At 37.4% G+C, this 461,373-nt stretch carries 464 protein-coding genes, 4 tRNA genes, 25 pseudogenes, 5 riboswitches and 2 other annotated features (2 of these 500 running past the window's edge); of the genes and pseudogenes, 335 read left to right on the top strand and 158 right to left on the bottom strand.

Annotated elements, in window-relative coordinates:
* Positions 1–285: the 3' portion of an adenine phosphoribosyltransferase gene (locus tag HFP47_RS05905; RefSeq protein WP_011680153.1), read on the top strand. 246 nt of this gene lie to the left of the window's left edge; the window shows 285 of its 531 coding nt (coding positions 247–531); the start codon falls outside the window, past its left edge; it ends in the stop codon at positions 283–285.
* 80 nt (positions 286–365) lie between these two features.
* Positions 366–1,202, top strand: coding sequence for a DUF368 domain-containing protein (locus tag HFP47_RS05900; protein WP_011680152.1), 837 nt, complete (start codon positions 366–368; stop codon positions 1,200–1,202).
* Between the two features lie 40 nt (positions 1,203–1,242).
* Here HFP47_RS05900 and HFP47_RS05895 read toward each other — a convergent pair whose 3' ends face one another.
* Positions 1,243–1,947: an SAM-dependent methyltransferase gene (locus tag HFP47_RS05895; RefSeq protein ID WP_179876208.1), complete on the bottom strand. Its 705-nt coding sequence runs from the start codon at positions 1,945–1,947 to the stop codon at positions 1,243–1,245.
* Positions 1,931–2,251, bottom strand: coding sequence for a hypothetical protein (locus HFP47_RS05890; RefSeq protein WP_011680150.1), 321 nt, complete (start codon positions 2,249–2,251; stop codon positions 1,931–1,933). The genes HFP47_RS05895 and HFP47_RS05890 overlap by 17 nt, the downstream gene beginning before the upstream one ends.
* A gap of 379 nt (positions 2,252–2,630) precedes the next feature.
* Between HFP47_RS05890 and HFP47_RS05885 the strand changes: the two genes are divergently transcribed.
* Positions 2,631–3,773: a PTS transporter subunit IIC gene (locus HFP47_RS05885; protein ID WP_011680149.1), complete on the top strand. Its 1,143-nt coding sequence runs from the start codon at positions 2,631–2,633 to the stop codon at positions 3,771–3,773.
* A gap of 41 nt (positions 3,774–3,814) precedes the next feature.
* On the opposite strand, the gene HFP47_RS05880 is transcribed toward HFP47_RS05885, so the two are convergent.
* Positions 3,815–4,354 (bottom strand): LURP-one-related/scramblase family protein, encoded by a 540-nt coding sequence (locus HFP47_RS05880; RefSeq protein ID WP_010294919.1) that lies wholly within the window; start codon positions 4,352–4,354, stop codon positions 3,815–3,817.
* 48 nt (positions 4,355–4,402) lie between these two features.
* On the opposite strand from HFP47_RS05880, the gene HFP47_RS05875 reads away from it, so the two are divergent.
* Positions 4,403–5,065: a uracil-DNA glycosylase gene (locus HFP47_RS05875; protein ID WP_179876207.1), complete on the top strand. Its 663-nt coding sequence runs from the start codon at positions 4,403–4,405 to the stop codon at positions 5,063–5,065.
* 105 nt (positions 5,066–5,170) lie between these two features.
* Positions 5,171–6,151: a phosphate acetyltransferase gene (gene pta, locus HFP47_RS05870; protein ID WP_011680147.1), complete on the top strand. Its 981-nt coding sequence runs from the start codon at positions 5,171–5,173 to the stop codon at positions 6,149–6,151.
* Positions 6,152–6,193: 42 nt separating this feature from the next.
* Here pta and HFP47_RS05865 read toward each other — a convergent pair.
* Positions 6,194–6,277: transfer RNA gene (locus HFP47_RS05865), tRNA-Leu, on the bottom strand.
* Between the two features lie 240 nt (positions 6,278–6,517).
* Between HFP47_RS05865 and serC the strand changes: the two genes are divergently transcribed.
* From serC to argF, 8 genes and pseudogenes are all read left to right on the top strand, one after another.
* Complete coding sequence (gene serC / locus HFP47_RS05860) at positions 6,518–7,606, top strand: 3-phosphoserine/phosphohydroxythreonine transaminase (RefSeq protein ID WP_179876206.1); 1,089 nt, start codon at positions 6,518–6,520, stop codon at positions 7,604–7,606.
* Complete coding sequence (locus HFP47_RS05855; RefSeq protein WP_179876205.1) at positions 7,603–8,781, top strand: 3-phosphoglycerate dehydrogenase family protein; 1,179 nt, start codon at positions 7,603–7,605, stop codon at positions 8,779–8,781. The genes serC and HFP47_RS05855 overlap by 4 nt, the downstream gene beginning before the upstream one ends.
* A gap of 16 nt (positions 8,782–8,797) precedes the next feature.
* Positions 8,798–9,286 carry a phosphatidylglycerophosphatase A gene (locus HFP47_RS05850; protein WP_025268300.1) on the top strand — a complete coding sequence of 163 codons (489 nt, stop codon included), beginning with the start codon at positions 8,798–8,800 and terminating at the stop codon, positions 9,284–9,286.
* An 84-nt stretch (positions 9,287–9,370) separates the two neighbouring features.
* Positions 9,371–10,093, top strand: coding sequence for a YebC/PmpR family DNA-binding transcriptional regulator (locus HFP47_RS05845; protein WP_002815151.1), 723 nt, complete (start codon positions 9,371–9,373; stop codon positions 10,091–10,093).
* A gap of 346 nt (positions 10,094–10,439) precedes the next feature.
* The gene (locus HFP47_RS05840; RefSeq protein ID WP_011680143.1) at positions 10,440–11,723 is read left to right on the top strand and encodes an adenylosuccinate synthase; all 1,284 of its coding nucleotides are present in this window, start codon (positions 10,440–10,442) and stop codon (positions 11,721–11,723) included.
* 189 nt (positions 11,724–11,912) lie between these two features.
* A complete protein-coding gene (locus HFP47_RS05835; protein WP_011680142.1) occupies positions 11,913–13,139 on the top strand; it encodes an argininosuccinate synthase in 1,227 nt (408 codons plus the stop codon).
* Positions 13,140–13,194: 55 nt separating this feature from the next.
* On the top strand, positions 13,195–14,577 hold the full coding sequence (argH, locus tag HFP47_RS05830; protein WP_105302192.1) for an argininosuccinate lyase: 1,383 nt from the start codon (positions 13,195–13,197) through the stop codon (positions 14,575–14,577).
* Positions 14,577–15,592: pseudogene (gene argF / locus HFP47_RS05825) on the top strand (ornithine carbamoyltransferase). The gene argH and the pseudogene argF overlap by 1 nt, the downstream one beginning before the upstream one ends.
* 84 nt (positions 15,593–15,676) lie before the next feature.
* Here argF and HFP47_RS05820 read toward each other — a convergent pair.
* Positions 15,677–18,043, bottom strand: coding sequence for a phosphoketolase family protein (locus HFP47_RS05820; protein ID WP_179876204.1), 2,367 nt, complete (start codon positions 18,041–18,043; stop codon positions 15,677–15,679).
* Between the two features lie 377 nt (positions 18,044–18,420).
* Positions 18,421–18,528: riboswitch (TPP riboswitch) on the top strand.
* A gap of 109 nt (positions 18,529–18,637) precedes the next feature.
* On the opposite strand from HFP47_RS05820, the gene HFP47_RS05815 reads away from it, so the two are divergent.
* Genes HFP47_RS05815 through HFP47_RS05805 form a run of 3 tightly spaced genes read left to right on the top strand, consistent with a single transcriptional unit; the run spans position 18,638 to position 20,879 of the window.
* Entirely contained in the window at positions 18,638–19,108 is a 471-nt protein-coding gene (locus tag HFP47_RS05815; protein ID WP_105302189.1) for a nucleoside 2-deoxyribosyltransferase, read from the top strand.
* 24 nt (positions 19,109–19,132) lie between these two features.
* Complete coding sequence (locus HFP47_RS05810; RefSeq protein ID WP_014324955.1) at positions 19,133–20,140, top strand: thymidylate synthase; 1,008 nt, start codon at positions 19,133–19,135, stop codon at positions 20,138–20,140.
* Positions 20,121–20,879 carry a class I SAM-dependent methyltransferase gene (locus tag HFP47_RS05805; protein ID WP_025268295.1) on the top strand — a complete coding sequence of 253 codons (759 nt, stop codon included), beginning with the start codon at positions 20,121–20,123 and terminating at the stop codon, positions 20,877–20,879. The genes HFP47_RS05810 and HFP47_RS05805 overlap by 20 nt, the downstream gene beginning before the upstream one ends.
* A gap of 49 nt (positions 20,880–20,928) precedes the next feature.
* Here the strand turns inward: HFP47_RS05805 and HFP47_RS05800 are convergent, their stop codons facing one another.
* From HFP47_RS05800 to ahpC, 3 genes are all read right to left on the bottom strand, one after another.
* The gene (locus tag HFP47_RS05800) at positions 20,929–22,623 is read right to left on the bottom strand and encodes an NFACT RNA binding domain-containing protein (protein WP_014324953.1); all 1,695 of its coding nucleotides are present in this window, start codon (positions 22,621–22,623) and stop codon (positions 20,929–20,931) included.
* Between the two features lie 193 nt (positions 22,624–22,816).
* Positions 22,817–24,526: an FAD-dependent oxidoreductase gene (locus HFP47_RS05795; protein WP_179876203.1), complete on the bottom strand. Its 1,710-nt coding sequence runs from the start codon at positions 24,524–24,526 to the stop codon at positions 22,817–22,819.
* 10 nt (positions 24,527–24,536) lie between these two features.
* Positions 24,537–25,106, bottom strand: coding sequence for an alkyl hydroperoxide reductase subunit C (ahpC, locus tag HFP47_RS05790; protein ID WP_002815134.1), 570 nt, complete (start codon positions 25,104–25,106; stop codon positions 24,537–24,539).
* 212 nt (positions 25,107–25,318) lie between these two features.
* Between ahpC and HFP47_RS05785 the strand changes: the two genes are divergently transcribed.
* A complete protein-coding gene (locus tag HFP47_RS05785) occupies positions 25,319–25,633 on the top strand; it encodes a SemiSWEET family transporter (RefSeq protein WP_002815133.1) in 315 nt (104 codons plus the stop codon).
* A 64-nt stretch (positions 25,634–25,697) separates the two neighbouring features.
* Here HFP47_RS05785 and HFP47_RS05780 read toward each other — a convergent pair whose 3' ends face one another.
* The 4 genes from HFP47_RS05780 to pnuC form a co-directional block, all read right to left on the bottom strand.
* Positions 25,698–26,339: an NAD(P)-dependent oxidoreductase gene (locus HFP47_RS05780; RefSeq protein ID WP_084014476.1), complete on the bottom strand. Its 642-nt coding sequence runs from the start codon at positions 26,337–26,339 to the stop codon at positions 25,698–25,700.
* A gap of 40 nt (positions 26,340–26,379) precedes the next feature.
* Positions 26,380–27,012 carry a copper homeostasis protein CutC gene (locus HFP47_RS05775; RefSeq protein WP_128739717.1) on the bottom strand — a complete coding sequence of 211 codons (633 nt, stop codon included), beginning with the start codon at positions 27,010–27,012 and terminating at the stop codon, positions 26,380–26,382.
* Between the two features lie 40 nt (positions 27,013–27,052).
* A complete protein-coding gene (gene rpmF, locus HFP47_RS05770; protein WP_179876202.1) occupies positions 27,053–27,244 on the bottom strand; it encodes a 50S ribosomal protein L32 in 192 nt (63 codons plus the stop codon).
* Positions 27,245–27,340: 96 nt separating this feature from the next.
* On the bottom strand, positions 27,341–28,135 hold the full coding sequence (gene pnuC, locus HFP47_RS05765; RefSeq protein ID WP_179876201.1) for a nicotinamide riboside transporter PnuC: 795 nt from the start codon (positions 28,133–28,135) through the stop codon (positions 27,341–27,343).
* A 330-nt stretch (positions 28,136–28,465) separates the two neighbouring features.
* Here pnuC and HFP47_RS05760 point away from each other — a divergent pair, with 330 nt between their 5' ends.
* From HFP47_RS05760 to HFP47_RS05515, 51 genes are all read left to right on the top strand, one after another.
* Entirely contained in the window at positions 28,466–29,116 is a 651-nt protein-coding gene (locus HFP47_RS05760) for a DUF1361 domain-containing protein (RefSeq protein WP_011680131.1), read from the top strand.
* A gap of 11 nt (positions 29,117–29,127) precedes the next feature.
* Positions 29,128–29,252, top strand: a sequence feature (ribosomal protein L20 leader region).
* Positions 29,253–29,264: 12 nt separating this feature from the next.
* The gene (infC, locus tag HFP47_RS05755; RefSeq protein WP_050892168.1) at positions 29,265–29,804 is read left to right on the top strand and encodes a translation initiation factor IF-3; all 540 of its coding nucleotides are present in this window, start codon (positions 29,265–29,267) and stop codon (positions 29,802–29,804) included.
* A gap of 65 nt (positions 29,805–29,869) precedes the next feature.
* A complete protein-coding gene (gene rpmI, locus HFP47_RS05750; RefSeq protein ID WP_002815120.1) occupies positions 29,870–30,067 on the top strand; it encodes a 50S ribosomal protein L35 in 198 nt (65 codons plus the stop codon).
* Between the two features lie 44 nt (positions 30,068–30,111).
* A complete protein-coding gene (gene rplT / locus HFP47_RS05745; protein WP_002815114.1) occupies positions 30,112–30,531 on the top strand; it encodes a 50S ribosomal protein L20 in 420 nt (139 codons plus the stop codon).
* Between the two features lie 370 nt (positions 30,532–30,901).
* A complete protein-coding gene (gene brnQ / locus HFP47_RS05740; protein ID WP_179876200.1) occupies positions 30,902–32,254 on the top strand; it encodes a branched-chain amino acid transport system II carrier protein in 1,353 nt (450 codons plus the stop codon).
* Between the two features lie 153 nt (positions 32,255–32,407).
* Positions 32,408–33,037 carry a uracil phosphoribosyltransferase gene (gene upp / locus HFP47_RS05735; RefSeq protein ID WP_002815112.1) on the top strand — a complete coding sequence of 210 codons (630 nt, stop codon included), beginning with the start codon at positions 32,408–32,410 and terminating at the stop codon, positions 33,035–33,037.
* 133 nt (positions 33,038–33,170) lie between these two features.
* Positions 33,171–34,133, top strand: a complete 963-nt coding sequence (locus HFP47_RS05730; RefSeq protein ID WP_011680127.1) for an LCP family protein — start codon at positions 33,171–33,173, stop codon at positions 34,131–34,133.
* 115 nt (positions 34,134–34,248) lie between these two features.
* Positions 34,249–35,037 (top strand): type I methionyl aminopeptidase, encoded by a 789-nt coding sequence (map, locus tag HFP47_RS05725; RefSeq protein WP_061515008.1) that lies wholly within the window; start codon positions 34,249–34,251, stop codon positions 35,035–35,037.
* A 101-nt stretch (positions 35,038–35,138) separates the two neighbouring features.
* Positions 35,139–35,909, top strand: a complete 771-nt coding sequence (locus HFP47_RS05720; protein WP_011680125.1) for a tyrosine-protein phosphatase — start codon at positions 35,139–35,141, stop codon at positions 35,907–35,909.
* Between the two features lie 22 nt (positions 35,910–35,931).
* Positions 35,932–36,825 carry a YveK family protein gene (locus tag HFP47_RS05715; RefSeq protein WP_179876199.1) on the top strand — a complete coding sequence of 298 codons (894 nt, stop codon included), beginning with the start codon at positions 35,932–35,934 and terminating at the stop codon, positions 36,823–36,825.
* Between the two features lie 18 nt (positions 36,826–36,843).
* Positions 36,844–37,617, top strand: coding sequence for a CpsD/CapB family tyrosine-protein kinase (locus tag HFP47_RS05710; protein WP_179876198.1), 774 nt, complete (start codon positions 36,844–36,846; stop codon positions 37,615–37,617).
* Between the two features lie 34 nt (positions 37,618–37,651).
* A complete protein-coding gene (locus tag HFP47_RS05705; protein ID WP_014324943.1) occupies positions 37,652–38,257 on the top strand; it encodes a sugar transferase in 606 nt (201 codons plus the stop codon).
* Position 38,258: 1 nt separating this feature from the next.
* A complete protein-coding gene (gene cps2T / locus HFP47_RS05700; RefSeq protein ID WP_179876197.1) occupies positions 38,259–39,476 on the top strand; it encodes a beta 1-4 rhamnosyltransferase Cps2T in 1,218 nt (405 codons plus the stop codon).
* On the top strand, positions 39,430–40,269 hold the full coding sequence (locus tag HFP47_RS05695; protein WP_179876196.1) for a phosphorylcholine transferase LicD: 840 nt from the start codon (positions 39,430–39,432) through the stop codon (positions 40,267–40,269). Before cps2T ends, HFP47_RS05695 begins: the two co-directional genes overlap by 47 nt.
* Positions 40,266–40,685, top strand: coding sequence for a glycerol-3-phosphate cytidylyltransferase (tagD, locus tag HFP47_RS05690; RefSeq protein WP_014947515.1), 420 nt, complete (start codon positions 40,266–40,268; stop codon positions 40,683–40,685). Before HFP47_RS05695 ends, tagD begins: the two co-directional genes overlap by 4 nt.
* Before the next feature lie 710 nt (positions 40,686–41,395).
* Positions 41,396–42,337: a capsular polysaccharide synthesis protein gene (locus HFP47_RS05685; RefSeq protein ID WP_179876195.1), complete on the top strand. Its 942-nt coding sequence runs from the start codon at positions 41,396–41,398 to the stop codon at positions 42,335–42,337.
* Positions 42,338–42,389: 52 nt separating this feature from the next.
* On the top strand, positions 42,390–43,403 hold the full coding sequence (locus tag HFP47_RS05680) for an EpsG family protein (RefSeq protein WP_174249272.1): 1,014 nt from the start codon (positions 42,390–42,392) through the stop codon (positions 43,401–43,403).
* A 14-nt stretch (positions 43,404–43,417) separates the two neighbouring features.
* Positions 43,418–44,401: a glycosyltransferase family 2 protein gene (locus HFP47_RS05675; RefSeq protein ID WP_014947518.1), complete on the top strand. Its 984-nt coding sequence runs from the start codon at positions 43,418–43,420 to the stop codon at positions 44,399–44,401.
* A complete protein-coding gene (locus HFP47_RS05670; protein WP_014947519.1) occupies positions 44,394–45,485 on the top strand; it encodes a polysaccharide pyruvyl transferase family protein in 1,092 nt (363 codons plus the stop codon). The genes HFP47_RS05675 and HFP47_RS05670 overlap by 8 nt, the downstream gene beginning before the upstream one ends.
* Positions 45,486–45,523: 38 nt before the next feature.
* A complete protein-coding gene (locus tag HFP47_RS05665; RefSeq protein ID WP_179876194.1) occupies positions 45,524–47,044 on the top strand; it encodes a lipid II flippase MurJ in 1,521 nt (506 codons plus the stop codon).
* Positions 47,045–47,567: 523 nt separating this feature from the next.
* The gene (locus HFP47_RS05660) at positions 47,568–48,719 is read left to right on the top strand and encodes a glycosyltransferase family 2 protein (protein WP_179876193.1); all 1,152 of its coding nucleotides are present in this window, start codon (positions 47,568–47,570) and stop codon (positions 48,717–48,719) included.
* Positions 48,720–48,775: 56 nt separating this feature from the next.
* Positions 48,776–49,651: a glucose-1-phosphate thymidylyltransferase RfbA gene (gene rfbA, locus HFP47_RS05655; protein WP_014947522.1), complete on the top strand. Its 876-nt coding sequence runs from the start codon at positions 48,776–48,778 to the stop codon at positions 49,649–49,651.
* A gap of 9 nt (positions 49,652–49,660) precedes the next feature.
* Positions 49,661–50,254 (top strand): dTDP-4-dehydrorhamnose 3,5-epimerase family protein, encoded by a 594-nt coding sequence (locus HFP47_RS05650; protein WP_014947523.1) that lies wholly within the window; start codon positions 49,661–49,663, stop codon positions 50,252–50,254.
* A gap of 13 nt (positions 50,255–50,267) precedes the next feature.
* A complete protein-coding gene (rfbB, locus tag HFP47_RS05645; protein ID WP_179876192.1) occupies positions 50,268–51,305 on the top strand; it encodes a dTDP-glucose 4,6-dehydratase in 1,038 nt (345 codons plus the stop codon).
* A gap of 48 nt (positions 51,306–51,353) precedes the next feature.
* Positions 51,354–52,193 carry a dTDP-4-dehydrorhamnose reductase gene (gene rfbD, locus HFP47_RS05640; protein WP_179876191.1) on the top strand — a complete coding sequence of 280 codons (840 nt, stop codon included), beginning with the start codon at positions 51,354–51,356 and terminating at the stop codon, positions 52,191–52,193.
* Positions 52,194–52,577: 384 nt separating this feature from the next.
* Entirely contained in the window at positions 52,578–54,110 is a 1,533-nt protein-coding gene (locus HFP47_RS05635; RefSeq protein WP_179876190.1) for a hypothetical protein, read from the top strand.
* Between the two features lie 8 nt (positions 54,111–54,118).
* On the top strand, positions 54,119–54,517 hold the full coding sequence (locus HFP47_RS05630; RefSeq protein ID WP_179876189.1) for a hypothetical protein: 399 nt from the start codon (positions 54,119–54,121) through the stop codon (positions 54,515–54,517).
* Positions 54,510–55,286 (top strand): WxL domain-containing protein, encoded by a 777-nt coding sequence (locus tag HFP47_RS05625; RefSeq protein WP_129870216.1) that lies wholly within the window; start codon positions 54,510–54,512, stop codon positions 55,284–55,286. Before HFP47_RS05630 ends, HFP47_RS05625 begins: the two co-directional genes overlap by 8 nt.
* Before the next feature lie 29 nt (positions 55,287–55,315).
* A complete protein-coding gene (locus HFP47_RS05620; RefSeq protein ID WP_179876188.1) occupies positions 55,316–56,365 on the top strand; it encodes a DUF916 and DUF3324 domain-containing protein in 1,050 nt (349 codons plus the stop codon).
* A gap of 304 nt (positions 56,366–56,669) precedes the next feature.
* Complete coding sequence (locus tag HFP47_RS05615) at positions 56,670–57,494, top strand: hypothetical protein (protein WP_257229727.1); 825 nt, start codon at positions 56,670–56,672, stop codon at positions 57,492–57,494.
* A 66-nt stretch (positions 57,495–57,560) separates the two neighbouring features.
* The gene (locus HFP47_RS05610) at positions 57,561–58,106 is read left to right on the top strand and encodes a hypothetical protein (RefSeq protein ID WP_218925558.1); all 546 of its coding nucleotides are present in this window, start codon (positions 57,561–57,563) and stop codon (positions 58,104–58,106) included.
* A gap of 45 nt (positions 58,107–58,151) precedes the next feature.
* A complete protein-coding gene (locus HFP47_RS05605) occupies positions 58,152–59,465 on the top strand; it encodes a GH25 family lysozyme (protein WP_102753645.1) in 1,314 nt (437 codons plus the stop codon).
* Positions 59,466–59,525: 60 nt separating this feature from the next.
* Positions 59,526–60,086, top strand: a complete 561-nt coding sequence (locus HFP47_RS10695) for an acyltransferase (RefSeq protein ID WP_257229726.1) — start codon at positions 59,526–59,528, stop codon at positions 60,084–60,086.
* A gap of 26 nt (positions 60,087–60,112) precedes the next feature.
* Positions 60,113–60,556 (top strand): hypothetical protein, encoded by a 444-nt coding sequence (locus tag HFP47_RS10690; RefSeq protein ID WP_257229725.1) that lies wholly within the window; start codon positions 60,113–60,115, stop codon positions 60,554–60,556.
* Positions 60,557–60,693: 137 nt separating this feature from the next.
* Positions 60,694–63,765 (top strand): glycoside hydrolase family 68 protein, encoded by a 3,072-nt coding sequence (locus HFP47_RS05595; RefSeq protein WP_179876187.1) that lies wholly within the window; start codon positions 60,694–60,696, stop codon positions 63,763–63,765.
* 396 nt (positions 63,766–64,161) lie between these two features.
* On the top strand, positions 64,162–67,191 hold the full coding sequence (locus HFP47_RS05590; protein ID WP_179876186.1) for a glycoside hydrolase family 68 protein: 3,030 nt from the start codon (positions 64,162–64,164) through the stop codon (positions 67,189–67,191).
* A 108-nt stretch (positions 67,192–67,299) separates the two neighbouring features.
* A complete protein-coding gene (locus HFP47_RS05585; RefSeq protein WP_179876185.1) occupies positions 67,300–68,811 on the top strand; it encodes a glycoside hydrolase family 32 protein in 1,512 nt (503 codons plus the stop codon).
* 96 nt (positions 68,812–68,907) lie between these two features.
* Positions 68,908–70,353, top strand: a complete 1,446-nt coding sequence (locus tag HFP47_RS05580; RefSeq protein WP_179876184.1) for a flippase — start codon at positions 68,908–68,910, stop codon at positions 70,351–70,353.
* Between the two features lie 65 nt (positions 70,354–70,418).
* Positions 70,419–71,045, top strand: coding sequence for a sugar transferase (locus HFP47_RS05575; protein WP_179876183.1), 627 nt, complete (start codon positions 70,419–70,421; stop codon positions 71,043–71,045).
* A 91-nt stretch (positions 71,046–71,136) separates the two neighbouring features.
* Positions 71,137–71,688: a capsular biosynthesis protein gene (locus tag HFP47_RS05570; RefSeq protein ID WP_257229724.1), complete on the top strand. Its 552-nt coding sequence runs from the start codon at positions 71,137–71,139 to the stop codon at positions 71,686–71,688.
* 9 nt (positions 71,689–71,697) lie between these two features.
* On the top strand, positions 71,698–73,074 hold the full coding sequence (locus tag HFP47_RS05565) for an O-antigen ligase family protein (RefSeq protein ID WP_059442141.1): 1,377 nt from the start codon (positions 71,698–71,700) through the stop codon (positions 73,072–73,074).
* Positions 73,071–73,841 carry a DUF4422 domain-containing protein gene (locus tag HFP47_RS05560; protein ID WP_179876182.1) on the top strand — a complete coding sequence of 257 codons (771 nt, stop codon included), beginning with the start codon at positions 73,071–73,073 and terminating at the stop codon, positions 73,839–73,841. Before HFP47_RS05565 ends, HFP47_RS05560 begins: the two co-directional genes overlap by 4 nt.
* Entirely contained in the window at positions 73,841–75,031 is a 1,191-nt protein-coding gene (glf, locus tag HFP47_RS05555) for a UDP-galactopyranose mutase (RefSeq protein WP_179876181.1), read from the top strand. The genes HFP47_RS05560 and glf overlap by 1 nt, the downstream gene beginning before the upstream one ends.
* Before the next feature lie 45 nt (positions 75,032–75,076).
* Positions 75,077–76,030: a glycosyltransferase family 2 protein gene (locus HFP47_RS05550; RefSeq protein ID WP_011680091.1), complete on the top strand. Its 954-nt coding sequence runs from the start codon at positions 75,077–75,079 to the stop codon at positions 76,028–76,030.
* 9 nt (positions 76,031–76,039) lie between these two features.
* Positions 76,040–76,993 (top strand): glycosyltransferase family 2 protein, encoded by a 954-nt coding sequence (locus tag HFP47_RS05545; RefSeq protein ID WP_011680090.1) that lies wholly within the window; start codon positions 76,040–76,042, stop codon positions 76,991–76,993.
* Positions 76,986–78,899 carry a DUF6020 family protein gene (locus HFP47_RS05540; protein WP_223316514.1) on the top strand — a complete coding sequence of 638 codons (1,914 nt, stop codon included), beginning with the start codon at positions 76,986–76,988 and terminating at the stop codon, positions 78,897–78,899. The genes HFP47_RS05545 and HFP47_RS05540 overlap by 8 nt, the downstream gene beginning before the upstream one ends.
* A complete protein-coding gene (locus tag HFP47_RS05535; protein WP_179876180.1) occupies positions 78,883–80,652 on the top strand; it encodes a 6-pyruvoyl-tetrahydropterin synthase-related protein in 1,770 nt (589 codons plus the stop codon). Before HFP47_RS05540 ends, HFP47_RS05535 begins: the two co-directional genes overlap by 17 nt.
* A 94-nt stretch (positions 80,653–80,746) precedes the next feature.
* Complete coding sequence (locus HFP47_RS05530; protein WP_011680087.1) at positions 80,747–82,654, top strand: LTA synthase family protein; 1,908 nt, start codon at positions 80,747–80,749, stop codon at positions 82,652–82,654.
* 1 nt (position 82,655) lies between these two features.
* The gene (locus tag HFP47_RS05525; RefSeq protein ID WP_179876179.1) at positions 82,656–83,522 is read left to right on the top strand and encodes a fucose 4-O-acetylase; all 867 of its coding nucleotides are present in this window, start codon (positions 82,656–82,658) and stop codon (positions 83,520–83,522) included.
* Between the two features lie 15 nt (positions 83,523–83,537).
* Positions 83,538–84,440: a glycosyltransferase family 2 protein gene (locus HFP47_RS05520; RefSeq protein ID WP_014324912.1), complete on the top strand. Its 903-nt coding sequence runs from the start codon at positions 83,538–83,540 to the stop codon at positions 84,438–84,440.
* Positions 84,441–84,483: 43 nt separating this feature from the next.
* Positions 84,484–84,900, top strand: coding sequence for a GtrA family protein (locus HFP47_RS05515; protein WP_014324911.1), 417 nt, complete (start codon positions 84,484–84,486; stop codon positions 84,898–84,900).
* Positions 84,901–84,911: 11 nt separating this feature from the next.
* Here HFP47_RS05515 and HFP47_RS05510 read toward each other — a convergent pair whose 3' ends face one another.
* Entirely contained in the window at positions 84,912–85,364 is a 453-nt protein-coding gene (locus HFP47_RS05510; RefSeq protein ID WP_002815077.1) for a flavodoxin, read from the bottom strand.
* 213 nt (positions 85,365–85,577) lie between these two features.
* Here HFP47_RS05510 and larD point away from each other — a divergent pair, with 213 nt between their 5' ends.
* The 4 genes and pseudogenes from larD to hpt all read left to right on the top strand — a co-directional run bounded on the left by larD (position 85,578) and on the right by hpt (position 89,084).
* A complete protein-coding gene (larD, locus tag HFP47_RS05505; protein WP_011680083.1) occupies positions 85,578–86,297 on the top strand; it encodes a D/L-lactic acid transporter LarD in 720 nt (239 codons plus the stop codon).
* Between the two features lie 169 nt (positions 86,298–86,466).
* A pseudogene (locus tag HFP47_RS10945) lies at positions 86,467–87,236 on the top strand (formate/nitrite transporter family protein).
* On the top strand, positions 87,229–88,524 hold the full coding sequence (gene purB / locus HFP47_RS05495) for an adenylosuccinate lyase (RefSeq protein ID WP_002815074.1): 1,296 nt from the start codon (positions 87,229–87,231) through the stop codon (positions 88,522–88,524). Before HFP47_RS10945 ends, purB begins: the two are co-directional and overlap by 8 nt.
* Complete coding sequence (gene hpt / locus HFP47_RS05490; protein ID WP_011680081.1) at positions 88,521–89,084, top strand: hypoxanthine phosphoribosyltransferase; 564 nt, start codon at positions 88,521–88,523, stop codon at positions 89,082–89,084. The genes purB and hpt overlap by 4 nt, the downstream gene beginning before the upstream one ends.
* Positions 89,085–89,100: 16 nt before the next feature.
* Here hpt and fni read toward each other — a convergent pair whose 3' ends face one another.
* Genes fni through mvk form a run of 4 tightly spaced genes read right to left on the bottom strand, consistent with a single transcriptional unit; the run spans position 89,101 to position 93,037 of the window.
* Positions 89,101–90,153 carry a type 2 isopentenyl-diphosphate Delta-isomerase gene (fni, locus tag HFP47_RS05485; RefSeq protein WP_128684422.1) on the bottom strand — a complete coding sequence of 351 codons (1,053 nt, stop codon included), beginning with the start codon at positions 90,151–90,153 and terminating at the stop codon, positions 89,101–89,103.
* Between the two features lies 1 nt (position 90,154).
* Positions 90,155–91,174: a mevalonate kinase gene (locus tag HFP47_RS05480; RefSeq protein WP_179876178.1), complete on the bottom strand. Its 1,020-nt coding sequence runs from the start codon at positions 91,172–91,174 to the stop codon at positions 90,155–90,157.
* A complete protein-coding gene (gene mvaD, locus HFP47_RS05475) occupies positions 91,167–92,108 on the bottom strand; it encodes a diphosphomevalonate decarboxylase (protein WP_128684420.1) in 942 nt (313 codons plus the stop codon). Before mvaD ends, HFP47_RS05480 begins: the two co-directional genes overlap by 8 nt.
* Entirely contained in the window at positions 92,105–93,037 is a 933-nt protein-coding gene (gene mvk, locus HFP47_RS05470) for a mevalonate kinase (protein ID WP_011680077.1), read from the bottom strand. Before mvk ends, mvaD begins: the two co-directional genes overlap by 4 nt.
* Before the next feature lie 161 nt (positions 93,038–93,198).
* Here mvk and HFP47_RS05465 point away from each other — a divergent pair, with 161 nt between their 5' ends.
* The 5 genes from HFP47_RS05465 (at position 93,199) to HFP47_RS05445 (ending at position 99,448) form a co-directional block, all read left to right on the top strand.
* Positions 93,199–95,592, top strand: coding sequence for an exonuclease domain-containing protein (locus HFP47_RS05465; protein WP_084035083.1), 2,394 nt, complete (start codon positions 93,199–93,201; stop codon positions 95,590–95,592).
* A gap of 71 nt (positions 95,593–95,663) precedes the next feature.
* Complete coding sequence (locus HFP47_RS05460; protein ID WP_036091481.1) at positions 95,664–96,191, top strand: hypothetical protein; 528 nt, start codon at positions 95,664–95,666, stop codon at positions 96,189–96,191.
* Between the two features lie 14 nt (positions 96,192–96,205).
* A complete protein-coding gene (locus tag HFP47_RS05455) occupies positions 96,206–97,399 on the top strand; it encodes a pyridoxal phosphate-dependent aminotransferase (protein ID WP_080987884.1) in 1,194 nt (397 codons plus the stop codon).
* Positions 97,400–97,406: 7 nt separating this feature from the next.
* Entirely contained in the window at positions 97,407–98,714 is a 1,308-nt protein-coding gene (gene asnS, locus HFP47_RS05450; protein ID WP_002815061.1) for an asparagine--tRNA ligase, read from the top strand.
* A 98-nt stretch (positions 98,715–98,812) separates the two neighbouring features.
* Positions 98,813–99,448 carry a DnaD domain-containing protein gene (locus HFP47_RS05445; RefSeq protein WP_002815059.1) on the top strand — a complete coding sequence of 212 codons (636 nt, stop codon included), beginning with the start codon at positions 98,813–98,815 and terminating at the stop codon, positions 99,446–99,448.
* Here the strand turns inward: HFP47_RS05445 and HFP47_RS05440 are convergent, their stop codons facing one another.
* Positions 99,449–99,730, bottom strand: a complete 282-nt coding sequence (locus HFP47_RS05440) for a hypothetical protein (protein WP_002815058.1) — start codon at positions 99,728–99,730, stop codon at positions 99,449–99,451.
* A 22-nt stretch (positions 99,731–99,752) separates the two neighbouring features.
* On the opposite strand from HFP47_RS05440, the gene HFP47_RS05435 reads away from it, so the two are divergent.
* The 3 genes from HFP47_RS05435 to HFP47_RS05425 all read left to right on the top strand — a co-directional run bounded on the left by HFP47_RS05435 (position 99,753) and on the right by HFP47_RS05425 (position 102,827).
* Complete coding sequence (locus HFP47_RS05435) at positions 99,753–100,886, top strand: class I SAM-dependent RNA methyltransferase (protein ID WP_025268228.1); 1,134 nt, start codon at positions 99,753–99,755, stop codon at positions 100,884–100,886.
* 152 nt (positions 100,887–101,038) lie between these two features.
* Complete coding sequence (locus HFP47_RS05430) at positions 101,039–102,241, top strand: aminotransferase class I/II-fold pyridoxal phosphate-dependent enzyme (RefSeq protein ID WP_010289224.1); 1,203 nt, start codon at positions 101,039–101,041, stop codon at positions 102,239–102,241.
* A 58-nt stretch (positions 102,242–102,299) separates the two neighbouring features.
* Entirely contained in the window at positions 102,300–102,827 is a 528-nt protein-coding gene (locus tag HFP47_RS05425) for a GNAT family N-acetyltransferase (RefSeq protein ID WP_080968806.1), read from the top strand.
* A gap of 20 nt (positions 102,828–102,847) precedes the next feature.
* Here the strand turns inward: HFP47_RS05425 and HFP47_RS05420 are convergent, their stop codons facing one another.
* Entirely contained in the window at positions 102,848–103,231 is a 384-nt protein-coding gene (locus tag HFP47_RS05420) for a ribonuclease HI family protein (RefSeq protein WP_002815051.1), read from the bottom strand.
* A gap of 184 nt (positions 103,232–103,415) precedes the next feature.
* Between HFP47_RS05420 and HFP47_RS05415 the strand changes: the two genes are divergently transcribed.
* The 6 genes from HFP47_RS05415 to HFP47_RS05390 all read left to right on the top strand — a co-directional run bounded on the left by HFP47_RS05415 (position 103,416) and on the right by HFP47_RS05390 (position 109,232).
* Complete coding sequence (locus HFP47_RS05415; RefSeq protein WP_014324899.1) at positions 103,416–103,805, top strand: EbsA family protein; 390 nt, start codon at positions 103,416–103,418, stop codon at positions 103,803–103,805.
* Positions 103,795–104,733, top strand: coding sequence for an RluA family pseudouridine synthase (locus HFP47_RS05410; RefSeq protein WP_011680068.1), 939 nt, complete (start codon positions 103,795–103,797; stop codon positions 104,731–104,733). Before HFP47_RS05415 ends, HFP47_RS05410 begins: the two co-directional genes overlap by 11 nt.
* The gene (gene pyrR / locus HFP47_RS05405; RefSeq protein ID WP_011680067.1) at positions 104,723–105,250 is read left to right on the top strand and encodes a bifunctional pyr operon transcriptional regulator/uracil phosphoribosyltransferase PyrR; all 528 of its coding nucleotides are present in this window, start codon (positions 104,723–104,725) and stop codon (positions 105,248–105,250) included. Before HFP47_RS05410 ends, pyrR begins: the two co-directional genes overlap by 11 nt.
* 125 nt (positions 105,251–105,375) lie before the next feature.
* On the top strand, positions 105,376–106,455 hold the full coding sequence (locus tag HFP47_RS05400) for a carbamoyl phosphate synthase small subunit (protein WP_011680066.1): 1,080 nt from the start codon (positions 105,376–105,378) through the stop codon (positions 106,453–106,455).
* Positions 106,436–108,937, top strand: coding sequence for an ATP-grasp domain-containing protein (locus HFP47_RS05395; RefSeq protein WP_179876177.1), 2,502 nt, complete (start codon positions 106,436–106,438; stop codon positions 108,935–108,937). Before HFP47_RS05400 ends, HFP47_RS05395 begins: the two co-directional genes overlap by 20 nt.
* Positions 108,930–109,232, top strand: coding sequence for a hypothetical protein (locus HFP47_RS05390; RefSeq protein WP_011680064.1), 303 nt, complete (start codon positions 108,930–108,932; stop codon positions 109,230–109,232). The genes HFP47_RS05395 and HFP47_RS05390 overlap by 8 nt, the downstream gene beginning before the upstream one ends.
* A 20-nt stretch (positions 109,233–109,252) precedes the next feature.
* Here the strand turns inward: HFP47_RS05390 and HFP47_RS05385 are convergent, their stop codons facing one another.
* Complete coding sequence (locus tag HFP47_RS05385; RefSeq protein WP_179876176.1) at positions 109,253–110,461, bottom strand: multidrug efflux MFS transporter; 1,209 nt, start codon at positions 110,459–110,461, stop codon at positions 109,253–109,255.
* 315 nt (positions 110,462–110,776) lie between these two features.
* Between HFP47_RS05385 and HFP47_RS05380 the strand changes: the two are divergent.
* Together HFP47_RS05380 and dtd are read left to right on the top strand one after the other, a co-directional pair.
* A pseudogene (locus HFP47_RS05380) lies at positions 110,777–113,013 on the top strand (bifunctional (p)ppGpp synthetase/guanosine-3',5'-bis(diphosphate) 3'-pyrophosphohydrolase).
* A gap of 160 nt (positions 113,014–113,173) precedes the next feature.
* The gene (dtd, locus tag HFP47_RS05375; protein WP_011680061.1) at positions 113,174–113,623 is read left to right on the top strand and encodes a D-aminoacyl-tRNA deacylase; all 450 of its coding nucleotides are present in this window, start codon (positions 113,174–113,176) and stop codon (positions 113,621–113,623) included.
* On the opposite strand, the gene plsY is transcribed toward dtd, so the two are convergent.
* Positions 113,617–114,231 carry a glycerol-3-phosphate 1-O-acyltransferase PlsY gene (plsY, locus tag HFP47_RS05370; RefSeq protein WP_014324894.1) on the bottom strand — a complete coding sequence of 205 codons (615 nt, stop codon included), beginning with the start codon at positions 114,229–114,231 and terminating at the stop codon, positions 113,617–113,619. The two genes, dtd and plsY, sit on opposite strands and share 7 nt — an antisense overlap.
* 176 nt (positions 114,232–114,407) lie before the next feature.
* Between plsY and parE the strand changes: the two genes are divergently transcribed.
* The 19 genes and pseudogenes from parE to HFP47_RS05275 all read left to right on the top strand — a co-directional run bounded on the left by parE (position 114,408) and on the right by HFP47_RS05275 (position 134,347).
* Positions 114,408–116,471 (top strand): DNA topoisomerase IV subunit B, encoded by a 2,064-nt coding sequence (parE, locus tag HFP47_RS05365; RefSeq protein WP_050883847.1) that lies wholly within the window; start codon positions 114,408–114,410, stop codon positions 116,469–116,471.
* Positions 116,472–116,613: 142 nt separating this feature from the next.
* Positions 116,614–119,051 (top strand): annotated as a pseudogene (gene parC / locus HFP47_RS05360) (DNA topoisomerase IV subunit A).
* A gap of 46 nt (positions 119,052–119,097) precedes the next feature.
* Positions 119,098–120,003: a manganese-dependent inorganic pyrophosphatase gene (locus HFP47_RS05355; protein ID WP_021210643.1), complete on the top strand. Its 906-nt coding sequence runs from the start codon at positions 119,098–119,100 to the stop codon at positions 120,001–120,003.
* A 165-nt stretch (positions 120,004–120,168) separates the two neighbouring features.
* Positions 120,169–120,318: a 50S ribosomal protein L33 gene (gene rpmG / locus HFP47_RS05350; protein ID WP_002815032.1), complete on the top strand. Its 150-nt coding sequence runs from the start codon at positions 120,169–120,171 to the stop codon at positions 120,316–120,318.
* The gene (gene rpsN / locus HFP47_RS05345) at positions 120,318–120,587 is read left to right on the top strand and encodes a 30S ribosomal protein S14 (protein ID WP_002815025.1); all 270 of its coding nucleotides are present in this window, start codon (positions 120,318–120,320) and stop codon (positions 120,585–120,587) included. Before rpmG ends, rpsN begins: the two co-directional genes overlap by 1 nt.
* Positions 120,588–120,881: 294 nt before the next feature.
* Complete coding sequence (gene rimP, locus HFP47_RS05340) at positions 120,882–121,358, top strand: ribosome maturation factor RimP (protein WP_179876175.1); 477 nt, start codon at positions 120,882–120,884, stop codon at positions 121,356–121,358.
* A gap of 24 nt (positions 121,359–121,382) precedes the next feature.
* Positions 121,383–122,480: a transcription termination factor NusA gene (nusA, locus tag HFP47_RS05335; protein ID WP_011680057.1), complete on the top strand. Its 1,098-nt coding sequence runs from the start codon at positions 121,383–121,385 to the stop codon at positions 122,478–122,480.
* Positions 122,481–122,533: 53 nt separating this feature from the next.
* A complete protein-coding gene (gene rnpM / locus HFP47_RS05330) occupies positions 122,534–122,830 on the top strand; it encodes an RNase P modulator RnpM (RefSeq protein WP_025268221.1) in 297 nt (98 codons plus the stop codon).
* Positions 122,820–123,140 carry a ribosomal L7Ae/L30e/S12e/Gadd45 family protein gene (locus HFP47_RS05325; protein ID WP_011680055.1) on the top strand — a complete coding sequence of 107 codons (321 nt, stop codon included), beginning with the start codon at positions 122,820–122,822 and terminating at the stop codon, positions 123,138–123,140. The genes rnpM and HFP47_RS05325 overlap by 11 nt, the downstream gene beginning before the upstream one ends.
* Positions 123,141–125,645 (top strand): translation initiation factor IF-2, encoded by a 2,505-nt coding sequence (gene infB / locus HFP47_RS05320; RefSeq protein WP_011680054.1) that lies wholly within the window; start codon positions 123,141–123,143, stop codon positions 125,643–125,645.
* Between the two features lie 72 nt (positions 125,646–125,717).
* Entirely contained in the window at positions 125,718–126,071 is a 354-nt protein-coding gene (gene rbfA / locus HFP47_RS05315; RefSeq protein WP_002815019.1) for a 30S ribosome-binding factor RbfA, read from the top strand.
* Between the two features lie 95 nt (positions 126,072–126,166).
* Entirely contained in the window at positions 126,167–127,342 is a 1,176-nt protein-coding gene (locus HFP47_RS05310) for an aminotransferase class I/II-fold pyridoxal phosphate-dependent enzyme (protein ID WP_011680053.1), read from the top strand.
* 2 nt (positions 127,343–127,344) lie between these two features.
* Positions 127,345–127,884, top strand: a complete 540-nt coding sequence (locus HFP47_RS05305; RefSeq protein ID WP_014324888.1) for a PTS sugar transporter subunit IIA — start codon at positions 127,345–127,347, stop codon at positions 127,882–127,884.
* On the top strand, positions 127,862–128,770 hold the full coding sequence (truB, locus tag HFP47_RS05300) for a tRNA pseudouridine(55) synthase TruB (RefSeq protein ID WP_141266768.1): 909 nt from the start codon (positions 127,862–127,864) through the stop codon (positions 128,768–128,770). Before HFP47_RS05305 ends, truB begins: the two co-directional genes overlap by 23 nt.
* A gap of 2 nt (positions 128,771–128,772) precedes the next feature.
* Positions 128,773–129,717 carry a riboflavin biosynthesis protein RibF gene (gene ribF / locus HFP47_RS05295; protein WP_281446845.1) on the top strand — a complete coding sequence of 315 codons (945 nt, stop codon included), beginning with the start codon at positions 128,773–128,775 and terminating at the stop codon, positions 129,715–129,717.
* Between the two features lie 121 nt (positions 129,718–129,838).
* Complete coding sequence (hrcA, locus tag HFP47_RS05290) at positions 129,839–130,864, top strand: heat-inducible transcriptional repressor HrcA (protein ID WP_141266770.1); 1,026 nt, start codon at positions 129,839–129,841, stop codon at positions 130,862–130,864.
* Between the two features lie 16 nt (positions 130,865–130,880).
* Positions 130,881–131,450, top strand: a complete 570-nt coding sequence (grpE, locus tag HFP47_RS05285) for a nucleotide exchange factor GrpE (protein WP_011680048.1) — start codon at positions 130,881–130,883, stop codon at positions 131,448–131,450.
* Positions 131,451–131,536: 86 nt separating this feature from the next.
* Positions 131,537–133,384: a molecular chaperone DnaK gene (gene dnaK / locus HFP47_RS05280; protein ID WP_179876174.1), complete on the top strand. Its 1,848-nt coding sequence runs from the start codon at positions 131,537–131,539 to the stop codon at positions 133,382–133,384.
* Positions 133,385–133,447: 63 nt separating this feature from the next.
* Entirely contained in the window at positions 133,448–134,347 is a 900-nt protein-coding gene (locus tag HFP47_RS05275; RefSeq protein ID WP_115231214.1) for a DnaJ C-terminal domain-containing protein, read from the top strand.
* A 49-nt stretch (positions 134,348–134,396) separates the two neighbouring features.
* On the opposite strand, the gene def is transcribed toward HFP47_RS05275, so the two are convergent.
* Positions 134,397–134,975, bottom strand: a complete 579-nt coding sequence (gene def / locus HFP47_RS05270) for a peptide deformylase (RefSeq protein WP_002815006.1) — start codon at positions 134,973–134,975, stop codon at positions 134,397–134,399.
* A gap of 55 nt (positions 134,976–135,030) precedes the next feature.
* Here def and HFP47_RS05265 point away from each other — a divergent pair, with 55 nt between their 5' ends.
* The 4 genes and pseudogenes from HFP47_RS05265 (at position 135,031) to HFP47_RS05250 (ending at position 138,123) form a co-directional block, all read left to right on the top strand.
* Positions 135,031–135,303: a UPF0223 family protein gene (locus HFP47_RS05265; protein WP_002815004.1), complete on the top strand. Its 273-nt coding sequence runs from the start codon at positions 135,031–135,033 to the stop codon at positions 135,301–135,303.
* A complete protein-coding gene (locus HFP47_RS05260; RefSeq protein ID WP_011680044.1) occupies positions 135,300–136,088 on the top strand; it encodes an inositol monophosphatase family protein in 789 nt (262 codons plus the stop codon). Before HFP47_RS05265 ends, HFP47_RS05260 begins: the two co-directional genes overlap by 4 nt.
* A 61-nt stretch (positions 136,089–136,149) precedes the next feature.
* A pseudogene (gene typA / locus HFP47_RS05255) lies at positions 136,150–137,990 on the top strand (translational GTPase TypA).
* 44 nt (positions 137,991–138,034) lie between these two features.
* Positions 138,035–138,123, top strand: a tRNA-Ser gene (locus HFP47_RS05250).
* 173 nt (positions 138,124–138,296) lie between these two features.
* Here the strand turns inward: HFP47_RS05250 and HFP47_RS05245 are convergent.
* Positions 138,297–138,509 carry a hypothetical protein gene (locus HFP47_RS05245; protein ID WP_010291057.1) on the bottom strand — a complete coding sequence of 71 codons (213 nt, stop codon included), beginning with the start codon at positions 138,507–138,509 and terminating at the stop codon, positions 138,297–138,299.
* 327 nt (positions 138,510–138,836) lie between these two features.
* Between HFP47_RS05245 and HFP47_RS05240 the strand changes: the two genes are divergently transcribed.
* Together HFP47_RS05240 and HFP47_RS05235 are read left to right on the top strand one after the other, a co-directional pair.
* The gene (locus tag HFP47_RS05240) at positions 138,837–140,525 is read left to right on the top strand and encodes a hypothetical protein (protein WP_179876173.1); all 1,689 of its coding nucleotides are present in this window, start codon (positions 138,837–138,839) and stop codon (positions 140,523–140,525) included.
* A 42-nt stretch (positions 140,526–140,567) separates the two neighbouring features.
* Positions 140,568–140,887, top strand: a pseudogene (locus HFP47_RS05235) (multidrug efflux SMR transporter).
* Positions 140,888–141,001: 114 nt separating this feature from the next.
* On the opposite strand, the gene HFP47_RS05230 reads toward HFP47_RS05235, so the two are convergent.
* The 4 genes and pseudogenes from HFP47_RS05230 to HFP47_RS05215 all read right to left on the bottom strand — a co-directional run bounded on the left by HFP47_RS05230 (position 141,002) and on the right by HFP47_RS05215 (position 144,131).
* Complete coding sequence (locus tag HFP47_RS05230) at positions 141,002–141,721, bottom strand: hypothetical protein (RefSeq protein WP_179876172.1); 720 nt, start codon at positions 141,719–141,721, stop codon at positions 141,002–141,004.
* A 195-nt stretch (positions 141,722–141,916) separates the two neighbouring features.
* A pseudogene (gene rarD, locus HFP47_RS05225) lies at positions 141,917–142,806 on the bottom strand (EamA family transporter RarD).
* 94 nt (positions 142,807–142,900) lie between these two features.
* On the bottom strand, positions 142,901–143,434 hold the full coding sequence (locus tag HFP47_RS05220; protein WP_011680039.1) for a GNAT family N-acetyltransferase: 534 nt from the start codon (positions 143,432–143,434) through the stop codon (positions 142,901–142,903).
* Between the two features lie 178 nt (positions 143,435–143,612).
* A complete protein-coding gene (locus HFP47_RS05215) occupies positions 143,613–144,131 on the bottom strand; it encodes a hypothetical protein (RefSeq protein ID WP_011680038.1) in 519 nt (172 codons plus the stop codon).
* Positions 144,132–144,231: 100 nt separating this feature from the next.
* Between HFP47_RS05215 and HFP47_RS05210 the strand changes: the two genes are divergently transcribed.
* The 16 genes and pseudogenes from HFP47_RS05210 to HFP47_RS05140 all read left to right on the top strand — a co-directional run bounded on the left by HFP47_RS05210 (position 144,232) and on the right by HFP47_RS05140 (position 152,528).
* A tRNA-Arg gene (locus HFP47_RS05210) sits at positions 144,232–144,305 on the top strand.
* Between the two features lie 459 nt (positions 144,306–144,764).
* Complete coding sequence (locus HFP47_RS05205; protein WP_179876171.1) at positions 144,765–144,938, top strand: hypothetical protein; 174 nt, start codon at positions 144,765–144,767, stop codon at positions 144,936–144,938.
* Positions 144,939–144,968: 30 nt separating this feature from the next.
* Positions 144,969–145,175, top strand: a pseudogene (locus tag HFP47_RS10940) (DNA methyltransferase).
* A 488-nt stretch (positions 145,176–145,663) separates the two neighbouring features.
* Complete coding sequence (locus HFP47_RS05190; RefSeq protein WP_115231209.1) at positions 145,664–146,659, top strand: Kiwa anti-phage protein KwaB-like domain-containing protein; 996 nt, start codon at positions 145,664–145,666, stop codon at positions 146,657–146,659.
* A gap of 19 nt (positions 146,660–146,678) precedes the next feature.
* The gene (locus tag HFP47_RS05185) at positions 146,679–147,284 is read left to right on the top strand and encodes a hypothetical protein (RefSeq protein WP_179876170.1); all 606 of its coding nucleotides are present in this window, start codon (positions 146,679–146,681) and stop codon (positions 147,282–147,284) included.
* A 704-nt stretch (positions 147,285–147,988) separates the two neighbouring features.
* Positions 147,989–148,231: a hypothetical protein gene (locus tag HFP47_RS05180; RefSeq protein WP_115231207.1), complete on the top strand. Its 243-nt coding sequence runs from the start codon at positions 147,989–147,991 to the stop codon at positions 148,229–148,231.
* A 35-nt stretch (positions 148,232–148,266) separates the two neighbouring features.
* Positions 148,267–148,545 carry a hypothetical protein gene (locus HFP47_RS05175; protein WP_179876169.1) on the top strand — a complete coding sequence of 93 codons (279 nt, stop codon included), beginning with the start codon at positions 148,267–148,269 and terminating at the stop codon, positions 148,543–148,545.
* A gap of 216 nt (positions 148,546–148,761) precedes the next feature.
* Positions 148,762–149,022: a hypothetical protein gene (locus HFP47_RS05170; protein ID WP_179876168.1), complete on the top strand. Its 261-nt coding sequence runs from the start codon at positions 148,762–148,764 to the stop codon at positions 149,020–149,022.
* A gap of 127 nt (positions 149,023–149,149) precedes the next feature.
* On the top strand, positions 149,150–149,782 hold the full coding sequence (locus HFP47_RS05165; RefSeq protein ID WP_179876167.1) for a hypothetical protein: 633 nt from the start codon (positions 149,150–149,152) through the stop codon (positions 149,780–149,782).
* A 126-nt stretch (positions 149,783–149,908) separates the two neighbouring features.
* A complete protein-coding gene (locus tag HFP47_RS05160) occupies positions 149,909–150,283 on the top strand; it encodes a hypothetical protein (protein ID WP_179876166.1) in 375 nt (124 codons plus the stop codon).
* 449 nt (positions 150,284–150,732) lie between these two features.
* Entirely contained in the window at positions 150,733–151,419 is a 687-nt protein-coding gene (locus tag HFP47_RS05155; protein ID WP_179876165.1) for a hypothetical protein, read from the top strand.
* Positions 151,420–151,482: 63 nt separating this feature from the next.
* Positions 151,483–151,653, top strand: coding sequence for a hypothetical protein (locus tag HFP47_RS10935; RefSeq protein ID WP_373562324.1), 171 nt, complete (start codon positions 151,483–151,485; stop codon positions 151,651–151,653).
* Entirely contained in the window at positions 151,650–151,838 is a 189-nt protein-coding gene (locus tag HFP47_RS10930; RefSeq protein WP_373562323.1) for a terminase small subunit, read from the top strand. The genes HFP47_RS10935 and HFP47_RS10930 overlap by 4 nt, the downstream gene beginning before the upstream one ends.
* Before the next feature lie 53 nt (positions 151,839–151,891).
* Entirely contained in the window at positions 151,892–152,137 is a 246-nt protein-coding gene (locus HFP47_RS10925; protein ID WP_181878648.1) for a hypothetical protein, read from the top strand.
* A complete protein-coding gene (locus HFP47_RS05145; protein ID WP_115231206.1) occupies positions 152,130–152,339 on the top strand; it encodes a hypothetical protein in 210 nt (69 codons plus the stop codon). The genes HFP47_RS10925 and HFP47_RS05145 overlap by 8 nt, the downstream gene beginning before the upstream one ends.
* Before the next feature lie 6 nt (positions 152,340–152,345).
* Positions 152,346–152,528, top strand: a complete 183-nt coding sequence (locus HFP47_RS05140; RefSeq protein WP_115231205.1) for a hypothetical protein — start codon at positions 152,346–152,348, stop codon at positions 152,526–152,528.
* Between the two features lie 98 nt (positions 152,529–152,626).
* Here the strand turns inward: HFP47_RS05140 and HFP47_RS05135 are convergent, their stop codons facing one another.
* On the bottom strand, positions 152,627–152,887 hold the full coding sequence (locus HFP47_RS05135; RefSeq protein ID WP_050891633.1) for a SemiSWEET family transporter: 261 nt from the start codon (positions 152,885–152,887) through the stop codon (positions 152,627–152,629).
* 535 nt (positions 152,888–153,422) lie between these two features.
* Between HFP47_RS05135 and HFP47_RS05130 the strand changes: the two genes are divergently transcribed.
* The 7 genes and pseudogenes from HFP47_RS05130 (at position 153,423) to HFP47_RS05100 (ending at position 158,416) form a co-directional block, all read left to right on the top strand.
* Complete coding sequence (locus tag HFP47_RS05130; protein ID WP_002814844.1) at positions 153,423–154,004, top strand: TetR/AcrR family transcriptional regulator; 582 nt, start codon at positions 153,423–153,425, stop codon at positions 154,002–154,004.
* Between the two features lie 89 nt (positions 154,005–154,093).
* Positions 154,094–154,177, top strand: a sequence feature (ribosomal protein L21 leader region).
* Positions 154,178–154,188: 11 nt separating this feature from the next.
* The gene (rplU, locus tag HFP47_RS05125) at positions 154,189–154,488 is read left to right on the top strand and encodes a 50S ribosomal protein L21 (RefSeq protein WP_002814842.1); all 300 of its coding nucleotides are present in this window, start codon (positions 154,189–154,191) and stop codon (positions 154,486–154,488) included.
* Between the two features lie 27 nt (positions 154,489–154,515).
* Positions 154,516–154,833 carry a 50S ribosomal protein L27 gene (gene rpmA / locus HFP47_RS05120; protein WP_002814840.1) on the top strand — a complete coding sequence of 106 codons (318 nt, stop codon included), beginning with the start codon at positions 154,516–154,518 and terminating at the stop codon, positions 154,831–154,833.
* Between the two features lie 116 nt (positions 154,834–154,949).
* Positions 154,950–156,044 (top strand): aminopeptidase P family protein, encoded by a 1,095-nt coding sequence (locus tag HFP47_RS05115; RefSeq protein ID WP_179876164.1) that lies wholly within the window; start codon positions 154,950–154,952, stop codon positions 156,042–156,044.
* Between the two features lies 1 nt (position 156,045).
* Positions 156,046–156,492 carry a hypothetical protein gene (locus HFP47_RS05110; RefSeq protein ID WP_025268207.1) on the top strand — a complete coding sequence of 149 codons (447 nt, stop codon included), beginning with the start codon at positions 156,046–156,048 and terminating at the stop codon, positions 156,490–156,492.
* Positions 156,493–156,576: 84 nt separating this feature from the next.
* Positions 156,577–157,920 carry a bifunctional UDP-sugar hydrolase/5'-nucleotidase gene (locus tag HFP47_RS05105; protein ID WP_042253066.1) on the top strand — a complete coding sequence of 448 codons (1,344 nt, stop codon included), beginning with the start codon at positions 156,577–156,579 and terminating at the stop codon, positions 157,918–157,920.
* Positions 157,920–158,416: pseudogene (locus tag HFP47_RS05100) on the top strand (YutD family protein). Before HFP47_RS05105 ends, HFP47_RS05100 begins: the two are co-directional and overlap by 1 nt.
* An 81-nt stretch (positions 158,417–158,497) precedes the next feature.
* On the opposite strand, the gene HFP47_RS05095 reads toward HFP47_RS05100, so the two are convergent.
* Positions 158,498–158,569: transfer RNA gene (locus tag HFP47_RS05095), tRNA-Glu, on the bottom strand.
* Positions 158,570–158,689: 120 nt separating this feature from the next.
* Positions 158,690–159,733, bottom strand: coding sequence for a branched-chain amino acid aminotransferase (locus HFP47_RS05090; protein WP_011680029.1), 1,044 nt, complete (start codon positions 159,731–159,733; stop codon positions 158,690–158,692).
* A 218-nt stretch (positions 159,734–159,951) separates the two neighbouring features.
* On the opposite strand from HFP47_RS05090, the gene HFP47_RS05085 reads away from it, so the two are divergent.
* Positions 159,952–160,896, top strand: a complete 945-nt coding sequence (locus HFP47_RS05085; protein ID WP_141266786.1) for an NAD(P)-dependent oxidoreductase — start codon at positions 159,952–159,954, stop codon at positions 160,894–160,896.
* Positions 160,897–160,955: 59 nt separating this feature from the next.
* On the opposite strand, the gene HFP47_RS05080 is transcribed toward HFP47_RS05085, so the two are convergent.
* Positions 160,956–162,311 (bottom strand): threonine/serine exporter ThrE family protein, encoded by a 1,356-nt coding sequence (locus HFP47_RS05080; RefSeq protein WP_179876163.1) that lies wholly within the window; start codon positions 162,309–162,311, stop codon positions 160,956–160,958.
* A gap of 223 nt (positions 162,312–162,534) precedes the next feature.
* Between HFP47_RS05080 and HFP47_RS05075 the strand changes: the two genes are divergently transcribed.
* The 4 genes from HFP47_RS05075 to HFP47_RS05060 all read left to right on the top strand — a co-directional run bounded on the left by HFP47_RS05075 (position 162,535) and on the right by HFP47_RS05060 (position 169,453).
* Positions 162,535–165,645, top strand: coding sequence for a beta-galactosidase (locus HFP47_RS05075; protein ID WP_179876162.1), 3,111 nt, complete (start codon positions 162,535–162,537; stop codon positions 165,643–165,645).
* Positions 165,638–166,645 (top strand): aldo/keto reductase, encoded by a 1,008-nt coding sequence (locus tag HFP47_RS05070; protein ID WP_179876161.1) that lies wholly within the window; start codon positions 165,638–165,640, stop codon positions 166,643–166,645. The genes HFP47_RS05075 and HFP47_RS05070 overlap by 8 nt, the downstream gene beginning before the upstream one ends.
* Before the next feature lie 194 nt (positions 166,646–166,839).
* Positions 166,840–168,252, top strand: coding sequence for a glycoside-pentoside-hexuronide (GPH):cation symporter (locus tag HFP47_RS05065; protein WP_011680024.1), 1,413 nt, complete (start codon positions 166,840–166,842; stop codon positions 168,250–168,252).
* Between the two features lie 28 nt (positions 168,253–168,280).
* Positions 168,281–169,453 carry a galactokinase gene (locus HFP47_RS05060; protein WP_048592192.1) on the top strand — a complete coding sequence of 391 codons (1,173 nt, stop codon included), beginning with the start codon at positions 168,281–168,283 and terminating at the stop codon, positions 169,451–169,453.
* Here the strand turns inward: HFP47_RS05060 and HFP47_RS05055 are convergent.
* A complete protein-coding gene (locus tag HFP47_RS05055) occupies positions 169,450–170,379 on the bottom strand; it encodes a helix-turn-helix domain-containing protein (protein ID WP_042253055.1) in 930 nt (309 codons plus the stop codon). The two genes, HFP47_RS05060 and HFP47_RS05055, sit on opposite strands and share 4 nt — an antisense overlap.
* A 173-nt stretch (positions 170,380–170,552) precedes the next feature.
* Between HFP47_RS05055 and HFP47_RS05050 the strand changes: the two genes are divergently transcribed.
* The 4 genes from HFP47_RS05050 to HFP47_RS05035 all read left to right on the top strand — a co-directional run bounded on the left by HFP47_RS05050 (position 170,553) and on the right by HFP47_RS05035 (position 175,998).
* The gene (locus HFP47_RS05050) at positions 170,553–171,548 is read left to right on the top strand and encodes an aldose epimerase family protein (protein ID WP_042253053.1); all 996 of its coding nucleotides are present in this window, start codon (positions 170,553–170,555) and stop codon (positions 171,546–171,548) included.
* Positions 171,549–171,956: 408 nt separating this feature from the next.
* Complete coding sequence (gene hisS, locus HFP47_RS05045) at positions 171,957–173,258, top strand: histidine--tRNA ligase (RefSeq protein WP_011680020.1); 1,302 nt, start codon at positions 171,957–171,959, stop codon at positions 173,256–173,258.
* Positions 173,255–175,030 (top strand): aspartate--tRNA ligase, encoded by a 1,776-nt coding sequence (gene aspS / locus HFP47_RS05040; protein WP_179876160.1) that lies wholly within the window; start codon positions 173,255–173,257, stop codon positions 175,028–175,030. The genes hisS and aspS overlap by 4 nt, the downstream gene beginning before the upstream one ends.
* 101 nt (positions 175,031–175,131) lie before the next feature.
* A complete protein-coding gene (locus tag HFP47_RS05035) occupies positions 175,132–175,998 on the top strand; it encodes a YitT family protein (protein ID WP_002814812.1) in 867 nt (288 codons plus the stop codon).
* 56 nt (positions 175,999–176,054) lie between these two features.
* Here HFP47_RS05035 and HFP47_RS05030 read toward each other — a convergent pair whose 3' ends face one another.
* Together HFP47_RS05030 and HFP47_RS05025 are read right to left on the bottom strand one after the other, a co-directional pair.
* Positions 176,055–177,461, bottom strand: coding sequence for an amino acid permease (locus tag HFP47_RS05030; RefSeq protein WP_011680018.1), 1,407 nt, complete (start codon positions 177,459–177,461; stop codon positions 176,055–176,057).
* Between the two features lie 100 nt (positions 177,462–177,561).
* Positions 177,562–179,109: a PucR family transcriptional regulator gene (locus HFP47_RS05025; RefSeq protein WP_011680017.1), complete on the bottom strand. Its 1,548-nt coding sequence runs from the start codon at positions 179,107–179,109 to the stop codon at positions 177,562–177,564.
* A gap of 139 nt (positions 179,110–179,248) precedes the next feature.
* Between HFP47_RS05025 and HFP47_RS05020 the strand changes: the two are divergent.
* The 15 genes and pseudogenes from HFP47_RS05020 (at position 179,249) to HFP47_RS04950 (ending at position 190,961) form a co-directional block, all read left to right on the top strand.
* Positions 179,249–180,516, top strand: a pseudogene (locus HFP47_RS05020) (MFS transporter).
* A gap of 136 nt (positions 180,517–180,652) precedes the next feature.
* Positions 180,653–180,838 (top strand): 30S ribosomal protein S21, encoded by a 186-nt coding sequence (gene rpsU, locus HFP47_RS05015; RefSeq protein ID WP_011680015.1) that lies wholly within the window; start codon positions 180,653–180,655, stop codon positions 180,836–180,838.
* Positions 180,839–180,920: 82 nt separating this feature from the next.
* Entirely contained in the window at positions 180,921–181,367 is a 447-nt protein-coding gene (locus HFP47_RS05010; protein WP_014324863.1) for a GatB/YqeY domain-containing protein, read from the top strand.
* Positions 181,368–181,455: 88 nt separating this feature from the next.
* Positions 181,456–182,319, top strand: a complete 864-nt coding sequence (locus tag HFP47_RS05005) for a S1 RNA-binding domain-containing protein (protein ID WP_011680014.1) — start codon at positions 181,456–181,458, stop codon at positions 182,317–182,319.
* Positions 182,316–183,212 (top strand): site-specific tyrosine recombinase XerD, encoded by an 897-nt coding sequence (gene xerD / locus HFP47_RS05000; protein WP_042253043.1) that lies wholly within the window; start codon positions 182,316–182,318, stop codon positions 183,210–183,212. Before HFP47_RS05005 ends, xerD begins: the two co-directional genes overlap by 4 nt.
* A 5-nt stretch (positions 183,213–183,217) precedes the next feature.
* The gene (locus HFP47_RS04995; RefSeq protein ID WP_179876159.1) at positions 183,218–183,589 is read left to right on the top strand and encodes a riboflavin biosynthesis protein RibT; all 372 of its coding nucleotides are present in this window, start codon (positions 183,218–183,220) and stop codon (positions 183,587–183,589) included.
* Complete coding sequence (locus HFP47_RS04990) at positions 183,556–184,332, top strand: ScpA family protein (protein WP_010293839.1); 777 nt, start codon at positions 183,556–183,558, stop codon at positions 184,330–184,332. The genes HFP47_RS04995 and HFP47_RS04990 overlap by 34 nt, the downstream gene beginning before the upstream one ends.
* Positions 184,325–184,924 carry an SMC-Scp complex subunit ScpB gene (scpB, locus tag HFP47_RS04985; protein ID WP_014324860.1) on the top strand — a complete coding sequence of 200 codons (600 nt, stop codon included), beginning with the start codon at positions 184,325–184,327 and terminating at the stop codon, positions 184,922–184,924. The genes HFP47_RS04990 and scpB overlap by 8 nt, the downstream gene beginning before the upstream one ends.
* Complete coding sequence (locus tag HFP47_RS04980; RefSeq protein WP_048593107.1) at positions 184,917–185,666, top strand: pseudouridine synthase; 750 nt, start codon at positions 184,917–184,919, stop codon at positions 185,664–185,666. Before scpB ends, HFP47_RS04980 begins: the two co-directional genes overlap by 8 nt.
* Before the next feature lie 28 nt (positions 185,667–185,694).
* A riboswitch (FMN riboswitch) is annotated at positions 185,695–185,831 on the top strand.
* Positions 185,832–185,929: 98 nt separating this feature from the next.
* On the top strand, positions 185,930–186,520 hold the full coding sequence (locus tag HFP47_RS04975) for an ECF transporter S component (RefSeq protein WP_179876158.1): 591 nt from the start codon (positions 185,930–185,932) through the stop codon (positions 186,518–186,520).
* Positions 186,521–186,593: 73 nt separating this feature from the next.
* A complete protein-coding gene (locus tag HFP47_RS04970; RefSeq protein WP_002814796.1) occupies positions 186,594–187,151 on the top strand; it encodes a hypothetical protein in 558 nt (185 codons plus the stop codon).
* Between the two features lie 14 nt (positions 187,152–187,165).
* A pseudogene (gene cmk, locus HFP47_RS04965) lies at positions 187,166–187,842 on the top strand ((d)CMP kinase).
* 94 nt (positions 187,843–187,936) lie between these two features.
* Positions 187,937–189,127 (top strand): 30S ribosomal protein S1, encoded by a 1,191-nt coding sequence (rpsA, locus tag HFP47_RS04960; protein WP_011680008.1) that lies wholly within the window; start codon positions 187,937–187,939, stop codon positions 189,125–189,127.
* 74 nt (positions 189,128–189,201) lie between these two features.
* The gene (gene der, locus HFP47_RS04955; protein WP_011680007.1) at positions 189,202–190,512 is read left to right on the top strand and encodes a ribosome biogenesis GTPase Der; all 1,311 of its coding nucleotides are present in this window, start codon (positions 189,202–189,204) and stop codon (positions 190,510–190,512) included.
* A 173-nt stretch (positions 190,513–190,685) separates the two neighbouring features.
* Complete coding sequence (locus HFP47_RS04950; RefSeq protein ID WP_002814789.1) at positions 190,686–190,961, top strand: HU family DNA-binding protein; 276 nt, start codon at positions 190,686–190,688, stop codon at positions 190,959–190,961.
* 62 nt (positions 190,962–191,023) lie between these two features.
* On the opposite strand, the gene HFP47_RS10920 is transcribed toward HFP47_RS04950, so the two are convergent.
* The 5 genes from HFP47_RS10920 to HFP47_RS04925 form a co-directional block, all read right to left on the bottom strand.
* Positions 191,024–191,548: a site-specific integrase gene (locus HFP47_RS10920; RefSeq protein WP_373562334.1), complete on the bottom strand. Its 525-nt coding sequence runs from the start codon at positions 191,546–191,548 to the stop codon at positions 191,024–191,026.
* Positions 191,545–192,096 carry an Arm DNA-binding domain-containing protein gene (locus HFP47_RS04940; protein WP_179876157.1) on the bottom strand — a complete coding sequence of 184 codons (552 nt, stop codon included), beginning with the start codon at positions 192,094–192,096 and terminating at the stop codon, positions 191,545–191,547. Before HFP47_RS04940 ends, HFP47_RS10920 begins: the two co-directional genes overlap by 4 nt.
* 174 nt (positions 192,097–192,270) lie before the next feature.
* Positions 192,271–192,933 (bottom strand): SHOCT domain-containing protein, encoded by a 663-nt coding sequence (locus HFP47_RS04935; protein WP_179876156.1) that lies wholly within the window; start codon positions 192,931–192,933, stop codon positions 192,271–192,273.
* A 40-nt stretch (positions 192,934–192,973) separates the two neighbouring features.
* The gene (locus HFP47_RS04930) at positions 192,974–193,282 is read right to left on the bottom strand and encodes a hypothetical protein (protein WP_179876155.1); all 309 of its coding nucleotides are present in this window, start codon (positions 193,280–193,282) and stop codon (positions 192,974–192,976) included.
* Between the two features lie 9 nt (positions 193,283–193,291).
* Positions 193,292–193,984, bottom strand: a complete 693-nt coding sequence (locus HFP47_RS04925; protein WP_179876154.1) for an XRE family transcriptional regulator — start codon at positions 193,982–193,984, stop codon at positions 193,292–193,294.
* Positions 193,985–194,155: 171 nt separating this feature from the next.
* Between HFP47_RS04925 and HFP47_RS04920 the strand changes: the two genes are divergently transcribed.
* Positions 194,156–194,398, top strand: coding sequence for a DUF739 family protein (locus HFP47_RS04920; protein ID WP_179876153.1), 243 nt, complete (start codon positions 194,156–194,158; stop codon positions 194,396–194,398).
* A 115-nt stretch (positions 194,399–194,513) separates the two neighbouring features.
* Here the strand turns inward: HFP47_RS04920 and HFP47_RS04915 are convergent, their stop codons facing one another.
* Positions 194,514–194,696, bottom strand: coding sequence for a hypothetical protein (locus HFP47_RS04915; RefSeq protein ID WP_179876152.1), 183 nt, complete (start codon positions 194,694–194,696; stop codon positions 194,514–194,516).
* A 126-nt stretch (positions 194,697–194,822) separates the two neighbouring features.
* Here HFP47_RS04915 and HFP47_RS04910 point away from each other — a divergent pair, with 126 nt between their 5' ends.
* Genes HFP47_RS04910 through HFP47_RS10675 form a run of 5 tightly spaced genes read left to right on the top strand, consistent with a single transcriptional unit; the run spans position 194,823 to position 196,367 of the window.
* A complete protein-coding gene (locus HFP47_RS04910; protein ID WP_059442182.1) occupies positions 194,823–195,086 on the top strand; it encodes a hypothetical protein in 264 nt (87 codons plus the stop codon).
* A gap of 13 nt (positions 195,087–195,099) precedes the next feature.
* Positions 195,100–195,828 carry a phage antirepressor KilAC domain-containing protein gene (locus tag HFP47_RS04905; protein WP_179876151.1) on the top strand — a complete coding sequence of 243 codons (729 nt, stop codon included), beginning with the start codon at positions 195,100–195,102 and terminating at the stop codon, positions 195,826–195,828.
* A complete protein-coding gene (locus HFP47_RS04900) occupies positions 195,825–196,064 on the top strand; it encodes a hypothetical protein (RefSeq protein ID WP_179876150.1) in 240 nt (79 codons plus the stop codon). The genes HFP47_RS04905 and HFP47_RS04900 overlap by 4 nt, the downstream gene beginning before the upstream one ends.
* 1 nt (position 196,065) lies before the next feature.
* Positions 196,066–196,230, top strand: coding sequence for a hypothetical protein (locus tag HFP47_RS04895; RefSeq protein ID WP_179876149.1), 165 nt, complete (start codon positions 196,066–196,068; stop codon positions 196,228–196,230).
* Positions 196,231–196,244: 14 nt separating this feature from the next.
* Complete coding sequence (locus HFP47_RS10675; protein ID WP_257229721.1) at positions 196,245–196,367, top strand: hypothetical protein; 123 nt, start codon at positions 196,245–196,247, stop codon at positions 196,365–196,367.
* A 12-nt stretch (positions 196,368–196,379) separates the two neighbouring features.
* On the opposite strand, the gene HFP47_RS04890 is transcribed toward HFP47_RS10675, so the two are convergent.
* Positions 196,380–196,541: a YjzC family protein gene (locus tag HFP47_RS04890; protein WP_179876148.1), complete on the bottom strand. Its 162-nt coding sequence runs from the start codon at positions 196,539–196,541 to the stop codon at positions 196,380–196,382.
* A 128-nt stretch (positions 196,542–196,669) separates the two neighbouring features.
* Between HFP47_RS04890 and HFP47_RS04885 the strand changes: the two genes are divergently transcribed.
* The 44 genes from HFP47_RS04885 to HFP47_RS04665 all read left to right on the top strand — a co-directional run bounded on the left by HFP47_RS04885 (position 196,670) and on the right by HFP47_RS04665 (position 231,196).
* Positions 196,670–196,873 (top strand): helix-turn-helix transcriptional regulator, encoded by a 204-nt coding sequence (locus HFP47_RS04885; RefSeq protein ID WP_179876147.1) that lies wholly within the window; start codon positions 196,670–196,672, stop codon positions 196,871–196,873.
* A 92-nt stretch (positions 196,874–196,965) separates the two neighbouring features.
* A complete protein-coding gene (locus HFP47_RS04880; protein ID WP_257229720.1) occupies positions 196,966–197,304 on the top strand; it encodes a hypothetical protein in 339 nt (112 codons plus the stop codon).
* Between the two features lie 2 nt (positions 197,305–197,306).
* Positions 197,307–198,221: a recombinase RecT gene (locus HFP47_RS04875; RefSeq protein WP_061399434.1), complete on the top strand. Its 915-nt coding sequence runs from the start codon at positions 197,307–197,309 to the stop codon at positions 198,219–198,221.
* On the top strand, positions 198,218–198,874 hold the full coding sequence (locus HFP47_RS04870; RefSeq protein ID WP_179876145.1) for a hypothetical protein: 657 nt from the start codon (positions 198,218–198,220) through the stop codon (positions 198,872–198,874). The genes HFP47_RS04875 and HFP47_RS04870 overlap by 4 nt, the downstream gene beginning before the upstream one ends.
* 140 nt (positions 198,875–199,014) lie before the next feature.
* On the top strand, positions 199,015–199,977 hold the full coding sequence (locus HFP47_RS10915) for a phage replisome organizer N-terminal domain-containing protein (RefSeq protein ID WP_179876144.1): 963 nt from the start codon (positions 199,015–199,017) through the stop codon (positions 199,975–199,977).
* Positions 199,978–200,425: 448 nt separating this feature from the next.
* Positions 200,426–200,620, top strand: coding sequence for a helix-turn-helix domain-containing protein (locus HFP47_RS04860; protein ID WP_050891590.1), 195 nt, complete (start codon positions 200,426–200,428; stop codon positions 200,618–200,620).
* A 4-nt stretch (positions 200,621–200,624) separates the two neighbouring features.
* Positions 200,625–201,326: a putative HNHc nuclease gene (locus tag HFP47_RS04855; protein ID WP_179876143.1), complete on the top strand. Its 702-nt coding sequence runs from the start codon at positions 200,625–200,627 to the stop codon at positions 201,324–201,326.
* 117 nt (positions 201,327–201,443) lie between these two features.
* Positions 201,444–201,620: a hypothetical protein gene (locus tag HFP47_RS04850; RefSeq protein WP_179876142.1), complete on the top strand. Its 177-nt coding sequence runs from the start codon at positions 201,444–201,446 to the stop codon at positions 201,618–201,620.
* A complete protein-coding gene (locus HFP47_RS04845) occupies positions 201,621–202,052 on the top strand; it encodes a RusA family crossover junction endodeoxyribonuclease (RefSeq protein ID WP_134086875.1) in 432 nt (143 codons plus the stop codon).
* Positions 202,049–202,492, top strand: a complete 444-nt coding sequence (locus HFP47_RS04840) for a hypothetical protein (RefSeq protein ID WP_179876141.1) — start codon at positions 202,049–202,051, stop codon at positions 202,490–202,492. Before HFP47_RS04845 ends, HFP47_RS04840 begins: the two co-directional genes overlap by 4 nt.
* Positions 202,489–202,758: a hypothetical protein gene (locus tag HFP47_RS04835; protein WP_179876140.1), complete on the top strand. Its 270-nt coding sequence runs from the start codon at positions 202,489–202,491 to the stop codon at positions 202,756–202,758. The genes HFP47_RS04840 and HFP47_RS04835 overlap by 4 nt, the downstream gene beginning before the upstream one ends.
* 186 nt (positions 202,759–202,944) lie before the next feature.
* Positions 202,945–203,292 carry a hypothetical protein gene (locus HFP47_RS04830; RefSeq protein ID WP_179875886.1) on the top strand — a complete coding sequence of 116 codons (348 nt, stop codon included), beginning with the start codon at positions 202,945–202,947 and terminating at the stop codon, positions 203,290–203,292.
* Positions 203,292–203,597 carry a hypothetical protein gene (locus tag HFP47_RS04825; RefSeq protein WP_179876139.1) on the top strand — a complete coding sequence of 102 codons (306 nt, stop codon included), beginning with the start codon at positions 203,292–203,294 and terminating at the stop codon, positions 203,595–203,597. The genes HFP47_RS04830 and HFP47_RS04825 overlap by 1 nt, the downstream gene beginning before the upstream one ends.
* A gap of 332 nt (positions 203,598–203,929) precedes the next feature.
* On the top strand, positions 203,930–204,115 hold the full coding sequence (locus tag HFP47_RS04820; protein WP_179876138.1) for a hypothetical protein: 186 nt from the start codon (positions 203,930–203,932) through the stop codon (positions 204,113–204,115).
* Positions 204,116–204,125: 10 nt separating this feature from the next.
* On the top strand, positions 204,126–204,518 hold the full coding sequence (locus tag HFP47_RS04815) for a DUF722 domain-containing protein (protein ID WP_072614109.1): 393 nt from the start codon (positions 204,126–204,128) through the stop codon (positions 204,516–204,518).
* A gap of 834 nt (positions 204,519–205,352) precedes the next feature.
* Positions 205,353–206,519 (top strand): DUF262 domain-containing protein, encoded by a 1,167-nt coding sequence (locus HFP47_RS04810; protein ID WP_059442635.1) that lies wholly within the window; start codon positions 205,353–205,355, stop codon positions 206,517–206,519.
* A 143-nt stretch (positions 206,520–206,662) separates the two neighbouring features.
* On the top strand, positions 206,663–206,860 hold the full coding sequence (locus HFP47_RS04805; protein ID WP_179876137.1) for a hypothetical protein: 198 nt from the start codon (positions 206,663–206,665) through the stop codon (positions 206,858–206,860).
* A gap of 47 nt (positions 206,861–206,907) precedes the next feature.
* The gene (locus HFP47_RS04800) at positions 206,908–207,168 is read left to right on the top strand and encodes a hypothetical protein (RefSeq protein ID WP_179876136.1); all 261 of its coding nucleotides are present in this window, start codon (positions 206,908–206,910) and stop codon (positions 207,166–207,168) included.
* A 113-nt stretch (positions 207,169–207,281) separates the two neighbouring features.
* Positions 207,282–207,878 (top strand): hypothetical protein, encoded by a 597-nt coding sequence (locus tag HFP47_RS04795; protein ID WP_179876135.1) that lies wholly within the window; start codon positions 207,282–207,284, stop codon positions 207,876–207,878.
* Positions 207,879–207,931: 53 nt separating this feature from the next.
* Entirely contained in the window at positions 207,932–208,204 is a 273-nt protein-coding gene (locus HFP47_RS04790; RefSeq protein WP_179876134.1) for a hypothetical protein, read from the top strand.
* 38 nt (positions 208,205–208,242) lie between these two features.
* A complete protein-coding gene (locus tag HFP47_RS04785; protein ID WP_179876133.1) occupies positions 208,243–208,749 on the top strand; it encodes a terminase small subunit in 507 nt (168 codons plus the stop codon).
* On the top strand, positions 208,736–210,031 hold the full coding sequence (locus tag HFP47_RS04780; protein WP_179876132.1) for a PBSX family phage terminase large subunit: 1,296 nt from the start codon (positions 208,736–208,738) through the stop codon (positions 210,029–210,031). Before HFP47_RS04785 ends, HFP47_RS04780 begins: the two co-directional genes overlap by 14 nt.
* A gap of 8 nt (positions 210,032–210,039) precedes the next feature.
* Positions 210,040–211,614, top strand: a complete 1,575-nt coding sequence (locus HFP47_RS04775; protein ID WP_257229719.1) for a phage portal protein — start codon at positions 210,040–210,042, stop codon at positions 211,612–211,614.
* A complete protein-coding gene (locus tag HFP47_RS04770; protein ID WP_179876131.1) occupies positions 211,611–212,750 on the top strand; it encodes a phage minor capsid protein in 1,140 nt (379 codons plus the stop codon). The genes HFP47_RS04775 and HFP47_RS04770 overlap by 4 nt, the downstream gene beginning before the upstream one ends.
* A gap of 92 nt (positions 212,751–212,842) precedes the next feature.
* Positions 212,843–213,472: a phage scaffolding protein gene (locus tag HFP47_RS04765; protein WP_084034210.1), complete on the top strand. Its 630-nt coding sequence runs from the start codon at positions 212,843–212,845 to the stop codon at positions 213,470–213,472.
* Positions 213,473–213,475: 3 nt separating this feature from the next.
* Complete coding sequence (locus HFP47_RS04760) at positions 213,476–214,456, top strand: N4-gp56 family major capsid protein (RefSeq protein WP_179876130.1); 981 nt, start codon at positions 213,476–213,478, stop codon at positions 214,454–214,456.
* 22 nt (positions 214,457–214,478) lie between these two features.
* On the top strand, positions 214,479–214,904 hold the full coding sequence (locus tag HFP47_RS04755) for a hypothetical protein (protein WP_128739594.1): 426 nt from the start codon (positions 214,479–214,481) through the stop codon (positions 214,902–214,904).
* Entirely contained in the window at positions 214,897–215,250 is a 354-nt protein-coding gene (locus HFP47_RS04750) for a putative minor capsid protein (protein ID WP_128739595.1), read from the top strand. Before HFP47_RS04755 ends, HFP47_RS04750 begins: the two co-directional genes overlap by 8 nt.
* A complete protein-coding gene (locus HFP47_RS04745) occupies positions 215,250–215,606 on the top strand; it encodes a minor capsid protein (protein WP_179876129.1) in 357 nt (118 codons plus the stop codon). The genes HFP47_RS04750 and HFP47_RS04745 overlap by 1 nt, the downstream gene beginning before the upstream one ends.
* A complete protein-coding gene (locus tag HFP47_RS04740) occupies positions 215,606–216,004 on the top strand; it encodes a minor capsid protein (RefSeq protein ID WP_128739597.1) in 399 nt (132 codons plus the stop codon). The genes HFP47_RS04745 and HFP47_RS04740 overlap by 1 nt, the downstream gene beginning before the upstream one ends.
* A gap of 1 nt (position 216,005) precedes the next feature.
* Positions 216,006–216,497 (top strand): phage tail tube protein, encoded by a 492-nt coding sequence (locus HFP47_RS04735; protein ID WP_179876128.1) that lies wholly within the window; start codon positions 216,006–216,008, stop codon positions 216,495–216,497.
* An 89-nt stretch (positions 216,498–216,586) separates the two neighbouring features.
* Positions 216,587–216,994 (top strand): hypothetical protein, encoded by a 408-nt coding sequence (locus HFP47_RS04730; RefSeq protein WP_050884087.1) that lies wholly within the window; start codon positions 216,587–216,589, stop codon positions 216,992–216,994.
* Positions 216,994–217,620, top strand: coding sequence for a Gp15 family bacteriophage protein (locus HFP47_RS04725; protein WP_179876127.1), 627 nt, complete (start codon positions 216,994–216,996; stop codon positions 217,618–217,620). The genes HFP47_RS04730 and HFP47_RS04725 overlap by 1 nt, the downstream gene beginning before the upstream one ends.
* A gap of 21 nt (positions 217,621–217,641) precedes the next feature.
* Complete coding sequence (locus tag HFP47_RS04715; RefSeq protein WP_257229718.1) at positions 217,642–222,453, top strand: tape measure protein; 4,812 nt, start codon at positions 217,642–217,644, stop codon at positions 222,451–222,453.
* Positions 222,443–223,282 carry a phage tail domain-containing protein gene (locus tag HFP47_RS04710; RefSeq protein ID WP_179876126.1) on the top strand — a complete coding sequence of 280 codons (840 nt, stop codon included), beginning with the start codon at positions 222,443–222,445 and terminating at the stop codon, positions 223,280–223,282. The genes HFP47_RS04715 and HFP47_RS04710 overlap by 11 nt, the downstream gene beginning before the upstream one ends.
* Positions 223,282–224,388: a phage tail protein gene (locus HFP47_RS04705; RefSeq protein WP_179876125.1), complete on the top strand. Its 1,107-nt coding sequence runs from the start codon at positions 223,282–223,284 to the stop codon at positions 224,386–224,388. The genes HFP47_RS04710 and HFP47_RS04705 overlap by 1 nt, the downstream gene beginning before the upstream one ends.
* 1 nt (position 224,389) lies before the next feature.
* Positions 224,390–224,845: a hypothetical protein gene (locus HFP47_RS04700; RefSeq protein ID WP_179876124.1), complete on the top strand. Its 456-nt coding sequence runs from the start codon at positions 224,390–224,392 to the stop codon at positions 224,843–224,845.
* Positions 224,823–227,507 (top strand): metallophosphoesterase, encoded by a 2,685-nt coding sequence (locus HFP47_RS04695; protein WP_179876123.1) that lies wholly within the window; start codon positions 224,823–224,825, stop codon positions 227,505–227,507. The genes HFP47_RS04700 and HFP47_RS04695 overlap by 23 nt, the downstream gene beginning before the upstream one ends.
* A 32-nt stretch (positions 227,508–227,539) precedes the next feature.
* Positions 227,540–227,764, top strand: coding sequence for a hypothetical protein (locus tag HFP47_RS04690; RefSeq protein ID WP_011680273.1), 225 nt, complete (start codon positions 227,540–227,542; stop codon positions 227,762–227,764).
* Between the two features lie 3 nt (positions 227,765–227,767).
* Positions 227,768–228,859, top strand: coding sequence for a GH25 family lysozyme (locus tag HFP47_RS04685; RefSeq protein WP_179876122.1), 1,092 nt, complete (start codon positions 227,768–227,770; stop codon positions 228,857–228,859).
* Between the two features lie 9 nt (positions 228,860–228,868).
* Entirely contained in the window at positions 228,869–229,342 is a 474-nt protein-coding gene (locus tag HFP47_RS04680) for a holin (protein ID WP_179876121.1), read from the top strand.
* Positions 229,343–229,730: 388 nt separating this feature from the next.
* Positions 229,731–230,411 carry a PBECR4 domain-containing protein gene (locus HFP47_RS04675; RefSeq protein ID WP_179876120.1) on the top strand — a complete coding sequence of 227 codons (681 nt, stop codon included), beginning with the start codon at positions 229,731–229,733 and terminating at the stop codon, positions 230,409–230,411.
* 244 nt (positions 230,412–230,655) lie between these two features.
* Complete coding sequence (locus tag HFP47_RS04670; protein WP_114665800.1) at positions 230,656–230,856, top strand: cold-shock protein; 201 nt, start codon at positions 230,656–230,658, stop codon at positions 230,854–230,856.
* Between the two features lie 82 nt (positions 230,857–230,938).
* Positions 230,939–231,196 carry a hypothetical protein gene (locus HFP47_RS04665; protein ID WP_179876119.1) on the top strand — a complete coding sequence of 86 codons (258 nt, stop codon included), beginning with the start codon at positions 230,939–230,941 and terminating at the stop codon, positions 231,194–231,196.
* 814 nt (positions 231,197–232,010) lie between these two features.
* Here HFP47_RS04665 and epsC read toward each other — a convergent pair.
* The 3 genes from epsC to HFP47_RS04650 are packed head-to-tail and all read right to left on the bottom strand — an operon-like array spanning position 232,011 to position 234,583.
* Positions 232,011–232,505 (bottom strand): serine O-acetyltransferase EpsC, encoded by a 495-nt coding sequence (gene epsC, locus HFP47_RS04660; protein ID WP_014324855.1) that lies wholly within the window; start codon positions 232,503–232,505, stop codon positions 232,011–232,013.
* A 13-nt stretch (positions 232,506–232,518) separates the two neighbouring features.
* Positions 232,519–233,658 carry a PLP-dependent aspartate aminotransferase family protein gene (locus HFP47_RS04655; RefSeq protein WP_011680005.1) on the bottom strand — a complete coding sequence of 380 codons (1,140 nt, stop codon included), beginning with the start codon at positions 233,656–233,658 and terminating at the stop codon, positions 232,519–232,521.
* A 10-nt stretch (positions 233,659–233,668) separates the two neighbouring features.
* Positions 233,669–234,583, bottom strand: a complete 915-nt coding sequence (locus HFP47_RS04650; protein WP_096639307.1) for a PLP-dependent cysteine synthase family protein — start codon at positions 234,581–234,583, stop codon at positions 233,669–233,671.
* Between the two features lie 432 nt (positions 234,584–235,015).
* Between HFP47_RS04650 and HFP47_RS04645 the strand changes: the two genes are divergently transcribed.
* The 4 genes from HFP47_RS04645 to HFP47_RS04630 all read left to right on the top strand — a co-directional run bounded on the left by HFP47_RS04645 (position 235,016) and on the right by HFP47_RS04630 (position 241,036).
* Positions 235,016–237,310: a carbohydrate-binding domain-containing protein gene (locus HFP47_RS04645; protein WP_179876118.1), complete on the top strand. Its 2,295-nt coding sequence runs from the start codon at positions 235,016–235,018 to the stop codon at positions 237,308–237,310.
* 160 nt (positions 237,311–237,470) lie between these two features.
* Positions 237,471–237,947, top strand: a complete 477-nt coding sequence (locus HFP47_RS04640) for an MscL family protein (RefSeq protein ID WP_102753777.1) — start codon at positions 237,471–237,473, stop codon at positions 237,945–237,947.
* A 341-nt stretch (positions 237,948–238,288) separates the two neighbouring features.
* Complete coding sequence (locus tag HFP47_RS04635; RefSeq protein ID WP_010290893.1) at positions 238,289–238,720, top strand: universal stress protein; 432 nt, start codon at positions 238,289–238,291, stop codon at positions 238,718–238,720.
* A gap of 123 nt (positions 238,721–238,843) precedes the next feature.
* Positions 238,844–241,036, top strand: coding sequence for a Tex family protein (locus HFP47_RS04630; protein WP_179876117.1), 2,193 nt, complete (start codon positions 238,844–238,846; stop codon positions 241,034–241,036).
* A gap of 59 nt (positions 241,037–241,095) precedes the next feature.
* On the opposite strand, the gene HFP47_RS04625 is transcribed toward HFP47_RS04630, so the two are convergent.
* Both HFP47_RS04625 and HFP47_RS04620 read right to left on the bottom strand, forming a co-directional pair.
* Positions 241,096–241,395 carry a hypothetical protein gene (locus HFP47_RS04625; protein WP_096639304.1) on the bottom strand — a complete coding sequence of 100 codons (300 nt, stop codon included), beginning with the start codon at positions 241,393–241,395 and terminating at the stop codon, positions 241,096–241,098.
* Complete coding sequence (locus tag HFP47_RS04620) at positions 241,395–242,258, bottom strand: N-acetylmuramoyl-L-alanine amidase (RefSeq protein ID WP_011680000.1); 864 nt, start codon at positions 242,256–242,258, stop codon at positions 241,395–241,397. The genes HFP47_RS04625 and HFP47_RS04620 overlap by 1 nt, the downstream gene beginning before the upstream one ends.
* 156 nt (positions 242,259–242,414) lie before the next feature.
* Here HFP47_RS04620 and HFP47_RS04615 point away from each other — a divergent pair, with 156 nt between their 5' ends.
* Positions 242,415–243,671 carry an acetate/propionate family kinase gene (locus HFP47_RS04615; protein ID WP_002814776.1) on the top strand — a complete coding sequence of 419 codons (1,257 nt, stop codon included), beginning with the start codon at positions 242,415–242,417 and terminating at the stop codon, positions 243,669–243,671.
* A gap of 28 nt (positions 243,672–243,699) precedes the next feature.
* Here the strand turns inward: HFP47_RS04615 and HFP47_RS04610 are convergent, their stop codons facing one another.
* Positions 243,700–244,638 carry a dihydroorotate oxidase gene (locus HFP47_RS04610; RefSeq protein WP_115231188.1) on the bottom strand — a complete coding sequence of 313 codons (939 nt, stop codon included), beginning with the start codon at positions 244,636–244,638 and terminating at the stop codon, positions 243,700–243,702.
* A gap of 93 nt (positions 244,639–244,731) precedes the next feature.
* On the opposite strand from HFP47_RS04610, the gene HFP47_RS04605 reads away from it, so the two are divergent.
* Complete coding sequence (locus tag HFP47_RS04605) at positions 244,732–246,609, top strand: ABC-F family ATP-binding cassette domain-containing protein (RefSeq protein ID WP_115231187.1); 1,878 nt, start codon at positions 244,732–244,734, stop codon at positions 246,607–246,609.
* A 54-nt stretch (positions 246,610–246,663) separates the two neighbouring features.
* Positions 246,664–247,530, top strand: coding sequence for a DNA-processing protein DprA (gene dprA, locus HFP47_RS04600; protein ID WP_115231186.1), 867 nt, complete (start codon positions 246,664–246,666; stop codon positions 247,528–247,530).
* A 40-nt stretch (positions 247,531–247,570) separates the two neighbouring features.
* On the opposite strand, the gene HFP47_RS04595 is transcribed toward dprA, so the two are convergent.
* Entirely contained in the window at positions 247,571–247,714 is a 144-nt protein-coding gene (locus HFP47_RS04595; protein ID WP_179876116.1) for a hypothetical protein, read from the bottom strand.
* A gap of 102 nt (positions 247,715–247,816) precedes the next feature.
* A complete protein-coding gene (locus HFP47_RS04590) occupies positions 247,817–248,953 on the bottom strand; it encodes an alpha/beta fold hydrolase (RefSeq protein WP_025268181.1) in 1,137 nt (378 codons plus the stop codon).
* 142 nt (positions 248,954–249,095) lie between these two features.
* On the opposite strand from HFP47_RS04590, the gene HFP47_RS04585 reads away from it, so the two are divergent.
* From HFP47_RS04585 to HFP47_RS04540, 11 genes and pseudogenes are all read left to right on the top strand, one after another.
* Positions 249,096–249,671 (top strand): TetR/AcrR family transcriptional regulator, encoded by a 576-nt coding sequence (locus HFP47_RS04585; protein ID WP_179876115.1) that lies wholly within the window; start codon positions 249,096–249,098, stop codon positions 249,669–249,671.
* A gap of 182 nt (positions 249,672–249,853) precedes the next feature.
* The gene (locus HFP47_RS04580) at positions 249,854–250,285 is read left to right on the top strand and encodes a PTS sugar transporter subunit IIA (RefSeq protein ID WP_011679992.1); all 432 of its coding nucleotides are present in this window, start codon (positions 249,854–249,856) and stop codon (positions 250,283–250,285) included.
* 15 nt (positions 250,286–250,300) lie between these two features.
* Positions 250,301–250,795, top strand: coding sequence for a PTS sugar transporter subunit IIB (locus tag HFP47_RS04575; RefSeq protein ID WP_102753553.1), 495 nt, complete (start codon positions 250,301–250,303; stop codon positions 250,793–250,795).
* 25 nt (positions 250,796–250,820) lie between these two features.
* Positions 250,821–251,684 (top strand): PTS sugar transporter subunit IIC, encoded by an 864-nt coding sequence (locus tag HFP47_RS04570; RefSeq protein ID WP_011679990.1) that lies wholly within the window; start codon positions 250,821–250,823, stop codon positions 251,682–251,684.
* 1 nt (position 251,685) lies between these two features.
* The gene (locus HFP47_RS04565) at positions 251,686–252,528 is read left to right on the top strand and encodes a PTS system mannose/fructose/sorbose family transporter subunit IID (protein WP_011679989.1); all 843 of its coding nucleotides are present in this window, start codon (positions 251,686–251,688) and stop codon (positions 252,526–252,528) included.
* A gap of 21 nt (positions 252,529–252,549) precedes the next feature.
* Positions 252,550–252,843, top strand: coding sequence for a hypothetical protein (locus HFP47_RS04560; RefSeq protein ID WP_010279016.1), 294 nt, complete (start codon positions 252,550–252,552; stop codon positions 252,841–252,843).
* Positions 252,844–253,063: 220 nt separating this feature from the next.
* Positions 253,064–254,749, top strand: coding sequence for a DNA primase (dnaG, locus tag HFP47_RS04555; RefSeq protein ID WP_373562322.1), 1,686 nt, complete (start codon positions 253,064–253,066; stop codon positions 254,747–254,749).
* Positions 254,719–254,925: a hypothetical protein gene (locus tag HFP47_RS10910; RefSeq protein ID WP_373562321.1), complete on the top strand. Its 207-nt coding sequence runs from the start codon at positions 254,719–254,721 to the stop codon at positions 254,923–254,925. The genes dnaG and HFP47_RS10910 overlap by 31 nt, the downstream gene beginning before the upstream one ends.
* A 48-nt stretch (positions 254,926–254,973) precedes the next feature.
* Entirely contained in the window at positions 254,974–256,272 is a 1,299-nt protein-coding gene (rpoD, locus tag HFP47_RS04550; RefSeq protein ID WP_179876114.1) for an RNA polymerase sigma factor RpoD, read from the top strand.
* Between the two features lie 21 nt (positions 256,273–256,293).
* Positions 256,294–256,339: riboswitch (PreQ1 riboswitch) on the top strand.
* Between the two features lie 6 nt (positions 256,340–256,345).
* Entirely contained in the window at positions 256,346–256,903 is a 558-nt protein-coding gene (locus tag HFP47_RS04545) for a QueT transporter family protein (RefSeq protein WP_011679962.1), read from the top strand.
* Positions 256,900–257,636, top strand: a pseudogene (locus tag HFP47_RS04540) (3-oxoacyl-ACP reductase). The gene HFP47_RS04545 and the pseudogene HFP47_RS04540 overlap by 4 nt, the downstream one beginning before the upstream one ends.
* A 278-nt stretch (positions 257,637–257,914) precedes the next feature.
* Here the strand turns inward: HFP47_RS04540 and HFP47_RS04535 are convergent.
* On the bottom strand, positions 257,915–258,820 hold the full coding sequence (locus HFP47_RS04535) for a LysR family transcriptional regulator (RefSeq protein WP_011679960.1): 906 nt from the start codon (positions 258,818–258,820) through the stop codon (positions 257,915–257,917).
* Between the two features lie 321 nt (positions 258,821–259,141).
* On the opposite strand from HFP47_RS04535, the gene HFP47_RS04530 reads away from it, so the two are divergent.
* The 7 genes from HFP47_RS04530 to HFP47_RS04500 are packed head-to-tail and all read left to right on the top strand — an operon-like array spanning position 259,142 to position 265,949.
* Positions 259,142–260,338: a PLP-dependent aspartate aminotransferase family protein gene (locus HFP47_RS04530; RefSeq protein ID WP_179876113.1), complete on the top strand. Its 1,197-nt coding sequence runs from the start codon at positions 259,142–259,144 to the stop codon at positions 260,336–260,338.
* Positions 260,339–260,340: 2 nt separating this feature from the next.
* Positions 260,341–261,177 carry a basic amino acid ABC transporter substrate-binding protein gene (locus HFP47_RS04525; protein WP_059442421.1) on the top strand — a complete coding sequence of 279 codons (837 nt, stop codon included), beginning with the start codon at positions 260,341–260,343 and terminating at the stop codon, positions 261,175–261,177.
* A gap of 11 nt (positions 261,178–261,188) precedes the next feature.
* Positions 261,189–261,848: an amino acid ABC transporter permease gene (locus HFP47_RS04520; RefSeq protein WP_011679957.1), complete on the top strand. Its 660-nt coding sequence runs from the start codon at positions 261,189–261,191 to the stop codon at positions 261,846–261,848.
* Positions 261,841–262,563, top strand: a complete 723-nt coding sequence (locus tag HFP47_RS04515) for an amino acid ABC transporter ATP-binding protein (RefSeq protein WP_141266711.1) — start codon at positions 261,841–261,843, stop codon at positions 262,561–262,563. The genes HFP47_RS04520 and HFP47_RS04515 overlap by 8 nt, the downstream gene beginning before the upstream one ends.
* An 18-nt stretch (positions 262,564–262,581) precedes the next feature.
* Positions 262,582–263,520 carry a D-isomer specific 2-hydroxyacid dehydrogenase family protein gene (locus tag HFP47_RS04510; protein WP_011679955.1) on the top strand — a complete coding sequence of 313 codons (939 nt, stop codon included), beginning with the start codon at positions 262,582–262,584 and terminating at the stop codon, positions 263,518–263,520.
* Positions 263,521–263,550: 30 nt separating this feature from the next.
* Positions 263,551–264,732: a pyridoxal phosphate-dependent aminotransferase gene (locus HFP47_RS04505; protein WP_257229717.1), complete on the top strand. Its 1,182-nt coding sequence runs from the start codon at positions 263,551–263,553 to the stop codon at positions 264,730–264,732.
* Between the two features lie 11 nt (positions 264,733–264,743).
* Positions 264,744–265,949, top strand: coding sequence for an MFS transporter (locus HFP47_RS04500; protein ID WP_115231182.1), 1,206 nt, complete (start codon positions 264,744–264,746; stop codon positions 265,947–265,949).
* A gap of 79 nt (positions 265,950–266,028) precedes the next feature.
* Here HFP47_RS04500 and HFP47_RS04495 read toward each other — a convergent pair whose 3' ends face one another.
* From HFP47_RS04495 to HFP47_RS04485, 3 genes and pseudogenes are all read right to left on the bottom strand, one after another.
* Positions 266,029–267,000 (bottom strand): peptidyl-prolyl cis-trans isomerase, encoded by a 972-nt coding sequence (locus tag HFP47_RS04495; protein ID WP_179876112.1) that lies wholly within the window; start codon positions 266,998–267,000, stop codon positions 266,029–266,031.
* A 55-nt stretch (positions 267,001–267,055) separates the two neighbouring features.
* Positions 267,056–267,298, bottom strand: a complete 243-nt coding sequence (locus HFP47_RS04490) for a hypothetical protein (RefSeq protein WP_010289169.1) — start codon at positions 267,296–267,298, stop codon at positions 267,056–267,058.
* A gap of 34 nt (positions 267,299–267,332) precedes the next feature.
* A pseudogene (locus HFP47_RS04485) lies at positions 267,333–267,754 on the bottom strand (HIT family protein).
* A gap of 162 nt (positions 267,755–267,916) precedes the next feature.
* On the opposite strand from HFP47_RS04485, the gene HFP47_RS04480 reads away from it, so the two are divergent.
* From HFP47_RS04480 to trmB, 3 genes are read left to right on the top strand one after another with little or no spacing between them, the layout of a single operon-like run.
* Positions 267,917–268,657, top strand: a complete 741-nt coding sequence (locus HFP47_RS04480; RefSeq protein WP_140682728.1) for an ABC transporter ATP-binding protein — start codon at positions 267,917–267,919, stop codon at positions 268,655–268,657.
* A complete protein-coding gene (locus HFP47_RS04475) occupies positions 268,647–269,933 on the top strand; it encodes an ABC transporter permease (protein ID WP_179876111.1) in 1,287 nt (428 codons plus the stop codon). The genes HFP47_RS04480 and HFP47_RS04475 overlap by 11 nt, the downstream gene beginning before the upstream one ends.
* Before the next feature lie 12 nt (positions 269,934–269,945).
* The gene (trmB, locus tag HFP47_RS04470; RefSeq protein ID WP_179876110.1) at positions 269,946–270,605 is read left to right on the top strand and encodes a tRNA (guanosine(46)-N7)-methyltransferase TrmB; all 660 of its coding nucleotides are present in this window, start codon (positions 269,946–269,948) and stop codon (positions 270,603–270,605) included.
* 323 nt (positions 270,606–270,928) lie between these two features.
* Here trmB and HFP47_RS04465 read toward each other — a convergent pair whose 3' ends face one another.
* Positions 270,929–271,147 (bottom strand): hypothetical protein, encoded by a 219-nt coding sequence (locus HFP47_RS04465; protein ID WP_011679947.1) that lies wholly within the window; start codon positions 271,145–271,147, stop codon positions 270,929–270,931.
* Positions 271,148–271,715: 568 nt separating this feature from the next.
* Here HFP47_RS04465 and HFP47_RS04460 point away from each other — a divergent pair.
* The 18 genes and pseudogenes from HFP47_RS04460 (at position 271,716) to pyrE (ending at position 290,576) form a co-directional block, all read left to right on the top strand.
* Positions 271,716–272,234: a hypothetical protein gene (locus tag HFP47_RS04460; protein ID WP_010291464.1), complete on the top strand. Its 519-nt coding sequence runs from the start codon at positions 271,716–271,718 to the stop codon at positions 272,232–272,234.
* 1,042 nt (positions 272,235–273,276) lie between these two features.
* Positions 273,277–273,480, top strand: coding sequence for a CsbD family protein (locus tag HFP47_RS04455; protein ID WP_011679945.1), 204 nt, complete (start codon positions 273,277–273,279; stop codon positions 273,478–273,480).
* A 104-nt stretch (positions 273,481–273,584) separates the two neighbouring features.
* The gene (locus HFP47_RS04450; RefSeq protein ID WP_011679944.1) at positions 273,585–273,932 is read left to right on the top strand and encodes a toxin-antitoxin system HicB family antitoxin; all 348 of its coding nucleotides are present in this window, start codon (positions 273,585–273,587) and stop codon (positions 273,930–273,932) included.
* A gap of 11 nt (positions 273,933–273,943) precedes the next feature.
* The gene (locus HFP47_RS04445; RefSeq protein ID WP_011679943.1) at positions 273,944–274,759 is read left to right on the top strand and encodes an SPFH domain-containing protein; all 816 of its coding nucleotides are present in this window, start codon (positions 273,944–273,946) and stop codon (positions 274,757–274,759) included.
* Positions 274,756–275,253 (top strand): LURP-one-related/scramblase family protein, encoded by a 498-nt coding sequence (locus HFP47_RS04440; protein WP_179876109.1) that lies wholly within the window; start codon positions 274,756–274,758, stop codon positions 275,251–275,253. The genes HFP47_RS04445 and HFP47_RS04440 overlap by 4 nt, the downstream gene beginning before the upstream one ends.
* Positions 275,254–275,323: 70 nt before the next feature.
* Positions 275,324–276,529 carry a bifunctional phosphopantothenoylcysteine decarboxylase/phosphopantothenate--cysteine ligase CoaBC gene (coaBC, locus tag HFP47_RS04435; RefSeq protein ID WP_179876108.1) on the top strand — a complete coding sequence of 402 codons (1,206 nt, stop codon included), beginning with the start codon at positions 275,324–275,326 and terminating at the stop codon, positions 276,527–276,529.
* 54 nt (positions 276,530–276,583) lie between these two features.
* Positions 276,584–276,853 (top strand): hypothetical protein, encoded by a 270-nt coding sequence (locus HFP47_RS04430; protein ID WP_010292892.1) that lies wholly within the window; start codon positions 276,584–276,586, stop codon positions 276,851–276,853.
* A gap of 279 nt (positions 276,854–277,132) precedes the next feature.
* Positions 277,133–278,824: an arginine--tRNA ligase gene (argS, locus tag HFP47_RS04425; protein ID WP_011679940.1), complete on the top strand. Its 1,692-nt coding sequence runs from the start codon at positions 277,133–277,135 to the stop codon at positions 278,822–278,824.
* A gap of 112 nt (positions 278,825–278,936) precedes the next feature.
* The gene (locus HFP47_RS04420; RefSeq protein WP_011679939.1) at positions 278,937–279,407 is read left to right on the top strand and encodes an arginine repressor; all 471 of its coding nucleotides are present in this window, start codon (positions 278,937–278,939) and stop codon (positions 279,405–279,407) included.
* Between the two features lie 3 nt (positions 279,408–279,410).
* Positions 279,411–281,471, top strand: coding sequence for a PBP1A family penicillin-binding protein (locus HFP47_RS04415; protein ID WP_011679938.1), 2,061 nt, complete (start codon positions 279,411–279,413; stop codon positions 281,469–281,471).
* A gap of 88 nt (positions 281,472–281,559) precedes the next feature.
* Positions 281,560–281,913 carry a YlbF family regulator gene (locus HFP47_RS04410; protein WP_010290990.1) on the top strand — a complete coding sequence of 118 codons (354 nt, stop codon included), beginning with the start codon at positions 281,560–281,562 and terminating at the stop codon, positions 281,911–281,913.
* Positions 281,914–281,973: 60 nt separating this feature from the next.
* Positions 281,974–282,597, top strand: coding sequence for a signal peptidase I (gene lepB / locus HFP47_RS04405; protein WP_011679937.1), 624 nt, complete (start codon positions 281,974–281,976; stop codon positions 282,595–282,597).
* Between the two features lie 177 nt (positions 282,598–282,774).
* Complete coding sequence (locus tag HFP47_RS04400; RefSeq protein ID WP_011679936.1) at positions 282,775–283,668, top strand: aspartate carbamoyltransferase catalytic subunit; 894 nt, start codon at positions 282,775–282,777, stop codon at positions 283,666–283,668.
* Between the two features lie 4 nt (positions 283,669–283,672).
* Entirely contained in the window at positions 283,673–284,950 is a 1,278-nt protein-coding gene (locus HFP47_RS04395) for a dihydroorotase (protein WP_179876107.1), read from the top strand.
* On the top strand, positions 284,947–286,032 hold the full coding sequence (gene carA, locus HFP47_RS04390; protein ID WP_011679934.1) for a glutamine-hydrolyzing carbamoyl-phosphate synthase small subunit: 1,086 nt from the start codon (positions 284,947–284,949) through the stop codon (positions 286,030–286,032). The genes HFP47_RS04395 and carA overlap by 4 nt, the downstream gene beginning before the upstream one ends.
* Entirely contained in the window at positions 286,025–289,204 is a 3,180-nt protein-coding gene (gene carB / locus HFP47_RS04385) for a carbamoyl-phosphate synthase large subunit (protein ID WP_042251587.1), read from the top strand. Before carA ends, carB begins: the two co-directional genes overlap by 8 nt.
* Before the next feature lie 44 nt (positions 289,205–289,248).
* Complete coding sequence (gene pyrF, locus HFP47_RS04380; protein ID WP_042251590.1) at positions 289,249–289,944, top strand: orotidine-5'-phosphate decarboxylase; 696 nt, start codon at positions 289,249–289,251, stop codon at positions 289,942–289,944.
* Positions 289,945–290,576: pseudogene (pyrE, locus tag HFP47_RS04375) on the top strand (orotate phosphoribosyltransferase).
* A 39-nt stretch (positions 290,577–290,615) separates the two neighbouring features.
* On the opposite strand, the gene lexA reads toward pyrE, so the two are convergent.
* Positions 290,616–291,254 (bottom strand): transcriptional repressor LexA, encoded by a 639-nt coding sequence (gene lexA / locus HFP47_RS04370; RefSeq protein ID WP_011679930.1) that lies wholly within the window; start codon positions 291,252–291,254, stop codon positions 290,616–290,618.
* Positions 291,255–291,503: 249 nt separating this feature from the next.
* Between lexA and HFP47_RS04365 the strand changes: the two genes are divergently transcribed.
* Positions 291,504–291,740 carry a YneF family protein gene (locus HFP47_RS04365; RefSeq protein WP_002814697.1) on the top strand — a complete coding sequence of 79 codons (237 nt, stop codon included), beginning with the start codon at positions 291,504–291,506 and terminating at the stop codon, positions 291,738–291,740.
* A gap of 10 nt (positions 291,741–291,750) precedes the next feature.
* On the opposite strand, the gene HFP47_RS04360 is transcribed toward HFP47_RS04365, so the two are convergent.
* Positions 291,751–292,389 carry a 1-acyl-sn-glycerol-3-phosphate acyltransferase gene (locus tag HFP47_RS04360; protein WP_011679929.1) on the bottom strand — a complete coding sequence of 213 codons (639 nt, stop codon included), beginning with the start codon at positions 292,387–292,389 and terminating at the stop codon, positions 291,751–291,753.
* Positions 292,390–292,448: 59 nt separating this feature from the next.
* Here HFP47_RS04360 and HFP47_RS04355 point away from each other — a divergent pair, with 59 nt between their 5' ends.
* The 18 genes and pseudogenes from HFP47_RS04355 to HFP47_RS04270 all read left to right on the top strand — a co-directional run bounded on the left by HFP47_RS04355 (position 292,449) and on the right by HFP47_RS04270 (position 311,414).
* Entirely contained in the window at positions 292,449–293,213 is a 765-nt protein-coding gene (locus HFP47_RS04355; RefSeq protein WP_025268158.1) for a tRNA1(Val) (adenine(37)-N6)-methyltransferase, read from the top strand.
* Complete coding sequence (locus HFP47_RS04350; RefSeq protein ID WP_011679927.1) at positions 293,210–293,482, top strand: GIY-YIG nuclease family protein; 273 nt, start codon at positions 293,210–293,212, stop codon at positions 293,480–293,482. Before HFP47_RS04355 ends, HFP47_RS04350 begins: the two co-directional genes overlap by 4 nt.
* Before the next feature lie 145 nt (positions 293,483–293,627).
* Positions 293,628–294,404, top strand: a complete 777-nt coding sequence (gene rpsB / locus HFP47_RS04345; RefSeq protein ID WP_002814693.1) for a 30S ribosomal protein S2 — start codon at positions 293,628–293,630, stop codon at positions 294,402–294,404.
* A 109-nt stretch (positions 294,405–294,513) separates the two neighbouring features.
* The gene (gene tsf, locus HFP47_RS04340; RefSeq protein ID WP_036091182.1) at positions 294,514–295,389 is read left to right on the top strand and encodes a translation elongation factor Ts; all 876 of its coding nucleotides are present in this window, start codon (positions 294,514–294,516) and stop codon (positions 295,387–295,389) included.
* A gap of 146 nt (positions 295,390–295,535) precedes the next feature.
* Positions 295,536–296,261, top strand: coding sequence for a UMP kinase (gene pyrH / locus HFP47_RS04335; protein WP_011679926.1), 726 nt, complete (start codon positions 295,536–295,538; stop codon positions 296,259–296,261).
* Positions 296,261–296,806 carry a ribosome recycling factor gene (frr, locus tag HFP47_RS04330; RefSeq protein ID WP_179876106.1) on the top strand — a complete coding sequence of 182 codons (546 nt, stop codon included), beginning with the start codon at positions 296,261–296,263 and terminating at the stop codon, positions 296,804–296,806. The genes pyrH and frr overlap by 1 nt, the downstream gene beginning before the upstream one ends.
* 82 nt (positions 296,807–296,888) lie before the next feature.
* Positions 296,889–298,001, top strand: coding sequence for a DUF805 domain-containing protein (locus HFP47_RS04325; protein ID WP_179876105.1), 1,113 nt, complete (start codon positions 296,889–296,891; stop codon positions 297,999–298,001).
* Between the two features lie 277 nt (positions 298,002–298,278).
* Entirely contained in the window at positions 298,279–299,220 is a 942-nt protein-coding gene (glyQ, locus tag HFP47_RS04320) for a glycine--tRNA ligase subunit alpha (protein WP_014324811.1), read from the top strand.
* Positions 299,221–299,257: 37 nt separating this feature from the next.
* Complete coding sequence (gene glyS, locus HFP47_RS04315) at positions 299,258–301,315, top strand: glycine--tRNA ligase subunit beta (RefSeq protein WP_042251601.1); 2,058 nt, start codon at positions 299,258–299,260, stop codon at positions 301,313–301,315.
* Positions 301,316–301,358: 43 nt separating this feature from the next.
* A pseudogene (locus tag HFP47_RS04310) lies at positions 301,359–302,410 on the top strand (Gfo/Idh/MocA family oxidoreductase).
* Positions 302,411–302,538: 128 nt separating this feature from the next.
* Positions 302,539–304,392 (top strand): translation elongation factor 4, encoded by a 1,854-nt coding sequence (gene lepA / locus HFP47_RS04305; RefSeq protein ID WP_025268153.1) that lies wholly within the window; start codon positions 302,539–302,541, stop codon positions 304,390–304,392.
* Positions 304,376–305,167 (top strand): hypothetical protein, encoded by a 792-nt coding sequence (locus HFP47_RS04300; protein ID WP_025268152.1) that lies wholly within the window; start codon positions 304,376–304,378, stop codon positions 305,165–305,167. The genes lepA and HFP47_RS04300 overlap by 17 nt, the downstream gene beginning before the upstream one ends.
* Positions 305,164–306,234, top strand: a complete 1,071-nt coding sequence (locus tag HFP47_RS04295; protein ID WP_011679920.1) for a zinc-binding alcohol dehydrogenase family protein — start codon at positions 305,164–305,166, stop codon at positions 306,232–306,234. The genes HFP47_RS04300 and HFP47_RS04295 overlap by 4 nt, the downstream gene beginning before the upstream one ends.
* Positions 306,221–307,111: a 50S ribosomal protein L11 methyltransferase gene (gene prmA, locus HFP47_RS04290; RefSeq protein WP_179876104.1), complete on the top strand. Its 891-nt coding sequence runs from the start codon at positions 306,221–306,223 to the stop codon at positions 307,109–307,111. The genes HFP47_RS04295 and prmA overlap by 14 nt, the downstream gene beginning before the upstream one ends.
* The gene (locus HFP47_RS04285) at positions 307,111–307,848 is read left to right on the top strand and encodes a 16S rRNA (uracil(1498)-N(3))-methyltransferase (protein WP_014324805.1); all 738 of its coding nucleotides are present in this window, start codon (positions 307,111–307,113) and stop codon (positions 307,846–307,848) included. Before prmA ends, HFP47_RS04285 begins: the two co-directional genes overlap by 1 nt.
* A 48-nt stretch (positions 307,849–307,896) precedes the next feature.
* A complete protein-coding gene (locus HFP47_RS04280) occupies positions 307,897–308,334 on the top strand; it encodes a hypothetical protein (protein WP_010280083.1) in 438 nt (145 codons plus the stop codon).
* Positions 308,335–308,497: 163 nt separating this feature from the next.
* Positions 308,498–310,120, top strand: coding sequence for an ABC-F family ATP-binding cassette domain-containing protein (locus tag HFP47_RS04275; protein ID WP_179876103.1), 1,623 nt, complete (start codon positions 308,498–308,500; stop codon positions 310,118–310,120).
* 136 nt (positions 310,121–310,256) lie between these two features.
* The gene (locus tag HFP47_RS04270) at positions 310,257–311,414 is read left to right on the top strand and encodes a hydroxymethylglutaryl-CoA synthase (protein WP_011679916.1); all 1,158 of its coding nucleotides are present in this window, start codon (positions 310,257–310,259) and stop codon (positions 311,412–311,414) included.
* Between the two features lie 27 nt (positions 311,415–311,441).
* On the opposite strand, the gene HFP47_RS04265 is transcribed toward HFP47_RS04270, so the two are convergent.
* On the bottom strand, positions 311,442–312,077 hold the full coding sequence (locus HFP47_RS04265) for a hypothetical protein (protein ID WP_042251617.1): 636 nt from the start codon (positions 312,075–312,077) through the stop codon (positions 311,442–311,444).
* Positions 312,078–312,343: 266 nt separating this feature from the next.
* Here HFP47_RS04265 and HFP47_RS04260 point away from each other — a divergent pair, with 266 nt between their 5' ends.
* The 3 genes from HFP47_RS04260 to HFP47_RS04250 all read left to right on the top strand — a co-directional run bounded on the left by HFP47_RS04260 (position 312,344) and on the right by HFP47_RS04250 (position 314,688).
* Positions 312,344–312,787 carry a nucleoside 2-deoxyribosyltransferase gene (locus HFP47_RS04260; RefSeq protein WP_011679914.1) on the top strand — a complete coding sequence of 148 codons (444 nt, stop codon included), beginning with the start codon at positions 312,344–312,346 and terminating at the stop codon, positions 312,785–312,787.
* A 231-nt stretch (positions 312,788–313,018) separates the two neighbouring features.
* Complete coding sequence (locus HFP47_RS04255) at positions 313,019–313,291, top strand: ACT domain-containing protein (RefSeq protein ID WP_014324802.1); 273 nt, start codon at positions 313,019–313,021, stop codon at positions 313,289–313,291.
* 53 nt (positions 313,292–313,344) lie between these two features.
* Complete coding sequence (locus tag HFP47_RS04250) at positions 313,345–314,688, top strand: PFL family protein (RefSeq protein ID WP_002814654.1); 1,344 nt, start codon at positions 313,345–313,347, stop codon at positions 314,686–314,688.
* Positions 314,689–314,721: 33 nt separating this feature from the next.
* Here HFP47_RS04250 and HFP47_RS04245 read toward each other — a convergent pair whose 3' ends face one another.
* Positions 314,722–315,162 (bottom strand): hypothetical protein, encoded by a 441-nt coding sequence (locus HFP47_RS04245; protein WP_042251620.1) that lies wholly within the window; start codon positions 315,160–315,162, stop codon positions 314,722–314,724.
* Between the two features lie 141 nt (positions 315,163–315,303).
* Between HFP47_RS04245 and xerC the strand changes: the two genes are divergently transcribed.
* From xerC to HFP47_RS04065, 38 genes are all read left to right on the top strand, one after another.
* Positions 315,304–316,206, top strand: coding sequence for a tyrosine recombinase XerC (xerC, locus tag HFP47_RS04240; protein ID WP_014324800.1), 903 nt, complete (start codon positions 315,304–315,306; stop codon positions 316,204–316,206).
* 64 nt (positions 316,207–316,270) lie between these two features.
* Complete coding sequence (locus HFP47_RS04235; RefSeq protein WP_011679911.1) at positions 316,271–317,149, top strand: aldose 1-epimerase family protein; 879 nt, start codon at positions 316,271–316,273, stop codon at positions 317,147–317,149.
* A gap of 433 nt (positions 317,150–317,582) precedes the next feature.
* The gene (gene trpB, locus HFP47_RS04230) at positions 317,583–318,770 is read left to right on the top strand and encodes a tryptophan synthase subunit beta (protein ID WP_011679910.1); all 1,188 of its coding nucleotides are present in this window, start codon (positions 317,583–317,585) and stop codon (positions 318,768–318,770) included.
* A complete protein-coding gene (trpD, locus tag HFP47_RS04225; RefSeq protein ID WP_042251625.1) occupies positions 318,763–319,788 on the top strand; it encodes an anthranilate phosphoribosyltransferase in 1,026 nt (341 codons plus the stop codon). Before trpB ends, trpD begins: the two co-directional genes overlap by 8 nt.
* Positions 319,785–320,573, top strand: a complete 789-nt coding sequence (gene trpC / locus HFP47_RS04220) for an indole-3-glycerol phosphate synthase TrpC (RefSeq protein ID WP_042251628.1) — start codon at positions 319,785–319,787, stop codon at positions 320,571–320,573. Before trpD ends, trpC begins: the two co-directional genes overlap by 4 nt.
* Entirely contained in the window at positions 320,570–321,145 is a 576-nt protein-coding gene (locus tag HFP47_RS04215; protein ID WP_059442448.1) for a phosphoribosylanthranilate isomerase, read from the top strand. Before trpC ends, HFP47_RS04215 begins: the two co-directional genes overlap by 4 nt.
* A complete protein-coding gene (gene trpA / locus HFP47_RS04210) occupies positions 321,142–321,918 on the top strand; it encodes a tryptophan synthase subunit alpha (RefSeq protein ID WP_011679906.1) in 777 nt (258 codons plus the stop codon). The genes HFP47_RS04215 and trpA overlap by 4 nt, the downstream gene beginning before the upstream one ends.
* Entirely contained in the window at positions 321,905–323,269 is a 1,365-nt protein-coding gene (trpE, locus tag HFP47_RS04205) for an anthranilate synthase component I (protein ID WP_084035137.1), read from the top strand. The genes trpA and trpE overlap by 14 nt, the downstream gene beginning before the upstream one ends.
* Positions 323,266–323,838 carry an aminodeoxychorismate/anthranilate synthase component II gene (locus HFP47_RS04200; protein WP_179876102.1) on the top strand — a complete coding sequence of 191 codons (573 nt, stop codon included), beginning with the start codon at positions 323,266–323,268 and terminating at the stop codon, positions 323,836–323,838. The genes trpE and HFP47_RS04200 overlap by 4 nt, the downstream gene beginning before the upstream one ends.
* A gap of 381 nt (positions 323,839–324,219) precedes the next feature.
* Positions 324,220–326,142 carry a transketolase gene (gene tkt / locus HFP47_RS04195; RefSeq protein WP_084014825.1) on the top strand — a complete coding sequence of 641 codons (1,923 nt, stop codon included), beginning with the start codon at positions 324,220–324,222 and terminating at the stop codon, positions 326,140–326,142.
* Positions 326,139–326,963 (top strand): shikimate dehydrogenase, encoded by an 825-nt coding sequence (gene aroE / locus HFP47_RS04190; RefSeq protein WP_042251643.1) that lies wholly within the window; start codon positions 326,139–326,141, stop codon positions 326,961–326,963. Before tkt ends, aroE begins: the two co-directional genes overlap by 4 nt.
* Before the next feature lie 4 nt (positions 326,964–326,967).
* Complete coding sequence (gene aroF, locus HFP47_RS04185) at positions 326,968–327,960, top strand: 3-deoxy-7-phosphoheptulonate synthase (protein WP_011679901.1); 993 nt, start codon at positions 326,968–326,970, stop codon at positions 327,958–327,960.
* Positions 327,957–329,021, top strand: a complete 1,065-nt coding sequence (aroB, locus tag HFP47_RS04180; protein WP_011679900.1) for a 3-dehydroquinate synthase — start codon at positions 327,957–327,959, stop codon at positions 329,019–329,021. The genes aroF and aroB overlap by 4 nt, the downstream gene beginning before the upstream one ends.
* Position 329,022: 1 nt before the next feature.
* Positions 329,023–330,201: a chorismate synthase gene (aroC, locus tag HFP47_RS04175; RefSeq protein WP_011679899.1), complete on the top strand. Its 1,179-nt coding sequence runs from the start codon at positions 329,023–329,025 to the stop codon at positions 330,199–330,201.
* Between the two features lie 46 nt (positions 330,202–330,247).
* A complete protein-coding gene (aroA, locus tag HFP47_RS04170) occupies positions 330,248–331,552 on the top strand; it encodes a 3-phosphoshikimate 1-carboxyvinyltransferase (protein ID WP_179876101.1) in 1,305 nt (434 codons plus the stop codon).
* Positions 331,549–332,400 carry a prephenate dehydrogenase/arogenate dehydrogenase family protein gene (locus HFP47_RS04165; RefSeq protein WP_179876100.1) on the top strand — a complete coding sequence of 284 codons (852 nt, stop codon included), beginning with the start codon at positions 331,549–331,551 and terminating at the stop codon, positions 332,398–332,400. Before aroA ends, HFP47_RS04165 begins: the two co-directional genes overlap by 4 nt.
* A gap of 7 nt (positions 332,401–332,407) precedes the next feature.
* Positions 332,408–333,208 carry a shikimate kinase gene (locus HFP47_RS04160; RefSeq protein WP_011679896.1) on the top strand — a complete coding sequence of 267 codons (801 nt, stop codon included), beginning with the start codon at positions 332,408–332,410 and terminating at the stop codon, positions 333,206–333,208.
* Positions 333,209–333,211: 3 nt separating this feature from the next.
* Positions 333,212–333,766, top strand: coding sequence for a hypothetical protein (locus tag HFP47_RS04155; protein WP_014324789.1), 555 nt, complete (start codon positions 333,212–333,214; stop codon positions 333,764–333,766).
* A complete protein-coding gene (locus HFP47_RS04150) occupies positions 333,763–334,644 on the top strand; it encodes a type I 3-dehydroquinate dehydratase (protein ID WP_179876099.1) in 882 nt (293 codons plus the stop codon). Before HFP47_RS04155 ends, HFP47_RS04150 begins: the two co-directional genes overlap by 4 nt.
* A gap of 149 nt (positions 334,645–334,793) precedes the next feature.
* Positions 334,794–334,884: riboswitch (TPP riboswitch) on the top strand.
* A gap of 132 nt (positions 334,885–335,016) precedes the next feature.
* The gene (thiE, locus tag HFP47_RS04145; protein ID WP_179876098.1) at positions 335,017–335,655 is read left to right on the top strand and encodes a thiamine phosphate synthase; all 639 of its coding nucleotides are present in this window, start codon (positions 335,017–335,019) and stop codon (positions 335,653–335,655) included.
* A 26-nt stretch (positions 335,656–335,681) separates the two neighbouring features.
* Positions 335,682–335,879 (top strand): sulfur carrier protein ThiS, encoded by a 198-nt coding sequence (thiS, locus tag HFP47_RS04140; RefSeq protein WP_010292462.1) that lies wholly within the window; start codon positions 335,682–335,684, stop codon positions 335,877–335,879.
* A gap of 10 nt (positions 335,880–335,889) precedes the next feature.
* On the top strand, positions 335,890–336,537 hold the full coding sequence (thiF, locus tag HFP47_RS04135; RefSeq protein WP_011679892.1) for a sulfur carrier protein ThiS adenylyltransferase ThiF: 648 nt from the start codon (positions 335,890–335,892) through the stop codon (positions 336,535–336,537).
* Positions 336,538–336,558: 21 nt separating this feature from the next.
* Positions 336,559–337,335 carry a thiazole synthase gene (locus HFP47_RS04130; RefSeq protein WP_014324786.1) on the top strand — a complete coding sequence of 259 codons (777 nt, stop codon included), beginning with the start codon at positions 336,559–336,561 and terminating at the stop codon, positions 337,333–337,335.
* Positions 337,336–337,358: 23 nt separating this feature from the next.
* Complete coding sequence (locus tag HFP47_RS04125; protein WP_179876097.1) at positions 337,359–338,585, top strand: MFS transporter; 1,227 nt, start codon at positions 337,359–337,361, stop codon at positions 338,583–338,585.
* 6 nt (positions 338,586–338,591) lie between these two features.
* Positions 338,592–338,786 carry a hypothetical protein gene (locus HFP47_RS10660; RefSeq protein WP_257229716.1) on the top strand — a complete coding sequence of 65 codons (195 nt, stop codon included), beginning with the start codon at positions 338,592–338,594 and terminating at the stop codon, positions 338,784–338,786.
* 32 nt (positions 338,787–338,818) lie between these two features.
* Positions 338,819–339,790 (top strand): hydantoinase/carbamoylase family amidase, encoded by a 972-nt coding sequence (locus HFP47_RS04120; protein WP_257229715.1) that lies wholly within the window; start codon positions 338,819–338,821, stop codon positions 339,788–339,790.
* Between the two features lie 197 nt (positions 339,791–339,987).
* Positions 339,988–340,764 (top strand): ABC transporter permease subunit, encoded by a 777-nt coding sequence (locus tag HFP47_RS04115; protein ID WP_048593052.1) that lies wholly within the window; start codon positions 339,988–339,990, stop codon positions 340,762–340,764.
* Positions 340,765–340,768: 4 nt separating this feature from the next.
* On the top strand, positions 340,769–341,491 hold the full coding sequence (locus HFP47_RS04110) for an ABC transporter ATP-binding protein (protein ID WP_042251671.1): 723 nt from the start codon (positions 340,769–340,771) through the stop codon (positions 341,489–341,491).
* Positions 341,488–342,456 (top strand): aliphatic sulfonate ABC transporter substrate-binding protein, encoded by a 969-nt coding sequence (locus HFP47_RS04105; protein ID WP_011679887.1) that lies wholly within the window; start codon positions 341,488–341,490, stop codon positions 342,454–342,456. The genes HFP47_RS04110 and HFP47_RS04105 overlap by 4 nt, the downstream gene beginning before the upstream one ends.
* 19 nt (positions 342,457–342,475) lie before the next feature.
* On the top strand, positions 342,476–343,066 hold the full coding sequence (locus HFP47_RS04100) for an AMP-binding protein (protein ID WP_179876096.1): 591 nt from the start codon (positions 342,476–342,478) through the stop codon (positions 343,064–343,066).
* Entirely contained in the window at positions 343,009–343,743 is a 735-nt protein-coding gene (locus HFP47_RS04095; protein ID WP_179876095.1) for an AMP-binding protein, read from the top strand. The genes HFP47_RS04100 and HFP47_RS04095 overlap by 58 nt, the downstream gene beginning before the upstream one ends.
* Positions 343,719–344,003 carry a class I adenylate-forming enzyme family protein gene (locus HFP47_RS10905; RefSeq protein ID WP_179876398.1) on the top strand — a complete coding sequence of 95 codons (285 nt, stop codon included), beginning with the start codon at positions 343,719–343,721 and terminating at the stop codon, positions 344,001–344,003. Before HFP47_RS04095 ends, HFP47_RS10905 begins: the two co-directional genes overlap by 25 nt.
* A complete protein-coding gene (locus HFP47_RS04085) occupies positions 343,987–345,129 on the top strand; it encodes an acyltransferase (protein ID WP_042251679.1) in 1,143 nt (380 codons plus the stop codon). Before HFP47_RS10905 ends, HFP47_RS04085 begins: the two co-directional genes overlap by 17 nt.
* A gap of 105 nt (positions 345,130–345,234) precedes the next feature.
* A complete protein-coding gene (locus tag HFP47_RS04080) occupies positions 345,235–345,996 on the top strand; it encodes an acetoin reductase (RefSeq protein ID WP_014324784.1) in 762 nt (253 codons plus the stop codon).
* A gap of 9 nt (positions 345,997–346,005) precedes the next feature.
* A complete protein-coding gene (locus HFP47_RS10655; protein WP_257229714.1) occupies positions 346,006–346,428 on the top strand; it encodes a hypothetical protein in 423 nt (140 codons plus the stop codon).
* A complete protein-coding gene (locus HFP47_RS10650; RefSeq protein WP_257229713.1) occupies positions 346,409–346,942 on the top strand; it encodes a helix-turn-helix transcriptional regulator in 534 nt (177 codons plus the stop codon). Before HFP47_RS10655 ends, HFP47_RS10650 begins: the two co-directional genes overlap by 20 nt.
* Positions 346,943–347,060: 118 nt before the next feature.
* The gene (locus HFP47_RS04070) at positions 347,061–348,260 is read left to right on the top strand and encodes an MFS transporter (RefSeq protein ID WP_179876094.1); all 1,200 of its coding nucleotides are present in this window, start codon (positions 347,061–347,063) and stop codon (positions 348,258–348,260) included.
* 26 nt (positions 348,261–348,286) lie between these two features.
* Positions 348,287–349,657, top strand: coding sequence for an FAD-binding oxidoreductase (locus HFP47_RS04065; protein ID WP_179876093.1), 1,371 nt, complete (start codon positions 348,287–348,289; stop codon positions 349,655–349,657).
* A gap of 42 nt (positions 349,658–349,699) precedes the next feature.
* Here HFP47_RS04065 and HFP47_RS04060 read toward each other — a convergent pair whose 3' ends face one another.
* Positions 349,700–350,161 carry a GNAT family N-acetyltransferase gene (locus tag HFP47_RS04060; protein WP_179876092.1) on the bottom strand — a complete coding sequence of 154 codons (462 nt, stop codon included), beginning with the start codon at positions 350,159–350,161 and terminating at the stop codon, positions 349,700–349,702.
* A 144-nt stretch (positions 350,162–350,305) separates the two neighbouring features.
* Between HFP47_RS04060 and HFP47_RS04055 the strand changes: the two genes are divergently transcribed.
* The 4 genes from HFP47_RS04055 (at position 350,306) to HFP47_RS04040 (ending at position 355,196) form a co-directional block, all read left to right on the top strand.
* Positions 350,306–352,420 (top strand): MMPL family transporter, encoded by a 2,115-nt coding sequence (locus HFP47_RS04055; RefSeq protein WP_179876091.1) that lies wholly within the window; start codon positions 350,306–350,308, stop codon positions 352,418–352,420.
* 77 nt (positions 352,421–352,497) lie between these two features.
* Positions 352,498–353,706, top strand: a complete 1,209-nt coding sequence (locus tag HFP47_RS04050) for a sensor histidine kinase (protein WP_011679879.1) — start codon at positions 352,498–352,500, stop codon at positions 353,704–353,706.
* Positions 353,696–354,343, top strand: coding sequence for a response regulator transcription factor (locus tag HFP47_RS04045; protein ID WP_096639201.1), 648 nt, complete (start codon positions 353,696–353,698; stop codon positions 354,341–354,343). The genes HFP47_RS04050 and HFP47_RS04045 overlap by 11 nt, the downstream gene beginning before the upstream one ends.
* Before the next feature lie 76 nt (positions 354,344–354,419).
* Complete coding sequence (locus tag HFP47_RS04040; RefSeq protein ID WP_179876090.1) at positions 354,420–355,196, top strand: AraC family transcriptional regulator; 777 nt, start codon at positions 354,420–354,422, stop codon at positions 355,194–355,196.
* On the opposite strand, the gene HFP47_RS04035 is transcribed toward HFP47_RS04040, so the two are convergent.
* Together HFP47_RS04035 and HFP47_RS04030 are read right to left on the bottom strand one after the other, a co-directional pair.
* A complete protein-coding gene (locus HFP47_RS04035; RefSeq protein WP_257229710.1) occupies positions 355,188–355,628 on the bottom strand; it encodes a DUF2000 domain-containing protein in 441 nt (146 codons plus the stop codon). The two genes, HFP47_RS04040 and HFP47_RS04035, sit on opposite strands and share 9 nt — an antisense overlap.
* A 72-nt stretch (positions 355,629–355,700) precedes the next feature.
* The gene (locus tag HFP47_RS04030) at positions 355,701–356,129 is read right to left on the bottom strand and encodes an HIT family protein (protein WP_011679875.1); all 429 of its coding nucleotides are present in this window, start codon (positions 356,127–356,129) and stop codon (positions 355,701–355,703) included.
* Between the two features lie 216 nt (positions 356,130–356,345).
* Here HFP47_RS04030 and HFP47_RS04025 point away from each other — a divergent pair, with 216 nt between their 5' ends.
* The 3 genes from HFP47_RS04025 (at position 356,346) to HFP47_RS04015 (ending at position 357,897) form a co-directional block, all read left to right on the top strand.
* Positions 356,346–356,759, top strand: a complete 414-nt coding sequence (locus tag HFP47_RS04025; RefSeq protein ID WP_011679874.1) for a cytidine deaminase — start codon at positions 356,346–356,348, stop codon at positions 356,757–356,759.
* A 132-nt stretch (positions 356,760–356,891) separates the two neighbouring features.
* Complete coding sequence (locus HFP47_RS04020; protein WP_014324774.1) at positions 356,892–357,506, top strand: cadmium resistance transporter; 615 nt, start codon at positions 356,892–356,894, stop codon at positions 357,504–357,506.
* Positions 357,507–357,558: 52 nt separating this feature from the next.
* Positions 357,559–357,897, top strand: coding sequence for an ASCH domain-containing protein (locus tag HFP47_RS04015; RefSeq protein ID WP_042252111.1), 339 nt, complete (start codon positions 357,559–357,561; stop codon positions 357,895–357,897).
* Between the two features lie 42 nt (positions 357,898–357,939).
* Here HFP47_RS04015 and HFP47_RS04010 read toward each other — a convergent pair whose 3' ends face one another.
* Positions 357,940–358,473, bottom strand: coding sequence for an HAD-IIIA family hydrolase (locus HFP47_RS04010; protein ID WP_042252254.1), 534 nt, complete (start codon positions 358,471–358,473; stop codon positions 357,940–357,942).
* A gap of 40 nt (positions 358,474–358,513) precedes the next feature.
* Between HFP47_RS04010 and HFP47_RS04005 the strand changes: the two genes are divergently transcribed.
* Entirely contained in the window at positions 358,514–358,987 is a 474-nt protein-coding gene (locus HFP47_RS04005; RefSeq protein WP_179876089.1) for an NUDIX hydrolase, read from the top strand.
* Positions 358,988–359,398: 411 nt separating this feature from the next.
* Here HFP47_RS04005 and HFP47_RS04000 read toward each other — a convergent pair whose 3' ends face one another.
* The 6 genes from HFP47_RS04000 to HFP47_RS03975 form a co-directional block, all read right to left on the bottom strand.
* Complete coding sequence (locus HFP47_RS04000) at positions 359,399–360,424, bottom strand: IS30 family transposase (RefSeq protein ID WP_179876088.1); 1,026 nt, start codon at positions 360,422–360,424, stop codon at positions 359,399–359,401.
* 724 nt (positions 360,425–361,148) lie between these two features.
* A complete protein-coding gene (locus HFP47_RS03995; RefSeq protein ID WP_179876087.1) occupies positions 361,149–363,284 on the bottom strand; it encodes an LPXTG cell wall anchor domain-containing protein in 2,136 nt (711 codons plus the stop codon).
* A 61-nt stretch (positions 363,285–363,345) separates the two neighbouring features.
* Positions 363,346–364,227 (bottom strand): class A sortase, encoded by an 882-nt coding sequence (locus HFP47_RS03990; RefSeq protein ID WP_179876086.1) that lies wholly within the window; start codon positions 364,225–364,227, stop codon positions 363,346–363,348.
* Positions 364,228–364,237: 10 nt separating this feature from the next.
* Positions 364,238–366,367 carry a hypothetical protein gene (locus tag HFP47_RS03985; RefSeq protein ID WP_179876085.1) on the bottom strand — a complete coding sequence of 710 codons (2,130 nt, stop codon included), beginning with the start codon at positions 366,365–366,367 and terminating at the stop codon, positions 364,238–364,240.
* A gap of 14 nt (positions 366,368–366,381) precedes the next feature.
* Positions 366,382–366,771 (bottom strand): hypothetical protein, encoded by a 390-nt coding sequence (locus tag HFP47_RS03980; protein WP_004901735.1) that lies wholly within the window; start codon positions 366,769–366,771, stop codon positions 366,382–366,384.
* A gap of 325 nt (positions 366,772–367,096) precedes the next feature.
* Positions 367,097–367,912: a hypothetical protein gene (locus HFP47_RS03975; RefSeq protein ID WP_179876084.1), complete on the bottom strand. Its 816-nt coding sequence runs from the start codon at positions 367,910–367,912 to the stop codon at positions 367,097–367,099.
* Positions 367,913–368,303: 391 nt separating this feature from the next.
* Here HFP47_RS03975 and HFP47_RS03970 point away from each other — a divergent pair, with 391 nt between their 5' ends.
* On the top strand, positions 368,304–368,819 hold the full coding sequence (locus tag HFP47_RS03970) for a nucleoside 2-deoxyribosyltransferase (protein ID WP_179876083.1): 516 nt from the start codon (positions 368,304–368,306) through the stop codon (positions 368,817–368,819).
* A 77-nt stretch (positions 368,820–368,896) separates the two neighbouring features.
* Here the strand turns inward: HFP47_RS03970 and HFP47_RS03965 are convergent, their stop codons facing one another.
* The 20 genes and pseudogenes from HFP47_RS03965 to HFP47_RS03870 all read right to left on the bottom strand — a co-directional run bounded on the left by HFP47_RS03965 (position 368,897) and on the right by HFP47_RS03870 (position 383,865).
* Positions 368,897–369,532, bottom strand: coding sequence for a YitT family protein (locus HFP47_RS03965; RefSeq protein ID WP_004915953.1), 636 nt, complete (start codon positions 369,530–369,532; stop codon positions 368,897–368,899).
* 217 nt (positions 369,533–369,749) lie between these two features.
* Positions 369,750–370,145 (bottom strand): annotated as a pseudogene (locus HFP47_RS03960) (excinuclease ABC subunit A); the annotation flags it as partial.
* Positions 370,146–370,365: 220 nt separating this feature from the next.
* A complete protein-coding gene (locus HFP47_RS03955) occupies positions 370,366–370,446 on the bottom strand; it encodes a putative holin-like toxin (RefSeq protein ID WP_155275059.1) in 81 nt (26 codons plus the stop codon).
* 373 nt (positions 370,447–370,819) lie between these two features.
* Positions 370,820–371,569: an SDR family oxidoreductase gene (locus HFP47_RS03950; protein ID WP_179876081.1), complete on the bottom strand. Its 750-nt coding sequence runs from the start codon at positions 371,567–371,569 to the stop codon at positions 370,820–370,822.
* 51 nt (positions 371,570–371,620) lie between these two features.
* Positions 371,621–371,794: a hypothetical protein gene (locus HFP47_RS03945; protein WP_179876080.1), complete on the bottom strand. Its 174-nt coding sequence runs from the start codon at positions 371,792–371,794 to the stop codon at positions 371,621–371,623.
* Between the two features lie 44 nt (positions 371,795–371,838).
* Positions 371,839–373,020 carry a MalY/PatB family protein gene (locus tag HFP47_RS03940; RefSeq protein ID WP_179876079.1) on the bottom strand — a complete coding sequence of 394 codons (1,182 nt, stop codon included), beginning with the start codon at positions 373,018–373,020 and terminating at the stop codon, positions 371,839–371,841.
* Positions 373,007–373,879, bottom strand: coding sequence for a DUF3737 family protein (locus HFP47_RS03935; protein WP_179876078.1), 873 nt, complete (start codon positions 373,877–373,879; stop codon positions 373,007–373,009). The genes HFP47_RS03940 and HFP47_RS03935 overlap by 14 nt, the downstream gene beginning before the upstream one ends.
* A 79-nt stretch (positions 373,880–373,958) precedes the next feature.
* Positions 373,959–374,945, bottom strand: a complete 987-nt coding sequence (locus tag HFP47_RS03930) for an aldo/keto reductase (protein ID WP_179876077.1) — start codon at positions 374,943–374,945, stop codon at positions 373,959–373,961.
* Between the two features lie 46 nt (positions 374,946–374,991).
* Positions 374,992–375,957 (bottom strand): aldo/keto reductase, encoded by a 966-nt coding sequence (locus tag HFP47_RS03925; protein WP_179876076.1) that lies wholly within the window; start codon positions 375,955–375,957, stop codon positions 374,992–374,994.
* Positions 375,958–375,966: 9 nt separating this feature from the next.
* Entirely contained in the window at positions 375,967–376,257 is a 291-nt protein-coding gene (locus tag HFP47_RS03920; RefSeq protein WP_179876075.1) for a YciI family protein, read from the bottom strand.
* Between the two features lie 65 nt (positions 376,258–376,322).
* Positions 376,323–377,068 (bottom strand): annotated as a pseudogene (locus HFP47_RS03915) (SDR family oxidoreductase).
* Positions 377,069–377,104: 36 nt separating this feature from the next.
* On the bottom strand, positions 377,105–377,749 hold the full coding sequence (locus HFP47_RS03910; protein WP_179876074.1) for an NAD(P)H-binding protein: 645 nt from the start codon (positions 377,747–377,749) through the stop codon (positions 377,105–377,107).
* 73 nt (positions 377,750–377,822) lie between these two features.
* Positions 377,823–378,239 carry a MerR family transcriptional regulator gene (locus tag HFP47_RS03905; protein WP_179876073.1) on the bottom strand — a complete coding sequence of 139 codons (417 nt, stop codon included), beginning with the start codon at positions 378,237–378,239 and terminating at the stop codon, positions 377,823–377,825.
* A gap of 45 nt (positions 378,240–378,284) precedes the next feature.
* A complete protein-coding gene (locus HFP47_RS03900) occupies positions 378,285–378,827 on the bottom strand; it encodes a cyclophilin-like fold protein (RefSeq protein WP_179876072.1) in 543 nt (180 codons plus the stop codon).
* A gap of 71 nt (positions 378,828–378,898) precedes the next feature.
* Positions 378,899–379,486, bottom strand: a complete 588-nt coding sequence (locus HFP47_RS03895; protein ID WP_218925556.1) for a cyclophilin-like fold protein — start codon at positions 379,484–379,486, stop codon at positions 378,899–378,901.
* Between the two features lie 30 nt (positions 379,487–379,516).
* Positions 379,517–380,809 carry an FAD-binding oxidoreductase gene (locus tag HFP47_RS03890; protein WP_179876071.1) on the bottom strand — a complete coding sequence of 431 codons (1,293 nt, stop codon included), beginning with the start codon at positions 380,807–380,809 and terminating at the stop codon, positions 379,517–379,519.
* A gap of 24 nt (positions 380,810–380,833) precedes the next feature.
* On the bottom strand, positions 380,834–381,331 hold the full coding sequence (locus tag HFP47_RS03885) for a flavodoxin (protein ID WP_179876070.1): 498 nt from the start codon (positions 381,329–381,331) through the stop codon (positions 380,834–380,836).
* A gap of 223 nt (positions 381,332–381,554) precedes the next feature.
* The gene (locus HFP47_RS03880) at positions 381,555–382,412 is read right to left on the bottom strand and encodes an alpha/beta hydrolase (protein WP_179876069.1); all 858 of its coding nucleotides are present in this window, start codon (positions 382,410–382,412) and stop codon (positions 381,555–381,557) included.
* 30 nt (positions 382,413–382,442) lie between these two features.
* A complete protein-coding gene (locus HFP47_RS03875; protein WP_179876068.1) occupies positions 382,443–383,189 on the bottom strand; it encodes an SDR family oxidoreductase in 747 nt (248 codons plus the stop codon).
* 25 nt (positions 383,190–383,214) lie between these two features.
* A complete protein-coding gene (locus tag HFP47_RS03870) occupies positions 383,215–383,865 on the bottom strand; it encodes an NAD(P)H-binding protein (protein ID WP_179876067.1) in 651 nt (216 codons plus the stop codon).
* A 363-nt stretch (positions 383,866–384,228) separates the two neighbouring features.
* On the opposite strand from HFP47_RS03870, the gene HFP47_RS03865 reads away from it, so the two are divergent.
* On the top strand, positions 384,229–385,116 hold the full coding sequence (locus HFP47_RS03865) for a LysR family transcriptional regulator (protein ID WP_218925555.1): 888 nt from the start codon (positions 384,229–384,231) through the stop codon (positions 385,114–385,116).
* Positions 385,117–385,131: 15 nt separating this feature from the next.
* Here HFP47_RS03865 and HFP47_RS03860 read toward each other — a convergent pair whose 3' ends face one another.
* From HFP47_RS03860 to HFP47_RS03810, 11 genes and pseudogenes are all read right to left on the bottom strand, one after another.
* Positions 385,132–386,280: an MFS transporter gene (locus HFP47_RS03860; RefSeq protein WP_179876065.1), complete on the bottom strand. Its 1,149-nt coding sequence runs from the start codon at positions 386,278–386,280 to the stop codon at positions 385,132–385,134.
* A gap of 701 nt (positions 386,281–386,981) precedes the next feature.
* Positions 386,982–388,766, bottom strand: coding sequence for a DUF4365 domain-containing protein (locus HFP47_RS03855; RefSeq protein ID WP_179876064.1), 1,785 nt, complete (start codon positions 388,764–388,766; stop codon positions 386,982–386,984).
* Positions 388,767–389,200: 434 nt separating this feature from the next.
* Entirely contained in the window at positions 389,201–390,094 is an 894-nt protein-coding gene (locus HFP47_RS03850) for an ATP-binding protein (protein ID WP_179876063.1), read from the bottom strand.
* A gap of 56 nt (positions 390,095–390,150) precedes the next feature.
* Positions 390,151–390,294 (bottom strand): annotated as a pseudogene (locus HFP47_RS03845) (IS3 family transposase); the annotation flags it as partial.
* A gap of 79 nt (positions 390,295–390,373) precedes the next feature.
* Entirely contained in the window at positions 390,374–391,510 is a 1,137-nt protein-coding gene (locus tag HFP47_RS03840) for a GIY-YIG nuclease family protein (RefSeq protein ID WP_179876061.1), read from the bottom strand.
* Entirely contained in the window at positions 391,500–393,455 is a 1,956-nt protein-coding gene (locus HFP47_RS03835) for a DEAD/DEAH box helicase (RefSeq protein WP_179876060.1), read from the bottom strand. Before HFP47_RS03835 ends, HFP47_RS03840 begins: the two co-directional genes overlap by 11 nt.
* The gene (locus HFP47_RS03830; RefSeq protein ID WP_179876059.1) at positions 393,448–394,152 is read right to left on the bottom strand and encodes a hypothetical protein; all 705 of its coding nucleotides are present in this window, start codon (positions 394,150–394,152) and stop codon (positions 393,448–393,450) included. The genes HFP47_RS03835 and HFP47_RS03830 overlap by 8 nt, the downstream gene beginning before the upstream one ends.
* Positions 394,149–396,893, bottom strand: a pseudogene (locus HFP47_RS03825) (class I SAM-dependent DNA methyltransferase). The gene HFP47_RS03830 and the pseudogene HFP47_RS03825 overlap by 4 nt, the downstream one beginning before the upstream one ends.
* A 38-nt stretch (positions 396,894–396,931) precedes the next feature.
* On the bottom strand, positions 396,932–397,204 hold the full coding sequence (locus HFP47_RS03820; protein WP_257229708.1) for a hypothetical protein: 273 nt from the start codon (positions 397,202–397,204) through the stop codon (positions 396,932–396,934).
* 111 nt (positions 397,205–397,315) lie between these two features.
* Positions 397,316–398,581, bottom strand: a complete 1,266-nt coding sequence (locus HFP47_RS03815) for a hypothetical protein (RefSeq protein ID WP_179876058.1) — start codon at positions 398,579–398,581, stop codon at positions 397,316–397,318.
* A gap of 174 nt (positions 398,582–398,755) precedes the next feature.
* Positions 398,756–399,097 (bottom strand): hypothetical protein, encoded by a 342-nt coding sequence (locus HFP47_RS03810; RefSeq protein WP_179876057.1) that lies wholly within the window; start codon positions 399,095–399,097, stop codon positions 398,756–398,758.
* A 370-nt stretch (positions 399,098–399,467) separates the two neighbouring features.
* Here HFP47_RS03810 and HFP47_RS03805 point away from each other — a divergent pair, with 370 nt between their 5' ends.
* From HFP47_RS03805 to HFP47_RS10635, 3 genes are all read left to right on the top strand, one after another.
* A complete protein-coding gene (locus HFP47_RS03805; RefSeq protein ID WP_179876056.1) occupies positions 399,468–400,094 on the top strand; it encodes a plasmid pRiA4b ORF-3 family protein in 627 nt (208 codons plus the stop codon).
* 86 nt (positions 400,095–400,180) lie between these two features.
* Entirely contained in the window at positions 400,181–400,306 is a 126-nt protein-coding gene (locus tag HFP47_RS10640) for a hypothetical protein (RefSeq protein WP_004899686.1), read from the top strand.
* A gap of 23 nt (positions 400,307–400,329) precedes the next feature.
* Positions 400,330–400,737, top strand: coding sequence for a hypothetical protein (locus HFP47_RS10635; RefSeq protein ID WP_228117383.1), 408 nt, complete (start codon positions 400,330–400,332; stop codon positions 400,735–400,737).
* Between the two features lie 441 nt (positions 400,738–401,178).
* On the opposite strand, the gene HFP47_RS03795 is transcribed toward HFP47_RS10635, so the two are convergent.
* The 4 genes from HFP47_RS03795 to HFP47_RS03780 form a co-directional block, all read right to left on the bottom strand.
* Positions 401,179–401,655: a hypothetical protein gene (locus tag HFP47_RS03795; protein WP_218925554.1), complete on the bottom strand. Its 477-nt coding sequence runs from the start codon at positions 401,653–401,655 to the stop codon at positions 401,179–401,181.
* 289 nt (positions 401,656–401,944) lie between these two features.
* Positions 401,945–403,276 (bottom strand): NAD(P)/FAD-dependent oxidoreductase, encoded by a 1,332-nt coding sequence (locus HFP47_RS03790; protein ID WP_011679769.1) that lies wholly within the window; start codon positions 403,274–403,276, stop codon positions 401,945–401,947.
* A gap of 77 nt (positions 403,277–403,353) precedes the next feature.
* On the bottom strand, positions 403,354–404,325 hold the full coding sequence (locus HFP47_RS03785) for an ABC transporter ATP-binding protein (protein WP_179876055.1): 972 nt from the start codon (positions 404,323–404,325) through the stop codon (positions 403,354–403,356).
* Positions 404,326–405,852, bottom strand: coding sequence for an ABC transporter permease/substrate-binding protein (locus HFP47_RS03780; RefSeq protein ID WP_011679767.1), 1,527 nt, complete (start codon positions 405,850–405,852; stop codon positions 404,326–404,328).
* Between the two features lie 237 nt (positions 405,853–406,089).
* Between HFP47_RS03780 and HFP47_RS03775 the strand changes: the two genes are divergently transcribed.
* Complete coding sequence (locus HFP47_RS03775) at positions 406,090–406,536, top strand: ribonuclease H (protein ID WP_179876054.1); 447 nt, start codon at positions 406,090–406,092, stop codon at positions 406,534–406,536.
* Positions 406,537–406,746: 210 nt separating this feature from the next.
* Positions 406,747–407,148 (top strand): annotated as a pseudogene (locus HFP47_RS03770) (IS6 family transposase); the annotation flags it as partial.
* Here the strand turns inward: HFP47_RS03770 and HFP47_RS10630 are convergent.
* From HFP47_RS10630 to HFP47_RS03745, 8 genes are all read right to left on the bottom strand, one after another.
* On the bottom strand, positions 407,145–407,543 hold the full coding sequence (locus tag HFP47_RS10630; protein ID WP_257229707.1) for a P-loop NTPase fold protein: 399 nt from the start codon (positions 407,541–407,543) through the stop codon (positions 407,145–407,147). The pseudogene HFP47_RS03770 and the gene HFP47_RS10630 sit on opposite strands and share 4 nt — an antisense overlap.
* Positions 407,544–407,575: 32 nt before the next feature.
* Positions 407,576–407,734, bottom strand: a complete 159-nt coding sequence (locus HFP47_RS10625) for a hypothetical protein (RefSeq protein ID WP_257229706.1) — start codon at positions 407,732–407,734, stop codon at positions 407,576–407,578.
* Between the two features lie 53 nt (positions 407,735–407,787).
* Complete coding sequence (locus HFP47_RS10620) at positions 407,788–408,102, bottom strand: KAP family NTPase (protein WP_257229705.1); 315 nt, start codon at positions 408,100–408,102, stop codon at positions 407,788–407,790.
* 51 nt (positions 408,103–408,153) lie between these two features.
* A complete protein-coding gene (locus HFP47_RS03760; RefSeq protein WP_179876053.1) occupies positions 408,154–408,684 on the bottom strand; it encodes a DUF3883 domain-containing protein in 531 nt (176 codons plus the stop codon).
* A gap of 20 nt (positions 408,685–408,704) precedes the next feature.
* Entirely contained in the window at positions 408,705–409,334 is a 630-nt protein-coding gene (locus HFP47_RS03755) for a DUF3578 domain-containing protein (protein WP_179876052.1), read from the bottom strand.
* A gap of 489 nt (positions 409,335–409,823) precedes the next feature.
* Positions 409,824–410,615: a KxYKxGKxW signal peptide domain-containing protein gene (locus HFP47_RS10615; RefSeq protein WP_011679762.1), complete on the bottom strand. Its 792-nt coding sequence runs from the start codon at positions 410,613–410,615 to the stop codon at positions 409,824–409,826.
* A gap of 47 nt (positions 410,616–410,662) precedes the next feature.
* Positions 410,663–410,875 (bottom strand): hypothetical protein, encoded by a 213-nt coding sequence (locus HFP47_RS10870; protein WP_041775239.1) that lies wholly within the window; start codon positions 410,873–410,875, stop codon positions 410,663–410,665.
* Positions 410,876–410,994: 119 nt separating this feature from the next.
* On the bottom strand, positions 410,995–413,028 hold the full coding sequence (locus HFP47_RS03745) for a KUP/HAK/KT family potassium transporter (protein ID WP_011679761.1): 2,034 nt from the start codon (positions 413,026–413,028) through the stop codon (positions 410,995–410,997).
* 203 nt (positions 413,029–413,231) lie between these two features.
* On the opposite strand from HFP47_RS03745, the gene HFP47_RS03740 reads away from it, so the two are divergent.
* Positions 413,232–413,561 carry a transposase gene (locus HFP47_RS03740; protein WP_257229704.1) on the top strand — a complete coding sequence of 110 codons (330 nt, stop codon included), beginning with the start codon at positions 413,232–413,234 and terminating at the stop codon, positions 413,559–413,561.
* On the opposite strand, the gene HFP47_RS03735 is transcribed toward HFP47_RS03740, so the two are convergent.
* The 5 genes and pseudogenes from HFP47_RS03735 to HFP47_RS03710 all read right to left on the bottom strand — a co-directional run bounded on the left by HFP47_RS03735 (position 413,521) and on the right by HFP47_RS03710 (position 418,569).
* Positions 413,521–414,324 (bottom strand): IS3 family transposase, encoded by an 804-nt coding sequence (locus HFP47_RS03735; protein ID WP_011679760.1) that lies wholly within the window; start codon positions 414,322–414,324, stop codon positions 413,521–413,523. The two genes, HFP47_RS03740 and HFP47_RS03735, sit on opposite strands and share 41 nt — an antisense overlap.
* A 45-nt stretch (positions 414,325–414,369) precedes the next feature.
* Positions 414,370–414,612 carry a transposase gene (locus tag HFP47_RS03730; protein ID WP_179876051.1) on the bottom strand — a complete coding sequence of 81 codons (243 nt, stop codon included), beginning with the start codon at positions 414,610–414,612 and terminating at the stop codon, positions 414,370–414,372.
* Positions 414,613–414,678: 66 nt separating this feature from the next.
* Positions 414,679–414,870, bottom strand: a pseudogene (locus HFP47_RS03725) (excinuclease ABC subunit A); the annotation flags it as partial.
* A 791-nt stretch (positions 414,871–415,661) separates the two neighbouring features.
* The gene (locus HFP47_RS03715; protein ID WP_059442524.1) at positions 415,662–416,924 is read right to left on the bottom strand and encodes a 2-hydroxycarboxylate transporter family protein; all 1,263 of its coding nucleotides are present in this window, start codon (positions 416,922–416,924) and stop codon (positions 415,662–415,664) included.
* Positions 416,925–416,940: 16 nt separating this feature from the next.
* On the bottom strand, positions 416,941–418,569 hold the full coding sequence (locus HFP47_RS03710) for a malolactic enzyme (RefSeq protein ID WP_011679757.1): 1,629 nt from the start codon (positions 418,567–418,569) through the stop codon (positions 416,941–416,943).
* 142 nt (positions 418,570–418,711) lie between these two features.
* Between HFP47_RS03710 and HFP47_RS03705 the strand changes: the two are divergent.
* Positions 418,712–419,604, top strand: a pseudogene (locus HFP47_RS03705) (LysR family transcriptional regulator).
* Between the two features lie 2,409 nt (positions 419,605–422,013).
* Here the strand turns inward: HFP47_RS03705 and HFP47_RS03700 are convergent.
* From HFP47_RS03700 to HFP47_RS03535, 34 genes and pseudogenes are all read right to left on the bottom strand, one after another.
* On the bottom strand, positions 422,014–422,613 hold the full coding sequence (locus HFP47_RS03700) for a lysophospholipid acyltransferase family protein (protein ID WP_011679753.1): 600 nt from the start codon (positions 422,611–422,613) through the stop codon (positions 422,014–422,016).
* Between the two features lie 18 nt (positions 422,614–422,631).
* Positions 422,632–423,240: a 3,4-dihydroxy-2-butanone-4-phosphate synthase gene (gene ribB / locus HFP47_RS03695; protein WP_179876050.1), complete on the bottom strand. Its 609-nt coding sequence runs from the start codon at positions 423,238–423,240 to the stop codon at positions 422,632–422,634.
* Positions 423,241–423,414: 174 nt separating this feature from the next.
* Entirely contained in the window at positions 423,415–423,681 is a 267-nt protein-coding gene (locus HFP47_RS03690; RefSeq protein WP_011679752.1) for a hypothetical protein, read from the bottom strand.
* A gap of 6 nt (positions 423,682–423,687) precedes the next feature.
* A complete protein-coding gene (locus HFP47_RS10610) occupies positions 423,688–423,813 on the bottom strand; it encodes a hypothetical protein (protein WP_011679751.1) in 126 nt (41 codons plus the stop codon).
* A 474-nt stretch (positions 423,814–424,287) separates the two neighbouring features.
* Positions 424,288–424,959 carry a beta-phosphoglucomutase gene (pgmB, locus tag HFP47_RS03685; RefSeq protein ID WP_179876049.1) on the bottom strand — a complete coding sequence of 224 codons (672 nt, stop codon included), beginning with the start codon at positions 424,957–424,959 and terminating at the stop codon, positions 424,288–424,290.
* Positions 424,952–425,944: an aldose epimerase family protein gene (locus tag HFP47_RS03680; protein WP_179876048.1), complete on the bottom strand. Its 993-nt coding sequence runs from the start codon at positions 425,942–425,944 to the stop codon at positions 424,952–424,954. The genes pgmB and HFP47_RS03680 overlap by 8 nt, the downstream gene beginning before the upstream one ends.
* Positions 425,945–426,000: 56 nt before the next feature.
* Positions 426,001–428,259, bottom strand: coding sequence for a glycoside hydrolase family 65 protein (locus HFP47_RS03675; RefSeq protein WP_179876047.1), 2,259 nt, complete (start codon positions 428,257–428,259; stop codon positions 426,001–426,003).
* 94 nt (positions 428,260–428,353) lie between these two features.
* On the bottom strand, positions 428,354–429,706 hold the full coding sequence (locus HFP47_RS03670) for an SLC45 family MFS transporter (protein WP_011679747.1): 1,353 nt from the start codon (positions 429,704–429,706) through the stop codon (positions 428,354–428,356).
* A 765-nt stretch (positions 429,707–430,471) separates the two neighbouring features.
* Positions 430,472–430,519 carry a hypothetical protein gene (locus HFP47_RS10605; protein WP_232684068.1) on the bottom strand — a complete coding sequence of 16 codons (48 nt, stop codon included), beginning with the start codon at positions 430,517–430,519 and terminating at the stop codon, positions 430,472–430,474.
* 38 nt (positions 430,520–430,557) lie between these two features.
* Positions 430,558–430,791: pseudogene (locus HFP47_RS03660) on the bottom strand (transcriptional regulator); the annotation flags it as partial.
* A gap of 309 nt (positions 430,792–431,100) precedes the next feature.
* A complete protein-coding gene (locus HFP47_RS03655) occupies positions 431,101–431,916 on the bottom strand; it encodes an IS3 family transposase (RefSeq protein ID WP_373562333.1) in 816 nt (271 codons plus the stop codon).
* An 848-nt stretch (positions 431,917–432,764) separates the two neighbouring features.
* Positions 432,765–433,696, bottom strand: a pseudogene (locus tag HFP47_RS03645) (phosphoglycerate dehydrogenase).
* A gap of 49 nt (positions 433,697–433,745) precedes the next feature.
* Positions 433,746–434,918, bottom strand: coding sequence for a pyridoxal phosphate-dependent aminotransferase (locus HFP47_RS03640; RefSeq protein WP_011679745.1), 1,173 nt, complete (start codon positions 434,916–434,918; stop codon positions 433,746–433,748).
* Positions 434,912–435,946, bottom strand: coding sequence for a biotin-dependent carboxyltransferase family protein (locus HFP47_RS03635; RefSeq protein ID WP_179876045.1), 1,035 nt, complete (start codon positions 435,944–435,946; stop codon positions 434,912–434,914). Before HFP47_RS03635 ends, HFP47_RS03640 begins: the two co-directional genes overlap by 7 nt.
* Positions 435,943–436,659, bottom strand: a complete 717-nt coding sequence (gene pxpB, locus HFP47_RS03630) for a 5-oxoprolinase subunit PxpB (protein WP_011679743.1) — start codon at positions 436,657–436,659, stop codon at positions 435,943–435,945. The genes HFP47_RS03635 and pxpB overlap by 4 nt, the downstream gene beginning before the upstream one ends.
* A gap of 11 nt (positions 436,660–436,670) precedes the next feature.
* Positions 436,671–437,903, bottom strand: a complete 1,233-nt coding sequence (locus tag HFP47_RS03625) for an NRAMP family divalent metal transporter (RefSeq protein WP_011679742.1) — start codon at positions 437,901–437,903, stop codon at positions 436,671–436,673.
* Positions 437,904–437,915: 12 nt separating this feature from the next.
* Positions 437,916–438,671 (bottom strand): LamB/YcsF family protein, encoded by a 756-nt coding sequence (locus HFP47_RS03620; RefSeq protein ID WP_179876395.1) that lies wholly within the window; start codon positions 438,669–438,671, stop codon positions 437,916–437,918.
* A gap of 5 nt (positions 438,672–438,676) precedes the next feature.
* Entirely contained in the window at positions 438,677–439,447 is a 771-nt protein-coding gene (locus HFP47_RS03615) for a putative hydro-lyase (protein ID WP_061514856.1), read from the bottom strand.
* Between the two features lie 12 nt (positions 439,448–439,459).
* Positions 439,460–440,800, bottom strand: a complete 1,341-nt coding sequence (locus HFP47_RS03610; protein WP_179876044.1) for an acetyl/propionyl/methylcrotonyl-CoA carboxylase subunit alpha — start codon at positions 440,798–440,800, stop codon at positions 439,460–439,462.
* Entirely contained in the window at positions 440,800–441,201 is a 402-nt protein-coding gene (locus HFP47_RS03605) for a biotin/lipoyl-containing protein (RefSeq protein WP_011679739.1), read from the bottom strand. Before HFP47_RS03605 ends, HFP47_RS03610 begins: the two co-directional genes overlap by 1 nt.
* 352 nt (positions 441,202–441,553) lie before the next feature.
* Positions 441,554–443,041, bottom strand: a complete 1,488-nt coding sequence (gene mobP2, locus HFP47_RS03600; protein ID WP_013102215.1) for a MobP2 family relaxase — start codon at positions 443,039–443,041, stop codon at positions 441,554–441,556.
* Positions 443,025–443,339 carry a hypothetical protein gene (locus HFP47_RS03595; RefSeq protein ID WP_050884823.1) on the bottom strand — a complete coding sequence of 105 codons (315 nt, stop codon included), beginning with the start codon at positions 443,337–443,339 and terminating at the stop codon, positions 443,025–443,027. The genes mobP2 and HFP47_RS03595 overlap by 17 nt, the downstream gene beginning before the upstream one ends.
* Positions 443,329–444,042 (bottom strand): hypothetical protein, encoded by a 714-nt coding sequence (locus HFP47_RS03590; RefSeq protein WP_084014645.1) that lies wholly within the window; start codon positions 444,040–444,042, stop codon positions 443,329–443,331. Before HFP47_RS03590 ends, HFP47_RS03595 begins: the two co-directional genes overlap by 11 nt.
* Complete coding sequence (locus tag HFP47_RS03585; RefSeq protein WP_084014644.1) at positions 444,043–444,828, bottom strand: DNA/RNA non-specific endonuclease; 786 nt, start codon at positions 444,826–444,828, stop codon at positions 444,043–444,045.
* A 15-nt stretch (positions 444,829–444,843) separates the two neighbouring features.
* On the bottom strand, positions 444,844–445,221 hold the full coding sequence (locus HFP47_RS03580) for a ribbon-helix-helix protein, CopG family (protein ID WP_061514853.1): 378 nt from the start codon (positions 445,219–445,221) through the stop codon (positions 444,844–444,846).
* Between the two features lie 207 nt (positions 445,222–445,428).
* On the bottom strand, positions 445,429–446,397 hold the full coding sequence (locus tag HFP47_RS03575) for a hypothetical protein (protein WP_141266969.1): 969 nt from the start codon (positions 446,395–446,397) through the stop codon (positions 445,429–445,431).
* A gap of 4 nt (positions 446,398–446,401) precedes the next feature.
* The gene (locus tag HFP47_RS03570) at positions 446,402–446,836 is read right to left on the bottom strand and encodes a single-stranded DNA-binding protein (protein ID WP_061514851.1); all 435 of its coding nucleotides are present in this window, start codon (positions 446,834–446,836) and stop codon (positions 446,402–446,404) included.
* Complete coding sequence (locus tag HFP47_RS03565; protein ID WP_061514850.1) at positions 446,826–447,182, bottom strand: hypothetical protein; 357 nt, start codon at positions 447,180–447,182, stop codon at positions 446,826–446,828. Before HFP47_RS03565 ends, HFP47_RS03570 begins: the two co-directional genes overlap by 11 nt.
* A complete protein-coding gene (locus HFP47_RS03560) occupies positions 447,151–447,426 on the bottom strand; it encodes a hypothetical protein (RefSeq protein ID WP_179876043.1) in 276 nt (91 codons plus the stop codon). Before HFP47_RS03560 ends, HFP47_RS03565 begins: the two co-directional genes overlap by 32 nt.
* A gap of 27 nt (positions 447,427–447,453) precedes the next feature.
* Positions 447,454–448,410, bottom strand: coding sequence for a replication initiator protein A (locus tag HFP47_RS03555; protein WP_081107454.1), 957 nt, complete (start codon positions 448,408–448,410; stop codon positions 447,454–447,456).
* Positions 448,400–448,633, bottom strand: coding sequence for a helix-turn-helix transcriptional regulator (locus HFP47_RS03550; protein WP_036086528.1), 234 nt, complete (start codon positions 448,631–448,633; stop codon positions 448,400–448,402). The genes HFP47_RS03555 and HFP47_RS03550 overlap by 11 nt, the downstream gene beginning before the upstream one ends.
* A 704-nt stretch (positions 448,634–449,337) precedes the next feature.
* On the bottom strand, positions 449,338–450,003 hold the full coding sequence (gene tenA / locus HFP47_RS03545; RefSeq protein WP_179876042.1) for a thiaminase II: 666 nt from the start codon (positions 450,001–450,003) through the stop codon (positions 449,338–449,340).
* A gap of 2 nt (positions 450,004–450,005) precedes the next feature.
* Positions 450,006–451,271 (bottom strand): acetylornithine deacetylase, encoded by a 1,266-nt coding sequence (locus tag HFP47_RS03540; protein WP_179876041.1) that lies wholly within the window; start codon positions 451,269–451,271, stop codon positions 450,006–450,008.
* A gap of 88 nt (positions 451,272–451,359) precedes the next feature.
* Positions 451,360–451,448, bottom strand: a riboswitch (TPP riboswitch).
* Between the two features lie 151 nt (positions 451,449–451,599).
* Positions 451,600–452,103 (bottom strand): DUF6622 family protein, encoded by a 504-nt coding sequence (locus tag HFP47_RS03535; protein ID WP_179876040.1) that lies wholly within the window; start codon positions 452,101–452,103, stop codon positions 451,600–451,602.
* A 452-nt stretch (positions 452,104–452,555) separates the two neighbouring features.
* On the opposite strand from HFP47_RS03535, the gene HFP47_RS03530 reads away from it, so the two are divergent.
* The gene (locus HFP47_RS03530) at positions 452,556–453,191 is read left to right on the top strand and encodes an NAD(P)-binding oxidoreductase (protein WP_025268091.1); all 636 of its coding nucleotides are present in this window, start codon (positions 452,556–452,558) and stop codon (positions 453,189–453,191) included.
* 160 nt (positions 453,192–453,351) lie between these two features.
* Here HFP47_RS03530 and HFP47_RS03525 read toward each other — a convergent pair whose 3' ends face one another.
* The 8 genes and pseudogenes from HFP47_RS03525 to HFP47_RS03490 all read right to left on the bottom strand — a co-directional run.
* Positions 453,352–453,774, bottom strand: a complete 423-nt coding sequence (locus HFP47_RS03525; RefSeq protein WP_179876039.1) for an Hsp20/alpha crystallin family protein — start codon at positions 453,772–453,774, stop codon at positions 453,352–453,354.
* A 152-nt stretch (positions 453,775–453,926) separates the two neighbouring features.
* Entirely contained in the window at positions 453,927–455,702 is a 1,776-nt protein-coding gene (spxB, locus tag HFP47_RS03520) for a pyruvate oxidase (protein WP_179876038.1), read from the bottom strand.
* A gap of 296 nt (positions 455,703–455,998) precedes the next feature.
* On the bottom strand, positions 455,999–456,250 hold the full coding sequence (locus HFP47_RS03515; protein ID WP_014324711.1) for a hypothetical protein: 252 nt from the start codon (positions 456,248–456,250) through the stop codon (positions 455,999–456,001).
* Positions 456,237–456,617 (bottom strand): hypothetical protein, encoded by a 381-nt coding sequence (locus HFP47_RS03510; RefSeq protein ID WP_011679732.1) that lies wholly within the window; start codon positions 456,615–456,617, stop codon positions 456,237–456,239. The genes HFP47_RS03515 and HFP47_RS03510 overlap by 14 nt, the downstream gene beginning before the upstream one ends.
* Complete coding sequence (locus tag HFP47_RS03505) at positions 456,610–457,932, bottom strand: Y-family DNA polymerase (RefSeq protein ID WP_042253096.1); 1,323 nt, start codon at positions 457,930–457,932, stop codon at positions 456,610–456,612. The genes HFP47_RS03510 and HFP47_RS03505 overlap by 8 nt, the downstream gene beginning before the upstream one ends.
* A gap of 103 nt (positions 457,933–458,035) precedes the next feature.
* On the bottom strand, positions 458,036–458,686 hold the full coding sequence (locus HFP47_RS03500; protein ID WP_042253094.1) for a YitT family protein: 651 nt from the start codon (positions 458,684–458,686) through the stop codon (positions 458,036–458,038).
* A gap of 212 nt (positions 458,687–458,898) precedes the next feature.
* Positions 458,899–459,522: a Type 1 glutamine amidotransferase-like domain-containing protein gene (locus HFP47_RS03495; RefSeq protein WP_179876037.1), complete on the bottom strand. Its 624-nt coding sequence runs from the start codon at positions 459,520–459,522 to the stop codon at positions 458,899–458,901.
* Positions 459,523–459,871: 349 nt separating this feature from the next.
* Positions 459,872–460,708 (bottom strand): annotated as a pseudogene (locus HFP47_RS03490) (oxidoreductase); the annotation flags it as partial.
* Between the two features lie 330 nt (positions 460,709–461,038).
* On the opposite strand from HFP47_RS03490, the gene HFP47_RS03485 reads away from it, so the two are divergent.
* A protein-coding gene (locus tag HFP47_RS03485) for a D-2-hydroxyacid dehydrogenase (RefSeq protein WP_014324698.1) crosses the window boundary here: on the top strand, positions 461,039–461,373 show its 5' portion. The gene runs 625 nt beyond the window's last position; 335 of the gene's 960 nt are visible here — the first part of the coding sequence; the start codon lies at positions 461,039–461,041; its stop codon lies beyond the right edge, outside the window.

The following is a 461,373-nucleotide window of genomic DNA, read 5'->3' as shown; positions in this document are numbered from 1 at the left end:
GGCAAATTACCTCGTGAAGCTGTATCAGCATCATACACATTAGAGTATGGTGGTGTTAATGAGCTAGAAATTCATAAAGATGCTATTAAGCCAGGACAACGTGTGCTGATTGTTGATGATTTACTAGCGACAGGTGGCACTATTAATGCTACACGTGAAATTATTGAAAAACTTGGTGGCATCGTTGCTGGTGTAGCTTTTATTATAGAATTAGAAAGCTTGCAAGGCCGTGAAAAAATTATGAAAGCTGGCGAAGTGCCATTCCTAGCTTTAATGGAATATTAAGCATTTTTAAGCTTAGTGTAATTGGCAGTATGCCGTAAAATACTTAGAACAATAATATACATCATATTGAGGTGCTACTGATGAACAATAGTAACATTAAAGAGTGGTTTATACGCTTTTTCAAAGGGATATTCATTGCTCTAGGGTTTATTCTTCCTGGTGTATCCGGTGGCGTATTAGCAGCAATTCTTGGCTTGTATGAACGAATGCTGAACTTCATGGCGCATTTGAGGCAGAATTTTAAGAAAGATTTTTGGTTTTTTCTACCAGTGGGTTTGGGTGGTATCGCTGGTATTATTTTATTAAGCCGACCATTAGAATTTTTGCTTGTTGAATATAAAGCAATTATTTTGTGGGGGTTTGCTGGTGCCATTGTTGGTACTTTACCAGCTCTGACAAAGGAAAGTGGCAAGCATGGGCGGAGCCCGAGCGATTGGATATTATTCATCGTCACAATAGTTGCTGGTGGATTATTCCTATATAATATGACGGCCATCTTTGGGACGATGCCAATTAATTTCTTTTCTTGGATGTTGGCGGGGGCACTAATCGCGTTAGGCGTTATTGTCCCGGGATTAAGTCCATCAAACCTGTTGCTATACCTAGGATTATTTGACCCAATGTTAGCCGGATTTAAACGTGCTGATATAAGTGTATTTTTGCCAATAGCACTTGGTGGTATGTTGACATTAATCCTTTTTTCAAAATTAATGAACTATCTTTTACATCACTATTATGCTAAGGTATACCATTTCATTTTAGGTATTGTTGTGGTGTCAACGCTTTTAATTGTTATTCCACCAGTCGCTGATTATAGTGGCTTTAACATAATGAGCGGATTTATAAGTTTTATCTTATTCATCCTCGGTGTGTGGGCTGGTCACTGGATGAGCGGCTTAGAAGAAAAGTACAAATAAAAAACGATCATGTGATAATTTCTATCGCCAGATCGTTTTTTTATTGTACTAACCAAACTTGATCACTAATAAAATCAAATGGTTGATGATGTTGATTTAACTTTTTGGGGCGTGCTAGTTTTGCATTCTGCCAAAATAATTGTGAATTGGTTGCGCCATTTTTTTCACCAATGACAATAAAATCACCATTAAAGTGTTGCGCACGTAGGCCTTGTAGAACTTGCCAGTCCGTTTCATCTGTATCAGGTGCCCAGCTTAGAATAACCACATCATAGGACATTGCTTTTATAGCTTCCAATGCATCTAAACAGATAACTTCTGTCCATAAATCAAGATGCTGTATATCTTGACCGTGCCAGTCGAAGTTATCTGTTGCGATGACGTTATTGCCAAAAAGGCGCAATTGGCTAGAAATAACGCCATTTCCTGACATGATTTCTAAAACTCGTCGGCCATCAATAAATTGATTTAAATCCGATAACCAAAGCTTATTTGGCAAATGCCAGACGCCAAAAGACTTAATAATTGTTTGTCGAAATTCAGAAAGTAAATCATCAAGAGGCATCAGTCGTAAATCGGATAGAATATCTTGACTAGAAAAACTAAGCTGAGGTAGGGGGTTTTCGGGTAAAGTATGCTGAGCAAGGGACTGTAATGCCTTACGAGCTGCATTTATTTTAACCAACGTATCTGGGCTGTCAGAAAATTGCTGAGCATATTGCGCTAGTTTAATCTTCATCGTCATTTGTTACATCACGTCGATGGTTTACCTTGGTACCGTCCTTACTAATATGTATGTTGAAATGTTTACCATTTCTAACAAACTCAAATTCGTTATCTTTGATATTTTTTCTGAAACGCCAAAATGCAACTAAGCCAATAATGCCAGCAACAGCAGCTATAATTAAGGCAACGAAGAGTGCAATGCCAATAATGCTAAGTACGACCGGAACTGCTACGCCAATAATTGTTAAAATGACAGGAATCAAAATTAACAGTCCAATAATCGCTGTAACCACGGCCCCAATAAATTGAAATATCTGTTTCATAATATTTTTCCTCCTTGTTTATTATACTATAGTTTTGGAGAGTTTTATTAGATTTATAAAAAAGTATTGACATATAAATGTTATTAGGGTATATTATTACTCATAGAAACAAGCGAGTAATTCGCTCAAAAAATGGAGACGCATCATGGCTAAAAATGTACAAGCACATCAAAATAACGCACTCCTCCTCAACCTCCTTCTCATTTGAGTCTAGTAGGTTGTTATTTGAGCAATAATCAGCTACTAGACTTTACTAAAAGAGTCAGAGTAGCTGGTTAGGTAGGAAACGTCCTAACGAGCAATCGTTGGGACGTTTTATTTTTCTCAACGATTGTTAGTAGCTCATATTGGAATTAAGTTATTAAACAGGAGAAATAACATGGCACAAAACGCAATTACACCACAACATAAAATTGATACAGATCAAATTAAAGAAAAAGTAGCTCAAGAAAAAGAGTCAGTTCGTGACACTGTTTATAAAGTCAGTGCAGCTGTCTCAAACGCCATTTTGGTTACCTTGGGTATGGGATTGTTGCTGCAGACGATTGCAGGATTCATCCACTGGGCACCGATGGTCCAAATGGGTGCAATCACTAAAATTATGTTACCAGCAGCATTTGGCGCCGCGATTGCATCACAAATGAAAACGAATACAATGGTTATGTTTAGTGCGATGGCTGCCTCAGCGGTTGGTGCCAACGCTGTTTTCTTCACAGATAAAGCCGTGGAGGGTGTAACAGCAACCGGATACGCTGGTGCACAAGCTGCTGGTTCAGCCATAATGACCACTGGACAACCAATTTCAGCTGTTATGGCTGGTGTGATTGCCGTATTGTTTGGTAAGTGGTTGAGTGGTAAGACACCATTAGATATGGTCATTGTACCAGCGGCGACCACAATTGTTGGCACGGTGTCAGGGTACTACTTGGCAGCTGTTACGACACCGGCGTTGGTCGCAATCGGAAAGTTTATTGCTTCGAGTGTTGCAGTTAATCCAATTATTGGTACAGCCATTGTTGCAATGGCCTTTGGTGCAATGACCATGACACCAGCCTCCGCAGCAGCTTTAGCTGTGGCAATTGGTGCGACGGGTGTAACTTCACCAGAGGCTGCAGGAGCAATCTTAATCGGTACAACGGCTGTATTCGTTGGCTTCCCTGCAATGTCATTTCATGAAAATAAAATTGGCGCAACAATTGCTCAAGGTATTGTTACACCAAAAATTCAATTTCCAAATTTGACTGAAAATCCTGCCTTGATTATTCCACCAATGATTGGCGCAGCAATTGCTGCACCAATCGCAACAATCGCGTTTAATGTTACTGCACCTTTCTCAATGGCTGGTATTGGATTTAATTCATTTATCGTTCCGTTGGCATTGGCTGGTTCAAATCCTGCTGCATTTGCTGCTTACATGATTATCGGTGTAGGTGTTCCCGTGATTGTTTCATTTGTTGGTTATCGTTTCATGCGTAAAATGGGTTGGGCAAAGCCACAACAATTGCACTTGGAGATGATTTAATATAAAAAAGCATGAGTCGCTAATTGAGACATCATGCTTTTTTATTTTGTGTATGTTGAGCGATAGGATAAGTTATTTGGCCCTTTGAGCCAGTTAAAGTGTTTTAATGGATTTGATTTTACGCCCCAAATATCGAGTAACGCTGCAATTGCAATATGAACAGGAGCCTGAGCATCAAATGTGACATTCAATTGATTATATAGACCATCTGGTCGATTTTCCGGTTTCACACTAAGCAATTTTTTGGTATTGTGGTATATGAAGTATCGATTTGCAATGAAATTACCAGATATTAACCAGCTTAAATGTCGAACATAAACAAAGTCACTAATATGGCCTAGTGTAAAACTAATTGACCCGACGATATGCCCACGGTAGTTGAGGGTAAATCTTGGTATAATACCATAAGATGTTTGGCGGATGCGCACCAAAACGCGACCGGACATGTCTTGAACTTGAATTTCGTCAGATTTTTTACCAGAACGGCCAGACACTAAATAAGACGCTTTAAAATCTTGGTCGAAAACAATGTTGACGCCATCATTAATACTATGTCGTTGACGTAAGTAATATTTTGTCATTTGCAAACCTCGTATTCAATTACAAGTTTATCACGAAAGAAGAAGAAAATGCCATTATCACATACAACTTGGGCACCAGCTGTTAAGGCCAAGTTAAATCCTGAGTATTTAAAACAAGTCGCGCAGTTTATTCAATCAACTTACCGGGAAGATGCTCATATTTTTCCACAGCAAAAAAATATATTTGCTGCTCTTGAGAAAACACCTTTGCCTGAGACGAAAGTGGTCATCATGGGGCAAGATCCATATCACAATATTGGTCAGGCCCAAGGATTGAGCTTCTCAGTTCCTGAAAACGTGCCAGCACCACCTTCCTTACAGAATATTTTAAAAGAGCTTTCGACAGATGTTGGGCCTCGTCAATCTCATGATTTAACCAGCTGGTCCACACAAGGTGTATTGCTACTAAATGCTGTCTTAACAGTTCCAGAAGGGCAGGCTAATGCGCACCAAGGGAAAATTTGGGAGCCGTTGACGGACAGTTTGATCCAAATTGCTTCTGAAGATGATGCACCAAAAGTTTTTATTTTGTGGGGAAAGTTTGCCCAATCGAAACGTCAATTTATTGATGAGTCTAAGCATCTCGTCTTAATGAGTGCCCATCCAAGCCCACTATCAGCTTACCGTGGCTTTTTTGGAAGTCAACCATTCTCAAAAGCAAATCACTTTTTAGTTGCTAAGGGGCAACAACCTATTGATTGGTTGAAATGAGTGAATAAATTCACAAATATTACTAAATACACAGACTTTTGTGTAGTTGTCTGTTACAATTAAATTGTAAATAATTAATTCGTAGCAGCGAATTTGGAGGAATTTATGGAACTTTTTGAGCAATTAAAAAATAAAATTACCGGTCAAAATAAGACAATTGTATTTCCGGAAGGTGAAGACCCCCGTATCCAGGGCGCAGCTATCAGATTAGCAGCTGATAATTTGATCGAGCCAATATTATTGGGGGATGCACAGGAAATTTCAAAAACTGCCCAAGCCCATAACTTTGATTTATCGAACATAGAGACGATTGATCCTGCTTCATATGATGAGAATGAATTGGCAAAATTAAATGCGACACTTGTCGAAAGGCGCAAAGGGAAAACAGACGCTGAGACAGCTGCCAAATGGCTACAAAATGTTAACTATTTTGGGACAATGCTGGTTTATACTGGCAAAGCTGACGGTATGGTGTCAGGCGCAGTACATCCAACTGGTGATACAGTTCGTCCTGCGTTGCAGATCATTAAAACGGCGCCTGGCTCATCACGTATCTCTGGTGCATTCATTATGCAAAAAGGCGAAGAGCGTTATGTATTTGCGGACGCTGCCATTAACATTGACATTGATTCGGACACGATGGCTGAAATTGCAATACAATCAGCCCACACAGCTCAAGTGTTTGATATTGAACCAAAAGTTGCGATGCTTTCATTTTCAACTAAGGGCTCCGCGAAATCACCCTTGGTCGATAAGGTGGCAACAGCCACTGCATTGGCTAAGAAGTTAGCACCTGAACTGGCGGACTCAATTGATGGAGAGTTACAGTTTGATGCTGCGTTTGTTGAATCTGTTGCTGCCGCAAAGGCGCCTGATTCAAAAGTCGCAGGTAAAGCGAACACATTTATTTTCCCAAGTCTAGAAGCAGGTAATATTGGCTATAAAATTGCACAACGCTTGGGTGGGTTTGAAGCGATTGGACCTATTTTACAAGGCTTAGCAAAGCCTGTTTCTGATTTATCGCGAGGAGCCAATGAAGAGGATGTTTATAAAGTAGCTATTATTACTGCTGCGCAAGCATTATAAGTATATAAAAAAAGACCTAACTGAAAAGTTAAGTCTTTTTTATGCGGATAACAGGAATCGAACCTGCACGGTGTTGCCACCATACCGACCTGAACGGTACGCGTCTGCCAGTTCCGCCATATCCGCGGTTCAACTTTTTTATTATACCTGAAAAAGTAAGGGTTGACAAATTTTTCTGGTATAGTACTATTAAATTATTCAAAGAAGCAGGGATGTATTATGAACAAATTATTCTTCAATCAAACATCATCCTCCACTCGACCACTCATGTGATCGGGATTCTTTGCGTACAGATAACGTAGAAATGACGGACAACATGGGTGTGTATACTTGTGTTGTCTTTTTGTATATTGAAAGGGATTTTTAATGACAAACTATAATTTTTCTGCTGGTCCAGGTGTTCTACCAACGCCAGTTCTCACTAAGATTAAAAATGAATTCATCAAAAATGAATTTACGCATATGTCCATCATAGAAATCTCGCATCGCTCCACGCAATTTGAAGAAATCATTAACAGCGCTGAAGAACGTTTGCGTGATTTAATGAATATACCAGATGATTATGGTGTTGCATTTATTCAGGGTGGGGGATCCACGCAATTTGAAATGTTGCCACTTAATTTTGCCAATAATAAGAATAGAATTGCTGTTTTAGATTCAGGTAACTTTGCCTCAAAGGCAGCACAGGCAGCAGTTACTATTGGCAAACAGGCAACAATTTTGGACAGCTCCAAAGTGGATCATTATCATCATTTACCTATGTTATCTACAGATTTCAACGCCGATGAGTATGATTACCTACATCTAACGACCAATAACACAATCGAGGGTGCTACCTACCATCAATCGATTTTGCCTAAAACCGTTGGTCGATTAACAGCAGATATGAGTTCAAATATTTTGGCAGAGCCATATGATGTCAATGATTTTGATGCTATTTTTGCGGGGGCGCAAAAGAACCTTGGTCCAGCTGGCGTTACGGTTGCTATCGTCAAAAAAGATTGGTTAAAAGAACAAAATATTGAAAACGTAGGTTCAATGTTGCGTTATCAAAACTATCTGGACAAGCATTCAATGTATAATACACCGCCAGTATTTTCGATTTACGCTCTGAACTTAGTACTTGAGTGGGTACAAGAGCAGGGAGGCGTTGACAGTATGTATGCGCAAAATATTGAGAAGTCTTCAAAATTGTATGATTACCTAGATAACTCTACATTTTATCATGCATTGGTTGATGAATCGGCACGTTCACTGACAAACGTTGTCTTTACTACAGCAGACTTAGAACGAGATCAAGCAATAGCCAAAGACGCAACTAAAGAAGGTTTATCTAATTTAAGTGGTCATCGGTCGGTTGGTGGTTTCCGTGCTTCATTATACAATGCACAACCTATTGAAGCAGTTGATGCCTTAATTACATTTTTGAAGAAAGCAGAAAATAATTACAAATGACAAACATTAAAACTTATAATGCTATTAGTTCTAAAGGACTGGACTATTTGAAAGACCATCACTACGACATTAACGGTAATGATGCGCCAAAAGGCATCTTGTTACGTTCACAAAATTTACACGATGAACTAATCGATGATAATGTTCGTGCCATTGTTCGTGCTGGTGCTGGCTTTAATAATATTCCTGTTGAGGAATTATCAAAACGTGGTATTGCTATTTTTAATACGCCTGGTGGGAATGCAAATGCCGTGAAAGAACTAACAATTGCATCACTAGTTTTGGCAGCACGACCAGTAGTTGGTGCTATACAATTTGCTAATGATACACGGGGCGGGGATGTGTCTTTGCGCACAGAGTCAAATAAAGGTGGTTACCGTGGCACAGAACTAGCAGGAAAGAAACTGGGTGTTATTGGGTTAGGAAACGTTGGATCAAAAGTTGCTAACACCGCCTTAGCTCTTGATATGGACGTTATTGGTTATGATCCTGGGTTGAATGCCAATACAGCTTGGCGTGTCGATCGTCATATTGTTCATGCAAGAAGTGTTGAGGAAGTATTAGAGCAAGCCGACTATGTGACTGTTCATATTCCATTAGAAGAGAAAAATCGTTATTTCATTGATGCGGATAAATTGCATCTGATGAAGCCAACGGCTGCGTTACTCAACTTGTCAAGAGGCGGCATTGTTGATGATGAAGCTGCAAAGGAAGCGTTGGATAATGATCAGTTACGTGTCTATATCACTGATTTTGCTGACAGTGTTTTGTTTGATAATCCTAAGGTTATTATTACGCCGCATATTGGTGGATCAACTATTGAAGCAGAGGACACGAGTGCTTTGATGGCTGCACGTCAACTAGATGAGTATTTAACAACAGGAAATATTGTAAATTCAGTTAATTATCCAGATATTAATGAACCATTCACGACTAAGTATCGCGTTGGTATTATTCACGAAAACGTGCCGAATATGTTGGGACAAATTTCAAAGTTCTTTGGTGATCATAATATCAACATTGAACAGTTAAGTAATCGTGCTGTTGGAAATTATGCCTATACAATGGTGGCAATTAACGACTTTACTGAAGAACAACAAGAGTTGGTAAAAACGGCTTTGGATGAAATTCCACACGTTATCTTAACTCGTCGTTATGTTAACCCAAGAATATAAAGAAGGAAAAACCAAAATGACTAAAGAATTACAAGAATCAGCAATCACAACGCTCGCACGTCGAGGTGTGACTACCAATGATATCGCCGAAGGCACACGTACATTTTTGAGTAACAAATACAAAGATACCATTAATGAAGAAGTATTGGCCAAATCTATTGCACATGTTCTTTACAAAGATGAAGTAGCTGATATTATTTTGACTGCGATATACCTTGATGAGCAAGCAGAAGTTATGCCCGATGACCAACCCTTAAAAGCACGCTTGCAACGCGATGCCAATGGTCATAATGTTGATGAAATTTTGGCAATTGCAATTACGCAACAATTTTCTGCTGCTGCAACAGTGCATTATGGTTTGTTAGATGACCTAAAGCCAGGGTTAATTGGAGAAATTAACGACAAGACCGATAGCATTAATGTTTACTTAGACGATATTTTGGCAGCATTGATTGCCAGTTCAGCAATGTCATATTTGGAGCTTTTGGGCGGTAATCAATATTAATGATTTAAACTGTGCTTACTGGAAATTGTAGTTGTTTTTTGTTAAAATAGAAGCGTTATTCATTAATTTCAAGGAGATGACACAATGTCAGGACATAGTAAATGGCATAACATTCAAGGTCGTAAAAACGCCCAAGATGCTAAGCGTGGTAAAATTTTTCAAAAGATAGCGCACGACTTATATGTTGCTGCAAAGGCCGGCGGTGCAGATCCAGATATGAACGCATCATTGCGATTAGTTGTTGAAAAAGCTAAGGCCGCTAACATGCCTAAGGAAAACATACAACGTGCGTTAGATAAGGCTTCTGGCGCAAATGGCGCTAAGTTTGAAGAAGTCACTTACGAAGGGTATGGTACTGCTGGAGTAGCTGTTCTCGTCGAAGCGTCTACAGATAATATTAACCGCACGGTATCAAGTGTTCGTAACTCATTCAAGCACGCTGGCGGTGCATTGGGAACTTCAGGATCAGTGGCATTTCAGTTTGATCGTAGGGGTTATCTTGCTATTGATCGTAGTGCATTTCCCGATCTAGACGAAGACACAGTGCTAGAGGCTGCGTTGGAAGCAGGTGCGGAGGACGTGCAAACTTCTGATGATGTTTTTGAAATCTATACAGAGCCAGCTGATTTCCAAGCTGTTGAATCGGCTTTGACAGAAGCTGGATATGTTTTTGAAGACGCAGAAGTGACAATGATCGCTCAAAATCCAATGGACATTTCAGAAGAAGATCGCGAGAAGTTGGATAAGTTAGTCGATGAATTAGAAGATAATGAAGACGTTTTGGCAGTTTATACAACCGCTGATTAGGTAGGTAAAATACATCAATGGATGTATTTTTTTTTACAATTACTTTCAAAAAGGACAATAATTGTCTTTCATATTTAGCTGAAAGAGCACTAAACTAAGACATACACTATAAATGTTAGAAATAATTAGTAATATTCTCAAAATATAATTTATAATTATGGTAAAATGGATAAGTAAAAAGCGATTAACGTATTTAATGTTCGTTTTTTACTAAAAAAGCAACATTGATAGAGGGACACTCACGGATAGGTGCAAACAGATTAACTATTTTTTTTTAATAGTTAGTTTTCTCCGACAAGCCTATCCCGTCTGAAAGCAGCTATTAGTGTTATAGGAGAAAAAATATATGTCTGGTGTAATTGTTGTTGGTTCGCAATGGGGTGATGAAGGAAAAGGAAAGATCGTTGACTTTTTCGCGGAACATGCGGACGCAGTAGTGCGTTATCAAGGTGGTAATAACGCAGGACACACAATTTGGCATGGTGATACAAAATTTGAGTTATCAGCATTGCCATCAGGAATTGTCACAAAGGGACAACTTGCTATTTTGGGTAACGGTGTGGTTATTAATCCAGAAGCATTGTTAGCAGAAATAAAAGAAGTTGAATCTCAGGGTGTTACAGTTGAAAATTTGATTATTTCAAATCGTGCGCATGTGATTATGCCTTATCATATCGCATTAGACAAAGCATCTGAAACAGCATCAAATAATCGTATTGGTACAACAAAAAAGGGTATCGGCCCAGCTTATACAGATAAAATTTCACGTGTTGGTATTCGTGTTGCTGATTTAATTGACCCTGAAATTTTTGGTAAGTTATTAAAAGAGTACTTACCATTCAAGAATGCGCAATTAACCAAGTTATATGGTGAAGAAGCGCTTGACTATAATGAAATATATGATAAATATGTTGAATATGGTCGTCAATTGGCACCGTATGTCACTGATACATCTTACTTACTTGGTCAACAAATGAAAGAAAACAAACGTGTGGTTTTCGAAGGAGCCCAAGGGGTCATGTTAGATGTAGACCACGGCACATACCCATTCGTTACTAGTTCAAATCCAACTGCTGGTGGCGTTATGAATGGCGCGGGTGTAGGGCCAAAGCAAATTCAAGATGTTGTGGGCGTTATTAAAGCTTATACATCACGCGTTGGCTCAGGACCATTCCCCACAGAATTGTTTAATGATACAGCGGACCATATTCGTGAAATTGGTCATGAATATGGTGTTGTGACAAAGCGCCCACGCCGAATTGGTTGGTTAGATGCTGTTGCATTGCGTCATGCAGTGCAAGTATCTGGCTTAACGAAACTAGCTATTAACTCATTAGATGTTTTATCTGGGTTAAAAGAAGTTAAAATTGCAACATCATATACTTATAAAGGTGAAGAAATTCATCATTTCCCAGCATCAGATACTTGGTTCCAAGGACTAGATGTTAATTTTGAGACATTGCCTGGTTGGGATGAAGATATTACTGATGTCACGAAGTTTGACGAATTACCAATTAATGCACAAAACTATTTGAAAAGAATTTCTGAATTATTGGAAGTTGATCTATTAAGTTTCGCTGTTGGCCCTAAGCCAGAACAGACACATTTATTGCGCCCAGTTTGGGAATAAACAGTACAATTAATAAAGCAAATAAGATGAATAAATTCGTCTTATCTGCTTTTTTTTATTAAATATACAATAAAATAGCATATATTCACTTTTATACTGTATATAAACGAAATATTATTGCATATTTAATCAAACGGGGTTAATATATAATCATCGAATAGCTAAAGAAAAAATGATGAGGGCAAAATTATGACAGACACATTAGTATTAGCATACTCCGGCGGTTTAGATACTTCAGTAGCCATTCCTTGGTTAAAGGATAAAGGGTACGATGTTATCGCAGTTGTTTTGGACGTTGGGCAACATGGCAAGAATTTAAATGAAATTCAAGCAAAAGCCTTAAAAGTTGGTGCCAAACAATCAATCGTTATCGATGCAAAAGCTGAATTTGCAGATAAATATGTTGCACCAGTTATTAAAGCTAACATGATGTATGAAGGCGAATATCCAATGGTATCAGCCTTGTCTCGTCCATTAATCATCAAAAAGTTAGTTGATATCGCACATGAAAATGATGCCGTTGCGATTGCGCATGGCTCAACGGGTCATGGTAACGATCAAGTACGTTTCGAGGCCGCAATTCATGCATTGGACCCTGACATGAAGATTGAAGCACCCATTCGTGATTTCCAGTGGTCACGTGAAGAAGAGATTCAATATGCACAAGAACATGATGTTCCGGTACCTATTGATTTAGATTCACCATACTCAATTGATGAGAACTTATGGGGACGTGCCAATGAAGCTGGTATCTTAGAAAACCCATGGAACCAAGCGCCAGAAGATGCATTTGCATTAACAACTGCCATTGAAGATGCACCAGATACACCAGAATTTATCGATGTTACTTTCGAAGCTGGTGTGCCAGTTGCGCTTAATGGTGAAGTATTGTCATTAGAAAAGCTCATTGTGGCGGTTAATGAGATTGCTGGAAAGCATGGTATTGGCCGTATCGATCATATTGAAAATCGTTTGGTTGGCATTAAGTCACGTGAGATTTATGAAGCACCAGCTGCAGCTGTACTGATGACAGCACATAAGGATTTGGAAGATTTGACACTAGAACGTGATGTTGCTCATTTCAAGCCAATTGTGGAACAACAGCTAGCTAATTTGGTTTATGAAGCGAAGTGGGTATCACCATTGTTTGATAGTTTAATGGCCTTTATTGATAGCACACAACAAAATGTCAATGGTGTGGTTAAGATGAAGTTGTTTAAGGGTAATGCCACTGCGGTTGCCCGTCAATCTGAACACAACTCACTATACGATGAAGATTTGGCAACATATACATCATCATCATCATTTGACCAAGCATCTGCGGTAGGCTTTATCAAATTGTGGACACTAAGTAATACGGTTTATGAACAAGTCAACCATGTCCATTCACAAGCGAAAAAGAACACAGTGAAATAAAAAATACGAGCCTAGCTCGTGTACATAGATAGCAATAAAGGGAGTAATGAATAATATGAGTGATAAATTATGGGGTGGTCGTTTTACTGCTAAAGCTGCAGAATGGGTAGATGAATTTGGTGCTTCAATTCACTTTGATCAAAAAATGGCAGCTGAAGATATTGAAGGTTCGATAGCACATGCGAAAATGCTTGGCAAACAAGGCATTATCAGTCCGGAAGAATCAGAAAAAATCGTGGCTGGTTTGAAAATCATCAATGAAGAACTCATTGCTGGAAAAATTGAGTTTGACGTTAAAAACGAAGATATTCATATGAATATCGAATCATTATTGACCGAGAAAATAGGTCCGGTGGCAGGAAAATTGCATACTGCTCGTTCCCGTAATGACCAAGTGGCCACTGATTTTCATTTGTGGGTCAAGCATCGTTTGCCCCACGTTCTAGAATCTCTAACTGAATTGCAAGAGGAGTTGTTAACTTTGGCGACAACTCATGCAGGAACCATCATGTCTGGGTATACGCATTTGCAACATGCGCAGCCAATAACTTATGGTCACTATCTTCTTGCTTACTTTGAAATGTTTCAACGTGACTATGAACGTTTCGAATTTAACCAAAAGCATACAGACATTTTGCCGTTAGGAGCAGCGGCATTAGCCGGGACAACTTTCCCGATTGACCGTGAATTTGTTGCTTCAGAACTGGGTTTTGACAGTATTTATCACAACTCATTAGATGCCGTGTCAGATCGTGATTTTGCTTTAGAATTCTTGTCAAACGCCGCTATATTAATGATGCACCTTTCCAGAATGGCAGAAGAGTTAATTTTGTGGTCAACTTACGAATTTAATTACATTGAACTATCAGATGATTTTTCAACTGGCTCGTCAATTATGCCACAAAAAAAGAATGCTGATTTTGCTGAATTAGTTCGTGGAAAAACAGGAAGAAGCTATGGCGCATTAATGGGTCTGTTGACAACGATGAAGTCATTGCCACTAGCCTACAACAAAGATATGCAAGAGGATAAAGAGCAGGTCTTTGATATTATGGATACGGTTCTAGCCTCTGTTAAGGTGTTTACGGGTATGCTAAGTGGCTTGACGGTTCATAAAGAGCGTATGCTGGCCACAACACAAGATGATTTTTCGAATGCGACTGAACTAGCGGATTACTTGGCCACTAAAGGTGTACCATTCCGTGAAGCCCATGCAATTGTGGGTCAATTAGTCTTGACAGGTATTCAATCAAAAATGCCATTACAAAAAATGTCTCTGTCTGATTTGCAAGCCGTAGCCCCACAAATAGAAGAAGACATTTACGAAAAACTACAATCTGAAACAGCAGTTAACCGACGCACTTCGTTAGGCGGTACGGCTGTTGAAAATGTTAAAAAAGAAATTGTAAGAAATAAAAAAGTTTTGGAGGCAAGGTAATGCATTCACATTTTCAAGGAAAATCTTTTCTTAAAGAAATTGATTTTACAAAAAAAGAGCTAGAAACATTCATCGATTTGGCTGCGCACTTCAAGTATTTAAAGCAAAATAATATACCGCATAAATACCTTGAGGGCAAAAATATTGCCTTGTTGTTTGAAAAAACTTCAACGCGTACGCGTTCTTCTTTTACCGTTGCTGCAAATGACTTAGGCGCTCATCCGGAGTTTCTAGGTAAAAATGATATTCAATTTGGCAAGAAAGAGTCCCTGGAAGACACAGCAAAGGTTTTTGGGAGCATGTACGATGCAATCGAATATCGCGGATTTTCGCAAGCTACAGTGGAAGGATTGGCCACTTACAGTGGCGTGCCAGTCTGGAATGGGCTGACAGATGATTGGCATCCAACACAAATGTTAGCTGATTTTCTTACCATTAAGGAACAACTAGGCCACATAGCGGGTATTACCTTAGCCTATATGGGTGATGGTCGAAATAACGTTGCTAATTCTCTGTTGGTAACAGGGGCAATATTAGGTGTTAATGTGCATATTGTATCACCAAAAAGTTTGCAACCAAGTGAAGAAATTCTAAATATAGCCAACCAAAAAGCTGCTGAATCAGGTGCAAAGTTGCTTGTTACAGATGACATTGATGGTGGCGTAAATGATGTTGACGTCTTGTACACGGATGTGTGGGCTTCGATGGGTGAAGAAGATACGTTTGAAGAAAGAATAAAGTTATTATCACCTTATCAAATTAACGCAACATTAGTCAAAAAACAAACAACGAACAGGTAATTGTGTTACATGATTTACCAGCATTTCATGATTTGAATACTAAAATGGCGCAAGATATTTATGACAAGTTTGGTATTAAAGAGATGGAAATCACTGATGAGGTCTTTCATGCTTCATATGCGCATCAATTTGAGCAAGCAGAAAACCGGCTACATACAATTAAAGCTGTCATGGCAGCAACTTTAGGAAATATGTTTATTCCGGAGCTGAATTAAAAATAGCAACAAGAAAAAGGAGCCTAAATAATTAGGATCCTTTTTCTTGTTGCTTTGAATTTCTAATGAAATAACAGAAAGAGGTCACTTAAGTGGTCGCCAGCGCCAATCTTCTACTTCGGGCAAGTCCGTTCCCTTTGACCTAGTATACGCAACGTGTAGGTCGAGCTTATCGGTCATTTCTTGCACGAGGGCTGCTTGCTTGGTGCGAATATTTTCTGGCAAGAGATTAATAGCAGCTTTAACTAAATTAAATCGATCAATTTTGTTAAGAACACGCATATCAAATGGTGTTGTAATGTCACCAACTTCTCGGTAACCATGAACTGCTAAGTGGTGATTGTGTCGTTTGAAGAAAATAGATTCAATCATTGGTTCATAGCCATGGAATGCAAATAATACTGGTGTGTCAGTAGTGAAGTAAGCATCAAATTCATCATCACTTAAGCCATAGCTGGCATCGGCCCGTAGTTTAAATAGATCCAATACATTGATGTAACGTATTTTTAATGATGGTATGTGTTCGTGCAAAATTTGTATTGCTGCTAAACTTTCTGTCGTTGGTTCAGAACCAGCTGAAGTAATAATAATATCAGGTTTTTCACCTTTGTCAGTACTTGCCCAATCAATGACACGTAATCCCTGCGTAACAAGCTGTTTGGCCTCAGTAGGTGAGAACCACTGTAAGCGGGGATGTTTGCTGGCCACAATATAATTAATCTGTTGCGTTGCTTGCGCAGCATGTTCAAATGTTGCGACCAAGCTATTAGCATCCGCTGGGAAGAACTCGCGAATGAAGTCTGGTTGCTTTTCATACAACATTGTTGTTACACCAGGATCTTGGTGTGAGTAACCATTATGGTCTTGTTGGAAAACAGTTGAATCAGCAATAATATTTAATGCCGGCACGTCCTTACGCCATGAAACGTCATGAGAATGATTCAACCACTTAAAATGTTGCACAATCATGTCATCAACTTCACGAATAAAGACCTCATAACTGGCAAAGAATCCATGACGACCGGTTAGCGTATAAGCTTCAAGCATCCCCTCATCATAATGCTCTGATAACATAGAATCAATAATACGGCCTTCAGGTGCCATGAATTGATCATTAGGTTCTTTGATTGGTAATAGCCATTGGCGATTAGTTGTTTCAAAAATGTCTTGGAAACGATTAGAAGCTGTTTCATCTGGGCCAAAGCCACGGAAGTTAGTAGGATTAAGTTTGATGATATCACGCAAATAGTCACCTAACAAAATAGCATCTTGAGCTAAGTTATTGCCTGGCTGATTATTTTCTACCAAATAATTGTCAATGTCAGGTAAAATTAAAGGTTTGATAATACCAGCATTGGTGACCGAATTATTGGCCATACGTAGCTCTTTTTTCGGTAATACTTCTTGGATAGATTGTGTTAACTGACCGTTTTCATCAAATAATTCATCCGGTTTGTAAGATTGTAACCAATCAACCAGTTGTGGTATATATTCAGGATGATTTTGGTCAGCAGGAATTGGAATTTGGTGTGCACGAAATGAATTTTCAATTGGTTTGTCATCCCAAGTTTTTGGCCCTGTCCAGCCTTTAGGTGAACGTAAAACAATCATTGGCCAAAGTGGTCGTGTAATCTCTTCATTTGTCTGCTGAACGGCTTTTTCTCTAATGTCTTTAATCTCAGTAAATACTGTGTCCATGGTTTTTGCCATTTCTTCATGAACTTGCATAATCGGTTTGTCAAAAGAACTTACAAAGTAAGGGTGCCATCCCAGACTGTGGAAATACTCGGTTAGTGTTTCATCAGATTCTCGAGAGAGAACTGTGGGATTCGCAATCTTGAAGCCATTTAAATTCAAAATTGGTAATACAGTACCATCATTTTTAGGATTCAAAAATTTATTAACATGCCATGAAGTGGCTAGGGGTGCTGTTTCTGCTTCACCATCGCCAACAACAACCGCAGCAATGAGGTCTGGATTATCCAATACAGCACCAGCACCGTGCAAGATAGAATAGCCTAAAGCACCACCTTCATGAATCGATCCAGGTACTTTAGGATCAGCATGTGAAGCAACGCCACCGGGGAAAGAGAAACGCTTAAACATTTTCTGCATACCCGCTTCATCCTGTGTGATTTCTGGAAATGCTTCGGTATAACTACCATCAAGATAAGCATTTGAAATCATTACTTGTCCGCCATGGCCAGGCCCCTCAATGTAAAACATATTCAAATTAAATTTATTAATAGCACGATTTAAATGGGCATAAATAAAGTTTTGACTAGGAATCGTGCCCCAGTGCCCGATTGGGTGAATTTTAACTTGTTTTGCCGTTAACTTTTCCTTAAGCAATGGGTTATCTAACAAATAGAGTTGTCCAACTGACAAATAATTGGTAGCTCGCCAGTAGGCATCTAAATTGTTCAGGTAATCTGTTGAATCGATATTCATTTGATACTTCCTCCAATTTGTGACAACGCATACACAAAGTGCATGCTACGATTGCGTAAAAATATTGCAAGATATAAAATTAACTTTGCAAAGTATAGTGAAAAGTTCAGAAATAAATTGATAATTAATCTGAACCTGGCGAACACCAATTCATTATCAAGCCGTGTTTTTACATATTCATCGTAAAGGTTGTTTTTTAAAAAGTCAATACCAATACATTAATTGGTACGACCCAATTAATGTATTGGTATTGACTTTTATGGTTATAATCGCGTCATAACGGGAATTAACGTCTTAAAATTACTATTTGGTAAAATAATTTGTTTGCATACTTCTGAACAAGTGTGTTACACTCGATTTTGTTATTAGTCGATTAATTAACATACTAGGGGTGCTTTTAAAAAAGCTGAGAGAGAAGAGATAATCTTTGAACCCTTTGAACCTGATCTGTAGCAAGCAGCGTAGGAAAGTATGAATATATGATTTTTTTGCAATCATATAAACAGCCATACTATATCTAAGAGCGTTTGCAATATAACTGTTATTATTGCAAACGCTCTTTTTCTATGTGTTGAAAATTTAGGAGGCAATTTTGTGAATCAACGTATTTTTTTGGCGGCACCTTTCAAACAACTTTTGAATCAAAACAATCGAGTCAATACGGAAACTACACAGGCACTGCAGCAAGTAATGCAAGTGTTAGAAGATAAAGGAATGTTTGTGGATAATGCGCACAAACGAGAGAATTGGGGATTAGAAATGATGACCCCCACTCAATGTACAGATGCTGATTTTAATTCCATAAAAAATTGTGATATTTTAATGGCTTTTCCGGGTAGCCCAGCATCACCAGGTACCCATATTGAAATTGGCTGGGCGTCAGCATTTCATAAAAAGATTATTTTGCTTTTAAAGAATGATGTTGACTATGCATATTTGATACGTGGTCTTGGTGTAATTGGGGACGTAGAGTATATCTATTACGAAGATATGAATAGTTGCCTTTCACAAATAAGTAATGTGATAGACAATTATCTACAACACAATAAAGTATTGTCAAAGTAGCGTTGAATGAGGGAGTTGAGTTAAATGACAACATATGAAACCTTTGATGATGCCTATATAGCCGAACTAAATGAAATATATCATCATGCAGAATTTTTCAATGAGCCCAGAGGATTTAGTAGTCGGGAAAAATTAGGTGTTAATTTTAAAATTGAAAATCCCGTACAGAGAATTGTATATAGCCAAACGAGAAAAACAAATATTATCTTTAATTTTGCGGAGGCATTGTGGTATCTAACAGGAAACAATAGCTTGTCTTACATCAGCTATTACAATAAACGAATGCCTGATTATTCAATGGACGGGCAAATACTAACCGGTACGGCATACGGCAAAAAGCTGTTTCATTTTGGGGAACAAAACCTAAATCAATGGCAGAACGTTAAACAAGAACTGCTAAATGATGCTGATTCGAAACGAGCGGTAATCCAAATATTTGATGCACACGAATTAACAATTAATCAAAATTTAGATGTATCTTGCACATTGGGATTGCAGTTCTTAATTAGAAATAACCAACTTAATATGGTGGCTTACATGCGAGCAAATGATGCGTTTCGAGGCATAGTAAGTGATATTTTTTCATTCACCTTTATCCAAGAATTTATGGCACGAGAGTTGAATCTTAAAGTTGGAAAATATTACCATAGCGTGGGCACAATGCATATTTATGAACCTGATAATCAGTGGGTGACGCATGTGCTCAATGAATCAAATGATCAAACATTTATCTCTCCTAAAATGCCACAAGGAAATAATTGGGCGATGGTACATGAGCTAATGCATTATGAAGAAAAATTGAGAAAAAAAGAATTAACAATGAATTGGGTGGACATTCAACAGACTGAGTTATCGTCGTATTGGCAACAAATATTGGCCTTATTTAGTATTTACCAAATGATTTATTATCACGAGGAAGTGGACCAGGTGTTATTTGACCATCTTTTGCCAGTATATCAACATCTTTTGCTGAATAGATGGCCAACGAAAATGAGTAGAGGGATGGTGTCCAATGACAGAAAATTTATTTAAGGATGAAGTCGTGGCTAATCAGTTTAACGACTATAATGACGTATTAGAACAGGTTTTGGGATATAATTTTGTTTTGTCGATTTTGAAATCGACTCAAGCAAAGAAAATATTAGACTATGGATGTGGCCCTGGAAAAGTTTCGCTGCGTTTAGCAAACCAACTATCAGCCGATATAGTTGCGGTTGACGAGTCTGCTAAAATGATTGAAATTGCGAAAAGAGAGCGTAAGCATCAGCAAATTGATTATAAAATTGTTAAAAAAGATAATTTAGATTTTATCTCTGATAATTCAGTAGATGGTGCGATTGCGTGCTATGTTTTTATTAACAATCAGTCTGAACAACGAATTTTAAAGATTATGAGGGAAATTTATCGAACATTGCGACCAAACAGTCACTTCATCATTTTAGATACTAATCCAAATACCACGGGTGTACCATTTTCAACTTTTCAAAATGGTGAACCGGGGAAATCTTATAGTTATGGTGAAGAACGTGTTGAAAAGTTGAATCTGGACTCGCAAGAAAAACTTATTTTGCATGATTTTAACTGGCCAAATCGTATGTATGAAACGAATTTAAAGCGAGCAGGATTTAGTGAAATTACAGTTCGGTATCCAAAGTTAGAAGATTTTTCAGCAGAACAAATCCAACAAATAGAACAAGAGTATCACTATAAGAGTTGGTTAAATGAAAAAACACAAGCACCATTTATTTTATACCAAGCTATAAAAAAGTAGATTTTTCGAGGAACAAAAAAAGACCAAAGCATTTGTTTTGGTCTTTTTATTATTTTATTTTCAGTTTTGAAACTAAACTAGCATCGGGCGTAACATATAGTGTTTGCTGTCCTTCAAAAATAACAAAACCTGGCTTTGAACCATTTGGTTTGCGCAGTTTTCCGGCAGGTAAATAATCGACGGGGACATTGGCAGATTCACGCGCCTTGCTGAAGTAAGCAGCGAGCTTTGCGGCCTCAATAAGCGTTGTATCTGAAGGATTAGAATCATGAATAATAACGTGTGATCCTGGTATTTTTTGGACGTGTAACCAAATATCTCGACGATCAGCTTGTTTTAATGAAAGTCGTTCGTTTTGCAAGTTGTTTTTACCAACTTCAATCAACGTACCATCGGAACTTTCGAATTTATCAGGTTTTGATACCTTTGGTTTTTGTTTATTTTTCTTATTGGCGCGAATGTATCCCTCAGCGGTTAATTCGAGGCGGATATCTTCTACGTCCTTTGGAGATGCAACATCTAATTGTGCGACAATATTATTAAAATAATCAATTTCTGCGTCGGTCAACGCAATTTGCTCATTAACAAAATCTACGGCCGTACGTAATTTACGGTATCTGTTGAAATATTTTTCAGCATTTTTCAGACCGTTTAGTTTAGGATCTAAGGGGATTTCTAGTAAATTATTATTATCATAATAATTTTCAATAGATACGCTTTTCATTCCTTTTTGAACGAGGTGAGGGTAGGTAATTAACAAATCGCCTTTGACTTTTAACTCATCAGCATTTTCAGCGTCTTCAAGTGTTTTTAATAATTTCTTTCGCTTAGCCGTATTTTTTTTCAATTCGTTTTTAACAACCCGAACGAGGGTACCGGCTTGTTGGTTGACACGTTCTCTTTCAGCTTTTCCGATGTAATAGGCGTCAAGCATGGTGCCTAACGTTGGAAATTCTTCTTGTGACACGCTGTCTTGCAACCAGTCAAAGGCAGAGTAGCTAAGAGAACCATCTTTTGAAGTGAAAAGTGTGGGGGCGAGATGGTCAAAATGAGCCAACCATTCACGCGCATGCGCTAATTGATCACCTGCCTGATTAATTGCTCGAGCCAATGCTTCCGCGGATTCTCTTCCGAATCCCTGATACGTTTTTTGAATGTATTTAGGCCATTCTTCGAGAGGTGTATCTAGGATCATTTGAGCTAAACCATCTAGCCCTGCAGTAAACGGATTCTTCAAATTCTGGGCAGGAGGCAAAACATAAGTTGCACCAGGAATCAAAGAACGGACACGATTTTGGTCGGCAGGAACATGTTTAATTAGTTCCAGGATACGGGCATCACTTTCACGAACTAAAAATAGGTTTGAGTGGCGTCCCATCATCTCTAAGGTTAAGCGGATTTCTTGTATGTCCCCTAATTCATTACGTGCATTAACGTAAAAATTAATGATACGATCATTTTCAACTTGCTCAATTTTTTGTAATTTAGCGCCTTCTAAATAGCGTCGTAAAAACATTACGAAGTTTGGTGCAGTTTGCGGGTTTTCGTAGGGAATACGTGTGATTTGGGCACGTGCGTAGCTGGGATGAGCACTCAGTAGGAGCGGATAATTCTGCCCATTATTACGGACCACGAGTACAATTTCATTTGGATAAGGTTGGTGCACCTTGGTGATGCGGCCACCTGTAATTAAATCATTTAGTTCATGCACAATCGCGTGCGTAAATAGTCCATCTAAGGGCATTCTGTGTACTTCCTTTTATCATTTGTTGCAGCCGAGAAAATATTTATATCATAGTTACAAACGTTTTATTTGTTTAATTTATCATTCTTTAATTGTATCACGTAATAATAGCGGAGTTGGCTCACTTCTAATATTCGTATGCATAAAAAAACAAACTACTTAACCTGGAGTAGTTTGTTTTTTTTGATTTAAATCAATGGACAGGCAAGGGGCTGCTTGTCTCGATGGCGGAAACGATTTCTTCCAGTGATTGGCTACCAAAAATAACATTATCGCTATTATTAATAATCATCGCGGGTACACTCATGATATGATATGATTCGCGTAGTTCAGGGAATAATTGCAAGTCAATCATTTCGGCAGTTACATTATCATTAATTGCGGCAATGTGTTGGCAAGCAGCCACAACATCTGGACAAAAATGACAAGTTAATGACACACCAATATTCAGATCTATTTTTGGTAAACGCTGTATACGTTGGACAAGCTCTGTATCAATTGTTTGACCAGGCCCAGCAATATTATAGAGCGCTAGAACTAGAGAATTTAACTCATGTCCGGTAGGAATACCACTAAATTGAATTCCAGTATCTTCATCATTGTCAGTAAGCAATCTAAAGTTTGGCATATGGTGAACATGATATTTGCTTTCTAGTTCAGTACTAGTAGGTTCCATTTTAAATTTCAGGTGGCTACTTAGTTGGCTAAACTCTTCCAAAAATGAGGAAAGTTCATGACTTTTTGATGAGTCGTCTGTCAATTGATGCAGGGTAACATCTTGCGTAAGTTTATCAAAAATAGGTTGTAAGGCTTGTATAATTTCTTTTGCGAACCACTGTCCAGTGTGAGTAGGAAGGGCAGAATGATCAGTTGCATCAATAGTACTTGTAGGTCCTTTAGTAACGTCAGTTTTTGGAGCGGACACTGCGGAACGGTTAACCGGAATATTAAGCCTGTGCTTTTGTTCTGACACAAATAGCTCTGCACTAGTAGCGGCATTGGCACCATCAGAAGCCGCCGTGACGATTTGTCTAAGTGGCTTAGAAATGATATCCCCAGCAGCAAACACCCCCGGAATATTCGTTTGACCCTGGGAATCAGTCACAATATATTTGTGCTCATCCAACATAATATCATGTTGGAACATTTTTGTTTGCGGATCTGTGCCTACGTAAACAAAAATACCAAATGTATTATCACCATCAGCAACATGGTAAGTAGTTTGCTCACTTGTTTTGTTGTTAATAAAGGTTGCATCAGTTAAGTAGTTTTGACCAGCCACCGTTTGAATTTCTGTGTTTGGCCAAATGGTGATATTGGCGTTGAGGCGTGCACGATCAGCAGTTAGTGGCGGGCAAGTAAAGTCATTAGATCGCATCACAATGGTGACGTGACGTGCAAATCTTGTGAGGTAATCAGCTTCTTCAGCAGCAGCATAGCCACCACCGATGACGAATACTTCTAATCCACTAAATAATTCACCATCACAAGTTGAGCAATAGGCCACACCACGGCCTCGAAAATCTTGCTCACCTTGGAAACCAACTTGATGAGGTTCAGCACCTGTAGCAATGATGATGCTACGTGCATGGTAAGTATCTTTTTTACCAGTAACTGTTTTTATGACCTCATCACTAAAATTGTAATCAGTCACGGTATCAAAAACGAATTGAACACCAAAACTTTTTGCCTGTTGGTGCATTCTATTGACTAATGCTGTACCATCAATTGTTTCAACAGCAGGATAATTTGCAACAGTTGAGGTTGTTGTGACTTGCCCACCAATTTGGTCACCTTCAATAATTAAGGTATCCATTGTTGAACGGCCAGCGTAAATACCGGCTGATAAACCAGCAGGTCCGCCACCTATAATAATCGTGTCATAAATATGTGGTTCAGTCATTGCGTAACCTCTAAATTTTACCAACTAAGTCTAAGCTCGGAGCAATTGTGTCTTCACCAGGGTGCCAATTGGCAGGGCAGACACGGTCACCATGTTCAGCAACGAATTGTGCAGCTTCAAGTGTACGTAAGATTTCTTCAGCATTACGGCCAATACCCATGTTGTTGATGGTATATGACTGAATTTTTCCTTCAGGATCAACAATGAAAGTTGCACGGAAAGCCAAGCCTGCATCTTCGTCTAAAACATTAAAGAAACGAGCCAACTTACCAGCTGGATCAGCCAACATAGGATACTTTACTTTAGCAATTGTATCCGTAGCTTCTGCCCAAGCCTTGTGAACAAACTCGCTGTCTTCAGATACAGAATAAATTTCAGCATTAATATTTTGGAAGTCAGCGTAGTGATCAGCTAAGTCACCCAATTCAGTGGGGCAAACAAATGAGAAGTCGGCAGGATAGAAGAAATAAACACCCCATTTACCTAAGGTATCTTGCTTAGTTACTTCTGTGAAATCACCATCGTGGTATGCATTCACTTTGAAATCTGTTATTTCTGAATCAATAAAATTTGTAGTCATAATTTCTCCTTTTCTTTGTTAGAACAATTCTAATCTGTTTTCATTATACAACGTTCTGAATTCAAAAATCAAGAATCATTTTAAATTAAATTTTTGAATGTGACGAACATAGCATTCATCCTAAAATAAAAAGCAATATTTGTGGCGTATTTTACATAAAAATCACATAATGTTATAATGAAAACATTGTATTTACATATGAAAGGAACCCAATGAATTACGACAATTACGTCCCGAAAGAGTCAAGAAAAGAAGTTAGTCAAGAGAGAATTAGATTTCTGAAACTGTTAAGTAAGGTAGCGGTAGTATTTTGTTGTTTGATGTATATTTCTTATATTCCACAGATTACAGCTAATCTATCCGGAAATCCTGTATCGGTACTTCAACCATTGTGTGCCACGGTCAATGCAACTTTGTGGGTGACTTATGGCTGGCTAAAGACCTATAAGGATTGGCCTGTTATTCTAGCTAATATACCAGGTGTAATTTTCGGTGTTGTTACGGTAGTAACGGTCTATGTTCATTAAAAATCAAGTTATAGATAATAAAAAGCGTTCGGCTAAATGATTTAGTCGAACGCTTTTTCAGCAGTTATTTTATTTTTATATTTCGTTTCAATAGGGCGCTTTCCTTGCCATTTAAAATATTTTCAACTTCTATAGCAAAGGTTTTGCGACTTACAGGACGATAACGCTGTAAAAATTTTAATCCAAGAATGCGTTGCAGGGTTACAAGAATAATAGCGGGAATATAAGAATAAATTCTTGATTTATCATAGACAATACCAGGATAAACATTATAAGCTCTGTCGTTTAATAGAGCTTTAGCCGAGTGCTCTACGGTTAATTTGGCCCGCAAATAGGCATTTAAAAAGAAAGGTGTCGCATTGGCGGATACAAACAAAAACTTAGTTTGGTGCGTTGTCGCAAGAACATCCAAGAGTCTTTGCGCGGGCTGAACGCTACTGTTTTGGTAATTAATATGTTTGAAAGGGTTGGGTAGCAATATTCCTACAGCATCGACAACCCAATCCGCTTCTCTGAGCAAATCTTGCCATTCTCCAGGCTTATTTAAATCAGCAGCGTGGTAAGTGACTTGGTCAGTTGCGTCAGTGGGACTGAATTGGTGCCGTGATAAACTATGCAATTCAAAGTCCTTGTTGTTCAAAGCTGATAAGATACCCTGACCAACAAAACCTGTCCCACCAACAACAATTATTTTTTTGTTATCCATCATAGCTCTCCTTGATTTTAAAATCGTATCGTGCTAAAAATTAAACAATTTGTGTGCCATGGGTCTCATTAACGCCTAGAATATTAGCTATGGCTTCAGCATTCATTTTTGTTACACCGCCACCAGGTAAAATGGTTAAATTTGCTGGGGCGCTGTTGACTAGTGTTTGCAAATGGGGCAGTGACTGCATGATTGGTACTGACAGTGGACCACCATGAGTTAGTATCCGCTTGACACCATGGTCAGATAGCCAATTCATCGCATTTTGTTGTTTATGGTTTGCGATTTGATCAAATGCCATATGCATGACAACTTGTAAATGCAATTTATGAGCGCAACCAATTAAAATAGACATACTATCAAAGTCTAGTTCATCGGCGGAGACAGCACCAAAAGTGACTATCTCACCGCCAACATCAGCAATTATTTGCATGGTATCCAACATTTGTTCGACTTCACTACTACTATATTCAAAATCACCACCACGTGGGCGAACCATGATAACAACAGGTAACTCATTAGCAATTGCTAATGTATCAATAATTTTTTTAGTATCAGGTGTAATGCCACCTAAATCAAGTCGTGAATTTAATTCAATACGATTGGCCCCACGTGATATCATTTCACGAGCGCGCTGCACGGAATCAACCGCGGCTTCTTTTATTTTAATCATAGGTAATTAGTTTTTGCCTTTAAACAAAAAAACCCGTTCATTATGAACGAGTGTCATTGTTACTTTTATCAATAACTTGCTTGCCGTTGTAAACACCAGAAGGTGAAACGCGGTGTGAAACGCGATATTCACCCGTTGTTTGATCCAAAACAATGTTAGGAACGTTCAAGCCGATGTGACCGCGACGATTACGCTTGTGAGACTTTGAATTCTTGTTTGATGGGGTAGCCATAAGAGCACCTCCTTTCGTTTCAATTTATCAACTAGTCAAGTTTACCGAAGTTTTAAATATTTGTCAAGGGCTACGGCTTATTAATGTCAAGGAAATTTACTTGACATGGGATTGGATAATTTCTTGAGTATATACCTTATGGTGGAACCATGAAGATTGAAAGACACCGATCAAGTCATTACCGACATATAGCATATAGGTTAAAAATAAGACCCAGTTTGCATCGCCATGGACAGCAGTCAATCCCCATAATAGTACTTGAGCAACGCCCTGAATAAGCCAAATGGCAAAAGCTTCTGAAAAACGGAAAGTTGTTAACAGGGCGCCAACGAGACCAGTTGCCAAGACAGCTGAATCAGCAACTGGTCTTGGTGTGTGCAAAACTTGTGTTTCAAATAGATAAGCTGCAATGAAAGCGACGATTGCTGAGCCGACAAGCACAGGGTACCAAAAAGATTTACCATGCTTTTCACCACGAGCATCGGTTTCGTGTATGAACCGAATCCGCTTTTCAACATCAATTGCCCAGCCAGGCATGATTAAAACGGGAATATCAAGTAATACAATATATACGGCTTGTAATACCGCATCGGCGGGGTTATTGGCTTGGAGTGCCATCGCGATATAAATTAAAGCAGAAAGTAAACCGAAAACGCCATTTAAGGGCCGTGCATTGGTGATGGCCAATGTTGTTGTAAATCCTAGGATTGCGGCGACAAATGTCCACCATGTCATATGATTAATGGGAGAACCGGCAAAGAATGAGCTATAGGTAATGACGAGGTAACCAAAAATTAATAGAATGTATGAGGTCCTTGTCCAGCCAGACATCTGATGAACGTACCACTTGAATGAAAATAAATCTTTAAATGTAATTTTTTTTGAAGACATAGCGTAACACTTGCAGTGATAGGTATCCGTTGGATAGCACTGCACCTTTCTGATTGAGATTAAAAATGCCGTTATATTGGGGTTTGTTTGATAAAACCACTACCAATCAGAATGAATAAATACGATGTTGCTTTCGATAACTTGTTTATTATTTTGAATCATTTTTTCTCCTTTTTCTATTTAATTTGAGTGTACAACACAAAATTTAACTTGTGTTGAAATTTCAAACTAAAAGACAATTGTCGTCCATGTTACAATAATAGTAAGTGATTGTTAGTTAACAATTTCGTATAAAATAGTTTATAAATTGTTTGTAGAGGTTGGGTATATATGAAGAAACAAGACATAACAAGTGTTTTAGCGATACATGTCATTGTATTATTATTTTTTGGGTTTGTTTTACTAACACCAACGCATTTCACTTTCCTGAATTGGAACATTTTTTTGGCGTTATTGCCATTAGATTTTGCCATTATTGTAAATATTAGTAAACGCCGATCCATACAAATTATTTTCAGCTTGTTATGGCTATTATTTTATCCAAATACGATGTATATGATTACCGATTTTATTCATCTGCAATATATTGGTATCGGACTCACTGTTCGTATGCAATACTTCAATTACGCGGTGTTAGCAGCAGGGGTTTTTATGGGCGTTGTTTTGGGGATGTTAAGTATCGAACTGATTTTAAAGCATTATTTCCATAGAAGGCATGAACTATTACAATTGGTTCTGATATTTGGCTTGTCATTGATTGCCAGTGTTGGTATTTATCTTGGCCGTTTTTTACGTTTGAATTCTTGGGATGTTTTCACACAAACACATCGCGTGGCAAGGTTGGTCGTGTCATCAACTAGCATGCATATGCTGGCGTTTGTTACACTATTTGCTGGCGTACAGTTTGCCATTCTGGTCATCAGTCATTTTGGTATTAGCCTTATCCACAATGTAGTTGACAAAAATGAGGAAACAGAGTAAACTAATAGATGTTGAACAAGTAGAAGCACCCGCTTCTCGCCAAGTGACTATGTTGCTTGGCAGATACAGTTGTACGAAAGTACTGCAAGTGTGGAAGTGGGTAAAGATTAAGTTCTTGGCCCACTTTTCTTCTTGATTCACAAAATAAATTTGGAGGTGCCTGACAATAGCACGTCAACCACGACAAGTTGATTTAGTCAACGAAAATATCCGCGCCCCACGTGTTTTGCTTATCCACGATGGTAAGCAAGAAGAAATGTCAACACGTGACGCACAACAGTTAGCGAATGATGCAGACATGGACTTGGTATTGGTGCAAGCTAATGCAGAAGTTCCAGTTGCCAAGATCATGGATTGGGGTAAAGCGAAGTTCGAAGCTCAAAAGAAGCAAAAAGAACAACGTAAAAACCAAAAAATTGTTCAAGTTAAAGAAGTTCGCATGTCACCAGTGATTGATTCTGGCGATTTCGAAACACGTAAGAAAGCAGCAATTAAGTTCCTGTCACAAGGGAATAAGGTTAAGCTTAATTTGCGTTTCCGTGGTCGTATGATTACTCACCAAGACATTGGTCGTGAGGTCTTAGACCGCATGGCTGAAGAACTTAATGACATCGCCAAGGTTGAACAACGTGCCAAAATGGACGGCCGCCAAATGTTTTTGGTCTTGGCACCACGCGATGCCAAGTAAGTTAGTGTTTAGTAGCTTGCTATAGTAAGCATAAACAAAAATCGTAAAGTAGGAGAATTGGTCACATGCCAAAGATGAAGACACACCGCGCATCAGCAAAGCGCTTTAAGAAGACAGCCAATGGTGGCTTGAAGTCAGCTTCAGCTTATACTTCACACCGTTTCCACGGTAAGACAAAGAAGCAACGTCGTCAATTGCGTGGTACACGCATGATGGATTCAACGACTGTAAAGACATACGCTAAGATGTTGAGCACGCTCTAATTTCAAGGTACGTCTAATTATTTAATTTCTAGGAGGAAATACCCATGCGAGTTAAGGGTGGTACAGTGTCACGCGCACGTCGTAAAAAGTTTGTTAAGTTGGCCAAGGGTTACCGTGGACAACGTCGTATTAATTATAAGGTTGCTAAGCAACAAGTTTACAAGTCATACTTGTACGCTTACCGTGATCGTAAGAACACAAAGCGTAACTTCCGTAAGTTGTGGATTGCTCGTATCAACGCAGCAGCACGCATGAACGGTTTGTCATACTCAAAGTTGATGCACGGTTTGACATTGGCAGGTGTTGAATTGAACCGTAAGATGTTGGCTGAAATCGCTGTTTCTGACTTTGACACATTCACAAAGTTGGCTGATCAAGCCAAAGCAGCATTGTCATCTGACAACGTTTTGGTTCAAGCACGTACAGCGGCTACAACTGACACAACTGTTTCAGTTGAACGTTAATCATTAAACTAAAAACGCTTATGGCGTTTTTTATTTTGATTAAAAGTTGACAAATTGGATAAAAATTGTTTTAATAATATTATCAAATAAATGAGAAAATAACATGACATACCAATCAGCATCAACTGAAAAAATTATTATCAGCATTATTATCATTAGATAGTGATAAGTGCTGAAATTTTTTAGTGCCTATCACAACATAACGTGATAGGTAGCTGATTGATATTGTTTAAGAGACGAGCTACTAGATTCATAGTAGCTCGTCTTTTTTATTTTCTTAATAAATCAGAGGAGAAAATGACAATGTTGCCATTAAAAGTATAGCTTGTTTAGCTATAGAAAATAAAACATGAAATATAGGAGAATAATAATGGTTGAGAAAAAATTGACATGGAAACAATTAGTTTTAGTGGCATCACTCATATTTGGGATGTTTTTTGGGGCGGGAAATTTGATTTTCCCAATCCAATTAGGACAATTATCAGGTGGTAATTGGTTACCGGCGACAATTGGATTCTTGATTACCGGAACGGTCGTGCCGTTTTTGGCGATGATGGCGGTGAGCTTAACAAACAGTCAAAGCGTTTATGATATTGCTAAACCAGTAGCACCTTGGTTTGGTACGGTTTTCTTGGTAGCTATTCATTTGACGATTGGTCCATTTTTTGGGACACCACGTACAGCAGCGACAGCTTTTTCAATGGGAATTGCACCCTTTGTACCACTTAAATATCAAGGTGTGGTGATGTTTGTATTTTCCGCTGTGTTCTTTGGCTTAGCTTACTTCCTAACTGTCAAGGAATCGGGATTATTGAAATGGGTCGGAAAATATCTTAATCCACTCTTTCTAGGCTTGTTACTGGTGGTGCTTATTTTGTCATTGGTTTTGCCAATGGGGGATACACATCAAGCAGTGTCTGCTGCTTATCAAAGTAATGCAGCATTCCAAGGAATTCTGGACGGTTACAATACGATGGATGGTATTGCGCTGTTAGCTTTGGCGGTATCAGTTGTGTACGCAGTCAGAGGATTAGGCTTTCAAAAGCAACAAGTATCTAAGGTATTGGCAAAAGCTGGTTTGTTAAGCATCCTAGCTGAAGCGGAATTATATGCGGTATTGGTTTTGGTTGGTACTACTAGCTTAGGTTTGTTCAAAGCTTCTGATAATGGTGGTGCTGCCTTTGCTCAAATTGTTAGCCACTATATGGGCAACTTTGGTACGGCGTTGACAGGGGTAATCGTTACACTAGCTGTCTTTACGACAGCAATGGGGCTGTTTGTATCATTTGCGCAAGACTTGCACCGTGTATTTCCAAAAGTGAGTTACCTATGGTGGTTACGCGTTATTGCATTTGGATCATTCGTTACAGCTAATGCTGGATTGACGAACATTGTTGCTTGGTCAGTACCTGTGTTGATGTTGCTTTATCCATTTGCCTTAGTATTAATCTTATTATCGCTTTTTAGTAAATATTTCAAAAAATCTCCAGTAGTCTATCGCTTTGTGGTTGCTTCTGTTACCGTACCTGCGTTCCTTGATGCATTAGCTAGTTCACCATTGGCTACAACCAGCCACGTCCAAAGCTTAGTTAATGGTTATCACCACTTTGTACCGTTTGCGGCCCTTGGATTTGGTTGGGTTGTGCCGGCAGTTGTTGGTACGGTTCTTGGTGTGAGTGGTTATTTGTTAACCAATAGCAAGCGCGTTACAGCACTGGATTAAAATTGATTTGTTTTTAGTATCAGTTTAAATTATGAGAAAATTAGCCTTGACGTCAATTTTTTTGGTATACTTTTATATAGCAAAATGAATTGGAAGGAAAGGTGTTCATGGCTTCACTAAAAATTAGGGAAGTGGTGTGCATTCGAAAATATCATGGGAAAATTTGTTGTAATGGATCATCCTTTGATCCAACATAAACTTACAATGATTCGTAATAAGAATGTTGGGACCAAAGATTTTCGTGCATTAGTTGATGAAATTGCGATGCTAATGACGTATGAAGCAAGTCGTGATCTTCAATTGGAAGACGTTGAAGTGGAGACACCAGTTACTAAGACGATCAAAAAGCAACTTGCTGGTAAAAAGCTTGCTGTTGTGCCAATCTTACGTGCCGGACTAGGCATGGTTGATGGTATCGTGCAACTAATTCCAGCGGCTAAAATTGGGCATATTGGTATGTATCGTGATGAAGAAACGCTTGAACCAGTTGAGTATTTCATCAAGTTACCAGAAGATATTGACCAACGTGATGTCTTGTTAGTTGATCCAATGTTGGCTACTGGTGGCTCAGCAAAAGATGCTATTTCAGCATTGAAGAAGCGTGGTGCAAAGCATATTAAGTTGATTACACTTGTTTCAGCACCGGAAGGCGTTAAGGCAGTGCAAGAAGCCCATCCAGATGTTGACCTTTATACGGGTTCTCTTGATGAAGGCTTAAACGAACATGGTTACATCGTGCCAGGACTTGGCGATGCCGGTGATCGTTTGTTTGGTACAATGTAAATTCAATATCATCGTAGTCTGTCTGTAAAGGCAGGCTTTTTTATTGGTTTCGTGACGGAACTTAAGCAAATGGCAAGCTATTATGATACAATAAACAGCGATTATGTAACGAAGCTAAAAGGAGCATTTAATTATGAAACGACGATCTCAGATTCGTCCTAAAAAGCATCATAGAGTGCGCAATACTATTCTGACGATTATCGGACTGTTGTTTGTTGTCGGACTTGGTCTAGGCGCCTATGCATATACTAAAGTTAACCACACAATTACAAAGATGCAAAAGACGTCAACAACGACAAAGTCTGCTGATAAAATTACGAATAGTAAAAAGCCAGTTTCATATCTTCTTTTAGGAACTGATACAGGTGAGCTTGGTCGTTCGTATAAAGGGCGTACGGATACTATGATTGTTATGACAATCAATCCTAAGACCAAAACAACAACGATGACGTCAATCCCGCGTGATACATTGGTAACAGTTAGCGGACAACAAATGAAAATCAATGCTGCCTATGCATATGGTTCAGCTGCTTCAGCAACACAGGCTGTCGAAGACTTGCTCGATATTGACATCAATGGTGGTTATATATTGATTAACATGGGTGGCTTAGTTAAAATGGTCGACGCAGTTGGCGGTGTTGACGTGACATCACCACTCACATTCACAACTGAAGGTGATGACACGCAAGCTGACTCTAAGAACCAGTATTCATTCGTATCGGGTAAAACGTATCATATGGATGGTGAAGAAGCCTTAGCCTTTGCACGTATGCGACACGAAGACCCTAATGGTGATTACGGTCGTCAAATGCGTCAACAATTGGTCATCAAAGCCATTTTGAAGAATTCAGCCCAAGTTGGTACCGTGTTCAATGATTCTTTCTTGACCACCGTCTCTAACAACGTGCAAACTGATGTTTCAACCAAGTCCATGAAAAATTTGGCATTGAGCTATCGTGATGCATTTGGTACGGTTAAGCAGGATCAGTTAAAAGGTACCACGCAAAGTATTTCTGGATTGGGGTCAACAGAAGTCATGAGCCAAACAGAAATTGATCGTGTTCATAAGGCAATTACAACCCAAATGGCACAATAAAAGTTAAGTAAATTTTAGGATTGTCCTTGAAAACTCTTCGTAGTTTTCGGGGACTTTTTATTTGGTAACATTATATGTATAATGAAATAGATATTGAAAATGAAAGAAGTAACTAATGATACAGTTAAAATCACCTAGAGAAATTGAAGCTATGCGACAATCTGGTGCTATCATCGCTGGTATGCACCATATGTTGCGTGATCTCATTGAACCAGGTATTGATACATGGGAAATTGAAACAAAGTCACGGGAGTATATCGAAAGCCATGGTGGCGTGCCTTTGCAGATTGGTTTTGAAGGATTCAAGTATGCTACGACTATCAGCATAAATGATGAGGTGGCGCATGGTTTGCCACGCAAGGGACTAAAGCTGAAGAGCGGTGATTTGGTGAAGGTTGACACAGTGGTTGGCTTGAATGGCGCCGTATCTGATTCAGCGTGGTCTTATGCTGTTGGCGAGGTAACACCAGAGGTTCAAAAACTGATGGATGTAACCAAAAAAGCGATGTATTTGGGTATTGATCAAGCGATTATTGGGAATCGTGTTGGTGATATTGGAAATGCCATTGAGCAGTACACTGAAGTTGAACACCATTACGGGGATGTGCGTGAATATATCGGGCACGGTGTTGGACCAACAATGCATGAAGAGCCAAATGTACCGCACTATGGTAAACCAGGTCACGGTGTGCGTTTGCGTGAGGGGATGGTCATTACCATCGAGCCAATGATTAACTTAGGGGGCTGGAAGGTTGAGACTGACCATACAGAAGCCGATGGGTGGACAGTAAGAACAGCAGACGGTTCATGGTCGGCACAATATGAACATACATTAGCAATTACAAAAGATGGTCCGAAGATTTTGACAAGTCAGGATCCGGAGTATGATAAACGTTACTCATAATTGTCATTTTTATGTAATGTTTTGTATGCTACAGTTTAATAATGGGGACAGGGGATTTTGCTCTTTTTGCGAGCAGTCCCTTTTTATTATGGGAGAAAAATATGCTGATAGATTTACATAGTCACTTATTACCAAACATAGATGATGGGTCCAAGTCTCTGCGAGCTTCTATACGTATGGCCAAGGAAGCTGTAGATAGTGGGATTAAAGCTGCGTTAATGACGCCTCATCATATGAATGGCCATTACGTGAACCATAAAGATGATGTCATCAGACTAACATCAGAATTCCAAAAGCACCTAGATAATAATGACATTGGACTCCAAGTATTTCCTTCGCAGGAGGTACGTATCAATGGTGGCTTATTGCAGGCTTTGGATGATGATGATATTTTGTTTGCTGATGAAAGTAACCGCTATCTTCTACTGGAGTTTCCAGATGATGATGTTCCTACATATAGTAAAGATATGATTTTTCAAATCATGCAACGTGGTATTACTGTAGAAATTGCTCACCCTGAGCGAAATACTAAAATAATGTCTACACCAAGTATTTTGTTTGATTTGATTGAAGCGGGTGCGGTGGCACAAGTAACAGCAAGTTCCTATGTAGGTACCTTTGGTAAAAAAGTTGAAAAATTTGCCGAAGAAATTATTAAGCATAACTTGGCTCATGTTTTTGTTTCTGATGCGCATGACTTACCAAATCGTGATTACGAGATGGTTGAGGCCATGGCAAAATTAGAGAAACAAATGGGACGGGACTATCAAGAATTGTTTGAGACTAATGCTGAAGCAATACTTGATGGTGATAATGTCACAAACTTGGTTCCAGAACCAATCGTTAAACGTAAGTTTTTTAGTAAATTTTAGAGAATAGAGAGATTAATGAACTATGAATAATGTTCTTGAACTACGTCAATTATGGCAGATTATTCGAAAACACTTCTTTTCAATTGTTGTGATGGCAATCATTGGTGCAGCTGCTGGGTTTGGCATTGCTAAGTTTGTCATTGCACCTACCTATAGTGCATCAACAAGTATGTTGGTTAACCGATCTGCTGATGACACGAGTACCGCAACTGCTAACTTGTCTGATCAACAGGCCGACGTGCAGCTGATTAATACATATAAGAATTTGATTATTTCTAGCAATGTTCTAGGAGCAGTATCAAAAGAATTAAAAAATCCAGAACCGATTGTTGTACAAGAAGCCCAAGATGCCGAGTACAAAACACTCGCTGATGGTACACAACGCCTAGTAACACCAGCAAAAAAGAGAATTACAAAACCTTCAACGAAGACAAAATACAATCTAAATGTTGAAGAACTAAAAAGCATGATTTCAATCAGTAGCCAGCAAAATTCGCAAGTATTTTCAATTGACGTTAAATCAAAGGATTCTAAGCTAGCTGCTGATGTGGCTAATGAGGTTGCCGATGTGTTTAAAGATAAAATTGGTGGCTTTATGAAAATTAATAACGTCTCGATTGTTGATGCAGCGAAAGCTAATAAACAACCGGTTGCACCAAATGTTAAGCTGTTTACTTTGGCTGGTTTTGTTGTACTTGGTGGATTAACATTCTTGTATATGCTTGTTAAGGAATTATCTGACACAACGATTAAGTCACCGGATGAGATTTCAGAAGCATTTGGCATGACGAATCTTGGTATTATTGGTCATGTTAAGCCAATTAAGCACTTCAGTATGTCACCAAAGGTGGAGATTGCTAAACCAGAGAGTCATAAAACACCACGGTCACGTTTGAGTCGCTTGGATCGCGATTAAAGAGATTAGGAGAGCAGAATGAGTTTTTTTAATAAAGGACGAGCTGTTGGTAAAGATGGTCTGTCTGTTGAGACAATGACCAAAGGCGCTCGCTTAATTACCGCAGCAGAACCAAAAAATCCTGTGTCAGAGCAATTCCGTACCTTACGTACGAATATCGAATTCGCCTCAGTAGCGAAAGGTGAAATCAAAACTTTATTGATTTCTTCAGCATTACCTTCGGAAGGTAAGTCAACAGTGACTGCTAACCTAGCTGTTGCCTATGCACAACAAGGAAAAAAAGTATTATTAGTTGATTCTGACCTACGCCGTCCTACGGTGGCTGTGACATTTGGATTAAATAAAAATGCCAGCGGGTTAACGAATTATCTTGGTGATTCAGAGAAAGAGGTTGGATCAATTATTCACCGCACGTCCATGGACAACCTTAACGTCATGCCTTCAGGACCAATACCACCTAACCCAGCGGAGCTCTTGGGATCAGGTCGTATGACGAACTTAATTACTCAGCTAAAAACACACTACGATATGATTATTTTTGATGTTCCGCCATTCTTGATGGTCACGGATGCACAAGTGTTGATGTCAAAAATGGACGGTGTGGCCATTGTTGTTAATGGTGGTAAAACGACTAAGGGTGCTTTACAGCGAACACACGAAATTTTAAAAATTGCTGAAGCACCAGTACTTGGATTTATTTATAACGATCAGAGTCGTAAGAAGAAAGGGAGTGCTGGTTATGGTTATGGCTATGGCTACGGCTATAGTTATGGGGAAACCAAGACTAAGTAACTTAAGTTAGTTATAGGGTGGAGGAGAGAATAGATTGAGAGTTCAAAATATATTAATTCGAATATTGGATATCATTGGGTCATTGCTTGGATTACTTGTTTCAGTAGTCCCTGTTATTTTGATTGCTATTCAAGTTAAAAAGGATGGTGGCCCCATTTTTTTTAAGCAAGAACGAATTGGCAAATGTGGTAAACCATTCATGATGTGGAAAATCCGTTCAATGATCACTAATGCGGAGGAAATCCGTCAGAACTTGCTAGAACAAAGTGACGTGGATGGTATGTTTAAAATGAAGGAAGATCCACGAGTAACAAAGATAGGAAAATTCATTCGTAGACATTCGTTGGATGAATTACCTCAATTTTGGAACGTATTAAAAGGGGATATGTCTTTGGTCGGCCCACGTCCAGCACTTCGGGAAGAAGTTGAAAATTATCCCAAACGGGCAATGCTTAGGCTTAATGTTAAGCCAGGTATTACTGGGTTATGGCAGGTCAATGGTCGAAGCAATGTCGATTTTGATACGATGATTGACTTGGATTTAAAGTATATTGCTAATCGAAGTCTTTGGGGAGATATTGTGATTTTGTGTAAAACAGTTCTATTGATATTCCCAAGCGAAAAGAATGGAGCTTATTAAAATGCAGCATATTTATATTATTGGTTCTAAAGGCATACCGGCTAGATATGGTGGCTATGAAACGTTTGTTGAGAAATTAACTGCGGGCCAAAAATCACCTGACATTAAATATCATGTAGCTTCTCGCCGAGATAATACCGAGCTAAGTCAAGAAAACGATGTCTTTGAATACAATGGTGCGGAGATTTTTTCAATTGATGTTCCTAACATTGGTCCAGCACAAGCGATAGCATACGATATAAAAGCACTCCAGTGGGCAATTAAAAATGCTAAAGATATTGAAGCGGAGGCTCCAATATTTTATATTTTAGCGGCACGCATTGGACCTTTCATGGGGAAGTATGTCAAGCAAATTCACGCGCTTGGCGGTACATATTTAATTAATCCAGACGGACACGAATGGAAACGCGCTAAATGGCCGCTACCAGTTAGAAAGTATTGGAAAGTATCTGAAAAAGGCATGGTTAAACATGCTGATTTAGTGGTGTGTGATAATCGTAAAATAGAAGAATATATTCAAGATGAGTATGGTGCATTCAAACCTGCTACAACTTTCATAGCTTATGGTACCGATACTACGCCTTCGTCGTTGAGCAGAAATGATGCCACTGTTGAAAACTGGTTTCATGAAAAAAACATACAAGAAAATAATTATTATTTAATTGTTGGTCGTTTTGTACCAGAGAATAATTATGAAACAATGATTCGTGAATTTATGAAGTCTGATTCTCAAAGAGATTTGGCGATTGTCACTAACGTTGAAAAAAATAAGTTCTATCAGAAGTTACTACAAACAACCGCCTTTAATCAAGATGAGCGTATCAAGTTTGTTGGTACGGTGTATGACCAACCATTACTTCGCTACATTCGAGAAAATGCATTTGCTTATATTCATGGACACGAAGTCGGCGGAACAAACCCTAGCCTTTTGGAATCATTGTCGAGTACACAGCTTAATTTACTTGTTGATGTTGGTTTTAATCGAGATGTTGCCCATGATGCCGCTATTTATTGGACAAAAGAAGATGGGCAATTATCAAACGGCATAAACATGGCAGATCAATATTCTGTTAAACAATTAACAGAGAATGATGAGAAAGCCAAAAAAATTATTTTCAATGAATATACATGGGAAAAGATAATTAATTTATATGAGAGGCAGTTTTTAAACAATGGAATTTCACCCTTCGGAGAGTTTGAGTCAGCTACAAAAAATTGATACGGAAATGTTAAGAGACATAGTTGATATATTTGATAAACATGATATTCGTTATTTTTTAATCGCCGGATCTTTATTGGGCGCAGTTCGGCATAAGGGTTTTATTCCATGGGATGACGATTTGGATATAGGTGTACCACGACCCGATTATGAAAAATTTATGGATCATAAAGACGAGTGGCTAACAGATCATTATATGGCCAAAAATTTCCAATCGGATTCTAATTATAAATACTACATCACGAGAGTTTACGATAAAAGGGTAAAGGTTAGAGAATTACGTGGAAGAGATACAGCGGCCACTTTTGCATCACTGGATTTGTTCCCAATCGATGGTACGCCAAACAATATTTTGTTACGGAAATTGTTTATTAACAAAGTGTTATTTTACCGTATGTTAGCTTCGTTGGCTAATTTTAATAACATTGATCAGCACCGGAGCAGGGGCCACTTAGAGAAAAAATTTATATCTATCATGGGATTTCTTAACACTGAAAAATGGTTAAATAAAAATAAAATTTATAACCACATTGATAAGTTGTTAAGAAGACAGAATTATGCGGACAGTTTGTATGTTGGTTCACTTATGGGTGCCTACAGGAAGAAAGAAATATTTGATAAATCATTTATTGGCAGCCGATCGCAATATCGATTTGCCGATTTCAATGTATATGGGCCTGAAAACTATGACGGTTACTTGAAACATATGTATGGTAACTATATGGAGTTGCCAACCATAGAACAAATTAAAGAAAAACAACATTTTGAGATAATAATGGAGAAGCGAAAATGAAAAGAATCATAACTTATGGCACATTTGATATGTTGCATTATGGACATATTAATTTGTTGAAGCGTGCTCGCGAAATGGGTGATTATTTGGTAGTGGCTTTGTCAACTGATGAGTTTAATTGGAACTCAAAGCAAAAGAAAACATACTTTAGCTTTGAAAAACGTAAGCAATTATTAGAAGCCATAAGATATGTTGATCTTGTTATCCCTGAAGAGTCTTGGGATCAAAAAATTACAGATGTGTCTACTTATGATATTGATATGTTAGTTATGGGGGACGATTGGCAGGGAAAGTTCGATTTTATATCTGATCAGACCAATACAAATGTTTTATATTTAAAACGAACACCAGAAATATCAACAACACAGATAAAAGCAGACCTTAAAAAGAACAATAGAACATTTGATAAAAAATAGATAGAAAATTTTTTTGTTATCGCGCAGCTATTAATCGTACATCAGTATTTAAATTAATACGACATATTTTGAGTATGTTGTCGAATATGTAATAGTTAAAAAATTAGATGGTAGACCAGGAAGTATAAAATATTCTTGTCTGTATATAATTAATGCTAACTTCTTGGTGTATGTTTTTTATCATTACAGACAGATATTGTGAGTAAAACACGGTTATGCTCAATTTTAAAAAAATTTTACTTCCAAGATATCATCTCGTATCCGAGTATATTTAAAACTGTGGACTTTGAAAGAGATGGAAATTGCTATTATGTAGGGGATATGTAAATATAAACTACTGCAAATTTTTATATTTAGTTTTTGAAGACAAAGAATAGTAACTGAATGCCTCATTCAATCTTTGTTACTTAGGATTATATCAAAGGCCAATTATACTTGAGAATAGTAATCATTTTTAATTAACTAACTAACTAACTAACTAACTAACTAACTTGCACTAGTTTTGTGTTGAAACTTTTTTAGAAATGAAAATACAGTTACAAATTCATCTATGAAGTTATTTTATAATAATTAAAAAGCATACAATACGAAGCAAGGCAGTGAAGGTTAATTTTACATGAAGTATGAAAAAATGTAACAAAGTGTCAAATTTAGTATGTAATTTCACAAATTAAAATATGCTGTTTGTTCAGTTGGATTTGAGGTAATCTATGAGTGAGTTAAAAAAAGCAATCAGAAAATTTGGTAAAGGAGCATTGATCCGAGGATATATACGTACGCACACTTTGTGGTATATATTCCTTTCTTTTTTAATAAATGGCAGCAGTAAACAAGGACTTGAGTTGGTCAGACTTGGACAGCAATTGAAAGTTAAAAAATTATTATATAAGAGATACAAAGGTATTATAAATAATCCAATTATCGAAAATAATATTCAGCAAAAGTCTAATTATGTTTGGATATGTTGGTTTCAAGGGATCGAACAAGCACCTGATATTGTAAAAGTGTGTGTTGAGTCAATAGTAGAGTCTTTTACAGAGCGAGAAGTAATATTAGTTACCAAAAATAATATAGCAAACTACGTGGAAATCCCGGATTACATGGTTAACAAATGGCATGACAGGAAAATAACAGATACACATTTTTCTGATATTCTACGGGCTGAGTTGCTCACGAAACATGGAGGCATCTGGATAGATGCGACAGTGTTCGTTTCTCACAAGGATTATTTATTTGAAAAAGTCGTTGATAACAGTGATTTATTCTTTTTTCAGAAGTTAAAACCAGGTGGTGATGGGAATGCAATCATTATGTCCAGTTGGTTTATAAGTTGCAAAAAAAATAATCCTATATTAACGAGAACTAGAGACTTGCTTCGCGAATATTGGAAAAAAAATGATAAACTTTTGGATTATTTTTTATTCCATTTCTTTTTGCAACTTGTATTAGATAAAAATAAATTATATTATGATGCTATTCCAAAGTATGACAGTGGTGTCTCTCATATACTTCTTTCTCGCTTGAATGACACATATTGTCGAGAAGAATTTGAGAATATCTGTGACAGAGTATCAATTAATAAACTATCATACAAAAATATTGACACAAATAAAGACGATACTTTCTATGCACATTTTATAGAAATGCGATAGGTAATTTTACATGATATATTTATACGTTTTTGTTTATATGCTTGTAGTAAGTATGCTATTTGATGCATTTTTTTTCACAAATAACTTGGAAGCTAAAAATAGCGTAAAAAGAATTAATTTATCAATTCTTTTTATCCCACCACTACTATTGGCTTCACTGAGAATGAATGTTGGTACCGACTATACCGTTTATTTAACTGAAAAAATTCCTGGTGTTCTGAATAATTGGAATGTCGGTATCGAGCCATTATATAGAATTGTAATAAGATTAGGTGCTCTTCTTGGAAATTACCAAATAATTTTTGCAGTAACTCATTTAATTATTTTATATTTTGTTGCAGAAGCCATTTTAAAAAATAGAGAGAGCATATCTGTAAGCATTATTGCATTATGGGGAACAGGTTTTTTTAATTATTCTCTAAATATAATGAGACAAGCAATAGTTATGGCAATTTTTTTGTATGCTGTACAGTTTATCGACAGCAATAAAAAGAAGTATATTATTTTGATTATTATTGCTTGTTTTTTCCATACAAGTGCTGTTATATATTTAGCATATTTCTTTGTAAGGAATATCAAAGTGCACGCTGCAATTTCATTAATATTACTCGGGGTTGTGTGGACCATGAAAGATGTAGTACGAAGTGTTTTGATTATCTTGGTTAACCACATTGGGAAGTATTCGCAGTATTTTGGTAGTATTTTAGATACGAATAAAAATGGATGGGCGTTTTTAATTATTAATTTAGTAATTTATGTGCTTTTCCTACTAGTATTGGTAACTTCGAAAAGTGATAGTATACTGAATAGATATGTTTTCATTCAGTATATTGCAACGTTTATCACAGTTCTATCCAGCGTAATTCCTAACTATGAGAGATTGATGTATCTATTTATGGCGGTCCAAATAATTTCACTTCCCTATCTAATAAGAAAAATAAATAATTGGGGTTATAGAATACTATTTATTGTAATAATTGTTTTGCTTTACTTATTACTGTTTTACAGGCTATTCATTTTATCCAACATAGGTGATACATTTCCGTATACATCGATTTTTAATTAAGGAGACAATATATTTTGAAGTTCTCAGTCATAATGCCTGTTTATAATGTTAAAAAGTATCTAGACAGAAGTATACTGTCTGTATTAAACCAATCTTTCAAAGACATTGAGTTTATTATTATCAATGACGGTTCAACAGATGGAAGTCATGAAACTATTGACAGCTACTTAAAAAAAGACAAAAGGATAAAGTATATACACCAAGCTAATAAAGGTGTGTCGACAGCAAGAAATATAGCATTGTCCATGGCACTTGGTGACTATGTTTATTTTATTGATGCAGATGATTATATTGATAAAAATCTTTTGCTAGATATGGTTAGTCAAATTGATAAGTTTAATCCCGATATTATCTTTTTTGGGTATGAGATGGATAGTGTTAGAAGTGGGAGGAAAATAGACAAGATTCCTTACGAAACATCTTATTTGAATAGGGCTGAGTTTGTTACGAATTTCGGCTTAATTGAAAATAGTGTTGATATAAATTCTTTATGGAACAAAGTATATAGCAACAGTTTCTTAAGTGAAATAGGGGCTGATTTTCCGGATATGTCAGTAGGAGAGGATGCCGTCTTTAATTATTATTGTTTACAAAATGTGCGTGATATTTCATTAGTTAAGGAAAAGTATTATTATTATTCATTTGAACGTCCCGGATCTGCTATCAATACAGTTAGTTTAGGACGCATGCGACAAAGGTTAAGAGTAATTAATGAGTATGAACATCTATGTAATGTGTTGAATATTAGAAGACAGGAAGTAATACTGCAGAAGAGAGTTAACTGTTTCTTCGGGGAAACCAAGACTACATTGTTCTCCAAAGATATTTTGATAGTTTTAAAAATAAAAAATTTAGCTAGGATCAAAACAGAGCTTATTAAGTACCACTTATTTAATTTTAATACCCTTTTTAAGGTAAGTGATTATAAGTCAAAAATCAAATTAATTTTTTGTTTGTTTGTTTTATCAATGATACCTTGGAGGAATCACAATGATTAAATGTTTTGTTTCGGGATATTGGAAAAGTAACTTAGGCGATGATTTATTTCTAAAAATAGTTTGTGAAAGATATCCACATGTGAAATTTTATACATTTTTGGACAAGAAAAATAGTGAACAGTTTAAACAATACAATAATTTAACAATCATATACAATAACTTTCTGTTTAGAATAGTAAACAAATTGATGAGAAAAATGGGAATGTTACAATTACAGGACATTCTTGGCCCTCTACTTGCTAAAAATTTTCTTGAAATAGGTGGATCAATATTTATGCAAGATAAAAGATGGCAATATAGGTTAAAACAAAGGAACTATGCTCGAAATCAATATAGTAAATACTTTATAATTGGCAGCAATTTTGGTCCATTTTATGATCAGGAATATGAAGAAAAGTATAAAGAACTTTTTGATAGTGTGGATGGTATTTCTTTTCGGGACAGTTATTCTTATAATCTTTTTGCAGAAAAAAATATGACTAAAGCAAGCGATGTTATATTTGGACTGTCAACTAGTGAATACAAACGTCAGAACAAAAAGAAGCAGGTGGTAATCTCTGTTGTTGACAATGATTCAAAGAACAAAGATACTAGTTTCAATTTACAAGACAAATATGAGAGCAAAATAATTACTACTATAAATAAACTTACTCAAGAAGGGTACGATGTCATCTTAATGTCGTTTTGTAAGTATGAGGGAGATACCGATGTTATTAATAGAATTTATTCACGACTAGGTAATAATAACCATGTCAAGACTTTTGAATATTTCCACGATATTGAATCTGCTCTTAAACTTATAGCAGATTCAGAAAAAGTGATTGCATCCAGATTTCATGCTTGTGTTTTAGGTCTCTTATTTGGTTGCAAAGTTTTACCTATAGCATATAGTGATAAGATGATGAATTTAATTCAAGATATTTACAAAGAAAAAAAATGGTTGTCAATAAAGGAATTTGTTAATAGTGATATAAATTCTGAAAATTTTATTTATCTGAGTGAAAACGCAGCTAAATTGATTGGCAGAGATGCAGAAAATCAATTTCAATTTCTAGATGGCTTTATGAAACAAATTGATTTTTAAATGAGTAGACTTGAGAAAAAAATTCAAAGGATTATGTAATGAAGAAAATAACTTTTAGTTTTCCTGCAGTAATTATGATTTCTCTGGGAATACAACTTTTTGGCCTCATTCGGAGTCTATTGCTTGCAAGAGATTTTGGAGCGTATTTCACATTAGATGCTTTTTATTTGGCTAATGTGTTTACAATCTCTATTTTTTCAATAATAAGTTCTGCTATAACAACTATAATAATTCCTGAATTAAATTCTGATAACGATGACAAGATCAAGAAAAAGTATATAACAAGTTATCTCACTACTATAACAGGAATATCTATAACGTTAAGTGTAGTGCTATTCATATTTTTGGCATTGGGTAGAAATATCGTAGCTCCGCAATTTAGTTCTGAGGTACAAGTTTTATTTGTTCTAATAACACTTCTACTTTTGATTAGTCAACAATTTAGAATTCAAGCTTCCTTCTCAGTGGCTTTTTTCCAAAATGAGGGACACTACATAATACCCAGATTTATGGATTTAATTCCAGCAAGTCTCCCTGTAATTTATTTATTATTTGTTCATAAAAGTAACATTATAGTCTTGTCTGTAATTACAGCCATATCGTATGTGATGGAAACGATAATTTTGAATAAAATTCAAAATAGAGTGAATTCCAACTATGCTCCAACTTTTAGTGTGATTTTTGATGACAAACTGAAAGAAATGTTAAAGAGAACCGTGCCGATTTTTTTGAGTTCTGCTATTTTTCAGGTGCAAATATTGATTTCAAACTACTTTGCGGGAACTTTTGGACAAGGTTATATCACATTATTATCGAATACTAACCAAATTATGGGGATATTTCAATCATTATTTATACTTAATTTGGTGAACATGATATATCCACGACTGGTTCGTGAAATTCGAGAAAATTTGGGTATAGGTTTAAAAAAGATGGTCAATTATATCACTGTGACAAATTTGATTGTTATTATACTGGTATGGGGATACATTGCCGTTGGGCATGATTTGGTACAGCTATTGTTTGTCCGAGGCAAGTTTACATTATCAAATGCTGAAATAGTATACAACTTTAGTTTAATCTTAGGGATTGCGCTGCCATTTACTGTTATTAGAGATTATCATTATCGCTTATACTATTCTTTGGGAAATACTAAAAAGCCAATGATCAATTCCATTCAAACTGTGGTTTTTAATTTAATTACTTTAATTATTGGTTCATTTGTTCTTCATAGTTACATTATAGTAGTTGCTCCAGCTTTGGGTACATTATGGTCCTGCATAAATATTGTTATTAAAGCTAGAAATGATAAAATGAGAACTAACATATGGAAGATAGTAAACAGGTACATTCTGTGTAATATATTTGGGTTTAGTATGTATATACTTATAACTAAAATTAATTTTAGTTCTACTAACTTGATACTGAATATTACAGTTAACACACTAATTGGTGCAGTATATGTAGTAGGTATTTTAGGCACATGCGTATTGCTTAAAAAAAGTTGGAGAGCAGTAAAAATAGTAGTGTCTAATAAAGTGAAAACTTATTTTGACTGAGTATCAAGATAATTACTTTAATTAGAGACAGATAATTTGTGACTCTTATTAACATATGGGGTACATGTGTTCGTGCATTTAGATTACAAATATGTTTGCAAAAAGACTCTTTTCCATCTTAAGCTATTTCGTATTTTAGTCTTATACTTGATAACTTGAAAACTAATTGATTGAATTTTTGTGGGGTAAGAAAAATGGAGAGCTACTTTACGTGATAAATGTTGCACTTGTGAATGTCAGTGAATATTCTTTTTTGTAATCCATATGTAATAGTCTGTAGGTTACTTAATAGCTATACTTTAAATATAGAGAATAACAGTTAAAATGAAAGTACAGCAAATATTTTGGTGAATTGTAATTTGTTATATATTCCAACTGTAAAAAAATTTCAGTATCGTAAATATTATTTTGTTGAATAATATTTTGATTTATTAGATATAATAATCGTCTGTTTGCTGAAGTATATGGCTAAATATTAATTGACTTACTTGTCGGCAATTTCAAAATTTGGGAGAGACTGAGAATGAATCAAGATGAATTTAAAGTATCAGTTGTTATAGCACACTACAATGCTGGAAATTATATTCGAAAAGCGCTCGACTCTCTGGTCAGACAGACAATGAATCAAGATGATTTTGAGGTAATTATTGTTGACGACAAGAGTACCAAGCCATTAGATATTATTCAGGAATATGCGAGTCAACTTAAGCACTTGCGAATAATCATCGAAGATCAGAATCATGGTTATCCCAGTATTCCAAGAAATCATGGAATAGCAAAAGCACGTGGGACATTCATCATGCTGATGGATCAAGACGACAATTTGGCGGATGACACCTTGTTGACTTTTGTTGAATTTGCTGGCGATGATTCTGATGTCATTATTGGCAAATACGCCGAAGGCAAAATGTACAATGGCACACAGGTTCCCTTTAAGAACGACACGAATATTAAAGACGCGAGCATTATAACGGATCATATTCTCAGTACGTTAGCACCACATAAGATGTATCGACGGGCGATGTTAAATCAATATGATGTTAGGTTCCCTGACAGTAGTTATATTCCAGTCGAAGAAGATCAAGTTTTCAACATGAAAGCCTACTCTGTTTCGAGAAAGATTTCCATCTTAGCAGATAAAGATTACTATTATTGGAACCAACGAGAAGACTTTGGTAATCTCGGCAAGAGTTCAAGTTATACCTACAATGAACCTTGGAAATACCTCAACATTTTATCAGAGGTATACAATATTATTGAGGCGTCTCCTAATTGGTCTTTGGCACAGCAATCTAAGCTCAAGGCAATGTATATTGGCCGACTATTTAATAGCTCATATACAACTGTGTTAGAGATTATTAAGCTTCAGAAAAATGAACAAGAGAGAGGAACGCTAATTGCTGGTTTGAGAAAAATCATCAATGAGCGTATGGATTCACAAAGTATTAGCGAAGTTCGCCAAGAATCAAGATGGATGGTTCTGGGAATTAAGTATGGTATGAACGATGAGGAATTATCGAACTTAGAGACAGAATTGTTTTCAGGCGAGAAATCATTAGCGCAGAATATACAATGCATTAATGGTGAGACCGTGAAAAAACTGTCAATCCATGGACAAATATGTGCAATTCCAGTTGACTTTCTAAAGAAAGAAAAGACGTTTGGTTCGAACTAAGTTAATCAACACCATTCTTTGATGTAAAATGCGCTAGCATATATAAGGAGAGAAAAATGAAAGGCATTATCCTAGCTGGAGGCTCTGGCACGAGACTTTATCCAATTACTAAGGCAACAAGTAAGCAGTTGGTACCAATTTATGACAAGCCAATGATTTATTATCCATTGTCTGTTCTGATGTTAGCTGGTATTAAGGATATTTTACTAATTTCAACGCCTGAATACGTTGGACGCTTTGAAGAACTATTTGGTAATGGTCATGAAATTGGTCTGAATATCGAATATGCGATTCAAGAAGAGCCTCGGGGTTTGGCTGATGCGTTCATTGTTGGCGCTGACTTTATCGGTGATGACGCTGTGGCTCTGGTGCTAGGTGACAATATTTTCTATGGCGCAGGGTTATCAGAGAAGTTACAAGAAGCTGCTCTGAAAACATCTGGTGCTACAGTGTTCGGTTATCAAGTTAAGGATCCGGAACGATTTGGTGTGGTTGAATTTGACAAGGATGGTAAAGCTTTGTCCATTGTTGAGAAACCAAAACAACCAAAGTCCAATTACGCCGTAACCGGTCTTTATTTCTATGACAATGATGTCGTGGAAATCGCGGCTAACGTTAAACCGTCAGAGCGTGGTGAAATTGAAATTTCTGATATTAATCAAGCTTACTTAGAGCGTGGCGATTTGGATGTTCAAGTCATGGGACGTGGCTATGCTTGGCTTGACACTGGGACACACGATTCACTTCTCGAAGCTTCTTCCTTCATTGCAACGATTCAAAAACAACAAAACTTAAAAGTTGCTTCATTAGAAGAAATTGCTTACCGTATGGGGTATATTGATATTGCGCAATTAGAAAAGTTGGCACAACCATTGAAAAAGAATGATTACGGTCAATATTTGCTTAGAATTGTTGATGAAGAAGGGGAATAAGGTGTTTAGATGACTGAAGAATTTTTTGAGAAAAAATTGGCAGCACAACCAATTGCAGCTATTCCGGGGATGATTGCCTTTGATATTCCCGTGCACGGTGATAATCGTGGTTGGTTTAAGGAAAACTTCCAAAAAGAAAAGATGTTACCCCTTGGTTTTCCAGAATCCTTTTTTAAAGAAGATAAGTTACAAAACAATGTGTCTTTATCACGAAAGGGTGTGCTCCGTGGCCTGCATGCTGAGCCATGGGATAAGTACATTTCTGTGGCTGATAATGGTCGTGTGTTGGGCTCTTGGGTTGACCTACGCGAAGGTGATTCATTTGGACATGTCTACCAAACGGTTATTGATGCTAGTAAGGGCATTTATGTACCACGTGGTGTTGCTAATGGATTCCAAGTATTGAGTGAAACAGTATCGTACTCATACTTGGTCAATGACTACTGGGCACTAGATTTAAAGCCAAAGTATGCCTTTGTGAATTACGCAGATCCTGCTTTGGGCATTGAATGGCATGATGTCGAAAATGCTGAAGTAAGTGAAGCAGACAAAAATCATCCTTTGTTAAAAGATGTCGTGCCACTAACAAAAGAGCAATTGTAATAGGAGAACATTCATGACTGAATATAAGAATATTTTAGTAACGGGCGGTGCCGGCTTCATCGGGGCGAACTTTGTCCGTTACATTGTCGAAGAACATCCTGATGTTTTTGTGACAGTTTTAGATAAATTAACTTATGCTGGTAACAAGGAAAACTTGGCAGGTTTGCCAGAAGACCGTGTGAAATTAGTGGTTGGTGACATTGCTGATGCGCCACTGGTTGATCAATTGGTCTCTGAAACAGATGCCGTGATCCACTATGCCGCTGAGAGTCATAACGATAATTCATTAAAAGACCCATCCCCATTTGTGCAGACAAACATTATTGGTACATATACCTTAATTGAAGCAGCACGCAAGTATAACAAGCGTTTTCACCATGTATCAACTGACGAAGTTTATGGCGACTTGCCATTGCGTGAAGATTTACCAGGACATGGTGAAGGTGCCGGTGAAAAGTTCACACCAGAATCACAATACCGTCCCTCAAGCCCTTATTCATCAACAAAGGCTAGTTCTGATTTGTTAGTTCGTGCTTGGGTACGTTCGTTTGGCTTGCAAGCTACTATCTCGAACACATCAAACAACTACGGCCCATACCAACACATTGAAAAGTTCATCCCTCGTCAGGTGACGAATATTATCAGTGGGATTAAGCCAAAGTTGTATGGGAACGGTAAAAACGTCCGTGATTGGATTCATACGTACGACCATGCGACAGCAGTTTGGGCAATTTTGACTAAGGGAAAAATTGGCGAAACTTACTTGGTTGGTGCTGATGGTGAAAAAGACAACATCACAGTATTACGCGCTATTTTGAAAGATATGGGTAAAGCTGAAGATGACTTCGACTTTGTTCAAGACCGTTCAGGCCACGATTTACGTTATGCAATTGATGCTACAAAAATTCGCGAAGAGTTGGGTTGGACACCAAAGTATACTGATTTTAAAACTGGCTTAGCCGATACCATTCAGTGGTACAAAGATAACCAAGCTTGGTGGCAGGCTGAAAAAGATGAAGTTGAAGCCAAGTACGCACAGAATAATCAATAAAGTTAAAACTCACGCATGTGAGTTTTTTGTCTATGAGGGAGAATTGGAATGAAATTTTTAATTACAGGTGCTAAGGGTCAATTAGGGCAAGAATTACAAAAGTTATTGCGCGAACGTGGACTAGATTTTGTCGCTTTTGATTCAAAACAGCTCGACATTACGAACAGCGCAGCTGTGTTATCAGCATTTGAACAAGAGCAACCGGATGTTGTTTTGCACGCGGCGGCGTACACAAAAGTTGATCTAGCCGAAGACGACGGGCGCGAGTTAAACTGGCAGGTTAACGTTGATGGGACAAAAAATGTTGCCGATGCTGCTAAGTTATACGAGGCGAAGCTGGTAGCCGTGTCAACAGATTATGTTTTTGATGGCACCAACGAGGGCGAATACCTCGAATCAGATGCGGTTAACCCACAAAATTCCTACGGGCGAGCTAAACTAGCCGGTGAATTGGCTGTTACTGAAAGTGGCGCTGATGCCTACATTGTTCGCACAAGTTGGGTATTTGGCGAGTTTGGTAATAACTTCGTTTACACCATGCAACGCTTGGCAGCCACGCACCCCAAGTTGACAATTGTGAATGATCAACTGGGACGGCCAACTTGGACACGTACTTTGGCTGAGTTTATGCTTCATTTGGTAGAGGTTAAGGCGGCTTACGGTATCTACCATTTGTCTAGTGACGACATTGCCACATGGTTTGACTTTGCTCGGGAAATTTTGAAAGATACATACGTTGAAGTTGCCCCAGTGACTAGCGCAGAATTCCCACAAAAAGCTTACCGACCAAAGCATTCAGTGATGAGTTTGGAGAAAGCTAAGGCGACAGGATTTGAGATTAGTACTTGGCGCGAGGCGCTGGGGGAGTTTTTGGCAGGGATAGAGTAGTAGTAGTTAAATTCATGCTGATGAGATAAAAATATAGTTTGGAAAGAAGCCTTATCTTATATGGAGTAAGGTTTTTTGTTTGCTATTTTACTTGTGAAAATAATATTTAATAACATACATTTTACAATAAGTCAAGCAAAACGACTCGAAATACGTCGGGTTGAAATTGTCATTCGTTCTAATTTAATATGCAAGTACTTACTTGTATTAAAGCTATTGATACAAAATATTCTAAACAAAAATCGTTAAGATAGTAATTAACTAAAGTATAAATATTATTGTGAATTAATAAACGATTATAAAAAAACATATTTCTGTTGTTTTGATTTCACATTGTAACTGGTACAATGATAAGCGTTTGAGTGTATTAGAAAGGAGGAATTCATGTTAAAAAAAGCACTATTACCTCTATTGGGAATGTTAACTGTAGCGATTGTGAGTGCATGGTATATTAATTTTTCACCTCAACGAACGTCAGTATCAACCACATATCAATACAAGAAACCATCAAGTACATATCAATTTCAAAGACTTGCAGAAGACAATACTAGAGTCACTTTGCCAGCAGCAGGTCACTGGCAAGATGATTTTTCAGAATTAACGAATACTGTATTGGGATTATCTGGTCAATTCAATATTTTTTCAAAAACAATGGACCTTGATGATCGACCAATAGAAGGTAATTTTGCTACACAAGACATGATTAGAAAAGGTGGTAGTTCAGCTGGTCATAAGGGGATTTCCTATCTTCAAAGAAGCATACAGTCTAATAATGATCAGGCAACATTTAATAACGATACTTTAATTTTAGGCTCGTCTTTTAAATATTTACAGCCAACAGCAACCGATGGACGATCAACAATCAACGGCTTAAAATTAAACCAAACACCAAAAGTATTACGGCAAGATACTGATAATAATGAATATTTGGATATAGATACAGAACTCGCGAGGCTATCATCTGTATCAAAAATAATCGCCAACCACTCCAAAAACAATAATGCCACTGTTGAAAACAAATGGGGTGGTACGATAACAATTGATGCGAGTCATATTCCATCGGAAGATAATGTCAAGTATTTAACTGTTAAAGCAAGTGATTTTCCTGGCTATTCTTTGTCAATTAAGGGAATATCTGATGTGGAGAAGGTCGTTATTACAATCGATACTTCCGGTGTGAACAATTTTTCAACAGGTAGCATGGCTTTTGATTCGGTTTCGAAAAGCAAAAATATCATGTTTAATTTTTATAATATAGATTCTGAAACTAATTATACAGGTAATGTTGATTGGCAGAGCAATAATAAAGAAACAGGTAATGCCATATTATCGCCTGAAGGCATTGTCACACTGTCTGGTATTGGTACGTTTAATGGTAACATTGTTGCACATAAATACGTAGGAAATAACACTTTTCCAACAAGTAGTACTTTTCCAGATTTGGAACTGCCAATTGATAGAAACAATGATGTGTCACCAAAGTTAATCTCTGCTCCAGATGTAGATTTTGGTTCTCACAAGATGAATAGTGAAACAAGTTTGATTGGTAATTGGAAAGGTAACTGTCAAGTCAGTGGTGAAAAAAGTAAAGAAATAAAAATTAACGTTGAATTGGCTAAACAGTTCACATCAGAAAATGGATCATTCGCTAATGATGTTAGTTGGCAGTTAGTGAAGAGGGATTACAGCTCGGGCAGCTTAACAACGTCTTTACAAGACTTTACAACAACATCGGCACGTATTAATTATTGGCCCTGGCAAGATGATGGGACTGGTAATTTATTGTCTGATTGGAGCTATAACAAAGAAAAGAAACAATATAGTTTCTACGATATGCAAGTATCTAATTTAGACACAATAACAGAAATAGGTAATTATACCGCAACACTGAGATGGACATTGGTTGATAGTCCATGAGAGTCTACATGAAACAAAAAAAGATTCTGTTGTGTGTCTTATCCAGCTACGTAATTGCTAGTTCTATGACTGTTTGTTCGGCCAATGTGTTGGGATCTGAAATTGAATCTCACGCGCAAATAAGTTTTCAAATGCCTGACTATATACCTGTTGAGCAACAGCCAACAAACAAGATGAAATCAAATCAAGGTACGTTAGTGAATGCGCCAGTTGCCAGTAGTAAATACGACCGTCAGTTTGGTTATGTCTCAACTCGAAAGGATGTGATACCGGTCATTACACGACTACCAAGTGTAGCTGTAACACATAGGCAATCATTATCATACATATTATGCAGTGTTATCATCATTACGATGGTGATTATTTCAGAGAATAAGAGAACAGAAAAAGGGAAGAATTATGATTAACAAGAAAATTTTAGGTTTAGCAGGATTGGCAAGTTTGGGATTAGCAACAACAGCACCCGCTTTGGTACATGCAGATGATACATCAAAAGTTAGTCTTCAATCAAATGCACAAGTATCTTTTATAAAAGATGAAACTACTAAGCCAGTATTAAATCCTTTAAACCCGGTGAATGCTGATGGTGGTCAAAATTCTGTTACACCAATTGACAATGTGACAAAAGACAAACCACAAGCAGGTACCTCAGGATTACTAACCATTGATTTTGCGTCATCGTTTAACTTTGGAACGAACATCATTATTTCATCAGCTAAGCAAACGTATTATGCAAGCGCCCAATCATATTCTAATAAGGGAACGATGACAACGGGACCAAATTTTGCACAGGTAACTGATAACCGTTCGGGAGATAAGCATACAGGATGGAAACTTCAAGTGAAGCAAGATGGTGACTTTACTGCTGTTACTGATTCGAGTTCAAAGTTAACTGGAGCTACTATCAGTATTAGTAATGGAAAAGCAGTGAATGGTAATGGTTCAGACAAGGTCATTAATACTGTTGACACTAATAGCATTACAATAGGTAGGGAAAATACAACGGTTATGAGCGCTGATGATGGAGAAGGAATTGGTACTTGGATATATTCTATGGGAAACCAAAATACTGCTGATAAAAGTGTTTCATTAACAGTTCCTGCGTCTTCAAAAATCAAGGAAGATACTTATAAAACAACTCTAACATGGACATTATCTGATACAGCTGTAGAATAATGGTTAACTTTTTCAAGAGGACATTATATATGATAGTTAAAAAAATTTACGGATTTTCATTGGCAGTATTCATAGCATTGTTTTCTTTTTTTGTATTTAATAACACAGCAATTGCTGCTGAAATGAATTTTTCGGTAAACACCGCTATTCCTGATAATCAAATTGATAAGTCAAAGACATATTTCAATCTGAAAATGAATTCAGATCAACAGCAAGATATTATGGTTACGTTGAAAAATGATACAAAAAAAGATATCACTGTTGAAGTTGGCGTCAATACTGCCAAAACAAATTCCAATGGGGCTGTCGAATATGGTAAATCCAGTATAAAAAATGACAGCTCTTTGAAATATGACATTTCAAATATTGTCAAGGGTCCGTCAAGTGTTGTAATCCCCGCCAGCTCGTCTAAAAATGTTGCTTTCCATATTACTATGCCTAAAGAATCATTTGATGGTATATTACTCGGTGGTTTGACATTTCAACAAAAATCAAGCGAAGTAAATCAAGATAAAGCAAAAAACGGCACAACGGTTCAAAATGAATACTCATATGCGGTGGCTATCTTATTAAAGGAAACCGATAAAGTGGTTGATCCTAATCTTAATTTACTTCAAGTCAATCCTGGACAAATAAATTATCGCAATGTCATTAACGCCGAACTTCAAAATGATCAATCGGTCTTGATGTCTAAAGTATCAGTTGATGCCAAGATTTATTCTAAAAATGGTAAGAAACCAGTATACACATCGATTAAAAGTGATATGCAAATTGCGCCAAATAGTCATTTGACTTATCCTATTTCATTAAATGGTACGTCAATGAAGGCTGGTGACTATACGCTGAAAATGAAAGTTACAGCTACAGCTAATAAGCAAGTCAAAAAATGGACATTCACTAAAGATTTCACGATTAAATCAAAACAAGCACGAGATTTAAACAAATCAGATGTTGATGTAAAAGCAAATACTAATAATAGTAATTGGCTGTACATTGTGATAGGTGCTGCATTGTTAATCATAATCATTATTTTGATTGTCGTGATTATTTTACAGCGCAAGAAAAATTCTAATCAGTAACCAAAAAGCAGAAACGTCATTCGTTTCTGCTTTTTTTCAACTTTTAATTAGAATATTTTATTGGTACTATAATAAAAAGGACACGATGTAATCCGGTCACATTTAAGGAAATAGTGAGTGCAATGTTGAAACCAGCTAATTTAAGAAAAATTGCTTCAAATATAGAGTCTGAAAGCATCAAACACTATCTAAATCACTTAGGTGTGCTATCAATTCGTGAAAGAGAACTCCAAGGGATTGAGCGATTAGTGCGTCATTTTATTGATGAGCAGGTACCCTTAAATTTTTTTATATTGGTTACAGCATGCCAAAAATTAGTAAGGAGTTCGATTTATTAGCCTTTGATCAAAGGCATCGTGTAGTTAATATTGAGCTCAAAAGCCAAGCTGATTATGATGAAGAGAAGGTCAGAAAACAGTTAATCAACAATAAATACTATTTGTCACAAGTTGCTAAAGAAATTAAACTATTTACTTATAACTCAGATTCAGACATTATCTACACATTAACTGAACAAGATGAACTAGAGGCAACAGATATATCATCAACGCATTTATTTTTAGCATCAGAATTTTATCGGATACTGGCAACTTTCGATAGTATAGATATGGGCAATTTAGATAGCTTGTTTAAGGTCAATTTATATTTAGTTTCGCCGTTTCGAGAAACACATGCTTTTTTAGAGGGGGACTATCTTCTGAGTCAACAGCAACAAGTATTTCAGAACAATATTTTAACAATCAGTGAGTCAGGTTTCTATGCTGTTAATGTACCATCTGGGAATGGAAAAGCACTGATGCTGTACGATACTGTCAAAAAATTGAGCAAAAATAATACTGTCTTAATTGTGCACGTTGGTAAATTAAATGCTGCTCAATCTAGCTTGAGACGAAATTATGACTGGAAAATCATTCCAATTCGCCAGTTCATGAAGAAAATAAAGTCGAAGAAGTTACAAAACTTTGATTACATTTTTATTGATGAAGCGCAGAATCTATCTATTAAAAATATCAATTCTTTGGTTAACTATTTCGAAATGCAACCCACCAGGTTATTTTTAATTGGTGCTACCAGTTCAAATACCAAAAAAAATATTGATAATGACTACAGCTTTTTGACAATTGGGTAACAGCTGCCGTCAACCTATTGTAAATTAGCAGGCATTATGTCAAAATGAGTACTTAAGGTTAGAACATTGCTAATTGTTTTTTACTTATGGGAGAGAAGTGTTAATGAAAAAATATTTGGTATCATTGCCGCTGTCATTGTTGTTATTGTGGGGATAATAGCCTTAGGGCATCAAAATAATGATTCTTCGAAAACATCAAAATCGTCAACAACAGTTAAAGTATCGAAAAGTTCATCGAAGACTTCGAAAAGCAGTTCAGTTGAAAAATCATCTTCATCAAGTTCTTCATCTGTTAGTTCTTCCTCTGAGCAAACGACATCATCTAGTTCATCAGAAAACTCGTCAAGTTCAGAGTCGTCATCTTCAGATAGTTCATCATCTTCTAGTTCTGTAAGTTCTAATACAACGGATAGCCCAACCTATGATCCAAACAAAACCGTTCAAGGCGTTGAAGTGACATCAGAGATGATTGCTGAAACACGTAAGCAACTTATTGCGGCGGGATTACCAGCAGATCAATGGGCACCAAGCGATATCAAGAAAATTATCACTGAAGCTTCTCAACAAAACATGTCAGTTGTTGATTACGCAAAGGCTAATTTTCATAATTAAAAAAATTGCTGACATCGGTCAGTGTACATATGTGGGAGTGTGTAAATGAATAAAATAACTTTTTGGTCGAGCATCGCAGCGGTGAGCATTGCTGCTTCATTAGTAGCTGTTGGTCAGGCTCATGCAGCTGATGGTGTACCTGCTATCACAGCAGGTACTTCTGGCTTACCTAGAATGGATGTTGTGGATGTTTCCTCTAACAATGGAACTATTTCTGTAGCTGATTATAAGAAGATGCAGAATTATGGTGTTAAAGCCGTAATTGTTAAACTTTCAGAAGCCGATTCATATAAAAATCCATATGCTAAATCGCAGATTACTAATGCTAAAGAAGCTGGCCTACAAGTTGGCGCATATCATTATTCATGGTACGCTTCAAAAGCTGACGCGCAAGCTGAAGCAAAATATTTTACTAATTACGCAGCCTCATTAGAACTACCAAAAGATACGTTGATGGTTGATGATTTGGAAGAATCATACACAAAAAATAGCAGTGTAACTGCCAATGCAACAGCCTTTAACGCGCAAGTTAAAGCTGCTGGATATACAAATACTTCTACTTATACATACGTTTCTTATGTTAATGAAACGAACTTGAACTTTTCATATATAGGTAATAATCGGGTATGGATGGCACAATATCCATACCAGCCAAGCGCTAGTTCTTTATGGAATCAATCATATGGTATGTGGCAATGGAACAGTAATACTAGTTTTCCTGGCGTAAAAGGAACATTTGATGTTTCGATTGATTATCAAAACTTAATTTCGATTAACGCCAATGGCTACAATAATGGCATTTTCTATCAAAATGGGAAGCCGGCCAGCGGATATATTTACTCACCATCACAATCAACTGCCAATGGTGGTTATAACTGGTTTGAAAATGGCAAACCATACACTGGTTTCCGCTATTACATGGGCACTTATTATTGGTTTATCAATGGTGTACGTCAGAATGCCGGTTGGCGTGAAGCTTGGGGCATGAAGTATTACACTGATAATACTGGTCGTGCCTTACAGGGCATTCAAATTATTGATGGGCAAGCTTATGACTTTGGTACAAATGGCACCTATAATTTGAAGGGGATGGCTAGTGGATACTTGTACTCACCATCTTACTCAACTGCCAATGGTGGCTATAACTGGTTTGAAAACGGGAAACCATACACTGGCTTCCGCTATTATATGGGTACTTACTATTGGTTTGTGAACGGCGTTCGTCAAAATGAGGGTTGGCGACATGCATGGGGTTACACATACTGGACAGATAGCACGGGTCGTGCTGTTCAGGGACATCAAAAAATTGATGGTAAAGACTATTACTTTGGTGATAATGGCACATACTACATGCGCTAATTCATGAGGGCGAAAGCCTTTTTTATTGCGAAAAATTAAAAAAATATTGAGAGTAAAAATATGAAGCGTTATTATTACATGGATATTCTGACAATACTTGCTACGATAGCAGTTGTTTTCCTTCATACCTCAGAATATGCTTTTTCAAATCAAACTGGTGATTCGCACTGGATTATAGCGGTAATACTTCAAGTTACCTTTATTTGGGCAGTGCCAATCTTTTTTATGATGTCTGGTGCCCATTTGCTAGATTATCGCGAACGATATGATACAGTAACTTTTTTCAAAAAAAGAATGACCAAGGTTCTTGTGCCATTTATTTTTTGGTCATTTGTGTGGTATATCTTAAATCCATTTATATTTCATCAACCAACTGATTATCATATTGGTCAATTTATCGATGCGGTCATGCACAATAGTATCCAGCCGATATTTTGGTTCTTTTATTTCGTCATTGGTTTCTATATCAGTGCACCACTGTTAGCTAAAATTACGAATAAAGCTGATAAAACACTAGCCTTATATTTATTAGTAGTGAATATGGTCTTTGTCAATATCTTAAGTTACTACTATGAAGTTCGTTTACAAACAGATAATTTTTTCTACATGGCATACAAATAGGTGCTGCTGGTGGCGTTGGCTTTTTCGTGGTTGGTTGGTACTTAAAAAATACTGTTTTACACAAATGGCAAAAAAATATGCTATATGTGGCTGCCTTAGCATCAGTAGCCATCATGATTGCGTTGACAATTTACCTCTCCATCAAAAGAGGCAAATTTGCACGCGAAGTCTATGATATTTGGGGATTATTTGGATTTATACTCTCCATCGGCGTATTTGAATTTGTTAAAAGTCATTTGGCGACATATCAACCGAGTCCTAAAGTGCAACTTGCTTTGCAAAAAGTAGCCAGTACATCGCTTGGTGTGTATGTGATTCATGAATTCTTCATTTATTTTGCTGAGAGAAAGTTACATATTGCCGACAGTTCGCTGAAACACATGTTCATTTTGCCGATCATTGTATGGTTAGCATCAACTGCTCTCGTACTAATTATTCATAAAATTCCATTGCTAAATAAAATTGTATAGATTAAATAAAAAAGACGTATAAGGCGTCTTTTTTTATTTATGATATACGCTTAACAAACGAATGTAATACTATTGAAATGATAAGCGTTTATACTTAACAAAGATATATTATAAGTAGTATAAAGTGGAGAGTTCATATGAGAAAAAAGTTATATAAGGCTGGGAAATTATGGGTAGCCGGAGCTGCAGTTGCAGCTGCAGTCGTGGTAGCACCCAACATTGTTAGTGCGGATACTACGAACAGTACAACTACTGCAGATGCGACTACAACATCTAGCGCAACCGAATCGAGTATTTCCTCTACGGAATCAGATGACAACAAGGTAGATACTAGTAACACTGATGCGGTCACTGTTACAACTAATAGTGATGATAGCAATTCTAACTCAGCAGAGACATCAAACAGCGATGCTAAGGTTACTAGTAACAATACTGCTCAGAAGGATGAGACAATAAAAGCTGAAACCACAAATAATCAAGATACAACATCAACTACCGCAGTAGCTGAAACAAAAACAGCAGTTAATACGTCTGAATCAGAAAGTGGCAGTAATAACGAACAGTTGGCTGAAACTGCTACAGATAATGCAAAAGTAAATGATGCGTCTAGTCAGAAGCAATCAACTCCATCTGTAGAAAAACTAGATGATAGTGTTTCAAAAGATTTGAATTCAAAAACAACCGTCGTCACTAAAAATGCTGATGGTACGTCAACAACTAACATGACTTATGCTAATTTAAAGGATGTTGCTGACAATATTGCTAGTTTAAATCCAGACACATCTGTTCCTTATTTTAATGCTGATGCGATTAAAAATTTGCCAGCAATGACAACGGCAGATGCACAGACTGGTCAAATTCAAGACTTGGATGTTTGGGATTCTTGGGCGTTACAAGATGCAAAAACTGGTGCTGTTGCAAATTATCATGGCTATAATATCGTTTTTGCCCTGGCTGGTTATCCTAAAGAAGATAACGATCAACATATTTATATGCTCTACACTAAGTATGGTGATACAGCATTAAATAATTGGAAAAATGCTGGCCCTGTTTTTGGTTTCAATGCGAAATGGAATGAGCAACAATGGTCTGGATCTGCAACGGTCAATGATGATGACAGCATTCAATTGTTCTACACAAAGACAGATCAACCTAATACAGTACAACGTTTAGCAACCGCTAATCTATCAATGACATATACAGATACGGAAGTATATGTTGCCAAGGTCAATGATGATCATGTGCTTTTTGCTGGGGATGGAGAGTATTATCAAACTTTACAACAGTGGGTGGACGCAGGTTACTATACGACTGGTGATAACTTTACTATGCGTGATCCTCATGTTATCGAAGTTGACGGAGAACGCTACTTAGCTTTCGAAGCTAATACCGGTACAAACAATTATCAAAGTGATGATGCCGTAAATGACGATACATATTATGGAGGAACAGAAGAATTTAATCAACAAGCCAAAGTTGATACACTACAGAACCCAGATAAACTGAAACTATCAAAAAAGGCTAATGGTGCGATTGGCCTGATTAAATTGACTAAAGATCAAAATAATCCTACAGTTGCTCAAGTTTACTCACCACTTCTAGCAGCTAATGGTATTACCGATGAAATCGAACGTGCTAATATTGTGCCATTGAACGGGAAATTTTATCTATTTACAGATACACGTTTGAGTAAGAGTGTTGTGCCAACAGCTGATTTTAATATTAATGTTGGTATGATGGGTTATGTTTCAGATAGCTTATTTGGACCTTATACACCGTTGAATGGTAGCGGTAGTGTGGTTACTGGGACGCAATTATTTACTTCAAGAACTGATACGTATTCATATTATGCAGTACCCGTTGAGGGACGTAGTGATTTATTATTGGTCACTTCATATATGAGTAATCGTAATGAAAAAGCTGGGACAGGAATGAATGCCACGTTTGCACCATCATTTTTGATTCAAATAAGTGCTGATGGTATGAGCACGAAAGTATTGGATACTGTTTTAGCTCAGGGTACATGGACTTATGATGGCCAAAGTGCTAGCGTTGAGGAACTTGTAGGAAATAAAGCAACATCAGAATTAACTGATATGAAAATTGGTTGGGTTGACAATAAGTTTTATGTTGATAATGAATTAGCCAATGGCTATGTCTACGACTATATCAATACTAGTTATTATTTGTTTAAAAATGGTGTTCGCTTAAGTGGTGTGCAAACCTATGCAAATTCATATTATTATTTCGATCCAGTAACATATAAAAGAGTTGATAATGAGATTCATCAAGATAATACTGGGAAGAAATATTACTTCGGTAATGACGGCCGTGTGAAGCAAGGCCAATTTGCTGTGAATGGTGTTGCTTATAACTTTGGTAACGATAAAACCTATTATGAGCGAGGTTTTGCATCAGGTTACTTACAAGATGTAACGGATAACAATCAGTGGTACTGGTTTGAAAGTGGTAAAAAGTACACTGGGTTCCGTTATTATATGGGCACATATTACTTCTTCGAGTCAGGACAACGTCAAGAGAGTAAGTGGGAAACAGCCTGGGGCATGAAGTACTACGTTGGTACTGATGGTCGTGCAGTACAAGGCGTTCAAATTATTGATGGACAAGCATATGACTTTGGTACGAATGGAACTTTCAACTTGAAGGGGACAGCGAGTGGCTACTTGTACTCACCATCATTGTCAACAGCGAATGGTGGTTATAATTGGTTTGAGAATGGTAAGCCATATACAGGCTTCCGCTACTACGAAGGTACTTATTACTGGTTTGTGAACGGTGTTCGTCAAAATGCTGGTTGGCGTGAAGCATGGGGCATGAAGTATTATACGGACGCTAGTGGTCGTGCATTGCAAGGTATCCAAATCATTGATGGCCAAGCCTATGACTTTGGTACAAATGGTACGTATAATTTGAAGAGTGCAGCGAGTGGCTATTTGTACTCACCAAGCTATTCAAAGGCCAATGGTGGTTATAACTGGTTTGAGAATGGTAAGCCATATACAGGATTCCGTTATTACATGGGCACATATTACTGGTTCGTGAACGGTGTTCGTCAAAACGCAGGATGGCGCGAAGCATGGGGCAAGAAGTATTATACAGATGCCAATGGTCGAGCATTACAAGGTATTCAAAAGATAGATGGTCAGCAATATAATTTTGGTAATGATGGCACTTATTACTTACGTTAAAGAAGAGGCGAAAGCCTTTTTTATTTTGTTTTGAGGCATGATCATTCTAATTTAGAAAGTACTGTAATCTATGGCTACACTCTGCACCTTTACTTAACTATAGTAGATTCATTTTAGTAATTCATATAGTTCAATAAAACACATGAATGATTTCATATATTAATATTTAAAAAAATTTATATACAATTAAAACATAAATGTTGATAATAGAATCGATATTGATATTTAAAGACTTATATTAATATTATTATTTTAATGTTTATTTAATTCATTTTTGTTCAACAATGAACTATGTTATACGTTTAACAACTTTTTGTAATATTTTTGAAATGATGAACGTTTATACTTAACGTAGTTGCACGAGATGCAATAATTCTAAATTGGGAGTTCTTATCGATGAGAAAGAAGTTATACAAGGCGGGGAAGATATGGGTAGCTGGAGCAGCAACAGTAGCAGCTATTTCTATGGGAGTGAGTTCTGTTAGTGCAGACACGGTTGGTAATACTACAACAACTGACACAGAAACACTGAGCAAAACAACTGATGTGAATACTGACACAACAACTCCATCAGATGTTAATAAAGAAACGACAGTCAATTCAACGACTCCTGATGCAACGACAACTGAAGCCAATCAAGAAAAGGCTACAGATAGTACTACTAAGACAGTAGATGCTAACAAAGAAACAACTGATGATAAAGAAACTACGTCAGTTGATGATACTAAGAGTGCAACAACTGACGACAAAGCGAATGTGGCAGCAGTATCAGCAGATGATAGTTCGAAAAAAGTAGCGGACAAAAATGCAGCAACTGACGCTACTACTGATGATAAAAAAGCGACCACCTCAGTTGTGACACTAGACGACAGTGTGTCAAAAGATTTAAACTCTAAAACAACATTAGTTACTAAAAATGATGATGGTACCTCAACTACCAACATGACATATGCTAACTTAAAAGATGTTGCGGATAACATTGCTAATTTGAATTCAGATACGTCTGTACCATATTTCAATGCTGATGCAATTAAGAATTTGCCAGCAATGGCAACGGCAGATGCGCAAAGTGGTGAAGTACAAGATTTGGATGTATGGGATTCTTGGGCACTACAAGACGCAAAAACTGGTGTCACTGCAAATTATCATGGGTACAACATTGTTTTTGCTTTAGCAGGTTCTCCAAAAGAGGATAACGATCAACATATTTACATGCTTTACACTAAGAATGGTGATACAGCAATCAATAATTGGAAGAATGCTGGGCCAGTCTTTGGCTTCAATGCACTGTGGGATAAGCAGCAGTGGTCTGGATCTGCAACGGTCAATGATGATGACAGTATTCAATTATTCTATACAAAAACTGACCAACCACGCACGGTACAACGTTTGTCAACTGCTAACTTGTCAATGGCATATACGGATACTGAAGTTCGTGTAGCAAAAGTTAGTGATGATCATGAACTCTTCACAGGGGATGAGGAGCATTACCAAACTCTGCAACAATGGATCGATGCAGGATACTATGATACGGGTGATAACTTTACCTTACGTGATCCGCACGTGATTGAGGTTGATGGAGAACGTTATCTAACTTTTGAATCCAACACAGGTACTGAGAATTATCAAAGTGATGATGCTGTCGATAACATGGATTACTATGGTGGAACTGATGAATTCAACCAAACAGCAAGAAAAACAACATTGGCAAATGCGGATAAGTTGAAATTCTCAAAGAAGGCCAATGGCGCTATTGGATTGGTGAAGCTTACAGGACAGCAAAATAATCCAACTATTGGACAAATTTATTCACCACTTCTGGCAGCCAACGGTATTACTGATGAAATCGAACGTGCTAACATTGTGCCTTTGAATGGAAAGTACTATCTCTTTACAGATACACGTTTGAGTAAGAGCGTTGTCCCAACAGTTGATCCGGACATTAACGTTGGTATGATGGGCTATGTTTCCGATAGTTTGATGGGTCCTTATACACCATTGAATGGTAGTGGCAGTGTGATCACAGGAACACAATTAGCTGAATCTAGAACAGATACTTACTCGTACTATGCAGTTCCTGTTGAAGGACACAATGATTTGTTGTTAATTACATCATACATGAGTAACCGTGCTGAAAAAGCTGGCGTTGGACTTAATTCTACGGTAGCACCATCATTCTTAGTTCAAGTAGGTGCCGATGGTAAAACAACAAAAGTACTAGATACTGTTTTAGCACAAGGAACATGGACTTATAATGGTAAAGGCAGTGTTGCCGAACTAGTTGGCACAAAAGAGACATCAAACATAACTGGTAAAAAGATTGGTTGGATTGATAATAAGTTTTATGTCAATGATCAAGTAGCTAATGGTTACCAATATGATTATACGAATGACGCGAATTATTTGTTTAAAGATGGTGTTCGCCAAAGTGGTGTGCAAGCTTATGACAATACCTATTACTACTTTGACCCAGTAACGTACAAGCGAGTAGAAAATGACATCCGCAAAGCAACTTGGGGATTAGAATATTACTTTGGTAACGACGGTCGTGTGAAGCAAGGTCAGTTTGCAGTTAATGGTGTTGCTTATGACTTTGGTAATGACAAAACATACGCTAAGCGTGGTTTTGCATCAGGTTACTTACAAGATGTGACGGATAACAATCAGTGGTACTGGTTTGAAAATGGGTCAAAGTATACTGGCTTCCGTTACTATCAAAATACTTATTACTTCTTCGAGTCAGGACAACGTCAAGAGAGTAAGTGGGAAACAGCCTGGGGCATGAAGTACTACGTTGGTACTGATGGTCGTGCAGTACAAGGCGTTCAAATTATTGATGGACAAGCATATGACTTTGGTACGAATGGAACTTTCAACTTGAAGGGGACAGCGAGTGGCTACTTGTACTCACCATCATTGTCAACAGCGAATGGTGGTTATAATTGGTTTGAGAATGGTAAGCCATATACAGGCTTCCGCTACTACGAAGGTACTTATTACTGGTTTGTGAACGGTGTTCGTCAAAATGCTGGTTGGCGTGAAGCATGGGGCATGAAGTATTATACGGACGCTAGTGGTCGTGCATTGCAAGGTATCCAAATCATTGATGGCCAAGCCTATGACTTTGGTACAAATGGTACGTATAATTTGAAGAGTGCAGCGAGTGGCTATTTGTACTCACCAAGCTATTCAAAGGCCAATGGTGGTTATAACTGGTTTGAGAATGGTAAGCCATATACAGGATTCCGTTATTACATGGGCACATATTACTGGTTCGTGAACGGTGTTCGTCAAAACGCAGGATGGCGCGAAGCATGGGGCAAGAAGTATTATACAGATGCCAATGGTCGAGCATTACAAGGTATTCAAAAGATAGATGGTCAGCAATATAATTTTGGTAATGATGGCACTTATTACTTACGTTAAGAAATAATAACATCTATAGAAAATAATAAAATAAATAGCAATCCTGATTTTAAAGCAGGATTGCTATTTTTCATAATTTTACTATATTATTAACAGAGAGGAAACATCATGCAACGACATAGAATGAGAAAAGTATTATCAATCATAATGGCGGGAATAGTATTGTTTTCGATTGGTTGGTTAATATGTTTGAAAAACAACAGCAAAAATATGACACAACAACAATTACCTCAAAAATGGCATTTAAACGGCTTATCTAAAAATGGGTTATCAAATGATACGCAAACTATTTTAAAAAATGGTCAAAAATATGAACTGTTCTATTTGGTGGACACTGGTAAGGGATTGGAAGCAAATCAACAAAGAACTCGTTGGGCTCGTTCGGTATCTTCGGATTTAACAACATTTAAAGTAGCCGATAGCGCCGATATCAAACCAGTTTCCCAACAAGAATCAGTTGCCACAGGTTCTATTGTCAAAGACGCAGATAATTTATCTGGACATGGTAAAAACTCATTACTGGCTTATGCTACGAAATACATTAATGGTAATCAATGGACCTATATGTGGTATTCGACTAATCAAGGTGAAAATTGGCATGTTGCTCATAATGGCAAGCCAGTAGCAAAACCATATAAAGAAGGAAAAGATTTTCGAGACCCTCATGTAATATATGATTCTGATGCCAAGCAATTTGTCATGACAGTAGCTGAGGCGGATGATAACAATCATATGAAAATTGGATTTTATATTTCCAAAAACGGCACAACCTGGCAATACACAGATAGCTTTTATTCACCACGGGATTTAGGTACTTTAGAAGTTCCTGAAATACATCAAATTTATCAAAAAAATAATAATCAAAAGCAATGGATTTTGTTTTTTGGTGCTAATGGTTTTGCTGATGATTTTCAAAAAAGTACCGGCTCATACTACGTTGTTGGTCAATTGAAAAACGGCCAGTTTGAAGCTGAAACTGATCCAGAACGTGTTGATTTTGGTACTGATTATTATGCTGCACACAATTATCAAGAAAATAATGAACAATTGCTTGGCTTTGGATGGATGGGTAACTGGGATTATATTAATCGCGTTAGTGATGATATAAAGTATAAAGGCAATTATTCGGCGTTTAGAAAAATGTTTTTAAGTTCAGATAATAAATTAAAAACATCAAAAATTATTACTAATGGTCTATTTGACACAAAAAAGAAAACAGCTCTGGTGAGGGCGCACAGTAAAAGTCACATCAAAACCAATAAAGCTGCTTACAAAATTAGTACCGTTGTGAACGGTAACCAAAAATTGACTATTAGAGCTGGCAATGGAGATAGCAATGTTTCCTTTCATTTTAATAATTTTGACAAAAAACTGACGGTACATCGCCAAAGTAATTATGTTACAAATGATGCTTATAATAAGGACTATAACATCAATTTGTGGGGAGATTGGTCAGAAAAGGTTGATTTTTACGTTGATCAATACAGTATTGAAGTATTCTGGCCAAAGACTGGACAAGTAGCTACGTTTGCTAAGTACAGTAATGATAGTGGTGATAACATTGTATTCGATAATTTAGATAATAAAAGTTCAAGCCTAGTCGTTCAGGAAATGAAGTAAACATAAATCTCATAATTTGATATAATTCTATGAAGGGGCTATTATTAGGCTAACCGTTTATTGGTCATATGACTAAATTAAGGACAACTTAACAACATGCAAGTTGCAAAAAACTATTTATACACTGCGGCATATCAGCTGCTTAACATTATTGCACCATTAATAACAATGCCATATTTAGCGCGAGTTCTTGGTCGAAATGGTGTCGGTGTTGCAAGCTGGACTAATTCGTTTGTAACCTACTTCTTATTGATTGCAAGTCTTGGAATTGTTACATATGGTAGTCGCGAAATTGCCTATGTAAAAGACGATAAGCAAGCAAGACAGCAAAAATTTTGGGAAATCCAAATTATTCACACGATTGCTGGAATCTTTTCCTTAGCGCTATACTTTTTATTTTTGAAGTATGGTGTGCAATTGAATAGTAATATTGAAGATAATCAAATTTATCTAATCCTTCAAACTTGGGTCATTATTTCCGGTATTCTTGACATTTCTTGGTACTTTATGGGCATGGAGGATTTCAAGAAAACTGTCCTACGAAATGCCCTCGTTAAAATTGCAATGACAGTGTTGATATTTGTTTTAGTGAAAACACCAAACGATATCGGCAATTATATTTTGTTACTCGGACTGTCACAAGTTTTCGGTAACTTGTCAATGTGGTTTTATTTATTTAAAAAGATATCATTACCAAACTGGCATCAACTTGATTTAAAAGAACATGTGAAACCAATATTTATGATGTTTTTACCAACCATTGCGACTCAAGTCTATTTACAGTTGAATAAAACAATGTTGCCGTTCTTTACTAATTCAACAGATTCGGCTGGATTCTATGATAATGCTGATCGAATTATAAAAGTCTCGCTGGCACTGGTTACATCTGTTGGAACTGTAATGCTACCTCGGATGTCTGCCCAGTTTGCCAAAGGACAATTTGACAAAATGAAGCAGAATATTACACAATCGATGGATTTTGTCTCCGCACTATCAGTTCCAATGGCCTTTGGAATGGCTGCTATTGCCCCTACAGCCATGATTTGGTTTCTGGGTGAGCAGTTTAAAGTAGTTGGTCAAGTCATTGTTCTTCTATCCCCAATTATTATTTTCATTGGCTGGAGTACGGTTATTGGCACGCAGTATTTGGTGCCAACCAAACGTCTGAATGAATTTACACTATCTGTCACTATTGGTGCATTAGCCAATGTGCTACTTAATTTCTGGTTAATTTATGTGGCAGGAGTGAATGGTGCTGCAGTGGCTACAACGATATCAGAGTTCTTGGTGATTGGTTATCAGCTATACGTTACGCGTAAAGACATGAATATCTGGCATCATTTTTCTGAAATGTGGCGTTATATCATTGCGGGATTAGGGATGTATGTTTCGGTTACGATGATTAGTCAATATCTAGAAATCAACATCAAAAGTACATCAATAGAGCTGGTATTAGGTGTCTTTATGTATGTCCTAATTCTCATTATTTTACGAGCACCAATTCTTAAAAAAATACCCTTACTAAATAAAATAGCAAAATGACGCTTTTTTTCTGGTATAATGGTAAAGTTATATCATGCACATATGTGCACGAATGAGGTGGAAAATTGAAACGCAAACTAGGTTATTTAACCGCAAAACGGGGTTTAGATATTAGCGTATCTTTGGCGGCGATGTTTCTATTGTCACCAGTGTTTGCTATTATTGCCTTAATTATTATTAAAGATAAGAAAACAAGTAAAATTATTTATGCACAAGAGCGAGTTGGTCAATATGGAAAACGTTTTAAAATATATAAATTCCAATCCATGGTTGACAATGCTGACAAAATATTAAAACAAGATGCTGATTTATATGCTAAGTTTGTAGCTAGTGGTTATAAGCTACCTACAGCGAAGGACCCTCGAATCACTAAATTTGGAGCATTCTTGCGTAAAACATCTCTAGATGAGTTGCCACAGTTTTGGAATACTTTGAATGGAACGATGAGTATTATCGGGCCAAGACCGGTTGTAGAAGATGAGTTAGTCGAATATGGGGAAGATATTGATAAGTTTTTATCAGTAAAACCTGGTGTATTTGGTTTGTGGCAGGCCAGTGGTCGCAGTAATATTGAGTATCCAGAACGAGCACAGATGGAATTAGATTATGTTGATCGTGCTAATTTGCGATTTGATTTTTATATTTTGTTTAAAACAGTAATTGCAATATTTAAGCGCGATGGTGCATTTTAATTTTTAGGAGAGAAAAAATGAGTTTTTCGTTAATAGATTTAGTTAAACGACTGTTGAAAAATAGTTGGTGGATTCTTATTCTGGGATTGTTATGGGAGCATCTCTTTACACATATGCAAAACACTCTGTGCTGACGGCATATACGGCTGAACGATATGTTATTGTTGCAAAAAGCAACACGGGGGTTAAGGATCCAAATTCTCGTGTGCAAGCAGATCAAATGTTAATTAACACTTATAAAAAGATTGCTAGCGATCCATCAGTTGTTAATCAGGCTAAAAAGCTATCCACAGTGTCTGTTACAAAAAAAGAAATTGTAAGCGCAATTACAGTTTCACAACCAGACCAAACGCTGATGATGCGTTTTAGTGCTTCCGCTGCAACTGCCAAAAAGTCGGTTGCAATCGCTAACGCATATGCTAAAGCATTTTCAATCGAAGGAAGCAAGTTATATCCTGACATGGCCAAGCCATTATTGTTATCGTCAGCGAAAAAGGCTGATGTACTCTCCGGCACAGTTTATAGCCCTAAGAAATTAGCCGTATTTGGGTTTGCCTTTGGTATTACCTTAGGCGCATTTATCATATTGCTTACTGGTATTTTTCAAAACTATAAGCGAATGATGACTAAGACAACAAAGTGAGGCACCGCTGTGGCAGCTTTTTTACTACCAATCACATTTTTCTCTAAAACATATTCATATAGTTTTGCTGAAACAACAATGATGATTGCTTTTCCAGTATTTGTACTTTTAATATTGTTGCAGATATATCGCTTTCCATCTCGTATTGCAAAAATTATTCCTAGCGCGCAATCTTTTTTGCTAGCGGGATTTTTTTTGGTTATGCAATTTATCGCGATGTTTTTAAGTTATCAGCATTCTGGTGACTCAATTCAAACAACTGGTATTATTCGTTCAATGATTTTTTTGGCGGGGTGGATTGTCACTGTCTATATGTCTTGGGCATTAATCGTCCTCACGGTCACTAATCATAAAGAGGAACGATTATTTATTAAAAGTGGACTGATTAGTTTACTGATATACATGGGAATCGTTTTGGTTCCACAGTTGTTGGTGACACTGAATAACTTTTCTATACGTCCGTACGTTAATGCCATTGCACGTCTGTTCGAACGACATTGGATGGGGCGCGATTTCTATGCAGCCGGTAGCTACGCAGTTAACAATTATCGATTGAATGGTTTTGAACCTGAAGCTGCTTTTTTAGCTAACCTATTAGGTGTCGTTTATTTGCCAATCATTTTAGGTATCGCGATAACCAAACAAAATTTTTGGCATTTTAAAAAGCACGTCGCCCTAGAAAAATGGTTTAACTGGGCCTTTATTGGTTCGATTTTAATGTTTTTGGTACTTGCCCGAACAACAACGGGACTGATCACATTAGTGGTAGCTGCCGTACTCTGGTTTTTATGGAGTAAACGTGATGATAAAATTATTTTAATTATTTTTGGTATAATGGCTATTGTTGGTATTGCATTAGGATATTTCTTCGTGCAGCCAATACATGATATTTTTTATAATTTCTTATTCAACAAACAAGGGACTTCTAATCGACTAGGTGGCACCATTGCCTTAGTGCTTACATTCCTATCACACCCACTCTTTGGTGTTGGTTATGGTTTCACAGGGTATTTCATTATGGATTACGTGCCAAAGTCTACGACCTATAATCCAGAGTTTCAGCAAGTGTACAGGCACATTGGTTATCCTGTGCTCAGTGATGGAATTGGTTGGTTTGCGACGTATGGTTTGGTTATCATGATACCAGCATTGTGGATGCTAGCTCGTTTAATCATACGTTCGTTGGTAGTACAACACGAGCTTAAAATACGTCAACCAGAAAATTGGCAATGGCATTTAGGCACTCAGATTAGCTTTATGATTATGATTATTTTAGTCGCTGTATCGTCGTTGTTTGTTATTCAAATTTTCTTATGGCCATATTTGTTGATGTTTTTCTTTTATCGGCAAATGCTAATTAATCAAGAAAAGGAGTTAGCATTGTGACTTTATACATTGCAACACATAAACCGTATATCATGCCAGAAGATAGCGACTATCAACCAATATTTGTGGGTGCGGCCCAACATGATAGTGTACCGGATGGTTATCAATCTGATGCTGTTGGACAAAATATTTCAACTAAAAATCCTAACTTTAATGAGTTAACTGCAATTTATTGGATTCGGCACAACACAGACACACCGGTCGTGGGGCTACTTCATTACCGCCGTTATTTGGGTAAAAAAAAGGGTCACAGTTTATCGGCCATCCTAACTGAGTCACAAACTCAGGAATTATTGAAAAAGGCTGATATCATTTTGCCTCAAAAGCGAAATTACTATATTGAAAATCAACGTGATCATTATTTACACGCACACAGGGCTGAACCTTATAATATAATGAAGGAAATTATTGCTGCGGATTATCCAGAGTATTTACCTGCTTTTGAGAATATGGAACAGTCGACATCGGCACATCTTTTTAACATGTTTATCATGCCGCGTAGGTATTTCAATGAGTACACAGATTTCATTTTTGAAGTGCTTGGCAAAGTAGAAGCAAAAGTAGATGTGGATAAGCTCGAGGGTCAAGAAAAACGGGTATATGGTTTTCTAAGTGAACGATTAATGGATACTTGGGTTAATACGAAAAAGCTCACTGTAGCAGAGTGCCCAGTAATAGAATTAGAGCGCACAAACTGGTTAGATAAAGGGTATAATTTCCTTAAAAGAAAGTTTTTCCCAAATACAAATAAAAAGGTACATTTCTAATGACAAATCAATTTAATACAAAAAATTATGACTATTTAATCGTTGGTGCAGGGCCATTTGGCATGATTTTTGCACACGAAGCTGCTAAACGCGGGAAGCGCTCACTTGTAGTTGAAAAACGTCCCTATATTGGTGGAAATACGCATACGCATACAGAACATGGTATTACTGTTCATGACTTCGGTGCCCACATATTCCACACTGATAATAAAGAGGTGTGGGACTATATTCGTAAATTTGCGGAATTTAATGGGTATCAAAACCAAGTGGTGGCCAACTATAAAGGTACGCTTTATAATTTGCCATTTAATATGAATACTTTCTATCAGATGTGGGGTACTAAAACACCTGATGAAGCACATGCAAAGATTGAAGAACAAAAGCAAATTGCACTAAAAGATCTTGGGGATCGCCAACCACGTAACTTGGAAGAACAAGCAATCTCATTGATTGGAACAGATATCTATAACAAACTCATTAAAGGTTATACGGAAAAACAATGGGGTCGGAAGGCTACTGAATTACCAGCTTTTATTATTAAACGGTTGCCAGTTAGATTTATTTATGATAATAACTATTTCAATCATCGTTACCAAGGTATTCCTGTAGGCGGTTATACTCAAATTTTTGAAAATATGGTCGCTGAATCCAATGGATTAGTTGATGTTTTGACAGATACAGATTTCTTTGATTACAAGGAAACGTTGCTATCAGAGTTTCCACGTGTTTTGTACACGGGCATGATTGATCAATTCTTTGATTATAAGTTTGGTGAATTAGAATATCGTTCGCTGCGTTTTGAGCATGAGGTTATTGATTCAGACAACTATCAAGGTAATGCCGTGATTAATTACACAGATTCCGAAACACCATACACACGTGTAATGGAGTGGAAACATTTGGACGGCCTCGCTGATGAAGGTAAAACAATCATCACAAAGGAATATCCACAGGAATGGGATCGATCAAAAGAAGCCTATTATCCTGTCAATAATGACAAGAATACACAAATATACAAATCCTACGCCACAGAAGCTCGTAAGAGCCATCCAGAAATTATTTTTGGCGGTCGCTTAGGAAAGTATCGTTACTTTGATATGGACCAGGTCTTCAATGATGCATTCAATACTGTACGTCAAGAGTTTGGCGTTGATCAAGAATTTAATTTTGCTCACGATCAAGTAAAATAATTTAAGCCCATTTGGGGGCGTACATAAAGTATGAGGGGAATCATAATGGAAAGTACAGTCCAACGACACTTAAAGAAAAATATATTATCATTAGTTGTTCCTGTTCATAATGAAGAGGCAACGATTAATATTTTCTATAATACTATTGAGAAGCTCAAACCTAATTTGACTGCTGATGTTCATTATCATTTCATTGATGATGGCTCGACAGACAGTACACTATCGATCTTACGAGATTTATCTAAAATTAATGATAATGTTCATTATATTAGTTTTTCTCGTAATTTTGGCAAAGAAGCAGGCCTTTATGCTGGGTTACAGCAAGCGGATGGTGACTATGTAGCTGTTATGGATGTTGATTTGCAAGATCCACCTGAACTTTTGCCAGAAATGCTGAGAGAAGTTCAAAACGGTGAATATGATGCTGTTGGGACCCGTAGAGCCAATCGTAATGGCGAGGCAAAAATTCGGTCATGGTTTTCCGAGCAATTTTATACTTGGATGAACAAAATTAGTCAAACGCATCTTGTTGATGGCGCACGAGATTATCGTGTCATGACTCGACAGATGGTAGATGCTATTTTGTCATTAAGTGAAAATCAACGTTTTAGTAAGGGTATCTTTACTTGGGTTGGTTTTAACACGAAATACATACCATTTGAAAATCGTGAGCGTGTTGCGGGGAACACATCATGGTCATTCTGGTCATTAACAAAGTATGCTATTGAAGGCGTAGTTTCATTTTCAACGGTACCTTTAACTGTGATAACGGTGCTAGGACTATTATCCTTCGCTTTGTCACTATTAAGCGCAGCTTTTATAGTTATTAGGGCGCTGGTTAATAATAATAGTGTGGCCGGTTGGCCATCAATGGTTACTATTGTATTATTTATTGGCGGTATTCAATTACTCAGTTTGGGTGTCATCGGTCGGTATATGGCTGCTATTTTCTTAGAAACGAAGAAGCGACCTATTTTTATTAAGAAAGAGGAAAATTAGGACAGAAGTATGGATAAACTTGCGATATTAATACCGGCTTACAATGAAAGCCAAACAATTGTTAAAGTAGTGAATGACGTATTAAAAGTAACGGAGAATATTCCCGGATCCGTTGTTTACGTTTACGACAACAATTCAAAAGATAACACAGCTGAATTAGCAGCTTCAGCCGGTGCAGTTGTTCGCCATGAATATGCACAAGGTAAAGGGGCTGTTATTAGAAGAATGTTTCGAGAAATTGATGCTGAAGCCTATATAATGATTGATGCTGATGATACATATCCTGTTCAAGCAATCCCGGACATGTATCGAAAAGTAGTTGATAAGAAGGTTGATATGGTTGTGGGTGATAGACTATCCTCAACGTACTTCGAAGAAAACACCCGTCCATTTCATAATACCGGAAACACCTTGGTACGTGGACTCATTAATACTTTGTTTAAGACAAATATTAAAGATATCCTCACAGGGTATCGCGCATTTAGTTATCAATTTGTAAAAACATTCCCAGTATTGTCTAGAGGATTTGAAATTGAAACAGAGATGTCGATTCATGCCACTGAATTTAAGATGTTAGTTGAAAATCAAGTTATTGAATATCGAGATCGACCTGAAGGATCTGAGTCTAAACTTGATACGTATGGGGATGGATTACGGGTACTAAAAACTGTCGTCAATTTATATCGTATTTATCATCCTTTTGCGTTTTTCGGTATATCTGCTGGGATTGTGTCGCTCATATCACTGCTGTTGTTTGCTTTTCGTGTTTTTGTTCCATACTATCATACGGGGAGAGTTGATAATATGCCAACGCTAGTCGTCACGATGATTCTATTCAGTGTTGCTGTCACTGCTTTTTTTGCTGGAGCCATTTTGAATGCTATTCAATCAAGCAACAAGCGAAATTTTGAGTTAAATTTGATAAATGCCAATGAAAAAATTAAAAAGTATTCAAATGAATAAAAAAGTTATAAATTACGTGTTCTGTTTCATCAGTTATTTAGCGCTGGGTATCGCTTATCCTTCAACTAGCTTTGAGACTTTATCAAGTCGGATACACGCACGTTTTTCTGTTTCGGCTTATGAAAGTTTACTAGCTATGATAATTATTGTTTTGCTGGTTTTATTTCAGCATAAAATTAAGTTAGATATATTCAAAAAATCATATTGGCCTTATTGGCTTTTAGGGTCAATCTTATCTATTTTTTATGTGATAACTATGTCAGTGTATCAGGCTCCCTCTGATAACATTACCTATGTACCAAGTTTAATGGGCAAAACAAACTTGCTCATCACTTTGGTAGCCTTATGTGGTTTCGCCTTTATTTTTACTAATTTTGGTATTTTTTTAGGGCAAGTCATTAGTAAATTAAAGGTATCTCAGTTTTACATAAATTATTGGTATATCGTTATAGGGTTGGGATTGATTTGGATAATTCAAATTTTCCCTTTATTCCCTGGGATGGTTTCTTGGGACGGTTACCGCCAATTCCTTGAGTTTTTTCATACACACGTTGCTGAACTGGACTTTACTTATTATCCTACAAATCATCATCCATGGTTCTCAACACTGGTATTTGGTAGCTTATTTTCAATAGGGGAAAAGATTGCTGGTCCAAACTTTGGACTCTTTTTAATTGTGTTGGTGCAAATAATCATTTCATCACTGGTGTACGCTAAAGTCGTTCGTTTTATTGGTGAGTGCTGGGGAAAGAAAGCAGCTGTGGTTGCCTTTATTTTTTACGCCTCACCATTTGTAGCTTTTTGGCAAGTTACAATAGAGAAGACACCACTTTTCTTGGCATTTACTACAATGTTTGTATTATGCTATGCTAAAATTTTAGTGGCGAACTTAAAAACTGAGTTACCAATGATTTTATATGTGCAGCTAATTGTTTCTGGCATACTAATGTCATTATTTAGAAATGACGGTAGTTATGTTGTCATTTTGTCACTATTTGTGTTGCTTATTGTACAATTTGTCCGAAACAAAAGAATGCCTCGTCAGCTCATCATTGGTCTGGCAGTATTTTTGTCAGTATACGTTGGTTGGAACAAAGTTGCCTTACCAACGATGAATGTTGTTTCAGGATCAACAGCTGAAGTTATTAGTTTACCGATGCGCCAGTTGTCAGCAGTAGTTATCAACCATCCGGAATCATTGAGCAAAAAGGATTTAGCTACAATCAACAAGATTACCCCAGTTAAGGAAATTAAAAATCACTTTAATGTTAATAATGCGGACAATTTGAAATCCCTTTACCCAGTTGATTCTTTTTTACGTAGTTCTTACGAAATAAAACAGCTAAAACTAGGTCATCTTAAGAAAGAGGCCACACCTAAAATCAAGAAACAAACTGGACAATATTTGATGGTTTGGTTTAAGCAATTATTGAAGCACCCTAAGACTTACGTTGTTACTTTCTTTGCGGCCGACAGTTCGTTCTTAAATCCAGTACTCGATAGTAATCCTGATTCACGAGGGATCATGTATGGCAATGAGTATATGAAATATAATACATTCTTGCAACCAAGTTGGTATCCGGAGATCCATTATTGGTTCTCTGATGCTACGAGAAAATATATTAAGTGGCCAAACACAGTATTCTCATTACCTATTATCAGAACAATTCTTCAACCGGCATTTGCCTTGTGGGCAGTTCTTTTCAGTTTTGCCTACTGCCTTTATAAAAAGAGCTATTCAGCTCTCATCTTTATTCCAATTGGCTTATTGGCAGTCGTACCATTATTGTCTCCCGTAAATGGTATGGAACGTTACATGCTCCCAGCTATTTATACATTACCGTTATTATTAGCAGTAATTGTTAATGTGAACAAGGAGAGTAAAAAAAATGAAGAAAGTATATAAAGAATTAGTAGCAGTTGTTGGTATAGCAGTCACAACTGCTATTTTGTTTAACGCGATATTTTTTGTGCCAATTCGTTTACCTTGGGATGCTTATTATCATGTATCGCGCATTGAAAACTTGAGACAATCAGGATTGGCGTTCTTGTATCCACAAAATTTTACTACGTTAGGACAATATGGCTTAGCTACGAATATTTTTTACCCAGCATTAACACTTCAGATTGTTCAAACTATTTTTTTCTTTACGCATTCAGCAATACAAGCATTCAAAATAAGTATGATTTTCACTACTTTTCTGTCCGGAACATCAGTTTATATTATTTTGCGTTATCATAGTAAATTGGGACGCAAAATAGCATTTTTTTGCAGTATTCTATGGTTGAGCACTATTGGTATCACAGCATTAGCGCCGGGGAACATAGCGGAATCGACTGCATATATTGGTATTCCTTGGTTAGCCTATGGCCTTTATGCTTGTTCAAAAGAAACAAAGGGACAATTAAAGAAAATCATTGCCCATATCGCTGTGGGGTTAAGCATCGCTGCTTACTCACATGTTATGACCTTCTTTATATTAACTATGTTTACTGCGGTTTATTTATTCATTTTGCTCATTAAAAACAATCATAAAATAAAAATTGTTTGGGTAATAACTTTAGGCGGCATAGTAACATTGCTTTCAACAGCTGCTGCTATAGGGCCTATATTAATTCTCCAACTGCTTAACAATGTTAAAAAGCCTGTAGTCAGTACTAGTGTGTTTGCAAATAATGTAAAGGATCTCAGTCATTTATTTTTAAATCCGAGTGATAGTCCTGACATATGGTTACCGTTGTTTTTCATCATGATTTGTATTGTCGTTGGATCTCGTAAACCATCATTAGGTGTTGTTCTGGGATTAATTGTGATGTTGTTAGGTACTAATTTTACACCGTGGCCGTACTATCTAAGAAACAGTCCAGTAACTTTTATACAGTTTGCTACGAGATTTATCAAACCAGGAATAGCCTTAGCTTTAATGTTTACACTGCTAGATTTGAAAGCTAATCAAAAAACACATGAAAATACTAAAAGGTTCCACAGCGGGTTAATCACTTATGGATTGATTTCAGTCATTATCATGGCTGGTGTGGTGAAAAATAATTGGTTTCCAAATAGTAACTCACAATTATGGACGGCACAACATTTAAAAGAATATACTACTTTTTATGATGGTATACATGATGGCTATGGGTATTCATCAGACATGACCTTTAGTAATCAAATAAGCAACAATGAGAGATTTTGGTACTTGAAGAACTACACGGACTACATTCCAAAATCTGCTTTGTCAAATCCTAACGATAAGAGTACTTTCATTGGGGCAGATAAATCTGGTATTTTGCTGACAAAACATCAAATTATAGATGAACGTGGTCAAACATACAATACAAATAATTATAATCCCACTTTAAAATCGATTAATATGAATGTTCAAAAAATGATTCCATCAAATTCAATTATTGAATTACCTATATTGTCTTACAAAGGCTTACGTGTAAATACAACTATTGATGGTAAGCAACAAAAAACTTTCATTAAACATGGCAAAATTGCCTTAAAACTACAAGATGCATTAGCTGCTAATTCTAAAATAAAAATTACACAACAGGTGCCAAATTGGTTAATTGTGTTAAACTTAGTATCTGCGGTAACCTTGGTTACATTGCTCAGTTTTCATAAAAGACTTCAAAGAACAGATCGTTTAACTTAGTGCCACAAAATTTGTTTGTTTTACGGTATAATAGAATTTATATTAATTGGGGGAGAGTGCACAGCACTGTTCCTTTTTTAGAATGGAAAATAAAATGAAGATAAAGTATAAAATATTTAAATTTTTACGACTTAATTTTTTGTTCCTGTGGTTATCCATAGTATCACTTTACATTATTCAGATTGGCGTTATGCTGACAGATCCGACCTATGGCACTGGTGATTGGGGGCGTAGTGCTTGGACAAATGGTATCCAATTTGTCATCAATCAAACGACCTCGGCCGGTATAAACGTATTGGTTCTAATGATATTAATGTGGCTTATTACTCTTATTAGTAATCGGATACCGGTAACAATTATCGTAATGGCTGTTCTAACAGCCATCGTAACGGTTGCTGAATACCAATTGATTAACGTTAGACAAGAAGCAATAACCGAGGCAAGTCTACAAGAAGTGACGGCTTTTGGTAATTTGATTGGAATGTTAGATATCAAATTAGTAATAGCTTTTGTGGTAATTCTAATTGTTATGGCGGTGTTACTTTTCATTATTTACCGTCGCAGTAAATGGATTGTCTTTAGATCAATTCGCTGGCGTGCAGTATTAATGATTATTTCTATTTTGGCGTTAGTGCCTTTCTTCCAAATAAACTCTGATCAAAATAAAGAAACCTTTATTAAGCTCGGGGATGATCCTAAAGTATGGGATTCACTTTACGATGCTGTTTCTAATGGTGGAATTGTCGCGTTGCTAAATTCACGAACGACAGATGCGATGGTACAACCTAAGGGTTATAGTCAGGCCACGATGAAGAAACTTGTAAAAAAATACCAAGGCGAAGCAAAAAGCATCAATGCAACACGACAAAATAAAAACTTTAAAAACCAAACAGTTATTTATACGCTCAGTGAATCTTTAACAAAACCAAGTTATGTGCCAGGATTGACAATTAGTGATAATCCTTTAAAAAAGCTCAATAATATTATGAATACTACAAGTTCTGGCCATATGGTTTCCTCAGGATATGGCGGTGGTACTGCTGGAATTGAATATTCGACCTTGACGGGATTTAATATCACAGCTTATAAGCCAACAATTACGATGCCGTATTCACAATTAACAAGTAGCATTAATGAAAAATCAACGGTCACTGGACAGTTTGATAAAAAAATTGTGGTCCATCCATATGTGGGTTCGTTTTACAATCGACGTGCTGTGTACAAAAATATGGGTATTAATTATTTCTATACAACTGACAGTGACACACCAGTCAAATATACAGCTTCAGTTGGTGGCGGCAATCATGCTAGCGACACTTCAGCATATAAAAATGTGCTTTCTAAAATTAGTAGTGGTAATGACAGCCAATTCATTCAATTATTAACAATGCAAAATCATACACCTTGGACATTTTCCGGACGTGATTACAATGTTATTGAGCCAACTGATTCAAATGCAGATTTGGATACGATAGAATCTTATTTGCAGGGACTTCATTACACGGATAACGCTACACAAGCATTTCTTGATAAATTAAACAAATTAAAGCGGCCGGTTACACTGGTCTGGTATGGGGATCACTGGCCAGGAATATTTAGCTTCGTGAACACATCTACAGATGCTTTATCAGCGCATTCAACACCCTATTTTATTTGGCAAAATGATGCAGCCAAAAAAGCTAACGGTACAGTTGATGTTTCAGAAAGCTATGCAGACCCATCTGATTTCACTGCAATGGTGCTTAAAATGAACAATATGAAGGTCGATCCGTACTGGGCATTGAAGACCGAATTGCTTGAAAAAGTACCAACAATTAACAACTACAAACGTGATGAGAATGGTAAACTGTCATTTATTGATAAAAACGGAAAAAATATTGATGAAAAATCTTTGACGGCAGAACAACAAAAGCTTGTGAAGGATTTTAAACTCGTGCAATATGATATTACGACAGGTAAAAACTATTTACTAAAAACAAAGTTTTTCCAGAAGGTGAAATAATATGACAAAAAAATATTTAAACGCCTTCTTAACGGTCATCATTGCTTTAATTGGCGTTGTGTATTTAACAAAAGTTACAGGTGATTTACATGCTTTTCATGGATTAGGTAAGCTGGTGAGTTACTTTTCTTGGCCGTTACTATTGGTGGGCCTTGCGCGATTGGCATCATTGGAAGATCGTAAACCAGGTGACATCTTTGATTGTTATTTGCTGCTTTCAACCATATTAGCAGTCATTGGATTTTTTATCACATTGCAGGTGATTCCTGTGCGCACACCATTTCAATTTGCTATGGGAAACTGGTGGGATGCTATCTCTGCTGGTGCACTTGGTAATGAGGGGAATTTGAATACGCCCTTAGGGGAAGTCTGGACGAAATACCCAATCGGTTGGTTTTTAATGATGACACCCATTGCGATGAAACTAGCCCATTATATGCATCAAAAAATTTCCGATAAACGCGTACTCATTGTTTCTGCAATAGTTTTGATGATTGCGCCTCAATATATAGGTGAAATTATTGATCTACCATTCAGCTTAAATGCAGCATTACTTGGAACAGGTTTGCTCGTTATGAACGATAGTATTATTGTCAAATCTACTAAAATGCGAGTTATTTGGATTTTGATAGGGAGCATCGTTACGATAATTGCTGCTAAAATGAGTGGTGTGTACTTTAGTTATGGTCGAGCGGAAAATATATTTATTTCTGTTTTTGGTTTGATTGCTGCAATAAAACTCATTGAATTCTTATTAGATTTTGTGACGATTCATGTAAAATGGAATATGTCTAAAAAAATTTTTTTCTATACGACTGTTGGTTTTTTGTTTATACTAACATTAGTGGTAAATTTAACAATATTTTGAATTAAGGAAAACAATATGTCTCAGAATGTCAGTGCAGTGATTGTCACATTTAATCGTCTTACTCTTCTAAAAGAAGTAATTGAAAGTTTACAGACGCAAGATACCAAGCTTTCACACATTATTGTGGTTGATAATAATAGTAAATCTGATACGCAAGAGTATCTAACCTCACTTGGCAACCAAATCGAATATGTACGTTTACCAGAAAACATTGGTGGCGCCGGCGGTTTTAATAAAGGTGTGCGCTACTTTATGGAGCACACAACCGATGACTTTGTTTGGTTGATGGATGACGACACTGTTGTGCATCCAGATACGTTAACTGAGTTATTGAAGTTTGCTGATAAGCAAGATCAATTCGGTTTCTTGTCTAGTGATGTTCGTTGGACTGATGGGCATCGTGCACTAATGAATCAGCCAGCACCAATGAATCGTTTGAAAGTAATTCCAGAGGATCAAGTGGAACCTGTGCAACTACAAAATGCAACGTTCGTTTCATTATTAGTAAAACGTGAAGTAGTTAAAAAGATTGGGTTGCCTATCACGGAATTCTTTATTTGGGGCGATGATATTGAATATACCGAACGCGCTGGTCGTGTTGCACCTGGATATTTTGTACCAAGCGCAAAGGTGACCCACAAGATGGCAGAAAATGTGGGTAGTAGTCTACTTAATGATAATGAAAACCGAACACCACGTTACTTTTATTCTTACCGAAATAAAAGATATTATGCAAAAAAACGTGATTTCTATCGTCGTAATCGTGCTTTACTACGTATGTGGGCTGAATATTTCCAAATTAAGTTTTCGAATACAGAACGAAAGCAAGAAAAGCTTGATATCTTTAAAAAGGGATTTCAGGCTGGTAAAACATTCAATCCAATAATTGAATTTGCAGATGATTTAAAGGAAAAATGAAATAGTGCCTAATTGGGGGCTATTTTATTTTTAGGAGAAATTCATGGAAAAAATAAAGTTATTGCTGACTCAGTACCAAGAAGCTATTTTGTATATCGTATTTGGCGGCTTAACAATGTTGGTTAACATCATTGCCTTTTGGTTAGCCTTTCAAGCATGGCATATGAATTCTTCTGTATCTTATCTTTTTGCTTGGTTTTGGTCTATCTTTTTTGCTTATCTTACAAACCGAACTTGGGTGTTTCACTCAACAGCTCACGACCTTAAGACGGTAATCAATGAGATATTTCAGTTCTTGGTAGCAAGAATTGCTACTGCCGTAATTGGCTTTGTTATTTTTTATTTTGGTGTTAACTTGTTAAAGCAAGATGCTCAAATCTGGAATATCATACAAAATGTTTTTGTAATCATTTCCAACTTTGCGTTAAGTAAATTAGTTATATTTAAAAAGAAGGCTTAAACGCCTTCTTTTTATTTGTTGTTTTTAGCTGCAGTAATTAAATCTTGTGCAAATTTTTGTAGTGTTGGGATATCGTTTGCTTGTGGGTTTAAATTAATTTTGACACCTGCTGCACCCTTAGTTGCGTTGGTAAGCGAAAATTGTTTTTCGAATTTTGGTACTGCTAAGCAATAATCATCCAAATAGTAGGTATCTCCTGATCCTGCAACACCGTATACGACACCCGCAAGATTTGCATCAGCTAAATCATCATAAAAGTCTAATCCTTCATCTGGCAGTGAGCCCTGATCATATGTATAGGGGACAACCACGGCAATATCGACATCTTCTAATTCATCGACCTCGGTTTGACTGATTTCAGATTTTTTTACCGTAACATCAGCATTTTCAAGCGCTTCAATAATAATATCTGCTACATCTTCATTGTTCCCAGTAAGCGTTGCATAGACAACTTGTGCTTTCATTTTATAGTCCTCTTTATTTTAATTATCAAAAGTAATTATAGCATTTTATTAAACTATTAAAAGCTACGATTTGACGAAACACTTAGAAATATGACGGTTTGTTGACAAATTCATAAAAAACCTTTACAGTCTGGTTCTGAGGCCTTAATATAGTTTAGGTGACTGTAATTTAAAACTTCACATGCAAATTTTCAACCCCTTAGGAGATTAAAAATGATACATCAATTGTTGGCTGAATTCATGGGTACTGCGCTCATGATTATTTTCGGAGTTGGCGTCCACGCTGATGAAGTGTTGAATCGTACAAAATACCACGGTTCAGGTCATCTGTTTTCGATTACAACTTGGGGATTTGGAATAGCAGTTGTTTTGTTTATCTTCGGGGAAGTTTATATTAACCCTGCAATGGCAATGGCCCAACTTATTTTAGGAAATATTCATTTTGATTATTTCTTAATTGTTAGTTTAGTAGAAGTATTGGGTGGTGTTTTCGGCTCAATTATTGTCTATATTATGTATGCAGATCAATTTAAATTATCTGAAAAAGATATTGATCCAGTAATCGTTCGCAATATTTTTTCAACAGCGCCAGCAATTCGTAACTTACCACGTAATTTTTTTGTTGAAATGTTTGCGACATTCGTATTTTTGACAGGTATATTAGCTATTTCTGCAAAAGCGGGGGATGTTCCTGGTATGGTTCCGCTAGCTGTGGCTTTCTTAGTTTGGGCTGTTGGTATGGGTCTAGGTGGTACTACTGGATTTGCAATGAACCTTGCTCGAGATATGGGGCCTCGTATTGCATATACAATTATTCCTTGGAAAAGACGAGCCTCCAGTGATTTCCAATACGGTATTCTTGTGCCCGGAATAGCGCCATTTGTTGGTGCAATTTTTGCTGCCTTATTTTCAAAGTTTTATTTAGGCCTGTGAACGCTTACAATCCAAACGTTCGCTTAAAATTATAAAAAACACTGTTTCGTTCGGGTAAACCGAACTTTTTTTATTTTTGTGAGAAAATACTAATTTAATTACGAACGCAACCAGTAAAATAACTGGTAAAATAATTGAGTAGAGAAAATTAAATAAAGTTATTCTGGAGATGAATATGCACACAAACGATGAAATGCAAGCATTGCTAGTTGATACTGTCCGACGAAAAGTTGGCTATCCTCTCAGGAAAAAAGTAACGCTTGGGATACTGGGTGGCGTTGCTATTTCTTTGGGATTTTTAGCAGCAATACGTGCAATGGCACCACTAACTGCTCTCCAATCTCCCGTTGTCTCTTTGGTCGGCGCATCTTTATTTCCGGTCGGACTAATTATGATTGTGTTCACTGGACAAGAGTTAGCTACTGGAAATATGTTTGTTCTTGGTTACGGCGCTTTAAATCGTAATTTGGGTTGGTTACGTTATTTTTTGAAGTAATACTGATAACTTTGCTCAATGGACTTGGTGCGATTTTATTAGCCTATATTTTTGGACACTATTTAGGACTGACTAAGGTGGATATTTATGGCAAACAAGTTGCGACAATGGCAATGTCTAAAGTAACTCCAAGTATGCCGATGATCTTCTTTTCGGCAATCGGTGCGAATTGGTTGGTGGCGATGGGTGTATACTTAGGTATGGTCGCCAAGGATACCATTGGGAAAATAGTAGGTATGTGGTTTCCAGTCATGATCTTTGTGTTGATTGGATTCAATCATGTTATTGCTAACTTTTTCTTGCTGCCAGCTGCTTATTTTAATGGTACGATTACATTGGTACAAATGTTGCATAATCTTGTGCCAGCATTTTTAGGTAACACGTTTGGTGGCTTATTACTCGCTGCTTCACTTTATTTCACAAAGGACAAAAATAATGCTTGAACGATATTCACGAGAACAACTCCGCGACATTTGGTCGCTGAAAAATCAATATCAAACATGGTTAGATGTTGAAATTGCTGTTGACGCTGGTTGGGTCGCCGAAGGCCACATTCCAGCCGAGGATCTTGCAAAAATACGTGCAAATGCAAAATTTGATGTAGATCGAATAGCAGAAATAGAATTATCCACACGACACGATGTAGTTGCATTTACACGTAACGTATCTGAATCTTTGGGTGATGAGCGCAAGTGGATTCATTATGGTCTAACTTCAACGGATGTTGTTGATACAGCACAAGCTTTACGTTTGCGCCAAGCAAATGATATGATAAAAAAAGATTTGCAAGACTGGCGTGAAGCAATTAAAAAATTAGCTGTGCAATATAAAGACACAGTTATGATGGGTCGTACGCACGGGGTGCATGCTGAGCCAACAACTTTTGGTTTGAAAATGGCACGTTTCTATGCTTCAGCAACACGCGCTATAGAACGTTTTGAACGTGTTGCGGCAGAGGTGGAAACTGGGAAACTTTCAGGTGCCGTTGGTACATTTGCAAACGTGCCACCACGTGTTGAAGAAGTTGCTATGAAAGAACTTGGGCTAACCCCTCAACCAGTTGGTTCACAAGTACTACCACGTGATTTACACGCAGATTATATCCAGACAATTGCCTTGATTGGTACTCAAATGGAAGAGCTCGCTACTGAAATTCGTTCCCTACAGCGCTCTGAAATACATGAAGTTGAAGAAGGCTTTGCTAAAGGACAAAAGGGCTCATCGGCCATGCCACATAAGCGAAACCCAATTGGTGATGAAAATATTACTGGATTGGCACGTGTGCTACGTGGTTACGCAGTAACTGCTTTGGAAAACGTTACTTTATGGCATGAGCGTGATATTTCGCATTCATCTGCAGAGCGTATCATACTTGCAGATGCAACCGCGTTACTTGATTACATGTTAAACCGCCATACTGGTATTCTAAATAATTTGGGTGTGTTCCCAGAAACAATGAAAAAGAATATGGACCGTACGTATGGGTTAATATATTCACAGCGTTTACTGTTGAGTTTGATTGATGCAGGATTGTCACGTGAGCAATCATATGACACTGTCCAACCGTTGACAGCCCGTTCGTGGGATGAGCAATTGATGTTCCGCGACCTAGTAGATGCAGACCCAACCATCCAAGCAAACTTAACAAAAGAACAAGTTGACGATGCATTTGATTATCATTATCATTTGCGACATGTTGATGAAATTTTTAAGAGAGTAGGTCTAGCATGAAACCTTTAATCACACACCCAGCTATCAAAGGGGTGTTGGCGACAGAAACAGATATTCAAGCACAGGTTCAGCGTGTGGCTAATGAATTGACTACAAAGTTTGAGGGAAATAAAGAACGACCTATTTTTATTGCCGTATTAAAAGGCGGGGTTATCTTCGCCACCGATCTACTTCGAAAGATGCCACTGGATGTTGATTTCGATTTTGTAGACGTTAAAAGTTATTCAGGCGCAGCATCAACTGGACAAGTCAAAGTAGTTCATGATGTTAGCATGGATTTAACCGGGCGGGATGTTGTTATTGTTGATGAAATTATTGATTCAGGAAGAACAATGCAGTGGCTGCACAATTATTTTGAATTAAAGGGTGCCTCAAGTGTGACCACAGTGGCGTTGGCTGATAAGAAAGAGGCTAGAGTAGTTGATTTTGAAGTTGATTATTTTGGTTTGGAAGTGCCGGATGAATTCCTTGTGGGCTATGGTATGGACTACAATAATTTTTTCAGAAACTTACCAGTAATTGCTATTGTTGACTTTGACAAAGTTGATTTAATAAAATAACAAATTTAAAAGCATCTCATTGAGATGCTTTTTGTTGTGCAATAAAATTTTGTAGGTTAGGGCTGTATATTAGTGGTTTATGTTGCAGTTCCGTGATATTTTGGGCACCAAGTAATGTGAATAGACGTGGCAACGCTACTTGCCATGCATTAATTTCTTCGAGTAATGATTTTTGACCTTTTTCCATTAGTGTTGTGAGCATGAAACCAGCACTAGAAGTTAAAGACGCGCCCAGCATGAGACTAGTTATGACATGATTCACACTTTGAATGCCTCCTGTAGCAATTAAGGGTAAGTTATTTTTAGCCATTTTAGCTTCCAGCAAACTTTCGACAGTTGATAGTCCGTAATTATCTAAATTAACAGCTTCAGAAAGGCGATTACGCCTTTGTTCAATAATAGAAAAATTTGTTCCGTTTGCTCCGCCAACATTGATAGCAGCTGGATTTAGATCGGCAATTTGTTTGAAAGTAGACTGACTCATACCAAAGCCGACTTCCTTAATTATCACCGGAACAGGTGACTTTGCGATGATTTCAGCAAGATTGTCTAGCCAATAGAATTTGCGATCACCTTCAGCCATGACAAGTTCTTGGGCGGCATTAACATGAAGTTCAATGGCATTAGCATCAATCATATCAATGGCAGTACGTACATTTGAAATAGGATGGTCGGCCCCTAAATTGGCAAATAGAAAACCATTGGGATTCTTCTTACGAACAATTGTGAATGTATCACGAGTTTCTGGTTCTTTAAGTGCAATCGATTGTGAGCCAACTGCCATAGCAATATTTGACTCAGCAGCTACCTCAGCAAGTTCCATATTGATGCGACCAGTTAAAGCTGATCCGCCTGTCATGGCTTCAATGTAGAAGGGCCATTTAAAGTGGTGTTCAAATAATTTGGTTGAAGCATCAACTTCTGACACACTCATTTCGGGGAAAGTTTTGGGTAGCCAACGTACATCATCATAAGTTGCACCAATGACAGGCATTGTATTTTGACGCCAGAGTTTGACACCAAGCGATAGATGTTCATCTTTACGATGAGATTGAGCAGATTCAGTCATTTTAACCTCGATTCTGTGGGGCAATTTGGACGTAATGTGGCTCAATTTCAGCTGCAAGCCACTTTTCTGGTAAATCTGTAGGTCCATTAACAACAGCAAAGCCATTATCACCAAATCCAGCACCACTGATTTTTCCTGCGGTATCACCAAGTGTCTGCAGTAGAATTGCTAGTTTTGGCGTAACGTATTTTTGGGATAATGTGTGCCGTAAGATGGTTTGATTTAATTTTAAACCTTTTGAAAATTGCTTGTAGTCGTTTTTAATAACCGATTGAACGACGTCGTCAGCGACATATTGACTTTCTTTGAAAAAAGAAGTTGGCAATGTTTTTGAGGCGAGTGCCTTACTTGTATCGGCGCTTTCATGTGTGGCACCTAAAAGGATTCGCCAGTCTTGCGGCCAACTGAGGGGAACGATGTTTAGTTTTTTCCAGGGCACATCTACAATTTCAGGCTGTAGCCAATTTTTATCTGCCGTTTGATATTGAGACAAATCAGGGCTTTGGTATGAAATAGCACCGCCGTATGTTATTGCTGCAACATCACCTAATGAACCATTTTTCTGCACATGCAAGTGTGCGAGCGCAGCAATTTTAAATTGAGTCAGTAACGTTAGGTTGAGTTTGAAATGGTTATTAAAAGCCGATACGATGCCTACAACCACGGCTGCAGACGAACCAAGACCAATTTTACCTGTAGGATGATTCATATTACTTTTGATGTCAATATTTACTTCTTGTAATGTTGCCCTAATTTTTTTCGTGTGAACATAATGTGTCATCAGATTCACAGCCGCGCGAACAAAACGCCAGTCATCAGTTTGCTCTGGCGTTTCTTGGTTGATATTGAAAGTTAGATCATCTGTAATGATATTAGAAGTAATAGTAGAAACTTCACGGGCTGTAGTAATTTCTATTGCTAACCCTGTAGTAATGGCAACAACAAGCGCAGTATTGCCAGGATTAGTAATTGCATACTCACCAGCCAAAAAGAGTTTACCAGGGATTAATATTTTAGTCATAAGAAATTCCAGGCCCGCTTTGAGCAATTTCAAGTTTCAGGGATGGTATGGCATGATTTAGCATGGTCACGATTTTGGGCGCTTCTTGCATTGTTGTGATAATTTTAACGTTTGGCCCTGCATCAATTGTTGCATAGGCCAATATTCCTTGATGGCGCATATCTTGTATCAAAGATAAAATTAATTGTGTTTTGTCTGTAAAATAAGTGAATGGGCTTCTTGTAGCTGTTAAATTTAAAGCATGCATACCCAAGGCATTATCTTCAGCCAAAGCACCAATTTTGTCAATATCTTGATCTAGGATAGCATGTTGCATATCAATGAATTGATTAGCCGACTTTGATAGCCAGCGATCATAATTTGGTGAGGTAATAGCACGTTTCATTCCCTCAGTTGAAGTTATCTTTTTAGGCGCATCACAAACCTCAGCAACAACCAAGGCAATGGGCAATTCAGGCGCGTTAAGGCTCTCGGCAAAAGAAGATGCGTCGTCAATACCTTTATGCCACATGGCGAAGTTACCAAAAAAAGAGCGACTAGCTGAACCAGAACCACGACGGGCTAAGCGGGATAATTCTTCCTTGGGTAGGTCCATTCCTAATTCGTGTGTAACAGCTCCTGTTAACGCAGCAAAAGCCGAAGCAGAGGAGGCTAATCCAGCACTTGTAGGTACATGATTTTCAGAAATAACCTGCAGTGGTGTAAAATCACCCAACTGTTGTCGCAGAATATCCAAAAAGCGATGAACACGAGTGGCGTCGACGACTTGGTCATTTAAAATAAAACGATCATGATTGGCAGGTTCCACAGAAGTTGTTGTGTAAAACTTGTCTAGTGTTAATGAAAGTGAGCTAGTTGTCGGTAGATTCAGTTCCGTATTTTTTTTCCCCCAGTATTTTATGAGGGCAATATTTGTATGGGCAGTAGCTTTCATAAGGGTTGAATCCATGTATTCTGTGCGCCAGCTTTATTGAGAGCATTGGCAATTGCGATTGCATCATTATTATTTCTAGCTAAAGCAAACATAGCACCACCAATGCCAGCGCCTGTTAACTTTGCTCCTAAAGCACCAGCATGATTCGCAGCATTAACTAGTTTGTCAAGTTTAGGATGTGAAATACCCAATGATTGTAATTCATGATGGGCTGCTGTAAACATCATACCTAAATGCTCGGGATTATTTTCAGAAATATCAATCCGTATTTTTTCAGCAATTTGTCCGAGATGACTAATTGTTGACCAAGCACGTTCTTGATCATTAATCAAAAATTCTTTGACTATGCTGACAGCGTGAACGGTTTGACCATGGATACCTGTATCGGCTAATACCAACGTACCTGATAAGTTCATTTCGAATTTTTCCATTGTTTTGTTCTTGATAAACCAAATCGGGTTGCTCGAATTAACGGTGGTGGCATCTAAGCCAGAAGGTGATCCATGGGAAATGACTTCTTCAATGTTTGTGAAGTAATTCAGTTCCGTATTACTTAAAGTCGTGTTAAAGTAATCGAAAAATGCTCTTGTAATCGCAGTTGCTAGAGCAGCTGAAGCGCCAAATCCTCGTTCTTGAGGAACATTTGATTCAATAGAGAGAAGGAATGGCACATTAGTCATTTTAAATTTATTGATTAGGCGCAGTAATAGCTGTCGGATACCTTCAACGTTTGCACCAAGTTCACTTAAATCACCATGGAATTCAGCACCATCGATTGTTTGACCACGAAATGCTGGCCTCAATGTAGCAGTGACCGTCATATTTGGTAGGGGAATTGCAATGGCAGGTTCGCCATAAACAACGGCGTGTTCGCCGATTAATATTGCTTTTGCGTGGGATTGACCTACGCCATTCATTTGACTTAACATAAATTTCTCCAGATGTACTCTACTATTGTACCGCACAGTAGTATTTAGTGTAAAATATAAAAGAGAATTGCGTTGTTTAGTGCGCATAATTATTGTGTAGTAAACAGCGTAATTCTCACATAAAAAGTGCTCTAGCACGCACGTTTAGAAAGGTGCTTTATATGAACGCCAACGATACATTCGTGGTTGTCGATCTTGAGACCACAGGACATAGCGTAAAAAAAGGTGGACGAATTATTCAAATTGGTATGACATTTATAAAGAAACGTCAAATCGTTGATCATTTTGAATCTTTTGTCAATCCTGGCCAACTAATTGATCGTCAAATTCAGCAGCTCACGCATATATCACAAAAGGATGTGCAAAACGCACCGTATTTCGAAGAAATTGCACCGTTATTGCAAAATTTACTTCAAAATACAGTGATTATTGCGCACAATGTTAATTTTGATTATCCGTATTTAAATGATGAGTTCGAAAGAACTGGTTTTCCACTCTTAAAATCCGCTGCTATTGACACAGTACAGCTTGCTCAAATATTGTTTCCAACGGCGCCGGGATATCGTTTATTAGATTTAACGACCTACTTAAATATCACGCTCAAAAATGCACATCGTGCCAATGCGGATGCGCATGCCACGGCTTTACTGTTTTTGAAATTTTGGAAAAAACTTGAAGAATTACCGGACATTACATTAAAACAATTGCAACAAGGTGATTGGCCGTTACTACGTCAAACGCAGCAATTTTTAAAGCTTGTTCATTCAAAAAACAAGCAAAATTTTGGTACCGTTGAGCAAGTCGCTGTATTAACCACTACAACAGAACAAACAATTCATTCTTCTAAATCTGTCCAAGTTGATTATCCAGAAACAAGTGACGAAAAGACAAAGTTATTTGGGCAGTGGTTAACGACAAATGTTGCACAGAACAGTTTAATGGATCGTGCCAATCAATTCTTAAATAAACGTACCGATGGCTTGCTGACCATTTTAACCGGTCCGAGAGTTGGAAAAACATTGGCCTATTTAGTTCCAGTTATTCTAAGTGGAAAAACAGCGGTTTTATTGACTAATGATGAGAGTTTACAAGCTCAGCAAGTAGATATTATTACTAATCTTACAAAGCTATTTAGCCGACCAATGCAAAGTGCTATTTTGTACGAGCCATCAGAGTATATAGATGTTGAAAAGTTTGCTCAAACTTTAGAAGAAAAAAGTACATTGCAAATTCAATTTTTTAAAGCTCGTGTTTTGGTTTGGCTAACGCAAACAAAAACTGGTTTACTTCGAGAAATTTCGGTAGGTGTTCAAAATGGTGACTACGTGTCATCAATTCGTGGTGACAGTCATGCACAATTTTTCGAAAAGGCTTATAAAAGTGCGCATCAAGCTAATATCATTATCATGAACTTCAGCACATACTTTGTGCAAAGTCAGAAACTGCGTGAAGAGAAAAAGATTGATAAATGGCCAGTTGTTGTCATGGAAACACCAACGCAATTTGTTGATGATTTACATGATTATTTTCACGTTTCTTTAAATGTCACGCAGTATCAAAACATTTTAAAAGGATTGAATCATCAAGAGATTGCTGGTTTGACGCATAAACAGCGCTTATTTGTTCGGCAGAGTTTAAGTGAAGCATTAAAACTACTAAAACAAATATTGCAATCCGATAATCAACGTGCTAATTTAAAGCGCGTGGAACGGTTTCTACTGATAATATTACATTTGAAGGAATTATTTGAAATTAGTGAAAATAGTATTCCTCATGAGTTCCAAGATGCTCGAGATCAATTGTTGAAGATTAGGCGCTTACAGTTACAAAATGACATTGTGGTGGCAAATGAATTTTCCGAAGTTAACGGACAAACTCAAACTGAAGTCGTATTCGATATTTTGGAACGTGCGATTTATCAAGCAGAATTTGTGTCCAATGTTCATAAATTATTAATTGTGAGTGAGTTTTTACCAACAGAGGTTACGGAATTCTTACGTGATGTACCGGAGCCCTTTACTGTTGAGCGTGAATTTGTTCATAATGATTTACAACCAATTCATGTTGTACAATTGCAACGTTCGTCTCCAATAGTGCATTTACAATCTATTACGCAGCGTAATGTTGGAGAAATACTATTAATCGTCCCCAATGAAGAACGGGTTAATCATTGGTATCAAAAAATAAAATATGCAGTGACAACGAATTATAATATTGTCGCGGAAGGAATTACTGGCTCGTTGGAAAAAATACAACGACAGAGTCAAACCAAACGAAATAATATTATTATTGTTACCCCAAAAATTTTTTCAACCATGTGGCTTAGAGAGCAGGAATTACCTGCAATTGTAATTGTTCCAGAAAGAGAAGTATGGCAACCTGTATCACGTCTAGCTTATGTTTTAACCCAAATGCAACGTCATCAAAATGGTATATTAGTTTCTCAATTGAATGCTATGCAACGTAATCGATTTAAGCAACAAATTGTCGTTGAAAAGATGAACTTGAAAAAAGGTTTAGAACAGCAATATGATCGATTATTGCATGACCTCTAACTCGCAGATCAAAATCACCATATTTTTTGGTATAATATCATGTGTACATGCCATTATGGAGGGTTCAAAAAATGATACAATTTAAAGATGATATTCGAATCCGCCAGCGACATCGCCAAGCGCGCATTCATTGGGCGCACTTCTGGTTCATAGTAATCGGTATTCTGATTATCCTAGCAGCCTTTATTTTGGGGTATTTTTACGTTTCATTAGCTCCAATGCGCCAGGCAGAAAATCGAGTTGAAAAATTAGTACGTGAAAAAACAAGCATTGCAACAGTAACACAAGTATCTGTTAATTATCGAAAGACGACCACTTATGCTGTTCTAGGGCAAACAACGACTGGCACTCAAAAAGTTGCAATTGTTCGCAATAATAAAATAAAAACATATAATCGTTCATCAGGAATGACAGATAGTCAGCTCAAAAAACTGATAACTAACAAATACAAGCCAAAAAAGTTATATTCAGCTAATATTAGTGAATACCAAGGTGTATTAGTTTGGGAGATTAGTTATAAAGGGCAGGACAATAAACTAAATTATTTAACATTAGACTTTAAATCAGGAAAGACGTATCGTGCCATTTCAGGTATGTAAGAGGTAACTATAAAGTGAAGACTTTTTCGAATCGTGTGAATGCTATAACTGCTTCTCCAACGTTAGCTATGAACGGCCTTGCTAAACAAATGCAAGAAGAGGGTATTGATGTCATTAATTTAGGCGTAGGTGAGCCTGATTTTCAAACACCTAAAAATATTTCTGACGCAGCTATTGAAGCGATTCAAGCACAAAAAACAAGTTTTTATACACCAGCCAGTGGTTTACCTGCCTTGAAGCAGGCGATTGTTGAAAATGTCAGTCAGCGATATGAAGCAGCTATTACTACTCAAAATGTTTCCGTAACGACAGGAGCAAAATTATCACTGTATGTATTGATGCAAGTTTTACTAAATCCTGGTGACACAGTTGTTACTGCTGCTCCGGAGTGGGTGAGTTATGTTGAACAAATCAAGCTAGCTGGTGGTGAACTGATAGAGGTTCATTCGGAAAGCTCGTCGATGAAGTTAACCATTTCAGATTTGGACAAAATTAAAGAAACGGTCAAGTTGGTTATTGTCAATTCTCCTACCAATCCAACTGGGCAAGTATATAGTAAACAAGAAATTCAAGATATCCTAGATTGGTCAAATACACATGGGGTCTATGTTATTTTAGACGAAATATATGGTCAACTTGTTTATAATGGTGCTGAGTTTACATCTGGGTTGCAGTTACAACATCTTGAAAATAGTGCTATGATTATTGTGGATGGTGTGTCTAAGGCATACTCAATGACAGGATGGCGTATAGGTTGGACTTTAGCGAGTTCAGAAATTATTTCGGCGATGAATAAGTTATTGGGACACATGACTTCCAATCCAACAGTAGCGGCTCAATATGCAGCAATTGAGGCATTGAATGGGGAGCAAGACACTGTTGAAAACATGCGTCAGGCGTTTGAACAACGGTTAAATACGACTTTTGAGGCAATAAACAAAATTAATGGCGTACACGTTGATGTAAAGCCGCAAGGTGCCTTTTATTTATTTCCACAAGTTGATGAAAAATTAATGAAACTTGTTGGCGTAAGTAATACTGTTGAATTATCAACGAAAATTTTGGAAGAAGCACATGTTGCTTTGCCTGCCGGTGAGGGATTCGGCATGCCAGGATATCTGCGTTTGAGTTATGCTAAAGACCAAGATACCCTTAATGAAGCAGTTTTACGTTTGACGCAATTCTTTAAAAAATATACGAAAGATTAATATAGTGATGACTGAAGAAATACCTAAAATTAAGATTATTGATGCAAAAAACTTTGTTGGAAAGACAGTGACTATTGGGGCTTGGCTCCGTCAAAAGCGTGGTAGTGGCAAAATTGCATTCTTACAATTACGTGATGGCACAGCCTTCTTCCAAGGGGTTGTTGCTAAAGCTGACGTGTCAGAAGAAGTGTTTGAAACTGCTAAAAGTTTGAAGCAAGAAACTAGTATTTATGTTACTGGTGAAATTCATGAAGATGCTCGTTCATCTTTCGGTTATGAAATGGCTGTTTCCGATATTAAAGTAATTGGTGAAAGCCATGACTATCCAATTACACCTAAAGAGCATGGAACTGAATTTCTGTTTGACGAACGTCATTTGTACTTACGGCATCTGAAGCCGTTTGCTACTCTAAAAATTCGTAATACACTTGTTGCAGCAACATACGAGTTCTTTAACAAAGAAGGCTTTACGAAATTAGATGCTCCTGTGCTGACTGGATCTGCCCCAGAAGGAACGACTGAATTATTTGAAACGGATTATTTTGGCGAACCAGCATTCTTGTCGCAAACTGGTCAATTGTATGCTGAAGCTGGTGCAATGGCGTTTGGTAAAGTATTTACATTTGGGCCAACATTTCGCGCAGAAAAATCTAAGACGAGACGTCATTTGACTGAGTTTTGGATGATTGAGCCTGAAATGGCTTTTATGGATCAAGAGGAAAGTTTGAAACTCCAAGAACGTTATATTGCTTTCTTGATCTCAAAGGTACTCGAGAATAATGATCAAGAACTTGACATTCTCAAGCGTGACAAAGACCTACTTCGTTCATATACGCAGTTACCATATCCACGTGTGAGCTATGATGATGCAGTCAAATTATTACAAGATAATGATTTTGATGTGGAGTGGGGTGTTGATTTTGGTTCACCCGAAGAAACGTTCTTGGCTAATCATTTTGCTAAACCCGTGTTTATTGTTAACTTTCCAAAAGCAATTAAGCCATTCTACATGAAGCGCCATAAAACACGAGACGACATTGTTGTTTCAGCTGATTTATTAGCTCCGGAAGGTTATGGAGAAATTATAGGTGGATCAGAACGTGATACGGATTATGACTACCTGAAGAATGAAATTGAAAAACTAGGGTTAAACATGGATGAGTATGCTTGGTACCTTGATTTGCGTAAGTACGGTTCAGTGCCACACTCAGGATTTGGCTTGGGCTTAGAACGTATGGTGACATTTGTAACTGGCGAGGAGCATATTCGTGAAGCCATTCCATTTCCACGAATGACCAACCGTTTACGTCCTTAATTATAGTTTTGTATCATAGTATTCTTACTCGAATGTGATACACTATTTATATAAGAAAAACGTCCAATTTATTTGGACGTTTTTAAAACCGAGGAAATATGACGTTAGAAAAAAGATTACAACAGTATATTCAAGCTGGTAACACTGGCGTAAGTAATGACTTATTGTTACATTATCAAGATGTTGGTCTAGATAATGATGATTTAGCATTGTATATGCAGGTGGAGCGTATTCAAGGGCGGGGAGATCAAGCTACACCGGCAGCTATTGCCCAAGTAATGCACACGACCGAAAAAATTGTTATTACGCGTTTGCAGAGTTTGATAAGACGAGATTTGATGCAGGTGGTAGGTGGCAGTATTCAGACTGAAACTTATGATTTTACACCATTATACGAAAAACTATTAGATGGTCAAACTACACAACGGTCGGAAATTGTGTCAGATGGTAAGAGTGCTCGTCGTGAGATTATGCAGACGTTAGAGGCAGAATTTGGGCGTCCGTTATCACCAATGGAAATGCAAACTGTTGGGCATTGGTTCGATCAGGATCACTTTGAGCCAGTGATGATGTTATTGGCCATTCAAGAGGCTGTTGCAAATAATGCCCGTAGTTTGCGTTATATTGAAACAATTTTGGCCAACTGGCAACGTGATAATATTACTACACCACAGGCAGCGCAGGTCTCTAAGCAGCGCAGACGTGGTGTAACATATAACAATATTATTGATTAATTATTTAAAAATAATATTGTATTGATTATCAAGATGAAAACCAAAAATAGGTTGATTATTTTCTGTGAGGAGAATAGTATTTGCCGGTAGTGTACGCAAACGTGCGAATAGTTGTGATAGTGTCATGGCATTAGTCTGATTATTAGCTAGCAATATAATATCCGAATGATTATTTGCATATTTTATTGCTGTCACTGGATTAACAAAGTCCTCAGTTTGTACTAATAATTTTGTATCAAGTGACATATATTGTGTTAAATCTTCTAAATCAGTTAATCTCATACGCTTATTATAAAGGAAAATCATGGAAAAAACATATCATTTAATGGCAACAGCAGCAGCAGGATTGGAATCGCTTGTTGGTAAAGAGCTAGAACGCTTGGGCTATGAACATCAAGTTGAAAATTATCGAGTACGTTTTGATGGTACACAAAAAGATATATTGAATACTAATATTTGGCTTCGTACAGCGGATCGAATTAAAATTATTGTGGGTGAATTTGATGCGACAACATTTGATCAGCTGTTTGAGGGCGTTAAAGCGTTACCATGGGAGGATTATTTGAACTATGATTCAGAATTCCCCGTTGCAGGACGTTCAAAAAAATCTGAGCTATTTAGTGTGCCAGATGTTCAAGCTATCACTAAAAAAGCAATCGTCAATAGATTGCAAGAAGCTTATCATATTCGAACACGTTTGCCTGAAAACGGTTATTTTGCACAACTTGAAGTGATGATTGATAAAGATCACGTTATGGTTACCTTGGATACAACAGGGGAGTCCTTATTTAAGCGTGGCTATCGTGTGAATAAAGGTGGTGCACCATTAAAAGAAAACTTTGCAGCGGCATTAGTTTTGCTAACAAACTGGCACCCGGATCGTCCATTTGTTGACCCAACAACTGGTTCTGGAACGATTGCGATTGAGGCAGCATTAATTGGTCGTAATATCGCACCTGGATTAATTCGTGACTTTGATATTGAGAGCATGGACTGGTTTGATAAAAAATTGTCAGACGAAGTGCGTGATGCGGCTGAAGCGCAAGCTGATTATGACCGTACTCTTGATATTGAAGGGTTTGATATTGACGAAAATATGGTTGATATTGCTAGAGAAAACGCCAAACATGCGGGACTTGGTCAGGATATCACTTTCAAGCAGTTAGCTGCCAAAGACTGGACAACTGATAAACTTAACGGTGTACTGGTGACTAATCCGCCTTATGGTGAACGTTTAGGTGAACTCGAAGCCGCCCGTGAGTTATACGAGCAAATGGGTTCTGTCTATCGTAATCTACCAAGTTGGAGTAAGTATATTTTAACTAGTGACTTGGAGTTTGAAAAATCTTACGGTGAAAAAGCGACAAAACGACGCAAACTATATAATGGGGCATTGCGTGTCGATTACTTCCAGTACTGGGGTAAGCGTGTTAGATAAAAAACAAGGGATCAATGATCTCTTGTTTTTTTATTTTCAGGGTGGCTATTTATGCAATATGACCAATGATAAATTTTTTCTTTGTACAATATTTTCGTGAAAAAATAATTCATCATTGTTAGAATAAAGCAACAATGAAATGAGGATTCAATATGATTAAGTCAAAGTTAGAACAAGTCGGTATTTTTAATGATAATTTAGATAAAGTAAAGCCTAGCCCAATCCATTCATTCGACGAAAAAGTTAGTGATATTCCCAATATTCTGAAACTAACAATTGGTGAGCCAGATTTTTCAGTTCCCCAGCATATTAAAGAAGCTGCTTTAGCTGCAATTAGTGCAGATGATTCACACTATTCAGTTTCAGCAGGAAAGAAAACACTACGTCAAGCAGCTAGTGACTTTTTAAATGATCGTTATGGGCTTGATTTTGACCCAGCTGAAGAAATCATTACCACAGTTGGTGCCACAGAAGGTCTTTATACATTATTGGCAGCAATTTTGAATCCTGATGATAAGGTTCTGATCCCGACGCCCGCTTACCCAGTGTATGCTGAAATGACACGCATTAATGGCGGACACCCAGTATTTATTGACGTTTCGGAAGACGAATTCGTATTAACGCCAGATCATTTACGCGAAATCATTGCTACCGAAGATCATATCAAAGCAATTATTATCACCAATCCTTCTAATCCAACTGGCGTGACTTACACAGCAGAACAGTTGAAAGCTTTAGCAGACGTGGTACGAGAAACAGATATTTTAATCATTTCAGACGAAATCTATTCTGAATTGAGCTATGATGCACCTCATGTTTCAATGGCAAGCATTTTACCAGAACAAACAATTGTTGTTAATGGCGTATCAAAGTCCCATGCCATGACGGGCTATCGAATCGGTATTTTGGCGGGTCCTGCGGCATTAATGAAGAAAATTAATATGGTGCATGGTTTTGTCATAATGACACCTTCAAATCCTGCAATGGCAGCGGCTACTGAAGCATTTAAAAGTGCTGAAAGTAAGGACGATACATTATGGATGAAAGAGCAATATAAAAAACGACGTGACTACTTAGTTGAAAAAATGACAAAACTAGGTTTTGAAATGGCAACACCAAGCGGCGCATTTTATATGTTTGCTAAAATACCTGTAGATTTAAATCAAAATGACGTGGAGTTTGCTTATGACCTGGTAGATAGGCAACAATTGGCAGTCGTTCCTGGATCTGGATTTGGACCAGGTGGTGCAGGATATGTACGAATTAGTTATGCGGCATCTCTGGACATGCTAGAGACAGCTATGAATCGTTTGGAAAGTTACTGTGAAGAAAAGAGAACGGTAAAAATTTTATGATTGTCCTATTATAATTTTTATGATAAAATAAATTATTTCTAATTATAAGGACGGGAATATGACATCAGTTTATATGCGACGGGCGCATGAGGAGGATATAAAATCAATTGTATCAATCATCAATAATGCCCGTTATTACCTGAAAGAACAAGGGCTTTCACAGTGGCAATCGGGATATCCTAATCAAGATACGATTGAGGAAGACTTAGTATTGCAAAGAGGATTCGTGTTGGTTGTGGATCATCAAGTTGCGGGATATACAGCAATATTAGCAGGTGAAGACCCGATATATACGCTGATAGAGGACGGTCAATGGCTAAATGATGAAACAGATTACATTGGCATTCATCGCTTTGCTATCCTTGATAAGTACCGGGGGCAAAAACTGGCGCAGCGATTCATGACTGCTATTTTGACATTTTTCTATGAAAACGGTACAAGCGATTTTCGAATTGATACTCATCCAGGTAACTTGCCAATGCAAGCTGTTATCACGGGTAATGGATTTGATAAGCGTGGCATTGTGCACATTAATGAGGGAGAAGAAATTAATGGTGTTCGGTGGGCGTACCAACTTGTATTGTAAACAATTAAAAAACGCGAACTTTAATGGTTCGCGTTTTTTAATGCTTGCAAAGCTAAATTATGAGCTCCTCGATTTTCTTTTTCTGGAACCCAATTGATCAAAACTAGAGGGTATGGTGTTAATTGTAGATTGATTTCATCAACAAGCCCTTGGTAGTGTTTTGCATAAGATTTATGCAAGGCATCAGTTACGATTTTTGAATCACTATATATTTGTACATTTTCATTGCTAGGTAGGTACTTTAATGCCCAAAGAACTGCCAAAAATTCAGCCTCATGATTATTAACAGTCTCTCTCAAGGCTGTTTTTAGCTGTTTTTGTACTTTATCAATAATTAAAACTGCGCCAGCTGACGAACGACCAGTGGATACGTCACGTGCTGCGTCAACATATAGTGTAATCATATAAGTTTCCTTTTAATTGAACGTATACCGAAAGTATAACAAATTTTGTTGAAATATTATATGTTGTCGTCGAATAATACATTGAGGATAATAAGCTATGCATTGTTAGCAGTAACTTTTTACATTCCTTTAATTGAAATCTGGTAAAATATTAGTTGAATACGTTTACAGAAAAGGGCAACACATGATACCAAGACGCGGTTTTTTTCAACCACTGGATTCAACAGGTACAATTAGTTGGTTGTGGTGGGGTATATTTTTTATGGGCAGTATTGTCGTTTGGGATGAAATGAGTTTCAAACTTGAAATCCTACCAATTTTGTTTATTATGGTGATGATTTTATTAGGCGTACTATTAGTCGTTCGTCGACGTGTTTACATCGCTGGGCCTAATCTTTTTTTGGGCCGGGTGTTATTATCAGAGTATGAAAAAATTTCTTTGAAAGATATTGAACATTGGCAGTTGAATGGTCATGTTTTATCATTTGTTCGTGCTGACCGAGAACGAAAATATTATCTTACAAAAAACATTGTGCAACAAATTAAGGATTACATGGATACTGATGGCAAATAAAATATTAATTCATATAACAGATCAAGCTGGGCGTGTTGATGCTGTGTTATCGAAAGAAAATCTGAGTTACTCACGTACCACACTCTCAAATTGGCTAGTGGATGGTACGATTTTAGTTAATAATCATAAAGTAAAACGCTCATATAAAGTTGTCAGTGGAGATACAATATCTATTACTCCACCTGAGACTCAAGAAACAAAGATCGAAGCTGAAAACATTCCGCTTGATATTATTTATGAAGATGATGATATTATTGTTGTAAATAAGCCACAAGGAATGGTCGTGCACCCTGCTGCAGGACATAGTTCTGGTACATTGGTGAACGCATTACTTCATCATTCACCATTGTCAACCATCAATGGTGAATTCCGACCTGGAATAGTACATCGCATTGATCGTGATACCAGCGGCCTACTAATGGTCGCAAAAAACGATAAGGCTCATCGTTCACTATCTGAACAGTTAAAATCTCATAAAAATCAGCGCGTGTATTACGCGCTAGTCCGTGGTGAATTTACGGAAGATTCAGGAACAATTGAAGCTCCGATTGGACGTCATAAAATTGATCGAAAAAAACAAGCAGTTATTGAAGGCGGACGTGAGGCTGTCACGCATTTTCGTGTCTTAAAACGATATGTTGGTTATACGCTGTTAAAAGTGAGTTTAGAAACTGGCAGAACGCACCAAATAAGGGTGCATATGAGTTACATTGGTCATCCAGTTGTTGGGGATCCGGTATACGGCACGGCACAGAAGCTAGATGGTACACAGTTGAATGGGCAATTATTGCATGCTAAGACACTGACTTTAGAGCAACCTACAACAGGCGATGAACTGTCATTTGACAGTCCATTACCAGATTACTTTCAGTTTGCTTTATCAACATTAACACCGATTAATAGAGAGGAAGATGAATATGCCAAATAAAGAAGTTTTAGATAATGCCTCATTACAGCGCGCGTTAACTCGTATTACATACGAGATAATTGAGCGTAATAAGGGCGGTAAAAATTTGGTTCTGGTGGGAATCAAAACACGTGGCGAGTATCTTGCACGCCGTATTGCAGATCGTTTAGAACAATTAGAAGGCGTTCAAATTCCGGTCATGGCCATTGACATCACTAACTTTCGGGATGATAAACCTGATCAGCATAACGATTTAGGTTTGAACTCAGAAGAGCGATTGAACATTTCCGAACAGAATATTGTTTTGATTGACGATGTATTGTTTACAGGACGAACTATTCGAGCAGCATTGGATGCACTGATTCATATTGGTCGTCCTAAAACGATTTCACTAGCTGTTTTGGTGGATCGTGGACACAGAGAATTGCCTATTCGAGCAGACTTTGTTGGAAAAAATATTCCCACCGCACAGAATGAAAAGATTAAAGTCTTTGTGCAAGAAATTGATGGAAAAGATGCAGTTGAAATTGTTCATTAATAACTTTTTGGTGGCTAAGGATCAATTGATATATTTGTGGGGAAGTAGATAACAGATAATCTGTTACTTTAATGCTGTATACAATACTGTCTATTTGTATACAGCAGTTTGGAGAATTATAGCTTATGATTAGACATTTAATCCTAGAAGATGGCACGGTTTTTGAGGGCCTTGGCTTTGGTGCACCTGCCACCACTTTTGGGGAAATCATTTTTCATACGGCCATGACTGGTTATCAAGAAATTATCACAGATCCAATTTACGATGGGCAAATGATTGTCTTTTCGATGCCTGTTATCGGGGCAGCGGGTATTCATGCTGAGGCTTATGAATCAGTGAAACCAATGATAAGAGGAATGATCGTACATGATTTGGCTGAGGTATCAGTTAATCGGCAACGTCGTATGAATTTAGATCGTTTTCTGAAGCAACACAATATTCCTGGATTGTATCAAGTTGATACACGAAAATTGATCAGACATTTGCGAGAAACTGGGCCACAAAAAGCTACAATTGTTGACTACGCTGATGATCACGCAGTAGATCAATTAGTAGCGACAGTTTTAACAAATAAACAAGTCCAAAATACAGCGACCTCTAAGCCATATGCTAATCCCGGGCGTGGTCGTCATATTGTAGTAATAGATTTCGGTTTAAAACATGGTATTCTTCGCATGTTAGGGGATTACGATGCCAATGTTTCCGTTTTACCATATACAACAAGTGTTGATGAAGTATTAACCTTAGATCCAGATGGCATTATCCTATCTACAGGCCCTGGCGATCCGCGCTCACTGCCAGAAAGTGTTCTTACGTTGATCAGAGTATTGCAAACAAAGGCGCCGTTACTGGGTATTGGCTTGGGCCATGAATTATTTGCTTTAGCCAATGATGCAACACTGGTGGCACTCCCATCTGAACATCACGGCATGAACCATCCTATTCAAGAAATTATTTCTAGGCAAATTTTTTATGCAATGCAGGGCCAAGGGTATGCGGTTGACGAAGAATTACTTGACCATAAGAAATTATTTGTTACCTATCGTGATTTAGTAGATGGTGCTGTACAGGGACTGCGTCACCGTGATTATCCAGCTTTTAGTGTACAGTTTTTCCCAGATGCCGCTCCAGGACCATATGAAGCGACAGCAGTATTTGCAGATTTTTTTGAAACGGTAGAAGATTATGTCGAACATCACAGCTAAAAATATTTTATTCATTGGTGCGGGATCAAATGATTTTGGTCTTGAATCGGAGCATGATGCAGCCATTTATCAGGTCATGCCCGAATTAAAGGGACATGGTATTAATGTCTTTCTAATTGACGAAAACCCTTACGCATTGTCTCTAGAAAGTTTAGCGGCTGAAACAATTTGGAAGCCTTTGACAGTTGAAAACGTTAAACAGGTTATTAAGCATAACCATATTGACACGGTGCTACCACTTTTTGGTGGCGTGCGCGCGGTAAGGTTATGGGCAGATGTTGTGCAATCATGGGAGCATGGGGACGGTTTAGTACCTCAAACTCTTGGCTTGAGCATTGATATGTTACTAAGGATTAATAATCTGGCTGATTTTACGAAATTTATGGCAGAAGCTGGTTTACCAGTTATCACAAGCCATGTTGTCAAAGCGCAAGACGATGCAAACGAATTGTTACGTGAGCTTCAGGTCCCATTAATGATTAGATCTCTGCATCCAAAAAATACTAATACACGTCAGATGGTTGAGCGGTTAGATGAATTTGAAGAAGCAATTGATAATGCCAAAACACAGTCAATGACGCAAGAAATCATTATTTCTAAAGCCATAAATGGTTTGAAAGAAATTGGAATGGAAGTGTTACGAGATTTTCGCGGGAACAAGATGAAAATCGGTGCCAGTGAGGATATGGATCCAATTGGTATTCATACTGCTGATTCATTAAGTGTGTCACCAACATTAACGATTCAAGACCAAATTTTGGAAAAAATGAGGATGTATGCCTTCCAAGTTGCTGATTTATTAGAATTACAAGGTGTAATGCACGTTCAATTTGCCTTTGACGATACAACAGGTGCTATTTATATCATTAAGGTTTCACCCTATATTGATCAAATGTCTAGTCGTATGGCGCTTGTAACTGGATATCCAGTAATGCTAGTAGCCATTAACTTGGCGATGGGTATTGCGTTAGAAGACATTGTGCTTTCACACGATTTTGGTCAAAAAATGGCTATGATGGAACCGATGATGGATCATATCACGGTAAAGTTGCCAATTTTTCCATTCGGTGAGTTAGAGGAATCCAATGTTTCGGTGAATCGACAGCTGAATAGTATACAAAAGTCTGTTGGCTCGACGATTGGGTTTGGGCGTACATTCATTGAGGCTCTCGAAAAAGCCATTCGATCGGCACATTTTAACAATGCCACATTTTCACCAACAAATATGGCACATGTTAGTGATGACGCATTAATCCAGCAGCTAATTCATCCTGAAGATAATCGTGTGTTGCTACTCATTGAAGCCATAAAACGTGGTTACGAAATTGACGAGTTAGCCGAATTAACAAATATTGACGAATTTTACTTTTATCAATTAAGGCATCTATTGCAATTAGAACTTGAGATTGAAAAAGATGTAGACAGTATCGTGTCATTGCGGCGTGGTAAAAGGTATGGCTTATCAGATGGTCTAATTGCTCTTTTTTGGGATACCGATTTTAAAATTATTCGAGCCTTAACAAAGGAACACAACATTGACCCAACTTATAAAGCTTTAGAACCATCGGCCGGTGAGTTTCCAGAGAACGCACGTCAATATTACTCGACTTACGAAGAAGAAAATGAATCTGAACAGGTCAGCGATAATACTGTTCTGGTCATCGGTAGTGGTGCCTTTAGATTAGGGGATGCTGCATCTGGTGGTTATGCGACAACTGTTGTGTTATCTGAACTACGACGTCTGCAGTACCATACTGTAATTATGAATAATAACTCTAGTGATGCAACGCTGATGCAAAATTTGGCTGATAAGCAATATTTGGAGCCATTGGAAATTTCAGACGTCATGAAGGTTGTTGAACTTGAAAATCCGATAGCCATAATTGTTCCAGGGAATCGACGTAAGTTAATTACGGCATTACGCGAACTCAATCAGAACGTGTTGATTTTGCCAAAGGAAAAGCATACACCAAGTGGACCGGAAACAACACAAACTGAATTTGCCTTAAACGTATTTTCTGATGGGCATCAAATTTATCCAATTAACATCACCCAACACATGGTCGGTGAAATGCGAATTGTGCCACAAATTGTTGATTTGCCAAAAGAGCTAACACAAACACATTTGGAAAATCCAGGCGTGTACCAGGTAATATGGTGTCAAAATGGTAATGACTGGGTAGATCATGTTGAAGTCTCAAACATCAGTTATGATACATGGTTACGTCCTATGCCATTTGGACAAGTTGCCTTTATAAGCAAAGTAATGCAGGTTCAGTGGCTACGTATGACAGTTCGATCATTGTTAGATCGGATGACGGAGCAAGATAGAAAGTTATTGGATAATGTTAATAAATTGACACTACAAACAGATGTCCGCTTAGTGGCTTCCAATATTGATTATGAGCTCCACTTGCAACCCACAGAGCCTATTGACGGTACAAGATTTGAATTAGGGGTGGGCATCAAATATTATGAGTAAAGACAAGTATGAAACACATCTGTTTACAGGTATTGTAGTTGAGCAGGATCTGTCAGGAAACTATGTTCCTAAAGATGGCGCAACTTTGCACAGGTGGCGAACTGGAAAACATACAAAAGGAAAGTACAAACATACTGGGCAAGTATTTTTGACAGAAAATAATCAAAGTGTTGCTGTACTATCACAAGAAAAATTATCTTTTAATAAGCGCCATGATTATGTGCCGCTACAAAGATGGACAGAAGCAACTGTTGACTTGAGAAAACTTGAAGCATACAAAAAGGATGAATCATAAAGTTCATCCTTTTTGTATGCTTATTTTCTCAAAGATTTGGTGTTAAAGTTAAACAGGATAGCATTCAATACAATTAACAAAGCACTGAAAATAAAAATACCTCGATAATCAAATACACTGGCTACTAGGGCACCAAACATTGGACCCATGACACTTCCGATTGATTGGAAACTTTGATTATAGCTGAAGATTCGGCCAGTCATTGCTGAGGGTGAGTTTTTAGATAGCAAGGTCTGCACAGCTGGTAACATGGTGGCATCACTAATACCAATAATAAATCGAAATACCATTAGCATGAAGACACTTGTTACAAATGCGGTTGGGACTAATGCAGCGATAGCAATACAAAAACCAATTTTTATCATTCTGTGTGTACCCACGCGGTCACCAATTTTTCCAAACTGTGGCGCTGCAAAAACTGTTGCTATACCAGGCATTGCTGCCACGACACCGGCGAGAAAGGTAGTGTTGTTACTGTTGTTTGTTAACTCACGGACAAACAAACTGATAATAGGATTGATGGAAGTATTGACCGTTTGTACTAACATTGTCGTAATGAATAGCCCAAAAATTAATTGTTTGTTGGGGAGTGCGTGCCAGAGCTCAGTTGTTGATGTGGGACTTGAATCGGTATTGGTTACGTGAGGTTCTTCTTTAACAAAAAACATGGTCAGTATGAATACTAAAAATAAAATAATACCGGTGATATGAAAAGACATACGATATGAAACGACTGAAGCTAAAGTACCACCAAATAGTGGACCAAGTAAATTACCAGCTGTCATACCAGTTACCAAGATGCCAAGTGCGTGGCCGGCGTGTTCTTTTGGGGTCTGCGTAGCGATTAGGGCATTTGAATTGGAAATATAGCCGCCTGTGGCACCTTGAAGGGCACGAAGAATGAATAATTGCCAAACATTAGTGACATACCCCATTAAAAATAGGACAATCGCCATACCAAGTGCAGCACGAAGCATCATTAATTTGCGACCTTTTCTATCAGCGAGCTTCCCCCATAAAGGGGACACGATCGCCATAACTAAAAATGACACAGAGAAAATTGCCCCAGAATAAAATGTTAGCTGATTTTTACTAAAATGGCCTAAGGTGTCAATGTACAAAGAAAGAAATGGCATGACTTCACTCAGAGCGATTCCTGTCATAAACACACCAAACCAAAGGACCAATACGTTACGTTTCCAAAGAGATTTTTCTTGATTTTTTGACATGACTAAGCACGTTATCTCCCTATTTTTAAATAATTAAACAAGTAAAGTTTATTATTTAATTTTAGCGCTTATGACTCACTCGTGCACAGATTTAAACGTGGCTTGTGAAAAAATTAAATTTTGCTTATAATGAGAGTACGCATTGTAAAGCGTTAATAAGGTGCAAATCGTTTTGTTAAGTGATTTTGTACTCTCCGGAATCCATGAAGGGAATTGTGTGCGACATCTTTGAAATCAGTGGATCTAGCTTGTTTAAGACAGTAGTGTATCAAACACTGAAACATTGATAAATGGTCACACATTATACGCTAAAATATGGCAAAAACAAAGCATTATACAGGACCGGAAGTCCTCGAGATGGTCGGACAATACATGTCCGAATCAGATACAAAAAATGTTAAAAAGGCCTACGAATGGGCGTCAGAGTTGCACAAGGAGCAGAAACGTAAGTCTGGGGAACCATATATTATTCATCCAATTCAAGTTGCTGGTATTTTGGCAGAACTGAAGATGGATACGGCAACGGTTATTTCAGGCTATCTTCATGATGTTGTTGAGGATACGACGGCTACGTTACAGGATGTTCGAGATAATTTTGGAGAAACAATTGCCCAAATTATTGATGGTGTAACGAAAATTAGTAAAATTCAATATCAAAGTTCACAAGAACAGCTTGCAGAAAACCATCGTAAGTTGCTTTTAGCTATGTCAAAAGATATACGTGTGATTATTGTTAAGTTAGCCGACCGTTTGCACAATATGCGCACTTTAGGCGCTTTACGGGAAGAAAAACAAAAGCGCATTGCAAAAGAAACATTGGAAATCTACGCGCCACTGGCTGACCGCCTTGGTATTAGTACGATTAAGTGGGAACTTGAAGACTTATCCTTAAGTTATATTGATCCCGAGCAATATTATCATATTGCTTCACTGATGAATATGAAGCGCGAAGAACGAATTAGCTACGTACAGGAAGCAGTAGACCAGATTAATGGTGCGATAAAAGATCTTGAATTAAGCCATGTTGATGTGTATGGTCGTCCAAAGCATATTTACTCAATTTATCGAAAAATGGTGGATAAGCATAAGGCTTTTGAAGAAATTTATGATTTATTGGCTGTTCGTGTATTAACGGATTCGATTCCGGACACCTATGCTGTATTAGGAGCAATACACTCAAAATGGACACCGATTCCTGGCCGTTTTAAAGATTATATTGCATTGCCAAAAGCGAACGGATATCAAAGTTTACATACCACAGTTATTGGTCCTGACGGACGTCCATTGGAAGTGCAAATTCGTACGCATCATATGCATGAAGTGGCTGAATATGGAGTAGCTGCACATTGGGCATATAAAAAAATCGGGGCTCAAATAAAGAGGCAAATGTCGATGATAACAGTCAGCAAGCCTTAAATGTCATCCAAGGCATATTAGAACTGCAAGAAAATGCCAAAAATGCCGAAGACTTTATGGATGGTGTAACGGGTGATTTGTTTTCTGATCGTGTTTATGCGTTTACACCTCGTGGTGATGTGTTCGAACTGGCTAAAGGTGCCGGACCGTTGGATATGGCGTTTTCAATCCATACAAATATTGGGATTAAAACAACTGGTGCAAAAATAAATGGTCGAATCGTACCACTGGATTATAAAATAAAAACCGGTGATATTATAGAAATTATCACTTCTGCTAATGCTAAACCAAGCCGTGACTGGTTAGAGATTGTTTCGACACGCCGAGCACGAAACAAAATTAAGCAGTATTTTAAGCAGTTGGATAGAGAAGACAACATCGCCGCAGCGCGTGAATTGTTAGCTAAAAACCTAAGAGACAATAATTTCAATCCTGCTGAGATTCTGACGCCAGAAAATATTCAAGAAACCGCAGACAAGATGCACTATCATACGCCAGATGATATGTTGGCAGCAATAGGATTTGGCGATATTGCCGTACCTGGTGTGGCTAATAAATTAACCGAAAAGATACGAGAGGCTAATGAGGAAGCTGCTACAGCAGAATTACAGCGTGAAATGCTGGAGGAAGGCCACGAAATCACTCGTGATGAAACAGCTTTCACCAAACGACAAAAATCAACGGCTGATGATATTGTTATTGCAGGAGTGGATAATTTATTAGTACGTTTAGGTCGATGTTGTACACCAGTTCCAGGAGACGATGTTAAAGGTTATATCACGAAGGGACGTGGTATTTCTGTTCATCGTGTGGGGTGCCCAAATATTCGAGCCGCTCAACTTCAAGGACAACGTCTTGTGGATGTACAGTGGGAAGATGAAAATGGCTCAAAACCTAATTATGATGCTGATTTGACTGTTCATGGTGAAAACCGCGGTGGATTGCTAAACGATGTACTTCGTAGTGTTAATGGACGAACGCGCTATGTTAATTCTGTTAACGGTCATGTGACAAAAAACGGGATGGCGCAAGTTTCTCTATCAATAGGTGTCAAAAATTCAGAACAGCTGACAGCAATTATGGATTCTCTAAACAATCTACCAGCAGTATACGATGTGGAACGCACATTTCATTAAAATATGTCAAAATATGTTGATAAGCCTCAAATAAAACAATTTTGAGGCTTTTTATGATAAAAATTGTGTTAAAACTGGAAGACGTTTGAAAGTTCTTGATACGATATCGTTTTTCACGTATGATGTTAGCAAGTAAATGTATTTTTAGAATGGAGATAGCATGAAAGTTGTATTGCAACGCGTAAGCAAAGCTAGTGTTAAAATTGACGACCAAGTAAAAGGAGCAATTAACAAAGGATATGTATTGTTAGTTGGCGTTGCTGACGGTGACGAGCAAGCAGATATAGATTATTTAGTTCGGAAAATACATAATTTACGAATTTTTGAAGATGAAAGCGGCCGGATGAATCGTAGTATCGAAGACGTTTCTGGCGCTATTTTATCTATCTCACAATTTACGTTGTTTGCTGATACTAAAAAAGGAAATCGTCCAAGTTTTACCAAGGCAGGGGCACCAGAATTTGCGACTGTTATGTATAATCAATTCAATGCGACATTAAGGGAAAGTGGATTACAGGTTGAAACTGGAGAATTTGGAGCGGATATGCAAGTTAGCTTAACAAACGATGGACCGGTGACAATTTTATTCGATACAAAAAGCGCTCAATGAGCGCTTTTCTTGTGGTTATAATACCAGCCAAATGGTATAGTACTTTCTGTACCATTTCTGATTCGGGAAATATTTGTACGATGGCGGTAGAAAACAAAAATTGTTAATATGGTAGCAACTATCGTTAGTATCCAATCATGATAGTATAGTGATATTAGGACGGCGCATGAGAAACTAATCATAGAGCTCAGAGATACCATTGAACTAATTGATAATAAAATAACGAAAATACTAATAATGATGATGAAAAATATGGGATTATAGGCAAGTAATACACCAGCTGAAGTAGCAACTGCTTTACCACCTTTAAAGCCAATCCAGATGGAGAACGTGTGTCCCAGTATGGCACCAATACCCACTAACATTGGATTAATGCTACTATGGAACAATAAGGGAAGCAAACCTGCTGCCGTACCTTTAAGCATATCAAGTGCCAGCACAGTTATGCCAGCTCGGATACCCAAAACACGGAATGAATTGGTAGTACCAATGTTACCTGACCCCTCATCGCGAATATCTTTATGGTAAAAGATTTTACCTACCCAAAATCCTGGGACTAGAGATCCGATCAAGTAAGAGAGTATAAACATTAATATAGTAGTAAACATAAAAAACCCCTTTAATATAAAAGCAAGTACAAGTTTACCATATATTTAAGTAGTATATGGCATAACTTATTGAAAATAAAATATTGACACTTGTCAGAAACAAGATTTTCATCTATGATAAAATAGATTGACATTAGCGCACGAACACTGGTTCGTGTATCGAAGGATAGATTAATATGCCAGAAAAAAATCATTATGATTCAGATTCAATAAAAATTTTAGAAGGACTTGAGGCCGTTCGTAAACGTCCAGGAATGTATATCGGTTCAACAGATGGTCGTGGTTTGCACCACTTGGTCTATGAAATCGTTGACAATGCTGTCGATGAAGCACTTGGTGGCTATGGAAATGAAATTCGCGTTACGATACATGATAATAACGCTATCACCGTACAAGACTTTGGCCGTGGGATGCCAATTGGCATGCATGAGTCTGGTAAACCCACACCAGAAGTTATTTTAACAGTTTTACATGCCGGCGGAAAGTTTGGGCAGGGTGGCTATGCGACTTCCGGTGGGTTACACGGTGTTGGTTCTTCTGTTGTTAATGCATTGTCGGAGAGCTTAACGGTAACCATTGTTCGCGAAGGCCATAAGTGGCAAGAAGAATTCGTGAATGGTGGTAATCCAGTTGGTACCTTACGAGATTTAGGTAAAACTAAGGAACCAACAGGGACAACGGTTACTTTCAAGCCAGATGCGACAATTTTTAGTGCTACGGTTTATAAATTTGATATTTTAGCAGAACGTTTGCGTGAATCGTCATTCTTAATGAGTGGTGTTAAGTTTACGTTAACCGACGAAAGAGTTGATCCAGTTCGTGTTGAAAAATATCATTATGAAAAAGGTCTTGAAGCGTTTGTTGGTTTTCTGAATGAAGACAAAGAAACTATCGGACCAGTTATGACCTTTGAGGGTGAACAAGAGAGTATTGTTGTTGATGTTGCAGCGCAGTACAATGATGGTTACTCTGAAACACTTCTTTCATTTGTTAACAATGTCCGTACACAGGATGGTGGAACCCACGAAGTCGGTTTCCGAACTGCGTGGACAAAGGCTTTTAATGAATATGCACGAAAAGTCAACTTACTAAAAGATAAAGATAAAAACTTAGAAGGCACGGATGTCCGTGAAGGATTATCAGCTGTTATTTCATTGCGTGTTCCAGAACAGTTTTTGCAGTTTGAAGGACAGACCAAAGATAAACTAGGAACGCCAGAGGCACGTGGTATTGTTGACTCTGTGGTTAATGAAACTCTTGGACGCTTCTTAATGGAAAATGGTGACTTCGGACAAAACTTAATCCGTAAGGCACTTCGCGCGCGCGAAGCTCGAGAAGCAGCTCGTCGCGCCCGCGACGAAAGTCGCACTGGTAAAACTAAAGGGGCGAAAGATCGTCTGCTTTCCGGGAAGCTAGCACCTGCCCAATCTAAAAATGCTGATAAAAATGAGCTCTTTCTAGTCGAGGGTGATTCAGCCGGGGGCTCTGCAAAGCAAGGTCGTGACCGTAAGTTCCAAGCCATTTTGCCGCTACGTGGAAAAGTACTAAACACTGAAAAAGCTAAGTTAGCAGATATTTTAAAAAACGAAGAAATATCAACATTGATTTATGCTATTGGTGGCGGTGTTGGAACTGATTTTAAAGTTGAAGATGCTTCATTTAACAAAATTATCATTATGACAGATGCCGATGATGATGGCGCGCACATTCAAACCCTACTACTAACATTCTTTTATAAGTATATGCGGCCATTAATTGAAGCTGGGCGTGTCTACATAGCCTTACCACCATTATACCGCGTCAAGTACTCTTCCAAGAAAATAGAAGATCAATTTGCTTGGACTAATGATGAGTTAGAATCAATTACCAGTCAGAGTGATGCACGTTATGAATTAACACGGTTCAAGGGACTTGGTGAGATGAATGCGCCATTATTATGGGAAACGACAATGGATCCCGAATCAAGAACATTAATACGTGTTAAAATTGATGACGCTGTGTTAGCTGAAAAACGTGTCACTACATTGATGGGTGATAAAGTTGATCCGCGGCGTGAATGGATTGAAGCCAATGTTCACTTTACATTGGATGAAGCCGGGTCAATTCTAGACACAGTTGATGGGGATGACACAAAGTCTAGTGATGTTTTTGAAAAAGCGCGCAATCAAGAAACTGGTACAAAATTTAAAGAACAAAAAAATGTGCCAGTCATTAAGACTTGGCAGAATGGTGACGACTGATTTCACTTGTTACTAGATAAGAATAGCTAGCTATTCAAATTATGGTTAGGTTATTACTTAATATTTTAAATAAAACTTTTTATGACATTTATCTGTAATTAGTAATTTTATAGATGTTTTAATCAAGGAGAACCGCACTTAGATGGCAGATCGTATAACCGAACTCTCACTTGAAGCAGTGATGGGGGAGCGCTTTGGGCGCTATTCAAAATATATAATTCAAGAACGTGCTTTGCCAGACATTCGAGACGGATTGAAGCCAGTGCAACGGCGTATTTTGTTTGCAATGGATCAGGATGGAAACACTTATGATCATCCATATCGTAAATCAGCAAAATCTGTTGGTAACGTAATGGGTAATTTTCATCCGCACGGTGATTCATCAATTTATGAAGCCATGGTACGTTTATCGCAGGATTGGAAAGTTCGTGAGCCGTTGATAGACATGAACGGTAATAATGGTTCAGTGGACAATGATCCGGCTGCAGCAATGCGTTATACTGAAGCGCGATTGTCTAAAATTGCTGGTGAAATGATGGCGGATTTGGGTCAAGAAACCGTGGACATGGTTTTGAACTTTGATGACACAACTTATGAGCCAACAGTTTTACCTTCTCGTATTCCTAGTCTTTTTATTAACGGCGCAACTGGTATTTCGGCGGGATATGCAACAGAAATTCCACCCCATAATTTGAAAGAAATCAATGCCGCATTAATCTACTTACTCGATCATCCAGCCGCTACTTTATCGCAATTAATGCGCTATGTAAAAGGCCCTGATTTTCCGACTGGTGGTATTGTTCAGGGACTTGATGGTATAAAAAAAGCGTACAAAACTGGACGTGGTAAAATCGTTGTTCGTGCTAAGACAGAAATATCTGATCTTCGCGCTGGCAAGAAGAAAATTGAAATTACTGAACTGCCTTATGAGGTTGTTAAGTCAAATTTGGTATCAAAAATTGATGCCATTCGATTAAATAAAGAAGTAACCGGCATTTCAGAAGTCCGCGATGAATCCGATCGCGAGGGAATGTCTATTGTTATTGAATTATCTAAAGAAGCAAATGCCAATGGTATTTTGACTTATTTGTTCAAAAAAACTGATTTGCAGATATCTTATAACTTCAATATGGTTGCTATTCATGATCAACGACCAGTACACGTTGGTTTGAAGGCTGGTTTAGAAGCTTTCCTTTCGTTCCGAAAAGAGGTTGTATTAAAGCGATCAGCATATGAATTGGCTAAAGCACAAGCACGGCAACATATTGTTGAAGGCTTAATCCGCATGCTGTCTATATTGGATGAAGTCGTTGCTACCATTCGAGCATCTAAGAATCGTAAAGACGCTACACAAAACTTAATTAATCGTTTTGAGTTTACACAAGCACAAGCTGAAGCCATTGTCACGTTGCAATTGTATCGATTGACCAACACAGATGTGACGCAATTAGAAGAAGAATTTTCCCAGTTGAATGATAAAATTAATCGTTTGAACCAAATTATTCACGAAGAGTCAGCATTGAAAGATGTTATTCGCGAAGAAATTAAGGCAATTACTAAGGCCTATTCTTCACCACGTTGCAGTGTTATTGAAGCAGAAGTTGAGAATTTGGTAATTGATACAGCGGTAACGATTGCTGAAGAAGATGTTCAAGTGTTAGTGTCACGTAATGGTTACTATAAGCGTGCATCTTTGCGTTCCTTTAAAGCTTCGGATAATGAAAATGGTCTGGCAGAAGATGATCTAGTTGTTTTCCAAGGAACCCTAAATACGACAAATCATTTGTTTATGTTTACCAACAAGGGAATGTTATTTATCGACCGGTTCATGAACTACCTGATACAAAATGGAAAGATACAGGAGAACATTTTTCACAGCAACTATCGAACTGGGATAAAGACGAAGTGGTGATTAAAGCTATCGCTGTTGATAATCTCGAACAAGGTGGTGCATTTACAATAGTTTCAAATGACGGATTTATTAAACAAACTACTTTAGTAGATATTGTTCCCAAAGCTTATAAAAAGAAATCTTCGATGGCTATTAAGCTTAAAAAAGATGTGAGCTACGTTGTTAATGTTGCGTACTTTCAAGATGTTAAGCGCCAAAATGTGCTATTGTTGTCACATAACGGTGTTGGTTTACGATACGCGATAAAAGAGGTGCCAGAAATTGGTTCCCGTACCTCTGGAGTCAAGGCAATGGACTTACGCGATGATGACACGATTAAAGCTGCCTTGTTTATTACCGATGATAAACAAAGTGTTGCTATTGTTGCTGAAAATGGCGCCTTCAAGTATATGCCAGTATCGTTAATTAACCATTCAAAACGTGGTAATAAAGGTGTTCTCATTTTCACACAAAAGAAAACTGTAGCCTATAAAGTTGCCACAGCGACAATATTTGATAGCAATGTGAAAGCACTTTCTATTTTGACAAAGCGTTATCAAATTCAAGAATTACAATTAAGTGATTATCATGAATCACAACGTATTGGCAATGGACAATATGTCGTTGACACTGATAAAAATGGCGAACCGTGGATTATAAAACCGCTAACAATTTCTGAGACAAAATGATTAATTTTTGTTAAAATAAAAATATAAAATGCTAGGAGATAAACTAATGGCTAAGACTTTAGTTTTTGGGCACAAGAACCCAGATACAGATACAATCGCATCAGCAATCGCTGCAAGTTATTTATTGAACCAACAAGGGCAGGATACAGAAGCAGTCGCGCAAGGTGAGCCCAACGCTGAAACGCAATTCGCGTTAGATTATTTTAAAGTTAAGCCGCTTCGTGTAATTTCTGAGGCCGATACAGAAACAGTTGTTTTAGTTGACCATAATGAAGCTGCACAATCAGTTGATAATTTAGCTGACGTTACCGTGGAAAACATTTATGATCATCATAAGTTTGCGTTCACAAATTCTACACCCTTGTATATCACGGCTAAGCCATGGGGCTCTGTAGCAACTATTTTGTACTATGAATTCAAACAAGCAAACATTGTTATTCCTGCAGAAATTGCTGGTCTATTAGCTTCAGCAATTATATCTGACACATTATTGCTCAAGAGTCCAACGACGACATCATACGACCAACCCGCTTTGGAAGCCTTAGCTAAGATTGCAGGACTTGAAGATTATGCTGCCTATGGTTTGGATTTGTTGAAAGCTGGAACAGATTTGTCATCACGCACTGATAAAGAATTAATTGATGGTGATGCCAAATCATTTGAAATGGGCGGGCACCAATTCCGGATTGGTCAAGTCAACACTGTTGATATTGATGAAGTATTATCTCGTCAGGCAGGAATTGAAGCAGCAATTGCAGAGGAAGGTTATGAAGACTTTTTGTTTGTGATTACTGATATCTTGAATTCAAACTCTAAGGGCTTGTACATTGGAGATGCTGCTCAATCAATCGAAGCAGCATTTAATCAAAAACTTGACAATAATGTAATTGATCTACCTGGTGTTGTTTCTAGAAAGAAGCAAGTAGTTCCACCATTAGAAAACCAACTCTAAAAAAATTCATACCAAATTAATTTAATTCGAATTATGAATTTTTGTGGATAAAATGTTGATAAATTTATTCACAGACCTTTACACTGGTAATCGGTTCATGTATAATAGATATTTGTATTGACAAGCAAATAAAAATTTTAAGAAAAACACTAAGGAGCAAGGATTATGCGTATCCACGTCGTTCTAGGAAATGATGAAACTGGTGAGCGTATCTACTTGACGTCTAAAAACCGTCGTAATACGCCTGACCGCCTTGAGTTAAAGAAGTACTCACCAAAACTTCGCAAAGTAGTAACATTTAAGGAGATTAAGTAATGGCAAAGAAGTCAAAGATTGCTAAGGCACAAAAGCGTGAAGCTTTAGTTGCAAAGTACGCTGACAAGCGTGCAGCATTGAAGGCTGCGGGTGACTATATTGGATTGGCAGCTTTGCCAAAGGATTCATCTCCAGTACGCGTTCATAACCGCGATTGGATTGATGGCCGTCCACACGCTTACATGCGTGAATTTGGAATGTCACGTTTGAACTTCCGTCAATTAGCACACAAGGGTCAAATTCCTGGTGTTCGTAAGGCTTCTTGGTAAAAGAAACCAGCAACTTCTTCTAATTGTTTCATTCGAAGGATTAGTATAAAAAAGCCCCAGCTTGCGGGCTTTTTTATGTTGTTGACGTATGTGCACTGTAATTTGCACTATTTTAATAAATAGGGTACAATAAATATAGTTAATTTACATAGCAATTGTAAATGGGCGGGTCACTTGGAAAAGCGGCCGGCTCATTTTTTATGGGATTAGCACGCTTATTGTCAATATAAGATAGTGTTAACGCTATATTAGTAAACGTAATTGACAAAACTATTCATCGAAAGGGGAAAATAAATGGCAAACAGAACCGAACAGACAGTTATTGACTTGATTTCACCAATCATTGAAGCACATAATGATTTACTGTGGGATTTAACGTTTACCAAAGAAGGTGGACAAAAAGTTTTACGGATTTTGCTGGATAAACCTGATCATCAATTTATTACGATGAATGATTTGACACTATTCACGCAAGAAGTTAATGAATTGTTAGATACCGTGGATCCAGATCCAATTCCTGAAGCCTATGTTTTAGATATTTCATCACCAGGCGCTGATCGACCATTAAAGGAATTATGGCATTTTGAGTGGGCTAAAGAGGCCAATGAAAATATTTTAGTATCCTTGTTTGTTGCCAAAGAAGGCCAAAAAAAGTGGCAAGGAAAGATTGCTGATCTAAACAAAGATGGCTTGACGCTGACGACAACTAATGGACGTTTGCCATTAACCTTTGACGAAATAGCTAAAGCAATACTGGATGTCCAGTTTTAAATCGTTAAAAATGGAGAAAATCAAATGAGTAAAGAATTAGTGGAAGCACTTAATGCTCTTGAATCAGAACGAGGAATTGATCGTTTAGTTGTTGTCGAAGCGCTTGAAGACGCATTGAAAGCCGCCTACAAGAAGCAATACAATACCGCTGATAATGTCGAAGCAACATTCGACGATAAAAAGGGCAACATTAGTATTAAACAAGTAAAGCATGTTGTTTTAGATGATGATCTTGAAGATGAAGAAATAGAGATTTCTTTATCCGATGCATTGGCAATCAATCGAGCATATGAAGCAGGAGATGAGATTCGCTTTGATGTTACGCCAAAAGATTTTGGTCGTATGGCGGCACAAGCTGCAAAACAAGTGATTGTGCAAAAAATGCGTGAAGCTGGACGACAAGCTATTTATAACAAGTTTTCTGATTATGAAGATGAAATTATAACAGGTGAAGTTGACCGACAAGATGCACGATTCCTATATGTGAACTTACCTGGCAATCAAGAAGCTGTAATGGCCCCAAACGATCAAATGCCCAATGAGCGGTATCACATGGGAGATCGTATTAAGGTCTTGGTTAACAAAGTTGAAAACAATGCCAAGGGACCACAAGTCTTTGTATCACGAACAGCAGCTGATTTGGTTAAACGATTGTTTGAACAAGAGGTGCCAGAAGTTTATGATGGTACTGTTGAAATCATGTCTATTGCGCGTGAGGCTGGTGATCGCTCAAAAATTGCCGTTTATACGCATGATACTGACTTAGATCCAGTTGGGGCCATGGTTGGTCAACGTGGTGCACGTGTACAAAGCGTTGTTAACGAACTAGCTGGTGAAAATATGGATATTGTGGAGTGGGTTGAAGATGAAGCACAGTATATTGCGAATGCTTTAAACCCTTCAGAAGTAACTGATGTCATTTTTGATCCAGCCAACGACCGTGCGGTAACGGTTATTGTTCCAGATAATCAGTTATCTCTAGCAATCGGGAAAAAGGGTCAAAATGCTCGCTTAGCAGCACGTTTAACGGGATTCAAGATTGACATTAAATCTGAAAGTGAAGCAGCAGCTAGCTTAGACCCAACACCAGCTGCTACAGCTGCTGACGAAAACGAAGAATAATTTGAAAGGAAATATGATCATAAATCAAGTGATTTATAGTCATACTGGTACATATGAAACCTCGTAAAATACCAATGAGAAAAGACATTGTAACGGGTGAAATGTTTCCTAAAAAAGAACTCGTTCGAGTCGTGCGTAGTAAAGAAGGTGACGTGACTTTAGACCCAACAGGGAAAGCCAATGGTCGTGGTGCGTATGTTAGCCTAAATGTAAAAAATGCAGAAATGGCTAAAGAAAAGCGTATCTTTGATAAAGCATTTGGTGTGAAAGTAGCAGATGAATTCTATGATGAACTCATTGCTTACGTTGACCATCAACAAGCACGTCGGGAGTTGTTTGGTGATAAATAAGAATGACCAAATATTGAATTTAGTTGGTTTAGCAATGCGCGCTGGTAAACTAGTACTTGGAACAGAACCTACGTTATCAGCTATTCGCGGGCAAAAGGTTTTTCTAGTTTTCTTTCCCAGTGATGGTGGTAAAAGCCAAGCAAAAAAATTCGCCGATAAATCAAACTTCTATAATATCAAACTAGTACAAGACTATACTAAAAAGCAATTAACGGATGCCATTGGTGTTAACCGAGGTGTTTTCGCCATTGCTGATCAAGGTTTTAGTCGAAAAATTAAACAATTAATTTCAGAAAAGGAGCGGAACTAAATGACAGAAGAAAAGAAATTCTCAGGTTCAAACCGTCCTGCACGAAAACAGGCAGTCCCAGAACGTAAGGAATTGCCCGCATCACAACGCCGTCATGCGGCAAAGTTAGCAGATGGTACAACGCCAGCCCAAGGAGGCTCACGTCCAAGCCGTCCTGCACGTCCTAACAATAACAATCAAAATCGTCCAAATAATGGTGGCCAAAGCCAAAATCGCAATAATCAGAATCGCTCGAATACATCTACTGGTGGCCAAAACCGTTCAAATAACGGTGGAAACCGCAACAATCGTCCTGGATCACGCGTTGCACCTGCTGAAGGGCGTCCAATGATTCGAGAGAAGAAAAATTGGTCAACGAAGCCACGTGAAGGGCAAGTTGATTATTCTGCTAAACCGGATAATAGCTTGAAGCAGTACGTGAATGAAAATGAAAAGAAGCGCCAAGCTTCTGCAGCTGCTAAGCATCCAAAGAAGCCAGCTGCAGCAACTAAGCCAGCTGTAAAGAAAGAAACTAGTGCAACTAAACCAGCTACTGCATCAACAACCACTGGTGCAGGGAAGTTTGGTGGCGCTCTCGCTTCTGGTAATAATTCTGCGCGCAATAACTCACGTAAGCGTAATACTAATGGTACTGGCCAACAAACACCACGCCGTAATGATCGTCCACGCGGTTCTAAAAAGTCACGTCGTATTGCTGCTAAACACCAACCATCAACTCCAGCAACAGTACGTAAAGAACAACCATTACCAGCAGTTTTGGAATATCGTGTTGGTATGAACGTGCAAGATTTGTCAAAGTTGTTGCATCGTGATACAGCAGAAATTATTAAAAAGTTATTCTTACTGGGCATTGTTACAAATCAAAACCAAAGTTTGGATGAAGATACAATCGAAATTTTGGCAGCTGATTATGGTATCGAAGCACAAGCAAAAGAAGAAGAAGACGTTGCAGATATTGACAGATTCTTTGATGATGAAAATATTGATGAGAGCAAGTTAGTTTCTCGTCCACCAGTTGTGACGATCATGGGACACGTTGATCATGGTAAGACAACATTGTTGGATTATCTACGTAATTCTCATGTTACTGAAGGTGAAGCAGGCGGTATCACACAACATATCGGTGCATACCAAACACGTATTAATGATAAATTAATTACATTCTTGGATACGCCAGGACACGCCGCCTTCACAGAGATGCGTGCACGTGGTGCTAACGTAACTGATTTGACAATTCTTGTTGTTGCTGCTGATGACGGTGTTATGCCACAGACAATTGAAGCGATTAATCATGCTAAGGCAGCGGGAACGCCAATCATTGTTGCTGTTAACAAAATTGACAAGCCTGGAGCAAATCCTGACGATGTGATGAATCAGTTAATGGCTTATGACTTAGTTCCTGAAGAGTATGGTGGTGACACAATCTTCGTTAAAATCTCAGCTAAGTTTGGTCAAAATGTTGATGAACTACTGGAAATGATTTTGTTGCAAGCTGAAGTTTTGGAATTGAAAGCAAATCCTAATATGCCAGCACGTGGTTCAGTAATTGAAGCCCGCTTGGATAAGGGACGTGGACCAGTTTCTACTGTTCTTGTACAACAAGGAACAATGCATGTTGGTGATCCAATTGTTGTTGGTAATACCTATGGCCGTGTACGTACAATGACAAACGAACGTGGCGTTGAGCTATCAGAAGCTTTGCCTGCGACACCTATCCAAATTACTGGTTTGAATGGGGTGCCACAAGCTGGTGATCGTTTCATTGTTATGGCTGATGAAAAGACAGCTCGCGCAGCCGGTGAAGAACGTGCAAAGCGAGCACAAGAAGCAGTTCGTAATTCAGGATCAGTTGTTACTTTGGATACATTGTTCAATACAATGGCTGAAAAAGCGATGAAGACGGTGCCAGTTATTGTCAAGGCTGATGTTCAAGGATCTGTCGAAGCACTTTCTGGATCACTGAAAAAGATTGAGGTTGACGGTGTTCGTGTGGATATTATCCATACTGCTGTTGGTGCGATTAACGAATCGGATGTTACTTTGGCTGAAGCATCTGGTGCAATTATTATCGGATTCAACGTTCGTCCTACACCTTTGGCAAAATCACAATCTGATTCTGAAAAGGTTGATATTCGTTTCTATAATGTCATTTATAATGCGATCGACGATGTTGAAGCAGCTATGAAGGGCCAACTTGAACCTGTATACGAAGAAAAGGTTATTGGAAAAGTCGAAGTTAAAGAATTATTCAAATTCTCTAAGGTCGGAACTATTGCCGGTGCCATGGTTGAAGAAGGTAAAATTACTAAGGATTCTAAGGTTCGCGTCATACGTGATAATGTGGTAGTGTTTGACGGTGAAGTTGGCTCATTGCAGCGCGGTAAAGATGCAGTTAACGAAGTGAAGATGGGATTTGAATTCGGATTTACAGTGGCCAAATTTAATGATGTTCACGCTGGGGACGTTGTTGAAGCCTATGTAATGGAAGAAGTTAAACCTAAGTAAGAGACCGATTACGCTGAATGCTTTTTGGTAGGTTGTGTCTTTTAATAGAAAGAAAGAGAAGGCGAAATAGTTATGGCAAATCCACAACGTGCAGGTCGTCTCGCTCAAGAAGTACAACGTGATGTTACTGATTTATTACTTAAGCGTATTAATGATCCGCGAGTAAAAGAGGTTACAGTAACAAGTGTTGAATTGTCTGGTGACTTGCAGATAGCAACAATTTATTATTCCATTTTATCTGATTTGGCCAGTGATGCTAAGAAAACTCAAGCCGGCTTGGAAGCTGCTAGTGGATTGATTCGTAAAGAATTAGGTTCACGATTGACGGTTTACAAAACGCCAGAATTGAAGTTTGTGCGTGATACATCTGTTCAATACGGAAATCATATTGAGGACTTGATTCGCAAGCTGCACACTGAAAATTAATAAATTATCAAATATTGGGCGCTCTCCATTAGGATGAGCGCTTTTTGTGTTAAAATAGTTCTATACAATTAATTTTTAAGAAAATGAGATTTAATATGACTAATCCAACTCAACCCTTCAATTCTATAGTATTGGATATGGCGCCTGACAAACTATTGGATTTTCAATTAAAAGTTCGTGATATTCCAGATATTTTACGATTAACATTTGGTGAACCTGGTTTTGCTGTTGATGAACGTATTAAGCAAGCGACTATTGATGCAATTACAAATGATCGTTCTCACTACGCTGAAAGTCAAGGTGAAACAGATTTGAGAATAGCTGCTGTTGCGTATTTTAATCGTGAGTATCATTTAAATTATAATGGTCCAGAAAATATTATCATCACACAGGGTGTGAGTGAAGCCATAAATGTTATATTTCAAACCCTCCTGAATGATAATGATGGCTTGTTGGTACCAGAACCAGCCTATGGACCTTATTTTTCTTCTCTTGATTTAGCACATGGTGTGCGTTTGTCCATTGATACAACGGCAAACGATTTTAAATTAACACCTGATATGGTCGAAGAAACCATCAAAAATGCGACGGTACCCGTTAAAGCTATTTTGATGAATTACCCAACTAATCCCACGGGAGTAACATACTCACGTGATGAGATCATTGCATTAGCTGAAACATTTACGAAGCATAATTTATGGGTCATTTCTGACGAAATTTATTCCGTCCTAACTTATGATCAAGAACATGTATCATTTGCTGAGTATATACCTGAACGCACAATTTACATTAATGGTTTATCCAAATCTCATGCCATGACAGGCTATCGTGTGGGATTTATTTTAGGCCAAGCTGAGACAATTGCGCAATTGCAAAAAACACATGGAACGCTGGTTTTCGCTGTACCTACATTTGTTCAAGATGCGGCTTTGGTTGCTTTACGTGATGTAACCGACACACCAGTAAAGATGCGTGATATTTATCGTCAACGTCGAGACAAAGTGTTATCACAGTTGCAGGCGTTAGGGTTTGATGTGGTTGAGCCAGAAGGGGCATTTTATTTATTTGCTAAATTGCCTGCTGATTTAGGTACTGATGGCGATGTGTTTGCTTTACAGTTAGCAAAAGAAGGTAAAGTGGCGGTTATTCCTGGTTCGGCCTTCAGCGATGCAGCGCAAGCTTACATTCGTATTTCATACGCTGCGTCCGATGAAGACTTGGCAGAAGGAATGAAGCGAATGACAAAATATATTGAAAAGGTACGCGGCTAAAGATGAACTTCTGGAAACGACTTTTTGGTTCAGAAAAAAAATTATCACAATTGAAGAGTACGGGTCAAATCAATGCGACTAGATTAGCGCGTAATAATGATACGCCTGTTTTAGTAGCGCCAGTGACTGGCGATTTACAAAAAATTACCGACAGCCGCGATGAACCCTTTAAAACTAAAAACGGGGTTATGCTAGTGCCGCATGGTGGTAATTTAATGGCACCGGTTTCGGGTATTGTTACTGAGTCCACTAATGATTATTTGACGCTAACAGATATTTTAGAACAGACTGTAACTGTAACTGTCGTGGGCACATCAAATGTCGTTCGGTTGGCTCAATACGGTGTAGGACAACAATTACATGCAGGTGATGTTATTGGAACGACAAATCAGAAGGTGCTATCTGCTGATCATGAAGCATTACGCATTTATGTTGTTTGGGCAAACCAAGACCTACCAAATATTCGGTATGGTTCTGTTTATGCAGGACAAAACGTCTGGCAAGTAGGGGAATTGCAAAATGACAAAGAATCAGATAGTTGATGGTTTGTTAGTTATCAATAAGCCTCGTGGCATGACATCTTTTGATGTTGTTAGTAGAGTACGCCGTATTATTGGTCAAAAAAAAGTTGGCCATGCTGGCACTTTAGATCCGAATGTTGATGGTGTCCTAGTAGTTGCTTTAGGTAAAGCGACAAAGTTGATTGATGAATTGCAAACACGGCCAAAAAGTTATATTGGTGAAATTACATTAGGGTTTTCAACAGAAACAGAGGACCTTGATGGTGAAATCGTTGATCAGCTGGATATCGTAACGCCTTTTTCTGAACAGAAAATTGATCAAGCGATACAGCAATTAAATGGCGAAATCACACAAAGGCCACCTATGTACTCTGCTGTAAAAGTTAATGGTAAGCGGCTCTATGAGTATGCTCGAAATGGTGAGACTGTTGAACGTCCAGTTCGTAAAGCGGTAATTCATGACTTTAAACGTACATCCGGTATTAAATTTATAGATGGTAAGCAGGTATTCAAGTTTGAAGCCACAGTTTCCAAGGGCACGTATATTCGCACTTTAGCCGTAGATGCAGGCAAAATAATTGGGATCCCGGCAACAATGACACAATTAACTCGAACGATGGGGAGCGGCTTCAAAATTTCTGAAGCACGTGACCTGGATTTTTTATCCACACTATCGTATGAAGAAGTATTAAAACAAGTAATACCTATTAGAGAAGTATTGAAGTGGCCAACTAAAAATTTGAGTGAAAATGAATGGTTTGCTGTAAAAAATGGTCAGAAAATTTCTAGTTGGCCTGCAAATGACAGCTATTTGCAACTATATTATCAAAACAAACTGAAAGCAGTATATCAATATGACGAGATTGAGCAATTATGGCGCTCTCGTTATGTATTTGATAACCAATGACTATGACAGAATTAATTCGTTTACATTATCCGATATTAGATTTTAAAAAGCCGGTTCAACAGGTCGTTGCAATGGGCTTTTTTGACGGTGTTCATCGCGGGCATCAGGCTGTTTTAGCTCGTGCGAAAGCAGAAGCTGAAAAACAAGGGGTGCCCTTGGCTGTGTTGACCTATGATCCACATCCAATTGTAGCTTTTCAGACGTTGAAAAAACCACTGCGTTATTTAACACCATTAGCCAAAAAGAAGTCCATCATGAGACAGCTAGGTGTTGATCGGGTTTATGTTATGCAATTTACTTCTAAACTTGCTAAATTAGGTGGTCAACAGTTTGTAGATGAGGTGGTCATGCAATTAAACCCTGTTACGGTGGTAGCAGGATTCGACCATTTGTATGGTGCAGCGGGAACGGATAGTGATATGCTACATTTAGCAACATATGCAACTAATCGCTTTGATGTTATTACTGTGTCTGAATTTGATGATTATAATCAGAAAGTTTCTTCTTCAACAATTCGATCTATGTTAGATCAAGGGAACGTAGATGGCGCCGCACAGCAGCTCGGTCGTGTCCATTCGACATCAGGTATAGTCGTCCATGGCGAAGCTAGAGGCCGTGAATTAGGCTTCCCAACTGCCAATATACAAACACCTGAAGAGGAATGGCTGCCTGGTATTGGTATCTATGCTGTAAAAATAAAAGTATATGATACTTGGTATCTAGGAATGGCTAGCATCGGACGCAATGTGACGTTTGGTGATGCTCGTCCAATCACAGTTGAAATTAACATTTTAGATTATCAAGAAGAAATATATGGTGAGTTTGTTCAGATACAATGGTGTCATTATCTGCGTGGTGAAGTGAAATTTGAAAACGTTCAAGCACTGATAGATCAACTTAATGAAGATGCAAGACAAACAAGGCATTATTTTAATACAAAATTATAAAATACAGTTTGTTGGCACTCTTATAAAAAGAGTGCTAAAAAGACTTGCATTATTTCTCAAATAGTGTATTATAATAAGTGTTAGCAGTTAGATATAGTGAGTGCTAAAAGGAGTCGATAATATGGCGCTAACAGAACGACAAAAGTTAATCTTAACCGCCATTATTTATGAGTATACACAGCGTGAGCATGCGGTTGGTTCAAAAAGTCTACAAGAACATCTAGATATTAAAATTAGCTCTGCGACGATTCGTAACGAAATGGCAGCGCTAGAATCCGATGATCTTATAAAAAAATTGCATACTTCTGCTGGTCGAGTACCATCATACGAAGGGTATCGTTATTATTTAGATCACCTGATGATGACACGCAGAGCGACTGATCGCGATGTACAAGCGGTCATTCAATCATTCCGTGGAAACTTCCATGAGATAGATGATTTGCTAGACGAAACAGCTAGGACTTTATCAAATTTAACTGGTTATACTGCGTTAATTTTGAAGCCAAGGCGAATTGATATTAAAGTTTCGGGATTTCGATTGGTTCCATTGGAGGGCCATCAGCTGATTGCAGTATTGGTTACTAATGATGGTAAAGTGACTAGCCAGACGTTTAAATTACCAAATGAAATGGCGATTGAATCGTTAGAAAGTATGGTTACATACATCAATGATCAGATGGTTGGTCGACCGGTTAATGATGTGTTGCGTATGATGCAGTCTGATGAGTTGCCTACGCAAATGAGTCGCATGATTAAAACGCCGGCAGCTTTTTTGCAACTATTTGGCGACGTGTTAGCACGATCGAACGGAGATAACGTCCATATTGGCGGCCGATTGAATGTTCTAGACTTTAGTAAAGAAACAGATATCGCTGATGTGAAGCCTCTGTTGGAATTTTTGAACAATGCTGAGGATGTTAGACAAATTGCTTCGCCAACACGAGATGTTCAAGTTAAAATTGGACGTGAGATTGGCGAGCCATTACTTTCAGAGTTCAGCTTGATTACGCGTGGATTTTTGGTACCAAATCAAGGAAGTGGTATTATTGCTTTACTTGGTCCAATTCCTATGTCATATAGTACCAATACGTTGCTTACAGACGCGTTTGGTGAAGCGTTAAGTCGCAAAATGATTGAATATACATAGCTAGGAGGTCACACTTGTGACAGAAAAAAACGAAGAAGTTGTAGAAGATAAGAACATTTCTGATCAAACTGATGAAAATTTGACCGAAGAAATTGAATCTGAAGCTGATGATTTACAGGTGGAGCCTGATCCGAAACAAGCGGAAATTGATAAGCTAACAGAGCAAGTTAACAACCTCGAAGAAAAATTATTACGTTCACAAGCAGAAATTCAAAATATACAACAGCGCAATGCGCGTGAACTACAAAATGTACGCAAGTATGATGGACAAAAATTAGCCAGTGCAGTATTGCCAGCCGTTGATAATTTGGAAAGAGCCCTTCAAGTTGAAGCTAACGATGAAGTGTCAAAGCAAATTAAAACAGGTGTGGAGATGACGCTTAAGACGTTAAATCAAGCTTTAACAGACAATGGTATTACGTCAACGGGTGAAATTGGTGAATCTTTTGATCCAACTAAGCACCAAGCAATTCAAAGTGTTGAGTCAGATGAAGTTGAATCTGACCAGATTGCACAAGTTTTGCAAAAGGGTTACATATTACAAGACCGCGTAATTCGACCAGCAATGGTTGCAGTGGCGAAATAAGAACGATTTTGCATGGTGATTCAATCGATGAGATACCACACCTTAAAAAGATGAAAATGATTTTAAAGTAAAGGAAGAAAATATTTATGTCAAAAATTATTGGTATTGATTTAGGAACGACAAACTCAGCTGTTGCTGTCCTTGAAGGTGGCGAACCAAAGATCATCACAAATCCAGATGGTGGTCGTACAACACCTTCAGTTGTCTCATTTAAAAATGGCGAAAGTCAAGTGGGTGATGTTGCAAAGCGTCAAGCAATTACAAACCCAGACACGATTATTTCAATCAAGTCTCACATGGGTGAAGCTGGTTATAAAGTTAATGCCAATGGTAAAGACTACACACCACAAGAAATTTCAGCAATGATTTTGCAATATATTAAGGGCTATGCTGAAGATTACTTAGGTGAAAAGGTTGAAAAAGCTGTTATCACAGTTCCTGCCTACTTTAACGACGCACAACGTCAAGCTACTAAGGATGCCGGTAAGATTGCTGGTCTGGAAGTAGAACGTATCATTAACGAACCAACAGCTGCCGCATTGGCTTATGGTTTGGACAAGCTAGATAAGGATGAAAAAATTCTTGTCTATGACTTAGGTGGTGGAACATTCGATGTGTCAATCCTTGAATTAGGAGATGGCGTGTTTGAAGTTTTGTCAACAAACGGTGATACTCATCTTGGTGGTGATGACTTTGATAACAAAGTTATTGACTATTTGGCAGAACAATTTAAGTCAGAAAATGGTGTTGATTTAAAGGATGACAAATTAGCTTTGCAACGTTTGAAGGATGCCGCAGAATCAGCTAAGAAGACTTTGTCATCTGCAAACGAAGCTCAAATTGATTTGCCATTTATTGCTTCAGGTGATAACGGACCATTGCACTTGCAGACATCATTGACACGTGCAAAGTTTAACGAATTAACAGCTGATTTGATTAAGAAAGCAGAGCAACCTGTTTTGAGTGCTTTGAAGGATGCCGGATTGTCATTCTCTGACATCGACGAGGTTATCTTGAACGGTGGTTCAACTCGTATTCCAGCCGTACAAGAATCTGTTAAGAAGATGACAGGTAAGGAACCTAACCACTCAATTAACCCTGATGAAGCTGTTGCTTTGGGCGCTGCCGTTCAAGGTGGTGTCATTACTGGTGATGTTAAGGATGTTGTTTTGCTTGATGTTACACCATTGTCATTGGGTATTGAGACAATGGGTGGTGTGTTCACTAAGTTGATTGAACGCAACACAACGATTCCAACTTCAAAGTCACAAGTATTCTCAACTGCAGCTGACAATCAACCAGCTGTTGACATTCATGTTTTGCAAGGTGAACGTTCAATGGCTGCCGACAACAAGACATTGGGTCGATTCCAATTAGCAGATATTCCGGCCGCACCACGTGGTGTACCTCAAATTGAAGTGACATTTGACATTGATCGTAATGGTATTGTTAATGTTTCTGCTAAGGACCTAGGAACACAGAAGGAACAAAAGATTACAATCCAAGCTGCTGGTGGTTTGTCAGACGAAGAAATTGAAAAGATGATGAACGATGCCAAGGCAAACGAAGAGGCTGATGCTAAGAAGAAAGAAGCTGTCGATACACGCAACGAAGCTGATCAATTGATTTTCCAAACTGAAAAGACTTTGGAAGAAGTTGGTGACAAGTTGGGTGACGATGAAAAGAAGCCAACACAAGACGCTTTGGAAGCTTTGAAAAAAGCTAAGGAAGATGCCGCAGCTGATAATGCTGATTTGACAGATTTGAAGGCTAAGTCAGAAGAATTAACTAAGGTAGCTGGTGAATTAGCAATGAAGTTGTATCAACAAGCAGCGCCAAAGGACGGAGCTGAAGGAGACGCAAAGTCTGCTGATGACAACACAGTTGATGGTGATTTTGAAGAAGTTGATCCAAATAAAGACGACAAGAAGTAATTATTAAAACAAACCGCATTCATTGAGTGCGGTTTGTGTACATAAATTAGAAGGAGCGGGCGCGTGAATAACACTGAATATTATGACCGTCTCGGCGTTAGTAAAGACGCCAGTCAAGATGAAATTAAAAAGGCTTATCGTAAGCTATCAAAAAAATACCATCCAGATTTGAATCATGAACCTGGTGCTGAAGAAAAATATAAAGAAGTTCAAGAAGCTTTTGAGACGCTAGGTGATGAACAAAAGCGTGCGCAATATGATCAATTTGGACCTAACGGCGCACAAGGTGGTTTTGGTGGCCAAGGCGGTTTTGGCGGTCAAGGTGGCTTTAGCGACTTCTCCGATTTGGGTGATATATTTAGTCAAATGTTTGGTGGCGGATTTGATCCAAATCGTCCGCGCAAAGGACAAGATTTACAGTACCGCATGAACTTGACTTTTGAAGAGGCCATTTTTGGTAAGGAAACTACGATTAAGTTTAACCGTGGTGATGGTAAGCAACACGAGATTAAGGTTACTGTACCTGCTGGTGTTGAAACTGGGCAGCAAATGCGTTTGAGTGGACAAGGTGAAAGTGGTGTTAATGGTGGACCACAAGGAGACTTGTTCGTTGTCTTCCAAGTATCACCATCAAGAGATGGATTTGAACGTGATGGTGCAGATGTCTACTTAGAACAAAAGATAAGCTTTGTGACAGCTGCGTTGGGTGACGAAATTCAAGTCAAGACGGTTCACGGTGAAGTGAAGTTAAGAATCCCAGCTGGTACTCAAACTGGTAAGCGTTTCCGCTTGAGTGGTAAGGGTGCTCCGCGTTTGCGTGGCAATGGACACGGAGATCAATTTGTTATTGTGACTGTCGAAGTACCGACACGACTTAATAAAGATCAGAAAAAGGCGTTGGAAGCTTTCAAGGAAGCTACCAACGGTACAACTAAGAAAAAGAGTTTCTTCGATAAATTGTAATCAAAAAGCTCCGCAGTGATTATCTGCAGAGCTTTTTAGATTGACCAAATTAATCAATATATTTTGTATCTTCATCAACTTCCCAAGGCGATTGCATATTAATGTGATCATAATATAAGTGCCCATGTAAGTGATCAATTTCATGCTGGAAAACAATGGCAGGATAGTCGCGCAATTTAATTGTTTGCTTATTACCATCTTCATCCTGGTAGCGTACTGTTATTCGATAAGCACGAGGTACAAATCCAGGCACATCTTCATCAACTGATAGACAACCTTCACCAACGTTTAAGGCACCTCGCTTGACGGACTCTGAAATAATTACAGGGTTGAAAATTGTGCCCTTAAAATAAGGTTCGTCAGTTGTGTCTTCTGGGTCAAGTGCAGGTATTAAAATTGATGACATACGCAAAGAGTAGCCTACTTGTGGAGCAGCTAATCCAACACCTGGACGTAGACCGTACTTCTCATTTTGTTTTTCATCTTGAGATACAACTAAATATTCCATCATATCTTTAGCAAGTTGTGCGTGTTCTTCACTCAAAGGGAAAGGAACGGACGCAGCCGTTTTACGTAGTACGGGATCTCCGTCCCGTGTGATTTTATCCATAGTAAATCTGATTGTCATTTTTTTTACCTCACAATCTAGTATATCAAACGTTATAACATGTTAAAATAAAATTATGAATGAAAATTATGTATTACCAATCGATGGTGATTGGACGACCCAAGATATTATTATTGTGACAAATTTTATAAACAGTGTGTTAGGTGTTTATGAAAAAGGATCTTCTCGTGAAGAGGTATTAAAAAACTACGATGCATACAGAAAAATAATGCCTGCCAAAAGCGAGCAGAAAAAATTTGATAAGGATTTTGAACGCCAAACGGGATACAGCATATATAAAACCATAAAATTTGTCCAAAATTCGACGAAAGACAGAGTACGCTTATGAGCACATTAAGCCCATTTGAAATTCAAGAAATTGACCAAACTGTATTAGTGTGGCTTGATGAATTGCAAAAATCTACAATAGCGGCAATGAATCAGCATTTAGATGTAGCTACTAAACACGATGCACGTGATTTAGTTACAAATGTTGATAAAAGCAATGAGCAAATAATCAACAAGTACATTCGAAAATTTGATCCAGATGCACAAATTGTGAGTGAAGAGGGATTTGGTGATAAACCAATTAGTATGGCTGGACATGTGTGGTTTGTCGATCCAATTGATGGTACCATGAATTTCTATAAACAGCACGATGACTTTGCTATTATGATAGCACTTTACATTGATAACCAACCTATTTTGGGATGGATTATGGATGTGGTAAATAATATTGTTTATCATGGTGGTCCTCAAATGGGTGTTTTTGCCAATCAATTGCGGTTAGATCCACCAGAAAATGATGCGCTTAATCAAGGAATTGTTTTATTGAGTGGTGCGCGCTTGCTCTATGGGATGTTTGGATATGACGAAATTGCTAAAAGTGCCTTGGGATACCGAGTTATTGGCGCTGCTGGTCCGTCTTTTATCCGTGTCTTACGTGGTCAGGCCGTTGGATATTCTTCAAAAATGATGTCATGGGATTTTGCTGCTGGTCAAGTTTTAGCAAAAACATTAGGATTAATTGTTTCAGATATTGACGGAAAGCAGTTAGATATGTTATCATCTAACATAGTATTAGTTGCTACGAATCGAGCGCATCGCGATATTTTGGCGTTGCATAGAAGCTAGGGAACGAAGTGTCCCTAGCTTTTGTATGTGGCAGCATTTAAATTAAAGGAGTACTAGAAAATTGGCAAATCGCGAAGACATTCGTAACATCGCTATCATTGCCCACGTCGATCACGGGAAGACGACGCTGGTTAACGAACTTTTGAAGCAATCAGACACATTGGATTCACGCAAGGAATTGGGTGATCGTGCAATGGATACTAACGATATTGAAAAAGAACGTGGTATCACTATCTTGTCAAAAACACAGCCGTTAAGGTTGGGGACAAGCAAATTAACATTTTGGATACACCTGGACACGCGGACTTCGGTGGTGAAGTTGAACGTATCATGGGTATGGTTGATGGCGTTTTGTTGGTCGTTGATGCTTTTGAAGGTACAATGCCACAAACTCGTTTTGTGTTGAAAAAAGCTTTCGAACAACATTTGACACCAATCGTTATCGTTAACAAAGTGGACCGTCCTGGTGCACGTCCTGAAGAAGTTGTTGACGAAGTATTGGATTTGTTTATTGAATTAGGTGCCGATGAAGAAGATTTGGACTTCCCAGTTATCTTTGCTTCAGCGATGAACGGTACATCTTCTTTGTCACCAAATGTTGATGATCAAGAACATACGATGAAGCCAATTTTTGATGCTGTCTTTAATACAATTCCTTCACCAGTTGACAACTCAGATGAACCATTACAATTCCAAGTGGCAATGTTGGACTATAATGATTTCGTTGGTCGTATCGGTATTGGCCGTGTTAAGCGCGGAACAATTAAAATTGGTGACAACGTTGAAGTTTTGAAGTTGGATGGTTCAACACAAAGTTTCCGTGTAACTAAGCTTGCTGGTTTCATCGGGTTAGACCAAGTAGATATCCAAGAAGCTAAAGCTGGTGATTTGATTGCTGTCTCTGGTATGGAAGATATCTCTGTTGGTGAAACAGTTGCAGATCCTGCTCATCCAGATGCATTACCAATTTTACGTATCGACGAACCTACTTTGCAAATGACATTCCGTCAAAATGACAGTCCGTTTGCAGGTAAAGAAGGTAAGTTTGTTACTGCACGTCAAATTGAAGATCGTTTGCGTCGTGAATTGCATACTGATGTGTCATTGCGCGTTGAAGATATTGGACAAGCAGGTGCTTGGTCAGTGTCTGGTCGTGGTGAATTACACTTGTCAATTTTGATTGAAACGATGCGTCGTGAAGGCTTTGAGTTACAAGCTTCTCGTCCACAGGTTATTTACCGTGAAATTGATGGTGTTCAATCAGAACCATATGAATCAGTTCAAATCGATACACCTGATGAATATTCATCAACAGTTATTGATTCATTGAACCAACGTAAGGGTGAGATGGTCAACATGGAGTCTGTTGGTAACGGACAAACACGTTTGACTTATATGGCACCTTCACGTGGCTTAATTGGTTATTCAACTGAATTTATGTCAGCTACACGTGGATATGGTATTTTTAACCATACGTATGCTGAATATCGTCCAGTTGTTCGTAACTGGGAACCAGGACGTCGTAATGGTGCTTTGGTTTCTATTAACCAAGGAACAACTACAAACTATGCGATTATGGGTGTTGAAGATCGTGGACAAATGTTTGTTGGCGCTGGTATTGAAGTTTATGAAGGAATGATTGTTGGAATGAATGCGCGTGACAATGACATCTCAGTCAACGTTACAAAATTGAAGCCACAATCAAACGTTCGTTCATCAAACAAAGACCAAACATCTTCAATTAAGACACCACGCATCATGAATTTGGAAGCTTCTTTGGAATTCTTGAATGATGATGAATATGTTGAAGTAACTCCTGAAAACGTACGTATCCGTAAAGCTATCTTGAACACAGCTGAGCGTGAAAAGTCTGCTAAGCGTCGTAAGGCATCAACAAACTAACATTTATTTTAAATAATCAGGAACCTGCTTGGGTTCTTCGTTATGGAGCTATGGCACAATCCGGTACTGCAACGGACTCGAAATCCGTCGAGCCGCATTTCGCGGTGTGCGGGTTCAAATCCCGCTAGCTCCTTTATTATATGTTATCTCATGTTCTTATATGTACAAAAACGTTGTTATATCAACGTTTTTTTATTTTGCATAACTTAATACAACGTTAGAAAACAGCACAGTACACAGTAGGAGCCATTTACTGTTTTCGTAACTCAAACTGCAAAAAAATTTATGTAGGGTTTATTCTTAAAATCATTCAATCCGAATAATTTCATCAAAATTTGAAAAAAATACTTGTTTGTGTAAATGATTACGACTCCAATTTTCGAGGACATATCTTTTGTGTTGATAATTTTCAAAAAAATCTGATAACTCGAATTTTTTACTTTTTGATCGTCTTAACATTTCATCCAAAAATGCCCAGTCGGCATTTTGAGTTTGCAAAGAATAATTTTTCCAATCCATGAAATTCTGTCCTTTTTTAAATCAGTATCATTTTGACGCTAATAATTAAAGGATATCACAAATATGGTATATGGGGTATGTTATATAAAACATAGCCAGATTTAAAAAACATTAAATGCTTACAAAGTATTTGATAGAAAGCTGCTATTTCTGAAAATCGAACAGTGATAAGTAGCAAATTATGGTGAAAGTTCACTTCAGAAATTATTATAGAAACTTTTGCTTTAAAAACACTATTACTTCTGTTATGATACATAGGAGCGTGTTTCTTATTTTGGAGATGTTAATGAAGGTTATTTCGCTCTTTTTTGGGGAAAGTAGAATAGTATGATAAATAAAGTTAAGTATATAATTGGTAAGCATTTAAACATAAGTGTTTGCTTACTTTTTGCGTTATTCAGTTGTTTGATTATTTTACCTTATTTGCATGGGCCAGCCTATATCCATCAAGAGGGATGGGATGGGCGTTTCCATATGGCTCGTGTCGCAGAAAGTTATTTGAATTTAAGTCATGGTCATTTGGATCAAGCAATTCCCAGTGTGATGACTAAAACTTTTGGATCATTTGGATATCCACAAAATCTTTTTTATCCGTTGATAACTATGCTTCCAGAGGTGCTCTTGCACATAATCTTTGGCAATGCGTACGGTGGTTATTTGGCATTTATTGCTTTAATCTTTTTTTCAACATTTATGTCAATGTACATTTGTACATTAAAAATAACAAAAAGTCGTTTCATTGCTCTATTAAGTAGTGCGCTATATGGATTTAGTCATTTTGCGATTTCTATAACATTGTTTTACCGTAGCTTTGGTGGATCTTTTATTTTTATTTTTATGCCAATTGCTTTTTATGGAATGTATCAGATTGCATTAAAAGATCATAAAAAATGGTGGATAATGTCTTTAGGGGTTGCCGGACTCATTTTATGTGATCTACCTGATGCGGTAGTTGTTGTTTTGATGTTGGTCTTTTCATTCTCAATGACATTTACTGTTAAAGAAGCTAAGAATATCAAATTAACGCGTATAGTAAAGTTAATTTACGCAGGAATGCTTTCAGCGTTACTTTCAGCGTTTTTCTTAGCACCACTTCTACAAAATTTGTTGTTTGTTAAAAATATTTCTGTCAATAAACTATTGTTGTCAAATACTGTTTTACCTACATTGAGTGTATTTTTAACAGACAAGTTGGCTTCGTACAGCTTAGGTTTATCAGGCCTAATCGTTGTATTCTTTGTTATTAATGGCTGGAACAAGTTTCATCCCGCATTAAAATACTTATCAGTAGTTTTGCTGATCAATTTAATACTTGTAACTAATATCTTTCCTTGGCCAATTTTTGATAAATATTTAGGGTTCGTACAATTCGTTGGCAGATTTCTCTATACTGCGACTTTTATTTCAGCTTTTCTTGGGGCAATTGCCATTGCTAATATTGTTGAAAATAGAAAGAGTCGCTACTTGCTGGTAACGCTATTTTGTTCTATTGGATTGCTCTCAGTCACTAGTCTTAATTTTAGTATTAAGCGAAACCCAAACGGCAATGCTGTTAACATAGTTTCTTGGGATGATTTTCAAAATGCCACACTAAATAATTATATATATGATTATTTGCCACATAATGCATTCAAAATCAAAGATAAGTTAGAACAACATTCTATTCCGTTGATGAATCCAAAGAAAGAGATACAACAAACACGTTGGACAACAGGATACGACAGCATACATTATCGAATTAATTCAGTACAAAAGTATACTGATGTTGTCTTGCCAAATATCTTTTATCCTGGGTTCACAGTATACGTGAATGGGGAAAAAATGCCTGAAAAATATAATAAAAACAATGCCATCGTTGTTCCTATAGAAAAAGGTATTAGTAAAATTGATGTGAAATATGTAAAGACGCCGGTTCAAATAATTTCATTTTGGATAAGTGTCATTGCATTGTTGACTTTAATTGTATTAAAAAATAAAAAATTGACTAAGCTGTTACCATTGTTTAAAAAACATTGAACTAATTAGATTATTTAACTGCTTTAATTTTGGAGGATAACTATGTCTTGGATCTTTTTGTTGTTTGCGGGTATTTCGGAAATATTATGGTCAACTGCTATGAAGTTAAGTGATGGTTTTTCTAAAGTAGGTTGGGCTGTTATTACTGTAGTAGGTCTAATTACTAGCATGCTTTGTCTTCTGCAAGCTGTTAAACACTTATCATTTAGTCTCGCTTACCCAATATGGACAGGTATTGGCGCTGTTGGTTCAGTCCTTGTGGGGTTATCCTTTTTCACGATAAATTCTCAACTGCTACGTGGTTTTTTGTTGCATTATTGATTGTTGCAATTATTGGAATAAAGATGACAGCCGGAGAGTGACAAGTGGTTCCCAACTGCGTTGATGGTTCAATAAAACATAATTATAAAGCCCTTATCAGTTAAGAAAGGGCTTTATAATTTTTATTTTGTGAATTAACAAATAACTTCGTACAATCATTGGACTTGCCAATGATAGCCAACAGGTAAAGCTTCTCCAGGTGCTATTCTAGTAGAATGACCTTTCCTAGTTTCCCAGGTAAAGCCATCTCGTATAGCCCATTTATATCGATCAGTAGAATTGATATTATTACTATCAGCTGTCTGGGTGGTTACAGTTGAAGTATCAGTATTTGCCTGTTGTGTTGCTTCAGAACTAGCTTGCGCTTGAGAAGCAGCAATACGAGATGATTGAACAATAGATTCGCTGTTAGAAGCTGAACTAGCGGAGATTGACGAGGATAAAGCGGCAGATTCTGAACTAGATTTTTCAGCATCAGATCTAGCTTTGGCTTGAGATGATGAAGCTGCTTCTATACTAGCAACCTCAGCACGGGAGCTCGTTTCTGCGGCTATTGAAATTGATTTGGATTGACTGGCTTCGCTGTTTTCAGATGTAGAGGAGCTACTTATTTCCGAGCTAGTTTGATTGCTATTGCTACTGCTATGATTTGGTGATGCCTCAATCAATAGAAATAGGGCAATGAAGATTAGGCCATAAGTACCTTTTATTTTATACCAAGGAGCATGGCTACGCTTCTTTTTAATGTCATTGATGGACCAAAGGCCAAGCCACCAAAGTAAAAAAAGCGGCCAAATAAATAAAAGAATAATCCAAAAAATTGGTTTTCGTTTCCAACTGTTTAACTTATTGTTGAAGTTTGCATAATCTAACATTTTCAAATTCTCCCAAATTCTCTTCAACTTTTTAACGTGGACGCCTAGCACGTGAAGGCAGAAAACACTAGCACCTCTAATTAAAAGAAGCTCTTTTTTGCATTATAGCAAACATTTTTAGAAAATATGTAAAAAATGTTATCAAAAAGCATCTTTGCGATTCGTTTGGAACACTTTCGCAAAGATGCTTTTTTATTATGAAACTGTTTTTTTCAATTTATGATAGCTATTCAAACTGCCAATAATAAATACGAGTATGCCAGTCCAAATAAAAGCAAACACAATGACCTTATGCCAGTTAAAGGCTTCATGCAAAACAAAATGGCCATAAGCAATTGAATAGTTGGATTAAGATATTGAATAAAACTCAACGTGATAAAGTCAGTATTTTTATTGGCAACAGCGAATAAAAGTAAGGGGATAACCGTTAAGATACCACTCATAATCAATAGAATCGTAATCTTAGGCCCATTTTGTATCATCACATGTGGAGATAAGAACAGATAAACTAAAGCAATAGGTGCAACGAAGAGGGTTTCCAGTGTTAATGAAATTGTAGCTGGTAAGGGTACTTGTTTTTTGATCAAGCCATAGAAACAAAATGTAGCCGCCATTAGTAGTGTATTTAAAGGTAGTGATCCAGTTTGAATAGTTAGGATGACAACGCCAATAATAACAAGTATTAAGGCGACTATTTTGGACCTTGATAGTTTTTCATGTAAGAAAATAACTGCGACAACTACATTCATTAGTGGCATTATATAGTAAGAGAGGCTCGCTTCAGTGGCTTGCTCATGAGTAACCATATCGATATATAAAAACCAGTTAATTGAGATTAGGAAGGCACTTAATATAATCAAACCCATTTTGTGATTTTGGATTAATTCAATAATGACGTGCCAGACTTCTTTCCAACTTTTTTGAAAGGTTAACACCACACTAATGGTTACAAGCGACCAAACAATTCGATAGGCTAAAGTATCCATTGCTGGGACAACACTTAATAGTTCCCAGAACACACCAAGCATGCCCCACAGAAGGTATGCAGAGAGGCCTGAAATAATTCCTAGACGTTTATTTTCCATAGCTATACTCCCGAATTAAATATAACTATTATAATACCACTTGTTGCAAACGATTTATCACGTTTATGTTAAGTATTTGAATTAGTACGGATAATTATAATGAGCTAAAAGGCACAAACTCTTTCGGTTGATCAGAAGGACAGAGTGTTTTTTGCATCCAAAAGTTATCTAGCCATTTTCCAGATTTAAAACCTATTTTTTTAAACAAGCCAACATTCTCATAGCCCATTCGTTCATGGAACTTCTTACTTGTTTCATTCTCTTCAGTAATGCAAGCGATAATATGAACAACATTTTGCTTTTTTAATATATTTTCAATTTCGGAATAGAGCATTTTACCTATTCCGCGACTGCGAGCTTCTTGTGAGACGTATACGCTAATTTCAACGGTCCATTTGTACGCGCCACGACTATTAAACTCATGAGCGTAAGCATAGCCTAAAATCGTGTTATCTTCTTCTATGACGATATAAGGGTATTTCTCAAGCGTATTGGCGATTCGGTCTTCAAAATCCTGGATAGTAGGAACATTGTACTCGAAAGTAGAGGTTGTTCTTTCGACGTAAGGTTTGTAGATATTCAATAATGTTGGTGCGTCTGCTAACTTCACCGTGCGAACATTCATCATATTATTACTCCTAGTTTTGGGATAAAAAAATAATAGGTAACCATTTTAACATGAGATTGCAGGATAATAAATAGTTAAATGTAGTCAATTTGTTCAAGGGAATAGGAGTTATTTTGAGATAAGGTTCGTTTATTGTGAAAAGAGCAAAAATAAAAAAGCGATTGGTTAGAATCGCTTTTTATTCTTCATGCTTGGCACCAATTTGGTATATGGCTTCTTCGATATTTAAGTCTTTTTTCATTTGAGTAACAATATTTGCGCGCTGAGCAGAGCTTTTATTGATTGCGTTGACAGACATGGTAATGATTGAATCGAATCCGGTATGGAACCGTGAAGCAACACTAGCGTCAATGTTGTATTTACCAGTTTGTGCGGCTTTAACGATCGTGACAATGCCATTTTGCCCATATAAGGCATCGCGAAGCGTCTGTGCGTCAGAACTACTTAGATCTTTACTGTTTTCGTTAGCAATAATTTTAGCATCTTTTTCAATTGCCGCCATTGTGCTGTCTTTTTTGTAATTAAATTTACTTAAATCATCAATCAATCTTTTTATATTGGTACGCGATTCTTGTAAATGGGTATAATCAGCTTTTGGCATAGAAACATCTGCGTACTTTGGCTGTTGATTAAAAGTTATAAAGGCGATGAGCAACGCTGCAATCACGACACCCAAGGCAATAAATGCTTTTCTCATGTGGTATTCTCCCAATGTTATCTACTGTTAGTATAAATCAATTTAAGATTAAAAAAAATACTTTCATGAAACGTAATAAAATGTTATTATATTATAGTACGCGCTGGTAGCTCAGCTGGATAGAGCAGCCGGTTTCTACCCGGCAGGTCGAGGGTTCGAATCCCCCTCAGCGCATTTACACCGTTTTATCACGAATGTTGATAGGACGGTTTTTGTTTGCTTAAGTGTTGCTATGTAGGTGTTTGTGACTGAACTTAAATTTCTTCTTAAACTTTTACAAATCGTATTTTCGATTTTTGTGCTTTTTGTCTAATGAAACACCACGCAGTGGTTACATCTCTAAACACGTTTTTCCGCTTAAGAGATATCCCCAATAGATAGTCTTCACTTGAAAGTATAGATTATTCCCAGCAATTTTTTTGATAAAAGCATTTAAGAAATTGAAGAAGTGCTCACAATTAAGAATAAGTGATTTACAAAGAACTATTTAAATGTTGTAGGGTTCATTTAAAGAGTTTTTTTGTTATACATTCGAGACCCGCTTTACGTTCATCTTTGAGTATAATATTGAAATAGTCAAAAAAGTGCTTGCTGTAGTGATCTTTAAATTCTCACAAGATGTCATTGCGGGTTGTGGAAGAGATACTGATTTTTTATAAAAAGTTACCAACTTACAATCCGCAGATGCGTAAAGGATTCAAGCCTTACTTTAATCCTAAAAAGGCTAGCTTATCGCGCAATTATAAGGCACATGATGGTGCAGAATCAAAAAGCAACGGTGAGCGCTTTTCAATTGATATCTTATAATATGCACAACCTAGTGTAAATGGCAAAGACGTGCATACAACGAAGAAACCTGTAGATTTACTTGAGTACTTAATAAAGACGTACACAGTGTCTGGGGATGTTGTTTTAGACAATACAATGTGATCTGGTAGTGCAGGAGTTGCTGCTATTAAGTTAAATCGTGATTTCATCGGAATAGAGTTAGATAAGCATTATTATGAAATAGCAAAAAAAGAATTGCTAATTCTTGGTGCTTGAATCGTAAAACCAGTTAATAAAAAAATGAAGTTATGATTATTAATCAGGGTTATCGCACCAACCAAAAGCGACGTTACACACGCTTCGGAAAAGCCACTGTGTATGTAAAAATACGATAGGTTGGAATATCTATCACTAAGTGCTAGAAAGTAGTTACATCACTGAAAACGCTAATCGTACCGGATGTTGTTAGTAAGGGCGTGCAGGTGCAATGCCTGTCTAGCATATTGCGTCACCTACTCTGTGACGAATCAATAAGCCGTTTCACTGGAGGCAGGAGAGCAAAATACATGTAGGTTTGAATGTAGTTCAGTTGCTATAGCTGACTGTCGTAAAGGACGTTAAATATATGCAGGTTCAAGTCCTGCCATTTACATTGATATGAGTCCGTACAGTTTTTGATTTTTGCATACTATTCTTAATAAAAGTGTTGACTTATGTATATAGGTAGGTGTTGAATATAGATATAAAATAGAAAAGAGAATATTATGACAACTGTAGAAGATTTATTTAATAAAGCATCGGCAATTTCTGGTGAAAACAGTCACGGAAATGTCACGCTATATTTAATGCGTTACAGGCAAAACAAAGTTAAAGAGGGCGAGATTAAAAAAGTAGAGAAATTTCCTTCTTTTTATGACGCGAAGTTGGGAGATGATTTGCAGGAAGAATTTGTTAAACTATTTCTTAATTCCAAAGCATACTACTCTGATTCAACATATGATTATAGTGTTAATGGGGCACAAGAAGATGGTGTGGCTGTTGTACATGAAAACGACTTTGAAAACGTTAAGAAATTTATAAACGATTTAAAACACGGTAACAATGTGTTGCATGATATGTCTAAACTTAACTTGACAACAGTCAAGGCATATATTGTTAAATTATCATTTGGTAATGATGATGATTTGTATTTCTTTGGTAGCATTAAAAATTATTCACGGCTACAAAAGAAAGGTTTTGTGTTACATAAAGAAACGAATAAAAGTAAACTAAAAAAATTTGATATGAATGACACCATAGGTTTTGATTTTTATGTAAATATGTTTTGGTATGATAATAACCTGTATATAGCAAACGCGAATAAGTTTGAATCTGTATTTCAAATGTCTCGCTACTATAAGGAAAAAGCATACGAAGTGTTGAACACAATTGTGAAATCTGATCGCGTTTTAGATGACGATATTACTGCTATTAATAATAAATGTCAAGATGATTCTAGAATAGCTAAAAAAGTCATGAAACTTAAGTTTAGAGAAGAAAGAATTAAGAGTATTTACGAGAACTTAGATCAAGACATTTTTTATGAAATTACAAATGATATTGGCTTAAAAGATAAATATGAATTAGTCAAGTATGATAATAATCAACTGACAATGATAGATAATTCTGACTTAAAAAATATTCATGAGTATTTAAACTTTATTGCAGATACTGCTAAAAGGGGTATTGCTTCAAAGCAAACGAGTAGTGAAAATTTTTAATTGAAAAAGAGGTTACCTGATGAGTAATTGGATGAAATGGTCGATGTATGTAATGTCGTATTTACCATTGTATATACTAATTCTTTTACAAAATATGACTGATTTTAGTGATATGATAAAAAAAATAATTTGGTGTAAGTATTCATTTAATGATAATCTGCTCGAATTTTGTGTATTTATCTTTATTCTCATTTTGGTATTTTGGGCACTGTTAACATGGAAACATATATATTCGAATAAGGTTTCTAGAAATACCAAAATTGGTACTTATGAAGATGCGGGGGAGGGGACCTTAAATTATCTCGCTACGTTTATTGTTCCACTTATTTCTTTGAAAATAAATGACGGCAATACAATGATTGCAAATCTTTTTTTATTCATACTACTTGGGCAACTTTATACTATGGGGGATTTGTTATATTTGAATCCAGTTTTCACGATATTTGGTTTTCATATCCTTAGAGATAAGGACACTAAAAAAGTCATGCTCAGCAGATATTCAATAAGTCAGCTACATGAGGCGGGGCAAAGTAATTTAAATTATATTAATGTTTCTATTTTGGGAGCTTCCGAAATTAATATAATTAAAAAAATAGTGAATAACGAATATATAGAAGATGAATAAATATCGTAGTAACGCAAAAAAACAGACAACAATAACATTTGTCTGTTTTTTTGCACATATACGCACCCTTAACGGGTGCTTTTTTATTGGAGTTAAACATGAATGAAGCAGAGAAATAACTACGCAAGAGACGTAGACATATCAAATAGGCGACTGATGTTAATCGCAAGCATGCTGACATGATGAAAACAGAGAGCATTGCACGGCACGAACGCTCATGTATTCAGGTGAGGTCAGAAGTGATGGAGAACAGGCAGATTGACTACAAGAGCCATATTAAGTAGTTAATAGAGTGATAATAAAATCTTAAATAACATCTAAGCTATTTGATGGTATGATTATTGCTATTGGAGGTTGGGGATGTGAAGGAAACGTACAGAGTAGCACTTTATAATGGAGTATCAGTTGGTGCTATATATTTGTTTTTGAGTTTGTTTCAAATGAACAGGACATGGTTCCTAATTATTTATGGAGTTTCTATACTGGTGGCAAGCACAATACTTAGCAAAATTATAAATTAGGTCATTAAGCGCATAAGCGCTTTTTATTTTTCAATTAAATATTGCATAAGAAGATTACCATGCGAGATACGTATAATGTGATGTATCAACAATTTTAGGAGCATGAACATGGCATGGTATTAGCAAAAGACATTAGCTTTGAAGAGATTAGCATGGAGCAGATGTAGAAATGTTAGTTAAAATATGGTGCCGACCAACAATATGATTGCTCATTTGAAAGATGAACAGTTTGAAATGCGTAATGAGATAAAGAGACGTGATGAAACTATCAGCAAGCTTAAAGACGATATTCAACTTCTCGAAAAAGAGAAGAGATGGAATATGTTATGGCGTAATAGATTAGATGACAATATCGATAAGACGCAAATAATTTTGGCTATTTTATTTTTGATTAACATTTTACTTACTTATTTCATGAGTAGATGAGTTTGGTTGCCGAGTGGCACGCATAGGAGAACAACATGTTTGAGAAACTTGTCACTGTAATGAAATTTACATTGTTAATAACATTGTTTACAATTAGTACAGTAATTATATTTGTAACCATTAAAAAACCTTTTTGTGGTATTTTATTAACTGGGATAATTAGTTTACTTATAGTGTTTGTTTCCATGATATTTGAGGAGAAAATGACATTGGATGAACAAGATGTGAAGAAAAAACGTCAAAAATTTTGGGAAAAGTCATGGTTTTCGATTACAATCAGTACGGTTGTTTCACCAGCTATTGCAGGTATTTGATCCTGGTACAGCTATAGCGAACTATCAATTTCACGTGCTTCTCTAAATGATGAACGAAAAGCTAGATCATCAGATGTTTCTTCTATAAAAGAAAGTAATGATAGAAGTCAGGCTAATCAATTTGCTTCATGGGTAAGTCAAAGTAATCAAAATATTCAGTTCACTCAAACAGACAGTGAGAATGGCGATTATATTACGCATAAAAATGATAGTGGCTTGCCAATATATGATACCTATTTTTTCTTGATTGATGGTAAAAATGGTAAGCTATCAGAACTAAAAAATGTTGAACCAAAAGATATCTATTACATGAAAATAGTTGCGCCAGGAGAAAATAATTTTAAGATGATTGTTAATCCAGCAGAAAAACGCAACGATGTGTCTTACGTTTTTAAAGATGTTTCCGGACATTACTTTTTTAGATCATATAATGGAACATTACAAACGTCTGAGGACATGAAAAGATATATGGTATAAAAAGCTATAGTGATTTATTGACAAATTACTTAAAACTATCAAACAGAGTATACGATGGTTACACAAAATAATTTCTAATCCAATCCACGTCTCTAGTAGTATAATCATTTTAATGGAGGTTGGAGATGTGAATAAAAAAATGTTTTGGTTCTTGATTATTTTAGGAGTGATTATTTTTGTTGGCGGTCCGTTATTCGTTCAATATAATCATTGGCCTCAGGGTTCAAACGGGAACGGAGATTGGTTAAGTTTCTGGGGAAGTTATTTAGGGATTATTCCATCTGGGTTAATTGCTTTTTTCGTCAGTAAAAATGAAACGAGTAAACAATATAAAAATGAATTGAAGAAGAAAATTGACTTTGAGGATCTGCAAAGAGTCATTTCTATCAATCAAAATTTGATTCAATTGACGAACAGATTCACGGAAATAAATAAAAATATAAAGTTAATTCAAGTTAACGGACTTCATCCGTTAATACAGCCAATGTATGACACTCAAGGAAATTATACTAATTTAGTCCAAAAACATATAATTCAACAAATAATACAAAGAATCAAACAAAATATTCCATTAATAAATAACCACGACAAAGTTCAAGAGTATATTGATAAAATAGAAGATAACTTTCAACAAATGGAATCCACCATTAATACAAGAAATGAAGACATATTTCGGGAACAATTTGAATTTATGCAAGATAATGTTAAGTACCTAAAAAAATATATTGACAATATAATAAAAGAAATAAAAAAAGCTTGACCGCTTTTTAATGAGAAAAATTCATTCAATAAATATGATAAATAATGCGCATAAGCACTTTTTATTTTGTAGTGAATACTTTAAAGTTGTATTATAATCAGTTTAAATAAATAAGGAGAAATTATTATGCAAAATGCAATCAAGCCATTTGAGTTCGAAACATATTCATATAATCCGGAAGAGCTGAATGCGAGATGCAATTGGTATTTAGAAAAGGTGACACAAACATATGAACTTTTAGAAAACAATCCAAAGTCTGCAATAGAATTCTTCAGATCTTATAATATTTTGCTAAGGCAAGAATATCACCACTATAAGTTAAAAAAAGTGAGTGACGTGATGATTAATAATCGACAAAATTCTGATGTAAAAAAAGAATTTGACTATGTAGGATGGGTAACTGATGTTTACGCAAAACAGATTGGTCAAACGACTCTGAAAAATATAACTAGTGTCTTATATGATTATGATGACTACGCAGTTCATTATGGATTTAAATGAGGAAGATGGAGTTTGGAGTGAGAGCGCCATCAAGCAAGAAGTTTCTCAGTGCTAGGACAACTGGACATGTTAAGCGAGCAGTTAAGAATAGCGTTTATCATAAGACAACCAAAAATGTTTGGAGTTTGTTCAAGTGATGTAAGCTCAGCTCATCAAATAGAGTTGGGCTTTTTGTATACATAAATTTAAGGGGAAAATCAAATGTGAATAATAGATTATGAATATAAATCATCTGGATTATCAGGTGCTCCAACGGAAACTGAAAGAGAAATATATAATACTAAAGAAGTGTTTAGAAAAGCGTTGGGTGAACTGCTTATTAATGAAAATAACCGTGATGTTTTCCGTCTTCGGTATCATTACGAAACAGAAGAAGTGGTTATCGGTGAAATGTAATTTTTAATCCAACCCTCATCTCTATGGTATAATCGCTCTATTGGAGGTTGGGGATGAAGAGTAAAATTATATTTTCCATTGCAGTAGTTATTGGTTTAATTGTTTTTGTAGGCAGTCCGCTATTCGTTCAATATAATCACTGGCCTCAGGGATCGACTGGGAATGGAGATTGGCTAAGTTTTTGGGGTAGTTATTTAGGGATTATTCCATCAGGAGTAATTGCCTATTCAGTTGCAAGGTATCAAATTGAAAACGAAAAAAAGAGTCAAAAAGAGCAGTTTAATCATACTAAGCATATTGAAAATCTTACTGCCATCAGTAAAAAACTAAGAGCACTAGACTCTGTTTTTGAATACGGAGTTACTCATCAGTACTTATTTAAGAATGGATCCGAAGCAGGAAAATATTTTGACGAATCGGATGGCGAAAGCCTAGATAAGATGATGGACAACTTAACGCGCTATATGTACGAGGCTAAAATTTCCCAGAAACTTGTTGTGTTACTTTTGGACATTGATATGATGCCAAAAGTAAGAGAGATCGAAGTCTATAAAAATATAAATGAATTAAATGACAAAATGAATAATTTATCAAACTGGTTCAGTTATATCAATAGCGGAGGTGTTCCGTCTGGTAAAGGGAAAAGTGCATATATTAAGTTGATAGAAAAATACAAAAACTGCAATGATACATATCATCGTGCATTAAAACAAATAGCTGATGAAATTTATTCTAACTAAAATTAAGCGCATACGCGCTTTTTATTTTGTACTCAAACATTGAAAGGAGGTGACTTAAATGACATGAAAAAGTATGAAGAAGCCGAGCAAGATTATAAATTTGGATTAAGCTTAGCTGATATTGCAGAAAAATATGATGTTTCCGTTGGGACCGTGCGCTCATGGAAATCTCGACATTGGACTAGTAACGTTGCAACAAAAACGCAACGCGTTACAAAAAAAACGTTGCAGTGAAAAAGCCGACTGAAAAGGCTATTGAAGAGCTAAGTGACAGCGAGATAACGGATAAGCAAAAAGCCTTTGTATTGGAGTATCTTCGTATTTCTAATGCCACCCAAGCGTACATAAATGTCTATGATGTTGATAGAGAAACAGATTTAGCAAATGGACCAAGGTTGCTAGGATTCAAAACGAAATAAAGCGTCTGCACAAAGCAAAATTACAGGAGCTTGGTGTAGACGTTTTTGATTTGATGGAAGATGTTGTTAAAGAAGCACGTGCTGATTTAGGTGATGTAATTGACTTTGGAAGTTATGAAGAGTTGGCCAGTGATGGTAATGGTGGTGTGCTATTGGATACGGAAGATAATCCAATTACTTATCGTAGATCATGGGTTAAGCTGAAAGCGGAGACTGACGTCTTGGTTGAAAAGTCAAAAAATACCAAGAGTGCTGACAAGTCGTTATCAGATATGTTTAATAATATGTTTGATGAGTAAAAAATTTGCTGATTTAAAATACACAATTAAACAAAAGCAAGTTATTAAGCAATTGAGTGCTGGAAGTTGGTCCATTATGATGAACTCAGGAGCAGTAGGTTCTGGCAAGATAAAAATCGATAATAATACGTTTTTGAAAGAACTTAGGCGAGATTATTCCATGCTGAATATTAAATTTGATATGTGCGGAGTCTTTAAATGATTTGGTGTGCGTGTTGTACAAGCTTGTACAGGTTCGATTGTTATCATGGCGTCAATTCGTGGTATGAATGCCTGGAAAGCTTACATTAACGAAGAAAGTTTAGCTGTAGAGAGTGTTTTTAACGAAATACGTTCCCGACTACGTGGTTCTAATGGCGAACATTTAATAAAAAACGCACAAATGAAATGACACAAAATCAGGGGAACATTATAAAAAATGTTTCCCTGATTTTAATGAACACAACCTTTAAAAATGTTTATAAAATCACAATATAGGGTGTCCAGAAGTTAAATGGCAGTCACGAAAGCGATTAGACCAAATATTATGCCTGGAAAATTAGCTAAGGCGACAGGTATGTCGCGATGATTCTTTTTTAGTGCGTAGATAACCCACAAGGTACAATTGATAGCCGCCACCAGTGGTTGTAAGGGGTTCGCCTTAGAGCCAGCTAGATTATCTGCTATTTGAGGGATATACGAAACATACATTAACACAGCCATGACGGTCGCAATCCAGCTTAGGTACTTTATAAAATTTGTTTCTTTCACGATATTCTTCTCCCTTTTTATTGTACGCTTTAATAATACAACGAAGTGAAGAAAATCACAACTTTTATCATATTGATGAAAAGTGGTCGCAATTTTTACCTTAAAAGTTGTAATTTTAGAATATTTTTCATATTAATTTGTACCTTTTTTAGAAATAGTGCTATTATAAACATACGGTGATCTTTTCTATATTCTATTTTATTTCATAAGATCCTTATTCATTTCATTATTGGGGATCACCATACATAGACGGGGATGGGGACAATCATGTCTGTTAAATACAATAGTTTAATATAATAAACTATGTAACGAGTACCTGATTAGGGTACTTTTTTATTGGAAAAGATTAGTGAATATGCTGTCGCTGCCCGTGACATGAAAAGTAATATTTCATTTAATTTCAATATGTTATGATTTACTAAGAGTGAATAATTAGAATATCTGATTGGTTAATAATTACTAACTGAAATTGATGATTGAAGAATATAGCAAATAAAGTGGGAATAACCATAATATTTTAGTCAGGAGTAAATTTATGTCAAATAAAACTGATGCACGTGTTGTACGTACTAAACACATTATTCAAGCTGAAACAATTTTATTACTATCAACTCAGCCAGATTTTTCTATCACAACCCTATTGGCTCGTGCGAATATCACGCGCGGCACATTCTACAAATATTATCGTAACAAAGAACATCTTATATCTGAGATTAATGATTCCTTGATTAATGACCTACTGGAACATACGCAACAAACTTTTAAAATAACCGACATGATCAATACGGTTAGTAAACAAGCGGCTTTTTATAATGCTGTTTTGAACCATGATATTGACAAACCATTTAGTGATGCACTATATAGTAGGCTGCGTACCCAAATGGCAACCCGTACCAGTGAGTTAAACGACGAAGAACGACGGGCGCAACAATATCAATGGGAAGTTATCAATGCTGGCTTTTGGGCCATCATGGCTAAGTGGTTAGCGGATAATATGAACATTTCGCAATCTGACTTGTTTAAAGAATTTACAGAGCTATGGCGAATCAATACCAACACGGTTGCCAGCAACGGATTGAACCTATTCGACTTTAGCAATGGTAATGAACTGATATGATGGTCATCTGAGTCATTCTGGATTATTTGAAGCTCTTTTGAAAATCATTGACTCGATGATCTATTTTTGTTATAATTAAACGGTTGTTAGCATAGCTACAACCACTCAGAACAGGTCAAAGCATGCTCGGGACAAGGGTCCGACCGCCTGTGATGGTGAGTCTAAGTATAAGGAGAAACCAATAATGGCATACGCAATTATTGTAACTGGCGGCAAACAATATAAAGTCGCTGAAGGCGACACAATCTTCGTCGAAAAGTTAGATGCAGAAGCAGGTGAAAAGGTTACTTTTGACCAAGTTGTATTAACTGATTCAAAGATTGGTACACCTTTTGTTGAAGGTGCAAAGGTCGAAGGTACTGTGGAAAAGCAAGGTAAGCAAAAGAAAGTTATTACTTTCAAGTACCGTGCCAAGAAGCATTCACATACTAAGCAAGGCCACCGCCAACCATATACACGCGTGAAGATTGATTCAATCGCGTAATCATTACTTGTAAAGGAGAATAGACTTATGTTGATGAATCAAGAAAACTTGCAGATGTTCGCGCACCACAAAGGTGGCGGATCTTCAGCCAACGGTCGTGACTCAGCTGGTCGTCGTCTAGGAACTAAGGTTGCTGACGGACAAGACTTAACTGCTGGTTCAATCATTTACCGCCAACGTGGTACGCATATTTATCCAGGCGTAAACGTTAAAAAGGGTGGCGATGACACATTGTTTGCTTTGACAGACGGTGTTGTTAAGTTTGAACGTAAAGGTCGCGAAAAGCGTCAAGTATCTGTTTACACACGTGAACAATACAATGAAATTGTTGCTGCTGCAAAGTAAGTAATAATTATTGAAAAGGCTAACGTATTATGCAGATAATATGTTAGTCTTTTTACTTACAAATGATTAACGTTGCAGATGTTATAATTAAATCAGTTATAGGAAAGAGGATTTTTATGTCAAAGTACTATGAGGCGCGTATTGCTAAATTGCAGAAGCTACTGGCCAAGCTTAACTTGGACGGTATGATTGTTTATCAAGGTTTTAATACAAAATATTTAACTGGATTTGAAGGTGGCACAGGTGATGGTATTGTAGTTGTTGGCAAGAAGAATGCTCGCTTAATTACAGATGCTCGTTACGAGGAAGACTACAAAAATAGATTACCTGAGGGTGTTGATTTTAAAGTCACACGTGATTATTACGGTGTTGCCGTAGAAACAGCGCAAGAATTTGGTATCAAGAAGTTGGCTTTCGAAGCAAGCTTACCTTATGACATTTATGATTACTTGGATGAATTATTGCCAGCAGATATTGATTTTGATGCATTGCCAAAAGCTATTGAAGTGTTACGCGAAGTCAAAGACGCGCAAGAATTAGAAGCTTTACGTAAGGCGGCTAACGCTTCAGTGAAAGCATTTAAGGACTTGCTACCCTTTATAAAACCGGGTAAGACAGAGCGTGAAGTTGCTAATGAATTGGACAGACTACAAAAAATATATGGTGCACAAAAAGAATCATTTGATACAATTGTTGCCTCTGGATATCGATCAGCATTACCACACGGTGAAGCAACTGACAAAGTGATTGAAAATGGTGAGTTAGTGACCATCGATTTTGGGTATTATGTTGATGGCTATACTTCGGATGTAACACGAACAATTGCTGTGGGCAATGTTAGTGATGAACTGAAGACTATTTATGAAATTGTTAAACAGGCTAATCAAAATGCTATTGATGTTGTTAAACCAGGAATATCGGGTAGCGAAATTGATAAAGTGGCACGTGATTATATTACAGAACATGGCTATGGTCAGCAATTTAATCATGGTGGTGGTCATGGCGTTGGTCTGGACATTCATGAAGGTCCAGCAATTAGCCCACGTTCTAGTGATGAAATGCAAGTTGGGCATTTGCTAACAATTGAACCAGGAATTTATCTAGCTAATCAGGGTGGCGTCCGTATTGAGGATGACGTTATTGTTACGACAGATGGTTTTGAAAATTTGACAGCGGCGTTGCCTAAAGATTTAATAGTTATTGAGGAATAGAATGGCACAAGAACGATTAGACTTTTTAGTATTTTATCGAGGTAATTTGGTTACGGGCTTTGATTACATATACGTAAAACGTCAAGAAGGGCATGCTTTCTGGCAGAGTGCTCTCAAGGCGCAGGAAGCAAAAGATATTTTAGATAAGGACTTTATGTTTTATAATCCACATTTAAATGACAAAGGGGAGCCTTTTAATTGGCGTTATCGTGAGGATTGGGTTGATATGACAAAAGTTTGGGATCATTTTTCAGAGGAGGCAATGGCCTATATTACGACTTGGATGAGTGAATACCGTGGCCCATCTTATGATGATCCTAGTAAAAATGATGAATGGGGTGTTCGTTTCAAAGTACCAGGGGAAAAGGAGCAATTTATTTGGGGATTAAATGCTTTTCCTGCAAATTTGGACGATTTTAGTCATTTTTTGTATCGTTTTGGACAATAAAAAGACGTCGGTTGACGTCTTTTTACGTAGATAGGTGTAAAATTAAAATATAAATCATTTCGTGATCGGCTAGAGAGGAAACCAATGGGGACAATTCACTTATTACATACAAATGACATTCATTCGCATTTCGAAAATTGGCCGCGCATATCACGCTATCTATTAGCAGGTCAGGCTAAGTATGATGAGAGCCTTACATTTGATATTGGGGATGCAATCGACAGGTTACATCCATTGACTGAAGCAACTCAGGGGTTGAGCAATGTTTCGTTAATGAATGATGTACATTATGATGGTGTGACTATTGGAAACAACGAGGGACTTGTTTTCTCACATGACACCATGAATCATTTATATGATAATGCTAACTTTGATGTATTATTGGCTAATTTGAAGGAAATGCCTCATGATACACAACCTAAATGGGCTAAAAATTACAAAATTTTGACCACTAAAGATAACACGAAAATAGGTGTCATAGGATTAACAGCGCCATACCAACTAACTTATCCGGCACTTGGCTGGGATCCCATTGCTATTGATGAGACGTTAGACAAGTACTTACCAGTTTTGCGTGATCAAGTAGATATTATTTTGTTACTCTCTCATTTAGGTTTGCCAACAGATGAGCATATTGCTCAGAAATATGACGTAGATGTTATTATGGGTGCCCATACGCATCATCTGCTACCGCAAGGTAAAATGGTTAGTGGCACTCTGTTAGCAGCGGCAGGACGCTATGGCGAAAATGTGGGTGATATCACATTAACTATCAAGGATCATCGAATTATTCATAAGTCGGCGATAGCAACACCCACTTATGAGTTAGCAGAAAACGATGATGATTATAAAACAATTCGGGGTTGGATTGCTAAAGGGCGAGAATTACTCGAACAACAGTACGTGTGCACATTGCCTCGTGAGATAACATCAGATGAACAAGTTTATGATGGCCTACGTGCTTTGAAGCAATATTATAATGTACCAGTGTCAATGATTTCTACAGGGATGTTTAGTGAAGAGTTACCAAAAGGAAAACTAAGTCGCTATGAACTACTAGAAAGTATGCCACACGCAATTAATCCAATGCTAATTACCATATCTGGAGAAAAGCTGCTCTCCTTATTGCACAGTATTGACGAACAGATAACGAACTTAGCGCAGTATCCTATGAAAGGTAGTGGGTTTCGAGGTAAAATTTTTGGTTATATGCGCTTTGATGGTATTGATCGACAAAAGAATGGTGAAGTTTTGTATAATGGAGAGGCGATCGATAAAGGTAAATTGTATAAAATAGCGACACTCGATCATTACAAGTGGATTTCTTTTTTCCCAGATGTAGCGCAAGCGCCAGCAAAAATAGAATTAAATCTACTTTTGCGTGAACTTATGGCAAATTATTATGCGAATAAATATAAGGATAACTAATGGATCACGACACACTAAAAGAACGTACACTCAAACAACAAGAGGAACGCAAAGGGACTTATAAAGTTAAAAGCTGGGTACTGAGGTTGAAATTGACCGTTTGACGCTAGAAATAGTTGAAGACTTTAAAGATGCCTTTGATGAAGATAAACTAGCCATACGATACACACCGCTATTAGCTCAGTATGATTATATTGTAGGGGATATTTCTGCTGAACAATTACGCTTGAAGGGCTTTTATAATAATAATAAAGCAGTGAATAATCATGATAAAATTCAATCTTTACAGGATTATTTGTATGAATATGTGAATTTTGGTGCACCATACTTTGTTCTAGAAAATATTAATCCTCGTGTTCCTGAGGTGAACGAGCGTTCCAAAAATAAGAATAAAAGTAAGCATCATCGGCCCGTAACTCATAAAAAAGAATCAAGAGCAAAAGTGGCTGCAGCTAAACAAAAAAACAAGAAATCATTTGTGATTAAGCAAAAATAAGAGCCATTTTAGGCTCTTATTTTTTGATTTATTGATATATAGAAACAAAAAAAGCTACAACCAAAGTTGTAACTTAATTAGTAGCTCGTGAGAGAATCGAACTCTCGATTCTGCCGTGAAAGGGCGGCGTCTTAACCACTTGACCAACGAGCCATGATCAATTTGTTATTTGCTTGAATCAAACAACTATAATAGAATAACAAGAATCTGCAGCGCTGTCAATACTTTTTAAGTACAAAATAAAAAACGTCACTAAGACGTTTTTTTAGTATATTAATCAAGTGGTACGTCAACTGCCCAGCCTTCGGGACCTTCTTGGTCACCATATTGGATGGCTGTCAAACGATCGTAAAGCTTTTGTGTCCAAGGACCAACTTCTGTTTCAGAATAGAATACGTGCTTGTTACCGTTATGTGTAATTGAACCTACAGGAGAAATTACAGCAGCAGTTCCCATTGCACCAGCTTCAGCAAACTGATCAAGATCATTGATTGAAATAGTTGTTTCTTCAGCTTTTAGGCCAAGTTCTTCAGCTACTTGAAGCAATGAATATTTGGTTACAGATGGCAAGATTGAAGGTGACTTTGGTGTTAAGAAGCGACCATCCTTTGTGATACCGAAGAAGTTGGCTGATCCCAACTCTTCAATATTTTCATGCAAACGAGGATCCAAGTAAACAACATCAGAATAACCAGCAGCATGGGCTTCATCACCAGCAAGCATTGAGGCACCATAGTTACCACCAGCCTTGGCTGCACCAGTACCACCGTGAGCAGCACGATCATAATGATTAGTAACGTAGGCTGTTGGTGTTAATCCACCCTTGTAGTAAGCACCAACAGGAGTTGCGTATACTTCAAAGACATAGTTATCTGCTGGATGCACGCCGACAACTGGGCCACCACCAAATTCAAAGGGACGTAGATAAAGTGTTGCGCCAGTTCCGTAAGGTGGGATGAAATCTTGGTTTGCCTTCGTAACTTCTTTTAAAGCACGCACAAAAAGTTCTTCGGGGACGGGAGCCATCATCAAACGAGCGGCTGAATTTTGTAGACGCTTTGCATTACGGTCAGGACGGAAAATGTTTGCACCACCATCCTTACGGCGATAAACTTTCAACCCCTCGAAAATTGTTTGACCATAATGAAGTCCGGTTGCTGCCTCATTGACTGGAATGTTTGAGTCTGTTTCGAGACCACCTTCGCTCCACTTACCATCTTTATAATAGGCACGAAAACGATAAGGAAGGTCATGGTATTCGAATCCCAAGTTGTCCCAATCAAAATCTTCAGCTTTAGCCTTTCGTTGTTCTGACATAATACGTCCTTCTTTCTTAGAAAAATATGATAAAACTACTATAACGCTTAGAAGGGAATTGTGCAATAGCTAACGATGAATCTTTTTAATGTTAATTATTTAGAAATCTCGTATAATTAAAGGTAGTGCTGAAGCCTATGAATTGGGTCATTGCACAACATCACTAAAATTATTTATCATATCAGTGATAAATCAAGTATTATTGGAGATGAATTAAAATGGCATTATTACTGGCAGTGAAAGCAATAACGCAAGAAAACCGTGAATTTCTTGCACAATATGATATTAGCGTTGTGACACCGGACACGATTACCGATGAGCAATTACCTGAGGTATTGATAAGTTATGCTTGGGATACAGAAATTGGGCATAAAATCCTTGCTAACCCAGAATCAAAATTAAAGTGGATTCAGGCGCAATCGGCTGGTGTTGACTACTTACCCTTGAAAACACTACAGGAGCGTCAAATTACTGTGACAAATGCGAGTGGGTTAAAAGCGGTACCTATAGCTCAAACTGTTTTGGGCTATATTCTCCACTTTGCTCGTGGCTTAAATGTTTATTCTACACGAAAACATTGGGAGCCTTTTACAGATCAGTATTTGATGAGTGAATTACCAGTTTTGGTGTTTGGTACTGGTCGAATTGGACAGCAAATTGCTCACGCTGTAAAATCATTGGGCGGTGTAGTTTTTGGTGTAAATACTACAGGTCGTCCAGTTGAAGGATTCGATGCAACTTATGCGATTTCTGACTATCAAGAAGCACTAGCTAAATCGCAAGTTGTTGTTGACGGGTTACCAGGGACAAAAGAAACCGAAAACTTTTTTGATGAGCATTTTTTCCAACAGTTTAATCAATTGTTTTTGTTTATCAATATTGGGCGTGGCACAACTTTGAATCAGGACGACCTACTTTCAGCAATTGATGATTCTCGTGTCAAATATGCTGCATTAGACGTCACAACACCTGAACCATTACCAATGAATCATCCATTATTTGAGCGGCCACAAATCTTATTGACACAGCATACAAGTTGGGGTGAACAAGAAAGTGCTGGTCGTGTTGGTGGATTATTTCGTTTGTTTGAAAAAAATGTTCCTTCATTTATGGCTGATAGTACGTTCGTTCAAAATGTTGTTGATCTAAATAAAGGATATTGATATTCTTTTAAAAAAGCAGTAATACTCTAATTTAGAGTATTACTGCTTTTTTGTTTATATTAATCAAAATGCCGCCAGTCTTTATCTAGTATGGCACGTGCCACAAACAACCCCAGTGGTAAGAACATGATAATTAAAGCAGCCTTGGTCATCCATAGCGCGCCAATACCGATTTGGTTATTACCAATACTATATACTGCACGATAGATATACAAACCAGGCACCATAATGACGATGGAAGGAACAGTTAAGGAAATTCTTGGATAACCATTGTAACGATTGACCATCGATGCGATTAATCCTGCAACCAAAGCGGCAAAAAATGCCGCCGCTGCGGGAGGAATAGTAGTTAAATCGACTAGTTCTAGTCGCAGGGTGTTGGCAATTGCACCAATGCATCCAGCCACAGCAGCCATTTTTTTCGAGCTGTTAAACATGATTGAGAAACCAAATACGCCGCAAAAACTGGCTGGGATACGAAGTAACATCAGTGTGACTGACGATAAGCCAAGTGGCAAAAAATTTGCTGGTCTAAAATGAACCAGCGAAGCGACTAACCAACCAACTAATGTGGCAATTAGCGTGATCATTATGGCATAAGCTAGTCTTTCCAAACCAGAGCGCATGTCTAATTTCGAGATATCTAACATACTAGTAATAAAAGGAAAACCAGGAATAACGAAGAGCATAGCCCCAATATATCCGGCTTCATGCTGAGCTAAAATATGGAAATAAAATTCGAATATTCTAAATGCAAACATATAGGTGATGCATGCTGTGGCAACACTGATAGCGACGCCCACAATGGTGGTTATAGCATGTTTACCTAAAATTGAACGGACATAGTTTCCAATCCCAGCACCAATAAATGAACAGATCATCTCTGGAATACCGCCACCAAGTAAAAAAATGAACGCACTACATGCCAGAGCAGCAGCAAGGCCAGAGATGATTGGCGTATATTGCTTTGGTCGATTTTGAATGTCGTTAATCGTATGATGAATTTGACCAATAGTTAAAGATGAAAAATCATCTTGGATATTGTTAACGAAATGCTCTAAAATATTTAGCTTGTCGGTATTTACACCTGTATTTGGCAGGGATAATACTTGTGAATAACTTTGATTATTGCTAAAACAAGTATATTCCAATGAAATTAATCCAATATCGGCAGAGCATGTGAGGTCTAGTTTTCTAGCAACCTTATTCATTGCATCTCGCACTCGCCATGCGCCAGTACCGCAAGACAACATGAGAATACCAATTCGACCAACAATTGAGGCGCGTTCCTGGAGACTAGCATTTTTAGCTGGAATATTTTCGCTTCTAATAAAAGTGGCCCAAGGAATCGTCATATGATGGCGTAAAGACAAAGGTATTTTTTTTAACGCGTGTGGATTACTATTCTTGTCCATTATTTCCTCCAATGAATCAATGAAATTAATACAACACTCCTAATTCCTTCATTATAGTTGCAGTTGCTGTCGTATTCAAGCTATTCAATAGTGATGAATAAAGGGTTAACAAGTTCTTTGCGGCCCAAAAGTAGATGAAATCCGATAGGTAAGCGTTTACATTTCTGAACATCGATGATAAGATGTGTGTATAATTTGGCAGAAGAATTCTCGAGGATTAAATATGACAAGTATAAAACAAATATTAGCACGCCATGATTGGGAAAATCCAGTGGTAACGAATTGGAATCGATTACCACTACACACGAGTATGAGCTACGCTAATGAACGAGACAAACGAGAAATTAAACAACCACGAAAAAGCCTCAATGGACCTTGGCAGTTTAGTTATTTTGAAAATCTATCAGACATTGACGAAGAATGGCGAAAAAAAGACTTGCCTACGTCAAAAATTATTCATGTTCCTAGTAATTGGCAGTTACAGGGGGACTATGATGTTCCTGTTTATACAAACGTTACTTATCCATTTCCAGTAAATCCACCGTATGTGCCGACTGAGAATCCGGTTGGCGCTTATTCCAAAAAGGTCTTTCTTGATAATAAATGGTTAGCAGATAACACAGAATCACATGTTGTCTTTAATGGTGTTGGGTCTGCATTTTATCTTTGGGTTAACGGAGAATGGGTCGGCTATTCGGAAGACAGTCGCTTACCAGCAGAATTTGACATCACTGAAGAATTGCGAGCTGGTGAAAATCGTATCGCGGTTTTGGTGTTGAAGTGGAGCAAGGGGAGCTATTTTGAAGATCAAGATATGTGGCGAATGTCGGGAATTTTCCGTGATGTTGATCTTATTCGTGTTCCAAAAACAAGATTTCAGGATTTAGCAATTGAGACAAAACTGGATGAAGATCTTGATGACGCAACTGTTGAGGTTAGGGCACAATTAGTTGGGAATTCGGCGGATAACTTGAGTGTGACTGCTGAATTATTTTACCATGGTATGAGCTTGTTCAAAGCAACAGAACAATTTGGTAATCGAGTAATCGACGAACGTGGTACTAATGATGGTCAAGTTAGTTTAGAATTACCAGTAAAAAATCCGGCATTATGGTCAGCTGAAGTACCAAATTTATATGATATAAAAGTTTCTTTGCACGATGGGGAAGAAAACTATCAAATTGAAAATAAGAAAGTTGGTATAAGGAAGGTTCAAATTAAAGATGGTTTACTGACTTTAAATAATCAACCGTTATTAATTCGTGGTGTCAATAAGCATGAATTTAATTCAAAAACAGGATACTATGTTGATGAAAAAACAATGATTGATGATATCCGTATGATGAAGGAGCATAATTTTAATGCAGTAAGGCTTTCTCATTATCCCAACGCTTCACGATGGTACGAGCTGTGTGATCAATATGGATTATATTTAGTAGATGAGGCAAATATCGAGACACATGGTGTCAAGCCAATGAATTACCTTACAAATGACCCTAAATACTTACCCTTGATGATGGAGCGAGTGACACGAATGGTTCAGAGAGACTATAATCATCCATCAATTATTATTTGGTCGTTGGGGAATGAGTCTGGCTATGGACATAATCATGATGCAATGTATCAATGGCTTAAAAATACCGACCCCTCTCGTCCAATTCAGTATGAGGGTGGTGGTGCTGATACACCGGCAACGGACATTATTGCACCGATGTATGCACGTGTTGACCAAGATCAAGTGGAAGAGGTCAACTCTAAATGGGCTATTAAAAAATGGATTGGCTTGCCAAAAGAAAATCGACCACTGATATTGTGTGAATATGCGCATAGCATGGGGAATAGTTTAGGTGGATTTAATAAATATTGGGAGGCTTTTGAAAAATATCCAAGACTTCAGGGTGGCTTCATTTGGGATTGGGTAGATCAGGGCCTGCTCACAAAAAATAACGAAGGCCAATCATATTATGCTTATGGTGGTGATTTTGGTGATTATCCTAATGATCGCCAATTTAGCTTGGATGGGTTACTATTTCCCGATCGCACTCCAAAACCAGCCTTGCTGGAGGCAAAATACTGTCAACAATATTTCGCTTTCCAACTGGAAAAAGATCCAACTGGAAAAGTTAACTATATGACGGTCTCAAATAAGCATTTATTCAAAACAGTCAATGATGCAACCTTAATTTATCAAATTTTGTCAAATGATCAGGTGATTGAGACTAAAAAAATCAAACTCAATTTGGCACCCCAAACTGAAGAGAGAGTCAGTTTGAATTTCTCCGATAACAGCAATGAAGATGTTTATATGAACTGCCAGATTGTTCAAGATAGCACTGATGGCCTTATCCGGTCTGGTACATTAATGGCTTACAAGCAATTTATTTTGAGAAATAAACCGATAATGATTAGTGACGTACGATCATCTGATGATTATGAAGATTTCCTTATAAATGATGCGACAGACTCCTTGTCCATTTCTTTAGATGATGCTATCTGGCAGTTTAATAAGCGTACAGGTTTGTTATCTAATTGGATAAAGAATGGGCAGGAAAAAGTACTGACTCCATTGAAAGATCAATTTAGTAGAGCAGCTTTGGATAATGATATTGGAGTGAGTGAGGTAACAAATATTGATCCAAATGCTTGGTTTGAAAGATGGCAAGCAACAGGGTTCAATCACTTGAATGAAAAGCTTGTGCAATTCAATTGGACAGCATTAAAAGATGAGGTACGAATCACGACACAACATCAATTTTTATCACCGATTGATCAACATATCATGTTTATATCTAGTAAAGAATATCGAATAAATCATGTTGGTGATTTAAAAGTGTATGTGGATGTTTGGCGGCAAGTTGCCGATCCACAGCCAGCACGTATTGGATTGAGTGTTCAAATTAACGCAACGACTGACGCAGTGACTTATAGTGGATTGGGACCAATGGAAAACTATCCAGATAGGTGTTCAGCGGCTATTCGTGGCAAATGGGATGCTTCCTTGAAGGAACTTTATACACCGTATGTTTTTCCTAGTGAAAATGGCTTGCGTACTGAAGTGGCGTATCTTAAATTTGATCATCATGTCATTTGGGCACTCGAACAACGTTTTTCATTTAATTTGAGTCAATTTAGTCAAGCGCAATTGTCAGCAGCCACCCATCAACACCTATTAAAACCTGAAGAGGGTGTTTGGTTGAACATTGATGGCTATCATATGGGTGTTGGTGGCGATGATTCTTGGTCTCCAAGCGTGTCGCCAGAGTTTTTATTATCAAACGATCATTATCATTATAGTTTTTCGTGGTCAAATGAAGAAGGAGAAGCAAATGTATAGCGCTAATAAAAATCGTTACGAGAAAATGATATATAACAGAATTGGTAACAGTGGATTACAGATTTCAGCTATTAGTTTGGGCCTTTGGAATAATTTTGGTAGTGTGGATCCCTACGAAAACCAAAAGGAAATTATTCACCAAGCTTTTGATTTAGGTATCACATATTTTGATTTAGCCAATAATTATGGTCCTATACCAGGAAGTGCTGAAGAAAATTTCGGCAAGATTATGGCTACGGATATGAAACCTTATCGAGATGAAATGGTTATTGCAAGCAAGGCTGGTCACGAAATGTGGCCAGGCCCTTATGGTAATTGGAATTCTCGAAAAAGCATCATTGCCAGTGCAAATCAAAGTTTAAGACGCACTGGTTTAGACTATTTTGATATTTTTTATAGTCACCGTCCTGATCCGATGACGCCAGTTGCAGAAACAGCACAAGCTTTAGACCAATTGGTTCGTCAAGGGAAGGCGCTTTATATTGGTATTTCTAAATATTCAAGTCAAGAAACACAAGAGATTATCGATATTTTTAAAGAATTAAAGACGCCATTCATCATTCATCAACCACGTTATAATATGTTTGATCGTAAAGCTGAGCGAGGTTTGTTTACGACATTAGGAGAAAATAAAAAAGGTGCGGTTGGATTTAGCTCCTTAGCGCAAGGATTGTTGTCAGATAAATACTTGAAAGGTATTCCAAATAATTCACGTGCGAACAAAGTAACAATCCCCTTTTTGACAACAGAAAAAGTTGAACCAACAATTAATACGGTGCAAAAGTTGAATCAAATTGCACAAAGGAGAGGTCAAACGCTACCACAAATGGCACTTGCTTGGAATTTACGAATTCCTGAGTTGGCTAGTGTTTTGATTGGTGCTAGTAATCCAAAACAGGTCATAGAAAATGTCAAAGCTTTGGACAATCTATCATTTTCACCAGAGGAGTTGCTTGAAATTGATCGCGCATTGAGCGAATATGCAGCCAATCAAGCGTAATAGTTTCTTTCATTCTGGATTATCCCAATTTATTTAAAAGACAGAACCCAACGTCTCGCCGGCGACGGGTTTTTATTTTTCAATAAATATCACAAAACAACGAAAAAAGGATACAAATTACACTTTATTTGTAAACGCTTACATAGTATTGTTAATACATACCCTGAACTTAATAAAATATAAGGAGTCGAAAGATGTCTGATAAAATGAAGCAACGTTTTTCATACGCTTTTGGTGCATTCGGGCACGATGCGTATTATGTAACGTTATCAACATATTTCATGATTTTTGTTACAAGCACACTATTTGCGGGGAGTGATAAGGCGACTGAGTCCAAGTATATTGGTATTGTTACCTCACTAGTCGTCGGTATTCGCTTAGTAGAAATTATTTTTGATCCGATTATTGGTAGTATTATTGATAATACACGAACCAAATTTGGAAAATTCAAACCTTGGTTAGTGATTGGTGGAGTTGTCTCGGGTATATCCTTACTGGCAATCTTCACAAACTTTTTCGGTTTATCTGTTAGTAACCCAACACTCTACCTCGTACTGTTTACAATTGTTTTTATCATTTTGGATAGTTTCTACTCATTCAAAGATATTGCCTTTTGGTCAATGATTCCGGCGTTATCAACTGACACCGCGGAACGTGGTACTTTAGCAACATTTGCTCGCTTTGGTTCATCATTGGGTGCTAATGGTACAACTGCCTTGGTTGTACCTATTGTGGCATTCTTTACTGTGCTCACGGGTGGTAGTGGTAAAGAGAGTGCAACTGGCTGGTTCTGGTTTGCATTAATTGTTGCGGTTTTGTCAGCTGGTTCAGCAATAGTAACAGCTAAATTTTCAAAAGAAAACGAAACCGTTTTAAGGACACAAGCCAGCGAAAAATACAATATTATTGACGTTTTTAAGGCCATCCTTAAGAATGATCAGTTGCTTTGGTTAGCACTATCTTACATGTTTTACGCAATTGCCAACGTAGCAACCACAGGCGTGCTGCTGTTTTATTTTAAATTTGTTATCGGTCACGTAACAGAGTTTGCGATGGTTGGTGTGATTTCAATGATTACTGGTATAATTGCTGTGCCTTTATTCCCATTCTTGGCCAAAGTAATGACACGTCGTTATGTGTTTGCTAGTGGTATTGCCCTGATGGTACTGGCATATGTCATGTTTACAATAGCCGGTAGTAACTTGTGGATTGTTGGCCTTGGCTTAGTATTCTTTTATTTCCCACAACAACTTATCTTTTTGTCAGTGTTAATGACGATTACAGATTCTGTGGAGTATGGACAATGGAAAAATGGTCAGCGGAACGAGGCCGTAACACTGTCATTACGTCCGTTATTAGATAAATTAGCTGGCGCATTTTCAAATGCTATTGTTGGGTTTGTTGCAATTGCTGCTGGTATGACCGGAAATGCAACATTTAATGATATGACGGCCAGCGGCATCCATACTTATAAATTATATGCATTTTATATTCCTGCAGCATTGATGATTATTTCTTTACTTATTTTCATGTTTAAAGTGACACTAACTGAAAAAAAGCATGCGAAGATAGTTGCAGAACTTGAATTACGCTACAGCAAGAAGTAATTAGTATAATTTGAAAGGTTGACTACTCATGAAAAGAATTAAGGCACTAAACACGAAATTTGCTGAAAAGTTTGGCCCTCACGAAACCCAACAGTATTTTTCGCCAGGTCGGATTAATCTAATTGGTGAGCATACGGACTATAATGGCGGTCACGTTTTTCCGGCTGCAATTACCTATGGGACTTACGGTGTTGCCAGAAAACGAGATGATGATCGTATTTTAGTTTATTCGGTTAATTTTGATGAAAAAGGCGTAGTTCAGTTAGACTATAAGAAGCTTGATTTTGACGAAAACGATGGGTGGACCAACTATGTTAAAGGCGTTATCGTCAAATTAATAGAGCAGGGTTATGTACTCGACACAGGATTTGATCTGTTGGTCGAGGGCAACATTCCCAATGGTGCAGGCCTTTCCTCATCAGCGTCGTTAGAGTTATTAGTGGGTATTGTTTTAGAGGATTTGTTTGATCTGGATGTTTCTAGGTTATCATTAGTTAAAATTGGTCAAAAAGTTGAAAATGAATACTTTGGTCTCAATACTGGCATTATGGATCAGTTTGCAATTGGTTTTGGTCAAGAACAAAAGGCTATTTTGTTAGACACAAATACTTTGACGTATGAGTTGGTTCCTATTGTTCTTGGTGAATATGCGATTGTTATTATGAATACGAATAAACGTCGTGAATTAGGCGATTCGAAGTACAATGAAAGGCGCGCACAATGTGAAACTGCTTTAAAGTTATTACAAACAGAACTTAATATTAACTCATTAGGTGAATTGACTGATGAAGAATTTGATGACAATGTTGCATTAATTCACGACGAAACACTCGTAAAACGAGCACGTCATGCAGTTTATGAAAATCAGCGCACTTTAAAAGCAAAAAAAGCGTTGTCCGACGGTGATTTGCAAACATTTGGACAACTAATGAATGATTCTCATGCCTCTCTAAAAGCAGATTATGAAGTTACTGGACTTGAATTAGATACGCTAGTGCAGTCCGCACAAAAACAGCCAGGTGTTTTAGGAGCACGAATGACAGGTGCTGGATTCGGTGGTTGTGCAATAGCACTTGTTAAAGAAACAGCCATTTCCAATTTTGAAAACAAAGTCTATGATGACTATATGAATGTGGTCGGCTATGCCCCAGAATTTTACGTGGCACATGTTGGCAATGGCACGACTAAGCTTAATGATTAAGTAGATTGCTGCACAGCACTTAAATGTCCTAAAATATCATTGATCTGTTGCCATTCTAATGAGTGTTGTTCTTGGATATTGTTGAAACTTCTTCGTTTTCGATATGCACTAGGTGTTTCATGGATGAGCTCTGTAAATGAGTGGCCGAAAACAGATGGATTGCTAAAACCAACCTTTTCGGAAATTTGATTAATTGATAACTGGGTTGTTTGAAGTAATTGGCAAGCTTCGTTAATACGAAGGCGTAATAAAAACTTTTTTGGTGAAATACCTACATCTCGTCGAAAGAGTCGCGAGAGGTAAGAACGGTTGATTTTGATAGCATCAGCTATGTCAGTAATAGATGTGTCATAAGTAAAGTTATTATTGATATAGGCCAATGATAATTTAGTGTATTCTGACATGGGGCGTATTGTTGCGTTTTGATGCTCAACGACGTTCCAAGTGTTTTCCTTCATTAGCAACAGGAGTATTTCACTAGCAATTTGATTTAATCGCAATTCGGTTTGTGGCCTATGACTTGTTAACGTTAGTGATTCAACAATTAATTTAAGATAATTTTCAACAGTTGCGCAAGAGAAAGTATCATGGTGATTGCGAAAAGGCGAGAAGTTCTCAATTAATTGCGCTGTTTCAGTACCACCAATGGATATCCATGCATAATGCCACGGATTATGCAAATCAGCTTGGTAAAAAATTGTTTCATCAGGTCGTATAAGGAAAAAGTCACCTGCTTTCAGGGTATATTTATGATTCATGGTAAAGTAAGTTCCTTGGCCTTCTAAGACAAAGTGAAGCAAATAATGTGAACGTTTTAATGGGCCAGAAGCATGACCAGAAAAAGTCTTACTAACGCCAGAGAAATCAAAGAATATACTTGATTCAAGCGTGTGCTCATTAACGATATTAAATAATGATTTTTCCATAATTTAACGACCTTTTTAAAAATAAAATGATAGCGCTTCCAACATTAGTATATCATTTTTTAAAAATATTTATTGATAAGTGATAATACTTGTTATGTGTTATTCAGGTGATTTATTATTGGGTTAGATAAATAGTTTAAACAAAATTTTTAATTAAATGAAAGAGGTAGCATATGAAAGTTACAGAAGAAGTGTTTGGTACATTGCCTGATGGCGAAAAGGTAACTGCGTTCACGTTAGAAAACATTAATCATACTCAAGTAACGGTTATATCGTATGGTGCGACATGGCAGTCTTTTTCTATTGAGCGATCAGGAGAGAAAAAAGAATTGCTTGTTCAATTTGATGATTTAGAGCATTACTTAGACAATCCTTTTCATTTTGGAAATACTATTGGACGTGTGGGTGGTCGATTATCTAAAACTGCATACAATTTATCCGGCACGTCGTTCACATTAACACCAAATGAAAATGGGCATGTCTTACATTCAAGTGTAAATGGTTTTGATACGATTAACTGGCAAGGAACAGCACGCAACATGGGTACCGCTGCAGAAGTTGTTTTGTCACATACGTTTGACGATGAATTTCCTGGCCAATTACAGATGAATGTGACTTACACACTTTATGACGACGATAAGTTAACAATTAAGTTTAGTGGTGAATCAACAGAACCAACACTGTATAATCCTATGACACATGTTTATTTCAATCTAGCTGGAAAAGATGCCGATATCACAAATCATGAGTTGCGAGTGGCATCTCACAAACATGTTGAAGTAGATGACGAAACAATTCCTACTGGCCGATTGGTAGAAAATCAGCATTCCAAATTTGACTTCTCACAGCTACGTAAAATTGGGGATGATCAATTTGATGACGCCTGGTTGCTAGATGAGCAGCGTGATGAAGTTGGTGTTATTGTGCAAGAGCCTGTTAGTGGCCGAACACTAACAGTCGATTCAGATCGGAATGGTGTTGTTATTTTTATGACTAATCCAGGAATCAAAGATCACGATGATGATTGGGTAGAAAATGCACCATTCACAGCACTTGCTGTTGAAATGCAAACATTGCCGGACGCCGTGAATCATGAGGGATTTGGGGATATTGTGCTGCCAGCTAATCAGGTGAAGGAATACACGGTGACTTATAAGATAACAGATTAAATATTTCACTTGACTTTATTCAGCCTTACAGCTATGATTATCTATATTAGAACCGATGAATTGGAAAAATTACCGTCTGGACATGAAGAAATTTTGCGGAAGATGCGAGCAAAACAAAGACGTAATTTTGGACACCTTGGAGGTTGCTATTGATCAAGATAGCTCGTGGTTGCGCGTTAAGCAATTAAAGTAACATGAAAATGTTAAAATCTAAGGTGGTACCGTGCATTTGCGCCCTTAACGAGAAATCGTTGAGGGCGTTTTTTTCGGATTTTATATAGCAAGATAAAAAATAATGGAGGAAATACGTTTGCAGTGGTTGATTATTTTTGGATAGCGATGAATATGTTAACTAACATGTCGTATACTTCAAAATTCTGATAAAAAACACTAAAAACGATAACAACTATGGCAAAACCAATATTTCAACGTCCCAAAGGAACAGCAGATTTACTGCCTCAAAAAACAGTACAGTGGCAACATGTAGAAGCAGTTGCCCGTGTTTTATTTGGTGACTATAATTTCAAAGAAATTCGCACACCGTTATTTGAAAATTTCGAAGTCTTTTCACGCTCAGCTGGTGATACATCTGATGTTGTGACAAAAGAAATGTATGATTTTCATGATAAGGGTGATCGTCATATCGCTTTGCGTCCGGAAGGTACCGCAGGTGTCGTCCGAGCATATGTGGAAAATAAATTATATGGACCGGAATTTGACAAACCATATAAGGCATTTTACATGGGGCCGATGTTCCGTTATGAACGGCCACAGGCTGGTCGTTTCCGTCAATTCCATCAAATAGGTGCAGAGGTATTCGGATCAGATTCGCCCGCATTAGATGCTGAAGTAATTGCGATGGTCATTGATTTTTTCCAAACGCTTGGGTTAAAAAATTTGAAAGTTGCGATTAATACCTTGGGAGATAAGGAGTCCAGGGATGCTTACCGACAAGCTTTAATTGATTATCTGAAACCTCATTTTGATGAACTATCTGCAGATTCACAAGCTCGGTTAGAAAAAAATCCATTACGTGTATTGGACTCTAAAGATCCCCGTGATCAGGTCTTTGTTGCAGATGCACCATCAATCCTGGACTTTTTGTCTGAAAAATCGACTAAACACTGGGAAAAGTTGCAAGATATTTTAACTGCATTGAATTTAGACTTTGACATTGACACAACAATGGTTCGAGGATTGGATTATTATAACGACACAATTTTTGAAATCATGACTACAGATGAAAGTTTAAAAGGCGCTGCAACGATTGCTGGTGGCGGTCGTTACTCTGGTTTGGTTGAGGAATTTGGTGGTCCGGAAACACCAGGTGTTGGCTTTGGTATTGGTGTAGAACGTTTGCTGGATTTATTGCAAGCGCAAAATGTTGCTCCAACAGAGGAACAGAATTTAGACTTTTACGTAGTTAACATCGGTGATACTACTGATGTTATCGCAACAAAAATTGTTCAAGCTGTTCGCTCATTTGGTTACGTTGCTGAACGTGATTATTTGTCAAAATCAGCGAAAGCACAGTTCAAGGCAGCTGATCGTCATCATGCCAAATATGTCATAACGATTGGCGAGCAAGAACTTGAAGAACAAATTGTTAACATCAAGAATATGACCAATGGCGAACAAAAGTCTGTTCAATTGTCAGAGCTTTATACCAATTTACCACTTATCATGGATGCAGAAGGGAACAAGGAATGAAACGTACTAATTACGCAGGATCAATTGATGAAACATATTTAGATCAGACAGTCACATTGACCGGTTGGGTGCAAAAACGACGTGATTTTGGAGACTTGATATTCGTTGATTTACGTGATCGAGAAGGTATCGTACAATTAACTTTTAACGCAACAAATGCGGACGCACTAGCAGTCGCTGAAAAAGTTCGTAGTGAATATGTTCTAAAGATTACTGGGCATGTTATTGAACGTGCTGAAAATCAAATTAACACAAAAATAAAATCTGGAACAATCGAAGTCGATGTAACAGAGGCGGAAATTTTGTCAACGTCAAAAACACCACCATTTTATATTGAAGATGATGTGAATGCCAATGAAGAATTAAAGCTACAGTATCGTTACTTAGATTTGCGCCGCCCTGAGATGCAAAAAAACTTGCGCATTCGTTCAAAAATTATGAGTAGCGCCATGCATTTTATGGATACTCATGATTTTATTAACATCGAAACGCCAGTACTAGCAAAATCAACACCAGAAGGTGCCCGTGACTACTTAGTGCCATCTCGTGTTTTCCCAGGGTCATTCTATGCCTTACCACAATCACCACAATTATTTAAACAATTGTTGATGGGTGCAGGGTTCGATCGTTATTTCCAAATTGCCCGTGCCTTCCGTGATGAAGATTTGCGTGGTGACCGTCAACCAGAATTCACGCAAATGGACGTAGAAACGTCATTTATGACAGCCGATGAAATCCGTGAGTTGGTCAATGCATGGGTTAAGGCGATGATGCATGACGTTGTAGATTTTGATCTTGACACGGATAACATTCCAACTTTGACATGGCAAGAATCTATGAATCGCTTTGGTACTGATAAGCCAGATCTACGTATAGCCTACGAAATCAAGGATTTGTCTGAAACAGTAAAAAATAGTGAATTTGGTGTGTTTGCAAATGCTATTAATGGTGGCGGTGTTGTTAAAGCATTGGCTGTTCCTGGTGGGGCTGACCATTATTCACGTAAAGACATTGACAAGCTAACAAAATACATCGAACGTTTCGGTGCAAAAGGTCTAGCTTGGATGAAAGTAGCGCAAGAAGGCTTGACCGGTCCTATTGCTAAATTCTTTGATGACGAAGCACAGGCAGCATTGATTGCTTCGGCAGACGCTCAAGTCGGAGATTTGTTGTTATTTGGTGCCGGACGTGCTGATGTCGTTTCAGCGACTCTAGATTATTTGCGTCGTGAAACAGCTAAAGCATTAGATTTGATTGATCAAACGAATCCTTGGGCATTTGCTTGGATTGTGGATTGGCCATTGTTTGAATACTCTGAAGACTTTGACCGCTGGATTGCTGCTCATCACCCATTCACGATGCCAAATGAAGAAGACTTACACTACTTGAATGATGGTGAAGATCCTCATAAGGCACATGCGCAAAGCTACGATTTAGTACTAAATGGTTACGAACTAGGATCTGGATCAATTCGTATTCATCGTATGGATATCCAAGAAAAGATGCTAAAGGCACTTGGATTTACTCCTGAAAAAGCACATGAAGCCTTTGGATTTTTGCTTGAGGGTATGGAATATGGTTTCCCACCAATGGGTGGTATCGCACTAGGATTGGATCGTTTGGCAATGCTACTAGCTGGCCAAGAAAATATTCGTGAAGTGATTGCTTTCCCAAAGAATTCACGAGCTACTGAACCAATGACTGAGGCACCAACTCGTGTTGAAGGCAAACAACTGAACGAATTAGGATTGTTTGTTCCAGAAGCAGAGTAATTGTTATCAAACAAATTCGTGTTATTATTAGCTTAGATAAAACTTGGAGATAAATGTGTGTTATACATTAGATTTTTTCTCGTATAACATACATATTGATTATGCAAAAAATTGTTCACAATTTTATGAAAAACCAGTACGCTGGTCGTATTGGTGGCGCGGTATTTTATGGTGTAATCGTTGCCTTTGCAATGAATTATTTCTGGCATCCAGGGCATATTTATTCCTCTGGATTCACAGGATTTGCCCAACTTGTTTCAACTTTAACTGGCGATAGAATTCCCGTCGCTTTAGCGCTAGCCTTGGTTAACTTACCAATGTTAGCCGTTGCATGGTGGAAGTTGTCGTGGAGATTTGCTATCTTTACAACGCTAGCAGTTTTGCTCAGTTCGGCGTTAATTCCTGTCTTTGATACCACGCGTGTTTTAACAACTGACCCGTTAATAAACGCTATGTTTGGTGGCGCGCTTAATGGTATGGCGGTTGGTACAGCATTACGGTATGGCGTTGGAACAGGTGGTTTAGATGTTATTGGTCTCTTAGTTAAGAAGCATTACGGCTTTAAAATGGGACCAATTAATTTATCTTTCAATGCCTTGATTATGGTCGGTGCTGGGCTAACATATGGTTGGAAGTATGCTTTGTACTCAATTGTAGGTGTTATTATTAGTTCACGAATGATAGATGTTTTCTATACACGACAGCAGCAAATGCAAGTGATGATTATTACTACTAAACCAGATGAAATGGTGGATAGTATTCAAAACAAGCTTCGACGAGGCGTTACCATTATCGATGAGGCGCGTGGTGGTTACACTGGGAGGGAGCGTTCGGTGCTACTAACCGTTATCACGCAGCAAGAACGATTTGAGTTACGAGAAGCAATCAAAGAGGTTGATGAACAAGCTTTCTCTTCTACTTGGAAAATCGAACACACTGTGGGACGTTTCTACGAGCCAGAGTTATAGTTAATAAAAAAGGAGACAACATCATGTTGTCTCCTTTTTTTGTTCTATTTTATTTTTTACACGGTTACTGCATTTTTTGTAGAAAACTTTCGGTGAGAAAGGTAACCGAATACTATCGTGAACAAAATTGCGCCGATGGCAGCAACACGAGAGTCTGCTTGAAAGAACAAACTGGCGTAAATGCTGACGAAGAATAGCAATGTTAGTGGACTAGTCCACTTGTATCCTGGCATCAGGAAGCCATCTGGCATAAAATTAGTTGATTCACGGAATTTACGATGAGCATACATTGTCATTGCATAAACGATGATATACATGTTTGATGAGATCGATGTAATTAAACCGAATGCACTGGTAATCTGTGGTATCGAATTAATCACTGGTGATATTAACACTAAGATAGCTGTGAATATAATTGCTTTAGCAGGAACGCCATTTGATGAAATTTCACGAAAATTAATCATAAACTTTGAATCTGACTCTTCAGCTAATTGGTAGAAGTGTCGTCCTGCAGAATAGATGGCTGAGTTTAAGGCTGAAGCAGCAGATGTTAGTACGACAAAGTTAATTATTGTAGCAGCCGCTTTGAATCCAGCCAATTGGAACACCATAACGAAGGGACTTGATTCAGGTGTTTTAGCGATAACATGCCAATTAATGATCGACATAATAATAATCATGGCACCTAAGTAGAAAATCAAAATACGGATAATAATTGTATTAATGGCTTTTGGCAGAACCTCACGTGGATTTTCCGTTTCAGCTGTTGTGATACCGACGAATTCCATACCTTGGAAGGCGAAAAATACCATTGGAAAGGCAGCGAAGAACATCGAAGCACCATTTGGAAATAGTGAAAAGTTTGAGAATACATTACTAAATGAAGCGACAGTATGACCACCACTTGCGGGCGCCTTAAATCCTGTAAAGATTAATATTAGACCCGTTACAATCATCGCTACAATAGCAATGATCTTAATCATGGCAAACCAGTATTCCGTTTCACCAAATACTCTGACGGCAATTAAGTTAATCATAGTTAAAACAAACAAAAAGAGAATTTGAATTATCCAAGTTTTCCAACTTGGGAACCAAAACTTAACGTAAGTTGATACGGCTGTTAATTCTGCCATAGCTACGAAAAGTAGTCCAATCCAATAGGACCATCCAGCGAAATATCCCGCTCCAGCACCAACATACTTACTGATAAAAGAAACAAATGTATGTTGGGAAGGGTCTGCATAAAGCATTTCACCAATTCCCCGCATCATCATAAAGAAAAATGCACCAAGTACTGCGTATACAATCAAAATAGATGGCCCAGTTTTAGCTATAGAGTTTCCGGCTCCCAAGAAAAGTCCTGTACCAATGGTACCGCCAATGGCAATCATCTGTACGTGCTTCTTTTTCAAACCACGTATGGTACCATCGGCATTCATCGTTGCGTTTTTTTGTTGACTCATAAATATTATGCCTCCTCGATTGATAACAATTCTAACACAGTTATCATTAAACCCTCATTTATTAGTGAACAAAAATAGGGTAATCTATTGTGCATTATGCCTAATCAAGTAACAAAAAAGCCAATTGAATATCGACCAAAACATCAGGCATGTCAAGGTTAACATCTAATAACTCAGATATTTTTTTCAAGCGATAATTAATGGTATTCCGGTGTACAAACATATCAGAAGCGACGGCTGTTACATTTTGATGTAAGAACATATAGGTTTCCAAAGTTTTGAGAAGACTTGGATTGTCTAAAATTGGGCCTAGAATTCTTTCCACAAAAGCATCGCTCTCTTGCTTGGGTAACAAGTTTAACATTTCTTGGGCACTCTTGGGTCTAAATCGCATAATCGGATGTGCTACTGATGTCAGCTGAAGCGCATGGTTAGCTTGTTCATAAAGATCTGCTAATGCACGAATGGGTTCTGCGACTCGAGAAAAGCCGATGGTAAAGTTATATTCTAACTTTGATTGTGATGTTAGAAAATCGTATAGTTCTTTGAGAAATGCGCGTGTATCAATTTTGTTATCAACTAACAAAATCAGTTGCTGTTTATAGGAAAATAGGAGTACAGACCAGTTTGATTCGTTAACAAACCAGCGTGTCAGTGCTTGTAATATTTCAAATTGATGTGTTTCAATGACTGTTTTTTTTGCTGTAAAGTCAATAACCGCTACGCGATAGGGATTTTTAGAATCAATATTTGCGTTCTTTAGATAATTGTCAATCGCGTCATCACTTAGCCCGTGTTGCATAATGTTCAAAAAGAAGCCAGAACGGTTGCGAAACTCAGTTTCATTTAACAAATCGGTTCTCGAATTTGAAAATCCCAATGCAGTAATTACTTGTTCGCGTTTTAAAAGTTCAAAATCTGATAGTGTCTTATTCGAACTCATAATAGCTGCAAAGGCTTTATTTTCGTTTAGAGCAGAAAAAATGGGAGAAATCTCGAAAATTGTATTATTGAAGGTAACGTGCACCTTTTGAGTTAAATTCAAATAATCAATTCCAGATTCTTCTCGTAAAAATTTGGTGAAAAAGTCACGTTGTGGAAGTAAATCAGTACTGGCATATAAGGCACGAAAATGTGAGTCCAACAAGGTTAGTGGTGCTTCTAAAATTTCCGCGCTAAGATTTAACAGATGCTGATAAGTATTATTAGTTTGCATCGTTGACAACTGATGATTAATATTAACAATTTGATGCAGTTCACCCGTATGAGTGTTCAGAATAATATCAGTAATATTTTGAATTGTTTGTGGCATCAATTCATCAGTTGGGGTCATGAGGATTGGTACTCGACGTTTGTTGGCTAATATAATAATATCACGTGGCAACTGTGATAAATGCCGGTTCGTCTTAATGCCCAAGCCAGCAGCATTATGATGATCTAGCGCGATAATTAAGTCTCGCAGTAATGTCCAATCTTCTTTGAACAAAAAGCCGGTAGTGAGCAGTAATTGACCAGGAGCAATATATTCATCAAAATCTGGTGCATCAATCATACCCACTTGGTTGATCTCGCGATTGAGCCCTTCGGCGCCTGCTAAAATTGGGTATTCTGCTAATACGGGGTTAGCTAATAATTCTTTAACGTTCATAATCGACCTCCAATTGTGTTGTTACTATTATGCCATGTTTGCTTATTGTGTACAAATAAAATTAAAAAAGTTGTGCAATATGACGATGATTATTTTTTATGCGTTCGTTACAGTAAAGAAAACATTATGAGGTGAGCGTATGCAACGTACAGAAAAGAAAATTGTCAGTAATATTTTAAAGGGATCCTTAGGTAATTTAATTGAGTGGTTCGATTGGTATGTTTATGCCTCGTTCTCTATCTATTTTGCCCCATCATTTTTCCCCAGCCATGACAAAACGGCCGCATTATTAAGTACGGCAGGAGTCTTCGCAATTGGCTTTTTGATGAGACCTCTAGGAAGTCTAGTGTTAGGTAAATATGCGGATCAACATGGTCGACGGGCCGCATTAACCTTATCAGTATTGATTATGGCCGCAGGATCGCTTGTAATTGCGATAACACCTAGTTATCATGTAATAGGAATTGCTGCACCAATCATCTTGGTGTTGGCAAGGCTATTCCAAGGATTATCGTTGGGTGGAGAATATGGTACTTCAGCAACTTACCTTTCTGAAATGGCCAGCCGCGGGCATCGTGGCTTTTATGCTTCATTTCAATATGTAACATTAATCAGTGGACAGCTCATTGCCTTGGGTGTTCAAATTATTTTACAATCAGTATTATCAGAAGAGATGTTGACTGACTGGGGTTGGCGTATTCCATTTGTTATTGGTTCTCTGGGAGCCATTGTAGTATTGTTCCTTCGTTTGAGCATGGAAGAATCTGACCAATTTAAGGCACAAAAGAAAAACAATAATGGTAGTCTACGACTTTTGTTAAAGTATCCAAAATCTGTCATGACGGTAGTTGGATTAACACTCGGTGGGACAATCGCTTTCTACACTTATACAACTTATTTACAAAAATTTATGATTAATTCTGTTGGGTTACCAACACAAGAAGTCACACTGATCAACTTTGCAGCATTATTTATTTTTATGATTTTACAACCTATCGCCGGTGCATTATCGGATAAAATAGGTCGTAAACCATTATTGTTTTGGTTCGGTATTATGGGGACAATATTTACAATTCCTATTTTTCTCACTTTGCAACAAGTGAAAACGGGGATGGGGGCTTTCTTACTCATGCTGGCTGGATTAATTATTGTTACAGGTTATACGTCAATTAATGCAATTGTTAAAGCTGAAATGTTCCCAACTGAAATTCGTGCATTAGGTGTTGGATTGCCTTATGGCTTGACGGTCGCCATTTTTGGTGGCACGGTTGAATACGTTGCCTTGTACCTGAAAAAATAAATCACGAAAATTTGTTTTTCGTCTATGTTACTGTGGTTGTGTTCATTAGTTTGCTAGTTTATTGGCGCATGACGGATACAAAGCACACATCTAAGCTTGATCACTAATTATGTTGGAAATTGCTATAAAATGCATGATTACAGTGTTTATAGTATTGACGATTACGTGAAAGTCTGTCATAATAGATAAGTATTTACTGCATGTCGTTTAACGAAATAAAATGCGAGAAAGGAGGGTTATCACATGGCAAAGGTCATCGTACGTAAGAACGAATCTTTGGATGATGCATTGCGTCGCTTCAAGCGTGGTGTTTCAAAAGACGGTACTCTCCAAGAATACCGTAAGCGCGAATACTATGTTAAGCCTTCAGTTGCTCGTAAATTGAAGTCTGAAGCAGCACAAAAGCGTAACAAGAAGAAGGGTCGTTAATTCGATTCTAAAACGTCACTTAGGTGGCGTTTTTCTTTTATGGTAGAATAACAATAGATTAAATTTTGAAAGGTTGATATACATGAGTTTATTAGAAGAGTTAAATAATGATATAAAGCAGGCCATGAAAGACAAAAACAAAGATGTTTTGTCAGTGATTCGCATGGTTAAATCAACGGTTATGAACGAGCAGATTAATTTAGGCCATGATTTAACAAAGGAAGAAGAATTAACAGTCCTCTCACGTGAAGTTAAACAACGTCAAGATTCGTTGACAGAGTTTGAGAAAGGCAATCGAGAAGATTTAGCTGCTGGTATTCGCGCAGAGCTAGCTATTTTAGCAAAGTATTTGCCAGAACCTTTGAGTGACGAAAAGGTTATCGAATTGGTGAAGGACGCAATCCAAAAGACGGGCGCTACATCTCCAAAAGATATGGGCAAAGTGATGGCTATTGTCACGCCTCAAGTCAAAGGAAAAGCTGACGGTAAATTTGTTGCTAATCAAGTGAAAAATCTGTTAAAAGGTTAATTGACCGTTATAGATTATGTAAACCACACATGGTAAACTATAAGTATTATAAAAAGTGCGTGATGTTGCGTACGTTAAGGAAAACGCTATGAATCCAAAAGTTGGAACAATAATTAAAGCAAACGTTACTGATGAAAATGAAAAATATTTCTTTGCACAAGTCGACGGCTTTACATATGAAATTGATAAGTCAGAACTTGAGAAGCCTCTCAAAATCGGTGGATTTGTGACTGGCTTTGCATATGAAAATGAAGGACACAAATTACAAATTACCAAGAAAACGCCTGCTGTACAGAAATCAGTATACGGTTGGGGAACAGTCGTAGCGAATCGACATGATTTGGGCGTCTTTGTTTCAATCGGTTTGCCGAATAAGGATATCGTTGTTTCTCTTGATGATCTACCAACGATTTCAACACTTTGGCCACAAAAAGGCGACAAATTGATGATTGCCATTAAAGAAGATCATAAAGGCCGTTTGTGGGGTGAAATAGCACAACAGCATATTATTAATGCTGTATCGCGTCGCGCACCGGAAAGTATGAAGTCGACCACAGTTAAAGCCACAGTTTATCGTAACAAAATGGCAGGTACTTTGGTTATTACTGATGAATATTATCTTGGTTTTATTCATCCTTCGCAACGTGACGATGAGCCACGTTTAGGACAAGTTGTTGATGCACGTGTTATCGGCGTCCGTGATGATGGCACATTAAATCTATCACTGAAACCTTTGGCCTATAAGACCATGGATGAGGATGCACAATTCTTATTGTTGCAATTGCAACGACGGGCGGATCATTTCTTACCATTCAATGATAAAAGTAACCCAGAGGCAATCAAGCGTCAATTTGGATTTAGTAAGAGTCAGTTCAAACGAGCCTTGGGTCATTTATACAAGGATAGACTAATTGAACAAATTGACGATGGTATAAAATTAGTTGAGAAATGATGCAAGAAATTGACAATGCGATAGTAGATTATCTACACTATATTCGAATTGAACGTGGCTTATCTGAAAATACAATTAAGAGTTACCACCAAGATTTGGTACAATTTGGTGAGTATCTAAATGGTGAGAAACTGGTGCTTGATCAAGTTGATCATATTGTTATCTTGTCGTGGTTGAATCAACTCAGAGATCTAGGAAAATCCAATAGTTCAGTGATTAGAATGGTTACGACATTGCGTAACTTTTTTGGCTATTTAGTGCGAGAAAAAGTCGTCGCTCATAATCCAATGAATGATGTTCGCCCACCCAAAAAAGCAGAGCACCTACCAGCAGTTTTGAGCATAGAGGAAATTGACCGTTTATTACAAGCACCGATAGAAGATACACCACTTGGTCTTCGAAATAGAACATTGCTAGAAGTGATGTACGCAACTGGTTTGCGTGTCAGTGAATTGGTTAATTTAAAAATGAGTGACCTTCATTTGCAATTGGGACTGATTCAAACACTTGGAAAAGGTGACAAAGAACGTATTATTCCAATTGGTGAAATTGCGATTGATTGGCTGACTCGATATTTTAATGAAAGCCGTATCGTTTTACTTAAAGACAAAGAGTCTCCTTATGTTTTCTTAAACGATCGTGGAAATCAAATTTCACGACAGGGAATATGGAAGATTATAAAAAAGTTGGTAACAACTGCTGGAATAACTAAAGATGTTTCTCCCCATACACTTCGTCATTCTTTTGCTACCCATATTTTAGAGAACGGTGCTGATTTGCGTATAGTTCAAGAATTATTGGGGCATGCGGACATTTCGACAACACAAATTTATACCCATATTTCGAAAAAAAGACTTAGTGAAGTGTATGATGAATACCACCCCAGAGCGTAAAAATTATGTTGACACAATCAAGACAATCAGATGAAAAAACAATTATGGGTATTTTATCGTTGCTGCCAGGGCTACGTGAAATATCTCATTTAAATGCGGAAATAGCATGGTATCATGATAATGAAGCAAGATCTTTATATGTTTGGCAAAAAGAGTCTCAAGGACAAGTACTTGGTGTTCTAGGTGTTGAGATTTATAATAATATTGCTATAATTCGTCATGTTGCCTTAACCCCAGAGTCACGCAGTGTCAGAAACTACTTCGACATGATTTCTGATTATCAAGAGCAACATTCTGAAGCCTTCTTAATGGGTACCTTGGATAATCAAAAGTTAATTAACAAATGGAGAAAAGCAACATCGCGAAAAACGGTCTAACAATTAAATTAAGTGATTTTGAAGGGCCAATCGATCTGTTATTACACTTAATTAAGAAATCCGAGATGAATATTTTTGATTTGAAAATTGCTGACATTACATCTCAGTATTTAGATTTTATTCATGCACAACAGGCTATGCAGCTTGATGTAGCAAGTGAATATTTAGTGATGGCTGCTACTTTAGTTAAGATAAAGTCCGCTGATTTGTTACCAGAAGAAGAGCCAGATGATTATGCCGTAGATGAAGAGTATGCGGATCCACGTGAAGAGCTGATGCTACAATTATTGACCTACAAACAATTTCAAGTGGCAAGCGAATCTTTGCGTGAACGTGAACAATTAAAACAACAATCTTTTCCACGTACTCAAATGAAGGCTCCTGATAATTTGAAACATCCCATAACTTTAGCTCCTGGTTTATCGTTAGGGGATTTACAAACAGCATTTGCTCAACTATTGCGGCGAAAAAAGCAGGAAAAACCCATCAGAAGGCATGTTACTGCGGAAACATATTCTCTTGAGGAAGCTGTTAACAACATCAATAAACATTTCTTACAGCATCAAACGGGGGATATGATTCCATTTGCTTCTTTTTTTGATGATATTTACGAGCGGGAGCATTTGGTAGTCACCTTTTTGGCGTTATTAGAAATGGCCAAAGATAAAAGATTAAAATTACACCAAGAGCACCAACAACAAGAAATTTATGTAGAAATTGAGGCGTTTGGCGAAGATGAATAATTTAAGTCAAATAGAAGCACTATTGTTTGTATCTGGCGATGAAGGCATTTCCGTGAAAAATATGAGCATTATCACTGGATTTGATCGTTCAGCAATACAAGGATTGCTTGAAGAACTTGTGTTAAAGTATGATACTGATTTAAGTAGTGCATTACAAATTCGTGAAAGTGACGATGTGTATCGCCTAGTGACTAAACCGGAACTTGGTGGCACAGTAAAACAGTATTTTGATTCACCTGTAAATGCAACATTATCGCAAGCACAACTCGAAACACTAGTTATTGTCGCTTATAAGCAACCAATTACACGTGTTGAAATTGATACAATTCGTGGTGTGCAATCCTCAGGAACTTTACAGAAGCTAGCATTACGGCAACTAGTCCACGAAGTTGGCAGAAAAGACGAACCAGGACGTCCCATCATGTTTGGTACCACCGATGAATTTTTGGATTATTTTGGTTTGAAAAGTATTGAAGAATTACCTCCGTTACCTGATTTTAATATGTTAGATTTAAGTGATGATATTGATGGCGAACTATTTACGAGTGCATTTGATGTACATCAATCAGAAAGTGAAAAAGAAAATGTCTGAAGAAGCACAGAGACTGCAAAAAATTATTGCCCAAGCGGGTCTAGCGTCCCGACGGGGCGCAGAAGAATTGATCATCAATGGGCGTGTCCAAGTTAATGGGCAAACTGTTACCGAATTAGGTACGAAAGTTACTGCAAATGATAAAGTACAGGTCGACGGTGCGCCAATTGAAGGACGTGAGAAGTTAGTTTATTACCTGTTAAATAAGCCTCGTGGGGTTGTGACAACCAATGATGATGAAAAAGGTCGTCGTACGGTATTGGATATTTTAGAGGATGTGGATCAACGTGTTTATCCAGTTGGCCGTCTAGATTATGATACAACTGGTGTTTTGTTATTAACAAATGATGGTGTAGTGGCTAATCAATTAATGCATCCTAAAACTAAAGTCGATAAGACTTATGTTGCAAAGGTTGAAGGCATTGCAACCGAAGAAAAGCTAGCTCCTTTGAAACGTGGAGTGGTCCTAAAGGGACGTAAAACTGCGCCAGCTCGTGTTTCCATTGAAAGAATTGAGCCGACAAAAAGAACAAGTATGGTCCGTATAACTATTCATGAAGGCCGTAATCATCAGGTCAAAAACATGCTCGCGAAGGTTGGCCTACCAGTGCAAAAGCTTAAGCGTGAGCAGTATGCCTTTTTTGATGTCAATGGTCTACAGCCGGGCGAGTATCGTAAATTAACAAGCGTAGAGATCAAACGCTTAAAGGCACAAGATTACAAATTGTTGCGTCGTAAGTAACACCGTGATACAATAAAATCAAATTTAATAATAACTTCAGGGTCGGGTGTAAGTCCCAACCGGCGGTGAGACATGAATTTTCATGGTAAGCCCGCGACCTGCTTTTGCAGCTGATCTGGTCAAAATCCAGAGCCGACCGTAAAGTCGGGTATAAAGAAGTCTAAAAAAGAAAGTGAAAGCTGCATTTTTTGTTGTACCCTGACAAAATCTGTGGTTTTTTGTTTGCATCTACTGGTGAAGTGAGCAAACAAGAGGAAAGAAATATGTCAATTATTCCTGTAACGCGAGTGCAACGTACTACATTAATTGCAATACTAAGCGCTATTTCATTTGGTTTGATGCTGTTTCCCCAAGTGCCAATCATTCCGAGTGCTGATTTTTTGAAACTAGATTTTTCAATCGTACCAGTTGTCATTGGCTTATATTGGTTAAATTATTCGGCTTCACTGTGGATCATTTTAATTCGTACCTTGCTAAAGTTAATTTTGGCAAATGAGGGGGTTAACACTTATTTAGGACTACCGGTTAATTTACTGGTTGTTTTGGCCTTTATCACAGTCTTAAAAATTACAATGCCCAACCTTGAGCAGTATAGTAATTGGCAAAAAAAAATCCTGCCGTTAATAAGCAGCACGTTTGTCATGACAATTGTTGCGATTGTCATCAATTGGTTTGTAGCTATACCTTTGTATGCGAGGTTTGCTAATTTCGACATTGCTAAATTCATTGGTTTAAAAAACTATTTTATCGGTATGGTATTACCGTTCAATCTTATCGAGGGTATTATATGGTTTGTCGTGAGTATGATCATATTAAGGGCAATACAGCCGCTCCAGAGAAGGTTTCATTCTTAACAAAACATTATGAGCAAAGTCGGTGTTGGTGTGGTAAAATTTTATGTGAACCAATAAAATGGAGGTCGTTTCTATGAACGATTTTGACCCAAACAACATGAGCCGCTCAAAGCGGCCCAAAAAAGATAAGCTCGAACCAAAATTTTCCCGAAAGTCAGATTCAAAATCCCCAAATAAAGGATTTCGTGTTCTGCTTGTTGTATTAGCGCTTGCAGTTATATCTTTTGTACCTGTGTATGGCATGATTGCTAATCAAAAATCATCAAAGCCACAAACGGCTGTTTCTTCAAGTACAAAGCGTTCATCAACTACTAAATCTACGTCTTCTGAGTCTTCTGAATCATCATCTTCCGAGTCAAGTGCATCAAGTTCTTCTGAAGAAGAATCAGTAAGTAGCAGTGAAGCTGCTTCAAGTGAGGAATCTGCTAGTTCATCTTCTACTGAGACGGCTGAATCAAGTTCAGCATCAAGTAGTTCCACAACCACTACTGCAGTTTTGGGTGCTAGTCAGACGTTGTATAATTTTGCAGTTACACACGGGATGACAACTAGCCAAGTTATTGCATTAAATCCAGGGTTAACAGTTGATAATTACACACAGTATGCTGGTACTGCACTAAACATTCAGTAAGAGGACTTTTTATTATTATGACGAATTTTCAAGTTGCCATTGATGGCCCAGCTTCTGCCGGTAAGTCTACTATTGCCAAAATTTTAGCAACAAAGCTAAATTATGTGTATGTTGACACAGGTGCAATGTACAGAACAATAACTTTAGCTGCAAAAAAGAACGGCATTGCTTATAATGATGAAGAAAAAATAAAAAACTTATTGTCACAAACGGAAATACGCTTTGAACCTAGTACACCAGTTCAACGTGTATTTTTGAATGATACCGATGTCACGGAGGAAATTCGTTCCGCTGAAGTGACAAACAATGTGTCTGTAGTGGCTTCCTTAGCGTATGTACGTTCTAATTTAGTCAATCGTCAACGTGAAATAGCTAATAACAACAGTGTGATTATGGACGGTCGCGATATCGGCACAACTGTGTTACCAGAAGCAGATGTCAAAATTTTCTTGTAGCAAGTGTTGATGAACGTGCCCAACGACGTTATAAAGAAAATGTTGCTAAAGGGATGACTACTGATCTCGAAACATTGAAGCGCGAAATTGAAGCGCGAGATTACAAAGATTCTCATCGTCAAATTAGTCCATTAACACAAGCGAAGGACGCTATTTTAGTGGATACAACGGGACAAAGTATTGACGATGTTGTGGCTAAAATAGCCAACATTATCGAAAATAATATTAGTTTCTAATTTACACGGTTAAACCGTGTTTTTTACTATACAAGAACTAAAATATTTGGTACACTATATTCATAGTGTAAATTGTAGGAGGACGTTTGACGTCATGAGTGAAACAAACAACGAGCTTTTAGCAGCTCTCGAGAGTGCAGATCAAATTAAGGTAGGAGATGTCGTTACGGGCGAAGTACTAGCCGTTGATAACGATAACCAAGCAGTTATTGGTTTGCATACCGGTGAAGAAGGAGTTGTGCCAGCGCGTGAGTACTCAGACGATCGTAACATTAATCTGGCAGACGAATTGAAGGTTGGCGACAGTGTTGAAGCTGTTGTCATCTCTAATGTAACAAGCGACAAGGAAGGCGTATCTTACTTGTTGTCAAAGAAGCGCTTGGAAGCACGTAAGGCATGGGAAAACTTGTCATTTGGTGAAGGTGATACAGTTGATGCTAAAGTTATCAATGCTGTACGTGGTGGTTTAGTTGTCGATGTTAATGGTGTTCGTGGCTTTGTACCCGCATCAATGGTTGCTGATCGTTTTGTGTCAGATTTGAACCAGTTTAAGAATAAAGATATTAAAGCACAAGTTATTGAAATTGATGCTGCCAAGGCACGCTTAATCTTGTCACGTAAGGCAGTTGCAGCACAAGAACGTGCAGCACAATTAGCAGAAGCATTTGAAAAGCTATCAGTTGGTGAAGTTGTTGAAGGTAAAGTTGCTCGTTTGACTGACTTCGGAGCATTCGTTGACTTAGGTGGCGTTGATGGTTTGGTACACGTTTCAGAAATTTCTCATGATCGTGTTAAGAACCCTGCTGATGTTTTGACAAAGGGTGAAACAGTTAACGTTAAAATTTTAGCCTTAGATGCTGAAAAGGGACGTATCTCATTGTCAATCAAGGCTACACAACCTGGACCTTGGGATAAGGTTGCTGAAGAAGCTCCTGCCGGAACAGTTCTTGAAGGAACTGTTAAGCGTGTAAAAGACTTCGGAGCATTCGTTGAAATTTTCCCTGGTATCGAAGGATTAGTTCACGTATCACAAATTTCACACAAGCGTATCGAAAACCCTTCAGAAGTTTTGAAGTCAGGCGATAAAGTTCAAGTTCAAGTTTTGGATGTTAAGCCTGCCGAAGAACGTATTTCATTGTCAATGAAGGCATTGGAAGAAAAGCCAGAACGTGAAGATCGTGGAAATTCAAAGGATAGTTCAGCATCACGTGCAGATATTGCTGCTTATAAGCAACAAGATGATTCAGCTGCAACATTGGGCGACCTCTTTGATGGTAAGTTCTAAGAATTCTATTGAAAAGAACTGGTTCGCCAGTTCTTTTTTTATGATAAATTTATTTATACAAAGGAGGTGCCAAAATGTCAGCACCAATAGTAGCAATTGTCGGTCGACCAAACGTTGGTAAATCAACTATTTTCAACCGTATGGCGGGAGAAAGAATTGCGATCGTTGAAGACATGCCCGGTGTCACGCGAGATCGCTTGTATGCACCAGCTGAATGGTTAAATTATGAATTTCGAATGATTGATACCGGTGGTATCGAAATCGGTGATGCACCGTTTTTAGCAGAAATACGTGGACAGGTAGAATTAGCAATTAATGAAGCTGATGTTATTGTGATGGTTGTTTCCGGCCGAGAAGGATTAACTGAGGCTGATGAAGTAGTTGCACGTATGCTATATAAATCTGATAAGCCTGTCGTTCTGGCTGTCAACAAAGTAGATAATCCTGAAATGCGCCATGATGTCTATGATTTTTATGCACTAGGTCTTGGGGATCCATTCCCAGTTTCAGGATCACACGGTTTGGGATTAGGTGATTTACTTGATGAAATTGTAAAACATTTTCCTGATGAAGCTGCCGAGCAAGAAGACGATGCGATTCGTTTTAGTATAATTGGCCGCCCAAATGTTGGTAAATCATCAATTGTCAACGCTATGCTTGGTGAAAAACGTGTGATCGTCTCTGATATTGAAGGGACTACTCGTGATGCTATTGATACACGATTTGTGACTGAAGAAGGTGACGAATTTGTGATGGTTGATACAGCCGGTATGCGTAAGCGCGGGAAAATCTATGAGAATACTGAAAAGTACTCCGTGATGCGTGCTATGAAAGCTATTGATGATAGCAACGTTATTTTGATGGTTATTGATGCGGAAGCAGGAATTAGAGAACAAGATAAACACGTGGCTGGGTTTGCTCATGAAGCTGGGCGAGCAATGATCATTGTTGTCAATAAATGGGATGCGATTGAAAAGAATGATCGGACGATGTCTGACTTTGAGAATTTAATTCGCGAAGAATTTAAATTCTTAGATTATGCACCAATTGTGTTTGTTTCTGCTAAGACAGGGCAACGTTTAGATAGATTGCCACAAATGGTTAAAGATGTTGACGATAATCATCGTAAGCGTATAACATCTTCAACATTAAACGATGTCATTATGGATGCTATTGCAATAAATCCAACACCTTCAGATAATGGTCGTCGTTTACGAGTATATTATGCGACACAAGTCGCAACGCAACCACCAACATTTGTCATATTTGTTAATGATGTTGAACTTATGCATTTTTCATATGAACGATTCTTAGAAAATAAAATTCGAGAATCATTTGACTTTACTGGTACGCCAATCAAACTCATTGTTCGCGCACGAAAGTAAACGTTGCAAAAATATGTTTTTAATGTAACACAAATGTTACGAAATCCCGAAAACCCTTGATAACACTACACATTTGGCGTTTCTTATGTTATTCTAGTTACATGAAATAATGTTTCGACAGATTTCACGGAGCGCATCATGCGTTAAAAAAACTCTTATTAGGAGACAAGAAAATGGCTAACAAGCAAGAATTAGTAGATTCAGTTGCTAAGGCAACAGGTTTGACAAAGAAGGATGCTACTGCATCAGTTGACGCAGTTTTTGCATCAATCGAAGAAGCATTGAAGAACGGTGAAAAGGTTCAATTGATCGGCTTTGGTAACTTTGAAGTTCGTGATCGTGCTGCTCGTAAGGGCCGTAACCCACAAACTGGTGAAGAAATTCAAATTGCTGCCTCAAAGGTACCTGCATTTAAGCCAGGTAAAGCTTTGAAGGATGCCGTTAAGTAATTAATACCCATTTATACCGCTGTTTCACAGCGTTTCTGGGGAAAATTGGGGAAAGTAACTTATTACTCCCTAATATTATCCAGTATATTAAGAGCAAGCTCACGTTGAGTTTGCTCTTTTTCTTTTAGCATGTGACTATACACACTGAGCGTTATTCCGATGTTAGAGTGTCCAACTCTTTTGGAAATGTAGTCAATGTCCACGCCGTTGTGTAAGAGGTAGGAGACGTGCGAATGGCGTAAGCCATGAAATCGTATCTGATGAACGCTGGCTGACCTAAGTATGCGTCTTAAATTATTCTGTACGGTTTGATTAGACCAATAGTAGAACAGATTCAACTCATTGCTTTTATCAAAATAAGTAACCATTGTTTTTGTCAACCTTGAAGAAATCGGAATGATTCGTATAGATGATTTATTTTTAGGCTTGGTAACCATTTTTGCTCCGCTAGAGTATGATTTTGTAATGGTTACTTCCTGTTTTATTAAATCAAAGTCTGATCTAGTCAAAGCCAGTAGCTCTCCGTATCGCGCTCCGGTTTCGATTGCTATTAATACTAGAAGATGAAAACGGTCTGCGTTCTCTATAATTGAATAGAGATAGTCTTGTAATCTCTCGAATTCTTGAGCATCGAGATAATTTGTATACTAGTTTGCTTTTTACTGCTGACGGCTTTAAGTCTCCCAAATACGTCACGTTCAATATATCCGTCAACATAAGCGTCTTTTAGGGAGCTTTTAATTGTCGTAGTAATGTTTTTGGTTGTTTCTAGTGAATGTGTATGACCGAACTCTATAATGCGTTCTTGGGCGATAGAGGGGGTTATTTGAGATAACTTCAACTCTTCAAACATAGTAGCGATATTCTTGGCGTATGTTTGATATTTCTTCATAGATGATATTCTGACGGTTGGTTCTTTATATGTTTTCAACCATTCAAGATAATAATTGCTAAAGGTCATTTTTGATTTTTCTGGATCATATCCGTTTTTGACCTTAACCTCTTCCTTAGCAGCCCACAACTTAGCTTCACGTTGTGTATCAAATGTAGATGTAACTTTCTTGAAAACTCCGTGTCCGTTAACATAAGAGACGACTGCTCGCCATTTCTTACCACGTTTTTCAAAACTTGCCATATAAAAAAGCCTCCTTAAAAAGGGGGCGCATATCTGGTATAATGATATAGAACGCCCCGTGCGTTTGTAGTATACTTTTAGCACACCTTGACCGTCCAAAGTTTAGGGTGTGCTTTTTTATTTGCTTATTTTAGAGACTTCATTGTCTATTATGTACGCCCGAAAGGGCATGAATTAAATACCTAAAATTTGTTTCTTTTTAGTATCGAAATCGTCTTGGGTAATAACTCCCTGATCTAGTAGTTCTTTAAGTTTAGTCAAGTTATCAAAATCTATTTGAGGTTCTAAATCCGTTTTAACACTTTCAACACTCTTAGCATTGTTATTAGTTTTAGCTATTCCTTGGAGTTTGGAATATAAAGTTTCATCATAAGTCGTTTTCAACATTGATTGATAAGGAGTTTTTTGAATAAGCACAATTTTTCGGGTGACGTTTTTCTTGGTGGTCGTCAATACCTTATTTTCTTTTTTAGCTGTTAAACCACCGATAGCTGTCCCGACACCAGGCATCAGCACAGTTCCTACAACAGAACGAGTAATAACACCTTTTCTTTTCCCAACGTTTTTGGTATTTGTTTGCTCATCTACTTTTTCGTCTAACTTGACTTCCAGTATATTATCATATTCAACGTATACATCTTTAAAAAAATTTTCGGTTGATAGTTTAATTATTTTTAGGTCGTCGTTAAACCTGTTTATACCAATTCTGCCATTAGCAACAAACAACGATTTTAATTGTAATTGATGATCATCATATTCTTTTTTATGTTCTTTCTCCTGAGCAGCTTTTTCTTGGGCTGCAGCCATTTCTTTTTTAATTACATCAAATAATCCCATTATCTGTTTCTCCTTTAAAATATGTACACCGCATAGCGGTTTACTCAAATTCAAGTTCAGCCATGCTGTTTTCAAAATTATCTAAAATTTCCTTGTCGGCTATAAATTTAACCCAGTAAATAGGTTCTTTTCCTTTGATACTCGATTCCATTCTTAACTTATCATACAAACTAGTAACGACGTCAGTCCACATTTTTTCAGCTTTTCGTTCTATTTTTCCGATGTCCCAACGCTTAGCTACTGGTCTTCTTTCATTTCTAGCTTTTTGATCATCCAAAGCCTTTTCTATAAATATGTTATATGCTGAACTGTTTGACTTTAAATATTGATTCAATTCATCTGTGTTCATTTTTCCTCCTTATAAAACGACAACGCCGAATATTGACATCTCATGGTTATCGTCAATGGGCATGTCATCATACTTTTTATTCAAAGAGACCAATCGGCAACCATTGTCATCTTTTATCAATTTCTTGACGTAGGCTTGTTGATCGTAGTTTGCTATGACTATTTGACCTGATCGCACATCTTTTGTTTTGTTTACAAATATGATTTGTTTATCTTCAAATAACGGCAACATTGAATCACCGTTTACAACTAAAGCAAAGTCGTGCGGTGGTACCTCACCATCATAGGGTACAAGTTCAGGTTTTCCATCTAGCAGGTATTCACCGGTTCCAGCCGAGACAACACCGTGTATTTCAACTTCATTATTAGTAGGCAACTCAACGACGTTGTTTTGTTCATTATATTGTTGTTCAGCGAATTCGTAAACTTTTTCTTGTCTATCTTTATTAAGTTTGTCAGCCACATGATAAATGCGATCAAGAACCGTTTCGTCAGTCATAGGTACATCTGCGCCGATTAGCCAACTTGGATTAACGTTTAAAGCTTTAGCGACAATAAATATTTTATCCTGTTTTGCGGAATACTTACCAGATAGCCATTGGCTAATAGAAGATTTCCCAATCCCGGTCAACTTGGATAATTCAGCAGGCTTTATATTTTTGTACTCCATAGCTTTTTTAAGTCTAGAGTTAAAGCTTTCCATATTTTTTCTCCTTAATATGTTACAGGTTAAGTATAAACTAAAGTTCAGTAAAACTCAACAAATATTTAAAATAAAGTTCAGAAAACTGAATAAAAGTGTTGCATTATAAAAATAAGGGTGGTAATATAAAGGTGTTCAGAAAACTGAACTAAAATAAAAAGGAGGTACCTAATGATAAAATTTGACTACGAGCGTCTATATGGGCGTATGAAATCAAAAGGTTTCAATCAAAGTTCTTTAGCTAGGGAAATTGGAATCTCACCAGCTTCACTAACCAACAAATTAAAAGGCGTTCCATTTCGTCAAGACGAAATGATGAATATCAGCAAGGCGCTGGGTATTGGTGACAAAGAACTAGCAACTTATTTTTTTACAGTTAAAGTTCAGAAAACTGAACAAGAACAACCAGCATAGGAGGAAAGTATGGATAAAGAAAAGCTATCAAAGAGAGATGTTATAAATCTCACTTCGATAGCCAGAAACGGTAAGAAACCTATTGATGAACGAATTAAAGCATTAAATAGATTATCTAATTCTTCTTATTTTCATAATAAGAAACAAAAGACTTCACTAATTCATCGTGTAATTGAGAGAGTAATTCACCTTGTTTAGAACGTTCGCCTATTTTATGACGTTTTAAAAAATCTGCGGTTATCTCAAGAGATGTCAATCTTATTTCTAACTCAGATTGACTAGGAATTTTACTAGACATAACAAACTCCTTTCATTTATTTCAACTGGCACGTTGATAAATAAAGGATAGCACAAAAAAACCTGACTATAGCACTAGTCAGGCGGAATATTAACGATTTAATTATAACACGAGAGGAATACTAACATGGCAACATCATTTCAATTAACACCAGAGCGTGTTGAAAAAATAGAAACATATAACCGAATAGGTTGGCCGAACTTGATGACGATTTCATTATTGGAGTTGTACACACAAACTAGTCAAGATACATTACGATCAGTTTTCCTAAGCAGAGACGATGCGCCGTTCATTAAATACCATCAACGTGGTGGCGTGATTCCACGAAAAGCATGGGACGCGTTTACGGCTGCTATATCAGTTGGAAAAACATACGAAGGTGAAATTTAGAAAGGTAAGCAACATGGAAGAAATTATCAAAATTAATCAAAACGAACAAGGCGAAGCGCAAGTAAGTGCTCGTGATTTACACAAAGCTTTGAATGTTAAAGCACGGTTCAATGATTGGATTACTAGAATGATTGAATACGGTTTTGCAGAGGGTGTAGACTTTTACTCATTTTTGAGTAAAACCCAAAACAGTGGTCGTCCGAGTGTCGAATACAATCTAACGATTAGTACTGCAAAAGAAATTGCGATGTTACAACGTAACGAAAAAGGTAAGCAAGTGCGTAATTACTTTATCCAAGTCGAGGAGCGTTACAAGGAATTAGCAAGTGATCCATCTTATCAGATGGCATTGGGTTTGAAAGCTTCACAGCAATTACTTGAACACAAAGACAAAATTATTGCTGAAATGAAACCCAAAGCATTGTTCGCTGATGCGGTAGACACTAGTGAAAATAGTATTCTTGTTGGCCAACTAGCTAAAATGCTACGACAGAACGGCGTAAACATTGGCCAAAATAGGCTATTCAGTTGGCTACGCCAACACGAATATCTCGGTATACGCGGAGAGCAAAGAAACTTGCCAACACAGAAGAGTGTCGATTTGGAAGTTATGGAAACTAAAACCAGAACTGTTAACAATCCAGATGGTTCGGTAAGGACAACGAATACACCGAAAATAACTGGTAAAGGACAAATTTATTTTGTGAATAAGTTTTTGAACAATAAAGGAGATGTAGCATGACGATAAATGATTATCAACGAGGCAAATTAGAAATAGCTCTTGGAAAATTGAATGAGGTTCAAGAGTTGATTACTTTTCTTGCTAGTGACACAGCAGATGGAGAATTTGGCGCACAAATGGATATGTTGAATGCTGAAATAATGAGCAACACAGATGATTTGCGTAAAGCAAAAGATGATTCAGAGTTAGTCGGATATAGCGAATACAGGAAACGTTTCTTGGAAGGAGACAGGTAACATGTGGTTTTTACAAGTAATAGCAGTAGCAATCGTGCTAGGTGTAGTTTTCTTTGGTGGCATGATACAGGGCGAGTCACAAGAGCGTGAGCATCAACGTAATAAGCACCGCTTGGAACGTATGGGTGGCACAGATGGTAGCAACAAGTATTTGCGGGTTAAATAAAAAAGGAGAAAAACATGCATCACTATTTAACAAAGTATGAAGAAGATGGGGTTAGGTATGCCGAATCATGGATACAAGTTGACTTCTTTAAATGGTACTGGATATTTAGTCACAAAAAAATACGACTAAACAAATAGCCGTATTCGATATCATTTAGTCCACTTATTTCCCTTTTTACTTGCGGGTGGTAAACGATCACCTGGTTCAATCGTGGCGTGTTTAGGATTTGGAACTTCACCACCACGTGGACCAACTTCGTGATATTTTCCTGGTCGTTGATTATCTGTACCTGGCTTAATCAAGTCTGACATATTTTAGTTACCTTTCCGCATCAATTTGGATAATCGGATGCTATCAAATTTACAGACGTTAGTTCGCATAAAGGAACGTTTGTATAAGTAAAGAATACCATTTTAGGTAGAAAGAACAAGGCCAAAAAATGTCTTTAAAAAGCAATAAAATTGATGAAATTTTGAAGAAAAAACAACTCACGTGGTACTGGTTATTTCAGCATACGAATGTTGGTAAAACAACAATATATGAGATTAGAAACAGTACCAATAAACATGTTGAGTTTGAAACCATGGAAAAAATAGCTGATGCGCTAGATGTCAGCTTAGATGAATTTAGAACAAAAAAATAAGCGCCTAACTGCTGTAACAGTTAAAGCGCTGGATATAAATTATTCGCAAGAAATTTATATCTCGATTATAGCAAGAAACGAGGTAAATGCAAATGGTAGTGACATTGCCTGAACCATATAAACCACGAAATGATTTTGAACGTGATTATTTTGAGGGAAAAGAAGCCGTTCCGTTTCATGAAAAATGTTTGTATGTTTATGCATTAAACAATACAGATGAAGCAGACTTTATGTGGATGACTTACGAAGAATTGCAAAAAGAATACTACTTCGTTTATGTGGTCAAAGTCGGAACGAAAGAAGTTGTTTGTGCCGGTGAAGCACTCGGTACGTATTTGGAAAAGAACTGCCTAAACGGTGTGTACAAAGGAATATTAACGCCATATAGCACGTATGGCGAAGAAGAAATTAAAGAATTGGAGTGGAAATAATTATGGCAAATGAAGTAGCCCAAGTTCAAAAAATTATCAACAGTGACAAGATGCAAAAGCATTTTGAGGAAATATTGAAAGACAACGCAGCCGGTTTCTTAAGTGGATTGTCAACGGTTGTGGCATTAAACCCAGACTTAGCCAAAACAAATATGAATGACTTAACAAACGCTGCAATGCGAGCAGCCATTCTTGATTTATCTGTCTTACCAGACCTTGGTGAAGCCTACGTTATTCCGTACGGAAAGCGCGCGAAGGTAGACGGTAAGTGGATAACCAAAGATGTTAAAGCCCAGTTCCAATTAGGTTATCGAGGGATTATCAAGCTTGTACAGAATACTGGTCGTGTTGGTCGTTTGGGTGGAAGTGTTGTTTATGAAGCGAACAAGCCACATTACAACTATGTATTTGATGAATTCACAATGGAAAATGAAAACTATGATCCATACGTAGACGGTGAAAGTCCAGTAGCCGGATACCTGGCATTTTATTACTTAGACGGCGAACGTATCGTCAAGTATTGGCCGATCCAACGAGTAATTAACCATGCTATGAAGTTCAGCCAAACTTATAAGGGGCCAGACCATAAAGACCGTTACGGCAAAACACCACAGACACCATGGTACACGGATTTCGATGCAATGGCGATTAAAACTGTGATGAAAGACTTGCTTAAGTTTGCCCCCAAGACTACTAAGGTTGCGCAAGCTATTGCCGAAGATGATAAGAATGAGCGTGAAGCACGTGATGTTACTCCGGAAACAGAAGAAATCACTCCTGAAGAGCAAAACGTTGAACCAGAAATTATTGATAATCAACCAGCAGAAAAAAGCGATAATCCGTTTTCAGGAGTTGATACAGGTGATGCGCCTAATCCTTTTGCTGAAAAGAATGAAGCTTTGGAGGACGTGAAATGAGTGAGCCAAAAACAGTAATGCCATTGATTAGCTTTGAAAACGGTGTGGCACAGAACTGGAACGATTTACGAGCAACGTTGAACGGTGTTGAAGTGACCACGATTAATAGCAAGGTAGATGCTCAAAGTATGGCTGCTTTGAAGAAAGACATGAAGCAAGTATCTGACTTAATCAAGAAATCAGTGAAGCAAAATGTTAAGGATTATGAACAAGAATTAATTGAGCGCAATGGTGGTTTATTCGCCGTTAAAGATACTGCCGATTCAATCATTGAGGATATTACGGAAGAACAAAATACGTGGAATGTTGGTCGTCTAAAGCAATTACAACCAGTGTTGCAAAAAGAAATTGATGAACGTAATGAATCGTATCAACTTAAAACACCACTGACCATTAAGGCAGATTGGTTGAAGATTAGCAATTTCACTGCTACCGGTAAACCAACTGGAGCGCTAACGAAATTATTGAATCTAGAGTTTGTTCAAGCCAAGGCGTTGGAGTCTGAACCACCTAAGTTAACAGAAGTTCAGGAAGTGAAAAAAGCAATTAAATATGAGTTCTCGAAAGTTTGGGACGATATTCAAGATGACGGAATTTACACCGGTAAAGACTTCAAACAAATGCTTTCTGAAATCGCCAAACAATTAAATTAAGGTCGTTATGACCCGATCATCGTCACTAAACTGATTAACCAGTGAAAAGAGTTTAAGTCGCTCGATTCGTTGATGTTCATTCGTATGATGGCGATGTGGCGTAACCACACGAAAGGGTGTGAAGCCCCAAGGAGGTAACAGTGGTAACTAAGAAAAAACCGATTTACTTCTGGTTAAGGCTTGATAATAACTTTTATAAAAATCTTGCTATTAAAAAGGCCAGAAAAATGGCTGGTGGCGACACCATGGTAGTTATATATCAAAAAATGATGTTGAGTTCTTTGGACACTAACGGAGTTATTTATTACGAAGGTGTTTACGGAAAACTAGAAGAAGAATTGGCTTTGATGATTGATGAAGAAACAGAACAAGTCGCTATGACTTTGGCTTACTTTACGAAAGCTGGTTTAATTCAAATCGACAATAGCCAAAACGTTGAAATGTCACAAGTATCGGCGTTAATTGACCAAGAAACCAATTGGGCTAGGTACAAAAGAGAACAAAGAAAAAACAATAAATTGGACATTGTCCAACCAGCGTCCAATGAGCGTCCAACAGAGATAGATATAGAGTTAGAGAAAGAGTTAAAGATAGATAAAGAGAAAGAGTTAGATGTTGTTGGCGGCGAAGAAACAGCAAATGACAACGACGACAAATCAAAAGCTTACTCAGCTCTGGTCAATATTCTCGAACAAAATGGATTCGGAACGATTGGCGGATTAGTATCAACTGACATCAACAAAGAGTTAGATGATTTTGCTGAAGCTAATAATGGCAATTACCGTGAAGCATACAGCGTTATCTTACAGGCTATCAAGATATCTGTTGGCAATGGTGTATGTAAGTTTAAGTATTTGTGGAATGTAACCAGAGACTGGTACCAGAGAAAATTGTTTACTTTGAAAGATATTGAGGCATCCGAAAAGAAACGTGATGATGAAAAATCTAAAAGTAAGCAACATAGCTACAATGGCAGAGCACAACGAGTAGAGCCACAGATGATAACAGAACCAGTAGCAGAGTCGAATGTTGATGTGTCAGATGTAGCCAAGGAACTTGCTGAGTTGAAAGAAATGGGATTGAAAACAAAGTTGGAGGAGTAACAAAAAGCCATAAGAATAGTACATGAATACTAATCTTATGGCTTAATGTAAAGCTGTAAATCTATTTGACTATAGACTTACTGACTCGTTCCGTTGCCTCTGATGTGTCATTACCAGTTGATTGATCTGTGTGAGTCTCGCACTATATTAAAACTCTGGTCAATCATGTAAAAGGTTTCTTAGAATGGTTCAGTTAAATCTCTGAGTTTACGGAATTAATAGATTCTCGGGAAACTATTCGACCAAAAATAATCACTTTGAATCGTACTAATTACAGAAATCGGGGAAGTTGGTCAAACCTACTTCAAGCAAGAACGCCATTAAACTTCAACGCAGAAAAACTCAACATTTGGGTCAAGATAAAGACCTCCCGCTGGTTTATTTAAGCATATAAATAATGCTCAATATAAATATTATAACCTAGAAAGGAAATAAACAAGGTCAAAAAATGTCCAAATATTACGGTAATGAAATAAAAAATATTTTGATCAAAAAACACAAAACTATTTATTGGTTATCTAAGAAATCTGGTATTCCATATAGCACAATAAATCCGATTATTAGAAATGAACGTAGTCCAATGTTTGAAACCATTATTAAAATTGCGGATGCGCTAAATGTTAAAACGGATGAATTAAGGTGAACCGTTGACTGAATTATTTGGACAAGTGAATAAGCTAGATCCAAACAAAGGGTTAGTCACATTGCGAATGAGCGATGATGATTTGCACACATTGCAGAAGTATCACGAAACTAATCAGCAACAAATTCTATCGGTGGTAGCTAGTGATGATAATGAACCAACACCAAAACAGCGTAGATTTGCGTTCGCGTTACTCAATGACATTTGGTTGTCGCAAGTAGGTGGAGCATGGTTAGAGACTGTTGAAAGCACGAGAAGGCACTTTTACGGCACGTACGAGTATTACCATGGCTTGGACTTTGGCGAATTCAGTCTGAGCACAGTCAAGGGCAACAAGTCGGACACAAACGAGTTTATCAACATGCTATTAGATTATGCAGCACTTCACGACATTGCTTTGAGTGTGAAACCGTTGAACGAGCTGGAGCCGCAGGAAATAGCGCACTGGGAATATCAATGTTTGATGAACAAGTGTTGTGTGATATGTGGCAAGAGACCTAGCGATTTGCACCATTTAGACACGATTGGCCAAGGGGTAGACAGGCGCAAGACTAACCATTTGAAACACAGAGCCGTGCAATTATGTCGTATTCATCATCAAGAGGCGCACTCGTTAGGAATTGAAACATTCTTACAGAAGCACCACCTGACAGGCATCAAGATAGATGAACGAATTGCAGAGGCTCATAGATTAAATATTAGATAGACAGCAACAATCGTTTTAAGACGTTAAAAACTGTTTAGGTGTAAATACACTAAACTGCATTTAAAAATTCAAATAAGACGGTTTCTGTGGACGTGAGAGCAAATGAGAGGTATAGAGATGGCGACAAGTAAAAGATTAAGTCCATTTGAAGAAGCAAGGCAAGCATTTTTAACTCCAGATGGCAAACCACGAGGTGTGGTTGATGGTCGATATGCATTGGAAGTAATTAACAAATTGGAAAGACGTATAAAAAATCATAATGACTTAATTATTATGCAGAGGGCAAGCCGATAAATGTTCAAATTTGAGACAGAATTAACAGTTAATCCAGCACCTCATAATCAATCAAATTTTAATAAGTTTGGAAAAGTTTACAAGAGCAAGCAAGAAAAAGCTTACATTGCGGATTTGGCGATTAGGTTGAAGTCTAAATTGAATCGTAGTAAGTTCAAAAGATTTGGTCCGCAACCGATACGTGTTGATTACGTGTTCGGTTTCATGCCACCGCGGTCGTGGAGCAAGAAGAAAAAGTTATCAGCGCTTAATCGTGAGATATACCCAACATCATCACAGCTAGGTGATTGGGATAACTTATGCAAGTCCACACAAGATAGGTTGAATGCACTGATTATTGAAGATGATCGTTTCATTGTAGATGGCCGAGGGCGGAAGATTTACACCGAAAAACCTTATTTGAAGATTGAAATAGAGGAGGTTAAACAATGACAAACTATGCGACAGGATTTTGTATCGTGGAAAGGTCACGAGGATTTGAAGAGGCTTGCACATGGATGCAGAAAAAGTTAAAACCTGAAACAGCAGGAGGAGAAGAAAGTGACCATTTTTGGAGTGAGTCACAAACAAAAGCTTTAATAACTATGTTAAGTGACGGTTATGGAATTGATGAAATATCTGCGAAATTAGGTAAGACGAAATTACAAATATACGCTAAAAGAAGATTGTTAGCCAGCAATGGGGTAGTAAGTAAGCCTGTTCCACCATCGGAGATAAAAAAACAGCGCAAGGGTCAATTTATTGAGTTGGTTGAACAAGGTGAAAATAACGTTAAATTAATCGCCGATAAAATAGGTTGTTCTACTACGGCTGTCTATGAGTATGCCAAAGAAACTGGCTACGAAATAAAGAGTGGGAGAGTAATAATATGACGATCGAAAAATACAACAAGTCTGTTCAAGACAGAAACAATAAACAAGCGGTATCTGACGGACGTTTCACCGGCTCGTTTGAACGCAGGTCGGCAATACAACGTCACAAAATGGCGCAACGGAAACAAAGAGTTCGGTTGTTATTACAAGAAGGCATCACTAGCATTGATGTTCTAGCGCAACATTTCACTATTAGCGTATCAACAATGCGTGGCGTTATCTATCAAATGGGATTAAGGATTGAAAACAGTCGGGTGGTTGTATGACGATATACAAAATAACGGCTGTACCGTCACATTTCATGGAGCTGTTTAACTCATACTACGATTATGAATACCAAAACGGCGAGTATGTGTCAGATAAACACTATGAGGCACTAAAAGCAGAAGTAGAGCATTTCAACAGCAACGTATCGAAAGCTGTGACTATAAAAATAGAGAAAGTGTGATGAGATGAAAATAGTTAGCTTACAGAGCGTGACAAACGACGGTGAGTTTGCACTAAATGAAATCGTATACGACAAAATGTTAGTACAAGTCGGCGACGAGTGTTTCAAAAATCAAAGGGACGGAAGTTTTGAACCAATAAACTCTATCCCAAAAGTTACTGAAATAAATTATCAACAGGGTGACTTTGATGCGTATGGTTTTGAAATATACACCGTCCACACATCAGACGGCCACATCAGAGTGTTGCCGGCCGACAAGTATATTGCGGAATGGAGCGACGACACCGACCGTATCAGTCCTGATGAAATCGGCAATGATATTCATGAGTTTTTACACGGAGGAGATAAGTGATGACACTTAAAGAGAAGAAAATAGCAGCCAGTGGTCTTGGTTGGTTAAACGCATTATTAACACCATTGGTATTTATGATTATGTGGAACTGGTTTATTGTTAAAATCGGTGCGCCCCAAATTAACTACTGGTTATCATTTGGAATTGTTCTAACTGCTGATTTTATAATCATGATGCCATCACAGTTAAATGAAAAAGCGTTGAATAATGACGTTGAATACCGATACAAATTGAACACTTTTAGTACATCATCAATAATTATGACAATGATTTTTGCTTTGATCGTGCACTTATTTGTGGGGTGAGAGTCAATGATTGAAATAGGACACAACTTACAGCATGCGATTGAGTTTGGCATGTTATTGTCAGCAATGGTAACAGCGGTGCATATCGTGATGAAATTTGTAACAGAAATGTGATCTCACTATAAGTGATTTATGTAGACAAGTATCAATATTTGTATTGTTATACCAAAAATAGAAATTACTTTCGTGCCATGACTATGTATTAAAAAGCGAATCAGAAGAGTAATCAGCAGTAGAACAATCATCAAATAAATTAAAGCGTGAAGTAATTGTAATGTCATGCTTAGTTATCCAATCGTTTTCTAACATTATAACATTTAGAAGGGAAATTCATGAAAATCATAGACATAGAAGTGTACATCGTTGGTTTCCGCAAGACAGATAATGACGAGTGGGAAACATCTGGTGCAACTTATGGCAATCAGATTGACGCACAAGCAGTCATGAATAAATTGAGCAAAGAGACACCACAACAGTTGAAGCTATTTAAATTTGGAAGGGCAGTACCAGTGGAGTAGAAAGGGAGACATGGCGGATAGAGTTGATAGCATTTTGAGAGACTACTTCTCTGGTCGTCTCGAATTAAGAATTAAACAGCGTATAGAAACGATACGGTATGACAGTCAAGAAGTTGATGAGAATATTGGAGGTGGTCGAGCGCAGAACAAACACACACGTCCAGTTGATGACATGGTGATACGTATTGAGCAGGATAGATACCTTAATAGCCTCAAAAAGCAAAAGGAAGATGTCGAGCGTTGGATAGCCACGTTTGAGCCTGACAAGCAGAAGGTGGTTGCGTATTATTATGCAAGCAAGTCTGTCACGTGGGTAAAGGTAGCACAGCAGTTTCACATATCTGAAAGAACAGCAATCGCTTGGCGTACAGAGGTCAAACACATATTAGGCGCAGTCCTATAATACTGCGGTTTTTATGCAGTTTTATGCATAAATATAGGGTTATATTTGTATCATCAGATAATTGATAAGACATCACTAAAAAGTGAAATAAATTTATACGACGCAAACTATAAGTAAATTTTTAAAAATAGAAGAAGGTAAATAGTGGAACTAATTTATATATTTGGGCCAATGGTTTTATCTATAATTGCTTTGGTGATATCCACTTTTCAAATCGGATATACAGTTGGCAAAAATAAAAATGCCGGAAAAGACTCAAAGGATAATTAAACAGGGTTATTGCTCATCCATTAAAAGCAACGTTACACACGCTTCGGAAAAAGCCACTGTGTATGTAAAAATACGATAGGTTGGAATATCTATCATTATGGATAGCAACATGATGGCCATGTTCGAGTGAACGTTTATCTCGCAGTCACGTACTCACATATTCGTTTACTCGGTTAGAAAAAATATGAAGACATCTTATATAGGGTTCAAGTCCCTATCTATTCGTTGCGGTCACTCGCAAACACAACCTAGGATAATGACATTTTATCGTACATAGTGTTAATTTCCATTTTGGAAATAACCACATTGAACAATCAACTAATGGTTTATAGTTAAATCGGTTGAAATCAGTCGGTTTTGCATACGTGGCAATATAACATAAAAGGTTATTATTTCATTTTAAAAAATAGCAGCTATTTTTTAAAATGAAAATATTGTTGTTTTTAAAGCATTAAATGTAAAAAAATGAAATAGCAGCTTTAAATTTTACAAAAAATAAATTTGACATTTTAAGTAGCTGCTATTATAATAAAGATATTAATTTATGTAAAGGAAAATAAAAACATGATTAACAAGAGATTGGTTACAGCAACATCATATGACCCTACAAAGCAAAGCCAAAGTCAAACAATATCGCAACTGAATGATGATATTGAGAACAAAAAAATTAGTCTACCTATTTATCAACGTGATTTGAGTTGGACACTGAAAAAAGTTGTAGATTTGTTTAACTATCAGTTATATGGGAAGGCACCCGTTTCACCTTTATCGCTAAACCAAATTAGCTTGGCTGCAAATAACTATCTTGTTCCTCAAGTTGAGTTACTGTCACGGAATTTAATTGATGACGAAGATATTCGTGAAGGTCAAAAATCTGTCATAGATGGTCAACAAAGATTAACTAGTAATTATAAAGCTTATTGTGACGATGATAGTTTTAGAAATATTGTACTTGATTTAAGTAGGGGATATTTTCGTGAAGTAAAGCAAAGCCCAAACAATAATCAGATTCCAGTTGGTAAATTGTTAAATAAAAATGATCAAATACTTTATAGTTATTTGAATAACGTTGCCCAAATTACTGATTTTAATGACATTTCTATTATTTTGAAGGCTCGTACAAAAATAAATCAATATAGCTACACGCTTCACATTGCAAATGGGATGGATGAGAGAGAACAAATCCAATGGTTTGAGGTTTTGAACAACGCAGGTAGCAAAGTCAGTGCTCTTCAAATGACATTTGCTAAATTAGGGTCCAAAGGCTTTGACATATATGCTAGCTATGGAGAACCATTTCGCAACAAGATTGATGCATTTGATCTTGATGAATTATTTTCTCCGTACACCACAAATGTTTCATACCCCATTGCAATGCTGAATCCTGAGTTAGAATTAATTCAAGGGAAAAATCATTCAAATAACTTTGCTCCTATACCATCCGATACAAAAGAAAGCCAGTTAACAAAACTCACTGTGTCTGAATTAAAAAATATTACATCCAAAACGCTTGAGTCCTTAGACTTTGCACTGTCATTTATTGATGACAATAATTTATCGTCCTATGTCAATCGCATGGACTATATTATGTATGTGACTGGATACATTTCGTATAAAGGACATTCAAATATAAATGGTGATGGGCTTATTGATTGGGTTAAGAATGTTGACTTCTCTAACAAGTCCAATAGTGAGAGAAGACAGTTATATACTGACTTGTTAGCTATTTAGAATGGTTGATGTATACAGCTTAATTTATTATTAAATTTTAGAAAAATCACTTTGACGGTGGTTTTTTAGTACATAAAAATACACGGTCCAACTTGCGAATCTAAAACAGATACGCAGGTTGGACCTTTTGTTTGGAGTTAAACATGAATGAATCAGAGAAGAAACTACGCAAGAGACGTAGACATATCAAACAGGCGACTGATGTTAATCGCAAGCACGCTGACATGATGAAAACGGAGAGCGTTGCACGACATAAGCGCTCACGTATTCAGGTTAGGTCAGAAGTGTTAGAGAATAGGCAGATTGACTACAAGAGCCGCATGAAGTGGTTAGAGAATTAACGGTCTATAACGTACTATGATGTATCAACAATTCTAGGAGAATAGATATGGCATTAGCAAGGGAAGACATTAACTTTGAGAACATCAAGCGTGAAGCAGATGTGGAGATGTTAGTTAAAAACATGGTGCAGACTGACAACATGATCGCTCATTTGAAAGATGAACAGTTTGAAATGCGCAATGAGATAAAGGAACATAAAGAAACTATCAGCAAGCTTGAAAATGATATTCAACTTCTCAAAAAGAGAAGAGATGGAACATGTTATGGCAGGATAGCTTGGAAGAAAATATTAACCATACCCAAATAGCATTACTTGTTGTGGGAACTATTAATATTTTATTCACTTATTTCATGAGCAGATAATTTCTAATCCAACCCACGTCTCTCTAGTAGTATAATTACTGTTATCGGAGGTTGGAGATGCTTTATAAATGGTGGAAAACATTAATTTGTCTTATTGGTGGCGGAGTGTTAGGTGGAATAATAGTTTTAGTTTGCTTAAAAAAACTATCACTTAATTATGGGACAGTTCCTGATTGGATTGGATTATTAGTATTGTTATTTTTTGGAAGTACATTTTTGGATAGAATGCATAGAGATGGCGAAGTTCAGCTTGTAATAACCAAAAAAAGTAATAGTGATGATGCACCCTATGCTATGTACGGTATTAGAGTAAAAAATTTTACAACTAACAAAATGGTGGTGACTGAACGAGGAGTGTTGGTAGTAAAAAAAGACAAGAAAAAAATTAGTTTGTCAAAAGCAAAGAGAAAACCAATTCCAACCATGTTTGAAAAAATAGTTGTTGAGCCTGGTGATATGTCTGATTCTGAAGTTAACTCGGAAGACATTGCTTTACTTGAAGCAACACTAGGAGTTGAGATTAGCGATTCTATTAAAAGGTTAGAACTTATACCATATGCTAAGTTAATTAATGGAACTTATATATATGGACAAAATACAACTTATTTGGATTGGAAAAAATTGGATGAAGATATGGAAAATAGGTATCACTAGTAAACGTCGAGCGTATAAGCGCTTTTTATTTTGCAGTGAATGAGGAGAACATTATGCAGCAAGGACACCCAAGACACAAACAATTGAGAAGAGCTAGGCATGAAATGGCAATGCATAGACGGTATATGTTTGCTAAAAAGATAAATGAAGGCATGCATAGTTTTGTTAATGGCGTTAGAAAAGTAATGAATAGTGTCGTTAACGCTATATTTAACACCTTGGAGACAGAAACACTCAAAGAAAAACCCGAAATTAAAGACATTTATAGTGAAATGCATAACCCTAAAGGACTAATGCAGATAGTTCCACCTAAATTTAACGAGTAGTTTACTAATCGACATTGAAAGGAGGTGCCTTAAATGACATGAAATTAACACCGAAACAACAGAAGTTTGCTGATGAATATATAAAGACCGGTAATGCCACGCAGTCAGCGATTGAGGCGGGTTATAGTAAGAAGACGGCGCAGGTTATAGGTGCTGAAAACCTATCAAAACCTATGGTTAAATCATACATAGAAGAGCGCATGGCTGAAATAAAGTCAAACCGTGTTATGAGCTACACAGAAGCTGTTGAATTGCTTACTAGCATTGCTAGGGGTGAGTTAAAAGAGACCGTTGTTGTAGGCACCCCTGTTGGTGCTGAAACAGTTGAAAAAGAAGCAGACCTCAAAACAAGAATTAGTGCTTTGAAAGAAATCATGAAGCGCTATCCTGGCAATGATAAGTTGGTTGAACAGCAAATACGCAAGCTTAGTGCTGAGGCTGATATTGCTGAAGCTAATGCAAGAGAAGTTACTGATAATGGCACCGCCAATGAGATACGTGTGATTGGTTTCGATAGGAGGGCAGAAGAAGATGAACGTAGCTAAATTAGTTAATCCAGCTTTTGACCATTTATGGGAAACAAACGCATCTAATATTATCGAAGAGGGAGGGCGTGCCAGTACCAAATCTAGTGCGATTAGTATGTATCTTGCAATGGGTATGATGGCTGACGAAGATGCTAATGTGGTTTGTTATCGTAAGGTAGCAGGAAACTTAAAACGCAGTGTGTATGAACAGATTAAATGGGCTTTAGATGAATTACATGTATCGTGGTTATTCCGTTTTAAAACGTCACCCATGGAGATTATAGACAGACGTAATGGTAGTGGCTTTTACTTCTCTGGTGTTGATGACCCTAGTAAGCAAAAGTCGTTCAAGATAGCTAAGGGATATGTGCGTTGGTTGTGGTTTGAAGAAGCTACTGAGTTTAGCAATTTTACTGAAATACACACAGTGCAGTTATCATATACACGTCAAAAGCTACCTAAAGGCATGCAAGTTATTACGATATTCTCGTATAACCCACCACGTAATCCTTATGACTGGATTAACGAATGGGTTGAAACAGTTCGTGATGACCCTGATTTCTTAGTAGTACATACGACGTACTTAGATGATAAACTGCACTTCCTGTCTGAACAGTATTTACACGACATTGAGAAGTATAAAGTTAATGATCATGACTATTACAGATGGCAATTTTTAGGTGAGCCTGTTGGTCTTGGCACAAACGTCTATAAGATGGACTTATTCCAACGACTGGAACACTTAGAAGATTTAGATGATTCTGTTGTTGATTTGTACTTCTCTGCCGATGTTGGTCACTCTGTTTCTGCTACTGCGGTTGGCTGCTATGGTGTAACTTATCATCGTAAGGTAGTGCTGCTAGATACTTGGTATTACAGTCCAGAGGGTAGGGTTGATAAAATGGCTACTGATGACTTGTCTAAGAACGTTCATGATTTCATAGAGCGTATGTATGCTAAGTATGGTAAACCTATCAGCAACATGACAATGGATAGTGCTGAAGCAGCGTTGAGAAACCAGTATCACAAGGACTTTAGTGTTGATTGGCATCCAATAGCAAAACTAAAGAAACCAGACATGATTGATCGTGTGCAGAATTTACTTGCACAGGGTCGTTTTTATTATCTGCCAACTGAAACAAATCTTGATAAGTTCATTGAAGAACACAAGCGTTATCAGTGGGACGAGAAAACACTACATGCTGAAAAGCCTGAAGTTATCAAAATAGCAGACCACACATGCGATAACTTCCAGTATTTTGTTCTTGACAACGAAGATGTGCTAGACCTTGCATGGTAGGAGCAATTATGACAATCAGAGATAAACTACACCATTTTTTTACGAAAGGAAAAATAAGCATGGGCTTTGGAAAATCACTTGCAAATATAACTGATGACCCACGCGTTAACTTGCCTGTCAGTGAAATTACAAGAATTAGAGAAGACTTGGACTATTACAGTGATGTGTTTGCTGATGTTCATTTCTACAATACGAACAACGAACGGCGTCAACGAAAGTTATCAACGCTATCTGTCACTCATCAGGCAGCGCGTAAATTAGCGTCAGTTATATTCAATGAACAGGTAACTGTATCTGTAACTGGTGAAAATATCGATACTTTTATTAACGGTGTGTTGACTGACAACTTGTTTAATTTGAAGTATGAAGAGTATTTAGAAACTGGTATCGCTACTGGGGGATTTGCTATTCGACCATACGTGGATAATAACAAGATTAAGTTAGCTTGGGTACGTGCAGACCAATTTGTACCGTTGCAATCTAACACAAATGATATTCAATCAGCGGTTATTGTCAATCGAACAACCAAATCAGAGAACAATAAGACTGTTTGGTACTCGTTACTAGAATTTCATGAATTCGATGGGATTAGTGAAGAAACGATTACTAATGAGCTATACCGCTCCGAAAACGTTGGTGAGATAGGACAACAAGTTAATTTAACTGTTCTTGATGAGTTTGCTGACTTACCAGAGCAAGTTATTATTAGCGACATTGTAAGACCTACATTCGCCTACTTCAAAACGCCTGGCAAGAACAACAAGTCAATCGAAAGCCCGCTAGGTATCGGGATTGTAGAAAATAACAAACACGTTATTAATGCAATCAATACAGCACAAGACCAATTCCATCGAGAAGTAAAGCTGGGTAAGAGACGCATAGCGATTGATGGTTCATTAATGAAACCGTCAACGTCACACGCTGGAGATGAGAGTAATCAAGGCTATCCTATATTTGATACCGACGATGATGTGTTTATGCAAGTTGGTAAAACAAAAGATGGTAAGCCGATTATTGAAGACCTGACTAACGATATTCGTGTGCAACAGTACAATGATTCACTTCAAGTGTTTGTGCGTGAGTTTGAGAACAATATAGGGCTATCACAAGGAACATTGTCTACTGATGCTACAAAGAGCGATAAAACAGCAACAGAAGTTGTTTCTGATAACAGTGAAACGTATCGTACTCGTTCAAGCTATATTACTCAAGTTGAAAAACAAATTAAAGAGTTGATTATATCAATCGTTCAATTAGCCACTAAGCCTGAGTTGTTTGACAACCAATCAGCACCACTATCGGTTGATTTAGTCAATAATCCATTAGAGATTAACCTACACTTTGACGATGGTGTGTTTGTTGATAAAGACAAACAACTTGAAGAAGATTTAAAGGTTGCAATTGCCGGTTTCATGCCTAAGAAACAATTCTTAATGCGTAATTACGGTTTGAGTGAAGATGATGCCGACAAATGGCTCGAAGAGTTACAAAGTGAAGCACCTGAAACAGACAATATTCCTAATGAACAGGCTGGAATGTTGGGTGGCAATGATGGCGAAGGCAGCGGAGGCGATGATGAATGATTACGCCAAATACGATGCAACAGCAAGCAAATAGTATATCTGATATCTATGCAAAACTAGAACAAGATATATTTAAACTGCTGATTGATGCAGTTAAAGACAGTGATTGGGATAAAATCAATGGCGATAACGCAATGATGTGGCAAGTTGAACAACTTAGCAAAATGCATGCGTTAACTCGTGATGTGATCAAGATAGTGGCTAAAGCTAATAAAGTATCAGAGCATGAATTAACAAGCATGATTAAGCGTAACGGCTTGCAGATAGTGTTAGAGATTGACAAACAATTACAGGGAATAATGAAGAAACAAGTCACTGTTGGTGATGATGTTTCTAACATGTTAGATTCAATCATGCGACAGACATTCCTTGATATTAATAACAACGTTAATCAAACACTATTGACTACTAATTACGATAATAATGCAGCTATGAAGACGTTTCAAAGTATCGTCAAGGAATCAACGCTAGAAGTAACAAGTGATCTTAAAACGCCAGAAAAAGCCGTTAGAGATAACGTGTATAAATGGGTTGATAAGGGTATTCAGACTACTTTAGTTGATAAAGGGAATCATGGCTGGTCGTTGGAAAGTTACTCCAGACTAGTTGTTAATGCGACAGCTCATAGAACATTTAACGACTTGCGGTTAAAACGTATGCATGACTACGGTATGGGACAAGCGATGATGAGTTCACACCCTGCCGCTCGTGAAGCATGTGCGCCTATTCAAGGTAAGGTGGTCAATGTTGTAACAGAGGATAATGAAGCTTATAACCCAAAGTATGACAGTATTTATAATCACGGTTATGGAAACCCTCAAGGGACACAAGGAATTAACTGTAGTCACACATTAACGCCATTTGACCCAGATGTGAACACTGATGTTACACCTAAGCAATATGACCCTGACGAAGCGATGAAACGTAGCCAAGAGCAACAAAAGCAACGTAATATGGAGCGGGCTATACGTGGTAGCAAGAAACGTTTAGCAGCGGCACAAGAACTAAACGACCAAGAAATGGCATCAAGAATGAAGTCTCGTATATCTAATCAGCAGAAAAAATTGCGAGAATTTATTGGTGATAAAGACTACCTAGGGCGTGATTACAGCCGTGAGCAAATTTATAGTAAATAATTATGTGGACCCGAGCACGTCCCTTATAAAAGGCTTTTTAAAGTTCAAAAAATTCGGTGACGTTACACCGTAAAAACACGAAGGAGATTTTTATGAACAGGGATACATTGCAAAAGTTTGGTCTATCAGATGAACAGGTAAACCAAGTCATGGCTGAACATGGTAAAGATTTAGAGAAGTCAAAGGGCGTTGAGAGTGAATTAGAACAGTTGAAACAACAAAACACTGATCTAACATCACAAATTGCCGAACGCGACAAGCAACTCAAAGACTTATCAGGTAAGGCTGGCGACAACGAAGAACTTCAAACTCAAATCAAGGCATTGCAAGACCAAAACAAGCAAGCTAAGACTGATTATGAAGCCAACATTGCCACATTGAAGCGTGATGGTGCTATTGAACTAGCTTTGCGTGAAGCTAAGGCTAAAAACCCCAAGGCTGTTAAAGCATTGCTGAACGGCGACAACATTACGATTGATGACGACGGTGTGCATGGTCTGAAAGAACAACTTGAGCAATTACAAGAAAGTGATGGTTATCTATTTACTGCCGAACAAGAAGGTGCAAAGCCGGGTGTTAAGATTACTGGTTCTGGCAATCCTTCCGGTGGTTCAAACGAGGTACCAAAGCTTAGCGAATTGTCATACAAACAAGCGCTTGAACTTAAGAGCTCTAATCCAGAGGTCTATGAACAGGCGGTTGCACAAAATAAAGGAGAATAATTCATGGCAAATGATTTAACTACATTGGAACAAATGATTGACCCAGAAGTGATGGGTGAGATGATTCTTGCGCAACTACCAAAGGCAATCAAGTTTGGAGCTATTGCACCTATTGACGATACTCTATCAGGTCGCCCAGGTGATACAATTACAGTTCCTCGTTGGAAGTATATCGGTGATGCGAAAGACGTTGCCGAGGGTGCAGCGATTGATTATGAACAATTGACCAACTCAACTGACACATTCACAGTTAAGAAAGCTGGTAAGGGTGTTCAATTAACAGATGAAGCTGTATTGTCTGGTTACGGTGATCCAGTTGGTGAAGCAACACGCCAAATCACAATGGCCATTGCTGCTAAGTTAGATAATGATACTGTTGCTACTGCAGCAAAGTCACGACTAACATTAGTTAGTGCTGATTTTACAAAGTTAGACTTTATTGATGATATTGAAGCTGCATTCATTGACGATACATCTGATAACAGCTTTGAAGGCGATGATGGTAGTGCACAAGGCGTTATCTACATGAATCCAAAAGACGTTAACAAAGTACGTAAAGCTGCTGCATTAGATTGGGAACGTGCATCACAATTAGGAGATTCAATTTTATCTACCGGCGTGTTTGGTGGTGTATTGGGTTGGCAGTTTATTCGTTCGCGTAAGATTCCTGTTGGTTCAGCCGCTGTTGCTAAAGCAGGTGCTATGAAAACTTACTTGAAGCGTGCAGTGCAAGCTGAAAAAGATCGTGATATTGACCATAAGTTGACTAAGTTTAACGCGGATATGCACTATGGTGTCGCTATCTATGACGACACAAAGTTGCTTGTAATCAAGCCATTTACTTATGATAATGGAACCGTTATTGACCAAAACGTTACTAGCGTAGAAAATACGTCAGTGCGTAAGTCAAACAAAACAAAGACTACAACATCAGGTAGTGGAACAGGAACTACTGGTGGCACAACATCAGGTAGTGGACAGTAAATAGTTCGGAAAGGAGTGAGTTATGTATTTAACTTATCCTGAATTTACAAACATATTACCTGATACAGTATCGGAAGATGCGTTCAAAAAGTTAATTTCAAAGGCTGAAATACAAATTGACACCGTGACTAACTACTTTTATGGTATGCCTAATTCGCCTGTATTATCAGATGACAGTGCTTCTGAATATCCATGGATAAATGCTAGGGCTAAAGCGTTTAAACGCGCTATTGCGCTAACTATTGACTATATGGATAGAAATAGCGTTACTGATAGTTCTGATTTGAATAATGGTTCGTATTCAAGTGTAGAAATAGGTCGTACCACATTGCAATCTGCTAATAGTGATGGTTCATCATCAACTAGCAGTGGATTTGCTGTCCCCGATGAAGCATTGATGCTATTGGGCCGTTTTGGTTTGCGATATGGAGGTGTTGCTAGTGTCTAAAATACCTACAATACCGAAAAAGTATGCTAATCAGCAAGTCATTTATCGTATGCCTAGTGGTGTGAAAGATAAATATGGCAAGCAAACGCAAGTAGATACGATCATTAATAATTGTGTGGTTCAACAAGAGACTATTTATTCAGGAACGAATAACGGTCGTCAAGTGGTTGCCAATGCAGTTATTTTTTTGTATGCAGACGTAACAAATCCAATGCCAAAGCTAGATAAAACTAGCCAAGGGAACAAGATTATTTTTGAGGGTGTTGAGTACACTATTCAACGGATAGTAGACAACCGTAACCCATTAGATAACGAGGTTTGGAGTTATGAATTGGAGGTGTTGTGATGGCTATTAAATTAGACTTTGATAGAGCTAATCACATTATGGCTGGGGCAAACAAAAAAGCATCACAGTTTAAGGCTGCTAACCAAGCAATGATGGCTATGGAACGTTTTGTGCCGAAGTCAGACATGCAAAAACAAAACAGATTGAGAACAGCCTCTAATGTTTCAAACGATGGTGAACATATCATCTATACGATGCCTTATGCACGTGCTCAATTCTTCGGTGTGATTAATGGTAGCCAAATTCGTAACTATACGACACCCGGAACTAGTAGCCGTTGGGATAAGCGTTTGATAGGTGACAAATCATTGATGAAAACTGTAACTGATGTCTATGTAAAGGAGTTGATGAAGTAATGGACTTACTAGAAAGACTTGCTGATAAAATCAACCAGTTAGAAAATTTACCTTCGCAATTAATCATAGGGCATCTAAGTAACGATAATGATTTTGGTATCTATTCACAGCCCGGTTCACAGGTGGTTAGTCAGGACTGGTCGGGAATACAAGAACGCACACTGCCTTTTGAAATAGCATTACGCACTGATGATTTTGAATTAGGTAATAATACGTTGTGGAAGATAAGCGAGTTGTTGGACAACACGGACAGTTTGGAAACAGATGGTACGTATGATTTCAACAAGATAGATATTGAACCACAACCATTCGCAACAATGATAGACGTCTCTGAAAAAGGCGTTTTTTTATTGGACTTTAATGTTGAAATAACACAACAGATTAATTTAGGAGATTAAAATGAATAAAACATTTAATGACAACTATCAAAATAAGTTAGAAATTGATACAGCCGGAAACACAACGCTTGATGATGTATCAAAGGCATCATGGGCGACACTTTCAGCTGGTATTCAAACGATCACACCTTCTGCTTCTGAAACAGCTGATACTACGCCTTACTATGACGGTGAGGGGTTCTCTAGTGTTGATGTAACCGGTAAGACAATTTCGTTTGCTGTTGCCGGTCACCGCTTAGATGGTGATGAAGCACAAGATTATATTGCTTCAAAGTATATTGCTGTCGGTGAAAAATTGCATACATTGGCTCGTTGGACTGACCCATCAGGTAAACAAGTTCAATTCCCCGCAACTTTGCAAGCTATCGTACCATTTGGTGGCGCTGCAAACGTAAAGCAAACATTTAGTTTCACACTTGCAGCTAACGGAAAGCCACAAGTTGTCGATGCTAGTGGAACAGGAACTACAACTGGCAGCGGAACAGGTCAGTAATATTGATCTAGCGACAACAGCTTAAACGTTCAAATGGGGTGAAAAGCCCAATTACATAACAATTCTAAGCGTTCATAAGGAGAACACACATGGCAATTAACATTACAAGTTTGATTATCAAGTCTGAGGATTTCATCATTGGCAAGAAAACGTATACAGCACGCTATACACCTGAAATTGATGAAAAGTACTCTGATTTGATGTTAAAGACAGGTGATTTGTATCGTCGAGTTGAAAAGTATGATGAAGACGCAACTTTGGACGAACAACGTAAGTTGGTAAGCAAGTCATACAAAGAAATGTCTGACAACTCAAAAGAATATTTGGAAGCTGCCATCGGTAAGAAAGAAGCTGACGAAATCGCTCGTTACGCTGATAATCGTGCTGTAACTATTGTAAAAATTGCGCAAGCTGTGTTTGAAGCTGGCCAAAGTGATGAATTGAAGCAAAAGTATGGTAGTAACCGTTCACAACGTCGTTCAAAAGGCAATGACTAATGTTTTCATTTACCAAGCGACCGGAGACGACATTTAAATTACTTGATAAAGAATATCGAATTAATTTAGCTTTTAATGTTGTGATTGAAGCGTTTGGTGTTTTGGATAGCGATTTAGATGATGCTGAAAAAATTAATAAATGTTTTGATTTGTTGGTTGTTGATAGTATTCCAAGTAATAATGTAGCAATTAAGGCAGATGTCATAAAGAGTTTGTTTGAGTATATCAATGAAAAGCCATACGGAAATGATGAAAGCGACTACAACAATGAAACACAAGCCGATGAGCCGTTAAGTAGTCAAGCTGATTATGATTATGAACAAGATGCTGGAGCAATCTATGCATCTTTTTTGAGTTTCTATCACATTGATCTAAATCAAATGATTGACCGTATGGACTGGCATCAGTTCAAAGCTTTGTTTGATAACTTGGGTCCGGATACTCCTATTCAAAAGATAAGACAATATCGAAGTGATGACTTGACTGGATATAAGGACAATCCAGAGCAAGCCCAATTCGTAAGTGAAATGAAATCCTATTATCAACTTGACAATCAGGTAGAAGGAGATGGATTTACAGGAAACGCATCTGCAATCTTCGACATGATGATGGGAGATGCTGAATAAACACAGAAAGGAGGAAACTGAATGGCTGATGGTTCAATTAACATTGATTTATTGTTAAATGATCAGACAGATAAGACCTGGAGTGAGTTCAAATCAAAGGCTGAAACTGCTGGTAAAGGCGGATATGAAAAGTTTAAAGAATCTTTTAAAGGCGACCCACTTGTGGCTAAGCTTGAAGCACAAGCTAACAAAGCAGGCATCAACAACTTCAAAGAACTATTAAACAAACTTCCTAAAGAAAAGCGGACTGAATTATTGGCCAAAGCTGAAAAAGGTGAAGTAGTAAACTATGAAAAGTTACTCCGTGAAATACCAGCAAAGGTAACGTCTGAGGTTGAACTGAATGACAATGCTACTACTGGTTTAAAGGCCATAAAACAGCAAGCTGAACGAACTGGTGATAAGTTTAGACGTTTGAAAGACATCATGATCGGTACTTTTGTAGCTAATGCTGTGATGGGTGGCGTAAATGCTATAACCAACGGTCTTAAAGAAATGACAAAAGCCGGCATGGAGTATAACAAGGAACAGGACACGATGAAAACCGTGTGGACTGCCTTGACTACCGAAGCCCCACAAGATGGTAAGGAATTAGTTGATTACATTAACAATCTTTCTCAACATTCTATCTATGCAGCTGACAATATTAACGAAATGGCACAAAGTTTCTATCACGTTCATTCAAACGTTGAGGAAACAAAGAAGTGGACCGATGCTTTCGTTGCTTTGGGTTCTACTTTGCACATGACTGGACCACAAATATCTGAATCGGGTGAAATGTTCGCCAAGATCGTTGCTGGTGGTAAAGCCAGCGCAGAGGATATGTCGGTTATGATTAATCGTTTCCCTATGTTTGGTGAAGCCCTACAAAAGGCTACTGGTAAGAGCATGAAAGAATTGTATGCCATGAGTGCCGCTGGTAAGCTATCAGCAACGCAATTTACCGAAGCGCTTGATTACCTTGGTGAGAAGTACAAAGGCGGTACAGCGGAAGCTATGACATCTATGCAAGGTATGAGCATGTATCTACATTCTCGTTTGCAAGTATTGTCAGGTGAAGTTATGAAAAGCTCATTTGATATGAGTAAATCAGCTACATCTGCGCTACAAAGAATTACCAGTGACGACAGCATGAAAACATTTGCTGACGGTATTGGTCAAGCAATGGGCGGTGTTCTTAGTATTGTTGGTAACGTTATTCAATTTATTGAGAAAAACAAGAACACAATAGTTGCTGTATTTGGTGGCATAAAAGATGTTGTCGTTCAAGTATTCGGACTGATAGGAAACGCGCTATCTTTGTTTTCGATCAGTTTCAAAGCCAATGTTTTAGGAGCCGTGTCTGATGGTAAGGTTGGAGAAAAAGTAAACGGCATTAAAAAGGCATTCGATGGACTCGTAGAGGCAATAAAGCCGATTGCATCTGCTGTGGGTGGTTTTGTTGGTGTATTAGCTGGCGGCGTTGTAAGTACCATCGTCAAGGTGGTGCAAGGTATAGCGGACGGTTTTACCAATGTAGGTGACTCTGCTGATAAATCTAAAAAGAAATTAGATTTTACTGCAATATTTGGAATTATCGTCAAACTATCACAGTCACTTAATGATGTATTCACTGTTTTAGGAGAAATCGCAAAACCATTAGGCGAAATAATTGGTTCAATTGCATCTGGTGCTTTTGAAGCATTCAGTGATATTATCGGACTAATTGTTGATGGGCTAAAACACTTATCTGGTCAGGCTAAAGAAGCCAGCGACAAGACAAATCCATTAGCTAAAGGTTTAGAGTCGGTAGCTAAGCACAAGAAAGCGTTAGAGGCAGTTGGTTTAGCAGTAGGAGCTATTGCAACCGCTATGCTTGCCGTTAAAGGTGTAGTGGGCGTATTTAAACTCATAAGCGCTGGAATCACAACGGTACGTATTGCAACAATGTTGATGACAGATGTATGGAAGGCACTAAACCTAGCATTAAAAGCTAACATATTTGTAATCATTGTTACGGCGATAGTTGCCCTAGGCATTGCGTTTTACGAACTATACAAGCACAACAAAAAGTTCAAAAAGTTTGTTGATGATTGCGTTGATGCTGCAGCTGATTTCTTCAAAGGTATCGGCAAATGGTTCGGTCAAGCTACAAAGGCTGTAAGAAAATTCTTTGGTGGTTTAGGCAAGTGGTTTGGAAACATTGGTAAGTCAATTGGCAGTGGATCAAACGCTATTGGTAAATGGTTCGATGGACTCGTTAAAGGTTTTACAAAAGGGTGGAATAAATTTGTAAGCGCCGCCGTTAAGTTGGCTAAGGGATTTGGTAAATTATTATTGTATGCCCTTGCAGTACCTGTTGGTATAGCCATAATTATTACAAAACCGCTTGTTGAACCTCTTAAAAAAATATTTAATTCGCTGATAAAATGGATTGAAAAAGCATGGAACGGAACCGTTAAATTTCTATCTAAAATTTGGGAACCGGTAGCAAAAGCTTGGGATAAGGCTTGGAAACTAATACAAAAATCTTTTGAGTTTGTGTGGAAGATTTTGTCTAAGTTCATTGAAAATGAATTTAATTTTTGGAAAAAGTTGTTTACTGTGACATTAAACTTCATAACTAAAACATGGAACACGGTATGGAACGCAATCTCAAAAACGTTTGAATCTATTTGGAATGGAATAAAGAAATTCTTCAAGCCTATAATCGAATGGCTAAGCGATGTAATTTCAGATACTTTGAAAGCGATTAAAAAAGTTTGGAATAAAGCTTGGGACTCTATTTCTGATTTCTTCAGTGACACTTGGAACGGGATGAAAAAGTTTGGTTCTAAAGCCATCAACAGTCTAAAAGATACTTTTAATGATGTCCTTGGAAAAATAGGCAAATCATTTGGAGACACATGGACTGGTGTTAAAAATGGTTTTAGCGACATGTGGGACGGAATGAAAAAGCTGGCCGGTGATGGTATCAACGCTGTTATTAAAATTCCTAACGCTGGTATTGATGGCATCAATGGTTTGATTCATGACTTTGGCGGACCTAAAAACGCATTAGGTAAAATACCAAAGGTTAAGTTTGCTAATGGTACTGGTGTGATTAACCAACTAACACATGCTATCTTAAATGATGGTAATGATAGCCCTGAAACAGGTAACAAAGAAACTCTAATACACCCTAATGGCAAGATGGAAATAGTTCAGGGTAGAAACACTGAACGTTTATTATTGCCTGGAACAGAGGTACTAAACGCTTCAGAAACAGCCATGATGATGGGTATGAGTGGCACTAAACATTTTTCCGGTGGAACTGGATTCTGGAGCAAATTAATGTCGGGTGCAGGTTCTACAATTTCAAATGTTGCTGGTTCTCTATGGGGCGGTTTGAAAAACGGCGTCGAGAAATTTACAAAAATGTTTGGTTACATCACAGGTGCAGTAGCTGACCCAGCTGGAACATTAGGAAAAGTCATGAATCTTAAGAGTGGTGGCGTTTCAAATGTAATGGACGGATTGGCAAGCGGTGCTTATAAAAAAGTTACCAATCAAGCTAAAGACTGGTGGTCAACACTTTGGTCAATGGCTAATGAAAGTTCTAATACCGGTGGTGGCGAAAAAGGCGATGATTACGCATTTAAAAGCAAGTCAAAAGATAGTGGAGTTGACCCTTGGGGTTACTTCTATCGTGAATGTGTATCTTTCGTAGCTAGTCGATTGAAAAATATGGGTGTTAGTGCTGATTTATTCAGTCACTTAGGAAATGGTGCTGATTGGGTTAATGCTAAGGTACCTCATTCAAAAACACCAAAAGTAGGTGATGTTGCTGTATATGGTGCTGGTTCAGAGTTCGGTAATCACGCTGCTATGGTTACAGGTGTTCAAGGCGACAAGATAAGTGGTGAAGAATATAACTGGAGCGGTGACGGTCAATACCACACCTATAACGGACGTAAGGCATCAGGAGCTACTACATTCTTAGACTTTGGTAGAAGTGCAGGAGCTAAAGCCAAAGAGGTTGCTACAAACAACCCACTATCTAAGTTAATCAAGAAGCAAACTGGTGGCATGATGTCATGGATTCAGAAGTTTATTGCTCCTATCAATGATAGCTCAACAGGTGCTGATAATGATGTACAGTCATGGTCTTCTGACGTTAAGAAAGCTTTGAACAAGCTAGGGTTAAGCACATCGGGCTCGATGGTTTCCAAGGTATTGAAGCAGATTCAAACTGAATCAGGTGGTAATGCTAAAGCTATTGGTGGTAATGACGGCTTAGCAGATGGTAATGCCACAGGTTTGATGCAAGTTAAGCCTGGAACATTCAAGACATATGCAGTAGACGGTCATAATAACATCATGAATGGTTATGACAATATCTTAGCTGGTTTGAATTATGCCAAGCATCGTTATGGCAGTGATTTATCGTTCTTAGGACAGGGGCATGGCTACGCAAATGGTGGACGTACAAATGGGGTTGGCGTTGTTGGTGAAGTGCAGGGCGAAGATGAATGGGTTACTAACCCAAATCGTTCCACAGCTGATACAAACATCATTGGCTCAATCAAAGAAACGGCTCAAAAGCAACCTAATAGCTTCGCTGCTAAATTAGCCGGAGTTATTAATGGTGCAAAGAGTGGCATGCAAGCAATAACATCTCAACAGCCAATCATAGCCGGTTCATCTTCTATGCAATCAACTAATGGCGGTATTGATTTGAGCGGCGACGTTCATATGACGGTTCAATTAGATAGTGGCGAGATTGCTCGTGCTACCTATCCAAAAATCAAGGTACTACGAAACCAAGAAATTCTGATGAAAGGACAAGTGACGGGTAATACTTATGTCTACTAATTATAAAGGTTCAATCATAATTCAAAGACGTGATGGTACAACGTACGACCTTGAAAAAGAAGGAATACATGTTGTAACATTTGATCCACCTTCAGCTAACTTTCAACACACTTACACGCAAATTGGTAGGTACGGTGCTGAATTGTCTGATAGTCAGATTCAACAAACTACCATACCCTTAACATTTGATGTGTATGCTCGAGACAATTACGATTACGAATTACAGAGGCTCAAAGTGCTACGGATATTTAGTAGTACGGAGCCTTTTTATGTTATCAATATGCGTACACCGTTTTTGAGATGGAAAGTAGTTGCTGAATCATTTACTTATCCACGATTAGGTAATTTCTGGAAAGCCAAAAGCGTAGCGATTAACCTAGTGTGCTATGACGGATTGGCCGAAAGTACAGCTACGACGTTAGACCCATTTACATTTGATGGTGGAACCTATGGCATTGGAATGGGCATACCATTTGATACGCCAAAATACACATTTACCAATCAAACTAAATTTAATTTCTACAATCCGTCAATCATACCGTTGTTGGCTAGTGAACGACCAGTTACTGTCACTTTCAAAGGTAATGTAGCTAGTTCATTAACTATTAAGAACGCAACTACTGGCCAATCATTTACGTATAAGAAGTCATTGAATAAAAACCAGCAACTAGACATTATCGGATTAATTCCGATGGTAGATGGCACACAAAGGTTTGGAAATGACTATTCTAATCGTAGCTTTGTTGACTATGCAATCGGTAATAATGCTATTGAAATTGTTGGCTCAACTGATTTTACTATTTCATTTAAAACGAGGTTCTACTACTAATGTCTAATGTTATATACGTAAAACAAATATCGGTCGATGAAACACCAGCTATCGTTTATAACCTTTCAATTACAGAAAGTTTAAACGAATTAAGTACTGTCTCATTCACATTAGATGATAGTGTTCAAAATAAATCTGCAACGCTGATGATGTCACCACAGACAATGGTATTAGTTCCCGAAACCGGCCAGTGGTTTAGGTTGACGACCGTTAATCCAATTTCATCGGGTAACTCAAGGTCTTATCAAGTTGCTGGCGTTCATGTCGGTACAGACTTGCACGATAAGTATGTTGAAGGTAGATTATCAAACACGCAGAGCTTAGACGCTTGTATGAAATATATAACTGCTGAAACATCGTTCAAGTATGTTATTCATGATACATTCAGCAATTATTCATTCAGTGATGGTTTTGGTGGTGATTTTGCAGACAGCTTGTTCATGAACACGTTGAAAGATGATTTTGGGTTTGAATTTTATTTTGATAATTGGACTATTCATATTTACAAGAAAATAGGTCAAAGTGATCAGTTTGTATTTATTGATGGGTATAACGCTCACAAAATATCTTGGACGGAAGATTACAGCAACATCCGCACCAAAATAAAGGGATTAGGAAAGCAAAACGATGATGGTAGTTATGCAGCTACCTCAGAATATACTAGCCCAAACGCTGCTATTTGGGGCGTTAAACAAGCGGCTACTGTTCAAGACGATAGGTTCACAGATTCCGGTTCTCTGACTAGTTATATCAAGGGTCAATTACAAGATTATCCGATTATTCAATACACAATGGAACGTGCTGAATTTGAACACGGAGCAAAACTGTCAGATATAAATAGTATCAAGATGGGGAACTCCGGTCTATTAAAAGATAGGCTGGGCGTTGACGTTGATACTAGGATTGTCGGAATGACTTATTACCCACAAGATAGCAAACAGACTGATACCGTCACATTTGGAAACAAAATATTTGATTCTGCTCACAATTGGGCTATGCAACAAAGAGCAAAAGATACCAATGAACATATTGGGAAGTCAATTAAGCAGTTATCACAAGACGTTACTTCTATGATGAACAATGGTGTTTGGTATATATGGAGTTGATATGACAGATTGGAATAATAAGAGACCCGAAATAGTAGATAACGTTAGCGCATTAGGAATAGGAAAAGCTATTTATGCAGCCCCTGATGGGGAAAAACAAACAGCTAGATTATTGGTTGCTGCCGATGGATTTCATTTTAAAAATAGTGATTTTGATGATTTGAAATTGCTTAGTTTATCGATGCTATCCCCAACAGGAAGCACGTTTTCAATTTCATTTGATGATAATGGTAATTTACTAGTCAACGGAAAGGCATACACAACGCCAACTAACCAGAGCGATGAAACAATTAAGGGCAATAAAACATATGAAGGAAACACCAGGTTATCTGGCGGACTAATTATAAATTCATCTGGTTACAATTATGAAATTTCGGTTGATGAAAACGGAAATGTCAAAGCAACTAAAATATCTGAAACGTTAGGAGAAAACGATGGAAAAACTAAAAACCAATGAACTTTCACTTGGATTGAATCAAACACTTAGAAATGATTTAGTCGATAATTTTGAAAAAATACAAAAAGGCGTAGATGGTCAATCAGATAGTCTAAACAAACAGATTCTAGACATGCTGGGTAATGTTGCCCCGCAAGACCAAAACGAGGTTACACAGGCTCGTATTGACGGTAATGGTAAATTATACGATACCTTGAAAGGAAGAACAGACGCAACACAGGCAACCGCCGAAACAGCGTTATCAGAGGAGCGTGATACGTCTGTTGAAGTTCAAGACGCTAGAACTAATTCGAGTAGCCAAACCTATCCAACGTTGAAAGAACGAATGGATAATCAAGAAAATGATTTGAATAATAGTATCAATGATAAGCTTGCTCAAATCAGCGTTGTCCCTGAAACGTTTACTAATCTTGCTGCACTACAATCAAAATATCCAACAGGTAAAACAGGAATATTTGTCACGGTAGATACCGGCCATAAATACATTTGGTCAAATAACTCATGGTTAGATGTAGGGGTTTATCAATCCGTTGGGATAGCTAAGGGTTCGGTTAGCTACAACAACCTAGATAGTCAGGCAAAAATTAGTCAATCTGCGTTTTTTGACATTAGAAAATCCGCGCTCAACAGGGGTTATTACCAATATTTACCGTTTTCTTACGAAATTGGTGCCATAGATTCAAGTACTGGTAACGATAGAGATAACGCTAACATGCTTCGTACGGACTTTGTGCAAGGTGACGGGAAGACGTGGACTTTCTGGGATAGTAACCCAGATTTATATAATTATCGGTTATTAAGCTACCAGTTAGACGGCACTTTTAAACAATTAGAGTTTGATTGGAAGTCCAGCGATGGCTCAACTCTAGTATCAGATGTTTCACTAAAGTACCGATTAACTCTAACAACTAAAGACCAGACAAGCGCAAATACGTTAGACGGCATCAATGCGGTTCGAGTTACTAGTGATATTGACAAGGCACCTTATAACCCGATGGACCTTTGGGGCAGTTTTGATTACATGATTAACATTGGTGCTGGTAAGCAGCCAACCATTGTTGTTGACCATACTGCTAGTCGGATTACAATTACAATGCCTAACTATTCGTTATTTTATTTTGACAACACTCAGACAGGATTTACTTTGCAAAGTTCAAGTGATTTTTTTGGAAAGCAATTCATTTTAGAAAATAATAACATATTGGTTTGGGACTTGGATGCTAATAATATATTTGTTCAAGGCGTAAATACTAAGAGGCCTAATCACAACGTTTTATTGGCTAGTAACATTTGGGGTCAGATGACTAATGGTTACTTCATGCAGTTTCAAGGAACACCCATCAAAGATGCTTTGATAAGTATTACTGAGCCGATAACTAACAAACAGGTTATTATTGCTACACAATCGGATAATTCATTAAACATAACGCTGCCTGATTCAGTTATGTACACTAAGCAAGTTGCCGAATCATGGGACAAACTTGTATTAAAAAATAATCCATTAAAGATTAGTGTTCCCAATAACTATACGTTAATCCTTGATTTAACCGACTCTACAGTTAAGGCAGTTAATAGCTTAATTAGTTATAAAAACTATATTATGTTGGGATATAACCATTACGGAAATCTTAAGGGTCAGTGGTCCCATTGGCAGACGGACACGAATTTTGATGGAATACCTGGCTATTATCACGAGGATAATTATATCGACAATAAGATTGACGTCATCAATCAGAACACTCAAGTTCAGACTGGTGTTAGTTTTGCGTACTTTACAGATAGCCATTGGGGTGACAATGCTAATCAACAAGGTAAGTTATTAGATTATATTAGCCAACAAACATCAATTAACCAAATTTTCTTTGGTGGTGACATTCCGCAAGCTTATGGAATCAATAGCAAGCTTAAAGATGCCACAAATTTATATCAAAAAATCGTAAAATCTACCAAGTACCCAGTGTATTCTGTGCATGGAAATCATGACTTAACAATTAAAACTAGCTCCACCTCTGACCAGGGGTTGACCGAAAATCAACTTAAGCAATATGATGTGCTTAATCGTTCTAATGAATTAAAAATTAATGGTGTATTAAATAAAAATTATTATTACTTAGACAATCCTGTACAAAAAGTTAGATTCATTATATTAGACGACTGGTCAGGTATTGATACCTCAATAGCACACGGTGTAAAAGCAGGCATTACACAAGATGAAATTGATTGGTTACTTAATGTGGCATTAGATGTAGATGGGTACACATTTGTCATCTTAACTCATGCACCTTCTGATGAACAGATTCCTGTATACGTGCCAACTAATAAGATATTACAACAGGTATTGATTGCAATTAATAACAAACAAAAGTTTGAGTGGAACGAAGATAACATAACTGCTAGTGTTGATTTTAGTGACACAACTAATTATGTGGCACTGCATCTTTCTGGTCATAATCACCAAGACGCTAGTCACATTAATAATAACGTACTAAGTGTCTCAACTATTTGTGATGCCTTATATAATGATGACCCTAACTATACGGAACAAAGACAAAAGGGTAGTATCAATGAACAGTGTATTGATGTAGTCAGTGTTGACACGACCAATCGTACAATTAAGATGTGCCGAATTGGAGCGGGCGATGATAGAAGTTTTAACTATTAAAATAAACATGTGCTAACTAAGGAGGTGAATGAATGCAAATGCCACATGATTTGTTGAGTTGGCTAAGTGTGGGGTCTATTCTTCTGGGTGGTTTGTGGTGGGTATTGAAGAATACCATTGTGAACTCAATTAATGGATTGAGAACAGATATAGCTAGCTTGAAAGATGAGCTGAAAATATCTAACAGTATCACGGACAACCATGAGATACGACTCACTAAATTGGAAACGTGGAAACACGATAAATGGGAGGTTTGAAAATTGAATAAATTAAAACGATGGGTAGTCGCTTCAATTGGAGCGGTTGCCTTTTTTGGTGCAATAATCACAGGTGTATCAGCTAATACTAATGGTATTGATGTCGCCAGTTATCAAGGTGATACAGCAAGTTATTTCAATTCGTTTAAGCAAGTTGACGATAACTTTACAATGGTTAAGCTAGGCGGACGTGGTGGCGGTGAGGGTGCTCATTATAGTAACCCTAAAGCCTACGCACAAATTCACAACGCTGATGCAGTTGGTATGCAAACAGGCGGTTACTTCTGGGCACAAGTAGGTGATTCAGTAAGTGAAGCTACTTATTCAGCTCAATTAGCCGTTCAAGATGCACAAAACGCAGGGCTGGCTAAGGGTTCATATATCGCTATGGATTACGAAGCGGGAGCAGGTGCAAACAAGGCCAATAACACAACGGCTATCTTAGCGTTCATGGATCAGATTTATGCCTCTGGCTATAAGCCAATGCTTTATTCTGGTTACTACTACATGAATACTAATGTTGACTTGTCACGGGTTAATGCACGTTATCCTAATGCTTTGTGGGTGGCTTGGTACCTAACTACAGCTCATCAAGCAACACCACCTATGCAATACTTCCCTAACATGAGCAATGTGAAGATGTGGCAATATGCCGATAACCACTTTGGCGTTGACGGCAACGTCATGGTGGTTGGTTCATTGGATAACAACAAACCAGCTGAGCAAATTGCATCTAAGCCTAGTCAATCAACGAACACGCCAAGTACACCAGCTAAGACACAATACGCTACATTTAGCGGTGTATATGTCGCTGATTACTGGGTAGGTTATAATAACAAAATGTATGGTGTGAACTTTGATATGAGCATCAAGCCTATTGATTACAACAACTATATTCCTATTTCAGCTATGACATTGACTGATAAATATGGCAACAAGTTGCACAATCAATATATTCAAGGCAACAATGGACGTATGGAGTACTTCACTTTGAACGGTAAGTACAAGGTTATCAGCCAAACAGCCACAACAATTAATGTTGAAATTTCAGGTGAGCCAGTCAGCATGATGAAGGCGTTCGCGACTATCAAATAAGGAGATCACATGCAAGTAAATAGTATTTCAGATGTTATCATTGCAATCGCTTTGGCAGCTATTCCAATCATTGGTGGTTGGATTGGTAAAGTCATTACTGGTAATAGCAAAGCCACCACTTTGATTAACGTTCTATCACCATTGGCAAAGGCTGCAATCGTAGCTATGCAAAAGTTAGGTGTGACACAATACCTAGATGGTGAAGCCAAGAAGTTGGGTGCCGTTGATATTGTTAAAAAAGCGTTATCAGCGTTAGGCTTATCAGATACAGATGAAACAATAATCAAGAACGCTATTGAAAAAGAATATGCTGCATTGATTAATGAGTTGAATCAGACGTACCCACAGATGACGGCTGAACAAGCCAAAGCGCAAGAGGCAGCAAAACAACAAGCCAGTGAAGTAGCCAAGGCTGATGAGTTAGCCAAAGCACAACAAGCATTAGCTGATGCACAAGCAAAGGTTAACGCCTTACAAAATTGAATATAATAAAAACGCCCGACTGGATTATTTCTGGTTGGGCGGTTTTTTTGGTTATACGAAATTTTGTTCGTGTTTAAAGAAAAAACTGTGAAAATCAAGATAATTAGTTTGTGTTGGACAATAAATGTGTTATCATGATGTTGTGAAGAAAATGTATAAATTGTTTCGTTCGTTGTTTTCTTCTCCTAATCTGGGCAACGGGTACCCAAGAGGATCATTAGCTAGACTATGGGAGCTAGCACAGCTTACTCTAGGCTATATTGGAGAATCATTAGTCAGACTACGGGAGCTGACACAGACTACTCTGGTCTATAAAGAAATTACCCGTGTACATAGTTTGTGCGATTGTTAGCTACATAACATCGCTTTTTTTATAGTAAGGAATATTATGAATCTAAAATCTGACAAGGACGATCAACGTTACGTCCTAAAAAAATTGCAAGAGTTTGCCCGTTTCTTCGAAGAACACTTTCTTAATAAAACGGTGCATTTTACTTTCAAAAACGGGAGTTATAACACAGCTGTTAGAGTTAAATTCATGCCACATCAATTCCAACACTTAGTCGGAATAAAATATGAACTTGGAGCAAATGCTTTTTGGGAACATGTTTTAAAAGGAAACGTTAGTTGGAGAGCGGTGAAATTAACTGATTTTGCACGACAAAGAAGTAATAAATTTGGCAGAGACAAGAGAACTAATTTTGAGAAAAAATTAAACACAATTAGTTCTGCCAAAGATATTATGACCGAAAAAGTTAGAATTTGCACAGAGGGAGAATTGTTTGGAGTAGAATATGATCATCTAATAAGAACAAATAGGCAAACAATTGGTTTAGCAAGTAAAACCGCCAAATTTGGTGAGTATTTTTTATCTAATTTGGACTTAACTGATGTAACAGATAAAGATAAGAGAGGCGAAAAAGTTATTCAATTAACATCATTCAATAACCAAAGGCTTCTTTACAAAATTTATTTTAAAAAATTAAACATTAAAAAAGGAAAAAAATACAAACATGTAAATAATGGAGCTGCGCATCACATCAAAGTAGGTATGAAAAAAGCAAACTAGTATCTATTTGCCCTCAACCCGCACAAGTGATACCATTAAATAACCCAACAACATCGTGATGAGTTACTTCCAATTTCCTGTCTGATATGTTTGTTGGGTTTTTATTTGCTATTCTGAGTGAATGATGTTAGTGTTAAGGAGTAATAAAGTTTTTGATTTTGATTTGTTTTTCTCGGAGGACTCTCAGTACCAATTATTTAAAATTACAAATAAATTGGTGATTGCACCAAAGGAGAAACATATAATGGAAACAGGTACAGTAAAGTGGTTTAATGGCGATAAGGGTTTCGGATTTATCACACGTGAAAACGGTGATGATGTCTTCGCTCACTTCTCAGCTATTCAAGGTGATGGCTTCAAGACGCTTGATGAAGGTCAGTCAGTGACTTTCGGTGTTGAGAATGGCGATCGTGGTTTGCAAGCTGTTAATATCGTTAAAGCTTAATAAATCGGAAAGTTCACGCAGGTGGGCTTTTTTTATTTGCAAAAAAGAACAAGCGTTCGTATAATGTCATAGAGGTGACATTATGAACTACGACGACAAACTAATCGAAGAAATCAAGAAGCGATTCACGAAACAGAAGAATACCCTATATTGGGTGCGCATCGTGTATCAAAGATATTCCAAGCAGTTAAACGTGTTCTTTGAATACGCCAAAATAGGTATGGCGACACATTCTGAACAAATAGGTAGGTACGTTGAATCTGAAAAGAATCGTATGCCGGAATTAGCAAAACGTATCAAAACAGAAACAAACGTAAGTGTGGAACTTGGTGATTTTTGATGGATTTAATATTAGTTATTGTTTTCGGAGAATTTATTGGTTAAAATAATCATGTAATTATATTAAAAGTAATTACGCGGCCCGATAGCATTCCGAGAAGCTTTACCCCTATCGGGTCTTTTTATTACAAAATATTTAAAAACACTTTTTAAAATTAGTAGTGTATAATTATTTTTAAGCCTAACAGACTTTCTTCGCTCTATAAGTATAATTACCTGAGTTATTTTTGTTCGCTTATTCATCTGTTAGGCTTTTTACTTGCAAAAATGCATGTCAATATAGTAGAATTATTTTACGCCTAGCTGGCAGTCAAACTCCATGATAATATCCTCCCAAGGTGATTATCAATTTATTGCGCATCCTGCTAGGTTTTTATATAGATGAAACTCGTTAAAAAACCGGCTAGAAATCAATCTAGTCGGCTTTTTATTTTGGGGAAAATTTGGGGAAATAGTAACAAATATCTGGCTTATTATGAAGCAATTTGTTTATTAACAATGCCTGTACAGTGGTGTTCAAACACATTAAAACACACTTATATAGTAGCCGTTAAGTAATTAATACCCTTAATATTATCCAGATAAATTAAGAGCAAGCTCAACATGGGCTTGCTCTTTTTCCTTTTGGCACGGTATATCATAAATTGATAACCGATTCGAGATTGAAAGGTTATTTTTGTAATACGTGTTAGGTAAGTGGTTAGATATAATCCAAAAATGACGCATTGGTACCGAGGTAAGTGATCTCGATAAAAAGCGACTAGATTAACGTCTCGTCGCTTTTTATCATTATATTTATATAGAAGGGGGTAATACTAGACTAGGCGTGCAGGATTACCCACAGCAGTAGAATAGGCGGGAACATCGTTTAAAACCACAGCATTAGCACCAACTTTACTATTTGCACCAATAGTAATATTGCCCAATATTTGCGCATGAGCACCAATGAAGCTGTAGCTCTCGATATGAGGGTGTCTACGTTCTGTCACCGCATGACGAGCACCCAGAGTGACACCATGTAATATGGTTACACCATCGTCAATAATTGCAGTTTCACCAATAACAACACCTACACCGTGATCAATAAATACGCCACGACCAATTTGTGCACCGGGGGCAATAAATATATCAGTTCGTTTGGCTGACCAACGAGCAATGATGGCAGCGAGCAAATAACGGTGATGAATATGAAGCCAATGAGCAACGCGATGAAACCACAGTGCATGTAACCCAGGGTAAGTTAAAATCACCATCATAAGGCTTTTTGCGGCTGGGTCGCGCTTTAGAATTGATTTAGCAGTAAAAAACATTTTTTCTCCACTATTATTTCAATTGATTAAAACCTTGTTCTAGGTCCTCAATTAAATCTTCAATATCTTCAACACCCACAGAGAGACGGATTAGTTCGTCTTGAATGCCATGAGATAGCCGGATATTACGAGGAATGGCGCCGTGAGTCATTTTAGCTGGAATTTCAATTAGGCTTTCAAGTGCACCTAAACTCTCTGCTAAGGTAACGATTTTTAAGTTACTAATGAATTGTTCTGGATCCAGCCCAGCCTTTAGCTCAAATGAAATCATGGCACCAAAACCATTCATCTGTTGCTTGGCTAAAGCATGGTCAGGATTATCAGGATCACCAGGGAAATATATTTTACCAACTTTATCTTGTGTTTTAAGGTAATCAAATATTGTTTGCGCATTTGACTGGTGAGCACGCATTCTTAATCCAAGCGTTTTCATACCTCGTTGTAGGAGCCAACTTTCCTGAGGGGCCAAGATTGCACCAATCGCATTTTGTAAGAACTTAATTTTCTCACTAAGTTTCTCACCTTTAGTAACAACTAAGCCGGCAATGAGGTCGCTATGACCACCTAAGTACTTTGAAGCGCTGTGAACAACAATGTCCACACCTAGGTCAATTGGCTTTTGTACATAAGGAGAAGCAAATGTGTTGTCAACAATACTTAATAAATTATGACGATGAGCAAGTTCGGAAATTGCCTTGATATCACTAATGCGTAATAGAGGATTAGTTGGTGTTTCAAGGTAAATGGCGACAGTATTATCTTGAATAGCTTCCTGAATAGCAGATAAATCACGGGTATCGACAATTGTAAATGTCTGACCTGTTCTTTTTAGGACATTGTCAATTAGCCTAAATGTACCACCATAAACATCGTTTCCAACAATAATGTGATCCCCAGATGAAAATAGTGAAAAAATAGTACTTATCGCCGCAGATCCTGATGCAAAAGCAAAGCCAGCAGTACCATTTTCTAAGTCTGCAATTAAGCTTTCTACGGCTTCACGGGTTGGGTTGCCAGATCTTGAATATTCATATTTTGCCTCGCCAATTTTAGTTTGCTTAAAGGTTGAAGCCATATGAATAGGGACAGATACGGCGCCAGTTGATTGGTCAACACTAATGCCACCATGAATAAGTTGTGTATCAAATTTCATTTTTCTTTCCTCAGTTTCCATAAATGTTTGTGCTCATGTAACGTTCGCTGCTGTCTGGGAATATCGTGACAATATTACTTTGTGGCGGCAAAGTTTCTGCCATCTGTAGGCTAGCAGCCAAGGCCGCGCCACTTGAACTACCGATAAAAAGTCCTAGGTTCTCGGCAGCATATCGAACTTGCTGAAAGGCATTGTCATCGCTAATAGTTAATGTTTTGTCAATGTGAATTGATTCGAAGAATGGTGGTACAAATTCAACACCAATACCTTCTGTACGGTGAGCATGTGCTGGGCCACCATTTAAAATAGATCCTTCGGGTTCTACAACAATATTTTTTATAGTTGCATCATATTCACTCAGATATTTGGCAATTCCAGCAAAAGTTCCACCACTACCAGCACCAGCAACAAAAGCATCAATCTTTTCGTTTTTCAAATCTGTAACGATTTCTGGTGCTAGCGTTTTGTAATATGTTTCAGGATTAGCAGGATTAGCAAATTGCATTGGCAAGTAGCTGTTTTCAATTTCCGCTGCTATCGATTTTGCTTTGGAAATGGCACCTTTAATACCTTCGTTAGAAGGTGTGTTGATGATTGTTGCGCCCAATGCTTTCATGAGTTGCTGTTTTTCAGCGCTGAATTTCTCAGGTACAACAAGAATGGTTGGTAATTTATATTGTTGCGCAGCTAATGCCAAGCCAATACCAGTATTTCCGGCAGTCGGTTCAATAATCGTTGAATTTTGATTAATTAGATTTCGCTGCCAAGCATCTGATATTAAGAATTGTCCTAAACGGTCTTTAATGCTACCACCAGGATTGAACATCTCCAGTTTTGCAAAAATGCGACTTTGGTTTGGAACAGGTATTTGCAGTTCAATTAACGGTGTTTGGCCAACTAATTGATGTATGTTTTTGATTAGCATAATGTATCCTTGTATATTTTCTTAGTAAAAAGCAAACAAAAAACGCGAAAATTCAATTGAATTCCCGCGTTTTGATAGTTTAACTGTGTAAGTAGAAAATTTTAAGTTATGATATACCCAAAAAATTCATGCTCAATAAACAGTACAACATCGAAAACGCGTTGTACTGCAGCATGTTGAATTAAATGTAGCAAAAGGTAACACCATAATGAACTCCTAGTTATGAATTGAGTTAAATATACTATAGATAAAATATTTTGTCAAACAATGTTGGAAGTGATTTTAATATTGATAGAATTTTAAATTAATCTTCTTTTAATTTCCAGTCTATATGATAAACGTATGCCAATTAAGGGTTGTCACAATGATGTGACTTTCAATGAGTAATTTAATCTCTGCTGGTAAAACACTACTGAATAAGTGAGGAAAAAAATGAATAAAAAGTCTCAGGTTGCACATGCTGTTATTTCAAAACGCTATAAAATGTATAAGGCTGGTAAGGTTTGGTTATTTGCTGGTTTATCTGCCTTAGTTATTGGTGGTCTTGGTCAGATCACTGCTAGTGCGGATACCACATCGACAGACGCTGTTTATACGACAGACACAGCATCAACAACAGATAGCACAAGTGACACAACAAGCAGTGCGACAGATGACGAAACAACAACGGCTGATAGCACAAGTGACACAACAAGCAGTGCGACAGACGAAACAACAACGGCTGATAGCACAAGTGACACAACAAGCAGTGCGACAGACGAATCATTAACAACAGATAGTGCAAGCGACACAACAAGCGGTGCGACGGATGCATCAACGACGGCTGATAGCACAAGTGACACAACAAGCAGTGCGACAGACGAATCATCAACAACAGATAGTGCAAGCGACACAATAAGCGGTGCGACGGATGCATCAACGACGGCTGATAGTACAAGTGACACAACAAGCAGTGCGACGGATGCATCAACGACGGCTGATAGTACAAGTGACACAACAAGCAGTGCGACGGATGCATCAACAGCTGATAGCACAGGTGATATAACAAGTAGTGTGACTGACACAACAAGTAATACGTTAAGTGCATCTACGGGAAACACGAGTAATATAACATTTAATTCATCCTCAGCGATAATTACAGGAGATGGTGCAACTAGTGATGGAAACACAGTCACAATTAGCGAAGCTGGAACTTACAATATTGAGGGTACAGCGACTGATGCACAAATAATTGTTAACGCACCAGTAACTGCGGCAGTAAAGTTAGTATTTAACAATGTTGATTTAGCCAACCAAATTGGTGCTGTGCTTAATGGTAAGCAATTTGGTAGTTTGTCGATTGAAGTAGTGGGTACAAACAATATCACAACTTCTGTAGTCGTTGAAGATGAAGAGTCATTAGATACAACAAATCCGAATGGCGCCATATATGCTAATGGTGACTTAACAATTGATGGTGATGGTACCTTAAATATTAGTTCAACTATGAATGGTATATCCTCTGATGGCACCTTAACTATTAATTCTGGTACGTTAAATATTACTAAGTCATATGAAGCTTTGGAAGGGGAAATCGTAACAATTAACGGTGGAACGATTAACCTGAATTCAAGTGACGATATTATCAATGCTCAGTTAGATCAAACTAAATACGATGCAGGATCTACTGACACACAAGCAATTAATATTAACGGTGGCATCTTAACCATTCGAGGAAATGGTGATGGGCTAGATTCCAACGGTGACATCAATATTAGTGGCGGTACAATCATAGATTTAATTAATTCAACGCCTGATAATGGTGCGCTTGATGCAGATGGTACAATTACATTTACAGGTGGAACAATTATTTGGGGTGGTACCGGAACAGAAGGGACGCCAGATACGGAATCAACACAAAGCTATGTAGCTATTGGATCCGTAACAGCTGGGTCAACAATTGTTATTTCAAAAGATGGGCAGGAAATTTTCTCCACAACTATTCCTGACGCGACAACGTATCTAAATATATCAACGGAGGGCATTGTATCCGGTGAAACGTATCAAGTAAGCGTTAACGGTACCTCAACGGATATCATTGCTGGTCAAGGTGGTGGCTCAGGTATGACCGCTGAAGGTGGTATGGGCAACATGGGGACACCACCAGATGGACAATTTGGTCAAGGAACTTTTCCAGGTAGTGGTAGTTTTCCTGGTGGAGAAGCACCTGCAAATAAGCCGGATAGTGCACCGTCAGCACCATCAGGAGAGAGTATCCCAAGTACTTCTGAAAATAATGCCCAAGAATCAACTAATAACAGTGCGCCAGTAGATAATGATTCGGCCACATCGTCAGCGCCCAAAACAGAAGATGGTTCAACAGTAGTTGCAGAAGACGCTGTTGGCGAAACGGACACAAACTCATCCAATACAGTTGAGTCACCGGACAGCACTGTAACAGTTACGGCTGATTTAGAAAGCAACGATGCTGAACAAACGCTTCAAACAAGTAATGACCCTGCAGAAAATGTTTCATCAGTGACGACTGCTACTAATGAAACATCAATAACAAACGAAAATGATGACAAAGCCGAGAGTACAAAAGTTACTACTTCATCATCCTCATCCTTACCAAAAACAGGGACTAGTAACGCTAGTGTGCTATCTAGTTTAATTGCGATACTGGTACAAGTTGGTTTGTTAGCAGGATTAAGAACTAAGTATAGAACATCAAAAGAGACTAAATAATTATTATTTTCATGAATCGTTAGAAAAACCGTTTATTATAAACGGTTTTTTGATTAGAACGGTTGGTTGAAAAATTTAGTGCAACATGGAATAATAAACAGGTAATTATTAAACATTATTTTGTCATCATACTAATGGCAGACTAAAAGGGATGAAAAATATGCAAAAAATAAAACTACCAATAACTGATAATATTGCTACCGAACAAGTTAATGAATTTAGAAAGTTTATAACTTCTCCAGCTATTATTCAATTATCTATAGGTGTCATTGTCGGTGGTAGTTTGACTGATTTAATCAAAAGTGTGATTAGTTTTGCTTCTAATTTGTTTTATTATTTGTCTTTACTGCTATTTTCAAAAAACCACTCGGCCAAAAGCAACTTAGTCTTAGATCCATTACGTAGTGTTTTTGAAAACTTTCTAACGTTATGTACTATTGCTGCATGTGTCTTTTTCTTTGTTAAATTGGTCAATAAATTTTTAATCAAAGAGGCCTCAGAGACTTTGGGTTATAACGCACAACTTGAAGAAACGAAAAAGTTAATTAAGATACAGCATGAAACCAATGAGCTGCTCAAGAAATCAGTTAATCTGCAAGAAAAATTATTGAATCAAACTGAGGAGAAAAAGGATTGATTCATGTCAAGCAGAGGGCTTTTTGGCCTACCTGTAAGCGTTTGCAAAAGAAATCAATAAGGGTTATACTGAAGTTATAGGTTAGGTGAGTTTCTAAAGACGGTTAGCTGACCCCAAAACAACTTGTTCGTAGTTTATGCTATTAGTTTACAAGTATTGCCACGTGCATGATGTTAAATGACTAGTTTAAGCAAGATGATGTTTATGTTCCCCAAAGTGAGAATATAGGGCAGTTTTCGTCAAAAAGCAAGTTGTTTTTTGTTACTCAAAACGATGGTATGCTAACAGATAATTTATTTGAGTAGCGTAGCATGCATGATTATATCAGAGAGGAAGCACTTATGATTAGTAGAATTGTTGTTGCGATAGACGGTAGCGAAGCAGCTCAAAGAGCAGTCGATTTTAGCGTTGAATTGGCAAAGAAGTTTGATGCTAAAATAGATATCGTTAATGTAATTCAGTATCCAACCATCACTTATTACGACTCTGACCAATCTTTTTATGATTCTTTGGTGCAGAGAATGACTAATACAGCATCAGCAAAACTTGATGAGGCAGCAGCTGTTGTCAAAGACGCTGAAATTGCAGTTGATACACATGTCCTACAAGGTGATGCTCGATTTGTTTTGGCTGATCAGGTCCCAGAACAACTCAGTCCTGATTTAATCGTAATGGGAAAAACCGGTACTAATATTGTCATGCGTGTATTCATGGGTTCAACGGCTCGATATGTTTCAGAGCATGCTGAAACCAGTGTATTGCTAGTACAATAGATTTGACAAAGATGATTACGCTACTTTTTTAGTAGTGTTTTTTTGTGCGGTTATGATTATTATTCTAAATATATTCCAGCAGTAATCTAGTATAATAGTTTTTGTGGAGGAAACACACTAAACATGACAGAATTAATACAACATGAGCCAACGCAAGACGTTATTGCGCAAAGTGTTGCGGCTAAAGTAACGAATATAACTAAAAAGCAAATTAATGCTACACTAACCTTGCTTAACGAAGGATCAACTGTCCCTTTCATCGCTAGATATCGAAAAGAAATGACGGGTGAACTGGATGAAGTACAGATTCGTGATATCCAATCTATTGCAAAAAGGTCAAAAGAATTAGTAGAACGAAAAAATACAGTTTTGAAAGCCATTTTTGAACAACGCAAATTGACTGATGCTTTGCAAAAGAGTATTCAAGACGTTCAGACGCTTCAGGGACTAGAAGATATATATTTACCATATAAACAAAAACGTCGGACCAGAGCGATGGTTGCACGAGAAAATGGTCTGCAACCACTTGCCGACTGGTTAATGACGCATATTAATAGTAATATTGATGATGATTTTCGAAATAACGTTAATGAAGCTTTACCAACTATGGTCGATGTGCGTGCAGGAGTGCATGAAATTTTGGCTGAACAAATCGGTGAAAATGCTAATTATCGTCAATGGCTACGCTTGAGAATGGCTGTAGATGGGTTGTTGGTTTCTAGCTTAAAGCGTGGTATGGCTGGAAAAGATGAGCAAAAAGTTTACGAGCAATATTACGATTTTACTGAAACAATTAAATCACTTCTCAACAATAAATTTCGTATTTTAGCAGTGAACAGAGGTGAAAAAGAGGGCATATTATCAGTGAAAATTGATTTTTCTGAGGCGCGTATGATGCACTTTATTCAAACGAAAGAGTTGAACGGGCAAAATCCGACAGGCCAAGGATATGAGATATTACAACATGCCATTGAAGATGCTTATAAACGTTTTATTCGTCCAGCAGTCGAAAGAGAAATTAGACAAGAATTGACAAGCCAAGCACAAGAGCAAGCCATTAAGGTATTTGGTGACAATCTTTATCATCTTTTGATGCAAGCACCTCTGAAGAATAAAATTGTGATGGGTTTTGATCCAGGATTTCGTACAGGATCAAAATTAGCAATTATTGACAGCAATGGCAAGTTTTTAGCTAAGCAGGTTATCTATCCGCATAAACCAGCTAATGTGCAGAAACGGTCCGAAGCAATTAACACTTTCAAACAATTGGTATCAGATTACAAGATAGAGCTGGTAGCAATTGGGAATGGCACAGCGTCTCGTGAATCTGAAGAGTTTGTTGCGGAAAATTTGCCAGCCGGTGTAAAGTATACCATTGTCAACGAAGCGGGCGCTTCAGTCTATTCTGCTTCCGAGCAGGCGCGGGAAGAATTTCCTGATTTACACGTGGAAGAGCGCAGTGCGATTTCTATTGGGCGCAGGATTCAGGACCCGTTAGCTGAATTAATCAAGATTGATCCAAAGTCCGTTGGTGTTGGTCAATATCAGCATGATTTGAATGCAAAAACACTAGATGAACAAGTAGACAACGTTGTCGAAACAGCAGTTAACCAAGTTGGTGTTAATTTAAATACAGCCTCACCTGTGTTATTAGCTCACATTGCAGGCCTAAATAAGAATTTGGCTCAAAATATCGTTAATTATCGAAACGACTTTGGTGAATTTACATCACGTACACAAATCAAGAAAGTACCACGTTTAGGACCTAAAGCGTATGAACAGGCTGCTGGATTTTTACGTATTGTGGATGGTAAGAATATATTAGATAACACGGATATTCATCCAGAAAGTTATACCGCTGCTAAAAAGTTATTGTCATTAGCAAACATAAACCCAGTAAACTTAGCGACAGATGAAGCTAATACGGTATTGAACCGATTAGATAATGAGCACACAGCGGAGCAATTAGATGTTGGTATACAAACGTTGCATGATATGATTATGAGCTTACAAAAGCCGGGACGAGATGGTCGTTCAGAAATGGTAGGGGCATTGCTAAAATCTGATGTTATGCACATTGAAGATTTGAAAGCAGGTATGAAACTACAAGGTACCGTTCGCAATGTTGTGGATTTTGGCGCATTTGTGGATCTGGGCGTCAAACACGATGGACTTGTGCATATTTCTAGAATAAGTACACGTCGTATTAAACATCCATCTGAAATTGTATCTGTTGGTGATATTGTTGAGGTCTGGATTGTTGATGTTGATGAAAAAAGAAATCGCATTGGATTAACCATGTTGGCGCCGCAATAACAGACGTTGGTTGTAATAAAAAAACCTTACCGCTTAGCGGGTAAGGTTTTTAATTTTCATTAATCAACTAGAGGTAAGATATTAACAATGGCGATACGATCACTTTCATCGTTTTTCAAGCGAGTAATAATTTCGTTATAACGAGCTTCGGACAATGGTTCTTTGCGATCAAATGATAATATTTTGTTTTCAATGTGATTACTAGTACTAGGATATTGTTCGATACGGTAGATAATAAGTAGTTTTTTATAAGCAAACGGTTGGACAATCATACCATCTAGACGATTTTCAACTGTTTCTGTGGCTTGATTAGCTGCATTCTCTTCAATTTGTGATGTTGCTTTTTTAAATAGTGACATTATTTCATCTCCGTGTTTTGTTTAAAGTAAGTCGTTAGGGCCGTAGTTAAGTTTTTGGCAATTTTCTTTTGATAACTGCTTTTACGAATATATTTCAAGTCAGCATTGTTATTGATGAAGCCATTTTCAAGTAAGATTGCAGGTTGACTAGTATTTTTTATTGCTATATAAGCAGCTGTATCAACACCTCGATTATTCAAAGGCATATTATTTAACGAGGAACTAACTACTTCTGCTAGCGTTTTAGAATTTTTGTGATAATAATATTGTGAAATACCGGTTGCTTTGGTACCCTCTGCTGAAGAGTCAAAGTGAAAGGATATCTGTGCATCGGCTTTATTTTTTTCGCCAGGAATGGCTATTTTCAAAAGTGGCACAATTTTATCACTATCTCTTGTCATGATGACACGAGCACCAGTAGGTTTTAAGGCTGCCCTAACATGCCTGGCAGTACGTAAAGTGTATGTTTTTTCTTTATACTTGCCGTTTGATGATAGGGCACCAGTATCAGAACCGCCGTGACCAGGGTCTAAAACAATAGTGGCTTCACTAATCGGTTTTGCTGTTTTTAAGATGGTTGAATTTGCCACCCAACTGGCCACCCAGCCGACTTTTTCATTGTCAGAACGGCGGACTTGCCACCAGCCGTGTTTCTTGTCTATCACAATTAGTCGTGTACCACTTTTTAGTGAAGCTAATGATTTGTATTGTCGCCCAGGGCCATTTCGAAACTGAACATTGTTGGGATGGGTAATAATCTCTTCTTTTGAAACGAGTGAAATAATTAATCCTACTACTGTAATTAATATACTGACAGTAATGATGATGCCAATCAAATTACTTAAAAGCCATTTTTTAACCATAATATCCTTGCGCACATTTTCTATTTATATATAGTAGTTTACCATATTTTTATTTTTGAAAACGCTTACTTAATTTGGAATATATTATCGTTATTATCTTAAATTTACTGTATAATATAGTTTTAGAAAAGAAAAGGATTAAAAGAGTAGACGCAGATGTCAAAAATAATGGCAGTAAACGCCGGAAGTTCTTCACTTAAGTTTCAATTGTTAGAAATGCCCGAGGAAACAGTTATTACACAAGGGGTAATCGAACGAATTGGTATGGACGATGCAATCATCACAGTTAAGTATGGTGCAGATGTTGAACCTGTTCGTTTGGTTGGTACTGAAGATGGTACAATTTCATTAACAAAAAGTGGTGATCAGAAATACGAAGCTGAATTACCAATTAAAGATCATCATGCAGCAATTGATTTGATGTTAAAAAAATTATCAGATTTAGGAATTATTAAAGATTTTCAAGAAATAACAGGTGTTGGCCATCGCGTTGTTGCTGGTGGTGAGTGGTTCAATCATTCAGTTGTTGTTGATGATGACGTGTTATCTAAGATAGATCGCTTAGCTGATTACGCACCATTGCACAACCCAGCTAATGCAATGGGGATTCGAGCATTCCAAAAATTGTTGCCACATGCGACTTCTGTTGCAGTGTTTGATACATCATTTCATCAAACAATGCCTGAAAAGAATTATCTATATAGCTTGCCATATGAATACTACGCACGCTACGGTGCTCGTAAATATGGTGCGCACGGAACTTCACATCGTTATGTAACTGAACGTGCGGCAGACAAATTAGGAATACCATTAGACGAGTTTAATGCGATTTCATTTCATTTAGGTGCTGGAGCGTCAGTAACGGCAATTAAAAATGGTAAGTCATACGATACGTCAATGGGATTCACACCACTTGCTGGCTTGACAATGGCGACTCGTTCTGGGGATGTGGATCCATCATTAATTTATTATATTCAAGAACGTGAAGGCCTTTCAAATGAAGAAATGCTTAATGTCTTAAATAAAAAATCTGGTCTATTAGGCATCTCAACTATTTCAAGTGATATGCGTGATTTGGAAAATGTTCAGGAAACCAATACTCATGCGCAATTGGCATTGGATATGTTCTACGATCGTGTGATTCGTTATGCAGGGCAGTATTTTGCTGAACTAGGTCGTGTGGATGCTATTATTTTCACAGCAGGTATCGGTGAAAACGATGCAGTAACACGTGCTAAAGTATTGAAATCATTGGCATTTGCGGGCGTTGATCTAGATGAAGAAGCAAACAATGTTCGTGGTAAAGAAACAATTATAACAACATCCGGTTCTAAAGTAACTGGGTTATTGATTCCGACAAATGAGGAATTAATGATTGCACGTGATGTGGTAACATTACAAAACACAAAATAAAAAGTTGGCGTAAGCCAACTTTTTTTATTTACTCAATTATTTTCAATTGACCACGGACTTCATCAAGAGAATTATAGCCTTTTTCTGTTAAAATAGCTGTTAACTCTTTTTCCAAACGTTCAAAAACAGATGTTCCTTCGATTGCTAATTGTGAACCAACTTCAACTAAGTCAGCGCCACACAAAACGTGTTCATAAACATCACGTCCAGAAGTAACACCACCAGTTCCAACCATTTTAATACTTGGGTTTAACCGCTGACGTAGTGCTCTAACATTAGCTAGCGCTGTTGCTTTGACAATGGGACCACCGACACCACCAAAACCACCTTTCGGTTTAATCACAACTGTGTCAGTTTCTTCATCAATCACAAGGCCATTACCAATTGAGTTGATAGCATTGACAAAGGCTAATGGAAATTTATTTAAAATGTTTGCAATATTGTCAAAATGCACAATATCAAAGTAGGGTGGTAATTTAACGCCAAGAGGCTTGGTGAAAAATGAAAATACTTCAGTTAAAATTTCTTCAGTTGTTTCAAAATCATAAGCTGTTTGAGGCTTGCCGGGCACATTAGGACAAGATAGATTTAATTCAACAAGACCATTGAATTCTGATTCTTCTATCTTGTGCAACATATCTAAGTTCTCTTGCTTTGATAAACCAGCAACTGAGAAAAAGATCGGCTTGTCTGTTTGTTTTTGGGTAACATAATCCATGTAATAGTCAAAGCCTTCATTTGGTAAGCCCATTGAATTAATCGTGCCTAAGCCATTGGTCAATTCATGATATCGAGGTGAGACGTTACCCGGGCGAAGGCTTGGAGTTGCTGATTTCGTAACAACTGCGCCCGTATAGTCAGATGCTAGAACACTATCTAATTCGTCGCTAGTCTGGCACACAACACCTGCAGCGTTGAGTAAAATATGGTCGAAGTTGAAACCAGCGATGTTAGCAGTTAAATTCATGAAAATAATCCTTTCTGTTACCTTAAAATGGTTATCTTATTATATCTAAAACTTATTGAGATATAAACCCCCAATAATGGTTATAATAGTATTATGAAACAATTTAGAGTAGACAATTTAAAAAGTACATATGGCGAAAAGGTTCTTTTCAATGATATTTCATTTTTGATTACAGAAGGTGATCGAATTGGTTTAATTGGTGTAAACGGCAGTGGAAAAACTTCTCTTCTGAATGCCATTTCTGGAAAAAAGCCAGCTGATGCTGGAACAATCACGAAGCAAAATGACTATACAATCGGATATCTGGCGCAAGACCCTTATTTGGATGGCCACTCCTTATTGATGGATGCAATCTTGTCTGGTGATCAACCGGTATTCCAGACGATACGACAGTATGAATATGCTTTGCGAAAATATGGGGAGCAACCAACAGATGAAAAAGTTGCCCGAAATTTTGAAAAAGCACAAGATGCTATGGACCGAGATGATGCTTGGACAACGGAATCTCAGGTAAAAACAATTCTAACACAGCTACATATGCCAGAGTTGCATAAAAAAGTGAGCGAACTTTCAGGGGGACAACGAAAAAGAGTTGGATTAGCCCAAGTTTTAATTCAAGAGCCAGATTTATTGATATTGGATGAACCTACCAACCATTTAGATTTTGATTCTATTTCTTGGTTAGAAAAGTATTTAGCTGCCTATAAGGGGGCAGTTTTAGTTGTTACTCATGATCGTTATTTTTTGGATGCTGTCACAACAAGAATATTCGAATTATCATTTGGCGATTTGTATGAATACCAAGGTAATTACCAAGATTATATGAGTGGAAAGTCTCAGCGTATTGAGCAGGGAAAGGTCGCTGAACACAAGCAACAGCAACTATACAAACAAGAGCTAGCATGGATGCGTAAATCCGCTCGTGCGCGAACAACCAAACAAAAAGGTAGGGAGAATGCTTTTGCTGAGTTAGAAGCTAATATGGGTACCTTGCAGCTCGATGAAGATGTGGCTGTTAATCTTGGACAGCAACGTTTAGGTAAAAAAGTAATTGTTATTGAAGATGCGACCATTCAATTCGACAATAAAAAAATCTTTGAAAATTTCAATTTACGAGTTTCCTCTGGTGATCGTATTGGTATCACAGGTGCTAATGGCGCGGGAAAGTCTACTTTTTTGAACGCAATAGCTGGGAGAGTGCCATTAACTAGCGGAATCATTGAATTAGGTGAAACTGTAAAGATGGCTTATTATACACAGGTTACTGAAGAGATTCCAGATGATAAGCGTGTGATTGCTTATTTGTCAGATGTTGCAACTACTGTAAAGGACAAAGATGGCAATCAAATTAGTGTCTCGGACTTATTAGAGCAATTTCTATTTCCACCATTTATGCATGGAACATTAATTCGACAGTTGTCTGGCGGTGAAAAAAGGCGGCTGTACTTATTGAAACTGCTATTACAACAACCTAATGTGCTTTTGCTTGATGAGCCAACTAATGATCTTGATATTGGAACATTAACTGTTCTAGAAGATTTCCTGTCTGGTTTTGCTGGGGCCGTGATTACTGTTTCCCATGATCGCTATTTTTTGGATAAAGTTGCTAATCAACTATATATGTTTGAAGGGGATGGTGTTATCAAACGCTTTGATGGCCTGTTCAGTGACTATCTGGCGATGGACTTAGCAAAATCAGCGCCAGCACAAAAAGAAGAAAAAGTAGTTGCTGATAAGAAGCCGCAAAAAAAGAAGTTGACATACAATGAGAAAAAAGAGTGGCAAACAATTGAAGATGATATAGCTTCAATTGAACAAAGAATCTCCGAAATTCCTGAAGAGATGGCTCAAAATGGTACAAATTATGTCTTGCTAGGCGACTTACAAAAAGAGGTAGATTCGCTAAATGAGGACTTGGAAGAAAAAATGAATCGTTGGGAATATTTGAGTGAAATTGTGGAAGGCTTGTGATAAATCATAAGCTTTTTATTTTTGGTCTTCGTATTATTTCAAGAGGAAAATAATATGATTTTAAAACAGTTTTTATTAGGTTTACATTTAACTTCAGGCATTGGTCATGCTGGAGAAAAAAGGGTCATTGAAGTAATTGCTAACCATCTGATACCAGAGAATTATCCTTGGAATATTGAAACTTTACTGGCAGTAGTCAGACCATTACCGCAACATATTGCTAAAATAAAAGCTACATATGTAGCAGCTTGTCAGAAGGCAGAAACAAGTCAGGAAAATTATTTTACTTATTTTGATGACTGCTATCCGATACAGCTCAAAGAAATATTTGACCCGCCATTAATTCTGTTTTATGAAGGTAACTTAAACGCACTGGAATTACCTAATTTAGCGGTAGTGGGCACAAGAACTGCTACGCCCTATGGATTAGAATGCTTACGATCACTATTGCCAAATGTAATAAATAGGGGAACAGCCATTGTTTCAGGGCTGGCTAAAGGTATCGATGTAATGGCTCACCAAGTTACCTTCGCCAATCAGGGCGTGCCTATAGCAGTTATAGGTACAGGCTTGAATATTGCTTATCCTGCAAAGAATAAAGTATTACAACGACAAGTTGCACAACATGGCATTGTCTTAAGTGAATATGCACGCGATGTTGGGCCGCATAAGTCTCATTTTCCAGCAAGGAACCGTATCATAGCTGGTCTATCATCGGCTACATTGGTTATTGAATCTAAAATAAAGTCTGGTAGTTTAATAACTGCTAACTATGCGCTACAAAATAACAGAGAAGTGCTGTCTGTACCTGGGTCTATTTTCTCTGAAAATTCTCAGGGAACTAATGAGCTATTACAATTAGGTGCAAAATTAATTAGTCGTTCAGAGGAAGTCATTGAAAGTGTGCGAACCTTTAGCTGATCAAATTAGGTTTTTGCCGAACAAACAAAAAACAAGACAATTACTTATCTTGTTTCTTTGCTTGTGAAAGTAAGGCTGACTTAATAGCAGCGACTTTTTCGGCTTTAGTAGCTTGTGTTTGTTGACTAGACTTGTACTTAGTATTAGCTTGTTTCTGTTTAAAGTCAATTTGATATCGTCCCATGTTTTTAAACTCCTTTTGAAGTTCTCATTATACCATAGGTTCAGATTCCAAAAAACATGAATTGGTTAAAACAATCAAAAGTATCGATCAAACCAGTGTATTTTAATCCTCACTGTGTGCAGCTAAAAATTTTTGAATGGCAACTAAAGCTAAATCATATCTTCCAGCTTGACAATGCTGTTCACCACCAGTTTCTTTAGTGAAAATTTTAGTTTCAAGTGATTTTGCGTTCGTTAATTCTTGTTGTTCTAGTACCAAGTCATTAAAAGGTACATATTGATCATCCTTTCCGGCGAGTAACAATACATTTTGATTCACTAAATGTCCAATTCCTTTCACTGTATGCCTTTCAATTTCTTTTAGCAGTGAGTAAGGGGTGTCAGTACCAGTATTTTCATAGCCTTTTGTAAAGAGAAAGTTTAAGTTGGCATCAGAATGAATCAAAGTAGGGATTAATTGATTTGTTTTTTCAACGTCGTTATTTTGTAGTAATTGACGAATATGATTTCGTGTGTCTTTTGAAAAATCTTTCAAAAAAGTATTTAATCCGTCATAAAAGAAATCATAACAAACAACGTTCTTGATTCGCTTTTCGTAGGCAGCAGCACGAATAACGAAATAACCGCCCCATGAAACACCCATCGCATCAACTTCGTCTAAATTAAAATAATCAATGATTGCACTGACAGGATTTTCAAAATATGGTGTGAACTTGATGTTATTATCAATTAAGGCTCGTCCTTGACCGGGACCGTCAAATAAAATCACATTATAATCGGTTCCCTTAAAGAAATTGACCGCAACTAATATTTCTTCCATAAAACTATCAAAACCGTTGATGATAATCAAAGTTTTAGTGGCTGTGGGATTTATATTGACCTTTATGGCAGGCAAAAATGTTTTTTGATAGGGTACTTGATAACTTTCATAATCAATTTCAGTATGTGCACGGTAAAAATTATTTAAGTATCGGTGAACAACTGTCTGCTTATTTTCGTCATCTTGGTTTAAGTAAAACTGGGCAAGGCCAAAATAAGCGCAAGCGAGAGCATGATCTTCTTCTTTTTCGCGTAATTCACCGAATGAGAACCAAGTTTTGTACCAAGAAGCGTCATTTGTTAGTTTAGGTATGATTATTTTTAAATCATCTTTCACTTTTGAACTTTCTTTGATTCCTTCAAGTTGACGATTTATTTGCAAATTCCATTGTGGATTATTTTTGATATATTCATAAAACATATTAGTACCTCTTTCTTTATTTGTTAAACTCATTATAATTAATAAAATAAGGTCAAACAATTATCAGTTGATGTTAATAATGTCCATAAATGGACGATATGATTTGACCTGTCTAGTTATGGACAGAAAAGGATTATTTTGTATGGCGGATATTAGAAAAATAAAGACGAAGAAAAACATTGAGATGGCCTTTGTTACCTTGTTGAATGAACGAAATTTCAAATCAATAACTGTGGAAGAAATTTGTAAGCAAGCTATGACAAGCCGATCAACATTTTATCTGCACTATTTAGATAAATATGACCTCTTAAATCAGCTTGTCGAAACACAGTTTTCAGTATTTGAAAAAATTGTGGATAAAAGGATTGAGGGGTTGATTTCTGGGCAATTTGAAGAAACGATTACACATTTCTACAATGAATTAGTCAACAACAAACAGATTATTCGAGCTTTATTTACAATCAATGAACCGGAATTTAATTTAAAACAAAAATTTGAGGATACATTATATCAGCATTGGCTGAAGTATCTCAGTGAAAAATCATCTTTGAAGTATAACGAATTGATTGCAAAATTTGGCGCTAGTATTGTCTTTGACACGCTTAACTGGACCTTTGAAAATGGCATTGATGATGAAACGCTGTTATTTGTGGAAAACATCAGAAAGAAAATACTTGAGATGTCTACATCTTTAAAGGAAATACATGACGAACCATAGCAAAGAGCTATGGTTTTTTAGTTATGAGAGACTTCATATAATATTGTTATTTATTATTGTATTTTATCGATAGTAAGAGTAGAATAAGATTTAGGTTATGCAAGCGCTTACATAATACCTGACAAAGGGTTTCATAGTAACAAATGAAACAACATTCCGTTTATGAAAGATAGGAGAAAAGAATGAACTATCTTATTTTGGTTAGCCACGGCCAGTTCTCAGAGGGGCTCAAGGACGCTCTGGGAATGTTTGTTGGTGATGGTATTAAAACTGTGAAAGCAATAGGGCTCCAATCAGGTGAAGATACAGATCATTTTGAAAATCGTTTCAAATCTTTATTATCAACACTTGAACAAAATTCAGAATTGCTTATTCTAGGGGACATCATCGGCGGTAGTCCACTGACTACCGTTGTAAACGTATTGAATCAAGAAAATAGGTTAGAAAGTACAATTGTTCTTGGTGGGATGAATTTCCCAATGGCACTCAATGCTGCTATCTTGAAAGACAGTTCCAGTAAAGACGAACTAATTAGCAGTGTATTACGTGAAGGAGCCTCTGCTTTGAAACAATTTGAGATGAATGATGATCCAGAGGACGATGATGAGATTTGAAAGGACGAAGTAATTATGAGTATTTCATTTGTACGTATTGATGATAGAATTATTCACGGACAGACCGTGACCCGCTGGGCCAAAGAATATCCTTGTGATGGCTTGATAGCAGTTAATGATGCAGCAGCCACAAATCCTATTCTAAAGGATGCATTCAAAAGTGCCTCAGAAAAGAAAACGTTTGTTTGGACACTAGACCACTTCCAAGAAAAAGCACAACAAGTTTTGGATTCCGATCGACAATATTTTCTAATTACGAAAACGCCACAGGATATGAAAAAAATTTTGGTTGATTTTGGGTTCAAGCCTGATGATGTAAAAACGGTGATTGTTGGTCCAGCCAATGATCGGCCTGACGCAGTGAAATTAGGAAATAATCAGTCTATTACGTCTGAGGAAGCTAGAGCATTTGATGATATTCAAGCGAAAGGGTACCAAGTTAAGTTTCAATTGTTGCCAGATGTATCAATTGGCTATTGGGATGCCTTTAGAGGAAAATTTAATCTGTAGTCTAACATAAAAAGAGGTTAGAAATATGACAATTAGTTGGGTGCAAGCAAGTATTTTAGGTATTTTTGCAAGTTTGTCTTCCATGCCAGGTATGGCAGGATCCACAATTGGAAATTATACACTGGGGCGTCCGTTAGTGGGTGGCTTAGTCTGTGGATTGGTTTTGGGAGATCTTAAAACAGGTATTGCTGCTGGTGTAGCGATGCAGTTAGTCTATATCGCGTTGGTTACCCCTGGAGGCACTGTTTCGGCGGATCTTCGAGCGGTCTCTTACATCGGTATACCATTAGCAATGGTTGCTATTCATGCTCAAGGATTAGTAGCAACATCAGGAAATGCTGCTGATTTAGCTAAATCAATGGGTACATTAGTCGGAACTGTTGGAACGGTGTTGTTCTACGGAACAGCAACTATGAACTTGGTTTGGCAACACATTGGATGGCGAGCAGTTGAAAAAGGGCAATTTAAGAAATTGTATGTTGTGGATTGGGGACTACCATGGATCTCACACTTCTTCTTCTCATTTATTCCAACACTATTCATGACACATTTTGGGTCTAGTGCTGTTACTGCATTGAAGACAGCATTACCAATGGATGGTATTCCAATGAAAACCTTGTTCACAGTTGGTGCCTTACTCCCCTGTGTAGGTATCGCAATTTTGTTGAAGCAAATAGTAGATAGCCCACTTGATTTCATTCCGTTTTTCGTAGGCTTTACATTTGCTGCTTCTCTAGGTTTGAACTTGGTCTCAGTGACAGTGGTTTCATTAATTTTCGCCATGATTTCATACAAGTTAGACATGGCAATTAGCACCAATCGACAAGTTGCGTCTCCGGGATCAAATACTGATGTGACCGACGATGATGAGGAAGACGAGGATATTTAAGATGGATAACTTAGAAAAAAAGAAAATTTCTCGTAAGACTTTAAACAAGTCGTTTCATTACTGGTTTTATGGCCATCTTACAGCGTTCTCTCAAGAACACATGCAGACATTTGGTTATTTGACTTCAATGTTGCCTATTGTGGAAGAATTGTATGACAACAAGGAAGATCAAGAAAAGGCAATGAAAACCTACACGGCTTTTTTCAATACAGAGCCACAGTTAGGTACTGTTATAGTCGGTGTTACGGCTAGTTTGGAAGAGGCAAGAGCCAATCATGGCAATGTTGATGATACAACAATCAATGGTTTACGAGCCGGTTTAATGGGGCCAATTGCAGGAATTGGGGACTCACTAGTTGTCGGCACATTGATCCCAGTTATTCTTGGAATTGCTTTGGGGATGTCCGACGGTGGATCACCGCTTGGTGCAATATTTTATATTATCGTTTGGAACTTACTTGGATACTTCGGTATGCGTTTTGCCTACTTCAAAGGTTATGAATTAGGAGATAAGGCGGTAGGAATTTTAGTTGGCGCTCAAGGAAAAGCGATTCGTAAAGCGATTGCAACCGTCGGCGGTATGGTTGTCGGTGGCGTCGCTGCCACTTGGGTGACCGTAAAAACGTCCTTTAAATTAACAAACTCATCTGGAAAAGCGTACTTAGTTTTGCAAGACAAATTAGACTCGGTGTATCCAGGATTATTGACCGCTTTGTTTATTGTATTCTGTTGGTGGTTAATGGCTAAGAAAAACATTTCACCTATTCGGGTTATGCTCATTTTGGTTGTTGTTGCTTTGATCGGCGTGTTAGTTGGATTCTTCAATCCTGGACTAAGTTATTAAGGCATAAAGAAGGTATTTATTATGGCAAAGAGCATACAAAATTTGGACAAGGGATATCAAAGTGAAATCTCTTATCAGCAGAAAATGATTAAAAATCTTCAACATTGGCAATCCTTTTTCTCAATGATTGTTGGTCTAAGCATTCTTCTTACTTATTTCTTTGTCCATCGAAATGTTTGGTTATTTGGTACAGGATTAGTTTTAGGCACAATCAATATTTTAATTGTTTTTATCATTGGTTATGCCATTTATAGAGGACAACAAAATGTTAGTGTGATTGTTGAACGATATGATGAACTAGTCAAACCTAAATAAATTTTAAAGGTTTCTCTGTTTAGACAGAGAAACCTTTTTAGTTAACATAATACCTATATCCCTTAAAATGAAAATAGCTTTAAACACTGGTATAGAGGTATTCCCACTTCGAAACTAGGGGTTGACAAGATTTGTTTAAACTATTATAATTAAAACAGTTGAATGATTTCAGTCGCAAACCAAATAGTTTGCGACTTTTATTGTTTGAAAGGTGGTTCCATTGGCAAATCGTATTCCGCAAGCTTTTATTGATAATGTACGATCAAAAGTAAATATCGTTGATGTTATCGGCCAATATACACAATTGGTAAAAAAAGGCCGACAATGGACGGGCTCATGCCCTTTTCATGATGACAGGCATCCTTCCTTATTTGTTGAAGAAAACAAGCAAGTATTTAATTGCTTTTCATGTGGTCGCTCTGGTTCCGTTTTCTCCTTTATTATGGAAAAGGAAGGATACAGCTATCCTGAGGCAATCTTATCATTAGCGGAAAGCGTTGATATTCCAATTGACTCAAGTATTTCTGCGAATAATGGTAATCAAATTGATGGCACAACACAAGCAATATATCAGCTACACACTGATGCGCAACGATTGTACCAACACACATTGCTTAACACCGTTTCTGGTGAACAGGCACTAGCCTATCTTCATGATAAAAGGCAATTAAGTGATGAGATTATTAAGGAATTTGGGATTGGTTTTGTTCCGGACGATAACCTTCTATTGAGTTATGCGAAGGAGAAAAATTTATCTCATGAAATATTAATGGCTTCCGAGCTATTTATCACGAATACTGTGAGTGGTGACATGCGTGATCGTTTTTCAGGGCGTATCGTTTGGCCAATAAAAACTGAACGGGGTCAAGTTGTTGGCTTTTCTGGCCGATCGCTAGACGCTGAAAATTCAATCAAATATATGAACAGTCCAGAAAGCCCATTTTTTACTAAAGGACGTATTCTATATAATCTAGATCGAGCGAAAAACGTCATTAGACAAACGGGTACGGCGATGATTTTTGAAGGCTTTATGGATGTTATTTCAGCACACATGGCCGATGAAAAAGTTGGCGTTGCAACCATGGGAACCGCGCTAACACCTGATCATGTCCGACAGCTTTCACGCATTGCGAAAAGAATACTTCTTGTTTATGATAGTGATGAAGCGGGGCAAAATGCTGCAAGGCGTTCAATTGAGCTCTTTAAAAGTAATGCTAAAGATATAGAGGTCGGTGTTGTCCATCTGCCTGACTTGCTTGATCCGGATGAAGTTCGAATACAGCGCGGATTACAAGTTTTAAAAAAGTCACTAAATCAAAGCATCTTAACACCAATTGAGTTTTTGGTCAATGCAGCCAGAAATGGTAAGAATCTAAGTAATCAAGCGCAGTATCTAACGTTCTTGCATGAAGTCATGCAAATCTTATATACAGCTACGCCAGTTGAACAAGATATTCAGCTGACTCGGATTGCAAATGAGTTTGGTACATCAAAGCAAGCATTACAAGCACAACTACAACAAACTAAGCAGTCAGTAAAAGTGCAAAATAGTCATCAATCAGTTTCGCAATCATCTCATGTTGCGAGTGACTTTAGCCCAAAGGTCCCTGAATATGAATTTGGTTTTCCAGTTGAGCCTAATCGATATCAAAAAATTTCAAAGGTTGAGTTGGCAGAGCGTGCCTTAATCATGGCAATGATTAAAGATCCGTATACGCTGGAACGTGTTAAATCGACAGCGGGATTTGCTTTTGTTCATCCTGAGTATCAATTGCTAATGATGCTGACTGAAATTTATCAACGAGATCATTTGGGGACATTTGATATTGCTCAATTTATGGATTTTATACAAAAGCCAAATTTGAATCAAAAATTATGGCCATTGATCATAGTTTTGGCGATATAAAGGTCGAAAATGATGCGGTTCAAGATTATTTGCGTATAATTATGGAAGAAGCACCTGTGTCAAATCGTGTTCAGGAATTAAAACAACTAATTGAAATTGCTAAGCAACAGCATGATGATGCCAAACTAGTTCAACTTTCAACTGAATTAATTAACATAAAAAAACGACAACATTAGTCGAATCGATGTTAATTAAATAGCCTCATTGTAAATATAGGAGTAAAAATGACAATTATTTCAAGTTCAAGTAAAATTTCAGATATTAAAGATTATCTTGATGAGCAAAAAATTGCTTATAATAGTCGCGCAAAGAAGGCTGAACTATTAGCTTTGGCACAAGGAAAGACTCCTGAACAAGCGGCAGCAGCTGGAAAAGCTTCAAAGCCAAAATCAGCCAAAAAGTCTGGTCCACTAAAAAATCCTGAGTACGACAAGGCAACCAAAGCGTTAATTGCTGAGTATAAAGCAGCAAAACAAATAACATATGCAGTACTTTCAAAGCGTTTAGCTGAGCCCTTTAACTTAGATGAAGAAAACATCGAACGTCTGATGGAAAAAGTTGAAGATGCCGGTATAGCAATTGTTGATGACAATGGCGATCCAGCGCCAGAAGTGTTAAAGGCCAAGCAGAACAAACCCACTGATCAAGAGTTAGCAGAAGCCGAGGAAACCCCAGCTGGTATTAAAATTAACGATCCAGTGCGTATGTACCTCAAAGAAATTGGCCGTGTCAATTTGTTGAAGGGAAATGAAGAAATTGATATCGCTAAGCGTATTGAAAATGGGGACGTCGAAGCCAAGCAAGAGTTAGCAGAAGCCAACTTGCGGTTGGTTGTCTCGATTGCCAAGCGTTACGTTGGTCGTGGTATGCAATTCTTGGATTTAATCCAAGAAGGAAATATGGGCTTAATGAAAGCCGTAGATAAGTTCGATTATACCAAAGGATTTAAGTTCTCAACGTATGCTACATGGTGGATTCGTCAGGCTATTACACGTGCTATCGCCGATCAAGCGCGTACGATTCGTATTCCAGTCCACATGGTTGAAACGATTAATAAGCTGATTCGTATACAGCGTCAATTGTTACAAGATTTGGGACGTGAACCTCTTCCGGAAGAAATCGGTGCTGAAATGGATTTGACGGCCGACAAAGTACGTGAAATCTTAAAAATTGCTCAAGAACCAGTATCTCTTGAAACACCTATTGGTGAAGAAGATGATTCTCATTTGGGTGATTTCATCGAAGATAATGAGGCAGTTTCTCCAGCTGATTCTGCAGCATATGAAATGCTCAGGGAACAATTGGAATCTGTTTTGGATACATTGACTGATCGAGAAGAAAATGTCTTGCGTTTGCGCTTCGGATTAGAAGACGGACGTACACGTACATTGGAAGAAGTTGGCCGTGTATTTGGTGTAACACGTGAACGTATTCGTCAAATTGAAGCGAAAGCGTTACGAAAGTTACGTCATCCAAGTCGTTCAAAACAATTGAAGGATTTCATGGATGAGAGTACGAATTAATTGATTGTGTTCTGAGACTTAATAATAGCGGTTCATCAACCATCCCGCTTAAAAAAACTAGGAGATACTATTTATGCAAAAAACAGTAAGTGCGCGACAAAGCAATCGCACTAGAAATATCACATTAACAGCGATTGTTGCTGCGTTGTATGCAGCAATTACGTTAGTTATAGCACCAATCGGATTTGGACCAGTTCAGTTACGTTTATCTGAGGGCTTAAATCACTTATCCGCATGGAATAAACGATATATTTTGGCATTGGGGCTAGGCGTTTTTATCGCCAATCTCATTTCGCCATTAGGTTGGGTTGATTGGATATTTGGTACCGCAGGTACCTTGATTATGACCACTGTAACTTATCTGTTGACTCGCAAAGTAACAAGCACGCTGGTAAAAATTTTAATTAGCTCTTTTGTAGTTTCTACATTAGGAATGGGTATTTTAGCAGCAGAGTTTACATTTGCCTTTAATATTGGTGCCAGTGGTTCATTTCCTTCAGGCGCATCAGGCGGTCTTTTTTCACAATGGTTGGCGTACTATATTAGTGTTTTGCCAGGAGAAATTGTGTCATTGATTGTTGGTGGTATTTTGATTTTTGCACTTAGTAAGATTATTAAATTAGACAAATGATTGAACAAAATTATACAAATAAAAATGTTTTATTAACCGGTGCTGCTTCAGGCATCGGTTTTTCGCAATTGAAAACTTATTTGTCTCAAGGAGCAACAGTGTATGCTTTAGACAAAGAAAAATTACGTACACACACAAACATTTGCATACGTATCAAATTGACATTAGACAACACAAAAAACTAGAAATGTTGGTGGAACACATAACTAGTGATGTTTCAATTGACATTCTATTGAATACAGCAGGAATCTTAGATGATTATCAGCCATCTTTAACCATTGACTTGGAGACTTGGCAACGGGTGATGGATACAAACTTAACACCGATGTTTATTTTATCGAATGCTGTATTACCCAAGATGATTGCCTCTGGATATGGACATATTATTAACATGGCGTCTGTAGCTGGCTTTACTGCTGGTGGGGGCGGGGCGGCATATACAACCAGTAAACATGCAATTATTGGATATACCAAACAGTTGGCTTTTGATTATGCTTCAAAGGGATTACATATTAATGCTATCGCGCCGGGAGCAATTAAAACACCAATGAATGCCAAAGATTTTGCTGGCGATGCTAGTATGGCCCAACAAGTTGCCAATCAAACCCCCGCAAAGCGCTGGGCTGCACCACAGGAAGTCGCTGATTTAACAATGTTTTTGACAAGCCCACAAGCTGACTATATTAATGGCACAGTAGTACCAATTGACGGTGGTTGGACATTAGGACATTGAACAAAAAATATTTTTTCTTCCATATAATATAGTCAATCCATGTCACAATTAAATAAGGGTAGACAAATTAGATTTAAAGAGTATTTGTATTATAATATTTATTTACTGGCAGATGAATTTTTGCATGAGTGTGGGTTATCGCTGATTTGAAGTTTTAAAGTATAATGATGGCTTCATTCAAAAGTGGCCTTTTTCGAATGATTAATATACAATCACTATACCTGATATAATTATTTAGAACAATTACCAGTTTATAGGTAAAAAGCCATAACATTTTGTTATGGCTTTAGTAATTTTTCGAGACTTTTTAGTAGTTCTTGCGCATTATGACTGAGATTGTGATCCTGTTGGATCACGTAGCCAAATGTTAAGTAGGCATCTTCTCCTTCAATTTTTAAATTTTTGATATCATATTGTTTATGGCTAGGAGAAACCATATTAATACCTAGCTCAACGACATCTGTTTCTAAAATGATATTTGTTAAAAGATGTTCGCTATTGGTGTAAACAGTTGGTTGTAGCGTATCTGTAGCGAAGCCACCAACATTAACTTGTTCCAATTGGTGTTCCATAGAAAAAAAATCATTTAATCCGCGGACAAATTTTAATTTTAGTAGTTCTTCAAACGAGATTGAGGTTTTATTGTAAAGAGGGTTGTTATGTCCGACATAAATACACGCCTCTCTTTTTTCAATCTCAATAAATTTGAGTTTCTTGTGAGAAATAATATGTCGAAAAGCCTTTAACTGGTTTTGAGAAACGTATAGAATGCCTAGCTCAGAGAATCCTTGGGAAACTTGAGTCGTTATTTCTTCAACGGTACCTTGTTGGTGAGAAAGAATCATATCTGGGTTTTTCTGGTATAGTTCAACTAACAGCCATGACATGATATTACTGGGATAGGTTGCTACGGAAAAATTATTATTACTTGATATAGAATTTGTATCAGTAATCAAATTTACGTTTTTCAAAATATTTTCAGCATAACTATAAATTGATTTGCCATACGCTGTTAGTTTCAATCCTTTGCTAGTTCGTTCAAATAGAGGAGAGCCTAACTCTTGTTCAAAAAGTTTGATGACCCTGCTGACATTGGGTTGGGTTGTAAACAGTTTAGCGGCAGCTTTGCTCAAACTGCCACAGTTATGGGCAGTAACAAAATATTCTAATTGCTTAATTTCCATACGCACCACACTTTCAAAAAAAGTTGTTAATCGATTATAGCATTTATTCAGTGGAACCAAGATAAGATTATTTAAACATTGCGAGTAAATAGTTTTCTAAAAACAGTATACCTAACTTAGGTATGCTGTTTTTTGTTCCTGAAAAGAGATGTTATTTGTGCAATTTGTACAAATTATATTTTTAAAAAGGCAATTTAACTAATGAAATAAAATAGATAAGTATGTAGAGTAGACTGCAATATCAAATAGCGGATCCGTAAATACGAACTTTGATACAAATCAGTGCATTTTTATTTTTATTTTAAGGGAGGTATTGTCGTAATGACATACAAAAATGAACAAAATACAAACATATTGTACAAAGGGAATAAAATTGACCCCAATCGTGTCAGTGATCCAGAAGTGATGCCTTTATATTTGTCAACAGCTCACAATGTGGCAGATTTAGATGATCTGCAAAATACTTATGATCGAAAAGGTTATGCGTATACGAGGTCCCATAATGCGAATCGTGATGGGATTGCAGAACTTATGACCTACTTGGAGCAATCAGAAAATAGTGTCATCACGAACACAGGTATGTCTGCTATATCAACAACACTCTTAGCACTTTTGACATCAGGTGATCACGTTGTGGCTGATAAAACGCTGTATGGTGAATCAATTGATTTTCTTAAGACACTAAGTAAATACGGAATTTTAGTTGACTTTGTTGACATTACAAACCTAGATGAGGTTGCTTCGGTTATAAATGCGAACACTCGAATTCTTTATACAGAAACAGTTAGCAATCCCATGATGACAGTTGCAAATATTAAGGCAATTGCAGATTTAGCGCATAGCCACCAAAGTTATCTTATTGTTGACAACACCTTTATGACGCCAGTTTTATTTCACGCACTAACTGATGGTGCAGATGTTGTGATTAATAGTTTAACTAAATTTGCAAATGGCCATGGTGATGTAACCTTAGGATCAATTAGCGCTAAGGCTGAGATAATAGAAAAAATTTATAACCTTCAGGTGCTACTGGGTACGACAGGGGATCCTTTTGATTCATGGTTAGCAACACGTGGTATCAGAACCTTAGACTTACGTGTTAAAAAACAATCAAGTAATGCTTTGTCATTAGCAACATTTTTGGAAAACCATCAGCTAATTAGCAAGGTTTATTACGCTGGTTTAAAGAGCCATCCACAACATGACTTAGCGGAAGAGCAATTTTCTAACCAATATGGGGGCATGTTGAGTTTTGAATTAAAAGGCGATCGTCAAACAATTAATAAGTTTTTACAGGAGCTAAACTTGACGAAGTATGCCATGACCCTTGGAGGCATACGAACAACAATATCACATCCAGTCTCTTCATCTCATTATGATACGCCAGAAGAAGAGAAAGCAAAGATTGGTATTACTGACCAACTACTGCGTGTTAGTGTCGGTATTGAGGATGAAGCAGACTTAATTCATGACTTTGAGTATGCATTATCTCAGATAGAGTTAGAGGAAGGTGAATAAACATGGTAGCTCCACGTCAAAAAAAGTCACACAATAATATTGTGTATATTGTCTTAGGTGTCGTTATTGTAGGGATTGTCATAGGCACAACAAAATTGGTGGGACATTCAGCAACCACCAAAAGTAAATCAGAAAAGAAAATATCAGTATTAACGTATGCTAACTGGAACCCGTTTGAATACATAAAAAATGGTAAGGTTGTTGGGTTTGATTTAGATATCTTAAAATCTTTGTCTAAAGAAGCGGGCTATCAGTATACGATTAAGAATACTGGTTGGGACTCGATGTTTACACAATTAAATTCTGGTTCAGCTGATGCAGCTATTTCTGGTATTACAATTACAAAAGATCGTCAAAAAACATATTCGTTTTCAAAACCTTACTTTGTTTCTCGACAGGCAATCATTGTTAAGAAAACTGACACAGTAATTAAAAATGCAACTGATCTGAAGAATAAAAAAGTTGCTGTTCAGCTAGGTTCAACCGGAGAGGAAGCTGCTGAATCAATCCTTGGCAAGAATAGTTCAAATATTAGCAAAGACAAAGGCGGCACAACATTTTTACAGGTTGTTCATGGGCAAGCAGACGCTGCAATTGGTGACGAAACCACTGTTAAAAAGTATGTGGCAAGTAATCCCTCATACAAATTAAAAGTTATTTATGACGATAAAAACTTTGAACCAGAATATTTTGGTTTGATGTTTACTAAAAATTCAAAATACCGTTCAACATATAACGCTGCTTTGAAAAAGATAATTGACAATGGCGAATATACAAAAATTTATGAAAAGTGGTTTGGTAGTAAGCCATCACTTGATGTCATAAAGTCACGGCAATGAGGAGATGATCTATGAGTTTTAGTTATGAAATGATTTTAGATTACGCCCCATTTTTCATGCATGGTTTACTATACACTTTGCTGTTTTCCCTTTGTGGGGTAGTCTTTGGAACGATATTTGGACTGATTATTGCACTTGGCCGTATGTCGAAAAACCCCGTTATTTCTGGAATATTTAAAACCTATATTGGTTTGTTTCGTGGCACACCATTGTTTGTACAAATTTTGATTACCAACTTTGGTGTCGTACCGGCAATTTTTGGACATTCCAATCCATATATAGCCGGTGCCCTGTCCTTGTCCCTGAATGCAGCGGCCTACATTGCTGAAACATTTCGTTCAGGTATTCAATCCATTTCTGAAGGGCAACGTGAGGCGGCTAGAACATTGGGTTTGTCTCAATTTGATACGATGCGTTTTATCATAGTGCCGCAAGCCATAAAGATAGTGATACCGGCATTAGGAAACGAATTTATTAGTTTAATCAAAGATTCATCTTTGGTATCAGCAATATCCGCACCAGAAATTACGTATTGGGCTCAAGCTATGAATGCACAATACTATGTTGTTTGGACGCCATATCTCACAGTTGCCGTACTGTATTTGATTTTGACCTTGTCAGCAAGTCGACTAATGAAACTATGGGAAAGGAAAATGGCGCAAAATGATTAAAGTAGAACACATTTCAAAACAATTTGGTAGCAATGATGTTTTAAAAGATATTAACTTAGAAGTGCCAGAAAATGAAGTCGTTGTTATCATTGGACCATCAGGGTCTGGTAAATCAACATTGCTGCGACTCATCAATCACTTAGATGTTGCAACAAGCGGGTATATCCATGTTGATGGTGAAGATATAACAGATGAGAATAACGATATTTCTAGTATTCAAGCCAAGATGGGAATGGTTTTTCAACATTTTAATTTGTTCCCAAATTTAACCGTGTTAGAAAACATAACATTAGCGCCTAAGCGCGTGAAGCGCTTGAGTGTTGATGAGGCCAATGAAGAGGCCAAAAAACTGTTGGCATTAGTCGGCTTATCTGACAAAGTGAATGCTTATCCTAAATCTTTGTCTGGTGGGCAGCAGCAACGTGTAGGAATAGCGAGATCGCTTGCGATGCATCCTAAATACTTATTGTTTGACGAGCCAACTTCGGCCTTAGATCCAGAAATGGTTGATGATGTTCTTGAAGTAATGAAGGATTTAGCTAAGCAGGGCATGACCATGATCGTAGTGACCCATGAAATGGGCTTTGCCAGAGAAATAGCTAATAAGGTTATTTTTATGGCCGATGGTGTGGTCGTTGAAGAAGGATCTCCAAATGCGATATTTGGCGCACCACAGCATGTCAGAACAAAGGAATTTTTGGGAAAAGTATTATGAAAAATTGAGGAACTATATATGTCAGAAAAACGCATACACATTGTAGGTGATTTACACGAAGTTGCTATTCAAAAATTTACCAGTGCAGGATATGATGTATCGCATAGCCCGAATTATGATGAAAAAAAATTATTGTCCTTAGCTTCTGATGCAGCGGTCATTATTATGACTGATATGGCATTTGACAAGAATTGGTTTGATGCCTTGCCAAATCTAAAATTAATCGCCCGTCGTGGTGTAGGATATGATAACATTCCGGTGGAATCAGCTACCAAACACGGTGTGTGGGTGACAAATACACCCGGTGCAAATGCTATTGCTGTTGCGGAACTGGCTGTTACTTTGATATTAACAGTTTTGCGTAAGGTCAACCAAGCAACCAATAGCGTGCAAAAAGGTGAGGCATTAACATATCCAGCAAGTTTAATGGGTCATAATTTATCTGGGAAAATAATAGGACTCATCGGGTATGGTCAAATTGCGCAAAATTTAGAAAAAATATTGCATGGTTTTGGGGCGCATGTATTGGTTTATAGTCGAACAAAGCGAGAAACGCTTTATGGTCAATTTGTATCGTATGACACACTACTAGCACAATCAGATATCATATCGTTACATATTCCTGCTACACCAGAAACAAGTGGTATTTTAAATCATGAAGCGTTTTCAAAGATGAAAACGAACGCTATTCTAATTAATACAGCACGAGCTGCTTTAGTAGATGAAGAGGCGTTGGTTGAGGCAATAAATACTGGAAAAATAGCAGGTGCAGGTCTAGACACAACAAGTTATGAGACCATAAAAACAGCTAGTCCTTTATTGAATCATGATCAAATTGTGATTACACCACATATTGGTGCAAATACAGTAGAATCCGAATACTTGACTGCTGAAAAAGTAGTGGCAAGCGTTCTTGATTTTTTTAACAACCAAAAGCCGATATACAGATTAAACTAGCACAATTAGGTGATGAAAGGTACGCCATTAATGACAAAAAATATTAATAAAAATGTTCATAACACAGGACTGTCAGGTATTCGTTTGGTTTCTAATTTTATAAAAAAGCCGGTAAACGAGGTCATTCAACTGACAGTTGGTGAAATTGATTTACCAACACCATTTGCTACCAAGCAAGCTGGCATTAAAGCGATTGAGCAAGATCACACAAAATATACTGATAATATGGGTATATTAGCACTTAGAAGAATCATTACTGAGTACGCGCAAGAATTTTACAGTGAACCTTATAATCCTGTTACAGAGGTACTAGTGACAGTTGGTGCAAGTGAAGGCATTGACCTAGCAATCCGAGCACTAGTGAATCCTGGTGATGAAGTCATCCTTGTTTCACCTGGTTATACTGCTTATACGCAAGCCGTTACTTTAGCAGGGGGTGTTCCAGTAGTTGTTGATACACGATCGAGTAATTTTAGGCTATTACCAAATCAATTAGAGGAGGTCATTAGTGAGAAAAGTAAATTAGTTATACTCAATTATCCGAATAATCCGAGTGGCGTTGTTTTATCTTCTCAAGAGTTAGTAGAATTAGCTAATGTCATCAAGAGACATGATTTATATGTGTTGACAGATGATGTGTATAATCGTTTAGTTTACGATCAAGATTCCGCACCATCTATTGCAAGTGTGCCCGATATGAAGGAAAGAACCTTAGTATTAAACGGTTTATCTAAATCGCACAGTATGACGGGTTGGCGCATTGGTTATTTATTAGGGCCAGAATGTTTAATTCATGAATTATATAAAATCCATCAAACCGATGTTGGCTGTGCCTCAAGTATCTCGCAAGAAGCTGCAATGACAGCTTTAACAGTGGATCGCGATAACCCGTCTGAGATCGTGCCCATATTTAGAGAAAGGCGAGACTATGTTCTGAAACGATTGGATGAAATTGGTATTAGCTATATTAAACCAGAGGGAACATTTTATGTCTTTGCAAATATTGAAAAGTTTGGCATGACTTCATTAGACTTCGTGAAGTTTCTAATAGAGACAGTGGATTTGGCTGTTGTTCATGGCTCCGCTTTTACTGAATTTGGTGAAGGATTTATTCGAATTTCCTATGCAATGGATTTATCAATTCTAAAAGAAGCTTTGGACAGGTTTCAAGCTGCCGTGGCTAAATTAAACAATCAAAAAAGCCTCAGCTAAGAGGTGGAAGTGTGGGGCAAATCAAAAGTGAACAAAGAATTAGAAATTTCAAGATAGCATGGATAGGAACATTTATGGCGGGCATGGCATTTAGTGAAGCCATGCCTTTTTTGGCTCTTTATATCATGCAAATTAGTCATTTTAATCAGGCACAAGTTAGTTTTTATGCCGGTATTTCATATGCGGCTTCGTATTTAGTAGTGATATTAGTCTCACCAATTTGGGGTAAAATTGCAGACCAACACGGGCGAAAACCAATGCTGCTTCGCACAGCGGCGGGGATGGGGATTGTAATCATCTTATTGAGTTGTGTGACGAATATTTGGCAGATTATTATTCTCCGTCTTTGTCAAGGGCTTTTTGATGGTTATACACCCAGTGTAATTGCCTTAATTGCTGCTGAAACGCCACTTGAGGAGCGATCCGTAGTGATTAGTAAATTGTCCACCGGATATATTATTGGTGGGTTAATGGGCCCGCTAATTGGCGGCGTACTCGCTACAATATTTAGCATTAGGATGACCTTTTTTATTACGGGTATAATTTTGTTATGCGTAGCTTTCATCAGTTTTTATGGTATTCAGGAAAACTTTCAGAAAATCAATACAAGTCCGACCGAAAAGTTAGCCTCATCTAAAAAGGAAAGCGTTTGGACTGTGCCGATCTTAATATTGCTCAGTGCTACCATGCTAATTCAGTTTGTAGAGAGTGCCATAATACCTTATGTTAGTTTGATGATTAAATATTTGTTATTTTCAGAGCATTATTTGACTATCATGACGGGTATTGTTTCTGCTTTGCCAGGTGTCGCAACAGCTGTATTTGCAACCTTTGTTGGTAAAATGAGTAGCCATTTTGGTACTTTAAAAATACTTAAATTGTGTGAACTTGCAGCAATAATAATTTATGCTTTGCTTGGCATGACCACCAGTTTAATGTTTTTTGCAGGACTAAGATTTTTAATTGGAATTGCTAACGCTGGTATGACGCCAATGATACAAGTATTATTGTCAAAAGCTAGTAATCGATTGAGTACGGTTTTTAGTATGAGTTTATCGGCACAATCACTTGGTAGTTTAGCTGGATCTATTCTTGGTGCATACCTGAGTCAATTTATGCCGTTGAATAATCTATTTTACATTGCTAGTGGTGCCTTAATGATCAGTTACGTATTATTGAAGAAAGGAGAACTGGACAATTCAACGGCTCCTACATAAAAAAATTGGTATAAAAAAACGATCTAAGCAATTAGATCGTTTTTCTTTGCACAATCATTGACAATAAATGATTCAGCAGTTATTTTGATGAAGAACTTGAAGAACTTGAAGAACTTGAAGAACTTGAAGAACTTGAAGAACTTGAAGAACTTGAAGAAATACCAGCCGTTAGATAGGTATTCAAAGCAGTTTTCAAGTCGCTGTCTTTAACACTAACATTGTTTTTACGCAAAATCTTTCCGACAATGGCTTGTATTTCACTGGTGTTGCTTGAATCATTAATGAAGTCAGTCACTATCTGAGTTGATAAGGTACTACGCAAACTGCTCATTGAAGGTTTTGTTGTTTTCTTATTCAATTTAATGACATAGTAACTGCCACTTGTACCAGTTACAGGTTCCGTTGAGTAGTCGCCAACTTTATCGAGCTTGAATGCTGCAGTTTGCACGGCTGAGTCGATGCTTGTATTTGTTGAATTAAACGCTGGCATTTTACCATTTGATGATTTATAAGTACTATCTGTAGAATACTTTTTGTACACTGTATTCCAGTTATCACCGTTCTTCAATGCAGCAATTGCTTCTTTAGCCTTAGCTTCATTCTTGGCTGTAATCATCGAAATCGTCGTGTCTGAGTGGTAGTTTGTATAAGCAGTTTTCAGTTGCTTATCGGTTACCTTATAGTTAGCCTTGATGGCAGCGTTGATGATCAGATTATTTTTGATATTCTTTTTAAATTGGGCATCAGTTGTGTTGTTTGATGCCAAAACAGTCTTGAACGATGAACCATACTGTGCCTTTTGTGCGTCGTAGGCGTTTTGTACATCTGTGTCAGAAACTTGGTCGCCATATTCGGCCCCTAGGACCTTATTAATAACCATATTAGCAAATTCTTGCTGACCAGCTGATGATGTTTTGATATCTTCGTAAAATTGCTTTTCAGTAATTTTACCAACTTTTGAAGTCATTAATGTTTTTGACGAGTTAAAACCAAGAAAGACCAGTCCGCCGACAAAAACAACGACGAGAAGCCCCCAAATAAATTTTCGCATGTGATAATACTTTCCTTTTCTAGATACAATACTAAGTATTTTACCATAAATGAATCTAATGCGCTTTAAACTTAGATAATTCAGTATTTAAATGCTCAGTAGCTTCATTAATACGTGAAATATGTGGTTGATTTTTGAAATTCATTTTTTCGATGTCTGACTGAATGTCCTCAGAAACACTCTGTATCTCTTTTAATTGTTCTGTTAATTCATGCTGTTGTAACTGGAGTTGTTTGAGCAAAGATGTTATTTCTTTTATATTCGTGATGAGATTTTTGAATTGATCAAATAATTTCATATTATTTCTCCCAAACATCGTTACGTCGGATGTTTTAAAATTGCGAAGCAATACTATCAGCAATGGCTTGGTACTGTTCTGCTGAAAAATGAGCACTGTTATCAATAGTTGGTGCTAACACGCTATTTAGATTATCATCATCATAACGAGGAATTAGGTGCCAGTGAGAATGGATAACGGTTTGACCAGCAGAAGGACCATTGTTTGATTGGACATTTAGACCTGTAATCTTGTCGTCACTGGCTTTTATGGCGCGCGCAATGACAGGCAACTTCAACAAAACTTTTTTGGCGGTTTCGTCATCGTAGTCAAAAATATTATCAACGTTTTTCTTTGGTACAACGAGTGTATGCCCAGGGTTACTTGTGAGATATCCAAAAAAGCGAGAACATCTTCATCTTCATAAACTTTATAACTTGGTATTTCACCTGTAATAATTTTGTCAAAAATATCCAATGTAATAATCTCCGTTTCTATTTATTATCTTTCATTATAACAAATAAGGTTATATAACAAAAATGAAGTGTTATTTTTAGTAAACAAATTGAAAAGAGACGGTCATTATCTATATTTATAGATTTCATACAAATATCATGTAATGCTTGCTATAATAAATGTATGGGATTAAAAATTAACAATATATCTGGCGGGTACGCAGGCAATAATATATTGAAAAACATTTCTTTTGACGTGCCTAATGGTGAAATCGTTGCCTTAATTGGTCTAAATGGTGCTGGAAAATCAACGACAGTTAATCACATTATCGGAGAACTACAGCCTCAGATGGGATCAATAGTTCTTAATGATACTAATATAGTATCAGAGCCGACAGCTTTTAAATCACAACTTGCATATATTCCCGAACAACCAATATTGTATGACGAATTGACGTTGGGTGAACATTTACATTTGATGCTAGCGGCGCATGAAAAAGACAATGAGAATACTTGGGAACGTGTTGTGTCATTATTAACCATGTTTAGATTAGAGGATAAGTTAAACTGGCTACCAATCCATTTTTCTAAGGGGATGAGACAAAAAGTAATGCTTGTGTCTGCATTTATGTTGAACGCCCCATTGCTAATTGTTGATGAGCCTTTTTTGGGCTTAGATACATTAGCGCAAAGGGATGTTGTATCTTTGATGAAAGAACAAGCAAAACTTGGAAATAGTATTTTGATGACAACTCATTTATTAGCTTCAGCGGCAACATTTGTGGACAGGTTCGTTGTTCTACATGATGGTAAAGTACGTTTCGTGGGCACACCTTCCGCTTTAGCAGAAGAAAATCAGTTAACAGTTGATCATCTTGATGATTTGTTTGATTTAATGCAAAAGGAGTTAGCTAATGAAGGCTAGCGATTTATTTTGGCGCCGCTTTCGAGATGAACAGCGGACAAGTGCTAAATATCTGCGATTATTATTTAATGATCATTTTGTGATTTTTTTGATTATTGCTTTGGGTGGTATTGTGCTTGCTTATCGCGAACTGCTCAGTACGCCGCAGTCGCTGATGTTTTGGCGCTCTAATTGGTGGCAAGTAATCATCATTACGTGGTTACTGATAGGGCTACAGATAGGTGATTTAATTACGTACTTCAAGCCAGCAGATAGGCTTTACTTATTAGGAAACGACTCGGAAATTATCAAGAAATATTTGACGCGTTCTGTAAATTTGAGTATTCTATATGCCAGCGTATGGCAAGCTGTTTTTGTCAGTGTTATCATACCAATTCTATTGCGAATTTATGTCAGTGGTTTATTACGAATTAGTTCGTTGCTGATTTTTGCAATTAGTTATAAGTTACTTCTATTGTTATTTGAACGAGATAAGCTATTCTTGAAGCAACGCGTGCAAACGATTACGATATTTGAAGCAAATTCAACAGCTGAGGGGCTTCTCTTCCGTGTTTTATTGCCTAGCATTTTCTTAGAATTTATCCTTATATTGACCCAGACGCAAGTATATATTTTGATGAGTGCTTGGTTGGTATTGATGGTAGTAACGGCTTACTATTTTCATATCAGCAATCATAAGGCAAACTCATTCGCAATCAACTGGGCCATCGCAACACAACAAGCACAACAACAAAAGCAAAGAGTATTGCATTTTTTTGCACTTTTTGCTGAAATCCCCAATCAATCTAAATCAATTAAAAGACGACGTTACCTAGACTTTTGTCTGCAACGTTTGATAAAGAATAAACCAGCAATGTTGCGATTATATTGGACACGTTTAGCGCGAGACACGGAAATATTGCCTTTGGTTCTTAGATTAATAATTGTGGGGATGATTATCGTAGGTGTGTTGCAGACTGCACCCGATTGGCTTGTTGCTGTAGTTGGTGCATTGACAGTATATCTTGTTAATTTTCAGTTATTGCCACTATTTTCAGATACGCAAAAGAAAATTTGGACGCGTTTGATGCCAATCACCAATTCTCAGAAACAGAGCGCATTTATTCAGGTGCATAGATTGGTGAACTACATTGTTTGCACGTTGTTGATTGTTACGGTAGCCGTGACAAGTGGCTCTTTACAACGGATACTGTTATTATTTGTATTGTTGATTGTAGTTACTATTGCGCTACAAAAAAGTTATATTCCATACATGATTAAAAAAATGAAAAAGTAACGGAGAGATTTTATGCATTTACGCTCAAAACCTTGGGCTAGCGATTGGCTGGCTGAGCATTCAGATATAGTGATTGATCAAGATCGTGCAACAGCACAAATTGGACAGTGGCAATCATTATTTGACCAAGAACAACCAATACATTTGGAGATTGGTTCTGGTAAGGGTCAGTTTATTCTTGGCATGGCCTTGGCACATCCGGAAATTAATTATATTGGCATGGAAATTCAAGAGACGGCAATTGCCATTGCAGCACGTAAGAGCTTTGATCAGGTCGGTACATTGCCAAACCTGCGTTATATTTATGGTAATGGTAATGGTGTTGAGACTTATTTTGAAAAAGGCGAAGTTAGCAAAGTTTACTTGAACTTTTCTGATCCTTGGCCAAAAAAGCGTCATGAATCCCGTCGATTAACGTATAAGTCATTCTTGAAATCTTATGAAGCAGTTTTGCCAGACCATGGGGAAGTTGAATTCAAAACAGATAATCGTCATTTATTTGAGTATTCAATGGTTAGTTTTATGGACTATGGCATGCGATGGACACCAGAAGATTACACGCTGGACTTGCATGCTGATGAAGACAAGGTACAGGGTAACGTTGAGACCGAGTATGAACAAAAGTTTATGGCTAAGGGTCAACCAATTTATAAGATTAAAGCTCACTTTTAGAGTGACAAGGTTTATAGAGTTTTATATAAACAAAAAATATGAACTTCACCTCGAAAATTGAGTGTGAAGTTTAAGTGGCTAACTGGTTGGCAAGATTTCGGTATTGAACCGGAATGTTTCCGTCCAGTTTTTTATCCGCTTGTTATTGTAGTAATAGACATCGGTTTCTTTATTGATGATCGAGTTAGAATTAACTTCTGAGTTGGAAGAGTATTACTTAATAATTGTGAAATGTTTGTTGTACCAGGGTTAATTGAGCACTCAAGTGTTTTTATTTTTAAATCAAGCAAAAAACACCATCAATTAAGATGATGTTTCATTATTTATTTGCCTGATATTCCGTCTATAAAGCCGTGAATGAAGTCAGGTACTGCAGTTAATAATGTTATTATGAATGCGGCAATAATTGCTGTAAGAAAAATAGACACCCATATTTTTTGTGTTTTTGAGCGTATTTCATATGCTGGCCTTAAGGTGAGAAATGAACCAACGCCACTTACAAACATGATAAGAACTAGTATTTCAGTAATAATATTTAACATGTTTCCCCCTATTTGATTTATTAAAAGTATATCACTAAAACAATGAATGGAAAATCAAATAACTACCTATAAGAAACTAAGCAAAATAATTATTGCCAAGCATATTAAAATTGTATATAATCATTATGTAAGCGTTACCAAAAAATGTTTACAAGAATGATATTCATCCATAAATGTATATCAATAAGCTTGGTAAGCCGAGAATTACTGAGTTTGCAAGGCTTTTTCTTGAGTGAGGATTAAGCCTTGTTTTTTGTTACCAAAAGCCTGCAACCAGAAAGATTCGCTAAGGTTTTTTCATAAGCAAGGCGATTTATAAAGACTACTACATTTCCAATTATTTGTATTGTACAAATATTTTAGTGACAAGACAGGCTTAGTGTGCTAATATTTAGCTCGTGGTGATCCAAATGCACTATGTAATTTCCTGAAACTTGATTAATATACAAAATCATAACACCGTTGTTTGGATCACTTAAAAGTATCTTCGGATGCTTTTTTTGCTGTCTATTGGAGGGCGCTATACTATGACGACTTTAACAACAAGTGAAATGGGACCACTTGCTGATTGGGTGGTTTAGGGGCGATAATTGCTATTTTTGTGGGTTCCTTTTACCGTTCTCATGATAAAAAAATTCAGATTGAGATAAAGGGATATTTGTATCATTTCAAAAAAGATATCAAACGTCCTGTTCCACAAAACAAAGATCATCGGTCCAAGGAAAATTACGAAAATACATATTTTAAAATCAATGTTAAAAATGTTGGTGATATTGATATGAAAATAGTTGAGGCTGGTATTACTGACAAAGAGTTTACTTATGCTGATACTTGGCAAGATCTGCGAGAAAAGAACTATGCAAAATATAGCTTTGAGCCCAACAAAGAAATTATAGGAAAAACAGCTTTGCCTCTTAATATGCCGTGGGTTGAGGAGGAGTTAGGAGTAATTATCACGGCTCAAGATGCGAAAAAACTTAAGGTCTACGCAATAGACGCGTTAGATAATATTTACTACGGCAAGTTGAAGTTTGTTAATGATATTGATGAAAAAATTAAATCCTGGCTATTTAAATGCTTAAAATGATAATTAAATTTGAATTAAATAAGTTAATTTTAATAATAAACAATTGAATTTTCTATCGATGTTTCATGATATGCTTTATGCATGGGGAAGAATTTAGTTTGAGTGAATATCTCAAATAGAACGAGTGAAACTCATTGCAAAGAATACCGGCTAGAAGACATTCTGGTCGGTATTTGTTTTGTCAATTTTGTCAAGAAAGTTAACATATTTTATATCTTTAAATGATTGATCCGATATACTAAATTTTGTAATGTTATTTAGACATTATCAAATGCCCAACCATTTGTATGTTTTATCCCGAAACTCAGGTTGGGCATTTTATTGTGTATTAAATTCTAATTGATGTATTGTCGAACGTTTAACCAGTTGTTATAAGTGTTATTGCTAGAGAAAATGTAATTAGCGTGCTAACATTTAGGTAAGATGTCCCTAGAAATTATTAAATACACTCCCAAAATGTATTGCTTCTTCCCTTCGGGGGCATCGTACATATGTGAATAGCGAAATTTTCTCATTGTCAATACTATTTAAACAAATAATAATTGGACTGAATTGGGATATCTACGTCAAGCAAAACTCGCAAAAAGTCTTTTCAACTATCAGCTAATGATTTGTGTATAAAATGGCCAGCGTGTAGCATCTGGAAAACCAAGAATTAAAATAAAATTATTTTTGAACAAACTAAATGAGATTGCCCAGCAAATACTGTTGTATTGTGCCATCAATAAAACTAAAATGTGTGTATGGTTTTCGATTTGTTATTTGCCACGAAAACCAGAACTCTAATCTTTAAACCACGTGTCTGCTCATGCCACGTGGTTTTTTTGAACATAAGATAGTCAATTGACCAGGGAAATACGTTGTTTTAGCCTTTGCATAGGCATAGAATAAAATTGTGGTTTTTAATTATCCCGAAAATCACAACTCCCAATGTTAAGAACCACGTCTAACTTCTCTAGTGGTTCTTTTTTACTGTCATTTTTTATTAGAAATGTTACAATGAACTTGTAACATCAAATAAACCTCAAGGAGAACGTATTATATGTCAGTTGAAGAAAAGTTTGATAATGCTAAGGACAAGGTTGCTGGTAAAGCAAAAGAAGTTGAAGGCAAGGTTACCGGTGATAAGCAGCGTGAAGCAGAAGGTAAGGCCCAAGGCTTGTTTGGAAAAGCTAAGGATGCCGTAACGGAAGCCAAAGATGCTGTCAAAGATAGTATTGACAATTTAAAGAACGATAAAAAATAATTAACAAATAAAAAGCGCCTAGCTTGCAGTAGTTAGGCGCTTTTTATTATGTAAAAAAACATTTTAATAATTGCAAAATGATTTAAATGTGATATCATAAAGATATGGTTAAAGAAAAAAACATGAAGTCAGGCAACATACCATTGAGAATTGATCCCAAACTACATGAGTTTTTGGCGGAACAGGCCAGCAAGGAGGGGAGGTCATTAAATAATTACATCACCCAATTACTGATGGCTAACTATCATCCAAGCAACTTTGAAGACCGTCAATTTGTGGGTCAGGTCATTTCAGGTAAAGATATTGATATTAAAAGCGGTTTGGTCAACGTTTCTGGTATCTATTATCGATATTTGATTGATAATAGTGCTGTTGCTAAAAGTGATGAAGATTACGTGATTCTCGAGGCAAACGGGAATATCTTGACATTACGACAAATCATGAAAGATTAGAGGGAGAAGTTATGCTTTTTTTTAAGATTGTTCCGCAGAACAATGCGGGTCTTGTAGAGACGTTGGGAAAATATCGTGCCCGAAGAGAGGCCGGATTACATTTTTATGTACCGTTCTTTCAAACAATTCGTAAGGTAAGTTTGGCTATGCGCCCACTACGTCTGCCTGATTACTCGGTGATTACTGCCGATAACGCTGATATTAAGGCAAGTGTTACTTTAAATTATCATGTAACTAACGCAGTTAAATATATGTACGAAAACACGGATTCAGTTGAATCTATGGCACAACTTGTGCGTGGGCACTTACGTGATATTATTGGTCGCATGGAGTTAAACGAAGCGCTTGGTTCTACTACCAAAATTAATGTCCAATTAGCGGATGCCATTGGTGATTTAACGAATACGTACGGTATCAATGTTGATCGTATCAATATTGATGAATTACGCCCTTCTGCTTCAATTCAAGAAGCAATGGATAAGCAATTAACGGCAGATCGTGAGCGAGTTGCTACAATTGCTAAGGCTGAAGGTGAAGCACGTTCAATTGAATTGACAACAAAAGCTAAAAACGATGCATTGATGGCTACTGCCAAGGCTGAAGCTGATGCTACGAAAACTCGTGCTGAAGCTGAAAAATATCGTATTGACACTGTTCAGGCTGGTTTAGCTGGTGCTGATGATAAGTATTTCCAAAACCAGTCAATCAATGCTTTCTCAACTTTGGCTGAATCATCTAGCAATTTGGTAGTTGTGAATGGTCAGGAATTAGATCAGTTGGGTCAAATACCAGTTGCTGGGAAATTACTAGAAAAAGGACTTAAATGAAACATTTACTGATGAGACAACACTTGTTTTCGTTGGGCGGAAAGTTTGATATAACTGACGACAGTGAGAACACACGCTACACCGTTTCTGGCAGTACATTTAGTATTCCAAAGTATTTTGATATTCTAGATTTGAACAGTATACCTATTGCGCGTTTAACGCATCAAGTGTTTACTTTTTTACCAAAGTTTAAGTTAATTATTAATGAGTTTCCAGAAGAAGTTGAAATCATTAAACGCTTTTCCTTTTTAAAACCAAGATACGAAATTGAAGGACTTGGTCTAAGTGTAGAAGGTAATATCTGGGACATGAATTTTGCCATCCTGCAAGATGGACGTGAAATTGGCTCTGTTGATCAGCGCTGGTTAGCAATGACAAGTACCTATGACATTAAAATTGAGGACGAGTCTTTGGAATCTGTTGTTGTGGCGGTAGTGGTAGCAATTAATTATGTTAAAGCACAATCTCATAATTCTAGTTCTGCAAGTTCCTAGAAGAAAGCGATATTCTTAGAATATCGCTTTTTGAATCGTGTTTAAAACATTCCATGATATAATAAATGGCATGAATGATTTCTATAGAAATAAGAATATATTAGTGATTGTGACAGGTAGCATTTCGGCTTACAAGTCAGCAACATTAGTACGCGAATTTGTTAAAAGCGGTGCTCATGTTCGTGTAGGAATGACGGCTGCGGCCCAAAAATTTATTACTGTACAAACATTAGCTGTTTTATCTAAATATGATGTGTTAACTGATCTTTTTCGTGATGAGAAGGCTGCGGTTACTCATATTGAATGGGCTAAGTGGGCAGACATGATATTTGTTGTGCCGGCCACTGCTAACATTATTGGAAAAATAGCAAATGGTATCGCTGATGATGCTGTGACTGCGACGGTAATGGCATCACCTGCGGCTAAAGTTATCGCCCCAGCGATGAACGATGTTATGTTTAATAATGACGCGGTTGTTCGTAATTTGAATTTATTAAAAAGCGATGGTTGGTTTATTATTGACCCAGCGATTGGTTTCTTAGCCGAAGGGTACGAGTCGCAAGGTCGCCTACCGGAACCTGTGACAATTATAAATCAGGCAGCTATTCGTATACAAGCGCGTGGCGGTGAACTAAAAGGAAAGAAACTTGTTATTACAGCTGGCGGGACACGTGAAGCGCTTGATCCAGTGCGGTATTTAACAAATCGTTCTTCAGGAAAAATGGGCTATGCTTTGGCACAGGCAGCTGCAGAGTTAGGTGCAACGGTGGTACTTATAACCACAACAAAACGTGAAGAATTGTACGGCGTCCGAGAAATAGTTGTTACTTCTACACGTGACATGCATACGGCGGTTGTGCAAGAATTTTCTGATGCGAATGTTTTCATTAGTTCGGCAGCTGTATCTGATTATCGGCCTGCTTCACAAGCTGAAAACAAAATAAAAAAAGTAGGTCACGAGAATTTAACGATTGAATTAATTCAAAATCCTGATATATTATCAGATATTGGTCATATGAAGAAAGCTGGGCAAATTGTTGTGGGATTTGCTGCTGAAACGCAAAATGTTCTCGCGTCTGCACAAAAAAAGCTATCAAAGAAGAATGCAGATTTCTTAATTGCTAATGATGTTAGTAATGTGGATAGTGGTTTTGACTCTGATAATAATAAAGTAACGATTTTATCACGTGATAAAGACCCAGAAAAAATTGAATTGTTACCAAAAATTGACATTGCGCGGGCTATATTAGATAGAGTAGTTAAAACACTCGCATAAACATCTGTTTTATGCTAGAATAAACTGTTAAATAACGTTAAAATGGAGGCAAACATGGCAGAAGAAGTAGAAGAAAATACCTCTGGATTTAACCTTGGAGATGTTTTATTAGCACCAGCTTATGGTAATTTAGAAAAACCTTTTACAGGTCAAGTTGAAAAAATTTATGAAAACTCATTGTTGGTTGAGATTACGGAAAATGCTCCAGCTGACCAACCAGCAGTTAACGAAATGAACCATCGTGCGGTTGTTCGCATGGATGAGGTTGAAGTGATTAAACACGGCCCTGCGCCTGAAAAATCTGTAAAAGACGAAGATAAGTAAAGATGTTTTGGAACTATGATTAAGCGAGCTTGAGTTGATGGAAGTCAAGCCATAGTCAAAACGGCGCGTACTAAGAGTCCAAAGTTAATAAATTTGAGTGGCGAAAGCTATTAGAGTGGTACCGCGGGCTAGGCTCGTCTCTTTGTTGATGAAAACAAGAGGCGAGCTTATTTATTTCTAGATGAATAATGCCTAAAATACGGTATAATAAGAATATCGAATTTTTGATTATAATGTATTTTTACTAAAAATCATAATTAAAAACCAAAAGGAAAAAAAATGGTAGATAATATACAAATTGTTGAGGCACTTAACGCAGTGCTAACTGACCTTACTTTACAAGAAATTTCTGAAAAACTAGAAGCACCAAAATCATCTGACCTTGGAGATGTTGCTTTTCCAACATTTACATTAGCCAAGACATTACATAAAGCACCGCAATTAATTGCAGCAGACATCGTTGCTGCAATTGATCAAGAAGGATTTGAAAAAGTTGTTGCTACTGGGCCTTATGTTAACTTTTTCTTGGACAAAGTAGCTACGTCTAATCAAGTATTGAAGACAGTATTTGACTTGGAAGGTGCCTACGGTGACAATGTGGATGGACAGGGTGCCAAAGTCACGATTGACATGTCCAGCCCAAACATCGCCAAGCCAATGTCGATGGGACACTTACGTTCGACTGTTATCGGTAATGCATTAGCAAACATCACAGCAAAAAATGGTTATGCACCGGTTAAAATAAATCATTTAGGTGACTGGGGTACGCAATTTGGTAAACTAATATATGCTTACAAAGCATGGGGTTCTGAAGAAGAAGTCAAATCAGACCCAATTGCCACTTTGTTAAAGTACTACGTTGAGTTTCACGAAAAAGCTAAGGAAAATGACTCACTAAATGATGAAGGTCGTGCTTGGTTTAAGAAACTTGAAGATGGTGATGAAGAGGCACACCGTTTGTGGCAATGGTTCCGTGCTGAGTCGTTGAAAGAGTTTTCTGAAATATACGACCGCTTAGATATAACGTTTGATTCATTCAACGGCGAAGCATTTTATAATGATAAAATGGACAAGGTAGTTGATCTCTTAGAAGAAAAAAATCTTCTAGTTGAATCACAGGGGGCACAGATTGTTGATTTGAGCCATATCAATCCAAATCTAACACCGGCCATGATTAAGCGTTCAGATGGTGCAACTTTATATATGACTCGTGACTTAGCAGCCGCACTTTATAGAAAAGAAACATATGATTTTGCGAAATCGTTGTATGTTGTTGGTGGTGAGCAGCGAGAACATTTTGTGCAGATGAAGGCCGTCTTATCATTGATGGGCTTTGAGTGGTCTGATGACATTGAACACATTGCCTTTGGTCTAATTACGTTTAATGGCAAAAAAATGTCAACACGTAAGGGTGATGTTGTTTTACTGAAGGATGTATTAGATGATGCTCATGAATTGGCTTTGAAGCAAATTCAAGAGAAAAATCCTGATTTGGGTGATAAAGATACAGTGGCAGAAGAAGTGGGCGCCGGTGCTGTTGTGTTTCATGACTTAATGAATGATCGTACTAACAACTTTGACTTTAATTTAGAAGAAGTTGTCCGTTTTGAAGGAGATACTGGACCATACGTACAGTATACGAATGCCCGAGCAAAATCAATTTTACGCAAGACGTCGGTTCAATTGACGAGTGATGACTTGAATTTGACTGATCCAGCAACATGGGATATTATTACGACACTGAACAACTTTCCCAAGACAGTGCAACGTGCTTGGCAACAACGCGAGGCCAGTATTATTGCTAAATATGCGTTAAATTTGTCAAGAGCGTTTAACAAGTACTATGCCAACTCAAAAATATTAACAGAAGACGTTCAATTAAATGCTCGTTTGGTGTTGGTTAAATCAGTGTCTATTGTTTTGACAGAAAGTTTGAGATTATTAGGTGTCAAGGCACCTGAAGAAATGTAACTGATCTGGACAGATCAAGTGCTATTTAAGCTAACTGTTAAAGTGATGCACAAAACGGTAGTAAATGATATATTTTTAGATAACCGTGCATCATGATACAAAGGAGAAATCAATGATTTCAAAACAAGAACGGCAAAAGCTTATTTTAGATATTATCCAGGATAATATCATTGCCAGCCAAGAAGAATTGCTTGCTCAACTTATCAAGCATGGTGTTGAGACAACACAAACAACCGTATCACGTGATATTCGAGCAATGAATATTATTCGCCAAAAGAGCGACAGCGGACAGTTACGTTACCAGCAACTCAATGATACAACGAAAAATGTTCAAAATTTGGTAACGACTAACGCCGTTGATGAAGCAATCAAAGAATATGCTTCATTCGTGACTCACGTTGAGTTCTTAACGATTATTAAAACGACTGATGGTAGTGGTAACTCAGTTGCTGGCATTATCGATGACGCGAATTTACCTGAAGTTATTACGACACTAGCGGGATTTAACACAATTTACGTTACAAGTAAAAATGAAACAGATGCCGCAAAGCTAGCTGATCATTGGGCGGAATTGATAGGTTGATGAATGAAGTGGTTGAAAGCAATAAGTCAAAAAGTGTGGGATAAGTTAGGACCAATTTGGCATCGTTGGCAATTTGGTCGCTTGCTGATTATTTTATTTTTAACATTATTTTTGGTCACAAGTGCCTACTTAGCAATTTTAGCTAAAACTGCACACGTTAAAAATTTAGAAGCAACGCTCTCTCAAACGGCAACAGTTTACGATGATCAGGGTGAAAAAGCAGGCGAATTATATTCACAAAAAGGCACCTATGTCTCGTATAATAAGATTTCACAGAACATGCGAGATGCAGTTTTATCAATCGAAGACCGTAATTTTTATCATGAGTATGGCTTCTCGGTAAAAGGGATTGCACGTGCAGCTGTTTTATTGGTTAAAAACAAAATAACCGGATCTAATACTATTTCTGGTGGCGGTTCTACGTTAACACAGCAATTGGTTAAAAATGCTTATTTGTCGCAAGAACAGACATTTACCAGAAAAGCCAAAGAAATCTTTTTGTCCATGCAGGTTGAACAAGATTACACTAAAAATGAAATTTTTACGATGTACCTTAATAATGCATGGTTTGGTCATGGTGTCTGGGGCGTAGAAGATGCATCACAGAAATATTTTGGTGTTCATGCTAGTGAATTAACGACAACACAAGCGGCTACACTAGCGGGTATGTTAACTAGTCCCGCCAAATTTAATCCTATTGATTATCCAGAAGCTTCCAAGGCTCGACGTAATTTAGTTTTGACAACCATGGTTGAGAATAAAAAGATCACTTCAGCGCAGGCTAGTGCAGCCAAATCGACGACGGATACGCTAAATGATACTTATGATGATTCTGGTGATTATAATTATCCTTGGTATTTCGATTCAGTGATTAACGAAGCCATTAATACCTACGGTTTAACAGAAAACGATGTTATGAATCGTGGGTATAAAATATACACAACGTTAAACCAAAAGGATCAAACGAATTTACAAAATGATTTCGATAATTCAGCACTATTTAACTATGTTGATGACGCACAAGCAGCATCTATTGTTTTGAATGCTAAAACTGGTGGGGTATTGGCTGTAGTTGGTGGTCGTGAAACATCTCATACTTTCCGTGGCTTTAATCGTGCTAATCAATCACAATTACAACCTGGTTCAGCAATCAAACCAATGGTCGTTTATGCACCAGCTCTACAACGAGGTTATAGTATTAGTACAAAATTGCCTAACCAATCGATGAGTTTTGGGACGAACAATTATACACCAAACAATGCCATGAACGTTGAAACGGCTGATGTTCCGATGTATTCAGCTTTGGAACATTCGTATAATATTCCGGCAGTTTATTTACTTAATAAAATGGGTGTAGAGGTTGGTTATAAGAGTGGTACTAAGTTTGGCTTACCATTAACCAAAAAGGATAAGAACCTATCACTAGCACTAGGCGGATTGACCAAAGGTGTATCCCCACAACAAATGGCACAAGCATACACAGCTTTTGCCAATGGTGGTGTGATGAGTCAGGCACATTATATTACTAAAATAGTTGATGCGAGTGGCAAAGTAATTGTTAGCTCACCAAAGGCAAAACAAACACAGGTCATCAGTAGTAAGGTTGCAAATAATATGACACGTATGATGCTAGGTACCTATACGGATGGTACAGGTGTTGGATCTGCACCATCGGGTTACACTATTGCTGGTAAAACTGGTACTACTGAAAATCCTAATAGTACCAATAATGCTAGTTCGTCAAAGGATTCATGGGCAATGGCGTATACGAAAGACATTGTTCAAGCAACTTGGATGGGACTGGAAGGGAACAATACTGGTTCTTTGCCGTTAGGATTAACGTCTACAATGGGACCACTGGTTAAAACGTCTTTGGAACAAATTTTGCCAAATACGGATCAAACCGCCTTTACAGTAACAAATCCTAACACTACATCAAGTAGTACAAGTCAAAGTAGTGACTTATGGGGAACGATTCAAGATGATTTCAATAGTGGCGTTGACAAAGCTGTTGAAGGAGCGGGTCAATTGTGGAATAATGTCAAAGGATTATTTGGTAATTAATCGTTTAGATTGATTAGTGTTTCACATTAGTTATGGGTTGTGATATGATTTTAGTGACATAGAATAACGTTAAAAAAAGGAAAATAACATGACAGTAAATATTTACGATAACGCCAATGAAATGGCAAATATTTTGACAGAAACACAACAATATATTGCATGGCAAAATGCATTTAACGCAATACAAAATGACACTGATTCTAAGGCGTTGTTTGGTGAATTCCAAGAAATTCAAATGGCAGTACAACAAATGATGCAAAGTCAGCAACAACCAAAACCTGAACAAGAAAAGGAATGGGATGCTGTTGCTGCAAAAGTACAAAAAGACGAAAAAATTAACGCGCTGATGGAAGCAGAACAGGCTTTGAACACTTTGCTAACGGAATTAAATGACATCGTTACAAAACCCGTTGCCGAAGCATATTCTAAGTTGCAGAAGTAAATTAAGCTCACTATCACCGACAGTTATGCTGTTGGTGATTTTATGTAAAGGAAGTTATTTATGTTTATGAAATTTTTGAAGGAGTGGGTTTTTCCAATTGCCATTGCAATTCTTATTGTTGTGCTTATTCGCTCATTTTTATTCACACGCGTAAAAGTTAGTGGACCATCAATGGAACCAAATTTGCAAGATAACGAGAATGTGTTTCTAAACAAAGTGGCAAGTTATAAGCGTGGAGATGTTATTGTATTTAACGCTAAAGATGAAGATCCTAGGTACCAGTCTGGGGACGATAAGTACGTGAAGCGTATTATTGCGATCCCAGGTGATACAGTTGAATACAAAGCGTCTAATCTGTACGTCAATGGCAAGAAAGTTAATCAAAGCTTCATTAGTTTGAATGAACGTACACAGGGAACGGAAATGTCTTTTGGTAGCACATGGTCTCTTAAGACACTTTCCTCCGGTACGCTATGGCAGAAAAAGGATCGCAATAATTCTACAGTTCCAAAAGGTAAGTATTTTGTCATGGGCGATCATCGGTCAGTTTCAAATGATGGTCGGTATTTTGGATTTGTAGATAAAAAGCACGTTGTTGGTAAAGTCATTGTTCCATTTTGGAATAGTAACAAAACAGCTAAAGCAAATGTCAATCAAGGGAATAAAAATTTCTTTAGTAAGTAAGTTGCATTAACTTTTAAAAAATGCTATGATTACTATCAATAAAATAAAACCTTTAATCAGGTCCAGAGAGACCTGCAAGGCTTTAGATACTTTTGGTGAAGTGTACACTTTTACCCTCATTTTCTAGAACCAAGCGGTCGCTCAGATCGCTTGGTTTTTTGTATAAAGAAGGGTAATATGCGAAATTATTTGAATATAAATGCAATCAATAAAAATGACGTGCTACACTTAATACAACGTGCGTTGGCGTTAAAATCAGGTGAGCAACCTAAAACAAAATCGATAACGGCTGTAAATTTATTTTTTGAAAATTCAACGAGAACGCATAGTAGTTTCCAAATGGCAGAGAATCAACTTAATTGGAAACAGATACAAATCGACCCTCAAACTAGTTCAATGACAAAAGGAGAGAGTTTGGTTGATACATTAAAAACCCTTAAAGCGATTGGTGTGGATGTTGCAGTAATTCGTCACTCTCAAAATTCATGGTATGAAAACGTCTTACGGAGTGAAGGGCATGCAATTCCACAACTTGTAAATGCGGGGGATGGCAGCGGCCAACACCCTTCACAAAGTTTGTTAGATTTAGTGACAATTTACCAAGAGTTTGGACATTTTGAAGGTTTGAAGGTTCGAATTATTGGCGACCTAGCACATTCACGAGTAGCGCGTTCAAATGCAGAGATACTCAACAAGCTTGGCGCAACAGTGACATTCAGTGGACCAAAAGACTGGCAACCAGTTGATTTTGATTCATTTGGCGAACATGTGGACCTTGATGTTGGCTGGTCGGAGCAAGATGTTGTGATGTTTCTTAGAGTACAGCATGAACGAATTACACATACTGAAAATCAAAATTTTTCGGCAAAAAAGTATCATGAAGTGTATGGTTTGACTGAATCACGTTATGAAAATTTGAAAGAAAATAGTATTATTATGCACCCGGCCCCAGTTAATCGAGACGTTGAAATTGCCGATGATTTAGTTGAAGCACCAAAATCACGCATATTTGACCAGATGACCAATGGCGTTTATGCACGAATGGCCATTTTAGAATACGTTACGGAGTAAGTAAATGCAACTAATAAAAAATGCTAAAATTTTATGGAACAATCGACTAGTTCTTCGAGATATTTTAATTGACCAAGGAATTATTCAAAAGATTAGTAATCATCTTGAAAGTAAAGCAGCTACCGTTTTTGATGCCAAAGGGGTCTTCCTTTCAACGGGATTAGTAGATGTGCACGTACATTTTCGTGAACCTGGTTTTGAGTATAAGGAAACGATTAATAGCGGATCTAAGGCGGCTGCACGCGGTGGGTTTACGACTGTGATTGCTATGCCTAACTTAAATCCAGTTCCTGATAACGAAGAGAAGATAACGAATCAAATCGAACGAAATAAACAAAATGGTGTGATTCATATTGAACAGTACGGGGCAATCTCAAATAATTTGACGTCAACTCAAGTAACCAATATTAAAGGAATGTCAGCAGCTGGGGCCAAAGCATTCACAAATGATGGTAAAGGGGTACAGACAGCAAATACTATGCTCGAAGCAATGGTCGCCGCTGCATCGGTTAACAAACCTTTAGCCGCGCATTTGGAAGACGATACGCTGGTTCATGATGGTGTCATGAACGAGGGGAAAGCATCAACAAAATTAGAATTACCAGGAATTACAGGATTGGCGGAAAGTTCACAACTTGCTCGAGATTTGGTACTAGCTAAAGCTGCTGGCGTTCATTACCATGTTGCGCATATTTCAACTAAGGAATCGGTTGAATTGGTGCGAATTGCTAAACATGAAGGTGTTCATGTTACTGCAGAGGTTTCTCCGCATCACTTATTATTATCAGAAGAAGATATCAATTCTGATAATGCAATGTTTAAAATGAATCCACCACTACGAACTCAGAGAGATCGTGAAGCAGTCATTGCTGGATTGTTGGATGGAACCATCGATATGGTTGCTACTGATCATGCGCCACATGGAAAAGAAGAGAAACAGAAGTCTTTCCGAGAGGCACCATTTGGCATTACCGGAATCGAAACGAGTTTCCAACTGCTTTATACTTATTTGGTTAAAAATGGTGTGATGACTCTAGAAACTTTGCTTGAGCGAATGGTCACTGCTCCAGTCAGTGCATTCCACTTGCAAGCGCCCACTAGTATCGAAGAAGGTGCGCGAGCAGACCTCGCTCTGTTTGATCTAGATAATAACTATGAAATCGATACTGAAAGCTTTGAATCGATGGGAAAAAACTCACCATTTATTGGATGGAAAGTGTATGGAAAAACACTGGCCACATGGGTTGACGGTGAAATTGTATATAAGGATAACGTAAAATGAAAAAACGCTACTTATTATTAGAAAATGGATCAGTATATGAAGGGGAAGCTTTTGGTGCTGATGTTGATATCATGGCCGAGTTAGTTTTTAATACTGGTATGTCCGGATATCAAGAATCAATTACAGATTTATCATACCGAGGTGAAATTATTGTATTTACTTACCCACTAATCGGTAATTACGGGGTTAATCGTGATGACTTTGAAAGTTTGCGACCAGCTGCATCTGCGATTGTGGTGCACGAAATCGCTCGACGACCAAGCAATTGGCGCAAAACAATGAGTTTGCCTGAATGGGCAGAAAAAACTGGAATGCCCGGTATAACGGGCATTGATACGCGCGCTTTAACAAAAGAGTTACGTAATCAGGGTTCCATGAAAGCAGCGCTTGTTGATGAAATAACGGACGAAGTCGTTGCGAGACTAAAAGCGTTTGAAACATCGAAAACAATGGTTGCAGATGCAACAACAAAGACACAGTATCAAAACCCAACTGATGGTGTATCAATCGCGCTCATTGATTTTGGACTGAAAAATTCAATTCTTCGCTCGCTTGCGAAGCGCGGTGTTAACGTGATGGTATTTCCTGCTAATGTGGACGCAGAAACAGTATTGGCAGCGAACCCTGACGGTATCTTATTGTCGAATGGACCTGGTGATCCCAAAGATGTAAAATATGCCATTCCAACAATTCAGAAGCTACAAAAGCACTTACCGCTAATGGGCATTTGCTTGGGACATCAGCTGTTCGCAATCGCCAATGGCGCAGAAACTTACAAAATGAAATTCGGTCATCGTGGTTTTAATCATGCCGTGCGCACGATTTCCAAAGCGAGATTAGATTTTACGTCACAAAATCACGGCTACGCAGTAGAACGAGCAAGCTTAGAGAAAACAGATCTAGTTGTGACACACGAGGAAATTAATGATCAGACTGTTGAAGGTGTTCGTCTAAAAGGCTACAATGCTTTCTCTGTTCAATTCCACCCAGATGCAGCACCTGGTCCACACGATGCTGAATATTTATTTGATGAATTTTTGGATATGATAGCTGATTCAAAGAAGGAGACTACAAATGCCTAAACGTCAAGACATTAGTAAAATATTAGTGATTGGTTCTGGACCAATTGTTATTGGTCAAGCAGCCGAATTTGATTATTCTGGCACACAAGCCGCGCTCTCTTTAAAGGAAGAAGGGTATCATGTTATTTTAGTAAATTCTAATCCGGCAACGATTATGACTGACGCTGAAATTGCTGACAAGGTATACATTGAGCCTTTGTCAATTGACTTTATTGAACGTATTTTACGTAAAGAGCGTCCAGATGCTATTTTGCCGACGCTAGGTGGTCAAACTGGATTAAATATGGCTAAAGACCTTTCCGAAGCGGGAATTTTGGATGAACTCAATATCGAGTTACTTGGAACTAAGCTATCAGCAATCGAAGAGGCCGAAGATCGTGAAGAATTTAAAGCCTTGATGGAACGTTTGAATGAGCCCATTCCAGAGTCCATCATTGCAACTACTTTAGAAGAATCACTTAATTTTGCTGACACACATGGTTATCCAGTAATTGTTCGTCCAGCCTACACGTTAGGCGGTACCGGCGGAGGTATTGCTCAAACCCATGAAGAGCTTTCGGAAATTACGGCCAATGGATTAGAACTTTCTCCTGTAACACAAGTGTTGATTGAACGTTCGATTGCAGGTTACAAAGAGATTGAATTTGAAGTGATGCGTGACGCCAATGACAACGCATTGGTTGTTGCTTCAATGGAAAACTTTGATCCAGTTGGTATTCATACTGGAGACTCGATTGTGACTGCACCAGTTCAAACATTATCTGATCGCGAAGTTCAAATGATGCGTGATGCAGCGTTAAAAATTATTCGTGCATTAAAAATCGAGGGTGGTGTCAATATTCAAATGGCACTTGATCCTGATTCATACAAATATTATATTATTGAAGTCAATCCACGTGTCAGTCGTTCTTCAGCGTTAGCTTCAAAGGCGACTGGATATCCGATTGCCAAAATGGCTGCAAAAATTGCCGTTGGCTTAACACTTGATGAGATCATCAATCCAGTAACTGGCACGACAAAGGCAGAGTTTGAACCAGCATTAGATTATGTTGTGTTTAAAATTCCACGCTGGCCATTTGACAAATTTTCAACAGCAGATCGTCGCCTAGGCACACAAATGAAGGCAACTGGTGAAGTGATGGCTATCGGTCGCAATATGGAAGAAGCCATGTTAAAGGCTGTTCGCTCACTAGAGATTGGGGCTATTGGTTTAGATGATATAACCTATAAGGATCTTTCAGATAATGAACTGCTAGCAGCATTAATGCCTGCTCGAGATGATCGTTTGTTTATGATTGCTGATTTATTGCGCCGAGGTGTTTCAATTGAAACTATTCATGATAAAACACTAATCAATGAATTCTTCTTGGATAAAGTATTGCATGTTATCGAAATTGAGCAAGACCTTGCCAGCCATGTTGGAGATATTGATCAGTTGCAATATGCTAAAAAGAATGGGTTTGCTGACGAAACAATTGCTAAAATCTGGGGCAAGACAGCTGCTGATATTAGAACACTACGCAAAGATAAAAAAATTAAGCCAGTTTATAAAATGGTTGATACTGTTGCGGCAGAATTTGAATCGGCAACACCGTATTATTATGCAACCTATGAACAGGAAAATGAATCGATTATTAGTACAAAAAAATCGGTACTTGTACTAGGTTCTGGACCGATTCGCATCGGGCAGGGTGTTGAATTTGATTATGCAACTGTTCATGCTGTTAAGGCTATTCAACGGGCTGGATATGAAGCGATTATTATGAATTCTAATCCAGAAACCGTTTCAACGGATTTCTCTATCTCAGATAAATTGTATTTTGAACCACTTACCTTGGAAGATGTTCTCAATGTGATTGATTTAGAGAATCCAGTCGGTGTGGTGGTTCAATTCGGCGGACAAACTGCAATTAATTTAGCTCAACCTTTGTTAGACAATGGCGTAAACATTTTAGGAACCTCTGTAGAGGATCTAAATCGTGCCGAAGATCGTGAAGCATTTGATCAGGTCATAAAAGAACTTGCTTTACCACAACCTGTTGGTAAAACAGCAACCACAGTAGACGGTGCATTAGCAGCTGCACAATCCATTGGATATCCTGTATTGATTCGTCCTTCATACGTTTTGGGTGGTCGAGCAATGGAAATTGTTTCTTCTGACGATGAACTCCAGGACTACATGCAGCGTGCGGTCAAGGTTTCAAATGATCATCCGGTATTGATTGATTCGTACTTAGTGGGACAAGAAGCAGAAGTAGATGTTTTGTCAGATGGTGAAACAGCTGTAATCCCCGGTATTATGGAACATATTGAACGGGCGGGGGTCCATTCAGGGGATTCTATGTCAGTTTACCCACCACAATACTTGTCACAAAAGGTTCAAGATGAAATGGTGCAAGCCTCTATTAATTTGGCTAAAGCTATGAACACAATAGGGTTGATGAACGTGCAGTTTGTTATCCATGAAAATACGGCATATGTTATCGAAGTAAATCCACGTGCATCACGTACAGTACCGTTCATATCGAAAGTCACGCATCTTCCGCTCGCTCAATTAGCAACAAGAGTTATGTTAGGTGAAAAATTGTCAGAAATGGGATTTGAGACGGGACTTGTTCCTAACGATGATATGGTGCACGTTAAAGCACCAATATTCTCGTTCACAAAGTTGCCCGATGTTGATTCTTTGCTCGGCCCAGAAATGAAGTCTACTGGTGAAGTCATGGGGTCAGATATTAACCTGTCCAAGGCGTTGTATAAGGCCTTTATTGCTTCTAACATTAAAGTACCACGTTACGGCAATGTCTTATTCACAGTTGCTGATGATGACAAAGAAGAGGCGCTCGAATTAGCAAAGAGATTCAATGATTTGGGATTTGCTTTGTTTGCAACTGCCGGTACGGGTGCTTACTTGTCAGACAATGACTTGCCTGTGGAAGTACTCGATAAAATTTCGGAATCAGATAATAATGCGGTTGCAGCACTGCGTCAACAAAAAGTGCAGGTTGTTATTAACACAACTCAAGCAGATGACCGTGCTGAAAGCGATGGCCGCTTGATTAGAAATGCTGCGATTGAAAATGCCGTGCCTTTGTTTACTGCCTTAGACACAGTTAGTGCCTTCTTAGAAGTATTAGAGTCGCGCAGTTTTACAGTGAAAGAAATGCACTAAACTTTTTCAAATAAGCTTCGGCTTATGTACATAGGAGGATCATAATGACAGAACAGCCAGTTTTTATTGCTTTGGACTTTCCTGATGCAACTACTACTTACAAATTTTTGAAGCCTTTTTCAGATTTAGTAGAAAAGCCAGCATTGAAAGTTGGTATGGAACTTTTTTATCGTACGGGACCAGAGTTCATCACAGAACTACGTGCATTGGGCTATACGATTTTCTTAGATTTAAAACTTTACGATATTCCAAACACTGTTGGTCGTGCAGTCGCTAATATATCAAAACTAGATGTACAATATTTAACTCTGCATGCAGCTGGAGGGAAAAAAATGCTAGAAGCAGCTGTTGCCAATAAAAGTGAAGCGTTAAAATTACTTGCAGTGACGCAGCTAACTTCTTTTTCTGAAGCTGAGATACAAGAGATACAATTAACCACAGCAACTATTGAAGAAAGTGTTGCACATTTGGCTGAGCTTGCTTACTCGGTGGGCATAGACGGGACAATTAGTTCACCCTTAGAGGCTGGTTTAATTAAGTCACACACGAATGATCGATTTTTACGTATCACACCTGGTATTCGTTTAGCTGGTGATGAAGCTGGAGATCAAGTGCGTGTGACTACGCCAGGGGAAGCCAAGAAGTTGAATTCAACTGGATTAGTTGTTGGTCGATCAATTACACAATCGACCAACCCAGTGGCTGCATATCAATGTGTTGTCAATGAATGGAGAAAATAAATGACAGACTATAAACAACAAGTAGCTAATGATTTACTTGAAATTGGTGCCGTAAAATTTTCGCCAGAAGAACCTTTCACGTGGGCCTCGGGTATTAAGAGTCCAATATATACAGATAATCGGATGACCATTGGTTTCCCTTCGGTACGTCAAAATATATACAAAGGGCTGTCTGAACTAATAAAAAAGAATATAGTGACGTTGAGATTATTGGTGGAGTGGCTACTGCAGGTATTCCACATTCAGCTTGGGTAGCTGAAGAATTAAATAAACCAATGGTCTATGTACGTTCAAAACCCAAAGATCACGGGGCAGGTCGTCAAACGGAAGGTGCATTGGTAAAAAATCGTAAAGTCGTTCTGATTGATGATTTGATATCAACAGGTGGGTCTGTGTTGGCCGCAGTAAATGCGGTGCGTAAGGAGGGAGCAAGTGTCCTTGGTGTTGTTTCCATATTTTCTTATGAATTACCAGCTGGTAAAAAAAATTTTGCTGAAGCAGGACTAACATTTAACTCACTGACAACATATTCACAACTAATTGAAACAGCCGTTAAGCGTGGGGATCTCGATAAATCACAAGTTGAAACCTTACAAAACTGGAAGGAAAATCCAAATGCTTGGCAAGCATAATAAAAAGGCTCATCAGAGATGAGCCTTTTTATTTGGTTTTTAATAAATAGCGTCGCGATACAGTCCGATTACTTTTCCTAAAATAGAGACTTTTTGCAAAATAATTGGCGCCATGCTGTTATTTTCAGGTTGTAAGCGATAATGATCGGCTTCACGGAAAAAACGCTTAACTGTCGCTTCATTGTTATCATTCATTGCGACAACAACATCACCATTATCAGCATTCTCTTGCTTACGTACGATAACTTTGTCTCCATCTAGAATGCCAATGTTAACCATTGAATCACCATGAACATTAAGCATGAATAGGTCACCATCAAATTGCATTAAATTATCTGGGATAGGGAAAAATTCAGTTGCTTCTTCTTCTACTGCCAAAATTGGTGTACCCGCTGTAACCATTCCAAGTACCGGAATTTTTCCGGGTGTGGTTGAAATCCCAAGCATCTCTAAACCAATATCGGTTACTTCAATCGCACGAGCTCTTGGTTTAGAAGCATCTTTTAAAAGATAACCTTTTTTTACCAGACGTTCGATGTGACCGTGAATAGTTGAAGAAGATGATAATCCAACAGCTTCACCAATTTCTCGGACGGTTGGTGGGTAACCATTTTCTGATTGTGCTTCATGAATAAATCGAAGCACTTGAATTTGTTTGCTTTCTTGTGTAATTGCCATGATGGGTTTCCTACTTGTTAAATTTACTATCATCAGTATAACGGAAAAACACGAACAAATCAAACGTTTGTTCGTTATTTTTTTAAAAATTCAACCTAATATTAAATAAATAATAAAAAATTCGTGTTATTTATTTTTATAACGAACAAAATGGTTCATATTGAAAACGTTAACTCTGCAAGTTATTATAGCACGCCTTTGCTGGCTGTGCTATAATAATTATCAGACATTTTAGTAAGGAGAATATGCATGATTAGCACATGGCTAGCAATTTTGATTGCAGTGTTAACTTTAATTATTGGTTTGGTCGGTGGCTTTTTCTTGGCACGTAACTCAATGAAGAGTTATCTTGCAAAAAACCCACCTATTTCAGAAGAAATGATGAAATCAATGATGATGTCAATGGGACAAAAACCATCTCAAAAGAAATTGAACCAAATGATGGCTCAGATGAAGCAACAAAGTGCCAATTCGCAAAAAAAATAAGCCAATCGGCTTATTTTTTTTCTGAACGTTTTGGATCTACATATTTCCAAGTTGGGTCAATCTCAGCATCTAATTCTTGGAAAGCTGCTTGCATCTGCTCAGTATATTTAGCAATATTTTCCTTGTTCAATCGGTCTTTACGATCAATAATAATTGGCTCACCAAAATTAACTGTGGTATTATTACGTTTGAAAAGTTGACTGAACTTTACAGGGCCTTGATATACAGCTGGTACGATTGCCTTTCCAGCCATTCGTGCAATTAGAATGGAACCTGATTTTAAATCATCACTGTGTCTAGAACCAGAAGGAAACATTATTAAAGAGCGCTTGCCATCTTTTAATTCGCGTACAGGTATTTTGATGACGCTTGGGCCAACATTTTCACGATCAACTGGGAATGCGCCGGCTGATTTGATTAACCATGCAAGTGGCTTGAATTTAAATAATTCAATTTTTGCCATGAAAATAAAGTGTTTTGGGTAGGCTGCCACAGCATACCATACTGGATCCCACCAAGTGCGGTGTGGACCAACTAGCACATAGTTATCGTTTTGGGGTATTCTGTCGCGATTCATGTATTTAATGCGGCCAGTAACTGCCCATATTAAAGCAACAGCAATGCCGCGTAAAAAATCATAGAATTTCATATTTATTTACCTCATAAATTAATCATTTCAATTTTACAGATAAACAGAAAGAAACGCAAATGACACAACCATTTCTTAAAGCAAATGAACGTATTGATGGACTTCCATCACAAAATATTAATATCATCCAGAATCCAGACATGTTTTCATATTCCTTAGACGCGATTTTATTAGCACATTTTGCTGATGTAAAGGGAAAAGGTAAAGGGTTATCTGTTGATTTGGGATCAGGTACTGGCGCGGTTGGCCTTTTTTACGCTCCAAAAGTGACTGGGGAAATAAAGTTAGTCGAGATACAACCAGAATTAGCTGAAATGGCACAACGTAGCATTGAACTGAACAATTTACATGAACGTGTTTCAGTCGTTCAAGCTGACATGAAAAATATATTTAATGAAATTAAACCTGGTTCTGTTGAAACTGTTCTGACTAATCCACCTTATTTTCCCTTAACTGAGACTACCAAGACTAATATAGATAAACATTATGAAATTGCGCGCCACGAGTTGATGATTAACTTACCTGAACTGGCCCAAATTGCCAATAAACTGCTGAAAAATAATGGTAAGGTCTATATGGTACACCGGCCGGAAAGGCTAGCAGATATATTTGCAGCGTTTGCTGCACGAAAGCTTATGATTAAAAGAGTTCAATTTGTTTATGGAAAGGCAAACCGCGAAGCCAATATGGTTTTAATAGAAGCCATTAAATCTGGCCGACCAGGTGGCGTGCGCATTATGCCACCCCTTATCGCCTATACTGATGACAATGACTATACATCAGAGGTTCACGACATCCTTTATGGTAAAGCGTGGCATGAATGAAGTATTATTATTTTTATGTTTTATATACAGCGGATGGTTATTTTTATGGTGGATTCACGGATAACGTACAACGTCGTCTAGCGACACATGAGTCTGGTAAAGGGGCTAAGTTTACCCGCGTAAAGTCGCGGCATCCATTAAAATTGATTCACTATGAAGAGTTCCAGACAAAGAGCGAAGCGTTAAAAGCAGAGGCAAATTTTAAAAAATTAACACGAATTAACAAGGAAAAGTATTTATTAGTACACCACGTAATCAAAATTTGGTAATATGCTTGTCAAGGAACCATAAATAATGTAAAATGTAATATGTTGTGAAAAGCAGCAAATACACACGATAAATGAGAACACGTAGGTGCAGAAATGTCAGCGTGAACAACGAATTTGTCGGCGGAAAAACCTAGGAGGCCATATCATGGCAGTTATTTCAATGAAAGAACTCCTCGAAGCAGGAGTACACTTCGGTCACCAAACACGTCGTTGGGACCCAAAGATGGACGAATATATCTTTACAGAACGTAATGGTATTCACATCATCGATTTACAAAAGACAGTTAAGTTAGTTGACGAAGCTTATAACTTTATTCGTAACGCTTCTACTGATGGCGCTAACGTATTATTCGTTGGTACAAAGAAACAAGCTTCTGATGCGATTGCTGAAGAAGCAACACGTGCTGGCCAATACTATATCAACCATCGTTGGTTGGGTGGTACATTGACAAACTGGAACACTATCAAGACACGTATCCAACGTTTGAAGGATTTGCAAACAATGGCCGAAGACGGTACATTTGAGCAATTGCCTAAAAAAGAAGTTGTTTTGTTGAACAAGCAACGTGAAAAGTTGGAAAAGTTCTTAGGTGGTATTCAAGACATGCCTGGCTTGCCAGATGTATTGTTTGTTGTTGATCCAAAGAAGGAAGAAATTGCCGTCAAGGAAGCAAACATGTTGAATATCCCAGTTGTAGCTATGATCGATACAAATGCTAACCCAGATGTAGTCGATGTTAAGATTCCTGCTAACGATGATGCTATTCGTGCCGTACGTTTGATCACATCAAAGATTGCCGATGCTGTTATTGAAGGTCGTCAAGGCCAAGATTCAGCACCTGAAGATGCATTCGTTGAAGGTGACGAAAACACAGAATCAATCGAAGAAATTGCTAACATCGTTGAAGAAGGCAATAACTAATTAATTTTATTCTATAAATACCGTTCCTAGCGGACCTGTTCGGGACGCGGAATGGTATTTTAATATGTTATAATAAAAATACATTAAACTATTTTAGAGGAGCACTATAATGGCAATTACTGCTGCACAAGTAAAGGAATTACGTGATAAGACATCTGTTGGAATGATGGATGCTAAAAAAGCATTGGTTGAAGCTGACGGCGACCTAGACAAGGCAATTGATTTATTGCGTGAAAAGGGTATGGCAAAGGCCGCTAAAAAGGGTGATCGTGTCGCTGCCGAAGGCATGACAGCTGTTGCCGTTAAGGGTAACCGCGCTGCAATCATTGAATTAAACTCAGAAACTGACTTCGTGGCTGGTAACGCTGAATTTAACGAATTGCTTAACGCAGTTGCCAACACAATCGTCGAATTTGCGCCTGCTGACGTTGAAGCTGCTTTGGCACTTGAAGTTCAAGAAGGTCAAACTTTGAACGACAAAATTATCGGAACAACTCAAATTACTGGTGAAAAGATTACTTTGCGTCGTTTCTCAGTAGTAGAAAAGTCAGATTCAGAAAACTTTGGTTCATATTCTCACTTGGCAGGCTCAATTTCAGCTTTGGTTGTTGTTGATGGTGCTTCAGAAGAAGCTGCCAAGGATATCGCAATGCATGTTGCTGCTATTGCACCACAATTTGTATCTGATGATCAAGTACCTGCTGATGTTATTGCTAAGGAAAAGGAAGTGCAATTAGCTTCTGAAGATTTGAATGGTAAGCCTGATAACATTAAGGAACGCATGGTCGAAGGACGTATCAAGAAATTCTTGGCTGAAATTTCTTTGTTGGATCAACCATTTGTTAAAAATGGTGACCAAACAGTTGCACAATTCATTGCTTCACAAAATGGATCAGTTAAGTCATTTGTTCGTTACCAAGTTGGTGATGGCATTGAAAAGCAAGTCACTGATTTAGCTGAAGAAGTTGCTAAGCAACTTGGTTAATATTTAAAAACTACTAATTGCCATTGATTGTTTTATCAATGCAGCTAATTAGTTAAAAAGTGTACTATTATAAATAGCGCACTTTTTTTTCGGAAATTTTTCGGAATTTTTGATATACTTGTATAAGCAAATAAAAGAGGTTAAACATGACTGATATTAAGTACAAACGCGTTTTGATGAAGCTCTCTGGTGAAGCATTGGCAGGGGACAAAGGTCAAGGCATCGATCTTGAGACTGTTTCTGCAATTGCTGAAGAGCTAAAAGATGTCCATGACCTAGGTACACAAATTGCCATTGTTGTTGGCGGTGGAAACTTGTGGCGTGGAGAGCCAGCATCAAAAATTGGTATGGAACGGTCTCGTGCTGATTATACTGGCATGCTTGGTACAACAATGAATGCTCTAGTTTTGCAAGATTCATTGGAACGCGCTGGTGTCCAAACACGTGTGCAAACTGCTATTACAATGCAGCAGATTGCTGAACCTTACATACGTGGTCGTGCGATTCGTCATCTAGAAAAGGGACGAATTGTCATTTTTGCAGCAGGTACAGGTTCTCCGTATTTTTCTACAGATACGACGGCAGCCTTGCGTGCAAACGAAATTAATGCTGATGCCATCTTAATGGGTAAAAATGGCGTTGATGGTATTTATGACTCAGATCCAAATAAAAATGCTAATGCGGTGAAGTTTACGGAATTAACTCACCTTGACATTTTGCAAAAAGGTTTGAAAGTAATGGATTCGACAGCAAGCTCACTATCTATGGATAATAATATGCCATTGGTGGTGTTTAACCTTAACACACCAGGTAACTTGAAACGAGTTGTGCTTGGTGAAGCCATCGGAACAACAGTAACAGGAGAAAAATAATGACTTTTGATTTAACTAATGCTAAAGAGCGTATGAAGGGGGCACAAGAGGCACTTCAACGTGAATTAGCCAACATCCGTACAGGTCGTGCGAATCCCAATATTTTGAATCGCGTCGAAGTTGAATATTATGGGGCAATGACACCATTGAACCAAGTGGCTTCAATTTCAGTACCGGAAGCACGAATATTGCTAATTACGCCGTTTGATAAAAGTGCCTTGGAAGCAATTGTACATGCAATTAACGTGTCCGATCTTGGTTTGAATCCTGCTTCTGACGGGAATATTGTGCGCTTGGCGATTCCACAAATGACAGAAGAACGTCGTAAAGAACTTGCTAAAGAAGTGAAGGCTGAAGCTGAAAAAGCTAAAGTTTCAGTTCGTAATGTTCGTCGTGATATTATGGATGATATTAAAAAAGACAAAGACATGCCTGAAGATGATGCCCGCAAGGCCGAAGATCAGACACAAAAGTTGACTGATGAAAACATCAAAGCAATTGATGAAATAGCAGATGAAAAAGAAAAAGAATTGTTAACAATTTGATTTTCGTAAGATATTCCGATCATGCTTGACTTGGATAAATCCAAGTCTTTTTATTTAGGAGAGGGATGTGCTGAGGAGATATTTGAGATATTGGCGGGAAGCATTTGATTTTCATAGTGGTGCGTATCGATTGGATTTTTGGTGGGTTCATATCGTGAATACATTTATTTTTGCATCTATTTTATTTGTATCAATTATTTTTTTTAATTCTTGGTCGTTAGCAACCAAGTTATCTGGAACATTCAGTATCTTAATAACTATTCCAAACTTATCCTTATTTATTAGGCGATTACGAGATACCGGATTTCCAGTACAGACAATTATGTTTGTACTGATGAGTCCGTCACTTTTAGGAGTGAGTTTTGGCATTTTAGTCAGTTTTCGTTTAGTTATTTTGGCACCAATTGCATTTTTAATATACTTCGGTTGGCTGATTTGCTTGGTTTCAAGGCGTTCTGCTTATTGGACACCGACTTTAAGTAAAAAGCAAAAAGCATTTTATGCAGCTTTAATTAGCGCTGTAATGATTTTAACTGCTTGTTTTCAGGTTACTGCTTTAAAGCATGTCACACATGAATTTAGAGCTGCTGCGCAAAAGTATATTCAGGAACAGCGTCAAGTTAATGAAAATCGAGGTAAGTCCGCGTCATCAAGTTATTCTACTAAAAATGGTTCTATGAGCTCGTCAACCCAAGAGACAGATGATAACACACCAGAAGCCAGCTCAGCATCTTCGATACCTGAAAAAGAAGTTACTGAACTTCCAGACGATTCTGAGACGACAGCATACAGAGGATTAACAGAAGATACAATAGGAGATGCAACATTTGGTTTCTTTAAGGTCCATGGGACTTGGGAACAAGATACAGCTTCTTTGCAGTGGTTGCAGTCACAACAAAACGTAATGATTTTAACCAGCACTCAAGGTCAGGGATTTGGTGTTGATTTTGCTAGTTTTAGTTTTAAAAAAATTACGGGACAAAGTTATGTTTCATTAAATCAAGTCGACAATGTACAAGCCTCTCGAATTGATGGTACCTACCAAGATACTACCTCTGACAGTATTAAGGCTATGACTTATTTAGAGTGGCATATGCCAGATGGTCATATCCGAGTTGTGTACTTAATTGCGCCATCAAGACCATTGCTTAATTTAATTGTTAAAACATTGTCAGAAAGTTTTCGAGCAACTTAATGTAGAAATTTTTACTTGACGATTTGTCGTAGAGAGTGCATAATATCATTATTGAGTTTTGTACGTGATGAAGCCAAGTGGCGTTGGTGGAACGGACAAACAGTCGAGTGTCGGGTTTTATAACTCGGAAGTCAGGTGGAACCGCGCGTAAGCGTCCTGATGTCAATTATTTTGGCATTGGATGAACTTACACGCGGTTTTTTGATGCTGGTAAATATAACAAAATATCGATACCATCTGTGCTAAATTGTCGGTAAATTTTTAAGGAAGAACGATTATGACAAACGAAAAACTATCATTACAAGATATTATCTTGACCCTACAACAATATTGGGCTAAACAAGGCGCAAACTTAATGCAAGCATATGACAATGAAGTTGGGGCCGGAACACAGTCGCCATATACATTTTTACGTGCTAATGGCCCTGAGCCTTGGAACGCTGCTTATGTTCAACCTTCTCGTCGTCCAGCTGATGGCCGCTATGGCGATAATCCAAACCGTTTGTTTCAACATCATCAGTTTCAAGTAGTGATGAAGCCTTCCCCTGAAAACATTCAAGAGCTTTACCTAGGTTCTTTAGAAGCTTTGGGTATTAAAGCATTAGAACATGATATACGTTTCGTTGAAGATAACTGGGAAAACCCTTCCATGGGTGCTGCAGGAATTGGTTGGGAAGTTTGGCTGGATGGTATGGAAGTGACACAGTTTACTTATTTCCAGCAAGTTGGTGGGATTGAAGTAGATTCTGTGACAGCAGAAGTGACTTATGGTCTAGAACGATTAGCATCATACATTCAAGATGTACCAACGGTTTATGATCTTGAATGGGGTAATGGTGTGTTATACGGTGATATTTTCAAAGAACCAGAATTCGAGCATTCGAAATACGCTTTTGAAGAATCTAACCAAGATATGTTGTTGCGCCACTTTGAAGAATTTGAAGCAGAAGCAACTCGTTTGTTAGATTTGGGCTTGGTACATCCGGCTTATGACTATATTTTGAAATCATCACATACATTTAATCTATTAGATGCACGTGGTACGGTTTCGGTCACAGAACGAGCTGGTTATTTACATCGTATTCGTACAATGGCTCGCAAAGTATCGAAAGTATTTATTGAAGAACGAGCTAAGCTTGGTTTTCCTTTGCTAAAAGATCAGACATTACGGGATAAGTATCTTGGTAAAAACGGTAAATACACCAAAGAAAATGCCTGATAGTAACAGAGATAAAATCAATATTGGAGAATAACTCATGTCAACATTTTTATTAGAAATTGGTCTTGAAGAAGTGCCAGCACATCTGGTCAAAAGCTCAGAAAATCAATTAATTGAAAGAACAAGAAACTTTTTAGCTGAGCATCGCTTGACTGTTGGTGCCATTAATCCTTATTCAACTCCACGTCGGTTGGCGGTTGAATTAACCGATGTAGCGGAAAAATCAGAAAGTTTGAGTGAAGAAAAGCGTGGTCCGTCAATTGAAAGAGCAAAAGATGCCAATGGTGAGTGGACTAAGGCAGCAATGGGATTTGCACGCGGTCAAGGTGCAACACCAGATGACTTTGAAACAAGAGACGGCTATGTGTGGTTAACAAAGCATACTGAAGGTGTTCCTGCCAAGGATATCTTGGTCAAAATTGGTGCCGAGGTGGTTTCAGAGATGAAGTTCTCAACGTACATGAAGTGGGCGAATAATGCTTTCTTGTACGTGCGACCAATTCGCTGGCTTGTCGCCTTGTTTGATAAGGAAGTCGTTGATTTTCATGTATTAGATGTTCAAACTGGTCGTGTTACAAGAGGACACCGCTTTTTGTCAAATGAACATGTTGAAATTTCTTCTGCTGACGATTATGTAAGTACACTCGAATCAGCAAGTGTTGTAGTTAACGCTGAGGTACGAAAAAATGCAATCCGTTCTCAACTGACGGCAATTGCTAAACAAAACAATTGGTCATTAGAATTAGACACTGATGCAGCACAGAATTTGCTGGAAGAAGTTAATAATATTGTCGAATGGCCAACGGCATTTGCTGGTACTTTTGATAAAAAATATTTGGAAATTCCTGATGAAGTATTAATCACATCAATGCGCGAACACCAACGTTTCTTCTTTGTTACTAATCATGACGGGAAATTGTTGCCACATTTCTTATCAGTACGTAATGGGAACCAAGAGCATTTGGATAATGTTATTGCTGGTAATGAAAAAGTTTTGGTTGCTCGTCTTGAGGATGCAGAATTCTTTTACAAAGAAGACCAAACTAAAACAATTGCTGACTACATGGAAAAGGTCAAAAAACTGGTTTTCCATGAAAAAATTGGTACTGTTTATGAACATATGCAACGAACTGGCGTTTTGGCTCAGGCACTAGCGCAATCACTGAATTTTGATGAACAACAATTGTCTAACGTGAGCCGTGCAGCAGAAATCTATAAATTCGACTTAATGACCGGTATGGTTGGTGAGTTCGACGAATTGCAAGGTATTATGGGTGAACACTATGCTAAATTATTTGGTGAAAATCCCGCTGTGGCTGCAGCAATTAAAGAGCACTATATGCCGACTTCAGCAACAGGAATAATTGCTGAGTCAGATATTGGTGCTGTACTAGCAGTTGCCGATAAGCTAGACGCTATTGTAACTTTCTTTGCAGCTGACTTAACACCAAGCGGTTCAAATGATCCTTATGGACTACGTCGCGCAGCAACAGGTATCGTAAGAACGTTACAGGAAAAAAACTGGCATATTGCTTTGAAACCGGTATTAACTCAGTTTGCCCAATCACAGGGAGAAGTTGCTGCGGCTGATATCACAGCTGTACTGGAGTTTATCTTAGATCGCGTGCGTAAGTTAACATTGGATGATGGTGTTCGCCAAGATTTGGTATCTGCAGGAGTTAGTCGCTCAGGAAATACTGACGTTGTTTACCTCATAGATCGTATTAATGTACTCGCTGCTCATAGTAAAGATAATGATTTCCGTGATGTGATTGAATCACTGACACGTGTTGATCGCTTAGCAGTGAAGCAGTTAACCAATGATAGCGTGGATCCATCTCTATTTGAAAATGATGCTGAAAAAGAATTGTATCAGGCAACGTATGCACTGAACTTAAGCCACTTAGTAAAAGAAGGTGCTGACGAGGTATATACAACATTGGCTGGGTTACAATCTCCTATTTCAACTTATTTTGAAGCTACAATGGTTAACACCGAGAATGCAGCTGTTAAAAACAATCGCTATGCACAACTGAATGTAATTCATCGCTTAATTAGTGAATTGGGTGATTTAGAACAAATTGTCATTAAGTAAAATTATTAAATAATAGGTCGTCACTAGAAAGTAGGAGGTCATTATGTTGAATATTGCTTACGTTGGTTTTGGAAAAAGCACAAATCGTTATCATTTACCTTATTTAAAGTTACGGCAAGATAAGTTTCACGTGAGCCGTGTAGTAACACCTACACTTGGAAAAGACCAACAGAGCAATCTGAGTTAGAAGTTACTGGTACTGTATTTTCAACAGATATTGATGACATTATTGAAGATGAAACCATCGATCTAGTGGTTGTTGTAACGCCTTCAGCCAGCCATTATCAGGTGACAAAACAACTACTGTTGGCTGGAAAAAATGTTATGGTTGACAAGCCAATGGCTGCTAGTGATATCGAGGCTCGTGATTTGGTCAATATTGCTTATGATAAAAAGTTATTTTTGATGCCATTTCAAAGTAGGCGATTTGATAGTGACTTTTTGACAGTTCAACGGGTTATTCAAAATGGGTACCTCGGTCGTTTAGTTGATCTTGAGGTTCATATGGACCATTATCGACCTAATGACGGACAATCGAATGGTAATGAAATCGACGGATCGCTATTCGGGCATGGTGTTCACTTGGTAGATCAAATTGTGAGTCTCTTTGGTGCACCAAATTCAGCAGCCTACGATATACGTTCTACTCGCTTACTGAATAGTCCTGTAGACGACCAAATTGAGGTTAACCTTTTTTATCCACAAGCTTTTAAAGCAACAATTCAAACCACAGAATTAGCAACAATCCAATATCCAAAATGGCAACTGCGTGGAACACAAGGTACATTTATTAAGTATGAGGTTGATGAGCAGGAAAATGACCTTAAAACTGGTGTTATGCCTGGAGACGCGCGTTTTGGCGTTGACACACCACAAAACTATGGACACTTGGTATACTACAATCAGAGTGGTGATCGCATTGATAAATACATACCTAGTATTCAGGGTGATTATGGCAGAGTCTATGATTCTGTTTATAACACACTGGTCAAAGGTATGCCAAAACTTGTTTCCGATGAAAACATGATTACTGTAATGAAGATACTGTCTGCAGGGTTGAAAGAAAAAGGACCGCACGTCGTTAAATTTTCATGAAAGTTAAAAGCTTGGCAATAGCCCAGCTTTTTTATTTTGCTAAAATAGCGGTGTCATTTTCGAAAAGTAACGTGAGGCTTTATGGTAAAATTAAATAGATAGAAAACTGAAAGAAAAAAATGCCAATTATGACAGAATTAAATTTGAATGAACTTAAAGAACGACAAAAACACATACGTAATTTTTCAATTGTTGCACACATTGACCATGGAAAATCAACCATAGCTGATCGTATCTTGGAACAGACACATACTGTTGCTGAACGTGACATGCAGAATCAATTACTGGATACGATGGATTTAGAACGTGAACGTGGAATTACGATTAAACTAAATGCGGTCGAAGTTCATTACGACGCTAAAGACGGTGAAACCTACATTTTCCATCTGATTGACACACCAGGACACGTTGATTTCTCTTATGAGGTTTCGCGGGCATTGGCAGCTGCTGAAGGGGCTATACTTGTTGTTGATGCTTCTCAAGGCGTTGAAGCACAAACGTTAGCTAACGTTTATTTGGCCCTAGATAATGACTTGGAAATTCTACCTGTAATTAACAAAATTGATTTACCGGCGGCGGATGCCGAAAAGGTTCGTACGGAAATTGAGGATGTTATTGGCATTGATGCTTCAGAGGCAGTGTTAGCGTCAGCTAAACAAGGCATTGGTATTCCAGAACTGCTGGAAAAAATTGTTACCGATTTACCTGCACCGCAAGGTGATATCGATGCACCACTACGTGCTTTGATTTTTGATTCAGCCTACGATGCTTATCGTGGTGTGGTTGTTAACATGCGTGTACGAGAAGGCATTGTAAAGCCTGGTGACAAGGTTCGTATGATGAACACTGGTGCGGAATATGAGGTCACGGAAGTTGGTGTGATGTCTCCAAATGCTCAGAAACGTGATTACTTGATGGCGGGGGATGTTGGTTACTTAACAGCAGCTATTAAGGACATTCATACGACACATTCTGGTGATACAATTACCCTAGTGAATAATCCAGCCAGTGAACCATTATCCGGATATCAACCGATGACACCTATGGTTTATTCTGGTCTATATCCTTCAGACAACGCTAAGTACACGGATTTACGGGAAGCTTTGGAAAAACTACAGCTCAATGACGCTGCGTTAACATTTGAACCAGAAACTTCACAAGCACTAGGATTTGGGTATCGAGTTGGCTTTTTGGGTTTGCTACACATGGATGTCATTCAAGAGCGACTAGAGCGCGAGTTTGATTTGGACTTGGTGACAACTGCTCCGTCTGTTACTTATCGAGTGGTAACTAATGATGAAGAAACTATTGAGATTGAAAACCCATCCGAAATGCCAGACACGCCCAAAGTGAAATACATTGAAGAGCCCTATGTGCATGCCCAAATTATGGTGCCTAATGATTACGTTGGTGCTGTTATGGAACTTGCGCAACGCAAACGTGGTGAATTTGACACAATGGAATATTTGGATGACACGCGTGTCAATGTCAAGTATTACATGCCTTTGTCCGAAATTATTTTCAATTTCTTTGATAAACTAAAATCGAGCACACGTGGTTACGCTTCACTTGATTATGAGTTATCATCCTACAGACAATCCGACTTGGTCAAAATAGATATTCTGTTAAATAGTGAGAAGGTCGATGCCCTGAGTTTCATTGTTCATCGTGACTTTGCTGTAGAACGAGGACGGATTATTACTTCTAAACTAAAAGAGATCATTCCACGTCAAAACTTTGAAATTCCAGTGCAAGCAGCTATTGGCGCTAAAATATTAGCTCGTACAAACATTAAAGCTTATCGTAAGGATGTCACGGCTAAAATTCATACGGGTGATCCTGATCGTCGTGCGAAGTTGCTCGACAAGCAGAAAAGGGGTAAGGCACGTATGAAGTCTGTTGGTTCAGTCGAGGTACCGCAAGAAGCTTTCATGGCTGTGCTTAAAACGGAGGACGATGCCCAATATGCCCGAGGAAACTAACACAAAGCGTTCTAGATTAGCACGCAATTTATCCGAGCAGTCAAAACCAACAAATCGTAAAGTTAAAATCCTAACAGTTTGTTCAGTACTGGTTATGCTGTTAGTGGTTAGTCTGACAGTTGCCAGAGTTGTTTTTAATTTTGATGGCATCTCGCAGGAGACCCGTGTGAAAACTCTTCAAAAAGATGCAGCGATCGCGTTACAATTTGGCTTGACAGGCCATTCTGATGACAAACGCACCAAACAGGTTGTACATTTAACCAATACAGCGTGGCAAACAGAAATTGCTACTAGTGTTGGCAAAGCGTGGAAGAGCAGCGCTAAAGTGGCAGATTCAGTTACTTTTGATGGCCATAAGTATCAAAAGAAACAAGTCATAAGCGATTTATCGCAACGATATGTAAAGACCTTACAACGTGATCGTAACTATAAAATCACAAAAATAAGGTATGATCGATACCATAACGCAAAGGTTCAATATCAAGTAACACCTATTGATTTGCCTGCTGGCCAGAAAAAAGTTCAAAGATATGTTGAAAAACAATTACAAAAGAAATCTAGTGAGGCAAGCAAATTATCTGCTGAACAGTTGCGCTTAGTTGAGTATGCTATGATCGCTGAAAACTGGCAAAGTGTTTTGAAGGATGACATGCCAACCTCAGCGACGAGAAATATGACAATAACAATGTTGTATACTCATGAAAACTTTAAACCAATTTATCAAGTATCGAAACAAACGCTGAATAATATTTTAAATAGTGGGTTATCAGAATGAATTTATTAGACAAAATAAAAAACATTTGGCCATTTGGTCAAAGTCATAAAATGCGTGCCATTGGATTTGAACGGCCTCTATTAATTGATCAACCGGATGCTTTTGTGGAAAAAGTTATTCCCCGACCACAACCGGATAAAGATGAATTACTAGTTAAAGTTTTGGCCAGCTCTGTCAATCCGGTGGATACAAAAATGAGAGCCAATTATACTCATGATGGCGTTTTTCGTATTTTGGGTTTTGACGCAGTCGGCGTGGTTGTAGAAGTTGGTCAAAATGTTCAACATTTCAGCGTTGGTGATAAAGTTTACTATGCTGGAGCGCAATTGAAACCCGGTTCTAACGCTGACCTTCAAGTTGTTCATGAAGCACTGGTCGGCCATGCCCCTACTTCATTGAGTGATGAAGAAATTGCGGCTATGCCGTTAACATCAATTACAGCCTACGAAATCTTACATGAAGCGTTGTGTTATGATCTTGAGGAAAACAGTGCCTTGGGGCACACAATTTTGATTGTGAATGGTGCTGGTGGTGTTGGATCTGTATTAATTCAATTAGCAAAGTATATCGGGATGACAGTTATCACTACAGCATCTCGCACCGAGTCTGTTACTTGGGTTAAGTCACTTGGCGCTGATTATATATTAGACTACCATCAAGATTTGAACGAGCAGATGAGAAAGATTCAGCACGATAAAGTTGATAATATTGCGATTTTACAAAATACGGATTATTATTGGCCACTTGCAACAGCCGTTATTAAGCCATTTGGACGAATTGCATCAATTGTTGAAACGACGGAGCCAATTGATATGGGGCCTTTGAAGAACATTGGCGCACAGTTTAGCTGGGTGTTCATGTTTGCGAAGGGAAACTATGGCGTTAATATGCAGTCTCAAGGGAATGCACTTAATCAGGTAGCGCGTTTACTTGATGAGAATAAAATCAAGACGACACTGTCGAAGACTTATCACGGGCTGTCTGTAGAAAATATTCGTGCTGCTACGAAAGAAGTTGAAGCTGGTCGCATGATTGGAAAAGTAGTGGTGAAGTATGACGAACAATAAATGGCAAGCACTCACCGTTGCGACGAACAATGATGGCATTGAACCAATTGCTGATATATTGATGTCAACCGGCGCTGAGGGTGTGCAGATTGTTGATGATATTTCACCAGTAACAGTGACAGCTTATTTTGAAGACGATGCATCTTTACCTAACACTGTTAGTCGGATAAAAGAACAGTTGGATAACTTAGTGACGCTTGGGGTTGATGCATCACCTGCAACTATTACATTAAATGACGTGGCACAATCAGATTGGGAAAACAACTGGAAACAATATTATCATGCCACCCGCGTAACAAGACACATTACTGTTGTACCTTCATGGGAAAACTTTGTAGCAGCTCAAAAAGATGAATATCCAATTATTATGGATCCTAAGTTAGCTTTTGGAACAGGAGTTCATGAAACAACACGATTAATGATCCAAGCGCTAGAAACTGTCGTTCGTGGTGGAGAAAGCATGATAGACGTGGGTACGGGTTCAGGAGTACTATCCGTCGCTGCAAAACAACTCGGTGTAGCAGGCATTTTAGCAACAGATATTGATGAGATGGCTGTGAATGTTGCTAAAGAAAATTTAGCGTTAAACCCAGTGGCCAATGATGTTACAGTGGTAACTAGTGATTTACTGGAGTCAATTGCTATCGATAAGCCTGTAGACTTGATTGTTGCTAATATTCTAGCTGACGGTATTGAACGCCTTATTCCACAGACATGGTCACGCCTGAAGCCAGGTGGCTATTTCTTGGTCTCTGGAATCTATGATGCTATTTCAGTATCGATTGAACAACAGCTACAACAAGCGGGATATAAAATTTTTCAACACACAACAATGGGTGACTGGCATGCATTCATTGCAAAAAAGGATTTTAAATAATGCAACGCTATTTTCTAAACGAACCAATTAATGATACGATTCGCTTGACAGCTGACAATGACATTTTTAAGCACTTTGGCAAAGTTTTGAGAGCTCGAGTGGGGTCAAAAGCTGAATTTGTTAGTAATAATTTGGAAATCTGCCTTGGAGAAGTTACTTTAATTGATTCCGAGGTTATTAATATCAAAGTGATTGATCGATATTATTCAAATGTTGAGTTACCAATTGATGTAACACTTGTCGTGTCTCCCCTAAAGAATGATCGTTCTGACTGGTTTATCCAAAAAGCAACAGAGCTTGGTGTCAAAACAATCGTTTTCACCTCAATGAAACGAACAGTTGCCGATTGGCGAAAGCAACAAGAAAAGAAAGTCAAAAGATTTAATAAAATAGCGCAAGCTGCAGCAGAGCAAGCACATCGCTTGGTTGTTCCAGAAATTATTTTTACCACGTGGCAAAATACTATCCAAATGCCTAAAAATACTGGACTTGTTGCTTGGGAAGAATCAGCTCGTGATGGAGAAAGTGCTGCACTAATAGCGGCTGTTTCGGCTGTTCCATCTGGAGAAAAACTAATCTGTGTATTTGGTCCTGAAGGTGGTCTAACAGAAAATGAGATTGAGGAATTACGATTGCAGAATTTTGAATTAGCTGGATTGGGTCCTCGAATATTGAGAGCTGAAACAGCGCCACTCTATGCAATGTCAGCGATTAGCGTGTTGCGTGAACTAAATTAATTCGTTATAATATAATAAATAAATGAGATAACTATAGGTGGTGAAATAATGCTGAAGATATTCAAAAAATACTACGGGTATCAGTGGCTTGCAGCGTTTATGCTTGGTTTGGTACTACCATTTATTGGTAAGTTACTCAGTGTGAGTGGTTTACATAAAGTTATCTGGTTTTATCTAATCATTAATGGTCTTTATACTTTATATCTTGGGTATAGTGTGCGTAAGCGTGGGCTATCACCTCTCATTTTATTTGCCTTGCCTGCAGTATTCTCTGGAATTTCAACATTATTACTTCATTTGGTATCTCATCAGTATGGATTTTATTTTGGACTAATGTACATTGTACTAAGTTTATTCACCTTTTTCGGAGATACACGTGATGACCCGGATGAAAATCAAATTCCAGTTGAAAACGGATTCCGTGATTTAAAAAGTGAGACAAAGAATGATGGACAAGTTTCAGTTGATGGAAACTTGAAAGTATAATTAGTGTTATGAATAACTAGAAAAAGTGCGATATTTCGCACTTTTTCTGTTACACTGGTATAGGATATTTTACCTTTGTGTTTAATAGTTAATGCTCAAAGCATACAGATAATAATGAACTCTGGAGATACTATTTTACATAACTTAATTGGAGGATTTTACATTGATTACAGTTTCAGATATGAGTTTTAGTTTTTCAGGGCCTAAAATTTATCAAGATGTTAACTTGAAATTAACACCCGGTAATACTTATGGCATTATTGGTGCTAATGGCGCTGGTAAGTCTACCTTTTTGAAGTTATTGCAAGGAGAACTACAACCAACTGAAGGAACCATTTCAATCGGTGATAGCGAGAGAATGTCATCTTTGCAGCAGGATCACTTTGCATTTGATAAATTTACGGTTTTAGATACGGTGATCCAAGGTCATAAGCGATTGTACGAAGTTAAAACTGAGATGGACGCTATCTATGCTAAGCCGGATTTTAACGATGAAGATGGTGTGCGTGTTGCTGATTTGGGTGCGGAATTTGAAGAGCTAGATGGTTGGAATGCTGAAGTTGAAGCTGGTCAATTGTTGAGCAAGCTGGGTATTAGCGATAGTGTTTACGATACCTTGATGGGTGAGCTAACTGAAAATGATAAAGTGAAAGTTCTGCTTGCGCAAGCCTTGTTTGGTAATCCAGATATTTTGATTTTAGACGAGCCAACCAACGGATTGGATGTACAGACGATTAATTGGCTAGAAGATTTTCTGGCTGATTTTCCGAACTTAGTTATTGTTGTTTCCCACGATCGACATTTTTTGAACGCTGTTTCAACCAATATTTTGGATGTTGATTTTGGAAAAATTACACCCTTTGTTGGAAACTATGATTTTTGGCGTGAATCGTCTGAATTGGCCCAACGCTTAGCTTCTCAACAAAATGCTAAGAAGGAAGAACAAATTAAACAGTTGCAAGATTTCGTAGCTCGGTTTTCAGCTAATGCTTCAAAATCAAAGCAGGCTACAGCCCGAAAAAAGCAATTAGATAAAATTACTTTAGATGATATTAAACCTTCATCAAGAAAATACCCATTCATTAATTTCCCCATTAATCGTGAGCTCGGGAATGATATGGTTCGCGTTGAAAACGTTTCAAAAACAATTGACGGCGAAAAAGTATTAGACAATATTTCCTTTATTGGTCGACCAAACGATAAAATTGCTATTTTATCATGTTCCGATTTAGCAACCACTACGTTGATGCAAATTATAGCAGGTACGATGGTACCAGATGAAGGAACCGTTTCTTGGGGTGTTACAACGTCACAATCCTATATTGCTAAAGATTTAAATGATAACTTCGATAATCAAGATGTAACTATTTTGGATTGGTTACGTGATTTTGCGGAAGAAGAACAAAAAGATAACACCAGTTTACGTGGTATGCTCGGGCAAATGCTGTTCCGTGGTGATGATTCCTTAAAACAAATTAATGTGTTATCCGGTGGCGAAAAAGTCCGCATTGTTTTGGCGAAGATGATGTTGCTCAAAGCTAATGTGCTATTGATGGACGACCCAACAAATCATTTGGATTTGGAGTCAATTCAGTCCCTTAACGATGCGGTAATCGCATTCAAGGGTTCAATTATTATGACTTCGCATGACCATGAATTCTTAGCAACTACGGCAAATCATATTATTGAAGTGTCGCCAAAGGGTGTTGTTGATCGCGTTGATACGACGTATGATGAATTCATTAATAATGATAGTATTCAGGACAAAGTAAATGAACTTTACTAGTAGATAAGTAATATAATAAATTGAATTAATGAGCTGGCACAAAAACCATAATTTGTAACATATTGTGAATTTTGAGCGCCGACTTATTAATTCTTTTTTTGCTATTTAACCACAATAAAACAGGAGGTAAAAAAGAATGGCAATTGGAATTGATAAATTATCATTTTACACATCTGAATATGTATTAGATTTGGTAGAATTAGCTCAGCGACGTGGGGTGGATCCGAATAAATATACGATTGGTATTGGTCAAGATAAACAATCGGTGATACCGAATTATGAAGATGTCGTAACAATGGGTGCTAACGCGGCTGCAAAAATTATTGATAATGATGATCGTCAGCAGATTGATTTGATTATTTTTGCCACTGAATCTGGTATCGATAATTCAAAATCAAGCGCATTATATGTTCAAAAATTACTTAATTTGTCTGAATTTTCGCGAACAATTGAGATTAAACAAGCATGTTATGCGGGAACATTCGGATTGATGCAGGCTCGAGATTACGTTGCAAGCCATTCTGGTAAAAGGGTTTTAGTTATCGCATCGGATATTGCAAGATACGGATTAAATACACCTGGTGAAGTGACCCAAGGTGGTGGAGCTGTTGCCATGATTGTTTCAGAAAGCCCACACATTGCAACAATTAATTCTGATTCGGTTTATATGAGCCGAGATGTCGCAGATTTTTGGCGTCCTATCGATAGAACGGAAGCCATAGTAGACGGCCATTTATCAACAGATATTTATAAAGAAATGTTTTTGACACTATGGCAACGATATAAGGACCAATCCGGGCGGACAATCGCTGATTTTGCAGGTTTTACTTTTCATCTACCGTATACAAAAATGGGTAAAAAAGCTTTTGATCAAATTATAGATGAGGCTGATGAGAGAACGCAAGGACGGTTATTAAAAAATCTAAAGGCAAGTCAAAAGTTTAGTCGAGAAGTAGGGAATTTGTACACTGGCTCTGTGTATTTAAGCTTGTTATCATTATTGAGTTACGCACAAGATTTGGTTGCAGGAGAGCAGTTGGCCATATTTAGTTATGGTTCAGGTGCTGAAGCCGAGCTGTACTCTATAACATTGCAAGAAAACTTCTTTAAGTATGTACCAGCAAATGAAACAAAAAATGAATTAGCTGATCGAAAAAAAGTATCTGTAGATCAGTATGAACAAATATTTAATTCACAGCTTCTTGATTCACATGAGAACGTTTCATCTGATCATCCTGACGCAGATCATTTTCAGTTTTTAGGTTGGCAGAATGGTGAAAGACAATATAAATAAAAAATGAAGAGATGCGTATGCATCTCTTCATTTTGTGATAGAGCTGATTTCAGCACCATCTTTTGCCGCAAACAACACTTTGTTACTGTCATTGACACCCATTAGTTTAAAAGTGTATCCAGTTTTAAAAGATTTTTTGATATTCTTCGAAGTTTTTAAAAGTGAATCAGTGAAATTCGACCAGTGCGCTTCTTCTGCTAAACTTGGGTCGGTCTCTATTTGAGCAACCGACTTTGATAAATCTGAATCAGTGTAAAGTTTGAGCTGGAAAGTTTTGGCATCGGTATTAAAAGTGACGTCACCAATTTTGCTATATGCTGTGTCAAGTTTCTGAGTAAGCTCTTGTTCTTTTAATTTGAGTTGTTCTTGCTGTTGTTTCGTTGTAGCAGCGGATATTACAGTCGTACTGCCATTTTCCAAATTTGATTGTGAATGGGCTTGTTGCGACTTGGTTAGTTTGTTTGAATTTACCTGTGCGTCATTATTTTTTTGTATCTTTTGTATTGCTGACGGCAATTGAAAACCAAAAAAGATTGTACCACCAATACATAATATGGAGAATATAAGTGGTACTAGAAATGTCCCATATCTCTGCTTATTTTGTATCGTAAAACTTACAAGTAATATGCTTAATAAAAATAAAATGATAAACAAAAATATCATTCTCTTATCCCCCTTATTTTGAAAAAGAAAAAGCACTTAACCGATGAAGCGTGTCCCGGCACGGCATCACCATTATAGTTAAGCGCTTGCAACATTATTATATCTAAAATTATTGTCTGTTTCAAGTATAAAAGAACTACTAAGAAGTCATTTGTATATTTGTTTTGCGAAACGTTATTCATTTAGAAGTCTTTATGTCTTCAGGTCGATTAATCTCACCAGAAGGTGTGTTATACTAATAGCATTAAATAATATTGGAGTTAAAAATGTCAAAAAATGTTTACCTTGCGAGTCCATTCTTCGATAAAGAGCAAATTGAGCGTGTTGAACGTGTTGAAAAAGCTTTAGCAGCCAATCAAACATTAAGTTCTGTTTTTTCACCACGCGAACACCAACACGAAGAATTTGAAATGTTTGGCCCGGAGTGGCGTGTCGCAACCTACAACGGCGATATTGAGGCAATTAACCAAGCTGACGTCATGGTAGCGGTTATTGATTATGTAGGGCAGGAAGTAGATCCAGGAACTGCTTGGGAGTTTGGCTACGCAGTAGCCAAAAACATTCCGGTTATTGTTGTTAAAGAAAAAGCTGGTGCAGTAAATCTAATGATGGGAATGCCATTAACGGCTTATATCACGGATATCTCAGATTTGGAAACTTACGACTTTGATGCAACGCCAAAGATTGAATTTAGTGGTGAAATCTTTTAATTTTTAAGAGTGAACTTGATATGTGTCTCCCGAACAAAATAAAAAACAGGTAATCATTTGAACGTATATTTTTTGTTAATCGTTTTAAATGGTGATGTAATTGTATAATGAATAGATGATAAAACGAATAAAAAATAGTTTGTACTATTAATTATTCGTTTTTGCGAGATAGTTTGCTGTATAATCTGGTATAATATTGTAAGTAAATTTTAATGGAGAATTTGTATGACTATGAGTAAAGCAGTTGTAACAGTTGTTGGTAAAGATAAGCCGGGAATTATTGCTGGGGTGGCTAACACGTTAGCGGATCACAACATCAACATTTTAGATGTTTCTCAAACGATTATGAGTGATATTTTCACGATGAGTATGCTAATTAATTTAGAAGAATTAGAAGGGCAATTCAACGTGTTGCAAGATGATTTGAATAAGTTAGGGACTGATTTAGGCGTTACTATTCATACGCAACGTGAAGAAATATTTGATGCGATGAGTAGAGTTTAATATTTGTAGCTAACCTACTAAAGAACTTACGAATTGAATCATCTGGAGAAGTCATGGAAACAAAGCAAATACAAGAAACAATCAACATGGTCGAGGAAGAACATCTTGATATCCGCACAGTCACAATGGGTATTTCGTTGCTCGACACAATCGCAGGTGATCCACAACAAACTGCAAAAAATATATATAAGAAAGTTACAACATATGCGAAGGACTTGATAAAAGTTGCTGAGCAAATTGAACGTGAATATGGTATTCCAATTACAAACAAACGCATCAGTGTAACGCCAATTGCGTTGATTGCAGGTCATGCAACACCCGATGATATGCTTTATTACGCACACGCTTTGGATGATGCGGCTAAAGCAGTGGGTGTTGATTTCATTGGTGGTTATTCAGCATTGGTCCAAAAAGGTTTTGCCAATGGGGATTTGGCATTAATTAAATCGTTACCTCGTGCGCTAACAGAAACCGATTTAGTGATGTCGAGTGTTAATATTGGTTCAACTAAAGCAGGTATAAACCTTGATGCAATTAAATTGATGGGCGAAACTGTAAAAGGAATTTCTGAAAAATCCGATACAGCTAATGCCAAGCTAGTTATTTTTGCAAATGCTGTCGAAGATAATCCTTTCATGGCTGGTGCTTTTCATGGTGTCAGTGAAGCCGATGTTGTGATTAACGTTGGTGTTTCTGGGCCTGGCGTTGTAAAACGTGCACTGGAAAAGGTAAAAGGCGAATCTATTCAAGTAGTTGCCGAAACTGTCAAAAAGACAGCTTTCAAAATTACACGTGTTGGACAGATGGTGGGTGCACTAGCTGCTGAACGACTTGGAGTTGAATTTGGAATTGTCGATTTGAGTTTGGCCCCTACACCTGCACGAGGTGATTCTGTAGCTGAAGTTCTTGAAGAAATTGGTCTTGAACAAGTAGGAACGCACGGAACTACAGCTGCATTAATGCTATTGAATGACGCTGTTAAAAAGGGTGGTGTTATGGCTTCGCAACGTGTTGGCGGCCTATCCGGTGCATTTATTCCAGTTTCAGAGGATGCTGGTATGATTGATGCAGCAAAAGAAGGTACATTGACGTTATCAAAGCTTGAAGCAATGACTGCTGTTTGTTCGGTTGGATTAGATATGATTGCTATTCCAGGAGATACTAGTGCAACGACAATTAGTGCAATGATCGCTGATGAAGCCGCTATTGGTGTACAAAATAATAAAACTACGGCTGTTCGTATTTTGCCAACTTTGGGTACAAAGGTTGGTGATATGGTTGATTATGGTGGGTTGTTAGGTACTGCTCCAGTAATGCCAGTTGTAGAAAAGTCAAGTGCAGACTTTATCAATCGTGGCGGACACATTCCAGCACCGATTCATTCATTTAAAAACTAATAAAAAGTTGCGATAAAAATCATCGCAACTTTTTTATTTTGTATTTTTCGATTGTTGTGTTCGTGTTTCGGTAATTGGATTTTGGTTTGTGGAAACTGCTTTAGAAAACATAACCGCAATATAAACTAATAGAATCAGAATAACAACGGTAGATAAAACACGAAGTGGGTGATAGAAAAAGTTTTTAATATAATTTGAAATGGCAAAATGTTTTTTTTGCGGTGCAGCACTTTCTGTAATTGAGGATTCCAAGGCATAGGCAAAACTATTAGTGTCAACAGCTCTGGCTGTTGATTCATAAGGAACAATAGAAATTTCGCGTGTTTTTGATAACTTAGCTATTCGTTTGCGTCGGTCATCTCGATTTTTTAAGACATTTTTTCGGAAATTAGCAATATTAACCAATGCCTTGTTTTGTAACTTCATTACGCGCTCACGTAATTGCTCTATGGGGCTATATACTGGTACTTTCATATTTAATCTCCATATCTTTAACGTTAATTGTTAGATCCTAACTTTACTATACGACATCTTAAGACAAATTTGGGTGAGTTTATATGATTGCAAACAAATTTAATTGTTCTTAATCTTTTCAATAGATAGTATAATGAAAATATGACAACACGTGAAGAACAACTTTATCATGATTATTTAGAATCAGAACGCCAATATTCACCGCAAACCTTAAAAGCTTATTTAACAGATATTGCTGAATTTAAGAATTATTTGCATGAAAGTGGCGGATTTACAAAATTTGGAGAAGTTCAAACTTTAGATGTACGTGTCTATTTGAATGATTTATATGAAAAAAAGTTGGCTCGTACAACTATCTCTAGAAAGATTAGCAGTTTGCGAATGTTTTATCAATTTTTAATTACTAATCAATTTGCCATTGATAATCCATTTGATAGTATTTCATTAAAAAAACATCAGAACCAATTACCAGATTTTTTTTATGAAGATGAACTGCATGAACTTTTTGATGTGGCCTACAATCATGAAGATCATTTGTGGGAACGTAATGCAGCTTTACTTGAATTTTTATATGCTACTGGAATAAGAGTGGCTGAAATTGCTGGATTGACGTTATCTCAGTTGGATTTTTCGCAGCGCCTGGTGCTCATTCATGGTAAGGGAAATAAAGATCGTTATGTTCCTTTTGGGCATTTTGCAGAAAATATTATGAAAGAATACATTACAGATTTGCGTGCATCCTTAACAGTAAATCAAGAACATGAATATGTATTTGTAAATCATCGTGGCGAGCCAATTACACCAGCTGGCATTACTTACATTTTAAACCAGTTAATGCAACGTTCTGCATTGACTGGTAAAATTCATCCACATATGTTGCGTCATACTTTTGCGACCCATTTGATTAATCGAGGTGCAGATATGAGAACGGTTCAGGAACTGTTGGGTCATGTTAATTTGTCAACGACACAAATGTATACCCATGTGACGCGAGAAAGTTTACAAAAAAATTATCAAAATTTCTTTCCGCGAGCCAATAAGTAACCGGTTACAAAAATAGTTTATCAAGCGCTTCACAAATCTAAGAAAAGATAGTAAAATAAAAGTTATGATAACGCTAGAAAATAAACACCTCATTGTGAAAATTAATCCAGAAGGCGCCGAATTAACAAGTGTCTGGCATAAAAATGCTGAATTAGAATATATATGGACTGCAGACCCTAAATATTGGGGACGACATGCTTCAAATCTGTTCCCTATTGTGGGCCGATTACGTGGCGATCAATTTAGAGTTGCGGGTGAGACGTATTACATGAACCAACATGGTTTTGCACGTAATATGTTATTTGATGTTGTTGAACAAAGTGAAAATAAGGCTGTTTTTCGTATTGTTGACTCTGAGTCGACGCATCGTGTATATCCTTTTAAGTTTCAATTAGATATCAGTTATGAATTAACAGAGGATGACACACTACATATTGCTTATATCGTACATAATCCCGATAAAGAAGAAACCCTATTCTTTAGTGTGGGTGGACACCCGGCCTTTAATTTGCCACTTGATGGAGGAAAGTTTTCGGACTACTATCTGTCAATTGAGCCTGAAAAAATATATGATCGTGTACGTCTAGTTGGACCATATTCCAATCCAAACCATCCCACGCCTTTTAATGCTAGTATTCCACTACGTCTGCGTCAGGAAGACTATCATGATGATGCTATTATTTTGAAACTCAATCGACAAAAGACGTCATTTTTGTTGGCTCGTTTGGCTAATCAACATGGATTGCGTATGACATTAGACAATGCGCAATTTATCGGCGTTTGGACACCTGCTGGTAAACAAGCACCATTTATTGCGCTTGAACCATGGTGGGGGTTGGCTGACACGGTAGATGCAACAGGTAACTTTAAAGAGAAATTTGGTTCAAATGTTTTAGCTGCCGGCGATACTTTTAATGGCACCTATAGTCTACAGTTCTTCTAATAAAAAAGCATTGATACATTAGTATTGATGCCTTTTTTATTAGAATTTAGGTTAAAAGGTTGCATTATCTATCATAATGTCTTAAACTGATAGTAATTTAAAAACGTCATAAACTGATGAGACGGAGATCAAACCATGTGTGCACGTAAAGGGAGCCCTTGTTACTGGAAGTAGGGCCGAACGCAACATGGCAAATGGACCGTTGAGGGTTGGTTGAACGAGAGCAATCTCAAGTACTGCCAAACGTAAGATCCACGTAAGTGATCAGGTTATTGTTAGATAACTGTTGAGACGCGTTTTAACTCGAGTGGGCTTTTTGGGTACCATTTGATTTAAACGAAATCAGGTGGCACCGCGGGAAAACCGTCCTGAAATTTTTGCAAAAGCAAATTTTTCAGGACGGTTTTTGTTTGCTTAAAGAAAGAGGAATAAGATGACAAGAAAAGGTTATTACGGAGAATATGGGGGACAATTTGTTCCAGAATTGCTAATGCCAGCAATTAATGAAGTCACAGAGGCATTCAATAAATATAAAGAGGATCCAGCTTTTAAAAGTGAATTGAAAGATTTATTCGACAATTACGCGAACCGACCATCTATGTTATATTATGCAAAAAATATGTCTGAAGACTTAGGTGGTGCGCAAATTTATCTAAAGAGAGAAGATTTAAATCACACTGGTGCTCATAAAATTAACAATGTTTTAGGGCAAGCATTAATTGCCAAAAAAATGGGTAAAACACGTTTAATTGCTGAAACAGGTGCCGGACAACATGGCGTGGCAACAGCTACGGCTGCGGCATTGTTTGGTATGGAAGCAGAAATTTTTATGGGCAAGGAGGATACAGAACGACAGGCGTTGAATGTTTATCGCATGGAGCTACTAGGGGCCAAAGTTCATGCGGTGACAACAGGAACACAAGTCTTAAAAGATGCGGTGAACGCAACATTTCAAGACTGGACAAAAAGAATTGATGATACTTTCTATGTACTTGGTTCAGCGGTTGGTCCATATCCCTTCCCAGAAATGGTTAAATATTTCCAATCGGTTATAAGTGAGGAAGCCAGAAGGCAATTCTTAGAAATGACTGGAAAACTGCCAGACGCTGTAATTGCTGCCGTTGGTGGTGGATCGAATGCAATTGGTGCTTTCGCTAAGTTCATTGATGACGCAGAAGTGGAGTTGATTGGCGTTGAAGCCGCTGGAAAAGGCGTAAAAACTGATCAAACAGCTGCAACCATGGCACTAGGTTCAAAAGGTGTTTTTCATGGTATGAAATCCCAATTTTTACAATCAGCTGATGGGCAAATTGATCCTGTTTACAGTATTTCTGCAGGATTGGACTATCCTGGCATCGGACCGGAGCATGTTTATCTAAAGGATATTCACCGAGCAACTTATGTACCGATTACAGATGATGAAGCAGTTGATGCATTTGAATACATTGCAAAAACAGAGGGTGTAATTGCTGCAATTGAAAGCGCACACGCAGTAGCTTATGCAATGAAATTAGCACCAAAAATGAGAAAAGATCAACAAATAATGGTTAATTTGAGTGGTCGAGGTGACAAAGACGTTGCCGCGATAGCCCGTTATAAAGGAGTTGATATTCATGAGTAATATTCAAGAAGCACTTAAAACCTTGCTCGTGCAAAAAAATTTGACAGATGATATGGCTCAGAAAGTAATGAACGATATTATGGACGGCAAAGTGTCTGACCCTGAAATTGCAGCTTACTTAATGGGATTAGCCGCAAAAAAAGAAGCTGTTTCGGAAATAGTTGGCTCGGCTCGGGCCATGATTGATCATGCAAAGACAATTCCATCAGAATTTGAGGCAATGGACATTGTCGGAACTGGTGGTGATTTGTCCGGTACATTCAACATTTCGACAACGGCTAGTTTCATTGTAGCTGGAGCGGGGGTGCCTGTCGTCAAGCATGGGAATCGTGCTGCTAGTTCTAAATCAGGTACGGCAGATGCATTGGAAGCACTTGGGGTTACCATTGATTTAACACCAGAACAAGCGACTGATGTTTTAGCGAATGCTGGGCAAACATTTTTATTTGCACGCTCGTTTCATCCGGCAATGAAGTATGTTGGATCAATTCGTAAAAGCCTGGGATTTCGTACTATTTTTAATATCCTTGGGCCATTAACGAATCCAACACGTCCACGTACAATGTTGGTGGGGGTTTACACAAAAGAGTTACTAGTACCACTAGCAAATGTATTGTCAGAATTAGGTGTTCAAGAAGCTATATTGGTTCATGGACAAGATGGTTTAGATGAGGTGACATTAACAACTAAAACTGATTTGGCCATATTATCGAATGGTCATATTAGAGAGGCCACTTTCGACCCACAAGATTATGGATTTGACTATGTTTCTATTGAATCCTTACAAGGGGGTACACCAATTGAAAATGCTAAAATAACAGAGCATATTTTAGCAGGGAAAATCACTGGTCCTATGGCAGATACTGCAATTTTAAATGCTGCGCTAGCATTGTTTATTGCAAAAAAAGCGCAGTCCATTGATGCTGCCATTCAGCTAGCTAGAGAAACCTTGATTAATGGAACGGCATTAGGTCAACTAGAGGCGTTGCGATCATCTTCTAGGGCGGTGACGGCATGATATTAGATGATTTAGTAGCAGCAACATGTCAAAATATGTTGGCGCGTCAAGCTCAAAAATCGCTGCATGACTTACAAAAAGAAGCAGCACACATCACAGTTTCAAGAGAATTTCCTTTCGAAAAAAGTCTAGCTCAACAGAAAATATCAGTTATTGCCGAAATTAAACAAGCATCCCCATCGAAAGGGCAAATTGTACCTTCATCAGAGTTTGATTATCAAGGGATTGCGAAAGACTATGAGGTGGCAGGTGTCGATGCGATAAGCGTTTTGACAGAAGAGAATTATTTCAAGGGATCTCTTGATATTTTAAAAACAGTTGCAGCAGATTCTGCTACTCCTGTATTACGCAAAGATTTTACAATTGATCCATACATGATTTATGAGGCTAAAGTAGCTGGATCACAAATCATTTTATTAATCGTTGCTATTTTAACGGACGAACAATTAAAAGAATACCTATCTTTAGCAAACGAATTAGGATTGTCAGTAATTGTGGAAGCGCACAATGAAGAAGAGATTCTCCGAGCAGTGAAGGCAAATGCACGAATTATTGGTGTGAACAATCGTAATTTAAAAGACTTCACGGTCGACTTTGACAACACTAAACGTTTACGACAATTAGTTCCACCAGAAATTTTATTTATTTCAGAATCTGGTATAAAAGATCGCTCAGATGTTGTTACCCTTGAACAGATTGGCGTGGACGGTATTTTAGTTGGTGAGACGTTCATGAAGGCTGCAGATAAATTAGCGGCCATACAACAGTTAAGGGGCGAAAAATGACGCTAATTAAATTATGTGGAAATTTTCGTTTACAAGATATAGATTACTTGAATGAAGTTCGACCTGATTTAGCTGGTATTATCTTGGTTCCTAACAAACGACGCTCGGTGTCTCTTGCCCTTGCTCAAAAAATGCGTTCGCAATTGGATGAAAAGATTCCATTAGTTGGTGTTTTCTTAAATCAAGATGCAGATGAAATTTTGAAGTATAGAGAGATTGTTCAAATGGTTCAATTACATGGTAATGAGACTGAACAGGAAATTAGCAAAATACAAAAAGCAGGACTACCAGTTATTAAGGTGATGAAGCCTGACCATCAGTATAAAACACAAGCTACGCGCCGAATGATTGATGCAGGAGCAGGCTCTGGCAAAACATTTGATTGGAAAAAATTTCAGCCACTAGAGTCATTGGATTTCTTGGCAGGAGGGCTGACCCCCGATAATTTACAACAGGCAATCTCTTTATTGAAACCAAAGGTTGTTGATATTAGTTCAGGAACAGAATGTAACGGTATAAAAAACTTAGAAAAGATGCGCGAAGTGGTTCGCATAGCAAGGAGTAATAAATGACTAGAATTTCACAGGCATTAGAAAATAAAAATGCTTTTATTGGTTTCGCGGTAGCTGGGTATCCGGATTTTGAAAAGAGTGCAAAATATATTGTTGATATGGCTGAGGCTGGTGCAGATCTTATTGAGATTGGCATTGCTTTTAGTGATCCAAGTGCTGACGGTCCCACTATCATGAATGCTGATCAAGAGGTTCTCGAAAACGGTTCAACAACAGCTGATGTGTTTAATTTAGTTGCTGAAGTTCGCAAACACACGGATGTGCCTTTAGTTTTTCTAACGTATACAAATCCAGTATTTAAATATGGGTACGAAAAATTTCTCAGCAAAATGCAGTCGTTGGATATTCAGGGTGTTATTATGCCCGACATGCCTATGGAAGAACAAGATGAATTTTTGGAACTTGTCCACCAGTATGGTCGCGACTTTATTCAACTCGTAACATTACAATCCGGAAATCGTTTGCCGAAAATTGTAGAACGTGCTTCTGGATTTATATATGTAGTAAGTTCCTTAGGAATAACAGGCTCTAGAAGTAAATTGTCAAACGAAGCTGATGAAATCGTTACTAAGATTAAGCGGCTAACAGATTTGCCAGTTGCAGTTGGTTTTGGGATCACGACATATGATCAAGCAAAACAATTTGAATCTGCTGATGCGATTATTGTTGGTTCAGCACTTGTCAAAATTATCGAAGACCACCCAGAGGATGCTACATCTTATTTGACAGATTTTATTAAAAACATGAAAGGAGCGCGTCATGCGACAAATTAAGACAATTGACGCGGATACCTTAACAGTAATCAGTGCTTATTTTCGGTTGCGCGGAGAACATAGTTTTTTATTAGAATCAGTACCTACAGATAGTGAAAAGTCACGTTATTCAATTATCGCACTTGATCCTGTCCATGAGTTTAAGACCAACGGTATGTTGGTGACGGTTGATGGTCAAACTAGTGAAAGCAAAGATCCCCTGCTGGCATTGCAAAATTTAGTAGTTGTGCAAGAACAGCCCGTGGAGGAGTTGCCTTTTCAAGGAGGTGCCATTGGATATGTAGGGTTTGATACGGTTGCTTGCTATGAAAAACTAGAAAACCAACCTAAAGATGAGTTGGATATGCCCGACAGCCATTTATTTTTGTATGAAAATTTTGTTATTTTCGACCATCGTCAAGAAAAAATAAAAATTGTCGTGGATAATGTTTATTCGGGACGTCAGAACTTAGAACACGTCGTTCTTGCAATCGAAAATAAGTTGAAATTACCCGTGGCTGATGAACTCGTTCCGGTAAAACTACATGAATTAAATCCAAAATCAAATGTGACGCCCGAGCAATTTAAAGAAATCGTTAATCATACGAAGGAATTAATTCAAGAAGGCGATATGTTTCAAATGGTTCCGTCGCAACGTTTTAGTTTTGAATTCGAGGATAAACCATTTGATTTTTATCGGCAACTTCGTCGTACAAATCCGTCGCCGTATATGTACTATATGGACTACGGTGATTATCAAATTATTGGTTCATCCCCGGAAAGCTTGGTGACAGTAAGAGGAGAAACAGTAACTACTAATCCAATTGCGGGGACGCGTAAACGGGGGCAAACATTAACAGAAGACGTTGCCATTGCTAAAGAGTTGAAAACAAATGAAAAAGAACTAGCAGAACACCGTATGTTAGTCGATCTTGGACGGAATGATCTTGGTAAAGTTTCTGAATATGGCAGTGTCAAGGTGACAACTTTGCTGGAAATTCAAAAATACCGTTATATCATGCATTTGGTTTCTGAAGTCAGTGGAAAATTAAGGGCACACACACCTGCTATTGAAGCTTTGAAAGCTACATTACCAGCTGGAACTGTTTCTGGGGCACCCAAGGTTCGTGCTCTGCAACGTATTTACGAAATGGAACCAGTTAAAAGAGGTGTTTATGCCGGTGCAATTGGTTATTTATCTCGCGATAATCAGATGGATTTTGCCATTGCGATTCGAACGATGGTTGTTAAAAGTAACAAAGGATATGTACAAGCGGGTGCTGGTATTGTCTATGATTCTATAGCAGAAAATGAATACCAAGAAACGCTTAACAAGGCTAAAGCGTTGTTGCGAGTTGGAGGGGATGTATGATTTTAATCGTGGATAATTATGATTCTTTTACTTATAATCTAGCACAAATTGTAGGTACAAAGACTGATTTAGTGGTTTTAAGAAACGATGATCAGAAACTCTATGCGACTGCTGATAAAGCTGACGGGATTATTTTTTCGCCTGGCCCAGGAAAACCTGAGCAAGCAGGAGAAATGGAAAATATGATTCGACACTATGCCAACAGCAAGCCGTTGTTGGGTATCTGTTTAGGGCACCAAGCCATTGGTGAAGTTTTTGGTGGACGTGTTAAACGGGCAGCTGTTATTCGTCATGGTAAGGGTTCTGATATGCTGGTAGCAGACACATCGCCGTTACTAAGCACAGGATTAGTCAAAATTATGCGCTATCATTCTCTCATCCTTGATAAAAAAAATTTTCCAAAAGATTTCAAAGTGGTTGGCATCGCACAAGATGACGATGAAATAATGGCTATGCAACATAAAACTTTACCAGTGTTCGGCTTTCAATTTCATCCTGAATCTATTGGAACGCCGACAGGATCAAAAATGATTGAAAAATTTATAGCGCTAACTGCAAACGTAAAATAAAAACTATAATAATTAAATCTAGTACAAGAGTAAAAGCTTTTTTCATGAGGAATTAATGATGTAATGAAGTTTATTTTAATAAACTGTTGACATTTATAATAAATGAATGTATAGTTAATTACATCAAATAAGAATGAGAAAAATTATGAACAGCAAAGTCTTGAAAAATAATAGTTATTACTACTTCTGGTTTATGTAGAGCCGTCGCATTATAAGTGCGTCGGTTACGACGCACTTAGCGACCAGAAGTTTTTCAAGGTTGAGTCACTAAGTGTTGATATTAAACACCTAGTGGCTTTTATGTTTTCAGGAGTGTAATTTTCTGTTAAATCGTACTAGGTGTTTACTCACTTAGTACGATTTTTATTTAAGGAGAATCTCATGAAAACATCATCATTGTCAACAGAAACAATTCAGTCGTTGAGGTTGCTGTCTAACCAAATGATTAGCAAAGCTGGTTCTGGGCACCCTGGCATTGCTTTGGGTGCTGCACCAATTTTGTATGAGTTGTATGCAAATCAACTTAATGTTGATCCCGAGAATCCTAATATGATTAATCGCGATCGTTTCGTTTTGTCTGCTGGTCACGGTGCCGCATTACTGTATGCGACTTTACATGCAGCTGGCTTTGACCTGTCAGCCCAAGATTTATCAGAATTTCGACAACCACATTCAAAAACGCCTGGACATCCAGAAGTTGGTGTGACGCCTGGTGTTGAAGCAACAACTGGACCACTTGGGCAAGGATTGGGTATGGCTGTTGGTATGGCAATGGCTGAAGCAAAGCTCAATAACCAATTTCCCTCAGTGATTGACCATTTTACATTTGCGCTAGTTGGTGATGGGGATTTAATGGAGGGGGTGAGCCATGAAGTAGCGTCACTCGCTGGTCAACAAAAGCTCGGTAAGTTGGTTGTTCTTTATGATGATAATGCTGTCAGTCTTGATGGTTTGAAGAAAAGGTCAGATATATCAAATAATCTAGCGCGCTTTGCCAGTTATGGTTGGGATATACGTGAGGTGGCAGATGGTAATGATTTAGAAGCCATTCACGATGCAATTGAAAATGCTAAAATGTCTCCTGAGCCCACGTTGATTGCTGTGAAAACAATTATTGGTGATTTTGGACCGTTCGCTGGCACTAACAAGGCTCACGGCACACCACTAGATAGTCAACAATTGCAAGATCTTTCATCAGCGCTTGATGTTGATATACAAAATTTTGAATTACCAAGTAATTTGCTTGAAGACATGCGTGCTAAAATTTCGAATAGACTTTTGCATCAAAAACAACCTTTGAATGACGAATTAACCGATTATCTGCAATTCTCAACTAAAAACACGGTGACCATCCCCGAGTTACCGACTGATTTGAAAGTACAAGCAGGCCGAAAAATATCTAAATATGTGTTGCAAAACTTTGCGACACAATTACCACAATTATGGGGTGGATCAGCTGACTTGGTAGCATCTACTAATGCTGAAGTGGAGGCTTCACCATTGTTCAACGCCGATGATCGATCGGGTAGAAATATTGCGTTTGGTGTGCGTGAGTTTGGCATGGGCGCGGTAATGAATGGGATAGCTTTACACGGTGGTACAAAAGTATTTGGCGCGACATTCTTGGCTTTTTCGGATTATATGAAGGCAGCTATTCGTTTGAGTGCCTTGCAGCATGTGCCGAGTATTTATGTTTTTACGCATGACAGTATTACGGTTGGCGAAGATGGACCAACACATCAACCGGTTGAACAACTGATGGGGCTTCGTCTGATTCCGGGTGTTGATGTATTGCGTCCAGGGACAGCCGAAGAGATAGCCAGCGCTTGGCAGCGGGCGTTGACGTCAACTGATCGACCAACAATCTTAATTTTAAGTCGTGGCGAAATTGGTGCTCAAGGAAGCACAGACCAAGCAAAACAATCACTTGAAAATGGCGCGGCACAAATAAGACATCATGATGAGGCTAAAATTAACTTGATTGCTACTGGATCCGAAGTCCAAATAGCACAGAAGGTGAGTGAATTACTGTCACTACCTTCAAACGTTGTTTCCATGCCAAATCTGTCGCGATTCTTAGCGCTAGATGATGATAAAAAGCAACAAATTATTCCCGAAACGGGCACAAAAAATGTGATAATAGAGGCAGGAACAACATTGGGTTGGCAAGGAATTGCTGGCAATGATGGCGTAATATTTGGTATTGATGAATTTGGTATGAGTGCGGCAGCACAAATAGCTCTTGACGAATTTGGATTTAATGCTGAAGATATCGTCGATAAAATCACACAGGAGTTACAATGACTTTATATGGATTAATCGCGCATCCGGCCGGACATTCACGTTCGCCGCAAATGCAAAACATGATGATAGCTGAATATGGTATTGATGCACACTATCACGCTTTCGACATTTTACCAGAAAAACTTGAAGAGGCCATCGTTGGACTAAAAGCCTTACACGTAGGCGGATTCAATGTTTCAACACCGTTTAAAAATGAAATTATTCAATATTTGGATGAGCTATCGCCAATATCTCAGCGGCTTCATGCGGTGAATACGGTTAAAAGTGTTAAAGGGCGTCTGATTGGCACTAACACAGATGGAGACGGGTTCTGGCAAAGTATTAATTCTCGCCAACCCAAAGAAATGGTTATTGTACTGGGTACTGGCGGAGCAGCTAGATCAGTGATTGCCACTGCGAAACTGTATGGCGTGAGGGAATTAATTGTGTTTAATAGAGTTCATGAAGATTGGCATGAGCGAAAAGCAGAGATTAGCTATCTTAGTGAGGGGAATGGGCATCTAGAAGATTTAGCAGATAATCAGATGCTCACCAAAGCATTAAAGCGTGCTGATATGCTTATCAATGCCACCACCGTTGGGATGAATGATTTGCGGACGCTATTAACGGATTTGCAAATAGCATTACTACCACAGCACGCCTTGGTGGTGGACATGATTTATCGTAATCAACAAACTACATTATTGAAATCTGCTAACCAACGTGGATTAGCAACATTAAATGGTTTGCCGATGTTAGTCAATCAAGGAGCGCTAAGCTTTGAATATTGGTTCGACAGGCCAGCTGACAGAAATCTTATGAAGAAAGCAATTGAGGAATAAAACAATGATTATTATCGCAAAGACAAGTCAAGATGCAGAAAAAATTGCAGCGCAATTAGATACCAAAGACCCTATTAAACCAGTGTTTGTTCACAGTAATAGAGTTGCGTTAGCCGGCGTAAAAAAGTTACCTGAAGATATATTGAAAAATATATCACAAGACGTTGTTGAAATAATCACAAACCATCATTCAGCCATCAAGTCATCACGTGACTTCCACCCAGAGGATACAATTATTACAACTAAACATAGTGTCATTGGTGGTGGTAACTTCGTCTTCATGGCTGGCCCTGATTCAATCGAATCTCCCGAACATGTTAAAGAAATGGGTGAAGATGTTAAGCAGGCGGGCGCAACTATCTTGCGCGGCGGGGCTTTCAAGCCACGTACATCCCCATATTCATTTCAAGGTAATGGCGAAGAAGGTTTAAAAGCCCATCGCGCAGCAGCAGATGCGTTGGGAATGGATATGGTAACCGAAATCTTAGATACACGAGATGTTGATTTAGTTGATTCTTACACAGATATTTTCCAAGTCGGTACGCGTAATATGCAAAACTTTGCTTTGCTCAAGGCCCTGGGAAAGAAGAACAAGCCCGTGGTTTTGAAACGTGGTATGTCAGCAACCATCGATGATTTGCTTAATGCTGCTGAATACATTGCTGCTGGTGGGAATGATCAGATTATTTTGATGGAACGTGGTATTCGTACTTATGATAATAAGTACACGCGTAATACGCTTGATGTATCAGCCATTCCTGTTTTACAATCGCTAACTCACTATCCTGTTGTTGCGGATGCTTCACATGCGGCTGGTGTTTCAAAGTTTGTTGAACCGCTTGCTTTAGCTGCAATTGCTGCTGGTGCACAAGGTTTGATGACCGAAATACATGATGATCCGTCACATGCATTTGTTGATGGTGCCCAAGCATTGACACCAGCACAATTCAAACAATTGACAGAGAAGGCAAACAAGGTGCGCGAGGCCATTAAATGAGCACAATTACAGTTGATTTAGCGACAAAAAAGTATGATGTGAAAATTGATAACACTTTACACACACGTCTTGGCCAAGAAATATCGGCTGTGTGGTCTGCGCGAAAGATTTCACTATTAACAGATAGCAACGTTGGGCCATTGTATTTAAAGGATACAGCAAAGCAATTACGTGAAGTAGGATTTGATATACTCGAGTTAGAAGTTCCCGCTGGAGAGTCATCAAAATCTTTGTCAGTGGCCGGTGAATTGATTGCTAAAATGGCAGCTGCTGGATTTACGCGTGGCGATGGTGTTATTGCATTAGGTGGTGGCGTTATTGGTGATTTAGGTGGAGTAGTCGCCTCTTTGTACATGCGCGGAATTGCTTTTATTCAAATTGCGACGTCATTAACAGCTCAAGTTGATTCGTCGGTTGGTGGTAAGACAGCCGTGAATCTTGGTAATACAAAAAATATTGCTGGCTCTTTTTATCAGCCGGATTTAGATTTAGTTGATGTTACTTATTTGAATACACTGACGGACCGTGATTTAGTTGAAGGATATGCGGAAGTTGTTAAAACATCAGCATTGGCTAATCAAGACTTTTTTGATTTTACTGGTCAAATCAAATCGGTAGCAGATATACGTCATCATGCGCAAGAATTGTCAAAACGTGCGATTGCTTATAAGGCTAGTGTAGTGATGGCTGATGAAAAAGAAGCTGGAGACCGCCAGTTTCTGAATTTTGGGCATACTTTTGGTCACGCGATTGAACTATTAGCTCATGGTGAATTACGTCATGGTGAAGCTGTGGCGATTGGTATGATTGCTATTAGCAGTCGATTTGAACAACATGGTATAATGCCTAGAGGGCTAACTACTGAATTATTAAGTCGATTGGAAGCTGTTGGTTTACCAACACATTCGCATTTTATCGGGACAACTGACTTCTTTAACCACTTGATCAATGATAAAAAAAATCATGATGGTATTTTGAATTTAGTGGCTCTTGAAAAAGTAGGTCAGCCAATTATTGTAAAGAAAAAAATCGCCGACATGCCGGCATTTGTGGAGAATTAATATGAGATATGTTACTGCTGGTGAAAGCCATGGCCCTGAAGAAATTGCTGTTATTGAAGGTATTCCTGCCGGATTACACATCAGTCAAGAAGATGTTAATGAGCAATTAGCTCGACGTCAGCGTGGTTATGGTCGTGGTGAACGTCAAAAAATCGAAACTGATACAGTTACCTTTTTGACAGGTGTTCGTCACCAAACAACACTTGGATCACCAATTACATTGAATGTTCACAACGATGATCATAATAATTGGTCGAAAATTATGGCCCCTAATGAGCCAGCAACAGCAGAAAATACGCTCCGTAAGGTGTTGCGCCCGCGTCCAGGACATGCTGATTTGGTTGGTGGGATGAAGTATCGTCACCGTGAAGATTTACGCAATGTTTTGGAAAGATCTTCGGCTCGTGAAACGACAATGCGTGTTGCAGTTGGTGCTGTTGCCAAAAAATTACTTTCCGAAATAGGTGTTGATGTTCATGGTTTCGTTGTGAATGTTGGACCTGCTAAGTCCGACCTAAATGAGTTAACTAAGTATAAGAACCTGCAAGAGTTGCGTGTTGTGACAGAAGGTTTCGACACACGTGCTCTAAATGCTGAAGCTGATGAAGCTATTAAAGAAGTAATTGATAAAACAAAGCGTGATGCAAATACTGTAGGAGGCCAAGTCCAAGTTATTGCGACAGGTATGCCTGTTGGATTGGGATCATATGTATCTGCCGATACAAAGTTAGACGCTAAAATTGCCAACGCTATTGTTGGCATCAATGCCTTCAAAGGTGTTCAATTTGGTGGTGGTTTTGATAACGCAGAAAAGTATGGCGATCAAGTCATGGATGAAATTTTTTGGGACGAAGAACGTGGCTTTTATCGTGGTTCTGATAATCTCGGTGGTTTTGAAGGTGGTATGACGACAGGAGAAGCAATTGTTGTTCGTGGTGTTGTTAAGCCTATTCCTACTTTGTATCGTCCTATGCAGTCAGTTGACATTGATACACACGAAGACCACCGTGCATCGATAGAACGCTCAGATACAACTGCAGTTACTGCCGCTGCTGTAATTGCTGAGGCAATGGTAGCAATTGAGTTAGCTAAAGCTGTTTTGGATAAATTTGATGCAGATAACATTGAACGGATGAAAGAACAAGTGGCAGTGTATCGTGAAGAAATAAGAAAGTTTTAATATAGCTTCGGCTATAGTACATATTATGAACAAAGGATAAAAAGAGATGATTAAACTCACTAAAGCAGAAAAAAATGGCCTTCATGGAGAAATAACAGTTCCTGGCGACAAGTCAATATCACATCGAGCATTGATGTTTGGTGCGATAGCTGAGGGGAAAACTGTCATTGATAATTTTTTGATGTCAGATGATGTGATGCATACCATGGGTGTTTTTCGTGCGCTTGGTGTGGAAATTGACCACACAGAATCACAAGCTACAGTTATTGGTAAAGGCCTTACAAATTTTAAGGCACCATCTGCTGGATTAGATATGGGCAATTCAGGAACTTCAACTCGTCTCCTCATGGGATTGCTAAGTAAGCAACCGTTTGATCTGAATATTTTTGGTGATTCATCACTGAGCAAGCGACCATTGCGTCGTGTTGCCGACCCGTTGTCAATGATGAATGCGCAATTTGAATTATCTAATGACGAGTTCTTACCAGCTGTAATTAAGGCCAATACTGAACTAAATGGTATTACTTATCATATGCCGGTAGCATCAGCGCAGGTCAAAAGTGCTATTTTGCTAGCGGGCATACAAGCTGAGGGTGAAACAACGATTATCGAAGATCTACCATCAAGAGATCATACAGAGCGCATGCTCCGTCAGTTTGGTGGGCAAATTAAAACAGATAACGGTGTAATTACTGTTAAAAAGCAGTCAAAACTAAGCGGTCAGCATGTTTTAGTACCATCGGATATCTCAAGTGCTGCATTTTTCATGGTGGCTGGTTTAATTACACCAAACTCGGAAATTACCATTAAAAAGGTCGGTGTCAATCCAACGCGTGATGGTGTGATTAAATTGCTTGAACGGATGGGTGCAGAAATTACTCAGAAACCGATTGCATCTGATGGAGAACCGTTGGCTGATATCACGGTCAAAGCACAAACTTTACACGGTATTGCAATTACTGCTGAGGATATTCCTGGTGCAGTTGATGAACTGCCCATTCTTGCTCTAGCTGCTACACAAGCTGTGGGAGACACGATTATAAGTGGTGCAGAGGAATTACGTGTAAAAGAAACTGACAGAATTTCGACAGTCATTAGTGAGCTAACTAAATTGGGCGCTGATATTGATGAGAATCCAGATGGTATGGTTATTCATGGTGGAACGCTCTTGCACACGTCAAATGGCTCAACACTACTTGACTCACATGGGGATCATCGCATTGGTATGATGAACGTGATTGCTTCTCTCATTACTGAAGGGGATGTAGTATTAACCGGTGAAGAAGCTATGAGTGTGTCGTATCCTGGATTTGTAGAAGATGTGTCCTCAATTAAGAGAGAATGGTTATGAAAAATATCGTTGTTGTGGGTCTTGGCGAAATGGGGGCATCGTTAGCCAAAATTTTAAACAAAGAGCCAAAAAACCAAGTAATAGGTGTTGATATTAATGAAAAGTCGCTCAACTATGCAAAAGATCATGGTATTGTTTTTGAGGCAGCTTCTAATTTAGTAAATGTTGCATCTCATGCTGATGTTATTATCTTGGCCACACCAGTAACTTATATCGAAGAAATGATTCGTTCATTATCTCAACTATCTCTAAAAAAAGAGGTAATCGTTACGGATACAGGATCGACAAAACGAGATATTATGGATGTGGCTGAAGCAGTTTTGACACCAAAAAATATTCATTTCGTTGGTGGGCATGCTATGGCCGGTACTCATCGGAGCGGTGTTGAGTGGGCAAATGAAAAATTGTATCAAGATGTGCCTTATTTCTTAATTTCAAGTTCAATTTCTAATGCTCGTAGGTTGCAGGAAATTCTTGAACCGATTGCCGCTAAATTTATGCCAATTTCAGTCAAGAAACACGATGAGCTGATGGCTGTAATTAGTGATATACCGCATATTATGTCTTTTGCATTAATGAATACTGCCACTAACCAGCTGGGCGATTCAACGACATTTGGACAGTATGTTGCTGGTGGCTTCAAAGATATGACACGCATAGCGGAAAGTGATCCAAAGTTATGGACTGATGTATTGTTAAGCAACAAAGAAGCAATATTAACTAGTCAGTCCTTGATAATCGAGCAATTACAATTATTTTCTCAAGCAATTGAAGATAATGATGCATCAACTTTGATGACTTTAATTTCGTCAGCACAGGAGTCAAGAAAAAATTTATTGTTAAAGTGAGAAAATTATGATTAAAGAACCAGATACATTAATGCTTATTGGGTTTATGGGTGCTGGGAAAACGACTGTGGGTAAGGAAATTGCTCGGCAACATCATTCAAAGTTCGTAGATATTGATTCTGAAATTGAACGTGCTGCCGGTAAATCAATCGCAGAAATTTTTGAAGAACGTGGCGAAGCCGGCTTCCGTGAGTTAGAAACCAAAGTTTTAAATAATGTACAAACATTTGATGGTGTTGTTGCCACGGGCGGGGGTGTAGTGGAACGACCAGAAAACTTAGAAATTCTTCGCCATTCTCCAGCGACAATTATTTATTTACATGGCAATTTAGAAAGTACTATTGGCCGCTTAATTCTTGAAGGACAGCGCCCGTTACTTCAAGAAAAATCGACGGCGGAATTCTTTGCATTATGGCAGGAACGTGACCCAAAGTACGAAGAAGTTGCCAATTTCACCGTAGAAACAGTTGGTAAAACACCGGCGCGTATTGCAGCTGAGATTATTGCCTTATTTAGCGCTAATGAGGATGAACTAGCACTACTACAATTGCGTTCACAGATAGATGCATTTGATCGTCAAATTTTTAAAATTATTTCGGAACGTTTTCAGATTGTTGAAGCAGTGGCTCGTTATAAAGAAAAATTTGGTATACCAACGATTCAACAGGATCGTATGTTAAAGTTACGTAAGGAATTGAAATCAGATTTTAGTACTTCTGTAGATATCACAGATGACATGATTGATGGTATTATGACCATTTTGATGCAGGCTGCCATTGACAAAGAGAATAGGCAATTAAATAGGTGATTTATGAAACTTCACACATTAGGACCAAGTGGCACAGATTCTGAACAGGCAGCACAATATTATTTAACGGACGAAACCCTAATTTTGCACAATAGTTTTGAAGAAGTTTTATTACATCTAAGTGACTATAAAGGGGATAAAATAATTTTACCAGTTGCATTTAAGTCTAATCAGGAACCAGATTTAAATTGGGCCGACTTTAATTATTTAAATTGGTCACAGCTTGCAATTGAAAAAACATTTTCGCTACCCTTAATGACGATGAGTGTGATTGAAAATACCCAATTTGAGCGAAATGTAGCAATAGTCCATGCGGCCACAGAAGGCTTAATGAAAAGATATTTAACCTCTGTGAATTTAGATAATGCTTGGGGGCCGTCAGTGATGTTTGCACCAAGTAAAATTGTTGCATTACAGAGCTTTATAAAAGAACAAAATCGGTTTACAATTGTTTCTGAAGAACAATTCAAAAAATTACCTGAAAGTAGTGACGAAAAATACCAAATTAGGCAACAATTAAAGCCTCAGATGGTTTGGATCGTCTATAGAGTCCTATGACATTAAGAGAACTATTAAACATACCTAGCAGTACGAATAAACCGATTATAGCAGTCCCCCTAACTTTAGGACCTACGGACAAAATTAGTCCGTTCGCTCAAAAACTACAACAACAAAATCCAGACATTGTTGAATGGCGGGCAGATTACATCGCAGATGACTTTAGTCAGGCGGTTATGTGGCAACAAGTTAAGGTTGGGGCACAAAGTGAATTGGCGCAAAAAGACGTTTCTGCCATGACAGAAGCGAAAATGTTGTCAGAAATTGATAATGCCAAGCAAGAATTCATGGCTAATTGGCCACAAATAAATGTTCAAATTATTAAAGAGTTAACTGGTACGGTGTTTAATAGTATTGGTGGTTTTCCGGTGTTGTTAACATATCGTACGGTTACACAAGGTGGCCGTGGTGAAATGAGCCCAACCGAGTATGCCACTTTTATGATTACTGCTTTACATTCGGGGTTTCCGTTTGCAGCTGTTGATGTTGAATATACATTAGATGAGCCGATACGACAAAGTATTATGGACGCAGCCAATAAAGCCAATGTTCCAGTATTACTGTCATACCACGATTTTGAATCTACCCCTAAAAATTTGCCAGCTTTAATCAGTGATATGGCTGATACTTCAGCAGATATTATCAAATTGGCTGTCATGCCTGAATCCGAAAAAGACGTTGATTACCTATTGCAAACAACTAAGAACGTCAATATTTCGCAACCATTAATCACGATGAGCATGGGAGAGATAGGTAAACGTAGCCGTATCGAGGGATATCAATATGGGTCAGAAATGACCTTTGCAGTACTTGATGGGACACAAGGAAGTGCTCCTGGGCAGCTGACAATTAATGAATTATTGCAAGCTTGGCAATAATGTGCTATATTAGTTAAGACCAACTGGGTAGTATCTATCTACCTACCCGCTATCTCTCCGGAGGTAGCGCTTTTTGTTTACTTTGATTTACTAGGCAATTGTTTCTTGTGTTTACAAAAAATAAATGTTATAGTATTCATGAAATTATATATGTATGTCTGGGGTGCCCGCGAGGGCTGAGAAATACCCATTGAACCTGATCGGATTAAAATCTGCGTAGGAAGATGTGATTAATAGATTTTTTATTAAGCTGTTTTTTTGCGTACCTATTTGCGCAAAAAAAACAGCTTTTTTATTTGAAAAATTTAAAAAGGTTCAGTGTATTGAAAAATTTCAAAAATATATTATCAGGAGGTTTACGAAAAGGAGCCCATGGATGTAAATATAACTAAGGTGCTAAAGCTATATTTAGTCACAAATCGATACGATTATTCTGATGAAGAGTTTTTAGGTCGAATTGAAAAAGCATGTCAGAACGGTGTCACAATCGTTCAGCTAAGAGAAAAGGAGGTTACCACGCATAAGTATTTTGAACTGGCAACGAAAGTGAAAGAAATTACTGACAGATTCAGAATTCCATTGATTATTGATGACAGAATAGATATCTGTCAAGCAGTTGATGCTGCTGGTGTCCATATTGGCGATAATGACTTACCGATATCAGTCGCAAGACGTTTAATTGGTCCAGAAAAAATTTTGGGTGTGTCTGCTAAAAGTGTCATGAGAGCCACACAGGCTGAACTAGAGGGGGCAGATTATTTAGGAGTTGGCGCTATTTATCCAACTAAGACCAAGGTAATCACAAAACCTACGTCAATCGAAACTTTAAAGGAGATTACACGAACTGTCTCCATACCAGTCATTGCAATTGGTGGTATCAAGGAACATACAATTCACAACTTTAAAAATACTGAAATCAATGGTGTGGCGATGGTTAGCGAAATTATGTGTGCCGAAAATATAGCGGACAAAGTATCCGACACGATTAAAGAACTTGACCAAGTACTTTAAAAACTAGAGAAAGGTGGTCCTAGGTAATGCTTAAGATAAATGGCTCTGTAGAGAATCAGTACGTTGGAAAAACAATTGCACAACTGCTCAATGACAAAAATGCTGCTTTAGAAAACATTGTAGTTGAACACAACGGTAAGATTTTACAACGTGAACGTTTTGTAGATACTTTTATTCATAATGACGATCAAATTGAAATTATTTCATTTGTAGGTGGAGGTTAAAGGAAGTCTTATGCACAAAATTAATATTGATGGTTACAGCGTTCAAGAAGTATATGAAGATATGAAACAACGCAATGTGCCAGGAACGTCAGAAAAACTTGCACAGGCCCATGTGACTATTGCAGGTGCCGGTGGACTTGGCTCTAATATTGCCATCGCATTAGCGCGTGCAGGAGTAGGGCATTTGACTTTGATTGATTTTGATGCTGTTGAGTTGAGTAACCTGAATCGACAGCAATTTAAATTGAGTCAAATTAATGTACCAAAGGTAATTGCGCTAAAACAAAACATATTAGAGTTCAATCCATTTATTACAATTTCAACAATTCAAGAAAGAGTCACGTCGCAAAATGTTGAAGCTCTATTTGGTGATAGTGATATCATATGTGAGGCATTTGATGACCCGCATAGTAAAGCAGTCCTATTAGGTAGTTCTCGTGAAATTTTTCCAAATAAACCGCTTGTTATGGGCAACGGGTTAGCTGGAATTCATAGTCCAAATAATATTAAAACGAGACAACAGAGCGAAAATGTATACATCTGTGGGGATAACATTAGTGCTGGAGTAGAAGGATTGATGGCACCAAGAGTGCTTGTGTGCGCTGGTCATCAAGCAAATGTCATTTTACAGCTAATACTCGGTAAAGTGGCTTTATAAATTTAGGAGAAACTAATAGTAATGAAAGAAAATACTGATACCTTGACCATTGGTGGTCATACATTCACTTCAAGATTCATTTTAGGATCCGGTAAATATTCCTATGAATTAATTGATTCAGCAGTAAAAAATGCTGATGCTCAGATAATAACAATGGCATTGAGACGTTCCAATGACGCCAAGGAAAATATTTTAAACTATATTCCTGAGAATGTCACTATTTTACCTAATACTTCAGGCTGCACAAATGCTGAAGAAACTATCCGAATTGCTCGTATTGCCCGTGAATTAAGTGGTAGTGACTTTATTAAATTAGAAGTAATTCCTGATAAAAAATACTTAATGCCTGATAATTACGAAACATTAAAAGCAACAGAAGTTCTGGCCAAAGAGGGCTTTATTGTAATGCCTTATATGTTGCCCGACTTAAACATAGCCAAACAATTAACCGATGCGGGAGCGGCGGCAATTATGCCACTAGGAGCACCAATTGGAACCAACAAGGGCCTGTCCAACAAAGATTTGATTCAAATTCTTATTAATGAGATTGACTTGCCAATTATAATTGATGCGGGTATCGGAAAACCTAGTCAAGCTGCTGAAGCTATGGAGATGGGGGCAGATGCCATTATGGCCAACACAGCAATGGCAACTGCTGGAAATATTCCTTTGATGGCTGAAGCATTCAAATTAGCAATCAATGCCGGGCGTAAAGCTTATTTAGCAAAACCTGGCCGGGTATTAGATGGATCTGCTTCACCGTCTTCAACGCTAACAGGAGTAAGTAATCCTGCTTAGGATGAATTCAAAAAGGAACTCACATGGAAAATACGATAGACCCAATAAATAAACGGCATAATAGTTGGGTCACTATTATTTTATTAAATTTTTTTGGTTGGATATTCATATATGCAGACCGGACAATATTAAATCCTGTTATGCCAGCTATTCAGTCAGAATTTGGCTTGAATCATAGCCAACTGGGTTTGATTTCGTCCTTGTTTTTCTTAACGTATACCATCGTGCAAATGCCTTTTTCTACCTTAGCAGACTACTTTAGTAAAAAATGGATTATTGGACTTGGTTTCATATTTTTTGGTGTGATGACCTTATTTTCTGGATTAGTCACAACTATTGGACTATTCTTAATTACTAGAGCAATGGGGGGTATTGGTGAAGGAAGCTTCTATGGCGCATCGTATGGATTATCCTCGCAAGTATTACCGAAAAACAAGTTAACTTTTGGAACAGCTTTAATTAATTCTGGACAGGCCTTTGGGCAAATTCTTGGCACATTATTATCCAGTATTCTTGTGTTACAGCTTCATTTTCATTGGTCTACCCCATTTATCACTATCAGCGTACCGACTGTAATCGTTGGACTTCTGTATATATTGGTTATACGAGACAAGCCGTTTAATGCATCAACTAAACCAAATCATTCTAAGACTGCAATTAAGTCAATCGACATCAAAGCGCTATTTACACGTAATTTGTCATGTACGTACTTGATGCTTTTTGCTTCAATTTATGGGCAGATTGTAATGATTACTTGGTTACCGTTATACTTGATAGATTATCGGCATATTTCAGGAACAAATGTAGGGTGGGTAGCATCCATTGTGCCGTTTATCGCCATTCCAAGTGCATTATTGTTTGCTAGAATAAATGATTATTTGAAAAATACTAAGACATTGATATGTATTTTAGTTCCTTTGTCGGCAATTTCACTGATTGTCGGCGTAACGATTAATAATGATATGGTCTTGTTACTGTCTTTGCTAGTCTATGGGGTAACAGGAAAAATGGCATTAGATCCTTTGCTATTGTATACCATTAAGATTAATGCTAAAAATTCGCAGCTGGCAATGACATTTGGAATTTATAATTTTTTGGGGATGATTGCATCAATTATTGCACCAATCATGACTGGCTTCTTAATTGATGTTACGAAAGGTATGAGCATTAGTTTTTATGTTGCCGCATTATTATTGATGGCGTCGTTAGTTTGTTTTAATTTTGTGAAATATGAAGCTGAACGAGACTGAACGCTTATGAAAAATATAGTATCTTTACTAAACGAATTCAAAAAAATTGGTTTAACTAGTTTTGATGGTGTGACGCGCTGTGTATATGATGAAAATTGGTTGGCAGCGCAAAAAAAGTATATGCAGATTGCTAGTGACTACGGTCTTTACACCTTTGTTGACGATATTGGAAATGTCTATGCAACAACAGAAAAAACCTAGGCCAAAGAGCATTCATATTATCAGGATCACACATGGACACTGTAATTAATGGTGGTCCGTTAGATGGTATTTATGGGACTTTAGCGAGTTTGATATCAATTGGCACATTAATGAAAAAATTTGGTCGTCCCAAAATACCATTGATCGCTGTTTCATTTTCGGAAGAAGAGGGGTCACGTTTTAATACAGCTTTTACAGGTTCACGGTATCTCATGAATAAGTTAGAAGACACAGTATACGGTCTGAGAGATCATGAAGGTTTATCTTTTAATCATGCACGTCAAAATGCTGTTACTCAATTAAAGGAACTAGCATCTGAATTAAAAGTGACTGGTCTGATCCACGCTTTTATTGAGTTGCATATTGAACAAGGACCAATATTAGAGAAAAAAAGACAAGATATCGGGATAGTGACTGATATTGTTGGTCAGAAAAAGCTATTGATCAAATGTTACGGTGTTGCTAATCACGCAGGGACAACGCCAATGAATATGAGATGTGATGCAATGAAAAAAGCAGTCACATTGATTCATCAGCTTTATGCGGTTTTAGATGAATTTGTAGCGTTGAGATACACAATTGGACAAATACGAGTTCAACCAAATGCTGCTAATGTTATTCCTAGTGAAGTTGATTTTTCATTAGATTTAAGACATAAAAGCCAAAAAAGGTTAGATGATGCATTCACAGCTGTTAAAGAGCTGACGGAATTGAATGATAGTATTTTGACGATTATGACGGATGTGAATGCCATTAAATTAAGTGATCAATTGGCAAATAACAGTGCTTTGGCTGCGCAATATCATAATTCAGCATACCAGTCGCTTATTTCTGGTGCTGGACACGATGCTCAAATTATTGCAAAATATGTGCCTACCACAATGATTTTTGTCCCTAGTATTAAAGGCAATAGTCATTCTCCTTCGGAAAACACAAAATCTGAGCATTTAGTAAATGGCCAATTAGTATTGCAACAAGCATTGTATCAATTAGCGTATATATAGATGAAAAAGCAAGTAACTTTGATGTTACTTGCTTTTTTAATTCACTGGACGTAAAAATCACAAATTACAAGTGCATGTTATTTTGAACAGTTTTGTTTTTCAATTAATATACGAAGAATAGAATTACCTTACAAAAAGTAACGATCTATTCTAGGTAGAACGTAAGTATTTTGTCAAAAAAGGTTAGGAGAACGATCATGTCAAGTATTAAGTACAGGAGTAAGACTGGAAATCAGATATTAATTCCATTCGTACTGCCTATTGCAATATTAGTCACATGGCAAGTAACTACTAGTATTAATTTAATTGATGAGTCATTACTGCCAACACCTGTAGCGGTCATAAGTAAATGTATCACACTAATCCAAAGTGGTGAATTACAGCGAAATATGAGTATTTCGTTGTACAGAGCTACTTCAGGATTGTTGCTTGGCGGCACATTAGGTTTTGTATTTGGGAGTGTTAATGGCGTTTCATTATTTGCGCAGCGTTTTTTTAATAGCTCAATTCAAATGATTCGAAATATTCCCCACTTAGCATTAATCCCATTAGTTATTATTTGGTTGGGTATTGGAGAAAGTGCAAAAATTTCGTTAGTCGCGGTAGGCGTATTTTTTCCTATCTATATCAATACTTTTCATGGCATACGTTCTATTGATAAGAGCCTAATTGAAATGGGTTCTTCCTATGGCCTAAGTAAAAAACAGATGTTAATGAAAATTATTATACCAGGTGCATTGCCTTCAATTTTAATGGGTTTTCGCTATGCTTTAGGAGTTATGTGGACAACACTCATTGTGTCTGAAACAATTTCGTCTAGTTCAGGAATTGGTTATATGGAAACAAATGCGCAGCAATTCTTAGATATGCCGACTATTTTTTTAAGTATCCTTATCTATGCTTTTCTTGGTAAAGTATCTGATTGGATTGCATTAAGTTTTGAAACCATCTTATTAAATTGGCAAAAAGGATAGATATATGAACTCAGTTATAAGATTAGATAACATCTGTAAAACATATGGGGAAAAACAAGTTCTAAAAAACATTAATTTTGATATTCAGGAGGGTGAGTTCGTTTCTTTCGTAGGGGAAAGTGGTGGTGGTAAAACAACACTCTTGAGGTTAATTTCAGGCCTAGAAAAGCCAACTTCTGGTCAGATTAGCGTTAATAACAAGTCATTAACAGATAAAAATGAAATTGCTCGTGTGATGTTCCAAGATTCACGCTTGCTACCATGGATGACTGTTATAGATAATGTTACTTTTGGTAGCAAAAATAAGGATGTAAATGCTTACGCGTTAACACTTCTCGAAAAGGTTGAACTTGGCGATAAAAGCACATCATATCCACAACAGCTATCTGGTGGACAAAAACAGCGTGTCGCACTCGCTCGGGCGCTTATGTCACGACCTAAAATTCTCTTGTTAGATGAACCATTGGGGGCCTTAGATGCATTAACACGTTTAAAGATGCAGCGTCTAATTGCCAAGATTGTTGAAGAATCCAACTTAACAACTATTCTAATTACGCACGATGTTCAAGAGGCTGTACAGCTAGGGGATCGAGTAGTAGCTGTTAAAGACGGGCATTTGGGATTGATTATAGATGGCATTCGCAAGAGTAATGATCGTAACTATTCAACCGAGGCAACTGAAACGGTTCAAAGTTTCATATTATCCGCTAGCGAGGAAATAAAATGACGCAATTAGTTAGAAAAACAATGTTAGTTATTTTTTTGTTCTTATGGGCTGTTTGTGCCATTTATGGTTATACACAAACAATCGAGAAAAAAACAACGTTGCAAACTATTACGATTGGTTACCAAAAAGGTGATCCAATTGATATTGCTAAGCAACATGGTGAACTTATAAAAAATATGAAAAAACAAGGCTACAAAATTGTTTATCGCGAATTTGCTGATGGTGCTGCTGAGATGCAAGCATTAGCAAGTGGTAGTATTGACTACGCGCGCACTGGTGATACACCACCCGTCACAGCACAGGCCTCAAAAACGGATATTACCTATATTGCTGTTGGTGCAAGTAAATCTAGTGGATCCGCCATTTTGATACCTCAAAGTTCTAGTCTATCTAAAATATCAGATTTAAAGGGTAAGCGAATTGCTTATACTCAAGGAACTAGTTCTCAGTATCTGCTTCTTAGCGCGTTGAAGAAGGCCGGCCTTAGTTCTAGTGACGTTACGTTAGTTAACATGAAACAGACAGATGCCAGCATAGCCTTTAGTCAAGGAAAAATTGATGCTTGGGTTACATGGGATCCTTATACTGCCCAGGCAGAAGTATCTCAAAATGCTAAGGTGTTGACGACTGGAAAAAGGTTGAGTAAGAACCGTGACTTTTTATTATCTACCAAATCTATTGCTAAGAAAAATAAAAAAGTTTCATCATATCTCGTAAAATATCTTTCTCAAGATATGAAATGGGCTAACAATAATAAGTCCGAGGTTTCAAAACTATTGGCAAAATCTTTAAGCATGAAACAATCAGTTATTGAAAAAATGGTAAAACGTAGAGACTTCACAATGACCGGTATAACTTCAGCTGTTTTAAAAGAACAACAGAGTATTGCTAATTTATTTTACGAAGAAGGGTTGATAAACAAGAAAATCACAATTAAAGATACTGTGCTGAACACGACAAACTAAAGAAGGTGGTAGATAAAATATGTCAGTATTGCTCGATAGATTGAATAAACAATTAGAATTACACGAAAATGAAATTCAATTAATAGACGTAAAGAGTGAAATAAAGTTAACAGGAAAAGAAACTAAAGAGGCCATCCATTTATTTCGAGAACAATTTATTAATCAAAATATTCAGAGGGGTGATGTCGTCCTGATTGGATTAGAGAATTCAATTTGGATAACTATTATCGAACAAGCCTTATGGGAAATTGGTGCTATAGCACATCCTGTTGCCGAAACGACAGGCATTAAAGAAATTCTTAGTGAATTTACCGCCTACCGATATTCTGGAGCGATTGTTAGTGATCGCCTTCGTATGGAATTAGCAAATCAAGAGATACTTTCAGAAAGATCATTTGAAGTTTTAAGTCATCTGGTAAATTTTTTTTCATTCAACGGCACTTCTGTAAGGAAAATAGCCGATGATGATGAACAACAACTAGCTTTAATCTTAAATACTTCTGGGACAACTGGAAAACCCAAAAGAGTCGGTATCACTAATAAAAAATATTATTGGCTACGCAAGCTGTTACAAAAAGTCAAAATATTAAAGAAAGCGATCATGCTTTAATTGTTATGCCAATGTTTCATATCAATGCACAGATTGTATCAACGGTTACTTCACGAATTAATGGCTGTCAAGTCATTGTAGCGCCAAAGTTTTCTGCAAGTCAATTTTGGACTATTGTCGCGAAGTACCAAGTTACTTGGTTGTCAGTTGTACCAACAATTATTAATATTTTACTAAAAAATCAAAATAGTAATCAACAGTACGAAAAAGTAAAAAAAGCAGTACACCTTGAATATGTGCGTTCAGCCTCCTTTTCGCTCCCTGAGCAATTATTAACAGACTTTGAGCGCAGATTTAATGTTAAGGTTCAAGAAGGTTATGGTATGACAGAGTCGACAACAGTTGTTTCAATTAATCCGTTAGATAAGCCAAAAGTTGGTTCAGTTGGCCCAGTGGTAGATACGGACATAGCGATTCATTCATCAGTCTATGGTATCACTTACAAACCCAATCAGCATGGAGAAATCGTAATAAGAGGACCTAGAGTACTACAAGCATATCTGGATCCTAAAGACAATATTTTAGTAGACGGTTATTTTCGAACCGGAGATATTGGTTATTTTGACGAAGAGGGCTATCTGTACGTGATTGGTCGAATAAAAGAAATCATCAACCATGGTGGAGAAAAAGTAGCTCCTGCTAAGGTGGAGGGATTATTTCTCAGTTTCAGTTCGTAACAGAAGTCGCTGTTATTGGGCTGCCTGATGAATTATATGGTGAGAGAGTTGTAGCAGCACTACATCTGAATAATTCGAGTGATCATAATCAAGAGATTGATGAAATTAGGGGAAAAATTTCAAAAGAATTAGCTAAGTATGAACAACCTTCAGAGTATTTAATTACGGGGGCATTCCCTCGAAATCAAACTGGTAAAATTTTAAGGGCACAATTAATTGAACGTCTGAAAGGTGAAATGCAGCATGCAACAATCAAATAAACGGATTTACTTATTTGAAGTTGACTTTTTCAGGATAGTTTTCATTTTGGGCGTCCTTGCTAATCATACGACTACCTTAGTCACGCATAAGATCTCTACTCATTCAATGCCCTATGAAATTCTGATGGCAACTCACATTTCACTGCATTTCACGAGAATGGGTTTTATGTTTGTGACAGGCTTAGTCTTATTCATGAATAATTACTTTAAGCCAATGCAAATTTTAAAGTTTTGGAAAAAAAGATACCTCGGTGTTTTGATTCCTTACTTAAGTTGGACAGCTATTTTAACAGGAGCAGAAAACCATTCATCACTTGGGGATTTTTTAGAAAATTGGGCGCATTTGTCAGTTTATGCTGATAATTACTATATGTATTATATTTTGGTTACGATGCAACTGTATCTTATCTTTCCGTTGATTGTTTGGCTGTTTAAACGTTTTTTGTCGTATCATCATATGATAGTTATAATTTCAGCAGTTGTTCAGTTAGGAATGCTTGTCTTCATTAAATATCAATTACCAAATATTGATACAAGTGGATGGCCATATTTATTAAAAAACTATGGTTTTAATGTTTTTGTTTATCAATTTTATTTTATTATGGGTGGCTGCGCGGCGATACATTATCAAGAATTCGTAGCTTTTATACGTAAATGGCATATATGGTTTGGCGTATCTTCGTTAGTTTTTGCTTGTGGAACAGTACTTCTATACTTTTATAATGTTCATGTGTTAAACCTGACGTTAAACAAAGCAGAAGAAGTTCATCAGCCGTTTATTTTTATTTATGATGTAGTGATCATTGGTTACATTGTTTGGCTAGGTTTACGTTATGCTGATCTACGAAAAAACTATTTGCCAAAATGGATCACTAATTTTGTTGCTATTGGGGCCAAAATATCATTCGGCATATATTTGTCACAGACCCTGCCGTTGGCGTTAATGTTTGTGGTATTATCATCACTACCTTCTGGTAATGGTTGGGTGCTATTAGTTATGTTACCTTTCATTTATATAATAACGGCACTCATGGGATATGCGCTATCTTACTTCTTTTACAAAGTTCCGCCATTTGGATTTTTGATTGGGCGACCGCAACATATACGAAAAGTGGTCAGAACTTGAACCTTTTTGTATTAAGGTTTTATTATTCACAAAATTATTTCACTACTTGAATGTAAAGGCTTACAAGTTTATAATGTAGTTGTAATTAAAAAGGAGGAAATTCACATGGTTAAAGTTGCAGTTGTTACTGGTGGTGGACAAGGAATTGGTGAGGGTATTGTTAAGCAACTCGCATCAGACGGTTTCACTGTCGCAGTCGCTGATTTAAACAAAGATAATGCGGTGAAAGTTGCCGAAGAAGTTGGTAATGACTCAAAAGGGTACTACGTTGACATTTCAAGTCATGAGGATATGTTCAAGTTAGTTGATGATGTTGTGAACGACTTTGGTCAATTAGATGTTTTTGTGAACAATGCAGGGATTGCACAAATTGCTGCCATTGTAGACGCTAAGCCTGATGAAATTACTAAGATTTTCAACATCAACGTCAACGGAACAATATATGGTATTCAAGCTGCCGCTAAACAATTTAAGAAACAAGGCAGAGGTGGAAAGATTATTAATGCTTGTTCTATTGCTGGGCACCAAGCCGTTGAGTTGCTAGGTATTTATTCAGCTACCAAGTTTGCGGTACGTGGTATTACACAAGCTGCTGCCAAAGAGCTAGCAAAAGACAAAATTACTGTAAATGCCTATTGCCCTGGTATCGTCTTGACACCAATGTGGGATCAAATTGATGCTGCAATGGCTAAAATTTACGACCGTCCATTAGGAGAGACAAAGCAAGAATATATTGATGGTATTGCATTGGGTCGTGGTGAAGAACCAGCTGATGTTGCCAACCTAGTGTCATTTTTGGCTGATGAAAAATCAAATTATATCACCGGTCAATCTATTTTAGTTGATGGTGGGATTAATTATGTATAATAGTCTTTGATGACGAATAAAAATAACTATTTAAATTTTTTAAAACACATAAATAAAGTAAATAAAACCAATCTATTTAGTAATTCGGGAAATCTTCAACCAATTGCGATAAAGTTAACACAAGGCTTGGATTTGGTGATACATGACTATTCTTTCGATAGGTATTATGGGGCGATAACTTTTTCTGACCAAGTGTTGCGCTTAGATTTTTCCTACAATGGATCTGTTAACTTAATCAAAAATAATCAAGAGACAATTTTTTTGGAACCGGGTTTTTTGAAAATAGCTCAAAGTTTTGATGATAATAATCACTATTCTAGCGTTAGTGGCCAATATCAAGGCATTACATTGCTGATCAATCGCCAGAAAGTTAGTGACGATTTTATAAGGCTTGTTGGTAATGACCAGCTAATTGATAGCATTACTAAGTAATTATTTATCCGACCAAGATTATATCTTGATAAAAACAGAGTTTATTGAACGGTTTTTTAAAGATTTTGAAGCGGTTGAAGTAACGAATCAATTGCAATTTTTACGATTGAAAATAGCGGAATTATTATTATATCTTAATTCAGATGAGGCGCACGAAGCTATTTTACCCAAAACTTATTTTCCAACAAGAGATATTAAGAAAATTTATGCTATTCATGGCTATTTGCTGAATCACATCGGTGAAAAGTTAACTTTGCAGCAGTTGGCTAGACAATATGATATTGGTCAAACGACCATGCAGAAATTGTTTAAAGCCACATATTACCAGTCAATTCACAGTTTCTTGATGTCTGCGCGCTTGGAATATGCCTGTACTTTACTAAAGGATAGTCAGGCCAGTATTACTTTTATTGCCAACGAAGTTGGTTATATGAATACAAGTAAGTTCTCAGCCTTTTTTAAAAAGGAAAAACAAATGACACCTAAAATGTATCGTCAGCTTTATAAAAACTAAGTTTAGTAGGTTCATTGAACGATTGGGCTAGAATTACCAAAATAGAGCAGTACACCACATGAAATTCCTTTACATTAATCACTAGAGTATTTGATTAAGGAAAGGAATTTTTTATTTTATGAAAAAGAAACTCTTTGTTGCGACACTGGTGTCGTATTTGGGAATTTACATTACCATGCCAGTTTTGTCAGCAATTTCAACTAAAGCACACATGATACCAAGTCAAATTGGTATTATGATTTCTCTCGGTGCTGCGGCAATGTTACTGTTTGCACCAATATGGGGGAAAATGAGTGATATATTTGGTCGTAGAATCGTGATGATTATTGGACTGTTCGGGATGGGGGTATTCTTCATTCTTTACGTGGTCTTGTTTCATATGTCAATTGCGTCGTCAAAAGCAGTACCATTATTCTTTTATGGATTGATGGGCACTAGGTTCTTGCTAGGCATATTCATGACAACGACACCAACGGCGGCAAATGCTTATATGGCAGATATTTCAACGACCAAAGATCGTGCAAAAGACATGTCATCCCTTGGCTTTGCAACAGGGTTAGCAATGGTCTTGGGGCCAATTATTGGTGGGCTGATTTCAACAACTGGTAATCTATATTTGCCTTTTTATACAACCATTGTTCTCTTGTTGTTGTTTACCGTTATTATGACGGCTATTTTACCCAAAAGACAGGTATCAATTAACGAAGCACACGCTACCGACAAAAAAGAAACTGGGTCAAAAAAGTTTTTCTCGGTTAAATTATTGAGCTGGTTGTTAGTTGGATGTTCTGTGATGTTCGTTGTGGTTGGATTACAGTTACTAACATCGCTATATTTACATGACAATATTGGTCAAACGGTTGTTCAAAGTGCGAAGACCTCGTCTCTGCTGTTTGTTATATTAGGCGTAACATTAATGTTGACACAAATTTTGCAAATTAAAGTACTAAATTTTTCTGCTCGTAAGATGATGATTGTCGGAATTCCATTACTTGTGCTTGGCTTATTATTGATTACTGTAGCTAGTGCCTTTTGGATGTTAGTGGTAAGCTACATTTTGATTGGTGCAGGAGCTGCGTTTGGAATGAGTTCACTATCTGCTGGTGCTTCACTTGTTGTTTCACAGGATCAACAAGGAGCAGTTGCAGGTACTGTTGCTATGACCCAAGCAATAGCTGGAATTGTGTCACCATTGTTTGGTTCATTTATTTATCAAATCAACATAAAGTTACCATTTTTATTTTTTGCTGCGTTTGCGATTTTAACTTATTTATTTTTTCTTGCTAATAATTCAAAACGTGAAAATACATTGAGCTAGTTCATAGTAAAGGAGAAATTAGTCTAATGACAGACAGTGATAATCAACAGAAATGGCCAGCGTTACCCGCCACATTAAGTAACATAGCAGTTACAAAAAATAGCGGTAAGTACGAGTCTGTTAGTTCTAATTATTTTAAGGTAGGGCATCCTAGATTAGTATTCATGGCTGAAAATGATGAACAAGTTTCGCACGTGGTTGAGTACGCTGGGAATGTGCAGCGTTTTGTTGGACATCAAATTCCTTTTTCTGTTCGTAGTGGTGGGCACGGCATAACTAATTATTCAGTTAATGATGGTGGTATCATTATTGACTTATCACAGATGAACCAAGTAAACATACTTGATGAGGCTAAAGGTCTTGTTAAAGTCCAAGCCGGTGCAGTTTGGGGTGACGTGGCTGACAAAATTAGTAAAGCCGATTTAGTTTTGTCTAGTGGTGACTTTGGCGACACCGGCGTTGGTGGTTTAGCAACTTCCGGTGGGTTAGGTTTACTCGTGCGGAAACAAGGATTGACCACTGATCAAATACTAGGTGCAACTATCATTACCGCTGATGGCAAGAAGCGTAATGTTAACAAAGAAGAAAATAGCGACCTATTTTGGGCAATTCGTGGCGGAGGTTCACAAGTCGGTATCGTTACTGAGTTTATTTTTCAAGCCGACAAAGTCGAACCAGCAAAATCAGGACAAAGAGTACCAATCGGTTTGCAAAAGTTATCATATAACGTATTCGACTTATCACATTTTTTGTTTGCATGGCATTCTTGGATAACAACTGCGACTGAAGATATGAGTAGTTTATTAATGCTAACCAAAAATGACAGTAATTCAAGTATTATTTCGGTTCAGGCAACAAATATCTGGTGCGGCGAAAAAACAGATTCGTGTGAAAAATATTTTACTAACGCACTAAACATCGCCAAAGTTGAAAAGCAAGATGAGAGCAATTTGAGTTATCATACATTAGTTCAGGCACCGCATTTACCACACGAAGGGGCGAATAACGTCTATGTCAAAAATGTACTGTTAACTAAAATTGATGATCATTTACTGAATGCATTGCATACCATGTTAAAATCTAGTGCAGTCATGGGTATTGAAGTGCGCGCTATTGATGGTCCTATAAATCAGTTGTCGCCTGATTTTGATGCTTGGTCATTTCCTGAGGCAACGTTGTTTGTTGCTATGTGGGGAGACGTCACACAATCAAGTTTATTGAATCAATTATTCAAACCGCTACAAGAGCATGGATGTGGTGTGTATGGTGCTTATTCCAGTGATACCAGTAAGTCAGAAACAACAAAAACATGGTCACGTGATACGCGTGAACGATTGCAAAAGGTTGTTAAAAAATATGATTCAAAACACATCATAAACCAATCTAGATATGCATAAAAAAAGAGCAGAGATATAGTTGACTATATCTCTGCTCTTTTTTTATAGTTTTTTCTGCATCTTTATATCAGTTATTTTAAAGCCAGTTTTCTCGTAAACATGTATAGCGCGAGAATTAGTACCAAAAACATGTAAGCCAATTGAGGTGAACCCCAGCGCTTTTGCTTTTGTGGAAGCTAGTGCAATGGCTTGAGAGCCAAAACCATTATTTTGATAGGTATCGTAAATTTCAAAGTCAAAAATAAAAGCGATGTTCTTGTTTTCACTGTCTGCTCCAAGCCAAATATAGCCAATAACGTTGTCATCATTGATAATGGAGAAGAGAAAGTTATCTGGAGTGTTTAATCCATCTGGCAATAGTCGGTCATATGTTAGTTTTGCATTACCCAGCGAATCTTCCTGTGTCCAACTACCAGCTTGCACTTTTTCCAAAGCGTATTCTTTGATTGATCTACTCATATAGTCATCAAAATGCGTTGCTGTCATTTTTTCTAATCTTAACATTGTTATCTCCTCGTATTTAGTTACTTAGTATACCATATCAATCACAATTGCCCTAAAGGGCAAAAAGTGTGCCCTTTGGTACGATGTGTAAGTCTCTTTTTGTTGATATAGTCAATATATTAACTTAGAAGGAGAAATATATTAATGGGGCAATTACTTAGTAAATTAGGACGGTGGATATATCGGCATGCCAAGCTGACAATTGTGGCATTTTTCATAACAATTGCTGTATCAGTTGGTGCGGCTCTTAGCTTTGGTATTCATTTTGATAGTGCGGGGATGTCTATTCAGGGGTCACAGTCTGAAAGAGCTAATAAACTAATGGAAAAGGAGTTTCCAAGTACTAGGCAAAATGGTGGTCAGGTACAAATTGTACTACACTCAAATAATGGTAAAGCATTAACTACTGATAAAAATCAGCAAGTCATGGCAGAACTATTTCAAGATGTACAAAAAAACAGCCATGTCAAAATGGTGATTTTGCCAGCTATGTTAAATAGTTACAGTAAAGATGGCATGACTGCTACAGCTAGGGTGATATATAAGCAAAAAGGCGAAAATGTTTCAGAAAAAACAGTTGACGCATTAGAGAAGTCAATAAAGATTACACGACACAAAAGTATTCAAACAGAACTAACTTCAAATGATGTTACGATTTCAGGTATGGATAATGGTGAGCAGGCTGAAGTGGTTGGCCTGGTTATTGCATTTGTGATTTTAGCAATTACTTTTGCTTCACTATTGGTCGCTGGAATTCCTATTTTATCAGCTCTATTGGGTCTGGTGACTGGTATGATGTTGGTTTTGATTTCAACGAACTTCTTATCAGTAGCAACTTTCTCAATGTCATTAGTTGGAATGATGGGATTGGCAGTCGGAATTGATTATGCTTTATTTATCATTTCACGTTACAGACAAGAATTACAGCAAAATAAATCAAAAAAAGATGCCTTATCGGCAGCGATGTCTACCGCAGGTACGTCGGTGATATTTGCTGGGGCAACAGTCATTGTCGCTTTATTAGGTATGACAGTCCTTGGCATTGATATGCTCTCAGTGATGGGTATTACTGCTTCTTTGGCCATTCTTACTGCAATTTTAACTTCCTTGACTTTTGTACCAGCGATGCTGGTCGTATTAGGTGATCGAGTTACCGGCAAAAAGCCAAACCGATTGTTACAATTTGCAAGTAAAATGCGCATTGAAGGTGGTTGGGGTAAGCTAGTAACCAAATATAAGTTACTATTAACAATGTTGGTGGTCGTGGTACTGGGTGTTATTGCAACACCATTCACACATATTAACCTTGAACTACCTAACGATTCGGTTAAGTCAGAAAAACTAACTGAACGACGCGCATATGATTTGATGACAGAAGCCTATGGCGAGGGTAGTCAAGCAACATTGGTCGTGTTACTAAAAACAGATGACATGGTAAAGGTGAGCGATAGTGTTAATGAGATTAAAGATCTAGGAAATGTAGCCACTGTTTCACAAGCTATGCCAAGTAAAGATAACGATTATCAGATGATTACGGTCATTCCCAAAACGGATGCCAATGCTGTTAAAACTAAGAAGCTCGTTCATAAGATACGTGACTTGAATCAAAAAAAGGGTTTGCCAAAGTTATATGTTACAGGATCTACTGCCATCAACATCGATATGTCTGATGCATTAATGAAGGCTTTGCCAAAGTTCGCAATTATTATCGTGCTATTCGCATTCATTTTGTTGACAGTCGTATTTAGATCCTTGCTGATTCCATTGGTTGCGGTGCTTGGATTTGTGTTATCATTAGGGGCAACATTGGGCGCTATTGTGTTTATAGCACAAGATGGCCACTTCATTAACTTGTTTGGTATTCCAGCCAAGGGCGCAATACTTAATTTCTTACCAGTTCTTGTCATTGGTATTATGTTTGGATTAGCTATGGATTATGAAGTCTTCTTGGTCAGTCGAATTCGCGAGCACTATCTAAAAACAGAGAACACTAGGCAGGCAGTAATCTTAGGCATGCGAGATAGTGGACCAGCTGTCGTGGCGGCGGCACTTATTATGATGGCGGTCTTCTCTGGATTTATTTTCGCTAGTGATGCCATTGTAAAGTCGATGGGATTAGTATTAGCATCTGGAATCTTGTTCGATGCGATATTGGTAAGACTAATTCTTGTACCAGCTACAATTGATCTGTTTGGAAAGGCGAGTTGGTACCTGCCAAAATGGTTGGATAAAATATTGCCTAACGTAAAAATCGATTAATCACTAATATCAGTTCTATAAGTTTGGTACTATGATAAAATAATTGAGTATGAATGTTTTTGGAAGGGAATCTACGTATGAGAAAAAATCTAGATGTTGAAATGAATAAGCATATCATGATGATATACCGTTGGCCAATGATTTTTTGGAGTATGATGATTTACTTCTTAGCGTCCTATTTTAAAACCGAATATGGTGCTGTCCAATCAATAAACTCTGCATTGTTTTTCAATGTGGTGTTTTTGCATTTGTGTTTAAACTTTTTTAGTAGGACGGTCATCAATTTTAGTAAAAAATTCTTTATTTCTGCGCAATTTATTTTGATTGTTCTGGCAGGTATTTTGCTTATTCCTTCTGAAGTTGTTCTATATATGGGCATGTTGCCAGTAGTCGGTTTACAATTATTGACGTTGTTTAACATCGAGTTCAAAAAAATGGCCTTATTATTAGTGCCACTTCAGGTTGTGTTTCTTATAATAGAGTGGGTTAATTTTGGTCCCTTAATGGCGTTGATTGTATTGCAAGCTTCTACTTTTCTCAATGTAATTATTTTCTTGGCATGGCGATTCTATCAAAGGCAAGTTAGTGAGTTAGTTAAAACTCAGCATTTACTGGATGAGTTACAATTGACCTATACAGAAGTCAAAGAAATTTCGAAGCAAAATGAACGAAACCGTATTGGCCGAGATCTTCATGACACGCTTATGCAAGGGTTAGCCGGCGTGACAATGCAATTAGAAGGAATTAAATCCTTGATGGCATCTGATAAAACTGAACGGGCTAGTGAAGAAATAGAAAAAACGATTTCATTGTCACGAACAACACTAAAGGAAGCACGTGAAATTGTCTTTGATATGCGAAAAGATAACAGCAAAAACATCAATTTATATGATCGACTTGAGTTATTGTCAAAAGTGTTTTATGAAAATTATGGTCTAAGTGTGCGCATAAAAAGCACTTCAGATATGCGTGTTTCTGAAGATGTGTACGAGGAAGTATCTAGAATTATTTCTGAATCGTTGACAAATGTGGTTAGGCATTCCAAAACAGATGTCGCAATTGTTAAAATTGACATGGATGATCAATTACGGATTAGCATTATTGATTATGGCGTTGGCTTTAATGTGGAAAATGGCAAAAGAAAACACAAGCACTTTGGCCTTAAATCAATCCAAGAGCGTGTGGAACAATTGGAAGGTAAGCTATTAGTCAAAAGCCATATAGGTGAAGGGACTGAAATTCAAATTCAAATTCCAACTAAATTGAGGTGGCAAAATGACCAGTAAGATAATGATTGTTGATAATCATTTTATTATTCGTGAAGGAATTAAATTAATTTTTGAAAGTCATTCAGATTACGATGTTGCTTATGAAGCAGCTGATGGGGATGAAGCTATTGATATTATCAAGAAATCTCAAGTTGACTTAGTTCTATTAGACATTAAAATGCCTAAAAAGGATGGCTTTGAGGTTATGTCTTTCATTCATGATCATTTTCCGGACCTTCCTGTCGTGGTACTGTCAACCTTTGATAATGTTGTGAATATACAGCGGATGTTGAAGTTAGGAGCGAAGGGTTATTTATTAAAAGATGCTAGTACCGAAACGATTTTTACAACAATTGATAGTGCAATAACTGGAAACATGGTGTTACAAAACCAGATTTCAGACATTCTATTCTCTCAGAATCATACAGAAACAAGTCCAGGAGAAACACAAGACTACAATTTATCAGAAAAAGAACTTAAAATATTATCTCGTGTTGCTCGAGGGGTTAAAATTAAGCTCATTGCTCTAGAGATGCATCTTTCAGAACGGACTATAAAGTCTAATTTAACTGACATTTACATCAAAATGAACGTATCAACAGGAGTTCAAGCCGTGGCTTTAGCTGTTAAAAATAATCTGATTGATATTGATTAACATATTTTTCGTACTAAAAAAGCAGACTTGTCATCTGCTTTTTTAAATTACTAGAAGTTAGGATATAATATATCGTATGACAATTAATTACAGTAGAAGCCTTGTAAATCAGAGCCTAATTATAAAAAGATGCGCACACGAACTTCAAACTGCAAGATATCAATATCATGATTTTTTATCGATTGGCATTGTTGAAGGTGGCAGTTGTATTGCAAATATTGATAAAGTGAGGCACATTAAAAAGAATACTTTGGTCATTATTCCTAGTCAGTTAGTCCATTGGTGTCAGCCAATAGACATAGTGAACTGGCGCTACACGATGCTATATATAGCATCGAATGCACTTGAAGATCAGTTTAATCAACCAATGACGATTAAATTAACTAGCAGGCAAATGCAGCAGGTTAAAATGATTATGGATTCTGCTGTATATGAACTGTCTCCTACGAATATATTGACGAAAATCATTAATGTACTCGATGATGAAGAAATATTATCTTTTTGGACCGTGAATTCAGTAGAACATATGGAGACTAGACGATTCGAAAGTGTTCAACATTATATTTCTAATAATTTTCATAGTGAGTGTAAAGTAGAGACACTAGCTAACATATCAGGATTGAGTAAATATTACTTTACTCGTTTGTTCAAAGAAACTTTTCATATCTCACCAGCAAAATATTTGATGAACTATCGTATGAATAGAGCTGTGAAGGACTTGTTAGATAATACAAATTTGTCGATGTCGAAAATTGCTCATCAAAATGGTTTTTTTGACGAAAGTCATTTTGACAAACTTTTCAAGCAATATCACGGTGTTTCACCAAAAAAGTATCAATTACAATTATCTTAACATTGGTAAGCTGCCGCTAAAATGATTGACTTTCTTTTCGCTGCCATATAAACAAATCCCCAAAAAGTTAAGATCCTCATCTGTACTCTGCTTGAGCTTTGCTTTATATTCTTCATAATTATTGACTTGTTGTGCTACGTCCACAAACGAAATAACCTCAATTTCTTCATACTGGTTAGCTTGACGGTGAATCTCGTTAATTTTATTTGAATCAGCTTTTAAAATAGGAATAGGGATATTGACAATGCCAGGGTAAAGTTGATCATTTTTATCGTAAGTATCTTCTCCGTTGATTTCAGGATGCGCTTTTCCTAATGAACAACCTAATATGCTTGCTGTATTGGCAACAAGACCAATTGGCAGTTCAGGATCTACTATTACAACACACTTCATTTTCATTTTTAATTTTTCCTTCTTTGCAAAATTTTTCATGTATATTATTAAAACATGTTCTAAAAAGAAGGTATTGTATAAACTTGCTATTTAAGCAAAGACGTAACTTTTTTATATACTTTTACGAAGAACTAATTTTAATTCCCTAGACAGCTTGTTTCTTAGTTGCGTAAGTTTTTCTTGTGTTGGGCAGTTGTTTTCATTGAACATGATTTTCCTGTTTAACCACCAGACTGGCCCTGGTGTTGGCGTATCATTTTTGTGCCTAGGGAATAAGTGCCAATGGACGTGTGCGTCGCCGTTACCAAGTAGTTCACAATTCATTTTTTCGGCGTCAAAAGCTAGCGCAACGGCTTCGTTAACAAGACACATTTCTTCCAAAAATTTGCGTTTGAAATCTGTTTGTAAATAATGCAGCTCGGTTACGTGTTTTTTAGACAAAAACAAAGTATATCCTTCAAAATATTGATGATCACCAATAACAACATACCCTGTTTCTAGTTCAGCAACAAAATAGGGATTAGTGCCTTCTTCAATCATTTTTATTCTTCGGCATATTTCACAGTTATTCATTTTACAACCTGAGTTTCGTTATTTAGACCATTATATCATTACTTAAGCGGGTGAATTATTAAAACAAAAGATTCTGAGAATTTGAAAGTCGCACATATTTATCATATGAGCGTATATGTAACTTTAATTCAATTCTTTGGCATGTGTTATAATATCCTCAGTAATGTAAAGAGGTTTGATAAAATGGATATTTGGCAAAAGCTATATGAAGCTGCTAAAAAACAGTATCGTCCGACAGAAGTAAATGAATTTATCTATGCGCATCATGTTGTTAGTGCCTTGGAGGCAGAAAATGGCGATATATATACTGGATTTTGTATTGAAGGTCTATGTGGAACGATGAACCTTTGTGCCGAGAGAACAGCTGCGTTGAATATGTATTTAAATAGCGATCAAACTAAAATAAAGCGACTCATTGCTTTTAGAGATGAGGCTCCAGTCGGTATTACGGGTATGCCATGTGGCGTTTGCCGTGAATTTTTAATGCAACTTTCTTCAGAAAACGAAAATACTGAAATTATGGTAGATTATGACAATAGAGAGTCTGTTACCTTGAAAGAGCTACTACCTAAGTGGTGGGGACATATGCGTGAATGATGATATTAAGCAAAAAGAAACCAATAAAATTTGGTTTCTTTTTTTGATATCATAATAAACACTTGTAAAATCCAGTAAGTATGTTACTATTTATACATGAAAATAAATTCATGTATAAATCAGGAGACTTTTATGTTAAAAGATGTATTGACAGCAATTTTTTCTTATATAGGGACAACAACGGATTATTTTGTTGTTCTACTCTTGCTCTTTGGAAAATATAGTACAAAACAAGATACGAAATTAGTTGTTTTAGGCGCGTACTTAGGAAATGGATTACTAGTACTTACTTCAATTATTATTGCGCTTGTATTACAGCAAGTTCCGGAGGAATGGCTTCTTGGATTGTTGGGTATTATTCCGATCATAATCGGGGTAAAGGGGTATTTTAGTAAAGAAGACGAAGGAGAAGAGATAGAAGAAAAATTAAAGATAATTAAACCAGACGCTATTCTTTGGAACGTGTTGGTAATCACTTTTTCTGCCTGTGGCGCCGATAATATGGCGCTATATATACCATATTTTACGATGCTAAATCTTCAAATCTTACCGATCATTTTAGTCCTGTTTATTATTATCTTGACGGCTGTGATTGTGGCAGCATATAAGTTGGTAAACGTACCAATCGTAAAGGCATTTTTTGATAAACAAGGCGACTTAGTTCAGTTAATTGTGTATGTTTCATTAGGGCTATATGTCTTAGTAGAAGCCGGAACTCTTCAGCACCTATTACTGTTAATCTATTAAAACCTTTAGTATATAATGATAGGTAATGGCATTTAAGATGGAGAAGGTAATTATGTTAATGGGATTAAATCACGATCAATTTGTTTTAGTGCAGCGGGGTACAAAAACAATTGAAATAAGACTCTATGATGAGAAGCGATCACAATTAAAAATTGGGCATAAAATCTTATTTACTGATTTAGAGAATGATAAGCAAATTATGGTTAGTGTAAAACAATTATACAAATTCGCTACGTTTGCTGACCTCTATGCGCAATTTAATGGTGCAAAGGTTGGTAGTAATTCAACTGATAATATCGAAAAAATGGTTAACGATACTTATGAAATATATACTCCCGAACAGGAAAGACATTACGGGGTGTTAGCTATTGAAATGTTGTTAGGTGATTGATCAGTAAGTAGTAGTTAATATTTTCAAAAATGATATTATTATCTAATTACTAAGAACGTAATTTACGGCACTTTCGAGGTTCTGAACTGTAATAATATTCTTTTTTTGTTGATTTTGATTGTCAATAAAATATTGAGGTTCGAATTTACCTGTTGCAACATGAATACCCAACATTTGACAATTCTGAGCTAATTGAATATCTGATGAAAATCGGTCACCAATAATGATGGATTGTTTGTTTTGAAAATTGTATTTACGATGAGCTTGTTCAATTAATCCTTTTTTAGGTTTTCGACAATTACAGTTTGTTTGTTCGGAATGAGGGCAAATGAACGCATCATCAAACCCCATTTTAATCAGTGAATTGAAGAAGTCATAATAGTTCATATCGCCTTTTTCAATGTGGGTTTGATTTGATAGCGCAAATACACTCATTCCATGTGCTTTTAATCTTGCGATTGAAGAAAGCGCATAAGGAAAAAGTTCGAAATCGTTGAGTGACTGATAATGGCCGTTACCACCGATAGTACCATCACGATCGATAAAAACGGTCGTATAATTATTTAGTATATTCATATTTTTAGTATACAGCTCATTCATGAGGGTCTGAAGCATAATGAATAAAATTAAAATGGAACAAAAAAATATTTCCTACAAATCATTAATCTATCAAAATCAGACAATTCTTTCAAGCGCCACCGTTATTATACTGGATGATAGTAAAGTACTCGTGGGATGGAATACGTGGCGGGAACAGTGGGAACTGCCTTCAGGACATATTGAACCAGGAGAAAAGCCAATAGATGCAGCTCTCAGAGAAACCAGTGAGGAGGTTCACTTGAATTTGAATCACATTGCGTATTTGGATTCCTTTTCAGTTCAAAGATCCACAAATGAAAGAGAGCATCTTAGGGTTGTTTATGTTTCACATGTTAATAGCTCTGTCTCAAAAGAGTTCATATATAATGCCAGTGAAGATGAAAATAATAAAACGCAATGGATTCCACTTATTCAGATATTAAATATGGCAAATATTGATTACTCAGATTGGTATATTCTTAAAGCGTTGTATAAGCAATTGAGAGTGTAGGTAATTATAATTTTTATTTTAAAATGTTTACTTTCGATAATATATATTATGTTAACTAAAAGACGAACTGAATTTGTCAACCCCCAAAGTAACAAATAATCTAAAAAAATTGATTTTATTTTCGCTGATCCGTTGTCGCTGTTGTGATAGCGGATTCGTTTACAATCTGATTACAAAGACTGTTTTTGTGCCATTTGCGGTTTTGCGTTTCTAAATTTTAGCTACCATAATTTTTTTTTGATGTTTGATGTTGGTCGCATATTTAGTTTTTGCATTGTCATTTTGACTTTTTTAAGCCAATCAAGCCCTAAATTCGTGTTTATCTGGCTATTATTATACGCAAAAATGCAGCCCAAAGCTATTGACTTTGAACTGTCTTAACAATTAGCGATTTTTAGCATCTATTGATGATTAAGCTGCCATGATTCGCTTAGTAAAGACTTTTTCAGGGGTTTTAAACCTGAGCACATTTCTAGGACGCTCATTGATGTCCTGAATGGCGTTTTGAAGCTTACGTTGAGTAATCTTAGTAAAGTCATAACCAGCAGGAAATACACGCCTTAATTCACGATTCATGCGTTCGTTTGTACCTCGTTGACCTGGTGATTGTGGATCAGCGTAATATAACTTTTTGCCATACGTATCTTCAATGCTGTAAATAAATAAACTACTGGTGAATTCTGTGCCACGATCACATGTTATACTGTCACAAACATTCTCAAACCTTGACATAAAGGTATCAATGGCTGTTTTGACATCATCTGAACTCTTACTTTTAACTTTGACACCAACCATAAAACGTGTTTTTCGTTCCACAAATGTGATCACGAAAGATTGGGAATCTTGAGGACTCATCACCCCATCAATTTCCCAATGACCAAATGTTGAACGATTATTGATGACTTCTGGACGGTTGTGAATTGAACGCGTTTCAATCATCATCCGTTTATGTTCTGGATTAACTGGTTTGGCTCTTAGATGCCTGCGTCTTTTGCCTTTAAGCGGTAAATCATTTAATGTTGCACTCAGGTTGCGATTAAGAATCCAGTTATAGATTGTTCGTGTGCATACGCCAATTCGTGGCACACCATGTGCAATTTGTTCTGGCGACCAATGTTTCTTTTTAAGATAGTAATCAATCTTTTCGCGTTTTTTAGGTGTGATTTTAGGCTGTGAACGATGCGACTTTGATTGGTAATACTCAGCACGTCTTGTCGCTTGCACAGGTTCGTAGGTATGGCGCAATACTTTCTTTTTGCCATGCCAAGTCATGACACGGGCATTACGCTGCAATTCGTGTGTGATGGTAGCTCGAGGGCGGTTTAGCTTTCGAGCAATTTCTGCATTGGTCTTACCCGCGTCAATCATATTTTTGATGGTAACGCGCTCTGTAAAATTAAGGCGACCATATTTGGAATTTGGGTTTTTCTTAGTCATGTGGTAATTATTCCTTCTCTCAATAACACTATAAAATTGACATTCGGTCAATAGTTAAAATGTTAAGAAAAACAAAAGTGAACAACTGCGCAAACGGTGTTATAACGAGGTTTTTAAATGTATGTGATGTATTTATGTTAGTGTATATAACATCATTATATAGGCTAACATATACACGTTTATATACACATCTATATTTACGTATATAGTGACTAACATACACGTGAATATGTTTGTAATATACTGACGTGTATGTTAGTCGTTAGACTGTTATTGACATTGATATTAGACTGGATTTTAACTAAAACGATTGGTAAGATCTTCTCATAATATTGTGCTAATCAATTTAATTAATAGTCGTCAAGTAACTATGTCTGTCTCAATTGACAAGTGCGCTTGTTTATAATCGAACACAAAAAAGCCATCAATGGACGGCTTTATTTGCGCAGTAAATCAGGTTTGATTGACTCACTGTTTAACTTTAGAAAAATGTTTTGAAAAGCCATGCAACAACAGTAAATATATGAAGTGAGATATGATAATTTCTTGCAATTTAATTGTGATTTTTGATGAAAGCAGACTACTGAAATCGCATGTCAAGACCTCTTCTGTTCCTCTTAAATATACCATTTTGTGAAGAACAAAACAAGGTATATTGTTCATTGTGTTATCGATTGATAAGGACAAAACAAAAAACAATGCCCTGGGGCACTGTCAAATATTGTTATTTGTGGAACCATTTCTTGATTGGCTTGCGAAATCCAAAGGATGCGCCTGCTAGTGCAATCGTCGCAATCGCCCCATATAACCCACCCTTTGGCGCTTCAACATAGCTCGTATTTGGCGTGTGTGTTGGTGTAACACCTGGCGTTTTGTTCTCGACAGTATTTGATTCCGTCTTTGAACCGTTTTCCCAGATGTCATACGTATTCTTAATCGTGGCATTATCTTTGTTAGCTGTTACATAAACATCAACCACTGGTAAGGCAAAGGCTTTTGTTTTATCTGCATTCGCTAACTTCAAAAAGTCTGCGTTAGCCTCAGCTGTCAAGACTCGAGTCTCTTCATCATAACTAATCTTGAAATACTTAGTTAGATCAGTCTTACCGTCTTTTGAATAGACCTTCGCTGACTTATAATCCACTTCGTTTGGCAATGTATCAACGTATTTAAATGTCTTTAAATCGCTGGCACGGTTGGCTGGTAAGTCGTTAACTGTTAGCGCATAAGTAATTTCTTGCCCCTTCTTGATTTCATCACCATCAATTGACTTGTCAGAGTCACCTTTTGCCTCGCCTGATTCAACATCTTTTTTAGGCTTAATTTCAGGTGTGGTATTCTCAACGGTATTTGATCCCGTCTTTGAATCGTTTTCCCAAATATCGTATGTGTTGTCAAACTTAGCATTTGAAGTATTGGCAATCGCATAGACATCTACAATTGGTAATTCGAAAGCTTTTGTCTTATCTGCGTTAATCAGTTTCAAATAATCTGCATTCGCTTCTGCTGTAAACATGCGTGTCTTTTTATCATAACTAATTTTGAAATACTTGGTTAAATCAGTCTTGCCATCTTTGGAATAGACTTTCGTTGACTTGTAGTCCACTTCTTTTGGCAATGTGTCAACGTAGTTGATAGTCTTCATATCGTCAGTGCGATCAGCTGGCAAATCTGTTGTCTTCAATGAATAAGTTAACTCATCACCCTTAATCACAGACTTCCCGTTATCAGAACCATCCTTATCCCCAGCATTTTGACCTTCATCAACATCTTTTTTAGGTTCTGGGGTCACAATAAATTGAGTCAAGCCATAGGTTCCCTTGAGTGGTGTTGGCTTAGCAGGTTCAGTTGGAGCTTTGGGTGGTGTTGGTGCGGTTGGTTGCTTATTTGTATTGGTAAATTTCGTATAGATTTGACCATGCGTATTATAAACCCAGTTATCATCAACCTTCAAAATTTGTTGCTTATCGGTTGATTCGTTAGGTTTCAAAGTAAAGCTCGTACCCAGTGATACCGTTTTATTGATTTCTTTGGTAAAGGTGCTCTCGCCATCATGATTGACAACCAATAATTCCTTGCCAGAATTATCATAGACGTGGAAATTGATATTTTTATTAGCAGCTGTGTTTGGATGTTCATTTGTATACTTGTACGACGTTAAAGTAATAGAGTCTGCAATGATGACTTCAGATCCATCGCCCTTTGAAATGACTTTCCAATTAAATTTACCTTTCAAAACACCATGACCAATGATTGATACGCCATCATTCATGTCATGAGTCAGTGTGAAATCACCAGTTTTTTGGTTAACGTCTGCTGTCATAAAAGTATCATATTGATCATGATTATCATGATTTTGGGTCAGCGCTTGAATTTCAGTATTGACATCAGTCCCGTTTTCAAAGACAGCCTCATCCTTATCATACTGGGCCTTGTCTTTGTCATATTGGGCTTTGTCTTTCTCGTACTTGGCTTTGTCCACCTTGTATTGTACCTCTTCCTTATCGTAAGCATCATTAGCAGCTTGTTGCTTCTTCAATGCCGCATCAATAGCTGACTTTTGTGAAGCGTAAAGTGCCTTTATTTTAGTTGCTTCTGTCGCGTATTGACTGGCTGTAATGACTTTAGTCACAGTAGCATTTTGTGTGATTGTCATGCCTGCTTTTTTAGCAGCAGCTACGGACTTATCCAACTCACTATGATCGACATCGACCGATGTTCCCTTTGCGTCAGAATTTTTTGAGTCATCCGCGAAGATGTTATGGTTATCAAATGGATGGACTAAGCCAATAATTGCAGACGTCGCCACCATTGCCGATACTGCGATTACTTTTGTTTTGCGTTTAATGTTATGTGACATAATAAATATTCTCTCTTCCGATTTTTGGAGTGGTCGTAAATCCCGACCCCCTTTATAGGTTTTATTGCAGTTGTTGCTTTAAACTGCTGTCCAGGGAATTAATTGATTGTTGACCAACTAATTCACCAGTCAGTACGATTCGCTTTTTAGCGGTGAAATTTGTGTAGTGACTCGCTTTAACCTGCTGCCAAAATTCTTGATCTTCCAAACAAGCAACCAATTTAACCTTTGGTTTGCTTGTGTTCTCAATAGATAATTCTTGATTCATCGCGCCCACAGCGATACCATAATCCAATTTGGTCGCTTTATAACGATAAACTGTATGACCATCAGAGAGATAAATATCTTTCCCTATGATGGTTTTTTCAGTCATGTTTTGTAAGGCACTAAACTTGGTAGGATGGTATGGCCACACGGCATTATAATCACCCATATTGTGAGCAAATATTGGCACTAATCCAGTTCCAAACTTTAGGTTGGGTGCATTCATGCCCGCACCAATGGCTAAGACGTGGTTACTAGTGCCTTCATAGATTGGCTCACTAATGCTAAAACTTGGCACAGCCACATGTCCACGTAGGATTTCAGCTTGATTGCTTTGGGCTAGTTTCAACATATCTTCTTTGCTAGATAAACCGCCAGTCCCTGAGTAATCAGGTTTGACACTTTTCTGTGCCGCCACTTGTTTGACTTGACTTGCTTTGACAACAGGTTGTTTTTTTGCTTGAGCAACATCCTTATGACTAGCTTTTTGAACCTTCTGCGCTGTTTGCCACTGCGTATGGTTACCGTAAATCACAGCGCCAGTGACAATTAAGATGCCAAACATGGCTAATAACAGTGTTTTTAGAATTGGATGGTGCCTTTTCAAACGATGGTAATTTGGACGTCTCGGTTGCGCTCTCTTTCGACGGCTCTTGACTTGTTCAATGTTGATTGCCATAGTTCACCGCCTAATTGTCAAACGGGACAACATAATCGTAGCCATCATGATGCACTGTGATGGTTTTGTCTTGTACCGAAACGACTTTAGCGGTGACTGTTTGACCATTGATTGTGGCATCTACGTCTTCACCGACATGGTAGCGATCAGCTAAAGTAGAAGAAGTGTTAGCTTGTGAGCTTGATGAGCTTGATTGACTACTTGAAGCACTTACGTTTGAAGAAGAACCAGCTTCAGATGATTCGGGTGCTAAGGTTACGGTTGCGTTGCCTTCGTTGTGACCACTCGCAGAGACGGCTTTTGATGATTGTGCAGTGGCATCGGTTTTGTGTTGTGCCATCGCATAACCACCCAAGCCCGCACCACCAATAGCCAGAACAGCCAAGAAACCAATCGCCGATGATTGCCAAGCACTTGTTTTCTTTTGTTCAACTTGAGGCTGCTGTATTTGCGCTGCTAACAAAGTCATCAATTGTTGGTTAGTTTCATCATGTGATGTTGTCTTTGGGGCATTTTGAAGCATTTGTAACTGTTGACGAAGTTGGGAAACCTCATCAATATTGACAGCATCTTTACCTTTTAATTGTTGCTCGAGGTTTAGATTAGTTTGCTTCAAAATCTGGACTTGTTGCTCAAGTTCACTGAGGCTACCAGAATGTGTTTTAGCACTTTCTAACTCAGTAGCACTGATCATCGCTTTTTCATGCTCTGATTGATATTGCGACCGCTTGTTACTGATGTCTTCTTCCAGCTTTTGATGCATGTCTAGCAAGAATTGCGTGTTTTGAGCTAATAACTCATCACGCAAAGCTTTAAGACTGGTTAGCGTCTCTGTTTGTGCTTGTGACATCACTTCTGAGACCTGATCGTCCACTGTGACTTGAAGATTACTTTGTAAATCTCTAGAACGTTCTATAAACCAGTTATCCAGCTCTTGATTAACAGATACTTTCAAAGCCTCTAAGTCGCTTACAAATTCACTCTTTAGCGTTTTGAGTGTATTATCATGACGCGCATTCTCATCTTCCACAGCCGTGCGATAGCCTGCTTCACGAGCTTGATGTGCTTGCGCATAACGGGTTTCAAACTCAGTTGCCCGTTCTTCCTTCATTTGTGCATCAACCGTCTCAGCAACATTAGTGTCACGTAACTGTTCAACTGCTGCTTTCGTCTTTGCTTGTTGTTGTTTCAACAAGTCGGACATCGCTTTGCGTATCTTTTGCGTGTAAATGTTGCTGGTATCATTCAAAAAGTCATTTGCTTTGGCTTTGTCTGCGTTCAAACGACTAACCACGTAATCGGAGTGTTCCGCAGGTAAATCAGCTTTGACATCACTCATTTCAAAAGCACTTGGTGCCAAGTTGACACGATCAATTAACTTTTGTGTAGGATCACTTTCAGCCATGATTCCCTCTGAGTTGTCTTGAGTCGGAACAACAGCTTGAACAATTGGCTTCACTGTTTCAGCTGTTGATGGTTGCTTTGGCTGTTCAACTATCTTAGGAATATCAGGTACATTCTTTACGACCTTTTCTTGTGGTTGGTCACTATTTTCATTTTCAACAGCTTGAACCACTGGTGGCTTGACTTCAATCGTTGTGCGTTGGAACTTATTAGCCTCAACTGTTAGGACTTCACCAGTTTCACGCGCCTGTCTAAACTGTTCCTCAGAAGGTAAATCTGGCAAATCATCTGATGACAGACTACCATCTGCAAGCACGGCATCCATCAGCGGTTGTAGGGCTTCAACAATAATGTCATAAGTCATATCTTCATCTTGACGAATTTCTGTGTCATTAAAAATATGATCAGCGGTGCTAACAACAATGTTTTCAAAGCCTGCTGTTAGTGTCGCTCTTTCCCAACTTAATCCTGTTGGCTCAGCACGACCTTTTTCATTGGTGATAAAGTAGACGACATTGCCTAAACGAACATCATGATCACCTGCCCGCACCACATCATTGACTAAACCAGCAGCGAATTGTTGTAGCCCTGACAGTGATACATTCGGCCAGCTTTCACTTACCCCACTTTTTTCTGCCAGTTCTTGAATCACCTCATCATTGAGATCAATTTCAGTTTGTTCAACGCGGGCAAAAAATGGATCACCGATACTAGTTTGTTTTTTCCTTCCAAACATCTCTCACCCCCTGCTTAGAATGGCCAGTTGATGACGTTTCCGCCACCAGCAGTTGTGGCAGTTTGCCAAATCCATGTTAGCAATAGGCCAGTTAAGGCACCACCACCAATACCGAACATGGCGTGCATTAGCTTGCTGTTACTCTTTTGCGCCATCTGTTCATTACCAGTTGCACGCATGATGAAACCAATCAATAAGCAAATAGCGCCAACAACGATCAACACAATATAAAGAATTGTGATGACCTTTGAACCACTTGTTTTGGCAGCATCACCAATGTCCGCTGAGGCAACAGTTGGTAGCCACATTGGTAATGAAGCAACCAATCCCGCTAATGTTTGTTGTAAGCGTGAAATCGGATGACGCTCCCATAGAAACTTGTTATGTGCATTTGACTTTTTCATTCAAAAAGTCCTCCTTTTTCTTTGTTGTGTTATCAACACACGCACAGAATAACAAGAATCAAAAAATTGTCATAAAGGTAAATGGTTTTTCCTGAGGCAAATAAAAAAGCCCATCCAATTGGACGGGTATACTTAATTTATAAAATCTAATCCACTTTATTGCCTTCTGAGTACTAAAATGGTGTGTTAACAAAGTGAAATACATAAGTTTTCTAATCATTCAAGCCAAATAATTTAAAAGTTTTTTGCACTAATAATTGCTCTTATACCAAAAAATGGACTTTTTTAGTATAAGAGCATATTGAAGGTATTTGATTATTTTACATTACCACTTTTGCCCACTGTGGTCAGTTATTATGTCCACAAATATTTGAGGAAGTTCAGTGGTGCCTTCCAAAGAGTTGCCCTTATAGATGCCATAAACTGTTAGGTTATCTCCTTCAACAATTGGTTGATTCAGTGTATTTAAAATAATTAGTATTTGTTTGTTAGGATCTCCTGGAACAGACATGATAACCTTATTATCACTATTTATTGATAACACATCTCCAGACAATTGGATTTTTTGCCCGAAGTAATCGGCGGAATTATTTAACAATTGAGTGGATGTAATGTCTGATCTGTATTCACTATCACTACCATTATTGGAAGCAGAAGAAGACGAAGAAGAATTTTGATTATTGTTCGAGCTATCGACAGGACCGGTTTTCATAGATGATGTAGACGATTTAGATGATGTAGGTGATGAATTCGTGCTAACACTATCGCTGATTGAATCATTGATATTTGATATTGCACTTGAGGTGATTGAATCATTTGAATGGTCTGAACTCTTATTCTGTGGTTTTTCTGGTGATCCTTTTGACGAGTTGACAGATGGTATTGAAGAACTAGTCTCTGATGCCTTACTAATAGGAGTATTGCTTTGGATAGTACTTTGGTTGTTCATCTCGCTACTTGGTCTAAACTGCGATATTTCAGCTTTTCTAATTGATTTACTAACAGCGTGACGTAAAACATAAGCATATTTTTTCTGAGAGTCGGCTGCTATATGTGCCAAAAAAGCGCTGACCAAGATGCATATAGAAATGACGACTGTCCACACCATGATGGGTTTTGAATGAAATAATTTTTTAAACATATTAATGTTCCTTTTATATCAATATTTGTCCAAATTTAAGTTGAAAACAAACTAATACAACATCCTATTCATAATGTATCATATAAAAATAACAAAACTACTATAATAGTGTGACACTTTATTTATAATCTCAATTGCATCTCAGTCAAATGTTGTCTCATTAATTGAATAAGAATAGTACAATTTAATGGCTTCTGAGCAGTTTCAGATGCTATTATGAAGAGCAAAAGTCTCTGTTTGATGTCATAAAATATTACAACAAAAGTTTGTTGTTTATTGATTCACATTCACTCATTGCAAAATAAGGCTAGTTATCGGATAAACACTATCAGAATTGTTTTAATATATGCTATCATTTATTTGAGCCAAAAAAGAAAAGGAAAACCATCTTATGACACTGATTAATGAATTACATGCTATAGCCGAAACGGCTGAGCACCATGAAGGTAACACAATCTATTTAGCCGGAGGTTGGTTTAACCCACTTCAAGAGGAAATTCTGAAAGATTCTTTCAGTTCCTTACTCAAAAATACGACCGTAGCTCATGTTCATGTGCCCTTACTTCACCAGTATCAAGGCTCAAATCCGATTGTAGATGGTGAATTCAATCCTGATCAGGAATGGGCCACTGCCACTTTTGATGACGATGTTAATGCAATCGATAATGCCGACATTGTTGTTGCTTTACTTGACGCAAAAGATCAAGATACTGGTACAATTTGGGAAATGGGATATGCTTACGCCACTCATAAACCTGTGGTTGTATTAACTGTTGGTGATACGTTTGAGTATCCCATTAATCTGATGCCGGCTCAAGGAGCAATTCATCATCTCGAAAACAATACTCTAGCAACATTTGATTTTTATGAAATTAACAAACGTTTCTATGTTGGAAAAACAATTTAAAAACCTTAACCAATCGAAATTTCTGGTTAAGGTTTTTTTCATATCATTTCACGATGAATTATGTTTTTGGATTGAAACTAGCCATATTTGATCAAAATATTTTTAAAAAAGAAACGCCAACTTTGTACGAAGTATCCTGTCGTGAATGCTATAATAAATGTTCCAATTCCCAATGGTCCACCAAATACAAGTGCTAATGTAAAGAAAAGCAAGTCTTGCATAGACCTGGTTAATCGATAACTAATCCAACCCTTTTTTTCAAATGACAGGGCGACAGCATCGTAAGGAGAAACCCCTAAATTGACGCTTGTATATAGACTAATGCCTAATGAAAAAAGAACCATACCAAAAACAAACAAAATAAAAATTTCTAGGATAGAACTCTTACTAAATGTGTGAAAAATTATCTTACTCAATATTGGCGTAAGATAGCCAACAATGTATCCTGGTAATGACATATTAATTAAAGTACCAATGCCAAATTGACTGCGATCAAAAATGCAAATAGTCAGAAATAAAATCACGTTAAAGATTAGTTGATAGTTTCCTAAGTACCAATTAAAAGTATTTGATATACCGATATCAGCGGCTGTCGCGGGGTCTATTCCCAGACTCGATAAGCGAAAAAATACGATACCCAGCGCTATTATACTTGTACCAACAACAGATAAACAAAGGCGAATGAAAATTGAAAGTGAGTCATTCTTAAACATTTCTTCTCCTTTTTTTACTAATTATAAGAGAAGTCTAAACGTTTAATACATCATTGTCAATTTATATCTATGTCATAAGTATCTTTCTACGCAGATTAATTTTTAATTGATCTTTTCAATTTTTATCTAGTTTATAGCACGCTACTATCACTTTGTAATTGATAAGTCCCAATCCGATCTAATTGTGTCACAAGATTTGTTTTAGTATTGCAGGTCAAGAGTGGGTTACGTCTAAAATAGACTCATCAATCGAGTACGGCAGCAAATTAATATCATCGGTATATTGACGATAAATATTATTAATTTTTAGGTTTTCAGCAATATAATTATTCATCCTAGGGTGTGCGATAAACAAACCATGCACATCAGGCAAATCACGCTGGCGCATCACATTACTAATGCCTAAGTCCTTCTTAGCTGTTGGTGAGGCCGCTAGGACTAAACCACCATTAGTGTTTGCTTGTTCAGACATCACGACTAAATCACTTTTTAATGGATTAAAGCCCCGCTCAACATTTTCAACACTGGCGTAGAAACTTTTTGAATCAATTAGGAAGAACACGCCACGGTTTTCTTTGCTATAATCATATTCAGTTGTGATTGCGTTTTCCATCAGCAACCTCCAAAAAACAATTGTGTATAATTCATTATACGAACAAGTGTTCGATTAGGCAAGCGAACAAAACATTAAATTTGTGACAAAATCAAAAGCTATGCTATAATAAAGGCATAGAAAAGAGCCGTAGCGCTAACTACGACTCCTAGCAATCCCGTTTCGACGGTGACCATGCTACAATCAATTGATGACTGTTAACCGCTCAAAGTTAAGACAGTCATTTTTTTTTGCTAATTTTTTCGATTAACAAAACTACAAAAGTCAGAATGCTTATGATGAATCCACCAAAGGCAAACATAACCAGTAGCGCGTCCGATACGGACACAAGGCCTCTCCTTTCCTAGAATGTGAGTTTATAGTGTTTACACCATAAGCACCACCTCCATTCAGGATAGCCACCGTCTTAACTTGATTGCTTTAACTAGTATAACACACCCTAAAATATCAATTGGTTTAAAACTTAAACGCTTGTGAAACTTCAAAAAAGCGTAATAAAATAGGACTTCCAAATGCCTTGTGTAGGGTTTCTGGAAGTCCTATTTTGTATAGTCTTGAAACGATGATATAGCAATATTCTTTGTTTAGCGATAGATGCGTTAATTATAATTAATATGGACTTTTTTCAAATACCAAAATTTCTAAATAAGTGATTTATCAACCATTTTCTGATTCTAAACTTCTTGTCCTGTCGGACGAATCAAAACTTCACTAACAGAAACATGTTTTGGTTGATCAATGGCATACAAAACTGCGTTGGCAACGTCACTAGCTGATAATGAATCCATCGAATCTTTGTTCTCTTTGTCGAATAAACCACGAATAGCATCCTCAATTGCTTTATTATCGACAGAATTTATTAGTTCCGTTGCAACAGCACCAGGTGATATAATCGTTGATCGAATACCAAATTTCTTTTCCTCTTGGCGCAGCCCCTCCATAATGGCACGAACTGCAAATTTGGTGCCATTATATACAGCACTGGCAGGATAAACAACATGACCAGCAACTGAATCAGTGGTAATAATCAGACCATCTTTTTGTGCTTCCATAGCCGGTAGAACTGCCGTGATACCGTGCAAGACACCCATTATATTAATATCAAGCATACGTTGAGATCCTGCAAGGTTCCCTTCACGAAGGAAACCTTGTGGCATCACGCCAGCATTATTGTACAAAACATCAATCTTGCCGTATTGTTCTTGAGCAAGTTGAATTAGAGCCTTGACATCATCATATTTAGTCACATCAGTCACACGGTAACTTGCATTGTCACCAATTTCATCAGACAATGCCTTCAAACGGTCCTCGCGACGCGCTCCCAACACAACCTTAGCACCATTTTGAGCTAACAACTTTGCAGTTGCCTCTCCTATGCCTGAAGATGCGCCTGTTATTATAACTACTTTATTTTTTATTGTCATAGGTATTTCCTCTTTTTAAATTTTTATAAATATTAATTAATATCAAGTGAGCTAATAATATAGGCCACACACCATGTTGTTGTCTAGCCACATAATGAATATGATACCAAAGATTAGTGTCAGAAAAATTGAAATAAAGACCAGTATTGGACGCCCAATTTGACTAGGCTCAACTATACCTTCATCTTTGTTCCAAATATCGCCATACTTTGTTTTATTTTGCATATCTTCATCCCATCAAGAAATAAACATAATCGTTATTATTATGTTTATTGCTTTACATTTGCGTATGTTTTAATACCTCTTGATAAACGCATTAGCCCATCTGATAATAATTGCCTTGGACAAGCAATGTTAATGCGGACAAATTTTTCGCCATTACCACGATAAATATTGCCGGCCGACAATACAAGACCCGTTGTTTTTCTGAGGTGTTTTACCAAATCACTACTGTTTTCTGTGACCGCACTCACATCCAACCAAAGTAAATAAGTTGCATTTTCTGAAGCAAATTTTAATTGTGGTAAGTGATCATGTAAAAAAATCTCAACCTGATGACGATTGTATTGCAGCTGTTCAATCAACGCATCTAGCCACTTTTCGCCTTTCTGATAAGCTGCCATAGAACCCTCTAAAGCGACCAAATTAGGTTCAGCTAGTTCGTCGTTATTAATGCCTCTCATCACAGTTTCGCGCAATGATTTATCAGGAACTACAACGCTAGCAGCATGTAAAGCCGCAACATTAAATGCTTTCGATGGTGAAAAGATCACGACAGCGTTATGCAGCTGTTCAACCGGCAACGACAAAAGTGATTGATAGCTCGGTTCACCTAAAACGACATCACCGTGAATTTCATCGCTTACTACGGTAACACCGTGCTTTCGGCATAACAGTAAAAGACGTGAAAGTGTTTTCTGTGACCATGTTTTGCCCACTGGGTTGTGGGGATTACATAATATCAGCAATGTACTCAATGGCTCAGCCAGCTGAGTTTCTAAATTATGCCAATCAATTTCATAATGATTTGTATCAGTATCATATTTTAAAGGACTCTCCAAAACATGACGACCGTTATTTTCAATTGAATGAAAGAATATATCATATACTGGTGTCATAACAACCACATTGTCACCAACATGGCTTAATCGTCGAACGACTGACGAAAGTGCCGGGATGACACCAGTAACAAAGTTAAGCCACTCTGACTGTATATTAACGTGATGTCTTTGTTTAAACCATGCTATGATGGCATCAAAATAATTATCATCAGGCTCTTCATAGCCAAATGTACCCAGTGTTATTTTTTTTTGCAATGCTGTCAATATTTCAGGAGCTGTGGCAAAATCCATATCAGCTATCCACATTGGTAATTCATTATCTGCTACATGCCACTTAACCGAATTGCTGTTGCGACGGTCAATAATTGATTCAAAGTCATATTTGCTCATGTCTTTTTCCTTCGGAGTCCTGCACAACAAAAAAGGTTGTTTTACTAGGGTCAATCTTAGTTTTATCCAAAATTAGACTTCCAATACTTTCTGCTTTAATCTGACCGGAAATTGGATTTTTGACACTGTTAATTGTACCTTTAATATCAGCATCAATGTTGCTTGAATACTCAAACGCTAAGTAGGTATCTAGCAAATGACAATCTTTAATGGTCAAATGGTCGACATAGCAAAGTCCTTGATCACTAACAATTGTACAATTAACCAAAGTTAGATTCTTTGTATTCCAAGCTAGATACTCACCGTTTAAAGTTGAGTCATAGATTGTAACATTTTCACAGTTCCAAAAAGCATCTTTTGTTACAAAATTTGAATGATGAACTTCAATATTTTTTGCACCATCAAATGCATAATTACCAATTAAGTTAAGATGGTCAACGACAACATCTTGACTATCCATCCCAAAATAATCACCTGTAGCATAAACATTTTCCATTTTAACTGATTGACAATGCCATAATGTTTCTGTTGCCTCTGAAAAATGAACATTTGACAATAAAACATTTTGACATCGTCTTAATAGCTTGGGCGCCTGAATTTCAGAGTTGCGAATACTTATGTCAGAAGTGTACCAAATACCAGATCTAGCCATCTCCTCAAAAATGGTTTGATTTACCTGCACATGGTGACTGTACCACAACGGATACTTCCAACCAAACACAGAGTCATCTATTGTAACATCATCACTTTCTTTGAGAGGAGATTCACCTTCGCCAAACGTTGTTCGTATAATGGTAGCGTGCTGTTCACCAAACAAAGGACGTTCACCTTCAAAATGTTGTTCTTGATAAATTGTCATTTTTGAGAGTCACCCTTTCTCACATTTTAGTGTCTTAAACGGCAAGGCAAAATGATGACCATCATGATTATTCCTTTCCTTACCAAGCATAGGCCTCAGGCGCAGAACCGCCTGGCCCTGGGAAAATATCATCCAATTGATTCATGACGTCGATTGACAAATGAATATCCAAAGCATGCACTGCTGACTCTAACTGTTCAACTGTACGTGGTCCAATAATTGGAATTGTGATATCTGATTTATTCAGCAACCATGCCAAAGCGACGTCTTGTTCAGTTTCTCCTAGTTCAGCACATAAATCTGCGTAACGTTGCAATTGCTGACGGCCATACTGCGTTAAAGCTTCAACGCGTTCAGAACGCCGACCAGAAGTTGTGTTGAGTGCATTTGCTGCCAACAAACCACCTTCCAATGGGCTCCATACTAGTACTGACATTCCTAAGTCTTTAGCAGTGGGTAATAATTCTAGTTCTGGTAAACGTTCTAATAAGTTATATAAATGTTGTTCACTAACTAATCCCAAAAAATCACGTTGATCAGACGCTGCCTCGGCATAGGCTAAATGTCTTGCTCCAAAGTTACTTGATCCAGCATAATATATTTTTCCTTGCGTAATCATATTTTCATAGGCTGCAAAGATTTCTTTCCAGTTTATCGAATGATCGATGTGATGCATTTGATACAACTCGACATGATCGGTTTGCAAACGCTTGAGAGACGCCTCTAAATTACGATAGAGCTTATAAGCTGAAACACCAGCCCCATCGTTGGGCCCATCTAACTCATTATCCATGCCATTATAGAATTTTGTTGCCAAAACTACTTTTTCGCGGCGACCTTCACCCTGTGCGAACCAGCGCCCAATTACTTCCTCAGTATAACCGTGACCGGGTCCACCCCAACCACCATAAACATTAGCAGTGTCAAAAAAATTAATTCCTAATTCTAAGGCACGGTCCATAATTTGAAAAGCTACTTCGTCACTGGTTCTAGGGCCAAAGTTCATAGTTCCTAAAGCTAATCGACTAACTTTCATACCTGTTTTGCCAAGCTTAGTGTATTCCATTTTTGTCTCCTTTTCAAAAAATAATAGTGTACCTTACTAAATCCGATTAAGATAACATGCTATTTTCCCATGAACCTTTAGTGTCAACATTTGTGAGTGTTGCCAAGCGTTCAAGTTCCGCAATTTCTTGCTCGGATAACTTAATATTTTGGGCACGTTCTTCAGAAGCAATGTACTTTTCATTCGTAACACCAACGATAGGCACTGCTCCTTTATTAATCGCCCAACTTGTCGCAATATCTGCCACCTTAGCATTATATTTGTTGCCAAGTTGTGCCAAAGCGTCTATCAATGCTGCTAATTTAGGCAGATTAGCATTATAGGTTGCCGCACGACCACTGCCTTCGGGCAAAGGATTGTCAACGCTATACTTACCAGTCAAGACGCCTTGTTCAAGTACCATATAAGCATAAAAGTCAATGTCGTTTTCAAGACAATATTCTAAAATTCCTGCTTCTTCGGACGAGCGGTAGAGTAAACTATAATGATTTTGTAATGCTGCCAATTTCACACCAGCCTGCCCAAGTATTTCGGTTACACGTTTAATTTGTGACAGATTATGATTTGAAACACCAACACTCTTAATTTTTCCACTTTGAATTAATGGAATCAAATAAGGCGTCCATTTTTCAACGTCAAACGGATTATGAATCCAATAAATGTCAATATAATCCGTATTTAAACGCTTAAAACTGCCGGCTAGCATGTTTTCCATAGCAGTTTCTTCAGGTCCTGTGGCAATTTGTGGTGTGAACTTTGTCGATAGCAAATAACTGCTACGATCATATTTTTTTAATAACTCACCAAGGATTGTTTCCGAACTTCCCTCGCCATAAACAGCAGCAGTGTCCCATAAATTAAAACCTTTGGCCATTGCTGTATCTACAACAGGTTGCAAATCTTCGATGGTTAAATGATTACCAAAGACTTGATCACCACCAGCAGCCCCTGATCCCCAAGACCATGTTCCTAACGCAATTTTTGGTTTTTGTGTTTTGTTTGTATGTGTCATATATTTTTCCTATCGTGATGTAATATCTTCAAATGTTTCAAACGGATGAATGGCAATGTCAATAACTTCTGGTAAATATAACGGATCTTCTTGCACAACACGATCACGTGTTGCTTCATCAGAGACATCATAAACAATTAAACCGCCAGCGCCATCAGTTGTCGTACCAGCAAATACGAGCAGCCCTTCGGCATTTTTTTGCTCCAAATATGCAACATGTTGTTTAACTACTTCATTAATATTGATATCATTTTGCTTAATCTTACCAGCATTTGGTGTTGCATACTCAATGAATTTCATATTACTGCCCTTTCTTACTTTTTGTTAAAAGCATAAAGACGTCATTTTCATGACGTCTTTATGCTTTACCATGGTTGCTTAGTTGGACCCACAGTAAACTCATTTACGTTAGTATCTTCAGGTTGGTCAATGGCAAACGCAACGACATTAGCAATACGATCAGCAGGAATCTGATATTGATCATAAAGCTGACCCATTCCTTCACGTGAAGCTTCGTCAGCAATAGAATCAAGCAATTCAGTTTCAATAGCTGCTGGATAAATAGTCGCTGTACGGATATTTGTACCCTCTTGGGCAGATTCCATACGCAAAACTTCCATCAGATCACGAACGGCCCATTTTGTAGCACCATAAACGCCGGCGCCTTCGTATGCTTTAATGCCCGCAACAGATGATACAGCAATAATGTGGCCAGATTTTTGTTCAATGAACTTTGGCAAAACTGCAGCGATGCCTTTCAACACGCCTTTCAAGTTAACATCAACCGTCTTATCCCACAAATCAGTTTGTAAAGCAGATAGTGGTGCTGTCGGCATTAAGCCAGCATTCAAGAAGATAACATCAACTTTACCAAACGTATCTAAAGCAGCTGTGACAAGCGCTTCATTGTCCTCTGCTTTTGTTACGTCGGTTATCTTATAAATGGCTTGCCCGCCATTTGCTTCAATATCCGAGACAATTTTTTGAAGCTTGTCTTCACGGCGTGCGCCAAGGACTAGTTTAGCACCGCTGGCAGCCAATTTTTAGCAGTAGCTTCTCCGATTCCTGATGAAGCGCCTGTTATGATTATAACTTTATTTTTAATTGTCATTTTTTTACCTTCTATTCTCTTTAACTTAATAAATGTTTACATCCACGATGGCTTATCAGCATCCGTGTTAGTCTTATTAAGACCAATACTGTCACGAACATAAGTATCTGGATTTAAAATTACCTTCGTTACAAAATCTGCTACACTCTTTCGAGATACTTCAGTGCCTTTGAATGGTTCATGTCGTCCTGTGGTTTCGTAATCAACTTCATCATAGTCTGTTAACCAAGCTGGGCGAACCATAGTATAGTCAATGTCTGACTTATCTAATAATTCAAAAGATTCTCTAAACCCAGGTAGATATGCAGAAATTGCTTGTTCATTCCATTCACCAAAATTACCTGGTACTTCATGATGTGCACCTGAAGCGCTAATGAAGATTAGACGTTTCACATTACTATCATTCATACTTTTAATAATGCTAGCAGTTTGATCCGCAAGATCAACACCACCCACATTTGAGTAAACCAAATCAATGTTATTTTCTACAAGTGTTTTTGTCAAAAACGTTGTATCAAGAACGTTTCCCTTAATGATTGTAGGATTAAATGCCAGCAAAGATTCATCAAACTTATCTGGATTACGGGCAAATAATAACACCTTTACATCAGGATACTGTGTCAGATTTTCAGCAACGAGTTGAGCCATTTTTCCTGTTGCACCAACTATTAATACATTCATATTTTTGCTCCTTTCTATTGAACAGCTTCATTATACTAGTTGAAGTTAACTTGAAGTCAAGAACTTACCCAAATTAAATTTCAAGTGTGTTCAAAATTTTGTATTCATCAAAATATGTTGCCTTATCGTTAATTTTACCAGTCTCGTACAAATTAATTTTGTGATTTAAACGTGCAATGGATTGTGACAATTGATTGCGTTGGTTTTCTAGGTTTTGTTTTTGTGCTGCCAATAACTCTGCTTGTTCGTCAAGCGTTTTAGGACCAGCTTTTACTAAATCAGCATAATGTACGAGCACATCAACCGGCACACCAGAATTTCTCAGACAAACAATCATTTCTAACCATTCTAATGTTTGCTTTTCAAAGTACCTGTTACCATTGTCACGTCTAGGAATGTGTGGAATTAAACCAATTTTTTCATAATATCGAATGGTTGCGGTGCTGATTTGATATAGCTTACTAACTTCTGTAATTGTCAAATTTTTCATACATGTACCTCAATTATTAAGATGTGTGAACCTATCTCGCACATGTCAATGGCTCAACTCCACAGTCACATTATTTGTACCAAAAATATCTTTTAATTCACTGTTATCGATATTTTCAATTTTACCTAAAGGAGTATAGCGCCATGAATTGCTACCATAAAAAATGCTAATTTCATCCCCTTGGTAGAGAACAATGTCTCCTGGTTTAGTTGTCACTTGCCGATCACTAGTGGGCAATGAAAATCCTAAATCACCAACCTGCTCAAATCCACCATATTCGTTCAAATTCAAGGTAATTGATTTATCTTGAAGACGTTTTACGAGTGCTTTTGTTGCTTCATTATTAGCCAATTTCACTGTCATTTCACGTCCCTTAACTGATAATTTAATATTCGCCAAATCACGATCCTCCTTTGTTTTATTACTTGAACTCGACTGCTTACTCTGGTTACTATTTTGTTTACTTTGGGTACTTGAAGTCGCTTCATTATTTTGTTCTGATTGATTTCGCGCTAGAAAAAACAAAGCCGTCACGACAACAGCAAAAATAATTATAAAAATTGACCCGATAACTGTTTTATTTTTCATCAACCCATCCCTCTCTATAAACCTACTGAATGATGCTGCCTATTTGTTAAAATATTTCGTGCTATCAACAACTATTTTGCCAATTCAATCTTCATATCAACTTCACTATCCAAACTGCTGATTTGTGATAAATCACCATCGACTTTGCCAAGATTAATCTGGTCACCAAACTGTTCAGATTCATCTTCATCTTTAAATAAAATAGTAAAATAATTGGCATCACGTGCGAAGTCAATATCGCCATTTAACCAACCATAATGAACATCCTTTTCATCATAACGTAATGGATCATTCATCACCCCACAATAGTCATGTGTGTAACGGCTAACCTTAACGGTGTAAGGCAACATGCTAATTAGCTGTTTAGAGGATTTGCTATCATTTAGCGTTGCAGGAATTTTTTTATCACCTACCACAATATTAATTTTTGTACCATTTTTAATGACACGTGTTGCAATATTTTTATTGGATGTTTGCATTACTGCGCCGTCTTTGGCAACTTTTCTTTTTCCGCTCTGCTTGGATGAACTGTTCTGGACAACATTGTGATTTGTAATGGCACTATCTTTTTGGGGACGAGTAAAGACGTAGACAACTCCACTTAGCACAATGATAAATATTAAAATTGCTATTAACCAAAGATTTTTTCTAAGTTTCATAGTGATTCTCCTGTTATTTTGAGTTTTAAATTACATGGTCAACCGTTCATCAATTAAATTATTTTTGTTGACACCAGCTGCTGATAACATCTTTTTCAGACCGATGACACCAAAAGCTGGACCAACAATGAAAAACTGACCTGTTTGCAATTCTTCAACTGTCAACATTTCCTTTACTTGTGCCCGATTCAACCGATGGTTTTGAACGACATAATCAAAGTTACCTGTAACGAGTGCTTCAAAATCTTGATGATAGTATCTTTCTGACTCATTTTTCGTAGTCCAAATTACTTTAATCGTGTGGCTATGATGATATTTTTGCGCAATGCTGAGTAGCGGAGCAATGCCCGTACCCATACCAATTAATATTAATGGACTGTCTGATGAACTAGCCTCGATAATTGAGGCAAAACGACCGAACGGCCCCTCCAAAAAAACTTTATCCCCTTTATTGACCAGGTCTAGCTTCTTTGTGAAATCACCTAACTGCCTAATTGTGAAAATGGCCGTGTGTTGATCAATCGGGGCGTTAGAAATTGAGAACGGATGGGCTTCAACCGATAACCCTTTGACATTTTTGAATGATAGGAAAAAGAAGTCCCCTGCTTGAAAATTCGTTTTCGACCGTTCTAACTGAATATTTAATTGAACAACTGTTGGACTAATACTGTGAATGTCAATGACTTCACCAACGGTAACATGCTTGTTCTCAACCAGCTTTTGCCACAAATACAAGCCGAAAATAACAAAACTATACGTATCAAAGGTAAACATAAATAAGGGATAAATGTTAACACGGCCAATAATATGAACATGGATCCAAATCAGAAAGATTGCAACAAGGTTAAGTCGATGAATCCAAAGCGATAGCTGGTGCTTAAAAAAATGTTGCAATGTATTTTTAAGTTGTGCAGCAATCTTGAAACGGTCCACCAGCCAACCAGACATAAATAGAACTGAATATAAAGCAATACCCAGTACCATGAACCATGCTGTTCTACCAGTTAAAACTATTAACTGTCCCATTGACACTAAATAATACCAATGTATAAACCCAACCAATAACGCACCTAATCCCAGCGCACTATGAACAAAATACAAGGCTGGTAACCCGATTAATCGATCTAACCACAGTGGTCTAGTTGACAAATAAACTTCAAACAGCCACCATGAGTAAGCAACAATACCCGCATCAATGAGTATTAACTGATCAATAGCTGAATGTGTCATTGAAGTATTTAAAAGAAGAATCAACGGCATTGGAAACAAAATCAAAGCTACTGACCATGTTACGTAAAGTGCTATGGGATATTTTTTTAACAAATTATTCACTCCTGACACATTCAGTTAGTAACCAATTTTTTGTAACCAACGATTAACCTGATTTCGAGCACTGTCGGCATCGGACCCCTCGATGGAAAATCCAGTCAGAACACGTGCATTTGGATATGTCTTTTTCAAAATAGAAATCGAATCGCCCCAGCCAGAGCCTGCATTGGTTGAAAATGGGACAACGTTTTTATGGTTCAAATTAACTTCATCCATGAATGTTCTTACAATCATTGGCTGTTCATTAAACCAAATGGGATATCCAATGAAAATTGTGTCATATTGAGAAACATCTGGCAACGGATTTTTGATTGCTGGACGCGCATTTTGTTGCTGTTCCCGCTCTGCTTGATCAACTGTTGCCTGATAATTTTTTGGATACGCACGAGTAGGAACAATTTCATACTGATCCCCGTGCGTGTAATCAGCTATAAACATTGACAACCGTTTAGTGTGGCCAATTTTAATATTGACATCTGGATAATTAGTACCTGAACGCGAAAAGTATACAATCAACGTTTTTCCGTTTTTTACATTTTTAGCTGGAACTGATTTGTTTTGATTGGCTTGCTCGCCTGTTGTTTGACTATTTTTCGATTGTAGGACTGGCTTTTTGACACATTAAAAGCTAAAGTGGCTACAAACAACAAAAGCCCAACTACGATAAATAGTGCCTTTCGTTTCATGCTAATTCCTCAACAATCGTTAATTCAGTATACATTCACCAACAGGATTCCAATTATTTTTGCCACAAAAACTTACCAATAGCGCGATCTACTCTCGTATTTTCATGCAGTTGGCTATGTTGTCCTTTTTTGCCTGAAATTTCTAGTTCTTGATAATCTTTATACCTGTCTCGTAGTAAATATTTGAGAGATTTGGCAGAGACTACTGTGACATCGCCATCTGAATTACTACCATCCTGTAAATTACCAAAAATATTTAACACATCAACTTGTTTTTTAGGATAACCTTGTCGATGGTTATTTAAATATTTGAAGTTGCTATCTTGTATTTTTGGTGCACCATTTTTTTGTAATAAATTCTGATTCGGTTTGTCATCGATGCCAACAATACCATCAAAATGTCCAGCAATATTAACTTGCTTTTGAAGGGCAGGTAATTGTTTGTTTTGACCATTAGTGACTTGGTAATACATTGTCGTCAAATTCCCCATTGAATGGCTAACCGTATTGTAACGTTTAATATGATAATCTTTTTGCAGTTTTTGCAAGACATTACCAAACCACTTCTGTGTCACCTTGTAGTTGTAATACTTGTTGTCAACCGAGATAACTTGAATCAATGGTCTTTTTGCACTTGCGGGCCAATAGCCACTAAAACTAACTTTACCCTCTGGTGAAATGGTTGCTGTTAAGACTTTTTTCGCGTCATTATACTGCTCTGCATAGTGAATCATACTATTCGTCGATCTGGCACCTGCACCCCAACCGTGTACATACAATGTAGGAATACTATTTGATCTATCAGCCGTTTCAGGAATTGTACGATGTCTCATCCACAACACCGCACCCCCAATTACAAGTAAAATGATACAAATTAATGTCGTAACACTCAATATTATTTTCTTTCGCATGTTCCCCCCTTAATTCTTGTCACAGGCCGATTACCAAGGCTGTGTCGTTGGTCCAATGGTAAATTCACTTACATTGACGTCACTTGGCTGATTAATTGCAAATGCCACAACTGAAGCGACACGATCAGGAGTAATACCATATTGTTTGTAAATTGCATCAAAATCTTTTGCAGAATTAGCGTCAGTAATAGCACCCAAAAGTTCTGTGTTAATTGCAGCAGGATACAAAGTTGCAGTACGAATATTCGTACCTTCTTGCGCTGATTCCATGCGTAATACTTCCATTAAATCACGAACAGCCCATTTTGTTGCACCATAAACAGCACCCCCAGGATAAGCCTTTAAACCAGCCACGGACGAAGTCGCAATAATATGGCCAGATTTTTGGGCAATAAAATCTGGCAAAACAGCGGCAATACCATTTAAAACACCTTTAATGTTGATGTCAATCATGTCATCCCATTCATCAACCTTTAATGCTGACAATGGGGCAATTGGCATGATACCAGCATTCAAAAAAATGACGTCAACGCGCCCATACTGTTTTTTAGCATATGTCACAAGTGCCGCATTATCAGCTGGTTTACGCACGTCAACTGCCTTATAGATAACTTTTCCACCAGTTCGAGTAATATCAGCAGCAATTTGCTTTAAACGCTCTTCTCTCCGAGCAGCTAACACAATTTTCCCACCTTGGTTTGCTAATAACTTCGCTGTGGCTTCACCAATGCCAGACGATGCTCCAGTAATAATAATAACTTTATCTTGAATTGACATAGATTTTCTCCTTTTGAAATGAGATCTAAATTTCTTTCAACGCTCGATAAATTGGCGTTGAACCACTGTGCATTTTAATAACTTTATTGATCGTGTTAGGTAAAAATAACACTTGATATAATGTCTCGGCCACGTCACCTATAGCATTTTCACCATCCTCTGTCACATTCACCTGAATTGTACCTTTAGCTGGTGTTTCAATTAAGTGACTTATTGTATAAGGAACGTTTGCGTTGTGAACTAGCCAGTAATCAGTCACAAACTTAGCAACATTGTAGTCTGGAATGTCTTTAAGCGTTTCATCCTGCCAATGGTCTGGTTCTAATGAGAAGATAGAACTCAAAACGATAATTCTTTTAATATCATTTTCAGAGGCGGCGGCAATTAGTTTTAAAACACCGTAAATCTCAACTTGAATCAACTGTTGACCACGTGATCCTGCCACAAAATAGACGTAATCAAAACCAGCAATTTGTTTACTTATTGTGCTTTGTTCCGACAAAAGGTCAAAAAATTTATAATGAAGTCTAGCGTGGTGTTCACTTAGACTCGAATTTACTTGATTGCTATTGCTTCTCAAACCAATTTTCACGTCAAAATTTTGATTAGATAACAGTTGAGCAACTAATTGTGTACCAACACGTCCCGTGCCACCAACAACAAATACTTTTTCCATAAGATTAATTTATTCCTCCTCGTAAAGACTAAAAATTTCGTGCGTCAAAATACTAACAAAAGTTTGTTATGCCTAAAAAATATGATCGACAAAAATACAAAAAATGCTCCAAAAAAAATCCATGCACCAGCATAGCTTAACAATAAAAGTGTCACATTGATTTGATTCTTCATCATATTTCACACCAAGCTGTATTTTTCTGACCAAATAAAGCACAAAATGCTATTAATAGATACAGAAATGTTCTCTACTGACGTCTATTTATATTTAAATTTTAAAATACCTTAATTTGTATGTAAAATACTAATATAGTATACTTATGTATACATAAATGTAATACTAAAAACGAGAGGAGCTATTACAGTGGAGTTACGTGCTTTAAAGTATTTTTTAACAGTGATTGAATATCGTAGTATTTCGCATGCTGCACAATTTTTACATATCTCACAACCTGCTATTTCTAGGCAAATGAAAGAGTTAGAATCGGAATTAGGGGTTACTTTATTTATTAGAGGCAATAGGCAAATTGAACTCACAGAAGCTGGATTATTATTAAAAAAACAAGCGCAAGAAATTGATGCACTGGTTTCTAAAACAAAGAATACTTTTTCGGATGACGGCGATCTTAATGGAGATATATATATCGGCGCTGCTGAAACTCACGTTATGAAATATATCACAAATGTCGTAAGATCATTTCACGAAAATCATCCTAAGGTTCGATTTCATTTTTACAGTGCCAATGCTGATGATGTCAAAGAAACTATTGATAAAGGCATCATGGATTTTGGTGTATTAGTTGCCCCAACTAATACGACAAGATATGATAAACTCACCTTCCCTGAAAAAGACACTTGGGGCATTTTAGTTAAAAACAATGACCCATTAGCTAGCTTAAAAACAGTAAAACCAGAGGATTTAGCCAATCGTCCACTGATAATTTCTGAGCAAAAGAAAGTTCAAAAAACATTAGAAGAGTGGTTAAACTTGAATGGTGTGACAGGTAATTTTATTGCAACTTATAATCTACTTTACAATGCAACATTACTAGTTTCATCAGAGGTAGGTATCGCATTTGCTTTGGATAAAATTGTGACTAAATACAAGACACGTGATTCCCTAACATTTGTTCCTCTGCAACCGGCCGTCAAGGCCAATGTTGACTTGATTTGGAAGAAAAATGCTATATTTTCGCCAGTAGCTTCCAAATTTTTAAATTGTTTAAAAAAATCTCTCAAACAAAAAGTGTGATGATTTCATCAATCATCACACTTTTTGTTTTCTGAAATACTTAAGCATAATAAATATCAATCCGCCAATTGAAAAAATCATGGCACCAACCAATGCAAAGCGCACCGATAATGAATTGATAAATAATCCACACACAAATGGCGCAATAGTTGTTCCTAGATTAGTGGCCGTCAAAAAAATTCCATTTGCAAAATCTGGTGCTTCACGGCCCGATTCAAAAATCAAATATTGAAAGACATTCCCCGCAAAGCCAGCTAATACGCCTAACAGAGTTAGTAGTACCCCTGTAGCCCACCAAGTATTTAAAGTAAATAGCAAAGTCATGATAACCACTTGCCCAATGGGTATCACAAACAATGAGCGTCTAATATTTTTTGTCATTAATCGACCAGCTAAAAATGATCCAACAATATTCATCAAGCCATAAACGAGTAAATAAAGACTTGTAACATTCACACTAACATGAGTAATTTGATCAAGAAAATCTGACATGTAACTGAAAAAGCCAAAAGTAGCACCGTTTAACATAATCACAATCGCAATCGCAATTAGCATATCAAACTTTCTCAATACACTTATTTGTTCGCCATAAGCTACTGGTTTAGTAACGGGTAGTGAAGGTATAAAAAATGTAACTCCTAATAGGACAATGAAGTTAATAGCGCCAAAAAATAGCATCGTTACTGAAATAGATGCATGATGGGTTAACATATTAGCAATTGGAACACCCAGAACCATTCCAGCCGAAACACCCATAAACACTTTCGAAATAGCTTTAGGTGACTCTGCTGCTGTCACCGATTCTCCAGCCAATGTGAACGCAATGGCAGTAAATGCTGGCTGGAAAATTGCGGGGATAATTCGTGCTAAGATTAGTATAGAAAAGTTAGAGGCATAGGCAGATACAATGTTACTTACAAAAAAACAAAACATCGACACAAATAACACAATTTTTCTATTAACATGAGACAGCAACAGCGGAATTGTCGGGCCAGCCAATGCAACAGTCAAAGCAAATGCAGACACCAACAAACTCGCTGAGCTGAGACTGACATGGTAACTAGTGGCAATTTCAGGTAAAATGCCAATAATACCCATTTCTGTGTTGATAATGCCAAAAACACCTAGCATTAGTATCGGAATAATAAGTTTGTGACTTTTCATAATTTTCCTTTCAGACGGTTAATAGATATCACAATTAATAAATGATTAGTAAACCTATCTATTGTATAAAGTATTTATACATATGTAAAATACTTATAGTTTATATATATCTATTCTTTTTTGTTATTGGTGGAATTGAATGGAAATAAAAATGATAAGCACTTGTTTTGATAATCCATTGTTACGAAATCAATACTGTTGTTTTCGTATTGGTGAGAAACGGCTCAGACCAGAAAATAAATCATAACCGACCAAAATGCTGCATCATTATACTTCGCTCAGAAGTCAATAAATTAGATTGTTTTTATTCAGCTACTTATACTAAATTTATGATGTGGTTACGATTAGAGATATTAATATATCATCCAATGGCTGATTGCACTTTAACTAGTGTTTTATTTGTCTTCAAATAAACCTTTTCATCTTTCAAAATTGCAATTGGTCTAAAACTCAGACACTTGTGAAATTTTAAGAAACGGGTATTAAAATAAGGCTTCCAAAGACTTTGTGAAAGTTTTTTTGGAAACCTTATTTTTGACACCTTTGAAACGTTGATATAGCGTTACTTTGTATAGCAGCCATTATGTTAACATAAATTGGTATAGTTTATCAATGATGCTACAAATGCCTAAAGAACTTCTTCGATTCTACTTACTCCCAATAAATAGACTTTACTGTTATGGTTGTTTCTGAAAGGATAACTAACCGTACTTGTCAGAGTCAATAATTTCTTTAATTTTTCCATATGCCAATTTCATTAGTGGATATTCGGAAATGCCTTTTTTTTCATCAACAGACATCTGTCTCCAGTTTACCGAAAAAACAGCAATTATGTTCAGCATTAATGCAGCAGCAGCACGGTATTGCGCCTCCGGACTATTTTGCATTATATTATATAAAGAATTTGAGACTGGCCGTATGTCACCGTCCAACTGACGTATACAAATTTGTGCAGTATTAATTTGCACTAATTCCTGATTTGTAAGAATATCAAACTTTAAAATTTTCAGAGCAGATTGTAACCAGTCATTATTTTGGGTATGGTCAAATGCTTCAATGTAGCTAAGAACTAAATTATTCACTTCTCCTTCATACCAAGATGGAAAGCTTTTTAGTGGATGTATAAAATTCTCAAGCACTATGGATGTTGAATAGTTTGGTATTGTCCATAATTTGTCTTTAATCAAAGCCAATGGGTTCCCTTTTGTGAACATAGTTTTATCTTCTGTATTACTAATTGTTACGTGGTTTGTTCGAAAAGGTGAATCATTAGAAAACACATTCTTCAATTCGTGGTTTTCGTATGTTAGATAATAATTATCGGCCATGATAGTCTCATGAAGTAAGAAAGGAACATCCTGATTAAAATCAACACTTGGGTACAATTCTAATAATTTATTTAATACATTTTGAGACGTTATGTCCAAAGCCTGAGTAGCGTATGATTTACCTAAAATATTTTCAAGCCAAATTATTCTTTTAATATTTTCGAGTTTACTGTAAACATCTTTTAAAGTTTCATTAATTTTTTTTGAAAAAGAAAAATGCAATGTAGTTGAACCATCATTAAAAACATCAGATTTAAAATTCAATTGTCGTTTTTCTAGCATAGCTTTAAAAGCATTTAATTTATCATAATATAGCTGCCAGTCTCGGTCACTAGAAGATTTGAAGTCCCAATTAATATCAAATCTTTTCGTGTCAATACTGAAAATTACAGTAATAAACTTCCCAATCACTATTCTAAAACTTGTTTCACTTGTCCATTCCAGGGAACTTGGTTCAATGTGGTCATTTGGAAATATGGTACTTACATTTATGACTTTATGAATACTAATATTTATGATATCTACTGTATCTACTATCACTCTTTGGTCTTGAAGTAATCCAGAAATAATATATTGCTCCTTTTTCAGCGCTGTCTGAATTGTTTCACCTACAGGTATTGTGACCGAGACATTTTTGAGATTATCCACAGCATTTACATTAACTATTCGGGCTTGACTGTTAAAGACTTCAGAAAGGTAGTGAGATGAGGTCACAATTTTCCATATATCCTTTTGATCTACCCGGGTTAGATTGAGTGTGATACTTTTTTGATTTTTATTTTGTTTCTTGAGGCTTTTTAAAATTTGTTTAGCTTGTGTCGGTGAAAAATTTCTATAGTAAGTGGTGTATGGAGTTGTTTCACTTACAACAAAGAAAAGAATTCCTGAGTTTCGTTCATAATACTCTAGCATGTCTTTTTTGAAGGAAAATTTAGGGTGGCTATCAAATGCTTTTTTTTCAGTTCCTTTAACCTGTACAGGAACCTGAAAATCCAAACATTCATTGTTTCTTTTTCCTGAATTGTAAACAAAAATTCCACCATCAACATAAGGAATTTTGTCACTTATATTAATTTCTGGCCTTAATCTAATGTCTGATGATATAATTCTTGCTACTTCAGACACGGCTCTTTGCTCTATTATTTGTTGATCGGTCATTAGATTTATCCATACATTCCATATTTTTTAAGTGAATAGTTATTATTTGCTGACTAATAATAAACAGTAAAAAAAACCAGGCATATTGAGTTGTATTTTTACTCTCGGAAGAAAAAGGTTACAATACTTTTTAAATTTCACAATATTTATCATTGATTAATTTATTATAACGTAATCAGAGAGTTGAGTAGAGTTGGCTAATAACCTGAACTCAAAAAATCCAAGTAATTACATAAAATATAAAGAAAAAAAGTGGATTTTAGTCAGTTTGGATTAAAATAATTTGATTAACATCAATTTATGCGAACAATTAAATACTTTTGATAACTTATGAAAAAGTATGGATTGAACTTTAATATACAATTTGAACGCATATATGACACGCTTACCATGAAATTACTCTTAAAAAAAGATAAAGTAAGAAACTTCATTTATCACAAAAGAGGCGTCTCATTATAATGTATCCGATTGGTCTTTTGGAAATATACGTGAAGATCTTTTAACAAGTTTATACTCGTTATAACGGATTCCCCTTGTGCCAGTTTTCGAATTTGGGACAATGTACTAGGTTGTAGCAAATTTTCAATTACTCGCAGCTCTTCATAGTGAGTTATCCTATGAATAATGAATGTCCCAACTTGTCCCAAAATAATTTTAGGAACATCTTTTGGGCTTTGAGTAGTTAAAAATAAAAATATACCTTTTTTCCTTCCTTCTCTTGCAATTGACACCAGCCCACCATCCTCTTCATAAACACGGGTATATCTGTGAACTTCATCAATAAAAAGAACAAATGGAGTTGCTGAAACTTTGAATTCGAGAACATGATTGGTAATCAAATTAATAATACTGGCTCCAGCTGATCCTGATTTTGATACCTTAGAAGTATTAATATATAGAGATTTTTTATTTTCATCACTCATAAAATAATCAATCTTATCAAAAAGGTTATCATCAGAAGTGTTTGTAACAAAAAAATCATTCACCAATGAGGAATTTAAAAAATAACCGACTTTTTTTATTAACCAAATACTAGCGTTATACAAATTTCCATCTCTTTCAAAACAGTAACCGCCTTTTTCTTTACTTAACTTTTGTTTAACAGCTTCATGTTTAATTTGCTCCGTTAGCAAATTAAAGTCAAATTTCCTGGAAGTCACACTGTTAATTTTTGGTTGCAAAGAAGAGACACTTTGGTGTTCCTTGATTAATCCACCCGTCTCGCTTATGCTATTTTGAAATCGTAACGAAGAAATTGCGTTTGCAAGTACGGCGGCTTTTCCTGAATCTTCACTATCTGATAGATTAAAAAAATTAACCCAAAACAAATCGTCTATATCTTCTGCTCAGAAGTCAATAAATTGGACTATTTTTATTCAGTTAATTAGGCAACATTTGAGATACGATTATTATTATAAAAATTGATAGTCCAACCAATGGCTGCTTGGACTTCAGTTAATGTTTGGTATGCCTTCAAATGAACCTCTTCACGCTTCAATATTGAATGAAACGCTTCCATACGGCCATTATCGTACGGATGTGCTCAAAGGTCAATAAATTAGACTATTTTTATTCAGGTGTTCGTTTTAATTTTATAATCTACCTATTTATTTTTGTAATCCAGCAATTACTTCATTGATTTTCGATTCAATATCATTCAATGGAACCATGTACCATTCCGTAGCTTTTTTTAAATTTCCATCCTGAAAGTCGATTTGTTTGTCTTGGAATGTGTGATGAAGGGCACGCTCAAGCAGCTGAGCGTTCACATTTTGCACTTCAGCAGAAAGCATAATTTTTACAGGTGCATTTAAATAGGTTACGTCATTTTCTGCATTAGCAATTCTACTCTCAACATCATTTCGAGTGAATCCGATTTTATAAAGATTGGTCCATTTACTAATATCCGGATTCTTACTTAATGACTTCAGCACGTAGATATAACCCGTCGTAAACTCTTCTCCAAAAATTTCAGCCAACGTTTCCTCATCTACCGGTTCTGTCACCATCCGTCCATGACGTTCAGTCGAATAAAGAGACGAAGCTAGAGATTGTAACAACAGATTCTTGTTCTCTGTCCCATTTTCATAAACAACATGCATTCGGGCATTTGTTTTCCCATTATCAGCTATAAATGTATCCCTTGAAATGGAAACAATATACATCATTACACCATTTTGAATGTAGAATCTGTTTTCATGAATATCATACTGTTCAAACGGAATAATTTTTCGTCTGCCTGAAGCGATATCTGCATGCATTTGATCGAATAACCTCTTATACTTCTCAAAGTGACTCGCATGTTTTCTGCGGCCAATTTTGTCAGCAGCATTCACGGTTCTTCGATATCGAGAAACATCCAACAAGTCTGAAAAATCGTCAATCATATCGTCTGACCCTAAGATATCATCCAGATTTAACTCGTCATCGACTTCAACTGAATCAGCAAGAAACTCTCTATCTGGTTCGAATTCCTTATCCAATAAACCAAGAGTGTCATACTTCTTAACCTTCTCGGCTCTTTCAGTTTTTCCTCGAAATCCGCTAAGACGGGCCCACAATGCACGTTCACTAGACCATTCTGGTGTTTTTTTCGGCTCTCGTCCGTTTTCATTCACAAAGTCTGTAATCGCCTGAAATTTGGCAACTTCAGGGTCTTGTTTTATAACTTTCTTTTTTTCAACTTGCTTGGTTAAATCATCAAAAGCGTCATCTGTAAAGATGCTGTCTAAACTATTCGCCATCTTCTTTCGCCGCCTCTCTTTCACGTTTTATCTCAGCAAGTCGTAGCAAGGCAAAGGCTAAGTATTTTTCACCATCATCTTTACCATTTCGATTAGGGTTACGACCATTTTCCGCGCGGAATTTTTTAGCAGCTTGGTAGGCCGCAACCAATTGTTCATCAGTGAAATCATACTTGTTTGATGACAGATAATCTTGAATAAAACGAAGTGTCGGTGTATCAATATCGCGACTAATTACTTCATACGCACGCTGGAACGGATTCACTTGATCGATTAAATCAATGTTCAATTCATCAATGTTAATGAAGCGGTCAGCCATCTTGATAATTTCACGATTGCCATCTTCTGACGTTGTCGTTTGCCCTGCTGCGATATTGATATCAGCAACGATATGTTGACGAACCGTTTCTAACTCCTCATTCGTCAACTCCGGATAACGTTCAATAATTACACGTGGAATCAGTGTTTTATTGATCATCTTAGCGTCAGCGCCAGAGACAATTGCATTTTGAATATCCTGGCTTTGTAAAATACTAGATTTCAAATCTTCTCTATCTTTTTCAAGAATTTTTTTTGTGCGTTCCGTAGTATCAGCAGGTTTAAGTCCTCGGATTGAAAGGTCTCCTGGTTTGTCTGGCTTATCATCTTTTGGTTTGAATTTATAAACCGGAGCTAAAACCTGTTGCATAAGTAATGATGCAGAGATTGCTTTCATAATACTATTAACCGCAAAGAGCACTTCATCATCCTGTGCATCTGGTTGAGCAATAAGATTTGTAAACTGTGCATGAGTCTTATTGGGACTGTCACGAGTAACGCGACCAATGATTTGAATCACCTCAGTTAACGAGTTACGATAACCAATTGTCAGTGCATATTCCGCAAACGGCCAATCGAAGCCTTCTTTTGCCATTCCGAGCGCAATAATGATATCAAGCTTATCAAGATCTTTAATGTCATCCGTAATACTTGCTAGGTATGCTGAGACTTTTTCACGTCCTTCTTCATTTACGAGGTCGGCTACTAATAATTTTTTACCATCGGGGCGTTCGATTTCATAAATGCCTTCCTCGTTCTGTGTGATATTACCAGCGTCCGCTAATAAATCAAGTATTTCATCAACTTCTGCGTATTTGTCTTTGGTAGACTCACCCGAGTTAACGTTAGGAATATGGATAATAGATTTCTTGTTGACATCAATTACTTGATCCAAAGCATCAGTATATTTTCCGCGGTAAAAACTATAACCCATCGCAAACGATTTCAGATATTTATATCCTTCCAACTGCTCATAATAAGTATAAGTGACCTTATCAAATTTGTCTTCATCTGCGGGTTCCAAAATCTGTACTGAATCGCCGCGAAAGTATGAACCGGTCATTGCTAAGATGTGGGCATTAGAATTTGACATGATGCTGCGCAAGGCATTGCCTAACACAGAATTATCGTCGCGGCTCACATGATGGAACTCATCAATCGCTAATAACGTGTTGTCAAACAATGAATCGTCCAACTCTTCAAAAGCAAATCGTAGTGTTGCATGGGTTGCAATCAGAATATTATCGCTTGGATCCGCCGAATTCATGAATTTAACAAACTGTTGAACTTTTGACTTTTCACCGCCACCAATTGTTAAATTGTTACTTGGTTTTATTTCCCAATCCCAATAAAAACCCAACTTCGATAATCCATTATCTTTGAACGATTTACCAATAGAGCGTTCAGGGACTGCAATGATAACCTTTTTAATTCCTTGATTATGGAGTTTATCTAAACCAACAAACATTAATGCACGGGATTTCCCAGAAGCTGGTGGTGATTTCACGAGTAAGTATTGCGACGCACGTTTCTCATAAACACGTTCTTGCATTTCACGCATACCGAGGTCGTTTGTTGTTTTCGATTGATTTTTATCAAAATTAATTTCAAATAAATTACTAGTCATGTGATTTCCTTTCCATATAATCCATGATGAGATAGGTAGCATTCAATATATATCTTATTTCATCTTCTCCTAAATTATCAGGAAGATTATGTTTAAACTGTTGGTTTTGCAGCCTTTCATATGAAGAAATTTGTGACATAATTAGTTCTCGAAATTCCTTGGGTTGCTCTAAAAGATAACTACCAATGTTAGGTTTTTGATTTTCAAGAGACTTATTATTTTGAAAAATAGCTTTAAAAAACAATTCCATTGCCAATCGACCATTATCAACCGACTCTCGAAAATATTTCATTGCAAGATTTCTTTGAGCCTTGTACCAAGCTTCAGGCACTCCCTCGTATTCCGAAAATTTTTCTTTAATCTTTTCAACAGTTTTTGTATCTTGTAAGTTTGCCTCATTCGGAAACTTCTCAATTATTTCTTGTAACAAGTCGGAAAGTTCTTCAGGCTTTATTCCCGTGCCACTCTCAACAATATCAGTGAGAAACTGAATGACTTGACTCACTGAGAACATTGATAAGTTTTGTTGAGCGACATTTTGTTTGTTCATCATCTTTGGGGCTTGAGAATATTTGATATCAATGTCATTAGTAGCACCAAAACTATTAGTCAATGACAAGATATCCGCCATTGTATAATTGTCTTTCAAAACGGATGCAATTTTCATTGCCCACGCTCCCGGAATTTGTTCACTCATTTAGTTGTCATCTCCTGATAGAGTTTTAGTAATGTTCCAAGTCGATCTTCATCTGATTCAAATGGACGTTGCTGGTAAGCTCTGTCAACAATACCATCCAGTTCCTCGTGTTTCTTACGTAAAGATTCTGGCATGGTGTCTTTATTGTACAAATCCGCCAACGTACCACCTTCGTATTCTCGTAAATCCAAAATTTCGGTCATTACACGAGCCATTTCATTTTTACGCTGGGTGGATAAATTTTGAATAGGGAAAGTGTTGTAGACTAGACCAGCCGAATATCTATAACGCGTTTCCAGCTTTCCGCCAACGGAGCGCAGCCACACCATGTGCATACGAGATTCTAACAATCCAAGAAGCCACATTGGTGCGTTATAGACTGCTGTAGCAGAATCAGAAACTACAGTATCTTCGCCAACAATACCCATCGGGACAACGCTTCTATTTTCAGAGGAAACACGCGGAATAATAATTGTTTTCATTTCTTTTTTCGAATGTTCACGATTATTACTTATCGCTTGTTCTCTTTGATTTTTTGTAAAAAATTCATATGAGCAATCAACTGCTCCCTGAGCAGACTGACCTCCGTTTTTTCTAAAATTCCGTACTTTTTCGACGCGTTCTGAAATTACTGGGTTATCTTTATGTTCACTGTAGTCCGCTTCATTCATCCACAAAACATATCGATAATCTTGTTTGATTAGTTCAGACGACCCTATATATTTCTTCACCAAATTTGATAGATACGGATATTCTTGAATAAACTCATTTCTCTCTGTTTCATCAAATATGAAGTTGCCACCATCTAATGGTAAACTTCCTAAATAAGCGTTAGGAAAACCAGCAATACTTGAATTTGCAGTAGCAACGATAATTTCATCACCCTCTGTTAGATATGGACCAATACTAGAAACTTTTTTCTTGATATCATCACTAAACAAGAACTTATCTTTGTGTTCGACCTTAGAAGTAAGCCCAATTATCGCAACAGTTACTCCTGCGTTATTTTTAGCGCTATTTGACCACTTAAACGAACCATAGGCAAAAAATATTTGTGCGATTTTAAAAATATCAGGCCATATCATTGCTACTTGTTCCCCTTGAGAGATGGAGTTCGTAGTTACAAAAGCCAAACTTGCATTATATTTTGCTATAAATTTAGCCCCTTTATAAAACTAGCCTGCTATATAATCAATTTTTTTGTATTTTTTATTTCCATCAAGCGCGTATTCTAATTCTTCTTTTTGAGAAGGCGTTTGTTTCTTGGCACCAATATATGGTGGATTCCCCATAATATAAATTTCATCTTCTTTTGAAAAATGAGTTACCTCATCCCAATCAACACGAAGCGAGTTGGCGCATACTATATTCCCGGCATCTTTTAAAGGCAACAACTCAGCGATAGTGCCCGGAATTGCTTCTTCAAGTTCCTTGTTCATCTGATGTTCAGCAATCCATAAAGAAAGTCTCGCCACCTCATGCGCAAAGTCATCCAATTCAATCCCGTTAAAATTGCCAAGATGAATCACTGATAGTGGCATGGAATCATTATTTTGTAAGTCACCCAACAATTGCAAAATCTTGATTTCAAGCCTTCGGATTTCCTTATAAGCAATAATCAGGAAATTTCCCGAACCGCTGGCAGGATCCAAAAACTTGATATTAGAAATTCGTGTCAACAAAGCACTCAGTTCATTGATTATCGTTCTCTTTTTATCGTTTCGTGTTTTTTCAGTAATATCCTTCAGCTCGTTTTCTTCACTGCGAAGTTTTAAGGTTTCAAAAGCTTCTGTCAAATCATCTAAGAATAATGGCTTGATGACTTTCATGATATTCGGCACACTGGTATAGTGCATACCAGCAACATGACGGTCTTCGGCTGATGCAACCGATTGAATCATTGCGCCAAGGATATCGGGATTGATTTCATTCCAATTCAATAGTTCCCCAGCCTCAATAAGCAGTTCTCTTGAAACTTTTGAAAAGTTCAAATCTACATGTGGTTCACCGAATAATTTTCCATTAACATATGGAAACTCGAGTAACCATTCATCTTTGCCGCTGCGGGCTAACTCATTAATATCCAAAATCGCAAATAGCTCTTTGATTACTTCGTTAAAATTCGAACCATCCTCAAGTGTTCTTGTCTTTAGAACATTTGTGAAAGAACCCTTATTCATAATTCCTGTGTCCTCTGCGAATAACAAGAACAGTACGCGAATCAGGAACAGGTTAAATGCATGTTCATTAGCATCTGGATTATCTTTTGCCACCACATCATACAATTTTGCAAAACGTTCAGCTGCTTTACGGTCTGCTGGGTTTTCAGCTTGATAATCAGCCTTCTCAATTCCATTCCAAGCTAAGAAAAAGTCAGCATTTGCTGGCAGTTCTTCAATTGAAATGTTTAGCGTTTCATGTGTTTTCGTATCAATTGCAGCGATATCAGAATAATCGTTTACCAAGATATATCGTGGTTTAGACTTTTTTTCCTTGATTGACTGAGCAATCGCATCAATAGCAATGACAACATCACCTTCGATTTCTGCATAGTGAAGTTTGTTCTTAATTACAAATGTTCCACCGTTATCGAATTTTAATTTTGCACGTGTTATTGATGTTTTAGGAATGTCATACAACGCCAAAAATTGAGTGATGAAATCATCCCCACTATTATTCGAAAGTATTCTTTTTACACCATCTTCAATTTCAGTGATGTTTAAAACTTTATTTTTTGCCATTTACTTAACATTCTCCGCGTCTATCACATTAGAACCAACTATTTTTCACTAATATCAATATTAAAAGCTCCAGCAAGCATTAGCTGAGCGTCATAAGGTGTTTTGTTTTTCAATAATTCCAATTTTACCTGCTCAAACTCATTGTCAGATAATAAGACGCCCTCTAACCTTGTACGATTATTATCATTCAATATATCACGCCATTGATCATAGAGGTGATTAACAGTTACGCCTGAATAATCAGCCAGGTAATCCCAACCTTCACTTTTCAACTTTTCTATAACGGCTTCTTCAAATTTATCTTCTGCCATGAATTGGTCTAATCTTTCTATGTGTGTATTTTATAATTGTAGCTACGCCATTGCCCAAGTATTTTTCACCTCTATAGTAAGCTAATGGATTAAATTGTTAATCACATGTTACTATATTGTTTTTGCTGATGATTTTCCGATAAACATTCTAATATCTTGCGATTTATCATCTATCGCGTAGATAATCTCTGTAGGTGCAGTCAATTTATCGATAATATTTGAGGCTATTTCATCGACAGGTTCGCCAAAAATAGGCTGAACCATGTTGTTAAATTCATCTTCAAGTTCAACAGTGGCATTCTCTTTTATTGTCTCTGAATGTTTTTTGAATGCCTGTGATTTATTTCCTAGAAATTTTGTTGCTTTCCCAGGAATTTTGTTTGTAACGTGCCCTAATGCCTCAACCGCTTTAGTACCAACGTCACCAACGGTGTCGGTTTTTGTAATGACGTTGAGTGCTCTCTCAATAATAGGTTCTTTTACTTTCTTAATATAATCAGTGGCATGATTAGAAAAACTCGATTCATACTCTCTCTTGAATGTATCAATTCGTTCTTCAATAGTTTTTGAATCAGTCCCTATTTTAACTAACGACGTAATAATAGTTAGTCTGACCAACCAGGATAAAGAATCCGCAAAATAGGCCATTTTGAAATCCATCATGAAGTCACTATTTTGAATATTTTTTAACATATACGCAATTTTGGCCGCATCATTTAGCCCTTTTGTTTTTAAAAGTTTTGACTGATCAAATTGGTTAAGTAAAATACGGAATTGTCTGAAAATAACTTGTGCGTCGTTTGCCAATTGGCTTAGTTCTTGTATATTAGCTGACGAAATATTTTCTTGCTGTGTAATTGTTTTGATTCGTGCATCGATAGTCTGTAATACAGCCAATTTTTCGGCGTGCATCATACCAATAACGCTATCTAACTTTGTAGCAATATCGTCAATCTTTTGATTGATTTGATTGAACTGTTGCTTGATAATAACTGTTGTCAAAACGGTTAAGGCTACTGCGGGATTTGCGAAGGTAGACGATAATGCGCTAACTTGTTTAAATCCAGAATGACTAATTATTTTTCCCCCATCACCTTTCACCATTGAGGATAATGTTTGATTAGCATACTGCTTTAATTGTGTTACTGGTACCGTGTTTGTAAAGAGGTGTAGGCCCTCAGAAGAAAAATTTAAAGTTTGGGTTAAATTGTTCAACCCAGACATTGAACTACCAATCACTTCGCTGTTAATTAAAATTTCCTGAAAACCATCAGACTTCAAATTATTAGGGGCCGTCCGAATGAGACTTAGTTCGTCACCTATTGTATTTTGTAGAACAATCTCGTTAGCAGTACTAATGACACTTTTCTCTTCCATATTCTCAATTTTCTCCAAAGTTAAGTTAATTATATTATGACACTATTCAACGTAAATTGACCATACTAATTGAACAAGATTGCGTTCTATCAAATCAATAATCTAATTTAGCTTTTAAACAGCACTTGATATCACGACAGACGCCAAAAAGCCTGGTTTGAGTGTCCCATCAAATTAATTAGCATTATATAAAATATCCAGAATTTTAACTTTTTCATCAGGACTAGCTTTCTTATATCTGTTTTTCAGTTCATTAACACTCTGTGTTCTCGCCCTGTAAGCTGCCATACCGTTCAAATTATAGAATTTGTGATACAAATTCAAATTATTTTGGATGGCCTGACTATTAAGATGTTGCAGCTGCTCAGTTGCTAATTGTTCAATAGTTTCATTTTCTGTATTTTTCAGTATTAATGTTAAATCCGCTTCAGAAATGTCGGGTGTTTTAATTGATTTAATTAACCCGTATTGCTTTAAAGCCATTAATCGTAGTTGATCATCTAGTATACTTGACATCTGTTTCTCCTGTTTAACGTCACTGGGACTTTGCCACAAAAAAACCGCGCTCGATATACGAACACGGTTAAGTGACGTATATCCGTTTACAGTGGAGCACCTTACCGGTCGGCAGGTTGCTGCTAGGTCAAAGTGTGTAACCACTCACTAGCTCTTGATATAACACGTGATTTATTTGTTGAATTAAATTTATAATATTTCTTTGCTAAAGTCAAGGCATTTCTTAAGTAAAATTATTTATCAACAATTAACTGCAACAAACCCCAGTATAGTGTAGCAATAATCTCAGTCTTATAAATTTATACTAGCCGTAAGGATGATATGCTAAACTTATTTTTAACAAACAAAAATAACTTGAAAGAAATAAACAATGGCCACTCATACTATCTATCAAATTGAAGCTAAACTCGATGATTTCCAACCAGTCATTGGTCGAACGATTTTGATTAACGCGGAACGCTCCCTAGCATATTTTGGTTATACCTTAATATCTGCTTTTGGATTAGAAGGCTCCCACCTATTTGGTTTTCAAAAGAGTTTTGAACCTTTTAATCATCAGCAATCTTACTATTATTTATTACCAGAAATGGATTTACCAAAATTCGTAGCACCTAGTAAGCATTATAGTGTCATGGAAACAAATTTGAATCAATTTTTTTCGTCTTCAAATCCCAACAATCAATTTACATTTCAGTACGACTTCGGAGATAATTGGAAGATTTCTTTAAACGTTGAATCAATAGAAACAAAAGAAATATTGTTGCATGACATTCCTAGGGTCACTGGAGGATCGGGCTATGGATTAATAGAAGATATCGGTGGCAATTCTGGATTACATGATTACATAGAGACATTTGGCAGTGGTGAGCTTGATCATTATCATCAGATTTTTGGTAATCAACTACCCCACCTTCGTCCTTTCTCGTTGCCCATTGCCAATGAGAAGTTGAAGCCCGAAATAAGCATTTTGAAGCGTCAATACGAAGATAATGAGTAGATTTGAAAACTCTAGTTATTGTTTTTAGTGAGGTTCTATAATATGGTATAGGAATGTTTAATTGATAGTAGTTACTGGAGTGTGAGATGAAAAAAGCGATAACTATTATTTTGGTTTTGGTATTGTTTGGATTACTATTTTTAAATCCTACCCTGGCTTTTGTTGGATTGGTAATTTTTGGATTAGTCATGAAATTCGTTAACAAAAAATAATATATATAGCGGGTACAACTATAATGATGTTTAGACGAAAAAGTAGAACTAATACATGGCTTATCATGGTCTTGTTGGTTGTTATTTTAATTGTCGGTTTGATTGCTGGTTTTAAATTAAATAGCCTTTTCAATAATCAAGATGCCGGAATTCAAACCAGTCAGTCAACTACAGCTACCATGGTTAAAAACCTTGAAAAAGTTGATGAACATGTTTTTTTGAATGTCGGTATACAAGATATCGAAACAAGACAAAATAATCTTAAAATACCATGGACTCACATAGGGGTACCACTAACAGAGAAAAAAGCGATAATTATTTTAAACTATGATGCTAAGTTGGGAATCAAAAGCCAGTTAAGATTAAATATAATGATAAGAACCAAGTTGATATTACAGTACCTAAATTCGACGTTATTGGTGTCGAATTAGATAAGAAAAATCCTTACCAACTTTATGATGACAGTGGCAATGTTTTAAGTGCATCAACAAAAAACGTAGATACGGGACAACTTGTTTCTCAAGCACTTTCAAGTAGTAAACAAGAACATTACTTAAAAGCATACAAAAACATGATTCAGGATTCGGCTAAGGATTATTACACCACACTTTTCAAGTCGACTGGCCCAGAAACAAGTGTGAAAGTGAATTTTGAGTGATAGAATATTGCTACATAACTACTAATTTAAAAGACGTCTAACACCAAAAATGTTAGACGTCTTTTAAACTTGTATATTTTCATGGCTTGTGTGCATAAAAAAATCAACTGTTCACGTACCAAAAAGTATGCGATCTGTAGTTAGTGAAATACTGATATTTTACCAAGTGCGTAGTAGGATATCTATACTTTACTTTAGATCAGAATAAAAGTAATTAGTAGCCAACATCTTGATCATTAATTATCGATTTTACAAGTTGGGTTTCGTTCAATTTCATTTCTTGAGAAAACTCATAATATGTTAAACCCTTATTGTCCGGTATTATCAAACCCAATTTTGTGATAATAATATCTTCTTGATGCTTCACATTATTTTCAAAAGTGGTTCCTTCGTTCAAATACATTTTGGATTCAGGATCTGATTCTGATTCGTTGTTGTTTGCTGGATAAATGTAAAACCCCATTTTGGCATTAAATCGAAACATATATGCCAAAACTTGTAAATAGTCTTTATTTTCAATGTTCTTAATGGGTTTATATTTAGCGTCTGCTATTATTCTTTTGTTACTATTTTTACTAATAAAATCAGGATAAATTCGTCCAATTTTGGAAAAATTGTTGCTTTTTGAAAATAATTGCTGCGCATCGATACCTGACTTATTTTTTAGATGATAGAAAATTTCCCTTATCAACTTATTGATGTATTTTTCCCAAAGACATTTACCATCAAATAATATGGGCCAATGTGATAGTTATCATTCAACTCCTCCGTTGCTGAGATTTCACTATTTGAATTTTTTAATTTTTCAATAGCTTGCTCTCTAACACTGTCGTCCAGATCATCTGGCATTGCTAATTTGTCAAAGGCTTTTTACTTCCGGCGAATTGTCAAACTAAGTGCAACGGTTTGTCAAAAAATACTTCATATGGGGTTTCATAGTTTAACACTTTGCGAGGACGTTGATTTAATTCAACCACACATTAATACAAATATTGTAAGTCACTAGCCGGCGTTGGGTAAGCCAATACCAACCGTTGTAAATCTGGTAAAGTCACGTGTTTTTCAATTAACAACGTGAAGTAGTTAATCATCTCGTCGGCAACATCACTTAGAAGGGTAGCACCCACAACCTGCCCACTCGCTTTAGCAACCACTACTTTAGCTTGGGCTTGTTGTGCGCCAAAGCGGTAATAAGTGAACCACTTCGTCATATCAAGTGTATTGACACGATACTCATCTGGATGCTCAGTCGCCGCGGCCGCGCTGATCCCGACTTGCGCTAACTTGGGCGCTGCAAAAACCTGCGTTGGCACAACGGGATACTTTATGGCTGCGCCGGGATGCGTCAACTCACCGACCAGATAACGCGCTTCAAAACCTGCAACTGGCGTTAACTTCGGTACCGGTGTATCGCTGACATCCCCAATGGCATAAATGTGCGGGTTGGCCGTCTGCAAATGATCGTTGACTTGAATCCCATGCCGATCAAAGGTAACGCCCACGTTGGCTAGACCTAACTGGTCCGCGTTCGGAATCCGTCCCGCTGAGCTGATGACCAGATCCGTTGTCAGCTCGAAATTATCAGCTGTCAATTGTAGACCGGTCGCCGTTTTAGTAATTGCTTGGACATCCGTATTCAAGTCAAACGTGATTCCATCAGCCGTCATTGCGGCCATCAAATCCTTAACCAAATCTGCATCAAAAGCTTTTAACGGGCGGTCATTATGATGAATCACGTGCACATCAGCGCCAGCGGCATTCGCAATCGTCGCCAATTCAAAGCCTACGTAGCCACCACCTACGAATGTCACGCGTTTAGGCATCTGGTCCAAATCTAAGAAGTCAGTGCTCGTCTTAAAGTATTCGTGCCCGGTAATCGGTAGAATCGCCGGACGCTGACCAGTGGCAATCACGTAATCAGTCGCACTGACTACTCGATCCCCGACCGCTAACTGATTGTCGGATTGAAAGTGCGCTTGACCATGTAACGTCGCAATATCTTGCCCCTTTAGTCCGTTCAACGTCCCATCGTTGATGCCATCCGTATAGCCTCGTTTAAGCGCCATCAGTGCTGGCCAATCAATTTTGGGCGCACCAATCAGGCCCTGCCCTTGTAAATGTTGCGCTGCTTGTCGCGCTTCGACGGCGCTTAATAGGATTTTCTTAGGGTCACAACCGCGGTTAGGACAAGTGCCGCCCCACAGATCCGCTTCAACGATCAACACTGTCTTGCCCTGAGCCTTTAATCCGCTAGCCATGGCATTGCCGGCTGGTCCGCCACCAATCACAACAACATCGTACTGTTCCGCCATTCGAAATTCCTCCTTAAATTCATTAGCGACCATCAATTATCACAACCTAGTGTAACTGATTCATCCTTAATTGACGATTAAGATACTTCTTCATGTTGACTCAAGTAAGCCACGATTCGTTGGCTATCCAAATAGCCAAGAACCCGATTTTCTTCCGTGACCGCCACATAATCGTGATCTGTCAATGCCGTAAAGGCGGTGCGTAACGTGGCTTGAACGTCTAACGATTGAATCCGACCACTCGCAACACTGGGTTTTTCTGTGAGATAACCCTGAATAAGCCCTACACGCCCAACGTAGACATCATAGACATTTTTAGCTCGGCTCGCGCCAAAGAAGTTCCGCACAAAGTCGTTCACTGGATGCTGAGCCAGAGCAGCCGGCGTATCGACTTGTATTAACTGACCGTGTTGCATGACACCGATCCGGTCACCCAACTTCAACGCCTCATTCATATCATGCGTCACGAAGACGATCGTGTTGTGATAGCGGGCGTGTAGCCGTAAGACCAAGTCTTGCAATTGTTGCCGCGAGATGGGGTCTAACGCACTAAATGGTTCATCCATCAAAACAATATCTGGTTGCGCCGCAATCGCCCGTAAGATACCGATGCGTTGCTGCTCACCACCGGATAATTCTGACGGCATCCGGTCACGGTATTCCTTTGGATCGAGGCCAACTTCCGCCAATAGCTCATCAATCGTTTGATTAATTTCCTTCTTAGCTGTCCCTTTCATTTCTGGAATCACGGCGATATTTTGCGCCACCGTCATCGTTGGGAACAAGGCAATTTGCTGTAAGACATACCCCATTTGCCACCGTAGACTTCGGACTGGTATCGTGGTTGTATCAGTACCATTAACTAGGATTTTACCAGCCGTCAATGGCTCTAAGCAGTTGATCATTTTAAGTGACGTCGTTTTGCCACTCCCAGAAGTCCCTACCAAAATAAATAGCTCACCCTGGTCAATCGTTAAATTAAGGTCGGGAATCACGGTCTGCCCATTAAAGTCTTTCTGGACGTGTTGAAATTCAATTGCCGTTGTCATTTAACGTCCCTCCTTCAATAAACCGTGCTTCACAAGATAGCGATGTGCAACCGTCGAAGCGGACTGCTTCTTAACATTGACTTCATAGTTCATTTCTTGCATATCAGTTTCTGAAATCTTTCCTGCTAACTTATTCAACGCTTTAACGACCTTAGGATGTTTGTTGGCAAAGCTCGTCTTCATCAACGGTGCCCCTTGATACGTTGGGAAGAAGTGCTTGTTATCCTTCAATAAGGCCAAGTGATACTGCCGTAACTCACTATCCGTCGCATAGGCATCTACCAAGTTGATTTTCCCCTTACTGATAGCTTCATAGCGTAGCGCCGGCTCCATCGACTTTGCAGTCACGTCTAACCCATAAGTCTTCTTGATTCCTTTTAAGCCATCATTACGATCAATAAACTCTAGGGTCATTCCGGGTTTCAGAATCGATTCAACTTGCGTTAAGTCGCTGATTGTCTTCAAATGATGTTCTTGTTGAAATTTCTTAGTCACTGCCAATGCGTACGTATTGTTATACTGCATCGGCTTCAAGTAAGTCATTTGTTCCTGTTTAGCGAGGCGCTGTTTGGCGAGCTGATAGGTCTGGTTAGCTGTTTGACCAGCTGGGTTATTCCCCTTACCTAAGGTCTCCAGCACCGAGCCAGTAAATTCAGGATAAATATCAACCTGATTATTCTTTAACGCGCTGAATAAGAACGTGGTCTTGCCAAAGTTAGGCTTGAGCGTCACATGAACATGCTCATCTTCAGCTTCAATCAGCTGCTTATACATATTAATCAAGATTTCTGGTTCAGAACCGAGTTTACCTGCAATCGTAATTGTTTCAACTCGATTGGCATAAACACTATAAGCCCCGCCACCACCTAGTAAAGCTAAAATACCGACAAAGACAATTAAGGCGTGGCGTGGTTTAGCCGTTTGAAACCACCGAACGAGCGCACTCAGCAGAATTGCTAACAATGCTGATGAGATAGCCCCAATCAATAATAACGAGGTATCATTACGGTCAATACCGAGCATGATAAAGGTCCCGAGACCCCCAGCCCCAATCAAAGCGGCCAAAGTAGCCGTCCCAATAATTAAGACGAGCGCGGTCCGAATCCCAGAAATGATCTGTGGTAGGGCAATGGGTAGTTCAACTTTAAACAACTTACGCATTCGTGACATCCCAAAGGCATCGGCGGTCTCTTCAATTGAGGCGTCAATTTCTGAGATACCCAAATAAGTATTTTGAAAAATTGGCAGTAAAGCATAGATCACCAGCGCAATTACTGCTGGCACCGTTCCAATCCCAACTAACGGAATCAATAACCCTAACAGTGCCAAAGACGGAATCGTCTGTAAGACACTCGTGAGCTGTAATAATCCCTCGGCACACCGTGGTCGTCGAACGACCCAAATAGCCAACGGAATCGCAATTACCATTGCGATGACTAATGATGCTAATGAAATCCCCAAGTGTTGCCATAGCGCAGTCAGCAAATCCCCGCGTCGATCTATAAACGTCTGTATTAATGTCTGCATGCTAACCTCCAGTGCTCACCTTTATTGCTTAATAACTTCTTAATTATCCATGTATTTAATCGTAGCATAATCCGCCAAAAATCATAGTAATACGCACCGGCAATTCACTAAATTTTGTAACTATTGTAGTTTCACATTAAAATTATTCATTAATTTAAAATGAAGCTGGCTAGTTTTTACAAAGCTATTAGATGAACCACTCAATGGATTATCATTACCACTAAGGAGGCCCCAACAATGGCTACGATTCATCTTTACCTTGCAAGTACCAACCACCAATCGACCAACATCACCGCAACAACCCCCGCTGCCTGGGTCGTCATTCTGAGATATGCTGACCATCAAAAGGCGCTAAACGACGGTGGCTACGGACATACCGAAACTTCACTGGCCTTGAGTGCTCTGACCACCGCACTCGCCACGTTGAAACGTCATGATTTACCCGTTCATATTCACACCACAACTGAACAAGTGGCGGCGGTTATTAGCGAACAACGTTATTTAAGCTGGCAGCAAAACAACTGGGACGTTCCCGAAGCCGACCAACCAGACCTACCCCAATGGCAAACGCTGATTCCCATTATCGAAGAATTTCCCAACCTCACCATCACCTACCACCCCGTGGACGATCCCGCGATGACCACCGCAACGACTATGCTAACGGCGGTGATGACGAAGCTATAAAATCGAACTCATTTCCTGTCAGTCATTTTGGACATAAATAAGCCGATCGTATACTTGACGGTCGGCTTATTTAGTTGAATTAATTTCTTCATAACTACTGTTACGATATCGCAACAAATTCTACATATAGCTTATTTCGGTTCTGGTGCAAATTTTCCTCGCTGACTTGATTTTAGTATACTGGGTGCCAAGAAACGAGGGATTGCGCGCATGAATCACTTTAAGGGACGCCACTTTCAAAAGGACATCATCTTAGTAGCCGTTGGCTACTATTTCAGATTCAGTCTCAGCTATCGTGACATCGTTGAATTGCTTCGGGATCGGGGTATCACTGTTCATCACACCACGGTCATGCGTTGGGTTCATCACTATGGCCCCATCTTTAAGGCTCTATGGCGTCGGCATCAAACAGCTCACGCTAAAAGTTGGCGAATCGATGAGACCTATATTCGAGTTAAAGGCCGTTGGGCCTATTTGTATCGCGCTATTGACAGTAACGGTTTGACCATGGATTTTGAGCTACGAAAACACCGCGATTATACCGCATCCTATCACTTTTTGAAGCGTCTCTTGACGACCAATGGTCGGCCTGATCGATTAGTCACTGATCAATAGCTGGTTAGATGGTCATCTCTCACACTGTTTGCACCAGATCCGATAGTGTTATTTAATCTCGCTAAATCTCTTAATGATTGAAGATAATAACTTATGCTCCTATGTAGAAGTTCTGCCCAAGCATTAGTATCAAACTTATCTTCTGGTATGTTTTTAAATATCTTATTCAATTCACTAATAAAAATTTGCGTTATTTTTACTTCACTAATTACAGGTAGATTAAAAGGTGTTTGTATTATTTTTTCTAAATAACTTTCTCCATTATCTTTTTGAACTTCTTCAAGAGCACGAGTTACAATATCATAATCAAAAGCTAATAAGTAAATGGTATTAGGAAAATCGGCAATAGACTGGACTAATTTAAAAACACTTTGGATATCGATAGTTGACAACCGATCAATATCATCAATTAAAATAATAAATTTTATATTGTTTTTTTAATTTCAGAAACTAAATCATCTTTAATTTTCTGTATATTTTTATTTAGCGCACTATTTGATAATGTTTTTCCGAAAATATTTAGTAATTTAGAGGCAGCTGTACCTAGAATCCCTACTCCTGGGACAAACGTTGTTAATCCCAAAACATCACCTAATATTTGTAATTGATCTCCTAATTTCTTTTTATCTTTTTTTCCTATAAAATTGCTTGAAAGTTGCTTGAAAGTTGCTTGAAAAATTGATTAATTAATTGGCTTTCGTCCGTAAACATCCAAGGATTGAACCTAATAATTTCCGGTTTGTTTACATCATTTTTACTTAAATCTAATAAGTATTCCACTGTCATGTTTAACACAGAAGTTTTACCAGATCCCCATTTGCCGTACAGGCCAATGTTAAAACTATCACTCTGCTTATAATCTAAAATTGATCGAGCTAGCTGCTTAGCAAATTGTTTTCTGTCGAGTAGATCATCATTGGATGATTTAATTGGAACATCAGGATTGAACATTTTTTCCTCATCTAACATTAAATGTATTTTGTTATATCAATATTGCGTAAATTAACTACCAATATAATTGGCACTTGCCATAAAGCTTACTGGTTGCAAATCAATATTCTTCATTTGGCTGCCAGCTATTTTAAAGAATTCAATATTATTCATTTCTACTAAATTACCGAAATTATATACTCTATATAGGAAATAATTATCAGGATGCTTGTTTGCAAAATTCACTTCGTTGCTAGTCATATAAAATGGTGTGTTTTTGCCTTGAGTAGTGGTCTTTACTTCAATAAAAATTTCATTTCCTTGGCTATCAAAAGAAAGAATATCATACCCTAAGCCGTCTCCTTTAGTTTGGGAAACGTGTTCAATTCTTTGGGATAAATCAGGAACATTACTTAATATATTCTTTTCGTACTTCAAAACAATTTCCTCGCCCAAAAATCCAATCATTGAGTTCTGTTTCTGGAGTGCATCGTAATCAATTGTACGGCCTTTTTTATCTGGTTCTTTTACTTTTGAGTCAGTTTCTGTCAGCTCGATTTTTGGTATTTTTTTAGCTATTTTTTTAATGTTATTGTTATTCAACAATGGATTCAAGTTCAAATCTAATGATAGTATATAGTCAATATTTTGCTGAAGATTTTTTCATTAATTAAATCAGCTTTAATTTCATTTAAACAAAACAACATATCTTTTAAGTCAATTAGTAGTTGATCGTTATCGGGTAAATTATCACTATCATATTTGATACTAAAAATATTTCCTAATTCATAACCTGATACTAAGTTATTTTTATTTTGTAAAGAACTAGTTAGATCAATAGGTTCAGTTGTCATACAATCTGTTCTATTAGCTAGTGTACTTTGCCAATATCTTGAAACTTTGCTAATGTTGTTTTTTTCATTTCTACCGTACGTATCATTAAAGAAGGTCCACCCTTGATTCAGTGATAAATAAACACTACTCATATCTGGTGAAAACAAGTAAACAATATCAAATCCTTTTGTTGCAGAAGTAGATATAGCTGCATCAAATAAACCAATCCATGGAACTGTAGCCCAATTCCCTTTCCCTGCTGATCCCTTTGTTCTGATATTTCCAGCTAGAAAATCATCACTTACTGCCTCTTTTAATCCACTTCTCAAAAGTCTAGCAAATTCGTTATTTTTGAAAGACTTGTCTTTTTCTTGTAAATAGTTATTTAGAATTTTCTCTAATATGTCACGTATTGTCATCTATTTTCCCCATAATATACTTTATGAATATTGTAGAACAATATGTTTTGTAATAATAGAGACATTCAAATAAATAGCACGTTTCATATCATTCTTTTTATTAACTAACTCACTTTTTATTTTTTAGTTTTTCACTCACCTATGATATTCCACGACATAAGCCTTAGGCGCAACTTATATGCCACTATAAGTGCTCATCTCATCGGTCTTATGATTTTCTTCAACACAGTACCAGACTTTTCTCTCTGTACCTGCGCTTGATTGATCGTTGATAATCATATAAAATTAGGTTATTGAAAATAACTTTAAATTTTGATTCTCATTAATAACGTTGTCGAAGGCATTATTTTATCAATCAAGAGTATATTTAGTTTTCAATGTACTGAAACACAGCTAGTAAATCTAGTTGTGTTTTTTGTGCTTATTTTCAATGTTAATACTTTCTTATTAATTATTTGTATTTGACAAAAAGAATAAGCACAAGGAATGTTACAGAAGTATTTCAACTCCTGTTTCACACCTTATGCTTATAAGTTTATACTTTAAGGCCATTGCGTCTAACAAATCTTGACCCTCTAATCCAGACAAGTCCTTATATTCAGGTGAAGATTGTGCGACTTCAACGTTTACCTTAATACCAGCTTTTTCAGTAGTATCAACTTGTTTATCAAGGTCTGATGTGGCATTGTCCAAATCTGCTTGACCTTGCTTAGTGGCATCAGTTTTTTCAGTAGTTGCCGTTTGATAAGCCTGATCGTTTGCTTGTTGTTTTGCCGTGGCATCTTTAACAGCTTGGTCTTGCTTATTCAAATCAGATAAAACCTCATCTGTTTTTGATGAAGCGTCGTCATCACTGATTGTGACATCAGTTGTTTTACCAGTTGTGACATCAACACCAGCATTAGATGCAGTTTTAGCATCATCTTTTACTGTATCTTGTGCCTTATCAACTGCATCAGATGCTTGGTCTTGCGTGACACTTGTACCAGCAGTTGTTGGCACTGTGCTTTTTTCAGCAGTTGAAGAAACGGTCGCAGATTTAGTGGGATCATCAGTTGTCGCTTTGTCCGTAGCTGTATCAGTTGATGAAGCAGTTAATTGAGCTTGCTTGTCATTTTGCGTGGCATCAGTAGTTTTAACAGCTTGTGCATCAGCATTTGAAACCGTATCGGCACTGACTTGTGTAGTGTTAGCACTCACAGCAACACCAGCTACTGCAACCGCCCCAACAACCCAGAGCTTACCAGATTTGTATAATTTATACGTTTTTGAATTTTGCATAATTTTTAAATAAAAAAGGCTACTAATTTAGTAGCCTACCCTTTCTCTCAAATATTCTTTTGTACTTGATTGATTAAATGTAAACCTCTAAAGGTTCGTTGAACGATAATAAATAAAAAAGTCAAAACACTGGCAACTATCATAGCGACATGTAGTGATTGACCCAAACTCATAAAGAGTAAAAATATAGGGAGCATAGACCCAATATAGACGAGCCAAACCCCAAACATAAAGCTAAAATAAATCATTTTTTGTGTCATTGTAACAACTAAAAAAGACTGATTATTTAATCAGCCTTTTAACCTTTCTATTAAATTTACTGAACAGCAATCCTGTCAGCCCAGCCACTAACTCAAATTAATAAAATTTGATTTTAATTTTATTCAGGCTTGATGACATTTTTAACCTCATTTTGAATAAGTTTAATTTTACTTTTGTTTGAATCTTTAATAAATAATGGCACTGTTTCTTCCAGTACATCACTCACTTCTAGCCCATAAAAACTACTTGGTTTAACAGTATGTGATTGCAGCCATAATCTACCAGATATAATAAAGCGGTCCCAAGTATGAATGTCTGGTAGATTAAGTAAATCTTCATAATTTTGATTCGCCATAATATACTTAAATTCTCCAACAGTTCCTCGCTTATTAAGCGTATATTTAGGAAACTGTGGTTTTATAATATTTTGTTTAACAAGATTATTGGCAATTTGCTTCATGTACATGTTGACTTGTGGTTCAACTTTAAATCCAATGTTTAACGTAACATGTACGATATTGTTAGTACCCAACATATCGACTGAATAGCTTTTTTCATACGGATCGTTTGATGAGCGTATAGTAACAAACCAGTATGTTTCAGCTCTTTTAGGTTTTGAGCCTAGAATAGAGTATATGATGTTTCTTTTTAGCATGTAGTTTTGATGAATATTTACAATATAAACTAAATTCGAAGCAAAGATTGGCTCTTCATTATCTTTCGACAAATTAATAAGTTGTTTTCTGTAATCTTTTAAAGAAAGATAATCATTTTGTTGAGATATGGCCTCACGACGTTTATTACCATAAAACCAAATCATCATAACGCTTAAAATAGCAACCATTATAATCAATGTTGCATAACCACCATGTAAAAATTTACCAAGACTTGCTATCAAAAATACGGTTTCAATCATTCCAAAGATGACCACAAAAAAGAAAGCCAAAATTTTATTTTTCATTTCTTGCTTAATAAATTGATACAGTAACAACGTTGTCATCAGCATTGTTATTGTGATTGAAAGTCCATAAGCAGCTTCCATGTTATGAGAAGTTTGGAATGCCCATACAATAATCAAACCTATAATGCATAGTAGCCAGTTCACAGTACCAATGTACATTTGCCCTCTTGCTTCACTAGGGTAAAAAGTACGCAAACGAGGAATGACCTTTAAATTAATGGCTTCACTGACTAAAGTGTATGCCCCAGAAATGAGAGCTTGAGAAGCAATGATTGCTGCTAAAGCGGCCATTACCACTCCAAAAATCCGCCACCCACTTGGTAAAATCTCGAAAAACGGATTAGACGATTGCATCAACAGATTTTCTTGATTAGCATGAGACATAATCCAGGCACCCTGTCCCATATAATTCAGGATTAGCATGGTGTAGACAAAAATCCAACTAACATAAATGTTATGCTTACCAACATGACCCATGTCAGAATATAGCGCTTCAGCACCAGTAGTAGCTAAAAAAACGCTTCCTAAAATAAAAATTCCAGTCTTGTTCTCAGGACTAAATAGAACAGCAATGGCATATGTTGGTGACAGAGCTTTAAGGATTGATAGATCACTAAAGATGTTAACTAGACCAAAAAAACCAATAAACAAGAACCAAGTAAGCATGACGGGTCCAAAAATTTTTCCGATTTTTTTTGTACCAGCTTTTTGGAATGTAAAAACAATTAATAAAATCACAGTCACTACAAACAAAACTATGGTTTGATTATTTGGAAAAATAAATTCGCCTATCCCTTGCCCCTTTAAGCCCTCTATAGCTGTAGTAACTGTAACTGCTGGAGTCAATGTTCCGTCGGCTAACAAAGCTGCCCCACCAATTAAAGCTGGTAATAATAGCCATTTTTTATTAGGTTTTTTAACTCTGCTGTATAGAGCAAAGATACCACCCTCACCATGGTTGTCAGCTTGCAAAGCTATGATAACGTACTTAATAGTAGTAATTAACATTAAAGTCCAAAATACTAATGAAACAGAACCAATAACAAAAGTGTCAAGATTATGGGCGCTTTTTGCACTATTCAAGATAGAATTCATTGTATATAGTGGCGAAGTTCCAATATCACCAAATACTATGCCTATTGCAATTAGTGCACCAGCCGAAGACCACTTTGACTGATTTTCTTTTAACATTTTTATAACTTCCAATACTGTTTATTTTTAACTCAACCAGTATTATTGCACAATACAAAAAATATTGCATCATTTTTCTATTATTAATTTATTTAATGTAAATTAACTTGTTACCAAAACAACTTCGCATTTTTTTTGCTCTTATACTAAAAAAATGGACTATTTTTATTCAGTCCGTAAAATGAAAGTATAGGAGTATTTTTATGTCAATTCGTTATTCACAAGATTTCAAAGATTCATTGGTTAAACTTCACCAAGAAGGCCGTTCACTTAAATCATTAGCAGAAGAATTTGGTCCGTCGAAAGATTCTATTGCTATTTGGGTTAAACAAGCTAACCCAATCATGATCAAGGGTCAGTCAAAGACTTTAAAAGACGTCAAGCAACTAGAGAAGCGCCTCGCTATTTTGGAGGAAGAAAACGAAATTTTAAAGCGAGCGGCCATCTTACTTGCTCAGAAGTCAATAAATTGGACTATTTTTATTCAGTTACTTAGGCAACATTTGAGATACGATTGCGATTATAAAAATTGATATACCAACCAATGGCTGCTTGGACTTCAGTTAATGTTTGGTATGCCTTCAGATACACCTCTTCACGCTTCAATATTGAATGAAACGCTTCCATACGGCCATTATCGTACGGATGGCCTTTGAGTGAATATGAATGTTTCAAGCCATAATTTTGGCATTTAATATTAAACTCAGCACTCGTGTATTGTGACCCCATATCTGAATGAATAATTAATGGCTTTCGATGCTTATCTAACGCCATCTGTAAGGCACTTGTGGCTAGCTCGGCTGTCATTGTATCGCCAATTTTATAGCCCAATACTTTTCTCTTCTCAGGATCCAAAACGGTCGCTAAATAGACCCATCTGTGATTAGTCAACTGAATATAAGTGATATCTGTTTGCCAAACACCGCTCAAATCATGCAAGTGTCTAATCAGATTGGGTTTTTGATCAACCGTCACAACAGTTTTGGGTTTGCGATAACGTTTTTGCATGCGGGATTTAATCCCTAATTCACGCATCAATTTGAGTGTCATATACTCAGATACTTTCGGACCGTCGGTTTGTTGACTATAAGCAGCAATACGACGATAACCATAAAATTTAAAGGTTTTCCAAACGTCTAAAATATAAGGTTTCAGGGATTCTCTACGCTTTTCTTGTCGACTGGGTTGCCAATGGCGCCAGTTGTAATAGGTACTGGGTTTGATTTTAAGTGCACTTAAAATACGCACAAGCGCGTAGCCTTGTGCTAAAAATTGGTTAACTAGCGGCAATCCCACATTACGGACTATTTTTTGGCTAGTAAGATGGCCGCTCAATGCCTGTCAGGCTATGCGTGATAAAATTTCGTTTTCTTCCTCCAAAATAGCGAGGCGCTTATCTAGTTGCTTGACGTCTTTAAAAGTCTTTGACCGACCCTGAATCATGACTGGGGTAGCTTGCTTGACCCAAATAGCAATAGAATCTTTTGAAGGTCCAAATTCCTCTGCCAATGATTTAAGTGAACGTCCTTCTTGGTGAAGTTTAACCAGTGAATCTTTAAAATCTTGTGAATAACGAATTGACATGAAAATACTCCTATACTTTCATTTTACGGACTGAATAAAAATAGTCCATTTTTTTAGTATAAGAGCAGGCGACGCCGCTAGGACTAGACCACCATTCGTGTTCGCTTGTTCAGACATCACGACTAAATCGCCCTTTAATGGATTAAAGCCCCGCTCAACATTCTCAACACTGGCGTAGAAACTTTTTGAATCAATTAAAAAGAACACGCCACGCTTTTCTTTGCTATAATCATATTCAGTTGTGATTACGTTTTCCATCAGCAACCTCCAAAAACAAATGTGTATAATCCATTGTACGAACAAATGTTCGATTAAGCAAGCGAACAAAACATTAAATTTGTGACAAAATCAAAAGCTATGCTATAATGAAGACATAGAAAAGAGCCGTAGCGCTAACTACGACTCCTAGCAATCCCGTTTCGACGGTGACTAAATCTTAGTTACTTGAAAAATAACCGTTATCAGCCAAAGATAAGACGGTTATTTTTTTTTGCTAATTTTTTCGATTAACAAAACTACAAAAGTCAGAAGCTTATGATGAATCCACCAAAGGCAAACATGACCAGTAGCGCGTCCGATATGGACACAAGGCCTCTCCTTTCCTAGAATGTGTGTTTATAGTGTTTACACCATAAGCGCCACCTCCATTCAGGATAGCCACCGTCTTAACTTGATTGCTTTAACTAATATAACACACCCTAAAATAGCAATTGGTCTAAAACTCAAACACTTGTGAAATTTTAAAAAACAGGTATTAAAATAAGGCTTCCAAAGACTTTGTGAAAGTTTTTTTGGCAACCTTATTTTTAACCGCTTTGAAACCTTTTTCTGTTCTTTGAGCAAATCTAACATAAAATAACGAAGTCCAATAGTGTCGTCTAACTCTTTAAAGAAGCTACCAATTTTTTTTGTTCTTAGATATCTAAATGTTGATTTAATCCTTCGAACACAACATTAAATATATAAAAAAATCGTAATTTTCATTACGATTCAGAGTATAGCCTCTTGCTGAAGAGGCTATTTTATATATGATTTTTAATTATGGTATTTCAGTGCAAAAAATGAATTAATACTCCTCCCAAAATTAGAACGATTGCGCCCCCCATTCGATTTCCCATTTGAGCGAAAGCAATCATATCCATTCGATTTGAAGCGGATAATACCGCCACATTACCTGTGCCGCCCATACTATTGTCCGCCATTCCTGCAGCAATCGCAGACTCAACAGGATAAAGCCCAAATAGCTTTCCAATCACGGCACTCGCAACACCCATTACAACGACACTCGTAAGCGTGAGAAGAACAAATTTCCAAGTCAATGATTGTTCCAATACATTCAAGTCAATTAACGCCAAACCTATGCCAGCCAATACTGCGTGTGTCAAGTTACCCATTATAATTTTGTTAAACATGACTACTGACTCTTCAAGCTGATCCGGAATCAAATTAAATGCCTTAGCGATAATAACTAAGATAATAATAAAAGCATAGGCGTGAATTTTTGGAACAAAACTATTTAAAATTGTGCCAACCAAGAAGAACGAAAATGCTAGCATCATGCCAACTCCGATACGAGTAACGTCTAGATTCTTTATTGGTTTACTTTTCTCGTCCTCATTGATTGGTAATAAAACACCATGGCCATCGTATTTTGTGTTTGCTCCAACTTTTGCAATTAATGCTGCACCAATAACGGCAAGAACATTCCCTAAGGTAACGGCAGGTATTAGTTGAGAAAACATTGAGGCGGAACTGACACCTAAACCTTGAGCATAAATGTGCGAAAGTGGCACCGCTCCAGCACCTATACCACCTGCCATCATTGGCATAGAAACAAACATTACGGAATGCCCGAATCCAAGTCCCAGTAACATACCAACGAGACCAACAGCAAAGAATCCTATAACCATGGCTGCTAATGATACTGGGATAAATCTGACAGCCGCTTTAAGCAATAAGTTACGATTCATTCCTAGAATCGCACCAACGATTAAGGCGGCGATATAAAAGTCTAGTAATCCTTGGTTATTTAAAAATGTCTTAGTAGCATTCACAACGTTTGAAGGTATGATGCCACTTGTTGCTAGAGCAGCTGAAGCGAAAATGGTGAAAACGGATCCACCACCAAGATATGATTTGAAAACTGGTAAAATATTGCCAATGTAGTAGAATAGATGACCAAGTAGAACCAATAACAAGGTTAAACCAAGCATATTAAGTGGCAGCTTGTTGAGTGAAATTGTGACACCAAGTATGACCAGCATCAAAATATACAACGGCAAGCTGACACCACTGATTTTTATTTTTGTCATATTATTTAAGTCCTAATTAGTACTCCGCAGACCATTTAGCATCTTGTACGGCTTGCTTTGGATCGGCAATTTTTTCACGATTAAGTCCCTGCTTTAGAACACTTTGTGCTGTAATTTCAGCAATCTTTTGTGAAAACTCAGTAAGATTTGAAACTGGTGGCAGTACTGCTGCTCCTGGTTCATCAGCATCCACTAGACCACCCAATGCATGAATAGCAGCTGAGATTGTTTCTTGTGTTAACAGCTTAGCAGTTGAGGCAACAAGACCAAAGCCTAAACCGGGATAAATCAACGCGTTATTGCCCTGTCCTATTTTATATGTCACTCCTTTGTAGGTAACATTCGCTGCAGGAATACCAGTTGCTATCAAAGCTTTTCCATCAGTCCATTTAATTAAGTTTTCTGCAGTTGCTTCAGCTAATTTTGTTGGATTTGACAAAGGAAAAATAATTGGGCGTTCTGTATTTTGTGCCATCGATTTTACAATTGCTTCCGTAAATGTACCTGGCTGTGTTGAAGTACCAATCAAAACTGTTGGACGTATCTCATTGACCACTGCTTCCAAATTGTCTAATTGTTCAGAGTTAACAAGTTCCTTTCTTGAACGTGTGAACGCCTTTTGCGCTTCAGTTAAATCTTCAGTATCATCAAATAATAATCCTTGCTTATCCACAAGATAGAAATGGCTGCGAGCCTCTGCATCGGATAACCCAGCTTGTTTTAATTCTGAAAAAATCTGATTAACAATACCCATACCAGCTGTACCGGCACCGAACGTTAGGAATCTTTGATCAACTAGTTTTTCTTTCGATATATTTAGAGCTCCGAATATTCCTGCCAAAACAATCATTCCGGTTCCTTGAATATCATCGTTAAATGTGGCAATGCTGTCTTTATATTTATCCAAAATTACTTGTGCATTTGAACGTCCAAAATCTTCCCAATGCAATAATGATGCTGGGAACAATTTTTGTTCAGCAGTTACAAACTTATCTATGAATTCAAGATACTTTTCACCAGCAATACGTTCATGTTTGTTCCCTAAATACAAAGGATTTTCTAATAATATTTTGTTATTCGTACCTGCATCAATGCTTACTGGTAATACTGTTGCCGGGTCTATTCCAGCTGCTGCTGTGTAAACCATCAATTTACCAACGGCAATATCAACACCATTGACCCCCCAATCGCCCATGCCTAATATACCTTCAGCATCAGTCACAACAACTAGCTTTATATCTCTGCCATCAGCGACACTCTTCAATGAGCTCTCAATATTTTCTGGATGATCGATTGACAAAAATGCTGCATTTTGAGGATTAGTGTAAATTTCATTATATTGTTCAATAGACTCTGCGACAATAGGATCATAAACAATTGGCATAAATTCTGAAACATGTTGATCCATCAAGTGATAGAACAATGTCACGTTTTCATTAAACAAATTCATAAGAAATGTTCTTTTTTCAAGTAAAGGACTTTTCGCCTGAAATTGTTTGTAAGCTTGTTCTGCTTGTTCTTCAATCATTTGTACTTGACTTGGTAATGTGCCAGTTAAGCCCAATTGCTCACGCTCAGCTGCAGAAAATGCCGTTCCCTTATTTAAAAATGGATTACGCAAAATGCTATACCCTGTTGTAGTCATGTTATTTCCTCCAAAAAATTTTGTATTTTAATTAACAACATATTTGACTATACATGGTCAATTGTTTTATAGTCAAACTAGCTATTTACTATAAATTTATTTTATATACATCATGATTGTCATTGATATAAAGGGGTTTCTAATGAAAACAGAAGATTTCAAATACTTTAATGAATTATATACAAAAAAAGTTTTACCAAAGTCGCCCAAACATTTAATGTTAGCCAGCCATCTATTAGCACTGCTTTAAAGCGCTTAGAATCTCACTTCCAAAGTAAGTTAGTTATAAGAGGAAACTCACAAAATGAACTAAAATTCACCCCAGCAGGTGAACAATTATATAGACACACCCATTCGATTACGACGGAAATAGAAACTGCCATGCATGAACTGAATCACTTAAAGTCACATAGTACAACAATTGGTTTGCCACCAATGCTAAAGAGTGCCTATTTTGCTAAAATTGCAGTGGCTAGTAAAGAATTTGATAAGCAATTTAATATCCAAAATATGCACATTTTTGAAGCTGGATCTAATGTATTAAAAAAATCACTAATAGATGGCGATGTTGACATTGCATTATTAGGCTCATTGGATAGTGACGTTACTAATGAGTTATTGCAGGAACCTTTCGTTCAAGCCAATTTTAAAATATACGTCTCTAGTAAAAACCCACTTTCTCAGAAAGAGAGTTTATCTTTTTCTGATTTAAAATCCGAACACTTTGTTGGTCTCGATTCTAGTTTTATTCATAATCGAGCTATGGCCTATTTTGCTAGTACAGGTAATATCAGACCAAAATTTTTTATGAAAACGTCCGATATTAATTTTTTAATGAATATGATTTCGGAAAATCTTGGTATTGCTTTGTTAGCTGATATCGTTAAACCAACAATGCCAGACATAATTACATTATCAATAAAGGATGATCATCAACCTAAATTTGTTGGTAGCATAGCGTTTAGAAAAAATCATCTACTGACCTCAGAAGAAAGGATGCTACTTACTATTCTTTCCAAATATTCACTTACATAATTCTGACATGCTCGCGAACGGCGTCAACCAGAACAGTGCCAAGTAAGCGTACTTAAAATACGGACAGATGTGTGCTCTTATACTAGAAAAATGCACTATTTTTATTTAGCTCATAAAATTAAAGTTCAGTATTTCAAGATATTTGACTTTTTTCTTCTGAAATTATGTTAATGGTAGATTCCAAGAATTAATTATTTATATACATGATAGATACTGAAAACAAATTCGTTAATTAAGGCCATCTAATATTGTTCAGAAGTCAATAAATTGGACTATTTTTATTCAGTAATTATAACCCAATGTTACATGATTACAATATATTAAACGAAAATATATGCATCAAATTTTGAAGTACTAAAATGATTTTCGGTGTAATTGTCAAAAATATAATCTAGCAATGTATTTGCTAAGAAACTCCATTTTAACTATAAAAAAGTAGACCCCAAAAGCAAAAAACTTCTAATTTTGATACAGAATTAGAAGTTATTTGCCAAAGTAGTATTGCAACAGACTTTCACCAATGACTGTAGGTGAAAACTGAAACACAATGATAAAGATAATACTAGGAATCTGAAAAAATACATAAAAGTTGCTGACCAATCATGAATCCATATGGCACTTTTAGTAATGTATTGTAAAATGTACGGTATTCCTGCAATCATTAAAAATATAACCAAAATACCAGCAAACAAAGGTAGATTTATCTTGTACAATGATGATAATGAAATAACAGCCAATGCATTTCCAACTAAATACAAGGAAATAGAAAACAGTAACGGCCCATTAATAATGCGCATTATAACTCTAATTCCTAGTTGATTATTAATTAAAATTAATTTTTGCTTTTTATTTATCTTTTTCACTTATTAGGCTCCCATATTATTCATATTAAAAATACATAACTTTTAGCTGTAATAATTTCATTGTCAAAACAAAATGCCTTAAATAATCAAAAATAAAAGCACATACAGCATCGGAACAACAATAATTACAAAAGATATTAAAAACCAATCGAAAATAAATCTTTTTTCTTTAGTTAGATAATATAAATTAATATTGAAACTCATACTAATAAACAACAAAGTCAATCTGCTAATCAAGTATGATATATCTAAATCGGTTAAGGTGCTATCTAATTTAATTTCGACCCACAGAAAAGATACGAGCGCCATCACTAAAATTAATATGTTAATAATAAAGACAATAATACGCACTAAAACTCTATACTTTTGTAAAATCATCATCATTTTTATATCCCCTCTAGCTCACCTGAATCATTTTGTTCATGAATCCTCTACCAATACTGTCTTATTGTTTTTTATCTCACATCAAGGATTATTCTTTGTCTAGTAAGATGGCCGCTCGTTTTAAAATCTAATTTTCTTCTTGCCAAAATAACAAGTCGTTTCTCTAATTGTTTTGACATCCTTCAACGTCTTTGACTGACCCTTAATCATGACAAGGGTCGCTTGTTTGACACAAATAGCAATAGAGTACTTTGAACGTCTAAATTCCTCGGCTATTGATTTAAGTGAACGTTTTTTTGTGAAGATTAACCAGTGAATCTTTAAAATCCTGTGAATAACGAATTGACATAAAAAATACTTCTATACTTTCATTTTACTGACTGAATAAAAATATCCTATTTTTTAGTATAAGAGCAAATCAAAGCGATGACAAACAGTTACCCTTTAGGTATTTCCTGCACCTCTTATTTAAGAAGTTCATTTACCGTTGTGATTTCATATTTCCCAAAATTACTCCCGCTTTTTTTATAATTATAAACTAAGTTGTTATCAATTCCTAATTATAATTTAATTGGCAAATTTAGGATTGCTAAATTTATTTTTTCATTGGAGAACACTTTTTGCTTGTGTCAGGCTATGTTTTGTACGCCTTCAAATAAATCTCTTCACGATTTTAAATTGAATTGAATGGAACGTTTCCGTATGAACACTGTCCCAAGGACAGCCAGGTAGATGATTTTTTGATTGTTAGTTTGGCTTCCAATATCAGCAATTGGTCTAAAACATAGTCGCTTGTGAAGTATGTCAAAAATGTGTGCTTGTGAAATAGAAAAATGCGTACTTAAATTAGTTTGTGAATTTTGCAATTTCACAAACAAAAAACAGGCCCTTGAAAGCCTGTCCCTGCGTTACTTTGTATAGTCAGTCTTATGTTAACTTAAATTGGTATATATCACTTTTTAATACAAATATCTATAAATGAAGTTAACTGTTTAAGTGTTTTGACTGTAAAGTGCCAAAATAGTACTGAATTTCTGTAAAATTTGATGACTTATTCAATATTTCATATTTATCAATCTGCCATAATTTAAATTTATCCGGTTAATTCCCGAAAGCTGTCGTATATTAATTTTTATAATCGGAATCGCATTTCAAATGTCGCCTAATTAACTGAATAAAAATAATCCAATTTATTGACTTCTAAGCATTTTCTGGAGGTTTTTGGTATTTGGATTGAATTTCCAACGGCTACACTAATCTTTTTAAAATTCGGAAATATTGAAAACTTAGGTAAAACATCAAAATTTTCATGCATACCAATTGGTATCATTTTAACTCCCGTGACGTAGGATAAACTTTCTGCGCCATTTTTTCCAAAATACATATTCCCAGTTGGGGTTCTAGTTCCCTCAGGATAAATGACAACGACTGCCTTTTCAGTGATCAGCTTATCTTTTAGAACCATCATAGAAGACATGGCGTTTTTCCTCCTGTCAACAGATATACTATTTAAAGATAAATGCCACCATCTTGAAAATGGTTTTTCAAAAGCCTCTTTCTTGGTTAAAAAATAAATAGCTTGATTTGGATTTTGTTTTTTTAGAAGATATAAAATCACAAAATGATCCATGTAACTACTATGATTAGCGATGATTATACGCGGCCCATTAAACTTTAGATTCTCTAAACCTTTTACGTTGCCAACAAAAAAACTTACAGTTTTTGTTGTTAACTGTGTAAGAATCGTATTTGTTAAACTCATTTACGTACACTCCTACATCTATATTTTTTCCATATAGTTGGTTAACTCTTTGATACTTAGTAGTGGTAAGTTAAACCTTTTGGACATAGTAAGCAACTGAGGTAGTCGTGCCATTGTTCCATCTTCATTTAGAATCTCACAAATAGCGCCTACTGGCTCCTCATTTGCTAATTTAGCCAGATCTACTGCAGCCTCAGTATGACCATTCCGAACTGCAAACCCACCATCAAGTGCTTTGAGAGGGAATGTATGTCCAGAGTGAACAAAATCTTTCTCTGTGCTTGATGGATCTGCCAAAACTCTGATAGTTGCTGAACGATCAAACGCTGACACTCCTGTTGTAACGCCATGTACTGTCTCAGCATCAAACGAAAAAGTGAACCTTGTTCCATTGCTCTCTGTATTATTTGCCACCATCTGAGTAAGACCTAAACGGCGTGTAATACTCTCTCCAACAGGAGTGCATAGTAATCCTCTAGCATGTGTAACCATAAAATTTACATTTTCTGGACTCATTTTTGCTCCAATACCAACTAAATCACCTTCATTTTCTCTATCTTCATCATCCACCAGAATGATTAATCCACCTGTTTTCATATATTTAACAATTTCTTCTACATCAGCCATTATTTGACTACCTAAGCATACTTTTATTTTTGTCTCTATTCACACCGAAATATCAATAATTTTTATCGAAATACTGATATTTCATTGAGTATTTACAATTGTCTGTATTTTTGGTGATCATCATCTACTTGATCCTTTTCTTATTCAACTTTCCCAAGTATTGGCATTGCGCCATCAATCTTTTGATTTTGTCAACATATTACTATTTGATGAATATGTGTCAAAATTTTTTTCCTTGGGGCTAGGCGCTTGTTTAGACTGATTTACTTTACTTTGTTGATTTTGCTTATTAAATTGCCTTCGCAATTCAACTAGATTTTTATCAATATCTCTTAAAGAAGTATCTTCAATTTGTTCCAAATGTTTGTAAAGCTGATTAGCTAAACGCTTGCGGAACTCATCCTCTTTGTTGTCAGAACATTTTCGCTGACTTTTATTCATGACGCCCTAATCATCGGTATTAAAGGCATCAAATTCCTGTGCTAATAATTTGAAACTAATAAATTCTTCTTTCAAATCGCTTTTGAACACGTCATCCAGTAAAGCATTGGCTAACTGATTAGCTTTTACCATCTTGCATTTCTACCAATTAGTTATGTGTTCCCAACTTGTCAACGTCATTTGAGATGGAATTTTGGTTTTAAAAATTGATATACCATGCAATGGCTGCTTGGACTTCAGTTCATGTTTTGTATGCTTCCAAAATATATGGGAATCCCCAACCTTTCACGACTGCAATTGGCTCAGCAGTATTCGATTACTAAATGGTGCAAAAGGTGTTGGCATTTCTGTCTCTGAGAATCTATCAATTGTGATCATCGATTGGACAGAATTAACCCAATTAGCACGTCCTATTTTAGCACCTGTGCAGTAAAAATTTACACAGATGGATGAATTAGCTATTACGGCTCTCGTTGATCACATACAACACCGCATACCGTAACTTTTACCGATATCACACTCAAGCAGGGCAATACGGTGGCAAATGTTAATTAAAACAACAAAAGAGTGTCAGTGTTTTTATGTACTGACACTCTTTTTAGTTATCTATTGCATTTTAGCTTCAATATTTGCTAAGGTCACTTCTGAAGTAGACTCAAAATTCAAGTCCGCTCCTGACAAAACATCTGCGTTACCAATGGCTAGTGATGTCTCACCTGCGCCATTGATTGAGACAATACCAGCAGCTGAATCTTCCAATCCAATAACATTTTCTGGATTTAAATGTAAGACTTCCGCAGCACGAACGAAGATTTCAGGATCAGGTTTTCCCTTTGTCAAAGTGGCGGGATCAACAATGCCAACAAAATACTTGGTCAATCCCAAATGATCTAGAATCATTGGTGCGTTTTTAGAAGCTGATGCCACCGACATTGTATAGCCGGCTGCCTTAGCTGATTGAATGAGATCTTTCATGCCAGGTAAAATATCATCTTCAGTCAATGTTGAAATGAGTTGTTGGTAATGATGATTTTTCTTTTCTGCTAATGCTTCTTTATCTGCTTGAGAAAAATCATCGGCATGATCCCCAGCATCCAAAATCATTTGCAAGGAAGCCATGCGACTGATGCCCTTCAAACCTTCAGCCAATTCTGATGTCCAAGTTGTGCCAACCTCATCAGCTGTTTGATGCCAAGCTTCGCCATGGAAACGCGCCGTATCAGCAATAACCCCATCTAAATCAAAGGCAAAACCTTTAATATCTGAAAATTTAGTCATTTTTATTTATCCTCATTTTTTTAATTTGGTAAGTTACGGTATAAGTTTTTGTTTCGTTTGCTGGCAAAACAATATCACCAAAACCTTCATGATTAACCGCATCAGGTAAAGTCTGCATCTCAATAGCAAGCGCTGTTTTAATGTCACTGCTATCGTCAGGATTGGCAGTGAATACAACAACACCATTGCGATCTGAATCCACTGTCAAGGTCAAACTTTCATCGGGTGAAGTTAGTCCTACACCTTCCCCTTGACGGCTTGGATCTAATACCCAAGCATCATCATAATGCTCTTGTCCCAAGGCGTGCAAATGCGCAAAATCAAATTTTGTATTTTGATTATCAAGCACGTTACCGGTTGGAATCGCGTGATTATCAACTTCAAGATGTTGATGTGACGCAATTTGTAATTTATGCTGACTGATATCTTGATCCTTACCAACTAAATTAAAGTAGACGTGCGTCATTGGGTTGAACAATGTATTTTCAGTTGAAACGCCACTAAATATAATATCTAGACGATCCTCATCGTCCAATCGATAGGTTACTTGGGCAGCTAATTGTCCGGCGAATTCATCATCAAAAGTACGTGTGAAATTAATTTCCGCTGCTGTACCCAAATTTCTTGCTTCACCGTGCCAATTAACCGCATCAAAGCCATTGATGCCAGAATGTAAAACATTGTCATGATCATTTGGTGTTAATGTAAAATGTGCCCCATTAATATCATAGTCAGTTTTTGATAATCGGCCACCAACGCGACCAATTGTGTTTCCAAAATGGAATGGATTATCTAAATACGTGGCTAAATCATTAAATTGTACTAATAATTCTTGTTTGACACCATCATGTTCAACGGAAAATGACTGCCAAGTTGCTCCGTACGAAATCGCAGTAATCTGTGTGTGTTTAATATTTTCTAGGGTAAACGCCGTCACGATTTTTCCGTCAGGTAATTGTCCAAAATCCTTCTCTACTACTTTCATGATATCCTTTCCTGCTATACAGCAAATGAGCGATTTCTCGCTCATCATCAGGCTTATTACTTTGTCAATTCGACATCTTGTCCTAATAGGTCAATAACTAATGGTTCACCTGAAATCAAGTCAACATGTGCACCTTGACCATCAACTGACACTTCCAAAACATGACCTCGGAATACCAAACGGAAAGCATATTTTGTCCAATTCTTTGGCAAGAATGGCTTCAAGTGGAGTTTACCATCACGCACACGCATGCCGGCAAATCCTTGCACAATCGCTAACCATGAACCTGTCATAGCGGTTATATGCAAACCATCTGACGTATCATTATTATAATTATCTAAGTCCAAACGGGCCGCACGTTCGTACATTTCAACTGCTTTATCTTCCATTTGTAAGTCAGCAGCCAAAATTGAGTGAACAGATGGCGACAATGATGACTCATGCACTGTCAATGGTTCATAGAATTCAAAGTTGTTACGCTTTTCTTCTTCTGTAAACGCGTCTGGGAAATAGAACATGGCATGTAATGTATCAGATTGCTTAATATATGGTGAGCGCAAAATGCGATCCCATGACCAGTTTTGGTTAATTGGACGAATATCTTGTGGCATATCAGCGATTGGAGTCAAATCTTTATCCAAGAATGTATCGTGTTGAACAAAGATATGCTTTTTACCTGTCTTGGTTTCAACATCAGCCTCTGGCAAATACATTTTATCAACAATTTCTTGCCACTTTGCTAATTCTTCATCTGTCAAAGCCAACTTAGCTTTTTCATCAGCATTAATTTCATCGTAGTGTTCAAGTGAGTATTGCAAAACCCACTTAGCCATCCAATTTGTATAGAAATTGTTATTAACATTGTTTTCGTACTCGTTGGGACCCGTGACACCATGAATCATGTACTTATCGTTTCGGGCAGAATAGTGGACACGATCTGCCCAGAAGCGGGCGATATTATACAAAACTTGTGCGCCATCACCGTCAAGCCATGAGTGATCTCCCGTGATGTTGGTATAATTATAAATCGCATAAGCAATTGTCGAATTACGGTGAATTTCTTCAAAAGTAATTTCCCACTCGTTGTGTGACTCAATACCATCAAAGGTCACCATTGGGTACAAAGCACCTTTTAAGCCTTGTTCTTTGGCATTGTGGAATGCACCATCCAACTGATCAAAACGATATTGTAGCAATGAACGGGTCACAGACGGATCAGCAACACCAAGGTAAACAGGAATGGCAAATGCTTCGGTGTCCCAATACGTGGCACCACCGTACTTCTCGCCAGTGAAACCTTTTGGTCCGATATTCAAGCGTGGATCATTACCATAGTAAGTTGAGAATAACTGGAATAGGTTGAAGCGAATACCTTGCTGCGCCGCATCATCTCCTTCAATTTGAACATCAGCTTTTTCCCAACGATTAGCCCATTCTTGTGCATGTGCTGTGTATATGTCGTCGTATGTTTGTGCGGCAAGATCCGCAGTTAGTGTTTCACCTGCTTTAATCACTTGAGCTAGGCTATCATAATCACGCGAAGTTGTCACAATCACGCGCTTTTCAAAACTAACTGAACCTTTAGCTGGTACTTCAATGTCAAAGTTATCAGTCACTTCTTTTTCAGAGCGGTTCACACCATGCTTTTCACCGCCAACAAAGCTCTGACGGGCAACAACTGTAAATTGTGGCACACCAAACGGATTTTCAATTGTTTGCGTAGCGATAAATGATGAATTAGTGTCATTACCTGCGTCCAAAACTTGCCAAAACTTTTCATCATAATTTGAATCTTCATTGACAACGTCAGCATCAATACTAGCATCAAAACGAATTTTGTGCGCTTGACCATCAGCAGATGACAACTCATAGTGAATATCTGCCAGTTCATTCAATGCTGCTGAAACTAAGCGCGTGATTTTAAACGTCACGCCAAACACAGTAAATGTTCGATTCAAAACACCATTTTTCATATTCAATGATACTTCAAAATCAGTCACATCATTCTTAGCTAAATCAACTTGATTGCCATCAACGTAAATGTCTGCCTTGACATAGTTTAGCGCATTGATAGCTTTTCCAAAGTAAAGTGGATAACCATTTTTCCACCAACCGACACGTGTTTTATCTGGGAACCAAACACCACCAACGTAAATTCCTTGATGTGTGTCACCGGAATAGACTTCTTCGAACATGCCACGCATGCCCATGTATTCGTTGCCCAAACTCGTCATAGATTCTTGGAGACGTTTATCTTTGGGATTCAAATCATGTGATGTAACTGTCCAAGGATCAACTTCAAAAATTCGTTTCATAAGACTTTCTACCTCTTCAATTTTTCTAATGCTTAGCTTCAGCGCTAATATCTACGACGATCGATCGCACATATTAACGCCGAAGCGTTAGCCATTATTGTGCATCTACTGGATTACTGTGAATTTCATTGATAAACCCAACACTAACAGCACCAATTAACATTAAGATTCCGGATACTAAGATCATTGATGGGAAATGTGAACCAAGTGCTGGGAATAGTGCAAAACTAGCAACTGAGGCTACAATTTGTGGCAAGCAAATTGAACCGTTAAACAATCCTAGATAAGTCCCCATGTGATCACCGGGTAATGCGTTGGTTACCATAATGAATGGGTATGCCATCATACCTGCCCATGAAATACCGATTAAAATAAATGAGCCAATCAACAAATACTGTGAATGAATAAAGAACACTGATGTGAACCCAATTGCCCCCAAAAATAGTGACAAAGCATAACCTGTTTTGTTTTTGTTTGCTGGAATCTTTGATAATACTAACGACCACACAACGGCTGCAATAGCATAAACCGCTGACATGATACCAAACCAGTTTCCACCATTTTGGTAACCGGCCGTTGTTGGATCAGTTGCATGGAAAATATTGTCTGCCACAGCACCAGTACCGTAGGTCCACAAATATTGGAATGCCATCCAGCAGAAGAACTGAGTCAAAGTAACCATCCAAAATGTTTTTGGCGCGCGCTTTAACAAAGTCAAGAAGCCACCTTCACCATCATTTGGTGTATTCAAAGCATAGCCATGATATAGCTCATAAGTGGCATCATCGTATTCTTTCACGTTAAAGACTGCAATCAGTGAAAAGACAACTAAGACTAACGCACCAACATAGAATGAAATAATTACAGATGCTGGCACTTGACCTTTAGGCGCTGTGTTAGCAACACCAATCGCTGTCAGCAAGAATGGGAAAATGGTTGCCAACACAGATCCTGTATTAGATAAGAAACTTTGAATTGAGTATGCGTATGACTTTTGGTCTTCATTAACCATGTCACCCACAACCATCTTGAAGGGTTGCATTGCAACATTAGAACTCAAATCCATGAACAAAATTGTGATTGCTCCAAACCACAAACCAGCAGTAGTTGAAAAACCAAAACTACCTGAATTAGGCAACAAGAACATCACAATAACTGACACAAGAGCGCCAACCAATAGGTAAGGCATTCGACGACCAAAGCGTTTTGTCCAAGTGCGATCTGAAAAATAACCAACTAGTGGTTGAACAAACAACCCTGCCAATGGTGGTAGGATGAAGAAAAATCCTAACTTAGTGGGATCAGCACCCAAGGTCTGAAAAATACGTCCCATTTGGGAACTCTGCAATGAAAATGCCATCTGCACGCCCAAAAATCCAAAACTCAGCATCCAAATGGTGCTTAGCGGCAGGTTTGGCAAACCCTGCCCTTTTTTCTTATCTACCATCATTAATTCCTCCAAAATTTTTTTGAAACATAACTGATTTGCTCTAATCATGCACCATTTATATGAACAATTCGTGATGAAACTGTTTTTTTTTGAAATCAGGAACATGTTCTGAACACCAATATATGTAACCGTTTACGTTTTATAGTATAGAACATTGGGATAATCAATGGAAGCGTTTGCACAATGTTAACGATAACATTATGCAAATTTGTTGTTTATCGAACAGCTATAGCTGCTGAAATGCTGGTATTTCCTAATTCTATCGTTTTTTGATTCAATTTAAGAAATAATTTGTGCGACAATTTTTTCAACAATTAAGACAAACGCTTGTCTTATGGGTGTTTAATTTCGGCTGAACCGCACTTAGCACAACAAGTGCAATCTAATCGCTCGCACGGATAATCGTAGTCGGCAATTAGAAATTGTGCATTAAGTTCAATACTAATCTAACGATAAAACAATATAATAAATATCACGATATCCCTGCCGGCACATATATTCAGTCGTTTATTCAATGCCTGCTCGATTATTCACGTCAATAGATTGTGTCTCTGCCGTAATATCTAAGCTAATTTTCAGTGTCTAACCTTTTTGTTGTAAATTATAGCTAATCGAATCAATAATTCGGTTCAACTGTTGTAACATCTTCTAAAAGTAAGAAACGAATGACATAATGGCGTTGGTTGACTAATGACCGTACGACTTGATTTGGCAGATAGTCAACGGTCTTTTTTTTATTGCATGTTGTACTCGCACCATCAGTTAAGGTGATACTTGATCTGGATGATTAATTACATGGCTAAGTGTCATTTTTGAGACATGCGCCTTTCGTGCAATATTATTTTAATTCACCACGTCTCATCACAAAATTCAGGTAAACGGTACGGCACAATCACGCTTGTTGCCTTAGTTTGCTCCAGGACAGAGCGCTGATCGTTAAACAATAATCGAACCGCTTCACTGCCCAAACTACGTGGCAACACATCAACTGAATAGAAATCCTTACCACCAAGTCGTGCATATTCAGAACGATTAAAAGCTATCGTTGGAAATTTTGGATGTGTGGGTAAATGAGCTTGGGCGCTGATGTCAAGATTATGGACAGGTTTTTTCGGCACCGAGAGGTGCCGGACTCCGAAAATTTTTCAAAACCCGGATTTCAGCTTAAAACGGCGTGATTTCTGGGTGTTTTTGTAGGTGGAACAGGGCTTAGCCCTGCCGGTGAGAGAAAACGGGTGGTATAGATTGTGAATCAGCCGGATTTCACAAGTTGTATCGTGCAACAAATAGGCCTTCACAAGGCGAATTTTTGAAATTCACAAGTGACGGCTTATAAACGGCGTCGTACCAGCTAGTGCCGAAAACCGAGATTAAGTAAACCAAACATTGGTCTAGGCGGCTTGAAGCCATTCAGTGCGTGAATTAATACGTTCGTTGTTGTACCAGTTCACATGCCATTCGACAGATGCCCTGACATCATCAATGGTTCTGTATTCTTCGTGATAAATCAGCTCACGCTTGATGAGCGAATGAAAGCTCTCGATACGTGCGTTGTCGTAAGGATGCCCCTTACGCGAGTAAGAATGATCTATCCCAGCGTTTTGCAACGTTCCTTCGAACAGACTTGAAGTGTACTGGCTTCCCATGTCGCTGTGAATCATCTTTGGTTTACCGTTGGCTCTTAGAGCTTTCACGACAACAGATGTTGCGAATTCCTTGGTCATCTCTGAACTCAGTCCATATGAGACAACACGGCGTTTTTCTGGGTCATAGACCGTCGCCAGGTAAACCCAGTTTCTATTCATCAGCTGGATGTACGTGATGTCAGTCGTTAGAACGCCACTCAAATCATCCAAATTCTTCATGAGATTGGGCTTTTGTGGTGTGTCAGTGGTCGTCGTCGGCTTCTTATATGACTTCCTGACCATGCGAGATTTAAGGCTAATCTCATTCATGAGCTCCCAAACCAAACGATCACCAACTTCAGTGTTCAAAATGAACCGTAAAAATGCGGCGATGCGTCGGTAGCCATAGATCCCACGATTGGTGTTGTAGACGGCTTTGATTGCCGTTTTTAGAGCGTTGCGACGCGTCTCTTGTTGGCTGGGATGCCAATTTTTCCATTGATAATAAGTGCTTCGAGCTATATTCAAAGCTGATAAAACGCTTGTTATGCGGTGTCCCATTGCGAGCGAACGGTCAATGATTTCCAGTCCTAACTCGCGATTTTGCGTTAGTTGTACTTCGAAAGTAACACCGCGGCTCGTTTTAAAATCTCAAGTTCTTCGCGAAGTTTGTCGTTTTCCTTTTGTAATGCGTTTACATCAGCTTGCGTCCATTTTTCGCCGTCCACTTCGTGGACCGCGTACAACTTGACCTAGTTACGGATTGAGTCGACCGAAGGTCCGTATTCAGCGGATAGATCAGTATATGAACGGCCTTGATTGTGCATCTCAACAAGAGACTGCTTAAATTCTTTTTTGTATCGAATCATATTAAAAAATGCTCCTATGCTATTAGTTTACAGGGCAGAAGAAAATCTGTCCGTAAATCTAGCATAAGAGCAGGATTATTACACCACATTGTTCAAGTCGACTGACAAAGAAACAAGTGTGAAAGTTAATTTTGAGTAATCATATATTACTTAATTATGGTTAATTTAAAACGTCTAACATTTTTTGCTAGACGTTTTTTAGTTAACAGCTTTTCATGATTTGTAATCAATTCCCAAGAGAAACGATTTTCTGACAATATAGAACTTAAATTATAGTTAGTGAAATATTGGTATTATACTTAATATGGAGTAGAGTATCTGAATTTTACTGTTTTAGTTTCAAATAAAAATAAATAATCAGGATTTTGATCATGAATTGTTGAGTTGATAATTTGATTTTCATTCGACTTCAATGTCCTTGAAAATTATACAAAAAGTTGAATCCTTACTTTTCACTCTTGAACTAAAAACATGAACGATTCTTTTTCACAGGTACTGCAGATTTTTTAATTAAGTATTTCGTTTTAATTTTATAATATGTTTTTTGCATCTAAACTAGGACTAATTATTTACTTGATGTTTTGGTTGACTTCCATTTAATACCCGTGTAATTTTTTTAGCTGCTTCGAGGGCAACGTTTTCTTTTGCTTCTCGCGATTGTCCTGCAACATGTGGGGTAAGAAATACATTAGGCAGACTATACAATGGATTTTGTGCACTCACAGGCTCATTTTCAGTAACGTCCAAGCCTGCTCCAAAAATTTGATTATTTATTAACGCACTATATAATGCATCTTCATCAATAAGCTGACCACGCCCGACATTGATCAAGACGGCATTTTTTTCATTAGTTTTAGCGTAGCAGAGTTAATCATGTGTGTTGTTTCATGTGTTGCAGGTAATGCTAAAACAATATAATCTGCTTTTTCGTATATTTCAACTAATGAAGCCATTTCACCATTGCCTATTACGTATTTATGTCTCGCATTTACGAGAATTTTTACATTGAAACCGCTTAAAAGACGAGCAATTTTCCGCCCAATGTTCCCATACCCAATAATGCCAACAATTTTGTGAGATAGTTCGTATCCAAAACTATTACCTGTTGAAAGAGCTAAACTTTTGGTATTAGAATTGATTAGTTTTGAGGCAAATTGACGTCCGGACATTAATAAAAACATCAAAGCAGTCTCGGCCACTGAGCTAGCATTTGCACCAGGTGTGTTTGTGACAACGATTCCACGCTGAGTTGCAGCACTAAGACTGACATTATCATAACCAACTCCATGCCTCGCTATAATTTTCAAATTTGGCATTTTATTCATTGTATTATCATCAAATTTAATTGGCATTAATAATACTGCTTCAACCTCAGGATTCTCATCAAAACAATTATCAGTTTCTTGATTATTTTCAAGCACTTGAAGTCCTTGTTGTATTAAAAAGGTTTTGGCTATTTCATCTACTTGTGAAGCCACTAAAACTTTTTTCATTTTTTCTTCCACTCAATTTATAAACCTTGATGGTTTTAATAATTTATCTTTAGCTAAAAAAGTGTTTTAATCGTTTAACCGCTTCAATTAATTCGGCTTCTGATTTGGCATAACTTAATCGAAGGTAACCGGGCATTCCAAATCCCTCACCCGAAGGAATAGCTAGTTTTTCCTCAGATAGCAGTGCCATTGAGATTTCGTTGGTATTTTTAAAATTATTCTTTTTCATAAATTTACTATCAATTTTGAAAAAAATATAAAATGATCCAGATGGTTTAAAAGGTATGCTGATATTATCAATTTCAGACAAATCCCGATACAAAAAATTTAGTCTACTTTCAAACGATTTTCTCATTGTTTCGACACTTTTTTGTTGCCCGTTCAATGCTTCAATTGCTGCATACTGTGCTACTACAGTTGGATTTGAGGTCAAGTGTCCTAATATTTTAGTCATTGCATGCGTTATAGAAACATCAGCAATTGCCCAACCAATACGCCATCCAGTCATCGCATATGCTTTAGAAACGCCATTAATAATAATCATTTTACTGTTTACAAGAGATTCTAGTGACAATCCAGAATGAAATACTGTGTCGCCATAAACTAATTTGCCATAAATTTCATCTAGAATTAGATATACGTCATTAGTCTTTGTCCACGAAATAATTGATTCTAATTCATTCTTTGAGTAAACAGCGCCACTTGGGTTGTTGGGTGTATTTAGTATAACTACTTTAGGCTTTTCTTCTAATTTGTTAAGAACATCTATTGTTAACTTGAATTGTGGATCAGAAGAAACAATAGCTTTAAAAGATCCCCCGGCTAATTTGACCTGTTCTGAATAGCTAACCCAAAAAGGGGCAGAAGTTATAACTAGGTCTCCGGGATCAACTAATATTTGCATCAATGCATACAGGGCAAGTTTTGCGCCAGTCGTAATCACAACTTGATCGGTTAATAAGGAAACATTGTAATCTCTTTTTGCTGCAGCGACCACAGCATTTTTGAGTTCAACTAATCCATTTGTAGCTGTATAGGAATCAGTCAGGTGATCTTTGATAGCAATCCGTGCCGCTCTGCCAATATTGTCAGGTGTATTAAAATCTGGCTCACCTTGACTTAAATTAACGACATCAATGCCATCAGCAATCATGTCCTTAGCTTTTTTTCCCATTGCCAACGTTGGAGACGCTTCTAAACTGTCGACTCGTTTTGCTAACATTCTTTCGTGTCCTTTCTAAAAAAACGTTTGATTTTATTCGCCATGGTTCGAGTATGTAATAAAATTTCCCATGGCTTCGATTTATAGATACCTTGTACTACCTCAGCTCTCTCCGCTGAAGCCAACCAAGCATCATTTAATGACACCTTTTCAAAATGTATTGGTTTATGTTGTGGCCATTGCGCAAGTGTACCTAAATCACTAATGATAACCTTAGCAATGACAGGATATCCTCCATGAGTAGCGCGATCCGCTAATAAAACAATTGGTTGCCCGTCGCGAGATATTTGAATTGCGCCATTCATATTGGCTTCTGACAATAAATTTTCTGGTTTAAAAATAATCATTGGCCCTTCTATGCGGTATCCCATACGGTCAATATGCTTGCCTAAGTGAAATGGTTTATTTAATAGTTTTTGCCATTCATCCTCCGAAAACCAGTCATATTCAGGACCGGGCACAATTCGAATTTTCTTTGTCTTAATTAAACTAATTAGGTTTAATGGCATTTTTGGTAATAGCTTCACAGTATTGTAATTAAAAGCCTGAGACGCGTCTAAAATATTCAATACATCACCACTTTTTAATCTTTTTCCATTAAAACCACCCAAATTAACGGCCAAAGTAGTCGCATGCGATCCCATAACTTTTGGCACCTGAATACCACCAGCAACACTCAAATATACAAATCGTCCTTCTATAATTTGCGTAAAGTCCAATACGTCATTTTCATTGACTAAAATTGGAATATCCTGACTCACCCTAGCATCATTTAGCTTTGCATTTACACGTGCACCAGTTATAGCTACAATAGTGCTACTCGAAAATTTTACCTTACCCCCAGTTACGCCAAACTCAATACTAGCAGGTTTATCTGTCGATTTATTACCCACAAGTGCGTTACCAATCTGATAAGAAAAAATGTCCATAACGCCAGAATTCAAAAACCCTTCACCCTGGTGACCTATTCTACCATCATCTTGAACCGTCGCTAGCATTCCAGGTGTTATGATTTTTATAGTATTCATAGCGTTTTCTCCTTAGAAACAAAATCATCAAAATGCGTACCTTTCAATTTTTGGAATTCAAGCTTATCTATTGCATAAAACTTCATCCTGTCTCCAGCATGAAGTTTTATTTCAGGTCGATTCGAATCAAACATAACTAATGGTGTTTGACCAATAATCTGCCAACCGCCCGGAGAGTCAACAGGATAATATCCTGTTTGTTCCCCACCAATAGCAATAGAACCAGCAGGAATTCTTAGTCTTGGTGTATTTTTACGAGGTGTATGAAGCTTTGCATCTAAGCCACCAAGATATGCAAAACCGGGTAAAAATCCTAACATATAAATTCTATATGCTTGTGCCGTATGAAGATGAATTACTTCTTCTAGAGATAACCCATGATATTTAGCAACCTCTAGCAAATCTAATCCCACTTCATCATTATAAAGTACAGGTATATCATAGTGTCTTCCGTTTTTATCAACTATTTCACCATCCATTTTGTTTAATTGCTTTTCTAAAAAATGCTTAAATGATGCAATATCTAGAACAAGTGGATCAAAAACAAATGTAACTTCTCGATAAGCGGGTATAATATCCACCAACCCATTTATATGTTGCCTCTCTACTAATTTAGCTATCGATAGTACTTGATTGCTAATTTTTTCTGAAACAACATTTTCAAATACAACGTTAATACTTGTGTCACCAGAAAAAATAACTTTTGAATTCATTTAGACCCCTTTTATAATGTATGAATGAGCGTTTCGATGCCAGCAAATGCCATGAATAGGACCACAATCCAGCCAAAAATGCTTAGTAGTATGGGATGCTTATAATCAGTACCCATAATTTTGTTTTTATATGCCCCAATCAATAAAATGGCCAAAGCAATAGGTAAAATTAGCCCATTAATCGCACCAACTACAACTAAAATTTGAGCGGGCTTACCTACAATGTAAAATACTAAGGTTGAAACAGCAATGAAACCAATGACAAGGTATGGACGGTACTTTTGAAATTTTACGGCACCCTCAGGAGAGTGTGAATAATTCATAAATGACACTGATGTGAATGTCGATCCGAGAATGGAAGTCATGCCAGCAGCGAACAACAGTAAACCAAAGAACTTATAACCAAAGTTTCCAGCTGCAATTTTAAAAATATCAGCTGCTGGATTCAAGGGATCTAACTTATGACCAGCCATTACGACTGCCAGCCCGGCTAAAAATAACATGACACGAATTACTGATGCAATTCCAATTCCTGAAAGCGCGCCCTCATTTACGTATTTCAATCCTTTTTGTCCATGCACTCCACCCTCTAACAAACGGTGACCACCTGCGAAAGAAATGTAGCCCCCTACTGTACCACCAACAATAGTTACTATCGAATAAAAATCTATATTACTTGGTAAAAAGGTATGTTTGATTGCTGAACTAACAGGGACAGTAGTAACAGACAAAATATAAATTAAAACTGCAATTTTTACGACAGCTAGCACTTGTACTGTGCGATCCATTACTAGCAATGCATTTCTGACAACAAATACAATTATTGCCAAAACAGCAGCAATGACAGCTCCGTTTTCGGCTGATATACCAAACAAAACATTTAAACCAAGTCCTGCTCCAGCAACATTTCCAATATTAAAAAAGAAACCACCGACCACAATTAAAAAAGTTAAAAAGTAGCCTAATCCAGGGAAAATATCATTAGCAATTTGTTGCGCATGTTTTCCAGATACAGTAATAATTCTCCAAATATTCATTTGCACAACAATGTCAATCAAAATTGTTATTAAAATTGCGAACCCAAAGCTCGGTCCTAATTGACTTGTAAAGGTCGCTGTTTGTGTTAAAAATCCTGGGCCAACAGCAGCCATTGCCATGACAAATGCTGCTCCCATCGCAACAGAACGTGCGCTTCTTTTATTAATTGACAACTCTGAGTTGCTTTTTATTTTGTTTTGATCCATATTTTTATCCTCTTAACAGATTTTATTGGTCACTGTAACTTGATTCTCAAGAAGCAGTTTTTTAATCTCTATGGCCAAGTCCACAGCAGAGTGGTTGTCACCATGAACACAAATAGAATCCACCGCTAGAGGCACAACCTCCCCGGTAACAGACACGACGGATTTTTTTTCCACCATTTCAAGGGCTCGCTGAGCAGCTTCCGCTGGATTTGAAATAACGGCGTTTGGCTGTGACCGTGGAACAAGAGACCCATCAGATTGGTAATTTCTATCAGCAAATACTTCTTGAGCGAACTTCATATTGGCATTTTGTGCTGCTTTAATTAATTCACTGTTGGCCAATCCATATACAATTGTTTGCGGATCAACTAACTTAATTCCAGTTATTACAGCATCAGCTATTAGTCGATCTTTCGCTGCCAAATTGTATAAAGCACCATGAGCTTTAACGTGATGCAATTTGTGATCAGGGGTGAAAGCAGACAGAGCGCCAACTTGGTAAGCCACTATATCCGTGATGTCTGATGTATTCATCTCAATTTTACGTCGACCAAAACCCTGTAAATCTGGAAAGCCTGGATGAGCTCCAATTGCAACACCTTTGTCAAGTGCTAGTTGAACAGTCTGAGCCATAATTGACGCATCACCAGCGTGAAATCCACAAGCAACATTTGCAGAAGTAACTTGATGTAAAATTTCACTGTCTAGGCCAATTTTATAATTTCCAAAACTTTCTCCTAAATCTGAGTTAAAATCCACTTTTATCATTTTATTCACACGCTAAGGTCCTTATTTGATATATTAGTAATCAACATGTGTCCTGGTGAATGTGTAATGGCAAATTTTGGTTTCGAAGCCATTACTGCTGCTTGTGGCGTTACACCACATGCCCAAAACACAGGTATTTCATTTTCATTAATGGTAACCGCGTCACCATAATCTGGATGGGCAAGATCATATATACCAATTTCTGCTGGATTTCCAATCTGAATTGGAGCACCATGAACGCCTGGTAACCGATTCGTTACATTAACCGCTGTAGCTATTTGACTACTTTTTATAGGCCTCATGCTTACAACCATATTCCCCGAAAATTTACCCGCTTGCTTTAAGGGAATATTTGTATTGAACATTGGCACATTTGCTTTTTCAGTAATGTGACGAATTTCGATGCCTGCATCGACTAGTAAATCCTCAAAGGAAAAACTACATCCTATCAAAAAACTAACCAAATCTTCACGCCAAAAGTCTACAACGGACAAATATTCGTCAACCATTTTGCCATTTCGATAAATACGATATTTTGGAAAATCTGTAGCAACATCAATGTCATTCCCTAATGTTTGCAACTCTCTGCTTCCTACTTCTGTGACTTCCAGGATGGGAATAGGTTTAGGATTACGCTGAGCAAATAATAGAAAGTCGTATGCATCTTCCCAAGGAAGAACAATTAAATTTGTTTGAGCATATCCTGGGCACATCCCAGCAGTTGGCTTTTGAAATTCGTTATTTCTCACTTTTTTTCTAAATTCTGTTGGTGTCATTTTAAAAATTTCCTATTCTTTCATTTGAAAATCCAACCAGTCAATGTCTGTTTTATTCTTATCTGACATGTAGTCGGGGTGAATAATAATTCTCATCAACAAATCTAAATTTGTGTCCACACCTAATATAACTGTCTCTTCTATCGCTATCTGCAATCTTTTTAATGTCTCATGCCGAGTCATGCCAGTTGCAATAATTTTTACAATCATCGCGTCATAATATGGAGGTACTTTATATCCTTGATACACAGCCGTTTCAATTCTAATTCCTAATCCGGTGGGCAAATGTAATCCAGTAATTGTGCCTGCGGATAGAGCGGACACGCGTGCCTCAATAGCATAATTGTTTTTTGAGCCAATTGAAATGTCATTTATATTTCGACCACTTGCTAATTGAATTTGAGCTGATACAATATCGATTCCTGAAACTTCTTCAGAAATAGCATGCTCAACTTGAATTCTTGTATTCATTTCCATGAAATAAAATTTTCCAGGACCCTGATATAAAAATTCAAAAGTGCCTGCACTTCGATAAGCCATTCTTTTTACAGCATTTAGAGAAACTGCTAACATTTTTTTTCGTGTCGTTTCATCCAGTAAATGACTAGGAGCTTCTTCGATTACTTTTTGATGGTGACTTTGAATCGTACAGTCTCGTTCCCCCAAAACTATGGCATTGCCTAAACCGTCACCTAGGATTTGTACTTCAATATGACGCGGTTTAGAAACAAATTTCTCAAGATACATCCGTGGATCACCAACTGACGCCATGATTTCACTCTGGGCTACCTCAAAAAGCGATTTAAAACTGTCTTGATTTGATACTAGACGCATACCTTTTCCGCCACCACCAGCTACTGACTTTAGCATAACTGGATATCCAATTTTTTTTGCCTGTTTAAAACCAATATCAACATCTTCAAAAAAACTATCACTACCTGAAACAATAGGAACTCCAGCCTCTGACATAAATTGCCTGGCTTTTTCTTTATCACCCATTTGTGCGATAACTTCACTAGTTGGACCAATAAAGGCGATTCCCATTTCTTCAACCTGCTTGGCAAAATTAGGATTCTCTGACAAAAAACCATATCCTGGATGAATCGCATCTGCATGTGTGATCTCAGCCGCTGCTAAAATTGCTTTTTGATTCAAATAACTATCTGCAACATTAGACGGACCGATTTGTACTGATTCATCCGCCATTGCTACATGTAATGAGTCTTTGTCTGCTGACGAATATACCGCAACGGTTTGAAATCCTAACATTTTGACAGCACGAATTATTCTAACAGCTATTTCTCCTCGATTTGCAATTAAAACTTTGAAATTGTCTACAAATTTTTCACCCATTACGATAACCTAAACAACTTTTGACCGTATTCAATTGATTCACCGTCTGAAACTAAAATTTCAGCTATTAAACCATCCTTGTTTGCTAAAACATCAGTCATCATTTTCATAGCTTCAACAATACCTACAACTGTTGACTTTGTTACTTTTTGTCCAACAGAAATAAACGGTGTTGACTCTGGGTCAGATGAAACATAGAAAGTTCCGACCGTAGGCGATGTAATATACTCACTAGTAGGTACTTGTTTTTCTGTCTCTGACTCAGCATTCACACCGCTTTGAAAATTGCTAAGAATATTTTTTGAAACACTAATTTTAGAGTCACCATTCCTAAAAGAAATATGGGTCAAGTTATTTTCATTTAAAATTTTCACAATGTAATTAATATCTTCTAGTTTCATCGAATACAACCCTCCTTATGATATGATTAGAATTTATCACAAATTATTATAGTATTCACATTTCCTGTTAGATAATCTAACATAGATTGACCTTTTTTATATTTTTTTGAAATACGAAATTGTACTCAAATAATCGCTACGGACTTTTAATGTCTTATAAAAAAGCTAATTAATATATGGAATAAATTATTTATTTATTTTAATTTTGTTATTAATTAATCTAAAATGAAAAATTTTTAAAAGGGTGCGAGATATTGTCATTACATTATTTATCGAGGGTAAACTATTATAATGCTTTTATCTGTAATTTTCACAGATGCTAAAAAACCATTTGACAAGAAAATTTTTCTCCTTACAATCTTCTGGATATTTCTGACTCGTATTCTTCGTTAGCCTTTTCTTGTTCAACTTTTTTTTGATTTCTTAAGAATTGACGTTCTGCATTTGTCTCAGCACGGATGTCCTGCCGCCACAAACGACTAATTTTATTAAACGAGCCACCCCGCACTGGCATCTGATCACCTATGTGCTTCTTTGTTATATTTGGGTTGACATTGTCGAACCACGGCTTGGGGGTCAATTTTATTTCCTCAGGGCTAGATGCAATTTTAGTTTTGTCTGTGATGCCGCCTTTGTCGCGCTTTTTTACATTGCTTAGTAGCTCAGACATTTGTTGGTCAATATCATTTAGTGAGGTATCTTCAATTTGTGCTAAATGTTTGTAGAGTTGATTCGCTAAGCGTTTCCTTAATTCCTCTTCCTTATTCTCAGACCATTTGAGTTGTCCCTTATGCATCACGCCCTGGTCTTCAATATTAATGGCGTCGTATTCTTGTGCCAGCGACTTAAAACCCTCATATTCAGGTTTAAGCTCTTCGGCAAACAAATCATCTATTAGTTGATCGGTTAATTGATTTGCTTTTGCCATCCTGCCTTTTCCAGCTGTTAAATGAGCATTACCAACCTGCCACCGCCCTTTCATGTTTTGAGGTAAAGCATCGTAAATTTGTTTGATGGCTTTAGCATGACGATCATTTAAAAGGTTGTCTAGCGCTGCCTCCACAATTTCTTTTTTAAAGCCACCAACACCTTTTAATATTTCCTGATGCCGTCTTAGTTCCTGTGATGACATTAATTGTTTTCTAAACTGTCGTTTGGCTTGTTCAATCACTTCCAGAGGTATAACACCTATTGGCTGCCCTTTATACTTACCTTCTTGCTTGATCATCTCAGGACGCGTTTCTTGGCTTTTTTTAGCAAACCACAGATGCATGTTTAGGTGGTCAGTATCCTGATGAATCACACCAAACCAAACAATGTCATTTTCATCTTCTCCCAAAGGTAAATTAAATCCTTTGTTAATTAGCGTCTTAGCAACCTCTTGTTCTGCATGCTTCAATTTATTTTGGTCTATCATACGAGTTTCGGGATCATAGAGATTGTTTTTAACTAACCAATCGCCTCTGATTGAAAAAGCGAGTTCATGGATATTATTGCCATTTTTTTGAGTCTCATCCAAGTCTTTTCTCAATACAGAAATATCGTGATTATCATAATTTAGTTTATCGCTACCAAATATTGGATGCGTTTCTGTTACCGCAGAATTGCGGTTAGCATAGCCAGGCTTGCTAAATTGTTCCTTTAAGTCAATTAAATCGTTCATGGACTCATTATTAAGATCGTTTGTCTTTTCCGAATTATTAGCGTAGTCAACTAAATCTGAGAAATTTTGTCCCTTTATATCTGCTGTACTAGACGTGACAAACTGCGCGGGTAGATTAACCATTGCTGTCTTTTTTTCACCCAGTGCAAAGGCGGCAATTTTACCAGTCTTCGCCATTTTGCAATTCCTCCATAATCTCTTCTAAACTATCAAACTCTTGTTGGTAGTCAATCGTCAAACGGCGAGCCGTTCTGGAAGACATGTTTAACATCTGACCAATTTGCATGTAGGATTGTTGATAGTTATTAAACAAAACTAAACTGAGCTGTGCCAAATAGTAAGTTCGATTATCGCGTTCATGTTGACTATCGACCATATCACTAACTTGAGTAGGATGGTGCCAATTGAACTCATCAAGCTGTTCTAAATACTTTGTCAATTGTGTTTTTCTTTCATTATACTTTTTAGTCGTCATCGAGTTGTCCTCCTGTTTGATGATACTTTTTGATCAGTTGCTTATCGCGACTCCGAATTTTTTTATATTCTTCATAGGATTGTGCCAATTCATTGTTTGGATTAAGTTCCGTTGGTGTACCAAATTGCTGGAATTCTGTTGGATTAATTGGGTTGATGGCATATTTAACAAAACCATTTTCTAAATTAATGCCTTCTGGAATGTATTCAAGTTGACGTTGCTGCATGGTTAAAAGAAAACCTAATAAATTCTCTACATTTGCCAATTGCGCAGTCAATTTTGAATCACTTTTTGTGGAGTGGGCATCAGTTACCTTCTGGGCTAGTTCTGAATAATTAAGACGTGCATTGTTGGCATTAAGCGCAATATTTTCTACGAAGAAATGCAAAGCAAATCTATACAGTGTACTTTTACCAAACTGTCCATTTGTAGACCTTGGATTTCTTTCAGCCCAATGCTTCATTTGTTGAAAGTACCATTCTTCGTCCCGCGAATTTTTGATATTAATTGTCTTTCCTTGTTTTGCAAAAATTTCCTCATCAATGTCGAATTCTTGTAAAATTTTGTCGATAAACTTTAGTTCTGATTTAACATCCAAAGGAATATCTTCGGGTAAAGTTGTATCATACTTTTTATTCAAAACATTTCTTCTTTTGATGAGCGCCTTCATTTGACTTGTTTTGAATTCTATTGCATCTTTCATTTATTCACTCCTTTCAGCATTACCGTTTAAGTAGTTGATTGTCCAGCCATCTTGAACGTTAAAAACATAGACATTAAATTTCAAAGTCTTGTCATTTGACTGTGCCATCATGTGAACACCGCGGGGAACTAACTCAACATTTTTGTAAATTGGTGCGACTTGATAACGAACATAATTATTTTTTGATTGATGCAAATAATCCGCAATTTCTGTTTCGTAAGTCACCATACTTTTAGCATTGACACGACTGTCTGCGTTCAACTGTCGTGTCCCCGTGATCAAATTTTTGGCTTCATTGTTTAGACCAGTAAATTGATACCCAATCAGATGACTACGGTTGTATAACCAGTCTGTAGTATTCGTTCCCGTCTTAATGGCATGGTAACCTGGCGTTTTGATTGTTAATCGTTCACGGGCTTGATACTTTTGAGAGGGGGGCATCAATTTTAGGTTAAGCAACGCATTAGCAACTTGTGGTCTGCCTAACCAATCTAATGACGAAAGTTTTTGCCAGCCACCCTGTCTAATTTGTAAATCATCTTGTGTAAATGTTGGTTGATTATGATTGACTTCAACAACTGTTTGACCAGTGTATTTCAAGTTAACTAGCTCATCATTTTGTGTTGGAGAGCTACTTTGTTTATCAATATTAATCAGTTGTGATTGCGAACCTAGTGCAACAATTTTTTGCAAAATCGACACACGGTTTAAATAGACAATACCTATCAATATGACAATGCCAAATAGAATTCTTCTTGCAAATCGACCACGTTTATAATTTTTCATTTGAACCTCTTCTGCTTATTCAAACTCATCAAAGTCAATCGACTTTGGCAAATTTTTTTCCTGAGGGCGAGCGTTTTTTTGAATTCGTTCTACCTCATCATTTAGGTCTGGAAAATACATTTCAAGTCTTGCTAGAATTATTTTAAACATTTCACCAATGGCAATTGTATTGTCATTTAATCCGTGCACAACATTATTGTTAGCCATGATTAAATCATCGAGATAAGTATGCAATATTTTTGCTGCGCTATCTTCTTCAATTTGGCGCGCATAGTTAGTTATCAACTCTCTCAACAAGTCATTTGATGTAACGCCCTCCCGTTTGGCACGTTTTTCGATTACGTCTAATACGTCTGGATTCAATCCACGTATATCTTTTCTAACTGTATCCATGAAAACTCCTAAATATATTTTGATAATTGTGAACAGGTTAAGAGGGAATGGCGGTACGCAGTACCTTAGCCCCGCCGTGCGGGCATTCCAGTGGCGGTAAGGATTTATTTTGTCTGTACCCTTTCTGTACCTTATCTGTACCCTTTCTGTACCCAGGTTTTGTTATAAAAAATAGCCCATTAGGGAAATTTCTTTAACTATTTAGAATTACAAATCTGTTGTTTTTGGTAACAATGATTTGCCATCTTCAACTTGCTTTTTCGTCCTTTGATATTGAGTAATATTTGTCTTAGCACGTTGAATATTTTTTTGTGCATCACTGATTTGTGTTCTTATTTGTGTAATGGCATAGCGAGCATTATCAATGCTAGCTTGAGTATCTGAGTCATCAGACTGGGCGAGTATTTTTTGATACTTTTTGATGGAAGCCTGTTGTTGATCAATGGCTTTTTGATATTCAACAATCGCGTGCGTATTCTTTGAAACCAGTTTTTGTTGTGCCGAAATTTTGGCATCACTTTCGCTAACTTCAAGTTCCTTTTGGCTGGCAAATGTCAGAGAATTTGACTTAGAAACTTTGTCACGATTGATGATGAATTTGCCGCTTGCGGTATTACTTTTTGCGTTAGTTTTCTTTGCACTTGAACTATCAGCAACTACGCTACTTGGCGCTTCGACTGTGGCAGTATTGATGCTTTTATCATGAGCTGTTAATGTTACAGCATTGAAGTTATGACTCAAGTTTTTAAATTGGACCACGAGTGTATTATTTGATGTTGGCACGACACGACCTGTCACTTGATTGCCACCATGATCGGTCATAGCAGTGAATTTAATTTTGCTAATATCAACCAAATCTTGATCAGAAACAGCTCCGTCAGAGATTGTATAATGCAGTTCCAAAACACCATTATTTTTATTAAAAACACTTTTTGTTAGACTAGCGGTTTTGTTCAAAGTGCCAAATGAAACTGGTGTATTTAACTCCGTACTTGGCAAATTTGAGGGGCGTGGTGTAATATTAACCATCACGGTTGTACTAAAAGCTATCAGGATAAACAGACTAAATATTGCAATTAAATTGCGCCGCTGATGTTCCAAAAACCAAGTACCGAAGCGACTAAATCTTTGAAAGATATTTCTAAATTTATCAGCTATTGTGATTATTGCAGTCATTGTCCTACCCCTCTACATACTCAAATGCATTGCTGTTAAAGTCAGGATATGGTGGCAAATCCTTATCTGTCACATCACTATTTTTACTGTCAGCAACTTGTGTTTGAACAGCTACTTTTTCTGATGACGTATTAGATTTATAGATGCGGAATTGTGTCACTTGATTTTGCATAGCATAAATTTTTTGACCAGTATTTTTATCGGTGTAGTTGTGATTGCGCATCACAAATTCAACCTCAACTACTTGACCAACATCAGTCACATAATCACGAATCAATTCTGCAGTTTTGTTAAAAGCAACATAATCAATGTAAGTTGCTTTGCCATCTTTTAAATCATTAATGGCTAATTTGAAGTAGGCAATCTTGGTTTCATTTTCACCTCTTACAGTGAAGTTTACATCACGAACTAAACGTCCTACGTGGTGATTAATTTGCATAATAATTTCTCCTTTTTTGATCCAGTAAATTAATAATCGGTGTCAGTTGTTTGGCTAAATAGTCTTGGATATTAGTTGGTAGTTTAAACACGGGGATTTGGTTACCAGCTTCAGAATAATGAATGCCTTTCAGGACTGTACAACCGACATAATGATTACCTAAGCAATCGTCAAACAACTCACCTTTGACTTTCATCTCACTTGATTTTAAGCAGACAAAGGCTTGCTTTTTTGTTGGTTGAACGAGATTATTTTTTAATTCTTTAACGAGAATAACGACATATTTGGTTTGTTGTAGTTCTTGTAAACTTTTCTCATCCAACAGCGTTAACTGTCTGACTTTCATAATCTCTCCCTTTCGTTCTTGCAGCTTCATGAAATGGTAAATGATACCGTTCCATTAAGTTTTTGATAGCCTTAATTGATTGATAAGAGGTACGGTATAACCTCACTGCGCCATCACTTTCTAATTCATGATTTTCAATTGCTTTGATCACTTTTCGGCTGAGTTCACCTGATGAGTTAGCCACAAAAAGTATGTCTGCGTTGAAAAAGTCTACTGCAATAAATACGTTGTATTGGTTTGCCATTTTGTCTCTCCTCTCTCCAATTTAAAGTTAAAATCCTGATGCTAATTGACTTGTTGTGATTGCAATCTTCAAACGATTTTCAAAGCCACTAGTGAAATATTTGCCATATTGGCTGATATCAATCAGATGGTCGTGCATGTAATCTACTTGTTTGTAACCAACGCTCAAAAGGAACTGCTTGATGGCAGCCACACCTTGTAATTGCTTTTGCAAAGTCAAAACAGAATTACCTTTTTCAAGTTCGGTCGTCAAAAAGTGATATCCACGATCAAGAGCACGAACGACAATTTCTGCTTGTTGGGGTTCATTCAAAAGTAAATCAGGAATCAGACTTTGGACTACACTTCTTAATTCAGGATTGGTTTGAATAATTTTGCCGATTGCGATAAATGATTGTTGAGATTTTTGTGAATTGTTATTATCAGTTACTTCATCCTCATCAAAAGAATTGGTTTCAGTTTCACTCAAATTAGTCTCACTTGACTGTCGTTTTGACTGTTCTTGAGCTGTCGTTTTGGAAGTTCTTGACCTGTCATTTTGACAGGTCCGGACCTGTCGTTTTGACAGTTCCTTGTCCCCCAAGGGACTAACCCTGTGGATAACTTCAAAATCAACATTTATGTTGCCAACGTAAAGTCTGTTTGGTTTATTTAACCCTTGTCGTTCTTCTTCAAGGAGCCCAAAATCTGCTAGTTCTTTTTTTAAACTAATGACTTTTTTCTCGCCAACACTAAGGATTGTTTGTAGGTCACTGTTTTTGTAAATCAAGTAAACATCACCATTTTTATCAATCCAATTATTCTTAATTGACAACAAGAAACGATCATGCAGAATTGCATAAGCCATTTTTGTTTCAAGTTTCATGTCGGCATAGAATTCATTTTCGAACAGTGCTTTTGGAATTTTGTAGAATCGTTCGTTAGTTTCGACTTGATTTCTACTAACCCGTTCCATTTTCCTGGGTGTATCTTGGTCATTTATCATCAGCAGTCCCCTCTAATGTCGCAACAATCTCTTCAAACGAAATATCCATGATTTTGTAAAACTTTATGAACGTCGTCAGTTTCGGATTATAACTTGGATCAGTTTCAGCTTTTGAAATCGTAGCCGTTGATAATTCTCCTTTTGATTTCACAGCTAATTCCAATTGTGTTAGTCTTTTTCTTTCCCGATAGGCTTTTACAATTGACCCAAAAGAATGTCTCATTTTGTTTCTTTCTCCCTTGTTTTAGTTGTCAATTTTCATTGATTTTATTACTAATAATTAACCGTCATGAAGACGGTTTTTAACAACTTCTTAATTTTTAGGCTTTTTTTAAGCAAAAAAATAAGCCCACACAGGGCTTATCAGCTTTTAAAATAACGAATATTACTAAAGCGTTACTTTATGAAAAATTATTGACTTTAGATTTCTTTAACAATCGTGAAACCCTTTGTGCGCCAACGTTTTACAAGCCTCTGTTACGTTAGATTTTGCACGGTACACTAAAAGACGAACGAGTTTATATTGAGATGTCAAGAAAAATAAAAGCAGCTATTTAAAATTATACACTATTTAAATTGGTGTTCTGAGTACTGCTAGTAAGATTTCATTCCTAATATTTGGTACCATGCTTGAATGCCATCATTCTAGCATGATCAAAGTAGTAATAACAACAACATGGTTATTACTACTCGGGCACCAATTCACTTGATTATTAAATGGACAATGTGGCTCATGCTACTAACATGATTCACAGTTACTACTTTATTTTATTGACACTCGGTTTTGTTCCATGTAGCAAATCATTAGATTCAGCAGAACATAATGATTGTTGATATTTAGACCCTGTAAGTGGCTTTTAATAAATAAAGGATCAAATTATAAAAAGCACAGCCCACAAAGCTGTGCTATTTATCTGTGTTTGTTTACTACACAAGCCATTTTTCTTCTTGATAAGCCATTTCCCAAAAAAGCACTTCATATCGCAGAGCGTTTTTAAAAATATTCATTAAGTGTGTTCGTTGGTCAACGGTTTGTTTTGCTGTTATACTATCAAACTTTTGAATTAGCCATTTAGTCAATGCGCTAAATTCAGGTGAGCTATACATCTCGATCCATTGACTATAAAGTACGTGTTTGGAACCTGGCGAGTGAGATAAGCTTTTGCCAATTGCTTCATAGCCCCACATACAAGGCAACAATGCTGCCAAGAGTTCTGCTTGTCCGCCAGTTTGAGAAACTGACAATAAATAATTTGTATATGCCAAAGTTGTTGGGGCTGGCTGTGCTGATGCCAAAGTTTCCTTACTAATGTTAAATTGGGCAGCATATTGCCGATGAAGCGCCATTTCATCCGTTAAGGTTGAATGAAGAATCGTTGAAAATTGCGTCATGCTCTCTAGGTCTGTACTTTTAAGCGCACCTAGGGCAAATATTTTGGCATAATCAATAAGATAAACATAATCTTGTATCATATAATATTTGAATTTCTCCACGGGTAAAGTACCCTCACCAATTTCTTGAACAAATGGATGTTTTAAATTAGCTTGCCAAACATCGCTAAGTTCTGTAAGAATTTCTTGACTAAATACCATTATTACTCCTTTTTAGTATGTGTCCACTCCGCAATAAAATGTGCTAAAGATTGACTGTACCGCACCAAACGCTCAATTGAAATGCTTTCATCAACAGCATGCGCATTATTTAAATCACCCGGACCATAAATGGCAGCCGGAATGTGCGCATCACCAAACCAGCCACCATCAGTGACACTGGTCGAAAAAGAGATGTTAGTCCTAGTTCCAAATGTAATCTGGTGTGACTTTAATAGTGATTGAACTGCAGCGTGGTTTTCATCTATTTCTAGTGCTGGGAAAATTTCACCTCGATCTTCAATCATAGAACTTCCGCCCCATTCAAAAATAGGTAAGTGATTTTGTAACCATGGATCGGCTTGCGCTAAACGAGTTACAAAGGATTCAATTTCTTTAGTGACAGATTGATAGGTTTCATTGGGATAAAAATGGACTGTTATCCATAAACGCGCTTCATCTGCTACGAAGGCTGCATGTCGTCCACCCTCAATCACTGCTGGATTAATCGTATTTGTACCAGCAGGAAACCCTGGGTACACCTTATTTATTGCCCAGTCACGTTCTAGCTCTTGTAAACCAATAATTATCTTGGCCATCTTCTCAATAGCGCTTGCTGCTCGCAAACCACCACCAGCATGAATCATTTTACGACGTAAGCCATCGTGATACGTTTGATCACTTTTAATTGTTATCCATCCCGTGATAACACCGCCTTGCCCTTGAACCTCTAAGTCACTTGAGTCTGTTACGAGTGCAAAGTCTGCTGTATAACCATGATCAATGGTTGATTTTGTGCCAGCTTCACCAACTTCCTCACCAATAACGGATTCAAATAATACTTTCCCTGGTAAAGAAATGTTTTGGTCATGTAAAGTTTTTAAGGCGAACAATGCCGCTGCTAGTCCACCCTTCATATCTGATACACCACGACCAATTAATCGATCATCCTGAATAACAGCCTCAAAAGGTGAAAAAGACCATTGCTCATCAGGGTTTAACGAGGCAACGTCAATATGTCCATTAATAATCAAGCTCTGATATGTCGAATCACCGTTTTTGGTTCCAACCACAATGTCATCGTTGTCATATAATGCCCATTGATCAATATCAAATCCTAAAGGCCGTAAGTAATCAGCAACAAAATTTTGAGCCTCACGTGTGTTACGTGCTGGTGGCGCTGGGGTCTCAAAAGCAACCAACTGCTTTACCAATTCTAATAAATCATCTTGCTGCGACGCAATTTGTTGAGTAACTTTTGTTAAATCCATGCTTTACCTCCACAAAAAAAGCACTTTTGCCAGCGGACAAAAGTGCTCAAAAATTGCTTTAAATATGTATTGCTAACAAGTTACTGTTGTATCACACAATTCACTTTCCTCCGCTGGCATTATCCATCTCAGGTTCAAAGGGTTCTTCTCAGCCAATTGGCGCCCCTAGTTATTTACTATTCAATTATTAACCGAGTATATCTTATTTTGCAACCTCTGTCAAAAGACACGCGTAATTACTTACATGAACCTTTGTCTATGTTTTACGGTTACGATGGTGTAATTGAGCATGATCTTGGGAACTGGAATAGCTCCTTTCACTATGACTTCAAAAATTGTTTTTTGCCGTAAGCGTTTTATAAATGCCGCCAAAGAATAATCCAACTGTGAACCCAGAAACAATACCATAAAAAATGTTGAAATTCATCTGAGTGTAAAGTACTGGATGGATAGCGAGAATAACGTTTAAAATATATTTTACTAGAAAATTGGTTAGCATAATAACTAAAGGTAAGGCACTACCCTCTTGAATTAATTGACCATCTTCAACATAAAAAGATCGTCGCATATAAAGTAAGTAACTGAACAAAAATCCTAAAATCAATGCCACCAGGTAAAAACTCAGCAAAGTATTTGGAGAAGCAAATTTGTTTACTACTGTATTTAGACCCCAAATAACGAAAATAAAAGGCATTATGATTGATCTTCCAATAGAAGCAGGACTGTCATTTATTAATGAGGTACCTCGTTTAATTAGTATAATTAAAACAACCCATACCCAGAACGGTGTGTTGTTAATGATTTCGAAAATAAATTTTAGTATATCAGCCATGATGATACTTCCCTTCTTTACATAAATTTTGGTTAGTATGAAATGACAATTTACACAACAAACCGGATCAACAAAATTTCTACATTAGAAATATCTTTCAACACTCAATATCATACTGAAAAATATAACTGTTGAGATAAGAATTACGACAAGAGGTAAAATACTTGACGACAGGTCAGTGTGTAAATGTAAGTGGTGACCATTTATATGTAAGGGAAAAAATCATCATCTATCTGGAGGGGAAAGTCAAAGGATTATACAATTGTCTCGTCCTCAAAAATCATTCACAAAATTTTTTTATCGTTCTTTCAAAAGTGAACATCGTATTTAATTCTTAAGCCAGTTATTCATTTTCTAAATGAAAGTGCTTAGCAACACAAAAATATAAATTATGTTAAACTCACATATAGTAAGGTATGTTCAAAAATGAGCCTAATTTGAGGAAATAAAAAATGAAAATATTTGTTATTGGTGCTAATGGTCGTGTTGGTCAAGAGTTAATCAAGCACCTGATTAATCAACATCACGAAATTATAGCTGGATCACGAAACCCCGAAAGGACAATGAAACACAAAAATATCACTGCGATCAATTTTGATTTACATGATGATATTGAAACCTTATCTCAAAAAGTTGAAGACATTGACGCAATTTATTTTGTAGCCGGATCGCGCAATAAAGACTTGTTACAAACAGATGCTTTTGGTGCAGTCAAGTCAATGAATATAGCTGAATCGAATGGTGTTTCTAGATATATCATGCTGAGCTCAGCATATTCACTTGAACCTAATAAATGGCATAATCCAGCAATGGCTGATTTGATGAATTATAATATCGCTAAATTTTTTGCGGATAATTATCTTGTGAAACAAACGAAACTTAATTATACGATTTTACAAGCAACTGCACTCGTAGACATACCAGGAACCAATAAAATTAGCTTGAATGATAAGGCGCTAACGAAGAATTCAATTCAAAATGTTGGCGCAACATTAGCGGACATTTTGAATCACAATTCAACAATAAATCAAGTTATAAAAATGAGTGATGGTGATACACCTATATTTGAAGCTTTAGAAAGCATCTAATAAGTCATGAAGTCTTTGATATAAGTGGATGCCCAACATAAAAATGTAATATGCCCAATACAAAAAAGCTCATCCATCCGGACGAGCTTTTTTACTTGTATCAATTAATGCCTCAACGGCTAATACAAAGGACGAATTAATAGAAACACCGAATTATAGATCAGTCAATCTTAATATTAGTACTTGATTGTTCAGTTGCTTTCTTAGGCAATTCAACGCGCAATTCGCCATTTGCGAATTTTGCTGTAATCTTGCTTGAGTCCACCCCTGGCAAATAGTAAGCACGGGACACAGATCCGTAGGTCCGTTCACTCTGCAAAATATTACCGTCATGATCAGTGTGATCCTTGAATTCATCACGTTTAGCACTAATCAAAAGTTGGTCATTCTTGTAATCAATGTTGATGTCGTCTTTGTTTACCCCAGCTAATTCTGCAGTAACGGTGAAACGATCGTCTTTCTCAATCACATCAGTCTTGATCGACTTTGGTAGTAAACGTTGATCGGACCAAGGATGCATAGCCTGATTCATAAAATCAAAAATATCATCAGAACTAAAACGTTGCATTAAATTGTTTGACATATTTACACCTCCATCAAATTTTTTATGTCTACAACTATGTTATAGTATCGTCTATAAATTTTGTCAAATGATACATACTAGTTAGCATTATAGATTGGATTGGTGGTGGCAAGGTATAAACAAAATGCATTTAAACATCAAAAAGTATCTTGTTAGAAACTGTACTTATTGTCATTACTGTCTTTAATATATTTTGAAATTAGTCCCTCTGATTCCAAATACTCACGGAATGGGACGAGTTCCTGCGCTTCGTATTTTTCTTTATAAGCATTAACAGTTTCTGCACTATACAAACTTTTATCTAACTTCAATGTTTCAACAGGGATTGGACGATCCTTAGTGATTTTTGCATCAATCACCACGACACGGCCTTTACCATAATAGCTAAGCGCTTCCTGAACGACGCGATCAATATCTTCAATGCGACTTACTGTCAATCCAATCGCCCCTTGGGCTTCGGCTATTTTGGCATAATCAACATCTGTAAAGTCAACGCCGAAGTTGTAGGTGTTAGTATCTTCGTACTTATTTTTGATGAAGCCATATTCCGTATTGGTAAAGACAACATTGATGACTGGTAAGTTGTAGCGAACATTTGTCACAACATCTGGATATGTCATTGAAAAGGCACCATCACCTATCAAATTCCAAACTTGACGATCTGGATAAGTGTTCTTGGCACCAATACCTCCCGGTAGACCAATACCCATTGACGCAAACAATGGTGACGTGCGCCACATATTTTTAGGTGTCATGTGCAAATGACGAACTGATAGCTGTGTTACGTTACCAACATCAATTGAGAAAATAGCGTTATCTGCTGCATGCTCATTAATTGCATTATAAACTTGGTAAGCTTGTAGGTCGCCCTCGGTCTTTTTTTCAAGTTTGGTCATATAATCGCGCCAGTTCTGTATATTTTTAATGTTAGCCTGCCACCAAGGTGATTCTGAAACCGAGGAAACCTTGGCAAGTATTTCATCAATTGCTTCACCAGCATCACCGAGGATGGCAACATCATTTTGGTGGCGTTTACCTAGCATTGCAGGATTGTTATCAATTTGGATAAACTTGTCAACGTTACGGAATGTCCCTTCAACTTCTGAAAATGGGAAGTTTGTTCCAACAAATAATACAGTGTCAGCTTCGAGAACAGCTTCGTTGGCTGGCTTCCACCCTACTCGGAAATTTGAACCTGCAAAGGCCTCAAAGTCCCAGTCAAAAGTTTCAAAGTTTTTACCGGTCGTGATAATGGGCGCCTTTATTTTGCGAGATAATGCTTGTACAGCTGAGCCATGACCCATGGTACCCACACCAGCATAAATAACTGGTTGTTTTGCTTGGTTTAATAGTTCAACAGCAGCATCAATATCAGCATTATCGACAGGTGCTGATTTGTATTCTTTATACTTTGGGCCTGATGAATACAGTGGTGTTGAATAAATCGAATTGGCATCAATTTGTGAAAATCCAAAATCTGCAGGTACTTCAAGAACAGCCACACCACGCTTGGCAATCGCCGTACGGATTGCATCATCAACCAAATGAGGCAATTGTTCGGCAGTAGCTACGCGACGATTGTAAACAGCGATACTTTCATACATTGGATTTTGATTTAATTCTTGGAAGGAATCCATGTTTAATTCACGAACTGGCTTTGACCCCAAAATTGCTAATACAGGCGTATTATCCATAGCTGCATCATATAAGCCATTAATCAAATGAGTAGCCCCTGGACCACCTGATCCAACAGCGACGCCTAATTTTCCACCGAATTTCCATTGCATCACGGCAGCCATTGCAGCAACTTCTTCATGTTTAACTTGCAAAAACTTAATATTATTTTCAGGATGTCCCATAGCATCCATCAACCCGCTTAATGTTCCGGAAGGAATGCCATATATAGTATGAACACCCCATCCTTCCATGACTTTCAAAGCTGCTAACCCAGCTGATATTTTTTATCTGACATTCTAACCTGGCCTCCTAAAAACAAAAACGTTGTAAGCGCTTTCATTATGATAACTAAATTGTATATCAACTAGGATAGAATATCAAATTAGTGAAGTAGCTAACAGTAATACTCGGATTTGAAGGAGCAAACATTATTCAATTAATTATTGTAATCACCCTATCTACCGAGGCTGAAGTGTTTATAAGACGAATAGTATAGAGCATATTGAATCTAAAAACAACTTTAGATGATAATTAATTCACGAATAAATTAGTTGGTGTTAACCGTCAGGCCAGTAGCCTGATGAATCATTGTCGCTAACTCTGGTATTTGAGATCGATATTCATCATTTAAACGAGCAATCTGCTGTGAATGAGTCGCATGTCCAATCCGATAATATTCAAAGAACACATTAACTTTTTTAGCATATCGTTGATTAACCAATCGTACTTCATAAATAGTATTAGGTTGTTTAGTGAATAAAGAATTAATCTCTGCGATAATATTTTCAATTGGATTCATTTTTTCTTACCACTGTTCTAATGTCTTCAAAGGCTATGAATTGGTGGTCAATATAGACACCTAATTCGGAAAAACCATTTATTAAACCAGTCACATTAGGGATCAGATTTCCTTCGTTATCTTTAATATTTTGTTGAACGGTTACGGCATGATAATTAGCAGAAGCGTGTCGTAAAATATCTTGCGCATCATTTAGTGATATTGCGGGTAATTTCTTAGTTATTGCATTTCGTTGAATGCCCTCTTTGGTTAAAGAAGAAGTGTGGTCGGACAGAAAGTAGCCGTTCCATTTAATTTTTCCTCGTTCTCGGTAATCGTTTTGGAAGTAGCGATTGATTATCGTAGTGAAATCATCATTGTCAGTCATAACTGTTGCCTCCGTTGTGTCCGCCAACTAAACTAGCTCGGTTAATGGCTGTTCCACCGACTTCTTTAGACATAGCCCGCATCAAAGCTGTAGTACCAAACCGTTGACGAATTTCGTCGACAACTTGATCAATTTTGTTTGTTTTAAGGATGTGTTCAGGTTGTTCAAAAAGATTAAGCTGTACTCCAGTATCATCAACTAGTCCACCGTAATCAATCCCGATGTGTCTAATAATCTCGCCTCGCCAGTGCTTTCTGAAGAGGTTGATCATAACAGCCATTAATGCATTGGTATCGTTAGTGGGACTAATACGACATTGTTTTCTAAAGCCATGTGATTCTTGTTTCTCACTTTCAGAAAAAGAATAACCAATAAACAAGCTAACTAAGCAAGTTTGCTTTTGGTGGGCACGAATTCTTGTGGCAACTTGATCCGCCATTTCTCGAATCACGATTTCAATCTCAGCTTGTTGGCCGTAATCACGTGGTAAAACTTGAGAATTACTATATGATTTATTTTTGGGCCTGATTGTTTCAGTCAGATCAGATCGGTCAATACCCCAAGACAAAGCTAACAATTGTTCACCCATTAATCCCAGTTTCGAACGAAATAGATATGGATCTTGGTGAGATAAGTCATACATTGAGTGAATACCCATCAAATTTAGCTTACGCGCAGTTCGTGAACCAATACTCCAAACATCAGTTAGTTGTGTGATTGGCCACAATTTATTTGGTACATCTTCATAATGCCAAATGCCAGTTAAATTTTTTGCGTGTTTAGCTTCAATATCAAGCGCCAATTTAGCTAAGACTGGTGAATCACCAATACCAACAGTTAAATAGATGCCTGTTTCGTCCCGAACTTGTTGTTGTATTTTGAAAGCAACTTCTGCTGGTGTTTTGCCAAATAACTGCCAAGAATGTGTCATATCAAGGATAGATTCATCAATAGAATATGGCAATAAGTGCGCATCATCAGTGTATTGTCGATAGATGTTATTAATACGTAGATTTTCTTGAATATAAAGGTTCATTCTCGGATGAGCAATCACTAAGTCCGGACAAACAGGAATATCACGTTGTCGGGTAACGTTAGTGATACCCAGTATTTTCTTGGCCATTGGTGAAGATGCCAAGACTAAACCGCCGTTGGTATTTTCTTGTTCTGACATCACAACAAGTAAGGCTTTCAATGGATTGTAGTTACGTTCCACACACTCAACACTGGCATAAAAGCTTTTAGAATCAATCATAAATATCACACGTCGTTCCTCTTGCGTGTAGTTGTATTCAATTTTCTGCTTGTTTACCATATGCTGTCTCCAAAACAAAAGCTGTATAATTCATTATACGAACAAACGTTCTGTTTGGCAAGAGGATAAATTGTATTTAATTTTTGAATGACGAAACGCACAACTAAAAGCTGTGCGTTTTTTGTATGTGGTGTTTTATTTTTTTAAATAGCTGACGCCAGTATTGTACAATATAGCCAGTTAACGTGGCAATCAAAAAAGTTCCAATACCCAGTGGTCCACCAAATATAATGGCAACTACAAAAAAGAACAAATCTTGAACAGACCTTGTCAGACGATAACTGGCCCATTTCTTTTTGTTGAACAATGGCGCAACCGCATCGTACGGGGAAACACCAAGATTTACACTTGTATATATGCCAATTCCTAATGAAAATAAAAACATACCAATGACAAATAAAAATATGTTTTCAAGATAAGAAAAGCTTCCAAACCAACGCCCAACTATAGGTTCAAACTTCGGTGTAAAATAAGCGATAATGTATCCTGGTAACGACATATTAATTAATGTTCCGACGCCAAACTGTGTTTGATCGAAAAACAAAATGCCAAGGAACAATAGCGCATTAAATCCAAGCTGATAGTTCCCTAAATTCCAATGGAAGGTATCTGATATACCAACATCTGCTGCTGTTGCTGGATCAATGCCCATGTTCGCCAAACGGAATAAAACAATCCCAAAGGCAATGATAATGGTACCAACAATAGACAAACAAAGACGAAAAGAATACGATCTTAATTTTTTATTGAACAAATTCTTTTCCTCAACTTATTATTTATAAGTAAAGTTTAAATGGATGATAGTGAATTGTCAATTAATGATTTAAGTTCTGTATTGAGCGTATCTGTAATTTTTTCAGCACAACCCCTATTCCACTATTCTTTAAAAGAAGTTGAGTATAACGCGAAAAGTTAGGATTTTGAGATTAAATCGTTATTTGATATATAGGGTTTCCAATTCGGTATTTAATCAATCAGGACTTTATCTTTGCAATGACACGATAAGGCTTGATCATTATTAAGCCTCATGATTTTAACTCCAGTTGTATTTTCATACGAAGTTAGTTTTTTGTCAATATCAGCATCACGCGTTAACATTTCTTTGAAGTGCGGGAAAATTGTAGTACTTGTTAAGTTCAAACCTGTTAAATCTGTATCATTAAATTGGTTGTCCTCTGGATAAAGATATTGCAAATATTCGATGGAAGGTCCCATTACAATCGATCCAGCACTTAGCCCAAAAATTGGAACCCCAGTCCTACTAATGTCTTTTAAGATATGGTCAGCACCACTTTTTTTCAAGAAATGTAGTAGATAAAATGGATAACTACCATTCAAGAATATCAAGTCATAACCATATAGTTTCTTTGCACTTTCAAACTCCACATCAAGAAAATCAACCTGATCTAGTCTAAATTCTAATAAGTCATTTCTGATTTGTTGCATTTGTGGATGCTTCTCTTTTTCTTCTGGTCTAGAAGTAGATATAATACATGCTTTACTAGAATGTTCTATATTAAGCAATCCTAGTGCAGCACGTTTGATTTTATCTGTTGAGAACCCGTAAGCAGTCAATAGTAGTTTATTCATTGCGGTTTTACGCTTTCTAACCCATGATTATGTCATAAAAATAATATTAAGTGTAATTATAGCACCATTTCAGACGCTAAGAGGCCATCGAATGGGAGAAAGTATTCATTGTAACAACAAAAATGTGATTGTTCGTAAAATAAAAAAATCCTGATAATCAGGATAGGCCATTTAAGTAACTCTTATGATTTTGAATCTAAACAGTTGTTATAAATTATTTTCATGTAAGTTATAGTGATAAACTTCTTTGTTTATCCATTTATCGGATTCAAACGTAAAATTTTTTCGAACAATTTCAAAATAGCCCCCAACTTCTTCAAAAATAACGGTCTGTTAACTCTCTTCCCATCTATTGCCAATATGTCTCGTCGCCATAGTCCAGATGGGTTGAATCCTCTTGCCATTTTTGCATATCATGTTGAATATTAGAAATTTCTTCTTGTTCACGTTTAAAAGCATTTTGACCGGCAATAAAATGCAAAGGCGGATTGTCAGAGGCAGCGATTTTAATAAATGCCTTTGCAGCTAGTTCAGGAGAGCCAGTTTGTTCGCCTGATCTGGCATGTGAAGCTTCCTCAGATGTTCTTGCTGGCGTATTTTCATAATCGTTAATTGAATGTTTGGCAGAAAATTGTGATCTGCCTGCCCAATCAGTTCTAAAGGGACCAGGCTCGACATTTGTTACCTTAATACCAAAAGGTTCAACTTCTAATGATAACGCCTTACCTAATCCCTCTAAGGCATGCTTGGTTGCATTGTAATAGCCATAGGTGGGTAACGCTAGTAAACCGCCTATTGATGTGACATTGATAATTAATCCTGATCTGTTTTTTCTCATAGCTGGTAACACTGCACGAATCATCGCACTAGCCCCCAAAAAATTTGCTTCAAACATTTGGCGGACTGCAGTTTCATCTGATTCTTCTATCGAACCTGAGTATCCGTAGCCAGCGTTATTAACCAGAACATCAATTTTTCCAAACTTATTGAGCGTTGACTGGACAGCATTGTTGACTTGTTCTTGGTCTGTGACATCCAATTGTACTTTAAGTAGCAAATCATCCTCATTCGTTTCTAAATCATTAAATGCTGATAAATTTCTTGCAGTAGCTACGACTGGAATCTTTTTTGCAATTAATTCTTCAATTAATTTACGCCCAAATCCAGTTGATCCACCCGTTACAAGCTAAACTTTTTCTTCATTCCTTGACATTTAGTTTCCTCCTATATGATAAGCATCCGCGCCGGAACTCCGTCTGAAATCATATGATAACAAACAATTAGCGTTCATTTGTTTCATTTTATCACTTTATTTTAATTGAGCGCGGTTAAGGACTCAAAACCCCGCGGTGTTGATATTCACGAAATAATTCTTGCGACAATCCCCTATTCTTAGTCTTAAAGTTTAAAAATCATGGTTAATAGGTCATAAGTGATAAAATATGACTAAATTACTTTTCAGATCCTTGTAGTAAAAGATTTATTCAAATGGCTCAAAGAAACGGAGATATAAGTTATGAAAATTGTACTTTTAGATGGTTATGATCTCAATCAAGATTTAAATTGGGAAACGTTAAAAAATTTGGGCGACTTTGAGTTTTATAGCCGTACATCAGTAGATAATGACACTGAAATTTTGCAGAGAATCGATGATGCGGAAGTTGTGATAACACATAAGACCCCACTAGATGATAGTGTAATCAGTCGTGCTTCACAGTTAAAATATATTGGCATTATGGGAACAGGTTATGACGTTGTCGATATTGATAGTGCAAACAACCACAACATTATTGTGACGAATGTGCCTACTTATGCTACGGATGCTGTCGCGCAATTTACCTTTTCATTATT

The sequence above is a fragment of the Leuconostoc sp. DB-1 genome, assembly GCF_013414845.1.
In the GTDB taxonomy this organism is placed as follows: domain Bacteria; phylum Bacillota; class Bacilli; order Lactobacillales; family Lactobacillaceae; genus Leuconostoc; species Leuconostoc mesenteroides.
The sequence above is the reverse complement of the archived record's forward strand: the minus strand, read 5'-3'. Positions and strand labels throughout refer to the sequence as shown.

What these genes read in the sequence shown, in the direction of transcription:
- HFP47_RS05900 (WP_011680152.1), top strand. Translation starts at nt 366, where the DNA reads ATGAACAATAGTAACATTAAAGAGTGGTTTATACGCTTTTTCAAAGGG.
- HFP47_RS05895 (WP_179876208.1), bottom strand. Translation starts at nt 1,947, where the DNA reads ATGACGATGAAGATTAAACTAGCGCAATATGCTCAGCAATTTTCTGAC.
- HFP47_RS05890 (WP_011680150.1), bottom strand. Translation starts at nt 2,251, where the DNA reads ATGAAACAGATATTTCAATTTATTGGGGCCGTGGTTACAGCGATTATT.
- HFP47_RS05885 (WP_011680149.1), top strand. Translation starts at nt 2,631, where the DNA reads ATGGCACAAAACGCAATTACACCACAACATAAAATTGATACAGATCAA.
- HFP47_RS05880 (WP_010294919.1), bottom strand. Translation starts at nt 4,354, where the DNA reads ATGACAAAATATTACTTACGTCAACGACATAGTATTAATGATGGCGTC.
- HFP47_RS05875 (WP_179876207.1), top strand. Translation starts at nt 4,403, where the DNA reads ATGCCATTATCACATACAACTTGGGCACCAGCTGTTAAGGCCAAGTTA.
- pta (WP_011680147.1), top strand. Translation starts at nt 5,171, where the DNA reads ATGGAACTTTTTGAGCAATTAAAAAATAAAATTACCGGTCAAAATAAG.
- serC (WP_179876206.1), top strand. Translation starts at nt 6,518, where the DNA reads ATGACAAACTATAATTTTTCTGCTGGTCCAGGTGTTCTACCAACGCCA.
- HFP47_RS05855 (WP_179876205.1), top strand. Translation starts at nt 7,603, where the DNA reads ATGACAAACATTAAAACTTATAATGCTATTAGTTCTAAAGGACTGGAC.
- HFP47_RS05850 (WP_025268300.1), top strand. Translation starts at nt 8,798, where the DNA reads ATGACTAAAGAATTACAAGAATCAGCAATCACAACGCTCGCACGTCGA.
- HFP47_RS05845 (WP_002815151.1), top strand. Translation starts at nt 9,371, where the DNA reads ATGTCAGGACATAGTAAATGGCATAACATTCAAGGTCGTAAAAACGCC.
- HFP47_RS05840 (WP_011680143.1), top strand. Translation starts at nt 10,440, where the DNA reads ATGTCTGGTGTAATTGTTGTTGGTTCGCAATGGGGTGATGAAGGAAAA.
- HFP47_RS05835 (WP_011680142.1), top strand. Translation starts at nt 11,913, where the DNA reads ATGACAGACACATTAGTATTAGCATACTCCGGCGGTTTAGATACTTCA.
- argH (WP_105302192.1), top strand. Translation starts at nt 13,195, where the DNA reads ATGAGTGATAAATTATGGGGTGGTCGTTTTACTGCTAAAGCTGCAGAA.
- HFP47_RS05820 (WP_179876204.1), bottom strand. Translation starts at nt 18,043, where the DNA reads ATGAATATCGATTCAACAGATTACCTGAACAATTTAGATGCCTACTGG.
- HFP47_RS05810 (WP_014324955.1), top strand. Translation starts at nt 19,133, where the DNA reads ATGACAACATATGAAACCTTTGATGATGCCTATATAGCCGAACTAAAT.
- HFP47_RS05805 (WP_025268295.1), top strand. Translation starts at nt 20,121, where the DNA reads ATGACAGAAAATTTATTTAAGGATGAAGTCGTGGCTAATCAGTTTAAC.
- HFP47_RS05800 (WP_014324953.1), bottom strand. Translation starts at nt 22,623, where the DNA reads ATGCCCTTAGATGGACTATTTACGCACGCGATTGTGCATGAACTAAAT.
- HFP47_RS05795 (WP_179876203.1), bottom strand. Translation starts at nt 24,526, where the DNA reads ATGACTGAACCACATATTTATGACACGATTATTATAGGTGGCGGACCT.
- ahpC (WP_002815134.1), bottom strand. Translation starts at nt 25,106, where the DNA reads ATGACTACAAATTTTATTGATTCAGAAATAACAGATTTCAAAGTGAAT.
- HFP47_RS05785 (WP_002815133.1), top strand. Translation starts at nt 25,319, where the DNA reads ATGAATTACGACAATTACGTCCCGAAAGAGTCAAGAAAAGAAGTTAGT.
- HFP47_RS05780 (WP_084014476.1), bottom strand. Translation starts at nt 26,339, where the DNA reads ATGGATAACAAAAAAATAATTGTTGTTGGTGGGACAGGTTTTGTTGGT.
- HFP47_RS05775 (WP_128739717.1), bottom strand. Translation starts at nt 27,012, where the DNA reads ATGATTAAAATAAAAGAAGCCGCGGTTGATTCCGTGCAGCGCGCTCGT.
- rpmF (WP_179876202.1), bottom strand. Translation starts at nt 27,244, where the DNA reads ATGGCTACCCCATCAAACAAGAATTCAAAGTCTCACAAGCGTAATCGT.
- pnuC (WP_179876201.1), bottom strand. Translation starts at nt 28,135, where the DNA reads ATGTCTTCAAAAAAAATTACATTTAAAGATTTATTTTCATTCAAGTGG.
- HFP47_RS05760 (WP_011680131.1), top strand. Translation starts at nt 28,466, where the DNA reads ATGAAGAAACAAGACATAACAAGTGTTTTAGCGATACATGTCATTGTA.
- rpmI (WP_002815120.1), top strand. Translation starts at nt 29,870, where the DNA reads ATGCCAAAGATGAAGACACACCGCGCATCAGCAAAGCGCTTTAAGAAG.
- rplT (WP_002815114.1), top strand. Translation starts at nt 30,112, where the DNA reads ATGCGAGTTAAGGGTGGTACAGTGTCACGCGCACGTCGTAAAAAGTTT.
- brnQ (WP_179876200.1), top strand. Translation starts at nt 30,902, where the DNA reads ATGGTTGAGAAAAAATTGACATGGAAACAATTAGTTTTAGTGGCATCA.
- upp (WP_002815112.1), top strand. Translation starts at nt 32,408, where the DNA reads ATGGGAAAATTTGTTGTAATGGATCATCCTTTGATCCAACATAAACTT.
- HFP47_RS05730 (WP_011680127.1), top strand. Translation starts at nt 33,171, where the DNA reads ATGAAACGACGATCTCAGATTCGTCCTAAAAAGCATCATAGAGTGCGC.
- map (WP_061515008.1), top strand. Translation starts at nt 34,249, where the DNA reads ATGATACAGTTAAAATCACCTAGAGAAATTGAAGCTATGCGACAATCT.
- HFP47_RS05720 (WP_011680125.1), top strand. Translation starts at nt 35,139, where the DNA reads ATGCTGATAGATTTACATAGTCACTTATTACCAAACATAGATGATGGG.
- HFP47_RS05715 (WP_179876199.1), top strand. Translation starts at nt 35,932, where the DNA reads ATGAATAATGTTCTTGAACTACGTCAATTATGGCAGATTATTCGAAAA.
- HFP47_RS05710 (WP_179876198.1), top strand. Translation starts at nt 36,844, where the DNA reads ATGAGTTTTTTTAATAAAGGACGAGCTGTTGGTAAAGATGGTCTGTCT.
- cps2T (WP_179876197.1), top strand. Translation starts at nt 38,259, where the DNA reads ATGCAGCATATTTATATTATTGGTTCTAAAGGCATACCGGCTAGATAT.
- HFP47_RS05695 (WP_179876196.1), top strand. Translation starts at nt 39,430, where the DNA reads ATGGAATTTCACCCTTCGGAGAGTTTGAGTCAGCTACAAAAAATTGAT.
- tagD (WP_014947515.1), top strand. Translation starts at nt 40,266, where the DNA reads ATGAAAAGAATCATAACTTATGGCACATTTGATATGTTGCATTATGGA.
- HFP47_RS05685 (WP_179876195.1), top strand. Translation starts at nt 41,396, where the DNA reads ATGAGTGAGTTAAAAAAAGCAATCAGAAAATTTGGTAAAGGAGCATTG.
- HFP47_RS05680 (WP_174249272.1), top strand. Translation starts at nt 42,390, where the DNA reads ATGCTATTTGATGCATTTTTTTTCACAAATAACTTGGAAGCTAAAAAT.
- HFP47_RS05670 (WP_014947519.1), top strand. Translation starts at nt 44,394, where the DNA reads ATGATTAAATGTTTTGTTTCGGGATATTGGAAAAGTAACTTAGGCGAT.
- HFP47_RS05665 (WP_179876194.1), top strand. Translation starts at nt 45,524, where the DNA reads ATGAAGAAAATAACTTTTAGTTTTCCTGCAGTAATTATGATTTCTCTG.
- HFP47_RS05660 (WP_179876193.1), top strand. Translation starts at nt 47,568, where the DNA reads ATGAATCAAGATGAATTTAAAGTATCAGTTGTTATAGCACACTACAAT.
- rfbA (WP_014947522.1), top strand. Translation starts at nt 48,776, where the DNA reads ATGAAAGGCATTATCCTAGCTGGAGGCTCTGGCACGAGACTTTATCCA.
- HFP47_RS05650 (WP_014947523.1), top strand. Translation starts at nt 49,661, where the DNA reads ATGACTGAAGAATTTTTTGAGAAAAAATTGGCAGCACAACCAATTGCA.
- rfbB (WP_179876192.1), top strand. Translation starts at nt 50,268, where the DNA reads ATGACTGAATATAAGAATATTTTAGTAACGGGCGGTGCCGGCTTCATC.
- rfbD (WP_179876191.1), top strand. Translation starts at nt 51,354, where the DNA reads ATGAAATTTTTAATTACAGGTGCTAAGGGTCAATTAGGGCAAGAATTA.
- HFP47_RS05635 (WP_179876190.1), top strand. Translation starts at nt 52,578, where the DNA reads ATGTTAAAAAAAGCACTATTACCTCTATTGGGAATGTTAACTGTAGCG.
- HFP47_RS05630 (WP_179876189.1), top strand. Translation starts at nt 54,119, where the DNA reads ATGAAACAAAAAAAGATTCTGTTGTGTGTCTTATCCAGCTACGTAATT.
- HFP47_RS05625 (WP_129870216.1), top strand. Translation starts at nt 54,510, where the DNA reads ATGATTAACAAGAAAATTTTAGGTTTAGCAGGATTGGCAAGTTTGGGA.
- HFP47_RS05620 (WP_179876188.1), top strand. Translation starts at nt 55,316, where the DNA reads ATGATAGTTAAAAAAATTTACGGATTTTCATTGGCAGTATTCATAGCA.
- HFP47_RS05615 (WP_257229727.1), top strand. Translation starts at nt 56,670, where the DNA reads ATGCCAAAAATTAGTAAGGAGTTCGATTTATTAGCCTTTGATCAAAGG.
- HFP47_RS05605 (WP_102753645.1), top strand. Translation starts at nt 58,152, where the DNA reads ATGAATAAAATAACTTTTTGGTCGAGCATCGCAGCGGTGAGCATTGCT.
- HFP47_RS10695 (WP_257229726.1), top strand. Translation starts at nt 59,526, where the DNA reads ATGAAGCGTTATTATTACATGGATATTCTGACAATACTTGCTACGATA.
- HFP47_RS05595 (WP_179876187.1), top strand. Translation starts at nt 60,694, where the DNA reads ATGAGAAAAAAGTTATATAAGGCTGGGAAATTATGGGTAGCCGGAGCT.
- HFP47_RS05590 (WP_179876186.1), top strand. Translation starts at nt 64,162, where the DNA reads ATGAGAAAGAAGTTATACAAGGCGGGGAAGATATGGGTAGCTGGAGCA.
- HFP47_RS05585 (WP_179876185.1), top strand. Translation starts at nt 67,300, where the DNA reads ATGCAACGACATAGAATGAGAAAAGTATTATCAATCATAATGGCGGGA.
- HFP47_RS05580 (WP_179876184.1), top strand. Translation starts at nt 68,908, where the DNA reads ATGCAAGTTGCAAAAAACTATTTATACACTGCGGCATATCAGCTGCTT.
- HFP47_RS05570 (WP_257229724.1), top strand. Translation starts at nt 71,137, where the DNA reads ATGGGAGCATCTCTTTACACATATGCAAAACACTCTGTGCTGACGGCA.
- glf (WP_179876181.1), top strand. Translation starts at nt 73,841, where the DNA reads ATGACAAATCAATTTAATACAAAAAATTATGACTATTTAATCGTTGGT.
- HFP47_RS05550 (WP_011680091.1), top strand. Translation starts at nt 75,077, where the DNA reads ATGGAAAGTACAGTCCAACGACACTTAAAGAAAAATATATTATCATTA.
- HFP47_RS05545 (WP_011680090.1), top strand. Translation starts at nt 76,040, where the DNA reads ATGGATAAACTTGCGATATTAATACCGGCTTACAATGAAAGCCAAACA.
- HFP47_RS05540 (WP_223316514.1), top strand. Translation starts at nt 76,986, where the DNA reads ATGAATAAAAAAGTTATAAATTACGTGTTCTGTTTCATCAGTTATTTA.
- HFP47_RS05535 (WP_179876180.1), top strand. Translation starts at nt 78,883, where the DNA reads ATGAAGAAAGTATATAAAGAATTAGTAGCAGTTGTTGGTATAGCAGTC.
- HFP47_RS05530 (WP_011680087.1), top strand. Translation starts at nt 80,747, where the DNA reads ATGAAGATAAAGTATAAAATATTTAAATTTTTACGACTTAATTTTTTG.
- HFP47_RS05525 (WP_179876179.1), top strand. Translation starts at nt 82,656, where the DNA reads ATGACAAAAAAATATTTAAACGCCTTCTTAACGGTCATCATTGCTTTA.
- HFP47_RS05520 (WP_014324912.1), top strand. Translation starts at nt 83,538, where the DNA reads ATGTCTCAGAATGTCAGTGCAGTGATTGTCACATTTAATCGTCTTACT.
- HFP47_RS05515 (WP_014324911.1), top strand. Translation starts at nt 84,484, where the DNA reads ATGGAAAAAATAAAGTTATTGCTGACTCAGTACCAAGAAGCTATTTTG.
- HFP47_RS05510 (WP_002815077.1), bottom strand. Translation starts at nt 85,364, where the DNA reads ATGAAAGCACAAGTTGTCTATGCAACGCTTACTGGGAACAATGAAGAT.
- larD (WP_011680083.1), top strand. Translation starts at nt 85,578, where the DNA reads ATGATACATCAATTGTTGGCTGAATTCATGGGTACTGCGCTCATGATT.
- purB (WP_002815074.1), top strand. Translation starts at nt 87,229, where the DNA reads ATGCTTGAACGATATTCACGAGAACAACTCCGCGACATTTGGTCGCTG.
- hpt (WP_011680081.1), top strand. Translation starts at nt 88,521, where the DNA reads ATGAAACCTTTAATCACACACCCAGCTATCAAAGGGGTGTTGGCGACA.
- fni (WP_128684422.1), bottom strand. Translation starts at nt 90,153, where the DNA reads ATGACTGAATCTGCTCAATCTCATCGTAAAGATGAACATCTATCGCTT.
- HFP47_RS05480 (WP_179876178.1), bottom strand. Translation starts at nt 91,174, where the DNA reads ATGACTAAAATATTAATCCCTGGTAAACTCTTTTTGGCTGGTGAGTAT.
- mvaD (WP_128684420.1), bottom strand. Translation starts at nt 92,108, where the DNA reads ATGAAAGCTACTGCCCATACAAATATTGCCCTCATAAAATACTGGGGG.
- mvk (WP_011680077.1), bottom strand. Translation starts at nt 93,037, where the DNA reads ATGTTAAGTCAAATGAATGGCGTAGGTCAATCCCACGCAAAAGCAATA.
- HFP47_RS05465 (WP_084035083.1), top strand. Translation starts at nt 93,199, where the DNA reads ATGAACGCCAACGATACATTCGTGGTTGTCGATCTTGAGACCACAGGA.
- HFP47_RS05460 (WP_036091481.1), top strand. Translation starts at nt 95,664, where the DNA reads ATGATACAATTTAAAGATGATATTCGAATCCGCCAGCGACATCGCCAA.
- asnS (WP_002815061.1), top strand. Translation starts at nt 97,407, where the DNA reads ATGACTGAAGAAATACCTAAAATTAAGATTATTGATGCAAAAAACTTT.
- HFP47_RS05445 (WP_002815059.1), top strand. Translation starts at nt 98,813, where the DNA reads ATGACGTTAGAAAAAAGATTACAACAGTATATTCAAGCTGGTAACACT.
- HFP47_RS05440 (WP_002815058.1), bottom strand. Translation starts at nt 99,730, where the DNA reads ATGAGATTAACTGATTTAGAAGATTTAACACAATATATGTCACTTGAT.
- HFP47_RS05435 (WP_025268228.1), top strand. Translation starts at nt 99,753, where the DNA reads ATGGAAAAAACATATCATTTAATGGCAACAGCAGCAGCAGGATTGGAA.
- HFP47_RS05430 (WP_010289224.1), top strand. Translation starts at nt 101,039, where the DNA reads ATGATTAAGTCAAAGTTAGAACAAGTCGGTATTTTTAATGATAATTTA.
- HFP47_RS05425 (WP_080968806.1), top strand. Translation starts at nt 102,300, where the DNA reads ATGACATCAGTTTATATGCGACGGGCGCATGAGGAGGATATAAAATCA.
- HFP47_RS05420 (WP_002815051.1), bottom strand. Translation starts at nt 103,231, where the DNA reads ATGATTACACTATATGTTGACGCAGCACGTGACGTATCCACTGGTCGT.
- HFP47_RS05415 (WP_014324899.1), top strand. Translation starts at nt 103,416, where the DNA reads ATGATACCAAGACGCGGTTTTTTTCAACCACTGGATTCAACAGGTACA.
- HFP47_RS05410 (WP_011680068.1), top strand. Translation starts at nt 103,795, where the DNA reads ATGGCAAATAAAATATTAATTCATATAACAGATCAAGCTGGGCGTGTT.
- pyrR (WP_011680067.1), top strand. Translation starts at nt 104,723, where the DNA reads ATGCCAAATAAAGAAGTTTTAGATAATGCCTCATTACAGCGCGCGTTA.
- HFP47_RS05400 (WP_011680066.1), top strand. Translation starts at nt 105,376, where the DNA reads ATGATTAGACATTTAATCCTAGAAGATGGCACGGTTTTTGAGGGCCTT.
- HFP47_RS05395 (WP_179876177.1), top strand. Translation starts at nt 106,436, where the DNA reads ATGTCGAACATCACAGCTAAAAATATTTTATTCATTGGTGCGGGATCA.
- HFP47_RS05390 (WP_011680064.1), top strand. Translation starts at nt 108,930, where the DNA reads ATGAGTAAAGACAAGTATGAAACACATCTGTTTACAGGTATTGTAGTT.
- HFP47_RS05385 (WP_179876176.1), bottom strand. Translation starts at nt 110,461, where the DNA reads ATGTCAAAAAATCAAGAAAAATCTCTTTGGAAACGTAACGTATTGGTC.
- dtd (WP_011680061.1), top strand. Translation starts at nt 113,174, where the DNA reads ATGAAAGTTGTATTGCAACGCGTAAGCAAAGCTAGTGTTAAAATTGAC.
- plsY (WP_014324894.1), bottom strand. Translation starts at nt 114,231, where the DNA reads ATGTTTACTACTATATTAATGTTTATACTCTCTTACTTGATCGGATCT.
- parE (WP_050883847.1), top strand. Translation starts at nt 114,408, where the DNA reads ATGCCAGAAAAAAATCATTATGATTCAGATTCAATAAAAATTTTAGAA.
- HFP47_RS05355 (WP_021210643.1), top strand. Translation starts at nt 119,098, where the DNA reads ATGGCTAAGACTTTAGTTTTTGGGCACAAGAACCCAGATACAGATACA.
- rpmG (WP_002815032.1), top strand. Translation starts at nt 120,169, where the DNA reads ATGCGTATCCACGTCGTTCTAGGAAATGATGAAACTGGTGAGCGTATC.
- rpsN (WP_002815025.1), top strand. Translation starts at nt 120,318, where the DNA reads ATGGCAAAGAAGTCAAAGATTGCTAAGGCACAAAAGCGTGAAGCTTTA.
- rimP (WP_179876175.1), top strand. Translation starts at nt 120,882, where the DNA reads ATGGCAAACAGAACCGAACAGACAGTTATTGACTTGATTTCACCAATC.
- nusA (WP_011680057.1), top strand. Translation starts at nt 121,383, where the DNA reads ATGAGTAAAGAATTAGTGGAAGCACTTAATGCTCTTGAATCAGAACGA.
- rnpM (WP_025268221.1), top strand. Translation starts at nt 122,534, where the DNA reads ATGAAACCTCGTAAAATACCAATGAGAAAAGACATTGTAACGGGTGAA.
- infB (WP_011680054.1), top strand. Translation starts at nt 123,141, where the DNA reads ATGACAGAAGAAAAGAAATTCTCAGGTTCAAACCGTCCTGCACGAAAA.
- rbfA (WP_002815019.1), top strand. Translation starts at nt 125,718, where the DNA reads ATGGCAAATCCACAACGTGCAGGTCGTCTCGCTCAAGAAGTACAACGT.
- HFP47_RS05310 (WP_011680053.1), top strand. Translation starts at nt 126,167, where the DNA reads ATGACTAATCCAACTCAACCCTTCAATTCTATAGTATTGGATATGGCG.
- HFP47_RS05305 (WP_014324888.1), top strand. Translation starts at nt 127,345, where the DNA reads ATGAACTTCTGGAAACGACTTTTTGGTTCAGAAAAAAAATTATCACAA.
- truB (WP_141266768.1), top strand. Translation starts at nt 127,862, where the DNA reads ATGACAAAGAATCAGATAGTTGATGGTTTGTTAGTTATCAATAAGCCT.
- ribF (WP_281446845.1), top strand. Translation starts at nt 128,773, where the DNA reads ATGACAGAATTAATTCGTTTACATTATCCGATATTAGATTTTAAAAAG.
- hrcA (WP_141266770.1), top strand. Translation starts at nt 129,839, where the DNA reads ATGGCGCTAACAGAACGACAAAAGTTAATCTTAACCGCCATTATTTAT.
- dnaK (WP_179876174.1), top strand. Translation starts at nt 131,537, where the DNA reads ATGTCAAAAATTATTGGTATTGATTTAGGAACGACAAACTCAGCTGTT.
- def (WP_002815006.1), bottom strand. Translation starts at nt 134,975, where the DNA reads ATGACAATCAGATTTACTATGGATAAAATCACACGGGACGGAGATCCC.
- HFP47_RS05265 (WP_002815004.1), top strand. Translation starts at nt 135,031, where the DNA reads ATGAATGAAAATTATGTATTACCAATCGATGGTGATTGGACGACCCAA.
- HFP47_RS05260 (WP_011680044.1), top strand. Translation starts at nt 135,300, where the DNA reads ATGAGCACATTAAGCCCATTTGAAATTCAAGAAATTGACCAAACTGTA.
- HFP47_RS05245 (WP_010291057.1), bottom strand. Translation starts at nt 138,509, where the DNA reads ATGGATTGGAAAAATTATTCTTTGCAAACTCAAAATGCCGACTGGGCA.
- HFP47_RS05240 (WP_179876173.1), top strand. Translation starts at nt 138,837, where the DNA reads ATGATAAATAAAGTTAAGTATATAATTGGTAAGCATTTAAACATAAGT.
- HFP47_RS05230 (WP_179876172.1), bottom strand. Translation starts at nt 141,721, where the DNA reads ATGTTAGATTATGCAAACTTCAACAATAAGTTAAACAGTTGGAAACGA.
- HFP47_RS05220 (WP_011680039.1), bottom strand. Translation starts at nt 143,434, where the DNA reads ATGATGAATGTTCGCACGGTGAAGTTAGCAGACGCACCAACATTATTG.
- HFP47_RS05215 (WP_011680038.1), bottom strand. Translation starts at nt 144,131, where the DNA reads ATGAGAAAAGCATTTATTGCCTTGGGTGTCGTGATTGCAGCGTTGCTC.
- HFP47_RS05190 (WP_115231209.1), top strand. Translation starts at nt 145,664, where the DNA reads ATGACAACTGTAGAAGATTTATTTAATAAAGCATCGGCAATTTCTGGT.
- HFP47_RS05185 (WP_179876170.1), top strand. Translation starts at nt 146,679, where the DNA reads ATGAGTAATTGGATGAAATGGTCGATGTATGTAATGTCGTATTTACCA.
- HFP47_RS05180 (WP_115231207.1), top strand. Translation starts at nt 147,989, where the DNA reads ATGGTGCCGACCAACAATATGATTGCTCATTTGAAAGATGAACAGTTT.
- HFP47_RS05175 (WP_179876169.1), top strand. Translation starts at nt 148,267, where the DNA reads ATGTTTGAGAAACTTGTCACTGTAATGAAATTTACATTGTTAATAACA.
- HFP47_RS05160 (WP_179876166.1), top strand. Translation starts at nt 149,909, where the DNA reads ATGCAAAATGCAATCAAGCCATTTGAGTTCGAAACATATTCATATAAT.
- HFP47_RS05155 (WP_179876165.1), top strand. Translation starts at nt 150,733, where the DNA reads ATGAAGAGTAAAATTATATTTTCCATTGCAGTAGTTATTGGTTTAATT.
- HFP47_RS10935 (WP_373562324.1), top strand. Translation starts at nt 151,483, where the DNA reads ATGAAAAAGTATGAAGAAGCCGAGCAAGATTATAAATTTGGATTAAGC.
- HFP47_RS10925 (WP_181878648.1), top strand. Translation starts at nt 151,892, where the DNA reads ATGGAAGATGTTGTTAAAGAAGCACGTGCTGATTTAGGTGATGTAATT.
- HFP47_RS05145 (WP_115231206.1), top strand. Translation starts at nt 152,130, where the DNA reads ATGAGTAAAAAATTTGCTGATTTAAAATACACAATTAAACAAAAGCAA.
- HFP47_RS05130 (WP_002814844.1), top strand. Translation starts at nt 153,423, where the DNA reads ATGTCAAATAAAACTGATGCACGTGTTGTACGTACTAAACACATTATT.
- rplU (WP_002814842.1), top strand. Translation starts at nt 154,189, where the DNA reads ATGGCATACGCAATTATTGTAACTGGCGGCAAACAATATAAAGTCGCT.
- rpmA (WP_002814840.1), top strand. Translation starts at nt 154,516, where the DNA reads ATGTTGATGAATCAAGAAAACTTGCAGATGTTCGCGCACCACAAAGGT.
- HFP47_RS05115 (WP_179876164.1), top strand. Translation starts at nt 154,950, where the DNA reads ATGTCAAAGTACTATGAGGCGCGTATTGCTAAATTGCAGAAGCTACTG.
- HFP47_RS05110 (WP_025268207.1), top strand. Translation starts at nt 156,046, where the DNA reads ATGGCACAAGAACGATTAGACTTTTTAGTATTTTATCGAGGTAATTTG.
- HFP47_RS05105 (WP_042253066.1), top strand. Translation starts at nt 156,577, where the DNA reads ATGGGGACAATTCACTTATTACATACAAATGACATTCATTCGCATTTC.
- HFP47_RS05090 (WP_011680029.1), bottom strand. Translation starts at nt 159,733, where the DNA reads ATGTCAGAACAACGAAAGGCTAAAGCTGAAGATTTTGATTGGGACAAC.
- HFP47_RS05085 (WP_141266786.1), top strand. Translation starts at nt 159,952, where the DNA reads ATGGCATTATTACTGGCAGTGAAAGCAATAACGCAAGAAAACCGTGAA.
- HFP47_RS05080 (WP_179876163.1), bottom strand. Translation starts at nt 162,311, where the DNA reads ATGGACAAGAATAGTAATCCACACGCGTTAAAAAAAATACCTTTGTCT.
- HFP47_RS05075 (WP_179876162.1), top strand. Translation starts at nt 162,535, where the DNA reads ATGACAAGTATAAAACAAATATTAGCACGCCATGATTGGGAAAATCCA.
- HFP47_RS05070 (WP_179876161.1), top strand. Translation starts at nt 165,638, where the DNA reads ATGTATAGCGCTAATAAAAATCGTTACGAGAAAATGATATATAACAGA.
- HFP47_RS05065 (WP_011680024.1), top strand. Translation starts at nt 166,840, where the DNA reads ATGTCTGATAAAATGAAGCAACGTTTTTCATACGCTTTTGGTGCATTC.
- HFP47_RS05060 (WP_048592192.1), top strand. Translation starts at nt 168,281, where the DNA reads ATGAAAAGAATTAAGGCACTAAACACGAAATTTGCTGAAAAGTTTGGC.
- HFP47_RS05055 (WP_042253055.1), bottom strand. Translation starts at nt 170,379, where the DNA reads ATGGAAAAATCATTATTTAATATCGTTAATGAGCACACGCTTGAATCA.
- HFP47_RS05050 (WP_042253053.1), top strand. Translation starts at nt 170,553, where the DNA reads ATGAAAGTTACAGAAGAAGTGTTTGGTACATTGCCTGATGGCGAAAAG.
- hisS (WP_011680020.1), top strand. Translation starts at nt 171,957, where the DNA reads ATGGCAAAACCAATATTTCAACGTCCCAAAGGAACAGCAGATTTACTG.
- aspS (WP_179876160.1), top strand. Translation starts at nt 173,255, where the DNA reads ATGAAACGTACTAATTACGCAGGATCAATTGATGAAACATATTTAGAT.
- HFP47_RS05035 (WP_002814812.1), top strand. Translation starts at nt 175,132, where the DNA reads ATGCAAAAAATTGTTCACAATTTTATGAAAAACCAGTACGCTGGTCGT.
- HFP47_RS05030 (WP_011680018.1), bottom strand. Translation starts at nt 177,461, where the DNA reads ATGAGTCAACAAAAAAACGCAACGATGAATGCCGATGGTACCATACGT.
- HFP47_RS05025 (WP_011680017.1), bottom strand. Translation starts at nt 179,109, where the DNA reads ATGAACGTTAAAGAATTATTAGCTAACCCCGTATTAGCAGAATACCCA.
- rpsU (WP_011680015.1), top strand. Translation starts at nt 180,653, where the DNA reads ATGGCAAAGGTCATCGTACGTAAGAACGAATCTTTGGATGATGCATTG.
- HFP47_RS05010 (WP_014324863.1), top strand. Translation starts at nt 180,921, where the DNA reads ATGAGTTTATTAGAAGAGTTAAATAATGATATAAAGCAGGCCATGAAA.
- HFP47_RS05005 (WP_011680014.1), top strand. Translation starts at nt 181,456, where the DNA reads ATGAATCCAAAAGTTGGAACAATAATTAAAGCAAACGTTACTGATGAA.
- xerD (WP_042253043.1), top strand. Translation starts at nt 182,316, where the DNA reads ATGATGCAAGAAATTGACAATGCGATAGTAGATTATCTACACTATATT.
- HFP47_RS04995 (WP_179876159.1), top strand. Translation starts at nt 183,218, where the DNA reads ATGTTGACACAATCAAGACAATCAGATGAAAAAACAATTATGGGTATT.
- HFP47_RS04990 (WP_010293839.1), top strand. Translation starts at nt 183,556, where the DNA reads ATGGAGAAAAGCAACATCGCGAAAAACGGTCTAACAATTAAATTAAGT.
- scpB (WP_014324860.1), top strand. Translation starts at nt 184,325, where the DNA reads ATGAATAATTTAAGTCAAATAGAAGCACTATTGTTTGTATCTGGCGAT.
- HFP47_RS04980 (WP_048593107.1), top strand. Translation starts at nt 184,917, where the DNA reads ATGTCTGAAGAAGCACAGAGACTGCAAAAAATTATTGCCCAAGCGGGT.
- HFP47_RS04975 (WP_179876158.1), top strand. Translation starts at nt 185,930, where the DNA reads ATGTCAATTATTCCTGTAACGCGAGTGCAACGTACTACATTAATTGCA.
- HFP47_RS04970 (WP_002814796.1), top strand. Translation starts at nt 186,594, where the DNA reads ATGAACGATTTTGACCCAAACAACATGAGCCGCTCAAAGCGGCCCAAA.
- rpsA (WP_011680008.1), top strand. Translation starts at nt 187,937, where the DNA reads ATGAGTGAAACAAACAACGAGCTTTTAGCAGCTCTCGAGAGTGCAGAT.
- der (WP_011680007.1), top strand. Translation starts at nt 189,202, where the DNA reads ATGTCAGCACCAATAGTAGCAATTGTCGGTCGACCAAACGTTGGTAAA.
- HFP47_RS04950 (WP_002814789.1), top strand. Translation starts at nt 190,686, where the DNA reads ATGGCTAACAAGCAAGAATTAGTAGATTCAGTTGCTAAGGCAACAGGT.
- HFP47_RS04940 (WP_179876157.1), bottom strand. Translation starts at nt 192,096, where the DNA reads ATGGCAAGTTTTGAAAAACGTGGTAAGAAATGGCGAGCAGTCGTCTCT.
- HFP47_RS04935 (WP_179876156.1), bottom strand. Translation starts at nt 192,933, where the DNA reads ATGGGATTATTTGATGTAATTAAAAAAGAAATGGCTGCAGCCCAAGAA.
- HFP47_RS04930 (WP_179876155.1), bottom strand. Translation starts at nt 193,282, where the DNA reads ATGAACACAGATGAATTGAATCAATATTTAAAGTCAAACAGTTCAGCA.
- HFP47_RS04925 (WP_179876154.1), bottom strand. Translation starts at nt 193,984, where the DNA reads ATGGAAAGCTTTAACTCTAGACTTAAAAAAGCTATGGAGTACAAAAAT.
- HFP47_RS04920 (WP_179876153.1), top strand. Translation starts at nt 194,156, where the DNA reads ATGATAAAATTTGACTACGAGCGTCTATATGGGCGTATGAAATCAAAA.
- HFP47_RS04915 (WP_179876152.1), bottom strand. Translation starts at nt 194,696, where the DNA reads ATGTCTAGTAAAATTCCTAGTCAATCTGAGTTAGAAATAAGATTGACA.
- HFP47_RS04910 (WP_059442182.1), top strand. Translation starts at nt 194,823, where the DNA reads ATGGCAACATCATTTCAATTAACACCAGAGCGTGTTGAAAAAATAGAA.
- HFP47_RS04905 (WP_179876151.1), top strand. Translation starts at nt 195,100, where the DNA reads ATGGAAGAAATTATCAAAATTAATCAAAACGAACAAGGCGAAGCGCAA.
- HFP47_RS04900 (WP_179876150.1), top strand. Translation starts at nt 195,825, where the DNA reads ATGACGATAAATGATTATCAACGAGGCAAATTAGAAATAGCTCTTGGA.
- HFP47_RS04895 (WP_179876149.1), top strand. Translation starts at nt 196,066, where the DNA reads ATGTGGTTTTTACAAGTAATAGCAGTAGCAATCGTGCTAGGTGTAGTT.
- HFP47_RS10675 (WP_257229721.1), top strand. Translation starts at nt 196,245, where the DNA reads ATGCATCACTATTTAACAAAGTATGAAGAAGATGGGGTTAGGTATGCC.
- HFP47_RS04890 (WP_179876148.1), bottom strand. Translation starts at nt 196,541, where the DNA reads ATGTCAGACTTGATTAAGCCAGGTACAGATAATCAACGACCAGGAAAA.
- HFP47_RS04885 (WP_179876147.1), top strand. Translation starts at nt 196,670, where the DNA reads ATGTCTTTAAAAAGCAATAAAATTGATGAAATTTTGAAGAAAAAACAA.
- HFP47_RS04880 (WP_257229720.1), top strand. Translation starts at nt 196,966, where the DNA reads ATGGTAGTGACATTGCCTGAACCATATAAACCACGAAATGATTTTGAA.
- HFP47_RS04875 (WP_061399434.1), top strand. Translation starts at nt 197,307, where the DNA reads ATGGCAAATGAAGTAGCCCAAGTTCAAAAAATTATCAACAGTGACAAG.
- HFP47_RS04870 (WP_179876145.1), top strand. Translation starts at nt 198,218, where the DNA reads ATGAGTGAGCCAAAAACAGTAATGCCATTGATTAGCTTTGAAAACGGT.
- HFP47_RS04860 (WP_050891590.1), top strand. Translation starts at nt 200,426, where the DNA reads ATGTCCAAATATTACGGTAATGAAATAAAAAATATTTTGATCAAAAAA.
- HFP47_RS04850 (WP_179876142.1), top strand. Translation starts at nt 201,444, where the DNA reads ATGGCGACAAGTAAAAGATTAAGTCCATTTGAAGAAGCAAGGCAAGCA.
- HFP47_RS04845 (WP_134086875.1), top strand. Translation starts at nt 201,621, where the DNA reads ATGTTCAAATTTGAGACAGAATTAACAGTTAATCCAGCACCTCATAAT.
- HFP47_RS04840 (WP_179876141.1), top strand. Translation starts at nt 202,049, where the DNA reads ATGACAAACTATGCGACAGGATTTTGTATCGTGGAAAGGTCACGAGGA.
- HFP47_RS04835 (WP_179876140.1), top strand. Translation starts at nt 202,489, where the DNA reads ATGACGATCGAAAAATACAACAAGTCTGTTCAAGACAGAAACAATAAA.
- HFP47_RS04830 (WP_179875886.1), top strand. Translation starts at nt 202,945, where the DNA reads ATGAAAATAGTTAGCTTACAGAGCGTGACAAACGACGGTGAGTTTGCA.
- HFP47_RS04825 (WP_179876139.1), top strand. Translation starts at nt 203,292, where the DNA reads ATGACACTTAAAGAGAAGAAAATAGCAGCCAGTGGTCTTGGTTGGTTA.
- HFP47_RS04820 (WP_179876138.1), top strand. Translation starts at nt 203,930, where the DNA reads ATGAAAATCATAGACATAGAAGTGTACATCGTTGGTTTCCGCAAGACA.
- HFP47_RS04815 (WP_072614109.1), top strand. Translation starts at nt 204,126, where the DNA reads ATGGCGGATAGAGTTGATAGCATTTTGAGAGACTACTTCTCTGGTCGT.
- HFP47_RS04810 (WP_059442635.1), top strand. Translation starts at nt 205,353, where the DNA reads ATGATTAACAAGAGATTGGTTACAGCAACATCATATGACCCTACAAAG.
- HFP47_RS04805 (WP_179876137.1), top strand. Translation starts at nt 206,663, where the DNA reads ATGAATGAATCAGAGAAGAAACTACGCAAGAGACGTAGACATATCAAA.
- HFP47_RS04800 (WP_179876136.1), top strand. Translation starts at nt 206,908, where the DNA reads ATGGCATTAGCAAGGGAAGACATTAACTTTGAGAACATCAAGCGTGAA.
- HFP47_RS04795 (WP_179876135.1), top strand. Translation starts at nt 207,282, where the DNA reads ATGCTTTATAAATGGTGGAAAACATTAATTTGTCTTATTGGTGGCGGA.
- HFP47_RS04790 (WP_179876134.1), top strand. Translation starts at nt 207,932, where the DNA reads ATGCAGCAAGGACACCCAAGACACAAACAATTGAGAAGAGCTAGGCAT.
- HFP47_RS04785 (WP_179876133.1), top strand. Translation starts at nt 208,243, where the DNA reads ATGAAATTAACACCGAAACAACAGAAGTTTGCTGATGAATATATAAAG.
- HFP47_RS04780 (WP_179876132.1), top strand. Translation starts at nt 208,736, where the DNA reads ATGAACGTAGCTAAATTAGTTAATCCAGCTTTTGACCATTTATGGGAA.
- HFP47_RS04775 (WP_257229719.1), top strand. Translation starts at nt 210,040, where the DNA reads ATGACAATCAGAGATAAACTACACCATTTTTTTACGAAAGGAAAAATA.
- HFP47_RS04770 (WP_179876131.1), top strand. Translation starts at nt 211,611, where the DNA reads ATGATTACGCCAAATACGATGCAACAGCAAGCAAATAGTATATCTGAT.
- HFP47_RS04765 (WP_084034210.1), top strand. Translation starts at nt 212,843, where the DNA reads ATGAACAGGGATACATTGCAAAAGTTTGGTCTATCAGATGAACAGGTA.
- HFP47_RS04760 (WP_179876130.1), top strand. Translation starts at nt 213,476, where the DNA reads ATGGCAAATGATTTAACTACATTGGAACAAATGATTGACCCAGAAGTG.
- HFP47_RS04755 (WP_128739594.1), top strand. Translation starts at nt 214,479, where the DNA reads ATGTATTTAACTTATCCTGAATTTACAAACATATTACCTGATACAGTA.
- HFP47_RS04745 (WP_179876129.1), top strand. Translation starts at nt 215,250, where the DNA reads ATGGCTATTAAATTAGACTTTGATAGAGCTAATCACATTATGGCTGGG.
- HFP47_RS04740 (WP_128739597.1), top strand. Translation starts at nt 215,606, where the DNA reads ATGGACTTACTAGAAAGACTTGCTGATAAAATCAACCAGTTAGAAAAT.
- HFP47_RS04735 (WP_179876128.1), top strand. Translation starts at nt 216,006, where the DNA reads ATGAATAAAACATTTAATGACAACTATCAAAATAAGTTAGAAATTGAT.
- HFP47_RS04730 (WP_050884087.1), top strand. Translation starts at nt 216,587, where the DNA reads ATGGCAATTAACATTACAAGTTTGATTATCAAGTCTGAGGATTTCATC.
- HFP47_RS04725 (WP_179876127.1), top strand. Translation starts at nt 216,994, where the DNA reads ATGTTTTCATTTACCAAGCGACCGGAGACGACATTTAAATTACTTGAT.
- HFP47_RS04715 (WP_257229718.1), top strand. Translation starts at nt 217,642, where the DNA reads ATGGCTGATGGTTCAATTAACATTGATTTATTGTTAAATGATCAGACA.
- HFP47_RS04710 (WP_179876126.1), top strand. Translation starts at nt 222,443, where the DNA reads ATGTCTACTAATTATAAAGGTTCAATCATAATTCAAAGACGTGATGGT.
- HFP47_RS04705 (WP_179876125.1), top strand. Translation starts at nt 223,282, where the DNA reads ATGTCTAATGTTATATACGTAAAACAAATATCGGTCGATGAAACACCA.
- HFP47_RS04700 (WP_179876124.1), top strand. Translation starts at nt 224,390, where the DNA reads ATGACAGATTGGAATAATAAGAGACCCGAAATAGTAGATAACGTTAGC.
- HFP47_RS04695 (WP_179876123.1), top strand. Translation starts at nt 224,823, where the DNA reads ATGGAAAAACTAAAAACCAATGAACTTTCACTTGGATTGAATCAAACA.
- HFP47_RS04690 (WP_011680273.1), top strand. Translation starts at nt 227,540, where the DNA reads ATGCAAATGCCACATGATTTGTTGAGTTGGCTAAGTGTGGGGTCTATT.
- HFP47_RS04680 (WP_179876121.1), top strand. Translation starts at nt 228,869, where the DNA reads ATGCAAGTAAATAGTATTTCAGATGTTATCATTGCAATCGCTTTGGCA.
- HFP47_RS04675 (WP_179876120.1), top strand. Translation starts at nt 229,731, where the DNA reads ATGAATCTAAAATCTGACAAGGACGATCAACGTTACGTCCTAAAAAAA.
- HFP47_RS04670 (WP_114665800.1), top strand. Translation starts at nt 230,656, where the DNA reads ATGGAAACAGGTACAGTAAAGTGGTTTAATGGCGATAAGGGTTTCGGA.
- HFP47_RS04665 (WP_179876119.1), top strand. Translation starts at nt 230,939, where the DNA reads ATGAACTACGACGACAAACTAATCGAAGAAATCAAGAAGCGATTCACG.
- epsC (WP_014324855.1), bottom strand. Translation starts at nt 232,505, where the DNA reads ATGTTTTTTACTGCTAAATCAATTCTAAAGCGCGACCCAGCCGCAAAA.
- HFP47_RS04655 (WP_011680005.1), bottom strand. Translation starts at nt 233,658, where the DNA reads ATGAAATTTGATACACAACTTATTCATGGTGGCATTAGTGTTGACCAA.
- HFP47_RS04650 (WP_096639307.1), bottom strand. Translation starts at nt 234,583, where the DNA reads ATGCTAATCAAAAACATACATCAATTAGTTGGCCAAACACCGTTAATT.
- HFP47_RS04645 (WP_179876118.1), top strand. Translation starts at nt 235,016, where the DNA reads ATGAATAAAAAGTCTCAGGTTGCACATGCTGTTATTTCAAAACGCTAT.
- HFP47_RS04640 (WP_102753777.1), top strand. Translation starts at nt 237,471, where the DNA reads ATGCAAAAAATAAAACTACCAATAACTGATAATATTGCTACCGAACAA.
- HFP47_RS04635 (WP_010290893.1), top strand. Translation starts at nt 238,289, where the DNA reads ATGATTAGTAGAATTGTTGTTGCGATAGACGGTAGCGAAGCAGCTCAA.
- HFP47_RS04630 (WP_179876117.1), top strand. Translation starts at nt 238,844, where the DNA reads ATGACAGAATTAATACAACATGAGCCAACGCAAGACGTTATTGCGCAA.
- HFP47_RS04625 (WP_096639304.1), bottom strand. Translation starts at nt 241,395, where the DNA reads ATGTCACTATTTAAAAAAGCAACATCACAAATTGAAGAGAATGCAGCT.
- HFP47_RS04620 (WP_011680000.1), bottom strand. Translation starts at nt 242,258, where the DNA reads ATGGTTAAAAAATGGCTTTTAAGTAATTTGATTGGCATCATCATTACT.
- HFP47_RS04615 (WP_002814776.1), top strand. Translation starts at nt 242,415, where the DNA reads ATGTCAAAAATAATGGCAGTAAACGCCGGAAGTTCTTCACTTAAGTTT.
- HFP47_RS04610 (WP_115231188.1), bottom strand. Translation starts at nt 244,638, where the DNA reads ATGAATTTAACTGCTAACATCGCTGGTTTCAACTTCGACCATATTTTA.
- HFP47_RS04605 (WP_115231187.1), top strand. Translation starts at nt 244,732, where the DNA reads ATGAAACAATTTAGAGTAGACAATTTAAAAAGTACATATGGCGAAAAG.
- dprA (WP_115231186.1), top strand. Translation starts at nt 246,664, where the DNA reads ATGATTTTAAAACAGTTTTTATTAGGTTTACATTTAACTTCAGGCATT.
- HFP47_RS04595 (WP_179876116.1), bottom strand. Translation starts at nt 247,714, where the DNA reads ATGGGACGATATCAAATTGACTTTAAACAGAAACAAGCTAATACTAAG.
- HFP47_RS04590 (WP_025268181.1), bottom strand. Translation starts at nt 248,953, where the DNA reads ATGTTTTATGAATATATCAAAAATAATCCACAATGGAATTTGCAAATA.
- HFP47_RS04585 (WP_179876115.1), top strand. Translation starts at nt 249,096, where the DNA reads ATGGCGGATATTAGAAAAATAAAGACGAAGAAAAACATTGAGATGGCC.
- HFP47_RS04580 (WP_011679992.1), top strand. Translation starts at nt 249,854, where the DNA reads ATGAACTATCTTATTTTGGTTAGCCACGGCCAGTTCTCAGAGGGGCTC.
- HFP47_RS04575 (WP_102753553.1), top strand. Translation starts at nt 250,301, where the DNA reads ATGAGTATTTCATTTGTACGTATTGATGATAGAATTATTCACGGACAG.
- HFP47_RS04570 (WP_011679990.1), top strand. Translation starts at nt 250,821, where the DNA reads ATGACAATTAGTTGGGTGCAAGCAAGTATTTTAGGTATTTTTGCAAGT.
- HFP47_RS04565 (WP_011679989.1), top strand. Translation starts at nt 251,686, where the DNA reads ATGGATAACTTAGAAAAAAAGAAAATTTCTCGTAAGACTTTAAACAAG.
- HFP47_RS04560 (WP_010279016.1), top strand. Translation starts at nt 252,550, where the DNA reads ATGGCAAAGAGCATACAAAATTTGGACAAGGGATATCAAAGTGAAATC.
- HFP47_RS10910 (WP_373562321.1), top strand. Translation starts at nt 254,719, where the DNA reads ATGGCCATTGATCATAGTTTTGGCGATATAAAGGTCGAAAATGATGCG.
- rpoD (WP_179876114.1), top strand. Translation starts at nt 254,974, where the DNA reads ATGACAATTATTTCAAGTTCAAGTAAAATTTCAGATATTAAAGATTAT.
- HFP47_RS04545 (WP_011679962.1), top strand. Translation starts at nt 256,346, where the DNA reads ATGCAAAAAACAGTAAGTGCGCGACAAAGCAATCGCACTAGAAATATC.
- HFP47_RS04535 (WP_011679960.1), bottom strand. Translation starts at nt 258,820, where the DNA reads ATGGAAATTAAGCAATTAGAATATTTTGTTACTGCCCATAACTGTGGC.
- HFP47_RS04530 (WP_179876113.1), top strand. Translation starts at nt 259,142, where the DNA reads ATGACATACAAAAATGAACAAAATACAAACATATTGTACAAAGGGAAT.
- HFP47_RS04525 (WP_059442421.1), top strand. Translation starts at nt 260,341, where the DNA reads ATGGTAGCTCCACGTCAAAAAAAGTCACACAATAATATTGTGTATATT.
- HFP47_RS04520 (WP_011679957.1), top strand. Translation starts at nt 261,189, where the DNA reads ATGAGTTTTAGTTATGAAATGATTTTAGATTACGCCCCATTTTTCATG.
- HFP47_RS04515 (WP_141266711.1), top strand. Translation starts at nt 261,841, where the DNA reads ATGATTAAAGTAGAACACATTTCAAAACAATTTGGTAGCAATGATGTT.
- HFP47_RS04510 (WP_011679955.1), top strand. Translation starts at nt 262,582, where the DNA reads ATGTCAGAAAAACGCATACACATTGTAGGTGATTTACACGAAGTTGCT.
- HFP47_RS04505 (WP_257229717.1), top strand. Translation starts at nt 263,551, where the DNA reads ATGACAAAAAATATTAATAAAAATGTTCATAACACAGGACTGTCAGGT.
- HFP47_RS04495 (WP_179876112.1), bottom strand. Translation starts at nt 267,000, where the DNA reads ATGCGAAAATTTATTTGGGGGCTTCTCGTCGTTGTTTTTGTCGGCGGA.
- HFP47_RS04490 (WP_010289169.1), bottom strand. Translation starts at nt 267,298, where the DNA reads ATGAAATTATTTGATCAATTCAAAAATCTCATCACGAATATAAAAGAA.
- HFP47_RS04480 (WP_140682728.1), top strand. Translation starts at nt 267,917, where the DNA reads ATGGGATTAAAAATTAACAATATATCTGGCGGGTACGCAGGCAATAAT.
- HFP47_RS04475 (WP_179876111.1), top strand. Translation starts at nt 268,647, where the DNA reads ATGAAGGCTAGCGATTTATTTTGGCGCCGCTTTCGAGATGAACAGCGG.
- trmB (WP_179876110.1), top strand. Translation starts at nt 269,946, where the DNA reads ATGCATTTACGCTCAAAACCTTGGGCTAGCGATTGGCTGGCTGAGCAT.
- HFP47_RS04465 (WP_011679947.1), bottom strand. Translation starts at nt 271,147, where the DNA reads ATGTTAAATATTATTACTGAAATACTAGTTCTTATCATGTTTGTAAGT.
- HFP47_RS04455 (WP_011679945.1), top strand. Translation starts at nt 273,277, where the DNA reads ATGTCAGTTGAAGAAAAGTTTGATAATGCTAAGGACAAGGTTGCTGGT.
- HFP47_RS04450 (WP_011679944.1), top strand. Translation starts at nt 273,585, where the DNA reads ATGGTTAAAGAAAAAAACATGAAGTCAGGCAACATACCATTGAGAATT.
- HFP47_RS04445 (WP_011679943.1), top strand. Translation starts at nt 273,944, where the DNA reads ATGCTTTTTTTTAAGATTGTTCCGCAGAACAATGCGGGTCTTGTAGAG.
- HFP47_RS04440 (WP_179876109.1), top strand. Translation starts at nt 274,756, where the DNA reads ATGAAACATTTACTGATGAGACAACACTTGTTTTCGTTGGGCGGAAAG.
- coaBC (WP_179876108.1), top strand. Translation starts at nt 275,324, where the DNA reads ATGAATGATTTCTATAGAAATAAGAATATATTAGTGATTGTGACAGGT.
- HFP47_RS04430 (WP_010292892.1), top strand. Translation starts at nt 276,584, where the DNA reads ATGGCAGAAGAAGTAGAAGAAAATACCTCTGGATTTAACCTTGGAGAT.
- argS (WP_011679940.1), top strand. Translation starts at nt 277,133, where the DNA reads ATGGTAGATAATATACAAATTGTTGAGGCACTTAACGCAGTGCTAACT.
- HFP47_RS04420 (WP_011679939.1), top strand. Translation starts at nt 278,937, where the DNA reads ATGATTTCAAAACAAGAACGGCAAAAGCTTATTTTAGATATTATCCAG.
- HFP47_RS04415 (WP_011679938.1), top strand. Translation starts at nt 279,411, where the DNA reads ATGAAGTGGTTGAAAGCAATAAGTCAAAAAGTGTGGGATAAGTTAGGA.
- HFP47_RS04410 (WP_010290990.1), top strand. Translation starts at nt 281,560, where the DNA reads ATGACAGTAAATATTTACGATAACGCCAATGAAATGGCAAATATTTTG.
- lepB (WP_011679937.1), top strand. Translation starts at nt 281,974, where the DNA reads ATGTTTATGAAATTTTTGAAGGAGTGGGTTTTTCCAATTGCCATTGCA.
- HFP47_RS04400 (WP_011679936.1), top strand. Translation starts at nt 282,775, where the DNA reads ATGCGAAATTATTTGAATATAAATGCAATCAATAAAAATGACGTGCTA.
- HFP47_RS04395 (WP_179876107.1), top strand. Translation starts at nt 283,673, where the DNA reads ATGCAACTAATAAAAAATGCTAAAATTTTATGGAACAATCGACTAGTT.
- carA (WP_011679934.1), top strand. Translation starts at nt 284,947, where the DNA reads ATGAAAAAACGCTACTTATTATTAGAAAATGGATCAGTATATGAAGGG.
- carB (WP_042251587.1), top strand. Translation starts at nt 286,025, where the DNA reads ATGCCTAAACGTCAAGACATTAGTAAAATATTAGTGATTGGTTCTGGA.
- pyrF (WP_042251590.1), top strand. Translation starts at nt 289,249, where the DNA reads ATGACAGAACAGCCAGTTTTTATTGCTTTGGACTTTCCTGATGCAACT.
- lexA (WP_011679930.1), bottom strand. Translation starts at nt 291,254, where the DNA reads ATGGCAATTACACAAGAAAGCAAACAAATTCAAGTGCTTCGATTTATT.
- HFP47_RS04365 (WP_002814697.1), top strand. Translation starts at nt 291,504, where the DNA reads ATGATTAGCACATGGCTAGCAATTTTGATTGCAGTGTTAACTTTAATT.
- HFP47_RS04360 (WP_011679929.1), bottom strand. Translation starts at nt 292,389, where the DNA reads ATGAAATTCTATGATTTTTTACGCGGCATTGCTGTTGCTTTAATATGG.
- HFP47_RS04355 (WP_025268158.1), top strand. Translation starts at nt 292,449, where the DNA reads ATGACACAACCATTTCTTAAAGCAAATGAACGTATTGATGGACTTCCA.
- HFP47_RS04350 (WP_011679927.1), top strand. Translation starts at nt 293,210, where the DNA reads ATGAAGTATTATTATTTTTATGTTTTATATACAGCGGATGGTTATTTT.
- rpsB (WP_002814693.1), top strand. Translation starts at nt 293,628, where the DNA reads ATGGCAGTTATTTCAATGAAAGAACTCCTCGAAGCAGGAGTACACTTC.
- tsf (WP_036091182.1), top strand. Translation starts at nt 294,514, where the DNA reads ATGGCAATTACTGCTGCACAAGTAAAGGAATTACGTGATAAGACATCT.
- pyrH (WP_011679926.1), top strand. Translation starts at nt 295,536, where the DNA reads ATGACTGATATTAAGTACAAACGCGTTTTGATGAAGCTCTCTGGTGAA.
- frr (WP_179876106.1), top strand. Translation starts at nt 296,261, where the DNA reads ATGACTTTTGATTTAACTAATGCTAAAGAGCGTATGAAGGGGGCACAA.
- glyQ (WP_014324811.1), top strand. Translation starts at nt 298,279, where the DNA reads ATGACAAACGAAAAACTATCATTACAAGATATTATCTTGACCCTACAA.
- glyS (WP_042251601.1), top strand. Translation starts at nt 299,258, where the DNA reads ATGTCAACATTTTTATTAGAAATTGGTCTTGAAGAAGTGCCAGCACAT.
- lepA (WP_025268153.1), top strand. Translation starts at nt 302,539, where the DNA reads ATGACAGAATTAAATTTGAATGAACTTAAAGAACGACAAAAACACATA.
- HFP47_RS04300 (WP_025268152.1), top strand. Translation starts at nt 304,376, where the DNA reads ATGCCCGAGGAAACTAACACAAAGCGTTCTAGATTAGCACGCAATTTA.
- HFP47_RS04295 (WP_011679920.1), top strand. Translation starts at nt 305,164, where the DNA reads ATGAATTTATTAGACAAAATAAAAAACATTTGGCCATTTGGTCAAAGT.
- prmA (WP_179876104.1), top strand. Translation starts at nt 306,221, where the DNA reads ATGACGAACAATAAATGGCAAGCACTCACCGTTGCGACGAACAATGAT.
- HFP47_RS04285 (WP_014324805.1), top strand. Translation starts at nt 307,111, where the DNA reads ATGCAACGCTATTTTCTAAACGAACCAATTAATGATACGATTCGCTTG.
- HFP47_RS04280 (WP_010280083.1), top strand. Translation starts at nt 307,897, where the DNA reads ATGCTGAAGATATTCAAAAAATACTACGGGTATCAGTGGCTTGCAGCG.
- HFP47_RS04270 (WP_011679916.1), top strand. Translation starts at nt 310,257, where the DNA reads ATGGCAATTGGAATTGATAAATTATCATTTTACACATCTGAATATGTA.
- HFP47_RS04265 (WP_042251617.1), bottom strand. Translation starts at nt 312,077, where the DNA reads ATGATATTTTTGTTTATCATTTTATTTTTATTAAGCATATTACTTGTA.
- HFP47_RS04260 (WP_011679914.1), top strand. Translation starts at nt 312,344, where the DNA reads ATGTCAAAAAATGTTTACCTTGCGAGTCCATTCTTCGATAAAGAGCAA.
- HFP47_RS04255 (WP_014324802.1), top strand. Translation starts at nt 313,019, where the DNA reads ATGAGTAAAGCAGTTGTAACAGTTGTTGGTAAAGATAAGCCGGGAATT.
- HFP47_RS04250 (WP_002814654.1), top strand. Translation starts at nt 313,345, where the DNA reads ATGGAAACAAAGCAAATACAAGAAACAATCAACATGGTCGAGGAAGAA.
- HFP47_RS04245 (WP_042251620.1), bottom strand. Translation starts at nt 315,162, where the DNA reads ATGAAAGTACCAGTATATAGCCCCATAGAGCAATTACGTGAGCGCGTA.
- xerC (WP_014324800.1), top strand. Translation starts at nt 315,304, where the DNA reads ATGACAACACGTGAAGAACAACTTTATCATGATTATTTAGAATCAGAA.
- HFP47_RS04235 (WP_011679911.1), top strand. Translation starts at nt 316,271, where the DNA reads ATGATAACGCTAGAAAATAAACACCTCATTGTGAAAATTAATCCAGAA.
- trpB (WP_011679910.1), top strand. Translation starts at nt 317,583, where the DNA reads ATGACAAGAAAAGGTTATTACGGAGAATATGGGGGACAATTTGTTCCA.
- trpD (WP_042251625.1), top strand. Translation starts at nt 318,763, where the DNA reads ATGAGTAATATTCAAGAAGCACTTAAAACCTTGCTCGTGCAAAAAAAT.
- trpC (WP_042251628.1), top strand. Translation starts at nt 319,785, where the DNA reads ATGATATTAGATGATTTAGTAGCAGCAACATGTCAAAATATGTTGGCG.
- HFP47_RS04215 (WP_059442448.1), top strand. Translation starts at nt 320,570, where the DNA reads ATGACGCTAATTAAATTATGTGGAAATTTTCGTTTACAAGATATAGAT.
- trpA (WP_011679906.1), top strand. Translation starts at nt 321,142, where the DNA reads ATGACTAGAATTTCACAGGCATTAGAAAATAAAAATGCTTTTATTGGT.
- trpE (WP_084035137.1), top strand. Translation starts at nt 321,905, where the DNA reads ATGCGACAAATTAAGACAATTGACGCGGATACCTTAACAGTAATCAGT.
- HFP47_RS04200 (WP_179876102.1), top strand. Translation starts at nt 323,266, where the DNA reads ATGATTTTAATCGTGGATAATTATGATTCTTTTACTTATAATCTAGCA.
- tkt (WP_084014825.1), top strand. Translation starts at nt 324,220, where the DNA reads ATGAAAACATCATCATTGTCAACAGAAACAATTCAGTCGTTGAGGTTG.
- aroE (WP_042251643.1), top strand. Translation starts at nt 326,139, where the DNA reads ATGACTTTATATGGATTAATCGCGCATCCGGCCGGACATTCACGTTCG.
- aroF (WP_011679901.1), top strand. Translation starts at nt 326,968, where the DNA reads ATGATTATTATCGCAAAGACAAGTCAAGATGCAGAAAAAATTGCAGCG.
- aroB (WP_011679900.1), top strand. Translation starts at nt 327,957, where the DNA reads ATGAGCACAATTACAGTTGATTTAGCGACAAAAAAGTATGATGTGAAA.
- aroC (WP_011679899.1), top strand. Translation starts at nt 329,023, where the DNA reads ATGAGATATGTTACTGCTGGTGAAAGCCATGGCCCTGAAGAAATTGCT.
- aroA (WP_179876101.1), top strand. Translation starts at nt 330,248, where the DNA reads ATGATTAAACTCACTAAAGCAGAAAAAAATGGCCTTCATGGAGAAATA.
- HFP47_RS04165 (WP_179876100.1), top strand. Translation starts at nt 331,549, where the DNA reads ATGAAAAATATCGTTGTTGTGGGTCTTGGCGAAATGGGGGCATCGTTA.
- HFP47_RS04160 (WP_011679896.1), top strand. Translation starts at nt 332,408, where the DNA reads ATGATTAAAGAACCAGATACATTAATGCTTATTGGGTTTATGGGTGCT.
- HFP47_RS04155 (WP_014324789.1), top strand. Translation starts at nt 333,212, where the DNA reads ATGAAACTTCACACATTAGGACCAAGTGGCACAGATTCTGAACAGGCA.
- HFP47_RS04150 (WP_179876099.1), top strand. Translation starts at nt 333,763, where the DNA reads ATGACATTAAGAGAACTATTAAACATACCTAGCAGTACGAATAAACCG.
- thiE (WP_179876098.1), top strand. Translation starts at nt 335,017, where the DNA reads ATGGATGTAAATATAACTAAGGTGCTAAAGCTATATTTAGTCACAAAT.
- thiS (WP_010292462.1), top strand. Translation starts at nt 335,682, where the DNA reads ATGCTTAAGATAAATGGCTCTGTAGAGAATCAGTACGTTGGAAAAACA.
- thiF (WP_011679892.1), top strand. Translation starts at nt 335,890, where the DNA reads ATGCACAAAATTAATATTGATGGTTACAGCGTTCAAGAAGTATATGAA.
- HFP47_RS04130 (WP_014324786.1), top strand. Translation starts at nt 336,559, where the DNA reads ATGAAAGAAAATACTGATACCTTGACCATTGGTGGTCATACATTCACT.
- HFP47_RS04125 (WP_179876097.1), top strand. Translation starts at nt 337,359, where the DNA reads ATGGAAAATACGATAGACCCAATAAATAAACGGCATAATAGTTGGGTC.
- HFP47_RS10660 (WP_257229716.1), top strand. Translation starts at nt 338,592, where the DNA reads ATGAAAAATATAGTATCTTTACTAAACGAATTCAAAAAAATTGGTTTA.
- HFP47_RS04120 (WP_257229715.1), top strand. Translation starts at nt 338,819, where the DNA reads ATGGACACTGTAATTAATGGTGGTCCGTTAGATGGTATTTATGGGACT.
- HFP47_RS04115 (WP_048593052.1), top strand. Translation starts at nt 339,988, where the DNA reads ATGTCAAGTATTAAGTACAGGAGTAAGACTGGAAATCAGATATTAATT.
- HFP47_RS04110 (WP_042251671.1), top strand. Translation starts at nt 340,769, where the DNA reads ATGAACTCAGTTATAAGATTAGATAACATCTGTAAAACATATGGGGAA.
- HFP47_RS04105 (WP_011679887.1), top strand. Translation starts at nt 341,488, where the DNA reads ATGACGCAATTAGTTAGAAAAACAATGTTAGTTATTTTTTTGTTCTTA.
- HFP47_RS04100 (WP_179876096.1), top strand. Translation starts at nt 342,476, where the DNA reads ATGTCAGTATTGCTCGATAGATTGAATAAACAATTAGAATTACACGAA.
- HFP47_RS04085 (WP_042251679.1), top strand. Translation starts at nt 343,987, where the DNA reads ATGCAACAATCAAATAAACGGATTTACTTATTTGAAGTTGACTTTTTC.
- HFP47_RS04080 (WP_014324784.1), top strand. Translation starts at nt 345,235, where the DNA reads ATGGTTAAAGTTGCAGTTGTTACTGGTGGTGGACAAGGAATTGGTGAG.
- HFP47_RS10655 (WP_257229714.1), top strand. Translation starts at nt 346,006, where the DNA reads ATGACGAATAAAAATAACTATTTAAATTTTTTAAAACACATAAATAAA.
- HFP47_RS04070 (WP_179876094.1), top strand. Translation starts at nt 347,061, where the DNA reads ATGAAAAAGAAACTCTTTGTTGCGACACTGGTGTCGTATTTGGGAATT.
- HFP47_RS04065 (WP_179876093.1), top strand. Translation starts at nt 348,287, where the DNA reads ATGACAGACAGTGATAATCAACAGAAATGGCCAGCGTTACCCGCCACA.
- HFP47_RS04060 (WP_179876092.1), bottom strand. Translation starts at nt 350,161, where the DNA reads ATGTTAAGATTAGAAAAAATGACAGCAACGCATTTTGATGACTATATG.
- HFP47_RS04055 (WP_179876091.1), top strand. Translation starts at nt 350,306, where the DNA reads ATGGGGCAATTACTTAGTAAATTAGGACGGTGGATATATCGGCATGCC.
- HFP47_RS04050 (WP_011679879.1), top strand. Translation starts at nt 352,498, where the DNA reads ATGAGAAAAAATCTAGATGTTGAAATGAATAAGCATATCATGATGATA.
- HFP47_RS04045 (WP_096639201.1), top strand. Translation starts at nt 353,696, where the DNA reads ATGACCAGTAAGATAATGATTGTTGATAATCATTTTATTATTCGTGAA.
- HFP47_RS04040 (WP_179876090.1), top strand. Translation starts at nt 354,420, where the DNA reads ATGACAATTAATTACAGTAGAAGCCTTGTAAATCAGAGCCTAATTATA.
- HFP47_RS04035 (WP_257229710.1), bottom strand. Translation starts at nt 355,628, where the DNA reads ATGAAAAATTTTGCAAAGAAGGAAAAATTAAAAATGAAAATGAAGTGT.
- HFP47_RS04030 (WP_011679875.1), bottom strand. Translation starts at nt 356,129, where the DNA reads ATGATTGAAGAAGGCACTAATCCCTATTTTGTTGCTGAACTAGAAACA.
- HFP47_RS04025 (WP_011679874.1), top strand. Translation starts at nt 356,346, where the DNA reads ATGGATATTTGGCAAAAGCTATATGAAGCTGCTAAAAAACAGTATCGT.
- HFP47_RS04020 (WP_014324774.1), top strand. Translation starts at nt 356,892, where the DNA reads ATGTTAAAAGATGTATTGACAGCAATTTTTTCTTATATAGGGACAACA.
- HFP47_RS04015 (WP_042252111.1), top strand. Translation starts at nt 357,559, where the DNA reads ATGTTAATGGGATTAAATCACGATCAATTTGTTTTAGTGCAGCGGGGT.
- HFP47_RS04010 (WP_042252254.1), bottom strand. Translation starts at nt 358,473, where the DNA reads ATGAATATACTAAATAATTATACGACCGTTTTTATCGATCGTGATGGT.
- HFP47_RS04005 (WP_179876089.1), top strand. Translation starts at nt 358,514, where the DNA reads ATGAATAAAATTAAAATGGAACAAAAAAATATTTCCTACAAATCATTA.
- HFP47_RS04000 (WP_179876088.1), bottom strand. Translation starts at nt 360,424, where the DNA reads ATGACTAAGAAAAACCCAAATTCCAAATATGGTCGCCTTAATTTTACA.
- HFP47_RS03995 (WP_179876087.1), bottom strand. Translation starts at nt 363,284, where the DNA reads ATGTCACATAACATTAAACGCAAAACAAAAGTAATCGCAGTATCGGCA.
- HFP47_RS03990 (WP_179876086.1), bottom strand. Translation starts at nt 364,227, where the DNA reads ATGGCAATCAACATTGAACAAGTCAAGAGCCGTCGAAAGAGAGCGCAA.
- HFP47_RS03985 (WP_179876085.1), bottom strand. Translation starts at nt 366,367, where the DNA reads ATGTTTGGAAGGAAAAAACAAACTAGTATCGGTGATCCATTTTTTGCC.
- HFP47_RS03980 (WP_004901735.1), bottom strand. Translation starts at nt 366,771, where the DNA reads ATGAAAAAGTCAAATGCACATAACAAGTTTCTATGGGAGCGTCATCCG.
- HFP47_RS03975 (WP_179876084.1), bottom strand. Translation starts at nt 367,912, where the DNA reads ATGTTTAAAAAATTATTTCATTCAAAACCCATCATGGTGTGGACAGTC.
- HFP47_RS03970 (WP_179876083.1), top strand. Translation starts at nt 368,304, where the DNA reads ATGACACTGATTAATGAATTACATGCTATAGCCGAAACGGCTGAGCAC.
- HFP47_RS03965 (WP_004915953.1), bottom strand. Translation starts at nt 369,532, where the DNA reads ATGTTTAAGAATGACTCACTTTCAATTTTCATTCGCCTTTGTTTATCT.
- HFP47_RS03955 (WP_155275059.1), bottom strand. Translation starts at nt 370,446, where the DNA reads ATGTTTGCCTTTGGTGGATTCATCATAAGCATTCTGACTTTTGTAGTT.
- HFP47_RS03950 (WP_179876081.1), bottom strand. Translation starts at nt 371,569, where the DNA reads ATGACAATAAAAAATAAAGTAGTTATAATAACAGGCGCATCTTCAGGC.
- HFP47_RS03945 (WP_179876080.1), bottom strand. Translation starts at nt 371,794, where the DNA reads ATGCAAAATAAAACAAAGTATGGCGATATTTGGAACAAAGATGAAGGT.
- HFP47_RS03940 (WP_179876079.1), bottom strand. Translation starts at nt 373,020, where the DNA reads ATGAGCAAATATGACTTTGAATCAATTATTGACCGTCGCAACAGCAAT.
- HFP47_RS03935 (WP_179876078.1), bottom strand. Translation starts at nt 373,879, where the DNA reads ATGACAATTTATCAAGAACAACATTTTGAAGGTGAACGTCCTTTGTTT.
- HFP47_RS03930 (WP_179876077.1), bottom strand. Translation starts at nt 374,945, where the DNA reads ATGGAATACACTAAGCTTGGCAAAACAGGTATGAAAGTTAGTCGATTA.
- HFP47_RS03925 (WP_179876076.1), bottom strand. Translation starts at nt 375,957, where the DNA reads ATGACACATACAAACAAAACACAAAAACCAAAAATTGCGTTAGGAACA.
- HFP47_RS03920 (WP_179876075.1), bottom strand. Translation starts at nt 376,257, where the DNA reads ATGAAATTCATTGAGTATGCAACACCAAATGCTGGTAAGATTAAGCAA.
- HFP47_RS03910 (WP_179876074.1), bottom strand. Translation starts at nt 377,749, where the DNA reads ATGAATGTATTAATAGTTGGTGCAACAGGAAAAATGGCTCAACTCGTT.
- HFP47_RS03905 (WP_179876073.1), bottom strand. Translation starts at nt 378,239, where the DNA reads ATGAAAAATTTGACAATTACAGAAGTTAGTAAGCTATATCAAATCAGC.
- HFP47_RS03900 (WP_179876072.1), bottom strand. Translation starts at nt 378,827, where the DNA reads ATGAAAAATAAAACAGTTATCGGGTCAATTTTTATAATTATTTTTGCT.
- HFP47_RS03895 (WP_218925556.1), bottom strand. Translation starts at nt 379,486, where the DNA reads ATGAAACTTAGAAAAAATCTTTGGTTAATAGCAATTTTAATATTTATC.
- HFP47_RS03880 (WP_179876069.1), bottom strand. Translation starts at nt 382,412, where the DNA reads ATGCGAAAGAAAATAATATTGAGTGTTACGACATTAATTTGTATCATT.
- HFP47_RS03875 (WP_179876068.1), bottom strand. Translation starts at nt 383,189, where the DNA reads ATGTCAATTCAAGATAAAGTTATTATTATTACTGGAGCATCGTCTGGC.
- HFP47_RS03870 (WP_179876067.1), bottom strand. Translation starts at nt 383,865, where the DNA reads ATGGAAAAAGTATTTGTTGTTGGTGGCACGGGACGTGTTGGTACACAA.
- HFP47_RS03860 (WP_179876065.1), bottom strand. Translation starts at nt 386,280, where the DNA reads ATGAAAAGTCACAAACTTATTATTCCGATACTAATGCTAGGTGTTTTT.
- HFP47_RS03855 (WP_179876064.1), bottom strand. Translation starts at nt 388,766, where the DNA reads ATGACCGATCAACAAATAATAGAGCAAAGAGCCGTGTCTGAAGTAGCA.
- HFP47_RS03840 (WP_179876061.1), bottom strand. Translation starts at nt 391,510, where the DNA reads ATGGCGAATAGTTTAGACAGCATCTTTACAGATGACGCTTTTGATGAT.
- HFP47_RS03835 (WP_179876060.1), bottom strand. Translation starts at nt 393,455, where the DNA reads ATGACTAGTAATTTATTTGAAATTAATTTTGATAAAAATCAATCGAAA.
- HFP47_RS03830 (WP_179876059.1), bottom strand. Translation starts at nt 394,152, where the DNA reads ATGAGTGAACAAATTCCGGGAGCGTGGGCAATGAAAATTGCATCCGTT.
- HFP47_RS03820 (WP_257229708.1), bottom strand. Translation starts at nt 397,204, where the DNA reads ATGGCAGAAGATAAATTTGAAGAAGCCGTTATAGAAAAGTTGAAAAGT.
- HFP47_RS03815 (WP_179876058.1), bottom strand. Translation starts at nt 398,581, where the DNA reads ATGGAAGAGAAAAGTGTCATTAGTACTGCTAACGAGATTGTTCTACAA.
- HFP47_RS03810 (WP_179876057.1), bottom strand. Translation starts at nt 399,097, where the DNA reads ATGTCAAGTATACTAGATGATCAACTACGATTAATGGCTTTAAAGCAA.
- HFP47_RS03805 (WP_179876056.1), top strand. Translation starts at nt 399,468, where the DNA reads ATGGCCACTCATACTATCTATCAAATTGAAGCTAAACTCGATGATTTC.
- HFP47_RS10640 (WP_004899686.1), top strand. Translation starts at nt 400,181, where the DNA reads ATGAAAAAAGCGATAACTATTATTTTGGTTTTGGTATTGTTTGGATTA.
- HFP47_RS10635 (WP_228117383.1), top strand. Translation starts at nt 400,330, where the DNA reads ATGATGTTTAGACGAAAAAGTAGAACTAATACATGGCTTATCATGGTC.
- HFP47_RS03790 (WP_011679769.1), bottom strand. Translation starts at nt 403,276, where the DNA reads ATGGCGGAACAGTACGATGTTGTTGTGATTGGTGGCGGACCAGCCGGC.
- HFP47_RS03785 (WP_179876055.1), bottom strand. Translation starts at nt 404,325, where the DNA reads ATGACAACGGCAATTGAATTTCAACACGTCCAGAAAGACTTTAATGGG.
- HFP47_RS03780 (WP_011679767.1), bottom strand. Translation starts at nt 405,852, where the DNA reads ATGCAGACATTAATACAGACGTTTATAGATCGACGCGGGGATTTGCTG.
- HFP47_RS03775 (WP_179876054.1), top strand. Translation starts at nt 406,090, where the DNA reads ATGGCTACGATTCATCTTTACCTTGCAAGTACCAACCACCAATCGACC.
- HFP47_RS10620 (WP_257229705.1), bottom strand. Translation starts at nt 408,102, where the DNA reads ATGTTCAATCCTGATGTTCCAATTAAATCATCCAATGATGATCTACTC.
- HFP47_RS03755 (WP_179876052.1), bottom strand. Translation starts at nt 409,334, where the DNA reads ATGACAATACGTGACATATTAGAGAAAATTCTAAATAACTATTTACAA.
- HFP47_RS10615 (WP_011679762.1), bottom strand. Translation starts at nt 410,615, where the DNA reads ATGCAAAATTCAAAAACGTATAAATTATACAAATCTGGTAAGCTCTGG.
- HFP47_RS10870 (WP_041775239.1), bottom strand. Translation starts at nt 410,875, where the DNA reads ATGACACAAAAAATGATTTATTTTAGCTTTATGTTTGGGGTTTGGCTC.
- HFP47_RS03745 (WP_011679761.1), bottom strand. Translation starts at nt 413,028, where the DNA reads ATGTTAAAAGAAAATCAGTCAAAGTGGTCTTCGGCTGGTGCACTAATT.
- HFP47_RS03740 (WP_257229704.1), top strand. Translation starts at nt 413,232, where the DNA reads ATGTCAATTCGTTATTCACAAGATTTCAAAGATTCATTGGTTAAACTT.
- HFP47_RS03730 (WP_179876051.1), bottom strand. Translation starts at nt 414,612, where the DNA reads ATGTCAATTCGTTATTCACAAGATTTTAAAGATTCACTGGTTAAACTT.
- HFP47_RS03715 (WP_059442524.1), bottom strand. Translation starts at nt 416,924, where the DNA reads ATGACAAAAATAAAAATCAGTGGTGTCAGCTTGCCGTTGTATATTTTG.
- HFP47_RS03710 (WP_011679757.1), bottom strand. Translation starts at nt 418,569, where the DNA reads ATGACTACAACAGGGTATAGCATTTTGCGTAATCCATTTTTAAATAAG.
- HFP47_RS03700 (WP_011679753.1), bottom strand. Translation starts at nt 422,613, where the DNA reads ATGAGTTTAACAAATACGATTCTTACACAGTTAACAACAAAAACTGTA.
- ribB (WP_179876050.1), bottom strand. Translation starts at nt 423,240, where the DNA reads ATGGCTGATGTAGAAGAAATTGTTAAATATATGAAAACAGGTGGATTA.
- HFP47_RS03690 (WP_011679752.1), bottom strand. Translation starts at nt 423,681, where the DNA reads ATGAATAAAAGTCAGCGAAAATGTTCTGACAACAAAGAGGATGAGTTC.
- HFP47_RS10610 (WP_011679751.1), bottom strand. Translation starts at nt 423,813, where the DNA reads ATGGTAAAAGCTAATCAGTTAGCCAATGCTTTACTGGATGACGTGTTC.
- pgmB (WP_179876049.1), bottom strand. Translation starts at nt 424,959, where the DNA reads ATGACTAAATTTTCAGATATTAAAGGTTTTGCCTTTGATTTAGATGGG.
- HFP47_RS03680 (WP_179876048.1), bottom strand. Translation starts at nt 425,944, where the DNA reads ATGAAAGTAGTAGAGAAGGATTTTGGACAATTACCTGACGGAAAAATC.
- HFP47_RS03675 (WP_179876047.1), bottom strand. Translation starts at nt 428,259, where the DNA reads ATGAAACGAATTTTTGAAGTTGATCCTTGGACAGTTACATCACATGAT.
- HFP47_RS03670 (WP_011679747.1), bottom strand. Translation starts at nt 429,706, where the DNA reads ATGGTAGATAAGAAAAAAGGGCAGGGTTTGCCAAACCTGCCGCTAAGC.
- HFP47_RS03640 (WP_011679745.1), bottom strand. Translation starts at nt 434,918, where the DNA reads ATGTTAGCAAAACGAGTCGACAGTTTAGAAGCGTCTCCAACGTTGGCA.
- HFP47_RS03635 (WP_179876045.1), bottom strand. Translation starts at nt 435,946, where the DNA reads ATGAATACTATAAAAATCATAACACCTGGAATGCTAGCGACGGTTCAA.
- pxpB (WP_011679743.1), bottom strand. Translation starts at nt 436,659, where the DNA reads ATGAATTCAAAAGTTATTTTTTCTGGTGACACAAGTATTAACGTTGTA.
- HFP47_RS03625 (WP_011679742.1), bottom strand. Translation starts at nt 437,903, where the DNA reads ATGGATCAAAACAAAATAAAAAGCAACTCAGAGTTGTCAATTAATAAA.
- HFP47_RS03620 (WP_179876395.1), bottom strand. Translation starts at nt 438,671, where the DNA reads ATGATAAAAGTGGATTTTAACTCAGATTTAGGAGAAAGTTTTGGAAAT.
- HFP47_RS03615 (WP_061514856.1), bottom strand. Translation starts at nt 439,447, where the DNA reads ATGACACCAACAGAATTTAGAAAAAAAGTGAGAAATAACGAATTTCAA.
- HFP47_RS03610 (WP_179876044.1), bottom strand. Translation starts at nt 440,800, where the DNA reads ATGGGTGAAAAATTTGTAGACAATTTCAAAGTTTTAATTGCAAATCGA.
- HFP47_RS03605 (WP_011679739.1), bottom strand. Translation starts at nt 441,201, where the DNA reads ATGAAACTAGAAGATATTAATTACATTGTGAAAATTTTAAATGAAAAT.
- mobP2 (WP_013102215.1), bottom strand. Translation starts at nt 443,041, where the DNA reads ATGGCGAAGACTGGTAAAATTGCCGCCTTTGCACTGGGTGAAAAAAAG.
- HFP47_RS03595 (WP_050884823.1), bottom strand. Translation starts at nt 443,339, where the DNA reads ATGACGACTAAAAAGTATAATGAAAGAAAAACACAATTGACAAAGTAT.
- HFP47_RS03590 (WP_084014645.1), bottom strand. Translation starts at nt 444,042, where the DNA reads ATGAAAGATGCAATAGAATTCAAAACAAGTCAAATGAAGGCGCTCATC.
- HFP47_RS03585 (WP_084014644.1), bottom strand. Translation starts at nt 444,828, where the DNA reads ATGAAAAATTATAAACGTGGTCGATTTGCAAGAAGAATTCTATTTGGC.
- HFP47_RS03580 (WP_061514853.1), bottom strand. Translation starts at nt 445,221, where the DNA reads ATGGATACAGTTAGAAAAGATATACGTGGATTGAATCCAGACGTATTA.
- HFP47_RS03575 (WP_141266969.1), bottom strand. Translation starts at nt 446,397, where the DNA reads ATGACTGCAATAATCACAATAGCTGATAAATTTAGAAATATCTTTCAA.
- HFP47_RS03570 (WP_061514851.1), bottom strand. Translation starts at nt 446,836, where the DNA reads ATGCAAATTAATCACCACGTAGGACGTTTAGTTCGTGATGTAAACTTC.
- HFP47_RS03565 (WP_061514850.1), bottom strand. Translation starts at nt 447,182, where the DNA reads ATGAAAGTCAGACAGTTAACGCTGTTGGATGAGAAAAGTTTACAAGAA.
- HFP47_RS03560 (WP_179876043.1), bottom strand. Translation starts at nt 447,426, where the DNA reads ATGGCAAACCAATACAACGTATTTATTGCAGTAGACTTTTTCAACGCA.
- HFP47_RS03555 (WP_081107454.1), bottom strand. Translation starts at nt 448,410, where the DNA reads ATGATAAATGACCAAGATACACCCAGGAAAATGGAACGGGTTAGTAGA.
- HFP47_RS03550 (WP_036086528.1), bottom strand. Translation starts at nt 448,633, where the DNA reads ATGAGACATTCTTTTGGGTCAATTGTAAAAGCCTATCGGGAAAGAAAA.
- tenA (WP_179876042.1), bottom strand. Translation starts at nt 450,003, where the DNA reads ATGGTATTTAGTCAAGAAATTCTTACAGAACTTAGCGATGTTTGGCAA.
- HFP47_RS03540 (WP_179876041.1), bottom strand. Translation starts at nt 451,271, where the DNA reads ATGGATTTAACAAAAGTTACTCAACAAATTGCGTCGCAGCAAGATGAT.
- HFP47_RS03535 (WP_179876040.1), bottom strand. Translation starts at nt 452,103, where the DNA reads ATGGCTGATATACTAAAATTTATTTTCGAAATCATTAACAACACACCG.
- HFP47_RS03530 (WP_025268091.1), top strand. Translation starts at nt 452,556, where the DNA reads ATGAAAATATTTGTTATTGGTGCTAATGGTCGTGTTGGTCAAGAGTTA.
- HFP47_RS03525 (WP_179876039.1), bottom strand. Translation starts at nt 453,774, where the DNA reads ATGTCAAACAATTTAATGCAACGTTTTAGTTCTGATGATATTTTTGAT.
- spxB (WP_179876038.1), bottom strand. Translation starts at nt 455,702, where the DNA reads ATGGAAGGATGGGGTGTTCATACTATATATGGCATTCCTTCCGGAACA.
- HFP47_RS03515 (WP_014324711.1), bottom strand. Translation starts at nt 456,250, where the DNA reads ATGAATCCAATTGAAAATATTATCGCAGAGATTAATTCTTTATTCACT.
- HFP47_RS03510 (WP_011679732.1), bottom strand. Translation starts at nt 456,617, where the DNA reads ATGACTGACAATGATGATTTCACTACGATAATCAATCGCTACTTCCAA.
- HFP47_RS03505 (WP_042253096.1), bottom strand. Translation starts at nt 457,932, where the DNA reads ATGGTAAACAAGCAGAAAATTGAATACAACTACACGCAAGAGGAACGA.
- HFP47_RS03495 (WP_179876037.1), bottom strand. Translation starts at nt 459,522, where the DNA reads ATGAATAAACTACTATTGACTGCTTACGGGTTCTCAACAGATAAAATC.